The organism is Pseudomonas sp. GL_090, assembly GCF_057837765.1.
On sequence record NZ_CM174452.1, the window covers coordinates 972,634 to 1,434,006 of the forward strand.

General features: G+C 60.2%; 407 protein-coding genes, 3 tRNA genes and 3 pseudogenes (1 of these 413 only partly in view). 242 read left to right on the forward strand and 171 right to left on the reverse strand.

What is annotated here, in order from left to right; genetic code table 11:
* A protein-coding gene (algW, locus tag AC3ITA_RS04245; RefSeq protein WP_095944278.1) for a Do family serine endopeptidase AlgW crosses the window boundary here: on the reverse strand, positions 1–837 show its 5' portion. The gene continues 324 nt to the left of window position 1, outside the view; the window shows 837 of its 1,161 coding nt (coding positions 1–837); its start codon is at positions 835–837; its stop codon lies off the left edge, out of view.
* Positions 838–940: 103 nt separating this feature from the next.
* Between algW and AC3ITA_RS04250 the strand changes: the two genes are divergently transcribed.
* The 3 genes from AC3ITA_RS04250 (at position 941) to cysN (ending at position 4,784) form a co-directional block, all read left to right on the forward strand.
* Positions 941–1,699: a Nif3-like dinuclear metal center hexameric protein gene (locus AC3ITA_RS04250; RefSeq protein ID WP_150672188.1), complete on the forward strand. Its 759-nt coding sequence runs from the start codon at positions 941–943 to the stop codon at positions 1,697–1,699.
* A 259-nt stretch (positions 1,700–1,958) separates the two neighbouring features.
* A complete protein-coding gene (gene cysD, locus AC3ITA_RS04255) occupies positions 1,959–2,876 on the forward strand; it encodes a sulfate adenylyltransferase subunit CysD (RefSeq protein WP_008046199.1) in 918 nt (305 codons plus the stop codon).
* A 9-nt stretch (positions 2,877–2,885) separates the two neighbouring features.
* Positions 2,886–4,784: a sulfate adenylyltransferase subunit CysN gene (gene cysN / locus AC3ITA_RS04260; RefSeq protein WP_150672187.1), complete on the forward strand. Its 1,899-nt coding sequence runs from the start codon at positions 2,886–2,888 to the stop codon at positions 4,782–4,784.
* 174 nt (positions 4,785–4,958) lie between these two features.
* Here cysN and yihG read toward each other — a convergent pair whose 3' ends face one another.
* From yihG to AC3ITA_RS04275, 3 genes are read right to left on the reverse strand one after another with little or no spacing between them, the layout of a single operon-like run.
* Positions 4,959–5,864 carry a 1-acylglycerol-3-phosphate O-acyltransferase, YihG family gene (yihG, locus tag AC3ITA_RS04265; protein WP_489279556.1) on the reverse strand — a complete coding sequence of 302 codons (906 nt, stop codon included), beginning with the start codon at positions 5,862–5,864 and terminating at the stop codon, positions 4,959–4,961.
* On the reverse strand, positions 5,865–7,964 hold the full coding sequence (pta, locus tag AC3ITA_RS04270; protein WP_489279557.1) for a phosphate acetyltransferase: 2,100 nt from the start codon (positions 7,962–7,964) through the stop codon (positions 5,865–5,867).
* Positions 7,965–8,024: 60 nt separating this feature from the next.
* Positions 8,025–8,351, reverse strand: coding sequence for a DUF3565 domain-containing protein (locus tag AC3ITA_RS04275; RefSeq protein ID WP_414929764.1), 327 nt, complete (start codon positions 8,349–8,351; stop codon positions 8,025–8,027).
* On the opposite strand from AC3ITA_RS04275, the gene AC3ITA_RS04280 reads away from it, so the two are divergent.
* The 3 genes from AC3ITA_RS04280 to AC3ITA_RS04290 all read left to right on the forward strand — a co-directional run bounded on the left by AC3ITA_RS04280 (position 8,320) and on the right by AC3ITA_RS04290 (position 10,710).
* Positions 8,320–8,805, forward strand: a complete 486-nt coding sequence (locus AC3ITA_RS04280; RefSeq protein ID WP_007901600.1) for an FKBP-type peptidyl-prolyl cis-trans isomerase — start codon at positions 8,320–8,322, stop codon at positions 8,803–8,805. The genes AC3ITA_RS04275 and AC3ITA_RS04280 overlap by 32 nt on opposite strands.
* 122 nt (positions 8,806–8,927) lie before the next feature.
* A complete protein-coding gene (locus tag AC3ITA_RS04285; RefSeq protein ID WP_095944284.1) occupies positions 8,928–9,410 on the forward strand; it encodes a glutathione peroxidase in 483 nt (160 codons plus the stop codon).
* Positions 9,411–9,606: 196 nt separating this feature from the next.
* Positions 9,607–10,710 carry an NADH:flavin oxidoreductase gene (locus AC3ITA_RS04290; protein WP_095944285.1) on the forward strand — a complete coding sequence of 368 codons (1,104 nt, stop codon included), beginning with the start codon at positions 9,607–9,609 and terminating at the stop codon, positions 10,708–10,710.
* Positions 10,711–10,832: 122 nt separating this feature from the next.
* On the opposite strand, the pseudogene AC3ITA_RS04295 reads toward AC3ITA_RS04290, so the two are convergent.
* A pseudogene (locus AC3ITA_RS04295) lies at positions 10,833–12,033 on the reverse strand (glycosyltransferase family 4 protein).
* A gap of 36 nt (positions 12,034–12,069) precedes the next feature.
* A complete protein-coding gene (gene cysZ / locus AC3ITA_RS04300; protein WP_095944287.1) occupies positions 12,070–12,822 on the reverse strand; it encodes a sulfate transporter CysZ in 753 nt (250 codons plus the stop codon).
* Between the two features lie 315 nt (positions 12,823–13,137).
* Here cysZ and trxB point away from each other — a divergent pair, with 315 nt between their 5' ends.
* Positions 13,138–14,094 (forward strand): thioredoxin-disulfide reductase, encoded by a 957-nt coding sequence (trxB, locus tag AC3ITA_RS04305; RefSeq protein ID WP_095944288.1) that lies wholly within the window; start codon positions 13,138–13,140, stop codon positions 14,092–14,094.
* A gap of 172 nt (positions 14,095–14,266) precedes the next feature.
* Here the strand turns inward: trxB and AC3ITA_RS04310 are convergent, their stop codons facing one another.
* From AC3ITA_RS04310 to AC3ITA_RS04340, 7 genes are all read right to left on the reverse strand, one after another.
* Complete coding sequence (locus AC3ITA_RS04310; RefSeq protein ID WP_489279560.1) at positions 14,267–15,517, reverse strand: 2-aminoadipate transaminase; 1,251 nt, start codon at positions 15,515–15,517, stop codon at positions 14,267–14,269.
* Positions 15,518–15,764: 247 nt separating this feature from the next.
* Complete coding sequence (locus AC3ITA_RS04315; protein ID WP_489279561.1) at positions 15,765–16,103, reverse strand: HopJ type III effector protein; 339 nt, start codon at positions 16,101–16,103, stop codon at positions 15,765–15,767.
* Positions 16,096–16,392, reverse strand: a complete 297-nt coding sequence (locus AC3ITA_RS04320) for a DUF1244 domain-containing protein (RefSeq protein ID WP_046040093.1) — start codon at positions 16,390–16,392, stop codon at positions 16,096–16,098. The genes AC3ITA_RS04315 and AC3ITA_RS04320 overlap by 8 nt, the downstream gene beginning before the upstream one ends.
* 97 nt (positions 16,393–16,489) lie before the next feature.
* Positions 16,490–16,861, reverse strand: a complete 372-nt coding sequence (gene folX / locus AC3ITA_RS04325; RefSeq protein WP_150672181.1) for a dihydroneopterin triphosphate 2'-epimerase — start codon at positions 16,859–16,861, stop codon at positions 16,490–16,492.
* A gap of 2 nt (positions 16,862–16,863) precedes the next feature.
* Positions 16,864–17,439, reverse strand: coding sequence for a GTP cyclohydrolase I FolE (folE, locus tag AC3ITA_RS04330; protein ID WP_095944291.1), 576 nt, complete (start codon positions 17,437–17,439; stop codon positions 16,864–16,866).
* Between the two features lie 20 nt (positions 17,440–17,459).
* Positions 17,460–18,170 (reverse strand): dihydromonapterin reductase, encoded by a 711-nt coding sequence (gene folM / locus AC3ITA_RS04335; protein ID WP_095944292.1) that lies wholly within the window; start codon positions 18,168–18,170, stop codon positions 17,460–17,462.
* Positions 18,171–18,251: 81 nt separating this feature from the next.
* On the reverse strand, positions 18,252–18,821 hold the full coding sequence (locus AC3ITA_RS04340) for an antibiotic biosynthesis monooxygenase (RefSeq protein ID WP_095944293.1): 570 nt from the start codon (positions 18,819–18,821) through the stop codon (positions 18,252–18,254).
* A gap of 223 nt (positions 18,822–19,044) precedes the next feature.
* Between AC3ITA_RS04340 and AC3ITA_RS04345 the strand changes: the two genes are divergently transcribed.
* Positions 19,045–20,004 (forward strand): MerR family transcriptional regulator, encoded by a 960-nt coding sequence (locus tag AC3ITA_RS04345; RefSeq protein WP_150672179.1) that lies wholly within the window; start codon positions 19,045–19,047, stop codon positions 20,002–20,004.
* A 3-nt stretch (positions 20,005–20,007) separates the two neighbouring features.
* On the opposite strand, the gene AC3ITA_RS04350 is transcribed toward AC3ITA_RS04345, so the two are convergent.
* Positions 20,008–20,613 (reverse strand): hypothetical protein, encoded by a 606-nt coding sequence (locus tag AC3ITA_RS04350; protein WP_095944295.1) that lies wholly within the window; start codon positions 20,611–20,613, stop codon positions 20,008–20,010.
* Positions 20,614–20,667: 54 nt separating this feature from the next.
* Entirely contained in the window at positions 20,668–21,144 is a 477-nt protein-coding gene (locus tag AC3ITA_RS04355; RefSeq protein ID WP_095944296.1) for a PAS domain-containing protein, read from the reverse strand.
* A 102-nt stretch (positions 21,145–21,246) separates the two neighbouring features.
* Here AC3ITA_RS04355 and AC3ITA_RS04360 point away from each other — a divergent pair, with 102 nt between their 5' ends.
* The 4 genes from AC3ITA_RS04360 (at position 21,247) to AC3ITA_RS04375 (ending at position 24,695) form a co-directional block, all read left to right on the forward strand.
* On the forward strand, positions 21,247–21,702 hold the full coding sequence (locus AC3ITA_RS04360) for a flavodoxin (RefSeq protein WP_095944297.1): 456 nt from the start codon (positions 21,247–21,249) through the stop codon (positions 21,700–21,702).
* A 225-nt stretch (positions 21,703–21,927) separates the two neighbouring features.
* A complete protein-coding gene (locus tag AC3ITA_RS04365; protein ID WP_489279562.1) occupies positions 21,928–22,710 on the forward strand; it encodes a class II aldolase/adducin family protein in 783 nt (260 codons plus the stop codon).
* Positions 22,710–23,612, forward strand: coding sequence for an alpha/beta fold hydrolase (locus AC3ITA_RS04370; protein WP_489279563.1), 903 nt, complete (start codon positions 22,710–22,712; stop codon positions 23,610–23,612). Before AC3ITA_RS04365 ends, AC3ITA_RS04370 begins: the two co-directional genes overlap by 1 nt.
* A gap of 171 nt (positions 23,613–23,783) precedes the next feature.
* The gene (locus tag AC3ITA_RS04375; RefSeq protein ID WP_095944300.1) at positions 23,784–24,695 is read left to right on the forward strand and encodes an SDR family oxidoreductase; all 912 of its coding nucleotides are present in this window, start codon (positions 23,784–23,786) and stop codon (positions 24,693–24,695) included.
* 51 nt (positions 24,696–24,746) lie between these two features.
* Here AC3ITA_RS04375 and AC3ITA_RS04380 read toward each other — a convergent pair whose 3' ends face one another.
* Complete coding sequence (locus AC3ITA_RS04380; protein ID WP_150672176.1) at positions 24,747–25,526, reverse strand: N-acetylmuramoyl-L-alanine amidase; 780 nt, start codon at positions 25,524–25,526, stop codon at positions 24,747–24,749.
* A gap of 565 nt (positions 25,527–26,091) precedes the next feature.
* Here AC3ITA_RS04380 and AC3ITA_RS04385 point away from each other — a divergent pair.
* The 3 genes from AC3ITA_RS04385 to AC3ITA_RS04395 all read left to right on the forward strand — a co-directional run bounded on the left by AC3ITA_RS04385 (position 26,092) and on the right by AC3ITA_RS04395 (position 31,964).
* Positions 26,092–27,885, forward strand: coding sequence for a DUF1302 domain-containing protein (locus tag AC3ITA_RS04385; protein WP_095944302.1), 1,794 nt, complete (start codon positions 26,092–26,094; stop codon positions 27,883–27,885).
* A 23-nt stretch (positions 27,886–27,908) separates the two neighbouring features.
* Positions 27,909–29,279: a DUF1329 domain-containing protein gene (locus AC3ITA_RS04390; RefSeq protein WP_489279566.1), complete on the forward strand. Its 1,371-nt coding sequence runs from the start codon at positions 27,909–27,911 to the stop codon at positions 29,277–29,279.
* A gap of 141 nt (positions 29,280–29,420) precedes the next feature.
* Entirely contained in the window at positions 29,421–31,964 is a 2,544-nt protein-coding gene (locus AC3ITA_RS04395; RefSeq protein ID WP_414929755.1) for a LuxR C-terminal-related transcriptional regulator, read from the forward strand.
* A 15-nt stretch (positions 31,965–31,979) separates the two neighbouring features.
* Here AC3ITA_RS04395 and AC3ITA_RS04400 read toward each other — a convergent pair whose 3' ends face one another.
* Positions 31,980–32,777: an IclR family transcriptional regulator gene (locus AC3ITA_RS04400; RefSeq protein WP_489279567.1), complete on the reverse strand. Its 798-nt coding sequence runs from the start codon at positions 32,775–32,777 to the stop codon at positions 31,980–31,982.
* Between the two features lie 163 nt (positions 32,778–32,940).
* Here AC3ITA_RS04400 and hmgA point away from each other — a divergent pair, with 163 nt between their 5' ends.
* The 3 genes from hmgA to maiA are packed head-to-tail and all read left to right on the forward strand — an operon-like array spanning position 32,941 to position 36,201.
* A complete protein-coding gene (gene hmgA, locus AC3ITA_RS04405) occupies positions 32,941–34,245 on the forward strand; it encodes a homogentisate 1,2-dioxygenase (protein ID WP_489279568.1) in 1,305 nt (434 codons plus the stop codon).
* A gap of 3 nt (positions 34,246–34,248) precedes the next feature.
* Positions 34,249–35,553: a fumarylacetoacetase gene (fahA, locus tag AC3ITA_RS04410; protein WP_489279570.1), complete on the forward strand. Its 1,305-nt coding sequence runs from the start codon at positions 34,249–34,251 to the stop codon at positions 35,551–35,553.
* 12 nt (positions 35,554–35,565) lie between these two features.
* Complete coding sequence (gene maiA / locus AC3ITA_RS04415; protein ID WP_057716383.1) at positions 35,566–36,201, forward strand: maleylacetoacetate isomerase; 636 nt, start codon at positions 35,566–35,568, stop codon at positions 36,199–36,201.
* Positions 36,202–36,318: 117 nt separating this feature from the next.
* Here the strand turns inward: maiA and AC3ITA_RS04420 are convergent, their stop codons facing one another.
* Positions 36,319–37,122: a SirB1 family protein gene (locus tag AC3ITA_RS04420; RefSeq protein WP_489279571.1), complete on the reverse strand. Its 804-nt coding sequence runs from the start codon at positions 37,120–37,122 to the stop codon at positions 36,319–36,321.
* Positions 37,123–37,305: 183 nt separating this feature from the next.
* On the opposite strand from AC3ITA_RS04420, the gene AC3ITA_RS04425 reads away from it, so the two are divergent.
* Positions 37,306–38,325, forward strand: a complete 1,020-nt coding sequence (locus AC3ITA_RS04425) for a Glu/Leu/Phe/Val dehydrogenase family protein (protein ID WP_095944309.1) — start codon at positions 37,306–37,308, stop codon at positions 38,323–38,325.
* A gap of 186 nt (positions 38,326–38,511) precedes the next feature.
* On the opposite strand, the pseudogene AC3ITA_RS04430 reads toward AC3ITA_RS04425, so the two are convergent.
* Positions 38,512–38,751: pseudogene (locus AC3ITA_RS04430) on the reverse strand (YebG family protein); the annotation flags it as partial.
* 275 nt (positions 38,752–39,026) lie between these two features.
* On the opposite strand from AC3ITA_RS04430, the gene AC3ITA_RS04435 reads away from it, so the two are divergent.
* Positions 39,027–39,527 carry a phosphate-starvation-inducible protein PsiE gene (locus AC3ITA_RS04435; RefSeq protein WP_008000650.1) on the forward strand — a complete coding sequence of 167 codons (501 nt, stop codon included), beginning with the start codon at positions 39,027–39,029 and terminating at the stop codon, positions 39,525–39,527.
* On the opposite strand, the gene AC3ITA_RS04440 is transcribed toward AC3ITA_RS04435, so the two are convergent.
* Together AC3ITA_RS04440 and AC3ITA_RS04445 are read right to left on the reverse strand one after the other, a co-directional pair.
* Positions 39,524–39,838: a DUF3509 domain-containing protein gene (locus AC3ITA_RS04440; protein WP_095944311.1), complete on the reverse strand. Its 315-nt coding sequence runs from the start codon at positions 39,836–39,838 to the stop codon at positions 39,524–39,526. The genes AC3ITA_RS04435 and AC3ITA_RS04440 overlap by 4 nt on opposite strands.
* Positions 39,839–40,147: 309 nt before the next feature.
* Positions 40,148–41,524 (reverse strand): L-serine ammonia-lyase, encoded by a 1,377-nt coding sequence (locus tag AC3ITA_RS04445; protein ID WP_150672170.1) that lies wholly within the window; start codon positions 41,522–41,524, stop codon positions 40,148–40,150.
* Between the two features lie 135 nt (positions 41,525–41,659).
* Here AC3ITA_RS04445 and AC3ITA_RS04450 point away from each other — a divergent pair, with 135 nt between their 5' ends.
* The 5 genes from AC3ITA_RS04450 (at position 41,660) to AC3ITA_RS04470 (ending at position 47,840) form a co-directional block, all read left to right on the forward strand.
* Positions 41,660–42,607, forward strand: a complete 948-nt coding sequence (locus tag AC3ITA_RS04450; protein WP_489279572.1) for a LysR substrate-binding domain-containing protein — start codon at positions 41,660–41,662, stop codon at positions 42,605–42,607.
* Between the two features lie 214 nt (positions 42,608–42,821).
* The gene (locus AC3ITA_RS04455; RefSeq protein ID WP_095944313.1) at positions 42,822–43,229 is read left to right on the forward strand and encodes an HPF/RaiA family ribosome-associated protein; all 408 of its coding nucleotides are present in this window, start codon (positions 42,822–42,824) and stop codon (positions 43,227–43,229) included.
* A gap of 167 nt (positions 43,230–43,396) precedes the next feature.
* Positions 43,397–43,969 carry an RNA polymerase sigma factor gene (locus AC3ITA_RS04460; protein ID WP_095944314.1) on the forward strand — a complete coding sequence of 191 codons (573 nt, stop codon included), beginning with the start codon at positions 43,397–43,399 and terminating at the stop codon, positions 43,967–43,969.
* Positions 43,966–44,955, forward strand: a complete 990-nt coding sequence (locus AC3ITA_RS04465; protein WP_489279573.1) for a FecR family protein — start codon at positions 43,966–43,968, stop codon at positions 44,953–44,955. Before AC3ITA_RS04460 ends, AC3ITA_RS04465 begins: the two co-directional genes overlap by 4 nt.
* A 455-nt stretch (positions 44,956–45,410) precedes the next feature.
* The gene (locus AC3ITA_RS04470; protein WP_489279574.1) at positions 45,411–47,840 is read left to right on the forward strand and encodes a TonB-dependent siderophore receptor; all 2,430 of its coding nucleotides are present in this window, start codon (positions 45,411–45,413) and stop codon (positions 47,838–47,840) included.
* Between the two features lie 143 nt (positions 47,841–47,983).
* Here the strand turns inward: AC3ITA_RS04470 and AC3ITA_RS04475 are convergent, their stop codons facing one another.
* Entirely contained in the window at positions 47,984–48,859 is an 876-nt protein-coding gene (locus AC3ITA_RS04475; RefSeq protein WP_150672166.1) for a helix-turn-helix domain-containing protein, read from the reverse strand.
* Between the two features lie 137 nt (positions 48,860–48,996).
* Here AC3ITA_RS04475 and AC3ITA_RS04480 point away from each other — a divergent pair, with 137 nt between their 5' ends.
* Positions 48,997–49,899, forward strand: coding sequence for a DMT family transporter (locus AC3ITA_RS04480; RefSeq protein WP_095944456.1), 903 nt, complete (start codon positions 48,997–48,999; stop codon positions 49,897–49,899).
* 25 nt (positions 49,900–49,924) lie between these two features.
* Here the strand turns inward: AC3ITA_RS04480 and AC3ITA_RS04485 are convergent, their stop codons facing one another.
* Positions 49,925–50,434: a DUF2165 family protein gene (locus AC3ITA_RS04485; RefSeq protein ID WP_095944457.1), complete on the reverse strand. Its 510-nt coding sequence runs from the start codon at positions 50,432–50,434 to the stop codon at positions 49,925–49,927.
* Positions 50,435–50,622: 188 nt separating this feature from the next.
* Positions 50,623–51,597 carry a 2-hydroxyacid dehydrogenase gene (locus AC3ITA_RS04490; RefSeq protein WP_489279577.1) on the reverse strand — a complete coding sequence of 325 codons (975 nt, stop codon included), beginning with the start codon at positions 51,595–51,597 and terminating at the stop codon, positions 50,623–50,625.
* Between the two features lie 194 nt (positions 51,598–51,791).
* On the opposite strand from AC3ITA_RS04490, the gene AC3ITA_RS04495 reads away from it, so the two are divergent.
* The gene (locus tag AC3ITA_RS04495) at positions 51,792–52,049 is read left to right on the forward strand and encodes a hypothetical protein (RefSeq protein WP_095944459.1); all 258 of its coding nucleotides are present in this window, start codon (positions 51,792–51,794) and stop codon (positions 52,047–52,049) included.
* A 146-nt stretch (positions 52,050–52,195) separates the two neighbouring features.
* Here AC3ITA_RS04495 and AC3ITA_RS04500 read toward each other — a convergent pair whose 3' ends face one another.
* The 5 genes from AC3ITA_RS04500 to norR all read right to left on the reverse strand — a co-directional run bounded on the left by AC3ITA_RS04500 (position 52,196) and on the right by norR (position 56,628).
* Complete coding sequence (locus tag AC3ITA_RS04500; protein WP_489279579.1) at positions 52,196–52,945, reverse strand: YkgJ family cysteine cluster protein; 750 nt, start codon at positions 52,943–52,945, stop codon at positions 52,196–52,198.
* An 83-nt stretch (positions 52,946–53,028) separates the two neighbouring features.
* On the reverse strand, positions 53,029–53,355 hold the full coding sequence (locus AC3ITA_RS04505) for a hypothetical protein (protein ID WP_095944461.1): 327 nt from the start codon (positions 53,353–53,355) through the stop codon (positions 53,029–53,031).
* Between the two features lie 159 nt (positions 53,356–53,514).
* A complete protein-coding gene (locus AC3ITA_RS04510) occupies positions 53,515–53,973 on the reverse strand; it encodes a GNAT family N-acetyltransferase (RefSeq protein WP_150672272.1) in 459 nt (152 codons plus the stop codon).
* Positions 53,974–54,000: 27 nt separating this feature from the next.
* Positions 54,001–54,903: a chemotaxis protein CheV gene (locus AC3ITA_RS04515; protein WP_489279581.1), complete on the reverse strand. Its 903-nt coding sequence runs from the start codon at positions 54,901–54,903 to the stop codon at positions 54,001–54,003.
* A 174-nt stretch (positions 54,904–55,077) separates the two neighbouring features.
* On the reverse strand, positions 55,078–56,628 hold the full coding sequence (gene norR, locus AC3ITA_RS04520) for a nitric oxide reductase transcriptional regulator NorR (protein WP_414929744.1): 1,551 nt from the start codon (positions 56,626–56,628) through the stop codon (positions 55,078–55,080).
* Positions 56,629–56,784: 156 nt separating this feature from the next.
* Here norR and hmpA point away from each other — a divergent pair, with 156 nt between their 5' ends.
* Entirely contained in the window at positions 56,785–57,966 is a 1,182-nt protein-coding gene (hmpA, locus tag AC3ITA_RS04525) for an NO-inducible flavohemoprotein (RefSeq protein WP_095944463.1), read from the forward strand.
* Positions 57,967–58,237: 271 nt separating this feature from the next.
* Positions 58,238–58,747 carry a disulfide bond formation protein B gene (locus tag AC3ITA_RS04530; protein ID WP_056728475.1) on the forward strand — a complete coding sequence of 170 codons (510 nt, stop codon included), beginning with the start codon at positions 58,238–58,240 and terminating at the stop codon, positions 58,745–58,747.
* 551 nt (positions 58,748–59,298) lie between these two features.
* Here the strand turns inward: AC3ITA_RS04530 and AC3ITA_RS04535 are convergent.
* The gene (locus AC3ITA_RS04535) at positions 59,299–59,559 is read right to left on the reverse strand and encodes a hypothetical protein (protein WP_095944464.1); all 261 of its coding nucleotides are present in this window, start codon (positions 59,557–59,559) and stop codon (positions 59,299–59,301) included.
* Between the two features lie 27 nt (positions 59,560–59,586).
* Here AC3ITA_RS04535 and cyoA point away from each other — a divergent pair, with 27 nt between their 5' ends.
* From cyoA to AC3ITA_RS04570, 7 genes are all read left to right on the forward strand, one after another.
* Positions 59,587–60,531, forward strand: coding sequence for a ubiquinol oxidase subunit II (cyoA, locus tag AC3ITA_RS04540; RefSeq protein ID WP_150672162.1), 945 nt, complete (start codon positions 59,587–59,589; stop codon positions 60,529–60,531).
* 3 nt (positions 60,532–60,534) lie between these two features.
* Positions 60,535–62,565 (forward strand): cytochrome o ubiquinol oxidase subunit I, encoded by a 2,031-nt coding sequence (gene cyoB, locus AC3ITA_RS04545; protein ID WP_095944466.1) that lies wholly within the window; start codon positions 60,535–60,537, stop codon positions 62,563–62,565.
* A gap of 3 nt (positions 62,566–62,568) precedes the next feature.
* Complete coding sequence (locus tag AC3ITA_RS04550) at positions 62,569–63,195, forward strand: cytochrome o ubiquinol oxidase subunit III (protein ID WP_008046749.1); 627 nt, start codon at positions 62,569–62,571, stop codon at positions 63,193–63,195.
* Entirely contained in the window at positions 63,196–63,549 is a 354-nt protein-coding gene (cyoD, locus tag AC3ITA_RS04555; protein WP_095944467.1) for a cytochrome o ubiquinol oxidase subunit IV, read from the forward strand.
* A gap of 11 nt (positions 63,550–63,560) precedes the next feature.
* Complete coding sequence (gene cyoE / locus AC3ITA_RS04560; RefSeq protein WP_007986830.1) at positions 63,561–64,448, forward strand: heme o synthase; 888 nt, start codon at positions 63,561–63,563, stop codon at positions 64,446–64,448.
* 137 nt (positions 64,449–64,585) lie between these two features.
* Positions 64,586–64,930, forward strand: coding sequence for a toxin (locus tag AC3ITA_RS04565; RefSeq protein ID WP_095944520.1), 345 nt, complete (start codon positions 64,586–64,588; stop codon positions 64,928–64,930).
* Entirely contained in the window at positions 64,927–65,241 is a 315-nt protein-coding gene (locus AC3ITA_RS04570) for a helix-turn-helix domain-containing protein (RefSeq protein ID WP_007970375.1), read from the forward strand. Before AC3ITA_RS04565 ends, AC3ITA_RS04570 begins: the two co-directional genes overlap by 4 nt.
* Before the next feature lie 59 nt (positions 65,242–65,300).
* Here the strand turns inward: AC3ITA_RS04570 and AC3ITA_RS04575 are convergent, their stop codons facing one another.
* Both AC3ITA_RS04575 and AC3ITA_RS04580 read right to left on the reverse strand, forming a co-directional pair.
* Complete coding sequence (locus tag AC3ITA_RS04575; protein ID WP_489279585.1) at positions 65,301–65,579, reverse strand: DUF3077 domain-containing protein; 279 nt, start codon at positions 65,577–65,579, stop codon at positions 65,301–65,303.
* Between the two features lie 641 nt (positions 65,580–66,220).
* On the reverse strand, positions 66,221–67,639 hold the full coding sequence (locus AC3ITA_RS04580; RefSeq protein WP_095944469.1) for an aminotransferase-like domain-containing protein: 1,419 nt from the start codon (positions 67,637–67,639) through the stop codon (positions 66,221–66,223).
* Between the two features lie 148 nt (positions 67,640–67,787).
* Here AC3ITA_RS04580 and AC3ITA_RS04585 point away from each other — a divergent pair, with 148 nt between their 5' ends.
* From AC3ITA_RS04585 to AC3ITA_RS04630, 10 genes are all read left to right on the forward strand, one after another.
* On the forward strand, positions 67,788–68,888 hold the full coding sequence (locus AC3ITA_RS04585) for a hypothetical protein (RefSeq protein WP_489279586.1): 1,101 nt from the start codon (positions 67,788–67,790) through the stop codon (positions 68,886–68,888).
* Between the two features lie 42 nt (positions 68,889–68,930).
* Positions 68,931–70,211, forward strand: coding sequence for an ATP-grasp domain-containing protein (locus AC3ITA_RS04590; RefSeq protein ID WP_489279588.1), 1,281 nt, complete (start codon positions 68,931–68,933; stop codon positions 70,209–70,211).
* Positions 70,212–70,259: 48 nt separating this feature from the next.
* Positions 70,260–70,754 carry a RidA family protein gene (locus tag AC3ITA_RS04595; RefSeq protein WP_046040191.1) on the forward strand — a complete coding sequence of 165 codons (495 nt, stop codon included), beginning with the start codon at positions 70,260–70,262 and terminating at the stop codon, positions 70,752–70,754.
* A 79-nt stretch (positions 70,755–70,833) separates the two neighbouring features.
* Positions 70,834–71,319 carry a cupin domain-containing protein gene (locus AC3ITA_RS04600; protein WP_489279589.1) on the forward strand — a complete coding sequence of 162 codons (486 nt, stop codon included), beginning with the start codon at positions 70,834–70,836 and terminating at the stop codon, positions 71,317–71,319.
* A 243-nt stretch (positions 71,320–71,562) separates the two neighbouring features.
* Positions 71,563–72,207, forward strand: a complete 645-nt coding sequence (gene yfcF / locus AC3ITA_RS04605) for a glutathione transferase (RefSeq protein ID WP_489279590.1) — start codon at positions 71,563–71,565, stop codon at positions 72,205–72,207.
* A gap of 32 nt (positions 72,208–72,239) precedes the next feature.
* On the forward strand, positions 72,240–73,580 hold the full coding sequence (locus AC3ITA_RS04610; RefSeq protein ID WP_150672156.1) for a KamA family radical SAM protein: 1,341 nt from the start codon (positions 72,240–72,242) through the stop codon (positions 73,578–73,580).
* Positions 73,581–73,611: 31 nt separating this feature from the next.
* Entirely contained in the window at positions 73,612–74,487 is an 876-nt protein-coding gene (locus AC3ITA_RS04615; RefSeq protein WP_489279592.1) for a branched-chain amino acid aminotransferase, read from the forward strand.
* An 18-nt stretch (positions 74,488–74,505) separates the two neighbouring features.
* On the forward strand, positions 74,506–75,264 hold the full coding sequence (locus AC3ITA_RS04620; RefSeq protein WP_095944475.1) for a TauD/TfdA family dioxygenase: 759 nt from the start codon (positions 74,506–74,508) through the stop codon (positions 75,262–75,264).
* Positions 75,265–75,330: 66 nt separating this feature from the next.
* The gene (locus AC3ITA_RS04625) at positions 75,331–76,290 is read left to right on the forward strand and encodes a diiron oxygenase (RefSeq protein WP_489279594.1); all 960 of its coding nucleotides are present in this window, start codon (positions 75,331–75,333) and stop codon (positions 76,288–76,290) included.
* Between the two features lie 14 nt (positions 76,291–76,304).
* Positions 76,305–77,105, forward strand: a complete 801-nt coding sequence (locus AC3ITA_RS04630) for an N-acyl homoserine lactonase family protein (protein WP_150672152.1) — start codon at positions 76,305–76,307, stop codon at positions 77,103–77,105.
* A 243-nt stretch (positions 77,106–77,348) separates the two neighbouring features.
* Here AC3ITA_RS04630 and AC3ITA_RS04635 read toward each other — a convergent pair whose 3' ends face one another.
* From AC3ITA_RS04635 to AC3ITA_RS04650, 4 genes and pseudogenes are all read right to left on the reverse strand, one after another.
* Entirely contained in the window at positions 77,349–78,773 is a 1,425-nt protein-coding gene (locus AC3ITA_RS04635) for an aminotransferase-like domain-containing protein (protein WP_489279596.1), read from the reverse strand.
* Positions 78,774–78,991: 218 nt separating this feature from the next.
* The gene (locus tag AC3ITA_RS04640) at positions 78,992–79,696 is read right to left on the reverse strand and encodes a hypothetical protein (protein ID WP_095944479.1); all 705 of its coding nucleotides are present in this window, start codon (positions 79,694–79,696) and stop codon (positions 78,992–78,994) included.
* 324 nt (positions 79,697–80,020) lie between these two features.
* Positions 80,021–81,540 (reverse strand): annotated as a pseudogene (locus AC3ITA_RS04645) (sensor histidine kinase).
* A complete protein-coding gene (locus AC3ITA_RS04650) occupies positions 81,537–82,256 on the reverse strand; it encodes a response regulator transcription factor (RefSeq protein WP_056728524.1) in 720 nt (239 codons plus the stop codon). The pseudogene AC3ITA_RS04645 and the gene AC3ITA_RS04650 overlap by 4 nt, the downstream one beginning before the upstream one ends.
* 265 nt (positions 82,257–82,521) lie before the next feature.
* Between AC3ITA_RS04650 and msrB the strand changes: the two genes are divergently transcribed.
* The 3 genes from msrB to msrA are packed head-to-tail and all read left to right on the forward strand — an operon-like array spanning position 82,522 to position 85,587.
* Positions 82,522–83,040 carry a peptide-methionine (R)-S-oxide reductase MsrB gene (gene msrB / locus AC3ITA_RS04655; RefSeq protein ID WP_095944483.1) on the forward strand — a complete coding sequence of 173 codons (519 nt, stop codon included), beginning with the start codon at positions 82,522–82,524 and terminating at the stop codon, positions 83,038–83,040.
* A 33-nt stretch (positions 83,041–83,073) separates the two neighbouring features.
* On the forward strand, positions 83,074–84,849 hold the full coding sequence (locus AC3ITA_RS04660; RefSeq protein WP_489279599.1) for a cytochrome c biogenesis protein DipZ: 1,776 nt from the start codon (positions 83,074–83,076) through the stop codon (positions 84,847–84,849).
* A 30-nt stretch (positions 84,850–84,879) separates the two neighbouring features.
* The gene (gene msrA / locus AC3ITA_RS04665; RefSeq protein WP_095944485.1) at positions 84,880–85,587 is read left to right on the forward strand and encodes a peptide-methionine (S)-S-oxide reductase MsrA; all 708 of its coding nucleotides are present in this window, start codon (positions 84,880–84,882) and stop codon (positions 85,585–85,587) included.
* Between the two features lie 9 nt (positions 85,588–85,596).
* Here msrA and AC3ITA_RS04670 read toward each other — a convergent pair whose 3' ends face one another.
* Positions 85,597–86,514: a LysR family transcriptional regulator gene (locus tag AC3ITA_RS04670; RefSeq protein ID WP_095944486.1), complete on the reverse strand. Its 918-nt coding sequence runs from the start codon at positions 86,512–86,514 to the stop codon at positions 85,597–85,599.
* A gap of 102 nt (positions 86,515–86,616) precedes the next feature.
* Between AC3ITA_RS04670 and AC3ITA_RS04675 the strand changes: the two genes are divergently transcribed.
* Complete coding sequence (locus AC3ITA_RS04675; protein ID WP_489279602.1) at positions 86,617–87,807, forward strand: aspartate aminotransferase family protein; 1,191 nt, start codon at positions 86,617–86,619, stop codon at positions 87,805–87,807.
* A gap of 223 nt (positions 87,808–88,030) precedes the next feature.
* On the opposite strand, the gene AC3ITA_RS04680 is transcribed toward AC3ITA_RS04675, so the two are convergent.
* Positions 88,031–88,525 (reverse strand): P-loop NTPase family protein, encoded by a 495-nt coding sequence (locus tag AC3ITA_RS04680; protein ID WP_414929729.1) that lies wholly within the window; start codon positions 88,523–88,525, stop codon positions 88,031–88,033.
* Positions 88,526–88,777: 252 nt separating this feature from the next.
* Positions 88,778–89,704: a CgnE/CgnB domain-containing protein gene (locus AC3ITA_RS04685; protein WP_489279605.1), complete on the reverse strand. Its 927-nt coding sequence runs from the start codon at positions 89,702–89,704 to the stop codon at positions 88,778–88,780.
* Positions 89,705–90,171: 467 nt separating this feature from the next.
* Here AC3ITA_RS04685 and srmL point away from each other — a divergent pair, with 467 nt between their 5' ends.
* A complete protein-coding gene (gene srmL / locus AC3ITA_RS04690; RefSeq protein WP_489280750.1) occupies positions 90,172–91,320 on the forward strand; it encodes a PheS-related mystery ligase SrmL in 1,149 nt (382 codons plus the stop codon).
* Between the two features lie 118 nt (positions 91,321–91,438).
* On the opposite strand, the gene AC3ITA_RS04695 is transcribed toward srmL, so the two are convergent.
* A complete protein-coding gene (locus AC3ITA_RS04695) occupies positions 91,439–93,358 on the reverse strand; it encodes an alkaline phosphatase D family protein (RefSeq protein WP_489279606.1) in 1,920 nt (639 codons plus the stop codon).
* Between the two features lie 204 nt (positions 93,359–93,562).
* Here AC3ITA_RS04695 and AC3ITA_RS04700 point away from each other — a divergent pair, with 204 nt between their 5' ends.
* The 7 genes from AC3ITA_RS04700 to AC3ITA_RS04730 all read left to right on the forward strand — a co-directional run bounded on the left by AC3ITA_RS04700 (position 93,563) and on the right by AC3ITA_RS04730 (position 99,985).
* Positions 93,563–94,543 (forward strand): quinone oxidoreductase family protein, encoded by a 981-nt coding sequence (locus tag AC3ITA_RS04700; protein WP_095944490.1) that lies wholly within the window; start codon positions 93,563–93,565, stop codon positions 94,541–94,543.
* Positions 94,544–94,556: 13 nt separating this feature from the next.
* Complete coding sequence (locus tag AC3ITA_RS04705) at positions 94,557–95,405, forward strand: TauD/TfdA dioxygenase family protein (protein WP_489279609.1); 849 nt, start codon at positions 94,557–94,559, stop codon at positions 95,403–95,405.
* 114 nt (positions 95,406–95,519) lie between these two features.
* The gene (locus AC3ITA_RS04710; RefSeq protein WP_489279611.1) at positions 95,520–96,572 is read left to right on the forward strand and encodes a beta-keto acid cleavage family enzyme; all 1,053 of its coding nucleotides are present in this window, start codon (positions 95,520–95,522) and stop codon (positions 96,570–96,572) included.
* A gap of 92 nt (positions 96,573–96,664) precedes the next feature.
* On the forward strand, positions 96,665–97,996 hold the full coding sequence (locus AC3ITA_RS04715) for an MFS transporter (RefSeq protein WP_489279612.1): 1,332 nt from the start codon (positions 96,665–96,667) through the stop codon (positions 97,994–97,996).
* Positions 97,993–98,655 (forward strand): DsbA family oxidoreductase, encoded by a 663-nt coding sequence (locus tag AC3ITA_RS04720; RefSeq protein ID WP_489279613.1) that lies wholly within the window; start codon positions 97,993–97,995, stop codon positions 98,653–98,655. Before AC3ITA_RS04715 ends, AC3ITA_RS04720 begins: the two co-directional genes overlap by 4 nt.
* On the forward strand, positions 98,652–98,978 hold the full coding sequence (locus AC3ITA_RS04725; protein ID WP_489279615.1) for a Rieske (2Fe-2S) protein: 327 nt from the start codon (positions 98,652–98,654) through the stop codon (positions 98,976–98,978). The genes AC3ITA_RS04720 and AC3ITA_RS04725 overlap by 4 nt, the downstream gene beginning before the upstream one ends.
* Positions 98,975–99,985 (forward strand): YeiH family protein, encoded by a 1,011-nt coding sequence (locus AC3ITA_RS04730; protein WP_095944496.1) that lies wholly within the window; start codon positions 98,975–98,977, stop codon positions 99,983–99,985. The genes AC3ITA_RS04725 and AC3ITA_RS04730 overlap by 4 nt, the downstream gene beginning before the upstream one ends.
* A 190-nt stretch (positions 99,986–100,175) precedes the next feature.
* Here the strand turns inward: AC3ITA_RS04730 and AC3ITA_RS04735 are convergent, their stop codons facing one another.
* Positions 100,176–101,192, reverse strand: coding sequence for an AraC family transcriptional regulator (locus AC3ITA_RS04735; protein ID WP_095944497.1), 1,017 nt, complete (start codon positions 101,190–101,192; stop codon positions 100,176–100,178).
* A 356-nt stretch (positions 101,193–101,548) separates the two neighbouring features.
* Here AC3ITA_RS04735 and AC3ITA_RS04740 point away from each other — a divergent pair, with 356 nt between their 5' ends.
* The 8 genes from AC3ITA_RS04740 (at position 101,549) to AC3ITA_RS04775 (ending at position 113,543) form a co-directional block, all read left to right on the forward strand.
* Positions 101,549–102,115, forward strand: a complete 567-nt coding sequence (locus AC3ITA_RS04740) for an RBBP9/YdeN family alpha/beta hydrolase (RefSeq protein ID WP_150672137.1) — start codon at positions 101,549–101,551, stop codon at positions 102,113–102,115.
* A 124-nt stretch (positions 102,116–102,239) separates the two neighbouring features.
* Positions 102,240–104,243 carry a DUF1302 domain-containing protein gene (locus AC3ITA_RS04745; protein WP_095944498.1) on the forward strand — a complete coding sequence of 668 codons (2,004 nt, stop codon included), beginning with the start codon at positions 102,240–102,242 and terminating at the stop codon, positions 104,241–104,243.
* A gap of 41 nt (positions 104,244–104,284) precedes the next feature.
* Positions 104,285–105,643, forward strand: coding sequence for a DUF1329 domain-containing protein (locus AC3ITA_RS04750; protein ID WP_150672136.1), 1,359 nt, complete (start codon positions 104,285–104,287; stop codon positions 105,641–105,643).
* A 157-nt stretch (positions 105,644–105,800) separates the two neighbouring features.
* Entirely contained in the window at positions 105,801–106,892 is a 1,092-nt protein-coding gene (locus tag AC3ITA_RS04755) for a WD40/YVTN/BNR-like repeat-containing protein (RefSeq protein WP_489279616.1), read from the forward strand.
* A 16-nt stretch (positions 106,893–106,908) separates the two neighbouring features.
* On the forward strand, positions 106,909–109,428 hold the full coding sequence (locus AC3ITA_RS04760; protein WP_489279618.1) for an efflux RND transporter permease subunit: 2,520 nt from the start codon (positions 106,909–106,911) through the stop codon (positions 109,426–109,428).
* Positions 109,429–109,434: 6 nt separating this feature from the next.
* Positions 109,435–111,213 (forward strand): acyl-CoA dehydrogenase C-terminal domain-containing protein, encoded by a 1,779-nt coding sequence (locus AC3ITA_RS04765; protein WP_489279620.1) that lies wholly within the window; start codon positions 109,435–109,437, stop codon positions 111,211–111,213.
* Between the two features lie 24 nt (positions 111,214–111,237).
* Entirely contained in the window at positions 111,238–112,881 is a 1,644-nt protein-coding gene (locus AC3ITA_RS04770; RefSeq protein ID WP_150672132.1) for a fatty acid--CoA ligase, read from the forward strand.
* 314 nt (positions 112,882–113,195) lie between these two features.
* Positions 113,196–113,543, forward strand: a complete 348-nt coding sequence (locus tag AC3ITA_RS04775) for a potassium channel family protein (RefSeq protein WP_489279622.1) — start codon at positions 113,196–113,198, stop codon at positions 113,541–113,543.
* Positions 113,544–113,589: 46 nt separating this feature from the next.
* Here the strand turns inward: AC3ITA_RS04775 and AC3ITA_RS04780 are convergent, their stop codons facing one another.
* From AC3ITA_RS04780 to AC3ITA_RS04800, 5 genes are all read right to left on the reverse strand, one after another.
* A complete protein-coding gene (locus AC3ITA_RS04780; protein ID WP_095944506.1) occupies positions 113,590–114,630 on the reverse strand; it encodes a DMT family transporter in 1,041 nt (346 codons plus the stop codon).
* Between the two features lie 123 nt (positions 114,631–114,753).
* Positions 114,754–114,975, reverse strand: coding sequence for a formate dehydrogenase subunit delta (locus tag AC3ITA_RS04785; RefSeq protein WP_095944507.1), 222 nt, complete (start codon positions 114,973–114,975; stop codon positions 114,754–114,756).
* Positions 114,972–117,854 (reverse strand): formate dehydrogenase subunit alpha, encoded by a 2,883-nt coding sequence (fdhF, locus tag AC3ITA_RS04790; RefSeq protein ID WP_489279624.1) that lies wholly within the window; start codon positions 117,852–117,854, stop codon positions 114,972–114,974. Before fdhF ends, AC3ITA_RS04785 begins: the two co-directional genes overlap by 4 nt.
* Entirely contained in the window at positions 117,851–119,410 is a 1,560-nt protein-coding gene (locus AC3ITA_RS04795; RefSeq protein ID WP_489279626.1) for a formate dehydrogenase beta subunit, read from the reverse strand. The genes fdhF and AC3ITA_RS04795 overlap by 4 nt, the downstream gene beginning before the upstream one ends.
* Positions 119,410–119,886, reverse strand: a complete 477-nt coding sequence (locus AC3ITA_RS04800) for a formate dehydrogenase subunit gamma (RefSeq protein ID WP_150672127.1) — start codon at positions 119,884–119,886, stop codon at positions 119,410–119,412. The genes AC3ITA_RS04795 and AC3ITA_RS04800 overlap by 1 nt, the downstream gene beginning before the upstream one ends.
* Before the next feature lie 671 nt (positions 119,887–120,557).
* On the opposite strand from AC3ITA_RS04800, the gene AC3ITA_RS04805 reads away from it, so the two are divergent.
* The gene (locus AC3ITA_RS04805; protein WP_414929718.1) at positions 120,558–120,818 is read left to right on the forward strand and encodes a DUF6429 family protein; all 261 of its coding nucleotides are present in this window, start codon (positions 120,558–120,560) and stop codon (positions 120,816–120,818) included.
* A gap of 591 nt (positions 120,819–121,409) precedes the next feature.
* On the opposite strand, the gene AC3ITA_RS04810 is transcribed toward AC3ITA_RS04805, so the two are convergent.
* Positions 121,410–121,721 (reverse strand): DUF3077 domain-containing protein, encoded by a 312-nt coding sequence (locus AC3ITA_RS04810; protein ID WP_489279629.1) that lies wholly within the window; start codon positions 121,719–121,721, stop codon positions 121,410–121,412.
* 640 nt (positions 121,722–122,361) lie between these two features.
* Between AC3ITA_RS04810 and AC3ITA_RS04815 the strand changes: the two genes are divergently transcribed.
* Together AC3ITA_RS04815 and AC3ITA_RS04820 are read left to right on the forward strand one after the other, a co-directional pair.
* A complete protein-coding gene (locus AC3ITA_RS04815) occupies positions 122,362–123,405 on the forward strand; it encodes a DUF262 domain-containing protein (protein WP_489279631.1) in 1,044 nt (347 codons plus the stop codon).
* A 1-nt stretch (position 123,406) separates the two neighbouring features.
* A complete protein-coding gene (locus tag AC3ITA_RS04820; protein WP_489279632.1) occupies positions 123,407–124,093 on the forward strand; it encodes an MAE_28990/MAE_18760 family HEPN-like nuclease in 687 nt (228 codons plus the stop codon).
* A gap of 112 nt (positions 124,094–124,205) precedes the next feature.
* Here AC3ITA_RS04820 and AC3ITA_RS04825 read toward each other — a convergent pair whose 3' ends face one another.
* The 3 genes from AC3ITA_RS04825 to AC3ITA_RS04835 form a co-directional block, all read right to left on the reverse strand.
* On the reverse strand, positions 124,206–125,036 hold the full coding sequence (locus AC3ITA_RS04825) for a restriction endonuclease (protein WP_489279633.1): 831 nt from the start codon (positions 125,034–125,036) through the stop codon (positions 124,206–124,208).
* Between the two features lie 127 nt (positions 125,037–125,163).
* Positions 125,164–125,493 (reverse strand): hypothetical protein, encoded by a 330-nt coding sequence (locus tag AC3ITA_RS04830; RefSeq protein WP_489279634.1) that lies wholly within the window; start codon positions 125,491–125,493, stop codon positions 125,164–125,166.
* A 147-nt stretch (positions 125,494–125,640) separates the two neighbouring features.
* Positions 125,641–125,725, reverse strand: a tRNA-Leu gene (locus AC3ITA_RS04835).
* Between the two features lie 107 nt (positions 125,726–125,832).
* On the opposite strand from AC3ITA_RS04835, the gene queA reads away from it, so the two are divergent.
* From queA to AC3ITA_RS04865, 6 genes are all read left to right on the forward strand, one after another.
* Positions 125,833–126,897, forward strand: a complete 1,065-nt coding sequence (gene queA, locus AC3ITA_RS04840; protein WP_056721282.1) for a tRNA preQ1(34) S-adenosylmethionine ribosyltransferase-isomerase QueA — start codon at positions 125,833–125,835, stop codon at positions 126,895–126,897.
* Positions 126,898–126,911: 14 nt separating this feature from the next.
* Positions 126,912–128,027 (forward strand): tRNA guanosine(34) transglycosylase Tgt, encoded by a 1,116-nt coding sequence (gene tgt / locus AC3ITA_RS04845; protein WP_191624894.1) that lies wholly within the window; start codon positions 126,912–126,914, stop codon positions 128,025–128,027.
* A 43-nt stretch (positions 128,028–128,070) separates the two neighbouring features.
* A complete protein-coding gene (gene yajC, locus AC3ITA_RS04850) occupies positions 128,071–128,406 on the forward strand; it encodes a preprotein translocase subunit YajC (protein WP_007982729.1) in 336 nt (111 codons plus the stop codon).
* A gap of 64 nt (positions 128,407–128,470) precedes the next feature.
* Positions 128,471–130,339, forward strand: a complete 1,869-nt coding sequence (gene secD / locus AC3ITA_RS04855; RefSeq protein ID WP_095944517.1) for a protein translocase subunit SecD — start codon at positions 128,471–128,473, stop codon at positions 130,337–130,339.
* Positions 130,340–130,348: 9 nt separating this feature from the next.
* The gene (gene secF / locus AC3ITA_RS04860; protein WP_095944518.1) at positions 130,349–131,263 is read left to right on the forward strand and encodes a protein translocase subunit SecF; all 915 of its coding nucleotides are present in this window, start codon (positions 130,349–130,351) and stop codon (positions 131,261–131,263) included.
* Between the two features lie 121 nt (positions 131,264–131,384).
* Complete coding sequence (locus AC3ITA_RS04865; RefSeq protein WP_150674282.1) at positions 131,385–131,936, forward strand: glycine zipper 2TM domain-containing protein; 552 nt, start codon at positions 131,385–131,387, stop codon at positions 131,934–131,936.
* A gap of 263 nt (positions 131,937–132,199) precedes the next feature.
* Here AC3ITA_RS04865 and suhB read toward each other — a convergent pair whose 3' ends face one another.
* Positions 132,200–133,018, reverse strand: a complete 819-nt coding sequence (gene suhB, locus AC3ITA_RS04870; protein ID WP_008053258.1) for a type III secretion system regulator SuhB — start codon at positions 133,016–133,018, stop codon at positions 132,200–132,202.
* Between the two features lie 146 nt (positions 133,019–133,164).
* On the opposite strand from suhB, the gene trmJ reads away from it, so the two are divergent.
* From trmJ to AC3ITA_RS04975, 21 genes are all read left to right on the forward strand, one after another.
* Positions 133,165–133,935 carry a tRNA (cytosine(32)/uridine(32)-2'-O)-methyltransferase TrmJ gene (trmJ, locus tag AC3ITA_RS04875; RefSeq protein WP_008053257.1) on the forward strand — a complete coding sequence of 257 codons (771 nt, stop codon included), beginning with the start codon at positions 133,165–133,167 and terminating at the stop codon, positions 133,933–133,935.
* A gap of 2 nt (positions 133,936–133,937) precedes the next feature.
* Positions 133,938–134,714: a serine O-acetyltransferase gene (gene cysE / locus AC3ITA_RS04880; protein WP_095945783.1), complete on the forward strand. Its 777-nt coding sequence runs from the start codon at positions 133,938–133,940 to the stop codon at positions 134,712–134,714.
* Between the two features lie 238 nt (positions 134,715–134,952).
* On the forward strand, positions 134,953–135,444 hold the full coding sequence (gene iscR, locus AC3ITA_RS04885; protein ID WP_003227911.1) for a Fe-S cluster assembly transcriptional regulator IscR: 492 nt from the start codon (positions 134,953–134,955) through the stop codon (positions 135,442–135,444).
* Positions 135,445–135,494: 50 nt separating this feature from the next.
* Positions 135,495–136,709 (forward strand): IscS subfamily cysteine desulfurase, encoded by a 1,215-nt coding sequence (locus AC3ITA_RS04890; RefSeq protein ID WP_095945782.1) that lies wholly within the window; start codon positions 135,495–135,497, stop codon positions 136,707–136,709.
* Positions 136,710–136,810: 101 nt separating this feature from the next.
* On the forward strand, positions 136,811–137,197 hold the full coding sequence (iscU, locus tag AC3ITA_RS04895; protein WP_056721266.1) for a Fe-S cluster assembly scaffold IscU: 387 nt from the start codon (positions 136,811–136,813) through the stop codon (positions 137,195–137,197).
* Positions 137,198–137,224: 27 nt separating this feature from the next.
* On the forward strand, positions 137,225–137,548 hold the full coding sequence (iscA, locus tag AC3ITA_RS04900) for an iron-sulfur cluster assembly protein IscA (protein ID WP_003227904.1): 324 nt from the start codon (positions 137,225–137,227) through the stop codon (positions 137,546–137,548).
* Positions 137,549–137,556: 8 nt separating this feature from the next.
* Positions 137,557–138,078 (forward strand): co-chaperone HscB, encoded by a 522-nt coding sequence (gene hscB / locus AC3ITA_RS04905; RefSeq protein ID WP_150674281.1) that lies wholly within the window; start codon positions 137,557–137,559, stop codon positions 138,076–138,078.
* Between the two features lie 51 nt (positions 138,079–138,129).
* Complete coding sequence (gene hscA / locus AC3ITA_RS04910; RefSeq protein ID WP_150674280.1) at positions 138,130–139,992, forward strand: Fe-S protein assembly chaperone HscA; 1,863 nt, start codon at positions 138,130–138,132, stop codon at positions 139,990–139,992.
* Positions 139,993–139,994: 2 nt separating this feature from the next.
* A complete protein-coding gene (gene fdx / locus AC3ITA_RS04915) occupies positions 139,995–140,336 on the forward strand; it encodes an ISC system 2Fe-2S type ferredoxin (RefSeq protein ID WP_020795601.1) in 342 nt (113 codons plus the stop codon).
* A 14-nt stretch (positions 140,337–140,350) separates the two neighbouring features.
* Positions 140,351–140,551: a Fe-S cluster assembly protein IscX gene (iscX, locus tag AC3ITA_RS04920; RefSeq protein WP_007973999.1), complete on the forward strand. Its 201-nt coding sequence runs from the start codon at positions 140,351–140,353 to the stop codon at positions 140,549–140,551.
* A gap of 88 nt (positions 140,552–140,639) precedes the next feature.
* Complete coding sequence (gene ndk / locus AC3ITA_RS04925; RefSeq protein ID WP_007903599.1) at positions 140,640–141,065, forward strand: nucleoside-diphosphate kinase; 426 nt, start codon at positions 140,640–140,642, stop codon at positions 141,063–141,065.
* A gap of 28 nt (positions 141,066–141,093) precedes the next feature.
* Positions 141,094–142,236, forward strand: coding sequence for a dual-specificity RNA methyltransferase RlmN (gene rlmN, locus AC3ITA_RS04930; protein WP_056721259.1), 1,143 nt, complete (start codon positions 141,094–141,096; stop codon positions 142,234–142,236).
* A gap of 16 nt (positions 142,237–142,252) precedes the next feature.
* Complete coding sequence (pilW, locus tag AC3ITA_RS04935; RefSeq protein WP_095945780.1) at positions 142,253–143,011, forward strand: type IV pilus biogenesis/stability protein PilW; 759 nt, start codon at positions 142,253–142,255, stop codon at positions 143,009–143,011.
* Complete coding sequence (locus AC3ITA_RS04940; protein ID WP_150674279.1) at positions 143,011–144,021, forward strand: RodZ domain-containing protein; 1,011 nt, start codon at positions 143,011–143,013, stop codon at positions 144,019–144,021. The genes pilW and AC3ITA_RS04940 overlap by 1 nt, the downstream gene beginning before the upstream one ends.
* 3 nt (positions 144,022–144,024) lie before the next feature.
* Positions 144,025–145,134: a flavodoxin-dependent (E)-4-hydroxy-3-methylbut-2-enyl-diphosphate synthase gene (gene ispG / locus AC3ITA_RS04945; protein ID WP_003185136.1), complete on the forward strand. Its 1,110-nt coding sequence runs from the start codon at positions 144,025–144,027 to the stop codon at positions 145,132–145,134.
* A gap of 37 nt (positions 145,135–145,171) precedes the next feature.
* Complete coding sequence (gene hisS / locus AC3ITA_RS04950) at positions 145,172–146,461, forward strand: histidine--tRNA ligase (protein WP_046040930.1); 1,290 nt, start codon at positions 145,172–145,174, stop codon at positions 146,459–146,461.
* A gap of 41 nt (positions 146,462–146,502) precedes the next feature.
* On the forward strand, positions 146,503–147,144 hold the full coding sequence (locus AC3ITA_RS04955) for a YfgM family protein (RefSeq protein ID WP_095945778.1): 642 nt from the start codon (positions 146,503–146,505) through the stop codon (positions 147,142–147,144).
* Positions 147,137–148,288 (forward strand): outer membrane protein assembly factor BamB, encoded by a 1,152-nt coding sequence (bamB, locus tag AC3ITA_RS04960; RefSeq protein WP_150674278.1) that lies wholly within the window; start codon positions 147,137–147,139, stop codon positions 148,286–148,288. The genes AC3ITA_RS04955 and bamB overlap by 8 nt, the downstream gene beginning before the upstream one ends.
* Before the next feature lie 236 nt (positions 148,289–148,524).
* Positions 148,525–149,994 carry a ribosome biogenesis GTPase Der gene (der, locus tag AC3ITA_RS04965; RefSeq protein WP_046040936.1) on the forward strand — a complete coding sequence of 490 codons (1,470 nt, stop codon included), beginning with the start codon at positions 148,525–148,527 and terminating at the stop codon, positions 149,992–149,994.
* A gap of 122 nt (positions 149,995–150,116) precedes the next feature.
* Positions 150,117–151,265 (forward strand): pyridoxal phosphate-dependent aminotransferase, encoded by a 1,149-nt coding sequence (locus AC3ITA_RS04970; RefSeq protein WP_095945776.1) that lies wholly within the window; start codon positions 150,117–150,119, stop codon positions 151,263–151,265.
* The gene (locus AC3ITA_RS04975; protein WP_489279643.1) at positions 151,253–152,044 is read left to right on the forward strand and encodes an amidohydrolase; all 792 of its coding nucleotides are present in this window, start codon (positions 151,253–151,255) and stop codon (positions 152,042–152,044) included. The genes AC3ITA_RS04970 and AC3ITA_RS04975 overlap by 13 nt, the downstream gene beginning before the upstream one ends.
* 178 nt (positions 152,045–152,222) lie before the next feature.
* Here the strand turns inward: AC3ITA_RS04975 and leuA are convergent, their stop codons facing one another.
* From leuA to xseA, 3 genes are all read right to left on the reverse strand, one after another.
* Positions 152,223–153,902, reverse strand: a complete 1,680-nt coding sequence (leuA, locus tag AC3ITA_RS04980; protein ID WP_095945774.1) for a 2-isopropylmalate synthase — start codon at positions 153,900–153,902, stop codon at positions 152,223–152,225.
* 465 nt (positions 153,903–154,367) lie between these two features.
* On the reverse strand, positions 154,368–155,189 hold the full coding sequence (locus AC3ITA_RS04985) for a peptidoglycan DD-metalloendopeptidase family protein (RefSeq protein WP_489279644.1): 822 nt from the start codon (positions 155,187–155,189) through the stop codon (positions 154,368–154,370).
* A 3-nt stretch (positions 155,190–155,192) separates the two neighbouring features.
* Positions 155,193–156,572: an exodeoxyribonuclease VII large subunit gene (gene xseA / locus AC3ITA_RS04990; protein WP_008053235.1), complete on the reverse strand. Its 1,380-nt coding sequence runs from the start codon at positions 156,570–156,572 to the stop codon at positions 155,193–155,195.
* A 184-nt stretch (positions 156,573–156,756) separates the two neighbouring features.
* Here xseA and AC3ITA_RS04995 point away from each other — a divergent pair, with 184 nt between their 5' ends.
* Positions 156,757–157,524: a sulfite exporter TauE/SafE family protein gene (locus tag AC3ITA_RS04995; protein WP_150672972.1), complete on the forward strand. Its 768-nt coding sequence runs from the start codon at positions 156,757–156,759 to the stop codon at positions 157,522–157,524.
* Between the two features lie 128 nt (positions 157,525–157,652).
* On the opposite strand, the gene AC3ITA_RS05000 is transcribed toward AC3ITA_RS04995, so the two are convergent.
* Genes AC3ITA_RS05000 through AC3ITA_RS05010 form a run of 3 tightly spaced genes read right to left on the reverse strand, consistent with a single transcriptional unit; the run spans position 157,653 to position 160,045 of the window.
* The gene (locus tag AC3ITA_RS05000; protein WP_150672973.1) at positions 157,653–158,060 is read right to left on the reverse strand and encodes a DNA polymerase III subunit chi; all 408 of its coding nucleotides are present in this window, start codon (positions 158,058–158,060) and stop codon (positions 157,653–157,655) included.
* 8 nt (positions 158,061–158,068) lie between these two features.
* Entirely contained in the window at positions 158,069–158,497 is a 429-nt protein-coding gene (locus AC3ITA_RS05005; RefSeq protein WP_095945770.1) for a DNA polymerase III subunit chi, read from the reverse strand.
* Between the two features lie 57 nt (positions 158,498–158,554).
* Complete coding sequence (locus AC3ITA_RS05010; protein ID WP_414929216.1) at positions 158,555–160,045, reverse strand: leucyl aminopeptidase; 1,491 nt, start codon at positions 160,043–160,045, stop codon at positions 158,555–158,557.
* 395 nt (positions 160,046–160,440) lie between these two features.
* Between AC3ITA_RS05010 and lptF (AC3ITA_RS05015) the strand changes: the two genes are divergently transcribed.
* From lptF (AC3ITA_RS05015) to pdxJ, 8 genes are all read left to right on the forward strand, one after another.
* Entirely contained in the window at positions 160,441–161,559 is a 1,119-nt protein-coding gene (lptF, locus tag AC3ITA_RS05015; RefSeq protein ID WP_150672974.1) for an LPS export ABC transporter permease LptF, read from the forward strand.
* Positions 161,552–162,613: an LPS export ABC transporter permease LptG gene (lptG, locus tag AC3ITA_RS05020; RefSeq protein ID WP_150672975.1), complete on the forward strand. Its 1,062-nt coding sequence runs from the start codon at positions 161,552–161,554 to the stop codon at positions 162,611–162,613. The genes lptF (AC3ITA_RS05015) and lptG overlap by 8 nt, the downstream gene beginning before the upstream one ends.
* 171 nt (positions 162,614–162,784) lie before the next feature.
* Positions 162,785–164,584: a translation elongation factor 4 gene (gene lepA / locus AC3ITA_RS05025; RefSeq protein ID WP_103394308.1), complete on the forward strand. Its 1,800-nt coding sequence runs from the start codon at positions 162,785–162,787 to the stop codon at positions 164,582–164,584.
* Positions 164,585–164,589: 5 nt separating this feature from the next.
* Positions 164,590–165,444: a signal peptidase I gene (gene lepB, locus AC3ITA_RS05030; protein ID WP_095945765.1), complete on the forward strand. Its 855-nt coding sequence runs from the start codon at positions 164,590–164,592 to the stop codon at positions 165,442–165,444.
* Between the two features lie 184 nt (positions 165,445–165,628).
* Positions 165,629–166,318, forward strand: a complete 690-nt coding sequence (rnc, locus tag AC3ITA_RS05035; protein WP_008053221.1) for a ribonuclease III — start codon at positions 165,629–165,631, stop codon at positions 166,316–166,318.
* The gene (gene era / locus AC3ITA_RS05040; RefSeq protein WP_007973959.1) at positions 166,311–167,213 is read left to right on the forward strand and encodes a GTPase Era; all 903 of its coding nucleotides are present in this window, start codon (positions 166,311–166,313) and stop codon (positions 167,211–167,213) included. Before rnc ends, era begins: the two co-directional genes overlap by 8 nt.
* A 173-nt stretch (positions 167,214–167,386) precedes the next feature.
* On the forward strand, positions 167,387–168,070 hold the full coding sequence (gene recO / locus AC3ITA_RS05045; protein WP_095945764.1) for a DNA repair protein RecO: 684 nt from the start codon (positions 167,387–167,389) through the stop codon (positions 168,068–168,070).
* Between the two features lie 49 nt (positions 168,071–168,119).
* Positions 168,120–168,863 carry a pyridoxine 5'-phosphate synthase gene (pdxJ, locus tag AC3ITA_RS05050; RefSeq protein ID WP_095945763.1) on the forward strand — a complete coding sequence of 248 codons (744 nt, stop codon included), beginning with the start codon at positions 168,120–168,122 and terminating at the stop codon, positions 168,861–168,863.
* 126 nt (positions 168,864–168,989) lie between these two features.
* On the opposite strand, the gene mltF is transcribed toward pdxJ, so the two are convergent.
* Positions 168,990–170,450 carry a membrane-bound lytic murein transglycosylase MltF gene (mltF, locus tag AC3ITA_RS05055; RefSeq protein ID WP_095945762.1) on the reverse strand — a complete coding sequence of 487 codons (1,461 nt, stop codon included), beginning with the start codon at positions 170,448–170,450 and terminating at the stop codon, positions 168,990–168,992.
* Between the two features lie 285 nt (positions 170,451–170,735).
* On the opposite strand from mltF, the gene purL reads away from it, so the two are divergent.
* Positions 170,736–174,632, forward strand: coding sequence for a phosphoribosylformylglycinamidine synthase (gene purL, locus AC3ITA_RS05060; RefSeq protein WP_150672977.1), 3,897 nt, complete (start codon positions 170,736–170,738; stop codon positions 174,630–174,632).
* Between the two features lie 20 nt (positions 174,633–174,652).
* Positions 174,653–174,964, forward strand: a complete 312-nt coding sequence (locus AC3ITA_RS05065; RefSeq protein ID WP_489279649.1) for an NGG1p interacting factor NIF3 — start codon at positions 174,653–174,655, stop codon at positions 174,962–174,964.
* Between the two features lie 186 nt (positions 174,965–175,150).
* Here the strand turns inward: AC3ITA_RS05065 and nagE are convergent, their stop codons facing one another.
* The 7 genes from nagE to AC3ITA_RS05100 form a co-directional block, all read right to left on the reverse strand.
* Positions 175,151–176,866: an N-acetylglucosamine-specific PTS transporter subunit IIBC gene (gene nagE, locus AC3ITA_RS05070; RefSeq protein WP_489279650.1), complete on the reverse strand. Its 1,716-nt coding sequence runs from the start codon at positions 176,864–176,866 to the stop codon at positions 175,151–175,153.
* 29 nt (positions 176,867–176,895) lie between these two features.
* Positions 176,896–179,412, reverse strand: a complete 2,517-nt coding sequence (ptsP, locus tag AC3ITA_RS05075) for a phosphoenolpyruvate--protein phosphotransferase (protein WP_489279651.1) — start codon at positions 179,410–179,412, stop codon at positions 176,896–176,898.
* Positions 179,413–179,574: 162 nt separating this feature from the next.
* On the reverse strand, positions 179,575–180,597 hold the full coding sequence (locus AC3ITA_RS05080) for an SIS domain-containing protein (RefSeq protein WP_150672981.1): 1,023 nt from the start codon (positions 180,595–180,597) through the stop codon (positions 179,575–179,577).
* Positions 180,578–181,684, reverse strand: coding sequence for an N-acetylglucosamine-6-phosphate deacetylase (gene nagA, locus AC3ITA_RS05085; RefSeq protein WP_095943061.1), 1,107 nt, complete (start codon positions 181,682–181,684; stop codon positions 180,578–180,580). The genes AC3ITA_RS05080 and nagA overlap by 20 nt, the downstream gene beginning before the upstream one ends.
* 30 nt (positions 181,685–181,714) lie before the next feature.
* The gene (locus AC3ITA_RS05090; protein ID WP_095943062.1) at positions 181,715–182,446 is read right to left on the reverse strand and encodes a GntR family transcriptional regulator; all 732 of its coding nucleotides are present in this window, start codon (positions 182,444–182,446) and stop codon (positions 181,715–181,717) included.
* Positions 182,447–182,741: 295 nt separating this feature from the next.
* Positions 182,742–183,245, reverse strand: a complete 504-nt coding sequence (locus tag AC3ITA_RS05095; protein ID WP_007982819.1) for a L,D-transpeptidase family protein — start codon at positions 183,243–183,245, stop codon at positions 182,742–182,744.
* Positions 183,246–183,366: 121 nt separating this feature from the next.
* Positions 183,367–183,918, reverse strand: coding sequence for an NUDIX hydrolase (locus AC3ITA_RS05100; RefSeq protein ID WP_489279652.1), 552 nt, complete (start codon positions 183,916–183,918; stop codon positions 183,367–183,369).
* A 14-nt stretch (positions 183,919–183,932) separates the two neighbouring features.
* Between AC3ITA_RS05100 and AC3ITA_RS05105 the strand changes: the two genes are divergently transcribed.
* From AC3ITA_RS05105 to guaA, 9 genes are all read left to right on the forward strand, one after another.
* Positions 183,933–184,076, forward strand: coding sequence for a hypothetical protein (locus AC3ITA_RS05105; RefSeq protein ID WP_172435319.1), 144 nt, complete (start codon positions 183,933–183,935; stop codon positions 184,074–184,076).
* Positions 184,066–184,665 (forward strand): CoA pyrophosphatase, encoded by a 600-nt coding sequence (locus AC3ITA_RS05110; protein ID WP_150726759.1) that lies wholly within the window; start codon positions 184,066–184,068, stop codon positions 184,663–184,665. The genes AC3ITA_RS05105 and AC3ITA_RS05110 overlap by 11 nt, the downstream gene beginning before the upstream one ends.
* A 72-nt stretch (positions 184,666–184,737) precedes the next feature.
* Positions 184,738–185,262 (forward strand): gamma carbonic anhydrase family protein, encoded by a 525-nt coding sequence (locus tag AC3ITA_RS05115; protein WP_489279654.1) that lies wholly within the window; start codon positions 184,738–184,740, stop codon positions 185,260–185,262.
* Positions 185,259–185,474 (forward strand): DUF1289 domain-containing protein, encoded by a 216-nt coding sequence (locus AC3ITA_RS05120; protein WP_150672983.1) that lies wholly within the window; start codon positions 185,259–185,261, stop codon positions 185,472–185,474. The genes AC3ITA_RS05115 and AC3ITA_RS05120 overlap by 4 nt, the downstream gene beginning before the upstream one ends.
* A gap of 147 nt (positions 185,475–185,621) precedes the next feature.
* A complete protein-coding gene (locus AC3ITA_RS05125) occupies positions 185,622–186,089 on the forward strand; it encodes a VUT family protein (protein WP_150672984.1) in 468 nt (155 codons plus the stop codon).
* 87 nt (positions 186,090–186,176) lie between these two features.
* Positions 186,177–187,358: a formate-dependent phosphoribosylglycinamide formyltransferase gene (gene purT / locus AC3ITA_RS05130; protein ID WP_095943067.1), complete on the forward strand. Its 1,182-nt coding sequence runs from the start codon at positions 186,177–186,179 to the stop codon at positions 187,356–187,358.
* Positions 187,359–187,544: 186 nt separating this feature from the next.
* Positions 187,545–188,093, forward strand: coding sequence for a sugar ABC transporter ATPase (locus tag AC3ITA_RS05135; RefSeq protein ID WP_095943068.1), 549 nt, complete (start codon positions 187,545–187,547; stop codon positions 188,091–188,093).
* Between the two features lie 229 nt (positions 188,094–188,322).
* Positions 188,323–189,792, forward strand: a complete 1,470-nt coding sequence (gene guaB / locus AC3ITA_RS05140; protein ID WP_008053208.1) for an IMP dehydrogenase — start codon at positions 188,323–188,325, stop codon at positions 189,790–189,792.
* A gap of 99 nt (positions 189,793–189,891) precedes the next feature.
* Entirely contained in the window at positions 189,892–191,469 is a 1,578-nt protein-coding gene (gene guaA / locus AC3ITA_RS05145; protein WP_008053207.1) for a glutamine-hydrolyzing GMP synthase, read from the forward strand.
* An 82-nt stretch (positions 191,470–191,551) separates the two neighbouring features.
* Here the strand turns inward: guaA and AC3ITA_RS05150 are convergent, their stop codons facing one another.
* Positions 191,552–194,512, reverse strand: a complete 2,961-nt coding sequence (locus tag AC3ITA_RS05150; RefSeq protein WP_489279656.1) for a membrane-targeted effector domain-containing toxin — start codon at positions 194,510–194,512, stop codon at positions 191,552–191,554.
* 239 nt (positions 194,513–194,751) lie between these two features.
* Here AC3ITA_RS05150 and AC3ITA_RS05155 point away from each other — a divergent pair, with 239 nt between their 5' ends.
* Complete coding sequence (locus tag AC3ITA_RS05155; RefSeq protein ID WP_489279658.1) at positions 194,752–196,128, forward strand: multicopper oxidase family protein; 1,377 nt, start codon at positions 194,752–194,754, stop codon at positions 196,126–196,128.
* Positions 196,128–196,625 carry a tRNA adenosine(34) deaminase TadA gene (gene tadA, locus AC3ITA_RS05160; protein WP_095943072.1) on the forward strand — a complete coding sequence of 166 codons (498 nt, stop codon included), beginning with the start codon at positions 196,128–196,130 and terminating at the stop codon, positions 196,623–196,625. Before AC3ITA_RS05155 ends, tadA begins: the two co-directional genes overlap by 1 nt.
* A 133-nt stretch (positions 196,626–196,758) precedes the next feature.
* On the opposite strand, the gene cmoB is transcribed toward tadA, so the two are convergent.
* The 7 genes from cmoB to AC3ITA_RS05195 form a co-directional block, all read right to left on the reverse strand.
* On the reverse strand, positions 196,759–197,715 hold the full coding sequence (cmoB, locus tag AC3ITA_RS05165) for a tRNA 5-methoxyuridine(34)/uridine 5-oxyacetic acid(34) synthase CmoB (RefSeq protein ID WP_489279660.1): 957 nt from the start codon (positions 197,713–197,715) through the stop codon (positions 196,759–196,761).
* Positions 197,712–198,491: a carboxy-S-adenosyl-L-methionine synthase CmoA gene (gene cmoA / locus AC3ITA_RS05170; protein WP_172435320.1), complete on the reverse strand. Its 780-nt coding sequence runs from the start codon at positions 198,489–198,491 to the stop codon at positions 197,712–197,714. The genes cmoB and cmoA overlap by 4 nt, the downstream gene beginning before the upstream one ends.
* Positions 198,492–198,671: 180 nt before the next feature.
* Positions 198,672–199,307 (reverse strand): lysoplasmalogenase, encoded by a 636-nt coding sequence (locus tag AC3ITA_RS05175; RefSeq protein WP_489280752.1) that lies wholly within the window; start codon positions 199,305–199,307, stop codon positions 198,672–198,674.
* Between the two features lie 2 nt (positions 199,308–199,309).
* Positions 199,310–199,702: a protease inhibitor I42 family protein gene (locus AC3ITA_RS05180; protein ID WP_150672989.1), complete on the reverse strand. Its 393-nt coding sequence runs from the start codon at positions 199,700–199,702 to the stop codon at positions 199,310–199,312.
* A 218-nt stretch (positions 199,703–199,920) separates the two neighbouring features.
* A complete protein-coding gene (gene lon / locus AC3ITA_RS05185; RefSeq protein ID WP_095943077.1) occupies positions 199,921–202,338 on the reverse strand; it encodes an endopeptidase La in 2,418 nt (805 codons plus the stop codon).
* 298 nt (positions 202,339–202,636) lie between these two features.
* A complete protein-coding gene (locus tag AC3ITA_RS05190; protein WP_489279662.1) occupies positions 202,637–205,048 on the reverse strand; it encodes a glucose/quinate/shikimate family membrane-bound PQQ-dependent dehydrogenase in 2,412 nt (803 codons plus the stop codon).
* 214 nt (positions 205,049–205,262) lie between these two features.
* The gene (locus AC3ITA_RS05195) at positions 205,263–206,645 is read right to left on the reverse strand and encodes a carbohydrate porin (RefSeq protein ID WP_489279663.1); all 1,383 of its coding nucleotides are present in this window, start codon (positions 206,643–206,645) and stop codon (positions 205,263–205,265) included.
* Positions 206,646–207,015: 370 nt separating this feature from the next.
* Here AC3ITA_RS05195 and AC3ITA_RS05200 point away from each other — a divergent pair, with 370 nt between their 5' ends.
* Together AC3ITA_RS05200 and AC3ITA_RS05205 are read left to right on the forward strand one after the other, a co-directional pair.
* A complete protein-coding gene (locus AC3ITA_RS05200; RefSeq protein WP_046041003.1) occupies positions 207,016–207,246 on the forward strand; it encodes a VF530 family protein in 231 nt (76 codons plus the stop codon).
* 2 nt (positions 207,247–207,248) lie between these two features.
* A complete protein-coding gene (locus AC3ITA_RS05205) occupies positions 207,249–207,908 on the forward strand; it encodes a Pr6Pr family membrane protein (RefSeq protein WP_095943081.1) in 660 nt (219 codons plus the stop codon).
* A 103-nt stretch (positions 207,909–208,011) separates the two neighbouring features.
* Here AC3ITA_RS05205 and AC3ITA_RS05210 read toward each other — a convergent pair whose 3' ends face one another.
* Both AC3ITA_RS05210 and AC3ITA_RS05215 read right to left on the reverse strand, forming a co-directional pair.
* Positions 208,012–208,794 carry a siderophore-interacting protein gene (locus AC3ITA_RS05210; protein WP_489279666.1) on the reverse strand — a complete coding sequence of 261 codons (783 nt, stop codon included), beginning with the start codon at positions 208,792–208,794 and terminating at the stop codon, positions 208,012–208,014.
* Entirely contained in the window at positions 208,791–209,366 is a 576-nt protein-coding gene (locus AC3ITA_RS05215) for a PadR family transcriptional regulator (protein WP_489279667.1), read from the reverse strand. Before AC3ITA_RS05215 ends, AC3ITA_RS05210 begins: the two co-directional genes overlap by 4 nt.
* 506 nt (positions 209,367–209,872) lie before the next feature.
* On the opposite strand from AC3ITA_RS05215, the gene AC3ITA_RS05220 reads away from it, so the two are divergent.
* From AC3ITA_RS05220 to AC3ITA_RS05245, 6 genes are all read left to right on the forward strand, one after another.
* Positions 209,873–210,352: a CS1 type fimbrial major subunit gene (locus tag AC3ITA_RS05220; RefSeq protein ID WP_095943084.1), complete on the forward strand. Its 480-nt coding sequence runs from the start codon at positions 209,873–209,875 to the stop codon at positions 210,350–210,352.
* Between the two features lie 111 nt (positions 210,353–210,463).
* Positions 210,464–212,986 (forward strand): CS1-pili formation C-terminal domain-containing protein, encoded by a 2,523-nt coding sequence (locus AC3ITA_RS05225; protein ID WP_489279668.1) that lies wholly within the window; start codon positions 210,464–210,466, stop codon positions 212,984–212,986.
* 89 nt (positions 212,987–213,075) lie between these two features.
* Positions 213,076–214,284 (forward strand): hypothetical protein, encoded by a 1,209-nt coding sequence (locus AC3ITA_RS05230; protein WP_489279669.1) that lies wholly within the window; start codon positions 213,076–213,078, stop codon positions 214,282–214,284.
* 58 nt (positions 214,285–214,342) lie between these two features.
* On the forward strand, positions 214,343–215,086 hold the full coding sequence (locus AC3ITA_RS05235) for a molecular chaperone (protein WP_489279670.1): 744 nt from the start codon (positions 214,343–214,345) through the stop codon (positions 215,084–215,086).
* A gap of 62 nt (positions 215,087–215,148) precedes the next feature.
* The gene (locus AC3ITA_RS05240) at positions 215,149–215,643 is read left to right on the forward strand and encodes a CS1 type fimbrial major subunit (RefSeq protein ID WP_095943087.1); all 495 of its coding nucleotides are present in this window, start codon (positions 215,149–215,151) and stop codon (positions 215,641–215,643) included.
* A 25-nt stretch (positions 215,644–215,668) separates the two neighbouring features.
* Positions 215,669–216,931 (forward strand): hypothetical protein, encoded by a 1,263-nt coding sequence (locus AC3ITA_RS05245; RefSeq protein WP_489279671.1) that lies wholly within the window; start codon positions 215,669–215,671, stop codon positions 216,929–216,931.
* A 79-nt stretch (positions 216,932–217,010) separates the two neighbouring features.
* Here the strand turns inward: AC3ITA_RS05245 and AC3ITA_RS05250 are convergent, their stop codons facing one another.
* The gene (locus AC3ITA_RS05250; RefSeq protein WP_489279673.1) at positions 217,011–221,660 is read right to left on the reverse strand and encodes a dermonecrotic toxin domain-containing protein; all 4,650 of its coding nucleotides are present in this window, start codon (positions 221,658–221,660) and stop codon (positions 217,011–217,013) included.
* Positions 221,661–221,831: 171 nt separating this feature from the next.
* Positions 221,832–224,954, reverse strand: a complete 3,123-nt coding sequence (locus AC3ITA_RS05255; protein ID WP_489279674.1) for a transglycosylase domain-containing protein — start codon at positions 224,952–224,954, stop codon at positions 221,832–221,834.
* Between the two features lie 752 nt (positions 224,955–225,706).
* Between AC3ITA_RS05255 and AC3ITA_RS05260 the strand changes: the two genes are divergently transcribed.
* Positions 225,707–227,128, forward strand: coding sequence for an amino acid permease (locus AC3ITA_RS05260; protein WP_095943091.1), 1,422 nt, complete (start codon positions 225,707–225,709; stop codon positions 227,126–227,128).
* A gap of 113 nt (positions 227,129–227,241) precedes the next feature.
* Here AC3ITA_RS05260 and AC3ITA_RS05265 read toward each other — a convergent pair whose 3' ends face one another.
* The gene (locus AC3ITA_RS05265; RefSeq protein WP_095943092.1) at positions 227,242–228,381 is read right to left on the reverse strand and encodes an OpgC family protein; all 1,140 of its coding nucleotides are present in this window, start codon (positions 228,379–228,381) and stop codon (positions 227,242–227,244) included.
* A 244-nt stretch (positions 228,382–228,625) separates the two neighbouring features.
* Between AC3ITA_RS05265 and AC3ITA_RS05270 the strand changes: the two genes are divergently transcribed.
* The 3 genes from AC3ITA_RS05270 to AC3ITA_RS05280 are packed head-to-tail and all read left to right on the forward strand — an operon-like array spanning position 228,626 to position 231,448.
* Positions 228,626–229,000, forward strand: coding sequence for a GtrA family protein (locus AC3ITA_RS05270; RefSeq protein WP_489279677.1), 375 nt, complete (start codon positions 228,626–228,628; stop codon positions 228,998–229,000).
* Positions 228,997–229,938: a glycosyltransferase family 2 protein gene (locus AC3ITA_RS05275; protein ID WP_414929137.1), complete on the forward strand. Its 942-nt coding sequence runs from the start codon at positions 228,997–228,999 to the stop codon at positions 229,936–229,938. The genes AC3ITA_RS05270 and AC3ITA_RS05275 overlap by 4 nt, the downstream gene beginning before the upstream one ends.
* A gap of 1 nt (position 229,939) precedes the next feature.
* A complete protein-coding gene (locus AC3ITA_RS05280; RefSeq protein ID WP_489279678.1) occupies positions 229,940–231,448 on the forward strand; it encodes a glucosyltransferase domain-containing protein in 1,509 nt (502 codons plus the stop codon).
* A gap of 27 nt (positions 231,449–231,475) precedes the next feature.
* On the opposite strand, the gene AC3ITA_RS05285 is transcribed toward AC3ITA_RS05280, so the two are convergent.
* A complete protein-coding gene (locus AC3ITA_RS05285; protein WP_414929138.1) occupies positions 231,476–233,095 on the reverse strand; it encodes an FMN-binding glutamate synthase family protein in 1,620 nt (539 codons plus the stop codon).
* A 148-nt stretch (positions 233,096–233,243) separates the two neighbouring features.
* A complete protein-coding gene (locus AC3ITA_RS05290) occupies positions 233,244–234,044 on the reverse strand; it encodes a helix-turn-helix transcriptional regulator (protein WP_150673004.1) in 801 nt (266 codons plus the stop codon).
* 124 nt (positions 234,045–234,168) lie between these two features.
* On the opposite strand from AC3ITA_RS05290, the gene AC3ITA_RS05295 reads away from it, so the two are divergent.
* Positions 234,169–234,990, forward strand: coding sequence for a carbon-nitrogen hydrolase family protein (locus tag AC3ITA_RS05295; protein ID WP_489279680.1), 822 nt, complete (start codon positions 234,169–234,171; stop codon positions 234,988–234,990).
* A 232-nt stretch (positions 234,991–235,222) separates the two neighbouring features.
* A complete protein-coding gene (locus tag AC3ITA_RS05300; protein WP_414929139.1) occupies positions 235,223–236,548 on the forward strand; it encodes an APC family permease in 1,326 nt (441 codons plus the stop codon).
* Between the two features lie 7 nt (positions 236,549–236,555).
* Here the strand turns inward: AC3ITA_RS05300 and AC3ITA_RS05305 are convergent, their stop codons facing one another.
* Genes AC3ITA_RS05305 through AC3ITA_RS05325 form a run of 5 tightly spaced genes read right to left on the reverse strand, consistent with a single transcriptional unit; the run spans position 236,556 to position 244,906 of the window.
* A complete protein-coding gene (locus AC3ITA_RS05305; RefSeq protein ID WP_095943100.1) occupies positions 236,556–237,962 on the reverse strand; it encodes an ATP-binding protein in 1,407 nt (468 codons plus the stop codon).
* Positions 237,959–239,773, reverse strand: a complete 1,815-nt coding sequence (locus AC3ITA_RS05310; protein WP_489279682.1) for a DAHL domain-containing protein — start codon at positions 239,771–239,773, stop codon at positions 237,959–237,961. Before AC3ITA_RS05310 ends, AC3ITA_RS05305 begins: the two co-directional genes overlap by 4 nt.
* Positions 239,770–240,723, reverse strand: coding sequence for a cytochrome-c peroxidase (locus AC3ITA_RS05315; RefSeq protein ID WP_414929141.1), 954 nt, complete (start codon positions 240,721–240,723; stop codon positions 239,770–239,772). Before AC3ITA_RS05315 ends, AC3ITA_RS05310 begins: the two co-directional genes overlap by 4 nt.
* Positions 240,724–240,770: 47 nt before the next feature.
* Positions 240,771–242,645 carry a putative bifunctional diguanylate cyclase/phosphodiesterase gene (locus AC3ITA_RS05320; protein WP_489279683.1) on the reverse strand — a complete coding sequence of 625 codons (1,875 nt, stop codon included), beginning with the start codon at positions 242,643–242,645 and terminating at the stop codon, positions 240,771–240,773.
* A complete protein-coding gene (locus AC3ITA_RS05325; RefSeq protein WP_150673008.1) occupies positions 242,642–244,906 on the reverse strand; it encodes a GGDEF/EAL domain-containing response regulator in 2,265 nt (754 codons plus the stop codon). Before AC3ITA_RS05325 ends, AC3ITA_RS05320 begins: the two co-directional genes overlap by 4 nt.
* Positions 244,907–245,158: 252 nt before the next feature.
* Between AC3ITA_RS05325 and nosR the strand changes: the two genes are divergently transcribed.
* The 4 genes from nosR to AC3ITA_RS05345 are packed head-to-tail and all read left to right on the forward strand — an operon-like array spanning position 245,159 to position 248,171.
* Complete coding sequence (gene nosR, locus AC3ITA_RS05330; protein ID WP_095943105.1) at positions 245,159–246,517, forward strand: response regulator c-di-GMP phosphodiesterase, NosR family; 1,359 nt, start codon at positions 245,159–245,161, stop codon at positions 246,515–246,517.
* 57 nt (positions 246,518–246,574) lie between these two features.
* Entirely contained in the window at positions 246,575–247,009 is a 435-nt protein-coding gene (locus AC3ITA_RS05335; RefSeq protein WP_489279686.1) for an NUDIX hydrolase, read from the forward strand.
* Between the two features lie 23 nt (positions 247,010–247,032).
* The gene (locus tag AC3ITA_RS05340) at positions 247,033–247,671 is read left to right on the forward strand and encodes a LysE family translocator (RefSeq protein ID WP_095943107.1); all 639 of its coding nucleotides are present in this window, start codon (positions 247,033–247,035) and stop codon (positions 247,669–247,671) included.
* Positions 247,672–247,673: 2 nt separating this feature from the next.
* Complete coding sequence (locus AC3ITA_RS05345) at positions 247,674–248,171, forward strand: GNAT family N-acetyltransferase (protein ID WP_489279688.1); 498 nt, start codon at positions 247,674–247,676, stop codon at positions 248,169–248,171.
* Between the two features lie 121 nt (positions 248,172–248,292).
* On the opposite strand, the gene metR is transcribed toward AC3ITA_RS05345, so the two are convergent.
* On the reverse strand, positions 248,293–249,210 hold the full coding sequence (gene metR / locus AC3ITA_RS05350; RefSeq protein ID WP_008021042.1) for a transcriptional regulator MetR: 918 nt from the start codon (positions 249,208–249,210) through the stop codon (positions 248,293–248,295).
* 117 nt (positions 249,211–249,327) lie between these two features.
* Positions 249,328–254,556, reverse strand: a complete 5,229-nt coding sequence (locus AC3ITA_RS05355) for a dermonecrotic toxin domain-containing protein (RefSeq protein WP_489279691.1) — start codon at positions 254,554–254,556, stop codon at positions 249,328–249,330.
* A gap of 217 nt (positions 254,557–254,773) precedes the next feature.
* Here AC3ITA_RS05355 and AC3ITA_RS05360 point away from each other — a divergent pair, with 217 nt between their 5' ends.
* The gene (locus AC3ITA_RS05360) at positions 254,774–255,808 is read left to right on the forward strand and encodes an alpha/beta fold hydrolase (RefSeq protein WP_095943110.1); all 1,035 of its coding nucleotides are present in this window, start codon (positions 254,774–254,776) and stop codon (positions 255,806–255,808) included.
* A gap of 115 nt (positions 255,809–255,923) precedes the next feature.
* On the opposite strand, the gene aauR is transcribed toward AC3ITA_RS05360, so the two are convergent.
* From aauR to AC3ITA_RS05395, 7 genes are all read right to left on the reverse strand, one after another.
* Complete coding sequence (gene aauR, locus AC3ITA_RS05365; protein WP_150673012.1) at positions 255,924–257,252, reverse strand: two-component response regulator AauR; 1,329 nt, start codon at positions 257,250–257,252, stop codon at positions 255,924–255,926.
* A complete protein-coding gene (gene aauS / locus AC3ITA_RS05370; RefSeq protein WP_095943112.1) occupies positions 257,249–259,144 on the reverse strand; it encodes a two-component sensor histidine kinase AauS in 1,896 nt (631 codons plus the stop codon). Before aauS ends, aauR begins: the two co-directional genes overlap by 4 nt.
* A gap of 168 nt (positions 259,145–259,312) precedes the next feature.
* Positions 259,313–260,047 (reverse strand): amino acid ABC transporter ATP-binding protein, encoded by a 735-nt coding sequence (locus tag AC3ITA_RS05375; RefSeq protein ID WP_056721096.1) that lies wholly within the window; start codon positions 260,045–260,047, stop codon positions 259,313–259,315.
* Positions 260,044–260,715 carry an amino acid ABC transporter permease gene (locus AC3ITA_RS05380; RefSeq protein WP_095943113.1) on the reverse strand — a complete coding sequence of 224 codons (672 nt, stop codon included), beginning with the start codon at positions 260,713–260,715 and terminating at the stop codon, positions 260,044–260,046. The genes AC3ITA_RS05375 and AC3ITA_RS05380 overlap by 4 nt, the downstream gene beginning before the upstream one ends.
* Positions 260,715–261,461: an amino acid ABC transporter permease gene (locus AC3ITA_RS05385; RefSeq protein ID WP_095943114.1), complete on the reverse strand. Its 747-nt coding sequence runs from the start codon at positions 261,459–261,461 to the stop codon at positions 260,715–260,717. Before AC3ITA_RS05385 ends, AC3ITA_RS05380 begins: the two co-directional genes overlap by 1 nt.
* A gap of 194 nt (positions 261,462–261,655) precedes the next feature.
* Positions 261,656–262,570 (reverse strand): glutamate/aspartate ABC transporter substrate-binding protein, encoded by a 915-nt coding sequence (locus AC3ITA_RS05390; protein WP_095943159.1) that lies wholly within the window; start codon positions 262,568–262,570, stop codon positions 261,656–261,658.
* Positions 262,571–262,847: 277 nt separating this feature from the next.
* Positions 262,848–264,476: a glucan biosynthesis protein D gene (locus AC3ITA_RS05395; RefSeq protein WP_414929148.1), complete on the reverse strand. Its 1,629-nt coding sequence runs from the start codon at positions 264,474–264,476 to the stop codon at positions 262,848–262,850.
* Between the two features lie 418 nt (positions 264,477–264,894).
* On the opposite strand from AC3ITA_RS05395, the gene AC3ITA_RS05400 reads away from it, so the two are divergent.
* Positions 264,895–265,080 (forward strand): hypothetical protein, encoded by a 186-nt coding sequence (locus AC3ITA_RS05400; protein ID WP_095943116.1) that lies wholly within the window; start codon positions 264,895–264,897, stop codon positions 265,078–265,080.
* 63 nt (positions 265,081–265,143) lie between these two features.
* On the opposite strand, the gene AC3ITA_RS05405 is transcribed toward AC3ITA_RS05400, so the two are convergent.
* Entirely contained in the window at positions 265,144–265,656 is a 513-nt protein-coding gene (locus tag AC3ITA_RS05405) for a BRO-N domain-containing protein (RefSeq protein WP_414929149.1), read from the reverse strand.
* A 438-nt stretch (positions 265,657–266,094) separates the two neighbouring features.
* Here AC3ITA_RS05405 and AC3ITA_RS05410 point away from each other — a divergent pair, with 438 nt between their 5' ends.
* Together AC3ITA_RS05410 and AC3ITA_RS05415 are read left to right on the forward strand one after the other, a co-directional pair.
* Positions 266,095–267,360: an AAA family ATPase gene (locus AC3ITA_RS05410; protein ID WP_489279695.1), complete on the forward strand. Its 1,266-nt coding sequence runs from the start codon at positions 266,095–266,097 to the stop codon at positions 267,358–267,360.
* Between the two features lie 2 nt (positions 267,361–267,362).
* Entirely contained in the window at positions 267,363–267,989 is a 627-nt protein-coding gene (locus AC3ITA_RS05415) for an RloB family protein (protein WP_489279697.1), read from the forward strand.
* 59 nt (positions 267,990–268,048) lie between these two features.
* Here AC3ITA_RS05415 and AC3ITA_RS05420 read toward each other — a convergent pair whose 3' ends face one another.
* The 8 genes from AC3ITA_RS05420 to AC3ITA_RS05455 all read right to left on the reverse strand — a co-directional run bounded on the left by AC3ITA_RS05420 (position 268,049) and on the right by AC3ITA_RS05455 (position 278,115).
* Positions 268,049–269,533 (reverse strand): APC family permease, encoded by a 1,485-nt coding sequence (locus tag AC3ITA_RS05420; protein ID WP_489279699.1) that lies wholly within the window; start codon positions 269,531–269,533, stop codon positions 268,049–268,051.
* 214 nt (positions 269,534–269,747) lie between these two features.
* On the reverse strand, positions 269,748–271,172 hold the full coding sequence (locus tag AC3ITA_RS05425) for a gamma-aminobutyraldehyde dehydrogenase (RefSeq protein ID WP_150673018.1): 1,425 nt from the start codon (positions 271,170–271,172) through the stop codon (positions 269,748–269,750).
* 166 nt (positions 271,173–271,338) lie between these two features.
* Positions 271,339–272,166, reverse strand: coding sequence for an ABC transporter permease (locus AC3ITA_RS05430; RefSeq protein WP_108216604.1), 828 nt, complete (start codon positions 272,164–272,166; stop codon positions 271,339–271,341).
* Positions 272,156–273,103: an ABC transporter permease gene (locus AC3ITA_RS05435; RefSeq protein WP_095943120.1), complete on the reverse strand. Its 948-nt coding sequence runs from the start codon at positions 273,101–273,103 to the stop codon at positions 272,156–272,158. The genes AC3ITA_RS05430 and AC3ITA_RS05435 overlap by 11 nt, the downstream gene beginning before the upstream one ends.
* 1 nt (position 273,104) lies before the next feature.
* Positions 273,105–274,142, reverse strand: coding sequence for an ABC transporter ATP-binding protein (locus AC3ITA_RS05440; protein ID WP_150673019.1), 1,038 nt, complete (start codon positions 274,140–274,142; stop codon positions 273,105–273,107).
* Positions 274,143–274,359: 217 nt separating this feature from the next.
* Positions 274,360–275,511, reverse strand: a complete 1,152-nt coding sequence (ydcS, locus tag AC3ITA_RS05445) for a putative ABC transporter substrate-binding protein YdcS (RefSeq protein WP_150673020.1) — start codon at positions 275,509–275,511, stop codon at positions 274,360–274,362.
* Between the two features lie 84 nt (positions 275,512–275,595).
* Positions 275,596–277,053 carry a gamma-aminobutyraldehyde dehydrogenase gene (locus AC3ITA_RS05450; protein ID WP_414929219.1) on the reverse strand — a complete coding sequence of 486 codons (1,458 nt, stop codon included), beginning with the start codon at positions 277,051–277,053 and terminating at the stop codon, positions 275,596–275,598.
* A gap of 147 nt (positions 277,054–277,200) precedes the next feature.
* Positions 277,201–278,115, reverse strand: coding sequence for a LysR family transcriptional regulator (locus AC3ITA_RS05455; RefSeq protein WP_007975056.1), 915 nt, complete (start codon positions 278,113–278,115; stop codon positions 277,201–277,203).
* A 186-nt stretch (positions 278,116–278,301) separates the two neighbouring features.
* Between AC3ITA_RS05455 and AC3ITA_RS05460 the strand changes: the two genes are divergently transcribed.
* The 15 genes from AC3ITA_RS05460 (at position 278,302) to AC3ITA_RS05530 (ending at position 294,870) form a co-directional block, all read left to right on the forward strand.
* Positions 278,302–278,994 carry a tellurite resistance TerB family protein gene (locus AC3ITA_RS05460; RefSeq protein WP_489279700.1) on the forward strand — a complete coding sequence of 231 codons (693 nt, stop codon included), beginning with the start codon at positions 278,302–278,304 and terminating at the stop codon, positions 278,992–278,994.
* Positions 278,995–279,284: 290 nt separating this feature from the next.
* On the forward strand, positions 279,285–280,907 hold the full coding sequence (locus AC3ITA_RS05465; RefSeq protein ID WP_489279702.1) for a methyl-accepting chemotaxis protein: 1,623 nt from the start codon (positions 279,285–279,287) through the stop codon (positions 280,905–280,907).
* Positions 280,907–281,443 carry a chemotaxis protein CheW gene (locus AC3ITA_RS05470; protein WP_150673024.1) on the forward strand — a complete coding sequence of 179 codons (537 nt, stop codon included), beginning with the start codon at positions 280,907–280,909 and terminating at the stop codon, positions 281,441–281,443. The genes AC3ITA_RS05465 and AC3ITA_RS05470 overlap by 1 nt, the downstream gene beginning before the upstream one ends.
* Positions 281,440–282,711, forward strand: coding sequence for a CheR family methyltransferase (locus tag AC3ITA_RS05475; RefSeq protein ID WP_150673025.1), 1,272 nt, complete (start codon positions 281,440–281,442; stop codon positions 282,709–282,711). Before AC3ITA_RS05470 ends, AC3ITA_RS05475 begins: the two co-directional genes overlap by 4 nt.
* Positions 282,708–283,388, forward strand: coding sequence for a chemotaxis protein CheW (locus tag AC3ITA_RS05480; RefSeq protein ID WP_150673026.1), 681 nt, complete (start codon positions 282,708–282,710; stop codon positions 283,386–283,388). Before AC3ITA_RS05475 ends, AC3ITA_RS05480 begins: the two co-directional genes overlap by 4 nt.
* Positions 283,385–285,664, forward strand: coding sequence for a hybrid sensor histidine kinase/response regulator (locus AC3ITA_RS05485; RefSeq protein ID WP_414929157.1), 2,280 nt, complete (start codon positions 283,385–283,387; stop codon positions 285,662–285,664). The genes AC3ITA_RS05480 and AC3ITA_RS05485 overlap by 4 nt, the downstream gene beginning before the upstream one ends.
* Positions 285,661–286,671, forward strand: coding sequence for a chemotaxis response regulator protein-glutamate methylesterase (locus AC3ITA_RS05490; RefSeq protein WP_095943130.1), 1,011 nt, complete (start codon positions 285,661–285,663; stop codon positions 286,669–286,671). Before AC3ITA_RS05485 ends, AC3ITA_RS05490 begins: the two co-directional genes overlap by 4 nt.
* Positions 286,672–286,719: 48 nt before the next feature.
* Positions 286,720–287,721, forward strand: coding sequence for a response regulator (locus AC3ITA_RS05495; protein WP_095943131.1), 1,002 nt, complete (start codon positions 286,720–286,722; stop codon positions 287,719–287,721).
* A gap of 203 nt (positions 287,722–287,924) precedes the next feature.
* A protein-coding gene (gene prfB / locus AC3ITA_RS05500; RefSeq protein WP_095943132.1) for a peptide chain release factor 2 occupies positions 287,925–289,020 on the forward strand; the annotation gives its coding sequence in 2 pieces (ribosomal slippage) (positions 287,925–287,996 and positions 287,998–289,020; 1,095 coding nt in all).
* A gap of 115 nt (positions 289,021–289,135) precedes the next feature.
* Positions 289,136–290,638 (forward strand): lysine--tRNA ligase, encoded by a 1,503-nt coding sequence (lysS, locus tag AC3ITA_RS05505; protein ID WP_150673032.1) that lies wholly within the window; start codon positions 289,136–289,138, stop codon positions 290,636–290,638.
* Between the two features lie 98 nt (positions 290,639–290,736).
* Entirely contained in the window at positions 290,737–291,453 is a 717-nt protein-coding gene (locus tag AC3ITA_RS05510; RefSeq protein WP_056721047.1) for a TetR/AcrR family transcriptional regulator, read from the forward strand.
* A gap of 163 nt (positions 291,454–291,616) precedes the next feature.
* Positions 291,617–292,171: a hypothetical protein gene (locus AC3ITA_RS05515; protein WP_095943133.1), complete on the forward strand. Its 555-nt coding sequence runs from the start codon at positions 291,617–291,619 to the stop codon at positions 292,169–292,171.
* A gap of 32 nt (positions 292,172–292,203) precedes the next feature.
* Positions 292,204–293,481 carry a flavohemoglobin expression-modulating QEGLA motif protein gene (locus tag AC3ITA_RS05520; RefSeq protein WP_008051382.1) on the forward strand — a complete coding sequence of 426 codons (1,278 nt, stop codon included), beginning with the start codon at positions 292,204–292,206 and terminating at the stop codon, positions 293,479–293,481.
* Positions 293,482–293,629: 148 nt separating this feature from the next.
* The gene (locus tag AC3ITA_RS05525) at positions 293,630–294,544 is read left to right on the forward strand and encodes an alpha/beta hydrolase (RefSeq protein WP_489279704.1); all 915 of its coding nucleotides are present in this window, start codon (positions 293,630–293,632) and stop codon (positions 294,542–294,544) included.
* A complete protein-coding gene (locus AC3ITA_RS05530; protein ID WP_095943135.1) occupies positions 294,541–294,870 on the forward strand; it encodes a PA3694 family proteiin in 330 nt (109 codons plus the stop codon). Before AC3ITA_RS05525 ends, AC3ITA_RS05530 begins: the two co-directional genes overlap by 4 nt.
* A gap of 139 nt (positions 294,871–295,009) precedes the next feature.
* Here AC3ITA_RS05530 and lptF (AC3ITA_RS05535) read toward each other — a convergent pair whose 3' ends face one another.
* The 3 genes from lptF (AC3ITA_RS05535) to AC3ITA_RS05545 all read right to left on the reverse strand — a co-directional run bounded on the left by lptF (AC3ITA_RS05535) (position 295,010) and on the right by AC3ITA_RS05545 (position 296,940).
* A complete protein-coding gene (lptF, locus tag AC3ITA_RS05535; RefSeq protein ID WP_095943136.1) occupies positions 295,010–295,807 on the reverse strand; it encodes a lipotoxin F family OmpA-related lipoprotein LptF in 798 nt (265 codons plus the stop codon).
* 45 nt (positions 295,808–295,852) lie between these two features.
* The gene (locus AC3ITA_RS05540; RefSeq protein ID WP_095943137.1) at positions 295,853–296,266 is read right to left on the reverse strand and encodes a DUF4398 domain-containing protein; all 414 of its coding nucleotides are present in this window, start codon (positions 296,264–296,266) and stop codon (positions 295,853–295,855) included.
* Positions 296,267–296,595: 329 nt separating this feature from the next.
* On the reverse strand, positions 296,596–296,940 hold the full coding sequence (locus AC3ITA_RS05545; protein WP_095943138.1) for a pilin assembly protein: 345 nt from the start codon (positions 296,938–296,940) through the stop codon (positions 296,596–296,598).
* 203 nt (positions 296,941–297,143) lie between these two features.
* On the opposite strand from AC3ITA_RS05545, the gene ppc reads away from it, so the two are divergent.
* The 6 genes from ppc (at position 297,144) to AC3ITA_RS05575 (ending at position 303,733) form a co-directional block, all read left to right on the forward strand.
* Entirely contained in the window at positions 297,144–299,774 is a 2,631-nt protein-coding gene (gene ppc, locus AC3ITA_RS05550; RefSeq protein WP_150673036.1) for a phosphoenolpyruvate carboxylase, read from the forward strand.
* Between the two features lie 288 nt (positions 299,775–300,062).
* Positions 300,063–300,710 carry an adenylate kinase gene (adk, locus tag AC3ITA_RS05555; protein ID WP_095943140.1) on the forward strand — a complete coding sequence of 216 codons (648 nt, stop codon included), beginning with the start codon at positions 300,063–300,065 and terminating at the stop codon, positions 300,708–300,710.
* A gap of 94 nt (positions 300,711–300,804) precedes the next feature.
* Complete coding sequence (gene tsaB / locus AC3ITA_RS05560; RefSeq protein ID WP_095943141.1) at positions 300,805–301,479, forward strand: tRNA (adenosine(37)-N6)-threonylcarbamoyltransferase complex dimerization subunit type 1 TsaB; 675 nt, start codon at positions 300,805–300,807, stop codon at positions 301,477–301,479.
* Between the two features lie 232 nt (positions 301,480–301,711).
* The gene (locus AC3ITA_RS05565; protein ID WP_008051395.1) at positions 301,712–302,017 is read left to right on the forward strand and encodes a hypothetical protein; all 306 of its coding nucleotides are present in this window, start codon (positions 301,712–301,714) and stop codon (positions 302,015–302,017) included.
* Complete coding sequence (locus AC3ITA_RS05570) at positions 302,017–302,877, forward strand: DUF72 domain-containing protein (RefSeq protein ID WP_150673039.1); 861 nt, start codon at positions 302,017–302,019, stop codon at positions 302,875–302,877. The genes AC3ITA_RS05565 and AC3ITA_RS05570 overlap by 1 nt, the downstream gene beginning before the upstream one ends.
* 34 nt (positions 302,878–302,911) lie before the next feature.
* Entirely contained in the window at positions 302,912–303,733 is an 822-nt protein-coding gene (locus AC3ITA_RS05575) for an isocitrate lyase/PEP mutase family protein (RefSeq protein WP_489279708.1), read from the forward strand.
* 22 nt (positions 303,734–303,755) lie between these two features.
* Here the strand turns inward: AC3ITA_RS05575 and AC3ITA_RS05580 are convergent, their stop codons facing one another.
* Positions 303,756–304,376 (reverse strand): energy transducer TonB, encoded by a 621-nt coding sequence (locus tag AC3ITA_RS05580; RefSeq protein WP_414929164.1) that lies wholly within the window; start codon positions 304,374–304,376, stop codon positions 303,756–303,758.
* Between the two features lie 93 nt (positions 304,377–304,469).
* Here AC3ITA_RS05580 and AC3ITA_RS05585 point away from each other — a divergent pair, with 93 nt between their 5' ends.
* The gene (locus tag AC3ITA_RS05585) at positions 304,470–305,252 is read left to right on the forward strand and encodes a class I SAM-dependent methyltransferase (protein ID WP_095943146.1); all 783 of its coding nucleotides are present in this window, start codon (positions 304,470–304,472) and stop codon (positions 305,250–305,252) included.
* Positions 305,253–305,376: 124 nt separating this feature from the next.
* On the opposite strand, the gene AC3ITA_RS05590 is transcribed toward AC3ITA_RS05585, so the two are convergent.
* Entirely contained in the window at positions 305,377–306,015 is a 639-nt protein-coding gene (locus AC3ITA_RS05590; RefSeq protein WP_095943147.1) for a TetR/AcrR family transcriptional regulator, read from the reverse strand.
* A 93-nt stretch (positions 306,016–306,108) separates the two neighbouring features.
* Between AC3ITA_RS05590 and AC3ITA_RS05595 the strand changes: the two genes are divergently transcribed.
* On the forward strand, positions 306,109–307,209 hold the full coding sequence (locus AC3ITA_RS05595) for an efflux RND transporter periplasmic adaptor subunit (RefSeq protein WP_095943148.1): 1,101 nt from the start codon (positions 306,109–306,111) through the stop codon (positions 307,207–307,209).
* A 6-nt stretch (positions 307,210–307,215) separates the two neighbouring features.
* A complete protein-coding gene (locus AC3ITA_RS05600; RefSeq protein WP_489279710.1) occupies positions 307,216–310,281 on the forward strand; it encodes an efflux RND transporter permease subunit in 3,066 nt (1,021 codons plus the stop codon).
* A 594-nt stretch (positions 310,282–310,875) separates the two neighbouring features.
* Here AC3ITA_RS05600 and AC3ITA_RS05605 read toward each other — a convergent pair.
* Genes AC3ITA_RS05605 through plsB form a run of 3 tightly spaced genes read right to left on the reverse strand, consistent with a single transcriptional unit; the run spans position 310,876 to position 314,546 of the window.
* Positions 310,876–311,565, reverse strand: a complete 690-nt coding sequence (locus AC3ITA_RS05605; RefSeq protein WP_095943151.1) for a DUF4197 domain-containing protein — start codon at positions 311,563–311,565, stop codon at positions 310,876–310,878.
* 26 nt (positions 311,566–311,591) lie between these two features.
* Positions 311,592–311,990, reverse strand: a complete 399-nt coding sequence (locus tag AC3ITA_RS05610) for a YbaY family lipoprotein (protein ID WP_489279711.1) — start codon at positions 311,988–311,990, stop codon at positions 311,592–311,594.
* A 51-nt stretch (positions 311,991–312,041) separates the two neighbouring features.
* Positions 312,042–314,546 (reverse strand): glycerol-3-phosphate 1-O-acyltransferase PlsB, encoded by a 2,505-nt coding sequence (gene plsB / locus AC3ITA_RS05615; RefSeq protein ID WP_150673042.1) that lies wholly within the window; start codon positions 314,544–314,546, stop codon positions 312,042–312,044.
* 236 nt (positions 314,547–314,782) lie between these two features.
* Between plsB and AC3ITA_RS05620 the strand changes: the two genes are divergently transcribed.
* Positions 314,783–314,992 (forward strand): cold shock domain-containing protein, encoded by a 210-nt coding sequence (locus AC3ITA_RS05620; RefSeq protein WP_007954750.1) that lies wholly within the window; start codon positions 314,783–314,785, stop codon positions 314,990–314,992.
* Between the two features lie 135 nt (positions 314,993–315,127).
* Here the strand turns inward: AC3ITA_RS05620 and AC3ITA_RS05625 are convergent, their stop codons facing one another.
* The 4 genes from AC3ITA_RS05625 to AC3ITA_RS05640 all read right to left on the reverse strand — a co-directional run bounded on the left by AC3ITA_RS05625 (position 315,128) and on the right by AC3ITA_RS05640 (position 320,373).
* Positions 315,128–315,505, reverse strand: a complete 378-nt coding sequence (locus AC3ITA_RS05625; RefSeq protein WP_489279712.1) for a hypothetical protein — start codon at positions 315,503–315,505, stop codon at positions 315,128–315,130.
* Between the two features lie 75 nt (positions 315,506–315,580).
* Positions 315,581–316,390, reverse strand: coding sequence for a putative RNA methyltransferase (locus AC3ITA_RS05630; RefSeq protein ID WP_489279713.1), 810 nt, complete (start codon positions 316,388–316,390; stop codon positions 315,581–315,583).
* Positions 316,390–317,541 (reverse strand): succinyl-diaminopimelate desuccinylase, encoded by a 1,152-nt coding sequence (gene dapE / locus AC3ITA_RS05635; protein ID WP_095943155.1) that lies wholly within the window; start codon positions 317,539–317,541, stop codon positions 316,390–316,392. Before dapE ends, AC3ITA_RS05630 begins: the two co-directional genes overlap by 1 nt.
* 240 nt (positions 317,542–317,781) lie before the next feature.
* A complete protein-coding gene (locus tag AC3ITA_RS05640) occupies positions 317,782–320,373 on the reverse strand; it encodes a glycosyltransferase (RefSeq protein WP_095943156.1) in 2,592 nt (863 codons plus the stop codon).
* A 264-nt stretch (positions 320,374–320,637) separates the two neighbouring features.
* Between AC3ITA_RS05640 and tcdA the strand changes: the two genes are divergently transcribed.
* Positions 320,638–321,456: a tRNA cyclic N6-threonylcarbamoyladenosine(37) synthase TcdA gene (tcdA, locus tag AC3ITA_RS05645; RefSeq protein WP_150673043.1), complete on the forward strand. Its 819-nt coding sequence runs from the start codon at positions 320,638–320,640 to the stop codon at positions 321,454–321,456.
* A gap of 97 nt (positions 321,457–321,553) precedes the next feature.
* Here the strand turns inward: tcdA and AC3ITA_RS05650 are convergent, their stop codons facing one another.
* From AC3ITA_RS05650 to map, 7 genes are all read right to left on the reverse strand, one after another.
* Positions 321,554–321,958: a SufE family protein gene (locus AC3ITA_RS05650; protein WP_150673044.1), complete on the reverse strand. Its 405-nt coding sequence runs from the start codon at positions 321,956–321,958 to the stop codon at positions 321,554–321,556.
* The gene (locus tag AC3ITA_RS05655; protein WP_095943869.1) at positions 321,955–323,160 is read right to left on the reverse strand and encodes an aminotransferase class V-fold PLP-dependent enzyme; all 1,206 of its coding nucleotides are present in this window, start codon (positions 323,158–323,160) and stop codon (positions 321,955–321,957) included. Before AC3ITA_RS05655 ends, AC3ITA_RS05650 begins: the two co-directional genes overlap by 4 nt.
* A 160-nt stretch (positions 323,161–323,320) precedes the next feature.
* Complete coding sequence (dapD, locus tag AC3ITA_RS05660) at positions 323,321–324,355, reverse strand: 2,3,4,5-tetrahydropyridine-2,6-dicarboxylate N-succinyltransferase (protein WP_095943870.1); 1,035 nt, start codon at positions 324,353–324,355, stop codon at positions 323,321–323,323.
* A gap of 32 nt (positions 324,356–324,387) precedes the next feature.
* Positions 324,388–324,750 (reverse strand): ArsC family reductase, encoded by a 363-nt coding sequence (locus tag AC3ITA_RS05665; protein WP_007978403.1) that lies wholly within the window; start codon positions 324,748–324,750, stop codon positions 324,388–324,390.
* A 102-nt stretch (positions 324,751–324,852) separates the two neighbouring features.
* The gene (gene dapC, locus AC3ITA_RS05670; protein WP_489279717.1) at positions 324,853–326,052 is read right to left on the reverse strand and encodes a succinyldiaminopimelate transaminase; all 1,200 of its coding nucleotides are present in this window, start codon (positions 326,050–326,052) and stop codon (positions 324,853–324,855) included.
* 180 nt (positions 326,053–326,232) lie between these two features.
* The gene (locus AC3ITA_RS05675) at positions 326,233–328,935 is read right to left on the reverse strand and encodes a [protein-PII] uridylyltransferase (RefSeq protein WP_414929170.1); all 2,703 of its coding nucleotides are present in this window, start codon (positions 328,933–328,935) and stop codon (positions 326,233–326,235) included.
* A 41-nt stretch (positions 328,936–328,976) separates the two neighbouring features.
* Positions 328,977–329,759 (reverse strand): type I methionyl aminopeptidase, encoded by a 783-nt coding sequence (map, locus tag AC3ITA_RS05680; protein ID WP_008057306.1) that lies wholly within the window; start codon positions 329,757–329,759, stop codon positions 328,977–328,979.
* A gap of 371 nt (positions 329,760–330,130) precedes the next feature.
* On the opposite strand from map, the gene rpsB reads away from it, so the two are divergent.
* The 23 genes from rpsB (at position 330,131) to ispD (ending at position 356,268) form a co-directional block, all read left to right on the forward strand.
* Positions 330,131–330,868: a 30S ribosomal protein S2 gene (rpsB, locus tag AC3ITA_RS05685; protein WP_008052780.1), complete on the forward strand. Its 738-nt coding sequence runs from the start codon at positions 330,131–330,133 to the stop codon at positions 330,866–330,868.
* 189 nt (positions 330,869–331,057) lie between these two features.
* Positions 331,058–331,921 carry a translation elongation factor Ts gene (gene tsf, locus AC3ITA_RS05690; protein WP_095943873.1) on the forward strand — a complete coding sequence of 288 codons (864 nt, stop codon included), beginning with the start codon at positions 331,058–331,060 and terminating at the stop codon, positions 331,919–331,921.
* A 210-nt stretch (positions 331,922–332,131) separates the two neighbouring features.
* Positions 332,132–332,875, forward strand: coding sequence for a UMP kinase (gene pyrH, locus AC3ITA_RS05695; protein ID WP_003222124.1), 744 nt, complete (start codon positions 332,132–332,134; stop codon positions 332,873–332,875).
* On the forward strand, positions 332,872–333,429 hold the full coding sequence (gene frr / locus AC3ITA_RS05700; protein WP_042557876.1) for a ribosome recycling factor: 558 nt from the start codon (positions 332,872–332,874) through the stop codon (positions 333,427–333,429). The genes pyrH and frr overlap by 4 nt, the downstream gene beginning before the upstream one ends.
* A 14-nt stretch (positions 333,430–333,443) precedes the next feature.
* Positions 333,444–334,199, forward strand: coding sequence for a polyprenyl diphosphate synthase (gene uppS, locus AC3ITA_RS05705; protein ID WP_095943874.1), 756 nt, complete (start codon positions 333,444–333,446; stop codon positions 334,197–334,199).
* Positions 334,199–335,005 carry a phosphatidate cytidylyltransferase gene (locus AC3ITA_RS05710; protein ID WP_489279721.1) on the forward strand — a complete coding sequence of 269 codons (807 nt, stop codon included), beginning with the start codon at positions 334,199–334,201 and terminating at the stop codon, positions 335,003–335,005. Before uppS ends, AC3ITA_RS05710 begins: the two co-directional genes overlap by 1 nt.
* Positions 335,002–336,192, forward strand: a complete 1,191-nt coding sequence (gene ispC, locus AC3ITA_RS05715) for a 1-deoxy-D-xylulose-5-phosphate reductoisomerase (RefSeq protein WP_095943876.1) — start codon at positions 335,002–335,004, stop codon at positions 336,190–336,192. The genes AC3ITA_RS05710 and ispC overlap by 4 nt, the downstream gene beginning before the upstream one ends.
* Before the next feature lie 53 nt (positions 336,193–336,245).
* Positions 336,246–337,598, forward strand: a complete 1,353-nt coding sequence (gene rseP, locus AC3ITA_RS05720; protein ID WP_095943877.1) for a sigma E protease regulator RseP — start codon at positions 336,246–336,248, stop codon at positions 337,596–337,598.
* Between the two features lie 74 nt (positions 337,599–337,672).
* The gene (bamA, locus tag AC3ITA_RS05725) at positions 337,673–340,063 is read left to right on the forward strand and encodes an outer membrane protein assembly factor BamA (RefSeq protein ID WP_095943878.1); all 2,391 of its coding nucleotides are present in this window, start codon (positions 337,673–337,675) and stop codon (positions 340,061–340,063) included.
* 45 nt (positions 340,064–340,108) lie between these two features.
* Positions 340,109–340,612, forward strand: coding sequence for an OmpH/Skp family outer membrane protein (locus AC3ITA_RS05730; RefSeq protein WP_007990260.1), 504 nt, complete (start codon positions 340,109–340,111; stop codon positions 340,610–340,612).
* Positions 340,613–340,615: 3 nt separating this feature from the next.
* Complete coding sequence (gene lpxD, locus AC3ITA_RS05735) at positions 340,616–341,671, forward strand: UDP-3-O-(3-hydroxymyristoyl)glucosamine N-acyltransferase (protein ID WP_150673049.1); 1,056 nt, start codon at positions 340,616–340,618, stop codon at positions 341,669–341,671.
* Positions 341,672–341,779: 108 nt separating this feature from the next.
* Positions 341,780–342,220 carry a 3-hydroxyacyl-ACP dehydratase FabZ gene (gene fabZ, locus AC3ITA_RS05740; protein WP_007978374.1) on the forward strand — a complete coding sequence of 147 codons (441 nt, stop codon included), beginning with the start codon at positions 341,780–341,782 and terminating at the stop codon, positions 342,218–342,220.
* Complete coding sequence (gene lpxA, locus AC3ITA_RS05745; protein WP_095943880.1) at positions 342,217–342,993, forward strand: acyl-ACP--UDP-N-acetylglucosamine O-acyltransferase; 777 nt, start codon at positions 342,217–342,219, stop codon at positions 342,991–342,993. Before fabZ ends, lpxA begins: the two co-directional genes overlap by 4 nt.
* A gap of 2 nt (positions 342,994–342,995) precedes the next feature.
* Complete coding sequence (gene lpxB, locus AC3ITA_RS05750) at positions 342,996–344,126, forward strand: lipid-A-disaccharide synthase (protein WP_095943881.1); 1,131 nt, start codon at positions 342,996–342,998, stop codon at positions 344,124–344,126.
* An 11-nt stretch (positions 344,127–344,137) separates the two neighbouring features.
* Positions 344,138–344,764 carry a ribonuclease HII gene (gene rnhB / locus AC3ITA_RS05755; protein WP_414929220.1) on the forward strand — a complete coding sequence of 209 codons (627 nt, stop codon included), beginning with the start codon at positions 344,138–344,140 and terminating at the stop codon, positions 344,762–344,764.
* A 77-nt stretch (positions 344,765–344,841) separates the two neighbouring features.
* On the forward strand, positions 344,842–348,363 hold the full coding sequence (gene dnaE / locus AC3ITA_RS05760; RefSeq protein ID WP_095943883.1) for a DNA polymerase III subunit alpha: 3,522 nt from the start codon (positions 344,842–344,844) through the stop codon (positions 348,361–348,363).
* 139 nt (positions 348,364–348,502) lie between these two features.
* Complete coding sequence (locus AC3ITA_RS05765; protein WP_489279725.1) at positions 348,503–349,450, forward strand: acetyl-CoA carboxylase carboxyltransferase subunit alpha; 948 nt, start codon at positions 348,503–348,505, stop codon at positions 349,448–349,450.
* 133 nt (positions 349,451–349,583) lie between these two features.
* Positions 349,584–350,912, forward strand: a complete 1,329-nt coding sequence (tilS, locus tag AC3ITA_RS05770; RefSeq protein ID WP_150673052.1) for a tRNA lysidine(34) synthetase TilS — start codon at positions 349,584–349,586, stop codon at positions 350,910–350,912.
* Between the two features lie 274 nt (positions 350,913–351,186).
* Positions 351,187–352,818 carry a CTP synthase gene (gene pyrG, locus AC3ITA_RS05775; protein ID WP_095943886.1) on the forward strand — a complete coding sequence of 544 codons (1,632 nt, stop codon included), beginning with the start codon at positions 351,187–351,189 and terminating at the stop codon, positions 352,816–352,818.
* Positions 352,819–352,823: 5 nt separating this feature from the next.
* On the forward strand, positions 352,824–353,669 hold the full coding sequence (kdsA, locus tag AC3ITA_RS05780) for a 3-deoxy-8-phosphooctulonate synthase (RefSeq protein ID WP_489279727.1): 846 nt from the start codon (positions 352,824–352,826) through the stop codon (positions 353,667–353,669).
* A gap of 156 nt (positions 353,670–353,825) precedes the next feature.
* Positions 353,826–355,115, forward strand: a complete 1,290-nt coding sequence (gene eno, locus AC3ITA_RS05785; protein ID WP_056720952.1) for a phosphopyruvate hydratase — start codon at positions 353,826–353,828, stop codon at positions 355,113–355,115.
* Between the two features lie 170 nt (positions 355,116–355,285).
* Complete coding sequence (ftsB, locus tag AC3ITA_RS05790) at positions 355,286–355,564, forward strand: cell division protein FtsB (protein WP_007970710.1); 279 nt, start codon at positions 355,286–355,288, stop codon at positions 355,562–355,564.
* Complete coding sequence (ispD, locus tag AC3ITA_RS05795; protein WP_095943887.1) at positions 355,561–356,268, forward strand: 2-C-methyl-D-erythritol 4-phosphate cytidylyltransferase; 708 nt, start codon at positions 355,561–355,563, stop codon at positions 356,266–356,268. Before ftsB ends, ispD begins: the two co-directional genes overlap by 4 nt.
* 6 nt (positions 356,269–356,274) lie before the next feature.
* Here the strand turns inward: ispD and AC3ITA_RS05800 are convergent, their stop codons facing one another.
* Entirely contained in the window at positions 356,275–357,171 is an 897-nt protein-coding gene (locus AC3ITA_RS05800; RefSeq protein WP_095943888.1) for a LysR family transcriptional regulator, read from the reverse strand.
* 107 nt (positions 357,172–357,278) lie between these two features.
* Here AC3ITA_RS05800 and AC3ITA_RS05805 point away from each other — a divergent pair, with 107 nt between their 5' ends.
* From AC3ITA_RS05805 to rpoS, 8 genes are all read left to right on the forward strand, one after another.
* A complete protein-coding gene (locus tag AC3ITA_RS05805) occupies positions 357,279–358,391 on the forward strand; it encodes an S-(hydroxymethyl)glutathione dehydrogenase/class III alcohol dehydrogenase (protein WP_095943889.1) in 1,113 nt (370 codons plus the stop codon).
* An 8-nt stretch (positions 358,392–358,399) separates the two neighbouring features.
* Complete coding sequence (fghA, locus tag AC3ITA_RS05810) at positions 358,400–359,245, forward strand: S-formylglutathione hydrolase (RefSeq protein WP_095943890.1); 846 nt, start codon at positions 358,400–358,402, stop codon at positions 359,243–359,245.
* A gap of 43 nt (positions 359,246–359,288) precedes the next feature.
* Positions 359,289–359,762, forward strand: a complete 474-nt coding sequence (gene ispF / locus AC3ITA_RS05815) for a 2-C-methyl-D-erythritol 2,4-cyclodiphosphate synthase (protein WP_056720941.1) — start codon at positions 359,289–359,291, stop codon at positions 359,760–359,762.
* Entirely contained in the window at positions 359,759–360,817 is a 1,059-nt protein-coding gene (truD, locus tag AC3ITA_RS05820) for a tRNA pseudouridine(13) synthase TruD (protein WP_150673053.1), read from the forward strand. Before ispF ends, truD begins: the two co-directional genes overlap by 4 nt.
* Positions 360,805–361,554: a 5'/3'-nucleotidase SurE gene (gene surE, locus AC3ITA_RS05825; RefSeq protein ID WP_095943892.1), complete on the forward strand. Its 750-nt coding sequence runs from the start codon at positions 360,805–360,807 to the stop codon at positions 361,552–361,554. The genes truD and surE overlap by 13 nt, the downstream gene beginning before the upstream one ends.
* Positions 361,555–361,595: 41 nt before the next feature.
* Positions 361,596–362,231, forward strand: a complete 636-nt coding sequence (locus AC3ITA_RS05830) for a protein-L-isoaspartate(D-aspartate) O-methyltransferase (protein WP_172435346.1) — start codon at positions 361,596–361,598, stop codon at positions 362,229–362,231.
* Positions 362,232–362,443: 212 nt separating this feature from the next.
* Positions 362,444–363,301 (forward strand): peptidoglycan DD-metalloendopeptidase family protein, encoded by an 858-nt coding sequence (locus AC3ITA_RS05835; RefSeq protein WP_095943893.1) that lies wholly within the window; start codon positions 362,444–362,446, stop codon positions 363,299–363,301.
* 105 nt (positions 363,302–363,406) lie between these two features.
* Complete coding sequence (gene rpoS, locus AC3ITA_RS05840; RefSeq protein WP_007990225.1) at positions 363,407–364,414, forward strand: RNA polymerase sigma factor RpoS; 1,008 nt, start codon at positions 363,407–363,409, stop codon at positions 364,412–364,414.
* Positions 364,415–364,886: 472 nt separating this feature from the next.
* On the opposite strand, the gene fdxA is transcribed toward rpoS, so the two are convergent.
* Positions 364,887–365,210: a ferredoxin FdxA gene (gene fdxA / locus AC3ITA_RS05845; RefSeq protein WP_095943894.1), complete on the reverse strand. Its 324-nt coding sequence runs from the start codon at positions 365,208–365,210 to the stop codon at positions 364,887–364,889.
* Positions 365,211–365,352: 142 nt separating this feature from the next.
* The gene (mutS, locus tag AC3ITA_RS05850; RefSeq protein WP_095943895.1) at positions 365,353–367,932 is read right to left on the reverse strand and encodes a DNA mismatch repair protein MutS; all 2,580 of its coding nucleotides are present in this window, start codon (positions 367,930–367,932) and stop codon (positions 365,353–365,355) included.
* Between the two features lie 209 nt (positions 367,933–368,141).
* Between mutS and AC3ITA_RS05855 the strand changes: the two genes are divergently transcribed.
* The 5 genes from AC3ITA_RS05855 to recX all read left to right on the forward strand — a co-directional run bounded on the left by AC3ITA_RS05855 (position 368,142) and on the right by recX (position 371,628).
* Positions 368,142–368,876, forward strand: coding sequence for a LexA family transcriptional regulator (locus tag AC3ITA_RS05855; protein WP_347912589.1), 735 nt, complete (start codon positions 368,142–368,144; stop codon positions 368,874–368,876).
* 173 nt (positions 368,877–369,049) lie between these two features.
* Positions 369,050–369,391: a phage holin family protein gene (locus tag AC3ITA_RS05860; protein WP_095943896.1), complete on the forward strand. Its 342-nt coding sequence runs from the start codon at positions 369,050–369,052 to the stop codon at positions 369,389–369,391.
* 118 nt (positions 369,392–369,509) lie between these two features.
* Positions 369,510–370,010, forward strand: coding sequence for a CinA family protein (locus AC3ITA_RS05865; protein ID WP_095943939.1), 501 nt, complete (start codon positions 369,510–369,512; stop codon positions 370,008–370,010).
* An 83-nt stretch (positions 370,011–370,093) separates the two neighbouring features.
* Positions 370,094–371,152 carry a recombinase RecA gene (gene recA / locus AC3ITA_RS05870; RefSeq protein WP_046041172.1) on the forward strand — a complete coding sequence of 353 codons (1,059 nt, stop codon included), beginning with the start codon at positions 370,094–370,096 and terminating at the stop codon, positions 371,150–371,152.
* Positions 371,153–371,160: 8 nt separating this feature from the next.
* Entirely contained in the window at positions 371,161–371,628 is a 468-nt protein-coding gene (gene recX / locus AC3ITA_RS05875; protein WP_095943897.1) for a recombination regulator RecX, read from the forward strand.
* Between the two features lie 44 nt (positions 371,629–371,672).
* Here the strand turns inward: recX and AC3ITA_RS05880 are convergent, their stop codons facing one another.
* Entirely contained in the window at positions 371,673–372,791 is a 1,119-nt protein-coding gene (locus AC3ITA_RS05880) for an LOG family protein (protein ID WP_095943898.1), read from the reverse strand.
* Positions 372,792–373,270: 479 nt separating this feature from the next.
* On the opposite strand from AC3ITA_RS05880, the gene AC3ITA_RS05885 reads away from it, so the two are divergent.
* Positions 373,271–373,465 (forward strand): hypothetical protein, encoded by a 195-nt coding sequence (locus tag AC3ITA_RS05885; RefSeq protein WP_489279732.1) that lies wholly within the window; start codon positions 373,271–373,273, stop codon positions 373,463–373,465.
* Here the strand turns inward: AC3ITA_RS05885 and AC3ITA_RS05890 are convergent, their stop codons facing one another.
* Entirely contained in the window at positions 373,466–373,888 is a 423-nt protein-coding gene (locus tag AC3ITA_RS05890; protein ID WP_150673131.1) for a PA3611 family quorum-sensing-regulated virulence factor, read from the reverse strand.
* 189 nt (positions 373,889–374,077) lie between these two features.
* On the opposite strand from AC3ITA_RS05890, the gene AC3ITA_RS05895 reads away from it, so the two are divergent.
* The 3 genes from AC3ITA_RS05895 to AC3ITA_RS05905 all read left to right on the forward strand — a co-directional run bounded on the left by AC3ITA_RS05895 (position 374,078) and on the right by AC3ITA_RS05905 (position 376,143).
* Complete coding sequence (locus tag AC3ITA_RS05895) at positions 374,078–374,836, forward strand: tRNA-uridine aminocarboxypropyltransferase (RefSeq protein WP_489279734.1); 759 nt, start codon at positions 374,078–374,080, stop codon at positions 374,834–374,836.
* 218 nt (positions 374,837–375,054) lie between these two features.
* Complete coding sequence (erdR, locus tag AC3ITA_RS05900; RefSeq protein ID WP_095943901.1) at positions 375,055–375,705, forward strand: response regulator transcription factor ErdR; 651 nt, start codon at positions 375,055–375,057, stop codon at positions 375,703–375,705.
* A 75-nt stretch (positions 375,706–375,780) separates the two neighbouring features.
* Entirely contained in the window at positions 375,781–376,143 is a 363-nt protein-coding gene (locus AC3ITA_RS05905; protein WP_007996906.1) for a diacylglycerol kinase, read from the forward strand.
* On the opposite strand, the gene AC3ITA_RS05910 is transcribed toward AC3ITA_RS05905, so the two are convergent.
* Positions 376,140–377,066, reverse strand: a complete 927-nt coding sequence (locus tag AC3ITA_RS05910; RefSeq protein ID WP_489279737.1) for a LysR family transcriptional regulator — start codon at positions 377,064–377,066, stop codon at positions 376,140–376,142. The genes AC3ITA_RS05905 and AC3ITA_RS05910 overlap by 4 nt on opposite strands.
* A gap of 148 nt (positions 377,067–377,214) precedes the next feature.
* Here AC3ITA_RS05910 and fpr point away from each other — a divergent pair, with 148 nt between their 5' ends.
* The gene (fpr, locus tag AC3ITA_RS05915) at positions 377,215–377,994 is read left to right on the forward strand and encodes a ferredoxin-NADP reductase (protein WP_008054100.1); all 780 of its coding nucleotides are present in this window, start codon (positions 377,215–377,217) and stop codon (positions 377,992–377,994) included.
* Between the two features lie 183 nt (positions 377,995–378,177).
* Here fpr and tsaA read toward each other — a convergent pair whose 3' ends face one another.
* The 6 genes from tsaA to rimO all read right to left on the reverse strand — a co-directional run bounded on the left by tsaA (position 378,178) and on the right by rimO (position 383,433).
* Complete coding sequence (tsaA, locus tag AC3ITA_RS05920; RefSeq protein ID WP_489279738.1) at positions 378,178–378,876, reverse strand: tRNA (N6-threonylcarbamoyladenosine(37)-N6)-methyltransferase TrmO; 699 nt, start codon at positions 378,874–378,876, stop codon at positions 378,178–378,180.
* A 187-nt stretch (positions 378,877–379,063) separates the two neighbouring features.
* Positions 379,064–379,834, reverse strand: a complete 771-nt coding sequence (locus tag AC3ITA_RS05925) for an SDR family oxidoreductase (protein WP_057716145.1) — start codon at positions 379,832–379,834, stop codon at positions 379,064–379,066.
* Between the two features lie 231 nt (positions 379,835–380,065).
* Positions 380,066–380,536 (reverse strand): YehS family protein, encoded by a 471-nt coding sequence (locus AC3ITA_RS05930; protein WP_046816549.1) that lies wholly within the window; start codon positions 380,534–380,536, stop codon positions 380,066–380,068.
* Between the two features lie 75 nt (positions 380,537–380,611).
* The gene (locus AC3ITA_RS05935) at positions 380,612–381,322 is read right to left on the reverse strand and encodes an rRNA pseudouridine synthase (protein ID WP_150673130.1); all 711 of its coding nucleotides are present in this window, start codon (positions 381,320–381,322) and stop codon (positions 380,612–380,614) included.
* A 187-nt stretch (positions 381,323–381,509) separates the two neighbouring features.
* On the reverse strand, positions 381,510–381,983 hold the full coding sequence (locus tag AC3ITA_RS05940) for a GNAT family N-acetyltransferase (protein WP_095943906.1): 474 nt from the start codon (positions 381,981–381,983) through the stop codon (positions 381,510–381,512).
* 112 nt (positions 381,984–382,095) lie between these two features.
* The gene (gene rimO / locus AC3ITA_RS05945; RefSeq protein ID WP_008052161.1) at positions 382,096–383,433 is read right to left on the reverse strand and encodes a 30S ribosomal protein S12 methylthiotransferase RimO; all 1,338 of its coding nucleotides are present in this window, start codon (positions 383,431–383,433) and stop codon (positions 382,096–382,098) included.
* 293 nt (positions 383,434–383,726) lie between these two features.
* Here rimO and AC3ITA_RS05950 point away from each other — a divergent pair, with 293 nt between their 5' ends.
* The gene (locus AC3ITA_RS05950) at positions 383,727–385,628 is read left to right on the forward strand and encodes a potassium transporter Kup (RefSeq protein WP_489279741.1); all 1,902 of its coding nucleotides are present in this window, start codon (positions 383,727–383,729) and stop codon (positions 385,626–385,628) included.
* 169 nt (positions 385,629–385,797) lie between these two features.
* Here AC3ITA_RS05950 and AC3ITA_RS05955 read toward each other — a convergent pair whose 3' ends face one another.
* The 4 genes from AC3ITA_RS05955 to AC3ITA_RS05970 all read right to left on the reverse strand — a co-directional run bounded on the left by AC3ITA_RS05955 (position 385,798) and on the right by AC3ITA_RS05970 (position 390,400).
* Positions 385,798–387,093, reverse strand: coding sequence for a virulence factor family protein (locus tag AC3ITA_RS05955; RefSeq protein WP_095943908.1), 1,296 nt, complete (start codon positions 387,091–387,093; stop codon positions 385,798–385,800).
* Complete coding sequence (gene mprF, locus AC3ITA_RS05960; protein WP_489279742.1) at positions 387,093–389,735, reverse strand: bifunctional lysylphosphatidylglycerol flippase/synthetase MprF; 2,643 nt, start codon at positions 389,733–389,735, stop codon at positions 387,093–387,095. The genes AC3ITA_RS05955 and mprF overlap by 1 nt, the downstream gene beginning before the upstream one ends.
* A 279-nt stretch (positions 389,736–390,014) precedes the next feature.
* Positions 390,015–390,091: transfer RNA gene (locus AC3ITA_RS05965), tRNA-Met, on the reverse strand.
* A gap of 232 nt (positions 390,092–390,323) precedes the next feature.
* Positions 390,324–390,400, reverse strand: a tRNA-Met gene (locus AC3ITA_RS05970).
* A gap of 300 nt (positions 390,401–390,700) precedes the next feature.
* Between AC3ITA_RS05970 and dinB the strand changes: the two genes are divergently transcribed.
* Entirely contained in the window at positions 390,701–391,762 is a 1,062-nt protein-coding gene (gene dinB / locus AC3ITA_RS05975; RefSeq protein ID WP_095943910.1) for a DNA polymerase IV, read from the forward strand.
* 109 nt (positions 391,763–391,871) lie between these two features.
* On the opposite strand, the gene AC3ITA_RS05980 is transcribed toward dinB, so the two are convergent.
* The 4 genes from AC3ITA_RS05980 to AC3ITA_RS05995 all read right to left on the reverse strand — a co-directional run bounded on the left by AC3ITA_RS05980 (position 391,872) and on the right by AC3ITA_RS05995 (position 396,661).
* A complete protein-coding gene (locus AC3ITA_RS05980; protein ID WP_095943911.1) occupies positions 391,872–392,825 on the reverse strand; it encodes a hypothetical protein in 954 nt (317 codons plus the stop codon).
* A 19-nt stretch (positions 392,826–392,844) separates the two neighbouring features.
* Positions 392,845–394,560, reverse strand: coding sequence for a proline--tRNA ligase (locus AC3ITA_RS05985; RefSeq protein WP_489279743.1), 1,716 nt, complete (start codon positions 394,558–394,560; stop codon positions 392,845–392,847).
* Positions 394,561–394,703: 143 nt separating this feature from the next.
* Positions 394,704–396,263, reverse strand: a complete 1,560-nt coding sequence (locus AC3ITA_RS05990; protein ID WP_095943913.1) for an AmpG family muropeptide MFS transporter — start codon at positions 396,261–396,263, stop codon at positions 394,704–394,706.
* A 44-nt stretch (positions 396,264–396,307) separates the two neighbouring features.
* Positions 396,308–396,661, reverse strand: coding sequence for an MGMT family protein (locus tag AC3ITA_RS05995; RefSeq protein ID WP_095943940.1), 354 nt, complete (start codon positions 396,659–396,661; stop codon positions 396,308–396,310).
* A gap of 163 nt (positions 396,662–396,824) precedes the next feature.
* Between AC3ITA_RS05995 and AC3ITA_RS06000 the strand changes: the two genes are divergently transcribed.
* Positions 396,825–397,832 (forward strand): DUF481 domain-containing protein, encoded by a 1,008-nt coding sequence (locus AC3ITA_RS06000; RefSeq protein WP_489279744.1) that lies wholly within the window; start codon positions 396,825–396,827, stop codon positions 397,830–397,832.
* Between the two features lie 149 nt (positions 397,833–397,981).
* Here the strand turns inward: AC3ITA_RS06000 and AC3ITA_RS06005 are convergent, their stop codons facing one another.
* On the reverse strand, positions 397,982–398,191 hold the full coding sequence (locus tag AC3ITA_RS06005; protein WP_002554837.1) for a cold-shock protein: 210 nt from the start codon (positions 398,189–398,191) through the stop codon (positions 397,982–397,984).
* Positions 398,192–398,544: 353 nt separating this feature from the next.
* Here AC3ITA_RS06005 and dcd point away from each other — a divergent pair, with 353 nt between their 5' ends.
* Together dcd and AC3ITA_RS06015 are read left to right on the forward strand one after the other, a co-directional pair.
* Positions 398,545–399,111 carry a dCTP deaminase gene (gene dcd / locus AC3ITA_RS06010; protein ID WP_007940589.1) on the forward strand — a complete coding sequence of 189 codons (567 nt, stop codon included), beginning with the start codon at positions 398,545–398,547 and terminating at the stop codon, positions 399,109–399,111.
* A 107-nt stretch (positions 399,112–399,218) separates the two neighbouring features.
* The gene (locus AC3ITA_RS06015; RefSeq protein WP_033047523.1) at positions 399,219–399,428 is read left to right on the forward strand and encodes a hypothetical protein; all 210 of its coding nucleotides are present in this window, start codon (positions 399,219–399,221) and stop codon (positions 399,426–399,428) included.
* A gap of 127 nt (positions 399,429–399,555) precedes the next feature.
* Here the strand turns inward: AC3ITA_RS06015 and AC3ITA_RS06020 are convergent, their stop codons facing one another.
* From AC3ITA_RS06020 to AC3ITA_RS06045, 6 genes are all read right to left on the reverse strand, one after another.
* Entirely contained in the window at positions 399,556–400,320 is a 765-nt protein-coding gene (locus AC3ITA_RS06020) for an ABC transporter ATP-binding protein (RefSeq protein ID WP_095943915.1), read from the reverse strand.
* 13 nt (positions 400,321–400,333) lie between these two features.
* Entirely contained in the window at positions 400,334–401,452 is a 1,119-nt protein-coding gene (locus AC3ITA_RS06025; protein WP_095943916.1) for a succinylglutamate desuccinylase/aspartoacylase family protein, read from the reverse strand.
* 27 nt (positions 401,453–401,479) lie between these two features.
* On the reverse strand, positions 401,480–402,190 hold the full coding sequence (locus AC3ITA_RS06030; RefSeq protein WP_046029299.1) for an ABC transporter permease: 711 nt from the start codon (positions 402,188–402,190) through the stop codon (positions 401,480–401,482).
* Positions 402,187–402,915 carry an ABC transporter permease gene (locus tag AC3ITA_RS06035; protein ID WP_095943917.1) on the reverse strand — a complete coding sequence of 243 codons (729 nt, stop codon included), beginning with the start codon at positions 402,913–402,915 and terminating at the stop codon, positions 402,187–402,189. Before AC3ITA_RS06035 ends, AC3ITA_RS06030 begins: the two co-directional genes overlap by 4 nt.
* Before the next feature lie 56 nt (positions 402,916–402,971).
* Entirely contained in the window at positions 402,972–403,754 is a 783-nt protein-coding gene (locus AC3ITA_RS06040; protein ID WP_056720873.1) for a transporter substrate-binding domain-containing protein, read from the reverse strand.
* Positions 403,755–404,096: 342 nt separating this feature from the next.
* Positions 404,097–406,547, reverse strand: a complete 2,451-nt coding sequence (locus tag AC3ITA_RS06045) for a penicillin acylase family protein (RefSeq protein WP_489279745.1) — start codon at positions 406,545–406,547, stop codon at positions 404,097–404,099.
* 194 nt (positions 406,548–406,741) lie between these two features.
* Between AC3ITA_RS06045 and AC3ITA_RS06050 the strand changes: the two genes are divergently transcribed.
* Positions 406,742–407,299, forward strand: a complete 558-nt coding sequence (locus tag AC3ITA_RS06050) for a cysteine hydrolase family protein (protein WP_095943919.1) — start codon at positions 406,742–406,744, stop codon at positions 407,297–407,299.
* Between the two features lie 98 nt (positions 407,300–407,397).
* Here AC3ITA_RS06050 and AC3ITA_RS06055 read toward each other — a convergent pair whose 3' ends face one another.
* The 4 genes from AC3ITA_RS06055 to AC3ITA_RS06070 all read right to left on the reverse strand — a co-directional run bounded on the left by AC3ITA_RS06055 (position 407,398) and on the right by AC3ITA_RS06070 (position 409,161).
* Positions 407,398–407,604, reverse strand: a complete 207-nt coding sequence (locus tag AC3ITA_RS06055) for an SEC-C metal-binding domain-containing protein (RefSeq protein WP_007955014.1) — start codon at positions 407,602–407,604, stop codon at positions 407,398–407,400.
* Complete coding sequence (locus tag AC3ITA_RS06060; RefSeq protein ID WP_150673129.1) at positions 407,601–408,095, reverse strand: LEA/WHy family protein; 495 nt, start codon at positions 408,093–408,095, stop codon at positions 407,601–407,603. Before AC3ITA_RS06060 ends, AC3ITA_RS06055 begins: the two co-directional genes overlap by 4 nt.
* A gap of 87 nt (positions 408,096–408,182) precedes the next feature.
* Entirely contained in the window at positions 408,183–408,659 is a 477-nt protein-coding gene (locus tag AC3ITA_RS06065) for a YchJ family protein (protein ID WP_095943921.1), read from the reverse strand.
* A gap of 4 nt (positions 408,660–408,663) precedes the next feature.
* Positions 408,664–409,161, reverse strand: coding sequence for a DUF6231 family protein (locus tag AC3ITA_RS06070; protein WP_414929184.1), 498 nt, complete (start codon positions 409,159–409,161; stop codon positions 408,664–408,666).
* Positions 409,162–409,350: 189 nt separating this feature from the next.
* On the opposite strand from AC3ITA_RS06070, the gene AC3ITA_RS06075 reads away from it, so the two are divergent.
* The 4 genes from AC3ITA_RS06075 (at position 409,351) to AC3ITA_RS06090 (ending at position 412,016) form a co-directional block, all read left to right on the forward strand.
* Positions 409,351–410,040 (forward strand): PA1041 family peptidoglycan-binding anchor lipoprotein, encoded by a 690-nt coding sequence (locus AC3ITA_RS06075; RefSeq protein WP_008052136.1) that lies wholly within the window; start codon positions 409,351–409,353, stop codon positions 410,038–410,040.
* A 90-nt stretch (positions 410,041–410,130) separates the two neighbouring features.
* Entirely contained in the window at positions 410,131–410,838 is a 708-nt protein-coding gene (locus AC3ITA_RS06080) for a PA1041 family peptidoglycan-binding anchor lipoprotein (protein WP_489279748.1), read from the forward strand.
* Positions 410,839–410,986: 148 nt separating this feature from the next.
* Positions 410,987–411,265, forward strand: coding sequence for a DUF1145 domain-containing protein (locus AC3ITA_RS06085; protein ID WP_095943924.1), 279 nt, complete (start codon positions 410,987–410,989; stop codon positions 411,263–411,265).
* Complete coding sequence (locus tag AC3ITA_RS06090) at positions 411,258–412,016, forward strand: collagen-like triple helix repeat-containing protein (protein WP_489279749.1); 759 nt, start codon at positions 411,258–411,260, stop codon at positions 412,014–412,016. The genes AC3ITA_RS06085 and AC3ITA_RS06090 overlap by 8 nt, the downstream gene beginning before the upstream one ends.
* A gap of 116 nt (positions 412,017–412,132) precedes the next feature.
* On the opposite strand, the gene AC3ITA_RS06095 is transcribed toward AC3ITA_RS06090, so the two are convergent.
* Positions 412,133–412,597, reverse strand: a complete 465-nt coding sequence (locus AC3ITA_RS06095) for a CopD family protein (protein ID WP_095943926.1) — start codon at positions 412,595–412,597, stop codon at positions 412,133–412,135.
* A 99-nt stretch (positions 412,598–412,696) separates the two neighbouring features.
* On the opposite strand from AC3ITA_RS06095, the gene dinG reads away from it, so the two are divergent.
* From dinG to pdxH, 5 genes are all read left to right on the forward strand, one after another.
* A complete protein-coding gene (gene dinG / locus AC3ITA_RS06100; RefSeq protein WP_095943927.1) occupies positions 412,697–414,841 on the forward strand; it encodes an ATP-dependent DNA helicase DinG in 2,145 nt (714 codons plus the stop codon).
* A gap of 96 nt (positions 414,842–414,937) precedes the next feature.
* A complete protein-coding gene (locus AC3ITA_RS06105) occupies positions 414,938–417,325 on the forward strand; it encodes a beta-galactosidase (protein ID WP_489279750.1) in 2,388 nt (795 codons plus the stop codon).
* A gap of 219 nt (positions 417,326–417,544) precedes the next feature.
* Positions 417,545–418,690, forward strand: coding sequence for a serine hydrolase domain-containing protein (locus AC3ITA_RS06110; RefSeq protein ID WP_095943929.1), 1,146 nt, complete (start codon positions 417,545–417,547; stop codon positions 418,688–418,690).
* A 113-nt stretch (positions 418,691–418,803) separates the two neighbouring features.
* A complete protein-coding gene (locus AC3ITA_RS06115) occupies positions 418,804–419,811 on the forward strand; it encodes an OmpA family protein (protein WP_489279752.1) in 1,008 nt (335 codons plus the stop codon).
* Between the two features lie 24 nt (positions 419,812–419,835).
* On the forward strand, positions 419,836–420,483 hold the full coding sequence (pdxH, locus tag AC3ITA_RS06120) for a pyridoxamine 5'-phosphate oxidase (RefSeq protein WP_095943931.1): 648 nt from the start codon (positions 419,836–419,838) through the stop codon (positions 420,481–420,483).
* Between the two features lie 5 nt (positions 420,484–420,488).
* Here pdxH and AC3ITA_RS06125 read toward each other — a convergent pair whose 3' ends face one another.
* Positions 420,489–420,725: a hypothetical protein gene (locus AC3ITA_RS06125; RefSeq protein ID WP_056720840.1), complete on the reverse strand. Its 237-nt coding sequence runs from the start codon at positions 420,723–420,725 to the stop codon at positions 420,489–420,491.
* A 165-nt stretch (positions 420,726–420,890) separates the two neighbouring features.
* Between AC3ITA_RS06125 and AC3ITA_RS06130 the strand changes: the two genes are divergently transcribed.
* The gene (locus AC3ITA_RS06130) at positions 420,891–421,355 is read left to right on the forward strand and encodes an outer membrane lipoprotein (protein WP_007992400.1); all 465 of its coding nucleotides are present in this window, start codon (positions 420,891–420,893) and stop codon (positions 421,353–421,355) included.
* 101 nt (positions 421,356–421,456) lie between these two features.
* Here AC3ITA_RS06130 and nhaA read toward each other — a convergent pair whose 3' ends face one another.
* Positions 421,457–422,644 (reverse strand): Na+/H+ antiporter NhaA, encoded by a 1,188-nt coding sequence (gene nhaA / locus AC3ITA_RS06135; protein ID WP_095943932.1) that lies wholly within the window; start codon positions 422,642–422,644, stop codon positions 421,457–421,459.
* Between the two features lie 247 nt (positions 422,645–422,891).
* On the opposite strand from nhaA, the gene AC3ITA_RS06140 reads away from it, so the two are divergent.
* Positions 422,892–423,989, forward strand: coding sequence for a PLP-dependent cysteine synthase family protein (locus tag AC3ITA_RS06140; protein WP_172435347.1), 1,098 nt, complete (start codon positions 422,892–422,894; stop codon positions 423,987–423,989).
* Between the two features lie 125 nt (positions 423,990–424,114).
* Here AC3ITA_RS06140 and AC3ITA_RS06145 read toward each other — a convergent pair whose 3' ends face one another.
* The 3 genes from AC3ITA_RS06145 to AC3ITA_RS06155 form a co-directional block, all read right to left on the reverse strand.
* Positions 424,115–425,728 carry an NAD(P)/FAD-dependent oxidoreductase gene (locus AC3ITA_RS06145; RefSeq protein WP_150673127.1) on the reverse strand — a complete coding sequence of 538 codons (1,614 nt, stop codon included), beginning with the start codon at positions 425,726–425,728 and terminating at the stop codon, positions 424,115–424,117.
* 95 nt (positions 425,729–425,823) lie between these two features.
* Positions 425,824–426,492, reverse strand: coding sequence for a COG3650 family protein (locus AC3ITA_RS06150; protein ID WP_489279755.1), 669 nt, complete (start codon positions 426,490–426,492; stop codon positions 425,824–425,826).
* A gap of 110 nt (positions 426,493–426,602) precedes the next feature.
* On the reverse strand, positions 426,603–427,199 hold the full coding sequence (locus AC3ITA_RS06155) for a short chain dehydrogenase (RefSeq protein ID WP_489279757.1): 597 nt from the start codon (positions 427,197–427,199) through the stop codon (positions 426,603–426,605).
* Positions 427,200–427,305: 106 nt separating this feature from the next.
* Between AC3ITA_RS06155 and AC3ITA_RS06160 the strand changes: the two genes are divergently transcribed.
* Positions 427,306–428,214: a LysR family transcriptional regulator gene (locus tag AC3ITA_RS06160; protein WP_489279759.1), complete on the forward strand. Its 909-nt coding sequence runs from the start codon at positions 427,306–427,308 to the stop codon at positions 428,212–428,214.
* Positions 428,215–428,386: 172 nt separating this feature from the next.
* Here AC3ITA_RS06160 and AC3ITA_RS06165 read toward each other — a convergent pair whose 3' ends face one another.
* The 5 genes from AC3ITA_RS06165 to AC3ITA_RS06185 form a co-directional block, all read right to left on the reverse strand.
* A complete protein-coding gene (locus AC3ITA_RS06165) occupies positions 428,387–429,088 on the reverse strand; it encodes an ABC transporter ATP-binding protein (protein ID WP_095945384.1) in 702 nt (233 codons plus the stop codon).
* A complete protein-coding gene (livG, locus tag AC3ITA_RS06170; protein WP_095945385.1) occupies positions 429,089–429,856 on the reverse strand; it encodes a high-affinity branched-chain amino acid ABC transporter ATP-binding protein LivG in 768 nt (255 codons plus the stop codon).
* Entirely contained in the window at positions 429,853–431,109 is a 1,257-nt protein-coding gene (locus AC3ITA_RS06175; protein ID WP_489279760.1) for a high-affinity branched-chain amino acid ABC transporter permease LivM, read from the reverse strand. Before AC3ITA_RS06175 ends, livG begins: the two co-directional genes overlap by 4 nt.
* Complete coding sequence (gene livH / locus AC3ITA_RS06180) at positions 431,106–432,029, reverse strand: high-affinity branched-chain amino acid ABC transporter permease LivH (protein WP_008052916.1); 924 nt, start codon at positions 432,027–432,029, stop codon at positions 431,106–431,108. The genes AC3ITA_RS06175 and livH overlap by 4 nt, the downstream gene beginning before the upstream one ends.
* A gap of 233 nt (positions 432,030–432,262) precedes the next feature.
* Positions 432,263–433,390 (reverse strand): branched-chain amino acid ABC transporter substrate-binding protein, encoded by a 1,128-nt coding sequence (locus tag AC3ITA_RS06185; RefSeq protein ID WP_095945386.1) that lies wholly within the window; start codon positions 433,388–433,390, stop codon positions 432,263–432,265.
* Between the two features lie 350 nt (positions 433,391–433,740).
* On the opposite strand from AC3ITA_RS06185, the gene AC3ITA_RS06190 reads away from it, so the two are divergent.
* Positions 433,741–434,046, forward strand: coding sequence for a DUF2288 domain-containing protein (locus tag AC3ITA_RS06190; protein ID WP_095945387.1), 306 nt, complete (start codon positions 433,741–433,743; stop codon positions 434,044–434,046).
* A gap of 295 nt (positions 434,047–434,341) precedes the next feature.
* Here the strand turns inward: AC3ITA_RS06190 and AC3ITA_RS06195 are convergent, their stop codons facing one another.
* Entirely contained in the window at positions 434,342–436,537 is a 2,196-nt protein-coding gene (locus AC3ITA_RS06195; protein ID WP_057716101.1) for a hypothetical protein, read from the reverse strand.
* 196 nt (positions 436,538–436,733) lie between these two features.
* On the opposite strand from AC3ITA_RS06195, the gene AC3ITA_RS06200 reads away from it, so the two are divergent.
* Complete coding sequence (locus AC3ITA_RS06200) at positions 436,734–437,630, forward strand: NAD(P)-dependent oxidoreductase (RefSeq protein WP_150673125.1); 897 nt, start codon at positions 436,734–436,736, stop codon at positions 437,628–437,630.
* On the opposite strand, the gene AC3ITA_RS06205 is transcribed toward AC3ITA_RS06200, so the two are convergent.
* Both AC3ITA_RS06205 and AC3ITA_RS06210 read right to left on the reverse strand, forming a co-directional pair.
* Positions 437,587–439,803 (reverse strand): putative bifunctional diguanylate cyclase/phosphodiesterase, encoded by a 2,217-nt coding sequence (locus tag AC3ITA_RS06205; RefSeq protein WP_305887007.1) that lies wholly within the window; start codon positions 439,801–439,803, stop codon positions 437,587–437,589. The two genes, AC3ITA_RS06200 and AC3ITA_RS06205, sit on opposite strands and share 44 nt — an antisense overlap.
* 147 nt (positions 439,804–439,950) lie before the next feature.
* A complete protein-coding gene (locus AC3ITA_RS06210; RefSeq protein WP_095945390.1) occupies positions 439,951–440,316 on the reverse strand; it encodes a YkgJ family cysteine cluster protein in 366 nt (121 codons plus the stop codon).
* Between the two features lie 268 nt (positions 440,317–440,584).
* Between AC3ITA_RS06210 and AC3ITA_RS06215 the strand changes: the two genes are divergently transcribed.
* Positions 440,585–441,934, forward strand: coding sequence for a spinster family MFS transporter (locus AC3ITA_RS06215; protein ID WP_489279764.1), 1,350 nt, complete (start codon positions 440,585–440,587; stop codon positions 441,932–441,934).
* Between the two features lie 168 nt (positions 441,935–442,102).
* Here the strand turns inward: AC3ITA_RS06215 and rapA are convergent, their stop codons facing one another.
* Positions 442,103–444,949: an RNA polymerase-associated protein RapA gene (gene rapA / locus AC3ITA_RS06220; RefSeq protein ID WP_095945392.1), complete on the reverse strand. Its 2,847-nt coding sequence runs from the start codon at positions 444,947–444,949 to the stop codon at positions 442,103–442,105.
* A 216-nt stretch (positions 444,950–445,165) separates the two neighbouring features.
* On the opposite strand from rapA, the gene AC3ITA_RS06225 reads away from it, so the two are divergent.
* From AC3ITA_RS06225 to ccoM, 3 genes are all read left to right on the forward strand, one after another.
* Positions 445,166–445,507, forward strand: coding sequence for an aspartate-semialdehyde dehydrogenase (locus AC3ITA_RS06225; RefSeq protein ID WP_095945393.1), 342 nt, complete (start codon positions 445,166–445,168; stop codon positions 445,505–445,507).
* A gap of 99 nt (positions 445,508–445,606) precedes the next feature.
* Complete coding sequence (locus tag AC3ITA_RS06230; protein WP_095945394.1) at positions 445,607–445,768, forward strand: hypothetical protein; 162 nt, start codon at positions 445,607–445,609, stop codon at positions 445,766–445,768.
* Positions 445,769–445,911: 143 nt separating this feature from the next.
* A complete protein-coding gene (gene ccoM, locus AC3ITA_RS06235; RefSeq protein WP_007976669.1) occupies positions 445,912–446,022 on the forward strand; it encodes a cytochrome c oxidase subunit CcoM in 111 nt (36 codons plus the stop codon).
* A gap of 276 nt (positions 446,023–446,298) precedes the next feature.
* On the opposite strand, the gene AC3ITA_RS06240 is transcribed toward ccoM, so the two are convergent.
* Both AC3ITA_RS06240 and AC3ITA_RS06245 read right to left on the reverse strand, forming a co-directional pair.
* On the reverse strand, positions 446,299–447,774 hold the full coding sequence (locus AC3ITA_RS06240; protein ID WP_095945395.1) for an inorganic phosphate transporter: 1,476 nt from the start codon (positions 447,772–447,774) through the stop codon (positions 446,299–446,301).
* A 376-nt stretch (positions 447,775–448,150) separates the two neighbouring features.
* Positions 448,151–448,351, reverse strand: coding sequence for a hypothetical protein (locus AC3ITA_RS06245; protein WP_007986337.1), 201 nt, complete (start codon positions 448,349–448,351; stop codon positions 448,151–448,153).
* Between the two features lie 692 nt (positions 448,352–449,043).
* Here AC3ITA_RS06245 and pcaR point away from each other — a divergent pair.
* The 11 genes from pcaR to pcaC all read left to right on the forward strand — a co-directional run bounded on the left by pcaR (position 449,044) and on the right by pcaC (position 459,884).
* Positions 449,044–449,886, forward strand: coding sequence for a pca regulon transcriptional regulator PcaR (gene pcaR / locus AC3ITA_RS06250; RefSeq protein WP_095945396.1), 843 nt, complete (start codon positions 449,044–449,046; stop codon positions 449,884–449,886).
* Positions 449,887–450,009: 123 nt separating this feature from the next.
* Positions 450,010–451,356: a 4-hydroxybenzoate transporter PcaK gene (pcaK, locus tag AC3ITA_RS06255; protein ID WP_095945397.1), complete on the forward strand. Its 1,347-nt coding sequence runs from the start codon at positions 450,010–450,012 to the stop codon at positions 451,354–451,356.
* A gap of 264 nt (positions 451,357–451,620) precedes the next feature.
* A complete protein-coding gene (locus AC3ITA_RS06260; RefSeq protein ID WP_008054173.1) occupies positions 451,621–452,478 on the forward strand; it encodes a CoA transferase subunit A in 858 nt (285 codons plus the stop codon).
* Entirely contained in the window at positions 452,478–453,257 is a 780-nt protein-coding gene (locus AC3ITA_RS06265) for a CoA-transferase subunit beta (RefSeq protein ID WP_095945398.1), read from the forward strand. Before AC3ITA_RS06260 ends, AC3ITA_RS06265 begins: the two co-directional genes overlap by 1 nt.
* Complete coding sequence (pcaF, locus tag AC3ITA_RS06270; protein ID WP_489279765.1) at positions 453,254–454,459, forward strand: 3-oxoadipyl-CoA thiolase; 1,206 nt, start codon at positions 453,254–453,256, stop codon at positions 454,457–454,459. The genes AC3ITA_RS06265 and pcaF overlap by 4 nt, the downstream gene beginning before the upstream one ends.
* 37 nt (positions 454,460–454,496) lie before the next feature.
* On the forward strand, positions 454,497–455,201 hold the full coding sequence (gene pcaH, locus AC3ITA_RS06275) for a protocatechuate 3,4-dioxygenase subunit beta (protein ID WP_414929191.1): 705 nt from the start codon (positions 454,497–454,499) through the stop codon (positions 455,199–455,201).
* 1 nt (position 455,202) lies between these two features.
* Positions 455,203–455,769, forward strand: a complete 567-nt coding sequence (pcaG, locus tag AC3ITA_RS06280) for a protocatechuate 3,4-dioxygenase subunit alpha (RefSeq protein ID WP_095945401.1) — start codon at positions 455,203–455,205, stop codon at positions 455,767–455,769.
* 193 nt (positions 455,770–455,962) lie between these two features.
* Positions 455,963–457,267, forward strand: a complete 1,305-nt coding sequence (locus AC3ITA_RS06285) for an MFS family transporter (protein WP_095945402.1) — start codon at positions 455,963–455,965, stop codon at positions 457,265–457,267.
* A 45-nt stretch (positions 457,268–457,312) separates the two neighbouring features.
* A complete protein-coding gene (locus tag AC3ITA_RS06290; RefSeq protein WP_489279767.1) occupies positions 457,313–458,677 on the forward strand; it encodes a 3-carboxy-cis,cis-muconate cycloisomerase in 1,365 nt (454 codons plus the stop codon).
* Between the two features lie 12 nt (positions 458,678–458,689).
* Positions 458,690–459,481, forward strand: coding sequence for a 3-oxoadipate enol-lactonase (gene pcaD, locus AC3ITA_RS06295; RefSeq protein ID WP_489279769.1), 792 nt, complete (start codon positions 458,690–458,692; stop codon positions 459,479–459,481).
* 10 nt (positions 459,482–459,491) lie between these two features.
* Entirely contained in the window at positions 459,492–459,884 is a 393-nt protein-coding gene (gene pcaC, locus AC3ITA_RS06300) for a 4-carboxymuconolactone decarboxylase (RefSeq protein WP_150673117.1), read from the forward strand.
* A 121-nt stretch (positions 459,885–460,005) separates the two neighbouring features.
* Here pcaC and AC3ITA_RS06305 read toward each other — a convergent pair whose 3' ends face one another.
* On the reverse strand, positions 460,006–461,265 hold the full coding sequence (locus AC3ITA_RS06305) for an OprD family porin (protein WP_150673116.1): 1,260 nt from the start codon (positions 461,263–461,265) through the stop codon (positions 460,006–460,008).
* Between the last annotated feature and the right edge of the window lie 108 nt (positions 461,266–461,373).

Sequence of the window (461,373 nt, forward strand, 5' to 3'; positions counted from 1 at the left end):
ACGAATCACCTGGCCGTGCTCGATGATTGACTTCATCACTTCCATCGCCAGCTTCACCGGGATCGCGAAACCAATGCCCTGGGAGCCCCCGGACTTGGAGAAAATCGCCGTGTTGATGCCGGTCAGGTTGCCAATGGCATCCACCAGCGCACCGCCTGAGTTGCCTGGGTTGATCGCCGCATCGGTCTGGATGAAGTCTTCGTAGTTGTTCAGGCCCAGCTGGTTGCGCCCGGTGGCGCTGATGATGCCCATGGTCACGGTCTGGCCGACGCCGAACGGGTTGCCGATGGCCAGCGCGACGTCGCCGATGCGGATGTTGTCGGAACGCCCCACGGTAATCGCCGGCAGGTTCTTCAGGTCGATTTTCAGAACTGCGAGGTCAGTCTCCGGGTCGCTGCCGATCACCCGCGCCAGGGTTTCCCGGCCGTCCTTGAGCGCCACCACGATCTGGTCGGCGCCGCTGGTCACGTGGTTGTTGGTCAGGATGTAGCCTTCCGGGCTCATGATCACGCCGGAACCGAGGCTCGACTCCATGCGTTTCTGCTTGGGCGAGTTATCGCCGAAGAAGCGCCGGAACTGCGGATCTTCGAACAACGGATGATTGGGTTTGTTGATGACTTTGGTGGTGTACAGGTTCACCACCGATGGCGCCGCGGTGGATACCGCTTCGGCATAAGACACCGGGCCCAGTTGCATGCTGGTGGTTTGCGGCGCTTGTTGCAGATTGACGTCGAGGCTCGGGAGCCCGACCCACTGCGGGTAACGCTGGATTATCAAAAGAGCGACAAGCACGCCGGCCAACAGCGGCCAGCCGGAAAAACGCAGCGCCTTGAGCATTAAGCAGTTCCTGAGAGAGTTGCAGGCGGTATGAGACCGCTCATAATGACGCGCATTATACGAGGCCGCACGCGCCTCTGAACGGGATATTTAGGAGTCTTTTATGGCCGTCGCCCTGAGCACCCTGGTTGAAGAAGCCGACCGCTACCTCAACAGCGCCAGAATCGCCGATTATTGCCCCAACGGCTTGCAAGTCGAAGGCCGTCCGCAAGTGATGCGCATTGTCAGTGGCGTCACCGCCAGCCAGGCCTTGCTCGATGCGGCCGTGGAAGCCAATGCCGATCTGGTGCTGGTGCATCACGGCTACTTCTGGAAAGGCGAGAACCCGTGCATCACCGGCATGAAACAGCGCCGCTTGAAGACCTTGCTCAAGCACGACATCAGCCTGTTGTCTTATCACCTGCCGCTGGACCTGCACCCGGACGTGGGCAATAACGTGCAGCTCGCGCGGCAGCTTGACATCACCGTCGAAGGTCCGCTGGACCCCGACAACCTGAAGATTGTCGGCCTGGTCGGCTCACTCAGCGAGCCGATGATGCCCCGGGATTTCGCTCGCCGCGTCCAGGAGGTGATGGGGCGTGAGCCGCTGTTGATCGAAGGCAGCGCCATGATCCGCCGCGTCGGCTGGTGCACTGGTGGTGGCCAGGGTTACATCGATCAGGCCATTCTGGCCGGTGTCGATCTGTACCTCAGTGGCGAGGCTTCCGAGCAAACTTTCCACAGCGCCCGGGAAAACGACATCAGCTTCATCGCCGCCGGTCACCATGCGACCGAGCGCTACGGCGTTCAGGCGCTGGGGGATTATCTGGCTCGCCGGTTTGCGCTGGAGCACATCTTCATCGATTGCCCGAATCCGATCTGACGAAACGCCATCCCTGTAGGCGCGAGCTCGCTCGCGATGAACCTGAGAACACCGCAGGGTGTCAGGCTCCCAGCGTTATCGTTGACGACCATCGCGAGCAGGCTCGCTCCTACAGGGGGTGCGTTTGGCCCAAACGCCGGGGCATATTCATATGCTCTTTCGATCTAGTTGGCGTCCTGATTAGAAGTGGTCGCTGTGCTAGCATCCCCGCTCGAACACGGCCCGCTGGCCGTTCATAAGAAAGTTTTCGTGAGTAGCCATGGTCGACAAACTGACGCATCTGAAACAGCTGGAGGCGGAAAGCATCCACATCATCCGCGAGGTGGCCGCCGAGTTCGATAACCCGGTGATGCTGTACTCCATCGGTAAAGACTCCGCCGTGATGCTGCATCTGGCACGCAAGGCGTTCTTCCCGGGCAAGCTGCCGTTTCCGGTGATGCACGTCGACACTCGCTGGAAATTCAAGGAGATGTACAGCTTCCGCGACAAGATGGTCGCCGAGCTGGGCCTTGACCTGATCACCCACGTCAACCCGGACGGCGTGGCGCAGGACATCAACCCGTTCACCCACGGCAGCGCCAAGCACACCGATATCATGAAGACCGAGGGCCTGAAGCAGGCACTCGACAAGTATGGTTTCGACGCAGCATTCGGCGGCGCCCGTCGCGATGAAGAGAAATCCCGCGCCAAAGAGCGCGTGTACTCGTTCCGCGACAGCAAGCACCGCTGGGATCCGAAAAACCAGCGTCCCGAGCTGTGGAACGTCTACAACGGCAAGGTCAACAAGGGCGAGTCGATCCGCGTCTTCCCGCTGTCGAACTGGACCGAGCTGGACATCTGGCAGTACATCTATCTTGAAGGCATCCCGATCGTCCCGCTGTACTTCGCTGCCGAGCGTGAAGTCATCGAGAAGAACGGCACGCTGATCATGATCGACGACGAGCGCATCCTCGAGCACCTGAGCGATGAGGACAAAGCGCGCATCGTCAAAAAGAAAGTGCGTTTCCGTACCCTTGGTTGCTACCCGTTGACGGGCGCGGTGGAGTCCGAGGCCGAAAGCCTCACGGACATCATTCAGGAAATGCTCCTGACGCGAACTTCCGAGCGCCAGGGCCGTGTCATCGACCACGATGGCGCCGGCTCCATGGAAGACAAAAAACGTCAGGGTTATTTCTAAGGGGTTGTCATGTCGCACGTATCTGATTTGATCAGCGAGGACATCCTCGCCTACCTGGGCCAGCACGAACGTAAAGAGCTGCTGCGCTTTCTGACCTGCGGTAACGTCGACGACGGCAAGAGCACCCTGATCGGGCGCCTGCTGCACGACTCCAAGATGATCTACGAAGATCACCTGGAAGCCATTACCCGCGACTCGAAAAAAGTCGGCACCACCGGTGAAGACATCGACCTGGCGCTGCTGGTCGACGGCCTGCAGGCCGAGCGCGAACAAGGCATCACCATCGATGTCGCGTACCGCTATTTCTCCACCGCCAAGCGCAAATTCATCATCGCCGACACCCCGGGCCATGAGCAGTACACCCGCAACATGGCCACTGGTGCCTCCACCTGTGACCTGGCGATCATCCTGGTCGACGCCCGTTACGGCGTGCAGACCCAGACCCGTCGCCACAGCTTCATTGCCTCGTTGCTGGGCATCAAGCACATAGTCGTGGCCATCAACAAGATGGACCTCAAGGACTTCGACCAGGGTGTGTTCGAGTCGATCAAGGCCGATTACCTGCAGTTCGCCGAAGGCTTGAAGATGAAGCCCACCACGATGCACTTCGTGCCGATGTCGGCTTTGAAGGGCGACAACGTGGTGAACAAGTCCGAGCGCTCGCCGTGGTACACCGGCCAGTCGCTGATGGAAATTCTCGAGACCGTGGAAGTGGCGGGCGATCGCAACTTCACCGACCTGCGTTTTCCGGTGCAGTACGTCAACCGTCCGAACCTGAACTTCCGTGGCTTCGCCGGTACGCTGGCCAGCGGCATCGTCAAGAAAGGCGACGAAGTCGTGGTGCTGCCGTCGGGCAAGAGCAGCCGCGTGAAGTCCATCGTCACCTTCGAAGGTGAGCTGGAGCATGCAGGTCCAGGTCAGGCTGTCACGCTGACCATGGAAGACGAAATCGATATCTCCCGTGGCGACCTGTTGGTTCACGCCGACAACGTGCCGCCGGTGACCGACAGCTTCGAAGCCATGCTGGTGTGGATGGCTGAAGAGCCGATGCTGCCGGGCAAGAAATACGACATCAAGCGCGCCACCAGTTACGTGCCAGGCTCCATCGCCAGCATCGTCAACAAGGTCGACGTGAACACCCTGGAAGAAGGTCCGGCCAGCGCGTTGCAGCTGAACGAAATCGGCAAGGTCAAGATCGCGCTCGATGCGCCGATTGCCCTCGACGGTTACGACAGCAACCGCACCACCGGCGCCTTCATCATCATCGACCGCTTGACCAACGGCACCGTTGGCGCGGGCATGATCGTCGCCCAGCCTTTGGTCCATGGCACCAGCACGCACCACGGCAAACTGGCCCACGTCGCCACCGAAGAACGCGCACAGCGCTTCGGCCAGCAACCGGCCACCGTGTTGTTCAGCGGCTTGTCGGGCGCGGGCAAAAGCACCCTGGCGTATGCCGTTGAACGCAAGCTGTTCGACCTGGGGCGTGCGGTGTTCGTACTCGATGGCCAGAACCTGCGTCACGACCTGAACAAAGGTCTGCCACAGGATCGCGCCGGGCGTACCGAGAACTGGCGTCGTGCCGCCCACGTTGCGCGTCAGTTCAACGAAGCCGGTCTGTTGACCCTCGCGGCGTTCGTTGCCCCGAGTGCCGAAGGGCGTGAACAGGCACGGGAACTGATCGGCAAGGAACGTCTGCTGACGGTCTACGTCCAGGCTTCGCCGACGGTCTGCGCCGAGCGCGATCCGCAAGGTTTGTACGCCGCGGCCGGGGATAACATCCCGGGCGACTCCTTCCCGTACGACGTGCCGCTGGATGCCGATCTGGTGATCGACACCCAGTCCGTTTCGCTGGAAGAAGGCGTGAAGCAAGTGCTGGGTCTGCTGCGTGAGCGTGGTGCGATCTAAGCGCTAGCCGGAAAATGAAAAACCCGCCGATGAGTAATCACCGGCGGGTTTTTTTTTATTTCAGATCGACTCGGTCAACTGTAGGAGTGAGCCTGCTCGCGATAGCGGTGGATCAGTCGACATAAATTCTGAATGTACGACCGCTATCGCGAGCAGGCTCGCTCCTACAGGGGATTAGTGTTTGCCTGGATACTCCCGATGCATCTGTTCCAGCAACGCATCCTTGTCCTGCCACAACTGGTTGATCCAGCCCTGAAACTGCAAACGGTATTCGCCGTCCTGGTCATAGTTCTTGCCAATGAACTGCGGCGGAATCTTCAGCTCTTCAAAGTGCACCACCACGTCCGCCACATTCCCGCACAGCAAATCCCAGAAACCCGGACGCCCGGCAGGGTAGTGGATGGTCACGTTGACCAGGGATTCAAGCTGCTCGCCCATCGCATCCAGCACAAAGGCAATGCCGCCAGCCTTGGCCTTGAGCAGGTACTTGAAGGGCGACTGCTGTTGCTTGTGCTTGCCCTCGGTGAAGCGCGTGCCTTCGACGAAATTGAAAATGCCCACCGGGTTGTCGCGGAATTTCGCACAGGTCTTGCGGGTGGTTTCCAGGTCCTTGCCTTTCTTCTCCGGGTGCTTCTCCAGATAGGCCTTGGAGTAGCGTTTCATGAACGGAAAGCCCAGCGCCCACCACGCCAGACCGATAACCGGCACCCAGATCAGCTCCTGCTTGAGAAAGAACTTCAACGGTTGAATGCGCCGGTTGAGCACGTATTGCAGCACCAGGATGTCGACCCAGCTCTGGTGGTTGCTGGTGATCAGGTACGAGTGCTGATAGTCGAGGCCTTGCAAGCCGCTGATGTGCCAGCGTGTGCGGCGCACCAGGTTCATCCAGCCTTTGTTGAGGCTGATCCAGGCTTCGTGGGTATGGCTCATCAGCCAGCCCGCGAGGCGCTGGGTGAGGGCGAACGGCAATACCTTGACGAGCGCCACGCAGAACAGGAACGAGCAGAGCAGAATCGTGTTCAGTGCCAACAGCAGCGAGGCGATCACGCCCCGCAGCGGAGCAGGTAGGAAGTCCAGCATTTACACATCCATAGGTCGGTTGGCAGCTTGAATCGCGGTCAATGCGATGGTGTAGACGATGTCATCGACCTGCGCGCCGCGCGGCAAATCGTTCACCGGTTTGCGCAGGCCTTGCAGCATCGGCCCAAGGCTCACGCAGTCGGCGCTACGTTGTACGGCCTTGTGCGTGGTGTTGCCGGTGTTGAGGTCGGGGAACACGTACACCGTGGCACGACCGGCCACCTGACTGTTCGGCGCCAGTTGCCGGGCCACGCTTTCGTTGGCGGCGGTGTCGTACTGCAAGGGGCCGTCGATCAGCAGTGAGTGCTGTTGTTCGTGGGCGAGCAGGGTCGCCTCGCGGACCTTCTCGACCTCTTCGCCGCTGTCCGACTCGCCGCTGGAGTAGCTGATCATCGCCACCCGTGGCGTGATGCCGAATGCGGCGGCCGAGTCAGCGCTTTGCAGGGCGATCTCGGCCAGTTCGCTGGCGCTCGGGTGCGGGTTCATCACGCAGTCGCCGTACACCAGTACCTCTTCCGGGAACAGCATGAAGAACACCGACGACACCAGGGTGCAGCCCGGCGCGGTTTTGATCAGTTGCAGGGCCGGGCGGATGGTGTTGGCGGTGGTGTTGATTATGCCCGACACGAGGCCGTCGACTTCATCCAGGGCCAGCATCATGGTGCCGATCACCACGGTGTCTTCCAGTTGTTGCTCGGCCATCGGCGCGTTGAGGCTTTTGCTTTTGCGCAGCGCGACCATGGGCTCGACATAGCGCTCGCGGATCGAGTCCGGATCGATGATTTCCAGTCCCGGCGGCAACTCGATGCCCTGGGCGCGGGCGACGGCCTGCACGTCCTCGGGCTTGGCCAGCAACACACAGCGAGCGATGCCACGGGCCTGGCAGATCGCGGCAGCCTGCACGGTCAGCGGCTCGCTGCCTTCAGGCAGCACGATGCGCTTGTTGGCCGCCTGGGCGCGCTGGATCAATTGATAGCGGAACACCGCTGGCGACAGGCGCATCTCCCGTGGTGTACCGCAGCGCTGGTGCAACCAGTTGGCATCGAGATGGCCGGCGATGAAATCGGTGATGATTTCGGCGCGCTCGCGGTCGTCGATGGGGATTTCCTTGTTCAGGCCATTGAGCAGGTTGGCGGTGTCATAGGAACCGGTACTCACCGACAGCACCGGCAACCCGGCCTGCAGGGCGCCGCGACACAGGTCCATGATGCGCGGGTCGGGCAGGGTGTCGCTGGTCAGCAGCAGGCCGGCGAGCGGCACGCCGTTCAAGGCCGCGAGGCTGACGGCGAGGATGATGTCGTCGCGGTCGCCGGGGGTCACCACCAGCACGCCGGGCTTGAGCAACTCCACGGTGTTGCGCATGGTGCGGGCGCAAATGATGATCTTGGTCATGCGCCGGGTTTCGTAATCACCGGCGTTGAGCACTTGCGCGCCCATCAGGTCGGCGACGTCGCGGGTGCGCGGGGCGTTCAGTTCCGGCTGGAACGGAATGCAGCCGAGCAAGCGGAAATCACCACTGCGCAGCAACGGCGAATGTTCCTTCAGGCGCGAGGCGAAGGCCTCCATGCTTTCTTCGGTCTTGACCTTGTTGAGGATCACGCCGAGGACTTTCGGGTCTTTCGGACCACCGAACAATTGCGCCTGCAACTCGACGCGGCCCGACAGTTCGGTCAGCACTTCGTTTTCCGGTGCCGAGACCAGGATCACTTCGGCGTCGAGGCTCTTGGCCAGGTGCAGGTTGACCCGCGCGGCGTAACTGGCGCTGCGGGTCGGCACCATGCCTTCGACGATCAGCACGTCCTTGCCGATGGCCGCCTGCTGATAAAGGGCGATGATTTCTTCGAGCAGTTCATCGAGCTGACCGTCGCCGAGCATGCGCTCGACATGGGCCAGGCCCAGGGGCTGTGGCGGTTTCAAGCCGTGGGTACGGGCCACCAGTTCGGTGGAACGTTCCGGGCCCGTGTCGCCTGGATGCGGCTGGGCAATCGGCTTGAAGAAACCGACCTTGAGCCCGGCGCGCTCAAGGGTGCGCACCAGCCCGAGGCTGATGGAGGTCAGACCCACACCAAAATCGGTGGGCGCGATAAAAAAAGTTTGCATGCGGATTCTCTAAAGGTGCATTGCAAAGGCGATGACCTATAACTGGTCGTCTACCGAAATTCAGTCGCCAAGGTTATCGCTAACCGAGCCTTGTGCGCACCAACCACAATCAAAGGCTTGGCCTGTTTTTTTCTGGCGCTGCGCAGGATCCATGACCCAGGCGCGCGATTGCCATGGCGGCTGGTGCCGCAGGTGTTGGGTGTGGCCGCAGGAAAGCTCGGCCACCCAGTGGCCGTCCTCGTCCTGATGGAAGCCTGTGATCGTCGAAACCCGTTTGTCCGGGTTGTGTTCGCTTTCGGACGATTGCTTCGCTAAACTTGGCCTTTCTATATTCTTATGCAAAAGGTCTCGCCCCATGCTGATCGCCGCCAATAAGGCTGTCTCCATCGACTATACCCTGACCAACGACGCTGGTGAGGTCATCGACAGCTCCGCCGGCGGCGCGCCGCTGGTCTACCTGCAAGGCGCAGGCAACATCATCCCGGGCCTGGAAAAGGCTCTGGAAGGCAAGGCTGTCGGCGACGAGCTGACCGTAGCCGTTGAGCCGGAAGACGCTTACGGCGAATACGCTGCCGAACTGGTCAGCACCCTGAGCCGCAGCATGTTCGAAGGCGTCGACGAGCTGGAAGTGGGCATGCAGTTCCACGCTTCCGCTCCGGACGGCCAGATGCAGATCGTGACCATCCGTGATCTGGACGGCGACGACGTCACCGTTGACGGCAACCACCCGTTGGCCGGTCAGCGCCTGAATTTCCAGGTCAAGATCATCGACATCCGTGACGCCAGCCAGGAAGAAATCGCTCATGGCCACGTCCATGGCGAAGGTGGCCATCACCACTGATTTCTGCGCTAAGCTCAGATAACTGGAGAGGCGCCCTGTGGGCGCCTTTTTAGTCTGCGGTCGTCCCTGACGACACCGCCAAGTGGCTGTTTCGAGAAGAACACGGGAATCTGGAGTACGCCATGAGTGCTTTTCACGACCTTAAATTGACAGCCCTGGATGGACAGGAGCTACCTTTGGCGCCTTTCAAGGGCCAAGTCGTACTGGTGGTCAACGTCGCTTCCAAATGCGGTCTGACCCCGCAGTACGCGGCGCTGGAAAACCTCTACCAGCAATTCAAGGCCAAGGGCTTCAGCGTCCTTGGCTTGCCGTGCAACCAGTTTGCCGGGCAGGAACCGGGGACCGAGCGGGAGATCAAGGATTTTTGCAGCCTCAACTATGGCGTGACCTTTCCGTTGTCCAGCAAGCTGGAAGTCAACGGGCATGATCGTCATCAGTTGTACCGCTTGCTGGCGGGCGAGGGCGCGGAGTTTCCCGGCGACATCACCTGGAACTTCGAGAAGTTCCTGCTGGGCAAGGACGGCCGTGTACTGGCTCGGTTCTCGCCACGTACGGCACCGGATGATCCGAGCATTATTCACGCGATTGAAAAAGCGTTGAGCTGATATCTCCCCCTCCCTGTAGGAGCGAGCCTGCTCGCGATGGTTGTAGGAACACCGCGGGGCATCAGACCGCCAGCGTTATCGTTGACCACCATCGCGAGCAAGCTCACTCCTACATCACCAAAATCAATAATGCTGTTCAATGTGTTGGACACTCCATATTATCACCGTCATAAAGTTACTTCCCGTGGAGCGTCCCATGCCCGTCAAAGCCCTGTTCAAACCGTTCCACCTCGGCACCCTCGAACTGCCGACCCGCGTCGTCATGGCGCCGATGACCCGCTCCTTTTCCCCAGGCGGCGTGCCTAACTCCAAAGTGATCGAGTACTACCGTCGTCGCGCCGCGGCGGGCGTCGGCCTGATCATCACCGAAGGCACCACCGTCGGTCACAAGGCGTCCAACGGTTATCCGAACGTTCCGCATTTCTACGGTGAAGCGGCCCTGGCCGGCTGGAAGAAAGTCGTCGACGCCGTTCACGCCGAAGGCGGCAAGATCGTTCCGCAGCTGTGGCACGTGGGCAGTGTGCGCCGTATCGGCACCGAGCCGGACGCCAGCGTGCCGGGTTATGGCCCGTCGGAAAAACTGAAGGAAGGTCAGGTCGTGGTGCACGGCATGACCAGACAAGACATCCAGGACGTGATCGCCGCGTTCGCCCAGGCCGCCAGGGATGCCCAGAGCATCGGCATGGACGGCGTGGAAATCCACGGTGCCCACGGTTATCTGGTGGACCAGTTCTTCTGGGAAGGCAGCAACCAGCGTACGGACGATTACGGCGGCAGCCTGGCCAACCGTTCGCGTTTTGCCATTGAATTGATTCAGGCCGTGCGTGCGGCGGTCGGTGAAGGTTTCCCGATCATCTTCCGCTTCTCCCAGTGGAAGCAGCAGGACTACACCGCACGTCTGGTGCAAACCCCGGAAGCCTTGGGCGAGTTCCTCAAGCCGTTGGCTGACGCGGGCGTGGATATTTTCCACTGCTCGACCCGCCGCTTCTGGGAGCCGGAGTTCGACGGTTCCGAGCTGAACCTGGCCGGCTGGACCCGCCAACTCACCGGCAAGCCAACCATCACCGTGGGCAGCGTCGGCCTGGACGGCGAGTTCCTGCAGTTCATGGTCAACACCGATAAGGTCGCGCAGCCGGCCAGCCTGGAAAAGCTGCTGGAGCGCCTGAACAACGACGAGTTCGACCTGGTGGCCGTTGGTCGCGCGCTGCTGGTGGACCCGGACTGGGCACAGAAAGTGCGCGATGGCCGTGAGGAAGACATTCTGCCGTTCAGTCGTGAGGCGTTGATGACACTGGTTTAAGCCTGATCAAGCCCCATCGCCAGCAGGCTGGCTCCCACAGTTAACCGCGTTCCACCTGAGGCAATGCGGTCTAATGTGGGAGCTAGCCTGCTAGCGATGAGGGCCTCTAAGTCAGCAAAAAATCAGGGCAAGGTCGGCGCATTCGGCACCACCATCTCCCCCGCACACGCCCCGCGCAACTGCCCCTCGAACTGCTCGATGATCGTCGCCCACCCTTGGCGACTGGCATGCTGGTGCGCATTGAGACGCACATTGCGCAAGGCTTCCCGCTCCTCCAGCAGCCATGCCGCTGCATCGCAGAACGCTTCTTCATCCCCCGGCATCGCCAGCACGCCGTTGTAGCCATGGCGAATATGCTGGGCGGCTGCCGCCTGGTCGTAGGCCACCACACCGAGCCCCGAGGCGAGTGCTTCAAGCACCACATTGCCGAAGGTTTCGGTCAGGCTCGGAAACAGAAACACGTCGCCCGAGGCGTAGTGACACGCCAGGGCTTCACCCCGTTGGGTGCCGCAGAAAATCGCCTCGGGCATTTCGTTTTCCAGTGCCTGGCGCTGCGGGCCGTCGCCCACCACGATCAGTTTCAGCTTGCGCTGGGGATAACTCGCCTTGAGGGCATTGAAGGTGCGCTTGAGCAGGCCGAGATTCTTTTCCGGGGCCAGGCGTCCGACATGAATGACGGCGATGTCTGCCTCGGACCAGTCCCCATTGCTCGCGCAGGGCATTCAAGCGTTTGACCGGGTGAAACAATTCGCTGTCGACCCCACGGGACAGCAACGCCAGTCGCTCGAACTGACGTCGCTCCAGTTCCAGGCGCTGACTGACGCTGGGCACCAGGGTCATGGTCGAGCGGTTGTGGAACCAGCGCAGGTAGTGAGTCAGCAGGCGCGTGAGCAAACCCAGCCCGTACTGGTTGGAGTACTGCTGGAAGTTGGTGTGAAAACCGCTGACCACGGAAATCCCCAGTCGCCGCGCCGCACGCAAGGCCGACAAGCCCAGTGGACCCTCGGTGGCGATGTAGAGCACGTCCGGACGGTGACGCGTCCAGCGCCGCAGCAGTTTGTGCATCGACGACTGACCCCATTGCAGGCCGGGATAGCCCGGTAGCGGCCAGCCGCGGCACAGCAGCAATTCATCATCGCTGCCCAGTTGCTGGTCGCAACCCTGACGCGGTCGCACCAGTTCCACTTGATGCCCGCGCGCGCGCAATCCGTCGCACAAGCGACCCAGGGTATTGGCCACGCCGTTGATTTCCGGTGGGAAGGTTTCGGTGATCAGGGTGATATGCAGAGCTGTCGTCATGACCCCAGTGTCGACCGGGGCCATGTCGTCAGTGTGACGCTGGGATGATTGATTTGTGACTTAGCGCTGCGCCACCAGGTTTTCCGCCCCACGTTCACGCACCCAGAACAGCGTAGCGCCCGCCACGGCCGCCGGCATCATCAGGATGTTGACCACCGGGATCAGCAGCACCAGGTACACGCTGCCGCCGAAGCTCATGCTCTGCCAGCGCTTCTGGCGCAGCCAGGCGAGCATTTCATTCCAGCCCAGCTTGTGGTTGTCCGCCGGGTAGTCGATGTACTGGATTGCCATCATCCACACCCCGAACAACAGCCACAGCGGCGCGGCGATGATATTCACCACCGGGATGAACGAGAGGATGAACAGCCCGACTGCCCGGGGCAGAAAGTAGCCGAGCTTGCGCATCTCCCGGGCCAGGGTGCGCGGGACCATCGCAATCAACTCGCCCCAGCTGAAGGCCGGGAAGTCATCGGTGCCGCGCACCACCACTTCGACTTTCTCCGCGAGGAAGCCGTTGAATGGCGCGGCAATGACGTTGGCGAGCATGGTGAAGGAGAAGAACACCATCAACACGACGAGGACCACGAACAGCGGCCAGAGGATGTAGCTGAGAAAACTCAGCCAGTCAGGCAGGGACGGCATCAAGGTGTCGACCCACAGGCTGAATTGATGACCAGCCAGATAGATCAATCCGACGAACAGCACCAGGTTGATCGCCAGCGGCAACAGCACAAACAAGCGCAAGCTGGGGCTCAGCACCAGCTTGAGGCCTTCGCGCAGGTATTGCGGGCCGGACAGAACAGGGGCGGGCATAAGAGGCTCCGGGCAGAGGGGAATCGCGCCGACCTTACCGGCTTTGCCTCACAGGCGAAAGCGCGATGGCGGTATCGACATTCACTGTAACAAAGACGTCGATATCGTCGGCCAGATGGCATAGAGACCACCTATGAGCTGGATTGTTAAACCGTATTTCCTTAATCTTCGCCCCCTCGATATGTTGTACCCAATCTTTTTACAGGACGGTCGGGTTCAAGCCTTCCCCAAGTGCTTACAACCGTTCTTTTTTATTCCAGCCGGCAATCCGGCGTTCCGCGCCAGGTATTCCGGGCCGGTCAACAGGAGCAGGTCATGTCTGAAGTCCGTCATTCGCGAGTGATTATTCTCGGTTCCGGCCCTGCCGGTTACAGCGCCGCAGTCTATGCCGCCCGTGCCAACCTCAAGCCACTGCTGATCACCGGCATGCAGGCCGGCGGTCAACTGACCACCACCACCGAAGTCGACAACTGGCCGGGCGACGTCCACGGCCTGACCGGCCCGGCGCTGATGGAGCGGATGCGCGAGCACGCCGAGCGCTTTGAAACCGAGATCGTTTTCGATCACATCAATGCCGTCGACTTCGCTGCCAAGCCTTACACCCTGACCGGCGACAGCGCGACCTATACCTGTGACGCACTGATCATCGCCACCGGCGCCAGCGCTCGTTACCTGGGCCTGCCATCGGAAGAAGCGTTCATGGGCAAAGGCGTTTCGGCCTGCGCGACCTGCGACGGTTTCTTCTACCGCAACAAGCCTGTGGCTGTGGTCGGCGGCGGCAACACCGCTGTTGAAGAAGCCCTGTACCTGGCCAACATCGCCAGCAAGGTGACCCTGATCCACCGTCGCGAAACCTTCCGCGCCGAGAAGATCCTGATCGACAAGCTGAACGCCCGTGTGGCCGAAGGCAAGATCGAGCTGAAACTGAACGCGACCCTGGACGAAGTGCTGGGCGACAACATGGGCGTGACCGGTGCCCGCCTGAAGAACAACGACGGCAGCTTCGACGAAGTGAAAGTCGATGGTGTGTTCATCGCCATCGGCCACACCCCGAACACTTCGCTGTTCGAAGGTCAGTTGACCCTGAAAGACGGTTACCTGGTGGTGCAGGGCGGCCGTGACGGCAACGCCACTGCCACCAGCCTCGAAGGTATCTTCGCCGCCGGTGACGTGGCTGACCACGTGTACCGTCAGGCCATCACCTCCGCTGGCGCCGGTTGCATGGCGGCACTGGATGCCGAGCGTTACCTCGACGATCTGCAGAACGCTTGATTTTGCTGTTGTTGAAATAAGAAAACCGGCTTCGGCCGGTTTTTTTGTGCCCGCGATTGATTCATCAACCCCTGTAGGAGCGAGCCTGCTCGCGATTACGGTGATTCAGTCGACATCAATGTTGAATGAAAAATCGCCATCGCGAGCAGGCTCGCTCCTACAGGAATTGTGTTCAGGTCAGTTTTGCCAGGCAGGCTTCAAGAATATCCAGCCCTTCCTCCAACACCGCGGCCTCAATGGTCAACGGCGCCAGCAAGCGGATGATGTGCCGCGACTTGCCGCTAGGCATCAACAGCAAACCTGCATCCCGCGCCAGGGTCAGCAGTTGGGTCAATTGTGCCGGGGCGGGCGAGCCATCGGCATTGATCAACTCGATACCACGCATGGCGCCGACGCCGGTCAGGCGTCCCAGGTACGGCGTCAGGTTGTTCGCACGCCAGGTTGCATGGCGGCCGACAATCGCTTCTTCCTGTTGGGCGCCCCAGGCATGCAGGTTGGCATCGGTCATTTCGTCCAGCGTCGCCAATGCGGCTGCGCAAGCGATGGGATTGCCGGAATAGGTGCCACCGAGTCCGCCCTTGGGCAAGTTGTCCAGCAGCGACTTGCGCCCGACCACCGCACCCAGCGGCACACCTCCGGCGATGCTTTTGCCGAGCAGGATCAGGTCGGGTTCGATGCCCAGCCGCGAGAACGCGAAGCGCTGGCCGGTTCGACCGAAACCGGACTGGATTTCATCGGCGATCAGCACAATGCCCTTGTCGTCGCAGAACTTGCGCAGCGCTTGGGCGAACTCGGCCTCCATGGCCAGAAAGCCTGCTTCGCCCTGCACCGGTTCGACGATAAAGCAGGCGACATCTTCGACATCGATCTCGACGCTGAACAGGCGCTCCATGGCTTTGAGGGCCTCGGCACAGGTGACGCCGTTGTCCTGGCTGGGGAAGGGCAGGTGAAACACCGGCCCCGGCAGCACGCCGACTTTTTGTTTGTACGGCGCGACTTTGCCATTGAGGTTGAGGGTGGCCAGTGTGCGGCCGTGGAAGGCGCCGTCAAAGGCAACCACAGCGGTGCGCCCGGTGGCGCCACGGACGATCTTCAGGGCGTTTTCCGCGGCTTCCGCGCCGCTGTTGGTGAGCATGCCGCTGACCGGGTAACCCACCGGCATGAACGCACTGAGGCGATCCATCAGCTCGAGGTAAGGCACATGGGGGGCCGCGTTGAACGCGTAGTGGGTCAGCCGGGTGGCCTGTTCGCGAATGGCCTCGACGATGCGCGGATGGCAATGGCCGAGGTTGAGTACGCCGATGCCACCGACAAAGTCGATATAGCGCTGGCCATCGGTGTCCCAGACCTCGGCATTCTTGCCGTGGCTGAGCGTGACAGGGTGAACGATGTTGATCGACTGGCTGATGGTTTCGCTGCGCATGGAGGATCGGCTCGGAAGAAGGAGGACTTCTTTTTATCTAAGCCGTGAGCAGCGGTACCCGGCAAACGAAATAAAGTTGCCGGGTCAATCTTAAAAGTCTGGATGTGTTTCTGATCAGTTCCGCGCCGTGAACGCAGAACCTGTAGGAGCGAGCCTGCTCGCGATGGTGGTGAACGATTACGCGTAAACCAGAGGCCCGGCAGTGCTCTTGGGTTTTTCGCGAGCAGGCTCGCTCCTACATACGGATTTAGCGGCGGGTCAGTGGCTGTTGGGTGAATTTCACACCGGCCAGACCCTGGGCAATCAGCGCCCGAATGTTGCCGTGATCGCTGCCTTCAGGTGTGGCAACTACCGAACGGTAATGCTCGCCAAAAGCCAGCAGGGTTTCTTCATCGCTCAAGCCTTCGAGCAGCGCCAGGCCCAGGGTCTTGCACGAGCCTTCGTTTTGCCCGGCCGCGTTTTCCACGCCACCGTTGTTGAAGGCCTGAGGCTGATAGTCGTAACCGGCGGCGATGAAGGCCAGGGTGTCGGCGAAGGCGTGTTCGCCGCTGTTGAGGCTGGCGCGCAGGGTGTTCAAATCACTCATTGGGTTTTCCTTTGGCGAACGCCGCTTGCTGGTCGGCGCTGGCTTCTTGCTGATATTGGGCTTTCCATTCGGCGTACGGCATGCCGTAAACCACTTCGCGGGCTTCGTCGAGGCTGACCTCGATCTGGCGGTCGTCGGCCGCCGCCTTGTACCACTTGGACAGGCAGTTGCGGCAAAAACCCGAGAGGTTCATCAGGTCGATGTTCTGTACATCCTTGCGGCTGTCCAGGTGGGCCACCAGCCGGCGAAAGGCGGCGGCTTCGAGTTCCAGGCGTTGTTGATCGGTCATGGCGGTCTCTGCGAGTCAGCTTCAAACGGCACGCTTGAAGCTGCAAGTTGGATGGCGGTGGCTTGAAGTCTACCGCTTGCGGCTTGAAGCTTGAAGCTCAGCGGCTTGCCGCGAGCGTTATCGATACCGACTCGGCGAATCGCAGCGCGTGGGGCTTGTCGACCTCGACCTCGGCGTAGAGCACCGATGCGTTGGCCATCACCAGGTCGAGAATTTCCTGGGTCAGGCGTTCGAGCAGCGCAAAGCGGTTGCCTTCCACATGGGCGATGATCGCCTTGGTAATGGTCCGGTAGTTCAACGCGTGATCGATGTCGTTGTCCCGTACCGCTTGCTGGGCTGCGTACAGAATGGTGAGGTTGATCAGCACATCCTGCTTGTTGAGGATTTCATCCTCGTTGATGCCGATGAAGGTACGCAGGCCCAGGTCTTTGACCCGGATGCGTGCCATGCCTGGCTGAAGTTGTGGCATTGCTACTTGCTCCGTCCAATCAATTGCAGGAACTCCTGGCGGGTGTTGCTCGACTCGCGGAAGGCGCCGAGCATCACCGAGGTGTTCATGGTCGAATTCTGTTTCTCGACGCCGCGCATCATCATGCACATGTGCTGTGCCTCGATGACCACTGCGACACCAGCCGCGCCGGTCACTTGCTGCACCGCGTCGGCGATTTGCCGGGTGAGGTTTTCCTGGATCTGCAGGCGCCGGGCGAACATGTCCACCAGCCGCGCGATCTTCGACAGGCCCAGCACCTTGCCGGTTGGAATATAAGCCACATGCGCCTTGCCGATGAAGGGCAGGATGTGGTGTTCGCAAAGCGAGTACAGCTCGATGTTGTCGACGATCACCATTTCATCGTTGTCGGAGGCGAACAGCGCGCCATTGACGATTTCTTCGACACTTTGCTCATAACCATGGCAAAGGTACTGCATGGCTTTGGCTGCGCGCGTCGGCGTATCGAGCAAACCCTCGCGGTCGGGGTTTTCACCGAGACCGATGAGGATCTCTCGGTAGCTCTGGGATAAGGCGTTCTGGGGCAGGGATAACGTCATGGAAAATCCTCGCGGGACACTTATTTGATGTGCCTTCCGCCGTTGACGGTCAGGGTGGTGCCGGTGACATAAGGGTTGTCGAGCAGATAGCGCAGGCTCTGGTAGATCACTTCGCAGCCGGGTTCAATGCCCAGCGCGGACTTGGCCAGCGCCTTGGCACGGTAGGCCGCGTCGTCCTCAGGGTTGAACAGTAGCAGGGCCGGCGCGATCCCGTTGACCTTGATCGCCGGCGCATACCTGGCGGCAAAGGACAGGGTCAGGCTGTCGAGTCCGGCTTTGCTCGCGCAATAGCCGATATGCTTGCTGCTGCCCTTGCGTGTCACGTCATCGCTGATGTGCACGATGTCGGCGGGGCTCGAGCGTTGCAGCAGGTCGGCGCAATGCAGGTTGATCAGGTAGGGCGCCAGCATGTGCACGCTGAACATGCGGGTGAATGCCGCGGCGTCGGTCTCCGGGGTTTCGGCCAACCATTCGGAGGCATTGTGGACAATCGCCCGCAGACAGTCGGTGTGGGTTTTCAGTTCGCTGATGAAGGCGAGGATCCCGGCCTCGCTGGCGAAGTCCGCGAACACCGCGGTGGCCCCCAGGTCGCGCAGGGCTTGTACGCCGGGGCGCTCGCTGCGGTAGCTGAAAATCACCCGATGGCCATCTTCCAGCAATCGCCGGGCACAGTGCAGGCCGACACGCTGGCCGGCACCGGTAATGAGGACAGGGGCTGCGGAAGAAGTCATGAACGGCTCGCATCGCGGTGAGAGCAAAACTATACCAGCGACGGGAGCGCTCTACCTATTGCGAGGGAAACAACTGTGGGATCAATGATTCTGAGTGGAGGGTTCGGCACGCAATGGGCGTATCGGCGTGCTGTTCAGCCAGCCGGCCAGCAGGCGGGTCGACAACGGGATGAACAGATAAACCATCAGCGGCGTCAGGCACAGTGTGCTGATGAACACCCGCGGCAGCAGGCTCATGTCACTCATCAGCGGCCCCAGCACAAAGTTGAACAGCAGCGAGACCGGAAAGAACGCCAGCCAGATCGCCACGGCCTGCTTCCAGCGCGGCGGGCGTTGACCGACGGCGCCGAACCAGCCCTCGATGCCGCTGACCCGGTGCTCTGTCGGGTTGGCGAACAGGTCGCTGCCACGTGCCAGCCAGGCAGTGCGCGAGGCCGAATGCTCCCAGGCGTGCAGGGTCTGCTCGTCGGCGAAGCGGAAAATGATCTGGAATTCGTCGTCCTCGGGCGGTGGAGCGAGCACACCGGAGCCGAGATAACCGGGAAAATCGGTGGCCAGTTGTTCGCCTTCGCGCAGCCAGGCAATCAGGTCCTGGTAACGTCCATTGGCAACGCGGCGAGCAACCATCAGCGTGACGGGAGGGGTAGACATTGTGTATCTCCGTAAGGCATTTGCGTCGCTCCGGATAGGAACTTCGCCAGGCACAGCGCCGGGGTGGTGGGCTGCGACTCGAAACAAGCAAGGATTATTCCTGATTCCGTCCGTGGCGTGTGTGACGTTTATCCGCTCATTCGCGGTATCGATTTTTTACGGAAACTTTACGGGGTAGGGGCGTTAGAATAAGGCTCGGACGATACAGAGATGTTTCAACAGGATGCCCGTAATTACAGACGTCGCTTCAGGCTCCACGCAGGCCGTCGCTCTCGAACAGGAAGAACTCTTCCCCATTCGCGAGGTGGCGCGACTGACAGGTGTCAACCCGGTCACGCTTCGAGCCTGGGAGCGACGATATGGCCTGATTGTTCCAACACGCACCGATAGTGGGCATCGCCTGTATTCGATGTCCGATATCGAGCGTGTCCAAAGTATCCTCGGCTGGATCGAGCGTGGGGTTGCCGTCAGCAAGATCGGCAAGCTCCTGGCCAGGGCCGAGCCGCTCCAGACGTTGTCGCACATCATCCCCAACAGCCTTGTGGAAGCCGATTACGCGCAGTGGCGGCAGCAGGTGCTTGCTGCGGTCAACGGGTTTGACGACATTCGGCTGGAGCAGGTCTACGGGCAAATCTTTTCCAGTTATTCCTTGCCAGTGGTGTTCCAGGACATTCTGATCCCCATCTGGAAACAATTATTGCAACGCCAGGACCAGTTCGGTGGAACCAGCGAGTGGCTGTTCCTGGATGGTTTTCTGCGTTCCCGGGTGGTGCAGCGTCTGTTGTTGATGCGCGAAAAACAGCCGCGTCGCGTGGTCATCTGTGCCCTGGATGACAATTGCCGGGAACTGGAACTGCTGGTCGCCGCCCTGTTCCTGAGTTCCGGGCCATCGGCCGTTCGCGTACTGAACATGGGCCAGCCATTCGAGGAATTGGTGCTGATGTGTGAAAGGATCAAGCCCTTGGCACTGGTGCTGTTTTCCAATCACGTGCCGGCTCCCGAGTTGCCGCGGCGCATGAATCGCCTGGCCATGAGTCTGGAGTGTCGGTTGTTGTTGGCCGGCGATGCTTCTGACCTGGCACAGGAAAGCCTGGCCGGGTCATCGATCGGTTGCCTGGGCAGTGAAGGGGAGGTCATGAGCCAGCGTCTGAAGCAGTTCCTGGGGGGTACTCTGGATACTTGAAGTTCAGAGATGCAGCGTTGGATGAGTCAAACGATGCTGTTGCAGGATGAACTGGCGCAGACGCTCGGTTTCGTCCGTATCGCTCTGGTTCAGTTGATAGGCGTAGAAGCCCTTTTCGTTTTCTTTCTCGAAGGTGCCGCGCAAGGCTATCCGCTCATAGCCTGAAGGACTGAACCACAAGGCGAAATGCTTCGGCGGTTTGGTCTTGTTGCGAGCTTCCAGCAAAACCCCTTTGCACGACACTTCGTGTACCCACAGGGTGCCGGGTTGACCCTTGGCGTTTTCCAGGGCTACCGGTTCGTCCAGTACCAAGCGCCAAGGCCGGACCATCGGCCCGTCTTCATAGATGCTCGGTACGCCGAGACGCAAATGCAGCGCATGGAACTCGTCTTCCACCAGGTGCAGGGGGAAGGTCATTTGCTGGTTTTCGAAGCTGGCTTGAATGGTGACCTGCTCATGGGCCGCCAGGCGGGTGAGCAGGTCACGGATCTGCGACCCGCCGTTGACGAGCAGGCTCGACGTCGCGTCCCGCACATTGAGTTGCGGGTTGTGTTGCATGGTCTGGATGAAATCCAGCTCATCCTGGGTCAGGAGCGCATCGCGTTGCATGGCCAGCTCGAAAGGTATAGTTACAAAGTTATTGGTGATTGTAGTTACTGACCATTAATTCCGGGTTTCGTTTTCGCCGTTCGTCGCCTTGAGCGCGGCAAGCTCGGCCTGGAGTTCAGCCAACTGCGCCTCCAGCTGTGCCACGCGCTGTTGCGCCTTGACCTGTATGGTGACGTCTTTCTGCACACCGACAAAATAGGTTTGTCCGTCCGCCGGATTTTTTACCGTTGAAAGGGACAGCTCGTTCCAGAACGGTGTGCCGTCCTTGCGGTAGTTGCGCAGTATTTCCCGGCAGGATCCTTCGCGGTTCAATGCATCGCGAATCAACGGCAGGGCTTGCTGATCGCGGTCCCCCGACTGCAGGAAGCGACAATCCTGATAGAGGATTTCTTCACTGGAGTACCCCGTCAGGCGTTCGAACGCGGGGTTGACGTAAATGAGGATCTTGTCCTGTTCGCCTTCCTTTTCGGCAATCACGATACCGTCATTGGAGGCGTTGATTACCATTTGCAGCAGTTGTGCATTAATCATCGGAGTATCCTTTCCTGATTGATTGTCGATTGCATTCTAAAAAAACTATCACGACCGTGCTGTTAATATCCCGGTCTTTTACTCGGATTCAGGATCAGATTGATGAAAGTCGCCATCATTTCCGGCTCGGTGTACGGCACGGCCGAAGAAGTTGCCCGCCACGCCGCCAGCCTGTTGAAAGCCGCCGGGTTCGAAACCTGGCACAACCCCCGTGCGACCCTCGCCGACGTCCTGGCGTTTGGCCCCGAAGCCTTTCTGGCGGTGACCTCGACCACCGGCATGGGTGAGCTGCCGGACAACCTGCAACCGCTGTATTCGACCATTCGTGACCAATTGCCAGCGGCCTGGCGCGGTTTGCCGGGCGCGGTGATCGGGCTGGGTGATGCGAGCTATGGCGATACTTTTTGTGGCGGCGGCGAGCAGATGCGCGAATTGTTCGGTGAGCTGGGCATCCGCGAAGTACTGCCGATGCTGCGCCTGGATGCCAGCGAGAGCGTGACCCCCGAGACGGACGCCGAGCCTTGGCTGGCGGACCTGATCAGCGCACTGCGCGACTGAGCGTTGCCCCGACCCACATGCCGGTCAGGGTTATGACAGTGCGCTGAAAGGTGCCTGTCAGACCGTTGCCGGCGCCGGTCATTTGACATGGATCCAGGGCAGCAGGGCGGCTGACTCGCTGGGCCATCAAGCTGGCTGCCAATGCAACTACACGAACCACAAGGGCTGACTAGACTCGGTGAGCATAGGAAACACTCCATAATAAAAACACCGAGGCTTCTTGCCGTGACCGTCGCTCCCTTCCAATCGCCATCCAGTGTCAAAGACCAGGTCAGTGCTGCCGAGTGGCAGACCCGCGTCGACCTGGCAGCCTGTTATCGCCTCGTCGCCCAACATGGCTGGGATGACCTGATCTTCACCCATATCTCCGCCAAGGTGCCCGGCACCGAAGATTTCCTGATCAACCCGTTCGGGTTGATGTTTCACGAAATCACCGCGTCAAGCCTGGTCAAGGTGGATCAGGCCGGCCACAAGCTGATGGACAGTCCCTACGAGATCAATCCGGCGGGTTACACCATCCACAGTGCCGTGCATGAAGTCCGCCACGATGTCGTCTGCGTGCTCCATACCCACACGGCTTCGGGAGTTGCGGTGTCGGCGCAGAAGCAGGGCGTTCTGCCGATCAGCCAACAGTCGTTGTTCGTGCTTTCCAGCCTGGCCTACCACGCCTACGAAGGCGTGGCGCTCAACCATGAAGAGAAAGAGCGGCTACAGGCCGACCTCGGTGAAAACAATTTCCTGATGTTGCATAACCACGGTCTGCTGACCTGCGGCAGCACCATCGCCGATACGTTCCTGATGATGTTCACCTTTCAGCGTGCCTGCGACATCCAGGTCTTGGCGCAAAACGGTGCCGCTGAACTGATCGCCATCGAACCGCAGATTCTGGCCGGTGCCAAAGCCATGATCGCGGGTGTCACCCGAAGTGCTCAAGGAATGGGCGGAGCGCTGGCCTGGCCGGCGCTGCTGCGCAAACTCGATAAACTGGACCCGGGTTATAAACTCTAATGGAACTCGCCGAGATCCCCCTGTGTGTCTGGCGCAGACGCAGCCAGACGTTCGTGTTTCGTGGCCAGAGCATCCGTTACTGGACAGCAGGGCAGGGTGAGCCGTTGTTGCTCATTCACGGCTTTCCGTCCGCCAGTTGGGACTGGCATTACCTGTGGCAGCCATTGGCCCAGCGCTTTCGCGTGATCGCCTGCGACATGCTGGGCTTCGGCGATTCGGCCAAACCGGTAAATCACGAATACAGCCTGCTGGAGCAAGCGGATCTGCAACAGGCACTGCTTGAACACCTGAATGTCGAGCAACCAGTGCACCTGCTCGCCCACGATTACGGCGACAGCGTGGCCCAGGAACTGCTGGCCCGGCATTACGAGTCGCGGGTGGAGCTGGCCAGTTGCGTGTTTCTCAACGGCGGGCTGTTTGCGGAAACCCACCGCCCGGTACTGATGCAAAAGCTCTTGCTCAGCCCTTTGGGCTGGATGATTGGCCGCGCCTTCAGTCGTGATGGTCTGGTAAGAAGCTTTCGGCAAATTTTCGGTCCGCAAACCCGTCCCAGTGAAAGCCAGATGGATGACTTCTGGAGCCTGGTCGAAAGCCAGCGCGGGCCACGGATCATGCACAAACTGATCACCTACATCCCGGAGCGACGCGTCTGGCGCGACCGCTGGGTGAGTGCGATGCAACGCGGTGAAGTGCCGCTGCGAGTGATCGATGGCGGGGTCGATCCGGTCTCCGGCGTGCACATGGTCGAGCGTTATCGGGAGCTGATCCCGGATGCGGACACGGTGGTGTTGCCCGACATTGGCCACTACCCGCAGATCGAGGCCCCTTGCGAGGTGCTCAAGCACTATCTGGCGTTTCGCGATCAACTGCTGTCGCCGCCGCGCAAAATGGCGTGTTCCTGATTCGCAGCGTTGAACCTGTTCTGCTTCTGTGGGATCGCGTCATCCTGTCCGACGCGATCATCATCCCCCAGCCTTATCGCGCACCATTCAGCCTCCCCCGTATTCATTGTGACCCACTGCGCCGTGCCTGAAACTCGGACTCACTGTCCCCTGGCCTGCTGGAGTCCCCCCATGAATGAGTCTGTGCGCTTCGAAGATAAAGTCGTGATCATCACCGGAGCCGGTGGTGGCCTGGGACGGACGCATGCATTGCTGTTCGCCAAACAGGGCGCCAAGGTGCTGGTCAACGATCTTGGCGGCTCGGCCCAGGGCGAAGGCGCCAATGCCTCGGCTGCCGACCGTGTGGTCGCGCAGATCCGTGAGGCCGGCGGCATTGCCGAAGCCAACCACGACTCGGTCACTGACGGTGACAAACTGGTCCAGCATGCCCTGGACGTCTTCGGTCGCGTCGACGTTGTGGTCAACAACGCCGGGATCCTGCGTGACAAGACCTTCCACAAAATGGATGACGCCGACTGGGACCTGGTTTACCGCGTCCACGTCGAAGGTGCCTACAAAGTCACCCGCGCCGCCTGGCCGCACATGCGCGAGCAAAACTACGGCCGGGTGATTTTCACCGCGTCGACTTCGGGCATCTATGGCAACTTCGGCCAGTCCAACTACGGCATGGCCAAGCTCGGTCTCTATGGCCTGACCCGCACCCTGGCCATCGAAGGCCGCAAGAACAACATCCTGGTCAACGCCATTGCCCCCACCGGCGGCACGCGCATGACCGAAGGCCTGATCCCGCCGCAAGTCTTCGAACAGCTCAAACCGGAACTGGTCAGTCCGCTGGTGGTGTACCTGGCCAGCGAGAACTGCCAGGAAACCTCCGGTCTGTTTGAAGTCGGCGGCGGCTGGATGGGCAAGGTCCGCTGGGAGCGCAGCCTAGGCATCGGGTTCGATCCACGGGCCGGTTTCTCCCCGGAAGACGTGGCGGCGCACTGGCAGCAGATTTGCGACTTCGAAGGCGCGGCGCATCCGAAGGACAATATCGAAGCGCTGAAGGAAATGATGGGGAATTTGCAGAAGTATTCGATTTAACAGCACTGACAAGGGCACGCAATGTGCTCTTGTCAGTTTTTCAATGACGGATCACATAGGTGATTCAGGGAAGTATTTATGTACCAACGCAGCTAGGTTTGCGGCGGTCTGCGCGTCTATTACCCCATCGTAATTATCCTGGCGAAAGTGCAGTTGAAACGCGCGGACAAGGGCTTTGAATCCAGCCTTGTTTGAGGCGTTGGATGTATCGTAGCCATAACGTTTAAATAACCTCAATAATTCGCACTGCGCCGGAATTCCGGACGCAGCGTATTGCATCAGATACTTGTCTCGGGTCGACTCATCAAACCAAGCCCCAACGCCCTTCAAGTAAAGTGTATGCCAGGGAAACTCCGGGCCGGGATCGCTTTTGTTGCCGATCGAGATGTCGGAGTGACCTACAACATTAGTGGGGTTGATATCTGGGTAGCGTGCCAGAATATTCAGAGCCAGCGCTTCAATCGCTGAAATCTGCTCGGGATGATAAGGCGGAAAAAAGAACTCACCATTATTGTCCGTTGCAAGGTTGACGATTTCAATGCCAAGGGAAGTGTCATTCAGCGACGAGCGACTGCCCCACTGGCTCACGCCTGCATGCCAGGCGCGAGCGTTTTCATCTACCAGGTTGAATACTTCCTGCTCCGTGTAACCAGCTTTCAGATAACTCGGGTCGGTAATGTCTGGAATCAAATAGTGAGAACTGACCTGCGGGCCGGTTAATAACTCGACGGAGCGGGCAAAGTCGGCCGCGGTGTAGTGCAGAACCAGAAAGCGTACGCGGCTGTTGAAGCCTGCAGTTGAGCGATACTTATCATAGATAATGGGTTTCATATTAATACTCGTAATGAACAAGATTGGAGTCGGCGGCCAATGCAAAGTGAAAGGCTGCTGCGAAGGATCTTAAGTCGCTAGAGTATTTTTGGTGCTGGTGAAAATGTGTATAGGTGTTCCTGACAAGATGGTGATGTTGAATATGTAGTTACGATTTGATTCGTAACTAATTTTCGGTAAACCATCGCCCATAAAAAAGGCCGCTGCAAACGCAGCGGCCAAAGTAAGACGTTGGATCAGGAGCTACAAATCAACGTCAGTGAACACGGGGCGATGAACCGAATCTTCAATTCATCTGAAATCTTTCAGTCAAGACGCAGGACGGTACAGGGTGCCTGCGGTGGTTTACCGTGACTGCCAGGTAAGAATAGACCCTTGCTGTCGTGGGAAAAATACCAATTACGGACATGCACTGTTGCAGCCCCGGCAACAGTCAGGATTCGGCTGCTCGTCGTCTGCGCCTGTCATCCTTTAGAGGTACACCACGAATACCTCCTTGGTGCGCTTATCGACCCCGATGCCCGGCAGTAGGGTGAGGCCTTCTGTCACTCACCGGGGAAGACGCATGACAAAAACAACAATGCGCGCCATCTTCACACCACAGGCGCTGGCGGCTGCGGTCGCCTTGGGTTGCTGCGCCCAGGCGCAGGCCATTTCGTTCAATATCGGGGAAATCGAGGGGACGTTCGACTCCTCGCTGTCGGTCGGCGCGAGCTGGGGCATGCGTGATGCGGATAGCGCGCTGGTAGGCGCCGTCAACGGCGGTTCCGGCCAGTCTTCGACCGGCGACGACGGGCGATTGAATTTCAAGAAGGGTGAAACTTTTTCGAAGATCTTCAAGGGGATTCACGACCTCGAACTGAAGTACGGCGACACCGGTGCGTTTGTGCGTGGCAAGTACTGGTACGACTTTGAACTCAAGGATGAAGGTCGCCCATTCAAGGACATCAGCGATCACAACCGCAAAGAAGGCGCCAAGTCTTCAGGCGGACAAATCCTCGACGCTTTCGTCTATCACAATTACTCCCTCGCCGATTTGCCGGGCACGGTCCGCGCCGGCAAGCAGGTGGTCAGTTGGGGCGAGAGCACCTTTATCGGCAACTCGATCAACAGCATCAATCCGGTCGACGTGTCCGCGTTCCGTCGTCCTGGCGCCGAGATCAAGGAAGGCCTGATCCCGGTCAACATGCTGTTCGCCTCCCAGGGCCTGACGGAGAAGTTGACCGTGGAAGGCTTCTATCAACTGGAATGGGACCAGACGGTCGTCGATAACTGCGGCACTTTCTTTGGTGTCGATGTGGTGGCGGATGGTTGCAACAAGGGTTACACCGTGGCCAACCCGGCCATTGCACCCTTGCAGCCGATTGCGGCTGCCTTCGGCCAGGGCTTCGAGGTCAGCAAGGAGGGGGTGATCGTCCCCCGTGGCGGTGACCGCGATGCCCGGGATTCGGGACAGTGGGGTACGGCGTTGCGCTGGTTGGGGGACGATACCGAGTACGGTTTGTACTTCATGAACTACCACAGCCGTTCGCCGAATGTCGGGACCACCACCGCCGGCCCCGGTACGCTGGCGAGCATTCCGGGGATCGTTGCCACCGCCAACCGTATCGCGCCCGGTAGCGGTTCGGGCCTGGCCCAAAGCGTGATGCTCGGTCGCGGTCAGTATTACCTCGAATACCCGGAAGACATCCGCCTCTACGGCGCGAGCTTCGCCACCACCTTATCCACCGGCACCGCGTGGAGCGGGGAAATCAGCTACCGCCCCAACCTTCCGGTGCAGGTCAACACCAATGACCTGACCCTGGCCATGCTCAATCCGATCGCGGGCGGTGCGGCATCGCCCATCGCCACGTCACCCGGGGCTGACAACACAGGTTATCGCCGCAAGGAAGTGACACAGATCCAGAGCACCCTGACGCACTTCATCGATCAGGTCGCGGGTGCGGATCGCCTGACTCTGGTGGGTGAGGCGGCGGTGGTCCGGGTCGGTGGTCTGGAGTCGCGCAGCAAACTGCGTTACGGCCGCGACTCGGTGTATGGCCAGTATGGTTTCGGCGGCGATACCGACGGCTTCGTGACTTCGACTTCATGGGGATATCGCGGCCGGGCCATCCTTGACTACAACAACCTCATCGCCGGGATCAACGTCAGGCCCAACCTTTCGTGGTCACACGACGTCGCAGGCTTCGGCCCCAACGGTCTGTTCAACGAAGGCGCCAAGGCCATCAGCCTCGGTGTCGATGCGGACTATCGCAACACCTACACCGCGAGCCTCAGTTACACCGACTTTTTCGGCGGCGACTACAACGTCCTCACCGACCGTGACTTCGTGGCGTTGAGCTTTGGTGTGAACTTCTGATCTGGCTGAAAAGGATGATTTCAATGCGCAAGATGATTCTGCAATTGGGCACCGTTCTGGCCCTGAGTCTGCTGGCCGCCAACGTGATGGCCGCGGTATCGCCGCAAGAAGCCGACAAGCTCGGCACCAGCCTGACACCGCTCGGTGCCGAGAAGGCCGGCAATGCCGATGGCTCGATTCCGGCCTGGACCGGCGGCATCCCGAAAAACGCTGGCGCGGTGGACAGCAAAGGTTTCCTGGCCGACCCCTTCGCCAACGAAAAGCCGTTGTTCGTGATCACCGCGGCGAACGTCGACAAGTACAAGGACAAGCTCTCCGACGGCCAGATCGCGATGTTCAAGCGCTATCCGCAGACCTACAAAATTCCGGTCTATCCCACCCATCGCACCGTTGCGTTACCGGCCGAAATCTATGAGTCGGCCAAACGCAGCGCGCTGAACGTAACACCGATCAATGACGGTAACGGTCTGGCCAACTTCACCGGCAATCGCTACTACGCATTCCCGATTCCGAAGAATGGCGTGGAAGTGATCTGGAACCACGTCACTCGCTACCACGGCGGCAATCTGCGCCGCACCGTCACCCAGGCGACACCGCAGTCCAATGGCGACTTCACCGTGATCCGCTTCAAGGACGAGGTCGCCGTGCCGTCGTTGCTCAGCGATCTGAAACCGGGCAGCGACGATAACGTCCTCAACTACTTCAAGCAGGAAGTGACCGCGCCGGCGCGGCTGGCGGGTAACGTTTTGCTGGTCCACGAGACCCTCGACCAGGTCAAGGAACCGCGCAAGGCCTGGATCTACAACGCCGGCCAGCGCCGGGTACGGCGTGCGCCCCAGGTCGCTTATGACGGCGTCGGCACCTCGTCCGACGGCCTGCGCACCACCGACAACTTCGATATGTTTTCCGGTGCACCGGATCGCTACGACTGGAAACTGATCGGCAAAAAAGAGATGTACATCCCCTACAACAGCTACAAGCTCGACTCGCCCGACCTCAAGTACACCGATGTGATCAAGGCCGGGCACATCAATCAGGATCTGACCCGCTACGAGCTGCACCGGGTCTGGGAGGTCGTCGCCACGGTCAAGCCGAACGAGCGGCACGTGTACGCCAAGCGCCACATGTACATCGACGAAGACAGCTGGCAAGTGGCGCTGGCCGACCACTACGACGGGCGGGGCCAGCTCTGGCGCGTCGCCGAAGGGCATGCCCAGTTCTACTACGATCACCAGGTCCCGGCCTATACCGTCGAAGCGCTGTATGACCTGATTGCCGGCCGCTATATCGCCCTGGGAATGAAGAACGAGGAGAAGCGCAGCTTCGAATTCAACATCGATGCGAAAGCGGGGGACTACACGCCTGCAGCCTTGCGTAGCACGGGGGTCAGGTAGGTTTCCTACAGGCTCCTACACAAAAGGGTGACTTTGCGGTCACCTTTTTTATAGCAGTCGATCAGTGTGTTGAATACTTCTTCAACAAGCGCTCGGGAGGGGGCTAGGGTGGCGCCAGAATTATAAAAAAGGCGCATCACAATGACTGCAATGACGCACTGTCTGGACCGCCCTGGCTTCCTGCCCCGACTGTCGTCCCATCACCTGTCCCGCGAGCGGCTGATCGAGCCCATGCTGGTCTCGACTGCACGGGTGAAGTTGCTTTGCGCACCGGCCGGTAGTGGCAAGAGCGCATTACTCACCGAATGCCTGCTGCGGGCGTCGGAGCACACTCGGGTTTGTTGGCTGCCGCTGGCGGGGGCGTCGTTGAGTGCAGCCGATTTTTTGTTGCGCCTGACGCAAGCCCTGGGTCTGCCCTCGACGGATGAGCCCGGACTGCTGGCGCATCTGGCCCGATTGCAGGCGCCGACCTGGCTGTTTCTCGATGATTACAGCCGAGCACCCAATCCGGAACTCGACCGGATGCTTGATCGCCTGTTGGCCGTCGCCAGCCCGGCGCTGACCTGGTGGCTGAGCTCCCGTCGACGACCACCCTGCAACTGGCCGCGGCTGCTGCTCGATGATGAGTTGTACGAGTGCGAAGCCCGGACGCTGGCCTTTACCGAGGCCGAGGTCAGACAGTTGCTCGGTCATGTCGAGCCGACCCTGGCGGCACAAACCGCCAAAAGGATGGTTCAGCGCAGCGGTGGCTGGTGCGCTGGCGTACGGATCGCGTTGCTCAATGGTTGTCCGTGGTCGGGTGAGCAGGGGCGTTCGGCAACATTGCTCGATTATCTGCAACACGAGTTGTTCAACACCTTGCCATCGGAGTTGGTCGAGGTCTGGAAGGTGTTGGTGCATCTGCCACGCTTCAACGCCAGCCTGTGCGAGCATCTTTTCGGTCCGGGGGAGGGCGCGCAGTGGCTGCAGGTGTTGCAGGATATGGGCTGCTTCATTGAACCCTGGGAAGACTCCGTCGAGTGGTTGCGGATCTTCGAGCCACTGGCCCGGGAGATGCGTGAAGAGCCGACCTCGGCCGGGCGATCCTGGCATCGCCGCGCGTGCCAATGGTTCAGCGCCGAGGAAGACTGGCAGGGCGCCTTCGAGCAGGCATTGCTGGCGCAAGAACACGAAGTCGCGGTCAGCCTGATGCAACACTTCAGTTTTGAGCATCTGTTCAAGCGACAGAACGTCAGCTGGTTACTCGAGCTGCACGAGCAACTGGGTGAACAGCTGACCCTGGGCACGCCACAACGGGTGGGGTTGATCGCCGCGGCGTTGCTGTTTGCCGGGCGATTCGAGCAGGCGGCCGCCTGCATTGGGCAGTTGTCCCGATTTGCCCCGCAACCGACGGCATGCTTGCAACGGCAATTGCTGGCACGGTGGCAGGCGCAACAGGGGTGGTTGCTGCATTTGCAGGGACGCCAGCCGGCGGCACGGGCGCATTTTATCGAGGCGCTGGACGGGCTGGACGCCGAGGCGTGGCCTGCACGATTACTGTGTCTGTCCGGGTTGACCCAGCAAGCGCTGCTCAACGCCGACCTCGATGCCGCCCAGACCTTCAATCGTGACGCCCTGTGCCTGGCACGGGCACAAGGCTCGTTGCTGTTTGAAGGCTTGCTCGAACTCGATCATGCGCAGTTGCTGGAGCAGCGTGGTGCCCCCCGGCGAGCCGGGCAACTGCTGGCCGACATCCATGAAATGCTCGGACGGCAGGCTGATCGACCGACGCCGCTGCTGGGACGAATCGCCCTGCGACGTGGACGGTTGGCCTTGTGCCAGGGCCAGGATGAATTGGCCGGTGAGTGCTTCCAGGCGGGCCTTGATGACTGTCTTCACGGTCAGGACAAGCATGTGCTGTACGGGTTTCTCGGGCAGGCGCAACTGGCGGCCAATCAACGCGACTATGCCCACGCGTTTGATCGCCTGCGCGAGGCTGAACGGTTGATGCAGCAACGGCAGATCCCCGACACGGTGTATCGCGGCGTGTTGCTGCAAATCAGCAGTCATTTCTGGCTGCAACAAGGGCGCCCGGAGTTGGCCCGGGAAGCGCTGACCCGGGTCTTGCGACATTACCGCGGGGCCCACGCGCGCCAGGCACCGCCGGCCACGCTGCAGCTGATTGCACGTATCGAATACCAGTTGGTATTGGCCGAGACTCAACTGCAACTGGTGCAACATCCACTGGATAGACTCAGGGCGTTACTCGAACATGCGCAACAACACGCCATGCTGGTGCTGGAAACGGAGCTGCAATTGGCCATCTGCGAAGTGGCGGACCTGACGGGGAAGCCGGACATGGCCCACGCAGCACTGGAGGCCGGTCTGGCGTTGGTCAAGCGTTGTCAGGGGCAACAGGCATTGCGTGATTTGAACTTGCGCCAGCCGAACCTGATCTGTCGTTTACAAGGGGAGGAGGCGGTGACCGCGCTCGCCCTTGATGCCAACCTGCTGAGTTGTCGGGAGCTGGAAGTGCTCGGCCTGATTGCCCTGGGTAATTCCAATCAGCAAATTGCCGAGCAGCTGTTCATTTCGCTGCATACGGTGAAAACCCATGCCCGGAGAATCCATAGCAAATTGGGGGTTGAACGTCGCACGCAAGCGGTGGCGATGGGCAAGAAGTTGGGCCTGATCCTGCTCGCCTGAGCATCGCCGCTGCGTTCAGGTTGTCGATGAGCCGGGTTCAAAGCCCATGCGCCAGCTCACGGTACGGGTGGCGGCTAACAAACGCTGTGCCGCCGGGCCGTTTTCATCGGCATGGAACAGCGAGGTCGGCCCGACCACGGTCAGTACTGCCGCGATCCTGCCCATGGCGTTGAACACCGGCGCCGACAAGGCATCCACTCCGGGCATCAACAGTCCATGCACATGATGCAGGCCCCGATGGCGGATCTGTTCGCTCATCGTTGCGTAGGCCTGGTCATCCGCCAAGGCGTGGGCAGTAGCGTTTTGCAGTTCCTGTTCACGCAGATCCACGGTTTCACGGGCAGGCAAGTAGGCGCCAAACACCAGTCCCGTCGAAGAACTGAGCAATGGCAACACCGAGCCCAGTTGTGTCACCACCGTCACTGCACGCACCGCCGGTTCGATATGCACCACGGTCGCGCCCTGATTGCCCCACACCGCCAGAAAACAGGTCTCGTTCAAGTCGTCGCGCAGTTCAGCCAGGGGCAGGGCGGCGACTTTCAGCACGTCCATACTGTTGAGTGCCGCCAACCCTACGCGCAAGGCTTCGCGGCCCAGGCCGTAATGGTTGGTGGCGGCATTCTGTTCGGCGAATCCGCTGGCGATCAGGGCCTGCAAATAGCGGTGAACCTTGCTCGCCGGCATCTGCACGTGTTCGGCCAGGCGCGACAGCGAAGTCGAGGGCGACAACTCGGCCAGAGCCTTGAGGATGTCGGTGCCAACCTCGGCCGAGCGGACTTTCTGTTTACCATTGTTGTCGCTGGTTTTTTCCATGGTGGCTGGGATCCCGGGACGAATGGGCGTCTTTATAGCTTGACGGTCAATACCAATCAAATTACGTTATGCGTAATCGAATTACGATAAAAATAACCCTGGCGTGCCTCGACCTCTGCAACAGAGCGAGCGGCCACTGCCGACTCCCTGTTCAGGAGGCTCCATGAACCCCGATTCAACGACGCCAGCGCTGGCCTACCTGTCAGGCTTCGGCAACGAATTCAGCAGCGAAGCGTTGCCCGGCGCACTGCCTGTCGGCCAGAACTCCCCGCAAAAAGCCCCGTACGGCCTTTACACCGAACTGTTCTCCGGCACCGCGTTCACCATGGCGCGCAGCGAAGCGCGGCGCACCTGGATGTACCGCATTCAGCCGTCGGCCAATCACCCGGCATTCGTCAAACTGGACCGGCAACTGGCCGGCGGCCCGCTGGGTGAGGTGACCCCCAACCGCCTGCGCTGGAACCCGCTGGACATTCCCACCGAGCCGACCGATTTCATCGATGGCCTGGTGAGCATGGCCGCCAACTCGGGCGCGGAAAAACCGGCCGGGATCAGCATCTACAACTACCGCGCCAACCGTTCCATGGAACGCGTGTTCTTCAATGCGGACGGTGAGATGTTGCTGGTGCCTGAACGGGGGCGACTGCGCATTGCCACCGAACTGGGCGTGCTTGAACTCGAACCGTTAGAGATTGCCGTACTGCCACGCGGCCTTAAGTTCCGCATTGAACTGCTCGACCCGCAAGCTCGTGGTTATGTCACCGAAAACCACGGTGCGCCGCTGCGACTGCCGGACCTGGGGCCGATTGGTAGCAATGGCCTGGCCAATCCGCGAGATTTCCTCACCCCGGTGGCGGCCTACGAAAACCTGCAACAACCCACCACGCTGGTGCAGAAATTCCTCGGCCAGTTGTGGGCCTGCGAGCTCAATCATTCACCGCTCAACGTGGTCGCCTGGCACGGTAACAACGTGCCGTACAAATATGACCTGCGCCGCTTCAACACCATCGGCACCGTCAGTTTCGATCACCCCGATCCGTCGATCTTCACTGTGCTGACCTCGCCGACCAGCGTTCACGGCCTGGCAAACCTCGACTTCGTGATCTTCCCGCCGCGCTGGATGGTGGCCGAGAATACTTTCCGTCCACCTTGGTTCCATCGCAACCTGATGAACGAATTCATGGGATTGATCCAGGGCGAATACGACGCCAAGGCCGAAGGTTTTGTGCCCGGCGGTGCTTCGCTGCACAGCTGCATGAGCGCCCACGGTCCCGACGGTGAGACTTGCACCAAAGCGATCAACGCTGACCTCAAGCCGGCGAAAATCGACAACACCATGGCGTTCATGTTCGAGACCAGCCAGGTGTTGCGCCCAAGCCGTTTCGCCCTCGATTGCCCGCAACTGCAAAACACTTATGACGCCTGCTGGGCTACGCTGCCCGCCACTTTCGACCCGACCCGGAGATAACCCATGACGCAGACTTCCATCACTCGCAGCTGGGTTGCATCCGCCAACGGCCACGCGGATTTCCCCCTGCAAAACCTGCCGCTGGGCGTGTTCAGCCTCAACGGCTCGGCACCGCGCAGTGGCGTGGCCATTGGCGAGCATATCTTTGACCTGCAAGCGGCCCTTGAGGCCGGGTTGTTCGATGGCGCCGCGAAGGCTGCCGTCGAGGCCACCCGTGGCGGCCAGCTGAATGCGTTCTTCGAACTGGGTCGCGAGGCTCGCGTCGCGTTGCGCGAGCGTTTGCTGGAACTGTTCGCCGAAGGCAGCACCCTGCACGGCAAGATCGAAGCCCAGGGCGCAAAACTGCTACCGCTGGCGGCGGATTGCGAGATGCACCTGCCGGCGAAAATCAACGATTACACCGACTTCTACGTCGGCATCGAGCACGCGCAGAACGTCGGTAAACTGTTCCGACCGGACAACCCGTTGCTGCCCAACTACAAGTACGTGCCAATCGGCTATCACGGTCGCGCGTCGACCATTCGCCCGTCCGGTACCGATGTGCGCCGCCCGAAAGGCCAGACGCTGCCGGTCGGTCAAACCGAGCCGACCTTTGGCCCTTGCGCGCGCCTGGACTACGAACTGGAACTGGGCATCTGGATCGGACAGGGCAACGACATGGGGGACTCGATTGCCATTGGCGACGCCGCCGATCACATCGCCGGTTTCTGCCTGCTCAACGACTGGTCGGCACGGGACATCCAGGCCTGGGAATACCAGCCGCTGGGGCCGTTCCTGTCGAAAAGCTTCATCACCAGCATCTCGCCGTGGGTGGTCACCGCCGAAGCGCTGGAGCCGTTCCGTCGTGCCCAGCCTGCGCGTCCCCAAGGCGATCCGCAGCCGCTGCCGTACCTGCTCGACAAGCGCGACCAGGCCGCTGGCGCGTTCGACATCGAACTGGAAGTGTTGCTGCTCACCGAGGCCATGCGCGAACAGAACTTGCCAGCCCATCGCCTGACCCTGAGCAACACCGGGCACATGTACTGGACCGTGGCACAAATGGTCGCGCACCACAGCGTCAACGGCTGCCAATTGCAGGCCGGTGACTTGTTCGGCTCGGGCACCTTGTCGGGGCCGCAGAGCGGTCAGTTCGGCAGCCTGCTGGAAATTACCGAAGGCGGTAAAAAGCCGATCGAACTGGCCTCGGGCGAGGTGCGTAAATTCCTCGAAGACGGAGACGAAATCATCCTGCGCGGACGTTGCCGCCGCGACGGTTTCGCTTCCATCGGTTTCGGTGAGTGCCGCGGCAAAGTGCTGCCGGCGCGCTGACAGGAGCAGGGCATGGAACTCTATACCTACTACCGTTCGACATCTTCGTACCGGGTGCGTATCGCGTTGGCGCTCAAGGGCCTGGATTATCAATCCTTGCCAGTCAATCTGATCGCACCCCAGGGCGGCGAGCATCGTCAGCCACCTTATCTGGGCATCAACCCCCAAGGCCGCGTGCCGGCCTTGCGCACCGATGAAGGCGAGTTGCTGATCCAGTCTCCCGCGATCATCGAGTACCTGGAGGAACGTTATCCACAGGTGCCACTGCTGTCCAAAGACCTGGCTGCCCGTGCTCACGAGCGCGGCGTGGCGGCGGTGATCGGCTGCGATGTGCACCCGCTGCACAATGTCAGCGTGCTCAATCGGCTGCGCCAGTCGGGTCACGACGAGCCGCAAGTGGTGGAGTGGATCGGCCACTGGATCGGCCAGGGGCTGGCCACGGTGGAGCAGTTGATCGGTGATGATGGCTACTGCTTCGGCCCCGAGCCTGGGCTGGCGGACGTCTACCTGATCCCGCAGCTGTACGCGGCTGAGCGTTTCAATGTTTCTCTTGAGGCTTATCCGCGAATCCGGCGAGTGGCGGCATTGGCGGCGACGCACCCGGCGTTCATCAAGGCGCATCCGGCGAACCAGCCAGACACGCCCTGAGGCCTTACACCATTCCAATGTGGGAGCGAGCCTGCTCGCGATAGCGGTGTGTCAGTCACATTGATTTGACTGACACACCCTCTTCGCGAGCCTGCTCGCTCCCACAATGATTTGTGATCAGTGAACGATGGAATTGGGCGGCAGATGCCCCAGCCGTTCCGTCAGGCGAATCCGCTGGATGGGGTCGTCGCTGAGCAGCAGCGCATGCTCCAGATCAAAACGCTCGGCGTTCGGGCAGTCCAGCCGTTGGTAAAGGCTGGCCCGGGCAAGATAGTCGGAGGCAGTGGCGTTGCCCAGTTCCAGGACGCGATCGGCGTCGATCAAGGCATTGATGAAGTCGTCGTGGGACAGATACAACTGGCGCAGGTTGCGTGACAGCCGTTGCAGCATCTGCGCCGGCTCGGCGGTTGCCAGGTGCTCGGCGCTGAGCTTCATGTTCGGTCCGTACTGGCGCTGCAACAACTCCCGACAATCGTTCGGATAAAGGCGACGGCCGCCGCAGGGATCGAGCAAATGATCGGCGCCCGGTACCCGCAGCAGGAAATGCCCGGGGAAGTTGACCCCGACCATGGGAATCTCCAGGCCCCTGGCCAACTCCAGCGCAATCAGCCCAAGCGTCAAGGGCTGCCCTCGTCGGCGCTCCAGTACTTTGTCCAGCAGTGCCACTTGCGGGCGCAAGGGTGTGAAGTCGTCCTGGGCATAGCCAAGGTCATTCATGCGTCGCAGCAGCGGCTGGGCCAGTTCACTGACCGGCAGCATCGGCAAGCCGCCACTGACCCGTTGTTGCAATACCTGGAAATCGGCCAACAGTGCTTGCGGCTGCACCTCACTGTCGTGCTCGGCCGCAATCCACAGTGCCGCCTCGAACAGCGCGGGCGGTGGACGTTGCAGGCAGGCGAAGAACGATTGGCGCGGGGTCATCAAAATCTCCGGGCAATGCCTCGTTTTAGCCCCCTCTCCAGCATTCGTCCAGTGCTGCAAAAGGGCGACTACAGGTTATTTCCGAAAGTCTGCTTCGGGGCCGTGCTTATTCCGGTGCGCTTCTGCAATTTTTGGGCGCAAGCCTATACTGGCGACTACAAGAAGTGATTCGGGAGCCTTACGATGTTCGCTCTCATGCAAAGCACTCGCCTTGAATCGCTGCATCTGAGCGTTGACTCGGTCACCGGGTTGAAGGCGGTCATTGCCATTCATAACAGCCGGCTGGGGCCTGCCTTGGGTGGTTGTCGTTACCTTGCCTACCCCAGCGACGAGTCGGCGGTCGAGGATGCCGTGCGCCTGGCTCAGGGCATGAGCTACAAGGCTGCGCTGGCTGGTCTGGCCCAGGGCGGCGGCGTGGCGGTGATCGTGCGCCCGGCCCATGTGGAAAACCGTGCAGCGCTTTTCGAAGCCTTCGGACGCTGCATCGAACAGCTCGAAGGCCGTTACATCACCGCCATCGACAGCGGTACTTCAGTGGCGGACATGGATTGCATCGCCCAGCAGACCCAGCACGTCACCAGCACCACCTCGGCGGGCGACCCCGCGCCACACGCGGCGATGGGAGTGTTCACCGGCATCCGCAGCACCGCCATGGCCCGGCTCGGCAGCGACAACCTCGAAGGCCTGCGCGTGGCCATCCAGGGCCTGGGCAATGTCGGGTACGCATTGGCCGAACAGTTGCACGCCGCCGGTGCCGAACTGTTGGTCAGTGACATCGATCACGGCAAGGTGCAACTGGCCATGGAGCAACTCGGCGCCCATCCGATTGCCAACGACGCCCTGCTCAGCACACCTTGCGACATCCTCGCGCCCTGCGGGCTGGGCGGTGTACTCAACAGCCATACCGTGACGCAACTGCGCTGCTCGGCGGTGGCCGGTTCGGCGAACAATCAGCTGACGCATCTGGATGTCGCCGACCAACTGGAACGCCGCGGCATCCTGTATGCGCCGGATTACGTGATCAACGCCGGCGGGCTGATTTACGTGTCGCTCAAGCACCGCGGCGAAGAGTTGTCGACCATCACCGCGCACCTGTCGAAAATCAGCTCACGCCTGACCGAAGTGTTCGCCCACGCCCAGGCGGAAAAACGCTCCCCTGCAAGGGTGGCCGACGAGTTGGCGGAGAAAGTGTTGTACCGGTGAGTCGGATGGGTTTTCCACAGGCATGAAAAAGGCCCTGAGCCATTCGACTCAGGGCCTGTTCAATTCGGACTTTGCCTACTTGGCGGCTTTGGGAGCCTTGGCAGGTTTGGCCGGGGTGACCGGCTCAACGGCCTCAGCAACTTCGACCTCTGCAGCAGGTTGTGCGACTTCAACCGGAGCGCTGAGCAGTTCGGACAGGGCGTCCGGCTGGCTCTTGAACGCCTTGGCAAACACATCGCGATTTTTCGCCATGTAAATCCCGGCTTCTTCCACCTGCTGCTCGGTCAGGGACGGAACGGCTTTTTGCAACACTTCAGCCAGCAGTTCGGCCAGTTCGAGCATTTTGTCATGACGGTCAGCTTCGGCTTTATCCATGAACAAGCGCTCCAGATCTCGGCTGCTGCGGTATACCACTTCGACGGCCATTCACCACCTCACATGCCTTACATTGGTTGTCGATTTCGACTACTGTATCTATATACAGCTAAAGGATAAGCGAAACCCTGTCTTTTGGGTAGTGGCTTTTTAATGTAGACCGGATTCGGGATTTGTCAGGCAAGGCGCTGCACAGGTGCGACCAAACGCCACGGCGCGTTATCCCGAGCGGCTCGCCATCATGGGCTGGCCTTTTTTCTGCATGCAGGAAAACCGTCACGTCCAACCCGCATCATCCGGTCGAATCGACCTAAGGAAGCCGCATCGTGAAAATCAACTGGGCCGAAAAACTGCGGCAGAACGTGCATGAACTGGCCGAGTCCCTGGGCAATCTGTTCGTCGAAACCTTTCACTACCTGGCGCTGTTCGCCATTGGTGCGGTGACCGCGTGGGCGGCGGTGATGGAGTTTCTCGGGATGATCGAAGAAGGGCACATCAAGATCGATGACATCTTGCTGCTGTTCATCTACCTGGAACTGGGAGCGATGGTCGGGATTTACTTCAAGACCAATCACATGCCCGTGCGCTTTCTGATCTACGTAGCGATCACTGCGCTGACGCGGCTGCTGATTTCCAACGTTTCGCACCACAACCCGCCGGACCTGGGGATCATCTACCTGTGCGGCGGGATTCTGCTGCTGGCGTTTGCGATTCTGGTGGTGCGTTACGCTTCGTCGCAATTTCCTTCGGTGAAGATCGAGAACCCACACCGCAAAACAGGTGCGGGCTCCAGTGAACATCCGGAGGTAGAAAAGGGCGAGCTTTAAAGCCCCATGGCGGGTCGGGGACGGCCGTTGGCGGGTGGCGGCAGGCTGTGCGTGCCGCCATCGGTCATGGATTCAAGGACGGCCACGGCGCTGTGGCCCTGCTCGATGGCAATGCCGAACTGAATGCTTTGCACCAGTCGTTTCAGGCGCTCGGGGTCATTGCGTTGTTCGGCGCTGATCATGCGCTTGGCCACCACGTGCCCACTGTTGGACAGGGTCAGCATGATGCTGCCGTCCAGGCCCTGAATGCTCAGGTTGATCTGGTAATCCGCTGCAAAGGCATCGGTAATGAGCTGGAAAGGGTTGTCCATGATGCGTCACCGCCTGATTGAACGTGCAGTTGTTGACCGGCCGTGATCGGGTTGGTTCGCAATGCCTGACCACCGGCCATCTCGCCATCATTGTTCCAACCAGGATGTAGCAAGGGGCATGCCGACAAAATTGTCGGACAACAAACAAGTTCTGTAGGAGCGAGCTTGCTCGCGATGGTCGTGAACGATAACGCGTAAACCCAGATGGTTCGCGGCGCCCGTGGGTTTTTCGCGAGCAGGCTCGCTCCTACAGGGGCCGCGTTTTCTGCACGTTTCGGGGCAATAACGGCTGGCGTGCCTCCAAAGCGATCAGCATTCCACCCAGTTCACCGCCAAGCCGCCCCGAGACGTCTCTTTGTATTTGTCATGCATGTCGGCGCCGGTGTCGCGCATGGTGCGGATCACCCGGTCCAGGGAAATGAAGTGTTTGCCGTCGCCACGCAGGGCCATTTGCGTGGCGTTGATGGCCTTCACCGCGGCGATCGCGTTGCGCTCGATGCACGGCACTTGCACCAGTCCGCCAACCGGGTCGCAGGTGAGGCCGAGGTTGTGTTCCAGGCCGATTTCGGCGGCGTTTTCCAGCTGCTCCGGGGTGGCGCCAAGCACCTCTGCCAGGCCGGCGGCGGCCATGGCGCAGGCGGAGCCGACTTCGCCCTGGCAGCCGACTTCGGCCCCGGAGATCGATGCGTTTTTCTTGCACAGGATGCCGACCGCAGCGGCGCCCATGAAGAATGCGACCACATCATCGTCAGACGCATCGGCATTGAACTTCATGTAGTAGTGCAGCACCGCCGGAATGATCCCCGCCGCCCCGTTGGTCGGTGCCGTGACCATGCGCCCGCCGGCGGCGTTCTCTTCGTTCACGGCAAGGGCGTACAGGTTGACCCATTCCATCGCCGACAAGGTGGACGTAATGACATTCGGCTTGCCGATTTCCTGCAGGCTGCGATGCAGTTTCGCCGCTCGCCGCGGGACATTCAGACCGCCGGGCAGAATGCCTTCGTGGCGCAAGCCCTGCTCGACGCATTCACGCATCACCGACCAGATATGCAACAGGCCCTGGCGGATCTCTGCGTCACTGCGCCATGCCCGTTCGTTGGCCATCATCAGTTCGCTCACCCGCAGCCCATGCTGGTTGCAGAGCTTGAGCAGTTCGGCGGCGCTGGAGAAATCGTAAGGCAGCACCACATCGCCGGCCGGTGCTATCCCGGATTCGGCTTCGGCCGCTTCGATGATGAAACCGCCGCCCACTGAGTAGTAGGTCTGCTCGAACAGTTCGCCGGTTTCGCCAAAAGCTGCCAGGGACATGGCGTTGGGGTGATAGGGCAGGCTTTCGTCTAGCAGCAGGAGATCGCGTTGCCAGTCGAAGGCAATTTCCACAACGCCTGCCAGGCACAATTTACCGGTTTGACGCAGGGTGTGAATGCGGCTGTCGATGGTGGTGGGGTCGATACGATCGGGCCATTCGCCCATCAGGCCCATGACGCAGGCGCGGTCTGTTGCGTGGCCGACACCGGTCGCTGACAGAGAGCCGTAGAGGCGGATTTCCACGCGTCGCACGTCAGCCAGAAAACCCTGATCGACCAACGCTTGGGCAAAAGTTGCGGCAGCGCGCATCGGACCGACGGTATGGGAACTGGACGGGCCGATGCCGACTTTGAAGAGATCGAAAACACTGATAGCCATGCTAAAGCCTGTACATGCAATGGAAGGGAAATCGCTGCCATTTCTGTAGGACAAGCGCAATTTGGGCGATACTGCCTGTCACGATCCAGTGTGACCAACGAAAATTCCTAAGACATCCTTTAGCGGTACTAAACGATGAGCCGTCAATTACACGCCCAGACGTATGTCTGGCTGAACGTGTTTGCCTGTGCCGCTCGGCACCTGTCGTTCACCCGTTGCGCCGAAGAGCTGCACATCACACCGGGGGCCGTCAGCCAGCAGATCCGCCAGCTGGAAGAGCGCCTGGGCTTTCGTCTGTTTCACCGCCGCGCCCGCGGGGTGGAACTGAGCGCAGAGGGCCAGCGCCTGGCCATTACCGTCAACGAGGCCTTTGGCAGCATCGACGCGGAATTGCGGCGACTGGATGCGGGCATGATCAGCGGGATTCTGCGGGTGCGTTCGATTCCGTCGTTCCTGAGCAAATGGCTGACGCCGCGCCTGCCGCGTTTGCAGCAGCGCTTTCCGGACATCCAGTTGCGCCTGGTGGCCGAGGACAGCAGCGTGCCGTTGCATGAAGGCGACTTCGACCTGGCGATCGACCTGAACGACGGCAGCTACCCGGGCCTGTTATCCACAGCCTTGCTGGATGAACAGATTTTCCCGGTGTGCGCGCCGAGCCTGTTGCGTGGTCGTCCGCCGCTGCACGGTCCGGCAGACCTGATGCACTTTCCCTTGCTGCACGACATCACCGCCTGGCGCGGCAGCTATGAGTACGCGGAATGGGAGTTTTACCTCAACGCCATCGGCTTCGAGGGGGCGGATGTGCGACGCGGGCATGCGTTCAACCGCAATCACCTGACCATCGAAGCGGCCATCGCCGGCATGGGCGTGGCGATTGCGCGCCGAACCTTGCTCAATGATGAGTTGGAGCGTGGTGCCTTGATCGTGCCGTTTGGCCTGGCGGTGCCCAATCACAAGCGCTACATGCTGCTTTACGCACCGGGGGCATTAAGCCATCCGGGTGTGCGCGCGGTGCACGATTGGTTGGTGGAGGAGGCGGGTGCTTTTCGCAGCTTGCACCCGTTGGGGGAGCGGCAAATGTGAGCAATTATTACGCAAGAGCAGGGCGACCCAACTCCCGACATTAACAGCGCTTTTGCTCCTTGTCCGGCTTTTTTTGCGTATGAATATTTATCTTTTTTCAGGGGTTGAATTGTTCAGCGTACAGACCGATTGTGTAAGTAAGAGGTCACGGTGATGACGCCCAAGGGCTTAGCTGACCGGCCTCTCGCGAGCTAGCTGAAATAAGGGATGAACTATGCAAATCCAAGTCAATAGCGATAACCATATTCAAGGCAGTAAACGACTGGAGGAGTGGGTACGTACGACCATTGAGAGCACGCTCGAACGCTACGAAGAGGACCTGACACGAGTCGAGGTTCACCTGCGGGACGAGAACGGCGACAAGCCGGGTCCCCACGACATGCGCTGCCAGCTGGAGGCGCGGCCAAAAGGCCATCAACCGGTTTCCGTCACCCATAAAGCCTCCACCATGGAGCAGGCGATCGACGGAGCGGCCACCAAACTTGAACATGCGCTGGAGCATATGTTCGGCAAGTTACGCGGTAAACGAGCCAATGTGGTGCCCATCGAGAGTGCCACCCATGCCGACCATCTGCTGGAAGAAGAGTTTCTTGAGAACGAACAGGCAGCGCTTAACGGCTGACACCTGATTCACTTTTTTACCTTCCCATGAAAACGGGCCTGCATTGCAGGCCCGTTTTGTTTTCGCCCGATCCTTTTGCATGTGAGAATATTTATCATTACTATTGCGACCTTGCCGGCCCCTGACGCTGTCGTGGCTTCACCGGTTTTCAGGTCGAAACATGAACGATGATCAATCTGCCCCCCGACCCCCACGATATCGAGCGCGATCAACATCGCGGCGACCGTGCGCACTTTCTCCAGGTGTTTCTCTCCCAGCGTTCGCAAATGGAGGCGCTGGTGAGTCGGCGTGTCGGTTGCCGGGCGACCGCGGCTGACCTTGTACAGGATTTATTCCTGCGTTTCTGGCGGCGGCCGCTGGTTCAGGTCGAGGAACTCAGCACCTACCTGCTGCGCTGCGCCGGCAACATCGCCATCGACCATTTACGCAGTGAAGGCACACGGGTCCGGGCCAGCGAAGGCTTGATGGTCGAGCCACCGGACAGTCATGGCAGCGGACCGCAAGCGGCGCTGGAGGCGGGCAACGATTTGCGCCACGTCGAAGCTGCGTTGCGCGCGCTACCGGAGCGCACGCGGCAGATTTTTTTGCTCAATCGCATTCACGGCCGTAAGTACGCCGAGATCGCCAAGGCCATGGGCTTGTCCCAAAGTGCCGTGGAAAAACATATGATGCGCGCCCTCGAAGCCTGCAAGGCCAGCCTTCGGGAACCCGAACCGCGTACGCCAGGGAAAGCACCGTGAACCACTTCGAACGCGTCGTTCCGACGCCCGCTCAGGAGCAGGCCGCGCTGGCCTGGCTGAGTTTGTTGCATGACCAGCCCAGCAGCGGTGACCAGGCGACATTCAGCCAATGGTTGCAGGCCGACCCCGCCCATGCCGAAGCCTATGCCCAGGCGCAAGTGCTGTGGGAGTTGAGCGAAGGGCCGGCGCGTACGCTCGCCAATGAAGACGCTTTTGCCTTGCAGGGCTATCTCAACGCCATGGACAAGCCGCGGCGCAGTGCGGTCGGGCGCTGGTCCGGGGCGCTGGCGATGGCTGCGTGCCTGCTGTTGATGATCAGTGTCGGCACAGGCTGGCAGCCGATGCGCTGGATGGATGACCTGGGGGCGGATTACGTCTCGGCACCGGGGGAAATCCGCACCGTCACCCTGGCCGATCAGTCGCAGGTGACACTGGATGCCGACAGCGCCATCGCCGTGGATTTCAGTCGCGGCGAGCGGCGAGTGCAACTGCGTCGAGGCGCCGGTTTTTTCAGCGTCACCCACACCGGCGAGCCGTTTGTGGTGGACGCCGAGAAAGGGCAGGCGCGGGTCTTGGGTACGCAGTTCGAAGTTCGATTGCAGCCCCACGGTGCGCAGGTGACGGTGCTGTCCGGTCGAGTCGGCGTGGCGGCGCAGCAAAACGCCGAGCAGCAAATCCTCACCGCCGGCCAGCAACTGGCCTACGGTGAAGGCACGGCGGAAAAACTCCACGGGGTGGACAGCGAAGCGCAATTGGCCTGGCGCCAGGGCTGGCTCAATTATTACAGGGCGACGTTGGCGGATGTGGTGCAGGATTTGGCGCGCTATTACCCCGGTCGGATCGTGATACTCAACGGTGAACTGGCGACGCGCCGGGTCAGTGGCAGCTTTCCGAGCAGGAACCCGCAGGCGGTGTTGAGCTCGTTGCAGGGCGTGTTGGGGTTTGAGCAGCATCAGGTTTTGGGGCAGCTGATTATTTTGCGTTGAGGCGGCCGGCCCCATCGCGAGCAAGCTCGCTCCCACAGGTTCTGCGGCTTACACAATCAAATGTGGTAGCGAGCCTGCTTGCGATGAGGCCATTAGTTTCAACATCTTCGTGGACTGATACACCGCCATCGCCAGCAGGCTGGCTCCCACAATAGTGATGTGGCGCACACGGCTCCCTGTAGGAGCGAGCCTGCTCGCGATGAGGCCATTAGTTTCAACATCTTCGTGGACTAATACACCGCCATCGCCAGCAGGCTGGCTCCCACAATAGTGATGTGGCGCACACGGCTCCCTGTAGGAGTGAGCTTGCTCGCGATGGGGCCCGTTCAAACACCCCATCACTCTGAATAAAAATATTTTCAATTTTTTGCTGAGGTAAACCCGATTGCCATCCGTGTAGTGATTGAAACTGCGAGTCATTCGCATCCGTTGCGGTTCTACACAGGTCATGAGTCATGAAGTCCAGGGCAAAATCGGGTTCGGTCAAACAATGGTTGGGTGTGTCTGCATTGAGCTTTTCGGCAATGGCGTTGTTGCCGCTGAGCGTGGCGCTGGCCGCAGAGGCGGGCAGCAGTCAGTCGCGTGGGCAATTCAATTTCGTGCTGGCCGCCAAACCGCTGCCCCAGGCCCTGAGTGATTTCAGCCGGGTGACCGGTATCAGCGTCGTCTACACCGATGAAGCGCCGTACGGCCTCAATGCGCCGGCCATCAATGGCCAGATGAGCGCCGAACAGGCCCTGCAACGTCTGCTCGCCGGTTCTGGTTTGACCTTCCGTCGCACCGACGGCCACACCTTCGCACTGGAACCTCGGCCAACCGAAGGCGCATTGAATCTCGGCGCAACCACCATCACCTCGACGAAGGATGAATCCATGAGCTATCAGCCGCCACCGACCTCTTCGGTGATGCGCTCTTCGGCCCCGATTCAGGAAATCCCGCAGACCATCAATGTCGTCCCGGCCCAGGTCATTCGCGACCAGGCGCCGCGCAATCTCGATGACGCCCTGGCCAATGTCAGTGGCATCACCCAGGCCAACACGTTGGGCAGCACCCAGGACTCGGTGATGGTCCGTGGCTTTGGCGACAACCGTAATGGCTCGATCATGCGCGACGGCATGCCGATCGTGCAGGGCCGTGGCCTCAACGCCAGCGTGGACCGGGTCGAAGTGCTCAAGGGGCCGGCCTCGTTGCTCTATGGCATCCAGGATCCGGGTGGGGTGGTCAATATGGTCAGCAAGAAGCCCGAACTTGAGCGGTACAACGCGCTGACCGCGCGCGGCTCAAGTTATGGCGACGGCAAGAACGGCAGCGGCGGCGGTCTCGACAGCACCGGGGCCCTCGGCGATTCCGGGCTGGCCTACCGCATGGTGCTGGACTACGAAGACGAAGATTACTGGCGTAACTTCGGCGTGCATCGCGAGAGCCTGATCTCGCCGTCGCTGGCCTGGTACGGCGAAAGCACCAAGTTGCTGTTTTCCTATGAGCACCGCGAATTCCTCACACCGTTCGACCGCGGTACGTTGATCGATCCGCGCACCAACCACCCGCTGGACATCTCGCGCAACGAGCGTCTCGACGAGCCGTTCAACAACATGGAGGGGCGCTCGGACCTCTATCATTTCGAGGCCGATCACGAACTCAACGACAACTGGCAAGCCCACTTCGGCTACAGCTGGAACCGCGAAACCTACGATGCCAGCCAGGTGCGCGTGACCGCCATCGACACCAAAAAGGGCACCCTGACCCGCAGCATGGATGGCACTCAGAATGCCATCAGCACCGACCGATTCACCACCGCCAGCCTCGAAGGCAACGTGAACGTCCTCGGCATGCAGCATGATCTGTTGTTCGGCATCGACGACGAATACCGCAAGATCTACCGCGAAGACCTGATCCGCCAGAAAAGCCTGAGCACATTCAGTTACGTCAATCCGGTCTATGGTCGGGAAGTGCCGGGCACCACCGTCAGTGCCGCCGACAGCGCACAGACCGATGAACTGCGCAGCGACTCGGTGTTTCTGCAGGACTCCATCCACCTCACCGACCAGTGGATTCTGGTGGCCGGTGCGCGTTTCCAGGCGTACGACCAATACGCCGGCAAAGGTGTGCCGTTCCACGCCAACACCGACAGCAACGGGCAGAAATGGGTGCCGCGCGCGGGCCTTGTGTACAAGTACACCGATGCCTTGTCGTTCTATGGCAGCTACACCGAGTCATTCAAACCCAACTCGACCATCGCGCCATTGAGCGGGAGCAGTACCGTGCTTGACGGCGGTATGGCGCCGGAAGAAGCCAAGTCCTGGGAGCTGGGTGCCAAGCTCGATCTGCCGGGCCGCGTCACCGGCAACATCGCGCTGTTCGACATCAAGAAACGCAATGTACTGGTGGCCAACGCCGAAGGCCCGACCACGATTTACAGTGCCGCTGGCGAAGTGCGTTCCCGTGGCCTGGAAGTGGACCTGAGCGGTCAGCTCACCGATCACTGGAGCATGATCGGCAGCTACGCCTACACCGATGCCGAGGTCACCGAAGACCCGGTTTACCAAGGCAATCAACTGCAAAACGTAGCGAAGAACAGCGGCTCGTTGTCGGCCGTCTATGATTTCGGCAGCGTCATTGGCGGTGATCAATTGCGGGTTGGCGCCGGGGCGCGTTATGTGGGTGAGCGCGCGGGCAACGCGGTAAACGATTTCGATCTGCCGAGCTACACCGTGGCCGATGCGTTCGCCACCTACGACACCAAAGTCGAAGGGCAGAAGGTCAAGTTCCAGCTCAACGTGAAGAACCTGTTCGACCGCACCTACTACACCTCGGCGGCGAGTCGGTTCTTTGTGTCGATGGGGGAGTCGCGGCAGATTTCGCTGTCCAGCACGCTGGAGTTCTGACGACAGACCGCGTCATCGTTCTTCGCGAGCAGGCTCGCTCCCAGAGGGGAATAAGGTGATCAAAAAACAGGTGAGCACCGCCGGACCTTGTGGGAGCGAGCCTGCTCGCGATGGCGCCCTGAAAGGCGCCGAACATCCCGGGCCTAGCGTAAAAAAGCCTGCCGATACTCACCGGGCGTCCCGCCAAGTGACTGGCGAAACCGGTTGGTGAAATGGCTGGCACTGGAAAAACCACAGGCCAGCGCAATATCCCCCAACGGCTGCGACGTCATGCGCAGCAACTCCCGCGCCCGGCCAAGGCGCCGCGCCAGTACATACTGGTGGGGTGGCAAACCGAAGCTTTCGCGGAACATCCGCGCGAAGTGGTATTCGGACAACGCGCACAACGCCGCCAACTGACCGAGGCTGATGGCCTCGTCCAGATGGCTGTCGATGAACTCCACCAGATGCCGACGCTGATGCGCAGCTAGCCCTCCCTTGAGGCGCAAACCCTGCCGCACGTTGACCTGGCTGAGCAGGGCATGGCTGAGCAGTTCGTGAGCCAGGCTGCTGGTGAGCAGGCGCTCGCCCGGCTCGTCCCAGTTCAAGGTGATCAACTGCCGAAAGCGCAGCGCCTGCTGCGGATCATCGAGAAAGGTCTGCTCGCGCAGTTGCATTTCCCGTGGCTCGCGATCGAGCAGGGTGACGCAGCCAAGGGCAAATTGTTCGGGGCTGAAATACAGGTGTGCCAAGCGAATATCGCCGTTGATCACCCAGCCTGACTGGTGATCGGCCGGGAGGATGCACAGTTTGTCCGGGCCGCCCTTGTTGTCGGGCTGATCGCGGCGAAAGGTGCCGGTACCGCCGGCGATGTAACAGGACAACGTGTGGTGGCTGGGTGCTTCGTATTCCTGGGCGTCGTGGTGATTGCTCCACAAGGCTGCGGACAAGCCGTCACCGAGCTCGGCGCTGTGCTCGAGGCGAGCATTGGGCGAGCGGTTGAGGGCTTGAAAGACTTGCAGGTTGTCCAGTGCGGCCATATGGGTTCTCTCCAACGCCTTGCATCCTACTCCGTAGACGCGTGCCTGCCAGCCTGTCGCCAGACAAAAGCGCAAGTTTATGCAAGTGCGCCAGGGCATGGCGCCGGACACTGGGCACCTATCGAGGAGCCTTAGTCATGAACCTTTCTTTGTACCTGCTGACCGTGCTGATCTGGGGTACCACCTGGATTGCCTTGAAATGGCAACTGGGCGTGGTGGCCATTCCCGTGTCGATCGTTTACCGCTTCGGTCTCGCCGCGCTGGTGCTGTTCGTGATCCTGTTGCTCAGCCGACGCCTGCAAGTGATGAACCGCCGCGGGCACCTCATCTGCCTGGCTCAGGGGTTGTGTCTGTTCTGCGTCAACTTCATGTGCTTCCTCAGCGCGAGCCAATGGATCCCCAGCGGTCTGGTGGCCGTGGTGTTTTCCACCGCTACCCTGTGGAATGCCCTCAACGCGCGGGTGTTCTTCGGTCAGAAAATCGCCCGTAATGTGTTGATGGGCGGTGCGCTGGGTCTGCTGGGGCTGGGCCTGCTGTTCTGGCCGGAACTGGCCGGGCATACCGCCAGCCCGGAAACGTTGCTCGGTCTCGGTCTGGCTCTGTGCGGCACCTTGTGTTTCTCGGCGGGCAACATGCTTTCGAGCCTGCAACAGAAGGCCGGTCTCAAGCCGCTGACCACCAATGCCTGGGGCATGGCTTATGGAGCGGCGATGCTCACGGTGTGGTGCCTGGTCAAAGGCATTCCCTTCGACATGGACATGAGCGCGCGTTACATCGGGTCACTCTTGTACCTGGTGATTCCGGGGTCGGTGATCGGTTTCACCGCCTACCTGACGCTGGTCGGTCGCATGGGGCCTGAGCGGGCTGCGTATTGCACGGTGCTGTTCCCGGTGGTGGCGCTCAACGTATCAGCGTTCGCCGAGGGTTATCAGTGGACGATGCCGGCATTGTTGGGGCTGGTATTGGTGATGTCGGGGAACGTCCTGGTGTTTCGCAAACTCAAGGCGCCGCAAGTGCTGTGCAACGGCAAGCTGGCCTGAGGTGATGACGTCGAGTGCCGATGCCTCAGCGCTCGACTTTCATCGCGATATATATTAGTAGCGGAAAGAGGAAATCAACAATATGTCGGGTCCATTCGTTGTAGTTCCATGTGTCTGACTCATCCATATTGAACCATTCGGCACCGATCACTTGAAAGCCGACGTAATAAAGAAAGAGAGCGATCAACAGTCCTATCAGTGCAGGTTTTTTTGCTTCGTGAAATTGTTCGAGGCTCGCGTTGATGTTTCTGTAAAGGCAATAGGAGCCTAGAAGGCAAAATAGGGTGAAGACCACTTCAAGTGTAATGATCAGCCAGTAAATCCGGTGCTGCAGCATGGGGGAGGTAATAGCCCTGTAGCTGTATTTTTGGCGGCCATTCGTAGTATCCATGCTCAGGATATGGGCAAGGTATTCATAGTTGGTCGAGTAATCCGTGAGATTGCTGTAAAGCATCAGCAATCCAAAGAAACTAATAAACAGCATCAGTGTAACTTTGCTGAATCGAATGAGTTGGCTTGTTGTGAATGTGTTCAAGTTGTTGATCTCCGTTATCGTTCCCGTTATGGCTTGGGTAAGTAAGGAGAGTCTATCGCCCGTTTTTACTGTTTGGTTGTTGACTGAATTGCAGCGTGTGTATCCGGACAGTTTTTTACAGGTTGAGCGTGATATTGTTTTTGTTCTTTGTATTAAATGGCAGGCGCTTATAACGCCTGCCCTTTTTTTCAACCCTTCCAGACTTGCGGGTTGACCAGATCCTGCGGTCGTTCCCCCAACAGGGCGCTGCGCAAGTTGGTCAAGGCACGGTTGGCCATGGCATCGCGGGTCTCATGGGTGACCGAGCCGATGTGCGGCAAGGTCACGGCATTTTTCAGCTGGAACAGTGGCGACTCGGCCAGCGGTTCTTTTTCGTATACATCCAGCCCGGCACCACGAATGCGGTTGTTTTGCAGCGCTTCGATCAGTGCGGGCTCATCCACCACCGGACCACGGGAAATATTTACCAGAATGGCACTCGGCTTCATCAGCGCCAGTTCACGATGGCTGATCAAATGTCTGGTTTTCTCGCTGAGCGGCACCACCAGGCAGACGAAATCAGCTTCGGCCAGCAATTGATCGAGGCTGCGGTATTGTGCGCCGAGTTCCTGTTCCAGCCCGGTCTTGCGGCTGTTGCCGCTGTAGATGACCGGCATGTTGAAGCCCAGGCGGCCGCGCCGGGCGATGGCCGCACCGATATTGCCCATGCCGACAATGCCCAGGGTCTTGCCATGCACATCGCAACCGAACAGCTGCGCACCGACAGTGGCCTGCCATTGCCCTGCCTTGGTCCAGGCATCCAGTTCGGCAACGCGACGGGCGCTGCTCATCAACAGGGCAAACGCCAGGTCGGCGGTGCTTTCGGTGAGCACATCCGGAGTGTTGGTCAGCATGATCCCGCGTTCGTTGAAGTAGGCCAGGTCATAGTTGTCGTAGCCCACCGAGACGCTGGACACCACTTCCAGACGGGCTGCGTTCTCCAGCTGCGCACGACCGAGTTTGCGGCCTACACCAATCAAGCCATGGGCATGGGGCAGGGCTTCGTTGAATTGGGCGTTGATGTCACCGTTTTTCGGATTCGGCACGATGACGTCGAAGTCTTGTTGCAGGCGTTCAACCATTTGCGGGGTGATGCGGCTGAATGCAAGGACGGTCTTTTTCATGGGAGGCGGGCTCGTCGGGCGGTGAAGAATGATGAGCACGCTAACATTCTTCACGGGATTTGTGCGAGTCGTCAGGCGGTCAATGCAAGCTTGCAGCTTGCGGTGCTTCATCCAGTTATACTGCCGCACTTCTTATACTGTGGCATGCGGCCCGCTCACCGGGCCCGACAATTAATGCACCACCCGGAGCTTTCATGACTTCCCCGAAACAACCGCCGATCGCCGACGCCCTGAGCGACGTGCAGGCAGAGCTGCCAGACAGCGTCGACTCCAGCGCCGACAGCGAAACCAAAGCCGAGATCCCGGCCTTCAAATTCCCGTTCAAGCCGGGTGAGCTGGCAGCCGCCAAGGGTTCCAACCAGCCGTGGTACAAGAACGGCGCCAAGAACGGCCACACCAAGACGCCGGGCATGGCGCCGCCGGGGACTCGTCGGTCGATGGGTAAGCGCTAAGGCTTCAGGTTTGTAGTGCCCGGCCTGCCGTCATCGCGAGCAGGCTCGCTCCCACAAGGAGACTGCGTTCTTGCAATGAGAATGCGATCAAATGTGGGAGCGAGCCTGCTCGCGATGAGGCCGCTACAGGCAACACATCTGTTGAATCAAACCGCCCGCAACGAAATAAACGAGTAATTCGCCGGCGCATCCGCCGTCACTTGCGCACCCGCGGCCAGCAGTTGCCCGGCAATATCCTCCCCCGACACATGAAACCGCCATTCGCTGGCCCACTGCGGCAACGTTTGCCCGGCCAGGTCGTCGATGATCGCGGCGAACTCCGCCATATCCGGAAGATAAGCGGTAAACCCGTCACCCTTCAGGGCTGTCGTGCGAATCCCCAGCAACGCACAAATCGCGTCCTTCATCAGAATGTCATCACGATCCGCCTGACGGGAGCGCAGGATCAATTCCGACAATTCCCGGTCGACCAATTCACCACCGACAATCAGGTCCGGTCCTTTTTCCCACGACTCAGGCGGACATTCCTTCACGGCGATGTTCAGAGGTATGTGCGGATTGATTTCCATCGGATAGATACGGCATACCAGCGGCCGGCGTTCGTAGATACGACAGAGGTTGTCTTCGTCAAGATTCCGGCAGGGGCCGACATTGTAGGCGGCGAAGGTGATGGCCACGTACGCCTCGGATTCACCGCTGCGCACCGCCGCCGAGCGGCGTTCGGCGTGTTCCCGTTGGTGCACCGGCAGGCCCAGGCCATTACCCGGAAAAGCTTCCACCAGCACAATCACCTGACCGCCATCGGCTGCCCACATCCGGGCTTCGCTCAGGGTCAGGGGCACATGGTGGTCGTTGCAGCATTTGCCGCAGCCTACACAGGAAAACGTCGTATTCATTGAGCGTTCGTTCGCATCACAGGGCATGAAACGACGACAGAATGCCGCCGCAAAGGCCGCTATCGAAGCAAGTTATGCGCCACTCAGTTTGCCTTGCCGGCCGGGCGGATGGAGTCCCATTCGGTGACGTACGCGGTTTTGCTCTTTTTGTTGTACAGGCACAACTCGGTGCCTTGTGCGCCTTTCATGTGCTTTTGCGGGTACTGACCCTGGAGCAGGAGCGCGGTGTAGCCGACCCGGTCATCGAACTGCGCGGCGTTGCCGACCGGTTTGCTGTCCTTCAGGCCACTGGCCTTGGTGCAACTGGCAAGTACGGCTTTGTCGTAGGTGGCCCAGGCGTCGGGGCTGGAGGCGTGGGCCTGGAGGGTGAGGGTGGTGAGGCAGAGAAAAGTCAGGGTTGCTGCTTTCATTGATCAGGCATCCTTGGTGCTGTGTCCGGAAGGTGAGTATGCCTGAAGGTTTTGAGGTAGTTGTGTCGGCCCCATCATCGGAACGCCGCCCGGAGCAAGCTCCCACACATTTGGAATGCAATCCCCTGTGGGAGCGAGCCTGCTCGCGATGGCGGTGTGTCAGAGCGGAACCGGCTCCCGGCGGACTGCGCGCATCCCGACGTTTTCATACAAGCGCCGCGCCCGAAGGTTGTCTTCACGTACCTTCAGGTCCACGAAGCCTTCACGTCGCTGCTGGAACACCTTGAACGCCTGCAACAAAAGCGCACGGCCCAACCCCCGGCCCTGAAACCGCGGGTGCACCACCAGGTTCTTGATATAGGCGCTGGTCCAGCACTGGCAAACACCCACCACTTCTCCGGCATCCAGGGCAATGAAGCACAGGGCCGAGTCATATTCCGGGTCGGTTTCGAACTGCCGTTGCCACATCTCCAGTTCGGCTACACGACCACCACCATCGAGATAACCGAACTCCATCAACCGGTGCACGGCGACACCCAGTTCGGGGCGGTACTCGCTCAGTTGCAGGCCCGCTGGCCAATCGGGGGAGGGCACGACGACAGAGAGGTCGCGCCGCATCAGCCAGCAGAATTCTTCGCTCAACACTCAATAACCCTGTTCGGCGACAGCCTTGGCCGCGGTGATCAGGCACTGGGTCAATTCCGGCGAAGAGAATTTGGTCAGCACCGCGTTCGCCCCCGCCAGTCGTGCTTTCTCGGCATTCATCGCACTGTCCAGCGAGGTGTGCAGCAGTACATAAAGATGCGCGAAATCCGGGGTTTCCCGCAGGGTGCGGGTGAAGGCGTAGCCATCCATTTCCGACATCTCGATGTCCGAGACGATCAGGTTGATCTGCTGCGCGGTGCCTTGCAGGTCCAGCAGGCAGTCGATGGCTTCCTTGGCGCTGCGGGCCGTATGGCATTGCAGGCCAAGGTTACGCAGGGTGTGCACCGATTGCTGCAAGGCGACCTGGCTGTCGTCGACCACCAGGATGCGTGCGTTGCCGAGCAGCTCGGCGTCTTCCATGCTCAGTTCGGTCGGCGCCATTTCGATTTGCGCCGGGGCGATGCCGTGGATGACTTTTTCGATGTCCAGCACTTGCACCAGGGTGCCATCGACCGACGTCACGCCGGTGATGTAGGCACGCAATCCACCGGAGCCGAAGGGTGGAGGGAGGATGTCGGTGGTCAGGCAATGGACGATCTTGCTCACGGCCTGCACGTGCAGGCCCTGCTTGGAGCGGCTGACGTCGGTGACGATCAGGCAACCGCCGTTGGGGTCTTCCAGCGGACGCTCGCCAATGGCACGGCTGAGGTCGATCACCGACAGCGAGGCACCGCGCAGGGTGGCGATGCCTTTGACGTGGGGGTGCGACTCCGGCAGTTTGGTCAGTGGCGGGCAGGGAATGATTTCGCTGACCTTGAGCAGGTTGATCGCCATCAGCTTGCCGCTGCGCAAGGTAAACAGCAGAAGCGAAAGTGAGTCTGCGCGGGCTTTGGTGGAGGACATAGGAACCTTCTCTGGAAAAAGGTGACGGGCAATCCAGGGATCGCCAATGACTTCGATGCCGGGTTATCGACTTGTTTGGGGCAGGCTTTAGCATTTCCATTGAATGTCAGGCCGCCTTCGCGAGCAGGGATTGTCGCTGCCTCTGTGGGAGCGAGCCTGCTTGCGAAGGGGCCTTCACTTCATGCCGAGCCTTTTGGCCATCCGCCCCAGGTTCGCCCGATCCAGGCCTAGCTCACGCGCTGCGCTTGCCCAGTTGTTGTTGTGTCGCTCCAGGCAGGCGCCGATCAATTGGCGCTGATAACGCTCGGTAGCCTCGCGCAAATCGCCGGTCGCCGCTTGCATGACGGTGGCGACGGGGTGCTCGGCAGCGGCTTCAACGCTGGCGTTGGGCAAGTCCAGGTCGGCTGCGCTCAAGCTGAGAATCTTCGGCCGCTCCTTGCAATTGCCCAGGGCTTTCAAGGCGCTGCGGCCGATCAGGTGTTCAAGCTCGCGCACGTTGCCGGGCCAGTCGTAGGCCAATAGCGCGGCCTGGGCGTCGCTGTTCAGGCGCAGGCTGTTGAGGCCCATGCGCGAGCGGTTCTGCTCAAGGAAATAACCGCTGAGCAGCAGCACATCACGCCCGCGATCGCGCAGGGCCGGCACCAGCAGCGGATAAACGCTGAGGCGATGGTAGAAGTCGGCGCGGTAACGGCCGCTGCGCACTTCTTCGGCGAGGTCGCGGTTGGTCGCCGCGATCAGGCGCACGTCGACCTGATGCTCCTGGTCCGAACCCAGTCGCTGCAATTGACCGCTCTGCAATACACGCAACAACTTGGCCTGCACGGTCAGCGACAACTCGCCGACTTCATCGAGAAACAGCGTGCCGCCATTGGCCAGTTCGAACTTGCCGCGGCGGTCGTTCATCGCTCCGGTGAAGGCGCCGCGAACATGGCCGAACAACTCGCTTTCCACCAAGGTGTCGGGCAACGCGGCGCAGTTGAGGCTGATGATCGGCTTGTCGGCGCGGGGCGAGGCGGCATGGATGGCCTGGGCCACCAACTCCTTGCCGACCCCGGTTTCGCCGGTGATCAACACGGTCAGGTCGCTGCCGCCCACCAGGCTGATTTCTTCGACCAGACGCTTGTGGGCCTTGCTCTGGCCAATCATCTCGCGATTCTGCTGGCCGCTGGCCTGGCGGTAGACCTCGGCGCGCTGATGTTCATCTTCGACCCGGTTGTTCAACCGTTCGATGCGCTCGGCGGCGTTGACCGTGGCCGCCGCGAGGCTGGCGAAGGCTTGCAGGGCATCCAGTTCGATCGGTTCGAAGCGCTCCGGATCGAGGGCGTCGAGGGTCAGCAGGCCCCATGGGCGCTCGTCGATGAACAACGGGCAACCCATGCAGTCGTGGACTTCCAGATGATCATCCAGGCCATCGACCAGGCCGTCATAGGGGTCGGGCAAGTCGCTGTCGGCAGCGAAACGGGTCGGGCCGGGGCCGCTGAGCAGCGCTTCGAAACGCGGGTGCTCGCTGACCTTGAAGCGCCGACCGAGGGTGTCGGTACTCAAGCCGTCGACGGCCAGTGGCACCAGCCATTCACCATCAAGGCGCAGCAGGGCGGCGGCGTCGCACGGCAGCAGGGCGCGCATGGCTTCCAGCAGGCGACGATAACGCTCGCCCTCGGGCAGTTCGCGGGACAGGTCGGAGACCAGGGGCAGCAGGGCGGTGAGCAGGGATTTTGCAGTCATAGTGACTCCGTGTAGTCGGTATGACTATAAGTCAGGTAGTGTCGAAATGACTATTAAGTTTCTAACTAATTGATTTTAAAGGATTAAATAGTTGGCACGAAAGCTGATACGCATAGGGTAATCCGTTAGCAATCCAAGAAGACCAGGAGTTACTTTATGCTGAGCGCTCAAGACCGTGCCATCGTCAAGTCCACCGTGCCGCTGCTCGAAAGCGGTGGTGAGGCGCTGATCACGCACTTCTACCGCATGATGCTCTCCGAATACCCGGAAGTCCGTCCGCTGTTCAATCAGGCCCACCAGACCAGCGGTGATCAGCCGCGTGCCCTGGCCAATGGCGTATTGATGTATGCGCGCCATATCGACCAGCTCGACCAGTTGGGCGACCTGGTGGCCAAGATCATCAACAAGCATGTGGCCCTGCAGATTCTGCCGGAGCATTATCCGATTGTCGGCAGCTGCCTGCTGCGGGCCATCGCTGAAGTATTGGGCGAAGAGATCGCCACCGCGCAAGTGATCGCGGCCTGGGGCGCGGCCTACGGCCAACTGGCGGACATCCTGATCGGTGCCGAAACCAGCATCTACGACCAGAAGGAGCAGGCACCGGGCGGCTGGCGCGGGGCGCGGGAGTTCATCGTGGCCGGCAAGGTCGAGGAGAGCGCCGAGATCACCTCGTTCTACTTTGAACCTGCGGACAAAGGTCCGATCCTGGTGGCAGAGCCTGGCCAGTACATCGGCATGAAACTGATCCTCGACGGTGAAGAGATCCGTCGTAACTACTCGCTGTCGGCGCTGGCGAACAATGGCCAGTACCGCATCAGCGTCAAGCGCGAGGACGGTGGTCGCGCTTCCAACTTCCTGCACGACCAGTTGCAGGTCGGCGCCAGCATCCAGTTGTTCCCGCCATCGGGCGAGTTCGTCCTGACCGCCAGCGACAAGCCACTGGTGCTGATCAGTGGCGGCGTCGGCATCACCCCGACCCTGGCGATGCTCGAAGCGGCGCTGGAGACCCAGCGGCCGGTGCATTTCATCCACTGCGCGCGCAACGGTAGCGTCCATGCCTTCCGCGACTGGATCGACGAACTGGCCGAACGTCACCCGCAGCTCAAGCGCTTCTATTGCTACTCCGAGGACGACGGCGCGAGCCCGGCGGCGCACAAGGTTGGTTTGTTGAGCCAGCAGCAGTTGCATGAGTGGCTGCCGGAGCAGCGTGACCTGGATGCTTACTTCCTGGGGCCGAAAGGTTTCATGGCGTCCATCAAGCGCCACCTCAAGGCTCTGGGCGTGCCGGAGAAGCAAAGCCGTTACGAGTTCTTCGGGCCGGCAGCGGCGCTGGAGTAAGTGGTTGCGGCGGCTCGGGGGACCGAGTCGCCTTCTTCGCGAGCAGGCTCGCTCCCACAATTTGATCTGCATACGACGCGGACCAATGTGGGAGCGAGCCTGCTCGCGAATGCTTCACCTCAGTCCTGAGCTGAAAAAAGTCAGAAAGTTAATCCCTTCTTAACCGCCTTGTCGTCTATTCCCCCCGAATCCCCCTCACATGCTCCAGACTCTCAAAGGTCCGGGCCAGCGTGTAGACTGGCGGGCAATCGATATCTTGAAGGGAAACGCGATGAGCGATGAATCCATGCGGTTGGGGCGTGAACGGCGCTACCTGGTATTGCTGGGCATCATTTGCCTGGCGCTGATCGGCGGTGCGCTGTACATGCAAATTGTTCTGGGCGAGGCGCCTTGCCCGCTGTGCATCCTGCAACGTTACGCGTTGCTGCTGATCGCGATTTTTGCCTTCATTGGCGCGGCCATGCGCGGCCGTCGCAGTATCACGGTGTTTGAAACCCTGGTGGTGATCTGTGCAGTGGCAGGTGCAGGCGTTGCCGGGCATCACGTCTATACACAATTCTATCCAGCGGTCAGCTGCGGCATCGATGTGCTGCAACCGATTGTCGATGACTTGCCACTGGCGAAGATCTTCCCGCTGGGTTTCCAGGTCGATGGTTTCTGCTCTACGCCATACCCGCCGATCCTCGGGCTGTCGCTGGCGCAGTGGGCGCTGGTCGCCTTCGTGCTGATCGTGGTGCTGGTGCCATTGCTGACGTCGCGTAACCGCAAAGCGCTGCGCTGAGATCATCTGTCGCCACGCATTGTCGGACAAAAAAGCCCCGGTCCTTGAAGAGAGGACCGGGGCTTTTTTTGTCTTGCAGAGCGCATTTCAGAGGCCGGGTAAAAAGACCGTGATGTGCGACAGCCAAGGGTGCGACACATGTGCGACATGTTGTCACAGAGTTGGTGTCGCAGGGCGTTCGAGAGAGCCGGATTGGTACATGGAAACGTAACGAAATTGGGCTGTTTTGCAGGCTTGCTGTTTTTTCCATTGCGAACACGAGCAGGCAGTTTTAACAGGCTCTGGCGAATGGCCTGAGCCCCCGTCATATCGGGCCTTGGGCAAGGTAAAGGGCGATGAAGAGGGACCCGAGACTGTCTGAACTGTGGGTGGAAGACCTACTTATTGTGGTGTTTTTGTTGAGAATGAATTTCGATAAGATGCGCCGCTTTTGCAAAAACGGGTAATGATTGTTGCCGGTTCGGATAAAAATTATTTCGGGATGAGACATGGTTTATAAAACGTTACATATCTACAATCGCCCGCACTGAATCCCCGGCACTGCTCAAATCTTAACCAGGCGTGAGCAGGAACAGGGTGTCGAGAGGCCTGGTGGCTTCATGCGATGCCCAGGTGTCGGAGCCTCCAACTACCCGCACCAAATGGAATTGGTCTGTAAAAAGGCCTTTGACCACGTATTCGAATAAGAACTCACCGCAGGCCCGGGATTTGTCGCACAGCGTCTGACGCACGACGGGCATGCCCTTATTCAATCCAAGAAAAATGCCAACCCTTGGCAGGGTGAAGTGTTGGCGATCAAAACCCAACTGCATTGCGCAAGCTGCTTTAGAGGTCGTGAGATGAGTAAAAACAGGTACCCCAGACTACTAGGCTTATTGCCGCTGATCGGCACGTTGTTGCTGTCAGGCTGCAACATGACCTTGCTCAATCCCAAGGGCCAGGTCGGTCTGGACGAGCGAAACCTGATCATCACCGCAACGCTGCTGATGCTGTTGGTCGTGGTTCCGGTCATCGTCATGACCTTCCTGTTCGCCTGGAAATACCGCGCGTCCAACACCAACGCCACCTACACCCCGAAATGGAACCACTCCACCAAGATCGAGATCGCGGTGTGGGCTGTTCCGGTGCTGATCATCATTGCCCTGGGTTATGTCACCTACAAGTCGACCCACGCCCTTGACCCGTACAAGCCGCTGGAATCCGACGTGAAGCCGATCACCATTGAAGTGGTTGCGCTGGACTGGAAGTGGCTGTTCATCTACCCGGAACAAGGCATCGCCACGGTCAACAAGATCGTGTTCCCGGCGCACACCCCGATCAACTTCAAGATCACTTCCGACGCCGTGATGAACTCGTTCTTCATCCCTGCGCTGGGCGGCCAGATCTACGCGATGGCTGGCATGCAGACCAAGCTGCACCTGATCGCCAACGAAAACGCTGAAATGGACGGTATCTCCGCCAACTACAGCGGCGCGGGTTTCACCGGCATGAAATTCAAAGCGATCGCAACGAGCCAGGAAGATTTCGACGCCTGGGTAAGTGAAGTCAAAAAGGCACCTAAACAGCTTGAACAAGCTGAATACGCAGCCCTTGCCAAGCAGAGCCAGAACAACCCAGTCGAGCTCTACTCCTCGGTGACGCCGAACCTGTTCCAGACCATCGTCGACAAGTACGAAGGCATGAAACCGGGTCCGAAAGTGAAGCACGAGAAAGAAGAGAAAGAAGTGGCCGCTACGCAAGGAATGGACATGAACGCGCATTCAGCTGCCGGGGCAGAGGAGTAAACGATGTTTGGTAAATTAAGTTGGGAAGCGGTCCCGTTCCACGAGCCGATCGTAATGGTGACCATCGCCATGATCGCGCTCGGCGGTCTGGCGCTGTTCGCGGGTATCACCTACTTCAAGAAGTGGACCTACCTGTGGACTGAGTGGCTGACGTCGGTCGACCACAAGAAAATCGGCGTGATGTACATCATCGTCGCCATGGTCATGCTGCTGCGCGGCTTTGCCGACGCCATCATGATGCGTACCCAGCTGGCCATGGCCACCGAGGGTTCGCCTGGCTACCTGCCACCTGAACACTATGACCAGATCTTCACCGCCCACGGTGTGATCATGATCATCTTCATGGCGATGCCATTCTTCACCGGCCTGATGAACCTTGCAGTGCCGCTGCAGATCGGCGCGCGTGACGTTGCCTACCCGTTCCTGAACTCCCTGAGCTTCTGGCTGCTGGTGTCCGGCGTAGTGCTGATCAACCTGTCCCTGGGCGTCGGCGAATTCGCCAAGACCGGCTGGGTTGCCTATCCGCCGCTGTCGGGCCTGCAATACAGCCCTGGCGTGGGGATGGATTACTACATCTGGGCGCTACAGCTATCGGGCTTGGGTACGACGCTGACGGGGGTCAACTTCCTGGCCACCGTGCTGAAAATGCGTACCCCTGGCATGAAGCTGATGGACATGCCGATCTTCACCTGGACCTGCACCTGGGCCAACGTCCTGATCGTGGCTTCGTTCCCGATCCTGACCGCTACCCTGGCACTGCTGACGCTTGACCGTTACATGGATTTCCACATTTTCACCAACGAACTTGGTGGCAATCCGATGATGTACGTGAACCTGTTCTGGGCATGGGGTCACCCTGAGGTGTACATCCTGATCCTGCCAGCGTTCGGTATCTTCTCTGAAGTCATCTCGACCTTCACCGGCAAGAAACTGTTCGGCCACCACTCGATGGTCTACGCATCGGGCGCGATCTCGATCCTGGGCTTCATGGTCTGGCTGCACCACTTCTTCACCATGGGTTCGGGTGCCAGCGTCAACGCCTTCTTCGGTCTGGCGACGATGCTGATTTCCATCCCGACGGGTGTAAAGCTGTTCAACTGGCTGTTCACCATCTACCAGGGCCGTCTGCGTTTCACCAGCCAGGTGCTGTGGACCCTGGGCTTCATGGTGACCTTCGCCATCGGCGGCATGACCGGCGTACTGCTGGCCATCCCGGGTGCCGACTTCGTTCTGCACAACAGCCTGTTCGTGATCGCGCACTTCCACAACGTGATCATCGGCGGTGCGGTATTCGGTTACATCGCAGGTTTCGCGTTCTACTTCCCTAAAGCGTTCGGCTTCAAGCTGCACGAAGGCTGGGGCAAGGCTGCGTTCTGGTTCTGGATCAGCGGCTTCTTCGTCGCGTTCATGCCGCTCTATGCACTGGGCTTCATGGGCATGACCCGTCGCCTGAACGCCACCACCAACCCTGAGTGGGTGCCGTACCTGTACGTCGCCATGTTCGGTGCGGTGATGATCGCTGTCGGTATCGCTTGCCAGCTGATCCAGCTGTACGTCAGCGTGCGTGACCGCAAGAAGCCGGAAAATATGTGCGAACACGGCGACCCGTGGAATGCACACACCCTGGAATGGTCGACCTCGTCGCCACCTCCGTTCTACAACTTCGCCGTGCTGCCAAAAGCCGACGTAGTCGACCCGTTCACCGAAGCCAAGGAAAACGGCACCGCGTACAAGGCCCCGGCCAAGTACCAGCCGATCCACATGCCAAACAACACCGCCACCGGTGTGGTCATGGGGGCTCTGTTGACCGTGTTCGGTTTCGCGATGATCTGGCACATCTGGTGGCTGGCAATCGCTAGCCTGGCCGGCACCGTGATCTACTTCGTGATCCACGCGGCCCGTGATGATCAAGGCTATATGGTGCCGGTCGACGTGATCGAGCGCATCGAAGCCGAGCAGCACAAGCGTCTGGTAGCGGCAGGGAAAATCCCGGCCACCGCCACCCGTGTTGAAACCTCGTTGGAACAGGCTTAAACCATGTCGAACTTAGTGACCAATGCTGGACACACCCATGTCGATGGACATGGGCATGATGACCATCACCACGACTCGGGCGAGATGACCGTATTCGGTTTCTGGCTCTACCTGATGACCGACTGCATTCTGTTTGCGTCGATCTTCGCGGCGTACGCGGTACTGGTTAACAACGTAGCGGGTGGCCCGTCGGGCCACGACATCTTCGAACTGCCATACGTACTGGGCGAAACCGCCCTGCTGCTGTTCAGTTCGATCACCTACGGCTTCGCCATGCTGGCGTTCTTCAAGGGCAACAAGAAGCAGGTCCTGGGCTGGCTGGCCATGACCTTCATGTTCGGTGCCGGCTTCATCGGCATGGAAATCAACGAGTTCCACGTGTTGATCTCCGAGGGCTACGGCCCTAGCCGTTCCGGCTTCCTGTCCGGGTTCTTCACCCTGGTCGGCACCCACGGTCTGCACGTGACCAGCGGTCTGATCTGGATGGCGATCATGATGTATCAGGTGCAGAAAAACGGCCTGACGGCGACCAACAAGACCCGTCTGAGCTGCCTGAGCCTGTTCTGGCACTTCCTGGACGTCGTGTGGATCTGCGTATTCACCGTTGTTTACCTGATGGGGACTATGTAAATGGCTAACACAGCTCATTCCCAAAATGGCCATGGCCATGACAGCCACGACGCCGGTCACGGCAGCGTCAAGTCCTACGGCATCGGCTTCATCCTGTCGGTGATCCTGACCCTGATCCCGTTCGGTCTGGTGATGTACCCGACGCTGCCGAAGTCGATCACCCTGATGATCGTCGTCGCGTTCGCAGTCATCCAGGTGCTGGTGCACCTGGTGTACTTCCTGCACCTGGACCGTTCGGCCGCCCAGCGAAACAACGTGATTGCGTTTGTCTTCGCCGCGATCGTGATCGTCCTGCTGGTTGGCCTGTCGCTGTGGATCATGTTCAGCATCCACACGTTCATGATGGCGAAGTGAGGTAAGTCCGCATGTCCCTCAAGCACTTTATCCAAATCACCAAACCGGGGATCATTTTCGGTAACGTGCTTTCTGTGGCAGGCGGATTTTTCCTGGCCTCCAAAGGGCATGTCGATCTGGCCATCTTCCTGGCCGCCATGATCGGCACGTCCCTGGTGGTTGCCTCCGGTTGCGTGTTCAACAACTGCATCGACCGCGACATCGACCTGAAGATGGAACGCACCAAGAACCGGGTGCTGGTCCAGGGCTTGATCTCCCTGAAACTGGCCCTGATCTATGCGACCGTCCTGGGTGTCGCCGGCGTTGCGCTGTTGTACAAGGTGGCCAACCCGTTGGCCGCCTTGTTCGCGGTGATCGGCTTCGTGATCTACGTCGGCTTCTACAGCCTGTACCTCAAGCGCAAGTCGGTTCACGGCACGCTGGTGGGCAGTCTGTCGGGCGCCATGCCGCCAGTGATTGGCTATGTCGCAGTCAGCAACACCTTCGACATGGCCGCGCTGACCCTGCTGGTGATGTTCAGCCTGTGGCAGATGCCGCATTCCTACGCCATCGCGATCTTCCGCTTCAACGATTACCTGGCCGCATCGATTCCGGTGCTGCCAGTGAAGCGCGGCATCCAGGTGGCCAAGAAGCACATCCTGATCTACATCCTGGCCTTCCTCGTGGCGACCTTGATGCTGACCTTCAGCGGCTACGCCGGCATGAGCTACCTCGCCGTTGCCGCGGCCATGGGCATGTACTGGCTGTACATGGCCTGGACCGGCTACAAGGCAGTGGATGACACGGTCTGGGCACGCAAGCTGTTCGTGTTCTCGATCTTCACCATTACCGCGTTGAGCGTGATGATGTCCCTGGACTTCAAAGTGCCGACCGAGTTGCTGCTGACGTACGCGCCTTAAGCGTCGGATGCTGTAAAGAAAAGCCCCGCCTTCGAGAGAAGAGCGGGGCTTTTTGTTGGGGCAAATCGCAAGGGCTGCTCGTCAGGAAGATGATTCGTCGGTTGCATGACTATAAGCAAATTGCCTATAGTTTGCCGATGCGAACCGTATTCTTCGAAACCACATCCTTCACTGCAACCGTTGGCGATTATCTGACGGACGATGAGTATCGTGCTTTGCAGTCGCACATGCAGTTGAACCCGCAAGCGGGTGATGTCATGCCTCGAACGGGCGGTTTCCGAAAGCTGCGTTGGGCTGATGGACGCCGAGGTAAAGGTAGGCGAGGTGGCTTGCGGGTTATCTATTATTGGCTTATGAATAATGGCCAGTTCTGGATGTTCGCAATTTATGACAAAGATGAGCTTGAGAATTTGACCGCCGACCAAGAGAAGGTGCTCAAGAAAGCCATAGAGACAGAGTTGAAAAAACGAGGTACCCCATGAAAAAACGCGACCTGTTTGCAGAGTTGATGCAGGGCGTTGATGAGATGGCGGCTCAACGCGAAGGCAAGATTACGTTGCGCAATACGGTAGTGGAGGACATCCCTGCACCAGAGGTGGGGGCGCAAGAAATCGTTGCGCTACGGGAAAAACTACACATGTCCCAGGCCGTTTTTGCCAAGCGAATTCGAACCAGTCCCAGCACCCTGAGAAACTGGGAGCAGGAAAAGTCGAAGCCCAATGCTCAGGCCGCCTTGCTGATCAGGTTGGTTGAGAAGTTTCCGGATATGGTTGATCGACTGGCAGTCGTCTGATCACATCGTCGAATATCTGAAAAGCCCCGCGTTTCAAACGAAACGTGGGGCTTTTTCATTCAGGCGCGGTTGTTACAGGGTGCATCGAGCACTTTCACCAAGTCATCGATGATTGCTTTGCTCATGTCCTGCAAAAAATGCGAGGCCCAGGCGAGTCGGTCGGAGTCGCGAACCATGGCGGCGTCTGAGGCGAGCAGTTTGGCTACGTGGAGCAGGTCGGAGGCGTGGTAGAGGGCTTCGATCACCGGGACACCGGCATTGATGCGGAACAGGGGTTCGTTGGCGTGGTAGGAGAAGGGGGTGAGGCCGATGGTTTTGAGGTCTTGGGGATTGGTCATTGGGGTTCACCTCCTGTTGGTCAGGTGGTGTGGGATGACCGGTGAAGCGGACAGATCAATAGCGTGCATTGGCAATACTCCAGAAATCAAAGTAGAGCCGCCACGTTCGTTCTCAGGCGAATGGGTGGCAGCTATGCGCAGGCTGAGAAACCGGTTGCACGACCCGGCAGACCCGAAGGTCTCCCACGCACAGCCGCCATTGCACGAAATGCGGGCATAAAAAAACGCCAACAATCGTGATTTGGGCGCTAGTGCGCGTGCAGTTTACCCGGGTTCTCAGGCCCGGTCGCTGAATTGGCAGCGACCGGGCAAAGTTAGCCGGCAAGGATAAGGTCGGCAATCGTAGCCATCTGATGGCCGGGGATCTCATTGGATACCACAACCCCTGTGGGAGCGAGCCTGCTCGCGATAGCGGTGTATCAGGCAACATTGATGCTGGATGTGACGGCCTCATCGCGAGCAGGCTCGCTCCCACATTGGACTAGCGTCATCGCTGATATCGAGCATGACGCTGGCCCCTGTGGGAGCGAGCCTGCTCGCGATGGCGGCGTGTCAGGCAATATCAATTTTGAATGTGATGGCCCCTTCGTCGGATCGCCGCCCGGAGCAAGCCCGCTCCCCCACAGGGTCGAGGCAGTCAGCTATTTTTGGGGATTATCAAGCAACCGAAAAAACCGCTCCCGCACCTGCAAGCTGTCACTGTGCGCCACATTGAATCGCAGGAACTGACTGGCATCCGGTCCTTTGCTCAGCAAGGTGCCCGGCGCCAATACCATGTTGTTCTCCAGCCCCTGGCGAGCCAGGTTCTCGGCATGCAAGCCCTCCGGCAACCGTGCCCAGATAAACACGCCTTCGCCGGGCAACGAGGAAAGCGAGCACCCAGCCTCCGCCAGCCAACTCGCCACACGACTATTGGACTCATACAACCGATCCACCGTGCGTCGCGCATGCTTGGCATAGCTGCCGTCGCTGAGCATGGTGCAGGTGATCTGTTCCGCCAGCTCCGACGTCACCCCGCCGCAGGCCATTTTCAGGGCGACCATGCGTGCCGCCAATTGTGGCGACAGCACGGTATAGCTGACGCGGCTGTTGGCGGTCAGGGTCTTGGAGAAGCCCGATACATAACTCACGTTGTCCAGCCCGCTGGCCGCCAGGCGCGGGGTGCGGCGTTGCTGGATGTCGCAGTACAGATCGTCTTCGACGATGTGGAAGCCATGGCGGTGGCTCAGTTCCAGCAAGCGGTAGACCTGGGCCGGGGTGAACGAGTGGCCGGTGGGGTTATGCAGCGTGCTGTTGGTCATGTACAGCACGGGTTTGTGGGCGATCAGCAGTTGCTCGAAGGCGTCGAGGTCCATGCCGTCGCAATCCCGGGCGATGGTGATGACTTTGGCCCCATGCAACGCCAGGTTGGCGTGCATGTTGAAGTAGCAGGGGTCGTCGAGCAGCACGGTGTCGCCGGGTTTGACCAGCAGGCGCATCAGCAGGTCGATGGCCTGCATGGTGTTGGCGGTGGTGATGATCTGGTCCACCGACGCTTCGATGCCGAAGGTCGCCAGTTTGACCCGCAGGGCCTGGCGCAACGGCAAGTAACCGCCGGCTACGCCGTACTCGCCCATGCGCAACGACGTCGCACGCAAGGTGCTGCGCACGGCTTTCTGCAATTCTTCGGCGGGTAGCCACGAGGTCGGCAGAAAACCGCAGCCGGGACGCAGCGTGCCGTTGTCCAGCAGCAAGGCGCGACGAATCACGCTGAGGGTGTCCTGAGGTTGCAGGTCCGGGCCGGTGCCGCTTTTCAGTGCCGCTTCGGAGCGATGCACGTAATGCCCGGAGCCCTGGCGAGACACCACCAGCCCCTTGGCCCGCATGCGGTCCAGGGCATCGACCACCGTGGACTTGCCCACGTTCATCAAGTCGGAGAGTTCGCGAATCGGCGGCAGCTTGGCGCCGTGGGGCAGGCCACCGGTGCTGATCGCCTGAGTCAACTGATCGACGATCTGCTGCACCAGCGGCGCGCCGGGCTGGAATTCAATGGCGGCAATGACTGCGCGTTGAACCTGCATTTTACTGGTCTCTCCGGCAGTAAAGTTCGTTGGATTCTATACGAACTTGCCCTGATCAGGACAAGCCTCTCTCTCTACCATGCCCTTACAGACTTTTCTGAAGGTCGGCCTTTGTCGGCGGGCGTTCACCCGGTTCCTGAGGTGCTGCATGAGTGTCGAAACAACGGTCGCGGTAGCCAAACCGGTCATCAACCTGCGGCTATTCACGATCCGGATCATCACCGCCGTCTCGCTGTTCGCGGTGCTGGGCAAGGCCAACGTCTGGCTCGACACGGCTACCAACAGCATCCTGGCCCTTGGATATCGCGCCTTGTTGCTGCTGTTGCCCCTGACTTTACTGGTGCTTGGCCGCCGTTCCCTGAGCGTCACGCTGCTGTGTGCCGGCCTTGGCCTGGTGCTGCTGGCGCTGACCAGCCATCAAGGCATGGTGATGTTTGCTGCGGCACTGTTTGCCTACGGCATTGCCATTGCCGGTTACCTGATCAAGAGCGAAGCGGCCCAGACCAAGGAAGGCGCGGCCTACAACCGCGTAGCCATGAACATGGGCAGCCTGGTGGCCGGTTTGATCCTGCTGTCGCCGCTTCTCACGCCTACGATGTTTTTCCTCGGTGCGGCGGCGTTCGTGTTGCTGTGCCTGCCGATCGCCCTCGGCGCGACCTTCACCACTGAACCGGTGGTCGCCCGCCCGGCCAGTCAAACCGGAAGCAACTGGGGCAACAAACTGCCCTGGGTGATCGCCGGCATCATCATGGGCATCAAGCTGTTCGGGGTGTTCTCGATCCTGCCACAGGCGATCCTGCTCAAGACCGGCGAGCTGCCGGCCTGGTACGGCTTGATGCTGATCCTCAACAGCGCCGTAGTGGTGTTCGCCCAGGTGCCGGTGATGAAGCTGATTGAGCGCACCGGGCGCTTCAAGGTCGTGACGGTGATCGGGATCATCGTCGGCGGCTTTGCGGTGCTGTCTTCGCCCGCCGCGTTCCATGTCGAAACCCTCGCCGGGGCGCTGGTCTGGGTGGCGCTGCTGTCCATCGCCGAATGCGCCTTCAGCTACCTGGATTACTTCTCGGTCAAGCAAAACAACATGTTCGTCAAGGAAGTGTCCCTGGGAGTGGGGGCCGGGCTGACCGTGTTGATCATGCGGGTGGTGCCGGCGCCGTACAACGCGCTGGTGCTGGCCGCCATCGGTGCCGCAGGGATCCTGGCCTGGTATTGGCTCAACCGTAAATCCAATGCGTCGCTGCATGACTGAGTCATCGCCGTTGCGGTTTTCACTTTGCAGGTCGGGGGCATTATGAATACGACTTCATGCGTAGTAGTGGTCGGTTACAACGGCAATCGGGTTCACGACATCCAGAAGCTGCGGGAGCTGTGCAAGTCGCTCTACAACGCCAGGCTCATCCTGCTGGTCGAGAAAATTCAGCCCCATGACGATCAGGTGGCCGATCACGTCTGCAGTACCTCACTGGCAGAGGAAGATGTGGCGGCGTCCCTTGAACTGGTGGTGGGGTGCCTGAATGCCGACAGCTGGAAGCTGATCGGCGTACTGCCGTTCTCCGATCGCGGGGTGCTGCTCGGTGCGGCGCTGGCCAGCCATTTCGGCCTGCCGGGCATTACCCCGGGCGAAGCGCGGGCGGGCGTGGACAAGCAGATTTTCCGCCAGCTCGAAGCGGCGGCCAGCACCTCCCCTGGAGAATACCGAGCGGTGTTTTCCGTGCGGGTCGAAAGCCTGTCGGAACTGCGCCAGCGCGTCGTCGAACTGGGTGGCAAGGCCTTCATCAAGCCGGCCTGTGAAGGCGCGAGCCGGGGTTGTCGCGTGATCCATCACCCTTCGGAATGCGATGACGCCTGGCTCGCCCTGAAGCCTTACCGCGAAGGCGGCATCGTTCTTGAAGAGTTGGTGCAGAACGCCCGCGAATACAGCTGGGACTGCGTGGCGGGCAGCACCTGGGTGACTGAAAAAACCACCACCGAAGGCGCTTATCGCGCAGAGATCCAGCAAGTCGTGCCCGCACCGCTTGCGGCTGAGGTACAGGCACTTTTGATGGCGGCCGGTCGGCATATGGCGGGCCTGGTGTCCCGGGACAACGGCGCCTGGCACAACGAAGTGTTCCTGCGCAGCGATAACCTGACCTCGGCCGTGGAAACCAACATGCGGCCCGGCGGCATGCACATCTGGGACCTGGCCAAACGCGCCTTCGTCGATTTCGATCCGTGGGAGCGCTGGGTGCGCTGGGCGGTGGAAGGCCAGACCGAACAGCATGAGCCAGTGGCCCGCGGCTACTGCGGCATTCGACTGCTGAGGGCGCCATCCGGCGGCATCCTGCGCTCGACGCCTGACATCGAGGCCCTGGCCCGCGCCCTGCGTATCGACCTGGTGGAAGGCCAGTACGCCAAGCGTGTCGGTGACTCGGTCAGCGCGCAGATCAAGGACAACTTCTCATTCATCGGCCACATCGTGCTGTTCAACGAACACTACGGGCAACTGAGCAACGACCTGTTGCGTCTGGCCGAAGCGATTGAGTCACGCATTGAGGTGACTTGCCTGGCACCGGCCACCCGCGCCGTGTGTTGAGCCCGCAAGTCCCCGTTTTTTGCATTACTGATCAAGAGGGTTCGATCAATGATCCAGCACATGACCTGCGATGAACGCTTCATCGCCCTGGCCAAAGAGTTTGGTTATGACATCTACGGCGAAAACACCGCGGGTGGGCATTACGCACCGCTGATCCGTCATCACGATGAGCTGTACATCAGCGGCCTGGTGCCGCGCATGAACGGCAAGATCCATTACCCCGGCCGTGTCGGGCTGGACCTCAGCATGGCCGATGCCCAAGCGGCGGCCAGCATCAGCGCGATGCGCGGGTTGGCGTTGATCGTCGATGCGATTGGCTCGCTGGACAAGATCAAGTCATTGATCCGGGTAACGGTCTATGTGAAGTCCACGGCGGACTTTGTCGATTTGAGCGAAGTGGCCAACGGCGCCTCGGATGTGTTCAGCCATGTGCTGGGCGATGCCGGTAAACATACGCGCACTACAGTGGGTGTTTATCAGTTACCCAAGAATGCCGCGATAGAAGTGGACATGATCGCCGCCTTGCGCCCATCGGTTTTGTAAGTTGTTTCCCGACTTTACAGTGCTGAACCCTTAACTTAATGTTTAGCGCTAAAGTGTGGGGAAAAAAAAGGACGTGCGAATGGATAACTTTCAAGGTGCGTTTTTTTCATACAAGGACTTTCGTCAAAGCCTGCACCATCGACCGCCAAGTCCCAAGGTATGGAAAGGCACTGAACTGGCGGGCATGCGTCAGACCCTTGAAGCCAGCGACGTTGATATTGTCGCATTGGCTCACGACAAGAGCATTGAGGGTTGTGAAGTGACGCCTGGCATGGCAATCGCCATGCAATGGCTGAACCCCGGTGTGACGCTCAACGGTCATGCCCATTCCTGGTGGCACCTGTTTGTCATCCAGTGTGGCAGTGGCGTGTTGACCCTCGGCGATGCCGACGGGGTCAACGTCAGCAATGGCGACGTGTTGCTGGTACCGGCGTGGACCAGACACGGCTTCGTCAACACCAGCAAACACGAGCCACTGGCGATGCTGAACATGAGCAACATGCCGCAAATGGCACTGCTTTCGAACTTCGCCGACAGCCATGGCCTGATTACCACCCAGGCGTAATTTCCTAGCGAATCAACCCAGGGAGCCCACCTGCGTCGGCTCCCTTTTTTTGTTTTTCAGACCTGCCCCGGTATCGCTTTTTGCAGCGTTGTTACCGGGGTTTTAACTGCGTGTCTGTCGGTGGAAAACAACTTTCTGTATCGATTGAAACGGGCAAATTCTGTATCTATCCAGCCTTGATTCAACTAACTACGATCACTTCCAATGCACGTCAAACCCTGCAGTTGGTCAATGGAGTGTTCTATGGAAAACAGGAAGCTAAAACTGTATGTCGGCGCCGACTATGTCAGCGCTTTTGCGATGTCGGCTTTTGTGGCGCTCAAGGAAAAGCAACGTTCATTTGAACTTGTTACTGTTGATCTAAAGTCACGCGAAAACTATCTGGCGAGTTATCGCGATCTTTCGCTGACCTGCAAGATTCCAACGCTGGTTCACGAAGGTTTTGCGTTGTCGGAATCATCGGCGATTGCCGAATACCTTGATGAACTCTCCCCGGGGCATAAAAAACTCTATCCGCAGGACCTCCAGCAGCGCGCCCGTGCCCGTCAACTGCAAGCCTGGTTGCGCAGTGACTTGCTGGTGGTGCGCAAGGAGCGCCCGTTTGACCTGGTGTACTTCGGCAAGAAAAACACCGCGCTGTCCGACGAGGCCCAGGCCGCCGTCGAGCGCTTGTTCTTCGTCGCCGACCATTTGCTGGAAGAGGGGGCGGAGCATCTGTTCGGCGACTGGAGCATTGCCGACACCGACCTGGCAATCATGCTCAACCGACTGGTTGCCAACGGCGATCCGGTGCCTGCACGGCTCGCGGCGTATGTACGTCGCCAGTGGGATCGCGACAGCGTCCGGGCATGGATGGACATAGAGCGCAAAGCGCCGGCCATCGCGTAACAACACTCAGGGCAATCACCAGGAGCGCGGCCATGCAAGGACTGTCGGAGCACGAACGCTACAAACCCTATAACTCACGCACCATCCGCGATACACCTTACTGGCACAAGCTGACGCCGGCGTTGCAGGAGGCCATGACCATCGTGGCCAGAGTCATGCCGTTCCGTACCAACGAATACGTGCTGGGCACGTTGATCGACTGGAGCAACATCCCGGACGACCCGATTTTTCGTATGACTTTCCCCCACAAGGACATGTTGCTGGCGGAGGAATATGCCTCGCTCAAGCAACTGATCGAGCAAGATGACGGCGCGGCGATCAAGCGTCGGATCGAGGCGATCTGGCGCCGTATGAACCCGCATCCGGCCGGGCAGTTGACCCACAACGTTGCCACCCTCCACGGCAAAGTCCTGCCGGGCATCCAGCACAAGTACCGCGAGACGGTGCTGTTTTTCCCCGGAGCCGGTCAGACCTGTCACGCGTACTGCACCTTCTGTTTCCGCTGGGCGCAGTTCATCGGCGAAGAAGAACTCAAGTTCAACGCCCGCGAGTCCCAGGAGCTGGTCAGTTACCTGAGGGTGCACACGGAAGTGACCGACGTGCTGATTACCGGCGGCGACCCGATGATCATGAACACCCGCTCCCTGGCCGGTTATATCGAGCCGCTGCTGGAACTGCCACACCTGAAGAACATCCGCATCGGCACCAAGTCCGTGGCGTACTGGCCCCAGCGTTTTGTCAGCGACAAGGATGCGCCTGAGCTGCTGGAGCTGTTCCAGCGCATCGTCGCGGCGGGGAAAAACCTGTCGATCATGGGCCATTACAACCACCCGGTGGAGATCCGCCAGCCCATCGCCCGCCAGGCCATCGAACGCATTCGTTCGACGGGGGCGACGGTGCGCATGCAGGCGCCGGTGATCCGCCACATCAACGAAAACCCCGCCGATTGGGCCGCGCTGTGGACCGAAGGTGTGCGGCTCGGGGCCGTGCCTTATTACATGTTCGTCGAGCGCGATACCGGACCCAGTCACTACTTCGCACTGCCGCTGGCCAGGGCCTTCGAGATCTTCCAGGCGGCGTATCGCACGGTATCGGGCCTGGCGCGAACGGTGCGCGGGCCGTCCATGAGCACCTTCTACGGCAAGGTGTTGATCAACGGCATCGAGACCGTCGCCGGGGAAAAGGTTTTCGTCTTGCAGTTCCTCCAGGCCCGCGATCCGCAATGGGTGTTGCGCACGTTCTACGCGCGCTTCGATCCGCAAGTGACCTGGTTCGACGATCTGCAACCGGCCTTCGGCGAGCGTGCGTTCTTCTTTCAGACCGAGCTCACCGCCGTGCCGGAATTGATACCCGTGTTGCTGGAATCGGCGTAGGAAAAATCATGAACAATGGGGAGATATGGATATGAGCAGTATCCCGTTTGATCAGCGCGAGGGCGTTATCTGGCTCGACGGTGAGTTCGTCGAGTGGTCTCGGGCGCAGTTGCATGTGCTGACCCATGGCCTGCATTACGCGAGCACCGTGTATGAAGGCGAGCGGGTCTACAACGGCAAGGTTTTCAAGCTGCGCGAACACAGCGAGCGCTTGTATCGCTCGGCGCAACTGATGGACTTTGCCATCCCCTATGCACTGGCTGAACTGGAAGCGGCGAGCTACGAACTGCTGCAACGCAACAAGGTCGCCGACGGCTACCTGCGCCCGGTGGCCTGGCGCGGCAGCGAGATGATTTCCACTTCGGCGCGTTTCAACCGTGTGCACCTGGCCATCGCGTGCTGGCAGTGGCCGAGCTATTTCGACCCAGCGGCGCGCATGGCCGGCATCCGCTTGAAAACCGCGAGCTGGCGTCGTCCGCCACCGAGCAGCAGTCCGTTCGAAGCCAAGGCCTCCGGGCATTACCAGATCGCCACGCTGAGCAAGCACGACGCCGAGAACACGGGGTACCACGATGCGCTGATGCTCGACTGGCGCGGCCACGTGGCCGAAGCCACCAGCGCCAATGTGTTCTTTGTCAAAGGCCGGACGCTGCACACCCCCGCACCGGATTGCTTCCTCAACGGCATCACCCGCCAGACCGTGATCGAACTGGCCAAGGCGCTGGACTATCAGGTCGTTGAACGCACGATTTTGCCTACGGAGCTTGGCGACTTCGACGAGTGTTTTCTCACCGGCACCGCTGCCGAAATTACCCCGGTGCAGAGTATCGATGAGCAGCACTATCGACCGGGTGACGCCTGCCGCGACTTCATCGCGGCGTACACCTCAACCGTCAACGCCGGATAACCCGCCAGGAATCTCACCATGTCAGACCAAGGGATTGTTGCGTCTCAACCTTGCATTTCGCTCGGCCATCGTCATGAGGAACTGTCGACGTTGGGCTGGACGGTGCTGACCCCCGAGGAATTTGCCGATGATGTCGTAGGCACCTTGCTCGAATTCGGCCCGATCATTCCGCAGTTCAACGGCCAGATGGCCTTTGCCATTACCCGCAAGCCGGGTTACGAAGACTTGCCGTACTCCCAGAGCATGAACGGCATCGGCCCGCACACCGAAGCGCCGGTATACGGGCCGCCGCCACGCTACCTGGCGTTGCATTGCCATAAACAGGCCACGTGCGGTGGCGGGCACACCGGTTTGGTGGACGGCTACGAATTTCTCAAGTCCCTGGAACACAGCGAACCGCAACTGCGTGAGTGGCTGGATGACACGCCGGTAGAATTTGTCGCCACCGCCAAACCCGGCGAACCGGCGCAACGACGGGTCAAGGAATACATCCTCACGCCTACAGAGGACGGGGATATTTTCCGCTTCAGCTACAACCAGTTTCACTACGGCGACGTGAACCCGTCCAAGGCGGCCCTGCAGCAATCCCTGGTCGCCGACAGCACCTCGCCGCTGGCCAGGTTTGCCGTGCTCGGCGAAGCGTACTTCGTCGAGCACAACGTGCCGGTGCTGATTCCCGACGGATGCCTGCTGATTTGGGACAACTGGCGAATGATTCACGCCCGCAGTCGTTACACTGACCCGACGCGCAACCTGACCCGCTATTGGCTGGCCTGATTTTTCCGTCGCCCTTCATTCCTTTGGCGTACCCCAGGCGGGTACGCGCCTTACAGGTATCGCGTCATGCAAACAGCAATCGAGATCGCCCAGGTCGACCATCAACTGATCGTGCGGCTCAACCAGGCCTGGACCAAGCGCGCCACGGTGTGTTCGCCGGACAGGGGCCAGGTCGAAGAAGTGTTCGACCCGGCACGCCCGGATTACCCGGAGTGCATGGTGCCGTTTTTTCATCACCCGAAGTTCCAGGCGCTGAGCGACGAGCTCAAAAGCAGCGTGGTGACCTGGGGCTGGATCGGCTACAACCTGCGCACCGTCACCGCCGAGGAACATGTGGTCAATCCGGCGCTGAGCGTCATTGCCAATCAGTACCTGGGCAAGGATGACTGGCATTTTCGCGAGGCCATGCAACAGACCCTGATCGACGAGCACTACCACACGCTGATGCACCTGCGCGCCATCGAGCGGACCAAGCTCGAGCGGGCGCTGGATCAGGATCTGGACTTGCCGCCCTCCGTCACTTACCTGCGCCTGAAAGCCCAGCGTGAAGCACTGCCTGAGCAATGGCAGCGGGATCTGGCGGCGATCACCTTTGCAGTGGTGGCCGAGATCAGCGTCAACGCCTACCTGGACTTGCTGGCGGACGACCAGACCATCCAGCCGCAGAACCGCCGGGTGGCCGAACTGCACAACCGTGACGAATATGCCCACAGCAAGGTGCTGGCCGAAGTGGCCAAGGTCATGTACGCGAACATGCAGCCCATCCAGCGGGAATTTTTCGCACGTAACCTGTCGGTGGCGCTGAGTGCTTTTATCGCTCAGGACTACTCCATGTGGGAGGCGATTCTGACACAGCTCGGGGTCGAGGATGCGGCGCTGATCATTGCCGACACCCGCGAGAGCAACAAGAACGCGACCATCATGCGTGACTATAGCGGCCTGCATAAGTTGGCCCATGACCTGGGCATCAGCGAGCAGATCGATTTCGATTTCCGTCCAACCCTCAAAACCACGGCGGCCGCCTGAACCCGGAGGTGTCCATGTCTGCTCCTGTGTACGAAGTGTTCGCTATTCGTGTCGGCGCAAACGCCCAGCGCACCGCCAGGGAGAACTTTCTCTACGACGCCTGCTGCGGTGATCCGAATGCGCCGATGCCGCTGGACTACTATTTCTGGGTCATCCGCAACGAGCAGCAGGTGATCGTGGTCGACACCTGTTTCCAACCGGCCACAGCGGACCGGCGCAATCGTCAGATGTATCGCCTGCCGGAGGAATCCTTGCGACAACTGGACATTGATCCGGCCCGGGTCGAGCAACTGATCCTGACCCATTTGCACTGGGATCATGCCGGCAACCTTGGGCTATTCCCGAAGGCGACCGTGCATTTGCAGGAAGCGGAACTGCGTTTCTGTACCGGGCCGAAAATGGCCTACCGCACGGTGAACAAAACCTACGAGGTCGAGGACGTGATGTCGGCGCTGCCGCCGCTGTTCGAAGGGCGGATGCGTTTGCACAACGGCATGGTGGAAGTACTGCCCGGCGTGACCCTGCACCCGGTGGGCGGACATACCCCGGGCAGTCAGGTGGTGCGGGTGAATACTGAGCGCGGCTGGATCGTGCTGGCCTCGGATGCCGCGCATTTGTGGGTCAACATTCGTGAGCGCAGCCCGTTTCCGATTCTCGATGACCTGGCGCAAACCCTCGAAGCCTTCACCGAGATCGACCGCCTGGCCGATGGCGAAGACCACGTCATCCCCGGCCACGACCCGCTGATCGCCGAGCGTTTCCCGCGCTGGAATGACGACCCGCATATCATTTGCCTGCACCAACCCCCGAACTGACCACAACCTCCTGTGGGAGCGAGCCTGCTCGCGAAAACGGCGGCACATTCAACATTGATGTGCCTGATACACCGCTTTCGCGAACAGGCTCACTCCCACAGTTGATTACTGTCGTTCAGCGATGTTGTGTTCACCGCAAATCCCTTGTAGGAGCGAGCCTGCTCGCGAAGACGGCGGCATATTCAACATTGATGTATCTGATCCACCGCCATCGCGAGCAGGCTCACTCCTACAGAATCGCGGTCAACCCTGATGTTGGAGCAGGCGCCCCAACGTCTGCAATGCCTCATCAATCCGCGGCGAATACGGTGCGCCACAACCCATGCGCACAAAGTGATCGAAACGCCTGGCATTGGAAAAGATATCCCCAGGCGAAATCTGGATGCCGGCCTTCAACGCTTCGTCAAATAACGTCATCGATGAATGCCGGCGAGGCAGTTCCACCCATAACAGCGTACCGCCCTGGGGATTGGTCACGTGGGTGCCGAGGGGGAAGTAGCGAATGATCGCCTCGCTCATCTGTTGACGTTGTTGGGTCAGGGTTTTCCTCAAGCGCCGCAGGTAACGTTCGTAGGACGGTGTGCGCATGAACTCACTGGCCGCCAATTGCGATAACGCCTCGCACCCCCGCGACTGTGCATGTTTGAGCATCTCCACGCGGTCGTGCCATTTGCCGGCGCTGATCCAGCCCAGGCGCATGCCCGGTGCCAGGGTTTTGTTCAACGAGGCGCAATAGATCACGTTGTCGGTGCTATCCCAATGTTTGAGCGTCGACAGCGGCTGTTCGGTGTCCACCAGGTCGCCGTAGGTGTCGTCCTCGATCAGCACGGTGTCGTGCTCGGCGCACAGTTTCACCAGCCGTGCCTTGTTGGCGTCGGGCATGATGCTGCCCAGCGGGTTTTGCAGGTTGGGAATGACGATCAGCGCCTTGACCCGTTCGGCACCTTGCAGCAGCCGTTGCAGGGCCTGCAGATTGAGCCCGGTATGGGCCGAGGCCGGGACTTCCAGCACGCGCAGGTTCAGGCTTTCGAGAATCTGCAGCAGACCGTAGAAGGTCGGCGACTCCACGGCTACGGTGTCGCCGGGGCGGGTGACCGCACGCAAGGCCAGATTGATCGCTTCGGTGGCGCCGTTGGTGATCACGATCCGTTCGGGGGCCAGGTGGGTCTTGCTGGCCAATGCACGTCGGGCCAGGATGTTGCGCAATGCGCTGTTGCCGCAGGTCGATCCCGCGGCACCGAGCAGGCCGGCGTCGTAGCGCAGCGCCTTGATCATGCTGTCTTGCAAGGTCTTGAGCGGATAAAGCTCCGGCGCGCAGTAGGCGCTGGCGAAGTTGACCCTGATCGTCGCGCGTTGGCTGGCCTTGAGTACCGCGCAGACCTGTTCATGAATGCCGACATACGCGCGGGTATCCGGCGCCAAGGCAATCGGGGCGGGCCTGGGCGCTGTGTCGGGCTGGCGAATGTAGTTGCCGGAACGCGGTCGGGCTTCCAATACACCGCAGTCTTCCAGTTCCCGGCACACCTGCACGGCGGTCGACAGGCTGACGGCATGTTTTTCCATCATCAACCGGATCGAGGGCAGGCGTTCACCGGTTTTCAGGGTGCCGCTGCGGATCGCGTCCAGGTAGTGGTTGGCTAACTGGCGATACAAGGGGGGCGTGTTCATGGTGACCTCGGCAGTTGCACCACCGGGGTCTGGGCTGGAAAGTGAGTTGACGCTCCCCGCAGGCGGACCCGTGGTGCTCATGGGTGAAGGGAAGTGGTGTTCTGCGTCGATACTGGAAGAGTAATTGCGGTTTTGCCCGAATCACGGACAATAAAAAGCCCCGCACTGATGGCGGGGCTCTGGAGTCAGTCGCTGAGGACCTTGTGACGCGGGGGGCCTTACTGTACTGCGATGCTGTACCCGTCGAACGCGCTCTGTTGCTGCAGGGCGGTGATGATGTTCTTGCGGTTGACGGCCTGTTCGGCGCCGCTATTGTCCAGGAACGTCTCGCTTTCCAGTTCCGCCTCTTCGCCTTCGCCAACGAAGGTGAAACCGAGGAATTCCAGGGCCTCACGGTCGACGTTCAGGCGCGAGCGCGGAGTGCGCAGCGGCAAGGTGACGCTCATGCCGTCCTTGCTGATGGTGAACACTTCGACTTCTTTCTTGGCCTTGGCGGCTTTGCTCTTGCCGCCGCTCGGGTTGCTGATGGCCTGGTGGGTCTGGTTCAGCACCTTCAGGGCCAGGCCGTAGACGATTTCCTGGAACGCCGGGTCGTCCTTGAAGCTGGACAGGATGCGGCTGATCGGGAATTTGCCGCTCAAGTCTTCGAGGGCGGCGATGTCGGCGGCCTCGGCGTCCTTGAGTTGCTTGAGCTGGCCCATCAGTTCGTAGGCTTTGTCATCGTCGAAGCTGTCGTGGGCCTGACGGATCGCGGCACGCAGTTCGCGGATCTGGTCGCTTTCGCGGGTGGACTGGAAAGCGTCCAGCACCATCTCGCTGATGGTTTTTGCCTGGGGCACGTGTTGTGAAAGATTGATGGAGTTTTCGTATTCCGCTTTGGACGACAAGGTGACTACGGTTTCAGCGGTGTTGGAATCGGACATTGAAATTTCACTACTTTTTTAGCTTGAATTGGGGCGAGAAAGCCCGGGGGCTTTTTCAGGTCGCCTAATCTATTGGACCGGGGCGACGTTGTCACGGATCAACAGGCGGCTGGTCATTTTTTTGCTCCCCTGTAGGAGCGAGCCTGCTCGCGATGGACGTTAACGATAACGCGTTCATTCTGGATGAGCACGGTGCTCTTGAGACCATCGCGAGCGAGCTCGCTCCCACAATGGATCGGATTGGCTGCGGATTTTGTGATCGACACATAACCCCTGTGGGAGCGAGCTTGCTCGCGATGGGGCCCTGACAGACACCACCGTCCTTCAGGCCTGCCGCGGTGTATTGAGGTTCATCGACGCACCGCCAACGCAGTTGCCGTTTCCTCATCGATCGGCAATGAAAACCGGAACGTCGCCCCGCGCCCAGGCACATCGATCAGCTGAATCTCGCGCCCATGCAATTGCAGGATGCGATGCACGATCCGCAGCCCCAGCCCACCATCACGCCGTGCGCCGCCGATATTGAACGGGCGCAGGAACAACCCTTCGCGCAGTTCCGGGGCGATGCCGGGGCCGGTATCGCTGACCGTGACTTCAATGAATGAGCCTTGCGGGCGCAGGCCCAGCTCGACCTCGCCACCGGCCGGGGTATGGCGCAGGGCGTTGTCGAACAGGTTGGTCAGCACCCGCTCGATCAAGCCGAGATCCGCGCAGGCCGCTGAGGCATTAGGCGCGAAGGTGGCCTTGAGTTCGACTTGGCGTGCTTCGGCGGTGAGTTCGAATTTCTGGAAGATGTCCTGAGCCAGGTCGGTCAGGGAAAAGCGTTCCAGCACCGGTTGTACGAAGCCATGTTCCAGCCGCACCAGTTCCAGCAGCGACTGCGCCAGACCGCCGACCTTGCGGCTCTGGTCCAGGGCGATGCCCAGATAGCGACGGCGGTCGGCAGGGGACAGCGTGGCGTCCTTGAGCGACAGGGTTTCCAGATAACCGTGCAGCGAGGCCAGCGGCGTACGCAAGTCGTGGGAGATGTTTGCCACCAGTTCGCGGCGCTCCTGATCCTGACGGGTCAATGAGCGCCATTGCTCGCCCAGGCGTGCCTGCATCTGCCGGAATGCCGCATCGAGCACGGCGATTTCATCATGGCTGGCGGCTTTTTCCACTGCGACGGGCAGGGCCGGTGTCACCGGGACGCCATCGATGTCGAACTGGCTGACAGTTTCGGTCAAACGGCGCAACGGCCGGGTAATCAGGGCAAACGCCGTGAGACCGGCAATCAGGCACAGCAGCGCCACCAGGCCGATGGACAGCAATGCCGTGTTGAGTGCCGCGCTGGTCGCGCCGCGTTCGGCCAGGCGGTCGTGATCCTCGCCGAGCAACACCACGTAGAGATAACCGGCCGGCTTGCCATCCACTTGCAGTGGCGCGGCGCTGAACACCTTGCGCGCATCGACGCTGCGCGGGTCGTCGCCGAGAATCGGCAGTGCATCGCCCCGCAACAGGCGCTGGATCGGCGCCAGGTCGATCCGTTCGCGACGGATCCGGCCCTCGGGCGCGGCGCTGCCGACAATCTTGCCCTCGGTGTCCAGCAGGTACACCTCGACGCTCGGGTTGACCTGCATCAGTTTGCTGAACAGGTCATGCACGGCATTGGGCATCAGGCCCTGGGTGTCCATCAGCACCGTGTCACTGGCGATGTGCTGCGCCAGGTCCCGGGACAAGCCTTGCACCACTTCCTGCTCATGCATCTGGTTGGAGCGCACCTGCAACCACGCCGACGTGCCGCAGCACACCAGCAGCAGCACGGCGAACACCAGGGACAGGCGTTGCGTCAGGGTCAGCCTCATGGCTGCGGCTCCTCGCCTGTGGCGAATTTGTAGCCACGGCCCCAGACCGTGAGGATGCGCACCGGTTGCGCCGGGTCGGCCTCGATCTTGGCGCGCAGGCGGTTGATGTGGGTGTTGACCGTGTGTTCGTAGCCTTCGTGGCTGTAGCCCCACACGGCATTGAGCAGGTCCATGCGCGAAAACACCTTGCCGGGCTGGCGGGCAAAGAAATACAGCAAGTCGAACTCCCGGGGCGTGAGGTCCAGGCGCCGTCCGTCGAGGGACACATCGCGGGTGATCGGGTCGATGGCCAGGCCGTCGGTGAGCAGGCTGCCGGCGTCCATCTTCAGGTTGCGCGCCATGGCATCGACCCGGCGCAGCAGCGCTTTGACCCGGGCCACCAGTTCAAGCATGGAAAAGGGCTTGGCCAGATAGTCGTCGGCACCCAGTTCCAGGCCGAGAATCCGGTGCACTTCGCTGGAGCGTGCGCTGGTGATGATGATCGGCGTGTAGCGGGCCATGGCCCGGGCGCGTCGGCAGATTTCCAGGCCGTCGACGCCGGGCAGCATCAGGTCGAGGACCAGTGCGTCCCAGTTGCCCTGTTGCAGCAGGCGCATGCCTTCATCGCCATCGGCGCTGTGTACCACCTCGAACTGCTCATCGCGAAGGTGCAGGCAGATCAGGTCGGCGATATGCATATCGTCCTCGACCACGAGGACGCGTTTGGTCTGTTCCATTCAGCTCAATCCTTCAGTGCGATGCACGCATGATGCGCAATGCCCCTGTAGGAGCGAGCCTGCTCGCGATGGAGTGTCAGTCGACACCACTGTGTCTGAACCACCATCGCGAGCAGGCTCGCTCCTACAGTTCGGGCAGACGCATTGTGCGGGTTTTTCGGGGTCTGAGTTATCACGAATTGTTTAACTTCCCGTGAGGATTTGGCGATCACCCAAAGCCTAGGCTGTGTTCCATGAAACACCCCTGGATTTTTTGGAGGCGAGCATGTTTTCAAGACGGCAATTTCTTGTCGCGAGCGGCGGGCTGGGGATGACGGCCCTGGCAATCGGCCTGTTGCCGAAGTTTTCCACAGGCCCGGCATTGATCAGTGAGGCCAGCGCAGCGGAGGTATTCGAAGTGACCCACAGTGACAGCGAATGGCACGCGATCCTCAGTGACGAGCAGTACGACATCCTTCGCGAAGAAGGCACCGAACGCGCCTACAGCAGCCCGCTGAACAATGAGCACCGCGATGGCACCTTCGCCTGCGCCGGTTGCGACCTGCCGCTGTTTTCCTCTGCAACCAAGTTCGACAGCCGCACCGGTTGGCCGAGTTTCTGGGCGCCGCTGGACAAGGCCGTGGCGACCCGTCAGGACCGGGCGTTCGGCATGGTCCGCGAAGAGGTTCACTGCCGGCGCTGCGGTGGGCATCTGGGGCATGTCTTCGACGACGGCCCGAAACCCACCGGCCTGCGCTACTGCATGAACGGCCTGGCGATGAAATTCGTGCCCAGGACGGTGTGATTCCCTTCCGCTCACTTTTTGCAGGTAATCGCCATGTGGCTGCTGGTCCTCGCTTATCTCGGTGGTGTGCTGACGATTGTCAGCCCGTGCATTTTGCCGGTGTTGCCGTTTGTCTTCGCCCGCACCGGGCAACCCTTCGTCAAAAGCGGATTACCGCTGTTGATCGGGATGGCGCTGACCTTCGCACTGGTCGCCACATTGGCGGCGGTGGGCGGTGGCTGGGTGGTGCAGCTCAACCAGTACGGGCGCTGGCTGGCGCTGGTGTTCGTGGCATTGTTCGGACTGACGTTGTTGCTGCCGCAATTGGCTGAACGCCTGACCCGGCCATTGGTGGCGGCGGGCAGTCGTTTGTCGGAGGCGGCGGGCGCCGATGCGCGACCACGTCCCGGTGCTTCGTTGCTGATCGGCGTGGCCACCGGCCTGCTGTGGGCACCTTGCGCCGGGCCGATTCTCGGTCTGCTGTTGACCGGTGCAGCACTACAAGGCGCCAGCATTCAAACCAGCTTTTTGCTGCTGGCGTATGCCGCCGGTGCCGCCACGTCCCTCGCGCTGGCCTTGTTGCTGGGCGGCAAAGTCTTCACCGCGATGAAGCGCTCCATCGGCGCGGGCGAATGGCTGCGTCGCGGTCTTGGCGCGGCGATGCTGGCGGGTGTGGCGGCGATTGCCCTGGGTCTGGATACGGGGGTTCTGGCGCGGCTCTCTACGGCGTCGACCGGTGGTATCGAGCAGGCGCTGGTGGAAAAACTGAGCGGCAAATCTGCGCGTAACAGCGGGGCGATGATGGCGCAGAACTCGACCTCCGGGGGCGCAGCGCAAGTGGCCGAGAATTCCCCGGGCAGCTTGCCGGTCGAAGGCAACCTGCCGTCACTGGAGGGCGCCGTGCAATGGCTCAACTCGCCACCTCTCGATGCCCAGGCCTTGAAAGGCAAGGTCGTGCTGGTGGATTTCTGGACCTACTCCTGCATCAACTGCCTGCGTTCGCTGCCCTATGTGAAGGCCTGGGCCGAGAAGTATCGCGATCAGGGCCTGGTGGTGATCGGTGTGCATGCGCCGGAGTTTGCCTTCGAGCGTGACGTCGGCAACGTCACCAAGGCCATGAAAGACCTGGGCATCAACTACCCGGTGGCCATCGACAACGAGTTCAAGATCTGGCGCGCCTTCAACAACGAGTATTGGCCGGCGCATTACTTTGCCGACGCCCAGGGACGCATTCGCTATCACCACTTCGGCGAAGGCGCGTACGCCGAGTCTGAGCGAGTCATTCAGCAATTGCTGCGCGAGGCGGGGGCGGCCAAGGTCGCCGACGGGCTGATCAGTGCCAAGGCCGACGGTGTGCAAATGGCCCCGGACAACGACGCCGTGCAGTCGCCGGAAACCTATGTCGGCTACCAGCGTGCCGAGCACTTCGTACCGCAAACCGCGCTGGTGCCGGACAAGGTCGCGGCCTACAACCCGCCTGCGCAACTGGCCCTCAACGACTGGAGCCTGGGCGGCCAGTGGCATGTCGGTCCGGAGCGGGCCACCGCCAGCGCACCGGCCAGCCGCATCGTCTATCGCTTCCATGCCCGTGATTTGCATCTGGTTCTCGGCCCTGGCGCCGATGGCAAGCCGGTGCGCTTCAAGGTGCTGATCGACGGCAAGGCTCCCGGCGATGCCCACGGCATGGACGTGGTCCCCGACGGCAGCGGCACCGTGACCGACCAGCGCTTGTATCAACTGGTGCGTCAGAGCGGCGGCGTGACCGACCGGACCTTCAGTATCGAGTTTCTTGATCCGGGTGCGTCGGCTTACGCCTTCACCTTCGGCTGATTACTTTCCAACGCTTCAGGAGTTCGCCCCATGAAAACACTCTTTACCTGGCGCCGTACCCTGCTGGGGCTGGCGGCTGCCGGCATCATCGGCCAATGCTCGGCCTTCTCCTTCGGTGGCGCCGAAGAGGGGGTCATCCTTCCACCGCCGGCCCTCGATGAAACCACTCAGGCCCGCAGCGAAACCGCCGTGTTTGCCGGTGGCTGTTTCTGGGGTGTTCAAGGGGTGTTCCAGCATGTCAAAGGCGTGAAGAACGCCGTCTCCGGCTACGCGGGCGGAGCGGCCAATACCGCACAATACGAGCGCGTCAGTAACGGCAATACCGGCCATGCGGAATCGGTCGAAGTGACGTTTGATCCTGCTCAGGTCAGCTACGGCACCTTGTTGCAGATCTACTTTTCGGTGGCACACAACCCGACCGAACTCAATCGCCAGGGGCCGGATACCGGCACTCAATATCGCTCGGCGATTTTCACCAAAACCAGTGAACAGCAACGGGTCGCGCAGGCCTACATTGCCCAGCTTGATGCCGCCAAGTCGTTCGATAAACCGATAGTGACCAAGCTGGAAAGCTACAACGGTTTCTACCCGGCGGAGGAAGAACATCAGGACTTCCTGACCGAGCATCCGACCTATCCGTACATCGTGATCAACGACTTGCCGAAGGTCGCGCAGTTGAAGCAGCTGTACCCCAATCGCTATCAGGAGCAGCCGGTGCTGGTGAAGGCGGGGATGTAAATGCATGGCCTATTCGGCCGACGGGTGCTTGCCCCACCTCTGTACGGCAAACTCGACGAAGCGCCGCAGTTTCGGCAAACGGTGGCGATCCTGGGCATAGACCAGGTGCATCGGCCGGCTGGGCGGGCAGTAATCGGGCATCAGGGCCAACAGCTTTCCGTCCTTGAGATCCTGCTCGACCAGGGCGTCGGGCATCATCACGATGCCCATGCCGGTGCGCGCAGCCTGATGCAGTCCCGCCGAACTGTTGATCAACATCGGCCCGCTGACCCCCACGCTGACTTCGCCATCGGGACCGGCCAGGCGCCATTCCTTTTGCACCGATTGCCAGTCATCCCCGGCCGGATAGGCAAAGGACAGGCAGTCGTGGTGTCGCAGGTCTTCAGGCGTTTGCGGTGTGCCGCGCCGGGCGAGGTACTCCGGTGACGCGCACATGGTCAGGGTGTAGTCGATCAGCGGGCGGGCGATCAGATTGGAGGGTTCCAGAGCGCCAAGGCGGAACGCTACATCGAGGCCGTTTTCCAGCAGGTCCGGGCGCCGGTTGGTCAGGACCACGTCGAGTTTCACCCGCGGGTTTTGCCGGCTGAACTCGCTCAGTGCCGGTGCCAGACGTTCGGTACCGAAGGTCAGGGGCGCGGTGATGCGCAAGATGCCGCTCGGTTCGTCCAGCGCCTGCTCGGCCAGGCGCTCGGAATCGGCCACCAACCCCAGCACTTCCAGGCAGCGCAGGTAATACGCGGTGCCGAACTCGGTCAGCCGCTGGCGCCGCGTCGTGCGGTTGAGCAGGCGCACACCCAGTCGTTGCTCCAGGGCCTTGAGGTGATTGCCGACCATGGTCGTGGACATTTCGCACTGCAAAGCGGCAGCGGTCATGCTGCCGGTTTCCACCACTTTCACGTAGACGGTCATTGCCTGGAACAGATCCATTATCAAGCTCAGCTTTTAAATGATTGAAGTTTTTCGGTGTTTATCCAGCTCTGGTGGCTAACCATACTGCAAAAACACCGACCCTTGCTGGAGCTTGATGTCATGACCGCCGCCTGCCTGATGAGCACTTATCAACCCTTGGCCTTGAGTTTCAACAAGGGCCTGGGCACTCGCCTGTGGGACCAGGCCGGCCGGGAATACCTGGATGCGGTCGCCGGTGTGGCGGTGACCAATGTCGGCCACTCCCATCCGAAAATCGTCGCCGCCATCGTTGAACAGGCCGGGTTACTGCTGCACACCTCGAACCTCTACAGCATCGACTGGCAACAGCGGCTGGCGCAGAAACTGACGCGGCTGGCGGGCATGGACCGGGCGTTTTTCAACAACTCCGGGGCCGAAGCCAACGAGACCGCACTGAAGATCGCCCGGCTGCATGGCTGGCACAAAGGCATCGAGCAGCCGCTGGTGGTGGTCATGGAGAACGCGTTCCATGGCCGCACCCTCGGCACCTTGTCGGCCAGCGATGGCCCTGCGGTGCGTCTGGGTTTCAACAAGCTGCCGGGGGATTTCGTCAAAGTGCCGTTCGGCGACCTCAATGCGCTGGACAAGGTGCAGCAGGCCCACGGTTCACGGATCGTGGCGATCCTGATGGAGCCGATCCAGGGCGAAAGCGGCGTGCAGCTGGCGCCACCGGGCTATCTCAAGGCCGTGCGCGAACTGTGCAACCGGCGCTCATGGCTGTTGATGCTCGATGAAATCCAGACCGGCATCGGCCGCACCGGCCAGTGGTTCGCGTTCCAGCACGAAGGCATCGTCCCGGACGTCATGACCCTGGCCAAAGGCCTGGGCAACGGCGTGCCCATCGGCGCGTGCCTGGCCCGTGGCAAGGCGGCGGAACTCTTCACGCCGGGCAGCCACGGCAGCACCTTCGGCGGTAATCCATTGGCCTGCCGGGTCGGATGCACCGTACTGGATATCGTTGAAGAACAAGGCCTGCTGGAAAACGCCCGGCTTCAGGGGGCGCGCCTGCTCGAAAGATTGCGCACAGAATTGGCGGGCAACCCGAACGTCTCGCAAATCCGTGGCCAGGGCCTGATGATCGGCATCGAACTCAAGCAACCGATCCGCGACCTGAGCCTGATCGCCGCCCGGGATCATGGCTTGTTGATCAACGTCACGCGGGGCAAAACCATTCGCCTGCTACCGCCGCTGACCATTGATGAGCGGGAGGTGGAAATGATTGTCCGCGGGGTGAGTGGGGTGATTTCGCAAGTTCTCGATCGACTGGAATAATCGTTCAGCGTTGGCTTTTGATCGTAGTAGGTAAGCGGTTTCATCAGACACGTCGAGGCCAACCGGCGTGTTCTTTTTCATACTGCAATAACTCAGCAAGTGTCGGATATATCGCATGGTCTTCTCCGCATCTGGATAGGTGTTCAGTATCCGTTTGCATTCCAAAAGATGTTTCTGCGATTGCTGTAGTCCAGATCCGATTTGAAAGGGGCAGATGCAGTGGTTAACCGGGGTTTCGCATTGCGCCGAAAAAATCCGTGATTTCAGCTTGATCCATCAACCGAGTTTTTGAATCGCTAAACCCTTCGAACAACCGCTGATGCGCAGCAAATCCACTTGAGTCATCACGCGTGCGATAGCTGCCCGCCCACTCCAGCAATGCCACCAACCGTTCATCATCCTGTGTTTCCCGTTGGCGAATGTTGGCGACGCAATCCTCGTCATCGACACACAACCAGATCAACGCCGTGGCGCGGTGGAGGATTTCGCTGACGATCCAGCCGTAAACCCCTTCGATCACCCAGCGCTCCTGTTCGGCCGCAATCCGCGACATGGCCAATGCTTCGGTTCGGGGGCGGGCGATGCTGTGTTCGTCGGACAGCCAACGAATCCGGTCGAGATCGGTCCAGGGCACACGCAATTGCTCGGCCAGCCGCTGCGCCAGCCAGCTCTTACCCGAGCCGGAATTACCAATGATCAGGGTGCGGGTGAGGTCCATGAGCGACTCCGATCAATTGTGGGAGCGAACCTGCTCGCGAAAGCGGTGCTTCAGTCAGCATTGATGTTGGATGTGCTGGTCTTATCGCGGGCAAGCCTACAGGTACGCCAAAATCCGCCGGCCTGTGCGCCTTGAGGTCCATCGGTAACTTGCCGTGCGTCACTGCTCATCATTTCTGTAAGCCCTTTTATAGTGTCAGTTTTTAGACATCGCTGTGATGTGGATGGTTGTAGTGAGGGCGATCAGGTTGGCTCAGTTGTGAGTTGGGCTTACCTTTACTGCTGGGCTCAGGAAGTCTATGTGATAGCCAGAGGAACCGTCCCCGATTGCTATATGGACGCCATTAATCCCTTCGTTTAATTGAGAGTTGATTTTGTAGTCAATGCTATTTGCGATTGTGTCGTTTACTCCAATAGCAAACTCAGTCAGCTTGAGGCCTCTAGGTCCTGCTGCAAGATCCAATAGTTTTATGTGTTCATTGTCATTTATTTTCAGTGAGGTGATTGTGTTGTCTTCAATGGTCAACAGTGCACCTTCTTCAGATATGCGATCGCTCAACCATTTTAAAGAAGTATTTAAACCTTCTGGTAAAGCTGGGTTGGCTCTTCTAAGAACTGTAAGTATTCCGGATATTTTTAAGGTTCCGTGAAAGGAAAACGGACTCGGCTCTTGTGGGTTCATGTGAGCATAATGAACTTCAAAAAACTCCGCCACGGACTGAATGAAATCGTTTTCTATATCCTCGGTAATCAAAGCATAAGGCTGAGCGTGAGGGGTTATCGTTATTTGCGCGTCAGCATCATTTCCGGTCAAGAAAAATGAGTTGTGTGAATTGAGCATGTTCAGTACACGTCTTTGTGTGCTTAGCGCTCGTTGAAAGTCGCTTATCAATAACAGGTTCAAACTATAAAGTGCTGCTTTTAAAGTAGGCTCGAATACTTGTGTTGCACAAAAGATACTTTTTTTGTGCTTGGTGTTTTTCGCGATTTCAAATGTCTTTTTCGCTGCGACATTAGTGAATGAAAAAATGATGCTGTTTTTGGGGAGACTGTCGATGTCACAGATGTTGAGCGTGTTGAATCCTAATTTAGAGCACTCTTGGAGGAACTCCTCAAAGTCCGAAATTATAGAAGGCTCTTCTTGACCAAAGAGCGTTGTTATCATCGTCCTGGATAACATTGGTACCTCCTTTTTTGTCGGAGGGCGGCAAGAGTGATCTCGACGCCCATTTTCATCGATTACTCTTCAGTATGAGCCCAAGCTAACGGCGCCCAGCCAAAATTTTCCGGGCCAGAAGTTATGCGGGTGAGCTTTTCTTTAACGACGTTTTTCTTTTTCATTTGATTGTCCTTTTTCGTTTTGTTGGTTTTGTGCTCCCTGGTGGTCTTGAAGGGGGCGAAATAATTAATACAGATTTTTTTGATGTATTAAATAGGTTTATTGAGGTTTTTTTAGAATTAATGATGCTCGTGAGGTGTCTTATAAGAAGCTCTTGGTTATTTGTGTAAGTAGTAGCTGTAGTCCTCTTCTGAAAATTTAGTTTTTCACCGAATTTGGTTGTGATGGACGATCTGAAATCGTTAGGTTGGTCTATGGGGTTCTTTTTGCGGGGAGCCTACATTCAATTGTTAATAAGGGGTTGTGTAGTGCAGGAATCAAAGAAGTATCTGACAGAGACATCCGTACACCAAGCCTTGTTACTGGCTGATCTAACAGAACCCGCTGCACCCGATCACGCCATTCGACTATTACTCAAGGAGGTCCTTCAAGGGTTAACGGATAAAGGCTGGCCACAAGCGCAAGTGCAGACGGGGCCGAGAATTGTTTCCGCTGAAGAAAACTACGGATTGCTTGGTTATGACCCATCTGAGATTACGCTTGGAAGTGCACACACTCGATGGGTTGACGAGTGGTCTCTGTTACGGACGCAAACCACTAGCCAAATTCCCTCTGCGCTTCAGCGAGCGGCCAAGCTACGACAACCAGGGCAGTCAATATTATTGGCCGCGCCTGGTATCACTTTTCGTCGCGACAGCCGGGATCGTTGGCATTGTGCGCAGCCGCATCAGATGGATATCTGGGTGCTCGGCGATCCTGAATTGTCGACGCATGAGCATTTGCTCTGCTTGGTCGGCGATATCCTCAAATCTGCCGTGCCTGATATGCCTTGGATCTTCAGTGATAGTCCGCATCACTACACTGAGGGCGGGATCGAAGTAAACCTGTTGAATGACGGCGTCCCTGTAGAGGTTCTGGAGTGCGGTCGAATTGCCAAATCATTGTTGGAGCGACTGAAGATCGATCCTTTGCGTCATGGAGGACTGGCGCTGGGAATGGGATTGGATCGCTTGACCATGCTGCGAAAAGGCATCCCGGATATTCGTTTGCTGCGTGATCAGAACGAACGAGTACAGGCACAGATGCATGATCTGAATCCGTGGCGCGCCGTCTCTCGGTTGCCTTCGATTACTCGTGATATTTCGTTAGCGGTAACGCCGGGGCTGAGCGAGGAAGTGTTGACTGAAAGGATGTTGCAGGCAGCTGGCGATTGTTCAGATTGGATCGAGGAAATGCAGATCAAAGGGCGCTGGGCGTTCACAGAACTGCCTCTGCAGGCCATCGATCGCCTCGGATTGCTGCCGGGGCAGGAGAATGTGCTGCTACGTGTTGTACTGCGTGATTGTTCGCGATCAATCACCACTGCTGAGGCGAATGCCTTGTATTCGAACATTCAGGTGGCACTCCATGAAGGTGCGCCGGGGGCGGGTTACAGAATGGATTCCCCCAATATTTAACTGGCCACTTCGCGAGCAGGCCCACAGGATCTGGAAATAGTACACGCCAGAAATCCAGTGTGTGCGAGTCTGCTCGCCGCACCGTCGCTCCCACAGTTTTTTGTGGTGTCTCTCTACCTCAATCATCGCCTGCTGGCGCAATCATTCGGGTCTTCGGCGAGCCGTTCGAGTTGTGCTGATAGATCGTCTGCGGCTGCCCCAGGTCATTGAAAAACACCTGCCCGATCCCCGCCGAATTCCATAGCCGCTCACCGGCTTCGGCATGCTCCGGAACATGCGGCACGATGCGCATGCGTCGACGCTTGGTCAGCCAGTTCAATGGTGAGCGCGGCGAGTACAGCCAGCGGTTGAGGCGGTCGAACCACTCGAGCAGGGTGGCGGGGAATTCATTCTTGATGCCGCTGCTGGTGATCTGCCAGATGCGCGGCCCGGCCTTGCGGTGGCGGATCAGCACTTCGTAGACGAAGGAATAGTGCACATCGCCCGACAGCACCACGTAGTTACCCGGCGTGCGCGAGTGGCGGAAAATATTCAGGATCACCTGCGCCGCACCGCGATGGGCCATCCAGTTTTCCGCGTCCACCAGCAGTGGAAAACCGCACCAGCTGAATACCCGCTGCACGGTTTCAATCAGCTTGACGCCGAAGATCGGCGCCGGCGAAACGATGATCGCACTCGGGTGGTCCAACAGTTCCTGTTGCAGTTCGCTCAGGGCTTCCCAGTCGAGCAAACCGGAAGGCTGCTTGAGGTTCATCTCGCTGCGCCAGCGCCGGGTGCGGGTGTCGATCACCACGATGGCCGGGGTGGTCGGCAGCACGTAATGCCAGTGCTGAAACTTCAGCAGATCACCGATCAGGTCATCCTGAACCGTGCTGTCGAGGTGGCGGTCGTGTGCGCTGGCGCTCAACGCACCGGCCTTTTCCAGCACGGCACCGAACGCATCCGGATTGTTGCCCCAGCCCTGGCACAACATGTAGGCCAGCAGCGCGTTGCCGATGATGCGCCGGGAGAACGGATGGCCGTAGGCCGTTTCCTCCCACTGCGCGCTAAGGTTCCAGTCATCGGTGATGTCGTGGTCGTCGAAAATCATCAGCGTCGGCAGATGCGCCAGCGCCCGCGCGACGTTGCCAAGGCCTGCCTTGAAGGCATCGATGCGCGTCTGTTCAAGGGCGTAGCGCTTGAGCCGTTCCGGCGTCAGCGACGGTGCCTGGGGCGCGATCAGGGTCCAGGGCACTGGCGACCAGACCAGCAAGTACATGGCCATGACTTCGGCGAAGGTCACCAGGTGGTTGTCGGCACTGCTGCTGGTGAAAATCGGCTTGCGCGCGCCACCGAAAAAACGCTCGCGCAGGGTTTCATTGCTTTGCAGTGCCGGCAGCAGATCCGCACGGTGGTAGTAACTGGCCGGATGCTCGTAGAGCCTGGCGCTGTCGCTGACCACGGCGCCTTCGAGGTGTTCCCCGAACAGACCCAGGCGCTCGATCAAGGCGTGAATCGCCCGCAACATCGGCCCCGCGACATCGTCGGCGTAGACCTGATCGCCGGTCATCATCAGCAGTGCCGGGCGGTCCTTTGCCGCATGTTCCTGCGCCAGCAACCGGTCGACGCACAGCAAGCCGTCTGTCGCCGGGTGATGAGGCTTGCGGCAAGAGCCGTGCAGCAACTGGTCGACCCGTGCGCGCAGGACGAAGTTCGGGCAACGAGCGTCGCCGTACAGCAGGTGCGGCGCCCAGTCGGCGATGCCTTGTTCTGTACCATCGATCAGCAGGTCATAGTCGATCGACTCGTCCCGGGGCAGGGCGCAATCGAGGTGTACATCGATCAAGTGCACAAAGGCATGGGCCCCCACTGCAATCACCGTGCATTGCCCGGCATCCAGGCGGATATCGCCGACGCCCTGCAGGCGCAAGGTCAGCGCCAGCGCCCGGGAACCCACCAGCCACAGCGCCAGCCGCGTGGGCTCCAGACGCCGCAACAGCGGACCCGCCAGGACCGGCGGCAGGGCATGATCATCAGGCAGTGGCAGCGTTTCGGACATCCGGCTTCGAGACTCTTGGGGCGTGGAAGCGGGCGATGATAGCGCAGGTGGCGACGGGACCGGCTAGACGATCCCGTTTCTGCCTGTCACCAAATGAAAAGCCATTGTCGTCTGATGAGAAGCGTCCCGACAGGCCTCGTCCTACAGTCCAATCAGCGCAATTCGATGCAACACGCCCACATTGCAGATTGGAGAATAAGAAAAATGGCCAAAGCCGTACGCTTTTACGAAACCGGTGGTCCCGAAGTTCTACGTTATGAGGACGTCGAAGTCGGCGAACCCGGTCCCGGCCAGGTTCGGCTTCGTCATGTGGCAGTCGGCCTGAACTATGCCGACACCTATTTCCGCAACGGCACCTACCCGATTCCGATGCCCAACGGCATGGGCGTCGAGGCGTCTGGCGTCGTCCAGGCCGTTGGTGAAGGGGTCACCAACGTCGAGGTCGGTGATCGTGTCACCTACACCGGTTTCCTCAACACCCTCGGTGCCTACAGCACCGAGCGCCTGATCCCGGCCGCGCCGCTGATCAAGCTGCCGGAAACCATCAGCTTCGAGACCGCTGCCGCGATGACCATGCGTGGTTTGACGTCCTCGTACCTGATGCGCCGCATCTACGACTTCAAACCGGGCGACAGCATCCTGTTGCATGCCGCCGCCGGCGGGGTCGGTCTGATCGTTTCGCAGTGGGCCAAGTTGCTGGGCCTGAACGTGATCGGCACGGTGTCGACCGAGCAAAAGGCGGAAATCGCCCGGGCTCACGGTTGCGACCATACGATCAACTACAGCCATGAAGACGTCGCCGCTCGCGTTCGCGAATTGACCGACGGTGTGGGCGTCAACGTGGTGTTTGACAGCGTTGGCAAGAACACCTTCATGGGTTCGCTGGATTCGTTGAAACCTCGTGGCCTGATGGTCTGCGTGGGTACCGCGTCCGGCCCGATCCCGGCGTTCGACCCGGTGATGCTGGCGATGAAAGGCTCGCTGTTCCTCACCCGTCCGGCCCTGGCCAACTACATCAGCGACCCAGCTGAAAAAGCCGAGCTGGCCGGTGAGTTGTTCGACCACGTCGGCAGCGGCCGGATCAAGATCGAGATCAACCAGCACTACGCCTTGCAGGACGCGGTGCAGGCCCATCGCGACCTTGAATCGCGCAAGACTACCGGCTCATCGATTTTCGTCGTTTAAGGAGCGGCCAGCCATGAAAGTCGAACAATTGACCTGCAGCATTGGCGCCGAACTGATCGGCGTCAACCTGGCCGACGCCGTGCATGACGACGGTCTGTTTGCCGAGATTCGTGCCCAGTTGCTCAAGCACCGCGTGGTGTTCCTGCGTGATCAGGACATCACCCGTGCCGAGCACGTGGCTTTTGCCCGGCGCTTCGGCGAACTGGAGGATCATCCGGTGGCCGGCAGTGATCCGGAGCATCCGGGCCTTGTGCAGATCTACAAGAAACCGGACCAGCCGGCGGACCGCTACGAAAACTCCTGGCACAGCGACGCCACCTGGCGCGAAGCCCCGCCGATGGGCTGCGTACTGCGTTGCCTGGAGTGCCCGCCGGTGGGCGGCGACACCATGTGGGCCAACATGGTCGAGGCATACGCGCGCTTGCCCGAAGATGTGAAGGTGAAGATCGCCGACCTGCGCGCCCGTCACAGCATCGAAGCCAGCTTCGGTGCGGCCATGCCGATCGAAAAACGCCTGGCGCTCAGGGAGAGATTTCCGGATGCCGAGCACCCGGTGGTGCGCACACATCCGGAAACCGGCGAGAAGGTGCTGTTCGTCAACGCTTTCGCCACGCACTTCAGCAACTACCACACCCCGGCGCGGGTACGGTTCGGCCAGGACGCCAACCCTGGCGCGGGCGAGTTGCTGCGCTACCTGATCAGCCAGGCGTACATCCCTGAGTATCAGGTGCGCTGGCGCTGGAAGCCCAACAGCATCGCCATCTGGGACAACCGCAGTACCCAGCACTACGCCGTCATGGATTACCCGCCGTGCCATCGCAAGATGGACCGTGCCGGGATCATCGGCGACAAGACGTTCTGATCGAACGCCACCTGCAATCGCACTCGCGGCATTCGTATTCGTAAAAATGTCTGCCCGGCACGACCCCGGGTGGACGGAACAATCATAAGAACTGAAATAAGAACTGGAGCAGCCATGCAATTCTTCGACGATTCCCTGCACCCCGAAAACATGGAAAAGGTAGTCATTACCGTGGCCCCGTACGGCCCGGAGTGGATGCCGGAAGACTTCCCGGAAGACATCCCGCTGACCATGGACGAGCAAGTCCAGAAAGCGGTCGAATGCTATGAAGCCGGCGCCACCGTGCTGCACCTGCATGTGCGCGAACTGGACGGCAAGGGCTCCAAGCGCCTGTCGAAGTTCAACGAGCTGATCGCCGGTGTGCGTGAAGCCGTGCCAGACATGATCATCCAGGTCGGCGGCTCGATTTCCTTCGCTCCGGAAAGCGATGGCGAAGCGGCCAAGTGGCTGTCCGACGACACCCGCCACATGCTGGCCGAGCTGACGCCGAAACCGGATCAGGTCACCGTGGCAATCAATACCACGCAAATGAACATCATGGAGCTGCTGTATCCGGAATACCTGGAAGGTACCTCCCTGGTCAACCCGTTGACCCAGGCTGCCTACAGCGAAATGACCGTACCGGCAGGTCCGGCCTGGGTTGCCGAGCACCTCAAGCGCCTGATGGATAACGGCATCCAGCCACACTTCCAGTTGACCGGCATGCACGCCATGGAAACCCTCGAGCGCCTGGTGCGTCGTGGCGTTTACAAAGGCCCGCTGAACCTGACCTGGATCGGTATCGGCGGCGGTTTCGATGGCCCGAACCCGTTCAACTTCTTCAACTTCATCCACCGCGCGCCGGACGGTTGCACCCTGACCTCCGAGTCGCTGCTGAAAAACGTCATGCCGTTCAACACCATGTCGATGGCCATGGGCATGCACCCGCGTGTGGGCAACGAAGACACTATCATTGACCACAAGGGCGACCGTTTCGGCTCGGTTGCCCAGATCCAGCAAACCGTGCGCATTGCCCATGAACTGGGCCGTGAAATCGCCACCGGCAAAGAAGCCCGCGAGATTTACCGCATCGGCGTGCAGTACGAAACCATTGAAGAAACCCTGTTGGCCAACGGCATGGCCCCCAACCGCAAGGCTGGGCAGAAAGGTACTCCGCAACGCGGCTGACCGAGGGTCGGGACGAGAGGCCGTGACCTCTCGTCCGCCCGACCGTTACACGCTTGATAACAAAAATAAAACAAAGCTCTTGAGGAGGCTGCATGGCCTTTCACCCAATAGCCGCTGACGATGACGACTCCTGCGGAGTCGGCGTTGCGCGCCAATATGCCTGGATCGTCTTTGCCTTGACGTTCGGCCTGTTGATTTCCGATTACATGTCGCGTCAGGTGCTGAACGCGGTATTCCCGCTGCTCAAGACTGAGTGGGCGTTGAGTGACGGACAGCTCGGTCTGCTCAGCGGCATCGTTGCCCTGATGGTCGGCCTGCTGACGTTTCCCCTGTCGTTGATGGCCGACCGTTTCGGCCGGGTCAAGAGCCTGGCGCTGATGGCGTTCCTGTGGAGCGTGGCGACCCTGGGTTGCGCGCTGGCCCAGGACTACCAGCAAATGTTCATCGCACGGTTCATGGTCGGCGTCGGCGAAGCCGCCTACGGCAGCGTGGGCATCGCGGTGGTGATTTCGGTGTTCCCCAAACACATGCGCGCCACCCTGGCCAGTGCCTTCATGGCTGGCGGGATGTTCGGTTCGGTGTTGGGCATGGCTTTGGGCGGTGCGATTGCCGCCAAGCTGGGCTGGCGCTGGTCGTTCGCCGGCATGTCGCTGTTTGGCCTGTTTCTGGCGGTGCTTTACCCGCTGATCGTCAAGGAAGCGCGCATTGCGCCACAACGTGCCGCGCAGATTGCGAGCAAGACGGCCGCGGCGGTCAAGCGTCCGCTGCGCACGCTGTGGTCCAGCCGTTCGGTGGTGTCGACCTACATCGCCAGCGGTTTGCAGTTGTTCGTCGGCGGTACGGTGATGGTGTGGATTCCCAGCTACCTCAACCGCTACTACGACATGCCCACCGACAAGGCCGGTGGCATGGCGGCGATCATCGTGTTGTGCAGCGGCGCGGGGATGATCCTGTGCGGCATGCTCAGCGACCGCCTGTGTCGCAACTCGCCGGAGCGCAAGGTCAGCCTGGCCATTGGTTTTTGCCTGGGCAGTTGCCTGCTGCTGTCGGCGGCCTTTGCCTTGCACGCAGGGCCGGTGCAACTGGCGCTGATCTGCCTGGGCATGGCGATTGCCACCGGCACCACCGGCCCCGCCGGCGCGATGGTTGCCAACCTGACCCATTACTCCGTCCACGGTACGGCGTTCGCCACGCTGACCCTGGCCAATAACCTGCTGGGGCTGGCACCCGGGCCGTTCCTGACTGGCCGTGTGTCCGACCTCATCGGCCTGCATGCCGCTTTCCAATTAGTGCCGCTGGTCAGCCTCGCGGCGGCAGCGGTGTTCTTCTATGCCAAGTGTCATTACCACAAAGATATCGCCCGGCTTGAGGGTCAGAGCGTGCCTGAGCCCGTCAGTGCCGCCGGGATAGAGGTGAAGTTGTGATTCGTCGTTTACGTATTGATGTGTTTTTCGATTTTATCTGCCCCTGGTGCCTGATCGGCAAACGCCAACTGGAGCATGCGCAGGTGCAGTTTCGCAGTCGCCATCCGGACGTGCAGATCACCACGGTGTGGCATGGCGTGCAGTTGCTGCCGCAGATACCGGTAGAAGGTGAACCTTTCGCCGATTTCTATCGCAAGCGCCTGGGCAATGCCGACGCGATGACCATGCGCCAGACCCAGGTACAACAGGCTGCCAGTGCAGTCGGACTGGCCATCGACCTCAGCCGTATCGAGACGATGCCCAACACCGCGGACGCCCATCGTTTGTTCGAGCGTGCCAGCGCACTGGGCAACGCCAGTCAGCGTGAAATGTTGCTTGAACGGCTGTTCGCCGCTTATTTCTTCAGGCGCGAAAACCTCGCTTGCCGTGAGACCTTGCTCGCCATTGCCCGCTCCTGCGGCATCGCCCCGGACGGGGTGCTCGATTGCCTGACGGGCGATGCCACGCCGTTTGAAGGATCCCCCGGCGCGACCAGTGGCGTGCCGAGCTTCAAGTTCGACAACCGCATGACGGTGATCGGCGCACAACCAGCCCAGGCGCTGCTCGGGGCCATGAACGAAGCCCTCAAGGAAAGTGATCGCGAGCGGCAGCCAGCATGACCCGGCGCATTCCCGTGCCGGCCGGCAAGCACCCGCAGGCCGGCGGCCGGGCGCTGTTCGAGTTCGAAGACAAAAGCCTGGCGCTGTTCAACGTCGACGGGCAGCTGTTTGCCATTGACGACAGCTGCCCGCACCAGGGTTCCTCGTTATGCGCAGGGCGTCTTGAGGGGCGGGTGATTCAATGCCTCGCCCATGGTTTGCGCTTCGATTTGCACAGCGGTTACCTGCTCAATTCCAGGCAGGTCAAAGTCACCAACTACCCGGTCGAGATCATCGACGGCCAGGCGTTTATCGTCATCGTTACCGAGGAGTCCGCGCCATGAGCGCCATTGCTCTTACCCGTATCCACAGTCGCACGCGCGAACTGGCACCGGGGTTTATTGTCAGTCTGATTGTCGCGGCCGCCGCGTCGTTCCTGTCCGAGCACTACGGTGCGCCGGTCATGCTGTTTGCCTTGTTGCTGGGCATGGCCCTGAATTTTCTCGCCGATGACGGTCCCTGCAAGGCCGGTATCGAGTTCACCGCCCGCACCGTGCTGCGCATTGGCGTGGCGTTGCTGGGCATGCGCATCACCCTGGAGCAAATGGCCGCGCTGGGCTGGAAGCCTATAGCGCTGGTGGTGATCCTGGTGGTGGTGACCATCAGCGTGTCGGTGATCGCCGCCAAGGCCCTGGGCTTCCAGCGCCTGTTCGGTATGCTCACCGGCGGCGCGACGGCCATCTGCGGCGCCTCGGCGGCCCTGGCCCTGGCAGCGGCGCTGCCGAACCATCCGCAGAAAGAACGCGCCACACTGTTCACGGTCATTGGCGTGTCGGCGCTGTCGACGTTGGCGATGATCGTCTACCCGATGATCGCCAACTGGCTGGAGTTGTCGCCGCAGGTGGCGGGCGTGTTTCTCGGCGCCACGATCCACGACGTGGCCCAGGTGGTCGGCGCCGGCTACAGCATGTCGACCGAGACCGGTGACACCGCCACTGTGGTCAAGCTGATGCGTGTTGCGATGCTGCTGCCGGTGATCGTCACCGCCGCGATGATCACCCGCATGCAAGGCGCCGACCCGACCGGCAAGCGCCCGCCGCTGTTGCCGTGGTTCGCCGTCGGCTTTCTGATTCTGGCCTGTATCAACAGCACTGGCTGGATAGCGCCTGCGGTGCAAGGATCGGTCAACGAACTGTCGCGCTGGTGCCTGGTGATTTCCATCAGTGCCCTGGGCATGAAGACCCGGCTCAGGGAGCTGGCGGCGGTCGGGATCAAGCCGATTCTGCTGATGGTCGGGGAGACGGTGTTCCTGGTGGTGCTGGTGCTGTTGTTGCTGCGCTGGGGGCTCTGAACATCGGCCAGGATTAAAACCTGAAGGAGCGAGCCTGCTCGCGAAAAATCCAAGAGCACCGCGGGGCATCTGTTTATACGCGTAATCGTTCACGACCATCGCGAGCAGGCTCGCTCCTACAAGGATTGCAGTTCCAATCTCGTGCTTTCGGCGACTGTGCCAGCAGTCGCCGTTTTTTTTTGCCGGGCTGTCAGGACGACTTCGTCCCAGCCTGTTTCTGCGCCCGCCACGTCGCCGGCGGCATGCCGAACTGGCTGATGAACCAACGGGTAAACGAACTCGCCATGGAGTAGCCCAGCATGTCGGCAATTCGACTCAACGAGTAATTGGGGTTGTCCAGGTAACGCAGCACCAGGTCGCGGCGCACGTCGTTGATCACGTCGTTGAAGGCGCAGTTGTCGTCCTTGAGGCGGCGTTGCAGGGTGCGTACGTTCATGCCCTGGCTCTGCGCCACCTGTTCGATGGTGGCGCGCCCCATGGGCAGCAGCAGGTAGATGGCCTTGCGCACCTCGAACAGCATCGAGGTGCCTTCGTGGTTCTGCAGCGAGTCGAGGTAGCTCTGGGCGTAGCGGGCCATGGCCGGGTCGGCATTGGGGTTGGTCATGTCCAGGCTGATGTCGGGGCAGACGATGCCGTTGAACTCGCTGCCGAACTCCAGGTTGCAGCCGAACAGGCGGCGGTGCAGGTGCAGGTTGTCCGGTGGCTGGTGCATGAAGTTGACGCTGTAGGGATGCCAGTGTGAGCCCAGCAGGGCCGAGCACAGCCGGAACATCACGCCGATGGCCAGCTCCGTGGCCTGGCGGCTGGGCATCGGCGATTCGGTGACGACCTCTTCGCGGATGATCACCATCTTGCCGGCCTCCTCAATGAAGATGGCCAGCGAGTCATTCATCAGGTGCCGGTAATCCACCACGACCTGCAAGGCATCGCGCAGGGTGCGCTGGTGGCTGAGCAGCAGGCTGACCACGCCGAAGTCCGAGAGCTGGCGCGACTCGGCCATGCTCAGGCCGAAGGTCTGGCAGCCGCTGGCGGTGGCCGAGTCTTCCAGCAAGCGGACGGCGGCATCGATCTGGATACGGTGTTCAGGGGCTTGCAGTTGGGCCCTGCTCAGGCCGACAGCGGCCAGCACGTCGCGCGGGTTGAAACCCAGGTATTGGGTGACCTCCAGGTAGTTGGTCAAGACAGCGGCGCGAACAAGCTTGGTCATGCAAAAGTCTTCCCTGGGCCGATGGCGGTTGGCGTGAGCGTGGCGACTATATCCAGCGTATCAACAGTTGAACAGTTGTCATGTCGTTGATGGATTTCATGCTGTCCGGTCACCCATCTTCTACGCTGCATGGAACCACCGGCGCTCATCCGTTGATTACAGTGACCTTGCGCCAACCTGCGGGGTTTTTAGACCGGTGGTCGCACTGTCCAAGTGTCCGACAATTTGTCATCAAAAGAAAAGTGCCTGACGTCCAATGTAAAGCGCTTCGGGTGGGCGCTCTTTAATGTCGACACTACAAAAAGCCCCTGGCGAAAACAGCCAGTCGAGTTATCGAGAAAGCGAAGGTGTTGACCGTGGACAAACTGCAAACTGCCGCCACCGTTCTGATCGTTCCGGGTCTGCGCGAGCACGTGGCCGAGCATTGGCAAACATTGCTTGCCGCCAGGCTGAGCAACGTGCGCAGTGTGGCGCCGCTTACAACCGACAAACTCGATTGCATGGCCCGTGTGCGGGCGATTCAACACGAACTCGAACAAATCGACGGCCCCGTGATTCTGGTGGCCCACAGTGCCGGCGTGCTGATGGTCGCGCACTGGGCGGCGCACTACAGCCGTCCGATCAAGGGCGCTTTGCTGGCCGCGCCACCGGACCTCGATGCGGTCTGGCCGTCAAACTATCCATCGTCCGAAACCCTGCGTAGCCAGGGCTGGAATCCTCTGCCAAATAGCCCGCTGCCGTTTCGCAGCATCGTGGCCGGCAGCACCAACGATCACCTGGCCAGTCTTGCCGCGGTCACCCGCATGGCGCAAGGCTGGGGCGCCGAACTGCTCAATCTGGGCGAAGTCGGTCATCTCAATCCGGCCGCAGGATTTGGCCACTGGCAGCAAGCTGAAGCACTCATCCTGGAGCTGGATCGCTAGTACAAGGAGCTGGACTGGCAGTACGCCAACCGGCATTTGCCCTCATTCCTTAAACGCAAACCCGAAGAGGTTTGTGCGAGGGCGGCTGCGCTTAAAACAAAGACAAAAAGGCGGAGACAACGCAATGCACAACAATAAGAGTCACGGCTTCACCGCTCCACGCTGCACCTTGCTGGCCTCGGCCATTCTCGCGGCAAGCGTACCGGCGGCCCATGCGGTCGAGATCGAGACGGGGAATCCGGACTGGAACGTACGCGTGGATAACACCATCAAGTACAACTACGGCGTGCGCACCGAAAGTGCCGACAAGCGCATGTTGGGAACGCCGAACAACAACGACGGCGACTACAACTTCCGCAAGGCCGGTACCAACATCACCAACCGTATCGACCTGTTGACCGAAATGGACGTGGTCTACAAGAACGCCATGGGTTTTCGCGTCAGCGCCGCCAGCTGGTACGACAAGGCCTATGACAACACTGGCTCCAATTCCAACCCGTTCGTCAACGGCAACGATGCGCGTTCGGGCCTGATCGCCAACGACCCGCGCCTTGCCGGGGTCAACCGTGACAACGTCGGCAACGGCAGCCCGCACCTGAGCAACTATGCCCAGCGCTACTACAGCGGTCCTTCGGGCGAAATCCTCGATGCCTTCGTGTTCTACAGCACCGAAGTGGGCGAGGAGTCGATGTTCAGCGCCAAGGCCGGTCAGCACAACGTGTTCTGGGGCGAGACCATTCTCAATCCGGTGCACTCGGTCAGCTATGGCCAGTCCGGCCTCGACCTGGCCAAGCTCGCCGCGTCGCCGGGTACCGAAGCCAAGGAACTGTTCGTTCCGCGTAACCAGCTGTCGATGTCGTTCACCATCAATCCCGAGCTGACCGTGGGTGCCCAGTATTTCCTGAATTGGGATGCCGCGCGTCTTCCGGAAGCGGGCACCTATTACGGTGGTTCCGACCTGGTCGGCTTCGGCGCGCAATCGTTCCTGTTGGGCAACACCAACGGCGTGGTACCGGGCAGTCCGCTGGGTTGTGGCCTGGCGCCGTGCAACGCCTTGACCAATGTGCGTCGTGGCAAGGACCTGACGCCGCATGACAGCGGCGACTGGGGCGTCATGGCCAAATGGTCGCCGGCCTGGCTGGATGGCACCCTCGGCGTTTACTACCGCGAAACCTCGGAAATCCTGCCGCAAGCCTGGCTGGACGCCCGGGGCATCAGCTCGGCCAACCCGAACGGCACCCGTCCGGCGGGGCAGGTGCCTGCGGTGATCAACACCCTCAATTCGCTGAACACCGCCACCTATCAACTGGCCTATGCCGACAACATCAAGATCCTCGGCCTGAGCCTGTCCAAGGACGTGGGCGGGATCAGTGTCGGTTCGGACCTGAACATCCGTCACAACATGCCGCTGGCCAGTATCCCGGCGATCGTCAGTACCCGCAGCCCGCTGGGCCTGGGTCAAGGGCTTGGCCTGCTGCCTGCACGTACGGACGCTACCGGTGTGGTCTATGACACCCCGAGCCGTGGCGACAGCATGAGCGCCACCGGCGATACCCTGCACTGGACGCTCAACGGTCTGATGACCCTGCCTAAAACACCGGTGTTCGACCAGGCAACCGTGCTTGCCGAGCTGTACTACAGCAACCTGCTCAAGCTCGATAGCGAGAACGAAGCGCTCTACAAAGGCAAGAGCAGCTATCGCGGTATCGACGCGCCGACCCGTGACAACTGGGGCTTGGCAGTCAACTTCACACCGACCTGGTACCAGGTATTCCCGGGTGTGGATCTCAACGCGCCGATGTCCGTCAACGTCGGTCTCGACGGTGTGTCGCCGGTCTCCGGTGGCGGTGCCAAGGACACCGGCAACTATGCCGTGGGCGTGGGCGCCATTGTGTACAACAAATACTTTGTCGACCTGAAGTACGTGGACTCTTTCGGTGAAACCGAGAAGTGCAACAACAGCGGTGTGAGTACCGGTTCCAAGGCCGGTGACGGCTCCACCCCGAACGCCTTTAGCGGCAACGAAAACTACGCCTGTTACGCCGGCGGCTACTCGTCCTTCTCCGGAGGTGGTGCCACGACTGAGGACCGTGGCGCCGTGTACCTGACGATGAAAACTACATTCTGATTCACCACTGATTTGCTCAATGCAAGCAGGAGAATAACAAGATGAAATTCGTAAAAACCGTGTTGACCGCGTCCTTGGCCATGGTCTTCGCCGCTCAGGCACAGGCTGCCGTTTCAACTCAGGAAGCTGCCAAACTGGGCACCAGCCTGACCATGGCAGGGGCTGAAAAAGCCGGGAACGCTGATGGTTCCATTCCTGCCTACAACGGTGGCTTGACCACGCCGCCGGCCAGCTTCAAGGCCGGCGACAGCATGCGCCCGGACCCGTTTGCCAGTGAAAAACCGATACTGGTGATCGACGGCAAGAACGTCGATCAGTACAAGGGCATGCTCACGGCGACCACGGTAGAACTGGCCAAGCGTTTCCCGACCTTCCGTGTCGACGTGTTCCCGACGCACCGCACCGTGTCGCTGCCCCAGGCGATTCTGGATAACGGCGTGAAGAACGCCAGCGGCGCCAAGTCCCTGGAAGGTGGCCTGGCCATCGACAACGTGCTGCCGGGCATTCCATTCCCGATTCCGCAGTCGGGCAACGAAGCGATGTGGAACTTCCTGTTGCGCTACCAAGGCGTCAGCATCAGCTCCAAGTACGACTCCTGGAACGTCGACTCCGCCGGTGTGCCAAGCCTGGCGACCACCGGGCAAGCGAACATCTCCTACCCGATCTACGAAAACCTCTCGCAGCCGATCAGCAGCGCCGACGTGTACTACCAGATGAAGCTGGCGTACACCGGCCCTGCGCGCCGCGCCGGTGAGGCAATCATGCTCAAGGACGCCGCCAACCCGTTGCAGCAACCGCGTCGCGCCTGGCAGTACTTGCCGGGGCAGCGTCGGGTCAAGCTGGCTCCGAGCCTGGCCTACGACACGCCCAACCCGGGTACCGCTGGCGCGGGCACTTACGATGACGTGTTCGTGTTCAACGGTGCGCTGGATCGCTACGACTGGAAGCTGGTGGGCAAGCAGGAAATGATCGTGCCCTACAACACCTACAAGCTGACCTACGTGCAGGATCCGAAGTCGCTGACCACCGCCAATCACCTGTCACCGGACTTCGTGCGTTGGGAAAAACACCGCGTCTGGGTCGTCGAAGGCAACCTCAAGTCCGGTGCTCGTCACATCTACGCCAAGCGCCGCTTCTACCTCGACGAAGACAGCTGGACCGCTTTGGCCTCGGATCAATATGACGCCCGTGGTCAGCTCTATCGCGGTTCCTTCGCCTTCCTGAGCCAGAGCTACGACAAGCAGGTTCCGGACTCCACGCCGTTCATGATCTACGACCTGGTCGGCGGTTCCTACAACATCAACGGTGTAGTCGGCCCTTACGGCGGCATCAAGTACATCGAGCCGCTCTCCAAGGCCCAGTGGTCTTCGGAATCCCTGGCCGGCGCCGGTATTCGCTAAGCCAACCGCACGATCCCCTGTAGGAGCGAGCCTGCTCGCGATGGTCGTGAACGATGAAGCGGGGAATCTGGTTCCCCGCGGTGTTTTTGAGTCCATCGCGAGCAGGCTCGCTCCCACAGGATCTGCACGGCGCCAGGTTTTCCGATGAGGACGCAGTATGTGTTCGTATAAAAATAATATGTTGCAGCTGGCGTTTGGTGTGGTGCTCGGCCTGTCGCAGGGCGTCACCCAGGCGGCCGAGTACGTCGATGTGCTGGACCTGCCCGCCAGGGTCAGTGCCTTGGCCATCAACAGCCCGTTGTCCGGTATGACTCGCGCCGGCGGGCGAGTGATTACCGTCGGCCAGCGTGGCCATATTCTGTTTTCCGATGATTCCGGCAAGCACTGGCAGCAGGCCGCCGTACCGGCCAGTGCCGACCTCACTGCGGTGAATTTTCCGACCGCCACCCAAGGCTGGGCGGTGGGTAATGACGGCGTGGTGCTGCACAGCAGCGACGCCGGCGCGACCTGGCAAAAGCAGCTCGACGGTCGTCAGATCGGCGCCTTGCTGGTCAAACATTACACGGCGCTGGCCAGCGCCGAACCGGGCAATGAGCAATGGCCGCTGCTGGTCACCGAGGGCCAGAAGCTAGCCGAGCAGGGCGCCGACAAACCGCTGCTCGACGTCTGGTTCGCCAACGACAAGACCGGCTATGTGGTCGGCGTGTTCAACCTGATCCTGCGCACCGACGACGGTGGTCAGACCTGGACCCCGTTTCAGGACCGCACCGACAACCCCCAGGGTTTCCACCTCAACGCCATCGCCTCCACCGGCGACGGTGTGTACATCGCTGGCGAGCAAGGCCTGTTGCTCAAGTGGGACGACAGCGCCCAACGCTTCAATGCCGTGCCGACGCCTTATCAAGGCAGCTTTTTCGGCGTGCTCGGCAAGCCCGGCGAAGTGCTGGTCTACGGCCTGCGCGGCAACGTGTTGCGCAGCACCGACGGCGGCCAGCGCTGGACCGCACTGGACAGCGGCCTGCACGTCAGCATCACCGCCGGCCTGATCGATGCCCGTGGCAATTATCGCTTGTTCACCCAGGGCGGGCAGATGTTGATCAGCCAGGGGACGGGCGCGCAGTTGCGTCTGAAGCAGCAACCGGCACCGACCCCGGTCGCCGGCGCCACCCAGGCCACCGACGGTTCACTGGTGGTGGCGGGTAGCCGTGGCGCCCGGACGCTGTCCGCCGATCCAGCCCTCGAACCCTAAGAGCGAGAACCCAGACATGGGCAATATCAAACAAGACGCCATGCCGGTGATCCGCGACCTGCGGGATTTCGACCAGCGCTCCGGCAACCTCCTCGAGCGGCTGGTGTTCAACTACCGCCCGCTGTTCATGCTGCTGATGGCGCTCGCCACCGTGGTGCTGGGCTTCATGGCCGTGACTCGCCTGGAGTTGCGCCCCAGCTTCGAAAAAATGATTCCGCAGAGCCAGCCCTACATCCAGAACTTCCTGGAAAACCGCGCTTCGCTGCGCGGGTTGGGCAACTCGGTGCGCGTCGTGGTCGAGAACACCCAGGGTGATATTTTCGATCCCGAGTACCTCGACGTGCTCAAGCAGGTCAACGACCAGCTGTTCCTCACCGAAGGCGTCGACCGTGCGTGGATGAAGTCGCTGTGGAGCCCGGCCGTGCGCTGGACCGAAGTCACCGAGGACGGTTTCCAGGGTGGCCCGGTGATGCCCGACCGTTATCAGGGCTCGCCCTCCGACATTGAACAATTGCGCCAGAACATCTCCCGCGCGGGCCTCGTCGGCAGCCTGGTGGCCAGCGATTTCAAGTCGACCATGCTGATCGTGCCGCTGATGGACAAAGCCGCCGCCGGTGGCCAGCGCATCAACTACCACGCCTTCTCGCAGATGCTCGAAGAGCAGTTGCGCGACAAGATCGAATACGCCGGCGACAGCGCGGCGCGTCAATCCGGGGTCGAAGGCACCGGTCACTACAAGGTGCGGGTGATCGGTTTCGCCAAACTGATGGGCGACCTGATCGACGGCCTGATCCAGGTGATGATGTTCTTCGGCCTGGCCGTGGTCACGTCGCTGATCATCATCTACGCCTACACCCGTTGCGTGCGCAGCACCTTGCTGGTGGTCGGCTGCTCGCTGATCGCGGTGGTCTGGCAACTGGGCATCGTCGCCTGGCTCGGTTATGCCATCGACCCGTATTCGGTGCTGGTGCCGTTCCTGATCTTCGCCATCGGCGTGTCCCACGCGGCGCAGAAGATGAACGGGATCATGCAGGACATCGCCCGTGGCACCCACAAACTGATCGCCGCGCGCTACACCTTCCGCCGCCTGTTCATCGCCGGTGTCACCGCGCTGCTGGCCGACGCCGTGGGCTTCGCCGTGTTGATGCTGATCGACATCCCGGTGATCCAGGACCTGGCGATCACTGCCAGCATCGGTGTCGCGGTGCTGATCTTCACCTCGCTGTTGCTGATGCCGGTGGCACTGTCCTACATCGGCGTCGGCGCCAAGGCCGCCGAGCGCGCGCTGAAGATCGATAACCGCGCCGAGAAGCACAAAGGCTTTGGCAAACTGTGGGACGCGCTCGATCGCTTCACCACGGCCAAGTGGGCCACGGGCGCGGTTCTGGTCGCGGTGCTGATGGGCATCGGCGGTTACCTGGTCAGCCTCAACCTGAAGATCGGCGACCTCGACAGCGGGGCGCCGGAGCTGCGCGCCGACTCGCGCTACAACCGTGACAACGCCTACATCACCCAGCATTACGCGCTGTCCAGCGACCTGTTCGCGGTGATGATCAAGACCGCGCCGGAAGGCTGCCTGAACTACAAAACCCTGGTCCTCGCCGACCGCCTGGCCTGGGAGCTGCAACAGTATCCGGGCGTGCAGGCGACCGCGTCCTTGGTCAACGCGGTACGGCAGATCACCGCTGGCACCTACGAAGGCAACCCCAAGCTCAACAGCATCCAGCGCAACCAGGACGTGCTCAACTACGCTGCGCAGCAAGCCTCGGTCAACTCGCCGGAGCTGTTCAACACCGATTGTTCGCTGATGCCGGTGATCACCTTCCTCAAGGATCACAAGGCCGAGACCCTGGACGCCGTGGTGGCGATTGCCGAGCAGTTCGCCAAGGAAAACAGCACCGCGGATCGCCAGTTCCTGCTCGCCGCCGGCACTGCCGGGATCGAGGCCGCGACCAACATCGTGGTGCGCGAAGCCAACCGCACCATGCTGCTCTACGTGTATGCGGCAGTGACGCTGTTCTGCCTGATCACCTTCCGCAGCTGGCGCGCCACGCTGGTGGCGCTGTTGCCGCTGGTGCTGACCTCGATCCTCTGCGAAGCCTTGATGGTGGCCATGGGCATCGGCGTGAAAGTCGCGACCCTGCCGGTGATCGCCCTCGGCGTGGGCATCGGCGTCGACTACGCCTTGTACTTGCTCAGCGTGCAACTGCACTTCCAGCGCCAGGGCCTGCCGCTGTCCGAGGCCTACCGCAACGCCGTGTCGTTCACCGGCCGGGTGGTCGGGCTGGTGGGCATCACCCTCGCTGCTGGCGTGGTGTGCTGGGTCTGGTCACCGATCAAGTTCCAGGCCGACATGGGCATCCTGCTGACCTTCATGTTCCTGTGGAACATGCTCGGCGCGCTGATCCTGATTCCGGCCCTGTCGTACTTCCTGCTGCGCGAACGGGCCCCTCAGCCCGGTGCTGTCGCGGCAACCGAAACCACTGAATCCACTGAACGTCCCGGCATGCCGCATGCCGTGACCACTTCCGAGTAAGCCAAGATGTCTGATTACAAAGCTCCCCTGCGCGACATGCGCTTCGTCCTCAACGAGGTTTTCCAGGTGTCCCGGCTCTGGACGCAATTGCCCGGCCTGGCCGACGTGATCGATGAAGAGACCGCCACCGCCATCCTCGAAGAGGCCGGCAAGATCAGCGGCGAAGTGATCGCGCCACTGAACCGCGCCAGCGACGAACAGGGCTGCACCTGGCACGACGGCGCGGTCAGCGCCCCGGACGGTTTCGCCCAGGCCTATCAAGCCTTCGCCGAAGGCGGATGGGTGGGTGTCGGCGGTGATCCGCAGTACGGCGGCATGGGCATGCCCAAGGCGATTTCGGCGCAGGTCGAAGAGATGGTCAACTCGGCCAGCCTGTCGTTCGGCCTGTACCCGATGCTGACCGCCGGCGCCTGCCTGTCGATCAAGGCCCATGCCAGTGAAGAACTGAAAGCCACCTATTTGCCGAACATGTACGCCGGCACCTGGACCGGTTCGATGTGCCTGACCGAAGCCCATTCCGGTACCGACCTGGGCCTGATCCGCACCAAGGCCGAACCCCAGGCCGATGGCAGCTACACCATCAGCGGCAGCAAGATTTTCATCACCGGCGGCGAGCACGACCTGACCGAGAACATCATCCATCTGGTGCTGGCGCGTCTGCCCGATGCACCGGCCGGGCCGAAAGGCATCTCGCTGTTTCTGGTGCCGAAAGTGCTGGTCAACGCCGACGGCTCGCTGGGTGAAAACAACGCGCTGTCCTGCGGCTCCATCGAACACAAGATGGGCATCAAGGCCTCCGCCACCTGCGTGATGAACTTCGACGGCGCCACCGGCTGGATCGTCGACGCCCCGAACAAAGGCCTGGCGGCCATGTTCACCATGATGAACTACGAGCGTCTGGGCGTGGGCATTCAAGGCCTGGCCCAGGGCGAGCGCTCGTACCAGAACGCCGTCGCCTACGCCCGCGACCGCCTGCAAAGCCGCGCACCGACCGGCGCGCAGCACAAGGACAAGGCGGCCGACCCGATCATCGTGCACCCGGACGTGCGCCGCATGCTGCTGACCATGAAAGCCTTGAACGAAGGCGGCCGTGCGTTCTCCAGCTACGTGGCCCTGCAACTGGACATCGCCAAGTACAGCGACGACGCCCCGACGCGCCAGCGCGCGCAGGACCTGGTCTCGCTGCTGACCCCGGTGGCCAAGGCCTTTCTCACCGACATGGGCCTGGAAACCACGATCCACGGCCAGCAGGTCTTCGGCGGCCACGGCTACATCCGCGAATGGGGCCAGGAACAACTGGTGCGTGACGTGCGCATCACGCAGATCTACGAAGGCACCAACGGCATCCAGTCGCTGGACCTGGCCGGGCGCAAGATCGTCGGCAGCGGCGGGGCGCTGTACCGCTTGTTCGCTTCGGAAATCCGCGAATTCACCGCCAGCGCTGGCGCGGATCTCGGCGAGTTCACCCAGCCGTTGAACGCCGCCGTCGACACCCTCGACGACCTGACCGCGTGGCTGCTGGACCGGGCCCAAAACAACCCGAACGAAATCGGCGCGGCCTCGGTCGAGTACCTGCACGTGTTCGGCTACACCGCGTACGCCTACCTGTGGGCGCGCATGGCCAAGGCCGTCATGAGCGGCGATGGCGAAGACGATTTCTACACCAGCAAACTGGCCACCGCGCGTTTCTACTTCGCCCGGTTGCTGCCGCGTATCCACTCGTTGAGCGCATCGGCCAAGGCCGGCAGCGACTGCCTCTACGAGCTGCAAGCCGATCAGTTCTGATCGAAAGGACAAGGAACCTTAAACATGATGGCGACAAAAATAATTCCGCCCGCCGACGGCGCTTATGCCTATCCCTTGCTGATCAAGCAATTGCTGCTGTCCGGCGTGCGCTACGAGCCAGGCCGGGAAATCGTCTACGCCGACAAGCTGCGCTACAGCTACCAGACCCTCAACAAGCGTATCCGCCGCCTGGCCAATGCGCTGACGGCGGCCGGGGTCAAGGCCGGTGACACCGTGGCCCTGCTCGACTGGGACAGCCACCGTTACCTGGAGTGCTTCTTCGCCGTGCCGATGATCGGTGCGGTGCTGCACACGGTGAACATTCGCCTGTCGCCGGAGCAGGTGCTGTTCACCATGAACCACGCCGAAGATGACCTGGTGCTGGTGCATGATGATTTCCTGCCCCTGGTCGAGCAGATCCACGGTCGGCTGGAAACCGTTAAAGGCTACCTGCAGCTCACCGATGACGAGGCGACCACCACCTCGCTGCCGGTGCTGGGCGAGTACGAACACCTGCTGTCCCTGGCCCCGGACCAGTACGACTTCCCCGATTTCGACGAGAACTCGGTCGCTACGCTGTTCTACACCACCGGCACCACCGGCGACCCGAAAGGCGTGTACTTCACCCACCGGCAGTTGGTGCTGCACACCCTGAATGCCGTCGGCACCCTGGGCGCCTATCAGGGCCAGCCGCTGCTGCGTTCCGACGACGTGTACATGCCGATCACGCCGATGTTCCACGTGCATGCGTGGGGCGTGCCGTATGTCGCGACGCTGATGGGCATCAAGCAGGTCTACCCCGGCCGCTACGAGCCCAACAGCCTGGTCAGGCTGTACCGCGAAGAGAAGGTGACCTTCTCCCACTGCGTGCCGACCATTTTGCAGATGATCCTCCATTGTGAGGAAGGCAAGGCGACCCGCTTCGACGGCTGGAAAATGCTCCTGGGCGGCAGCGCGCTGACCCTGGGCGTGGCCAGCGAAGCCCGTGCCAAAGGCATGGTGGTGCACGCCGGTTACGGCATGTCCGAAACCTGCCCGTTGCTGTGCCTGACCTACCTGCGCGATGAAGACCTGCAGCTGTCCACCGAAGCGCAACTGCCGATTCGCATCAAGACCGGTACGCCGGTGCCGTTGGTCGACCTGAAGATCATAGACGCCGACGGCAACGACGTGGCCCATGACGGCGAGTCCTTGGGCGAGATCGTGGTGCGCGCGCCATGGCTGACCCAGGGCTATCTGAAAGCCCCGGACAAAGGCGCGCAGCTGTGGCTCAACGGCTGGCTGCACACCGGCGACATGGCCTCGATCGACCCACTGGGCGGCGTGGAAATCAAGGACCGCATCAAGGACGTGATCAAGACCGGCGGCGAGTGGATCAGCTCCCTGGAACTGGAAAGCCTGATCAGCGAACACCCGGGCGTGATGTCCGTGGCCGTGGTGGGCATTGCCGATGAACAATGGGGTGAACGCCCGATGGCCATGGTCGTGTGCGAGCCGGGGCAATACCTGGACCGCAAGATTCTGGAGGTTCATTTGCAAGCCTTCGTCGACGGCGGGCGCATCAACAAATGGGCGATCCCCAAGCAGTTCAAGTTCGTCACCGAAATCCCCAAGACCAGCGTCGGCAAGATCAACAAGAAGCTGATTCGGGAAACGGAAGCGAACTGAGGGATAAACCTGCCACCGTCCCCGATGGTCGCAACTTAACTGTAGGAGCGAGCTTGCTCGCGATGGACTTGAGAACGCCGGGGGCTATCAGGTTTACAGCGTTATCGTTAACGACCATCGCGAGCTCGCTCCTACAGAAATCCAGCGGTGCCAGGCGGTTTCTGGATAGTTTGCGGGGCGTCATCCTTGTCATAGTTCGCGCCAAAGATAACGCCCCGTCGGTCGCGGTTTTCAGCGCTTGTGCCAAGCTGAACGGGGTATTGAACCGCTGCGCATTCGATTGCCGGCCAATCAAACCCCAGGAAGCCCATGCCATGAGCCTCGCCCATGCATCAAACGTTCGCCACGAGTTCTACAAAGCCGTCTGGTTCTACTTCAAAGTGGTGTGGCCGATCTTCTCGATACTGCTGTTAGTGATCGTTGCGATTGGCCTCATCATCGCCCGGCTGGAAGGGTGGAGCCCTGATGACGGTGTCTACTTTGCCTTCGTGACCGGGCTGACCATCGGCTATGGAGAACTGGTACCAAAACTGGGTGTGTCGCGAGTGCTGGCGATCCTGCTGGGTTTCAACGGCGTGCTGATGACCGCGATATTCGCGGCGATCAGTGTCCGGGCGATTGAAGTGACCGTGACGGCGACGAGGAAGGGGGACGTGGAGTAGGGCGGTGATGGCTACGGCCGGTTTAAATGGCCGCAGCCTCCGGGGCTCAGTGCGAGTGCCGGTGATGGATGTCGGGAAAGTGCGGGTGACTGTGGACGATCGGTGAGTGTTGGTGCACATGGCTATGGGGTTGCACACCGTCCCACTCAAAGGCATGTTCATGCTGATGATGCTCATCGTGGACATGCTTGTGGTCGTGGATTTGCGGTTCGTGCTGATGCTCGTGTGAGTGACTCTCGGTCAGATGAATCCAGACCCCCAGCCCCATCAGGCCGGCAGCGATCCAAAACACCCACGTCACGGCTTCACCGAAAAACAGGATCGCTATCGCGGCTCCCAGGAACGGCGCCGTGGAAAAGTACGCCCCGGTCCGCGCCGTACCAAGCCCCCGCAACGCCAGGACGAACAGCACCAGACTGACGCCATACCCCAAAAAGCCCACCAGCAGGGTTGGCCCAAGAAGCGACCACTCTGGCAGGTGCATACCCAACGCGATCCCCAGCGCGCAATTGACGGCTCCTGCCACCAGCCCTTTGGTGCCGGCAATAAACAACGCATCCGACGCAGACACCTTGCGGGTGAGGTTGTTATCAATGGCCCAACAAAAACACGCCACCGCCACCGCGACAGGCCCCAACCAGCCTTGAACCTCTGCCGAAGTGCGAGGCCACGCCAACAACACGCCCCCGGCAACAATGGCCACCATCCCCGCAACAATGCGCCGGTCAGCGTTCTCCCTGAAGACCACCCACGCCATCAGTGCGGTCAACACGGCTTCCAGGTTCAGCAACAGTGATGCGGTGGTGCCAGAGGTGAGGGTGAGTCCAAACATCAATGAAACCGGACCCAGCACGCCACCGAACACAATGGCCCCGATGAACCACGGCCATTCAGGGGCTGTCAGACCTGTCGGCCGCCAGCCACGATCACGGATCAGGCGGGTTAGCGTCAGCCCGATGCCGCTGCCCAGATAAAGCAGGCCGGCGAGGAGGATGGGGGACACGTTCAAGCCTAGCCACTTGGCCAAGGGCGTGCTGGCGCCGAACAAGGCAGCAGCGCCCAAGGCGTAGAGAATGCTTTTGGTCATTGTGGTTCCGGGGCTCAGGGGAGGTGGTCGTGAACAGGATACGCTTAATGCCGCCAATGAGCGCCTCTGGCCTGCCCACACAACACACCCCCCCTGACACAACCCCCTGTGGGAGCCAGCAGGCTAAGCCTCCCAACCCGCCCCAGTCACCGCCGCCTGCACCAGCGGGTGCAAATCCGCCCCCTGATGCTTCGTCTGCCAGGCCAGCAACTCCCTGCGCATGCTCGGCGCCCAGTACATCTGCATATGATTGCGCACGCTGAGCACCGCTTGTTGCTGGTCCGGCTGGCTGGCGAAGTACTGGGCGATCTGGTTGGCCATCTTGATCAGATTGTCCGTGCTCATCGGCGTACCTCCGCTTTGGTCCCGCGTTCCTGGCGACGAGCGTCAAGCAGGCGCTGCTGTTCGTCGCTGAACGCCTGGAAGCGTTTTTGCCACTCCGAAGGGTGATAAACGCGGCTGACTTCCACGGCGGTGACCTTGTACTCCGGACAGTTGGTGGCCCAGTCGGAGTTGTCGGTGGTGATCACGTTGGCGCCCGATTCCGGGAAGTGGAAGGTGGTGTACACCACACCCGGGGCAACCCGTTCGGTGATCCGCGCACGCAGCACAGTCTGCCCGGCGCGGCTGCCGATGCCGACCCAGTCACCTTCGTTGATGCCACGGCTCTCGGCATCGGTCGGGTGGATTTCCAGACGGTCTTCGTCATGCCAGGCGACGTTGTCGGTACGCCGGGTCTGGGCACCGACGTTGTACTGGCTGAGGATGCGCCCGGTGGTCAGCAGCAGCGGATAGCGAGCGTTGACCTTTTCCTCGGTCGGCACGTAACCGGTGAGCATGAAGCGCCCCTTGCCGCGCACAAACTCTTCGATGTGCATGGTCGGCGTGCCGTCCGGTGCTTCGGCGTTGCACGGCCATTGCAGGCTGCCGTGGCGCTCAAGTTCGGCGTAGCTGACGTTGGTGAAGGTCGGCGTGAGGCTGGCGATTTCATCCATGATTTCTGACGGATGCCTGTAGTTCATCGGGTAACCGAGGGCATTGGCCAGGGCCACCGTGCCTTCCCAGTCGGCCTTGCCGCCCAGCGGATCCATGACCTTGCGCACCCGGGAGATGCGTCGCTCGGCGTTGGTGAAAGTGCCGTCTTTTTCCAGGAACGAGCAGCCCGGCAGGAACACATGGGCGAACTTGGCGGTTTCGTTGAGGAAAATGTCCTGTACCACTATGCATTCCATCGCCGACAAAGCCGCGGTGACGTGCTGGGTATTAGGATCGCTCTGGGCGATGTCTTCGCCCTGGCAATACAGGCCCTTGAAACTGCCGGCCAGGGCCGACTCGAACATGTTGGGGATGCGCAGGCCCGGGTCGGGTTGCAGGGTGACGTTCCAGGCTTGCTCAAACTGCGCCCGCACAACTTCGTTGGAGATATGCCGGTAACCGGGCAGCTCGTGGGGGAAAGAGCCCATGTCGCAGGAACCCTGCACGTTGTTCTGCCCACGCAACGGGTTCACGCCTACGCCTTCGCGACCGATGTTGCCGGTGGCCATGGCCAGGTTGGCGATGCCCATCACCGAGGTGCTGCCCTGACTGTGTTCGGTGACGCCCAAACCGTAGTAGATCGCCGCATTGCCACCGGTGGCATACAGGCGCGCAGCGGCACGGATGTCGGCAGCGGGTACACCGCAGACAGGGCCAAGGGCTTCCGGCGAGTTTTCCGCACGGCTGACGAACTCACTCCAGATCGCGAAATCGCTGCCCTCGCAACGGGCGTCGATAAAGGCCTGGTTGAGCAGTCCTTCAGTGACAATCACATGAGCCAAGGCATTGAGCATGGCGACGTTGGTACCGGGGCGCAGGGCCAGGTGATACTCGGCGCGGGCATGCACCGTGTCCACCAGATCGATGCGACGCGGATCGATAACAATCAGCCGCGCGCCTTCACGCAGGCGGCGTTTGAGTTGGGAAGCGAACACCGGGTGGGCGTCGCTGGGGTTGGCGCCCATCACCAGGATCACGTCGGCCTGCATCACCGAGTCGAAACTCTGGGTGCCGGCGGACTCGCCAAGGGTTTGCTTCAGGCCATAACCGGTCGGCGAGTGGCAGACCCGCGCACAGGTGTCGACGTTGTTGTTGCCGAAGGCCGCGCGCACCAGTTTTTGCACCAGGTAGGTTTCTTCGTTGGTGCAACGGCTGGAGGTGATGCCACCAATGGAATCGCGGCCATATTTTTGCTGCAGCCGACGGAATTCGCTGGCGGCGTAGGTCACCGCTTCATCCCAGCTGACTTCCTGCCAAGGGTCGCTGATGTGTTTGCGGATCATCGGCTTGGTGATGCGATCCGGGTGGGTCGCATAGCCCCAGGCAAAGCGCCCCTTGACGCAAGAGTGGCCGTGGTTGGCCTGGCCGTTCTTGTCCGGCACCATGCGCACCAGCTGGTCGCCTTTCATCTCGGCACGGAACGAGCAGCCCACACCGCAATAGGCGCAGGTGGTGATCACGCTGCGTTCAGGCTGACCCAGTTCGACCACGCTCTTTTCCATCAGGGTCGCGGTGGGGCAGGCTTGCACACAGGCGCCGCAGGACACGCATTCGGAGTCGAGGAAGTTCTCGCCACCGGCGGCCGCCACCCGGGATTCAAAACCGCGCCCGGTAATGGTCAGGGCGAAAGTACCCTGGGTTTCTTCACAGGCGCGCACGCAGCGGTTGCAGACGATGCACTTGCTCGGGTCGTAGTCGAAGTAAGGGTTGGAGGTGTCTTTCACGTCCTCCAGATGGTTCTCGCCTTCATAGCCATAACGCACTTCCCGCAGGCCGACCTGACCGGCCACGGTTTGCAACTCGCAGTTGCCGTTGGCCGAGCAGGTCAGGCAGTCCAGCGGGTGATCGGAAATGTACAGCTCCATGACATTGCGGCGCAGGGTTGCGAGCTTTGGCGTCTGGGTATGCACGCTCATGCCTTCGCTGACCGGCGTGGTGCAGGACGCCGGATAACCGCGCATGCCGTCGATCTCCACCAGGCACATGCGGCAGGAGCCGAAGGCTTCCAGGCTGTCGGTGGCACAGAGTTTGGGAATGGTGGTGCCCATCAGCGCAGCGGCGCGCATCACCGAAGTACCTTCGGGCACGCTGATGCTGCGGCCGTCGATGTTCAGGGTGACTTGCACGTGACTGTCGCGGGCCGGTGTACCCAGGTCGATATCGGTTTTCGGATCGAAGAGAGTGATCATTGTTCGGCCTCCGAGGCTTGCAGACCGAAGTCAGCGGGGAAGTGCTTGAGGGCGCTGGCCACGGGATAAGACGTCATGCCGCCCAACGCGCACAGCGAACCGTATTGCAGGGTGTCGCACAGGTCCTTGAGGATGATCACCTGCTCATCGCGACTGTTCTGGTCAGGCGCGGCCAGCAGGCGGTCGATCACCTCGACACCACGGGTCGAGCCGATGCGACACGGCGTGCATTTGCCGCAGGATTCCTCGGCGCAGAACTGCATGGCGAAGCGCGCCATGCGAGCCATGTCCAGGGTGTCGTCAGCCACCACCACACCACCGTGACCGAGCATCGCGCCGATGGCCATAAAGGCTTCGTAATCCAGCGGCGTGTCGAATTGCGAAGGCGGCACCCAGGCGCCGAGCGGGCCGCCCACCTGCGCAGCCTTCAGCGGCCGGCCACTGGCAGTCCCGCCGCCGTAGTCTTCCACCAGCTCCCGCAGGGTCAGGCCAAAAGCCCGTTCCACCAGACCGCCGCGACGCACATTGCCCGCCAGCTGGAAGGGCATGGTGCCCAAAGAACGGCCCATGCCGTAATCGCGGTAGAACTGCGCACCCTTGGCCAGAATCAGCGGCACCGAGGCCAGGGTCAGCACGTTGTGCACCAGCGTCGGCAGGCCGAACAACCCCTGCAACGCCGGAATCGGCGGCTTGGCGCGGACGATCCCGCGCTTGCCTTCGAGGGAGTCCAGCAGCGCGGTTTCTTCACCGCAGATATAAGCACCGGCACCGACGCGCACTTCCATGTCGAAGGCTTGGCCACTGCCGCCGACATTGGCACCGAGGTAACCGGCATCTCGGGCGATGTTCAATGCTGCACGCATAGTGGCCACGGCATCCGGATATTCCGAACGCACATAGATGTAGCCGAAGGTGGCGCCGACGGTAATGCCAGCAATCGCCATGCCTTCGATCAGCAGGAAGGGGTCGCCTTCCATCAGCATGCGGTCGGCAAAGGTGCCGGAGTCGCCTTCGTCGGCGTTGCATACAATGTATTTCTGCGCAGCCTGAGTGCCGCGCACCGTGCGCCATTTGATCCCGGCGGGGAAGGCCGCGCCGCCACGGCCACGCAGGCCCGAATCGAACACCGCTGTCGCGGTCTGCTCGCCGCCAATGGCGATGGCCTGGGTTAAACCTTCGAAACCGCCGTGGGCCCGGTAATCCTCCAGGGACAGCGGCCGGGTGATGCCGGCACGGGCGAACAGCAGGCGTTGTTGAGTCTTCAGATATGGCAATTCTTCCACCAGACCCAAGGCCAGTGGATGAGCGGACGGCTCGCCTTGCAGGGCTTCAAGCACCGACGGCACATCGTCAGCCGTGAGCGGCCCAAAGCCAATACGACCTTGCGCGCTGTCCACTTCCAGTAGCGGTTCCAGCCAATACAAACCGCGAGAACTGGTGCGCTGCAATTCCAGCGGCAAATTACGTTCCCGGGCCTGAGTGATCAGGGCCACTGCCACTTCATCGGCCCCCACGGCACGGGCAAGGGAATCACAAGGCAAATAAAGAGTCGGCATCACGCGTCCTCCCGGCAAGCATCGAGCAACGCATCCAGCCGCTCGGCACTGAGCCGCGCGTGCACCTGGCCATCCAATTCCAGAGCGGGCGAACAGGCACACGCACCAAGGCAATACACCGGCCGCAAACTGATGCTGCCATCGGCACTGCTGCCGTGATCGTCCAGTTGCAGACGCTCGCGCAACTGCGCCGCAAGCTGCTCGGCGCCACGACTCTGGCACGACTCGGCCCGGCACAGCCGCAGGATATGCCGCGCGGGCGGCGCGGTACGGAAATCATGGTAAAAACTGATCACCCCACGAACCTCGGCCTGGCTGAGGTTAAGGGCATGGGCAATCTCGGGGACGGCGACATCGGGGATGTAACCGATGCGCTCCTGAATATCATGAAGAATGGGCAACAGCGCACCCGCAGAGCCCTTGTGGCGCTCCAGCAGACTGTTGACCACAGGCAGGTGCAACATCTCATCAGGCATTCAGCAATCCTCACGGTCACGGACAAACCAGGCGGTTGTCGGTTGTCCGAAAGTGTCGGCTGCGGCATTTACACCACGTCACGGTATCGTGGCATCTACAGACCGTCGGCCAGGGCACCCTGAGCGGGCATCTTGTTGCGCCCGGCACGGTCTTCGCCGCGCCTCTATAGGGGCATAAAAGCCAGATTGCCACGCGGCCCTTGATTCGGCTGCACCAGAGCGACGTGTTTGGTTCTGTCTACGACTATCCATTAAGTCTAGATGAGCGCCGCAAGGGGCGTTCACACACCGGCGTAGTGCCCGAAGGGCTTGTCGATGGATGATGTATAGCAACCACCCAAATGGCAGTCACCACAACTAACCCCTGTGGGAGCCAGCCTGCTGGCGATAGCGCCCGCCCACCCCTCATCCATATCGAAGATGCGCCCCAAACCCACCCACACGCGTGGCCCAAACAAGACAGCTTGTTGCAACCCACTGTGGGAGCGGGCTTGCTCGCGAAAGCGGCAGTCTAGAAAGCCCCTGTGCTGAATCGGTCGCAGGCGTGAGTCCACTCACCGACGCCACCTGGAGGAACGCACTATTTTTATGTTTTTATGCAACTCAGAGGGGGAGTGGAACGCCCATCACAGCCCCGACGATAGCCATCAAACATGAGCGGAACAATGATCATGGAATACGACGACAAACTCATTCAAGACGCCGTGCTTGCCCTGTTGGCAGCCTTTAGTTCCGACAGCGGCAACACCTGGAAAGGGTTCGACTTCGAAATCATGAGCCGATTGCATGAACAGGGTTTCATCAGCGATCCGGTGAACAGGAACAAGTCAGTTTGGTTAACGCAGGAAGGGTTGGAGCGCGGTCGGCAGATAGCCGACCGGTTGTTCGGCGTGAAAACTCAAGGCGAGCTTGAGTCCAGCTCTGATACCTGACTTCAGGCCGCGGTCACGATGGTGGGAAAACCGAGGCAACTACCGTTCCTGCTGGCGACGTTGACATTGCCATTAGGCTACGACAGCATTTATCCCAATCGCGCCCGATCCTCTGGTGCTGGCTCAGTCCGGCATTACGTTCGGGCCTTCTTGTTTATGGAGCATGGAAGTTGCCTAAGCCTGCCCCTCCGAAGCTTTCCTTACGAAACCATCGGGGCTAATTCCAAATACCACTAAACACACAAAACCCCTGTAGGAGCGAGCCTGCTCGCGATCGCGCCAGCCCAGCCAACATCAATGCTGAAGATGCACTGCAATCACAAACCACTCACCACTCGGGCCAAACAATGCCCGTCAGCCCACCGCAATTCCTGTAGGAGCGAGCCTGCTCGTGATAGCGCCAGCCCAGCCACCATCAAAGCTGAAGATGCACCGCAATCACAACCCAGTCACCCAGTCGGGCCAAACAATGCCCATCAACTCACCACAATCCCTGTGGGAGCGGGCTTGCTCTCGAAAACGCCAGCCCAGCCAACATAAATGCTGAATCAGCTACCACCATCCCAAGCCCCCCCCCACAGACCTCAACCACTAACCTTCAGCCTTCGCCCCCGCCCGCATAGAAGTCGATGCACAAACCCGATCCCGAGTAAGCACCTTCACCGCATCATCCACCAACGCCTTGCTCATCGAAGTCAGATAATGCGCAGCCCAGGCGTGACGGTCAGTATCTCTGGCATAAGCAGCATCTTCAGTGAGCGTTTTAGCCAGGAACAGAAAATCGGAAGCCATGGACAACGCATCACCAAGAGGAACCCCGCGAGTGACATGAAACAGCGCTTGATCCGCACAGTAGATCGCAGGTGTCAGGCCAATGGTTTTGAGTTCAGGTTGTTCAGTCATTGGCCACCTCCGAGGATGGAGAGGCAATGGGGGAGGGCGTTACGCGTTTGGGAATTGCATAGAGAGAAAAGCCAAATTTCAAACGGATTGATACTGCGCATTATCCAACTCCTTGATATGAGGAGCTGCCACGTTCGTTACCACACGAATGGGTGACAGCTGTGCGCAGGGTGGTAAACCGGGAATCAAGGAAACCGGCACGCCCGAGGGCGTCCCACGCACAGCCGCCATAACTCACGCCGCAGGCATAAAAAAAGCGCCTGATGACGTGATTGGGGCGCTGTAGCGCCTTGAATAACTCGGGTTACCACACCCGGTCGCTGAATTGGCAGCGACGGTGGGGAGGGTAGCGTGCGGATGCCTTTGCTGCAACCTCGAACGTTTCGTCCCCAAAAACGCTGAAGATGAAAAATATTGTCTGTCAGTTCCTACTTCAGGGCAGGTTGGTGGAGGTGTTGGGTAGAACTGCTGATCAAGATATCCTCGTCAGAGTCGCTGCCCGATGGGGGGCATACCCTCATTTTAAATTAGCAGCTAGCTCAGTGATATTTAGGGTGTTTTGAGAAATATTTGAACGTGTGAACGCTATTATATAGTCTAGCCTCGAGATTTTTTAATTTTATTGTGTGATAGGGAAGATATGGACAGCGTCCTCATTCAAGAACAGCTTAATGCAAATCGCCGTTCAGTAGCGTTTGATAGCTATGATGTTACCGTTCGGCAGTTATATGACATGATAGCTGAAGGCATAATAGATGTTACTCCAGAGTACCAGAGGCATTTTGTTTGGAATCAAGAGCGTCAGTCGCAGTTGATAGAGTCGCTTCTTTTAGGTATTCCAATTCCGAGTTTGTTTATGGCGACCAATGCGGACTCTACCTGGGAGGTTATTGATGGTTTACAACGTCTGACTACACTAGTTAATTTTGTGGGGGATGTGAAAGTAATACAGCTGATTAATGATAACTGTAGGCCGCTTGTTTTAACTGGCTTGGAGAAGCTGGATTCGTTGAATGGTTTAAGTTTTAGTGGGTTGCCTAAATCAGTTCAGTTGATGTTTATGACAAGGCCTGTAAGGATCACCGTTCTTAATGATCGTAGTGATTTCAGCTTGCGGTTTGATTTGTTTGAGCGGTTAAATACTGGTGGGGTTGTCCTTCATCCTCAGGAAATACGTAACTGCGTATATCTTGGTCCTTTTAATGATTTTATTAAAGAGTGCTCAAGGTTTTCGGGGTTCAAAGATGTTCTGAAAGTAGGCACGAATGCGGAAAAAACGGGGAATCTTGAAGAATTGGTACTAAAGTTTTTTGCGTATTATGAGGATAGGGAACAATTTGTTCATAGTGTGAAAGGTTTTCTTAATGAATACATGGCCAAAAAAACTGCTCGCTTTAAAAATCAAAAAACTTTAAAAGCATTGTTCGACTCCACATTTACTCTGTTGGCTAAAGAGTTGCCAGATGGAATTGTCCGTCAGAACCGGAAGAATACTACCCCATTGATTCTGTTTGAGGCCATCGCAATTGGTGTTGCAGAAGCCCTGGACGCTGGGAAGGTTATAAAACCGGCGAAGCTTCGTGCGTTGTTAGATAATAAAGAGTTGGCTGTGCTTACTACAGGCGCTACTAATAGCAGGAAAAAGCTCAATGAAAGGATAGCCTACGTAAAGGATAATGTTTGATATGGGCTTTGATGGTGTGAGGTTGATAGCGAGGGGGCGACTCGCAGAAGTTCAGCAGCTTTTGAACTATATCGCGTTGTTGGAGCCGGACGATGTGGCTGTTCCTCATGGTTCAGAGGTTAAGATATTAAGGGGTTTTTTTTATGTGCATCTTTATGCCGCCTTAGAAAGAAGTGCTAATGAGGCGGTTCAATCTACCCTCCGTCTTGTCGCCTCTCACGGTGTTCCGGCTAATCATTATGCGCTAAGTTTCGGTGCTGTTGCTGCAAGGGGAAGGATACAGGCGTTCAAGACCTGTTCTTATAAGGCATATAATGAAAATGTGTGCTCTATATTTTCGTGTTTGCAATCTTCAGATGTTATGAATATTGATGACTCACAGTTCTCTGGTGTTCTTCAGAATGTTTGGACAAATTCAGTGCTTGAGGTTTTTAATTCTTTGGGGCTTCAAGGGTTTGTTGTTGAGCCTCGGGTGAGAGCTACAATCGATGAAATTGTAGAAAATAGAAATAAAGTGGCTCATGGTAGGGAGAGCGCTTTAGTTGTGGGTGAGAGGTATCGCTCTAGAGTGCTGCGCGATAAATTTACGATTGTTTCTAGCTTTATAGACTCTGTCACTGAGGCGCTCGAGGAGTTTTATAATGGTCGTAATTTCATAAGGGATGAAGTTAGGTCGGATTACAATTGATTTGGAGGTGTATAGAAATAAAGTCGCCCCCTTTTTTTCTGCTTTATTGATAAAATGTATTGCAGAACGCGTGGCCCGGTGAAGGAGACGGTTGTCTCCTTTGTGCGATTGGCTAGCTTTTGTCATTTAACATTGAATCACCCAGCATCTGATAAATTTTTCTTTGATTTATTTGGTGTTGTCTGTTGTGCTCAACTGCTACTGGATCATTTGCGTCCTCAATCCACGGGTCGAAGTCGCCATTTATAATCATTGCATGCTCAGCTTTTAGCAGTATTTCATCAAGCATATTTAAGTTTAAGTTGAGCCAGTTGCTGAACTCTGCATAATTTTCAACGATGTCCTCTCCAGCTTTTAATTCTAGCGAAGAGCGCACATTCATTGGGTATTGATTTTTTCTTGCTCTATCTATTGTGGCGAATATCAATCCAATGAAAAGTTGTCCGGAAAAGCGAAGTGAGTAGTCAAATGTATCGTCGCGAAGTCCGTATTTAATTCTGGTGGATTTTTTGTGGGACCAGTAGCGTTTGGATAATAGGTCGGCCCGAGTTTCATACGCATTGAGCATTTCGGTTTGTACGGCGTTTTTAGTGAATTCTTTAAGTTCATTGAATGTAGTTAGCTGAATGTTAGTGCTCTCGGCAGCTTCGATGGCTCCCTTTTGAAAGCCTTTATCGGAAATTAAGAAGCCTCTATCGGCGCCAACTTCACCTACAATTGATCTTAGTGCTAATACCTTTTCCTTAGGTACTTTGCTATTCCAGTATTTTGCTTCTATTACCCATTTTAGATTGATTCCTAGAAATTTTGTTATGACTAGGACGTCGATGTCGTGAGATGTCCTGACACCCTCTATTTTTACGTTTGTAGTAGCGGACGCGCCGAGCGATCGAAAATGCTCGGCAATCTGCTCTTGAAATTCATACCATCCTTTCTTGATCATGTTAAACCCGGATTGACTGTCTCAAAAATTGGTGTGTTTTTGTGTAAGCATGAGTTTAGGTGATCAGTTTCAAACGCTGCGTTAGGTGTGCTTTAATCAAAAAAATTAAGGCCTAACACTGCAGCTGTCACTGAATGGCTTTCAAGTATTCCTTAATAGTAATTAACGGGGTGTGAAGCTGATTTATTGTATGCGCAGCACTGAAATTCGCCGCCAATTTATGCAGTTCGCGCCCCAAGACTGTATCAACACCGCCGAGGGCATCCAGCGCCAATTTCAGACATTCATCCACTTTCGATTGAATGGCATCGATATCTCCCCGCCGCACCAGCAACTCAAACACATCCCGCTGGTAGTCACCCATGACCAGATCGTCACGCAAAATCGGGCTCGAACCCTCCGATTCATAAGCCAGTTTGAGGGAGAAGAGGGCGACGCTTTCCAGGTGCAATTCCATGGGGGAATCCTTGATGAGTGTCTTACTGACCGAGGGTGCGAAGATCAAAAGCATCGCCAGCAGGCTGGCTCCCACAGGGTGGTGGGTGTTGGATGCTTTTCTACAGGCGAAAAAAAAGGCCTTGCAAAGCAAGACCTTTCTTAATTTTGGTGCCCCGAGGGAGACTCGAACTCCCACTCCTTTCGAAAACGGATTTTGAATCCGCCGCGTCTACCAATTCCGCCATCAGGGCTCAATGGCGGCGAAGTATAGAGATGAGATAACCGCTGGTCAATCAGGTACATGGAGAATTTTTGATATTTCCGCTAGACTTCCCGGCCCTGCTAGACGAACCCCATCATGCGCGTTGCTGACTTTACCTTCGAGCTCCCTGATTCGCTGATCGCCCGCCATCCGCTGGCCGAGCGGCGCAATAGTCGCCTGTTGACCCTGGATGGGGTCAGCGGCGCCCTGGCACACCGTCAATTCACTGATTTGCTGGAGCATTTGCGCCCCGGCGATTTGATGGTGTTCAACAATACCCGGGTGATTCCGGCGCGGCTGTTTGGCCAGAAGGCTTCCGGCGGCAAGCTGGAAATCCTGGTGGAGCGGGTGCTCGATAGTCATCGCGTGCTGGCCCATGTGCGGTCCAGCAAGTCGCCCAAGCCTGGGTCGAAGATTCTCATCGACGGCGGTGGCGAGGCCGAGATGCTGGCGCGGCACGATGCGTTGTTCGAGCTGGGGTTTGCCGAGGAGGTGTTGCCGCTGCTCGACCGCGTCGGGCACATGCCGCTGCCTCCTTATATAGATCGCCCCGATGAAGGCGCCGACCGTGAGCGTTACCAGACCGTCTACGCCGAGCGTTTGGGCGCGGTGGCGGCGCCGACGGCGGGGCTGCATTTCGATCAGGTGCTGATGGAGGCGATTGCCGCCAAGGGCGTCGAGACTGCGTTCGTGACTCTGCACGTCGGCGCTGGCACCTTCCAGCCGGTACGCGTCGAGAAGCTTGAAGACCACCATATGCACAGCGAATGGCTGGAAGTCGGCCAGGACGTGGTCGATGCCGTTGCCGCCTGCCGCGCTCGCGGTGGTCGCGTGGTGGCGGTGGGGACCACCAGCGTGCGTTCCCTGGAAAGCGCCGCCCGCGATGGCGTGCTCAAGCCGTTCAGCGGCGATACAGATATTTTCATTTATCCTGGCCGACCGTTTCATGTGGTCGATGCCCTGGTCACCAACTTCCATTTGCCCGAATCCACGCTGTTGATGCTGGTTTCGGCGTTCGCCGGTTATCCCGAGACCATGGCCGCCTACAAGGCCGCCGTGGACAACGGTTACCGCTTTTTCAGCTACGGTGATGCGATGTTCATCACGCGTAATCCTGCGCCGACTGCCCCTAAAGAATCGGGCCCAGAGGAAACAGTATGAGTCGCACCTGTCGTATGTCTTTCGAGCTGCTGGCCACTGATGGCAAGGCTCGTCGCGGTCGTTTGACCTTCCCGCGCGGTACCGTCGAGACCCCGGCCTTCATGCCGGTGGGCACTTACGGCACGGTCAAGGGCATGCTGCCACGGGATATCGAGGCGACTGGCGCTGAAATCATTCTGGGCAACACTTTCCACCTGTGGCTGCGCCCGGGCACGGAAGTGATCAAGAAGCACGGCGACCTGCACGATTTCATGCAGTGGAAAGGCCCGATTTTGACCGACTCCGGCGGTTTCCAGGTATTCAGCCTGGGCGCCATGCGCAAGATCAAGGAGGAGGGCGTGACCTTCGCTTCTCCGGTCGACGGCGCCAAGGTGTTCATGGGCCCGGAAGAGTCGATGCAGGTCCAGCGTGACCTGGGCTCCGACATCGTGATGATTTTCGACGAATGCACGCCGTACCCGGCGGACGAAGACGTCGCGCGTATTTCCATGGAATTGTCCCTGCGTTGGGCCAAGCGTTCGAAAGAAGCCCATGGCGACAACACGGCGGCGCTGTTCGGCATCGTACAGGGCGGCATGCACCAGGACTTGCGCATGCGCTCCCTGGAAGGCCTCGACCAGATCGGCTTCGACGGCCTGGCCATTGGCGGCCTGTCGGTGGGCGAGCCGAAGCACGAGATGATCAAGGTGCTGGATTACCTGCCGGGCATGATGCCGGCTGACAAACCTCGTTACCTTATGGGCGTTGGCAAACCGGAAGACTTGGTTGAGGGTGTGCGCCGCGGTGTGGACATGTTCGATTGCGTGATGCCAACCCGTAATGCCCGCAATGGGCATCTGTTCATTGATACCGGCGTGCTGAAGATCCGAAACGCGTTCCATCGCCATGATGATTCGCCGCTCGATCCGACCTGCGATTGCTATACCTGCCAGAACTTCTCCCGCGCTTATCTGCATCACCTGGACAAGTGCGGCGAAATGCTGGGAAGCATGCTCAATACCATCCATAACTTGCGTCATTATCAAGTGCTTATGGCTGGTTTGCGCGAGGCTATTCAACAGGGTACATTGGCCGCCTTTGTCGATGCCTTCTACGCCAAACGCGGGTTACCTGTTCCGCCTTTGGACTGAGTTTTCTGACCCCAAGATTCAACATTTGCAACTGGAGTGCTAAATGAGCTTTTTTATCTCTAATGCCATGGCTGACGCCGCTGCACCTGCTGCCGGCCCAATGGGCGGCGGTTTCGAGTGGATTTTCCTGGTCGGTTTCCTGGTCATCTTCTACCTGATGATCTGGCGTCCACAGGCCAAGCGCGCCAAAGAGCAGAAGAATCTGCTGAGCAGCCTGCAGAAAGGCGACGAAGTCGTGACCACCGGCGGCATCGCCGGCAAGATCACTAAAGTGGCCGACGATTTCGTCGTTCTGGAAGTTTCCGACACCGTCGAAATGAAGTTCCAGAAAGGCGCCATCGCCGCCACGCTGCCAAAAGGCACGCTCAAAGCGATCTAAGTTTCAACTTCATATTCAATCGACGGGGCGCGCAAGGCGCCCCGCGTCATAAACGGGCGGCGTGATGCTGAACAAATATCCTCTGTGGAAATACATTCTGATCCTGGCGGTGCTGGCGGTCGGTCTGATTTATTCCGCTCCCAATCTTTATCCTGATGACCCGGCCATTCAGGTCAGCGGTGCAAGCACTGCGCTGCAGGTCAATCAGGCTGATCTGGATCGCGTGAGCGCTGCGCTCAAGGAATCCGGGATCAACGTCAAGGCTGCCACCCTGGCCGCCAACGGCAAGGGCGGCCTGATTCGCCTGACCAAGGCTGAAGACCAGCTGCCGGCCAAGGACGTTGTACGCAAGGCGTTGGGTGATGACTACGTCGTTGCATTGAACCTGGCACAAACCACCCCGCAATGGCTGCGCAGCCTCGCCGCGCACCCGATGAAGCTGGGTCTGGACTTGTCCGGTGGTGTGCACTTCCTGCTGGAAGTGGACATGGACAAAGCCCTCGACGCGCGCCTGAAAGTCTACGAAGGCGACGTCAAGAGCCTGCTGCGCAAAGAAAAACTGCGTTATCGCAGCCTGCCGCAACTCGATGGTGCCATTCAGCTGGGCTTCTCTGATGAGGCGACCCGCGAACAGGCCCGTTCGATCATTCGCAAGAACTTCAACGATTTCGACATTGTTCCGGCCGACCTCAATGGTCAACCGGTGCTGCGTCTGGCGATGACCCCGGCCAAGCTGGCGGAAATCCGTGAATACTCCATCAAGCAGAACTTGACCACGGTACGTAACCGCGTCAACGAACTGGGTGTTGCCGAACCGATCGTCCAGCGTCAGGGCGCCAACCGCATCGTGGTTGAGCTGCCGGGCGTGCAGGACACCGCCGAAGCCAAGCGTATCCTCGGCAAGACGGCCAACCTCGAGTTCCGTCTGGCCGCTGAGCCTGGCGCTTCGAAAGCCACTTCCGAATCCTTCGAGTTCCGTGAGGGCAACCGTCCTCCGGCACTGATCGAGCGTGGCCTGATCATCACCGGTGACCAGGTAACCGACGCCAAGGCAGGTTTTGGCGAGCACGGTACTCCGGAAGTGAACATCCGTCTGGACGGTCACGGCGGCGAGCTGATGAGCCGTGCGACCCGTTCGAACGTCGGTCGCAGCATGGCGGTGATCTTCATCGAGCAGCGTCCGGTGACCACCTACACCAAGCAGATGGTCAACGGTGTCGAGAAAGACGTGCCGGTCCAGACCTTCAAGGAAGAGAAGAAGATCATCAGCCTGGCGACCATTCAGTCGCCGCTGGGTGCTCAGTTCCGCATCACTGGCCTGAACGGCCAGGGCGAGTCGTCCGAGCTGGCGCTGCTGCTGCGTGCCGGTGGCCTGGCTGCACCGATGTACTTTGCTGAAGAGCGCACCATCGGTCCAAGCCTGGGTGCCGACAACATCACCAAGGGTATCGATGCATCGCTGTGGGGCATGCTGTTTGTCTCGCTGTTCATCATGGCCATCTACCGCTTCTTCGGCCTCATCGCCACCGTCGCGCTGGCGGTGAACATGGTGATGCTGCTGGCCCTGATGTCGCTGCTGGGTGCAACGCTGACCCTGCCGGGTATCGCCGGTATCGTGTTGACCATGGGTATGGCGGTCGACGCCAACGTGCTGATCTTCTCGCGGATCCGTGAAGAGATCGCCGCCGGCATGACCGTGCAGCGCGCAATCAACGAAGGCTTCGGCCGGGCATTCACCGCGATTCTCGACGCCAACCTGACGACCTTGCTGGTCGGCGGCATCCTCTTTGCCATGGGCACAGGTCCCGTCAAGGGCTTCGCAGTGACCATGTCCCTCGGGATCTTTACCTCGATGTTCACGGCCATCATGGTGACCCGCGCGATGGTCAACCTGATCTTCGGCGGTCGTGACTTCAAGAAGTTGTGGATTTAAGGGGCTGCCATGTTACGTACAATCAACTTCATGGGCGTTCGCAACTTCGCGTTCGGCGTCACATTGTTCCTTACCGCACTGGCAATCTTCAGTGTTTTCCATAAGGGCATGAACTGGGGCCTGGACTTCACCGGCGGTACGCTCATCGAGCTGACCTACGAGCGTCCGGCCGACGTCACCAAGGTGCGTGAGCAGTTGGTGACCGCGGGTTATCACGAAGCCATCGTGCAGAACTTCGGTGCGACCACCGACCTGCTGGTGCGCATGCCTGGCGAAGACCCGCAACTGGGTCACCAGGTCGCCGAAGCCTTGCAGAAGGTCGGCGGCGAGAACCCGGCGACGGTCAAGCGCGTCGAGTTCGTCGGCCCGCAGGTGGGTGAAGAACTGCGCGACCAGGGCGGCCTCGGCATGCTGATGGCGCTGGGCGGCATCCTGATCTACCTGGCTTTCCGCTTTCAGTGGAAGTTTGCGGTCGGTGCGATCGTGTCCCTGATCCACGACGTGATCGTGACCATCGGTATCCTGTCGTTCTTCCAGATCACCTTCGATCTGACGGTGCTGGCGGCGGTACTGGCGATCATCGGTTACTCGCTCAACGACACCATCGTGGTATTCGACCGGGTTCGCGAGAACTTCCGTGTACTGCGCAAGGCCAGCCTGATCGAGAACATCAACATCTCGACCACGCAAACCCTGCTGCGGACCATGGCGACTTCGATCTCCACTTTGCTGGCGATCGCGGCCCTGTTGTTCTTTGGTGGCGACAACCTGTTCGGCTTCTCCATCGCCCTGTTCATCGGTGTTCTGGCGGGTACTTACTCGTCGATCTACATCGCGAACGTGGTGCTGATCTGGCTGAACCTGAGCACGGAAGACCTGATTCCTCCGGTCAATACCGAGAAGGAAGTCGACGACCGTCCTTGAAGGCAAAGTCTTTAAGCGATGTAGTCCAAAAAAGGCGCGAGTTGAACTCGCGCCTTTTTTTGTGCTCCAAGGCAGGGAGAAGCGCGGACATGTTCCGCATGTGATGGTCCAGGAGGTTCATGTGAACAAGTCGATGCTGGTTGGTGCTGTACTGGGTGCTGTCGGTGTAACTGCCGGGGGTGCTGTGGCCACCTACAGCCTGGTTAAACAAAGCGGTCCTGAGTTTGCTCAGGTTCTAGCCGTTGAGCCGGTCAAGACACAAATCAAGACTCCACGTGAAGTATGCAAGGATGTAGCGGTCACCCGGCAAGCGCCGGTGAAAGATCAACACCAGATCGCCGGTACGGTGGTCGGTGCATTGGCAGGTGGTCTGCTGGGCAACCAGATCGGTGGCGGCACCGGCAAGAAGATCGCCACGGTCGCGGGTGCTGTCGGTGGTGGTTACGCCGGCAACAAGGTGCAGGAAGGCATGCAAGAGCGTGACACCTACACCACGACCCAGACCCGCTGCAACACGGTCAACGACATCAGTGACAAGGTTGTAGGTTACGACGTGCGGTATTCGCTGGACGGCAAGGAAGGCAAAGTGCGCATGGATCGTGATCCAGGCAACCAGATTCCGGTGGATAAGGAAGGCAAGTTGATCCTGTCTGAGAATCAGGCGGCTCAGTGATCTGCTGAAGCTGGATAAAAAAGAAGCACCCTGCGGGGTGCTTTTTTTGTGCTCGCGATTCATGCACCACCACAACCCCACTGTAGGAGCGAGCCCTGCTCGCGATGCTCGCCAACGATAACGCGGGCTTTCTGAATAAACGCGGCGCCCTCAGTTTTTTCGCGAGCAGGGCTCGCTCCTACAGTGGGGTTGTGGAGTTATCGAGGGCGAATTGCGGGCATAAAAAAAGCACCCCGCAGGGTGCTTTTTCTGTCGCTGGAAGCTTAGCGCTTCAGCGAGGCCGGCAGGTGCGGCTGGATCGCCGTCAAAACTGCCTTGAAGCACTTGGTGTTACCGGCAACGACGTGGCCTTTTTCAAGGAAATCGTGACCGCCGGTGAAGTCGCTCACCAAACCGCCGGCTTCCTGGATCAGCAGGGCGCCTGCAGCCATGTCCCACTCGGACAGGCCCGACTCCCAGAACGCGTCGAAACGGCCGGCGGCCACGTAGGCCAGGTCCAGGCTCGCCGAACCTGCGCGGCGGATGCCGGCGGTCTGGCCAACCAGGGCGCGGAACATGCCCAGGTAGTTGTCGAGGTTGTCCATCTGGTCGTCACGGAACGGGAAGCCGGTACCCAGCAGGGCGCCGTCCAGGCTGGTGCGGCCGCTGACGCGCAGGCGACGACCGTTCAGTTGAGCGCCGCGACCACGGCTGGCGGTGAATTCTTCCTGGCGAACCGGGTCCAGAACAACAGCGTGCTCAAGACGACCGCGGTATTTGCAGGCAATGCTGACAGCGAAGTGAGGAATGCCGCGCAGGAAGTTGGTGGTGCCGTCCAGCGGATCGATGATCCACAGGTACTCTTCGCCTTCGATGCCGGTGCCGGCGTGCATGCCGGTCTCTTCACCCAGGATCGAGTGATTCGGGTAGGCCTTGCGCAGGGCGTCGATGATTTTCTGTTCGGCGGCGCGATCCACCTCGGATACGTAATCCTTGGCGTCTTTTTCGTCGACCTTGATGGTATCCAGGCGCTCGATGGAGCGGAAGATCAATTCACTGGCGCTGCGGGCGGCGCGCAGCGCGATATTCAGCATGGGCTGCATGGATGTGTCACCTAAGGTTGTTAAAGAAAGCCGGGCATTCTATCAGAAAGTTTCTACAGGAGAAGGACGGCGTTCGCTTTCATGGCTTAACGGTAGGATGAGCTGTAAGATTCCGCTCCCGATTATCGTGTTCGAGAGCGCCTCCCTTGCTGCAAAACATTCGTGTCGTCCTGGTCAATACCAGCCATCCGGGCAATATCGGCGGGGCTGCGCGTGCCATGAAGAACATGGGGCTGTCGCGGCTGGTGCTGGTCGAGCCTCGTGTGTTCCCGCATCACGAGGCCGATGCCCGCGCCTCCGGTGCCGGTGACATCCTTGAAAACGCGCAAGTCGTCGCCACCTTGGAAGATGCCTTGGTCGGTTGCAATCTGGTGCTTGGCACCAGTGCTCGCGACCGGCGCATTCCCTGGCCGCTGCTCGATCCCCGCGAATGCGGAACGAAAGTGGTCGAGGAAGCCGGGCAGGGCGCGGAAATCGCTTTGGTGTTCGGTCGTGAAGACTCCGGCCTGACCAACGAAGAGCTGCAGCGATGTCATTATCACGTTCACATTCCATCAGACCCGGAGTTCAGTTCGTTGAACCTTGGGGCGGCGGTGCAGGTGTTGGGTTATGAAGTGCGCATGTCCTGGCTGGCGGCCCAGGGTCAGCCGAGCAAGGTCGAGAAGGAAGAAGTGGCTTCGGTCAAAAGCGCCGAGCTTGCGACCATGGATGAGCTGGAGCGATTCTATGAACACCTGGAACAGACCCTGGTGGCCATCGAATTCCTCGATCCGGAAAAGCCACGGCACTTGATGGCGCGCCTGCGCCGGTTGTACGGACGCAGCTCGGTCAGCCGGGCGGAAATGAATATTTTGCGTGGCATCCTCACGGAAACCCAGAAAGCGGCCCGTGGTGAGCTCCTTAAGCGGAAGGATTAATGATGTTCGAGCGTTTGCGTGAAGATATCCAGAGCGTATTCCACCGAGACCCGGCGGCGCGTAACGCTTTTGAAGTCCTGACCTGCTATCCCGGCATGCATGCCATCTGGATTCACCGTTTGTCGGCGATGCTGTGGCGCGCGGACCTGAAGTGGCTGGCGCGGCTGGTGTCGAACTTCGGGCGCTGGTTGACCGGGATCGAGATCCATCCGGGGGCCAAGGTCGGCAGGCGCTTCTTCATTGACCATGGCATGGGCATTGTCATCGGTGAAACCGCCGAGATCGGCGATGACGTGACCATTTATCAGGGCGTGACCCTCGGTGGTACCAGCTGGAATAAAGGCAAGCGCCACCCGACGCTGGGTGATGGTGTCGTTGTCGGTGCCGGCGCCAAGGTGCTTGGCCCGTTCACTGTTGGTGCGGGAGCCAAGGTCGGTTCCAACGCCGTGGTGACCAAGGAAGTGCCGCCGGGCGCCACGGTGGTGGGTATTCCGGGGCGAATCATCGTCAAGCCCGACGAAGAACAGGACGCCAAGCGCAAGGCCATGGCCGAGAAGATCGGTTTTGATGCCTATGGCGTGACTGAAGACATGCCTGACCCGGTGGCGCGTGCCATTGGTCAACTGCTTGATCATCTGCAGGCGGTCGATGGGCGTCTGGAGGGGATGTGCGGGGCGTTGAAGGATTTGGGCAGCAATTACTGTGCGAAAGATCTGCCTGAGTTGCGTGAAGAAGACTTTGCCTGTGTGAAGGACAAGGATCAGAGTCAGGCCAGTTAGACCGAGTTGGGCTTATCGCGAGCAGGCTCGCTCCTACATTTGAAATGCGTTCCCCTGTAGGAGCGAGCCTGCTCGCGATGAACGATGACTCGGTATTACTGGCTGTTCACAGTCAGCCTTTGCTATGATGCTGCCGCTCTTTTGCGGGTAATCCTGACTAAAGTACTAGGTCTTATAGTTGACTTAAATACTCGGGAATTGCATACTCGCCTCATTCCGATTTCCGTGGTAATTGTCCATGCGACTGACTACAAAAGGCCGATACGCCGTGACCGCCATGCTCGATTTGGCGTTGCACGCGCAGCACGGGCCCGTGTCCCTGGCCGATATCTCCGAGCGCCAAGGCATCTCCCTGTCCTACCTCGAACAGCTTTTTGCCAAATTGCGCCGTAGCAATCTGGTGTCCAGTGTCCGTGGTCCAGGCGGCGGCTACCAGCTGTCCCGCGACATGCAGGGCATCCAGGTCGCCCAGGTGATCGATGCGGTGAACGAATCGGTCGATGCAACCAAATGCCAGGGGCAGGGTGATTGCCATTCCGGCGACACTTGCCTGACCCACCACTTGTGGTGCGATCTGAGCCTGCAGATTCACGAATTTCTGAGCGGTATCAGCTTGGCTGACCTTGTGACTCGCCGTGAGGTGCAAGAAGTAGCCCAGCGTCAGGACCAGCGCCGTTGCAACAGCAAGGCGCCACGCCTGGACAAGATTGAAGCGTCCGCCGTCGAATGACAGCCGAAGAGCTAGCGGCACGCCAGCCAGCCTGATTTAGGAGATAGTCCATGAAATTGCCGATTTACCTTGATTACTCTGCGACCACCCCGGTTGATCCGCGTGTTGCGCAAAAAATGAGTGAATGCCTGCTGGTCGACGGAAACTTCGGTAACCCGGCGTCCCGTTCCCACGTGTTCGGCTGGAAAGCCGAAGAGTCCGTCGAAAACGCCCGTCGTCAGGTCGCTGACCTGGTCAACGCCGACCCGCGTGAAATCGTCTGGACCTCCGGTGCCACCGAATCCGACAACCTGGCAATCAAGGGTGCGGCGCATTTCTATGCCACCAAGGGCAAGCACCTGATCACCACCAAGATCGAGCACAAGGCTGTCCTGGACACCATGCGCCAGCTGGAGCGTGAAGGTTTCGAAGTGACCTACATCGAGCCTCGTACCGATGGCCTGGTGACCCCTGAGATGATCGAAGCCGAACTGCGCGACGACACCATCCTGGTTTCGGTCATGCACGTGAACAACGAAATCGGCACCATCAACGACATCGCGGCGATCGGCGAACTGCTCCGTTCCAAGGGCATCCTGTTCCACGTCGACGCCGCTCAGTCCACCGGTAAGGTCGAGATCGACCTTTCGAAGCTGAAAGTCGACATGATGTCGTTCTCCGCCCACAAGACCTACGGTCCTAAAGGCATCGGCGCCCTGTACGTCAGCCGCAAGCCGCGCGTACGTATCGAGGCGACCATGCATGGTGGCGGCCACGAGCGCGGCATGCGTTCCGGCACCCTGGCGACCCACCAGATCGTCGGCATGGGTGAAGCTTTCCGCGTAGCCAAGGAAGACATGGCTGCCGAGAACGCGCGCATCAAGGCGTTGAGCGACCGCTTCTACAAGCAGGTCGAACACCTGGAAGAGCTGTACGTCAACGGCAGCATGACCGCCCGCGTTCCGCACAACCTGAACCTGAGCTTCAACTACGTTGAAGGCGAGTCGCTGATCATGGCGCTCAAGGATCTGGCGGTGTCGTCCGGTTCGGCCTGCACCTCGGCGTCCCTTGAGCCTTCGTACGTACTGCGCGCCCTGGGCCGCAACGACGAACTGGCGCACAGCTCGATCCGTTTCACCTTCGGCCGTTTCACCACCGAAGAAGAAATCGACTACGCCGCGCAGAAAGTCTGCGAGGCCGTTACCAAGCTGCGCGCTTTGTCGCCGCTGTGGGACATGTACAAAGACGGCGTCGATATCTCGAAGATCGAGTGGGCGGCACACTAAACAAAGAAGCCGCCGGATACAGGTCCTGTAGCAGCGCGGCGGTAAACGCAGCGTAACTACAGGGTCTCAAGAGCGGCCCTGATGAGTGAGGATTGAGAATCATGGCTTACAGCGAAAAGGTCATCGACCACTACGAAAACCCGCGCAACGTCGGCAAGATGGACGCGCAAGATCCTGATGTCGGCACCGGCATGGTCGGCGCTCCGGCGTGCGGCGACGTGATGCGCCTGCAGATCAAGGTCAACGACGCCGGCATCATCGAAGATGCCAAGTTCAAGACTTACGGCTGCGGCTCGGCTATCGCTTCCAGCTCCCTCGCCACCGAGTGGATGAAGGGCAAGACCCTGGACGAAGCGGAAACCATCAAGAACACCCAGCTGGCTGAAGAACTGGCCCTGCCGCCAGTGAAAATTCACTGCTCGGTACTCGCTGAAGACGCCATCAAGGCGGCTGTTCGCGATTACAAGCAGAAGAAAGGCTTGATCTGATTTTTGGCGACGAGTAAGGAGTCACCGATGGCTATCAGCATGACAGAAGCGGCTGCTCGACACGTGCGGCGCTCCCTCGACGGGCGCGGCAAAGGTGAAGGGATTCGTCTGGGTGTTCGCACCACAGGCTGTTCCGGCCTTGCCTACGTGCTGGAGTTTGTCGACGAGGTGGTTGCAGAGGACCAGGTGTTCGAAAGTCACGGCGAAAAAGTGATCATCGACCCGAAAAGCCTGGCCTACCTGGACGGCACCGAGCTCGATTTCGTCAAGGAAGGGTTGAACGAAGGCTTCAAGTTCAACAACCCCAACGTACGCGGTGAATGTGGCTGCGGCGAAAGCTTCAACATCTGAGGCTTGTCGTGGGTACTCCTTGTCATTTCGCTTTATTTGAGCTGCAGCCGAGTTTCGATCTGGACCTCGATCAGCTGGCTACGCGCTACCGTGAGTTGGCGCGCAGTGTTCATCCGGACCGCTTTGCCGACGCTTCCGAGCGTGAGCAGCGCTTGGCGCTGGAGCAATCGGCGAGCCTCAACGAGGCCTACCAGACGCTCAAGAGTCCGCCCAAGCGCGCGCGTTACCTGCTCGCCCTGAATGGTGGCGAGCTGCCGCTGGAGGTCACGGTGCATGATCCGGAGTTCCTTCTGCAGCAGATGGAGTTGCGTGAAGAGCTCGAAGACCTGCAGGACAGCGCCGACCTCAATGGCGTTGCCGTCTTCAAGCGTCGCCTGAAGGCAGCCCAGGATGAACTGAACCAAAGCTTCGCAGCTTGCTGGAACGATGCCGCGCAACGTGAACGGGCCGAACGCCTGATGCGGCGCATGCAGTTCCTCGACAAGCTCACCTACGAAGTGCGCCAGTTAGAAGAGCGCCTCGACGATTAACCCAGTGCCGCTCCGGTCGCACGCCTGATATACAGATAAGTCCTGATAACGATGGCCCTACTGCAGATCGCCGAACCCGGCCAAAGTCCTCAACCGCACCAGCGTCGTCTGGCTGTGGGGATCGACTTGGGCACTACCAATTCGCTGGTCGCTGCATTGCGCAGTGGTCTTTCCGAGCCGCTTGCCGACGCAGAAGGGCGGGTCATCCTGCCGTCTGCCGTGCGCTACCACGCCGATCGCGTCGAGGTTGGCGAATCCGCCAGGCTGGCCGCCGCCACCGATCCGTTGAACACCGTGCTGTCGGTCAAGCGCTTGATGGGGCGTGGTCTGTCCGACGTCAAACAGCTGGGTGATCAGTTGCCGTACCGCTTTGTCGGTGGCGAGTCGCACATGCCGTTCATCGAGACGATCCAGGGCCCGAAAAGCCCGGTGGAAGTGTCCGCCGACATCCTCAAGGTCCTGCGCCAGCGCGCTGAAGCGACTCTGGGTGGTGAATTGGTGGGTGCGGTCATCACCGTTCCGGCCTATTTCGACGACGCCCAGCGTCAAGCCACCAAGGACGCGGCCAAGCTGGCCGGTCTGAACGTGCTGCGCTTGCTCAATGAGCCGACCGCTGCAGCCGTGGCTTACGGCCTGGACCAGCACGCCGAAGGCCTGGTCGCGATCTACGACCTGGGCGGCGGTACCTTCGATATTTCGATTCTGCGCCTGACCGGCGGTGTCTTCGAGGTTTTGGCTACCGGTGGCGACAGCGCCCTGGGTGGTGATGACTTCGACCACGCAATCGCTGGCTGGATCATCGAGAGCGCCGGCCTGTCCGCCGATCTCGATCCGGGCGCGCAACGCAATTTGCTGCAAACCGCCTGTGCGGCCAAGGAAGCCCTGACCAATGCGGCGGCCGTTGAAGTGGCCCATGGCGACTGGAAAGCCGAGCTGACCCGCGAAGCCTTCAATGCGCTGATCGAGCCGATGGTCGCTCGCAGCCTGAAAGCCTGCCGCCGCGCCGTTCGCGACTCCGGTATCGAACTGGACGACGTGCATGCCGTGGTCATGGTCGGTGGTTCGACTCGTGTGCCTCGCGTTCGCGAAGCCGTTGCCGAAGCCTTCGGTCGCCAGCCGCTGACTGAAATCGACCCGGATCAAGTGGTCGCCATCGGTGCTGCAATCCAGGCCGATACCCTGGCCGGCAACAAGCGCGACGGCGACGAACTGCTGCTGCTCGACGTGATTCCGCTGTCCCTGGGGCTGGAAACCATGGGCGGCCTGATGGAGAAGGTGATTCCGCGCAACACCACCATCCCCGTTGCCCGCGCCCAGGACTTCACCACTTACAAAGACGGCCAGTCGGCCATGGCCATCCACGTATTGCAGGGCGAGCGCGAGCTGATCAGCGATTGCCGCTCCCTGGCGCGCTTCGAGCTGCGCGGCATTCCGGCGATGGTGGCTGGCGCGGCGAAGATTCGCGTGACCTTCCAGGTCGATGCCGATGGTCTGCTGAGCGTTTCCGCCCGGGAACTGGGTTCGGGCGTTGAGGCGAGCATTCAGGTCAAGCCGTCCTATGGCCTGACCGACGGCGAAATCGCCAAAATGCTCAAGGATTCGTTCCAACACGCCAATGACGACAAGGTTGCCCGTGTATTGCGTGAGCAGCAGGTCGACGCCCAGCGCCTGATCGAGGCGGTGCAGGCTGCTCTGGAGGCCGATGGCGAGCGCTTGCTCGACGCCGAAGAGCGCCTGGTCATCGACATGCAGGTGCAGGAACTGACCGAACTGATGAAAGGTACCGATGGTTACGCCATCGAGCAGCAGACCAAGCGTCTGTCGCAAGTGACCGACGCCTTTGCTGCCCGCCGCCTGGACTCGACGGTGAAAGCCGCGCTGGCGGGGCGCAACCTGAATGAGATTGAGGAATAACGATGCCGCAGGTCATTTTTCTGCCACACGAGAAGTTTTGCCCCGAAGGCATGGTTGTTGAGGCTGAGCCGGGGATTTCCATCCTCGAGCTGGCCCACGAGCACCACATCGAGATGGAAAGCGCCTGTGGCGGCGTCTGCGCCTGCACTACCTGCCACTGCATCATTCGCGAGGGTTTCGACTCGCTGGAAGAGGCTGACGAGCTGGAAGAGGACTACCTTGACAAGGCTTGGGGTCTTGAACGCGAGTCTCGTCTGGGGTGCCAGGCCAAGGTCGGCACCGAAGACCTGACCGTCGAGATTCCGAAGTACTCGCTCAACCACGCAGCCGAAGCACCGCACTGATTCAAGGAATTGTCATGAAACTCAAGTGGACTGATGTGCTGGAGATCGCGATCCAGCTGGCTGAAAGCAAGCCCGACGTGGACCCTATGTCGGTCAACTTCGTCGATCTGCGTAAATGGGTGATGGAACTACCCGATTTCGACGACATGCCTGAGCATTGTGGCGAAAAGATCCTGGAGGCCATTCAGGCCCACTGGATCGAAGAACGCGACTGAGCCACGCCGCAGGTTAGGCAATACCCGAGAACCCGCGTATAATTCGCGGGTTTAATTTTTCGTAAATTACCGTTTCTGGAGTTACACCATGGCTGTTCAACGTACTTTCTCCATCATCAAGCCTGACGCCGTTGCTAAAAACGTGATCGGCGAGATCACCACTCGTTTCGAAAAAGCTGGCCTGCGCGTTGTAGCTTCGAAACTGAAGCAACTGTCCAAAGCCGAAGCTGAAGGCTTCTACGCTGAGCACAGCGCTCGTGGTTTCTTCAACGACCTGGTTGCTTTCATGATCTCCGGTCCGGTTGTCGTTCAGGTTCTGGAAGGCGAAAACGCTATCGCTCTGAACCGTGAGCTGATGGGCGCTACCAACCCTAAAGAAGCTGCTGCCGGCACCATCCGTGCTGACTTCGCTGACTCCATCGACGCCAACGCTGTACACGGTTCGGACTCCGAAGCCGCTGCCGCTCGCGAAATCTCGTACTTCTTCGCAGCTACTGAAGTAACCACTCGCTAAGCATTGGCTTAAGAGTGAAGGTGAATCCATGACTACATCGACTGTAAAAACTAACCTGCTGGGTCTGACTCAGCTGGAAATGGAAAAATTCTTCGACTCAATCGGGGAGAAGCGTTTCCGTGCCGGTCAGGTAATGAAATGGATTCACCACTTTGGTGTCGATGATTTCGATGCCATGACGAACGTCAGCAAGGCCTTGCGCGAAAAGCTCAAGACTGTTGCCGAGGTCCGTGGTCCGGAAGTGGTCAGCGAGGACATCTCCAGCGACGGCACCCGCAAGTGGGTGGTGCGCGTGGCGTCCGGCAGCTGCGTCGAGACCGTGTACATTCCCCAGGGCAAACGCGGCACCTTGTGCGTTTCGTCCCAGGCAGGCTGTGCCCTGGATTGCAGTTTCTGCTCCACCGGCAAGCAAGGCTTCAATAGCAACCTCACCGCCGCCGAAGTCATCGGCCAGGTGTGGATTGCCAACAAATCCTTTGGCAGCGTCCCGGCAACCGTCGACCGTGCCATCACCAACGTGGTGATGATGGGCATGGGTGAGCCGCTGCTGAACTTCGACAACGTCGTCGCGGCCATGCATCTGATGATGGACGACCTGGGCTACGGCATTTCCAAACGCCGCGTGACCCTGTCGACCTCCGGCGTGGTGCCGATGATCGATGAGCTGTCCAAGCACATTGACGTCTCCCTGGCGTTGTCCCTGCACGCACCGAATGACGCATTGCGTAACCAATTGGTGCCGATCAACAAGAAGTATCCGCTTAAGATGCTGCTCGAGTCGTGCCAGCGCTATATGTCGAATCTCGGCGAAAAGCGCGTGCTGACCATCGAATACACCTTGCTCAAAGACATCAATGACAAGGTCGAGCACGCGGTGGAAATGATCGAGCTGCTGAAGAATATTCCGTGCAAGATCAACCTGATCCCGTTCAACCCGTTCCCGCACTCCGGTTACGAGCGCCCGAGCAATAATGCGATTCGTCGCTTTCAGGATCAGCTTCACCATGCAGGTTTCAATGTCACCGTCCGTACCACCCGTGGTGAAGACATCGACGCCGCATGTGGTCAACTGGTAGGGCAGGTGCTGGATCGCACCCGTCGCAGCGAACGTTATATCGCCGTGCGTGAACTGAACGCCGAAAACGATGTAGCGCAAGACGCCGCGAAATAACCAAGAGAGGATCTCTATGTCCCTGCGCTTTGCGCTGCTTTTGCTGTTGGCCAGCCTGTGTGCTGGCTGCGTGCTTTCGGGCGATTACAACCCGATGAAGACCAGCAAGGGCCGTGATGAAGCGCGTGAGGCGTACGTGCAACTCGGTATCGGGTATTTGCAACAAGGCATGACCGAGCGTGCCAAGGTCCCACTGAAGAAAGCGTTGGAGCTCGATAGCTCCGATCCTGATGCCAACGCGGCGCTGGGGCTGGTGTTCCAGGCCGAGATGGAACCGGAGCTTGCCGACGAGCATTTTCGCAAGGCACTGTCTTCCCGTCCCGCCGATGCACGGATCCTCAATAACTACGGCAGTTTTTTGTTCGAGCAGAAGCGTTACAGCGAAGCCTACGAGCGCTTTGAACAAGCCGCTGCCGATACCCTGTATCCTGAGCGTTCGCGGGTGTTCGAGAACCTGGGCATGACCGCTGCAATGCTCGGTCAGCGGGATCTGGCCCAACAGCAACTGGAAAAAGCCCTGCGCCTGAACCACCAACAACCACGTGCATTGCTGGAAATGGCTGAGTTGTCTTACGAAGACAGGCATTATGTGCCCGCGCGTGACTATTACGACCGTTTTAGCCAGCTCTCCGAGCAAAATGCACGTAGTCTATTGCTCGGCGTTCGGCTGGCAAAAGTGTTCGAAGACCGCGACAAGGCCGCAAGCAAAGGCCTGCAACTAAAAAGACTCTATCCCGGTACGCCGGAATATCAGCAATACCTGTCGGAGCAATGATGAAAGCGGCGCATCCCGAAGTTGTAGCAGCGAATCGCGTAAACCCCGGTGAGACCTTGCGCCAGGCCCGCGAAAGCAATGGCTGGTCGCTGGCCGAAGTGGCCCTCAAGCTCAACCTCACCACCACTTCCCTGAGCAATCTGGAAGCCGGCGCCTTCGACAAGCTGCCCGGGCATACCTTTGCCCGCGGTTACATTCGTGCCTATGCCAAATTGCTCGGCATGGACCAGGCCGTTCTGGTCCGGCAATTCGATCAATCCACCGGTACCGATTCCCAGGGCAGCAATGTTCACAGCCTGGGTCGTATTGAAGAGCCGGTGCGGGTTTCACACACCATTTTGCGAATCGTCAGCCTGCTGTTGCTGGTCGCGGTGATCGGTGGCGGTTTCGTCTGGTGGCAGGATCAGACCTCGATGCGCACCAAGGACCTGATCGGTCTGGCACCCGAGCACGTAGAAGTCGAAGGCGCCGACGGTACGACTCAGATTCACCCGCTGGACGAGCCGGAAGACCAGGCCGTCGCGGAAGGTCAATCCGAAGGCGGAACCGCCCTCGCGCTGCCACAGGCTGATGCTCCGGCTGAAGCACCAGAACCGGCTCAAGCGACTGCGCCAGCCGCTCCGGCAGCGCCGACCACGCCAGCCGCGCCTGTTGTCGCAGCGCCGGTGACCCCGGTAACTCCGGCTCCGGCAGCTCCAGTCGTTCCGGCCCCGGTGGCGACTACACCGATAGCCCCTGTTGCTCCAGCGCCAGCCGCGTCGGTGGCCGGTCAAGGCCAGGTTCAGGTGCAGTTCACCTCCGATTGCTGGACACAAGTGACCGACGGTAGCGGCAAGGTGCTGTTCAGCGGTCTCAAACGCAAAGGCGACAGCCTGGCAGTCAATGGCAAACCACCGTTTGCCGTGCGTCTGGGCTTTGCCCGCGGCGCTCAGGTCAGCTACAACGGCCAGCCGGTCGATGTCGCTCCGTTCACCAGTGGCGAGACTGCTCGCCTGAAGTTGGGTCAATAAGTCATGCACGGCGAATCTCCAATCAAACGTCGCGAATCCCGCAAGATCTGGGTCGGTAACGTGCCTGTTGGCGGCGATGCGCCTATCGCTGTGCAGAGCATGACCAACAGCGACACCAACGATGTCGCGGCCACGGTCGCGCAAATCAATCGCCTGGAAGCGGCCGGCGTCGATATCGTGCGGGTTTCCGTACCGGACATGGACGCCGCCGAAGCTTTCGGCAAGATCAAGCAGCTGGTCAAAGTACCCTTGGTTGCCGACATTCACTTCGACTACCGGATCGCTTTGCGCGTAGCCGAACTGGGTGTCGATTGCCTGCGGATCAACCCGGGCAACATCGGTCGCGAAGACCGTGTGCGTGCGGTGGTGGATGCCGCCCGTGACCGCGGGATCCCGATCCGTATCGGCGTCAATGCCGGTTCCCTGGAAAAAGACCTGCAAAAGAAATACGGCGAGCCGACCCCGGCTGCGCTGGTCGAGTCTGCCTTGCGCCACGTCGAACACCTTGAACGCCTGAACTTCCAGGACTTCAAGGTCAGCGTGAAGGCCTCCGACGTGTTCATGGCCGTCGAAGCCTACCGCTTGCTGGCCAAGGAAATCGTCCAGCCACTGCACCTGGGCATCACCGAAGCCGGTGGTTTGCGTTCCGGCACGGTGAAATCTGCCGTGGGCCTCGGTATGCTGCTCGCCGAAGGGATTGGCGATACTATCCGCATCTCGTTGGCGGCCGACCCGGTCGAGGAAGTGAAAGTCGGCTACGACATTCTCAAATCCCTGCACCTGCGTTCCCGTGGCATCAACTTCATCGCCTGCCCGAGTTGCTCGCGGCAGAACTTCGATGTGGTCAAGACCATGAATGAGCTGGAGGGGCGCCTCGAGGATTTGCTGGTGCCGTTGGATGTTGCGGTCATCGGTTGTGTGGTCAACGGCCCGGGTGAAGCCAAGGAAGCTCATATCGGCTTGACCGGCGGCACGCCGAACCTGATTTACATCGACGGCAAGCCGTCGCAGAAGCTGACGAATGACAATCTGGTGGATGAGCTTGAACGCTTGATCCGCCAGAAAGCGGCCGAAAAGGTCGAAGCTGACGCTGCCGTTATCGCGCGCGGCTGAACCTGACTGTAGAGCCGAACGAATTTAAGGATTTAAAGTGAGCAAGTCATTGCAAGCCATTCGTGGCATGAACGACATCCTGCCCGAACAGACTCCCCTGTGGCGTCATTTCGAAGGCACCGTTTCGCGCCTGCTGGATAACTATGGTTACAAGCAGATCCGCATGCCGATCGTCGAGTTCACCGAACTGTTCAAGCGTTCCATCGGTGAAGTGACCGACATCGTCGAAAAAGAGATGTACACCTTCGACGACCGCAACGGCGACTCCCTGACCCTGCGCCCTGAAGGCACGGCGGCCTGTGTGCGCGCGGTACTGGAACACGGCATCACCGGCGGCGGCCAGGTTCAGAAACTCTGGTACATCGGCCCGATGTTTCGCCACGAGCGTCCGCAGAAAGGCCGTTATCGCCAGTTTCACCAGATCGGTGTGGAGGTGTTCAACCTCGACGGTCCGGACATCGACGCCGAGCTGATCGTGCTGACCTGGCGCCTGTGGGGCGAACTGGGCATCCGCGATGCGGTCAAGCTCGAACTGAACAGCCTGGGTACCAGCGAGTCCCGTGGCCGTTATCGTGAAGCGTTGGTCGAGTTCCTGTCGCAACACCTGGACAAGCTGGACGAAGACAGCCAGCGCCGCCTGAAGACCAACCCGTTGCGCGTCCTGGACACCAAGAACGCCGAGACGCAGGCAATTCTGGTCGATGCGCCGAAAATGGCCGACTACCTCGACGAAGAATCCCGCGTGCATTTCGAGGGCCTCAAGGCTCGCCTGGACGCCGCCGGCATTCCTTACGTGATCAACCCGAAGCTGGTTCGCGGGCTGGATTACTACAGCAAGACCGTTTTCGAATGGGTCACCGACAAGCTCGGCGCCCAGGGCACCGTGTGTGCCGGTGGTCGTTACGACGGTCTGGTGGAGCAGATGGGCGGCAAGCCGACCGCCGGCGTTGGCTTTGCCATGGGCATCGAACGCCTGGTCCTGCTGCTGGAAACCCTGGAGCAGATTCCGCAAGAGATCTCCCGTCAGGTCGACGTCTACCTCTGCGCCTTCGGTGAAGCCGCCGAACTGGCTGGCCTGACCCTGGCGGAGCGCGTTCGTGACCAGTTGCCCAACCTGCGCCTGCAAGTGAATGCCGGCGCCGGCAGTTTCAAAAGCCAGTTCAAGAAGGCCGACAAGAGCGGTGCGCTGTACGCGCTGATCCTCGGTGACGACGAAATGGCCCAGCAAGTGGTAGGTTTCAAACCCCTGCGTGGCCAGGGCGAACAACAAAGCATTGCCTGGGATGCGCTTGCTGCACACCTGGCCACCTGCGTCGTGCAGGGTTGAAGCTGTCTAAACAGCCGAATTAGCGATTAAGGAGTATTGGGGTGTCGAGTACCGAAGACGAACATTTGATGGAGCTGAAGGAATGGTGGTCACGCAACGGTAAGCCCCTGGTCACTGGTGGCCTGTTGGCGCTGGTCATCGTGTTCGGCTGGCAGGCGTTCCAGAAGTATCAGAGCAATCAGTCGCAAGGCGCCTCGATTCTCTATCAGCAATTGCTCGAAACCACGCTGACGCCTGACGGCAAGCCTGATGCGGCCCGTGTTTCGGACCTGGCCGGCAAGCTCAACAGCGAGTTCGGCGGCAGCGCCTATGCGCAGTACGGCAGCCTGTTCGTGGCCAAGGTGGCGGTCGACAGCGGCAAGCTGGACGACGCGGCCAGCGAGCTCAAAGCTATTGTTGCCAAACCGGCCAACCCGGCGCTGGGCGAAATCGCCCGTCAGCGTCTGGCTCAGGTGCTCGGTGCGCAGAACAAGGCCGACGAAGCACTGAAGCTGCTCGAAGGCGATGCCGACAAGGCATTCCTGGCCACTCGCGAAGAACTCAAGGGCGACCTGCTGGTGCAGTTGGGTCGTACCGACGAGGCGAGCGCGGCGTATCAAAAAGCCAAGGCGGCACTGTCGGATGAAGCGGCGGTCGGTGGCCTGCAAATCAAGCTGGACGACCTGGCCAAAGGGGATGCGTGACGTGATTCGTTGGAAACATGCAGCATTGCTGGCTCTGGCCTTGTTGGCCGCGGGTTGCAGCAGCAACAGCAAAAAAGAACTGCCTCCGGCCGAGTTGACCGACTTCAAAGAAGAAGTGGTTCTGCACAAGCAATGGAGTCGTTCGATCGGTGACGGTCAGGGCGAAACCTACAACATGCTGGTTCCGGCCATCGATGGCGATACCATCTATGCCGCCGACGTCTCTGGCGTGTTGATGGCGATGGACCGCAACACTGGCGACGTCAAATGGAAGAAAGACCTCGAACTGCCTGTCTCCGGCGCCGTTGGTGTCGGTTACGGTCTGGTCACCATTGGTACGATCAAGGGTGAAATCGTTGCCCTGGACGCGATCAACGGTGAAGAAAAGTGGCGCGCTCGCGTGTCCAGCGAAGTACTGGCGCCGCCAGCCAACAACGGCGACGTCGTGGTGGTTCAGACCCAGGACGATCGTCTGATCGGTCTGGATGCCTCCACCGGTGACCGTCGCTGGATCTATGACAGTACGCCTGCGGTACTGACCCTGCGCGGTACCAGTGCGCCGATCGTGACCAACCGTCTCGCGGTGGCTGGCCTGTCGACCGGTAAAGTGGTTGCCGTGGACATCACCAACGGCGTACCGGTGTGGGAACAGCGCGTAGCGATCCCGCAAGGTCGTTCGGAGCTGGAACGCGTGGTCGACATCGACGGTGGCTTGCTGCTGTCGGGCGAGACGCTGTATGTCGCCAGCTATCAGGGGCGCGTTGCCGCCCTGGACCTGCAAAGCGGCCGTCAGCTCTGGCAGCGTGATGCTTCCAGCTATGCCGGTGTCGCCCAGGGTTTCGGTACCGTGTACGTGAGCCTGTCTTCGGGCACCGTTGAAGGCGTCGACGAGCGTTCCACCACAGCCTTGTGGAGCAACGATTCGCTGGCCCGCCGTCAACTGTCGGCCCCGGAAGTGTTCTCCAGCTACGTTGCAGTCGGTGACCTGGAAGGTTACCTGCACCTGCTGAGTCAGGTGGACGGTCGTTTCGTCGGCCGCGAGCGCATCGACAGCGACGGCCTGCGCGCCCGTCCGCTGGTGGTGGGTGACACGATTTATGTGTATGGCAACAGTGGCAAACTGGAAGCCCTGACCATCAAGTAAGAACTATGCTTGGGGTTAACCACCCCAGGCTGCTTCACTTGTGGGTATGAATGTGGGAGCGAGCCTGCTCGCGATGGACGTCAACGATTACGTTTGCGTCCTGAATAAACGCGGTGCCCTGGCGTTTTTCGCGAGCAGGCTCGCTCCCACAGACAAGCGCGCAGTGTTGCCCCGAGCACCAGCCGCTGCCTCGCAGCGGCTTTTGTATTTTCTGAAATAACGAAGTGGAGAGCCGCATGGTTCCCGTAATCGCCCTGGTGGGCCGACCGAACGTCGGCAAGTCCACCTTGTTCAACCGCCTGACCAGGACTCGTGACGCCATCGTCGGCGACTTGTCCGGTCTGACCCGTGATCGCCAGTACGGTGAGGCCAAGTGGCAAGGGCGTTCCTACATTCTGATCGACACCGGCGGTATCTCCGGTGACGAGCACGGTATGGACGAAAAGATGGCCGAGCAGTCGCTGCTGGCCATCGAAGAAGCGGATGTCGTTCTGTTCCTGGTAGATGCCAAGGCCGGTTTCACCGCCGCCGACCAGATGATCGCCGAGCATTTGCGCAAACGTAACAAGCGTTCCTACGTGGTTGCCAACAAGGTCGACAACATCGACCCGGAAATGGCCCGCGCCGAATTCGCTCCGTTGGGCATGGGCCATGCGATTCCGATCGCCGGTGCTCACGGTCGTGGCATCACCCAGATGCTGGAAATCGCCCTGAGTGACTTCCCGAAAGACGACGACGAGCTGGAAGAAGGCGAGGAAGAAGACGTCGCCGAAGGCGAGGAAGCCAAGCGCATTCCTGGCCCAAGCGAAAAAGACGGGATCAAGATCGCGATCATCGGCCGTCCGAACGTCGGCAAGTCGACCCTGGTCAACCGCATGCTCGGGGAAGACCGGGTCATCGTCTACGACCAACCCGGCACCACCCGCGACAGTATCTACATCCCGTTCGAACGTAACGACGAGAAGTACACGCTGATCGACACCGCCGGTGTGCGCAAGCGCGGCAAGATCCACGAAGAAGTCGAAAAGTTCTCCGTGGTCAAAACCCTGCAAGCGATCAAAGACGCCAACGTGGTGATCTTTGTGATGGACGCCCGCGAAGGCGTGGTGGACCACGACCTCAACCTGCTGGGCTTTGCCCTTGAGGCCGGTCGTGCATTGGTCATCGCGATCAACAAGTGGGACGGCATGACGCCGAGCGAGCGCGACTTCGTCAAGATCGAGTTGCAGCGTCGTCTGTTCTTCGTCGAGTTTGCCGATATTCACTTTATCTCGGCACTGCACGGCACCGGTGTGGGCAACCTCTACGCCTCGGTACAGAACTCGTTCAAGTCCGCGGTTACCCGCTGGCCGACCAGCCGCCTGACCCAGATCCTGGAAGACGCGGTCAGCGAGCACCAGCCGCCGATGGTCAACAGCCGCCGGATCAAGCTGCGTTATGCCCACCTCGGTGGCGCGAACCCGCCGATCATCGTGATCCACGGTAACCAGATCGAGAAGGTGCCGAAGTCCTATGTGCGTTACCTGGAAAACACGTACCGCCGTGTGCTGAAGCTGGTCGGTACGCCGATCCGCATTGAGTTCAAGGGTGGCGAGAACCCGTACGAAGGCAACAAGAACACGCTCACCGACCGTCAGGTCAACAAGAAGCGTCGCTTGATGTCGCACCACAAGAAGGCCGACAAGAAGCGTCGCGACAAGCGCTGATTGGGGTTTTTCCTGTGGGAAGAAGAGGGCGCCAATGGCGCCCTTTTTCATGCCTGCCGTTTGGGCTATTCTCGGACTCCCCCGCGCCGCCGTAGAGCCGGGTGTAGAGCAGGGAACCACCGATGATCACCAGTAAGCTGCCGAATGTCGGCATCACTATCTTCACTCAGATGTCTCAGCTCGCGGCTCAGACCGGCGCGCTCAATCTGTCCCAGGGTTTCCCCGATTTCGATGCCCCGCAGGCCCTGTGCGATGCGGTCGGCCGGCATATCGCCAGCGGCCATAACCAGTATTCGCCAATGACCGGGCTGGCGCTGTTGCGTCAGCAGATCGCAGCGAAGATCGCCCGTAGTTATGGCGTGCAGGTGGATGTCGATAGCGAAGTGACGGTCACCCCTGGCGCGACCCAGGCGATTTTCTGTGCCATCCAGGCGGTTATCCACAGTGGCGACGAAGTCATCGTGTTTGACCCGGCGTACGACAGTTACGAACCTTCGGTGGAGCTGGCCGGCGGTCGTTGCGTGCATGTGCAGCTGGGTCTCGACGATTTCAGCATCGATTTCCAGAAGCTCGCCGATGCCTTGAGCCCGCGTACGCGGATGATCATCCTCAACACTCCGCACAACCCCAGTGGCGCATTGATCAGCCGTGCCGAACTCGACCAGTTGGCAGCCTTGATCCGCGATCGCGACATCTACGTGATCAGCGACGAAGTCTATGAACATCTGGTGTTTGATGGCGTGCCCCATGTCAGCGTGCTGAATCATGAAGAGTTGTATAAGCGCGCCTTCGTGGTCAGCTCGTTCGGCAAGACCTACCACGTCACCGGCTGGAAAACCGGCTATGTGGTAGCGCCACCGGCCCTGACGGCGGAACTGCGCAAGGTGCACCAGTACGTCAGTTTCTGCGGCGTGACCCCGCTGCAATACGCCTTGGCCGATTACATGGCCGAGCATCCCGAGCACGTCGAAGAGCTGCCGGGTTTCTATCAGGCCAAGCGTGATCTGTTCTGCGATCTGCTGGCGCCGTCGCGTTTCAGCTTCACCCGGGTGACCGGCACCTATTTCCAGTTGGTCGATTACTCGCAGATCCGTCCGGACCTCAATGACGTCGAGATGGCCCTGTGGATGACTCGCGAACATGGCGTGGCCAGCATCCCGATCTCGGTGTTCTACCAGACGCCGCCGGTCGGCCAGCGCCTGGTGCGGCTGTGCTTTGCCAAGCGTGAGGAGACCCTGCGTGAAGCAGCGGAAAAACTATGCGTGATCTGAGTGCATTGCCCAAGCTGACCGTTGCGCTGATCCAGACGTCCCTGGCCTGGCACGACCGCCAGGCCAACCTCGAGCATTTCGAGCCGTTGCTGGAGCAGGCTCGCGGCGCCGACCTGATCATTCTGCCGGAGATGTTCACCACCGGGTTCTCCATGGAATCCGAGGCCCTCGCCGAAGCGGAAAACGGCCCCGCCAGCAAATGGTTGCGGGCTCAGGCAGCAAAGCTTGATGCGGTGATCACCGGCAGCGTCATCGTTCAGGCCGCCGATGGCAGTCATCGCAATCGCCTGCTGTGGGCACGCCCGGATGGCGAGGTGCTGCACTACGACAAGCGTCACCTGTTCCGCATGGCCGGTGAGCATAATCACTACACCCCCGGCGAACGTCAGGTGCAGTTCGAGCTCAAGGGCTGGCGCGTGCGACCGCTGATTTGCTACGACCTGCGCTTCCCGGTGTGGAGCCGTGACGCCCAGGACACCGATCTGCTGCTGTACACCGCCAACTGGCCGGGTGCGCGGCGTCAGCACTGGAACCGCTTGCTGCCGGCGCGGGCGATCGAGAACCTGTGCTATGTGGCGGCAGTGAACCGCATCGGGACTGACGGCAAGGGCTTTGCCTATACCGGTGACAGCCAGGTGCTGGATTTCCAGGGTGAGACATTGCTCAGTGCGGGGGAGGCTGACGGGGTGTTCAAGGTGGTGCTGGATGCGGCGGAACTGGCGGCGTATCGGCAGCGGTTTCCGGCGAATCTGGATGCCGATACCTTCGAGTTCACCTGAAATTCGCGACGCCTGACAGGACCTCATCGCCAGCAGGCTGGCTCCCACATTGGAATGCGATCTCCTGTGGGAGCCAGCCTGCTGGCGATGGGGCCAGAACAGGCAACGCAAAACGGACAGGCAAACAAAAAGGCCCCGAGGTTCACACCCCGGGGCCTTTTGCTTTTCGGCTGACAGTTTACGCCGCTTTCGCTTCCGGCTGGCTCAGCGAACGGTTCAGTGCGCTGAACAGGGCCTTGAAGCTGGCGGTGGTGATGTTTTCGTCGATGCCGACGCCATGCACCGCACGTTCACCGTTCACACGCAGTTCAATGTAGGCCGCAGCCTTGGCATTGGTACCCGCGCCGATGGCGTGCTCGTTGTAGTCCATGATTTCCACCGGTACGGGCAGGCCGGCCACCAGCGCTTCCAGGGCGCCGTTGCCCTTGCCGCGCCAGTGCAGGTTGGTCTCGCCCTGGCCTTGGCTGGCCACTTCCACTTCAACGGCGCTGTGACCGTTTTCTTCCTGCAGGCGATGGCTGACCAGCGCGTACGGGGTGTTGGCCTGCAAGTACTCGCTGTGCAGCAGTGCGTGGATCTGCTGGGCGGTCATTTCCAGGCCCAGGCGGTCGGTTTCACGCTGCACGACCTGGCTGAACTCGATCTGCATGCGACGCGGCAGGCTGATGCCGTATTCCTGTTCCAGGAGGTAGGCGATACCGCCCTTGCCCGACTGGCTGTTGACGCGGATCACCGCCTCGTAGCTGCGGCCGATGTCGGCCGGGTCGATTGGCAGGTACGGTACTTCCCACAGTGCATCGGATTTCTGCTGGGCAAAACCCTTGCGGATCGCATCCTGGTGCGAGCCGGAGAATGCGGTGTGTACCAGGTCGCCGACGTACGGGTGACGCGGGTGCACCTGGATCTGGTTGCACTCTTCGACGACTTTGCGCACGCCGTCGATGTCGGAGAAGTCCAGCTCAGGGTTCACGCCCTGGGTGTAGAGGTTCAGGGCCACGGTCACCAGGTCGACGTTACCGGTACGCTCGCCGTTGCCGAACAGGCAGCCTTCGACGCGGTCGGCACCGGCCATCAGGCCCAGTTCGGTGGCGGCAACGCCAGTGCCACGGTCGTTGTGCGTGTGCAGGCTGATGATCACGCTGTCACGACGGTTGATGTGACGGCCGAACCATTCGATCTGGTCGGCATAGATGTTCGGGGTCGCGCATTCCACCGTGGCCGGCAGGTTGAGGATCATCTTGTGCGCGGGCGTCGGGTTCCAGACTTCGATCACCGCGTCGCAGACTTCCTTGGCGAACTCCATTTCGGTGGCGCTGAAGGTTTCTGGCGAGTACTCGAAGGTCCACTCGGTGTCCGGCTGCATGGCCGCGTATTTGACGAACAGCTTGGCGGCGTTCACGGCAATGGCCTTGACCCCGTCCTTGTCCTGGTTGAAGACAATGCGGCGGAAGGAAGGGGAGGTCGCGTTGTACAGGTGAACGATGGCTTTCTTCGCGCCGCGCAGGGATTCGAAGGTGCGCTCGATCAGGTCTTCACGGCCCTGGGTCAGCACCTGGATGGTGGTGTCGTCAGGGATGTGGTTGCCTTCGATCAGGGTGCGGACGAAGTCGAAGTCGGTTTGCGAGGCGGCCGGGAACGACGCTTCGATTTCCTTCACGCCAACCTGCACCAGGGTTTTCCAGAAACGCAGCTTCTTGACGGCGTCCATCGGTTCGATCAGCGACTGGTTGCCGTCGCGCAGGTCGGAGCTGCACCAGATCGGCGCGGCGGTGATGGTTTTCGATGGCCAGGTGCGGTCCGGAATGTCGATGGTCGGGAACGCGCGGTATTTCGAAGACGGGTCTTTGAGCATGCTCATCGGGAAATCCTTATTGTGTGGGCCGAAAAAAGGCGGCCTGCCGGTGGATCAAAAGTTCTTGGAGTACGGTTTGGGACGAGACACCACGATTCAGCCCGGCAGTCGTGCACTGACGAGGCACAGGCTGCGGTGCTGGCGGAGCTGAATGAGGGTGTGAGAGGTTTTCATGCCTTCAACCCTAACCGCGAGGGTGAAGGTTGGCAAGCAGTCGAAAAAAATTGAGAGGAATACTCGAAAGGCAAGGTTCTGCGAGATTTTATTGTGCGTAACGACACAGATTGTTTTGATGATTGCGCAGGGTTTGATTGGTGCGCAATTGAGATTTTTGTGTGCATGATCGAGTTTCGATGGCTGTGAGTCTGTCATCGCTAGCAGGCTAGCTCCCACAGGGGATTTGTATTGTGAACACGATCCAATGTGGGAGCCAGCCTGCTGGCGATGAAGGTATTCGCCTCAAAACATATCTCAAGGCTGAAACGCACCAATGAAGATAGCCGGATCGACCCGCGCATCGTTCAGGCTGATGTTCCAGTGCATGTGCGGTCCGGTCGCGCGGCCGGTCGCGCCGACTTTGCCAACCACGCCACCACGGGCCAATTGTTGACCCACCTTCACGTCGATTTTCGACATGTGGCAGAACATGCTGATAAAGCCCTGGCCATGGTCGACGAACACCGTGTTGCCATTGAAGAAGTAGTTGCCGATCAGGATCACCTTGCCGGCGGCCGGGGTTTTGATCGGTGTGCCGGCGCCCACGGCGAAGTCCAGGCCGGAGTGAGGGTTGCGCTCTTCACCGTTGAAAAAACGACGTACGCCGAACTTGCTCGACAGCGGCCCGTTCACCGGCTTGTCCAGCAGCAGGTTGCTCGGGGTATTGGGGCTGAACGTGCGGTAGGCGGTAATCTGCTCGGCCAGTTCACGCTCGATGCGTTTGAGATTCTCCGGGTCCGGATTGACCTGCTGGGTGTTCTTCAGGGTGATGCGCTGTTCCGGGTATTTCTTGTTGCCAACTGTAAAACTCAGATTACGACCGCCGCTGCTGAGCGATTGAGCCCCTGGCTTGACCGTCAGCGGCAGGCCGACGATGGCCAGCCAGTTGTTCTGTTCCTTGACCACCAGCACCGGATTGCCTTGATAAGTGGCTTTTGGCGCTTGGGCGGACGTGCCCAAGTCCACTACCGCCACGCCGCCCGGCACCGGTTTGTTCAACTGGCGGGTGATGTAGCTGTCGGCGTGGGCGTTGAAGGTCAGGAGCAGCAACAGCAACGGAGCAAAGAAACGCGGCATGGATCAATCCAGTAAAGAAAGGGTGACGGGCGTCAGGTGATTGTCTTCGACCCGCACTTGCAGTTCGCCTTCGCCCAGCTTGGCCTTCAGGCGCTGGCCGGTATGGGTTTGCGCGGCGTTGCGGATGGCGTTGCCACGCTCGTCCAGCAAAATGCTGTAACCACGGCCGAGGGTCGCCAACGGGCTGACCACATGCAGCGTCTGCATCTGGCTGTGCAACTGCAGGCGACGGTTCTTCAGTCCTTCGCGGATGGCGCGTGGCAGGCGTTCGGCCAGGCTGTCGAGGCGCTGGCGCAGCATTGCCAGTTGCCGCCCCGGATGTTGTGCGGCCAGACGGGTTTCCAGGCGGATCAAGCGTTCGCGACGGGTGTTGAGGCTGCGCTCGAACGCACGGCGCATGCGCATGTCCAGGTCATCCAGGCGTTGCGCTTGCTGGCGCAGGCGCTCGCCGGGATGACGCAGGCGCCGGGAAATGCCTTCCAGGCGCAGGCGATCGCGCATCAAGCGATCACGCATGCGCATCACCAATCGCCGGTGCAGGCTTTCGACCCGACGTACCAGATCGCTGGAGTCCGGTGCCAGCAGTTCGGCGGCAGCGGAAGGGGTGGGCGCGCGAACGTCGGCCACGAAGTCACTGATCGAAACGTCTGTTTCATGGCCGACCGCGCTGACAATAGGCGTCACGCAAGCGTCTACGGCACGGGCCACGGCTTCTTCGTTGAAGCACCAGAGGTCTTCCAGGGAACCGCCGCCCCGGGCCAGGATCAGTGCGTCGAAACCGCGGGCATCCGCCAGTTTCAACGCGCGGACAATCTGCGCAGTGGCTTCGCGGCCCTGTACGGCGGTAGGGATCAGGGTCAACTGCACCTGCGGCGCACGGCGACGGAACACGCTGATGATGTCGCGGATCACCGCCCCGGTGGGCGAACTGATGATGCCGATGCGTTGCGGGTGCGCCGGCAGCGGCACCTTGCGTTCGGCACTGAACAGGCCTTCGGCGCTGAGCTTTTCCTTGAGTGCATCGAAGGCCAGGCGCAAGGCGCCGTCGCCAGCCGGCTCCACGGTGTCGAGGATCAACTGATAATCACCGCGTCCCTCGAACAGCGAGACCTTGCCACGGACCTTGACCGCCAGGCCGTCCTTCAAGGCCTGGCGAACCCGTGCCGCGTTCTGCCGGAACAGCGCGCAACGCACCTGGGCGCCGCTGTCCTTGAGGGTGAAATACACGTGGCCGGACGCCGGGCGGGCGAGGTTGGAGATTTCGCCTTCGACCCAGATGTTGCTGAACACGTCTTCGAGCAACACCCGCGCGCGGCCGTTGAGCTGGCTGACGGTCAGGACTTCGCGGTCCAGGCCGAGTCTTGCAAAGGGATCTTTAATCATGGGGCGCAGTTTAAAGGCATTCGGTGGTCAATCTCCATGCATCCGCACAATTCCCTTGTGGGAGCGAGCCTGCTCGCGAAGAGGGAGTGTCAGGCAACATAATGTAACTGACACACCGCTTTCGCGAGCAGGCTCGCTCCTACAGGAGGTAAAGTCGTCAGCGGTATTCAAGGAAGATGGAAGAATGAATGTGTTCGAACTGTTGAACCAATGGCCCTTCGGCCCGCTGGACTGGATGGTAATCGGCGCAGGCATCGCCCTGGCCTACATCGTGTTCGGCGTCGCCGGTTTTGGCACCGCTCTGGTGGCGGGACCGATTCTGATTCTGTTCATGCCGCTGTCGAAAATCGTCCCGCTGCTTGTGCTGCTGGACTTTGTCGCGGCGTTCGGCAACCTGTTGCCCTCGCGGCGTGATGTGGCGAAACCGGAACTGCTGCGCTTGCTGCCGTGCATGGCGGTGGGCTGCACCCTCGGCGTGATATTCCTGCTGAACCTCAAGTCCGATCTATTGCTGCTGCTGATGGGGCTGTTTATCAGCGCCTATGCCATTTACAGCCTGTGGATAAAGGTCCGTCCGGCGCAGTTGTCCGCCGCGTGGGCGCTGCCGATGGGGACGGTGGGCGGAATGTTTGGCGCGTTGTTTGGCAGCGGCGGCTTTCTCTATGCGATCTATTTGAACAGCCGGTTGCCCAAGGAGGCGGCCCGGGCCACCCAAAGTGCGCTGATCAGTTGCAGCACGGTGGTGCGTCTGAGCCTGTTTGCAATCGCCGGTGTGTATGCCGATTTGCCGTTGCTGGCGCTGGCGGTTTGTCTATTGCCGGCGATGGCGCTGGGGCTGTGGTTCGGACGACGGTTGACCATGCGCCTGTCCCGCGAGGCGTTCGTGCGCCTGGTGACGTGGCTGGTGCTGGCCAGCGGGATCGCGTTGATCGGGCGTTACTTGAGCACTTGAACATTCAAACTGTGGCGGGGAGCTTTGTGTGGGAGCGAGCCTGCTCGCGATGGAGTCCCCGTCAACACCTATGTGGCTGACACACCATCGCGAGCAGGCTCGCTCCTACAGAAGCGCCTGCAGGTTATTCAGTCGTTGTACTGGCTCAACAACCGCTCCAGGCGTGCACTGAGGCGGCGTTTGATTTCGGTCTCGATGTGCGGGGCGAAATCGTCGATCACGTCTTGCATGATCAACTGCGCGGCGGCGCGCAATTCGCTGTCCAGGTGCAGCAAGTCATCCGGGTTCTTGATGGCGGCGGGCGCCGGCGGCGCCGTGGTAACGGGTTCAACGATGGGGGCTGGGGTGGTCGCTACGACGGGTGGCGAAGGTTCGCTCACGGTGTCGAACAACATCGGAATCTGTTCCTGATCGCCGTCCTCGACCGTGTCGGTCAGCAGAGGCGGTTGCAGGTTGTCATCGCCGAGCAATTGGCGGATCGACTCAAGGTCATCCAGCAGGTGCGCGGACTGTTGCAGCGGTTTTGGAGTGTCCATTGGAAGGCTCAGAGTCGCTGTAATCGGTGATCTTGCAGAGGATAGCCCTGTTCGCGGTAGAAACGGAAACTCTCCCGCGCGGCCGCTCTGATCGTCGGATCCTCCACGACCACTTCCGCCACCCGGGCGAACCTGTTGGCGAAGGCCGGGACTTTCAGGTCGAGATTGACCAGCAAATCCTGATGCTGACCGCAGTCATCGCCCAACCCCAGGACAATCAAGCCCTCAGGCTCGCTGTCGGCAGGGCCGTGGGGCACGAAGCTTTCGCCCTTGAACGCCCACAGCCGTGCATCGAGATCGTCACGCTGGGCCGCGTCGCTGCAGTGCAGGTAGATGCGGTGGCCCATGCGCCAGGCTTTCTCGGTGAGCTTGCAGGCAAAGTCCAGGCGTGCCGAAGGATCGGCGCTGGGCAGGATATAGAAGTCGACTTTGGTCATTGCGGTTCCAGAGCGGCAAGCGGCGTCACCGGGAAGTGACGCCGCCTTTCAACGGTTTCAGGCTTTGGCGCGGTCCAGCAGGTATTGGGTCAGCAGTGGAACCGGACGGCCAGTGGCGCCCTTGTCCTTGCCGCCGCTGGTCCAGGCCGTGCCGGCGATGTCCAGGTGCGCCCAGTTCAGGTTCTTGGTGAAGCGCGACAGGAAGCAGGCCGCGGTGATGGTGCCGGCTTTCGGGCCGCCAATGTTGGCGATGTCGGCGAACGGGCTGTCCAGCTGTTCCTGGTACTCATCGAACAGCGGCAGTTGCCAGGCGCGGTCGTCGGCGGTCTTGCCTGCGCTCAGCAGTTGGTCGATCAGTTCGTCGTTGTTGCCCAGCAGGCCCGAGGTGTGGGAACCCAGGGCAACCACGCAAGCGCCGGTCAGGGTCGCGATGTCGATGACCGCTTGCGGCTTGAAGCGCTCGGAGTAGGTCAGGGCGTCGCACAGCACCAAGCGGCCTTCGGCGTCGGTGTTGAGGATTTCCACGGTCTGGCCGCTCATGGTGGTGACGATATCGCCCGGGCGCGAAGCGTTGCCGCTCGGCATGTTCTCGGCGCAGGCCAGGATGCACACCAGGTTGATCGGCAGCTTCAGTTCGAGCACGGCACGCAGGGTGCCGAACACGCTGGCGGCGCCGCCCATGTCGTACTTCATTTCATCCATGCCGGCACCCGGCTTGAGGCTGATGCCGCCGGTGTCGAAGGTGATGCCTTTGCCGACCAGCGCGTACGGCTTCTCGGATTTCTTGCCGCCGTTGTACTGCATGACGATCAGGCGCGGAGGCTGGGCGCTGCCCTGACCGACGGCGTAGAACGAGCCCATGCCCAGGGCCTTGATCTTCTTCTCGTCGAGGACTTCGACCTTCAGGTCCTTGAATTCCTTGCCCAGGTCTTTGGCCTGCTCACCGAGGAAGGTCGGGTGGCAGATGTTCGGCGGCAGATTGCCCAGGTTGCGGGTGAAGGCCATGCCGTTGGCGATGGCGGTGGCGTGGGTCACGGCGCGTTGCACTTCAGCCTGGGCGGCCTTGATGGTCAGCAGGGTGATTTTCTTCAGGGCGCGGGGTTCGGCTTTCTGGCTCTTGAACTGGTCGAAGCTGTACTCGCCGTCCACCAGGGTTTCGGCCAGCAGGCGGGTCTTGCCGTAGCTGTCGCGGCCTTTGATGACCACTTCATCCAGCGCGAGCACTGCATCGCTGCCGCCCAGGCCTTTGAGGGTATTGAGGATGCCGGCGATGATCTTGCGGAACGGGCGGTCACCTAGCTCGTCGTCCTTGCCCACGCCCACCAGCAGCACGCGCTCGGCCTTGAGGTTCGGCAGGCTGTGCAGCAACAGGCTCTGGCCAACCTTACCGGCCAGGTCGCCGCGCTTGAGCACTGCGCTGATCGCGCCGCCGCTCAATTCGTCGAGTTGTCTGGCAACCGCGCCGAGCTTGCGGCCTTCGCCGACGGAGACCACGAGAGTGGCGGTCTTCAACGTTTCGGGGTTGACGCTTTTTACAACCAGTTCCATGTCCGGGTCCCTGAATTGATGGTTATCACGCATGCGCCCGACACTTTATGTGCGTCGATTGCTTATAGATAGAAAGGCGCCAGGATCGACCGGCGACAAAGGCCGCAGTTTGAACCTCGCTACCGGCGGCTGACAACCCTCGGTTGTACGATTGTAGGAGCGAGCCTGCTCGCGAGAAACCCGAGAGCACTGCGGGGTGTCAGGCTTCGAGCGTTATCGTTGACGACCATCGCTAGCAAGCTGGCTCCTACACGTCCCCGGGATGCATTGCGCAGTGACAGGCGCACCCAATCACAGGATAATGCGCCATCTTTTTTCGGCGGCTCTGCCTTGCGGGCTGTCCGATACGTTTGCTTGTTTGGCCGCCTTAGCCTGACAACCCTGGAGTGTCTGGTTTGATCGTCTTCCGTTATCTATCCCGCGAAGTCCTGTTGACCTTGAGCGCCGTCAGTGCCGTGCTGCTGGTCATCATCATGAGCGGTCGCTTCATCAAATACCTCGCCCAGGCGGCTTCGGGTCTGCTGGATCCGGGCTCGCTGTTCCTGATCATGGGCTTTCGCCTGCCGGGTTTCCTCCAGCTGATCCTGCCGCTGGGGCTGTTTCTCGGGATCCTGTTGTCCTACGGGCGCCTGTACCTCGAAAGCGAAATGACCGTGCTCTCGGCCACCGGCATGAGCCAACAGCGGCTGTTTTGCATGACGCTGTTCCCGGCCACCCTGGTTGCGCTCATCGTGGCGTGGCTGAGCCTGAGCCTGGCGCCACAGGGGGCCAATCAGTTTCAGCTGCTGTTGAACAAGCAGGATGCCCTGACCGAATTCGATACCCTGGAGCCGGGGCGCTTCCAGGCTTTGCGCGACGGCACCCGGGTCACCTATACCGAGCGCATGTCCGATGATCGCGTCAATCTGGAGGGGGTGTTCATCTCGCAAAAAAACATCAGTTCCAATAACAAGGATCGCGGGATTTCCGTGCTGGTGGCGGAAAAGGGGCGCCAGGAGATTCGTCCGGACGGCAACCGCTACCTGATCCTTGATAACGGCTATCGCTATGACGGTAGTCCGGGGCAAGCCGACTACCGGGCGATCAAGTACGACGAGTATGGCGTATTGCTGCCAAAACCGGACGTCAGCGACGAAGTCACCGACCGTGACGCGATGCCGACCAGTACGTTGATCGGCAGTGACGACATTCGTATGCGCGCCGAACTGCAATGGCGCATGTCTCTACCGTTGCTGGTGTTCATCGTGACCCTGATGGCGGTGCCGCTGTCGCGGGTCAACCCGCGTCAGGGCCGATTCCTCAAATTACTGCCGGCGATTCTTCTTTATATGGCTTACCTGACCATTCTGATTGCCGCCCGCGGTGCCCTCGACAAGGGCAAGATCCCCGCGGTGTTTGGCTTGTGGTGGGTGCACGGGATTTTCCTGTCCATCGGCCTGGGCTTGCTCTACTGGGAGCCCTTGCGCTTGAAGAGGGCGAGTCGCCGTAGCGCGCTGGAGGTGGCCCGTGGTTAAGCTGGATCGCTACATTGGTAGCAGTGTATTCATGGCGATCCTGGCGGTGCTCGGGATCATTCTCGGTCTGGCGACCCTGTTTGCCTTCATCGACGAGATGAGTGAAGTCAGCGATACCTACACCCTGGTTGATGCGTTGAGTTATGTGTTGTTGACCGCTCCGCGCCGGATGTACGAAATGCTGCCGATGGCTGCGCTGATCGGCTGTCTGATCGGTCTGGGCAGCCTGGCCAGCAACAGCGAGCTGACCATCATGCGCGCCGCCGGTGTGTCGATCGGCCGGATCGTCTGGGCGGTCATGAAACCGATGCTGGTATTGATGCTGGCCGGTGTACTGGTCGGCGAGTACGTCGCTCCGCCCGCTGAAACCACGGCGCAGGCCAATCGCTCGCTGGCCCAGGGCAGCGGTGATGCACAAAGCGCCAAGCACGGCTTGTGGCACCGCCAGGGCGATGAGTTCATTCACGTCAACTCGGTACAACCCAACGGCATCCTGTATGGCGTGACCCGTTATCGCTTCGACAATGAACGGCACATGCTGTCGGCGAGTTTCGCCAAGCGTGCCGACTTCGAAAACGAACAATGGGTGCTGTCGGATGTCACGACCACGCTGTTCCACGAGCGCAGCACCGAAGTGGTTTCGACTCCGGAAGAGCGCTGGAACGTTGCGTTGAGCCCGCAGTTGCTGAACACCGTGGTCATGGTGCCCGAGTCGCTGTCGATCAGCGGTCTGTGGAGTTACATCCACTATCTGGCGGACCAGGGGCTGAATAATGGCCGCTACTGGTTGGCATTTTGGGTCAAGGTGTTGCAGCCGCTGGTGACTGCCGCTCTGGTATTGATGGCGATTTCCTTCATCTTTGGTCCGCTGCGTTCGGTGACCCTGGGTCAACGGGTGTTCACCGGCGTGCTGGTGGGCTTCACCTTCCGCATCGTTCAGGATCTGCTGGGGCCTTCGAGCCAGGTATTCGGCTTCCCGCCGTTGCTTTCGGTGCTGGTGCCGGCGGGTATTTGTGCCGTGGCGGGGCTCTGGCTGTTGCGTCGAGCAGGCTGATGGCGGGCATTTTCCGATCGCTTTGACGTTAAAAAACGCCCTTGTCGCAAGACCGGGGCGTTTTTGTAGGCACCGTCTGACCTGCGAACGTGACGCTAGCGCCGTGGATCAGGTACAATTCCCGGCTATTTTTCGGCGGGCCATGCCTGCAGCCTTTTTGAGTGTTGATCCGTGAGTGATTTGAGTCATATCCGCAATTTCTCCATCATCGCCCACATTGACCATGGCAAGTCGACGCTGGCCGATCGCTTCATCCAGATGTGTGGCGGCCTCGCCGAGCGCGAAATGGAAGCCCAGGTCCTGGACTCCATGGACCTTGAGCGTGAACGCGGGATCACCATCAAGGCGCACAGCGTTACTCTGTATTACAAGGCCAAAGACGGCATCAACTACCAGTTGAACTTCATTGACACCCCCGGCCACGTTGACTTCACCTATGAGGTGAGCCGTTCGCTGGCTGCCTGTGAAGGCGCGCTGCTGGTGGTCGACGCCGGTCAAGGCGTTGAAGCACAGTCGGTTGCCAACTGCTACACGGCGATCGAGCAGGGCCTGGAAGTGATGCCGGTGCTGAACAAGATCGACCTGCCACAGGCCGATCCGGACCGCGTCAAAGAAGAAATCGAAAAAATCATCGGCATCGATGCCACCGACGCGGTCGAGTGCTCGGCCAAGACCGGCCTGGGCGTCGACGCAGTGCTCGAGCGCCTGGTCGCCACCATTCCTGCACCGACCGGCAACTACGAAGATCCGCTGCAAGCGTTGATCATCGACTCCTGGTTCGACAACTACCTGGGCGTTGTTTCCCTGGTACGCGTGCGCCACGGTCGTGTGAAGAAGGGCGACAAGATCCTGGTCAAGTCCACCGGCAAGATCCACCTGGTGGACAGCGTCGGTGTATTCAACCCGAAGCACACCCCTACCGCTGACCTCAAGGCCGGTGAAGTGGGCTTCATCATCGCCAGCATCAAGGACATTCACGGTGCGCCAGTGGGCGACACCCTGACCTTGAGCTCGACGCCGGACGTTGATGTACTGCCAGGCTTCAAACGTATTCAGCCGCAGGTTTATGCCGGTCTGTTCCCGGTCAGCTCCGACGACTTCGAAGACTTCCGTGAAGCGCTGCAAAAGCTCACCCTGAACGACTCGTCGCTGCAATACACCCCGGAAAGCTCCGACGCCCTGGGCTTCGGTTTCCGTTGCGGGTTCCTCGGCATGCTGCACATGGAAATCATCCAGGAGCGCCTGGAGCGCGAGTACAACCTGGACCTGATCACCACGGCGCCGACGGTAATCTTCGAGCTGCTGCTCAAGACCGGCGAGACGATCTACGTCGATAACCCGTCGAAGCTCCCGGACCTGTCCTCGATCGAAGACATGCGTGAACCGATCGTGCGGGCCAATATTCTTGTGCCGCAAGAGCACCTGGGCAACGTCATTACCCTGTGCATCGAAAAACGTGGTGTGCAGGTTGACATGCTGTTCCTCGGCTCCCAGGTACAAGTGACCTACGACCTGCCGATGAACGAAGTGGTACTGGACTTCTTCGACCGTCTGAAGTCCACCAGTCGCGGCTATGCTTCGCTGGACTATCATTTCGATCGTTATCAATCGGCCAGTCTGGTGAAACTGGACGTGCTGATCAACGGTGACAAGGTCGACGCCCTGGCGCTGATCGTGCACCGCGACAACTCGCACTACAAAGGTCGCCAGTTGACCGAGAAGATGAAAGAACTGATTCCGCGGCAGATGTTCGACGTGGCAATCCAGGCCGCCATTGGCGGGCAGATTGTGGCGCGGACGACCGTCAAGGCGCTCAGAAAGAACGTATTGGCCAAATGCTACGGTGGTGACGTCAGCCGTAAGAAGAAGCTGCTGGAAAAGCAAAAGGCCGGTAAGAAACGCATGAAGCAGGTCGGCAACGTGGAAATTCCACAGGAAGCCTTCCTTGCAGTGCTCAGGTTGGATAGTTAGGTCCTATGTCGCTAAATTTCCCGCTGTTGCTGGTCATTGCCGTGTTCGTCTGCGGCCTGTTGGCGTTGCTCGATCTCTTGGTCCTGGCCCCGCGCCGGCGTGCCGCCATCGCCTCCTATCAGGGCAGCGTCAGCCAGCCTGACAGGGTCGTGGTCGAGAAGCTGAACAAAGAGCCGCTGCTGGTTGAATACGGCAAGTCGTTCTTCCCGGTGTTGTTCATCGTGCTGGTGCTGCGTTCGTTCCTGGTGGAACCGTTCCAGATTCCTTCCGGTTCGATGAAGCCAACCCTGGATGTCGGCGACTTCATCCTGGTGAGCAAGTTTTCCTACGGGATCCGCTTGCCGGTGATCGACAAAAAAGTCATCGATGTCGGTGACCCGCAGCGCGGCGATGTGATGGTGTTCCGCTACCCGAGCGACCCGAACGTCAACTACATCAAACGTGTGGTTGGCTTGCCGGGCGACACGGTTCGCTACACCGCCGACAAGCGCTTGTTCGTCAACGGTCAATCGATTGCCGAGCAACTGGTCGGCTCCGAGCCGGGCACCCTGGGCAGCGCCGAGCTCTACAAGGAAAAACTCGGTGCGGCCGAGCACATGATCCGCAAGGAAATGAGCCGCTACCGGGCCATGCCGGACCATTCGTGGACCGTGCCGGCCGGGCACTACTTCATGATGGGCGACAACCGCGACAACTCGAACGACAGTCGCTACTGGGATGATCCGAACATTCCCAAGGATTTGCTGGGCATGGTTCCCGACAAGAATATCGTCGGCAAGGCCTTTGCGGTCTGGATGAGCTGGCCGGAACCCAAACTCAGCCACCTGCCGAATTTCTCGCGGGTTGGCCTGATCAAGTAATCAGACACGGCGCTGTTGAACACAGCGCCGAATGCATTTCTGGAGCCAGCACAATGGGCGCCAGAGGCATGAAAACAATGATATTCAGGACGTTATTTTTGAACACAGCTTTAATTGTCCCAAGCCTGCGCCAACTTACGGCGATGGCGGTGGAATCCAGCCACGAACTCAGCGTGGGTAAACCGTGAGCGTCTCCTTAAGCCGTCTAGAGCGTCAGCTCGGCTACACCTTCAAGGATCAGGAACTGATGGTCCTGGCCCTGACTCACCGCAGCTTTGCCGGGCGTAACAACGAACGCCTGGAATTCCTCGGTGACGCCATTCTCAACTTCGTCGCCGGCGAGGCGCTGTTCGAGCGTTTCCCGCTGGCTCGCGAAGGCCAGTTGTCGCGTTTGCGCGCGCGTCTGGTCAAAGGTGAGACCCTGGCCGTACTGGCCCGTGGTTTCGATCTGGGCGAATACTTGCGCCTGGGTTCCGGCGAGCTGAAAAGCGGCGGCTTCCGTCGCGAGTCGATTCTGGCCGATGCCCTCGAAGCGCTGATCGGTGCGATCTACCTCGATGCCGGCATGGAAATGGCCCGCGAGCGTGTGCTCGCCTGGCTGGCTGGCGAGTTCGAAGGCCTGACACTGGTCGACACCAACAAAGATCCAAAGACCCGCCTGCAGGAATTCCTGCAGTCCCGTGGTTGTGAGCTGCCGCGTTACGAAGTGGTGGATATCCAGGGTGAGCCGCATTGCCGGACGTTCTTCGTCGAATGCGAAATCATCTTACTGAATGAAAAAAGCCGAGGTCAGGGTGTGAGCCGTCGTATTGCCGAACAGGTAGCGGCCGCCGCAGCACTGATTGCCCTGGGTGTGGAGAATGGCAATGACTGATACAAACGCAACTCGCTGTGGCTATGTTGCCATCGTCGGCCGTCCGAACGTGGGCAAGTCCACGCTGCTGAACCACATCCTGGGTCAGAAGCTGGCGATCACCTCGCGCAAACCGCAAACCACCCGTCACAACATGCTCGGTATCAAGACCGAGGGCGATGTGCAGGCGATCTACGTCGACACCCCCGGTATGCACAAGGGTGGCGAGAAGGCCCTGAACCGCTACATGAACAAGACCGCTTCGGCGGCGTTGAAAGACGTCGACGTGGTGATCTTCGTGGTCGACCGCACCAAGTGGACCGAAGAGGACCAGATGGTTCTCGAGCGCGTCCAGTACGTGACCGGCCCGCTGATCGTGGCGTTGAACAAGACCGATCGCATCGAAGACAAGGCCGAGCTGATGCCGCACCTGAGCTGGTTGCAGGAGCAGTTGCCGAATGCGCAGATCATCCCGATTTCCGCACAGCACGGGCATAACCTCGATGCATTGGAGCGCGTGATCGCCGAGCACCTGCCGGAAAACGATCACTTCTTCCCGGAAGACCAGATCACCGACCGCAGCAGCCGTTTCCTCGCCGCCGAACTGGTGCGTGAGAAAATCATGCGCCAGATGGGCGCCGAGCTGCCGTACCAGATCACCGTTGAAATCGAAGAGTTCAAGCAGCAGGGCAAGACCCTGCACATCCATGCCCTGATCCTCGTCGAGCGCGATGGCCAGAAGAAAATCATCATTGGCGACAAGGGCGAGCGCATCAAGCGCATCGGCACCGAAGCGCGCAAGGACATGGAGCTGCTGTTCGACTCCAAGATCATGCTCAACCTGTGGGTCAAGGTTAAGGGTGGCTGGTCCGATGACGAGCGTGCGTTGCGTTCGTTGGGTTATGGCGACTTGTAATACCTGATCTGGATGTACGAGGATCCCCTGTGGGAGCGAGCCTGCTCGCGATAGCGGTCTGTCAGTCAACAACTCTGTTGAATGTTAGTCCCCCATCGCGAGCAGGCTCGCTCCCACAGTGGTTTTGGGGTTGTCAGTAATACCGTGCTCACTCATTGAGATCTGCGATTTCCATGTCCCAACCCATCGCCCAACCCGCCTACGTCCTGCATTCCCGCGCCTACCGTGAAAACAGTGCGCTGGTGGACTTCCTCACGCCGCAAGGTCGGCTGCGGGCGGTATTGCGCAGTGCGCGGGGCAAGGCCGGGACGCTGGCGCGGCCATTCGTGCCATTGGAAGTCGAGTTCCGGGGCAAGGGCGAGCTGAAGAACGTCGGGCGCATGGAAAGTGCCGGGGTTTCCACCTGGCTCAACGGCGAGGCGCTGTTCAGTGGGCTTTATCTCAATGAGCTGCTGATTCGCCTGCTGCCCGCTGAAGATCCGCTCCCATCGGTGTTCGATCATTACGCCGCCACTTTGTTGGCCCTGGCCGAAGGTCGCCCACTGGAGCCCTTGCTGCGCTCCTTCGAGTGGCGCTTGCTCGATGACCTCGGCTACGGGTTTTCCCTGACTGCTGATGTTCATGATCAGCCCATCGCGCCGGACGGCCTCTACCGCCTGCAAGTGGATGCGGGGCTTGAACGGGTCTATCTGCTGCAGCCGGGCCTGTTCAATGGTGCCGAGCTGTTGGCCATGGCTGAAGCCGACTGGTCCGCCCCCGGCGCTCTGTCCGCCGCCAAGCGCTTGATGCGCCAGGCGTTGGCCGTTCACCTGGGCGGCCGTCCACTCGTCAGTCGCGAGCTGTTTCGCAAGCCCTGATCACACCGTATGCTGTGCACCGAACTTTCTCTTCTTCTGGAGCGCTTCCGTGACCACCAGCACCCGTATTCTTCTTGGCGTGAACATCGACCACGTTGCCACCCTGCGTCAGGCCCGGGGCACCCGTTACCCGGACCCGGTCAAGGCAGCACTGGACGCGGAAGAGGCGGGTGCCGACGGCATCACCGTGCACCTGCGCGAAGACCGTCGGCATATTCAGGAGCGCGACGTTCTGCTGCTCAAGGACGTGCTGCAAACCCGCATGAACTTCGAAATGGGCGTCACCGAAGAAATGATGCAGTTCGCCGAGCGCATCCGCCCGGCGCACATTTGCCTGGTACCGGAAACCCGTCAGGAGCTGACCACCGAAGGCGGCCTGGACGTGGCGGGGCAGGAAGCGCGGATCAAGGCGGCGGTCGAACGTCTGGCGAAGATCGGCTCCGAAGTGTCGTTGTTCATCGATGCCGATGAGCGCCAGATCGAAGCCTCCCGCCGTGTCGGCGCCCCGGCCATCGAGTTGCACACCGGGCGTTATGCCGATGCCGAGACCCCGACCGAAGTCGCCGAAGAACTCAAGCGGGTGGCCGATGGCGTTGCGTTTGGTTTGGCCCAGGGCCTGATCGTCAATGCCGGCCATGGCCTGCACTATCACAACGTTGAAGCCGTGGCGGCGATCAAGGGCATCAACGAGCTGAACATCGGCCATGCGCTGGTGGCCCATGCGCTGTTCGTGGGCTTCAAATCCGCCGTGTCCGAAATGAAAGCCCTGATCTTGGCTGCTGCCAAGGCCTAAGCAACAACGCAAAACCAATGTGGGAGCTAGCCTGCTGGCGATAACGGAGTGTCAGTCAACAAAGATGTCGAATGATGAACCGCTATCGCCAGCAGGCTGGCTCCCACATTTGGTTAAAGGCGTCTGTCAGAGCGGGGCTGGCTCTTGGGCCGGTTTTGATTTGTCGATCCCCGGAACAAGCAGTTTGCCCTCGGCGACCTGATCGCCTTCAAGCTGCGGCTGCGTGACCCAGGTCAGGATGTCGTAGTAGCGACGGATGTTCGCCACGAAATGCACCGGTTCGCCGCCACGGGCGTAGCCGTAACGGGTTTTGCTGTACCACTTCTTTTCCGACAGGCGCGGCAGGATCTTCTTCACGTCCAGCCATTTGTCCGGGTTCAACCCTTCCTTGGCCGCCAGTTTGCGGGCGTCGTCGAGGTGGCCGCTGCCGACGTTGTAGGCTGCCAGGGCAAACCAGGTCCGGTCCGGTTCCTGAATCGAATCGTCGAGCTGGTCTTTCATGTAGGCCAGGTACTTGGCGCCGCCCATGATGCTCTGCCGGGGGTCCAGGCGGTTGGACACGCCCATGGCCTGCGCGGTGTTCTGGGTCAGCATCATCAGGCCGCGCACGCCGGTCTTGGACGTGACCGCCGGTTGCCACAACGATTCCTGGTACCCGATGGCCGCCAGCAGGCGCCAGTCGACTTTCTCCTTCTTGGCGTAGGCCTTGAAGTGCTGTTCGTACTTGGGCAGGCGTTGCTGCAAGTGTTGGGCAAAGGTGGTGGCACCCATGTAGCCGAGGACGTCGACATGCCCGTAGTAGCGGTCCTTGAGACGTTGCAGCGTGCCGTTCTTCTTGACCTTGTCGAGGTAATCATTGATTTCGTTGAGCAGGCTGTTGTCGTCGCCCGGGGCGACGGCCCAGCTCTGGTTGCTGGCGTCACCGAGGTCGAAGGCGACCCGGATGTTGGTGAAGTACACCTGGTTCATCGCCACTTCGTTGGAGTCGACCAGTGTCAGGTCGATCTGGCCTTCGTCCACCATGCGCAGGAGATCGACGACCTCGACTGCGTCGGACTCTTCGTATTCGATGCCGGGAAATTTCTGTTTCAGCTGCGCCAGTTGTTCAGCATGGGTGCTGCCCTTGAGCACCATGATCTTCTTGCCCACCAGATCCTTCGCATCGGTCGGCCGGGACTGGCCGTTGCGGTAGATGATCTGCGGGGTGACTTCCAGGTAGGAATGGGAGAAGCGCACTTGCTTCTTGCGCTCTTCGCTGCTGACCAGGCCGGCCGCCGCCAGCACCGGGCCATTGGGCTTGCCGACCTGGTTGAACAGGTCATCGAGGTTGTCGGCGGTCTCGATCTTGAGCTCGACCCCCAGATCGTCGGCGAAGCGCTTCACCAGCTCGTATTCGAAGCCGGTTTCACCGTTGCGATCCTGAAAGTAGGTGGCGGGGCTGTTTCGGGTAACCACCCGCAGCACACCATCCTCCTTTACGCGCTCGAGCGTGTTGGGTTTATCAACACAGCCACCGAGCATCAGGAAGAGTCCGGTTGCGATCAGCCATTTGGCGTACCGCGGACGCAAAGCCGTTGGGAAAAACATCTGCGCAGTATACGCAAAGGACCACGGGCGCCATATCTCGACAGCGAGGGGGTTGTCTGCTAGAGATCACAAAACCGACCGAAACCCCGCAGGAATGGGCTTTGTCTGCATTTTGTTACAGTAAAAATAAGCTATCGCCACACGCCCCATTAACCTGACTTTCGAGGCAGAAACACAGATCGACACCCGAGTGCAACCGTGCGTAGCGTTTCGGGTGATGTCGCGGCCTGTTTAGGCTAGAATGCACGGCCTCAAAGCACACCCCTTCCCGAGGCTGTCCCGAAGATGTTGATCCTGCGCGGCGCTCCTGCCCTTTCTGCCTTTCGCCACAGCAAACTCCTTGAGCAACTGAGCCAGAAGGTTCCGGCTGTCAGTGGCCTGTATGCTGAATTCGCTCACTTCGCCGAAGTTACCGGCGTCCTGACCGGCGACGAACAGCAGGTGCTTGCGCGCCTTCTGAAGTACGGTCCAAGCGTTCCGGTACAGGAACCGACCGGTCGTCTGTTTCTGGTGCTGCCGCGTTTCGGCACCATCTCGCCATGGTCGAGCAAAGCCAGCGACATCGCCCGCAACTGTGGCCTGGCGAAAATCCAGCGCCTGGAGCGCGGCATCGCGTTCTACGTGGCCGGCCAGTTCAGCGACGCTGAAGCCCAGCTGATCGCCGACGGTCTGCACGACCGCATGACCCAGATCGTCCTGGGCAACCTCGAACAGGCCGCCGGCCTGTTCAGCCACGCCGAGCCAAAACCCCTGACCGCGATCGACGTGTTGGGCGGCGGCCGCGCCGCGCTGGAAAAAGCCAACACCGAGCTGGGCCTGGCCCTGGCCGAAGACGAGATCGACTATCTGGTCAACGCCTTCGTCGGCCTTTCGCGCAACCCGCACGACATCGAACTGATGATGTTCGCCCAGGCGAACTCCGAGCACTGCCGTCACAAGATCTTCAACGCCAGTTGGGACATCGACGGCGAGAGCCAGGAAAAAAGCCTGTTCGGCATGATCAAGAACACCTACGTGATGCACAGCGAAGGCGTTCTGTCGGCTTATAAGGACAACGCTTCGGTGATCGTCGGCTCCGTGGCCGGGCGTTTCTTCCCGGACCCTGAGACCCGCCAGTACGGCGCGGTGCAGGAGCCGGTGCACATCCTGATGAAGGTCGAGACCCACAACCACCCGACCGCGATTGCCCCGTTCCCGGGCGCATCCACCGGTTCCGGTGGCGAGATCCGCGATGAAGGCGCCACCGGTCGCGGCGCCAAGCCGAAAGCCGGCCTGACCGGTTTCACCGTGTCGAACCTGCAGATCCCGGGCTTCGAACAGCCGTGGGAAGTGCCGTACGGCAAGCCCGAGCGCATCGTTACCGCGCTGGACATCATGATCGAAGGCCCGCTGGGCGGCGCTGCGTTCAACAACGAATTCGGCCGTCCGGCCCTGACCGGCTACTTCCGTACCTTCGAACAATCGATCACCACTCCGCACGGTGACGAAGTTCGTGGCTACCACAAGCCAATCATGCTGGCCGGTGGCATGGGCAACATCCGTGAAGAACACGTCAAGAAAGGCGAGATCCTGGTCGGCTCCAAGCTGATCGTGCTCGGCGGCCCGGCGATGCTGATCGGCCTGGGCGGCGGCGCGGCTTCCTCCATGGCCACCGGCACCAGCTCGGCGGACCTGGACTTCGCTTCGGTACAGCGCGAAAACCCTGAGATGGAACGTCGCTGCCAGGAAGTCATCGACCGTTGCTGGCAGTTGGGCGACAAGAACCCGATCAGCTTCATCCACGACGTGGGTGCGGGTGGTCTGTCCAACGCCTTCCCGGAACTGGTCAACGACGGCGACCGCGGTGGCCGTTTCGAACTGCGCAACATTCCAAACGACGAGCCGGGCATGGCCCCGCACGAGATCTGGTCCAACGAATCCCAGGAACGTTACGTTCTGGCCGTAGGCCCGGCTGACTTCGAGCGCTTCAAGGCGATCTGCGAACGCGAGCGTTGCCCGTTCGCCGTAGTCGGTGAAGCCACCGCCGAACCGCAGCTTACTGTCACGGATAGCCACTTCGGCAACAGCCCGGTGGACATGCCACTGGAAGTGCTGCTGGGCAAAGCCCCGCGCATGCACCGTTCGGTGGTTCGTGAAAACGAGCTGGGCGACGATTTCGATCCGTCGACCCTCGACATCGCCAACTGCGTCGAGCGCGTCCTGCATCACCCGGCCGTGGCGAGCAAGAGCTTCCTGATCACCATCGGCGACCGCACCATCACCGGCCTCGTGGCCCGTGACCAGATGGTCGGCCCGTGGCAGGTTCCGGTGGCCGACGTTGCCGTCACCGCCACCAGCTTCGACGTCTACACCGGTGAGGCCATGGCCATGGGCGAGCGTACTCCGCTGGCACTGCTGGATGCTCCGGCATCGGGTCGCATGGCCATCGGCGAAACCCTGACCAACATCGCGGCATCGCGCATCGGCAAGATCTCCGACATCAAGCTGTCGGCGAACTGGATGTCCGCTGCCGGTCACCCGGGTGAAGATGCACGCCTGTACGACACCGTGAAAGCGGTCGGCATGGAACTGTGCCCTGAGCTGGGCATCACCATTCCCGTGGGCAAGGACTCGATGTCCATGGCCACGCGCTGGAACGACGAAGGCGTGGACAAGTCCGTGACTTCGCCAATGTCCCTGATCGTGACCGGTTTCGCGCCAGTGACTGACATCCGTCAGACCCTGACCCCGCAACTGCGCATGGACAAGGGCACCACCGACCTGATCCTGATCGACCTGGGCCATGGCCAGAACCGCATGGGCGCCTCGATCCTGGCACAGGTTCACGGCAAGCTCGGCAAGCAGGCGCCGGACGTCGATGACGCCGAAGACCTCAAAGCCTTCTTCGCGGTGATCCAGGGCCTCAACGCCGACGGCCACCTGCTGGCTTACCACGACCGTTCCGACGGTGGTCTGCTGACCAGCGTAGTGGAAATGGCCTTCGCCGGTCACTGTGGCCTGAGCCTGAACCTCGACGGTCTGGCGGAAACCTCCGCCGACATCGCTGCCATCCTGTTCAACGAAGAACTGGGTGCCGTGATCCAGGTTCGCCAGGATGCTACCCCGGACATCCTCGCGCAGTTCAGCGCTGCCGGTTTGGGCGACTGCGTGTCGGTGATCGGTCAGCCGATGAACAACGGCGAGATCAGCATCACCTTCAACGGCGACACCGTGTTCGAAGGCCAGCGTCGTCTGCTGCAACGCCAGTGGGCCGAGACCAGCTACCAGATCCAGCGTCTGCGTGACAACGCCGACTGCGCCGAACAGGAATTCGACGTACTGCTGGAAGAAGACAACCCGGGTCTGAGCGTCAAGCTGAGCTATGACATCAACCAGGACATCGCCGCGCCTTACATCAAGAAAGGCATTCGCCCACAGGTTGCCGTACTGCGTGAGCAGGGCGTCAACGGTCAGGTGGAAATGGCGGCTGCGTTCGACCGCGCCGGTTTCAACGCGATCGACGTGCACATGAGCGACATTCTGGCCGGCCGTGTCGACCTGAACGAGTTCAAGGGCATGGTCGCTTGCGGTGGTTTCTCTTACGGCGACGTACTGGGTGCCGGTGAAGGCTGGGCGAAATCCGCACTGTTCAACAGCCGTGCCCGCGATGCGTTCCAGGGCTTCTTCGAACGCAACGACAGCTTCACCCTCGGCGTGTGCAATGGTTGCCAGATGATGTCCAACCTGCATGAGCTGATCCCGGGCAGCGAGTTCTGGCCGCACTTCGTGCGCAACCGTTCCGAGCAGTTCGAAGCCCGCGTTGCCATGGTGCAGATCCAGGAATCGAACTCGATCTTCCTGCAAGGCATGGCCGGTTCGCGCATGCCGATCGCCATCGCCCACGGCGAAGGCCACGCCGAGTTCGCCAGCGAAGAAGCACTGCTGGAAGCCGATCTGTCCGGTTGCGTGGCGATGCGTTTCGTCGACAACCACGGCAAGGTCACAGAAAGCTACCCGGCCAACCCGAACGGCTCGCCGCGCGGGATCACCGGTTTGACCAGCCGCGACGGTCGCGTGACCATCATGATGCCGCACCCGGAACGTGTGTTCCGCGCCGTGCAGAACTCGTGGCGCTCCGATGACTGGAACGAAGATGCACCGCTGATGCGTATGTTCCGTAATGCTCGGGTCTGGGTAAACTAAAAGCGGGTGAACTAAGCGCCGTGTACAAGCTCAGCTTTTTCGTTCCAACCAGTCACGTCGAAGACGTGAAGAGTGCCGTATTCGCCGCCGGTGGCGGACGAATCGGTGACTATGACCACTGCGCCTGGCAGGTGTTGGGCCAAGGCCAGTTTCGCCCACTGGATGGCAGTCAGCCGTTCATTGGCGAGGCAGGGCAGGTCGAACAGGTCGAGGAATGGAAGGTTGAGCTGGTGGTGGTCGATGAGTTGATTCGCTCGGTGGTGGCGGCTCTGAAACAGAGCCATCCCTACGAGACACCGGCTTATGAAGTGTGGCGGTTGGAGGATTTCTGATCTTCCTGGCTGCTGAAATGAGAAACCCGCTGAAAGAGATTTCAGCGGGTTTTTTATCGCTCAGGATTCAGTGGTGTCAGTGAGGGCCTCATCGCGAGCAGGCTCGCTCCTACAGTGGTGCGGTGTACGCAGAGCAAATGTAGGAGCGAGCCTGCTCGCGATGGCGGCCTGTCATGCACCGAGGATCTAAACCTTTGCACTCACCTCACTACGATTGACTAACGCTTCCAGCGCATCACTCAAGCTAGGCGCCTTGTCGCCGATCAGCAAATGCCAGATGCCGCCTTCCAACTGGCTGACACCCTGGCAGCCCAACGCTTTCAAATCACATTCCGACAACGCCTTGCCATTGGCCAGTTGCAGGCGGATGCGGGTCATGGCGATGCAGTCGAGTTGCAGTACATTGTCTCCACCGCCCAGGGCATTGAGCCATTGCTGCGCCTCGGGTGCCGCTACGGCGGCAGGTGGCGGTGCGTCGATTTCTGCCGCCGGTGACGACACCATGGCCCGGCCCAGCGCCGGCATCGCCAGGCGAATCTCATCGGCAATCGCGTCGGCCATCGGTCCGACCACCACCTGCAAACTTCCGCCCTTGCCCGGACGCACCACCGCCATGGCGCCGAGCGCTTTCAAATCGGTATCCGAGGCCTTGTTGCGATCCACCATGTCCAGGCGCAAGCGGGTGGTGCAAGCGCCGACGGTGATCAGGTTTTCGGTACCACCCAAGGCCTTGATGTAAGCCCCGGCGCGTTCATTGTCGGCCACCGCAACCTGCGGGGAGGCAGTGCTGGTTTCGCGGCCCGGTGTCTTCAGGTCGAAGCGGCGGATACAGAAATCAAACACCACGTAATAGATCACCGCATAGGCCAGGCCCACCGGGAACACCAGCCAGCCGTTGGTGGACTTGCCCCAGCCAAGAATCATGTCGATGAAGCCGCCGGAGAAGGTGAACCCCAAGTGAATGTTCAGCGCATTGGTGATGGCCATCGACAAACCGGTCAACAACGCATGCAGCAGAAACAGCAACGGTGCGAGGAACATGAAGGCGAATTCGATCGGCTCGGTGACGCCGGTCAGGAACGCGGTCAACGCCATCGACAGGAAGATCCCACCCATCACCTTGCGCCGTTCCGGCAGGGCGTTGCGGTACATCGCCAGGCAGGCGGCGGGCAGGCCGAAGATCATCATCGGGAACATGCCGGTCATGAACTGGCCGCCTTTCGGGTCGCCGGCGAAGTAGCGCGACAGGTCGCCAGTCACCAGCGCGCCGGTGGTGGGGTCGGTGAAATTGCCGAACACGAACCACGCCATGTTGTTGAGGATGTGGTGTAGGCCGGTGACGATCAGCAGGCGGTTGAACACGCCGAAGACGAACGCGCCGAAGCTGCCGCTTTCCATCATCAGCGTGCCGAAGCTGTTGATGCCGTGCTGGATCGGCGGCCAGATGTAGCCGAACACCACGCCCAGGCCTACAGCGGCAAACCCGGTGACAATCGGCACAAAACGCCGGCCCCCGAAGAACGCCAGGTACTCCGGCAGCTTGATGTCCTTGAAGCGGTTGTACAGCGCGCCGGCCATCAAACCGCTGACGATCCCGGCAAGCATGCCCATGTTGATGCTCGGGTCGAGCACCTTGAGGGTGGAGATCATCACCAGGTAGCCGATCACCCCGGCAAGACCCGCCGTGCCGTTGTTGTCCCTGGCGAAACCGACCGCGATGCCGATGGCGAAGATCATCGCCAGGTTGGCGAAAATCACCTGGCCGGCGTCGTGGATGATCGCGATGTTCAGCAGGTCGGTATCGCCCAGGCGCAGCAGCAGGCCGGCAATCGGCAGGATCGCGATCGGCAGCATCAGCGCGCGGCCGAGGCGTTGCAGGCCTTCGATGAAAAGTTGGTACATGGCGGTTCTCCGTGGATTCTTGTTGTTCTTTAGCTCAGAGGCCAATGCTGGTGGCAGGCGTGACGCACCGCGCTGGCGCTGCTCAGCTTGAGCAGGCCCTGGCTGATGCGCCGGCATTCGCCGGCGTCGAGATGACGCACGCGATCCTTGATTTCACCGACTTGTACCGGGCTCACCGACAGTTCACTGACCCCCAGGCCGATCAACACTGGCGTGGCCAGCGGATCGGACGCCAGTGCGCCGCACACGCCCACCCAACGGTTGTGCTGCGCCGCACCGGCGCAGGTCTGGGCGATCAGCCGCAGCAGTGCCGGGTGCAGCGCATCGACGCGGGCGGCGAGCCCGGCGTGGTCACGATCCATCGCCAGGGTGTATTGCGACAGGTCGTTGGTGCCGATGGACAGGAAGTCCGCGTGCTCGGCCAGTTGCTCGGCCAGCAGCGCGGCGGCCGGAACCTCGATCATCACCCCCAGCTCCGGGCGTTGCGCCAGGCCGAGTTCACCGCACAAGGCGTCGAGGCGCTGGCGGATGTGCAGCAGTTCATCGACTTCGGTGATCATTGGCAGCAGGATCCGGCAGCGTGACAATGGGCGGATGTGCAGCAGCGCGCGCAGTTGCTGGTCGAGCAGTTCAGGGCGAACCTGAGCCAGGCGAATGCCGCGCAGGCCGAGCACCGGATTGGCCTCGGCAGGCAGTGGCAGGTAGTCCAGTTGCTTGTCGCCGCCGACGTCGATGGTGCGGATGATCACCGACTTGTCGCCCATGGCATCGAGCACCGCTTGATAGGCGTGGTGTTGTTCCTCTTCGTTCGGGGCGGTGTGGCGGTCGACGAAGAGAAACTCGGTGCGCAGCAAGCCGACACCGTCGGCGCCATTGGCCAATGCGTCTGCTGCTTCCGTGCTGGACGCCACGTTGGCGGCGACTTCAATGCGCAGGCCGTCGGTGGTCAGCGCGGGTGTGTGCGCCTGGGCCTGCTGTTCGGCCCGGCGTTGTTGCTGTTGCTGTTGCAGCTGGCGCACGTCGGTCAGGCGCTGTGTGCCGGGTGTCAGTTCGAGGCGGCCGCCGTCGGCGTCCAGCACCACCGGTTGCCCCTGTTGCTGATCGAGCAGCGTCGAACCCAGCGCCACCATGCACGGCAAGCCTTTGCCCCTAGCCAGAATCGCTACGTGGGAGGTCGCGCCACCTTCGGCCATGCACAGCCCGGCGACGCCTTGCTGGCTCAGTTGCAGCAAATCCGATGGCGTCAGTTCATGGGCCGCGACGATGGCGCCGGCCGGCACGTCGTAATGCCAGGTATCGCCGAGCAATGCGCGCAGCACCCGTTGCTTGAGGTCGCGCAGGTCGTTGGCGCGTTCGGCCAGCAGCGTGCTGCCGGTTTGCTGGAGGACTTCGCATTGCGCGTCGATGGCCTGGCTCCAGGCGTGGGTCGCGGCCGAGCCCTGGGCGACGCTTTGACTGGCGGCGTCCACTAGGGCCGGGTCTTCGAGCAGCGCCAGGTGTGCGGCGAAAATCGCCTCTTCAGCGGTGTCCTTGTGTTTTTTCGCCAGGGTCAGTGTGTGTTCGATTTCACTGCGCACCTGGCTCAGTGCCGCGTCCAGCACTTGCTGTTGTTGCTGCGGATCATGATGGCCGGCATCCACCGGCAGGCTGATCGCATTCAGGCGAAACAACGGCCCGCCGACCAGACCGGGCGCCGCGCAGACGCCGTGCAACACACCGGCTTCGGCAGTGCGATTGCGTTGGGCAATCGTGGCTGGCGCGGCGGCGTGGTGGTCTTCGGCCAGGGCTGTGGATAACGCGGTCAACAAGGCTTGCAGTGCGGCTTCGGCATCCGGGCCCTGGCAACTGACCTGGACCTCCGCCTGTTCGCCGATGGCCAGCCCCATCAGGCCGATCAGGCTGTCGCAGGTGGCCGACTTGCCGGCGAAATGCAGCTGCGATTTGCTTTTGAACCCTTGCGCGGTCTGACGGATCAACGCGGCCGGCCGCGCGTGCAGACCACCACGGTGAGCAATGCGCACCTGACCGACAATCTCGACGCCGGCAAACTCGGTTTCGACCTGTGCGCTCGACGTCTGTCGACGAATGATGTGCAGCAGCGGCTCGCCGACCTTTACCGACTTGAGGGTGATGGGCCGTGCCTGAAAGTCCTGGCTGTTGGTGAGGATCAGCAGGCTGACCAGGCTTTTGCACTGTTGCGCGACCTTGTCCAGGTCGTAGCGCAGCAGCGGTTGGCCGTTGGCGACACGCGCGCCTTCCTTGACCAGCATCGAGAAGCCCTGGCCTTGCAGCTCGACGGTGTCGAGGCCCAGATGCAGGAGCAATTCCGCGCCATTGTCGGCACGCAGGGTCACGGCGTGGCCGGTGCGGGCGACATGCACCACCACGCCGGCGCAGGGAGCGTGAAGCGTGTCGTTGAGCGGATCGATGGCAATGCCGTCACCCATGGCGCCGCTGGCGAACACCGGGTCCGGGACTTTGGCGAGCGTGAGCACCGGGCCGCTGAGCGGGGCGCTTAAGGTCAGCTCTTTATTGTTGTTATGCATGGGCTCGGTCTCATCAGGAAAGCTACGATTTTGAAATTCGTTTGGTCCCCTGTGGGAGCGAGCCTGCTCGCGATGGACGTCAACGATAATGCGTTCCTCCTGAATGAACGCGTCGTTTTCAAAACCATCGCGAGCAGGCTCGCTCCTACAGGGTGATTGCCTTTAGTGCGTACGAGTGACTTTGCTCAGGTGCCGCGGCTGGTCCGGGTCCATGCCACGGGCCACGGCCAGGCCGGCGGCCATCACGTAGAAACTCTGGATCGCCAGAATCGGGTCGAGGGCCGGGTGTTCGGCGCGGGTCAGGGTCAGGTCGCGTTCAAGCACGTCATCCGGCGCGGCCAGCAGGACCCGGGCGCCGCGTTGGCGCATGTCGGCGGCCAGGCTCAGCAAACCGGCCTGTTCGGCACCCCGTGGGGCAAACACCAGCAACGGGTAGTTGTCGCCGATCAAGGCCATCGGGCCGTGACGGACTTCGGCGCTGCTGAAGGCTTCGGCCTGGATCGCCGAAGTCTCCTTGAACTTGAGCGCCGCTTCCTGGGCGATGGCGAAACCGGCGCCACGGCCGATCACCATCAATTGCTGGCAATCGCGCAAGGCGTCGATGGCCGGGCTCCAGTCCTGTTGCGCGGCGTGGCGCAGGCCTTCGGGCAAGGCACGACCGGCTTCGAGCAATTCGGCGTCTTCTTTCCAGTGGCCAATCAGCCGCGCGCTGGCGCTGAGGGTGGCGATGAAACTCTTGGTCGCGGCGACGCTGCTTTCGATGCCGGCACACAGCGGCAGGCTGAATTCGCAGGCGGCTTCCAGCGGCGACTCTTCGGCGTTGACCATCGAAATACTCAGGGCGCCGCGCTTGCGCAACAGGCGCAGACTGTTGACCAGGTCCGGGCTTTGCCCCGACTGCGAGAAAGCGAATGCCACCTGGCCACTGACCTTCAACGGCGCCTGCTGCATGGTCACCACCGACATCGGCAACGAGGCCACCGGAAAACCCAGCAGTTGCATGGTCAGGTAGGCGAAGTAGCTGGCGGCGTGGTCGGAGCTGCCGCGCGCGACGGTCATCACCACTTGCGGCGGCTGACGACGCAGGCGCCCGGCGATCTCGATCATCTGTGGGTCGAGTGTTTGCAACTGGGCCTGCACGGCTTCGAACGAGGACAGCGCCTCTTCAAGCATTTTTGAAGTCAATGTCTTCTCCTTCGACCATGACAGCGGTCAGTTTCAGTGAGCGATCCAGTCGCACGCAGTCGGCCCAGGCGCCTGGTTGCAGGCGCCCGCGTTCGGTGATGCCGAGGTAATCGGCGGGGAATTGCGACAGGCGCTGCGAAGCTTCGGCGATGGGCAGGCCGATCTTCACCAGGTTGCGCAGGGCCTGATCCATGGTCAGGGTACTGCCGGCCAGGGTGCCGTCGGGCAGGCGCACGCCGCCCAGGCATTTGGTTACGGTGTGGCTGCCGAGCTTGTATTCACCGTCGGGCATGCCGGCGGCGGCGGTCGAGTCGGTGACGCAGTACAGGCACGGAATCGAGCGCAGAGCCACGCGGATGGCGCCGGGGTGCACGTGCAGCAAGTCCGGAATCAGTTCGGCGTATTTGGCGTGGGCCAGGGCTGCGCCGACGATCCCCGGCTCGCGGTGATGCAGCGGGCTCATGGCGTTGTAGAGGTGAGTGAAACTGCTGGCGCCGGCCTCCAGCGCGGCCACGCCTTCCTCGTAACTGCCCAGGGTGTGGCCGATCTGCATACGCACGCCACGGCCGCTCAGGTCGCGGATCAAGGCGTCGTGACCGGCGATTTCCGGGGCGATGGTGATCACCCGGATCGGTGCGAGCGCCAGGTACGCTTCGACTTCGGCCATCAGCGCGGTGTGGGCGAAGTTGGGTTGCGCGCCGAGTTTGCCGGGGTTGATGTAGGGGCCTTCGAGGTGCACGCCGAGTACCCGGGCGCAGCCTTGGGGGCGCTGCTCACAGAATTCGCCGACGGCCTTGAGCACGCTGGAGATTTCTTCGCTCGGTGCGGTCATGGTAGTGGCCAGCAGCGACGTGGTGCCGAAGCGCACATGGGTTCGGGTGATGGTTTCGAAAGCGGGCGCGCCTTCCATGATGTCTTTGCCGCCGCCGCCGTGAACGTGCAGGTCGATGAAGCCCGGTAGCAGGTACGGCAGGTCGTTGTCCGCCGGATCGCAGGGCTGGCCTTCGATCGACACGACCTTGCCGTGCTCATGAACCAGTCGGCCGCGAACCCAGCCGTGGGGGGTGAGGATGTTGTCTTCGGACATGATCTGTTCTCGATATTCGGCGGCTATTTGTTAGCGACGCAGCTCTGCGACAAAGTCGTAGTAGTCGTTACGGCAATAGGTGTCGGTGACTTCGATGGGCGTGTTGTCTTCCAGGTAGCCGACCCGGGTCATCAGCAACATGGCGGTGCCGGGGGGGATGCCCACCAGTGCGGCGAACTCGTCCGAGGCGTTGATCGCCTGGATGTGCTGCAGGGCGCGGACCACCGGCTTGCCGATGCCGTCGAGGAATTCGTAGAGGGAGTCACCGACTATTTGCGGCTTGGGAATGATCGAGGCGGGCAGGGTGCTCATCTCGATGGCCATCACCGTGTCGTCGGCCTTGCGCAGGCGTTTGAGGCGCGCAACCTTGTCGTTGGGCGACAGACCGAGGCGGATCAGCTCTTCATGGGTCGGCAGGGTGATTTCCCGCTCCAGCCATTGCGAGCCGGGCACGAACCCCTTGAGGCGGAGCATTTCACTGAAGCCGGAAAGACGCGACAACGGTTGTTCGAGGCGCGGCGTGATGAAGGTGCCGGAGCCCTGGTTGCGGCGGATCAGGCCTTGTTCGAACAACACTTCCAAGGCCTTGCGGGCGGTGACGCGGGAGATGCCCAGCGTCTCGCTCAGATTGCGTTCCGATGGCATCGCCTGCTCGGCTTTCCACTGGCCGGCGTGGATCGCGGCTTCCAGGTTACGTGCCAGTTGCAGGTACAACGGCGTGGGTTGGGTATCGTCGGGGCGCAGGGCCTGGAGATCGTTCATGGCGGTTGTCCGGGGCGGATATTGGAATGTTTTTGCCCGTGAATGGGCGAAAACTAATACCACTTGAATACCATGTCAACGCCAGAGCTTTGCTGTTTGTGGAAGGAAACCTGCCTTGTCGGCTAGTTGGAGTGGGGGGTGGTTTGAAGTGGTATTAGAGGGGCGGATTTTGAAGGCAAAGATCGCAGCCTGCGACAGCGCCTGCAGTGCGAAATGGTATTCACGCTGCAGGCGCTGCCGAAGGCTGCGATCTTTTGAATTTATTTTTCGATGGCGACCAACGGTCGTGGGGGGATTACGGGCGGATTTCGATCATCGTGCCGTCCGGCACCAGGTTCCAGACTTCGCGCATGTCCATGTTGCGCATGGCGATGCAGCCGTCGGTCCAGTCCAGGGTGTGGAACAGGTCTTCGGGGGTGTCTTCGCTGTCCGGGGTGCCGTGGATCATGATCATGCCGCCGGGCTCGACGCCCTCACGACGGGCACGGGCAGAGTCGCTGATGTTCGGGTAGGAAATGTGCATCGCCAGGTTGAAGCGATCGCTGATCTTGCGCCAGTCGACCCAGTAGAAGCCTTCCGGGGTGCGCTTGTCGCCTTCCATCAGCTTGGGCCCCTTGGGACGCTTGCCCAGGGAAATGCGATAGGTCTTGAGCGGCTTGCCGTCATTGATCAATTGCAATTGATGGGAAGACTTGAGAATCAGGATCTTCTCGATGACCTTGCCGTCCAGGGTTTCCACGGCAGAAGCCTGGGACACCGTGACGAACGACAAACAGAACAGGGCAAGCAACCAGCGCATTGAAACGATTCCCCAGGAGGTGTCGCGACTATTTATGTATAGAAGTTTTTGCAGGAGCTGCCGCAGGCTCGTGCCGCGTTCGGGCGGTCTTTCGGCGCCTTTGAGTGATGCCGGGATGACATCAGATAATGGCAGACTGAGCAAGTGGCGGGATCGATTCAGACCGAACGGGATAGACCTCGGTCCGCCGGTCAGCGAAGAAGCATTCTAAGGTACGGCCCACCGTGCGGAAAGCCAGCTCATCCCATGGAATGTCCGCTTCGTCGAATAGTTGCACTTCCAGGCTCTCGGGGCCGGCAGAAAAGTCCAGGTCCGCCAGCTCGGCACGGAAGAACACATGCACCTGGCTGATGTGCGGCACGTCGATCAGGGTATAGATCCTCAGGTTGCGCACCCGGGCGCAGGCTTCCTCGGCGGTTTCGCGAATGGCGGCCTGTTCGATGGTCTCGCCGTTCTCCATGAAACCGGCGGGCAGGGTCCAGTAGCCGCGACGTGGCTCGATGGCCCGTCGGCACAACAACACCTTGGTGTCCCAGGTCGCCACGCAGCCGGCGACGATGTTGGGGTTCTGGTAGTGAATGGCGTGACAGCTGTCGCAGACAAAACGCAGACGCGAATCGCCCTCGGGAATGCGCTGGGTCACCGGGTTACCGCACTGGCTGCAAAATTTCATGCTGGGGTTCCTGAATGCTGCGCCTATCTTGGCGTGCGGCAGTGCCGGTCGGCAAGTTGTCGTTTCGCGACATGGGACGGTTGCGGGGGTTGGGCGGCCGCAGCGATTGGTGCATGATGCCGGGTAAGGCACAGATCGAGAACACTCATGCTGGATGAGCTACTGCATCGGGTTAGTAACCACACTCCACGCACACTGGAGACCGACCGTCGTTTTCCCGAGGCCGCAGTGCTGGTGCCCATCACCCGCAGTGACGAGCCCGAGCTGGTGTTGACCCTGCGTGCCAGCGGCCTGTCGACCCATGGCGGCGAAGTCGCCTTTCCCGGCGGACGCCGTGACCCCGAAGACCCCGACCTGATTTTCACCGCCCTGCGTGAAGCCGAAGAAGAGATCGGCCTGCCGCCGGGGCTGGTCGAGGTGATCGGCCCGCTCAGCCCGCTGATCAGCCTGCATGGCATCAAGGTCACGCCCTATGTCGGGGTGATCCCGGATTTTGTCCAATACCAGGCCAACGATGCCGAGATCGCCGCGGTGTTCAGCGTGCCCCTCGAGTTCTTCCGCAAAGACCCCCGCGAACATACCCATCGTATCGATTATCAGGGCCGCAGCTGGTACGTCCCGAGCTATCGCTTTGGCGAATACAAGATCTGGGGGCTGACGGCGATCATGATCGTCGAGTTGATCAACCTGCTGTATGACGCCAAAATCAGCCTGCATCAGCCTCCCAAAAGCTTTATCAGTATCTGACGCCATCGTTCGAATGGCCTGAATCCTGGTTTTGCTGAAAAAAAGCCTGCCTGAGCCTTGAGGAATCCAACAATGAAATACCGCCTGGGCGACGCCCGCGTCGAAACCCATCCACAGAGCTGGGTCGCACCCAATGCCGTGCTGGTGGGCAAGGTCAAGCTGGAAGAGGGCGCCAACGTCTGGTTCAACGCCGTATTGCGCGGCGACAACGAGTTGATCCTGGTCGGCAAGAACAGCAACGTCCAGGACGGTACCGTAATGCACACCGACATGGGCTACCCGCTGACCATCGGCACCGGCGTGACCATCGGCCACAACGCCATGCTCCACGGCTGCACCGTCGGCGACTACAGCCTGATCGGCATCAACGCGGTGATTCTCAATGGCGCGAAGATCGGCAAGAACTGCATCATCGGCGCCAACTCGCTGATCGGCGAAGGCAAGGAGATTCCGGACGGATCGCTGGTCATGGGCTCGCCCGGCAAAGTGGTGCGCGAATTGACCGAGCCACAAATCAAGATGCTGGAGGCCAGCGCTGCTCACTATGTACACAACTCGCAGCGTTATGCCCGCGACCTGGCCGAGCAGGAACAATGACCACCACTGAACGCCCGGTTGCATCGCCCTGCGTGAACATTTGTGCGCTGGATGACGATGACATCTGCACCGGTTGCCAGCGCACGGTGGAGGAGATTACCCGCTGGAGCCGCATGGACAACGACGAGCGGCGCAAGGTGCTGGGGTTGTGTCATGAGCGGGCCAAGGCCAGTGGGTTGATCTGGATGATCGGGGCAAAACCGCGGTTGTAGGAGCGAGCTTGCTCCGGGCGGCGTTCCGACGATGGACCCGCGAACGCCGCGGGGTGTCAGGTTTGCCGCGTTATCGTTCACGACCATCGCGAGCAAGCTCGCTCCTACAGTATTCTGTGCGGCAAATTGACAGGTACTTTCCCGCCCATGCTCTTCCTGATCGCCTACATCAGCAGCGTCGTGCTGATCAACTACGCCTTTTCCACCGCCCCCCACCTGGACATTATCTGGTCGGCCTGGGGCGGGCTGGTGTTTGTGTTGCGCGACATGGTGCAAGCCCGGTTCGGGCATGGCGCCCTCGCGGCGATGCTGGTGGCGCTGGTGTTGTCCTATGTCACCTCCGATCCGTCCATCGCCCTGGCCAGCGCCACGGCGTTCGCGGTTTCCGAGTGCATCGACTGGCTGGTGTTCAGCATCACCAAACGTCCGCTGCATGATCGCCTGTGGATAAGTTCGGCCCTGAGCATTCCCCTCGATACCTTTATCTTTTTCGGCATGATCGACGCCCTGACGCCGGGGGTGATCCTCACCGCCCTGGGTTCGAAGTTCGCCGGGGTCACCGCCGTGTGGCTGATCATGGCCTGGCGCCTGCGCAAACAGGCTGTCGTCGGCTGAAGTTCATGTAAAATGCCGCGCTTTCTCCCCATGGGAAGCGCGCATGGCGACGCGTCCCTCGATGATCCGCTCCTTGAGGACCTTCAGATGACCCGTATCGGAACTCCATTGTCGCCGACCGCGACCCGCGTATTGATGTGTGGCTGTGGCGAGTTGGGCAAGGAAGTGGTGATCGAGCTGCAACGCCTGGGCGTTGAAGTGATCGCCGTGGACCGCTACGCCAACGCGCCGGCCATGCAGGTGGCGCACCGCAGCCATGTGATCAACATGCTCGACGGTGCCGCCCTGCGCGCCGTGATCGAAGCCGAGAAGCCGCATTTCATCGTGCCGGAAATCGAAGCCATCGCTACCGCGACCCTGGTGGAACTGGAGGCCGAAGGTTTCACCGTGATCCCGACCGCCCGCGCCGCGCAATTGACCATGAACCGCGAAGGCATCCGTCGCCTGGCCGCTGAAGAGCTGGACCTGCCAACCTCGCCGTACCACTTCGCCGACACCTTCGAGGACTACAGCAAGGCCGTCGAGGACCTCGGTTTCCCATGCGTGGTCAAGCCGGTCATGAGTTCCTCGGGCAAGGGCCAGAGCCTGCTGCGCAGCGTCGATGACGTGCAGAAAGCCTGGGACTACGCCCAGGAAGGTGGCCGCGCCGGCAAAGGTCGGGTGATCATCGAGGGCTTCATCGATTTCGACTACGAAATCACCCTGCTGACCGTGCGCCACGTCGGCGGCACCACCTTCTGCGCACCGGTCGGCCATCGTCAGGAGAAGGGCGACTATCAGGAATCCTGGCAGCCCCAAGCCATGAGCCCGATTGCCCTGGCTGAGTCCGAGCGTGTTGCCAAAGCGGTGACCGAAGCCTTGGGTGGCCGTGGTCTGTTCGGCGTCGAGCTGTTCATCAAGGGCGATCAAGTGTGGTTCAGCGAAGTCTCGCCGCGTCCGCACGACACCGGCCTGGTGACCCTGATCTCCCAGGACCTGTCGCAGTTCGCCCTGCATGCACGGGCCATTCTCGGTCTGCCGATCCCGTTGATCCGTCAGTTCGCGCCATCGGCCTCGGCGGTGATTCTGGTAGAAGGGCAGTCGACCCAGACCGCTTTCGCCAACCTGGGCGCTGCCTTGAGCGAGCCGGATACCGCGCTGCGCCTGTTCGGCAAGCCGGAAGTCAACGGCCAGCGCCGCATGGGCGTGGCCCTGGCTCGCGACGAATCGATCGAAGCCGCCCGCGCCAAGGCAACCCGCGCTTCCCAGGCGGTTGTCGTAGAACTGTAAAAACAGCTATGGCGGGCCTATACCTTCTATAGGCATCGCGCCATTGCTTTACCTGTAGGAGCGAGCCTGCTCGCGATGGACTCAAGAACACCGCGGGGAACCAGACTCCCCGCGTTATCGTTAACGTCCATCGCGAGCAGGCTCGCTCCTACAGGTCATTTATCAATGTTCCAGGCCTGTACCCCCATGAATTCGCAAAGCATCATCGTCCCGAAAATCTCCACCCTGCCGGTCCACGAACCCCGGGCCCGGGCCGTCGTGCGTTGGCTGGTGCGCAAGAACATCATCCAGGAAGAACTGACCACTTGCGGCCGCACCGGCAATCGCATGGCCCACGCCATCGCCGACGGTGCCCGCGCAGTGGTCCTGCACCCGGAGGCCCTGCCATTCGGCGAAGCGGTCAATGGCCTGGAGATCATCACCAAGCGTTGCATCTATACGCCAGCCAAGGGATTCCTTGAAGAGGCAGGCTGCGCCGAGTGCCGCAAGGAAATCGGTGAAGCCCTGTTCGAAAGCCTGGAAGACTGGATGCCGGGGCGCACCGACAACTTCACCTGCCCCGAATGCGGGCATGAAGACGACATCAACGGCTTCCTGTTCCTGCAGGAATGCGGCTTCTCCAACCTGGGTTTCATCTTCAACAACTGGGCCGAAGCCGGGTTCAAGCAGAGCTTTATCGATGAATTCGCCGATTGGCTGGATCAGCCTGTCAGTTGGGTGAAAGTCGAACTCTGATGACCCTGTAGGAGCGAGCTCGCTCGCGATGAACTCAAGAACACCGCGGGGAACCAGAATGTTCGCGTTATGGTTCACGACCATCGCGAGCGAGCTCGCTCCTACAGAAAAGCAGCAATATCATCCCGTACATCAGTAAAGCCAATAATAGACAGAGTTTTACATTGAACCCGAGGGGGTGTCTGACTATAATGGCGCGCTTCCATTTTCCCGCTCGGGAGCCCCCGCGATGCTGCGTATCAGCCAAGAAGCTCTGACATTCGACGACATTCTCCTAGTGCCCGGTTATTCCGAGGTGCTTCCTAACGAAGTCAGTCTCAAGACCCGCCTTACCCGTGGCATCGAGCTGAATATTCCACTGGTCTCCGCCGCCATGGACACCGTCACTGAAGCCCGTCTGGCAATCGCCATGGCTCAGGAAGGTGGTATCGGTATCATCCACAAGAACATGACCATCGAGCAGCAAGCTGCCGAAGTGCGCAAGGTCAAGCGTTACGAAGCCGGTGTGGTCAAGGACCCGATCACCATCGTCGCCGACGCCACCGTGCGCGAGTTGTTCGAACTGACCCGCATGCACAACATCTCCGGCGTTCCGGTGCTGCACAATGGCGACCTGGTCGGCATTGTCACCTCCCGTGACGTGCGTTTCGAGAACCGTCTGGAAGCCACCGTCCGTGAAGTGATGACGCCTAAAGAGCGTCTGGTCACGGTCAAGGAAGGCGCCGACAAGAACGATGTGCGTGAACTGCTGCACAAGCACCGCATCGAGCGCGTGCTGATCGTCGACGACAAATTCGCCCTCAAAGGCATGATGACCGTCAACGACATCGAAAAAGCCAAGGCTTACCCGCTGGCCAGCAAGGACGATCAAGGTCGTCTGCGCGTCGGCGCTGCAGTCGGCACCGGTAAAGACACCGGTGACCGCGTTGCCGCCCTGGTTGCTGCCGGCGTTGACGTGGTGGTGGTAGACACCGCTCACGGTCACTCCAAGGGCGTGATCGACCGCGTTCGCTGGGTCAAGCAGAACTTCCCTGAAGTGCAGGTGATCGGCGGCAACATCGCCACCGGCGCTGCCGCCAAGGCCCTGGCCGAAGCGGGCGCTGACGCCGTCAAGGTCGGTATCGGCCCTGGCTCGATCTGCACCACCCGTATCGTCGCCGGTGTCGGCGTGCCGCAAATCAGTGCCATCGCCAACGTTGCCGCTGCCCTTGAAGGCACAGGCGTGCCGTTGATCGCCGACGGCGGCATCCGTTTCTCCGGTGACCTGTCCAAGGCCATCGTGGCCGGTGCTTCCTGCGTGATGATGGGCTCGATGTTCGCCGGTACCGAAGAGGCACCGGGCGAGATCGAACTGTTCCAGGGTCGTTCGTACAAGGCTTATCGCGGCATGGGTTCGCTGGGCGCCATGTCCCAGGCTCAAGGTTCCTCCGACCGTTACTTCCAGGACTCCTCGGCAGGCGCCGAGAAGCTGGTTCCGGAAGGCATCGAAGGGCGTGTTCCTTACAAGGGCACCCTGAGCGCGATCATCCACCAGTTGATGGGCGGCCTGCGCTCCTCGATGGGCTACACCGGCAGCGCCGACATCGAAGAAATGCGCACCAAGCCTGAGTTCGTGCGGATCACCGGCGCTGGCATGGCCGAGTCCCACGTTCACGACGTGCAGATCACCAAGGAAGCGCCAAACTACCGCGTAGGTTGAGCCTTCAAGCAACACGCTAAGCAACCGGGGCTGTTTTATTCAGCCCCGAGTTGTTTCTGAATCACGACTGTTTCCGAATTTTTTAGACGAGACTGAATCATGGCCCTCGACATTCACGCCCACCGCATCCTGATCCTCGACTTCGGTTCCCAGTACACCCAACTGATCGCCCGCCGCGTGCGTGAAATCGGCGTGTACTGCGAACTGCACCCGTTCGACATGGACGAAGATGCGATCCGCGAATTCGCTCCTAAAGGCGTCATCCTCGCCGGCGGCCCGGAGTCGGTTCACGAAGCCAACAGCCCGCGCTGCCCGCAAGCGGTTTTCGATCTGGGCGTGCCGGTCTTCGGTATCTGCTACGGCATGCAGACCATGGCCGAGCAACTGGGCGGCAAGGTTGAAGGTTCCGAGCTGCGTGAGTTCGGTTATGCCCGCGTGGACGTGGTCGGCAAGAGCCGTCTGCTCGACGGCATCGAAGACCACATCGACGCCGACGGCCTGTTCGGCCTCGACGTGTGGATGAGTCACGGTGACAAAGTTACCCGCATGCCGGAAGACTTCCACATCCTGGCCAGCACCCCGAGCTGCCCGATCGCCGGCATGTTCAGCGACGAGCGCCGCTACTACGGCGTGCAGTTCCACCCGGAAGTGACCCACACCAAGCAGGGCGGTCGCATCCTGTCGCGCTTCATCCTCGACATCTGCGAGTGTGAAGCCCTGTGGACTCCCTCGAAAATCGCTGAAGACGCCATCGCCCAGGTGCGTGCCCAGGTCGGCACTGACAACGTCCTGCTCGGCCTGTCCGGCGGTGTTGACTCGTCCGTGGTTGCCGCGCTGCTGCACAAGGCCATCGGCGACCAGCTGACCTGCGTGTTCGTCGACAACGGCCTGCTGCGCCTGCACGAAGGTGAGCAAGTGATGGCCATGTTCGCCGAGAACATGGGCGTCAAGGTGATCCGTGCCAACGCCGAAGAGCAGTTCCTGGGCAACCTGGCCGGCGAAGCCGACCCGGAGAAGAAGCGCAAGATCATCGGCCGTACCTTCATCGACGTGTTCGATGCCGAATCCTGCAAGCTGGACAACATCAAGTACCTGGCCCAGGGCACCATCTACCCGGACGTGATCGAGTCGGCTGGCGCGAAAAGCGGCAAGGCCCACGTGATCAAGTCGCACCACAACGTGGGCGGCCTGCCGGAAGAAATGAACCTCAAGCTGGTTGAACCGTTGCGCGAGCTGTTCAAGGATGAAGTCCGTCGTCTGGGCCTGGAACTGGGCCTGCCGTACGACATGGTCTACCGTCACCCGTTCCCGGGCCCGGGCCTGGGCGTGCGCATCCTCGGTGAAGTGAAGAAGGAATACGCCGACCTGCTGCGTCGCGCCGACCACATCTTCATCGAAGAACTGCGCAAGGCCGACTGGTACCACAAGGTCAGCCAGGCGTTCGTGGTGTTCCAGCCGGTGAAATCGGTTGGCGTGGTGGGCGATGGCCGTCGTTACGCCTGGGTCGTGGCCCTGCGTGCCGTGGAAACCATCGACTTCATGACTGCGCGTTGGGCACACCTGCCTTACGAACTGCTGGAAACCGTTTCCGGCCGCATCATCAATGAAATCGAAGGCATCTCCCGCGTCACCTACGACGTGTCGAGCAAGCCGCCAGCGACCATTGAGTGGGAATGATCGAATTGAACCTGTGAAATCAGGTTCAAATCGATAATACCAAGCGAAGCCCCGGTTCGAGAGACCCGGGGCTTTTTGCGTTTCAAGGGACGCGTGTGGGTTTCAAGCCGTTGCGACTCAGGGCTTGCGAAAGCTCGGCCAGGCTGGTGAATCGCTTGTTATTGATGCTGACCCACTGCGGACGCTCAATGTATATGCCTGTGGCGTCAGAGCGGATGAGGGTGCGCACCAGTGAGCCGTCCCGGGCACGGTGAACCAGTTCGAGCTGGTTGCCGTACTTTTCGATGCTGACCATGCCCGGTTGATTGAGTGCTGCGTCGAGTACCTGTTCTCTGGCAAGCTCGGGGGATTCCAGTTCCAGAAGCAGGTCGTTCTTGACCGTGAACACAGTGCTGTCAATTCCGCCGTTGGTACCGGACTCTCCCGGGTCTGGCTCAATGGTCGTGGACTGACCGACCCTGGCACTTTTTACCCGCAAGCCGATACCACCTTCCAGTTCACTGAGGCCCGCGACACCTTCCCAGGTATTGGAATGAGTATTGCCAACCAGTGCAATCCATCGATGAGACCCTCTGGCAGCCTGATCCCCTTCGATGATGATTTTGGCGAAGTAATTCATCATTTTTTGCCGGTGGAAGGGGGTTACCCCCTGCATGTTATCGACGCGATAGCTTGCAGCGCAGTCGATCGCCTGCACGCGAATGTGGTTTTTCTGCGCGGTCTTGACCAGTTTCATAAAGGTGAATCGGCCAGAGGGATCGGTGAAATGACCTGCATCAAGATTCTTCAGATAGCGTTTCAGGCTTTTCGACATTACGCCGCTCTTGTTGAAAACATCCAGGTCCGCCTGATGGAAGTCGTTGAACAGGTGTTCCATGTACAAGGTTTTAACCTTTTGTTTGCCGAGTATCTCCATGTTCTCGATCAGGAACTCTTTGCTGCCAATACTGGAGTGGCCTTCGCCGACGACCAGGGCGGGTGACTCTTCGAACAGCGTCTCGATGATGTCCTTGGGTCGGCTCACCGGGCCAAAGACCGGAGTGGTCGGCCTGGGGGGGAGTTCAGGAAGGTTTTGATAGTAGGCCTGAGCGTCTCGATACAAGGTTTTTCTCAGGGCCTTGAACTGCATCAGAGCGCTGTCGGGATTGAAAATGTCGTCGTAAGCGTCACTGAGCTCTTTGTCGGCGCCAGCTTCGGTGACGTAAGGCTTCAACTCGGCCCGTAGCGCCTGAGGGACGTCATAGGCAGTGGCAGGGCTGGCTATCTCAGGCAAAGGCGCAGGCGATCGGCCCCAAGGCCAATTGCCAAAAATCTTGCCGCCGCCATACAGACCGGGGCGGGTCAGCGGTTCCCATTCACCCTCGGCGTTCAAACGAACCGGCAGGCTGCGGTGAAACGAGAACGGGTTGGCGGGGTCGATGATGACCCAGGTCTTCAGCTCGTTGACGTAGCGCACCAGGTAGTAGTCGTCATTGATCCTGACGTAGTTGCCGCCTGTCGCTGGCTGATAGATGTTGCGGTATTTGCCTTCCTCGGCTGCCACCTCCAGGCCGTCAAGGACTTCATTGGTCTCGAAAGGGGCCAGCGGGTTTTCACCTTCCACGACATAGGTTCGACCGGGGGCGGCGACTGTGATTTTCGGTGGGGCGCCTTCGGGGTGTTCGTTTTCGCCGCCGAGATTCTCCTGTGGGGTGAACTCGTCTTTGGCTTCGCCGACTTCCGCCAACTCGGCCGAGCCACCGAGCGCCAGCGCATTGAAGAGGGTGTCGATGCTGCTGAAGATGGCGCCGAGTACACCGGCCTTGCGTTCCTGGGCGTTCATGCCGTTGACGGCCTGGTCGATGTTCAGGCCGATGTTGGCGATGCCGGCACCCACGGCGGCCAGGGCCACGGGCCAGCCGGCGCAGGACATGGCACCAAAGAGTCGGGTGAACGTACTCAGATAGCCGATCCACATTTTCTCCCGCAGGTCGGCATTGGAGCGTAAGGATATATCCGCGTCGTCGAACATGCGTTCCCTGACCGAGTCTCGGAGCCAGGTGAAGGTGTCAACATCGATATCCGGTATGTCTGGTTCGAACAGGCTATGGTCGTATTTGCCCCACGTCACATACAGCAAGTCGATGGTGTGGTTCAGGCCAACGTTGTCCTCATCCTGCTGCTGGGCCGACAAGGGGAAGTGCGCCATGAACCGGACGCGGTTGTCCGGATGGTTGTTCTGGCACAGCAACCACCAGTGCAGGTCGCGGGGGGTTTCTAATACATGGAAGGCATCCGTTTCCCCCGGGGTATAGAGAATCTGCCGTCCGTCTCGGTCGATGATGCGCAGTATGTCACTGGACATGTAGTTGCCGATGCACAGCGGCGTGACTCGCAGGCCTTCGACAGGCGGCTCGTGGGCCCTGAGCATGTCCAGGGTAACGGGCCAGGTGAGATGGCCGGCCACTGCCTTGAGCACGGTTTTGAGGTTTTCGTTGCTCAGGCGTGAGCCGTCGTGTTCCTCCAACGCCTTGGAAATGAAATTGAGCTTGGCCAGGGTTCGAAAATTATCCGAATGATTGCGCCAGAAAGCGCCCATCTTCTCCCAATAGCGGTCGTGAAAATTGATGCGCCACAGGTCCTTGATGACCACGCTGGGGTGCATCTTCACTTCGTTGGTTTCGTTGTAGATCCGGGCGTTCGCTCCCTCGTTGTAGAACCCGCCATCACTGTCCAGCAGGTCGGCATTGTCCTGGTCGTGGGCCTGAAAGCGCTGGACCACCAGTTGCGGCAAGGTCAGCGACTCAATGGGCTTGGGATAGTGTTCCCAGAACAGGAAGGCTTTGTTGCTGGTGACCGACGTGTTGTCGAAACGGTGCCACCAGACCCGGTCCGGGTCGATGTGCTGGATGCGGTATTTGTCCAGAATTGCCTGAGCCTCGATATGGGCCATGTCGTGCATGTCGGGACAGGCTTCCACGAACGGAAGCACCAGGTCCTTGAGGGCCTGTACATCGTCGGGGTCCGGGAGTGGGAATTGAGTACTTGTATCTGAAGAATTCATCTCTCTCTCCTTGAGAAATGGATGGGTTTGAGGTCGGCACTATGCGCTGCGGACTACAGCCGGATCTGTAGGGAAAGCGGCGCACGGTGTCAGGGATTAATAGATCTTTGTTGTCAGAGGTCGCCCGGCTGCGGCCCGGCGTCACGTCCGCTTTGCTGTTTCTTTCACAACTGCGGGTGTATCGTATTCGCCTTTTGCGGGCCCCGGGCCTGTCGCTGATACGTGAGGTAGTTGAGTTCATGTCGTTTACCCGTCGCCAAATCCTCGGTGACCTGGCCGGTCTTGTTGTCGTTGGTGTCGGTGCGGGGGGCGCGTCGCGCTACTGGCTGGGCAAGATGGCGGACGCCGAGGCGGGCCACGACTACGAGCTGATCGCAGCGCCGCTGGACGTGGAGCTGGTAGCCGGGCACAAGACCCAGGCCTGGGCCTTCGGCCCGTCGGCGCCGGGCACCGAATTGCGGGTGCGTCAGGGTGAATGGCTGCGGGTGCGCTTCATCAACCATCTGCCGGTCGCCACCACCATCCATTGGCATGGCATCCGCCTGCCGCTGGAAATGGACGGTGTGCCTTACGTGTCGCAATTGCCGGTGTTGCCGGGTGAGTACTTCGACTACAAATTCCGTGTGCCGGATGCCGGCAGCTACTGGTACCACCCGCATGTGAACAGCAGTGAGGAGCTCGGCCGTGGCCTGGTCGGCCCATTGATTATCGACGAACGCGAGCCGACCGGATTCAAGTACGAGAAGACCTTGAGTCTCAAGAGCTGGCACGTCGACGATGTGGGTAATTTCGTCGAGTTCAGTATTCCCCGGGAAGCGGCGCGGGGTGGTACGGCGGGGCGCCTGGCGACCATCAATGGCGTCCCGCAGGCGGTGATCGACTTGCCGGCCGGGCAGATCACCCGCGTACGCCTGCTCAACCTCGATAACACCCTGACTTATCGCCTGAACATTCCTGGCGTCGAAGCGCAGATCTATGCGCTGGACGGCAACCCGGTCGAGCCACGACCGCTCGGCAAGGAATACTGGCTCGGCCCGGGCATGCGCATTTGCCTGGCGATCAAGGCCCCGCCGGCCGGTGAGGAGTTGTCGCTGCGCAACGGCCCGGTGCGCCTGGGCACGTTCCGTTCAGTGGCCAATAGTGATGCGCCGACCGAGTGGCCACCGGCACTGCCGGCCAACCCGATCGCCGAACCGGACCTGGCCAATGCCGAGAAACTCAACTTCAATTTCGAATGGGTCGGCTCGGTATCGGTCAACGTTGATAACGGCAAGCCGCCGAGCCTGTGGCAGATCAACGGCAAGGCCTGGGACATCACCGACAAGACCTGCGCCGACCGCCCGATTGCCAGGCTCGAGAAGGGCAAGAGCTACATTTTCGAATTGAAGAACATGACTCAGTACCAGCACCCGATTCACCTGCACGGCATGAGTTTCAAGGTCATCGCCTCGAACCGGCACAAGGTCATTCCGTATTTCACCGACACTTACCTGCTGGGCAAGAACGAGCGCGCGCAGGTAGCGCTGGTGGCGGATAACCCGGGTGTATGGATGTTCCACTGCCATGTGATCGACCACATGGAAACCGGCCTGATGGCCGCTATCGAGGTGGCGTGATGCGTCAGATTCGTCCCGCCGCCATCATCGACCGCAGCCGTGATCGCGAATTCATGCGTGAGGCCCTGGCACTGGCGGCCCAAGGCGCGGCCCTCGGCGAAGTGCCCGTGGGCGCGGTGCTGGTGCAGGATGGAGAGATCATTGGTCGCGGCTTCAACTGTCCGATCACTGGCAGCGACCCAAGCGCCCACGCCGAGATGGTCGCCATCCGCGCCGCCGCCCAGGCTGTAAGCAACTATCGTCTGCCGGGCAGTACGCTGTATGTCACGCTGGAGCCGTGCAGTATGTGCGCAGGGCTGATCGTGCATTCGCGGATTGCCCGGGTGGTGTACGGCGCGCTGGAGCCGAAAGCCGGAATCGTGCAGAGCCAGGGGCAGTTCTTTACCCAAGGCTTTTTGAATCACCGGGTGTTGTATGAAGGCGGGGTGTTGGCGGAGGAATGCGGGGCGGTGCTCAGCGAATTCTTCAAGGCCCGGCGCGCGAAACCAGCAATCTAGAAAACGACATCAAACCCTGTGGGAGCTGGCCTGCCAGCGATGGCGTCGGCACATCGAGCATTGATGTCGACTGAACCACCGCTATCGCTGGCAGGCCAGCTCCCACAGGGGTATTCGGTGTTCGGGGATTGGCTTACTTGCGAGCGACGATCACCGCCCGCATCGGCGCCGGCAGCCCTTCAACGGTCTTGCTGTGATCCTCGGGATCAAGGAAGTCGCTCAGCGACTGATACTTCATCCACTCCGTCCCACGCTGTTCCTCGACCGTGGTGGTGCTCACATCCACGCACCTCACATCGGTGAACCCTGCACGACGCAACCACAACTCCAGCGCCGGCACCGACGGCAGGAACCACACGTTGCGCATCTGCGCGTATCGGTCTTCCGGCACCAGCACCTGATGCTTGTCGCCTTCAACCACCAGGGTTTCCAGCACCAGTTCCCCGCCCTTGACCAGGCAATCCTTCAGCGCCAGCAAATGCTCGATGGGCGAACGGCGGTGGTAGAACACGCCCATGGAAAATACCGTGTCGAACCCTTCGAGGTTCGGCGGCAGGTCTTCGAACGGGAAGGGCAGGTGCCAGGCGTTCGGCTCGGACAGATAACGCTGCACCGCCTGGAACTGGCAGAAGAACAGCCAGTTCGGGTCGACACCGATCACGCTGTCCGCGCCGGCGCCGAGCATGCGCCACATGTAATAGCCGTTGCCGCAGCCGACATCGAGGATGCGCTTGCCTTTGAGGTCCAGGTGCGGGGCGACCCGCGACCACTTCCAGTCCGAGCGCCATTCGGTGTCGACGTGCACGCCGAACAGGTCGAACGGCCCTTTGCGCCAAGGCGACAGGCCCATCAGCGCAGTGCGCATTTGTGCGCGGGTCTCGTCGCTGCAATCGGTGTCCAGCTTCAGGCCATTGAGCAAGTCGACTTCACTTGGCTGGATCTTCGGCAGGGCGTCCAGCGCACTTTGCCAGCGCTCCAGATCGCCGTGGCCCTTTTCCATTTTCTTGTCGAGTTGTGCTTGCAGGGTGTTGGCCCATTCGGCCAGCGGAGTGCCGGCCAGACGGCGGGCGAGGGGGGACAGATCAATCATGGCAAGGCAATCAACGAGGCAAAGTTAAGACACTGGAACCACGGCACGACTTTCGAGAACCCGGCGGCCAGCAGGCGTTCGCGGTGTTCTTCGAGGCTGTCGGGCTTCATGACGTTTTCGATGGCGCTGCGCTTCTGGGCGATTTCCAGCTCGCTGTAGCCGTTGGCGCGTTTGAAGGCGATGTGCAGGTCGGTGAGCAACGCGTGTTCCTGCGCGTCTTCGAAGCGCAGTTTTTCCGAGAGGATCAAGGCACCGCCAGGCAACAGCGACTGACGGATGCGCGACAGCAACGCCGTGCGCTGGTCCGGGGCGATGAATTGCAGGGTGAAGTTCAGCGCGACCACCGAGGCCGGCTGGAACTCCAGCGCGAGGATGTCGCCTTCGATCACCTCGACCGGCAGCAGCTCCTGGAACATCGAATCCTGACCGTTGAGGTACTCGCGGCAGCGTTCGACCATGGCGGCGGAGTTATCCACAGCGACCACCCGGCAACCGTCGGTGCGTACATGCCGGCGCAAGGCCTGGGTCACGGCACCCAGCGACGAGCCCAGGTCGTAGAGCACGCTGCCCGGCTGGGCGAACTGCGCGGCGAGCACGCCGAGGTTTTCGACGATGGTCGGATAACCCGGCACCGAGCGCTTGATCATGTCCGGGAACACCCGCACCACGTCCTCGTTGAAGGCGAAGTCGGGCACCTGGGCCAAGGGCTGGGCGAAAAGGCGATCGGATTCTTTGCTCACGGCGGTTCCAGCGGTGTAGGTGGAAAAGGCCGGCATTTTAGCCAAGTTGGCGCGCGGATGCGCGGGTTGTCTGATAAACCGGCGGGCTGAATCAGGAATCTTCGTTGCCCGTGATATGGCTATCGCGAGCAAGCTCGCTCCCACAATGGATCTGTCGAACACAAATCATGTGTTCACAGTCGATCAAATGTGGGAGCGAGCCTGCTCGCGAAGAATTCAACGCGGTCTTTGGCTGAACGCCGAGGCAGTGATACCCCATTGCCCCAGCCAGTAACTGAGGATGATCACATAAGGCGCCGCGTCGAACGGCACCACAAACCGGCTGATACCAATCACGCTGTCGGAGAACACGAACGCCACTGCCCCCGCCGCCGCCAGCAACGCCGAGCGTTTGGGCACATCGGTCCCGAGTCGGGCCAGGGCGCGCCAGAGCATGGCGCTGATCGCCGTGCCATAGACAATCACGGGCACCAGCAATGGCCCGAGGCCGTTGGAAATCAGAATTCCCAGCAGTACGGCGCCGACGCCGAGGGCCAGCACCAGCGGCAGCACGGCCAGGCGTCGGCAATCACTCAGATAAGCCTTGAGATAAGCCAGGTGCGCGACCAGAAACGCGCCCAGCCCAAACACGAACAAGTCCCCTGGCCATGCCAGCAACACGTCGCCGAGCAGGGAGAAAATCAGGCCCAGGCTGATCCAGCGCCGATATTCGCCGGGCGGTGCGTCGTGCAGCCAGCCGAGCAGGGCCAGTACCGGCAGCGGCTTGACCAGCAGGCATAGCAGAGACGCATGCACGCTCACGCCGTAAAGAAAGGTCACTGCGCCCATCAGCGCCAGAATCAGCCAGCCCACGGTCAGTTCACCGAGATCGTGCAGTCGAATGAATCCACCGGCAGCACTTCGGGTGCCCATGGCTGTTGCGAAGTCAGGCGCAAACGCCCGGTGCCGGTCGCAAAAGCCTGAAAGCGCCAGGTCGAGACCCCGGCCGCGCCGACGATGCCGGCATCTTCCGGGTTTCGATAAACCTCAGGCCCCAGTGCGTGCAGCACACCGCCGGCCGAATCCTGGATCGCCCAGCGATAGCCTGTGGTCGGATTGCTCGGCAGGGTCAGGATCAGGTTTTGCCCGTTGCTGAGTTGCACCGGACATTCGCTTTGTTTTTCCACGGTCACGTTGTGCGCAGGTTGCGTGGCGCATCCAGCCAGTAGGGCAAGGGCGAGGGGGACAAACAGGCGAATGGGGGACATAGGCTTCAGGGGCTCCGGCGTTCACGACGAACGGCGAGCATAACTTAAGATGAGACAAAGTGTGACAGCCGCGGAAGGAGGCGGTGGCAGGGCTGACGGCATCGCGAGCAGGCTCACTCCTACAGTGGTTGGCGGTGTTCACAAATTGTGTGTTCATCGCAACACCCTGTAGGAGCGAGCCTGCTCGCGATAGCGATGGAGCAGGCACTACATCACTTTCAGAACAACACCTTCGCCACATCCGCAAACCGCTTGGCAAAGTGCACGGTGATGCCTTCCTTCAGATACTCCGGCAGCTCCTCGAAATTGCCCTGGTTCGCCTCCGGCAGAATCAGTTCGAAAATCTTCTGTCGCCGCGCCGCAATCACTTTTTCCCGCACGCCGCCAATCGGCAGTACATGCCCGGTCAACGTCAGTTCTCCGGTCATGGCCACGCCTTTTTTCGGTGGCTGGTTGCGCGCCAGCGAAAGCAGGGCACTGGCCATGGTCACGCCGGCGCTCGGGCCGTCTTTCGGCGTGGCGCCTTCCGGTACGTGCAGGTGGACGAAGGCTTCGTCGAAGAACTTCGGATCGCCGCCATAGGACTTCAGGTGCGAGCTGACGTAGCTGTAGGCGATCTCTGCCGACTCCTTCATCACATCACCCAACTGCCCGGTGAGTTTGAAGCCACGGTTGAGGGTGTGGATGCGCGTGGCTTCGATCGGCAGGGTCGCGCCACCCATGCTGGTCCAGGCAAGGCCGGTGATCACGCCGACACCCGACAGCACCTGTTCGTTGCGGAACACCGGTTTGCCGAGGGACGCCTCGAGGTCCTTCGGGCCGAGCTTGATCACGGCTTTCGGCTCGTCGAGCAGTTTCATCACCGCTTTGCGCACCAGTTTGCCAAGGTTTTTTTCCAGCTGGCGCACGCCGGCTTCACGGGCGTAACCGTCAACCAACGCCTTGAGCGCACTGTCGCTGATGCTCAGGCTGCCCTTGGATACGCCGGCTTTTTCAAGCTGCTTGGGCCACAGGTGACGCTTGGCGATGGCGACTTTTTCTTCGGTGATGTAGCCCGACAGGCGTATCACTTCCATCCGGTCCAGCAACGGGCCGGGGATCGAATCGAGGGTGTTGGCGGTGCAGATGAACAGCACTTTCGACAGGTCCATCCGCAGATCCAGATAGTGGTCGAGGAATTCGACGTTCTGCTCAGGATCCAGGGTTTCCAGCAGCGCCGAGGCCGGGTCGCCCTGGTAGCTCTGGCCCATCTTGTCGATTTCGTCGAGCATGATCACCGGGTTCATCACTTCGACGTCTTTCAACGCTTGCACCAGTTTGCCCGGCTGTGCGCCGATGTAGGTGCGGCGATGGCCCTTGATCTCGGCTTCGTCGCGCATGCCGCCGACGCTGAAGCGGTAGAACGGCCGGCCCAGGGATTCGGCAATGGATTTGCCGACGCTGGTTTTACCAACGCCCGGCGGCCCCACCAGCAGTACGATGGAACCGCTGATCTCGCCCTTATAGGCGCCGACCGCGAGGAATTCGAGGATGCGGTCCTTGATGTCGTCGAGGCCGGCGTGGTGTTTGTCCAGCACCTTGCGCGCGTGCTTGAGGTCGAGTTTGTCCTCGCCGTACACGCCCCACGGCACCGAGGTCGCCCAGTCGATGTAATTGCGGGTCACCGCATATTCCGGCGAACCGGTTTCGAGGATCGACAGTTTGTTCATTTCTTCTTCGAGGCGTTTCTGCACCTGCGCCGGCAGGACTTTACCCACCAGCCGCTGCTCGAACTGTTCGAGGTCGGCGCTGCGGTCGTCCTTGGTCAGACCCAGCTCCTGCTGGATGACCTTGAGTTGTTCCTTGAGGAAGAACTCGCGCTGATGTTCACCAATCTTGCGGTTAACTTCGGCGGAAATCTCTTTTTGCAGGCGCGCGACTTCGACTTCCTTGCGCAGCATCGGCAGGACTTTTTCCATGCGCTTGAGCATCGGCACGCAGTCGAGCACTTCCTGCAGCTCACTGCCGGTGGCCGAGGTGAGCGCGGCGGCGAAATCGGTCAGCGGCGACGGATCGTTTGGGCTGAAGCGGTTGAGGTAGTTCTTCAACTCTTCGCTGTACAGCGGGTTGAGCGGCAGCAGTTCCTTGATCGCATTGATCAGCGCCATGCCGTAGGCCTTGACCTCGTCGGTCGGCTCGGTGGGCTGGTGCGGGTATTCGACTTCCACCAGGTACGGCGGGCGGTGGTGCTTGAGCCAGGTCTTGAGGCGTACGCGGGTCAGGCCCTGGGCGACGAATTGCAGCTTGCCGTTCTCGCGGCTGGCGTGGTGCACCTTGACCAGGGTGCCGTAGAGCGGCAGGGCCGAGGTGTCGAAGTGGCGCGGGTCTTCCTGGGGCGTGTCCATGTAGAACAGGGCCAGGCAATGGTGTTCGGACTTGGCCACCAGGTCCAGGGTCTCGGCCCACGGCTCTTCGTTGACGATGACCGGCAGGACCTGGGCCGGGAAGAACGGTCGGTTGTGGATCGGGATGATGTAGACCTTGTCCGGCAGGTTTTGGCCAGGCAGGGCCAGGCCTTTGCCAGGTTTGTGCTGCGGGGCGTTTTCCGGATCGGCGTATTCGCTTGGGTCTTCGGGGAATTCCTGCTGGTCGCTCATGGGGGCACCTGCGCAATGGGTATGGGTCTTAGATGGGGCAGGTTGGCGGTGGTTTCAACGGTCATTTTCTGCGAAGCCGTGTTTCGAAGGTGTGTTCAGCGCAGAGACAGGTTAGCTGGGATTCGGCGCGACACCGTTCAACTGCAGGAGCGAGCCTGCTCGCGATGGTGTGTCAGTCGGCATCAATTTGGCTGACACACCATCGCGAGCAGGCTCGCTCCTACAGGGGGCGGCGGTGGTGGCAATAAAAAGGCGACGCCTGTGAGGGCGTCGCCTTTGTTTTGACTGCCGCTAAAACTTACTCGGACAGTTTGTACGCAATCACATAGTCACCCATCTTGGTGCCCAGTGAGCCGTGGCCCCCGACGACCAGCAGCACGTACTGCTTGCCGTCCTTGCCGGTGTAGGTCATTGGCGTAGCCTGACCGCCAGCCGGCAGGCGCGACTTCCAAAGCTCGTTGCCGGTGTTGACGTCATAGGCGCGCAGGTATTGATCCAGCGTGCCGCTGAGGAAGCCGACGCCGCCGGCGGTGACTATCGAACCGCCCATGCTTGGCACGCCGAGTGGCAGGCCGATAGGCAATGGCGAGCTGTCGCGGCTGGTGCCGTTCTTGCGTTTCCACACGACTTTGCTGGTGATCAGGTCAATGCCGGCCACATAGCCCCAGGCCGGAGCCTGGCACGGTACGCCGAACGGCGACATGAACGGGTGCATGATCACCGCATAAGGTGCACCCGTGTTCGGTTGCACGCCCGCGGTTTCGCTCTCGCGCTTGCTGCCGGCCGCGACTTCGGCGCGGGGCACCATTTTCGAGACGAAGGCCATGTAGTTCGGGCTGGTGAAGAGCATCTGGCGAACCGGGTCGACCGAAACGCCGCCCCAGTTGAAGACGCCGACGTTACCCGGATAGATCAGGCTGCCCTGTTCCGACGGCGGAGTGTACTGGCCTTCGTAACGCAGTTCCTTGAACTGGATGCGGCACAGCATCTGGTCAAACGGGCTGGCGCCCCACATGGCTTTTTCGGTCAGTTCCGGGGCCAGCAGGTTCAGGTCCGAACGGGCCTGGGTCGGCGCGGTGTGGTCACCTTTCACGGCGCCTTGCGGTACCGGGATTTCCTTGATCGGGATGATCGGCGTGCCGTCACGACGGTCGAGGACGTACAGGCTGCCTTGCTTGGTCGGCTGGATCACAGCCGGCTTGATGCCGTCGGCGGTTTTCATGTCCAGCAGGGTTGGCTGGCTGCCGACGTCCATGTCCCACAGGTCGTGGTGAGTGAACTGGTAGTTCCAGCGCACCTTGCCGGTGGCCAGATCCAGCGCGACCAGGCCGGCACTGAATTTCTCGGCGCCCGGGGTGCGGTCTGCGCCCCACTGGTCGGGGGTCTGGTTGCCCAGTGGCAGGTAGACCATGCCGAGTTTCTCGTCGACGCTGGCCAGCGACCACATGTTGGCCGAGTTGCGGCTGTAGTGCTCGCCCTCTGGCAGCGGTTCGGTCGCGTCGGGATTGTTGCTGTCCCAGTTCCACACCAAATGGCCGTCGTGTACGTCAAAGGCACGGATCACGCCGGATGGCTCGTTGGTCGACTCGTTGTCGGTGACGTGGCCGCCCATGATCACCAGATCGCGGGTGATCGCTGCCGGCGAGGTTGCGTAGTAGCCACCGGGGGTGAATGGTCCGATGCCTTGAGTCAGGTCAACCACACCGTTTTTACCGAAACCTTCGCAGACCTTGCCGGTGTCGGCGTTGAGCGCGATCAGGCGTGCATCGGCGGTTGGCAGGTACAGACGACGCGGGCAGGCCTGGGCGACGGCTTTGCCGGCCTCGGAAATCACTGCCGAAGCAGCGTTTTCAGACTTGGCGTAGGCCGCTTCGTCGTAGTACGACACGCCACGGCAGGTCATGTGGGCGAAGCCCTTGAAGCCCACCGGGCTCTTGATCTGCGGGTCGAAACGCCACAGTTCCTTGCCGGTGTCCGGGTCCAGCGCCAGCACCCTGCTATGGGCGGTGCAGGCATAGAGCATGCCGTTGGCCTTGAGTGGGGTGTTTTCGTTGGTCAGCTCCACCGGATCATCGGCGGTTGGCAGATCGCCGGTCTGGATGCGCCAGGCTTCTTGCAGCTTGCCGACGTTGGCCGGGGTGATCTGCTTGAGCGGCGAGTAGCGGTCACCGAATTCGCTGCGGCCATAGGCCTGCCAGTCGCCTTCGGGCATTTGCGGTGCAGCGCTGGTCATGTCAGCCGAGTCACGACCCAGTTCGCCCAAGGTCTCGCCCGGATGGGTGAACTGGCTGGCCGCGGCGGTGGCGCCGGCCAGGACCACGGCCACGCTCAAGGCACCGGTGCCCAGGGGGGCAGGGCCGTTGATCAGCAATGGACGACGGAACCACGGCAGCAGCATCACTACACCGAGAGCAAACCACAGCGCCAGGCGCGGCACCAGTTGCCACCAGTCCAGGCCGACTTCCCATAGCGCCCAAACAGTACTGGCGAACAGCACCAGTGCGTACAGGCCCAGCGCCGCACGGCGGGCGGCGATCAGCAACACGCCACTCAGCGCGATGCCGATACCGGCCAGCAGGTAATACAGCGAGCCGCCAAGCATGCTCAGCTTGATCCCCCCGGCCAGCATGGCCAGGCCCATCAGTAGAAGCAGAATGCCGAGCAGGGTCGGCCATAGACGGCTTCGACTCGAGGCACTATCAGTGCTCATAGTGTGATTCTCCGTGACGTTTCAAGTAGTCCTGCGCAAGTTCACTGTAGATGACGATCCGGCGCGGGCATGGTTCAGATAAATCGATTCAGTTGACGCATACCCCTGTAGGAGTGAGCCTGCTCGCGATAGCGGTGGGTCAGGCAACATCAATGTTGGCTGTGATGGCCTCATCGCGAGCAGGCTCGCTCCTACAGGGTTTTTTCGGTGTTTTTTAGAACGAGGACTGGACCTTGATCCCGCCGATCAGCGCGTCATCGACCTCGTTCACGCCACCGGGATGGCGGATGTATTGCAGGTTCGGGCGCACGGTCAGCCAATGGGTCACGTGCACGCCGTAATAGAGTTCGGCGCTGTATTCGGTGTCCTGGGGCGGCAGGTAGGACGGATTGTCGTAGTCGAAGACGACATTGGCCTGGTTGGTCGCCTCGGCATTCTTGCGAAAGGCCGGGTTGACGTGGACGCGGGCCATGGCGAAACCGATGTCGTCCCTGGTGCGCGCGTCGAACGGGCCTTTGTAGACGAGGCCGGCCTGGACATAGTTGTCGATGGCGTTGGTCTTCTTGTCGTGCATCGTGCCGTTGGCGAACAGGCTCAAGCCACGGGAGTGGTCACTGGCGAGGCTGGTGACTTGCTGCTGAAGGCCCAGCCACACGCCGTGTTTGCTCGAAGCGCTGCGGTAGGCTTCGCCACTCAGGGCGGCAGGCTGGCCATTGCTGTCCTTGTAGACGTCGGTGGCGCTGGCGCTGCTGTAGTAGTAACCGGCGCGGTATTCACCCGGCAGGCCGTTGAGTTTCGGCGTCCACACCAGCTCCACCGGTACGACTGCGCCCTGGGTGCCGCTGCCGCTGAGCTTGAAACCGTTGTCGCGGTCAAGGTTCGACGGGTTCTGCTCGTACGCGCCGATCTGTGCATAAAGCTCTGGCGTCAGGTGATATTTGACCCGCATCGCCCACTGGCTGACCGGCCAGTTGTACCAAATGTCGCCCGCCCAGTTGCCGACCTGGGAGCCGCAGAACGCCAGGTTCTGGAAGTCGCAGGGGAAGCTGTTGAAGTCTTCGCCTTCGCCGAATCGGCCGACCTTGATGTCGAGTCTTTCATCGAGGAACTTCTGTTGATACCACATCTGCGTCAGGCGCCAGGTCTGGCCGCGGCCCCAGACTTCCTGGGCCGAGGTGAAGCCGCCGACACGCGGGTCGTTGATGCGGTCGTTGCTGATGTTGTTGCCGCTGCGTTCGGTGATGGTCAACTGGAACTCGGCGTCGTCCCAGCCGAGGATCTTCTGCAAGTCCAGGTGAGTACCGAGGGCGAATTGGTCGCTGTAGCGCGCGGTGCGGTCATGGTCGTAGCCGCCGTGAAGATTGCTGCCCATTTCACCGGTGTAGTCGACTTTGAAGTCGTAGCCTTTTTCCGCGAGTTCTGTGCGAGTGCCGTTCCAGTCGCCGAGCATCCACGGTGAATCGCTATCGAAGGCCGGCGCCGCCTGAACATAGGTGGCAAGGCCCAGCGCGGTGAGGCCGCCGATCAGGGGCAGGATGTTTCGGTGGGCAGCGGTTGTAAAGACAGCGCTGTCTCGCAAGGATTTGAAGTCAGGCATAGAGACGGAGTTCTTGATCTTTTTCTGGGGATAAACGGAAAGCAGCAGGCGTGAAGCGAAAGCAGAAGCGTTTCAGCAGGCAGCGGGGCGCAAGGATAATGATCTGTTACAAATAGAGAAAGTGCTTTCGCTGACATGCAGCCTTTCGGATTTTGTAACAGTCAGCTCGTTGTAGGAGCGAGCTTGCTCGCGATGGTCGTGAACGATAACGCGTCAAACCAGATACCCAGCGGCGTCGTTGCGTTTTTCGCGAGCAAGCTCGCTCCTACAGGATTCCAGGATCACCTACATTTAACAGATCGCTTCCACCCAACGAAACCCTCGGCTAAGGTGCGCGACTTCCAATTCACACTCTGCTCGAAGGCCCGGCATGACCGAACACAACACCGATCCGTTGCATGGCGTGACGCTGGAACAGATCCTCAACGCGCTGGTTGAACACTACGAGTGGTCGGGGCTGGCCGAGCGCATCGATATCCGCTGCTTCAAGAGCGAACCGAGCATCAAGTCAAGCCTGACGTTCCTGCGCAAGACCCCGTGGGCGCGGGAGAAGGTCGAACGCTTGTATGTGAAGTTGATGCGCACTAAACGACCGCTTTGAACATGGTCAATCCGCCCGGCTTACGCCGTCGTTTTGTGGCGGTGGCTGCCATGCTCGGCTGGGCGGGATTGAGCATCCAGATGTACCTGATTTTCCATTCACGCTGGACGCTGGGCGCCAGCCTGATCGGCGGGCTGGTGAGTTTTTTCAGCTATTTCACCGTGCTGAGCAACACCCTGGTGGCGACCGTGCTGACCTGCGAATGGACATCCCGCGAGTCAGCCGCGCGTCGCTGGTTCCTGCAGCCCTGGGTCAGCAGTGGGATTGCCGTGAGCATCGCCGTGGTGAGCCTGGCGTACAACCTGCTGCTGCGCCACTTGTGGCACCCCGAGGGTTGGCAATGGCTGGCCGATGAGCTGTTGCACGACATCATGCCGCTGCTGTTCCTGGGGTATTGGTGGCGGTGTGTGCCCAAGGGCACATTACGCGGGTGGCATATCGCGCCGTGGGTGATTTATCCACTGCTGTATTTCGCCTATTCACTGTTGCGCGGGCATCTGCTGGCGGTTTACCCGTATCCGTTCATCGATGTCGACAAGCTGGGTTATCCACAGGTGTTCATCAATGCGGGCGGGTTGTTGGCGGGGTTTGTGGTGATTGCGTTGCTGGTGATCGGGCTGGATCGGTGGCTTGGGTCTCGTACCAAGAGTCAGCGTTTGTAGTGTCTGAGGCGCCGCCATCGCGAGCAAGCTCGCTCCCACGTTGGACTGCGTACATCCGCCCTGTGTGGGAGCGAGCCTGCTCGCGAAGAGGCCCGCGAGCAGGTCACTCCTCGTCGCTGTTCCCCAACTTCCAGTACCCCACCGCCTTGACGAACTGCTCGTCCAGCCCATGCTCATCGAGCAACACCCGACGAATCTGCCGCGACACTTTGCTCTCGGTCGCCACCCAGGCGTACAGGCTACCGGCCGGCACCTGGATCTGGCGCACGGTGGTCAGCAGGTTGTCCTTGCCACCTTCGCGCAGCACCCAGATCACATTGACCTCGGCTGCACTGTGCAGCACTTGCTGCTCCTTGCCGTTTTCCACTTCGACGATCACCAGCGCACGGCGATTGGCCGCCAGGCCTTCCAGGCGGCGGGCGATGGCGGGCAGGGCGGTTTCGTCGCCGATCAGCAAATAGCTGTCGAAGATGTCCGGCACGATCATCGAACCCCGTGGCCCGCCGATGTGCAGGAACTGCCCGGGTTGGGCCTGCGCCGCCCAGGTCGAGGCCGGGCCGTCGCCGTGCAGCACGAAGTCGATGTCCAGTTCCAGGGTATCGAGGTCGTAGCGGCGCGGGGTGTAGTCGCGCATCTCGGGCAGCGGACCGTTGTCCTTACCGGCGCCCAGCACCAGGGTTTCCAGGGCCGCCGCCTGCTCGGCGTTCTGCGGGAACAACAGTTTGACGTGATCGTCCGTGCCCAGGCTGACGAAACCTGCCAGCTCAGGGCCGCCGAGGGTAATCCTGCGCATGCGTGGAGTCAGGTCGACCACGCGCAACACCTCCAGGCGACGGCGTTTGATGTCATGCATGACGCGGTGAATGGTGCTGATCACTTCAGTCATTCGGCTTTCTCCTGAACGGGTTGAACGGCGGGGCCGTCGACGATGGCCTTGGCGGTGTCGTTGAGCAGGTCACGTACCCGCAGGATCTCGTCAGGGCTCCAGCGCCCATGGTGCATTTGCAGGGCGTGGCGCAGGTTATGCACAGCCTCATGGATTTCCGCCGGGCGATCATGGCCGCGCAGCGAACGCTTGCTGACGTCGATGCGCATCCGCACGCCATCCAGTGCGACGGCTTGCTCTTGCAGGAACAGACGTCCGGCGTCGGTGATGGTGTAGCGTTTTTTTCCGCCTTCGGCGTCGCCCAGGATCAGTTCGCTTTCTTCCAGGAACGTCAGGGTCGGGTAGATCACGCCGGGGCTGGGGCAGTAGGCACCCTCGAACATGCCTTCGATCTGGCGGATCAGGTCGTAGCCATGGCACGGCTGCTCGGCGATCAATGCCGGCAGCAACAACTTCAGATCGCCGGGGGCAAACACCCGGGGCCCGCGGCCGCCGCGTTCGCGGGCGGGGCGTTTCTCGAAGCCGTCACGGCCGTCGCCGTGGTCGCGGTGGGGGGAATGATGGTCTCTCATTTTTTGCTTTCTCTCGTCGCGTTTAGATACAACTTAAGATATATCTTTGCGAGAAGGCAAGACCTCCCGACCAGCGGCCACTCCCGGCAGCGGACTGGAAATCATCTTCAAATCACAAAAAACAAGGGTCAGCAGAGCAGGTGCAAATGCCAAAATTAGTGTTAACTCTCTAATCTGTTGTTTTGGGCCATTGTTTACGGGGAGTGTGGTATTAGTCTTACAGAAGCTACTTTGTTAATATCGCCCAGGTTGTGGTGGTTAAAAGGCTGTTTGTAGTCTGTCTCTTACAGTCAAACATTGAGTTTATAGTCATTTCCGGTTTTTTCTTTCTAGAGTCATAGCACTTTGGCTACGCACTTGCAGGAACTTGCCTGCTTACTTTCAAGATAAATTTCACGATCATCTTTCGGCGTTGAAAGTTCAGCTGGGTAAATGACTGCTCGTGACGGTTTTTTACTCGAGATGAATTTTCAGCACTCATCCTTTTTAAAAACAGGTACTGAAAGATGTTCAAGAAAATTGCGTTCGCTGCTCCCTTGGCTGTTCTGGCTCTGAGTTCTTCCATGGCATTTGCCGCTTCCGAAGCCAAGCACTCCATCAGCCTGATCGCCCATGTTCCTTCCGATGACTTCTACGCAGTGCCGGTTGATTCCGACCTGGTCAACAAGGATCAGGACATGAGTTACAACCCAGGCATCGACGCCATGAAAACCGTCGACGGGCATTTTGACGTCCTGCATACCGCCGGCAAGGTCAACGCGCGGCTCGAAGGCGTGCCAAAGCTGATTGCCGGTAGCAAAACCATTGATTTGAAAGTCGAACTCAATGGCAAGACGCTGACCACCACTTCGCAAGAAGTCGTTGGAGATACTGAGTCCAATACGCGTTATCGTGCACCGTTCAAAATCAGTGCAGTTAATGGCGGCAAACCTGATGCCGGCGACTACACCGGTGTTGTCATGTTGGTCGTTGAACCTTCTGTTTAATTAAGGTATTCGACGCTAAAACGCTTACTTGTTCCAAGTAACGTACCCGGTCGGCAAACGTTCCGGTTTGTCGGCCGTGTTTTGACTTCTTTGCAATCAGAGTATTCGTTCATGTTCCCGATGACGCCCATCGCGGCGGCGCTTGCGCTGCTGTTATGTAGCAGTGCATTTGCGGCGCCCACTTCCATTGATAACACGCCGCGAAGTTTGCTGGCTCAGGCCAAGGGCCTGCCGGCCGAGTTCGAGGAGCATTTCTTCGATGTTCCGTTGGCGGTTCGGGTCGAGCTCGATCAACAACCCCTCGGCGAGTCGATGATCGTGTTGTCCCGCGATGACCGGGTGACGTTGCTCGACTTCACCGACACCAGCGAAAGCCGTTTCAGTGCCAGCGAGCGCGAGACCTGGGCCGATATCCTGAAACCCGGCGTGACGCTGGGCGCCTGTAGCGGGCAATGTCCGGAACAGATGCTGGCGGTGCACTACAACCTTGAAAATTCATTGCTGTCGATCGTCACCGAAAATGCCGAGCGCGACAGCGAAGCCAAGCGTTATTACGAGCAACCGGAAGGCGGCAGCAGTGGCCTGATGGTGCGTAACCAACTCAATCTCAACGGCGGCCAGGATCAAGATCTGGGCGGTCGTTACGGTCTGGAGGCCAGCGGCAGCCTGGGCAACTGGACCCAGACCTTCAACATGCAACTGTCTCGTCTTGGCGGTCCGGACGACAAGACTTATCACGCGGTGCATGAGCTCTATGGCCAGCGTGAACTGGAAGGCCGTTTTTTCCGCCTGGGCTACTTCACCCCCAACTCCGAAGGCTTGACGCGCGAGCCCCGTTCGTTCGGCACAAGCCCCGATACGGCGGTGGGTGTGATGTTCGGCAGCTCCGACAGCCTGGCGATCGACAACCCCAAACCCAGCGTGTACCCGGTTTATGTCACGGCCAACCGGCAAGGCTCCGTGGAAATCTATCGTGATGGCCTGCTGATCAACACTCAGTCAGTCCCGGCCGGTTTGCAAACCCTCGACACCCGTCCGTTGCCGGGCGGTATCTATGAAGTGGAAGTGCGACTGATTGAGGATGGTCAAATCACCTCGACCACACAGGAGCTGATTTACAAGCCAAGTAACTGGCGCAACTTTGATGAGCGCTGGCGCTACAACCTGTTCGCCGGGCAGGAAAGCAAGTTGCTCAGCAACTGGGATCAACAGGCCAGTGGTGATGCCACCGTCGGCGCAGCGATCAACTACTTGCTGCATCCACGGGTGATTCTCGGCCTGTCGGCCCGTCAGGTGCAGGAAACGCTGCAATATGGCAGCTCCATTGACTGGACCCTGGGCAACAGCGTCAGCGTTTACGCCAACCTGTATCAGACTGAAGACCACGGCACCGGCACCGACTTGCAAGGCCTGTACAACTATGGCGCCGGCAGTCTGGTGATCAGCCACAACCGCAGTTGGCTCGACACCACCAACACCTACGAGACCTTGCCCGACGGCACCCGTGTGCGTCAGCGCAACGTATTCACCGGGCAGACCAGCAATTCATCGCTGGCACTCAATCACCGGATCAGCCGGAAAAGTTCGTTCAACGCGCGGGTGTCCCATAGCGAGGGTAATGTCGAAGGCGTGGGCGCCGACCTGGGCTGGACGCAGCGCACCGTGCTGTTCGGCAGCGACGCCAACTGGCGCCTGTCGCTGTTCGACCGTCCGGGCAGCTTCAGCAGCGGCGATGCGCGCAATCGTGGCGTCGACCTGAGTATCAACATGGCGCTGGGCGGTCCGGGGCAGCAGATTTCCGGCAGCATCGGCAGCCGCACGGCCCGCGATGGCAGCCGTGACAATAATGGCTCGCTCGGTTACCGCAAGGACCTGCAAGACCACGTGCTGCAAAGCGTCTCGGTGACGGCGCTCAGCGATACCTATGGTGTCGGTCTTTCGAGCCTGGCGAACTTTCGTACCGACGCGATCAACGGCGATGGCTTTATCCAACGCTCGTCGTTCAACGACAACTTCACCGGCGGCCTGAACCTGGACAGCACGCTAGTGGTTGGTGCCCGGCGCATGGCCTTGACCAGCCAGCATCAGGGACGCGGGGCGGGGATGATCGTCGACGTCGAGTCCGACATCGACGGCATCGCCTTGCGCGCCGACGACCTCAGTGGCGGCAGCGCGGCCTTGCGCCCGGGGCGCAATTTCATCCCGCTCACGGCTTACAAAAACAGCTCGGTGAGCTTCGACTTTGAAGGCAACCATGTGCCGGCGGCAAGCATCGAACCGGCGCGTACCCGCTATCACCTGAACAAGGGCGGTGTGGAGTACCGCAAGGTGCGGGTGATGAAAACCCTGACCGTGCTCGGCCGGCTGGTCGACCCGCAAGGGCGGCCGCTCAAGGGACACCACGTGATCAATCACGCCAGCCGTGGGGTCAGCGAAGTCGATGGCTTCTTCTCGATGGAAATGAATGCCGGCTCGCCCACCCTGGAAGTGCGTTATGCCGACCAGTTGCTGTGCCAGTTCCGCCTCGACGTCGATCAGCACCGCAGTGAAAACAACGTGCTGATGATCGGTGATCTGCGTTGTTCGCCGGACACCTTGGCGGATGCCACTTCCAACCGGCGCACGGCAGGTTGAGCGGCCCCGATTCCGATGTTCAAGAGAGTGTGATCATGAGTCTAACGTCTACATGTTCCCGACTGCTGAGAGGTGGCCACTGGCTGGGGATGCTGGCGGTCGTAGCGGCGCCTTCGGTACAGGCGGTGAACCAGGAGATCCGGGCGCTGTTCACCCCCGACTCTGCCAACCCGCAACGAAACATGTTCGTCAATAAAACCCCGGTCAGTGGCTATTGTGCCGATTACCCCGGCCAGTGTCAGGATAACGAGACCTTCAGCATCCGCCTGCCCATGCGTTTCGAGTCGGCGAGCCCCATGCAGCCCAATGCGTCGCCGCGCAACAGTGCGATGTTCAGCATTCCGGCCCTGTGGCGTCCGTTAACGGTGACGAACAGGGAAACGGGCGAAACGGAAACCGTCGAGGTGCGTATTGCCGGTTTCGGTTCCCGATACATCCTCAGTGATACCGCGGTCAATCTGACAGGTGCCGCCACGGCCATTGAAGGGCACCGCGCCTTATGGGGCGGTCCAGGGGGAGGCTGGGTAAACGCGGCACCGCCCTGCACCTACAGCGGTGTCGGACTGTATACGGACCGCTACTACGGATTTTTCTGGAAGACCCCGGTACAAGGCACCTGCGTCAAGACCGCCAGTTTTCCGATACCGGCCATGACTTATGACTACCTGGACTTCTCCTATGAGCTGAAAACCCCGAATCCGCTGACGATGTCGTCCGGGCTTTATACGGGGGACGTGAGTTATCGCATTGGTCCTGGTGGCGACTTCGACATGGGCGATGTGATGCTGCCGAGCGACCCCGACCTGACCCTGAATTTTGTGCTGGATGTTCAGCACACCCTCAAGGTCGACATTCCTCCCGGTGGTGAAAAAATCCAGATGATTCCGGAGGGCGGCTGGCAAAACTGGTTGCACTCGGGGCGCAGGCCTGTGCGGATATTCCGTGACCAGACCTTCCACATCTCGGCATCGTCGCGTTTCAAGATGTTCCTGGATTGTCAGTTCGGCCCAGGAACCAGTTGCTACATAAATGACGGCAACAACATCTTCGTTCCCATCGTGGTGAGTGTCAGTTTGCCCGCGGGGTTGATGGACAGCAGTGGCAATCCCGTCAGGCAGCAAGCCTTGAAGGTCGGAGAGGAATATGGCGTCGTGTTCCAGCCCAGTCAGTACGTCGATCGACAAAACGGGACGCTGCACTTTGAGCTGCACAAGGATGCAATTGGAATCGTACTCGCGCCAACCACGCCCAAACATTACTCCGGCACTGTCGTTGTGATCTGGGATTCGGAGGTTTAGTGCGCACCAATGAAATGTCCCCAAGCAGCGTTGTCTTGAACGGTCGAGGTCAGAAGCAATGAAGTATTTGATGATGTGGATGTGTTGCGTGGTTTTTTCCTGCATGGCCAATGCCGGCCCGCAGATCAATGTTGGAACGGTTTACGACTATCTGGACAGCGACAAGAGCACCTACCTCAAGCGCGTGTTCAACAGTGGCGACAGCACGGCGTTCGTCAAGGTCAACATCCTGGAAATCGTCTACGACGCCGATGGCAGTCATCGCGAAATTCCGGTCAAGACCCAGGCGGACGGCAGCGGCCGGGATGGCTTGATGGCCAGCCCAGCGCGGCTGATCGTGCCGGCCAAGGGCATGCAGGGTACGCGTCTGTTGGTCATGGGCGACCGTGACACCGAACGTTACTTCCGTGTGCGCTTCGTACCGGTGGTGCCGGAAAAGGAAGATGAGTTCGCTGTGTCGGCTGAAGACCGGGAAGCCTACAAGGAGAACCTGTCGGCGGGCGTCAACGTGATGACCGGGTTTGGCACGGTGTTTTTCGTGCGACCGAAAAACAGTCGGTTCGACACTGTGATCGATGACAGCGCCGGTGTTTATCGACTGCGCAACAACGGCAACACCGTGGTGCTGATCGATGAGTTTCGCAACTGCTCGCTGAAAAACGAAACCGAGTGCGAGCCGGTCACCAAGCATCACATTCTGGCCGGCAAAACCTTCGAATTCGAGAAGAAGCCCGGTCGTGAGTACCGCTTCAATCTGGTCGAGGGCGCGTCGAAAAAAGAGCTACGCATCGCCAGCCAGTAACACAGCAGGGGCGAGTCGCCATGGCGGGCTCGCGGCATTTTTTGACGTAACAGGTAGCTGACATGATCAAGCAATCGGCCATTGCCGTGTGCGCAGGTGTTATGGCGCTGGTGACTTCCCTCACGTTCGCGGCACGGGAAGAGCGCACGTTCGAGGTGCGGGTGGATATCCCGACCCTGGGGTTTTACGTAATACCTGCCGAGACGAACTGGATACATCGCGAACAGATATTGCCATGGAACATTCACACAAAAACGCTGGAAGGGCTGCGCAAGAATTTCGACGTCAAGCACGACACCAGTGCCATCGAGGCGCGGCTGGAAGCCGAGCCTTACTTGTCCAATGGGCGCGACGACCAGAACATCTATTTGCGCGTCAGCTTCAACGGCAAGGAGTTGAGTCATGACCCACGACCGCAAGAAGTGGTGCCTGTGGCGCAGGCCGTGGCGGGTGGACGCTTCCCGCTGGAGATCCAGCCGAAAGTACCCGCTGGCGGTTACAAGCCGGGCCATTACTACGGCAATGTCCAGTTGATATTCACCGCTGCCGCGCCTTGACGTGAGGCAGACTGATGGAGTTCATATGAACGTCTCGCGTTCTTTCGTTTCACGCCTTTTTTGTTGGTTGGCGGGCGCTTTGCTTGCTTGTGCAGCAGCAAGCCCGGTCGAGGCTCAGGTGGCTACGATCACCGCGTTATTCAAGCCGGACTCGGCGCGTCCGCACCTCAACAAGTTCACCAATACCACGCCGCCCAGCGGCTATTGCGCGAATTACCCTCAGCAATGTGAGGCGAATCAGTTTTTCAGCCTGCAGGTGCCGATTCAATTCAATTCCCGTGCGCCGATCCCGGCCAACCATTCTTCCCCCAGGCAAGGGGCAATGTTGAAAGTCCCGGCGCAATGGCGCGAACTGACGGTGCATCACGAAACCACCGGTGACCCTCAGAAGGTCAGGGTGCGTATCGCCGGCATTGGCTCGAAGGCCGTGACGGATGATGTGAAGGAACTGGTGGGGGGCGCCGATGACTACCAGATTGCGCACAATCGATTGTGGGGGGCGAGTTGGGTATATGCACCTTCACCTTGCCAGACCAGCGGGAATGGCTATTACGGCACGTACTTCTACTTGTTTTTCTGGAAAACGCCCATTGTGGGTGCATGTGCAAAACAGGCCAAATTCGACGTCCCCTGGCTGCGTTTCGATTACCTGGATTTCGGCTACGAATTGGAGACCCCCAATCCCCTGGGCATGGCTTCAGGGCAATATACCGGTTCGCTCACCTATAGCGTCGGACCCAATGGCGATTTCGATTTCGGCGATGTCCTGTTGCCGACCGATTCGGCATTGACCCTGGACTTCAACCTCGATGTGCAACACACCCTCAAGGTCGACATTCCCCCCGGTGGCGAAAAACTCCAGCTGGTCCCGGCGGGCGGCTGGCAAAGCTGGTTGCACGCGGGACGCAAACCGGTGCGATTGTTCCGTGACCAGACTTTCCATATTTCAGCGTCGTCGCGTTTCAAAATGTATTTCGAGTGTGAGCGATGGAGTACTTATGATTGCGTGATCAAGGATGCAATCGGCAGGCGACCGGTCGAACTGCGGGTCGGCGTGAGCCTGCCCAATGGTTTGACGGATTTGTCCGGTCAACCGGTCAAGCATCAGCGACTCAAGTGGGGACCCGAAGGCGCGCAAATATTCCAACCCGGTTTCTATGTGGACAGGGCACCCGGCGTTCTGCACTTCGAGGTGCCGGAATATGAGGTGGAGTGGATGCTGCAACAGCCCAACATCGCGAGCCCGTACACCGGTCGTGTCACGGTGATCTGGGATTCGGAAGTCTGACGGGCTGAATATCAATGGCAAGCAGGCGGCCTGACGCTGTTGCCAGTCGTCAGGCTGCCTGCGGGTCATGTCGGGATGGTCATTGTCCGGCTTTACGCAGGGCCGCTCGGGTCAAGCGCCTGGCCAACTCTTTCTCGCTGTCACCGAGGTCGGTGAGCATCCTGTCGAATTGCGCGTCGCTGATGGGTTCATCGGCAAACACCACGGTATCGGGCACCGGCAGATCATTCATGAGTGTCCGGAGCCGGTTGCGCAGTTCGGCGCGCTGGATGTCCGAGGTCGACTCCACCCATTCAAGCTGCGTGGCGCGCAGCGTTTCGAGCGCTTCGTACTTCTTCAGGTACAGTTGTTTGTTGGATTCGATCTGTATCGGCCAAGTGTCCCGCAGGTAGCTCTCCCAGAACTCCTGTTCGAGCATGGCGTTGACCAGACCGTCGCCTTCGCTGAGGGCCAGAACGGTGTCGTAGGCCTGATCGATCATCTCGTCAGTGACGCCGGACACCGGCCGATACAGCATGCCTTTGGATTGCCATGGCAGGTTCAACCGCGAGGCGAGGCCGGTCTGGTAGGCCAGATAGACTTCGACTTCGTCCGGGTTGCCGCCACGACTGGCGACATCGGCCCGGGCCACCTCGTTGACCAGTTCCAGGCGCGCGGCGCCTTTGGCCAGGGTCACCAGTTTTTGCTCAAGCTGCGCCGGGTCGGTGGAATACGAATAGGCCTCGGAGACGAGCACGCGAATGCCCATGTTGTTGAATAACTGCGCACCGGCATCGGCGCAATCGACAGGGGCGATGGCCATGGTGTAGAGCTGCTCGCGCAGCTGAGTGTCGATGTACACGGCATCGATCATGCGCGCGATGCGCTGCTCCAATTGCCGGCGAGTTGGGCCAGCAGCGGCAAAATCCGCCGATCTTCCCTGTTTGAGCACCACTTCGATGAACTCAAGGGACCGAGGTTCCTCGGTCAGTTCTCTTAAAGTGCCGATCCTTTCTATCCCCAACCCGGGCACGTCGGCCCAATCATCCGCAGTGCCGTCGAATACTGTCGGGTGAGAAATCACCAGAGGTTCGGGCGGCAATCCCACTGAGCGACGAGTCTCCTGGTATTGCAGTTGGTTCATCTCCGACAGATCACCGACGTTGAGTCGGGTGCGCGCAATGACCCAGGCTTCCGGCCTGCCGGGCACCACCTCGGGAATGACGCTGAGGGGATTGTCCCGCAGGTCCAGGAGAAACCCCCTTGGTCGGGTTTTGGCCAGGGTGCCGGCGGGCCAGGTGGTCAGGCCGGTTTTTTTCAAGGCCACAAGTTTGAGCCTGGGCATGCGACCAATGTCCGGCACTCTCCCCAGGGGGTTGCCGTCGAGCTTGAGTATTTCCAGGTAGGTCAGTTGCTTGAGCCGTAGGACTGCGTCGGCATCGAGCACAATGGCATTGTCGCTCAACTGCAGGCGTTCCAGCCGGTGCATGGCCCCGATCCTGTCGGGCAGCGTCTTGAGCTCGCAACGTCTGGCGCTGAGTTGGCGCAGATTGGAGAAGTCTTGCAGCAAGCCATCCGGCGTTGCCATAAAACGCGTGTTGTCGAGCTTCAGCACCGTGACTTTATCCAGGTATTTTTTCAGCTCCGGCCGTTCCGGCCATGCGTCTTCCAGGTCCACGGGAAAAAACTCCCGCGATAGATCCAGTGCATATCCATCCGGATTGGCACGGTTGCCGAGTTCACTGTTTTTTCGCTCGAAACACTCAAGCAGGCGCTCGGCAATGTGCAGGCGCGTGCCGCGTAGCGGTATCGGATTATCGGCATCCAGCCCGGCGAATTGGTGCTCCCAGAGTTCGACGGTTTTGCGTAGTTCGTCGAGATCCTTTTCCTGTTCCTCCAAAAGCTTCATCGGTTCGCCCTTTTCGATCAGGGCCTGGGCAAAGATGTCGACTTCATTGTCGCTGAAGTGTGGATGCAGGTCGTGAATCCGTTCGTGCAGCGTTTGACCGGACTTGCTGGTACCGGCACCACGTACCAACAGCACGGTCTCGTGCTCGGCCACAGTACGAATCGGTGGCGTGGCCAGAACCGTCCGGCGCTCGCTCGGTGTTTCGATCTTTGCGATGATCCACTGCTTGAAGAACTCGGTATCGCCCGGTCGATATCCCACCGCTCTCATCCCATCCCTGCCCATGGCCTGGAGCAGGGCTGGAAGAAAATCATCGGCCGCATGGATCTGCTGATCTTCGGCGTCACGCACTTCATACTTTCCGGATTCGTCGCGGATCATCAATCGCACCCGGGTTGCATCTTCCGGCCCGGCGCTGCATCGCAGTTCGCCGTCGATGGCGCCCTGGCGGATCTCGATACGCAGGTTGCCGAAGGTATCGGTTTGCATCCGCAAGGTGCCCAGCACCAGGCGTTCGGTATTGCCGCTGACCAACGCGTCGTCGTACAGGCCGTGGGCGGCGCGGACCGCCTGGGTCTCGAACTGAAGCTCCCGGGCCTGGCTTCTCAGACGCAAGGGCAGGCGCTTGTGCCGGGTCATCTGCTGGCGTTCCGACGGGGTGGCGCCAGCGAAGATTTTTTCCGCGACGGTTTCAGGCAGTTCGGGAAAATCGCTGAACAGTGCGGCCATTTCGGAGGACAACGCAGGAGGCGGATTCACCGGTGCCCCCAGACGTTGCAAGGTGTCGGTCAGCAAGGGCGGTGGAGGGGCGTGCTCGATGTGCATCCTGCGCAGCGCGGCCTCTTCAGTACCGCTGATCTGACGGATCTGCTCCAGTTGCGTGTCGCTGAAGGCATCGGTCGTATGGCCCAGGCGGCGCATCAGTGTCGTGCCTTCCCAGCTCCGTGGATTCTCCGTTTCGCAAACCCAGGCACCTTGGCCGTTGTGTCGCAGAGTCGGTGCATAGGCGTCGAACCGCTGCGGATGGCGGATGCGCTGTTGCCCGCTGACCGGGTCGTCCAGCACCTCGAAGTGTTGATTGTTCAGGCGCAAAATTCGCCGGCCGTGATGCAGGTGAATACCCTGTCCATCAGGCTGTGCATCCGCCGGCAAAACCACGTCGGCTCGTTGATAAGGGCTGAGATCAGGGTTCCACAGGCGTGTCTCACCGTTTGCCAACTGCACCGGTTTCAGGCTTTCGAAAAACGGCGAGAGTTTCGCTCGCGCCACATTACCGATTGCGCCACCCGCCGCAAATGCGCCCAACTGGACGATGCTTTCCAGCACACCGATGGTTTGCTCACCGGCCTCTGCCAGGCGACCTTCGGCCAGGTCGACAATGCCCTCGACCACCTCATTGGTCAGTTGATACGCGGTGTACGCCAGCATCAACTCGCCCATGCCGGGCACCAGCGGCGTGACCACCAGCAGTGCGGCGTTGAGTATGTCCGAGAGCATTTTTTCCAGGTTATCCCACCAGGTCCAGCGGGCCATGCGGTCGGCGTACTCGGTGGAAATCGCGATGTCCCGTGCGTCGTTGAACACCTTGTTGATTTTTTGCCGGTGGAAGTAACCCCACAGATCGCCTTTGAAAACGGTTTCCCGATCGATCCTGACGCTCGACAGGCCATATTGCAGGTTGGGGTTATCCACAGGGGTTTCACGCCAGCTCGGCAGGTTGGAACCGGGCGCAACCGGTTGCCATTTGACCTTGCTCAGCCGGTCGTTCAGCCCGGCAAAGAAATGTCCGCGTTGCTGATGAGGCACGAACTGGCTGAAGAATTGTTGATAGCTCCCGGGGGCGCTGGCATCGCGCAACTGGCGCGTCAGTTCAGCCATGAATTCGAGCGACGACGGGTATTGTTTGAGTGGGTGTTGCGGGTCATGGGGAACATACGCGATGACGGGAACCGGGTTGGCCGCAGTGTTTGCTTCAGGGGTGATCAGAACGATGCCGGTCAGGCGAATGTCCATCATCGTCAGGTTGTAGCAGTCGACGGAGCGACCGCTCCAGCGCAGGTCCTTGCGGTCATCGAGCAGACCCTGCACCACGTCGAAGGCGTCCTGCTCGATGTCGTTTTTCATCAGTGCCATGTGCGCCGCGATGTTGAGCGCAGTCTTGTGGCTGAGGGTGACTCTGTGGCGCAGGACGTTGCTGGCCACGCGGTTGTGCGGCAGCAGGAATTCGTTCAGGTGCTTTTGATATTGCGCACCAATGTCCAGTTCACGGCACAACGATTTGAACTGCTCGATGCTCAGCTTGTGCTTGAGCTGGACCACGTCGAAATGCCCACGGGCGCTGGGGCGGGTGATGAACTCGGAGTCCTGGGTGAACGCCTCGTCACGGGAAAAATTATGCAGGGCGGCATCCAGCAGCGAGACGGTGCGGCTGGTGGTCCCGGCAGAAAAGTCATGCACCCACCATGACGTTTTTGCCGGTGCATACAACCGCAGCCAAGTCTCTTCGACGTCCTCTTCAACGCCGAAACGCTCCTTCAGTGCCTGTTGCAACAAGGGTTTGGCGAAGGCGTAAACGTCCTGCAGTTCGCTCAGGGCCCGGTCGACATCGTTTTGCGCATACCAGCCAAGCTTGATGCCATGTTTCAAGCGTTCCTGTAGCGCTTGTGCCGCGTTCGCCTGCCAATCGGGAATGCTTACCCGGTCAGCCTTCAGCGCAGTGATACGAGACAGTGGAGCTTCTGAGAGCCAGGAAGGGATGGCCTTTCTGACCAGGTCGAAATGAATGCTTTGATCCGCCAGGTCGTTGGCGAGTGAGTCTGAAAATCTATACGGGTGGGGCATTGCCTGATCGTCCGTTGATCATGGATGGAACGAACAGACTAGATAGGCGGCAGCCCCAAAAAAAGCGCAAAAACAGGTTGGAAACAACGTCTATTGCTCCTCGATCCCCGCAAAATCCAGGAGTTAAAAATATATGGTTACCGCCACGCGGACGTATCTGTCGATCCATGCCTAGCGGCGGACGGTTGCCTCGGTGGCCGCGGTTGGTTGGCACATCGTGTGGGTGCCCGGTTGCAGGTACGGCGTCAGAATCGGTGCCATGCCCTTGAGCACCTGCACCGGCAACGCCGAGGTGAAGGTAAAGCTTTCCGCCGAGCGACCCGGCACATACGCCGTCAGGGTGCCGAAGTGGGTATCGCCAATGTAGAACACGAACGTGGCCGTGCGGTTGAGCGATTTCGAACTCAGGATCCGCCCGCCGGAGCCAATGGCTTCGATACGGTTGTCACCGGTACCGGTCTTGCCGCCCATGGCCAGCGGAGTACCGTCGGGCAGCTTGAAGCTGCCGGCCACGCGTTTGGCCGTACCGGCATCCACCACTTGTGACAGGGCTTCGCGCATGGCCGTGGCGACCTCGGACGGCATCACCCGTTTGCCGACGTCCGGGTCGTTGATCAGTTGGGTTTCAAAGGGGGTGTGCGCGGCGAAATGCAGGCTGTCGATGCGCAGGGTCGGCATGCGCACGCCATCGTTGAGGATGGTGCCGATCAGTTCGGCCAGGGCGGCGGGACGGTCGCCGGAGCTGCCGATGGCGGTGGCCAGCGACGGTACCAGGTGGTCGAACGGATAGCCGACTTTCTGCCAGCGCTGATGGATGTCGAGGAACGCTTCGATCTCCAGCATGGTGCGGATGCGACTGTCGCGGGCGCCCTTGTGCCGGCTTTTGAACAGCCAGCTGTAGACCTCCTGGCGCTCGAATTGACTGGCTTTGACGATGTCGCTCCACTTGGCGTCGGGGTGATTGAGCAGGTAGCCCATCAGCCACAGGTCCAGGGGGTGGACCTTGGCGATGAAGCCCTGGTCCGGCAAGTCGTAGGAGCCTGGACCGTAGGCCTCGTAGAGCCGCACAAGACGTTCGTCGGTGAGTTTCTCCGTGAGCGTGGCGCCCTTGAGGTGCGAGCGCACGAAGGCGTTGAAGCTTTCCTGGCTGGCCTGCGGCAGCAGGTAGCGGTGCACGGCAGCCATGCGGATCGGGGTCGGGCGCATGCTGTCGAGGAAGGTGTCGAGGCGGTCCTGGGTATCCTTGTTCTTGTACTTCTTCCAGAACTTGAGCAGGAACGAAGTGCCTTCGCGGTCGGCGAATTCGGCCAGGTACTCCTGACGCCGCGGGTCGCGGTCGTCCTTGAGCAGTTCGGCACTGCTGTTGGGGCCGGAGTAGATGGTGTAGCGCACCAGGTCTCGCATCAGGCGAATGAACGGCAGGTTGATCGATTCGCGCAGGGCATCGCGCAGGGGCGGTATCCGGCCGTTGTCTTCCTTGCGGAAGTTGTTGAACACGTGCAGGCCGCCACCGGTGAAGAACGCCTCGCCGGGGCTGGCGGAGTATTTGCGGTCGAGGGCGGCGCCGAGCATTTTTTTCAGGTCGCGGTCCTTGTTATCGATCAGGTAATCGACCGCCCAGCGGCTCAGGCGGTCCTGGTCCGGTACGTCGACTTTCTTCAGTTCCGCAACGGTCATGCCGACGTATTTGTCGTGCAGTTCGGCGATGATTTGCAGATAGGTGGTCAGCACGCGCATTTTCGCGGTAGAGCCCAGTTCCAGTTTGCTGCCTTCGTTGATGTCGAATGGCTGGTCGGTGCTGTCGGTCTGTACCCGAACCCGCGAGCCGTCCGGGGTCAGTTCGAACAAGGTGAAGCTGTAGCGTACCTGGGTGGTGCTGGTGGGGGTCAGGAGGCGTTCGCCGATCAGGCCGATTTGCGTGGCAAACTCAGGGTCGGCCAGTTTTTTCAGGTACTCGGTGGCTTCGCTTTGCAACTCGCCTTGCAGGGTGCTGGTGGCGGAGAGGTCGAGGCGGTCGAGGTCATACAGCGGGCGATTGAGCATGCCGGCCAGACGGCTGCGCGCCACACTGATGCCCTTGTTGGTTTCAATCGGTTGAATGGTCGGTTGGGTGGCCCAGTCGCGGTAGGTCACTTTGCTGGCCAGGGCGGCGGCGGCGAACTCGGCGTCGATCACATGGTTTTGCGCCAGCAGGCGAATATGGCTGTCGGTGAGGTCGGCCAGTTCATCATGACCCTTGGTCAGGTAGTGCGACGGACGGCGCTGGGCAATCATCAACGACAGCATCTCACGCAGGGCCAGGCCTTTTTCCGCCATGGTCTTTGGATCCGTCGCGGTGCTGGCCAGCGCTTCGTTGGCCTGATTGAAATCGGAGCCGTACCACACGCGCAACCCTTCAGCCATGCCGTGCACTTCACCGTGGCCCGGTACGGCCGACAGCGGCACGCTGTTGAGGTAGTCGCGAACCACGTTCTGCCGGGCTTCGAGGGTTTGTGGCCCGGCCTGATAGGCGCGTACGGTGGCGGAAATCATCTGGCGAATCTTTTCCGCGCCATTGACCGTCAAGCCATCGGGAGAATGCCGGTACTTCTCAAGTTGCGTGGCCAGGGTACTGCCACCGGCGGATTGGCCGGGCACGTGCAACATCTTGGCCAGTTGGGACCACGCCGCCATGCCGAACCTTGGCCAGTCCACCGCCGGGTTGGCCAGTGGTTGTCTGGGGTCGAGCAGGAAGCGGTTCTCGATGAACAGCAGGCTGTTGACCACCACCGGCGGGATCGAGGCAAAGGTCGAGTAAAGCTGCTGTGGATAGTTGTACTGGTACAGCGGCGCTGCACGGCAATCGGTGATCGACAGCCCGGCCTGGATTTTCTCGGCATAAGGCACGAACAGGCCCTTGTCGCTGTACTTCAACAGCGCCGGGGAAAAGCGGGTTTGCGCCTCGACGACGAAATCGCGCTTGATCAGGCGCGGCAGGAATTCATCCAGAGAGCTGTAGCCCAGGCGCCGATCGAACGGGCCTTCCCCCGGATAGCGAATCGCATCGCTGGGGCCGGGTTTGAGCTCATAGCTCAAGGAGGCGGCGTATTTGCTGACTTCCCGGGCCTGGAACTTCGATGTACGCATCTCCCTTGCAGCCGCCAGCCCCACGACAACCGCGATGATCAACAGCAATAGCCAGAACGCTCCCCATCCGTGCCTGGAACGACGGGGTTTTTCAGGTATAGGCGCTTCATCCTCACATTCATTCGGAACCACGGTTTTACTCGAATCGGTTTGCCACAAAGCGCCCATAGTCGACTGATCCATTCACGCAGATTGATCGGACTTGAATGAAGCTTAGACGGTGGTTGGCGGGGGGGAAGAAAATGTGAAGGGCAAAACGTCGGGTAATGGCTAATTCTGTTCAGTTAAGGAAATTGTAGGAGCGAGCTTGCTCCGGGCGGCGTTCCGACGATGGACTTAAGAGCACCGCGTTTAGCCAGTAAATACGCGTAATCGTTAACGACCATCGCGAGCAGGCTCGCTCCTGCAGAGGACCACATTCGCTTAAGTGAACAGCATTAGGGTAATGGCCTCTTTTATGTGGCGAGCTTGCTCCCGCTGGACTGCGAAGCGGTCCCCATACCAGCAACTCTGATCTGTCTGGAAGATCTGGTTTTTTGGTTTTGCATCTGCTGCGCCAGTAGGCAGGAAGGCTGAAACACTTGAACTAGAGCTTTATAGGCTTTGGCTGGGGGCATGACGACGCACCAAGGCTGTGCAATACTCCGCGCCCTTTAAATGGCGAAAATTCCTACATAATCTAGGTGATGCCCCTCCGTAAGTCGGGTTTTTGCCGGGATTTATGGCTGAATTTTGTGATTTATAGAGTGAATATCTCTGTCGCCAGCTTTTTATACTGCACGACCCGCTGATCTTGCAGGTTTTGTCCTGCAGGACGGTTCTGCTTACAAAGCAGGCCCGGTTACACGAAGCCATCGGCCTATCGGTCGGTGGCTTCAATGCTCGGTGGTCATATCCAACAACAAGATGAGGTGCCCCTTATGCCCGTAGGCAATCACCAGCCCAACGGCGAGACCGCTCAGGGCGGTCCGCTTAAACGCGAACTTGGCGAACGGCATATTCGCCTGATGGCACTCGGTGCCTGTATCGGCGTCGGCCTGTTCCTGGGCTCGGCCAAGGCCATCGAAATGGCCGGTCCTGCCATCATGCTGTCTTACATCATTGGCGGTCTGGCGATCCTGGTGATCATGCGCGCCCTCGGCGAGATGGCCGTGCACAACCCGGTCGCCGGCTCGTTCAGCCGTTACGCCCAAGACTACCTTGGCCCGTTGGCGGGCTTCCTGACCGGCTGGAACTACTGGTTCCTGTGGCTGGTGACCTGCGTCGCGGAAATCACTGCCGTGGCGGTGTACATGGGTATCTGGTTCCCCGACGTGCCACGCTGGATCTGGGCGCTCGCTGCGCTGATCAGCATGGGCTCGATCAACCTGATCGCGGTCAAGGCCTTCGGTGAGTTCGAGTTCTGGTTTGCCCTGATCAAGATCGTCACCATCATTGCAATGGTGTTCGGCGGCATCGGCATCATCGCCTTCGGTTTCGGCAACGACGGCGTGGCCCTGGGGATTTCCAACCTGTGGACCCACGGCGGCTTCATGCCCAACGGTGTGCAAGGCGTGTTGATGTCGCTGCAAATGGTGATGTTCGCCTACCTGGGCGTGGAGATGATCGGCCTGACCGCCGGTGAGGCGAAGAACCCGCAAAAGACCATCCCCGACGCCATCGGCTCGGTGTTCTGGCGGATTCTGCTGTTCTACGTCGGCGCGTTGTTCGTGATCCTGTCGATCTACCCGTGGAACGAAATCGGTACTCAGGGCAGTCCGTTCGTGATGACTTTCGAGCGCCTGGGCATCAAGACCGCGGCGGGTATCATCAACTTCGTGGTGATCACCGCGGCGTTGTCGTCCTGCAACGGCGGCATCTTCAGTACCGGGCGCATGCTCTACAGCCTGGCGCAGAACGGCCAGGCCCCGGCGGGTTTCGCCAAAACGTCGAACAACGGCGTGCCGCGCCGTGCGTTGCTGCTGTCGATTGGCGCGTTGCTGCTGGGCGTACTGCTCAACTATCTGGTGCCGGAAAAGGTGTTTGTCTGGGTGACGGCGATTGCCACCTTCGGCGCGATCTGGACCTGGGCGATGATCCTGCTGGCCCAGTTGAAATTCCGCAAAGGCCTGAGCGCCAGCGAAGCGGCCGGCCTGAAATACCGCATGTGGCTGTACCCGGTCAGTTCGTACCTGGCGCTGGCGTTCCTGGTGCTGGTGGTCGGCCTGATGGCGTACTTCCCGGACACCCGCGTGGCGCTGTATGTGGGCCCTGCGTTCCTGGTGCTGCTGACGGTGCTGTTCTACGTGTTCAAGCTGCAACCGACCAATGTTTCGCAGGGGGCGGTGCGTTCGGCTTCGTAAGCTGTAATGCCTGAAAACCGTAGGAGCGAGCTTGCTCGCGATGGACTCAAGGTCAACACACTCGTCCAGACTGCAAGCGTTATCGTTGACTTCCATCGCGAGCAAGCTCGCGCCTACAGGATTGCGGTTGATCCCTGGGCTGCTTGAGCAGTCCGGTTCAACCGCTTGTTGAACTCAAGCCACGCCCCCAGCAACGCCATCAACCCGGCACCCACCAGCGCCGTGAAGATCTGCATGGCAACAGCGTCGTCGGTCAACGCATTGACCATGTCCGCCAAGGGCGCCAACAGCACGCCCAGACAGAAAATCTCCAGTGAGAATCGGCCCATGCGGCAACTTTGCTGCGCGAGCCAGTTTTGCGTCCATCCGCTGTCGGGAATCAGTTTCGCCGTGACATAGGCCAGTGCGAGGAAGTGCAGCAGGCGCACGGGGGACAGGTCGGTCTTACTGATCGGGTACAGGAAGTCTCGCAGGCTCGCCGGCACCATGGCATCGTGTATGTCCGGCCAACGCCACAGCACGGTCAGCACCGCCGCGACCACGACATACAGCGCCGCACCGACAAACAACGGCTGGCGAATCAATGGGCGGATCTCGGGCAAGCGCGGGCGCTGGCTGTGGATCGCAGCGGCACCGCCGAGCACAAACAGCAACTGCCAGGCGACCGGGTTGAAATACCACACGCCGTCCTTGATGGCCGCCAGGTTCCAGCCGGCCAGCGGCACCATCAGATACAGCGCCAATGACATCGCGACCACCACCCAGGCCTTGCGCACCAGCAGCGGCAGCACCAGGGGCAAGCCCGCCAACAGCACGATGTACAGCGGCAACGGGTCCATCAGGTTCGGCTTGAAGCGCAACAGCAGCTCATCGATCAGGGCCTGCTGAGGATTGCTGATGAAGTGATGCATGCCCATTTCTTCCACCAGGTCCCGTGTTTCCACGTGGCTGTTGGCGAAAAACACAATGCCCATCAGCATCGCCAACAGGAAGATGTGCACCACGTAGAGCACCCACGCCCGGCGCAGGATTTTCACGCAGGCGATCAGAAAGCCTTCGCGCGCCAGGACTTTGCCGTACGCCAGGACGGACGCGAAACCTGCCAGAAACACGAAAACCTCGGCCGCATCGCTGAAACCGAAGTTACGCAGGGTGATTTGCCCCAAGGGGTTGTGGGGCACGTGATCCCAAAAGATGAAGATCAGTGCCAGACCACGGAAAAAGTCGATCCGGTGATCGCGCGCTAAGGTCATGACAGCAGGCTCGTAACAACGGGTGAAAATGGGATTGGCCACGGGCGCAAAGGCCACGCGCCCGATCGGCGGCGCGCAGGGTGGACTGATTCGCGGGCAATTGCAAAGTCGGGATATTACCGGATGTCTCGGGCGTTGCTTCAAGGCTCAACCGCTGGTCTGAAAGGTCGGTCACCCTGCGATTTCTGACAGTAGACAGGCTCCAATATTAATGAGTGCGTCGTTCTTGAAACGGGAGCCTCCCATGAGACTGTTGTGGAAAGGGCTGTCCAGTTACACGGTGATCGGGGTCGCCAACACCCTGATTCACTGGCAGATCTTTTTCCTGCTCAGCGTGGCGGCCGGCTTCAGCCAAGCGGTCAGCAACCTGGCGGCCTTCTGCGTGGCTGCGTCGTTTTCCTTCTACATGAATGCGCAATTCACCTTCACCGCCAGTGCCACGGTCGCAGGTTACCTGCTGTTCCTTTTGGGCATGGGGGCATTGAGCCTCGGGGTCGGCCATCTGGGCGACCTCTGGCGATTGCACGGTTTGCTCACGGTGGCCGTGTTTTCGGCGTTGAGCCTGGTGTTCGGCTTCCTGTATTCCAAATACGTGGTGTTCCGCGAGCGTGATCAATGAAAATCTCGCTCATTGTCCCGGTGTTCAACGAAGAGCAGTCCATCAACCTGTTTTATCAGGCGGTGCGACGGGAGTTGAGGCTGGGCGACACCGAAGTCGAGATCGTGTTCATCAACGACGGCAGCTCCGACCGCACGGCCGAACAGGCTACGGCACTGACCCAGACGGACGATCAGGTCATGCTGATCAATTTTTCGCGCAACTTCGGCAAGGAACCGGCACTGTTTGCCGGCCTGGAGCATGCCAGCGGCGATGCCGTGATACCGATGGATGTCGACCTGCAGGACCCGATCAACGTCATTCCGTTGTTGATCGAGCAATGGCAAAAGGGTGCCGACGTGGTCCTCGCCAAGCGCCGCAGCCGGGCCGCCGACGGCTACCTCAGGCGCCACAGCGCGTCGATTTTCTACCATGTGCTCAATCGCATCGCCTACACCCGCATCGAGGAAAACGTCGGGGACTTCCGGCTGATGGATCGCAAGGTGGTCGATGTGATCCGGTCCCTGCCCGAGCACCAGTTGTTCATGAAAGGCGTGCTGTCGTGGGCCGGGTTCAACACCGTGGTGGTGGAGTTCGAGCGGCCAGGAAGGGTGGCGGGGAGCAGCAAGTTCAATGGCTGGAAGCTGTGGAACCTGGCCCTGGAAGGCGTAACCTCGTTCAGCACCGTGCCGCTGCGCTTGTGGACTTACGTCGGTGGCGGCATTTCGATTTTCGCGGTGCTCTATGCGGTGTACATGGTGCTGGACAAGATTTTCTTCGGTAACAGCGTCCCCGGTTATCCGTCGCTGATGACCGCGATCCTGTTTCTCGGCGGCGTGCAACTGATCGGCATCGGCATCCTCGGCGAATACATCGGACGCATCTACATCGAGGCCAAGCACCGGCCGCGCTATGTGATCAAGGACATCGTCGGCGGTAAAGACCGGGGCGGACGCTAGCATGGGCCGGTTTGGCGATTTCTTCGTTCGCGAGCTCAGTCGGCATCAGGTCTGGCGGTTTTTTCTGTTTGCGACCTTCTTGTATGTCCTGCCGTTGATCCTCGCCGATTATCCCTACATCGATGATAACTGGCGCTCGCTGGCGGCGGGCATGGCCTGGGCCGAACAGGGCCGACTCTTCGCCCAGCTGTTCTACAACGCGCTGACCTTCAGCCATGCCGCGCCGAACATCTTTCCCTTGCCCTTGCTGATCGCCACGCTGGCCATGGCGTCGGCACTGAGCAGTCTGACGTTCCACTATTTCCGCCAGCCCACCATTGCTTGCTGCCTGGTGCTGTTACCGCTCTGGTACAACCCGTTCTTCCTGCAAAATCTGTCCTATCAATACGACGGTCCCACCACGACGCTGAGCCTGGTGGCAGTGATCTACGCCATCACCTTTCGTCACCCGTGGCGCAGCGTACAATGGCTGGTGCCTTCGTTCCTGATTGCACTGGCGCTGGGGTTGTATCAGGTCAGCCTGAATGTGTTCCTGGGCCTGTGTTGCCTGGAGTTGCTCAGGGCCGCCAACGATAAGACGGCCCCGGTGCCATGGCGCGACCTGCTGGGCTGGAAAACCGCCCAGGTCATCCTTGGCTTGTTGATCTACAGCGTCAGTGCCGGTCCGTACATGGACTCCAGTCGCACATTGCTGCTCGATTGGACAGCGCATCCCTTATTGCAGATCCAGATCAACATTGGCCGGGTCCTGGAAAAAGTCGTGCTGCTGTTCCATGGCGGATGGCTCTGGGTGTTCGGCGGGTTGCTGTTGCTCGCGATAGCCGGGGTGGTGCGGTTGGGATTGAACGTAGCGGCGCGTCAGGACGGCGGGCCGAAGAAGCTGTTGATCGGCCTGATGTGTTTGCTGACCGTGCCGGTGGTGACGCTGCTGGTGTCCGGTGTCGCGCTGATTTTCCGCGATTTCAACGAGGGCGCGCGCACCTTGATGGGTTTCGCCGTGCTGCTGGTGTTGCTGTGCTATTTGAGTCATCTGGCGCTGGCGTCGATCCATGAACGACTGCCACTGCTGTTGATCATTCCACTGCTGGCCATGTTGTCGTTGTCGTTCGCCTATGGCCGGGTGCTGACCGTGCAGAAAACCTTCGCGTCCACGGCGCTGGCCAGCCTTGATTACGACATCGCCAGCCGTCAGGCACTGCGCGAGGCCAGGCGGATCTACATGTCGGTGAGTTATTCCGACTACTGGTTGCTGGCGGCGGCAGGCTCGTTCAAGCAGCTGCCGGTGCTGCACTACCTGCTCAATACCGACTTTTACATGCTGGCCGAGAATCTGCCGAAAGCGGGGATCACCAACGTGGTGGCGGAGCGGGAGCGGCGCAATGCGACGCGGGTGGGTTATCAGGGCTATGCGCCGCTGGTGGACAGCCAGTTCTACCGGATTTACCTGATCGGTGATTACGGTTTCATCGTGATGAAGGAGCCGACCCCGAGCAAAACATTGCGTTGGTGACGCGCGATTTCGATCGGGGTGGCGAGGTCATGCAGCCGCTATGTCTTGGGGTTCGAAACTGTCGGCCCGGGCCATTTGCCACATCCGCGAATAGAACTCGCCGTTCACTTCACCGGTCAGCAACTCGCCCGGTTTGAGGAACACATGCAGTTGTGAGAACAGCTTGATCTCGGTCGCCGACATGCGTCGCACCAGGTGCTTGGCCGACAGCTGCGACGGATGATCGAGGCCGGCGGCAGCGAGCATTTCCGCCAGAGCCTTGAGGGTGTTGCGGTGGAAGTTGAACACGCGCTGGGCCTTGTCCGGCACCACCAGCGCGCGCTGGCGCAGGGTGTCCTGAGTGGCGACGCCGGTCGGGCATTTGTTGGTGTGGCAGCTCTGAGACTGGATGCAGCCAATGGCGAACATGAAGCCGCGCGCCGAGTTGGCCCAGTCGGCACCGATGGCCAGCACGCTGGCGATGTCGAAGGCGCTGACGATCTTGCCGCTGGCGCCGAGTTTGATCTTGTCCCGCAGGTTCAGCCCCACCAGGGTGTTGTGCACGAACAACAGGCCTTCGCGCATCGGCACACCGATGTGGTCGGTGAACTCCACAGGCGCCGCGCCGGTGCCGCCTTCCTTGCCGTCGACGACGATGAAGTCCGGGAGGATGCCTGTTTCCAGCATGGCCTTGGCGATGCCCATGAACTCCCACGGATGGCCGAGGCAGAACTTGAAGCCCACCGGTTTGCCGCCGGACAACTCACGCAGTTGCGCGATGAAATGCATCATTTCGATCGGCGTGGAAAACGCAGTGTGGCGCGACGGTGACACGCAGTCCTCGCCCATCAGGATGCCGCGGGTCTCGGCGATTTCCCGTGTGACCTTGTGCTTGGGCAGGATACCGCCGTGGCCGGGCTTGGCGCCCTGGCTCATCTTGATTTCGATCATCCGCACCTGCGGCGTCCGGGCTTGAGCCGCGAAGCGTTCCGGGTCGAAGTGGCCGTCGCTGGTGCGGCAGCCGAAGTAGCCGCTGCCCAGCTCCCAGGTCAGGTCGCCACCGTTTTCCCGGTGATAGGGGCTGATGCTGCCTTCGCCGGTGTCATGGGCGAAGTTACCGAGCCTTGCGCCCTGGTTCAAGGCGCGGATGGCGTTGGCGCTGAGGGATCCGAAACTCATGGCCGAGATATTGAACACCGACGCCGAATAGGGCTGGGTGCACTGCGGGCCGCCGACGGTGACGCGAAAACTGCTCGGGTCGCTCAAGGGCGCCGGGCGCATGGAGTGGCCGATGAATTCGAAGCCTGATTGATACACATCGATCAGCGTGCCGAAGGGTTTGTCGGCGGTTTCATTCTTGGCCCGGGAATAGACCAGCGAGCGCTGGGCCCGGGAGAAGGGCAGGGCGTCGCTGTCGGATTCGAGCAGGTACTGGCGGATTTCCGGGCGGATGCCTTCGACCAGATAGCGGATGTTGCCGAGGATCGGGTAATTGCGGCGCACGGCGTGCGGGCTTTGCAGCAGATCGAACAGACCGATCAGGCTGAGGACAGCGGTGACGGCGGTGATCGGCCAGAGCCAGTCGTATTCAAGAAACGGCAGGCTGGCGAGGGTGAAAATCACGCAGACGGCAAAGAAGGCGTAACGGCTCAGGAGTGACAGGCTCATACGGTTTCCTTGGGTTCGGACTCAATATTGTGGCTAAAACACAAAACACTGTAGGAGCGAGCCTGCTCGCGAAGGCGGCGGTGCAGTCGACATCGATGTTGGCTGACATACCGCTATCGCGAGCAGGCTCGCTCCTACAGAAAAGCTGTCAGGCATTTTGTGCCTGGAGAAAAATCGAAAACAGCTCGGACTGGGATTTGATCCCCAGCTTGCTGTACATGTGTTTCTTGTGAACTTTCACGGTTTCGACCGAGATTTCCAGCTTACGGGCGATTTCTTTACTGGAGCAACCGCTGAGCATCAAACGCCCGACATCCAGCTCCCGGGCCGTCAACTGCGCGCCTTTGAGCTGCTGCACCGAGGCTTCCAGCTGAACCCGCCAGTCGGCTTGCGGCGGGGTGGGGGCCAGAGCCACGACTTCGTTGATTTCATAGGGTAGACGCTGGCGCAACAGGCCGAGTACCCACGGTTGGATCAGCGACAACAAGGCGATCTGCTGGCCGCTGAAGCGTTGCTTGCTGCCCAGGGACAGGCACAACGTGCGGTCGCCTTCGAGCTGACAATTGAACTGGATTTCATCGGCCACCACATTCAGACGAAAGTAGCGCTGGTAATACTCGGTCAGCTCGAAGTGCTCCGGGGCCACTTCCGACAGGCGATACAGCCCGGTGCGCGACTGTTCGCGGCAGGCGATGTAGAAGGGATCGAGCAGGTACAGGCCGCGCAGGTAATCCTGGAACAACTGGTCGGGGCTGCCGTCTTCGCCGGGGCATTCGGCGAACACCTGCGGGCGCTGATCGGCGCTGAAAAGCAGCGCCACCCAGCTGTCGAAAGGCACGTACTGGTCCAGCAACCGGACAAGCTGAGTCCAGAAATTGGGCTTGTCCAGGGCGTCGATCAGTTGCCCCACCGAACGGTGCCAGGCGATGTCGTCCAGCGAGAGTGTCATGCATCTACCCCTATCGTGTTACCCCGGCGGCGTAATTCCCCGCCCGGTTGCTTGCTGCGCATACTGGCGCACAGACACCGACCGGGCAATCTTTCTGCCGCCCGGCCCATGACAAGGAATACCCATGAAGGTCGAACTCGCCCAATTGGCAGGCCGTGACAACGACACGGCCTACAACCTCGAACGCACCCTGGCGGCGATGGCTGCGTGCGCAGCCGACACGCAGCTGATCCTGTTCCCCGAAGGCCACTTGATGGGCTTCCCTTCGGCGCAGTCCGTGGCGGATGTGGCCGAGGCGCTGGATGGCCCGTCCGTCAGTGCGGTGATCGCCGCCGCACGCCAGCGCAATATCGCCGTGGCCATCGGCATGGCCGAGAACGACAACGGCCGTTTCTACAACACCACGCTGCTGATCACCCCTGAAGGCATCGCGCTGAAGTACCGCAAGACGCACTTGTGGGCCTCGGATCGCGGTGTCTACGAGGCGGGCGATCGCTACGCCACCTGCCTGTGGAACGGCGTACGCGTGGGCCTGCTGATTTGCTACGACATCGAATTCCCCGAAAGCGCCCGCGCCCTGGCGCAACTGGGGGCCGAACTGTTGATTGTCACCAACGGCAACATGGACCCGTACGGCCCGACCCACCGCACCGCGATCATGGCCCGCGCCCAGGAAAACCAGGCGTTTGCGCTGATGGTCAACCGGGTGGAAGCAGGTGACGGTGGTTTGCTGTTTGCCGGCGGCAGCGCATTGGTCGATCCGCTGGGCACCCTGTTGTTCGAAGCCGGACGCGAGGAAGGGCAGTTTGCGGTCGAGCTGGACCTGAACCAGCTGACGGCGGCGCGCCAGGATTATCGCTATCTGGATGATCAGCGGCTGAAGTTGCCGGGGGAGGTGATTGAACAGGCCTCTGGATTGCGGGAGTTGCTGATTCCTGCGCGTTGATCCGGGTTCTGTGCTGGCTGGGCTGACGCCTTCGCGAGCAGGCTCGCTCCCACAGGGGGCTCCAGTGGATTGAGATTTTGTGATCGACACAAATCCTGTGGGAGCGAGCCTGCTCGCGATGAGGCCCTCCCGGACGACACACCTGCCTGACCAAAGAACAACAACGAAACACCTGTAACTTGCGCCGAACTCGGCTCTGCCATAAATCCAATAAAATCCGGAGTAGTCGCTCATGGCTCGTTTGCAACGCACCCTGTCACTGGGGTCGGTGGTGCTGTTTGGCATCGCCTACATGACGCCGATCATTGTGCTCGGCACCTTTGGCATCCTTGCTCAATCCACCGCCGGCATGGTGCCGGCCGCGTACCTCGCGGCGCTGGTGGCGATGTTCTTCACCGCCATGAGCTACGGGCGCATGGCCTCGGCGTTCCCGGTGGCCGGCTCGGCCTACAGCTATGTGCGCAAGGCCATCAGCCCGAAACTCGGGTTCATCGCCGGTTGGGCGGTGCTGCTCGATTACCTGTTCCTGCCGATGGCGATCTGGCTGATCGGCGCGGCCTACCTCAACTCCGCTTTCCCGGCGGTGCCGCAGTGGGTTTGGGTACTGGCGTTCATCGGCATCACCAGCGCGATCAACATCGTCGGCCTGAAACTGGCCAACGGCATCAACGCCTTGTTGATGCTGGTGCAGTTCCTGGTGCTGATCGCCTTCGTCGCGTTGTGCGTGCATTACGTCGGCGGTGATGGGAGCACGCCGTTGTGGTCGATCAAGCCGTTCTTCAATGGCGACATGCAAATGCCGCTGATCATGAGCGGCGCGGCCATCGCCTGTTACTCGTTCCTGGGCTTCGACGCCGTCAGTACCCTGACCGAAGAAACCCGCGATCCACGCCGCACCATCCCGCGGGCGATCATGCTGATCACTTTGATCGGCGGGCTTGTTTTCGTCGGCGTATCGTACTTCGTACAGATTGCTCATCCGTCGTTCCAGTTCGCCAGCGTCGATTCGGCGGCCTATGAAATTGCCCGCAACATCGGTGGCGACCTGTTCGTCTCGATCTTCCTGATCGGCCTGATCGTCGGCCAGTTCGCCTCGGGCCTGTCAGCCCAGGCCAGCGGGTCGCGACTGCTGTACGCCATGGGCCGCGACGGCGTACTGCCGAAGTCGTTTTTCGGCACCTTGCACGAACGCTTCGGCACGCCGATCAACAGCATCCTGCTGTGCGCGGTGGTGGCTTTGCTGGCACTGAAACTGGACGTCACCACCTCGACCTCGTTCATCAACTTCGGCGCATTCCTGGCCTTTAGCCTGGTCAACCTGTCGGTGATCTTCCATTACTGGATCGGTGGCGAAAACAAAGGTCTGCGCGAATTCGTGCTGTTCCTGCTGTTCCCGTTCATCGGCCTGGCGGCGGATTTGTGGCTGATGGTCAGCCTCGATCACCTGGCGGTTTATCTGGGGTTGAGCTGGCTGGCGATCGGCGTGGTGTACCTGGCGGTGTTGACCGGCGGGTTCCGTCGGCAGCCGCCGGAAATGGATTTCCAGGAAGCGCTCTGAGGCGCCGTCAGGCGGCCGGTCGGGTCTGGCGTAGCGGCAGTTGTACGCGAAACGTCGTACCGGCCCCCAGTTCGCTGCTCACCGAAATATCGCCACCGTGTTTTTTCACAATGCCATAGGACAGGGACAGGCCCAGCCCTGTCCCTTGGCCCACCGGTTTTGTGGTGAAAAACGGATCGAAGATCTTTGGCAGGGTGTCGGGCGCGATACCTGATCCTGTATCGGCGATTTCGATCCACGCCGTCTCGCCTTGCGTCCCGGTACGAAGGGTGATGGTGCCGCGTTCGGGGCCCATGGCCTGCGCGGCGTTGACCACGAGGTTCATGATGACCTGGTTGATTTGCGACGGCAGGCACTCGATTTCCGGCAGCACCTGATAGTCCTTGACCACATCGGCCTTGTACTTGAGTTCGCTGGCGACGATGTTCAGTGTCGACTCGATGCCCTGTTGCAGATTGGCCCATTGCCATTCCTGACTGTTGTCGACCCGGGAGAAATCTTTCAGGTCCCTGACGATCTGCCCGACCCGGCTGATGCCTTCCTTCGATTCCTTGATCAACAGCGGCACGTCCTCGCGCAGATACTCAAGTTCGATCTGCTCGCGCATGTGCTCCAGTTGCAGAGCGGTCGGGCTGCCCGCCAGAACCTGTTCAGCGCTGTGGTAGGCGTCGAGCATGGTCAGCAATTGCTGAAAGTAACCGTCCAGGGTGCCAAGGTTGGAGGAGATGAACCCGATCGGATTGTTGATCTCATGCGCGACACCGGCCGCCAGTTGGCCCAGCGAAGCGAGCTTTTCCGACTGCACCAACTGGCCTTCCAGTTGCTTGCGCTCGTCGATTTCCCGCTGCAAGGCCTCACTGGCCTGCTTGAACTGGGCGGTGCGCTGATCCACCAGGTGTTCCAGGTGATGCATCTGCAGCGAGGCCCGTTCGGTCATTTCCCATTTGGTCAGCAAGGTGTTGGCCATCTGCTGGACCTCGATGTTGTCGAACGGTTTCTTCAGGATCAGCAGCCGGTCATGGGCATTCAGGCGATTGAGCAGATCGTCCCAGGAATAATCGGAGTAGGCGGTACAGACCACTACCTGCAGTTGCGGATCCTGCTGCCACAGGTGTTCGATGGTTTTTGCCCCGTCCCAGCCGTCGGGCATACGCATGTCGACAAACGCCAGCGCGTAGGGGCGTTGTTCCTGTAGCGCGCGGTTGAGTTTGCCCAGGCCTTCTTCGCCACCATAGGCCGAATCCAGTTCGAACATCGGGCGCTCGGGTTGGGCCTGTTCGCCAAACAATGCGGCCTCCATCTCGTCGAGTTCTGCCGAGTGAGCCTGGGGCGGGGCGAGGATCTTGCGAAAATCGTCGTGGATCGACGGCATGTCGTCGATCAACAGAATGCGGCGGTTCGAGAGCTCACTCATGCGTTCTCCGTTACGGTGATCAGCGGTATCTGCAAGGTAAACAACGCGCCCAGGCCCGGGCCATCGCTGTGGGCGGTGAGGTGGCCGTTCATCTCGATGGCCGCCAGCGCGCAGCTGTGCAGGCCGAAACCATGACCTTCCTTGCGGGTGGTGAAACCGTGGGCAAAGATCCGCGTCATGTTTTCCGGGGCGATACCTTCGCCATCATCCCTGACGCTGATTTCCAGGAAAGTGTCGTCGACGATTCGCACACCGAGGGTCATTTCCCTTGAGCGGTTGCTGAGGTCGGACATTGCGTACTTGGCATTGCTGATCAGATTGATCAGGATCAGCAGCAAGCGGTGCTTGTCCCCCATCACCTGAGGCACCTCGCTGTATTCCTTGATCACCGTGACGTGATGCCGGGTCAGCGCACCGGCATTCATGCGCAGTGCGTCTTCGAGCAGTTCGCTGATGTACAGCGGTTCGGTGATGCTGTTGGCCCCGGCGTAGGATTGCTGGGTGGCAACGATGTCCTTGATATGGTCGACGCTCTTGCTCATCTGCCCCAGTTCGTCGGTCATCTCCTGCTGTTCCTGGGCGATGGCGCCGACCAGTTGATTGAGATAACCGGGCAGTAGCTTGCCCTTTTCGTCCTCGGTCAGGAAACGGCCAAGATCCTCCGGGTGGCCGTTGATCAGTTGCATTGCCTTGCCCAGTCCGAGGGTCTTGCTGCTGCGAAGCTTTCGCGCGATCAGGTCGGCAGAGATGTTCACGCTATTGAGCACGTTGCCGACGTTGTGCAGCACGTTGGTCGCGATTTCGGCCATGCCGGCCTGGCGTGCGGTGGCGAGCAATTCGCTCTGGGCATTCCTGAGCTCGCGGGTACGTTCCTCGACCCGCTGTTCGAGCACGTCGTTGGCGGTTTGCAGAGCGCTGTTGACCCGATTGATCTCGGCGAAGCTGCGGATCAGGCGAAAGGCCAGCCACATCAGCAGCAACACCAGCAGGCCGGAAAACGCCAGCAGGTAGAAATGGTATTTCTTGTCGATTTTCTCGGCCCGTTGCTGATCCTGGTTGAGCATGTTGGTGATGTCGTCCAGACGATCCGCCACGGGAACCTCTTCGATGTCTTCGAGCAAAGCGTTGACAAGCGGCTGCTCGCGCAGGATCAGGGCGACGTGATTGCTGAGGATCCTGATCGGGGTATGAAACTCCCCAGGCAAGCGTTGCGCGTTCACCGCCAGTTTGCTCAGCCCCACCTGAATGTCGGCGGCTTTGTCGACGGAGGTGACCTGGGCGAACTCCAGGGCACTGAGCAACAGGTCATAGGTATCGGTGGCGATGTTTTGCACTTGCAGCTTGTCGAGGTCAGGCAGGTCGGCCAGTTGCGCCTGGATGTCGTCCTCGGCGGTGGGCAGGAAGGCCAGCGAGTTGCGCAGTAAGGCGTTGTGCGACTTGAACTGCTCCACCAGGCGGGTCTTTTCCTGCATCGTCTGCAGAAAAGCCTCGTGGGCGTCGTTCCATTGCTGTGACTCGTTGCGCCCATGACCTGACTCCATGGTATCGAACTGCTCCCATAGCCGGTTCATCTCGTTCATTGGCGAAACCAGAGGGTCGTAGTTATGCGAAATCGCCACCCGGGCCTTGAGGACCTCGTTTTCCCACTGGGCGTCCTGCTGTTTCATCAGGCGGATCAGATCCCGGGATTCCGAGTAGTTCACGGTCTGTTCCGAGTTGGATTTGAAGTACAGAAAAACCAGGGTCGAGGCCAGGAGCACGGCGACGAGCGCGAGTAACAGCAGGCTGAAGCGGCGTGACAGCTTTATCATGACTTACCCTTCCATTCGCCGGTCAGGGTCTTGAGAAACTTCACAATCAGCGCTTTGTCTTCAGCGCTCGGCATGCGTCCCAACTGATACTGGAACATGACGTCCACGGCTCTTTCGAGGGTGGGCGCCGAGCCGTCGTGAAAGTAGGGGGCGGTCAGGGCGACATTGCGCAGGCTCGGGACCTTGAACACCGAGCGGTCCGCTTCGTCACCGGTAATGTTGAACCGTCCCTGGTCGGCGGCGGTCGGGTTGCCGCGATCGGCGATGTAATCACCGAACACCCCGAACTTCTGGAACATGTTGCCACCGATGTTCACGCCCTGATGACAGGCGATGCAGCCGTAGTCCTTGAAGCGCTGATAGCCGTATTTCTCGTCGAGGGTCAGGATGCTCGTATTGCCCAGCAGGTATTGATCGAAACGGGATCCGGGTGTCAGCAGGGTGCGCTCGTAGGCGGCCAGTGCGCTCTGTATGTTGGCCTTGGTCACTGCATTCGGGTACGCCGCGCTGAAGCCTGCGCGGTAGTCTGAATCCTCGTTGATCCGCTGGACGATGGTGTTCCAGTCGCTGCCCATTTCGTGGGGACTGGTAATGACGATGTTGCTTTGCGCCTCGAGCGTTTCGACGCGGCCGTCCCAGAATTGGCGAAAGTTGAGGCTGGCGTTGAACACTGTCGGCGTGTTGATCGATACCGGTTGTCCATCGAAGCCGAGGGACAGTGCGCGGGTGTCCGCTCCGCTCTTGTCCAGTTGATGACAACTGGCGCAGGACAGGGTGTTGTTGACCGACAGGCGCGGATCACTGAAGAGCTTGCGACCGAGTTCAACCTGACCGGGGTTCTGTTTCGGTATCTCGGGCAAGGGTTTGAGCGGTTCGTCCAGCGGCGCGGCACCGGCGATTGCACTGAACCCGTAAAGCAGGATCGCAAGGGAGCGGGGGACAAGGGACATGGGCCATCGTCTCGCGAATTTACCGCCGGACTGTCGTTTCTGCCTGTTCATGATTCGTCTCGCTGTTCTGCCCAGCCAACGGCCAGCAGCCGCGCAAAAGCGTCTGCCGGCAGGGCCTTGCTGAAGTAGAAACCCTGGCCTTCCTCACATTGATGGGCCTTGAGAAACGCCAGTTGCTCCTCGGTCTCGACGCCTTCGGCGATGACATTCAGATCGAGGCTCTTGCCCAGACTGATGATCGCGCTGACCAGGGCGGCATCGTTGGTGTCATTGCTCAAACCATGAATGAACGACTGATCGATTTTCAGCACATCGATGGGGAACCGGCGCAGATAGCTCAAGCTGGAATATCCGGTCCCGAAGTCATCGATGGCCAGCCGCACCCCCAGCGTCTTCAGTCGGTTCAGCGCGGTCATGGTCGTCTCGACGTTCTGCATCAGTACACCTTCGGTGATCTCCAGTTCCAGCAGGCAGGGGGGCATTCCCGTCTGTTCGAGTATCTGTTCGATGCCTTCGACGAAATCACGTTGACGAAAGTCGATGGCCGATGTGTTGACCGACATGCGGATCGCCGGCAGTCCGGCCGCTTGCCAGAGCCGTGTCTGGCGACAGGCTTCGGCCAATACCCACTTGCTCAATGGCACGATCAGACCGCTGTCTTCGGCCACGGGGATGAACTCGGACGGATAGACCAGGCCATGCCCGGGTTTTTGCCAACGCACCAGCGCCTCCGCACCGACTACCCGTCCGCTGCTCAGTTCGATTTTCGGTTGGTAGTGCAGGACGAATTCGTGCCTTTGCAGGGCCTGACGAATGCCCGATTCGATGCTCTGCTGCTCCCTGGCACGCTGGTTCATGGCTTCGATGAAGAAACCGATGTCGTTCGGACCGCTTTCCTTGATGTGGCGCATGGCGGATTCGGCTTTTTTGATCAGATCAATGGCCTCGAACCCGTCATCGGGGTAAACGCTGATGCCCAGACTGGCGGTGATGCTGATCTCCTGGCCGGCGATCGACTGTGGGCTGCGCACGGCACTCAGCAATTTTTCGGCGATGCCGCGGGTCTGCTGGGGGTGGTTGATGTCGCTGAGGATCACCACGAATTCGTCGGCGCCATAGCGAAAGACCGAATCGGACTCTCGCACGTACTTGAGCAGTTGTTGCCCGACCCGTTTGAGCATTTCGTCCCCTGCCGGGTGGCCCAGAGCGTTGTTGATGCGCTTGAATCGGTCCAGCCCGAGAAACATCACCACCAGATGCTTGTCATGGCGTCGGCAAGTGGCCAGCGACTGGCTCAGGCGATCACCCAGCAATGTGCTGTTGGGCAACCCTGTAAGGGCGTCGTACTGCAGCAGGTGCGATACCTTGAGCAGTTCGTGTACCCGTGCCTCGATGGTCTGCTCAAGGCTCAACAACTTCAGCGCCGCGTCCTGTGCCAACTGCCATTTCCAGGTCAGGGCGTTGGCCATCTGGCGGATTTCCAGGATGTCGAAAGGCTTTTTCAGAATCAGCAACTGGTCACCGAACTGCAGTCGTTCGGCCACGGCTTCCCAGCTGTAGTCGGAATAAGCGGTGCACAAGGCAATTTGCAGGTTCGGGTCGGCATTCCACAGGTGTTCGATGGTTTCCAGGCCGTCCCAGCCGGGCGGCATACGCATGTCGATAAACGCCAGGGCGTAGGGGTGGCCATCGGCTAGTGCGCGTTCGACCAACGCCAGGGCTTCTTTGCCCTGGTAGGCGGAGTCGAGCTGGAAGTTGAGGCGCGATGATTGCCGAGTCCCGAACAGCGAATGCTCGAGACTGTTCAGATCTGCTTCGGAGCCGGTATCCGGGGTGAGGATCTTGCGAAAATCGGCATGGATCGCCGGTGTGTCATCGATGATGAGAATACGTCGGTTGGTCTGGGGGGAAAGTGTTTTCATCCCTCATCCTCCCTGAGGGACGGAGGAGCGATGCTGCCGTCCTTGAGCAATCGGGCCGCTTGTTCAGGATTCACGGCCTCGCTGAAGTAGAGGCCTTGTGCGCTTGATAGCGGGGCGGCTGACTCTGGCGTGCGGGGCCGATCCGACGGCTGGACACCTTCGGTAATGATGCCGATTCCCAGGTCCCGGGCGAAGTTGACGATTGCCCGCAGGCTGTTGGCGCCAGCCGCATCCTGGGTCGCGCCGTCGATAAAGGATTGGTTGAGCTTCAGGTGATTGACCCGGTAGGTTTTCAGGTAATCGAATGATGAATATTCGGTGCCGAAATCATCGATGGCGATTTTTACCCCCAGCTCACGCAGCCGTGGCAGTACATCGTTTTGAGTCCACTTGGTTTGCGCCAGAGTCGCTTCGGTCACGTCGAAACGCAGGTCCCAGGGGGCGAGCTCCCATCGCGCAGTGGTGCGCAGCACGTCGTAAATGAGCTCCGGACCACTCTTTAGCTGCGCCAGGGACAGTTTGATCGCCATCACGGGGGGTGCCATTCCCTCGTTACGCCACAGGCTCATCTGCCGGCAGGCCTGGTTCAGCACCCAGCGTCCGAGAGGGATGATGGCGCCGGTCTTTTCCGCCGCGGGCACGAAAGCCGGCGCCTGCAGTTCGCCGCGCAGGGGATGGCACCAGCGCACTTGCGCTTCCATGCCCAGGATCCTGCCGCTGTGCATATCCACTTCCGGAACGTAATGCAGCGCCAGTTCATCGCGCTCGATGGCCGTCATCAAGTCATTGGCGATGGTCATGCGCTCGGCCACCTCCTGAGTGATCTCCTGTGAGTGGAAGTGATATTGGTTGCGGCCCATTTCCTTGGAACGGTACAGCGCCATGTCCGCCTGGCTCAGCAGGCTGTCGGCGTCGAGGCAGGCGACGCCGTAGCTGCTGATGCCGATGCTGACTGAAATATGCAGGGCATTGCCGGCGAGGTTGTACGGCGTTAGCAGCGCATCGCGGATATTGGCTGCCATGGCGGCGGACTGGGTCGGGTCGCTGACGTCCAGTTGCAGGATCGCGAACTCGTCCCCGCCCAGGCGTGCGACCACATCGTTTTCCCGCACGCCGGATTTGATGCGCCGGGCCACTTCCTGCAACAACAGATCACCCACCGGATGGCCGAGGGTGTCGTTGATCCGCTTGAAGTGATCCAGGTCCAGATAAAATACCGCGAATGCCTCTGCGCCTCGACGTGCGGCAGCAAAGGCCTGATGCAGGCGTTCGATCAGGGTGGCGCGATTGGCCAGGCCGGTGAGCCCGTCGGTGCGGGCGAGCAGGGCCATTTTTTCTTCGGCCAGCCGGCGTTCGGTAATGTCGAGAATGATCCCCTCGACTTCCAGCAGGCGACCGTCATGGTCGCGTACGGGAATGTAGCGGTTCTCCACCCAGCGCCATGTACCCTGGCCGGTGCGCAGGCGAAACTCAATCGAGGCGCCCAGCGCATGGCGGTCCAGCACCCGGGCCATGGCCGCATCGACACTGGCCTGGTCTTCCGGGTGGATCAACTGCTGGGCCCAGTTGGCCGAACTCACCAGATCGGCGGCGACGTGTCCGTAGCGGGTGATGTTATGGGAAATGTACATCAGCGGAAACGACGGTTCGCCACGCAACCGGTAAAGGATCGTCGGGCTGTTCTGCACGATGATATTGGCGTCGGACAGTTCCCGGGTACGCTCCTGGACCGCCTGTTCCAGCAGGTTCATCTTGAGCGCGGCATCTTCGGTCATCTGCCATTTGACCGTGAGTGCGCTGGCCATCTGGCGTATCTCGATGGCGTCGAAGGGCTTTTTCAGAATCAGCAGGCGGTCGTTCAGCGCCAGCCGTTGGTCGATGTCCTCCCAGGAATAGTCGGAGTAGGCGGTGCACAGCGCCACCTGCAATTTGGGATCGACCTGCCATAACCGTTCGATGGTCTCCAGGCCATCCCAGCCAGGTGGCATGCGCATATCGATGAAAGCCATTGCATAGGGACGATCATCGGCCAGGGCGGCTTCGAGCTTGTCCAGGGCTTCGCGGCCCTGAAACGCCGAGTCCAGTTCAAAGTGTTGAGTCTGCGTGGGGGACTGGGTGCCGAACAGGAGGTTTTCGGTTTGTCCCAGGCTGTCGTCCTCGGCAATGCCGGGGCTGAGTATTTTGGCGAAATCGGCATGAATCGACGCGGTGTCGTCGACAATGAGGACGCGGCGATTGATTTGCGGCGGCCGGATATTCATTGATCGGCACCCGCCGGGGTACACGCGTTCAACTTCGGGAGCATCCTTTTCCCCTCCACACGTCTGCACACAGGCCGGTTGTATCGTCCAGTGTGCTGAGCATAGTTGCCAGTTCGTCATTTTGCCTGTCGGGTTCAAGCGGTGATTTGCGCCCATGGCGGAAAAATCATCTAGCCTGTCACTCAAGCAAGGGCAAGAAAGGACGTAGGCCCGCGCCAACTGACACATTCACGGTTCACTTGAGGCCATGCCATGGAAGAGCAGTCCGCCCCGCCTTTGCCCCGTCGACCCAAGGTGTTGCTGGTCGATGACGAGGAATCGATCCTCAGCAGCTTGCGCCGCCTGTTGCGCGGCCAACCCTACGATGTGCTGCTGGCCGGCAGTGGCGCGCAGGCGCTGGAAATCATGGCGCAGCAGCCGGTGGATCTGGTGATGAGCGATGCACGCATGCCCAATATGGACGGTGCCACGTTGCTGGCGCATGTCCATCGGCTCTATCCGCAGACCACGCGGATCATGCTGACCGGGCACGTCGACCCGTCGGCGATCATCAAGGCCATCAACGAGGGGCAGATTCACCGCTACATCAGCAAACCCTGGAATGACGACGAAATGCTCCTGACCCTGCGCCAGGCCCTGGAGCACCAGCACTCGGAGCGTGAACGCCAGCGCCTGGAACAATTGACCCGGGTGCAGAACGATCAGCTCAAGCTGCTCAACAGCACACTGGAAAAACATGTCGCCGCCCGCACCGCTGAATTGCAGCAGACTGCCGACATGCTCGACCTGGCTTACGAGGAGCTCAAGCACAGCTATGTCACCGGCACCGAAGTGTTCTCGCTGCTGGCCAACCTGCGCCTGCCACCGACCAAGCAGACCAACCGGCAGATCATCGAACTGTTGCGCGGCTACTGTACGAAACATGGGCTGGATGAAGCCGCCAGCCGCGACCTGACCATGGCGGCCGCGTTGTACAACATCGGCAAGCTGAGCTGGTCCGACAGCATGATGGTCACCCCTTCGGATCTGCTGAGGCACACTGACCGCGACCGCTATCGTGGCTATCCGAAGCAGAGTGAATCGCTGCTGATGACCCTGGATCCGTTGAAGGACGCGGCGCAGTTGATTCTGCACCATCAGGAACGCTGGGACGGCAGCGGTTTCCCCGACCGGCTCAAGGGCAATGCCATTCCGTTCGGCTCGCGATTGCTGAAGCTGGCGGTCGACTTCGTCGAGTTGCAGCGCGGATTGATTCTCGAACGACAGATGAACAGCGACGAAGCGCTGCTCTACCTGCGCCAGTACGCCGGGCGGCTTTACGATCCTGATCTGCTCGAGGATTTCATTCAGGTCTGCGTCACGTTCGTGAGCGATATCGCTCAGGCCGATCCGCAGGTCAAGGTCCTGACTACCCGCGAGCTGACGGCCGGAATGCTGCTGGCGCGCAATCTCAACGCCGACAACGGCATGCTCCTGCTCAATGCCGGAAAGGTGTTGAACGGCCCGCTGGTGGAAAAACTGATCGCGTTCGAAGCCATGGAAGGCGGCAAGTACAGGATTTTCGTGAAGGTCCCGCAGGATACGCCGCAGGTGCTTCAGGCCAAGGCATGACGGCGGACGGTCGGACATGGGATCCTTGTGATTTCCATCAGGGTCCATGGCTGACACATGACATCTGCATCCACTGTTTCACCGCACATTATCCATATCGCCGCCGCCCTGCTGATCGGCCCTGATGGCCGCACACTGTTGGTGCGCAAGCGCGGCACCATGGCGTTCATGCAGCCGGGTGGCAAGATCGAGCCCCATGAGTTGCCGGTCCACGCCCTGGCCCGGGAGCTGGAAGAAGAGCTGGGTCTGGGCATCGACCCGGCGCAGGCCGCTTACCTCGGTCACTTCTCGGCACCGGCCGCCAACGAGCCGGGCTTTGTCGTACACGCCGAGATTTTTCAGCTGCACATCGATGTCGACGTGACGCCCGCGGCAGAGATCGAAGAAGTGATCTGGATCGATCCGGCCACCGACGGCGGTGTCAGCCTGGCACCATTGACACGGGACCTGATCCTGCCGTTTTATCGAGCGTCGCTGACCGCGATCGCCTGATCATTACGCAAAGGACCTCGCCCATGATCCCGCTTCAAGACCTGCTGATTTTTGCTGCTGCCGCGTTGCTGATGGTACTGACACCGGGGCCGAACATGATCTACCTGATCTCCCGTTCGATCTGCCAGGGTCGCAAGGCCGGGGTGATTTCGTTGCTTGGGGTGGTTGCGGGATTCTTCGTGCACCTGTTTGCCGCCGCAGCCGGTTTGACCGCGGTGTTCCTGGCCGTGCCGATGGCCTATGAGGTGTTGAAGTGGGCCGGTGCGTTGTACCTGTTGTGGCTGGCCTGGCAGGCGATCAAGCCCGGTGCGCGCTCGCCGTTCGAGGCGCAGCAGTTGCCCCCGGATTCGTCGCGCAAGTTGATCACCATGGGCTTTCTGACCAGCGCCCTGAACCCGAAAATCGCGGTGTTCTATCTGTCGGTGTTTCCGCAGTTCATCACGCCGGAGCACGGCTCGGTGTTCAGCCAGAGCGTCATCCTCGGCCTGACCCAGATCAGCGTCAGTTTCTGCGTCAACCTGTTGATCGCCATGTTTGCCGCGGGCATCGCCTCGTGGTTCGTCAACAACCCGACCTGGCTGGCGATGCAGCGCTATTTCATGGGCTTCGTGTTGTCGGCGCTGGCGCTGCGGCTGATGCTTGAGCAAAAACGGATGGCTTGAGGATGTGGATCGAACGACTGGATGCCAGCCATGCCCTGGACTACCGGGCGCTCATGCTTGAGGCCTACGACCTGCACCCGCAGGCCTTCACCTCGAGCGTGCGTGAGCGGGCGGTAATGCCGCTGAGCTGGTGGGAGTCGCGCCTGAGCGGCAAGCTGGACGTGGTGTTCGGGGCGTTCGAAGAAGGCCGGTTGGCGGGCATCGTCGGCCTCGCATTCGAGTCTCGGGAAAAGGCCCGGCACAAGGTGACGTTGTTTGGCATGTATGTTTCACCGACGGTCCGCCAGCGCGGGCTCGGCTATCAACTGGTTCAGGCGGCATTGGCCGAGGCGCAGAACGATGCGGGTTTGCGCCTGATCCAGTTGACCGTCACCGCCGGCAATGATGCCGCGTTCAACCTCTACCAGCGCTGCGGTTTCGTCCAGTTCGGACTTGAGCCGATGGCGGTGCGGGTGGGGGAGGATTACTTCGACAAGATCCACATGTGGCGTGAGCTCTAAGGATCACCAGGATCCCTGTAGGAGCGAGCCTGCTCGCGATGGCGGCGTGTCAGTCAATGCAGATATTGAATGTCAGACCGCTATCGCGAGCAGGCTCACTCCTACAGGGATTTTTGTTGCTCTATCGAACGGCGCTGACACCATCGAGCGTCGAAAACGACGTGTCCTTGGCCGTCAGCAAGAAGTCACGCATGTACGGCGCATCGAGCATGTCGGCGCGGATCGCCGCATACAGTGTGGCGAACAAACCTTTCTCACCCAGCCGCTTGGCTTTCACATAGCCTCGCGAGCTGTATTCATGCAGTGCCCAATGGGGCATGCCGCACACGCCGCGTCCGCTGGCCACCAATTGCATCATCATCACCGTCAGTTCCGAGGTGCGGACCTGGGCCGGTTCGATGTCGGCGGGTTCGAGGAAACGGGTGAAAATGTCCAGTCGATCCCGTTCCACCGGGTAGGTGATCAAGGTTTCCGGGAGCAAGTCTTCGGGAACGATATAGGCCTTGCCGGCCAGGCGGTGCTGGTTGGCCACCGCGAGCATCGCTTCATAAGTGAACAACGGTACATAGGTGATCCCGGCCAGGTCCACCGGATCGGAGGTCACCACCAGGTCCAGATCGCCGCGGGCCAGGGCCGGCAGCGGGGCGAAGGAGAACCCCGAGGCCAGGTCCAGCTCGACTTCCGGCCAGGCGTCGCGGAACTGGTCGATGGTCGGCATCAGCCACTGGAAGCAACTGTGGCACTCGATGGCCATGTGCAAACGACCGGCGGTGCCACCGGCCAGGCGACTGATGTCGCGTTCGGCGGCGCGCAGCAGCGGCAGGGTGGCGTCGGCCAGTTGCAGCAGGCGCAAACCGGCGCTGGTGAAGCGCACCGGTTTGGTCTTGCGCACGAACAGTGGCATGCCCATGCGCTCCTCCAGCTCCTTGAACTGGTGGGACAGGGCCGATTGGGTCAGGTGCAGGCGATCGGCCGCATCCACCAGGCTGTCGGCTTCGCGCAAGGCGTGCAGGGTCTTGAGGTGACGGATTTCAAGCACCGGAGGCTCCATGAGGAAAACTTGTCGACAAATCGAAAAGGTTGAGTTTGTCTCATGTTGAAGCCGCTGTCGACCACAAGCACGGCGGAGCACATTGCGTGCCCCGCCGTTGTTACTTTACAGCGCGGAAAAGTGTTTGTTGCCCAGCGGTTTGCCGATGTCGCCGCGCCAGATCGCCTCGACCGTACCGCCGCTGGCGGCCACGTCCTTCTGCCATTGCAGGCCCAGGTTGCGTTGTTCCGGCAGTTTCAGATGGCCTTTGACGAAGTCACTGAATTGCGGCTTGGCCGAGGTGTAGTGGAAGTGTGCATACCACAGGGTTCGGGCCGGTACGCTGCGCAGGTCGCGCACCTCGTACTCCTGCAGGAAGTCCCGTCGCCCGTCGGCGCGTTTGCCCAGATCACGCAAGCCGCCTTCCTTGCGGATGTCCACCACCCGCTGTTCCATCAAATAGTCCAGATAACCTTCGGTCGGGGTTTTGCTGTTCATGCTTTGATCGATACGCAGGGTGCGCCCCGTGCGCAACATCTCATCCGCCCGATTGCGCAATTGCAGCGCCACGGCCTCGGTGGGGGATAGGCGTTCGATGTCCAGGGCGCGCGTGGTCAACTCCGTGGCCTCGCTGCTCATCATGTGTTCCAGGTCGACGGGCAGCATGTTTTTCTGAGCATAGCCTTTGACTTTGTTGGTATAGGCGTCCGCGGCCCCCAGCCTTTTTCCGGCCTCTGTCAACAGCAGTCTGACATCGGTCAGCAGCATCGGTTGCGCGGAGACGGCGGGTTCACTGAGGTGATATTTACCGGTGGAGCGGGGCAGCCAGGTTTCCTTGTAGCCATTGATATCTACGATGAAGTGCTGTTGCCGAGTCACGACATCGGTACTGGGCTCGCCAATCAGCAATCGGTTGTCTTCAGTCTCGAACAGTTGTTTTCCGGTGCTTTTTGTCGGAGGTGGGGCTGCAGATCGATTTCCGATGGCATGGCGGGCGAGCGCTTCCATCTGGTCGAGGTCGTCCAGAAACGCACGGACTTGTTTCATATCCAGGTGTTGCGGATAGCCTAGGGTCCAAGCGCCAAGCTGGCGGCGGAATTCGCTGTAAGTGGTCAGGCATTCTTCGAAAACGCGGTTGCGCTGGCCGATATTGGAACGGACTTGTGGTAGTTGATATTGGGTGAATAGGACACGCCCGACCTTTTCGCGGGATTGTTTCAATCGCACTTGGAAGTAAAGCCACGTAAGGTCGTCAATGGCTTCAAAATGGGGGATGGTCTCCAGGACATACGCCGTCCTCAAGTAACGGTAAGTCGAGTCACTGTACGTGTCGTTTAGAAGCTGCATGGTCTTGGCCGCCTCCTCTTTTTGCGGGGAGTGAGTGATTCGACGGACCCATTGTCTGGCGTCTTCGACAGCTTGGTGTTGCTGGCCAAACTCTTTGATAAAGTCCATTCGGGCCTCTTTGCGCTCGGCCAGCAGTTTCAAGTGTGTGGAGGTATTGGTGTCAGGCGTTGCGCTCGAACGATCGATCAACTGGTCGATCCTTGCGTTGTACTCTTGCAGGCGTTCCGTGGAGAGGGCGATCCGTTGGTCCTGACGGTAAAAGACAGTCGCGGCGCAAGTACTTTGGTCTCTGTTGATCAAGGCGCGCTTGTTGCCATGGCTTAACACTTTCAACTCGCCCAAAGTCAGGTACAGGGTCTGCGCGGCTTCGATATCTTCCAGGCAGGCACGGTCGGCAGTCGCGAGAGGCGGACGCTGAGTACCTTCAGGCTTGAAGTAGCTCTTCAGTAAGGCGTCGGTGTTTCTGATTTGAGATTTGAGGCGACGGATATTGGCGTCGACGGTGTTATTCAAGGTCAATTGACGACGCAAGGCACGATCGGTCCACCAGCGTGGCAGCCAGCGGCGAATGGCGACCGGCCAGAGTGGGTCCAATCCATCGGCCATGTGCCCAAGCGCCGCGCCACCTCCCACGCCGCCGCCTTCGATCACGGTGCCGTACACCGCGTAATGGGTGTTCCAATGGCCGGATTCATCGAGGGCGATCGGCTGTTTGTAGGTTCGCGTGCTGGTGCCGCTCAAGCGCCAGCGGGGTGGTTTGCCCTCCAGTTCGATGCGATAAATTCGCCCCTGGCTGAGCATGAAGTCGCCATCGGCGTGACGATACACGTTGCGATACAGGCCCTCGGTGCCCGGTTGTAGCCCCGCGAGGGAAACCGGCTTTTCATATTCATAACCCTTGAAGCGTTCCAGGGCGCGCTTCGCCTGATGTCGTGTCGATACCTGAAACGCCCGCGGACTTTTGCTCAGCGCCCGCCACTGTCGGCTGCGGGTGGCGATGCGAGCGGCAGCAGGGGCGGCAGATATGCCGGGGAGAATGTCCATGGCCGCATCGATCAACGACAACAGCACCGCCTCCACCTCGGCCAGGCCATGGCCGACATCACCGCGCAGGAAGGCCGCCACGGCCAGGTTGGCACTGTTCCAGGCGTCGTACAGGGCGATGGTCGTACCGATGAAGGGCAGCATACCCACGGCCATTTTCAGGTAGTTGAACATGGCGCCGGATTGCAGCGCGACCTGTTCCAGATACAGCGCATCGTTGGAGCGCGATGTCGCCCGATGGGCTTCCAACAATCGGCCCATGTGCACGTTCAACAGATGCGTCGCCAGGGATGTGCTGGATGGCCAGGGCGTGCCGACACCGATCAGCCCGTCGAAGTTTTTCAAGCGGGCCTGATTGATCCGGCTGACGTGATGGGCGACATCGCCCTTCAAGGCACGGTCGGCCAGGTAGTTGACCATCGGGGTGCGCAGGCAATCGTTGAACAGGCGCAGCCGTGCCTGCTCAAGGCTGTCGAACTGGCGCAGAAAAACACCGTCGGGACTGTCGGACAGATAGAGCAGGGTCAGACCGCTGACCTGCTCCACGATAAAGGTGACGCCGGAAAGCGTGGTCGGCCCTTGGCCTGAGGTGTCCTTGCCGCCCACGGTCAGGTGTGCCGGCAGCAGTTCGATGCGCTTGCCGTCGCGCGCAAAGGCTTCACGGCTGCTGGCCTCGATGGCGATTTCCAGCACTTGCTGGCCGTTGGTATCGATGTCCTTTGTCAGCACGGCGAATTCGCCTTGCAAACGCAGCATCAGGCGCCAGGGTTCGCTCAGGCATTCACGCCGGTATTCGTTGCTGAATTTCGATGCCGTCGAGGTGCCGAGGAAGGTTTCACGGATCAGCTTTTCATACTGTCCAGCCAGGTCCAGTTCGGTGACCATCTTGCGCAGCCAGGACGTAGTGATGCCGCTTTTCACCTTCTGCCGTTGTACGGCGTCGGCACCGCTGACCTCTACCTGCATCAGCGACAGTCGCCACCACATTTCCTGGTCGATGTTGCTCAGCGCCAGGTCGCCGAGGGACAGCTTGCTGCGTTGCTGGCTGGCGACCAGTATATTTTCCTGGGGTGTCCCTGGTGCCGCGCCTTCAGTGACGACCTTGCGCCAGGTGGTGGAGTCAGGCGCGTCCAGTATCACATCAACGTTCCGGCTCAGGCCGAACGCCTGGCGCAGGTGAGCATCGACGGCCTTTTTACTGAAGGCATCGCGGGGTGGCAACTCACGCTCCAGCCATTCATGGGAGCGCTTCATGGCCGTGATGTATGACTTGAACAGCGTCTTGATCCGCTCACGTTGCACGGCGGACAGAGTGCTTTGCCACGCTGGCAAACGTGCGGCCAGTGCACTGCTGTGAACTTGCTCGACAATGTGCTGGTACGCCAGCTCCCGGGCTGCGGGGACAGGGACCGTCAGACAGGCGAGGGTCTGTTCGCGCAGCTTTTCCAGTTCAGTCTCGCGTTGACTGGCACGGGACGGAACCGGGTTGGCGGTCAACAGCCGGGTCACTTGTTGTTCACAGCTGTGAAGCTGGTTCTGCAAGGCGTACTCGAACGGGTTTGCAGTCAGCGGCAGCAGATGCAGCGTTTGAGTGTTGTCATTGGCCGCAAGCTTGAACAGCGTCTGTTCCAGCGTCTGTCGAGAGGCAAACCGTTGCAGGCCACCGAAACGGCCGGGCCAGTAGAGCAACAGGCTTTCGGTCGAGGACGGCAGCAAGGTCGATGGTTGGGCGAACAGCAATACGCCGTCCAGTTCCTGGGTTTGTGTGCCGGTGGTGTCACCTTCGGTATCCGTCATCGACAACACCAGGCGCGCCACCACCACCCCGGCCGGGCGTGGTTGATCCGGTGCATCCAGTACGCTGATCAGCCATTGATGTTCCTCGTGGTTAATCTGGTTCAGGCTCAGTTGCAATTCGGCTTCGGCGCGCAGGCCGTCCAGGCGTGCCTGGTAAAGGGTGGCGTAGTGCGGGCGGTTTTTGTGGCGCAGTTCCAGCATTTTCTGCGCACTGTCGGTGTGCAGCAGCGCGGTTGCGGCGGTGGTACTGGCCTGCTCGGCCATCGTGAGGGCGTTCATTTGCTGTTGCAGACGTTGCAGGCGCTGGTCTGCGTGGTTGCCCTGAAAGTTCTCGCCCAGCAAGGCATCCATTGCCGTGCGCTGTTGCGCCAGTGCCTGGCGACGGATGCCCAGTGGAATGTCGGGGCTTATCTGGCTGAACAGGACACCGTCGTCGTGGGTATCCGCGTCCGGCAGGGTGGCGGGCAGGGCCAGGATCGATTCGTTACGCGACCGGTCCTCAAGTGCGACGTGCAAACGCGACCACAGGGATTCGGCGCTGGTCTGCAGCACCCTCTGCTCAAGCATTGTGTACTCGACCCTGAGGGTGCCTGTCGGTAGCCGGGGTTGGTCGAATAGCTGCGGCTGATGTTCGATCAGCCAGCTTTCCATATCGACACGTTTTTCAAAGGTCATCCAGGCGGATGGCAGGGAAGGCAAGTACAACAACTGAGCGACCGGTTGCTTCGTATCCCGGGTGATGACCAAGGCGCCCGATAGTTTGACTGACAGGCCTTTTTCATCCTTGAACTGCATGTGCTCGACGTAGACCCGTGGAGTGGGAGGCGTTGCTGTCCGCGCGGGTGGGTCGATGATCGCCTGCAGTGTCTGGAACTGTTCGGTATCCAGGATACCCTGGGCAAAAGCCCATTGGCTCGACGCTTCGAAATGCTGGCGGTACAAGCGGTTTGCCTGTGCCTTGCGTGACTGATCCGTACCACGCGCACGGGCATTCCACCAGGTGCTAGCGAGCGGCGACTGCGGGTTTTGCGCCATAAGTGCCCGCCACTGCTCACAGCATTCGTTCCAGCGTTCCGAGGCGCTCAGGGTCAGCCCCTGATCCGGGTTCGCGGACAAAGGGAAGGCAAGGCCGAAATCGGCCGTTAGGGGTGTGGTTTCGTCAACCATGACGATGAATCTCCAGAAGGCCGGACCGTGCCGGCGGTTCGGGCATTAGGAGGCAGTCGTCAAACGGTCGGGTGGTACATAGTTATGGCGAGGCTGAATTTGACGCCGGATGACCGCTCGGCACTCTTCATCAAATTGTCATGGAACTGTGGCAGCGCGCTTGAACAAACTTCATCAGACTCGCGCTCTACTGGGGTTCTGCGTTTTGGTGTTTTTCATGGGTGCTTCATTCCTTTCACGAATCGTATTGTTGGCCGCGCTGTTGTTCGGCCTGCCGTCCATGGCGGCTTCGCGTTGTGACGTCAATGTTCCGACCGAACGGGTGGATCTGGCCCAGGTAAGCCTGGCGTACCAGAGCATCGGTCGTGCGTCGGACCCGGCCTTGTTGCTGGTGATGGGCCTGGGCGGGCAGTTGATTCACTGGCCGGACGAGGTGGTGGTCGCCCTGTGCCAGCAGGGTTTCCGGGTGATCCGCTATGACAATCGCGATGTCGGCCTGTCGACCTGGCGGCAAGCACCGGCCGAAGCCAACCTGACCTTCGAAGTGCTGCGCTACAAACTCGGATTGCCGGTGTCGTCGCCGTATTCGCTGACCGACATGGCCGACGATGGCCTGGGCTTGATGGATGCCTTGCACATCGATCAATTCCACGTGTTGGGCGCCAGCATGGGCGGGATGATCGCCCAGCATATGGCGGCCATGGCACCGCAGCGGGTCGAGAGCCTGACCCTGATCATGACCACCTCCGGCGCCGAAGGCTTGCCGGCGCCGAGTGCGGCGCTGGTGCAGTTGTTGGCCCGGCGCGGCGCACCGAACCGCGAAGTGGCTCTGGAGCAACAGGCCGATCTGCTGGCGGCGCTGGGCAGCCCGATGGTCACCGATGATCGCCAGGCGTTGCTGCATCAGGCGGCGCTGTCCTATGACCGTGCATTCAATCCCGAGGGCGTGAAACGCCAGATCATGGCCATTCTTGCCGAGCCGAGCCGGGTGGTGCTGCTCAATCAGTTGCGGGTGCCGGCGCTGGTGGTGCATGGCACGGCCGACCCGCTGCTGCCGGTGATGCACGGGGTGCATCTGGCGGCGCATCTGCGTGGCAGTCGGTTGATCCTGATTCCGGGCCTGGCCCATCGTTTCCAGGAGGCGTTCAAGGCGCCATTGCTGGGGGCTGTGTTGCCGTATTTGCGCGAGCACCGCGAGGACACTTCGCACTGGGCGCAGATCGAGCCGGTGGCCGATCGCAACCTCCTCTAACCCCCCGATCACCTGTAGGAGCGAGCCTGCTCGCGATAGCGGTGTTTCAGCCAACGACGATGTCGACTGACCCGCCGCCATCGCGAGCAGGCTCGCTCCCACAGGAGAACACCTTCTAATGGCTCAGGCCGTACTTCTTTACCTTGTCGAACAGCGTGGTCTTGGCCATGCCCAATTCCTGGCTGGCCTGGGTCAGGTTGCCGCCGCTGCGTTGCAAGGCATCGCTGAGCAGGTTGCGCTCAAATGCCTCCACCGCTTCGGCAAAGGCCAGGCCCTGATTGCCGCCGCCGGCGCCGGTTTTCTTGAATGCCGGCAGGCCCAGGGCAAAGCGTTCGGCGACGTTGCGCAGTTCACGCACGTTGCCCGGCCAGTCGTGGCTCATCAGGTTCGAAACGGTCTGGTTGTCCAGTTCCGGCGCCGTGCGGTCGAAGCGCAGACACGACTGCTGCAAGAAGTGTTCGAACAATTGCAGGATGTCCTCACGGCGCTCGCGCAGCGGCGGCAGTTCCAGGGTCACCACGTTGAGGCGGTAATACAGGTCGCTGCGGAACTCGCCGGCCTTGCTCGACTCGACGAGGTCGGATTTGGTCGCCGCGATCACCCGGCAATCCACCGCTACGCTCTGGTTCGAACCGAGGCGTTCCAGGGTGCGTTCCTGCAATACCCGCAACAACTTGATCTGCAAGGGCAGGGGCATGCTTTCCACTTCGTCGAGGAACAGCGTGCCGCCGTCGGCGTGTTCGATCTTGCCGATCCGCCGTTTACCCGCGCCGGTAAAGGCGTTGGCCTCGTGGCCGAAAATTTCGCTTTCGAACAGGTTCTCCGGCAGGCCGCCGCAGTTCAAGGCGACGAACTGCTTGGTGTGGCGGCGACTGAAATCATGCAGGCAGCGCGCAACCAGTTCCTTGCCGGTGCCGGTCTCGCCTTCGATCAGCACGTTGGCCGAGGTATCGGCAACGTTGGCGATCAGCTCCCGCAGGTTCTGCATGGCCGGCGAGCGACCGATGATCCGCCCTTCGAGGGAATCGCGTTCGGCCAGTTGCCGGCGCAACGACGAGACTTCCCGCGCCAGGCTGCGTTGCTCCAGGGCGCGGCGGGCGACATCCACCAGGCGCTCCGGGGAGAACGGCTTTTCCATGAAGTCGTAGGCGCCTTTCTGCATCGCGCCGACGGCCATGGAGATGTCGCCGTGCCCGGTGATCAGCACCACCGGCAGGCTGCGGTCGCGCTCCTTGAGTCGCGTCAGCAGTTCCAGGCCATCGATGCCCGGCAGGCGGATGTCGCTGACGACGATGCCGGCGAAGTTGTCGCCGACCCGCTCCAGGGCTTCTTCGGCGCTGCCCACGCCAATGCAGGGAATGTCTTCCAGGGTCAGCGCCTGCTGGCAGCCGAGCAGCACATGGGGGTCGTCTTCGACGATCAATACACTAAGGTCGTTGTTCATATTGGCTCGGCGGGAGTGAGGCTTACCAACGGTAAACTGAGGACGAATGCGGTACCACCGCTGGCCGGGTGCTCGACACCCAGGTGACCTCCGGTGGCGGCGGCAAGGCTGGCGGAAAGGGTCAGGCCCAGGCCCAGGCCCTGTTCGCCGGGTTTGGTGGTGAAGAACGGCTCGAACAGGTGCTTGCGCGCTTCGGCGTCGATGCCGTGGCCGTTGTCACGTACGCGCAGGCGGTATTTGCCATCGAACGCTTCGCCTTCGAGCCACAGTTCGGGTTGCGGTTGCGCTTGCATGGCGTCCAGGGCGTTACCGATCAGGTTGACCAGAATCTGCTCCAGGCGGGTCTGGTCGATCTGCACCTGCACCTCTTCGAAATGGCGGTGCAGCTGCGTGTTTTTCATTCGTCCATCGAGCAACTGCAACGCCGCGTCCACACCTTTGCCGAGGCAGGCCTGGCCCTTGTCATCACCGCGCCGGGCGAACGAGCGCAGGCTGGCGGTGATTCGGCCCATGCGGTCGATCAGTTCGTTGATGGTCTTGAGGTTGGTGCTGGCCACGTCGAGCTGGCCGCGTTCGAGGAAGCGCACGGTATTGCCGGACAAGGTACGCAGCGCCGCCAGCGGCTGGTTCAGTTCGTGGGCGATGCTGGTGGACATCTGGCCGATGGCTGCGAGTTTTCCGGCCTGTACCAATTCATCCTGGGCGCGGCGCAAGGTCTCTTCGGCCTGCCGGCGTTCGCGGATCTGGCCCTTGAGCCGTTCGTTGCTGGCGCGCAGGTCGGTGGTGCGTTCGGTAATCCGACGCTCCAGCTGATTGTTGGCTTCCTGCAAGGCTTCCCGGGCCGCCAGGCGGGTGGCGATCACCTTGCGCCGCTCGTTCCAGGCGATCAAAAGGAACGCCAGGAGGGCAAACGCCACGGCTACCAGGATCCCCCGGTTGATCGCTTCGCTGCGCAGATCCTGGAGCGGCGTGAGCAGGGTGAAATTCCACGGCGTATCGCCGAGCGGCCGGGTTTGCGCCAGGTAGCTGATGTTTTCGTCGTCGGACACCAGCTCACTGTTGGCCGGGAACGTGAGTTTTTCCACGCCTTCGGACAGTGTTTCCCGGGCCAGCGGCTGCAGTTCGTTGAGCGGGAACCAGTAGTACTGCAGGCTGCGGGCGAGCTTTTCCTTGGTTTCTTCGCTCAGCGGCACCACCGATTTCAAGCGCCGCGCCGGATCGCTGGACAGAATGATGATGCCGTTTTCGTCGCTGACGAAGGCCTCCAGGCGTGCCCGTTGCCAGCGTTCTTCCATGGCTTCCAGGCGGACCTTGACCACCGCGACGCCGATGATCTTGCCGTGTTCTTCCAGGCCATGGGCCAGGTAGTAACCGGGTTCGCCGTTGGTGCTGCCGATGCCGTAGAAGCGCCCCGGCTGACCGCGCACGGCGTTCTGGAAATAGGCGCGGAAGGACAGGTCTTCACCCAGGTAACTGTCGACATCGCGCCAGTTGCTGGTGGCCATGACGCGGCCGGTGGTGTCCATCACGTAGATGGCCCGACTGCGGCTGCGCCGGTTCAGGCCTTCGAGGTAATCGTTGACCGTTTGCCGGTGTTCCGGGGTCGGGTCGGCCAGCAACTGCGAAACACTGGTTTCGAGCTCCAGCAGGCTGGGCAGGTAGGTGTATTTGCTGATTTCGCTTTCGACGGCGCGGGCGTGCAGTTCCAGCTGGCGCTGGCCGTTTTCGCTGAGGCTGCGGATGCCGTAGTGCTCACTGATCCAGAAGCCGATATAGCCCAGGCCGACCATCATGGCGATGATCAGCGGCGGCAGGAACAAATGACGAACCAGACGGGGTTTCACGGCAAGTGATGGCATTGCTGCGCGATAAAGGGTGGGGTCGCATTTCATCACAGATGCCTTGGGTCAACCAGCGATTGCCTGCCTACTCCGACTGTAGGAGCGAGCTTGCTCGCGAAGAACTCAAGGACAACGCGTGCATTCAGGATGAACGCGTCATCGTTAACGACCATCGCGAGCAAGCTCGCTCCTACAGGGTAGGGGCGAGCTACGTTGGTATTAGTGCTGCAGAATCTTGTTGAGGAAGTGCTGTGTACGCTCGGCGCGGGCGTTGATGTCACCGAAGAACTCTTCTTTCTTGCAGTCTTCGATGATTTTGCCGGCGTCCATGAAGATGACGCGGTCGGCCACTTTACGGGCGAAGCCCATTTCGTGGGTCACGCACATCATGGTCATGCCTTCGTGGGCCAGTTGCACCATCACGTCGAGCACTTCGTTGACCATTTCCGGGTCCAGCGCCGAGGTCGGTTCGTCGAACAGCATGACGATCGGGTCCATCGCCAGCGCACGGGCAATCGCCACACGCTGCTGCTGACCACCGGACAGTTGGCCAGGATGCTTGTGGGCGTGAGCCGAGAGGCCGACGCGCTCAAGCAGTTGCAGGCCTTTCTTGGTGGCTTCTTCCTTGCTGCGGCCCAACACCTTGATCTGCGCGATGGTCAGGTTTTCGGTGATGGTCAGGTGCGGGAACAGCTCGAAGTGCTGGAACACCATGCCCACGCGCGAACGCAGTTTCGGCAGGTTGGTCTTTGGGTCGGCGATGGAGGTGCCGTCGACCACGATGTCGCCTTTCTGGAACGGTTCCAGGGCGTTGACGCACTTGATCAGGGTCGACTTGCCGGAACCGGACGGCCCGCACACCACGATCACTTCGCCTTTTTTGACCTCGGTGCTGCAATCAGTCAGTACCTGGAAGTCCCCATACCACTTGTTGATGCTTTTGATAGAGATCATACGGCGAACCTTTTTTGCAGACGCTTGACCAGCTGCGAGGCGGCAAAGCTGATGATGAAGTACACGAGACCGGCGAAAACCAGGAACTCATTGGAGCGGCCAATGATGTCGCCACTGGCGCGCGAAGCATTGAGGAAGTCCACCAGGCCGACGGCGTAGACCAGCGAGGTGTCCTGAAACAGGATGATGCTCTGTTGCAGCAACAGTGGTGTCATCTTGCGGAACGCTTGCGGCAGGATGATCAGGCGCATCATCTGCCCGTACGTCATGCCCAGTGCCTGGGCAGCGCCCATCTGGCCCTTGGGAATCGACTGCACACCGGCGCGGACGATTTCGCAGAAGTACGCCGCTTCGAACATCATGAAGGCCACGATGCAGGATGCGAACGCACCGATCGGCGTGTCTTCGCCAGTGATCCAGCGCAGCACGAACGGTACCGCCAGGTAGAACCAGGTGATCACCAGCAGCAAGGGGATCGAGCGGAAATAGTTGACGTACGCGCCGGCGATGTTCGACAGCACTTTGTTGTGGGACAGGCGCATCAGGGCAAGGATGGTGCCGAGAATGATGCCGCCGATCACGCCCATGGCCATCAGCTTGAGGGTCATGATCATGCCGTTCCACAGGCCCGGCAGGGACGGGATGATGCCCGAGAAGTCGAATTCCATCATTTACCCCCTACGGAAATCAGGCCCGGTACGGCGACTTTCTTCTCGACCATACGCATCAGCAACATCAGGCTCATGTTCAGGGTGAAGTAGATCAGCGTTGCCAGGGTAAAGGCTTCGAACAGGTTGGCGGAGAACTCGGCGGTCTGCTTGGTCTGCGCGAGCAGCTCCATCAAACCGATCAGCGAGGCCACGGAGGTGTTCTTGAAGACGTTCAGGAACTCCGAGGTAAGCGGCGGAATGATGATCCGGTAGGCTTGGGGCAGCAGCACGTTCCAGTAGATTTGTGGCAGCTTGAAACCCATGGCGCGGGCCGCGGACTCCTGGCCTTTTGGCAGGGCCTGGATACCGGTGCGCACCTGTTCGCAAACCCGGGCGGTGGTGAACAGGCCCAGGCATACGACGACGCTGAGGAAGGCCGAGGTGGTCGGGTTCAGGTCCTGCTTGTACCACTCTTGCAGGTCCGCCGGCAGCAGGTCGGGTACCAGGAAGTACCAGATGAACAGCTGAACCAGCAGCGGCACGTTACGGAAGAGTTCGACGTAGCAGGTGGCGATACCCGATACGATGCGGTTCGGCACGGTACGCATGACGCCCAGGATCGAGCCCAGTGTCAGGGCAATGATCCAGGCCGCGATGGCGATGCCGATGGTCCAGGCCAAGCCGGTCACGTACCAGTCGAAATAGGTCTCGCTGCCCACGCCGGTGGACTTGAAGAACACGCCCCAGTCCCAGTTGTAATTCATTAGGGTCTCCCCTCAGTTCAATCGATGTACAAGTGCCCGCTTGGGGGAAGCTCCGTTCCCGCCCGACCTTTACGATCAGGCACACGCTCCCGGCTCGACAGCCACCGGTTCGAGTGTTTCCAAAAAATGCCAGCAGGAAGTGACCACCTCCTGAAAGGGCCAGGGCCCTCTCAGGAGATAAGGTTAGTCAGAAATCAGGACTTCTTGTCGTCAGCCGCTTTATCAGTCGGTTTGGCGATCAGGGCCTTGAGTTCTTCGCTCATCGGGAAGTTCAGGTTCAGGCCTTTTGGCGGGATCGGTTGCATGAACCATTTTTCGTAGATCTTGTTGATCTCGCCCGATGCGTAGGTGGCCTTGATGGCGTCATCCACAGCCTTTTTGAACGGCTCGTCGCCTTTACGCACCATGCAGCCGTAGATTTCGTACGACTGTGGCGTGCCGGTCACGGCCCAGTCATCGGCCTTCTTGGCCTTGGCGGCTTCACCGGCCAGCAGGGCGTCGTCCATCATGAAAGCCACGGCGCGGCCGGTTTCCAGCATCTGGAAGGATTCGCCGTGGTCTTTGGCGGAGATGACGTTCATGCCCATCTGCTTGTCGGCGTTCATCGCCTTGAGGATGCGCTCGGACGTGGTGCCGGCGGTGGTCACGACGTTTTTGCCTGCCAGATCGGGGAAATCCTTGTACTTGGAGTCTTTCTTGGACAGCAGACGAGTACCGATTTCGAAGATGCCAACGGAGAAGTCAACCTGCTGCTGACGCTCGACGTTGTTGGTGGTGGAACCGCACTCCAGGTCCACGGTGCCGTTCTGCACCAGCGGGATACGGGTTTGCGAAGTCACCAGGTTGTACTTGACCTGCAGGTTCGGCATGTCCAGGTCTTTTTTCAGCGCTTCGACGACTTTCAGCTGGATGTCGTGGGAGTAGCCGACCGGTTTGCCGGAAGCGTCTGCAATGTAGGAAAACGGGATGGAAGCGTCGCGATGGCCCAGGGTGATGGTGCCGGACTCTTTGATCTTCTTCAGGGTGCCGGTGAGTTCGGCGGCGAAAACTGGCGTGCTGATCAGAGCGGCAGCAATGGCTGCGCCCAGGATATGGGGAACGATGCGCATCAAATTTTCCTCGACATTGTTTTTTTTATGGAGCCAGTTCATCGGCCCTTTTGTGCTGCAAAACACCTGAGCGCTATTGAGAGTCGGCGCAAAGGACATTCGTCGAAGAAGTGTAGAGCATGACTCGTGCCAGACCAGTCTCAATTGATCAACGTATTGATTTATAAGGGAATTAAATATTTTTTGCGTTGAAATTTCAGTGAGATGATCCGGTTAACCGAACCGACCCGCAGGTCGCGTTCGGAAAACCGAATGGTGGCAGGGGGCTACTCGGTCATCAGCTGTACTTGCGTTTGTCCGGCGCAGGCGGGAAGTACTGGTACAACCAGGTTTCACTCAGGGTGCGGTCGTTGGTGCGGATGAACAGGCGCAGCTCGACAGGCTCCACGCTGTCATTGGTCGGGTACCAGTCAAACAGGATGCGGTAGCCTTTGATGTCGTCGAGCTTCAGGATGCTGAAATCCTTGACCTCGCCGTTCGAGCAGGTAACGACCGGCTCGATGCCCGTACCTTCGGGCAAGCGGTCCAGGCCGCCACCGGTGAAGTCCACGGCAAAGCGCCGCGCCCACACCGGCGGATAGTGTTCGCCTGGCGCCCAGCCTTCGGTGAAGCCGCCCATGCCCGAACGGGTCGCGTTGACCCGTGCCAACGGCGTTCCGACTGGCGGCAATGCGCTCCAGTACAGCTTGTAGCCGTAGTTCAGCGAATCCCCTGCAGCCACCGGTTTCTTCGGCGTCCAGAAGGCGACGATGTTGTCCATGGTCTCGCCGGTGGTGGGGATCTCCAGCAGATCGACCGAGCCTTCGCCCCATGCGGTGGTCGGTTCAACCCACAGGCTCGGGCGACGGCTGTACCAGTCGACGGTGTCCTGATAGCTGGCGAACTCGTGGTCGGTCTGCACCAGGCCGAAGCCCTTCGGGTCGGTATCGGCGAAGGCATTGAATTGCAGGGTCGCCGGGTTGTTCAGCGGGCGGCAGATCCACTCGCCGTTGCCGCGCCACATGGCCAGGCGGTCGGAGTCATGGATTTGCGGGTGAATGGTGTCGCACATGCGGCGCTCGTGGGTGCCGCAACTGAACATGCTGGTCATCGGCGCAATGCCCAACTGGTCGATGGCGGTGCGTGCATTGACGTGGGCGTCGATCTCCATCACCACGCGCTCGGCCTGGCAGTCGATATCGAAGCGGTAGGCACCGGTGGCGCTCGGCGAATCGAGCAGGGCGTAGACCACGAAGCGGGTGCTGTCCTTGTCCGGGGTCTCGAACCAGAACTTGGTGAAATCGGGGAATTCTTCGCGCTTCTTGGCGTAGGTATCGATGGCCAGCCCGCGGGCCGACAAGCCGTACTGGCCGGTGGCGTCCACCGCACGGAAGTAACTGGCGCCGAGGAACGACACGACATCGTGCTTGTCCAGTTCCGGGGCCTTGAACAGCTTGAAGCCGGAGAAACCCAGGTCGCCCTTGAGCTGCGCGGTGTCGACCGTGGTGTTTTCATAGTTGAACAGCGACGGGCGGAAATGCACCTCGCGGGCCATCCGGGTTTTCGGATCGACGCTGTACATGCGCACCGGCTGCTTGAACCCCATGCCAACGTGGAAAAACTGCACGTCCAGCTGGCCCTTGAGCTCTTTCCACAAGGAATGATTGCCGTCGTAGCGGATCGCATTGAAGTTCTGCGGCGTCATGGTCGCCAGGGTCGGCGGCAACTGTTGCTTGGTGTCCTGATAGCGGTTGCTGGCGAGCTGTTTGGCCTGGAGTTTCAGCGCCTCGAAATCGAACGCGGTGGCCTCGCCATCAGCGGTGCCACCGGTGGCGGCCCAGGCCTTGGCGGCCAACAGGCCCGTAGCGGACAAACCGGTGTAGGCCGCGATGGCCATGGAGGCTTTGAGCAAGTTCCTGCGGTGCATAAATACAACCTGTCGTGAACAATCCCGTGCCGTTCCTGGCACGTGCTGGATCAGAAATATCGGTTCGGACATGCCTTCGGCCAAACACAACGGACTTTTACACAGATGCCCGACAGCTTAAACCGTTCGATTGAAGAGCAAAATTGATTGATGGCACTGCGCCGTCTCGGCAATGAAACAAGACATGTCGGGAAACAATTCCGACAGGGGTTTCTGATTTAGAGGGCATTTCTGCTTTTTTCGACTAATTACTCTAAAAACCGCTTTTCAGCGCCCGGAATATTTCTATTCTGTGCACATGACCGGTTTATGCCCTTCGGACCGGTGCGGTTCAGCGGGCACCCAGCGGCTGCTGAAAAAGGGATAGGGCGATGCGGTTTTTTGCAGTTTCTTTGACGTCTAGAGAAGGACATCGTCCATGTCGAAAGTACAAGGCATCACCGAAATGTTGGGAATCTTTCCGTGTCTGGCACTGGTGCGACGAAGACGCCGGCTCAACAGCGAGGAAATGAAACTGGTGGAACGCTATCGGGAACTGTCGGAGAGCGACAGGATCGCGATGAGGTATCTGGTGGATGCGATGAGGAGTGTTTCGAGGTTTTAATAAGGCAAACCAAAGGGACGGACTGTGAAGTCTGTCCCTTTTTTATCAGCTCGATTTATCCCTTCAGCGGCAAGTGCCAGCGATTGGGAAGGGTCGCTGCACCTGCATCAACTCAGGCATGTCTCGCCACTTGATCCAGGCGTGATGTTGGTAATGCAGCAAGGGCACTGAAACTCCGGCCCAATTCAAGGAACTCAGGCTTGGCAGGTTTTCCACAGGCGCTGATTTCGCATCACGCAATGAGGGTATGACTTCATTGCTCAACCACTGGCGCAGGTTGCGGTTTTCCGGGACGAAGTGGTGAACCAGCAAGGCGTACATGCCTGATTCGCTGATCATCAGGGTTTCGACCGTTTTGCCGTCCTTGCGCAGCCAGACGGTGCGACGTTGGTCGGGATCGAGTTTCAGGGTCAGGCGTTCATTGAGTGGTTTGCCCATCAAGCGACCCAGATCCTGGGCACAGAACCAGGCTTGGTTGTTTTGCATGAAGGCGTGGAGGAAACGGTTGTGGCGGGTGAAGACATTAGGAATGAAGCAGGAAGGAATTTCAGTCGGATGTGATGTGTGCTTGTGCATTTTTCGACTCCATGTTGAAGAAAGGAGCCGCCAATAATCCTTCGACAGATTTGGGTGGCGGACCGTGGGGCGTTCGAAGTCGGAACGTTCTCGATCAACATGGAAGCCGAGAGGCCCGCGCCACACGGCCCGCCATAACGCGAAACTGAAAGGCAAAAAAATGCCCCAGCTCATATGGGGGCGCGGATGCGCCATGTTGATATGTTCCGGCTTCGACTCCGGGCCGCTGATTAGGCAGCGACGGAGCAAAGCCTATCGGTCAGGCACTCGCGGCGCCAAGTCTACTCTGTCGACGCTTTGCGTAGGAATCGAGGGCGCTATTGATAAGGGATATCTGTAGGAAATTTCAAGTGGCGCGTGAAGTGCAAAAAAACTGCACTTTGTTGATAAATTGGCTATATTCAATCCAAATTTTGGCGCGAAGTGCAGGTTTTCTACATGTTAATCGAGTTTTCAGTTTCAAATTTCCGCTCGTTTCGTGAGAAACAGACGCTTTCCATGGTGGCGACTCCACGTCTCAGTAAAAAAAGAAACGTGTTCAAGCCTTTGGTGGATGGAGAGAAGTTACCGAATCTGTTAAAGGTCGCCGCAATTTATGGACCGAATGCCTCTGGAAAGTCCTCCCTTATTCAAGCACTGGGAATTGTTGCTGAGTTATTAGGGAGCATGCCATCAACAGATAATAAGGGCTTGCCAGTCAAATCATTTAGATTTGACTCGTCGCTAATAGACTTGCCTAGTAGTTTTGAATACAACTTTATTAAATGCGGTCTCCGTTATCAGTTTTTTCTCAGTTTGACCGAGAAGAGAGTTGTTGAAGAAAAATTGATTTGCTATCCAAAAGGAAGAGAGTCGTTACTTTACAGTCGCGTACTGACGAGCAAAGGGGAACAGTATGTTTTCGGAGAGGGGCTCGAAGGGGGGAAGGAAGTTCATGAAGCTTGGAGGAGGCTTACAAGCCCAAAAGCTCTTTTTATGTCTCAAGCAGTAGCTAATAGTAGTGAGGACTTGACTCAGTTACGAGAGCCGTTTGAATGGTTTAAAACCAATCTTTGGTCTATTGAACAGGATGCAATGTTGCGATGGTCTACTGCGTCCATAAGGATCTTAAAAAAAATCCCAAGCTTTACCGCACATTTAGAGAAGTTTTTGCAAGATGTAGATATCCCAGTTTCAAGTATAAAGTTTGAAGAGGTTTTAGCCGAAAATGCTTTGCTAAAAGCTTCTGGTGCGTTATCTGCAGAGGAAGTATTTGGTGGGGATCAAAATGATAAAACCACTCTGACGCATACGACTTTGTTGGGTGACGCAGAGTTTGATTTCTCTGAAGAGTCTGGTGGTACCAAGAATCTGATTGGGTTCTGGTTACCTTGGACAACGATGAATTTTAGGTCGGCTAATGGTGGCGGAATACTCGCGGTGGATGAGTTAGATAGTAGTCTTCATCCGGAAATTGTCGCCGATCTTATCGAGAAGCACTTGGACAGGGAGATGGACTCGCAACTTATTTTCACTACGCATGATACTCACTTGATGAACGCTAAAGTTCTTCGGCGCGATCAATTTTGGATCACGGAACGTGATGAGAATGGTGCAACTAAGCTTTTCTCGATTCATGATTTTGAGGGGCGAGAAGGCGAGGACGTCGAAAAGCGTTATTTTGAGGGTCGCTACCGTGGTTTGCCTTTTATTCGGAGGAAATAATCATGGGGCGCTCAGCAAACTCTTTTGATCGGAAAGGCTCGCGCTTCAAGCCCCAGCCAAAAGTTTTAATTCTTTGTGAGGATAGCAAGTCAGGAAAACGATATCTCGAAGATGCGGCGCTTCACTTTCGTGCGAATGCGCAAGTTGAGATTGCTCACTGTGGGGTAACTCACCCAAGCGGTATTGTTGAAAAGGCAATTGCGCGACAAAAAAGTTTTGATAGGGTTTTCTGTGCATTGGACCGAGACACTCATATCTGCTTCGACAGAGCGATTGATTTAGCTAAACGTCATCCAAAAATAAAAGTTATAGCATCCTTTCCATGTTTCGAGTTTTGGTTATTACTGCACTTTGGCTACAACAGAAAGCCATTTGCTGCTGCAGGGAAAAACTCGCCGGGTGACCTCGTTGCGAAAAGTCTCCGAGAAAAACCCAATATGGAAAAATATGAGAAGGGAAAAGACATTAGCTATTTTGCCCAACTGCTAGGGGAACCGTTCAAAACAGCAAGAACACTGGCACCGAAAATCCTTGAGGACGTCGTCAAGAGCGGCGAGCCCAACCCCAGTACCGAAATCCATTTACTGATGGATGAGTTCGAGTCCCTCTCCAAACCGCAGCCGATCTAGCACCCTGAACCCTGCCCGCATTGGTGCTGGCAGGGTGTTTGAGTGAGGGCGAATGTCCGTTACCGGCTGACTTTCCAGGCATCCCCCGCAGGCGCCTTCCCGTGGTCATACGGCTTGGCGATCCACATGTAAAGCAGGCCCAGGCCAATCACGATGGCAGTGCTCAGCACCATCGCGTAGTTGATGTACCACGCGGCGTCCGGGGTGCGTGGCCAGGCCATGTTGATGATGGCGCCGACGCCGTAGACCAGCGCGCCGACGTTCACCACCCAGCCCCAGGCGCCGAGGGTGAATTTGCCGCTGGGTTTCCAGCCCTTCATGCGGGCGTACAGGGCTGCGAGCACGATCATCTGAAACGCCAGGTAGATGCCGATTGCCGCGAAACTGACGATGGTGGCGACCGCGTCTTGCAGGAAGAAGCCGAGGATGATGATCAGCGCCGGCAGGACACCGGACACGAACAGTGCCGCAACGGGTACCTGAGTCGTAGGGGAAATTTTTTTCAGCAGTCGGCTGCCGATGACCATTTCGTCACGGGCGTAGGAATACAGCAGACGACTGGCCGCCGCTTGCAGGCTGATCACGCAGGAGATGAAGGAAATCATCACCACGCCCATCACCACTTTCGAACCGACCGGGCCGAAGGCGTTGTTGAGGATGGTGGTGACCGGGTCCTTGTCGGTGCCGTTGATCACCGCCTGCATGTCCGGCACGGCCAGGATCAGCGCCAGGCAGGCGAACATCGCCGCGATGCCGCCGATGTAGATGGTCATGCGCATGGCCACCGGGATCTGCTTGCTCGGGTTGGGGGTTTCTTCGGCCACGTCGCCGCAGGCCTCGAAGCCGTAGTACAGGAACATCCCCGCCAGCGACGCGGTGAGGAACGCCGGCAGGTACGAGCCGTCGACGCTGATATCGAAGGTGTTGAACAACACGCTGATGGGTTGATGACGCTCGAAAATCAGCAGGTAAACGCCAACGATCACCGCGCCCACCAGTTCGCAGAGGAAGCCGAACATGGCGATCCGCGCCAGCACCTTGGTGCCGCTGAGGTTGACCAGGGTGGCGAACAACGTCAGGAACAGAGCGATGATGATGTTGGTGTTGTTGCTCGGTTCAAAACCCATCATGGCGGCGAGGTACGGACCGGCACCTACAGCAACGGCGGCGATGGTGACGCACAGGGCGATGGAGTAGATCCAGCCGACCATCCACGCCCAGCGCTTGCCCACCAAGCGACGAGCCCACGGGTACACACCGCCGGAAATCGGGAACTGCGAAACCACTTCACCGAAGATCAGGCACACCAGCAACTGGCCGCAACCGACCAGCAAGTAGGCCCAGAACATCGGTGGCCCGCCCGCGGCGAGGCACAGGCCGAAGAGGGTATAAACCCCTACGACCGGAGAGAGATAGGTGAAGCCCAGGGCGAAGTTTTCCCACAGGCTCATGCTGCGGTTGAAGTTGGAGGTGTAACCCAGTTTGCGTAGTTGCTCGGCATCGCTGTCGGCAAGGGCTGCAGAGAGATCGGGTGATGCACTCATGTGTGATTGCTCCGGAAAATCGGCAGATTTCGGATGTCCGAAACCGTGACGGGGCCTTGGGGGCGCCGCCCGGATCGGTGGTTATTGTTTTGAATTCCTGATGGTGCTTAGTGCCGGTTTCTACCTTGAAGCCGGGGTGACGCAATCGCCAGCAGGCTGGCTCCCACAGGGAAATGCATTCCAAACTGTGGGAGCCAGCCTGCTGGCGATGCTTTTAGTGCTTGAACATCACATGCCGCACAACGGTGTAGTCCTCAAGCCCGTACATGGACATGTCCTTGCCATAGCCGGACAGTTTCTGACCTCCGTGAGGCATTTCGCTGACCAGCATGAAGTGCGTATTGACCCAGGTGCAGCCGTACTGCAAACGCGCCGACAGGCGATGAGCGCGGCCGACGTCGGCGGTCCACACGGAGGAGGCCAGGCCGTAGTCCGAATCGTTGGCCCAGCCCAGCACCTGTGCTTCATCGCTGAATTTAGTCACCGAGACCACCGGCCCGAACACTTCACGGCGCACGATTTCGTCGTCCTGCTGCGCATCGGCCAACACCGTCGGTTCGAAGAAATAGCCGTTGCCCTCGACAGCCTTGCCGCCAGTGATCAATCGAATGTGCGGCTGGGCGATGGCGCGCTCGACGAAACCGGTCACGCGGTCGCGGTGTTGCGCGGTGATCAGCGGGCCGAGTTCGGTCGACGGATCATCCTGCAAGCCGTACTTGATGCTGCTGACGGCGGCGCCGAGTTTCTCCACGAACTTGTCGTAGATGCCTTCCTGGGCATAGATGCGGCAGGCGGCGGTGCAGTCCTGGCCTGCGTTGTAGAAACCGAAGGTGCGGATGCCTTCGACGGCGGCATCGATGTCGGCGTCGTCGAAGATGATCACCGGGGCCTTGCCACCCAGTTCCATGTGCATGCGTTTGACGCTGTCGGCGGTGCTGGAAATGATGTTCGAACCGGTGGCGATCGAACCGGTCAGCGACACCATGCGCACTTTCGGGTGGGTCACCAGCGGGCTGCCGACGGTCGGACCACGGCCGAACACCAGATTGAGTACACCGGCCGGGAAAATGTCCGACGCCAGTTCGGCCAGACGCAGGGCGGTCAGCGGGGTTTGTTCCGACGGCTTGAGCACCACGGTATTACCGGCGGCCAGGGCCGGGGCGATTTTCCAGGCGACCATCATCAGCGGGTAGTTCCACGGTGCGATGGAAGCGATCACGCCCACCGGGTCGCGGCGGATCATCGAGGTGTGCCCCGGCAGGTACTCGCCACCGGCTGAACCGCTCATGCAGCGGCTGGCGCCAGCGAAGAAGCGGAACACGTCGGCAATCGCCGGGATCTCGTCGTTCAGCGCAGCGCTGTAAGGCTTGCCGCAGTTGTCCGATTCCAGTTTGGCCAGCTCTTCGCCGTGGGCCTCGATGACATCGGCGAGTTTGAGCAGCAGCCGTGAACGCTCTTTCGGCGGGGTTTGCGACCAGCTGTCGAACGCGGCGTCGGCAGCGCGTACGGCGGCATCGACCTGGGCCTCGCTGGCTTCGTTGATTTCCACCAGTACACGACCCAAAGCCGGGTTGAAGACGGGTTGGGCGGGGCCTTCGCCGTCGAGCAGTTGGCCGTTGATCAAGAGTTTGGTTTGCATGGCTTTGTCCTCACTAACACTTTTATTTTTCTGCTTGAACCGGCCCCCTGTAGGAGCGAGCCTGCTCGCGATGGTCTCAAACACACCGCGTTGAACCAGACTGAACGCGTCTTCGTTCACGTCCATCGCGAGCAGGCTCGCTCCTACAGGGGATGTTGGTTGTCGGTTACTTCCCACCACTGCCCGCCACACTCTCACCACCCCGCGTCAGGTAATAAGCACCAAGAATCGGCAGCATGGTCACGATCATCACCAGCATCGCCACGACGTTGGTCACCGGCACGTCCCGTGGGCGGCTGAGCTGGTTGAGCAGCCACAACGGCAGGGTGCGTTCATGGCCGGCGGTGAAGGTGGTGACGATGATTTCGTCGAACGACAGGGCAAACGCCAGCATGCCGCCGGCCAGCAACGCCGAGCCGAGGTTCGGCAGGATGATGTAGCGGAAGGTCTGCCAGCCGTCGGCACCGAGGTCCATCGAGGCTTCGATCAAACTGTGGGAGGTACGGCGCAAACGGGCGATGACGTTGTTGTAGACGATCACCACGCAGAAGGTCGCGTGGCCGACGATGATGGTGAACATCCCCGGTTCGATGCCCAGTGTCTTGAAGGTCGCCAGCAGCGCGATCCCGGTGATGATCCCCGGCAGGGCAATCGGCAGGATCAGCATCAGCGAGATGCCTTGCTTGCCGAAGAAATCCCGGCGATACAACGCGGCCGAAGCCAATGTGCCAAGGACCATGGCGATCAGGGTGGCAATCGAGGCGATCTGCAACGACAGCTTGATGGCTTCCAGCACGTCCGGGCGCGAGAACGCCACGCCGATCCACTTCCAGGTGAAACCCTTGGGTGGAAAACTGAACGCCGCGTCTTCGGTGTTGAAGGCGTACAGGAAGATGATCAGGATCGGGAAGTGCAGGAACAGCAACCCGCCCCATGCGGCAATGCGCAGGCCGAGAGAGGCTTTGTCCCCCTGCTTTTCTGAATTAGAGTGCATCGAAGGCCCCCAGTCGTTTGACGATGGACAGGTAGATGGCGATCAGCACGATCGGCACCAGGGTGAAGGCCGCGGCCATTGGCATGTTGCCGATCGCGCCTTGCTGGGCATACACCATGCTGCCGACGAAGTAGCCGGGCGGGCCGACCAGTTGCGGCACGATGAAGTCGCCCAGGGTCAGCGAGAAGGTGAAGATCGAGCCTGCGGCAATGCCCGGGACCGACAGCGGCAGAATCACTTGCGTGAAGGTCTGGCGCGGCTTGGCACCGAGGTCGGCGGAGGCTTGCAGCAGCGAGGGCGGCAGGCGTTCCAGCGAGGCCTGGATCGGCAGGATCATGAACGGCAGCCAGATGTAGACGAACACCATGAAGCGCCCCAGGTGCGAGGTCGACAAGGTGCTGCCGCCGACGCCAGGAATCCCCAGCACGAACTGCAGGACCGGTTCCAGTCCCAGGTGCTGCACGAACCACTGCGCCACGCCGCCCTTGGCCAACAGCAGCGTCCAGGCGTAGGCCTTGACGATGTAACTGGCCCACATCGGCATCATCACCGCGATGTAGAAAAACGCCTTGGTCTTGCCGGTGGTGTAGCGCGCCATGTAGTAGGCAATCGGGAACGCGATGACGGCGCTGGCCATCGACACGACGACCGCCATGCCCAGGGTGCGCAGGATGATGTCGAAGTTCGACGGCTGGAACAGCGCGGTGAAGTTCGCCAGGGTCAGGTCGGGTGTGACCGCCATGGTGAAGTCATCGAAGGTGTAGAAGCCTTGCCACAGCAGCACCAGCAATGAGCCCAGGTAGATCGCGCCGAACCACAGCAACGGCGGCACCAGCAGCATCGACAGGTACAGGTTCGGCCGGCGATACAACAGGTTGGAAAACCTGCGCAACGGCGAGCCGCCTGACGAGGTTTGAGAAATAGCCAGGGTGTTCATCTCACACCCCGCCTGCAAGGGTATCGTGCAACTGGACCATCGCTTCCCGCGCCCAGCGTGCGCTGAGGCGCTGCCCGGTCTGGTGTTGCGCGCTGCTGTCGATCCACTGGATGTTGGCCTGGCTGATGTTCAGGGTCTGGCCGTTTTCCAGTTTCAGTTCATAGCGGGTGGCGCTGCCCTGGTACTGGATGTCGTGCAGCAAACCGCTGACTTCGATCTCGTGACTGGCCAGCGGGCCTTCGGCGAAGCGCACGTGTTCCGGACGAATCGAGAACGGCTGCGGATTGCCACTGAGCTGCTTGGCCAGATCACCGCGAATCACGTTGGAGGTGCCGACGAATTCCGCCACGAAGGTGGTGGCCGGTTTCATGTACAGGTTGCGCGGGCTATCGACCTGTTCGATGCGCCCCTTGTTGAACACCGCCACCCGGTCGGACATCGACAACGCTTCGGTCTGGTCGTGGGTGACGAAAATGAAGGTGATGCCGAGCTGGCGTTGCAGCTTCTTCAGTTCGCCCTGCATTTGCTCGCGCAACTTCAGGTCGAGGGCGCCGAGGGGTTCGTCGAGCAACAGTACGCGAGGACGGTTGACCAAGGCACGGGCCAGGGCCACACGCTGGCGTTGGCCTCCGGAGAGCTGCACCGGCTTGCGCTCGCCATAGCCGCCGAGGGCGACCATCTCCAGGGATTCCTGGGCGCGCTTGAGGCGTTCGACCTTGCCGATGCCTTTGACTTTCAAGCCGTAGGCGACGTTATCGCGAACGTTCATGTGCGGGAACAGCGCGTAATCCTGGAACACGGTGTTCACGTCACGCTGGTACGGCGGCAGGCCGGCGGCCTCTTCGCCATGAATACGGATGGAGCCTGCGCTCGGTTGTTCAAAACCGGCGATCAGGCGCAAACAGGTGGTCTTGCCCGAGCCGGACGGCCCCAGCATGGAGAAGAACTCGCCGTCCTGGATGTCGATGGAAACCCGGTCGACGGCTTTCACTTCGCCGAACTGACGGGAGACGTTGGTGAACTGGACTGCAAGCGTCATGGTGCGGTGCTCCAAAAAGGCGAAGGCCGTCGCAGCGGCCCTGCCTGGACTTCTGAAAAAACGAACATCTTTTATCGGTGGGCCGAGCACGATAGTGGCAACGGCGCTGATCAACTGTAGGAGTGAGCCTGCTCGCGATGAGGGCGGAACAGTCAGAATCGTTGTCGACTGACACTCCGCCATCGCGAGCAGGCTCGCTCCTACAGGGTGGGGCGGGTTATCTACCGCCCATGATCGCGATGTAATCCTGGGTCCAGCGGCTGTACGGCACGAACTTGCCGCCTTCAGCCTGTGGAGTTTTCCAGAAGGCGATCTTGTCGAACTGGTCGAAACCGTTGGTCTTGCAGCCTTCGGCGCCGAGCAATTCACTGCCCTGGCACGCCGCCGGAACCGCTGGCAACGAGCCGAACCACGCTGCGACGTCACCCTGGACTTTCGGTTGCAGCGACCAGTCCATCCATTTGTAGGCGCAGTTCGGGTGCTTGGCCTCGGCGTGCAGCATGGTGGTGTCGGCCCAACCGGTGGCGCCTTCTTTCGGGATGGTCGAGGCGATTGGCTGCTTCTCGTTCATCAGGCCGTTGACCTGATATGGCCACGCACCGGAGGCGACTACGCCTTCGTTCTTGAAGTCGCTCATTTGCACAGTGGTGTCGTGCCAGTAGCGGTGGATCAACGGCTGCTGGGCGCGCAGCAGGTCGAGTACGGCCTTGTACTGGGCTTCGGTCAGTTCATAGGGGTTCTGGATGCCCAGTTCCGGCTTGGCGGTCTTCAGATACAGCGCCGCGTCGGCGATGTAGATCGGGCCGTCATAGGCCTGCACGCGGCCCTTGTTCGGCTTGCCGTCCGGCAGGTTTTCCGCATTGAACAGCACGCCCCAGCTGGTGGGCGGGGTCTTGAACACGTTGGTGTTGTACATCAACACGTTCGGGCCCCACTGATACGGGGCGCCGTAGGTCTGCTTGTTGACCACGTACCAGGGTCCATCCTTGAGGCGCGGGTCGAGGTTTTTCCAGTTCGGGATCAACGCGGTGTTGATCGGTTGCACACGCTTGCCGACGATCAGGCGCAGGGACGCGTCGCCGGACGCCGTGACCAGGTCGTAGCCGCCCTTGGCCATCAGGCTGACCATTTCATCGGAGGTGGCAGCGGTCTTGACGTTGACCTTGCAGCCAGTTTCCTTCTCGAAACCGGTCACCCAGTCGTAGGCCTTGTCACTCTCGCCACGTTCGATGTAGCCAGGCCAGGCCACAATATCCAGTTGGCCTTCGCCCGCCCCGACAGCTTTGAGCGGCTCGGCGGCCTGGACACTGGCGCTGGCCAGCAGCGCGGTGGTGATTGCACTGAGCAGTGCGGTCTTGTGCACGAACATGGGAATTCCCTCTTCTTTAATTATGGTCGGGGCAGTGTCTTGAACGTGGTGAAGCGCGCCGTTGGTGGCTTGTTATTAGCGTAGTCAGAGATGTTCGCCATGGCGGGCCATGATGTGCCGCACCACGCTGTAGTCCTGAAGCGAATCGCTGGACAGGTCCTTGCCGTAGCCCGAACGTTTCAGGCCGCCATGGGGCATTTCGCTGACCAGCATGAAATGGCTGTTGATCCAGGTGCAGCCGTACTGCAAGCGCGCCGCGACCTGCATGGCCTTGTCGAGGTTCTGGGTCCAGACCGACGAGGCCAGGCCGTATTCCGAATCGTTGGCCCAATCCACCGCTTGTTCCAGCTCATCGAAGCGGGTCACGGTGACCACCGGCCCGAACACTTCGCGCTGGACGATCTCGTCACTTTGCTTGCAACCGGCGAGCAGGGTCGGCTGGTAATAGAAGCCGGCACCGGAGTGCACCGCCGCGCCGGTCACCCGTTCGATGTGCGGCTGGCCGAGGGCACGTTCGACAAAACTGGCCACGCGATCGCGCTGGCGGGTGCTGATCAACGGGCCGATTTCGTTGTCGGCGTCGCGTTTGCCAGCAAAGCGCAGGCTACTGACGGCTGCGCCGAGCTCGGCCACCAGACGGTCATGAATCCCGGCCTGGGCATAAATGCGGCAAGCGGCGGTGCAATCCTGGCCGGCGTTGTAGTAGCCGTAGGTGCGTACGCCTTCGACCACGGCCTGAATGTCGGCATCGTTGCAGACGATCACCGGAGCCTTGCCGCCGAGTTCGAGGTGGGTACGCTTGAGTGTTTTCGATGCGGCCTGGAGAATCTTCTGGCCGGTGACGATATCGCCGGTCAGCGACACCATGCGGATCTTCGGATGGCTGACCAAATGGCTGCCGACCCCTTCGCCGCCACCGCAAACGATGTTGATCACCCCCCGTGGCAGGATCTCGGCCAATGCCGGGGCCAGGGCCAGGATCGACAGCGGCGTGTGTTCCGACGGCTTGAACACCAGGGTGTTGCCGGCGGCGAGGGCCGGGGCGATCTTCCACGCGGCCATCATGATCGGGTAGTTCCAGGGCGCGATCGACGCCACGACCCCGATAGGATCGCGCCGAACCATGCTGGTGTAGCCCGGCAGGTATTCGCCGCTGAGCTGGCCGGTCTGGCAACGCACGGCACCGGCGAAGAAGCGGAACACGTCGACCGTGGCGCTCAAGTCGTCCTGGCGGGCCAGGTGCAGCGGCTTGCCGCAGTTCATGGATTCGAGGCGGGCCAGCAGGTCGGCATTTTTTTCGATGGTGTTGGCGATCTCCAGCAACAGGTTCGAACGTTGCTGCGGCGTGGTCCGTGACCAACCGGCAAAGGCGCGGTGGGCGGCGAGGATCGCGGCTTCGACTTGTTCGGTGCTGGCTTCGGCGATCTGCGTCAGGACTTCGCCGGTGGCCGGGTTGAGGATCGGCTCGACAAAGCCTTGCCCGGCGACCAGTTCACCATCGATCAACAGGGCGGTGAACAACGGGGTCTGCGCGCCAGCCATTTTTCGGGTTCTCGTTTTTTGTGTGGCTTGTTGTGTAGACATGGCAGCGCTCCCTGTGACTGGGGCCCGGCCGTCTTTATTAGATGCAACAAGACTAGTTCGCGGACCCGAGGACAACAAATACTAAATACTGAAGGTGGCGTTCGATTAAATAGATGGCTTGCGCCCGCCGTGGGGTTGTTCGCGAGCGACCGTGAGGAAGGGGTCTACCAGCGCCGGCCGCGCGGTGCCGCGACGCCAGGCCAGGCCGACATCCAGGGTCTGGCTGAGGTCGGCGATCGGTCGCGCTTCGATGATGTCGCCCTCCAGTGACCACGGGCGATAGGTCATGTCGGGCTGGATCGATACGCCCAATCCGGCGGCCACCAGGCTTCGCACCGCTTCGGTCGAAGCTGTGCGCAGGGTGATGCGCGGTTGCAGGGAGGCTGCCGACCACATGCGCTGGGCGTTGCGGTCCATTTCATCGACGTTCAGTTGAATCAATGGCTCGCGGGCCACGTCGGCGAGGTTGATGCTGTCGTGTTCCAGCAACGGGTGCTGGGCCGGCAGCCATAGTCGGTGCGGCGAGTGGGTCAGCACTTCGGTCTGCAAAGCGTGGCGGTCTTCGAGATTGGAGAGGATCAACACGCCGACATCGATTTCGCCGCTGACCAGCAAATGCTCAATGTACGGGCGCTCATCCTCCATTACGCGGATTTCCACGTTGGGATAGGCGCGCTGGAAGCGGGTGAGCAGATCCGCCAGGTAATAACCGGCCACCAGGCTGGTTACACCGACGATCAATTGCCCGGCGACCTGGTCGGTGCTCTGTTGCAGGCTGCGCTTGGCGTTATCCACGGTAGCCAGGATCAAGTGCGCCTGACGCAGGAATTGATGCCCCTGGTGGGTCAGGGTCATGCCTTTGGCGTGGCGGCTGAACAGGCTGACGCCGATTTCCTCCTCCAGTTGCTGGATCGCCAGGGTCAAGGTCGACTGGGAAATGAACGCGGTTTGCGCGGCGGCCGAGATCGAGCCGGTCTCGGCCACGGCGATGAAGTGACGGATCTGACGCAAGGTCATCATGGGAAAGCACCCGGTGGGCTGTTTTTATCGATTGGCCAGAGTGTATATCGTTTTTTCTGATAGTCAGGTTCGAGCGGCAATACGCGCAATGCAACATCTGGAAGCACTCTCGCCCACGGGGCGTGGGCACTTTCGTTTTAGGCTGGTGGTCCTGGTTTAAGGTTAAACGTCTTGTGGAGGCGGTAAATGAACACCCGTGGATTGCTCGATCAACTACTCAAGTCCGGCCAGGACCTGTTGCAGAACAAGGCCGGCAGCTCACAGCAAAAGGGCGCGAGCGGTGGCAACGGTGCCCTCGGCAGTTTGCTTTCCGGCGCGAGTGGCGGGGCATTGGCGGCCGGCGCCATGGGCTTGCTGCTCGGCAGCAAAAAGGCCCGTAAAGTCGGGGGCAAGGTCGCGGTCTACGGCGGTCTCGCCGCGTTGGGCGTACTGGCTTATAAAGCCTACGGCAACTGGCAAGCGCAGCAGGGCGGCGCGGCCGGTACGGAACCGCAAACCCTGGACCGCGTGCCGGCCGCGCAAGTCGAGCTGCACAGTCAGGCGATTCTCAAGGCGCTGGTGGCCGCGGCCAAGGCTGACGGCCATGTCGATGAGCGCGAGCGTGCCTTGATCGAAGGTGAATTCACCCGCCTCGACAGCGACCAGGAGCTGCAACACTGGCTGCACGCCGAACTCAACAAGCCGCTGGACCCGAGCGATGTCGCCCGCGCCGCCCGCTCCCCGGAAATCGCCGCCGAGATGTACATCGCCAGCGTGATGATGGTGGACGAGGAAAACTTCATGGAGAAGGCCTACCTCGATGAGCTGGCGCGCCAGCTCAAGCTCGAGCCGGGGTTGAAAGCCGAGCTGGAGAAGCAGGTTCGCCAGGCTTCGATGTAAGCCTTCAATCCGCTATCGCGAGCAAGCTCGCTCCCACAAAGAAGTCAAATGTGGGAGCGAGCCTGCTCGCGATGGCGTTTTCAGCCGCCCCACCGCCCCAATGGCCATTGCACGGCCCCTTTCTGCCCAATCACCCCTGGCACCCATCCCCTCCATTAGCGGACAGTCCCAACCCTGAGCCCATCCCGCCTTTTTTCAACGGGATGCGAAGTGGCGCGCATCCGTCTTATAAATGAAACACCGCCCTCGGCTATACTCCCCGCATTTCGAATCAGGCCCGAGGATTGACTGTGAAGAACTGGACGTTGCGCCAACGCATTTTGGCGAGCTTTGCGGTGATTATCACCATCATGTTGCTGATGGTGGTCGTGTCGTATTCCCGTTTATTGTCGATTGAGTCCAGTGAGAGCGTTGTGCGCTCGGACAGTGTTCCCGGGATTCACTACAGCTCCCTGATTCGCGGTGCCTGGGTCGATGATTACGTGCTGACCCAGCAACTGGTCGGGCTGGGGGGGGGGCGAGGCCTGACCCAGGCTGACAAGGAGATGTACCAGGGTATTGAGGAACGGCTGCAACGCGCGATGGCCAGCTACCAGGGCACCATCTTCGAGAAAGATGATCAGGCAAGGTTCGAGGCGTTTGAAAAGCTGCACGATCAATATGACAAGCTGCTCGAAGAGGTGCTCGATGCCTACCAGCAAAAGGACTTCGAACAGGTCCGTCGCATCCTCGCCGAACAGATGACCCCGGCATGGGCTGCCGGCCGCAAACAGCTGGATGAACTCATTGAGTTCAACAGGGAGGCGGCTGAGGCGGCCACTGACTCGATCATTTCATCGGTAGCGATGGCGAAGTTGATCATGGGCATTTCGTTGCTGGTCGCAGTCATTAGTGCCGGGTTGTGTGGTCTTTTGTTGATGCGCGCGATCATGGCGCCGATGAACCGCATCGTGAGAATCCTCGAAATCATGCGCACTGGCGACCTCAGCAGCCGCCTGAATCTGGAGCGCAAGGACGAATTCGGCGCGGTAGAGACCGGTTTCAACGACATGATGACCGAGCTCACTTCTCTGGTGTCCCAGGCCCAGCGGTCGTCGGTGCAGGTGACTACGTCGGTGACCGAGATCGCCGCGACATCCAAGCAGCAACAAGCCACCGCCACCGAAACTGCCGCCACCACCACGGAAATCGGCGCGACCTCCCGTGAGATCGCCGCCACTTCCCGGGATCTGGTGCGCACCATGACCGAGGTCTCCACCGCCGCCGATCAGGCTTCCGTGGCCGCCGGCTCCGGACAACAGGGCCTGGCGCGCATGGAGGAAACCATGCACTCGGTGATGGGCGCGGCCGATCTGGTCAACGCCAAGCTGGCGATCCTCAACGAGAAGGCCGGCAACATCAATCAGGTGGTGGTGACCATCGTCAAGGTTGCCGACCAGACCAACCTGTTGTCGCTCAACGCCGCCATCGAGGCCGAGAAGGCCGGGGAATACGGACGCGGTTTTGCCGTGGTCGCCACCGAAGTGCGGCGTCTGGCGGACCAGACGGCGGTGGCCACCTACGACATCGAACAAATGGTGCGCGAGATCCAGTCGGCGGTGTCGGCCGGGGTGATGGGCATGGACAAGTTCTCTGAAGAAGTGCGCCGCGGCATGTCCGAGGTGCAGCAAATCGGCGAGCAGTTGTCGCAGATCATCCATCAGGTTCAGGCGTTGGCGCCGCGGGTGTTGATGGTCAACGAAGGCATGCAGGCCCAGGCCACGGGCGCGGAGCAGATCAACCATGCGCTGGTGCAGTTGGGCGATGCCAGCAGCCAGACGGTCGAGTCTCTGCGCCAGGCCAGTTTCGCCATCGATGAGCTGAGCCAGGTGGCCGTCGGGCTGCGCAGCGGCGTTTCGCGATTCAAAGTCTGATGAGCGAAATCACGGCCAAACGCTCTGTCGTGACGCAGGCGCTGCATGCCTTGTTTCTGGTGTTTCGCATCGGCAACGAGCGCTATGCCTTGAAGGCTGTCGAAGTGGCTGAAGTGTTGCCGCGCCTGCCCTTGAAGCCCATCCCCCATGCCCCCGCCTGGGTCGCCGGGGTGTTCGCCTATCGGGGCACCGTGGTGCCGGTGATCGACTTGAGCGCACTGACCTTTGGTACGTCTGCACAGGCCCGTACCAGCACGCGACTGGTGCTGGTCAACTATCACCCGGATGAATCCGCCGAGTCGCAGTTGCTCGGGTTGATTCTGGAACAGGCGACTGACACCTTGCGCTGCGATCCGGCGGATTTTCAGCCCTACGGCCTGGACAATCGCCAGACGCCTTACCTCGGGCCGGTGCGCAAGGACGAGCAGGGTTTGCTGCAATGGGTACGGGTCGGCGATCTGCTGGACGACCGGGTGCGCGCCTTGTTGTTTCCCTCGCCGCCAATGGATCCGGCGCTGCTGCAGGAGCGGCCATGAACAGCGACCAGCGTTTTTTCGACTTCCTCAAGGAAACCATCGGACTCGACGTGACCTCGGTAGGGCCGGCGATCATCGAGCGAGCGGTGCGCCAGCGCAGCATCGTTGCGCAAGCCGTGTCGGCCGATGAATATTGGCTCACCCTGCAAGGCTCGCGGGACGAGCAGCAAGCGTTGATCGAAGCGGTGATCGTTCCGGAAACCTGGTTCTTCCGCTATCCGGAGTCCTTCGTCACCCTGGCGAAACTGGCGGGCAAGCGCCTGGCCGAGATCAACAACCTGCGCGCCCTGCGGATTCTCAGCCTGCCGTGCTCCACTGGCGAAGAGCCCTACTCGATCGCCATGGCGTTGCTCGATGCCGGGCTCAAACCGTACCAGTTCAAGGTCGACGGCCTGGACGTCAGCCCGTTGTCAGTGGAAAAAGCCCGGCGGGCGTTGTACGGCAAGAACTCCTTTCGGGGTGACGACATTGCGTTTCGCGACCGTCATTTCATTGCCGAAGGCGAGAGCTATCGCCTCGATCAGCGCGTGCTCGAGCAAGTGCGCCTGCAGGTCGGTAATCTGCTGGATCCGGCCTTGCTGGCCGGTGAACCGCCCTTCGATTTCGTGTTTTGTCGCAACCTGCTGATCTACTTCGACCAGCCGACCCAGAAGCAGGTCTTCGAAGTGCTCAAGTGCCTGACCCACGTTGACGGTGTGCTGTTTATCGGTCCGGCCGAGGGCAGTCTGCTGGGGCGTTTGGGGATGCGCTCGATCGGTATCGCACAGTCCTTCGCGTTCAGCCGGCAAGGGATGCCGGACCCTGAACACTTGCCGGCATTCGTTCCAGCGCCATTGCCAGTGCCGCAACCGCTGCGCAATCCACCGCCTGCGCCAGTGCGCAGCCGTCCGTTTGCCCAGGTTGCGCCGCTGCGGCCTGCGCCTGCCAACTCCGGCCCCGACACTGCCGCGCTACTGGCCAATATCGCCGTGCTGGCCGATGAAGGCAAAAGCGCCGAGGCACGAGCGGCCTGTGAAAGCTACTTGCGCAGCCATGAGCCAGTGGCTCAGGTCTTTTATTGGTTGGGACTGCTCAGCGACGTGGCCGGCAATACCCTTGAAGCCCAGGGTTTTTACCGCAAGGCGTTGTACCTCGAACCGCAACATCCTGAAGCGTTGATGCACCTGGCCGGGTTGCTGCAGGCCCAGGGCGATGCGATGGGAGCCAGACGATTGCAGGAACGTGCCGCCCGCAGCGCACGCGCCGCCGACAGTGAGCTTAAACGATGATCGCCGCCGACACCTTTAGCGTCACCCGGGATGCCCAGGCCATCGACGATTGCTGGAACCGTATCGGTATCCACGGCGACAAGTCCTGCCCGCTGCTCAGCGAGCATATTCATTGCCGCAATTGTACGGTGTATTCCGCGGCCGCCACACGCTTGCTCGATCGCTATGCATTGCAGCAGGAAGATCGCGGGCCAGTGTCCGTCGCGGTCGAGAGCGAGGTGAAAACCCGCTCGCTGTTGATGTTCCGTCTGGGGGAGGAGTGGCTGGGGCTCGCGACCCGTAGTCTGGTGGAGGTGGCGCCGCTGCAAGCGATTCACTCTTTGCCGCATCAACGTTCCCGGGCCTTGCTCGGTGTGGCGAATGTGCGCGGTGCGCTGGTCGCCTGCCTGTCGCTGGTGGAGCTGCTCGACCTCGACGGCACCAGCAACGTGGCACCCGGCGCGCGGGTCATGCCACGCATGTTGATCATCGCTGCTGATGGCGGGCCGGTGGTGGTGCCGGTGGACGAGGTCGACGGGATCCATGCCATCGATGAGCGCATCCTCGATGCCGCGTCGCGCTCGGGTGCTCAGGCCAGCGCCAAATACACCCGTGGTGTGTTGCAATTCAAAGGTCGCAGCCTGCGTTGGCTGGATGAAGAACAGCTGCTGTCCGCCGTGACCCGGAGCCTCACATGACCCCCGAGCAAATGCGCGACGCCTCTCTGCTGGAGCTGTTCAGCCTGGAGGCCGAAGCCCAGACCCAGGTCTTGAGCGCCGGCCTGCTGGCGCTTGAGCGCGATCCGACCCAGGCCGATCAACTTGAATCGTGCATGCGCGCGGCGCACTCGCTCAAGGGGGCGGCGCGGATCGTTGGCGTCGATGCCGGGGTCAGCGTTGCCCATGTGATGGAAGATTGCCTGGTCAGTGCCCAGGAAGGCCGCCTGTTGCTGCGCCCCGAGCACATCGATGCGTTGCTGCAAGGCACCGATTTGCTGATGCGCATCGCCACGCCGAACAGCACGCCGGGGGCCGCGGACATCGACGCCTATGTGGTATTGATGGCGCGGTTGCTGGACCCGGCGGCCTTCCTGGTTGCGGCTGTTGCACCGGTGATGGCCGAGCTACAACTCGAGGCACCCGCGCCCAAGGTCGAGCCGCCGGCGCCTGCAGTCGAACCGCCATCGGCGCCAGCCCCAAGCAAGTCCAAGCGCACCACCGAAAACGGCGAACGTGTACTGCGTGTCACCGCCGAGCGCCTGAACAGCCTGCTCGATTTGTCGAGCAAATCCCTGGTGGAAACCCTGCGGCTCAAACCGCACCTGGCGACCATGCAGCGACTCAAGCGCATGCAGAGCAACAGCCTGCGCGCACTGGAGAATCTCAATGTGCATCTCAAGGATCACGTCTTGAGCCTGGAGGCTCAGGAGACCCTTGAGGATGCGCGACGATTGCTCGCGCAATCCCAGCAACTGCTCATGGAAAAGAACGCCGAACTCGATGAGTTCGCCTGGCATGCCAGCCAGCGGGCACAGGTGTTGTACGACACGGCGTTGGCCTGTCGCATGCGGCCGTTTGCAGATGTGCTGACCGGGCAGGTGCGGATGGTCCGGGATCTGGGGCGCGATCTGGGCAAACAGGTGCGGCTGGAAATTGAAGGCGAAAAAACCCAGGTCGATCGCGACGTACTGGAAAAGCTCGAAGCACCGCTGACTCACCTGTTGCGCAATGCGGTCGACCACGGCATCGAAACCCCGGAGCAGCGCCTGCTGGCGGGCAAGCCGGCTGAAGGTTTGATTCGACTGCGCGCTTCTCATCAGGCCGGTTTGCTGGTGCTCGAATTGAGCGATGACGGCAACGGCGTGGACCTGGAAAAGGTCCGTCGCAGCATTGTTGAACGAAGTTTGTCGCCCGCGCAAACCGCTGCTCAGTTGAGTGAAGAGGAGTTGCTGACGTTCCTGTTCCTGCCCGGTTTCAGTCTGCGCGACACAGTCACCGAGGTGTCCGGTCGCGGCGTCGGCCTGGATGCGGTGCAGCACATGGTCCGGCAGTTGCGCGGCGCGGTGGTGCTGGAGCAGGCGGCGGGCGAGGGCAGTCGTTTCCACCTTGAGGTACCGCTGACCCTGTCGGTGGTGCGCAGCCTCGTGGTGGACGTCGGCGACGAAGCCTATGCCTTCCCGCTGGCCCATATCGAGCGCATGTGCGACCTGGAGCCGGCGGATATCGTGCAGGTCGAAGGCCGCCAGCATTTCTGGCACGAAGGCCGGCATGTCGGCCTGGTGGCGGCCAGTCAGTTGCTGCAACGTCCGGCCAGCCAGAACAGCGGGCAAACCCTGAAAGTCGTGGTGATTCGCGAGCGCGATGCGATCTACGGGGTGGCGGTGGAACGGTTTATCGGTGAGCGCACCTTGGTGGTGCTGCCGCTGGATGAGCGTCTGGGCAAGGTGCAGGACATTTCCGCCGGGGCCCTGCTCGACGACGGTTCGGTGGTGCTGATCGTCGATGTCGAAGACATGCTGCGTTCGGTGGAGAAATTGCTCAATACCGGGCGTCTGGAGCGTATTGCCCGTCACAGCAATCAGATGGTCGAGGCGGTCCGCAAACGGATTCTGGTGGTGGATGATTCCCTGACCGTGCGAGAGTTGCAGCGCAAACTGTTGCTCAATCGCGGCTATGACGTGGCGGTTGCGGTGGACGGCATGGACGGCTGGAACGCGCTGCGTTCGGAGGATTTCGACCTGCTGATTACCGACATTGATATGCCGCGCATGGACGGCATCGAACTGGTCACGCTGCTGCGTCGGGACAATCGACTGCAATCGCTGCCGGTGATGGTGGTGTCCTACAAGGATCGTGAAGAGGACCGGCGCCGTGGACTGGATGCCGGGGCCGACTATTATCTAGCCAAGGCCAGTTTTCATGACGACGCCTTGCTCGATGCAGTGGTCGAGCTCATCGGAGGAGCACGAGCATGAGGATCGCAATCGTCAATGACATGCCCATGGCGGTGGAGGCCCTGCGTCGCGCCCTGGCATTCGAGCCGGCCCACGAGGTGGTCTGGGTCGCCGGCAATGGCGCCGAGGCGGTGCGCCAGTGCGCGCTGAACACGCCGGACCTGATTCTGATGGACCTGATCATGCCTGTGATGGATGGCGTCGAGGCCACGCGGCGGATCATGGCCGAGACCCCGTGTGCCATCGTCATCGTCACCGTGGATCGCCAGCAGAACGTGCACCGGGTGTTCGAGGCCATGGGCCACGGTGCGCTGGACGTGGTCGACACCCCGGCCCTCGGCGCCGGCAATGCCCAGGAAGCGGCCGCGCCGTTGCTGCGCAAGATCTTGAACATCGTCTGGCTGATCGGCGACAAGGGTAACCGCCCGCGCTTGGCGCCGACACCCGTGCGAAGTTCCGGCTCGCGCCAGAGCCTGATCGCCATTGGCTCATCCGCCGGCGGGCCGGCAGCGCTGGAGATCTTGCTCAAGGGACTGCCGCGTGATTTCTCTCCGGCCATCGTGCTGGTGCAGCACGTTGACCAGGTGTTTGCCGCCGGCATGGCCGAGTGGCTCGGCAGCGCCAGCGGCCTCGACGTGCGCCTGGCCCAGGAAGGCGAACCGCCGCAAAGTGGCGCGGTGTTGCTGGCCGGCACCAATCATCATATTCGCTTGCTGAAAAACGGCACGCTGGCTTACACCGCCGAGCCGGTCAACGAGATCTACCGGCCCTCCATCGATGTGTTCTTCGAGAGTGTGGCCAGTTACTGGAATGGCGACGCCGTAGGCGTTTTGCTAACCGGCATGGGGCGTGATGGCGCCCAAGGGCTTAAACTCATGCGCGAACAGGGCTACCTGACCATCGCACAGGACCAAAGCAGCAGTGCGGTATATGGCATGCCGAAGGCGGCCGCGGCCATCGACGCTGCCGTGGAGATTCGCCCGCTGGACAAGATAGCGCCACGATTGCTGGAGATTTTCGCCAAATGAGCACATTTTTCCTCATTCCTGGCTCAGGTAGTACTCAGGTGACCGCACATGACTGAATTACAGCTCGACGACTTCAAGACCGACGAAAACGCCGCCATGGTGTTGCTGGTGGACGATCAGGCCATGATCGGCGAAGCCGTGCGTCGCGGCCTGTCGAACGAAGAGAACATCGATTTCCACTTCTGCGCCGACCCGCACCAGGCCATCGCCCACGCGGTGCGCATCAAGCCGACGGTGATCCTGCAGGATCTGGTCATGCCCGGTCTTGATGGCCTGAGCCTGGTGCGCGAGTACCGCAATCACCCGGCGACCAAGGACATTCCGATCATCGTCCTGTCGACCAAGGAAGACCCGTTGATCAAGAGCGCGGCCTTTGCCGCCGGGGCCAACGATTATCTGGTCAAGCTGCCGGACAACATCGAACTGGTCGCGCGCATCCGCTATCACTCGCGCTCCTATATGACCCTATTGCAACGGGACGCGGCGTACCGCGCGTTGCGGGTCAGCCAGCAGCAACTGCTCGACACCAACCTGGTGCTGCAACGCCTGATGAACTCCGATGGCCTGACCGGGTTGTCGAACCGCCGGCACTTCGACGAATACATGGAGCTGGAGTGGCGCCGCGCTCTGCGTGAGCAGAGCCAGATGTCGTTGTTGATGATCGACGTGGATTACTTCAAGACCTACAACGACACCTTCGGCCACCTGGAAGGTGATGAAGCCCTGCGCAAGGTCGCCACTGCCATCCGTGAAGCCAGTGCCCGGCCTTCCGACCTGCCGGCCCGCTACGGCGGCGAAGAGTTTGCCCTGGTATTGCCCAATACCTCCCAGGGCGGTGCACGATTGATGGCGGAAAAGCTGCGCATGACCGTGGCAGCCCTCAAGATCCCGCACATTTCGCCGAGCGAAGGGGCGAGCCTGACCATCAGCATCGGCCTGTCGACCATGACGCCGACAGCGGGCAGCAATTGCCGCGAATTGATCTCGGCGGCGGACAAGGGGCTGTATTCGGCGAAGAACAATGGGCGTAATCAGGTGGGGATCGGGTAAGCGCATCGAAACCTGTAGGAGCGAGCTTGCTCGCGATGGTCGTGAACGATAACGCATAGAGCAAGATGCCCAGCGGTGCTTTTGGCTTTTTCGCGAGCAAGCTCGCTCCTACAGTCCCTTTTCAGCCAAGCGGACTGCCGTTTCAAGCCGTTTCCCGGTATACTCGCCGGCTTTCAAAAGTTCGCCAACGAGTGCTGCCCGTCATGGAAATCAACCCGATCCTGAACACCATCAAGGACCTGTCCGAGCGCTCCGAAACTATTCGGGGGTATCTTTGACTACGATCAAAAGCATGAGCGTCTGACCGAAGTCAATCGCGAGCTTGAAGATCCGGCTGTCTGGAACAAACCTGAATACGCCCAGGAACTGGGCCGCGAGCGCGCTGCGCTGGCGCAGATCGTCGATACCCTGGACGAATTGAACACCGGTCTGGCCGATTGCCGCGACCTGCTGGACATGGCCGTTGAAGAAAACGACGAAGGCGCAGTGGGCGATGTCGTCGCCGAGCTGGCCCGTCTCGAGGAAAATCTGGCGAAGCTGGAATTCCGACGTATGTTCAGCCATGAAATGGACCCGAACAACGCCTATCTGGACATCCAGGCCGGTTCCGGCGGCACCGAAGCCCAGGACTGGGCCAACATCCTGTTGCGCATGTACTTGCGCTGGGCTGACAAACGCGGTTTCGACGCGACCATCATGGAGCTGTCTGCCGGTGAAGTCGCCGGGATCAAGGGCGCGACCGTGCACATCAAGGGCGAATACGCCTTTGGCTGGTTGCGGACCGAGATCGGCGTGCACCGTCTGGTGCGCAAGAGCCCGTTCGACTCCGGCAACCGTCGCCATACATCTTTCTCTGCGGTGTTCGTTTCCCCCGAGATCGATGACAAGGTGGAAATCGAGATCAACCCGGCAGACCTGCGGATCGACACCTATCGTTCCTCCGGTGCCGGTGGTCAGCACGTAAACACCACCGACTCGGCCGTACGTATCACCCACGTACCGACCAACACCGTGGTCAGCTGCCAGAACGAACGCTCCCAGCACGCCAACAAGGACACCGCCATGAAAATGCTGCGGGCCAAGTTGTACGAGCAGGAAATGCAGAAGCGCAACGCGGCGTCCCAGGCGCTGGAAGACACCAAGTCCGATATCGGCTGGGGTCATCAGATCCGTTCGTACGTGCTCGATGCCTCGCGCATCAAGGACCTGCGGACGAACATCGAACGCAGCGACTGCGACAAGGTGCTCGACGGCGACATCGACGAGTACCTGGAAGCCAGCCTGAAATCGGGCCTGTAACAGACGCCAACACAGGATCGACCGTTTCAGCTCGATCCCTGTAGGAGCCAGCCCTGCTGGCGATCCCCGGGCCGCAAGGTCCGGGGGCAACGAACCTGATGGAATATTTAAAGACATGAGCGACCTAGAACTCGACCCGCAAGCCCTGCAACAGGAAGAAAACTCCCTGATCGCCCTGCGCAAGGAAAAGCTTGCTGCCGAGCGCGCCAAGGGCAATGCCTTCCCGAACGACTTCCGCCGCGAAAACTACTGCGAACAACTGCAGAAACAGTATGCGGACAAGACCAAGGAAGAGCTGGCGGACGCTGCGATCCCGGTCAAGGTTGCCGGTCGTATCATGCTCAACCGTGGCTCGTTCATGGTGATCCAGGACATGACCGGTCGCATCCAGGTCTATGTCAACCGCAAGACCCTGTCCGAAGAAACCCTGGCGGCGGTGAAAACCTGGGACATGGGCGACATCATTGCCGCCGAAGGCACCCTGGCCCGTTCCGGCAAGGGCGACCTGTACGTTGAAATGACCAGCGTGCGCCTGCTGACCAAATCCCTGCGCCCGCTGCCGGACAAGCACCACGGCCTGACCGACACCGAACAGCGCTACCGCCAGCGCTACGTTGACCTGATCGTCAACGAAGACGTGCGCCAGACGTTCCGCGTGCGTTCGCAAGTCATCGCCCACATCCGCAGCTTCCTGATGAAGCGTGACTTCCTGGAAGTGGAAACGCCGATGCTGCAGACCATTCCTGGCGGCGCGGCAGCCAAGCCGTTCGAAACCCACCATAATGCGCTGGACATGGGCATGTTCCTGCGTATCGCGCCGGAGCTGTACCTCAAGCGCCTTGTTGTTGGCGGCTTCGAGAAAGTGTTCGAGATCAACCGCAACTTCCGTAACGAAGGCGTTTCGACTCGTCACAACCCTGAATTCACCATGTTGGAGTTCTACCAGGCTTACGCCGACTACGAAGACAACATGGACCTGACCGAAGAACTGTTCCGTGAACTGGCACAGCTGGTTCTGGGCAGCACCGACGTGCCTTACGGCGACAAGGTGTTCCACTTCGGCGAGCCGTTCGTGCGTCTGTCGGTGTTCGACTCGATCCTCAAGTACAACCCTGAGCTGACCGCCGATGATCTGAACGACATCGACAAGGCTCGCGCCATCGCCAAGAAAGCCGGCGCCAAGGTGCTGGGCTTCGAAGGCCTGGGCAAGCTGCAGGTGATGATTTTCGAAGAGCTGGTCGAGCACAAGCTGGAACAGCCGCACTTCATTACCCAGTACCCGTTCGAAGTGTCGCCGCTGGCCCGTCGCAACGACGACAACCCGAACGTCACCGACCGTTTCGAGCTGTTCATCGGTGGTCGTGAAATCGCCAACGCCTACTCCGAGTTGAACGACGCGGAAGACCAGGCCGAGCGCTTCATGGCCCAGGTGGCCGACAAGGACGCCGGCGACGACGAAGCCATGCACTACGACGCCGACTTCGTTCGTGCGCTGGAGTACGGCATGCCGCCAACGGCGGGTGAAGGCATCGGTATCGACCGTCTGGTGATGCTGCTGACCAACTCTCCGTCGATCCGCGACGTGATCCTGTTCCCGCACATGCGGCCGCAAGCGTAAGTGTTTCAAATAAAAAGCCGCCTTTGAGGCGGCTTTTTATTGCCTGTCTGGTACAAACGTATCAACTTGTTACTTTCATCTGAGAGGAAATACCTGTCGTGATTCGTGCAATAGCTCAAGAAGGTGCAGCGGGTGTCGCCACTGCGGTCGCTGAAAGTGTTCAGTACCAGGGTCGCAAGGCCAGCCGACAGGGCAGCGAACAGCGACGACAGGAAATCCTGGATGCCGCCATGCGCATTGTCGTGCGTGACGGCGTACGGGCTGTAAGGCACCGTGCGGTGGCCGCCGAGGCACAAGTGCCATTGTCGGCGACCACTTACTATTTCAAGGATATCGATGACCTGCTCACCGATACCTTCGCCCAATACGTGGAACGCAGTGCGGCGTACATGGGCAAGCTGTGGGTGAACAACGAGGGCCTGCTGCGCGAGATGATCGACAGTGGCGATGGCAGCCCGCAGGCGCGCTCGAAGCTGGCCGACGACATTGCACGGCTGATGACCGATTACGTTCACCGGCAACTGGTCAATCGCCGGGAGCATCTGATGGCCGAGCAGGCGTTTCGTCAGGAGGCATTGCTCAACCCACGCCTGGCCGAACTGGTGCGCTCGCATCAGCAAATCCTGTTGCAGGGCTCTTGCCAGCTGTTCCAGGTGCTAGGCTCGCGCGAACCGCATCAGGATGCCAAGGTGTTGACGGCGATTATCGGCCGGATGGAATATCAGGGCCTGCTCAACGTAGACGAGCCTGCCGCCGAAGAGGAAATGCTCGGCATCCTGACGCGCTACATGCACCTGGTGCTGGCGTCGGTGTAGTTCCTCCTGATTGGAGGCTACCCCTGTGGGAGCGAGCCTGCTCGCGAAAGCGGAGTGTCAGTCAACAGAGATGTTGAATGTCAGACCGTATTCGCGAGCAGGCTCGCTCCCACAGAAGGGCGGTGTCCACCTCAGGGCGACGTATGTTCATAGGGAGTATTGAATGAAAGCCTGGCGTGTCGTTGTGATCGCCTTGTCGTTCCTGCTGCTCAGTGGCTGTCTGGTGACCTTCAAGGAGCCGCTGCCCACGAGCGAGCCCGCGCCCAAAGGGTTGCTCGGCAGGTGGACCAGCACCAGCGCCTGGGGCGAGCCCGTCAATCTGGAGTTGACCCGCATCGGCGACAATCGCTACCAGGCCGTCAGCTACTTCAAGGCCAATCCCAAGGAGCGTGAAGCCTACCTCTTCACCGTGTCGCGTCATGGCAACCGTTGGTACCTGTCAGCGAAGGTGCCGGCGCAGTTCGGCGGGCATTTCATCATCGGCGGCTTCGAGCTGACCGACCAGCGTGAACTGGTGCTGTACAACCTCGACCTCGAACAGATCAACCAGGCGCTGAAGCAAAACGCCCTGAGCGGCGAAGCGTTTCAGACTGACGACGGTGCAGGCGTATTGATCGACAGCCACATGGATCAAGTCGCCGCCTACCTCGACGACCCGGCCAATTCCGATGTGTTTGTCGAAGCCGTACGCTACCAGCGTCTGGCCAAAGCCAAATAAGCAGCACCAACAGGTTTCTACAGGAGTTTCGCGTGGACGATTACCAACAGTCGATACGTATTTTGTCCGATCGCATCGTGCTGGCGCAGACGCCGATCCGCGTCCTCGATGCGGTCAAGTGGGATGACAACATTCGTAAAGGGTTCCTTAAGGCCAAGGGCAAGGAAATGCCGGCGGTGGACCGCGACTACTACCTCAACCGGCCGCTGGCGTTCGACTCCAGCAAAGTGAAGCTGGAATTCCAGAACATCGAGCGCGACATCACCCGCCAGCTCGGCCAGTTCAACCCGGTCGGCCAGATCATGCGCCGCATGTGCAAGGAATACCGCATGGTGGTGCGCATGCTTGAAGCGCGTGGCACCGAGGATTTCGGCCTGATTTCCCAGGAGTTGTACGGCGCTGCATCCGATGCGTTCCATGCTGGCGACCCGACGCTGTCGGACCTGGGCATGATGTTGTCCGAATACCTGAACAACATCGACGGCCGTGGCGACCTGAAGGATGAACCGAAGACGCTGACGGCCAAGGACGCGGTGGACTTGTTGCAGCATCGCTTGAACAAGGTGTTTGGCGAGGCCGAGGAAACCATCCGTGTGTTCGAGTCCGACGGCATCGTCGCCGATGCGGCGGCGGGTGCCGACTACATCAAGATCCGCGCCGACGCGATGTTCAACGACCGCGACGTGCGGGCGCTGGAGGTCCACGAAGGGCTGGTGCACGTCGGCACCACCCTCAACGGCCTGAACCAGCCTATCTGCACCTTCCTCTCCAAGGGGCCGCCCTCGTCGACGGTGACCCAGGAAGGCCTGGCGATCCTGATGGAAATCATCACCTTCGCCTCGTACCCGAGCCGTCTGCGCAAACTGACCAACCGCACTCGCGCCATTCACATGGTGGAGGAGGGGGCCGACTTCCTGCAGGTGTTCGAGTTCTTCCGCGAGCAAGGCTTTGAAATGCCCGAGAGCTACAGCAACGCCAGTCGTGTTTTCCGCGGCTCGGTGCCGACAGGTCTGCCATTTACCAAAGACTTGTCCTACCTCAAGGGCTTCATCATGATTTACAACTACATTCAACTGGCTGTGCGTAAAGGCAAGCTGGAGCAGATACCGCTGTTGTTCTGCGGCAAAACTACGCTGGAAGACATGCGCACCTTGCGCCAGTTGGTGGACGAGGGCCTGGTGGTACCGCCCAAGTACCTGCCAGAACAGTTCCGCGACATGAACGCGCTGTCGGCGTGGATGTGCTTCTCCAACTTCCTCAACCACCTGAGCCTGGACCGGATCGAGGCGGATTACTCCAATATTTTGTGAGGCTGGAGTTATCTCCTGTGGGAGCCAGCCTGCTGGCGATAGCGATTGTGCATTCAACATTGATGTTGACTGATACACAGCTATCGCCAGCAGGCTGGCTCCCACAGTGTTCGGTGTTTCAACCTCATTTATTGCGAGGTTTCAACGGATGAGAATCCTCGGCATCCTCTGCCTTCTCCTGGCCTTGAATGGTTGCAGTTCGCTGTTGTTCTACCCCGAACCCGGCCAGTTGTTCACCCCGGAAAAAGCCGGGCTCGAATACCGCACCGTCATCTTGAACACCGCCGATGGCCTCAAGCTGAATGCCTGGTGGCTGCCGGCGAAGAAGGGTGTCGAGGTCAAAGGCACGGTGCTGCACCTACACGGCAACGGCGGAAACCTGCCCATGCACCTCGGCGGCAGCTTTTGGTTGCCGAAAAATGGTTACCAGGTGTTGCTTGTGGACTATCGCGGTTATGGCCTGTCCGAAGGTGAACCGAGCCTGCCGGCGATCTATCAGGACATCGACGCGGCCTTCAAATGGCTCGACCAGGCGCCGGAGGTCAAAGGCAAGCCACTGATCCTTCTCGGCCAGAGCCTCGGTGGCTCGATGGCCGTACACTATCTGGTCCAGCACCCGGGACGGCAGAAACAACTGAAGGCTATTGTCCTCGACGGTGTGCCCGCCAGTTACCGAAGCATCGGTCAGTTTGCCTTGAGTACGTCATGGTTGACCTGGCCGGTGCAGGTGCCGTTGTCGTGGCTGGTGCCGGACGGCGACAGTGCGATCAACTCCATGGCGCAGCTCAAGGACGTGCCGAAACTGCTCTACCACAGCATCGACGATCCGATCGTGCCTCTTTCCAACGGCATCCGACTGTATCAAGCTGCGCCGCCGCCACGGGTGCTGCAACTGACCCGTGGCGGTCATGTGCAGACGTTCGCCGACCCGGTCTGGCGCAAAGTCATGTTGCGTTATCTTGATGATCCGCAGCATTTCAACGGCCTGCGCCGCCTGGGTGAGATCCCCAATTACCCGGCACCCCCGAATTCAGAAGATGAACCACCAGAGAGTCCGCAATGAGTGAAGAACGCAACGCCATCCCGCTGATCATCACCGGTATCTGCAGCATCCTCGGCACCGTCGGTGCCCTGTGGTGGTACGGTTACCTGCACTTCGCCAAGCCTGAGGATGCGTTGCTGCTCAACGAATTCACCATGCTCAAGACCGTGCCGGGTGAAGACTACAAAGTCTCCCTGCAACCGGCCGCCCAGGTGGCGCAGTGCATCGACGGCGTGCTGGTGCTGTTCGACATGGAACAGAAAGGCCTGACCGGCGTGCTGGTCGACAACAAGAAAAAAGCCGTGCGCTGCATGGGGCAGGAAACGCCGCAGAAGCTGGAGCAGTAACGCAATTTTCGCAGGCAACACAGAACCAATGTGGGAGCCAGCCTGCTGGCGATAGCGATTGTGCATTCAACATTGATGTTGACTGATACACAGCTATCGCCAGCTGGCTGGCTCCCACGGGTTTTTGTGTTGCGGCTGATTATTGGGTGTATGAACTCACCGCCGAACGCGGCATCACCGGCCGACTGTCATTGGAAATGGTCACCTCCACCCGACGGTTCATCGCCCGGCCCGAGGTGCTGCTGTTATCCGCCACCGGATACTCCTTGCCGTAGCCCTGGGCGACGATACGCGCCGGATCAACGCCCATCTTCACCAGTGCCGCACGCACGGAGCCCGCGCGACGCTCCGACAGCGACTGGTTGTGCGACGCCGTGCCGGTGCTGTCGGTATAGCCCTCGACGATCACTTTGCGCTCGGGGTTTTCCTGGAGGTACTGCGCCAGTTTGTTGATGTTCATCAGGCCGTTGGATTTCAGCTCGGCCTTGTCGGTGGCGAACAGCACATCCCCGAAGGTCACCAGCGTTCCGCGATCGGTCTGCCTGGCGTTGAGGCTGTCCTTCAACTGTTTGATCTGCTGATCACGGGCGTCGAGGCGCGCCTGAGCCCGTTGTGCCGAGGCATCTTTCAGACTGGCCTCGGCGGTGCGCAGGGCAATGGTCTGCTTGGCCACTTCGACGCGCTGGTTGGTCAGATAGGCAAGCTGGTCGACCTTGGCCGTGTCCTCCTTGTCCATGTAGGCCTTATCGGCCATGTTCAGATAGTCGCTGGCTTCCTTGGTTTCCAGGGCCGCGACCTTGGCCGATTGCGGGTCGGCTTGCAGGCCGCTGTAGTTGCTGCGGGCCTGTTCGAGGTTGGCGTTCGGTGGTGTGGAGCAGGCCGCCAGGGCTACGGTGACAGCCAGCAGGGCAGGGATCATCAGTTGTTTACGGTTCATGATTTCGTCCTTTTAGTCGAGTGGGAATGCGTGGCGCCGCGCCGCTTACTGAACGGTGCGCTGACTTTCCTGACGCATTTCCTGGACGCCTTTCTGAGCGTCCTTCACTGATTGTTCGGCCTTCATCGCCTGGGCCTTGCGCTCGGCCACGCGAGCGTCCCATTCGGCCTGTTCGGCGAGCATCCGGGCCTGGTCGTACTTCTTGTCGTGCATGGCTATTTCGGCTTGCTTGAGCTTGTCCTGGGCCGACTTCATTTCCACGGCGGCGAACTCGGTGCCGCCGGCGCTCACGGCGTCGTTGACGGCCGATTGGGTGACTGCGTACTGCTCGGTCGGCGGGTTACCGGCGCAGCCGGCCAGCACCAGGCTGCTGCCCAGGGCCAGCGCCGCCAGTTTGAGGCTTCGCGAACAGGTAAATGAGGACGTGCTGGTTCGGGTTTTCATGGTCTTCAACTCCATTGGGCCAGCTCCTGAAAAACGTCGAAATCCACCCTGGGCAAGGCGCTGAAACCATCAATTGAGGGGCGTTTTGAAACACTCGTCCCAGGCGTGGTTACTTGGGTTGACCCGAGGTTTTTTTTGAAAGTTCAGAGAAAATAGCCGGCTATCGAAAAACCTGGATCGAGTCGACAGTGCCCTTTAGGGCAGGAGAAGTGCGATTTTTTGAATTGGAATATGGACTAATGTGGGAGCGAGCCTGCTCGCGAAAGCGCCGTGTCAGTCAACATCAATTCCAACTGACAGCGCGCCTTCGCGAGCAGGCTCGCTCCCACAGGTTTTGCGGATGTTCAGTGCTTCTGTTTGTCGTCAGGCACCGACAAATCGTGCAGATGCCGACGGGACAGCGCCAGAAAGCGCGGGGTCGGCCCGATGTCTTCGTACAGCGGATCGCCTTCTTCATCGGTAGCGACCACGGTCGTGCCTTTGATGTACGGGAAGCTTCTTTCCAGTTCTTCCAGTGCGGCGCCGATCAGATCGCCGAGCAGTTCTTCGGGATGCCGCTTGGGGTACATCTCGACGAGCGCGGCCAGGCGTGCGGCAGACTCCACGTCCAGATGAATCGAGTAACCGGTGTCGGTCAGGCGACCCTTGGCGTTTTCTTCCCAGTGGTGGGCAAGCTCGCGGATTTTCATATTGACCTCATTGCGCTCCCGCTCGTGGCGGGCAGAGTGAGTGTCCGGCACTGGCCGGTGACAACCGTTGTACGGCTTACCGTTCAAGACTAGCCTCAACAGGCAAGGTTTAAAGGCCCTTCGTCGTCTTGCTTGTAAGAACCTGTCTGGGGCGGCACTCTCTTGTTTCCTAGCCGCCCGGATTTTTTGCTGGAGACCTGCTGATGACCGATATTGATGCACGCTTGCGCGAGGACGTTCACCTGTTGGGTGAGCTGTTGGGCAACACCATTCGTGAGCAATATGGCGACGGTTTTCTCGACAAGATCGAGCAGATCCGCAAAGGCGCCAAGGCTGACCGGCGCGGCTCCATGGACGCTGAACTCAGCGCCAGCCTCAATCAGCTGAGCGAAGACGAGTTGCTGCCGGTGGCTCGGGCGTTCAACCAGTTTCTCAACCTGGCCAACATCGCCGAGCAATATCAGTTGATTCACCGCCGCGAGGAATCCCAGGCGGCGCCGTTCGAAGCCCGGGTGCTGCCGGAGTTGCTCGCGCGCCTGCGCGCCGAGGGGCATGGCGCCGACGCGCTGGCCCGGCAACTGGGCCGGCTGGAGATCGAACTGGTACTTACGGCGCATCCCACCGAAGTTGCACGCCGCACGCTGATCCAGAAGTACGACGCCATCGCCGCGCAACTGGCGGCTCAGGATCATCGTGACCTGACCAGCGCCGAGCGCGAGCAGATCAAGACCACCTTGCAACGCCTGATCGCCGAAGCCTGGCACACCGAGGAAATCCGCCGCACGCGCCCGACACCGGTGGACGAAGCCAAGTGGGGTTTCGCGGTGATCGAGCATTCGCTGTGGCAGGCCATTCCCAATTACCTGCGCAAGGCCGATCAGGCCCTGCACGCCGCTACCGGCCTGCGCCTGCCCCTCGAGGCGGCACCGATCCGCTTTGCCTCGTGGATGGGCGGCGACCGTGACGGCAACCCGAACGTGACGGCGGCGGTGACCCGAGAAGTCTTACTGTTGGCGCGCTGGATGGCGGCCGATTTGTACCTGCGCGATGTCGATCGCCTGGCCGCTGAGCTGTCGATGCAGCAGGCCAGCGATGAATTGAAGGCCAGGGCGGGAGACAGCGCCGAACCGTACCGTGCAGTGCTTAAACAGCTGCGCGATCGCTTGCGGGCAACGCGTAACTGGGCGCACGCGGCCTTGTCGACGCCAGCGCCGGCACCGATCGATGTGCTGCAAGACAACCGCGAACTGCTCGATCCTCTGGAGCTTTGCTACCGCTCTTTGCACGAGTGCGGCATGGGTGTGATCGCCGACGGGCCGCTGCTCGATTGCCTGCGTCGGGCAGTGACGTTCGGTCTGTTCCTGGTTCGTCTGGATGTACGCCAGGACTCCTCGCGGCACACCGCGGCGATGACCGAAATCACCGACTACCTCGGCCTGGGTCGCTACGAGGACTGGAGCGAGGAGGAGCGCATCACCTTCCTGATGCGCGAATTGAGCAATCGCCGGCCCTTGTTGCCGACGTACTTCAAACCCTCCGCCGACACTGCCGAAGTGCTGGCGACCTGCCGGGAAATCGCCGCTGCGCCAGAGGCGTCCCTCGGCTCCTATGTGATTTCCATGGCCGGTGCGGCTTCCGATGTGCTGGCCGTACAGTTGTTGCTCAAGGAATCCGGCGTGTTGCGGCCGATGCGCGTGGTGCCGCTGTTCGAAACCCTGGCCGACCTCGACAACGCGGGGCCGGTGATCGAGAAGCTGCTGCTGTTGCCGGGTTATCGCTCGCGCCTGCAAGGGCCGCAGGAAGTGATGATCGGTTACTCGGATTCGGCCAAGGACGCCGGTACCACGGCGGCGGCCTGGGCGCAGTACCGGGCGCAGGAGCGATTGGTGGATATCTGCCGCGAACAACAAGTCGAGCTGCTGCTGTTCCACGGTCGCGGCGGCACCGTGGGGCGTGGTGGCGGTCCGGCTCACGCGGCGATCCTGTCGCAGCCACCGGGTTCGGTGGCGGGGCGTTTCCGTACCACCGAACAGGGGGAAATGATTCGATTCAAGTTCGGCCTGCCGGACATCGCCGAGCAAAACCTCAATCTGTACCTGGCCGCCGTGCTGGAGGCGACCTTGCTGCCTCCGCCACCACCTACGCCCGAGTGGCGCCATTTGATGGACGAACTGGCCGCGGACGGGGTCAGTGCCTATCGCGCCGTGGTGCGGGAAAATCCGCAGTTCGTGGAGTATTTTCGCCAGTCCACGCCGGAGCAGGAGCTCGGCCGTTTGCCACTGGGCAGTCGTCCGGCCAAGCGCCGGGCCGGGGGGATCGAAAGCCTGCGGGCGATTCCGTGGATCTTCGGCTGGACCCAGACGCGCCTGATGCTGCCGGCCTGGCTGGGTTGGGAAGCGGCCCTGAGCAAGGCACTGGAGCGTGGCGAAGGTGAGCTGCTGGGGCAGATGCGCGAGCAGTGGCCATTCTTCCGCACCCGCATCGACATGCTGGAAATGGTCCTGGCCAAGGCCGATGCCGACATTGCACAGTCCTACGATGAGCGTCTGGTGGAGCCGAATCTGTTGCCATTGGGTGCGCATTTACGCGACCTATTGTCGCAGGCATGCACCATTGTTCTCGGCCTGACCGGGCAGTCGCAGCTGCTGGCACATAGCCCCGCGACCCTTGAGTTCATCCGCTTGCGCAACACCTATCTCGACCCGCTTCATCTATTGCAGGCCGAGTTGCTGGCCCGTTCAAGAGTGCAGGACGTGGCGCAGGGCAGCCCGGTAGAACAGGCCTTGCTGGTGTCTGTGGCGGGTATTGCCGCCGGTTTGCGTAATACCGGCTAAGGTTTTTGCCGTGAGGTCAGGCATCCGGCGGGTGAGCCGGATGCCGCCGTATGACGGGTGTAAAAGTGCTGCCAGGCGACAGTTAATGATGGGGTTGCGACTTGGGGAACCGCGCGCAATGGTCGCAAGAGGTAGCGGTTTCTCCGACTTTCGGCGTCTTGTGTGGGCGCAGCCTGCTGTGTATCTTGATCAGCCTTTGACCGTTTGGGCGGTCACGACCCTATTTTTGAGATTGGCCCCACGAGGCGAATCTGACGTTATCCATATAAAAAATTGAGGAGCACATCGATGCGCGTCATTCTGCTGGGAGCTCCCGGGGCCGGTAAAGGTACTCAGGCTAAGTTCATCACCGAAAAATTCGGCATTCCGCAAATCTCCACCGGCGACATGTTGCGTGCAGCGGTCAAGGCCGGCACCGAGCTGGGCATCAAGGCCAAGGGCATCATGGATGCCGGTGGCCTGGTGTCCGATGACCTGATCATCGCACTGGTCAAGGACCGCATCGCCCAGTCCGACTGCGCCAACGGTTTCCTGTTCGATGGCTTCCCGCGCACCATTCCCCAGGCTGAAGCCCTGGTGACTGCCGGTGTTGAACTGGATGCCGTGGTTGAAATCGCCGTTGAAGACGAAGAAATCGTCCAGCGTATCGCCGGCCGTCGTGTTCACGAGGCCAGCGGTCGCGTGTACCACATCGTCTACAACCCGCCGAAAGTAGCCGGCCTTGACGACGTCACCGGTGAAGAGCTGGTACAGCGCAAGGACGACACCGAAGAAACCGTGCGTCATCGCCTGTCGGTCTACCACTCCCAGACCAAGCCGCTGGTGGAGTTCTACCAGACGCTGTCGGCTGCCAATGGCAAGCCGAAGTACAGCCACATCGAAGGCGTCGGTTCGGTTGAAGCGATCACCGCCAAGGTGCTTGCAGCCCTGAGCTGAAAAGTCTGATCCGCTGCATCATCCACGGCCCGCTTGCGGGCCGTAGTTGTTTATACTGACGCACTTTTTTCTGATCTCTCTTGTGGATACATCGATGAGCACCTTGCTGGCCCTGGACACCGCGACTGAAGCTTGCTCCGTTGCCTTGCTGCATGACGGCAAGGTCACGAGCCATTACGAGGTGATCCCGCGCCTGCACGCGCAGAAGCTGTTGCCGATGATCAAGCAACTGTTGGCCGATGCGGGTACCACGCTGCAAGCGGTCGACGCCATCGCGTTCGGCCGTGGCCCGGGCGCCTTCACCGGCGTGCGCATCGCCATCGGTGTGGTGCAAGGCCTGGCGTTTGCCCTGGAGCGCCCGGTGCTGCCGGTGTCGAACCTGGCCGTGCTGGCGCAACGTGCGTTGCGTGAACACGGCGCCACTCAGGTCGCCGCCGCCATCGATGCGCGCATGGACGAAGTGTATTGGGGTTGCTACCGCGAAACGGCCGGAGAGATGCGCCTGGTGGGTACTGAAGCGGTGCTGCCGCCGGAGTCCGCTGCATTGCCGATCGATGCCGGCGGTGAATGGTTCGGCGCAGGCACCGGTTGGGGTTATGGCGAGCGTATCGCTGTCAGCCTGAGCGGGCAGGACGCGGGCATGTTGCCCCACGCGCAAGACTTGCTGACTTTGGCGCGGTTTGCCTGGGAACGCGGCGAGGCAATCGTGGCCGATGAGGCGCAGCCGGTTTATTTGCGCGACAAGGTGGCGACGCCTAAAGCTCGATAGTATTCAGGGCCGAGTCGGTCCAATCGCGAGCAGGCTCGCTCCCACAGGGGGTTGCGCAGAACCTGTGGGAGCGAGCTTGCTCGCGATGCGATCTACCAGTTATAGCCAATCATCAGTTTCTAACCTCAGCTTTTAAACCTTTTGCCTTTTATGTGTTCTAGTTATCACTCGGCGGTTTGCGAAGTGGCTTTTGCGCCACTAAACTGCCATCACTGATTCCGAGTATGCACGTATGCGTATAGACGGCGTTTCCTCTCAGTCCTACCCCATCAAGCGCAAGCCTCGCAAAGGCCGCGTGGTGGAGGACGACGCCATTGATATCGAAGGCGAGCTGGAATTCCCGACTGAAGAGCAACTGGCTGCCCGCGCCGCCAAAGCCTCTGCGCAAAAACTGAGCAATCTTCCCGCCCGTCAGCAAGACCTGATTTACCACCGTGCCATGAGCAAAAGCGTGGCGACAGCCCTGGCGAGCTACCTGAGCACCGCCGGTTTCGTCGATTGGGAAGCGGATGTGCTGGGTCTCGACCTGTACATCTGATGCTGCTGCCGTATTACCTCGGTTGTCCGTCCTGGAGCGAAAACGCCTGGCGCGACTACCTGTATCCGCCGGACGCCAGACCCGCCGATTTCCTTGATCTCTATTCCCGGGTTTTCAATGCCGTGGAAGGCAACACGACCTTCTACGCGAGCCCGGCCGTCAGCACCGTGCAGCGTTGGGCCGAGACCATGCCCGAGCACTTTCGCTTCACCGCCAAGTTTCCCGGAGAGATCAGCCACGGTGGCGATCTGCGCGAGCAACTGACCGCCACCGAAACCTTCGTGCAATTGCTCAACCCGCTCGGCGAGCGAGTGTCGCCATTGTGGTTACAACTGTCGAAAAGCTTCACGCCCCAACGTTTGCCTGAGCTGGCCGGATTCATCGATGCCCTTCAGCGACCGCTGGCCGTGGAAGTGCGGCACGACGAGTTTTTCGCCAAGGGTGACAGCGAGCGAATGCTCAACCGCTTGCTGCTGGATCGCGGCGTCGAGCGCATCTGTCTCGATCCCCGTGCGCTGTTCAGTTGCACCTCGACCGAGCCCTCGGTGCTCCACGCCCAATCGAAGAAGCCCCGGGTGCCACCGCGGCCTGCGGCATTCACGCAATTCCCGCAGGTGCGTTTTATCGGCCATCCAACGCTTGAGGCCAACGATGTGTTTCTGGAACCATGGGTCGAGAAAATCGCGTTATGGATCGAAGAAGGCCGCACGCCGTACATCTTCCTGCACACCGCCGACAACCTGCTGGCAGCGAAGCTGGCGCAGCGCTTTCACGCGCGCCTGATGCTGCGTTTGCCTGGCTTGCCGGCGCTGCCTGAGCTATACAGAGAACCCGTCGCCGAGCAGCTTGGCCTGCTCTGAGGCGAATTCTTTCCCCTCTTCAGGAGCCTGCCCAATGGATGCGCAAACCCTTCGAGCCCTGGCGTTCAAAGCCCTTCACGAACGCCCCGGGGCTTTTGTGATTCCTAATCCGTGGGATGCCGGTTCAGCGAAAATGCTCGCCAGCCTCGGCTTCGAGGCGCTGGCGACCACCAGTGCCGGTTACGCCTTTTCCCAGGGTCGTGCCGATGGCGGATTGACCCTCGACGATACCCTGATGAACGTTCAGGCGATCGTCGCCGCCACCGACCTGCCGGTTGCCGTGGACCTGGAAAACGGCTTTGCCGACAACCCCGCCGACTGCGCGAAAAGTATCTTGCGCGCGGCAGAGGCCGGCGCCGTCGGTGGTTCGATCGAAGATGCCACCGGCCGCGAAGAAGGCCCGATCTATTGTTTCGAACACGCCGTGGCGCGCATCGAAGCCGCTGTGGCTGCCGCTCGCAGTCTGCCGTTCCACTTTACGTTGACTGCCCGGGCGGAAAACTTCCTGCACGGCAATCCCGATCTGGCCGACACCATCCGCCGTTTGCAGGCATTCGCCGAGGCCGGTGCCGATGTGCTCTACGCACCGGGTCTGCGCAGCGCCGAGGATGTGCTGGCGGTGGTGCGCGCCGTGGCGCCCAAACCTGTGAATGTGTTGATGTCGGGCGGCTTGAAGCTGACGGTCGCGCAGTTGGGTGAAATGGGCGTCAAACGCATCAGCGTCGGTTCGGCGCTGGCATTGGCGGCCTATGGCGAATTCTTCCGCGCCGCCGAAGAAATCCAGACGTCAGGCACGTTCGGTTTCACGTCCCGGTCGATGCCGTATCAGAAGGCCAATCAGTTTTTCAAAGGCTGAGGGAAGAGGGCGCGGCTGAGGATCAGGCGGCGATGCGCAGGTTCTGCAGGATGATCGGGCGCGCCCAGCCATTGTCGAAATCGAGTTGTTTTTGCTGCGCTACTAGTTCTTCTGGCGAGAATGGCGGGAACGGCTTGTCGAGCAGGTCGAGTTCGAATTCGGCGATGGGCAGGTGCAGCGGACGCGGTTGCGGGGCAGGGCCGACGTCTGGCAGCGGCTGACCGGCGTTCAACACGATTGGGCGAACCCAGCCGCTTTCGAAGTCCTGCTGTTTTTGCTGGGCGACGATTTCGTCCGCCGGGAACGGTGGGAACGGCTTGTCGGCCAGGTCCATTTCGAATTCGGCAATCGGCAGGAACAGCGGCTCGGGCGGGCGGATTTCGTTGTCCTTCACGTCGCATTCGCGCTGGGACACGATGTGGGCCAGCAGGTCGCTGCCAACGGTGGGTTCAACCGGGCTTTCGAGGTCGACCGGTGGAAAGTTCAGCGATTGCGGCAGCACTTCACCCGACTGTTCGGCCAGCGCTCGGGCAAAAAAATCCTGCCAGATGTGGCTGACGCCGCTCAGTGCCTGGGTGTTTCGCAGGTTGTAGTCGCCGTAGGGCGAGATAAAACCTGTGATTGTGGGTTGAATGCCTGACATTTCTCTCGGTCGACGCTCAGCTCTGGCAAAATGCTCGATAGTTTTGTTATCGGCCGTTTTTGCCGATCATTAATTTTTTGAGCGTGTTTTCCGATGATTGATCAACCTGCGGTCTGCCGCATCCATGTCCAGGCCCTCGATGCGGCGTTCGAGCCACAAGCCGAGCAATGGGCCGAGCGCCTGGGCTTGCCAATGCAAGTGGCGGACGGCGAGTTTGCCTTGCAGGTGGGTGACATGGGCTTGCAACTGCAACAGCTGGGGCCGGATGCGCCGGGGCCGGTGCGGGTGGATTTCGTCGAGGGTGGTGCGGCCCATCGCCGGTTGTATGGTGGTGGCAGCGGACAGATGATCGCCAAGGCCGTTGGCGTCGCCCAAGGTGTGCGCCCGCGGGTACTGGACGCCACGGCGGGGCTGGGCAAGGACGCGTTCGTGCTGGCCAGCCTCGGTTGCGAGATGAGCCTGATCGAGCGTCAGCCGCTGATCGGTGCCTTGCTGGAAGACGGCCTGGCCCGTGGCGCGGAAGATTTCGACGTGGCGCCGATCGTGGCGCGCATGCGCTTGCTCAAGGGCAATTCGATCGAGGTCATGCGCAACTGGGAGGGCGAGCCGCCCCAGGTGATCTACCTTGACCCGATGTTCCCGCATCGCGAGAAAACCGCGCTGGTGAAGAAGGAAATGCGCCTGTTCCGGCCATTGGTGGGCGATGACCCGGATGCGCCGGCATTGCTCGAAGCCGCCTTGGCCCTGGCCAGCCACCGGGTGGTGGTCAAGCGTCCGCGCAAGGCGCCGTGCATCGAAGGGCCGAAGCCGAGCCATGCGCTCGATGGCAAGTCCAGTCGGTATGACATTTATCCGAAGAAGGCGCTCAAGCCTTAAGACCGAGTCGCACCCATCGCGAGCAGGCTCGCTCCTACAGGGGATTTGTGGTGTTGCATGGAACCACTGTAGGAGCGAGCCTGCTCGCGATGGTGTCATCACTTCCTCTACAAATCTTTCAGGCTCATTCCGGCCGATAAGCCCGCATAAACAACCCCACCACTTCCTGCACATGACTCTCGGCGGCCTCGTCGTCCAACGGCTCGCCACAGCCGAAGAGCAGCCGGAAATTCGCTGCGCCCTTGAGCAGGCAGAAGAAGTGTTCTGCTGCATTGTGCGGTTTGTCGATGCTCAATGCGCCGCTTTCGTTGACCTTGCTCAACAAGCGTTCCATGCCGTGCAGCATGCGCTGAGGCCCGGCCTCGAAGAAGATCAGTGAGAGTTTCGGGTCCTGACTGCCCAAGGCCATGATCAAACGGTGCAGGTTCAGCGATTCATCACTGTTGATCAGGTGATGAAAACCGCGCGCGATGTTCAGCAGCACGGTTTCCACGGCCACGCCTTCCGGCAGTTCGAAGAACAGCGTTGGCAACTGCTCCTCGCACTTGGCCATCACCGCGGCAGAGAACAGCGTCTCCTTGTCGTTGAAGTGGCTATAGACCGTCAGCTTCGACACGCCGGCCTCGGCTGCGACGGCATCCATGCTGGTATTGGCATAACCCTTACTCAGAAACAGCGCTTTGGCCGCATCGAGAATCGCCTGGCGCTTGACCATGTCCTTGGGTCTGCCTGGGCCATTGGGTGCTGAAAGATTGTTTGGCATATTCTTTTTTATTACTGGACTGGTGAGTTTGCTATTAATAACATACTGCTCAGTATAATTATTTAAAGCACCATTAGCGAAAGGTCCTTCACCATGTTCCGCTATGCCTTGCCCCTCGCGTTGCCAGTCACCCTGGCTTTTTTATTGTCTGCGTGTGGTCACGAAGAGGCACCGCAAGTCAGCGTGCGCCCGGCCATGGTGGTTCAGCCAGAGCCTTCGGCGCAGGCCATGGAAAGCTATCCCGGCGAAGTTCGCGCGCGGTATGAGCCGGACCTGGCGTTCCGTATCGGCGGCAAAGTCAGCCGACGACTGGTCGAGGAAGGGCAGCGGGTCAAGGCCGATCAACCTTTGGCGGAGCTCGACCCCCAAGACGTGCGCCTGCAATTGGAGGCCACCAGAGCTCAGGTCGCCGCCGCCGAAGCCAATCTGAACCTGGTACGTTCCGAGCGTGATCGCTACAAGACCTTGATGGAGCGCCAACTGGTCAGCCGCTCGCAGTACGACAACGCCGAAAACCTCTACCGCTCCGGCGAAGCGCGGCTCAAGCAAATCAAAGCCGAATTCAACGTTTCCAACAACCAGGCCAGTTACGCCGTGTTGCGTGCGCCGCAGGATGGCGTCGTCGCCAAGCGTCTGGTGGAAGTCGGGCAAGTGGTGGCCTCCGGGCAAACGGTGTTCACCCTGGCAACCGATGGTGAGCGTGAAGTCTTGATCAGCCTGCCGGAGCAGAACTTCGGCCGCTTCAAGGTCGGTGAGCCGGTGTCGGTGGAACTCTGGACCCAACCCGATCAGCGATTCGAAGGTCGTATCCGTGAACTGTCGCCGTCGGCTGATCCAAAATCACGCACCTTCGCGGCCCGCATTGCCTTCAGTTCCGGCAAGGTTCCTGTCGAACTGGGCCAGAGCGCCCGGGTGTTCGTGCAGGCCGCCGACGTCGTTCCTCTGTCCGTTCCTCTGTCTGCGCTGACGGCGGAAAACGGCGTGACCTATGTCTGGGTCGTCAGCGCCAACAACACCTTGAAAAAGGCCCCGGTGCGGGTCGGTGCCTTCGGTGAGAAAACCGTTCCGGTGCTTGAAGGGCTCAACGCCAGCGACTGGGTGGTGGCCGCCGGTGTCCATGTGCTTCTCGAAGGGCAGCAGGTACGCCCGGTGGATCGCTCCAATCGCGTGGTCAATCTGGCGGACAAGGAGTAAGCCCCGATGCGTTTCAACGTTTCCGAATGGGCGCTGCGTAATCGCCAGATCGTCCTGTTCCTGATGCTGTTGCTGGCCGTTGTCGGCGCACTTTCCTACACCAAGCTCGGCCAAAGCGAAGACCCGCCGTTCACTTTCAAAGCGATGGTGATTCGCACCAACTGGCCGGGAGCGACCGCCGAAGAAGTCTCGCGTCAGGTCACCGAACGCATCGAAAAGAAGCTGATGGAAACCGGCGAATACGAACGCATCATGTCGTTCTCCCGCCCCGGCGAATCCCAGGTGACCTTCATCGCGCGCGACTCCATGCACTCGGTGGAGATACCGGAGCTCTGGTATCAGCTGCGCAAGAAAATCAGCGACATCCGCCATACCCTGCCGCCGGGGATTCAGGGGCCGTTCTTCAACGATGAATTCGGCACCACGTTCGGCAATATCTACGCCCTGACCGGTGAGGGTTTCGACTACGCCGTGCTCAAGGATTATGCCGACCGCATCCAGATCCAGCTGCAGCGGGTCAAGGATGTGGGCAAGGTCGAACTGCTGGGGGTGCAGGACGAGAAAATCTGGATCGAGCTCTCCAATGTCAAGCTCGCCACCCTCGGCTTGCCGCTGGCGGCCGTCCAGCAAGCCCTTGAAGAGCAGAATGCGGTGTCCACGGCAGGTTTCTTCGAAACCAGCAGCGAGCGATTGCAGCTACGGGTAACGGGGAATTTTCAGACGGTCGAAGAGATCAAGAACTTCCCGATCCGCGTCGGTGATCGCACCTTCCGCATCTCCGACGTGGCCGACGTGCGCCGTGGTTTCAACGATCCACCGGCGCCGCGCATGCGCTTCATGGCGCAGGACGCCATCGGCCTGGCGGTGGCGATGAAGGACGGTGGTGACATTCTGGTACTGGGCAAGGCACTGGAAATCGAGTTCGCCCGCATCCAGAAAAACCTCCCGGCCGGTATGGAACTGCGCAAAGTCTCCGACCAACCGGCGGCGGTGAAAACCGGTGTTGGCGAGTTCGTGCAAGTGTTGGTCGAGGCGCTGGCCATTGTGTTGCTGGTGAGTTTCTTCTCCCTCGGCGTGCGCACCGGCATGGTGGTGGCCCTGGCGATTCCGCTGGTGCTGGCGATGACGTTCGCCTGCATGTATTACCTCGGCATCGGCCTGCACAAGATCTCCCTCGGCGCGCTGGTACTGGCCCTGGGCTTGCTGGTGGACGATGCGATCATCGCCGTGGAAATGATGGCGATCAAAATGGAGCAGGGCTTCGACCGGGTCAAAGCGGCGAGTTATGCCTGGACCAGTACCGCGTTCCCGATGCTCACCGGTACGCTGATCACCGCGGCCGGCTTCCTGCCGATTGCCACGGCGCAATCGGGCACTGGCGAATACACCCGTTCGATCTTCGAGGTGGTCACCATCGCGCTATTGGCGTCGTGGGTGGCCGCGGTGGTCTTCGTGCCGTATCTGGGGGAAAAACTGCTGCCGGACCTGGCGAAGATTCACGCGGCCAAGCACGGTGCCGGTCAACCCGATCCGTATGGCACGCCGTTTTACCAACGCGTGCGAGGTCTGGTGGAGTGGTGCGTGCGCTGGCGCAAAACCGTGATCGCGGCGACTGTGCTGTTGTTCATCGCTTCCATCGTACTGTTCAAGTTTGTGCCGCAACAGTTCTTCCCGGCATCGGGTCGCCTGGAGCTGATGGTCGACCTGAAACTGGCCGAAGGCGCTTCGCTGAGCAACACCGCCGACGAGGTCAAGCGCCTCGAAGCGCTGCTCAAGGACAAGGCGGGGATCGACAATTACGTGGCCTACGTCGGCACCGGTTCGCCGCGTTTCTACCTGCCGCTGGATCAACAACTGCCGGCGGCGAGCTTCGCCCAGTTTGTCGTCCTGGCGAAAACCATCGAAGAACGGGAATCCCTGCGCACCTGGTTGATCTCAACCCTTAACGAACAATTCCCTGCTCTGCGCTCGCGGGTCACGCGCCTGGAAAACGGTCCGCCGGTTGGCTACCCGGTGCAGTTCCGCGTGACCGGGGAGCACATCGAGGAAGTGCGGGCGCTGGCGCGCAAAGTCGCAGCCAAGGTTCGCGAGAACCCCCATGTGGTCAACGTCCACCTGGACTGGGAGGAGCCGAGCAAGGTTGTCTACCTGAACATCGATCAGGACCGCGCGCGGGCGCTGGGCGTGAGCACGGCGAACCTGTCGACGTTCCTGCAAAGCTCCCTGACCGGTTCCAGCGTCAGCCAGTACCGTGAAGACAACGAGTTGATCGAGATCCTGTTGCGCGGCACCTTGCATGAGCGCACCGAGTTGTCATTGCTGCCGAGCCTGGCGGTGCCGACCGATAACGGTCGCAGTGTCGCGTTGTCGCAGATCGCGACCCTGGAATACGGCTTCGAAGAGGGCATCATCTGGCACCGCAATCGCCTGCCCAACGTGACGGTTCGCGCCGACATCTATGGCAAGGAGCAACCGGCGACGCTGGTGCAGCAGATCATGCCGACCCTCGATCCGATCCGCGCCGAACTGCCCGACGGCTATTTGCTGGATGTCGGCGGCACGGTGGAAGACTCGGCGCGCGGACAGAACTCGGTGAAGGCCGGCGTGCCGTTGTTCATTGTGGTGGTGCTGACCTTGCTGATGCTGCAATTGCGCAGTTTTTCGCGTACGGCGATGGTGTTCCTGACGGCGCCGCTGGGGTTGATCGGGGTGACGCTGTTTCTGTTGGTGTTTCGCCAGCCGTTCGGTTTCGTGGCCATGCTGGGGACTATCGCCTTGTCCGGGATGATCATGCGTAACTCGGTGATTCTGGTGGATCAGATCGAGCAGGATATTGCGGCGGGGTTGAAGCCTTGGCAGGCGATTATCGAGGCTACGGTTCGGCGGTTTCGGCCGATTGTGTTGACGGCGCTTGCCGCCGTTTTGGCGATGATTCCGTTGTCGCGCAGTGTGTTTTTCGGGCCGATGGCGGTGGCGATCATGGGGGGGTTGATTGTGGCCACGGCGTTGACGCTTTTGTTTTTGCCTGCGTTGTATGCGGCTTGGTTCCGGGTCAAGAAGGAAGCCGTTTGACTGGGTGCATATCCATTTCTTCGGTAACGGCGGCCGGCGGTTTCGCCCTTACGGCGACTCACTTTTTTACAAGCGCCTAAAAAAGTAAGCAAAAAACGCTCGCCCCGAACGTACGGCCCCTCGCTAAGGCTCGGGGTTCCTTCGCTGCGGCATTCATCCGGGGGCATCGCCCTCCGGTTGGCTTCGCTGGCACCTACATGCGATGAGTTCGACTGCGTCGAACGGCGCTGCGCGCCAATCCCCGGATAAACGCCTCCACTCAGCCTCCCGAAGGGGCGGGCAAATCAAAAGCCGCCGAGGCGGCCTACCGGCCGGCCTGGTTGTTTGGTCCGTACACATTTGAAAACTGTGGGACCGGGCTTGCCCGCGAAGGCGGCCTGCCAGCCGACCATTCCCTTACAGATGTACCCGATCAAATTGTAGGAGCGAGCCTGCTCGCGAAGGCGGCCTGCCAGCCGACCAATCTCTCACAGATGTACCCGATCAAATTGTAGGAGTGAGCCTGCTCGCGATTGCGGTGTGTCAGCCAACGCTGATGTCGACTGACATGGCCTCATCGCGAGCAGGCTCGCTCCTACAATGGTTGCACCAGGGTCAGAGCGTACCAAACACCTTCTTCGCCAAACTGGTCGCCGCAGCCGCCGGGTTCTGGCGGATGGTTTCTTCCTGTTTGCCGATCATTTCGAACAAGCCATTCAACGCTTGCTCGGTGACGTAGTTTTCGACGTTGGCATTCTTCGCATCCACTACGCCCATGGTCGCTGCTTGCCCGGCGAACGAGTTGTACTGCTGGGCCAGGCCAACCTTGTCGGTGGCTTGCTTGACGATCGGCAGGAACTTCGCGCGGATCTGTTCGCGGCTGGTCTTGTTCAGGTATTGGGTGGCCGAGTCGTTGCCGCCGCTGAGGATGCCCTTGGCGTCTTCCACGGTCATTTTCTTCACGGCGTCGACAAGGATGGGCTGGGCCTGGGTCACGGCGCTTTCCGCCGCCTTGTTCATGCTGGCTTCCAGTTCATCAACCTGGTCACCCATGCCGAACTGTTTCATTTTGCTGGCGACCTTGCCCAGTTTGCCCGGAAGTTCGATTTTCACGTCGGGGTTGTTGCTGAAGCCCCCTGGAGTGCCGAGTTGTTTGACGGCCAGTTGCGCGCCTTGGGTCAGTGCGTCCTTGAGCCCGCCGGTGGCGTCTTTCTGCGACAGGTCGGTGAGGGACAGCGCCAGGGCGTTGGCACAGATCATCAAGCCAGCGCACAGGCCGGCAAAACGGAGGGTAGGGCGGAGCATGGCAACTTCCTTTTTCAAAAAAACACTCAGCGGGTCGCGTCGACACGGACCTTCAGCGGTTGTGGATCGGTGCCGTCCAGACGCACGGCGTGATTTTCGGTGGTGATGAACAGCAGTTTGCCGTCGACTTCAATGCGTGCATTCACTGAGTAACGGTGATTGGGCTCTACCGTCAGCGGGTCGTAGCTGAGATGGAATGGCAGCGGCACCTGGCCTTTGACCGGGCCGCGTTGCTCGTTAATGACTTTCGCCGGGGCATCGGCCAGTGAGATGTCTTGCAGGCTGACGCTGAGGATCGCGTTCGGCGGCAGTGCGATGCGTTGCAGGTAGAAGACTTCACCAGCGAGGGATGCCTTGGGCGCCGGTGTCGGATGTTGGCAGGCAGTCAACAGCAAGGCGGCTGCGATCAGGGACAGTTTTTTCATTGAAAGATCTCCGTATCGAGGGCGCCAGAACCGACTGGCGCCCTGATCAATCTAGACGGTTTCGACCGGTGGTGCGGGTTGATCCGCCGCATCTTCACTGCGATGCAACGCCACCTGACGGATCGACAAACGAATCTCCGCCGGCAATACGCGCTTGGCCGCGCCTTCGGCCAGTTCACCGAGTAGTTCGTGATAGCTCAACTTGCCTGCTTCATCGCGCTTGAGCACGTCGAGGTCGAGCATGGTCTGGATGAAGTGGCGGAACAGGCTCTTGTCGAAGAATTCCGGGGCGTTGAGGCCATGCAGGATCGACAGGCGCTGGGCCATGACCGTGCACAGGTCCTCCAGTTCTTCGGCGCTGATGCTGTTCTGGCCACTGTTGAGCAGCAGGGACACGGTCATGTAGAAGCGCTGCAAGGTCTGGGCGATGCTTTTCGACAGCAAGGTCAGCAGCACGAAATGCCGCGAGCTTGGCGCCGGACGCAGATACACGTTGTTCTCGAAACGCAACAGGCCTTGTTCGACGAAAGCTTCCAGCCATTGGTCGATCACCCCGTCCAGTTCGTCCAGCGACCAGCGGATGAACAGCTCCGCCTGCAGGTATGGATACAACGCGCGGGTGTAGCGCAGGATCTGTTCGCGGCTCATGCGCGAGGCGCTCTGGAAGAAACTTGCGAGCAGCGCCGGCAGGGCAAAGATGTGCAGCACGTTGTTGCGGTAGTAGGTCATCAGGACGGCGTTCTGTTCGTCCAGATACAGGATCTTGCCCAGCGCATCGCTCTGCTCGGACAGCAGGTCCATGTCCTTCACGTGCGCGATCAGCGCCCGGCCATCGCCTTCCGGCAAGGTGGTGTGCGGCGAATACGGGACCTTGCGCAGCAGCGCCAGGTACAGATCCAGCACCCGCGCCATGGCCCGGTCATCCAGCGCCAGGCGGGTGGTGGACAGCAGCGCCAGTGCCACCAGATTGACCGGGTTGATCGCCGCCGCTTCGTTCAGATGCCGGGCGACTTTCTCGCCGAGGCGGTTGGTGGTTTCGTTGAGCCAGGCGGGTCTGAACTGCGGGCCGAGTTCCTGTTGGCGCCAGTCCGGCTGTTCGCCGTCGAGGAATTCCGCCAGTTTGATCGGCTCGCCGAAGTTCACCGCCACCTGGCCGAAGCGCTGTTTGAGCGCGCCGATGACTTTGAAAATGTCGAAGATCGACTCTTTCTTCTTGGCCGCACCGCGCAATTCGCCGAGGTAGGTCCGGCCTTCCAGCACACGCTCGTAGCCGATGTACACCGGCACGAACACGATGGGCATGCGCGACGAACGCAGGAAGCTGCGCAGGGTGATCGCCAGCATCCCGGTTTTCGGTTGCAGCATGCGCCCGGTGCGCGAGCGACCGCCTTCGACGAAGTACTCCACCGGGAAGCCCTTGGTGAACAGGGTGTGCAGGTATTCGTTGAACACCGAGGTGTACAGCGGGTTGCCCTTGAACGTACGGCGCATGAAGAACGCGCCGCCGCGACGCAGCAGGCCGCCGATCACCGGCATGTTCAGATTGATGCCGGCGGCAATGTGCGGCGGGGTCAGGCCGTTGCGAAACAGCAGATAGGACAGCAGCAAGTAGTCGATGTGGCTGCGGTGGCAGGGCACGTAGATCACTTCGTGACCCTGGGCGACCTTCTGCACGCCTTCGATATGGTTGACCCTGATGCCGTCGTAGATCTTGTTCCAGAACCAGCTCAGCACCACTTCCATAAAACGGATCGCAGTATAGGTGTAGTCCGAGGCGATTTCGTTGCCGTAGCGTAGCGCTTGAGCTTTGGCCTTCTCTGGCGAGATGTTCTCGCGCTCGGCTTCGTCGAAGATCGCTTGTTTGACCTGTGGCTGGTTGAGCAAGCCTTTGACCAGATTGCGGCGGTGGGAAATGTCCGGGCCGATCACCGCGGCCTTCAGATTGCGGAAATGCACCCGCAGGATGCGCTGGGCCATGCGCACGGTGCGCTCGTGGCCCTTGTCGTGCTCGATCAGTTCGCGCAGGTGGATCGGCGCGGAGAACTGCACGCGGGTCTTGCGTCCCAGCACGATGATGCTCAGCAGACGACGCAGACGCCCGGTAACGGCCCAGCTGTCGGCGAACAGCAGTTTCCATGGGCTGTTTTCGCTGTCCGGCGATTGGCCCCAGAACACGCTCACCGGAATGATCTGTGCGTCTTCGGCGGCGTTCTGGCTCAGGGCGCTGACCAGGCGGGTCAATGTTGGCGGCGCTCCGCGCTTGTCCTGGCGGCCGAGCCAGTCCGGGTCCGGCGTCAGGTAGAAAAACGCGGCAGGTTCCAGCAGGTTGCCCACCGATACCGGCAGCACCGGGCGTGGCAGGCCGGCCTTGCTGCACTCGGTGTCGACCACAGCGAGGTCGGTCAGCGAAGGGTTTTGCAGGACGTAGAACACCGGACGACTGCGGTCGAGGTTGAGGGTGAACGACGACTGGTTGATCGTCTCGGAGCGAACCCAGAGGTACAACAGTCGGCGCAGGGTGCCAAACACAAGACGGCGGAACGGGGAGCGGGTCATACGGCTTCTGCGTGAGTGAATAAAACCGAGCGTTTGCTCGGGAGGCCGATAGTGTGCCGGATTCGTCGAAAATCGGCAAAAAAGCGGGTAAGTAAACTTGAGTTGAGAGTTTCGCTGCCTGTCATATACTCGGCCGTCTGCTGTCGGTGCCCTTGTAGGGACGTCGAACGCAGACAGACGTTCCCGAGGCTTTCCTGCGAAAAGCCCGACCAATAATAAAAAGGGAGTATGAACAAATGGCAACACGCGAAACCGGCAACGTGAAGTGGTTCAACGACGCCAAGGGCTACGGCTTCATTCAGCGCGAGGACGGGGTGGACGTGTTCGTGCACTACCGCGCGATTCGCGGTGAAGGCCACCGTTCACTGACCGAAGGCCAGCAGGTTGAATACGCGGTGGTGGAAGGGCAGAAGGGTTTGCAGGCTGAGGATGTTGTAGGTCTGTAATCCCCGCGCAAAAACCACTGTAGGAGCGAGCTTGCTCGCGAAGAACTCAAGGACACCGCGCTTTTACTGAATTGACGCGTTATCGTTGACGACCATCGCGAGCAAGCTCGCTCCTACAGGGGCGGTGTTCAGGCTTTACGCGGTTTTCCAGGTGATTTCTTCTTCACCATCGGCGCTGATGCGAATCCAGCGATCGGCTGTCTCTTCACCTTCTTCCTCGACCCAGGTACCCGGTGCGCAACGCACTTCGACGTTGAGTGCGGCAAACGCGGCGCGGGCGCAGGCGATGTCGTCGTCCCACGGGGTCTGGTCGCTTTCCAGGTACAGGCTGTTCCACTTGCCGACGGCTTTTGGCAGCCAGGTCACTGGCACGTTGCCGGCCTTGCACTTGTAGGTCTGGCCCTTCTGGGCCCAATCCGTGCACGGGCCCAATGCCGCACCGAGCCAGGCGGAAATGGCTTTGTGGTCGACGTCGGCGTCTTTCAGGTAAATCTCGATATCGGGTTGGCGCATGGATGTCCTCACTGCGGGTCTGAAAAATCCATTCGCGGATTTAGCCGGCCCCGGGCACTCGCCCGGAACCAAAAGTTATTGAAGAACGAAATAATCGTAGCGCATTGATACGGTGGTCTCGAACGGCTCGGCCTGTTCGATAACCGCTGTCCGGCGCTCGGCGCTGGCACGCCAGCCATGGGGCGTCATCGCCAGCAGGTTGGCGCGGTCCTGCGGCTTGTCCAGCGTCAGCTTGAACGTCAACGTTTCGCTGTGCGCCAGCGCCATGCCTTCCGGCACCAGGTCCAGATGCTTGTCGTCAATGTACTCGCGGACTTCGTCGTATAGCCGCTCGCGTAGTTCCATCAAGTGGCCGCTGGTCGGCCCGACTTTCATCAGGCCGCCGCCAACACTGAGCAGGCGCTTGGCCTCTTCCCAGTCCAGCGGGCTGAAGACACTGGCCAGGAACTGGCAACTGCCGGAAGCCAACGGCACCCGTGCCATGCTGGCGATCAACCAGGTGAGCTGCGGGTCGCGTTTGCAGGCGCGTTTGACCGCTTCCCGGGAGATGTCCAGCGCATAGCCATCAGCGTCCGGCAAGGCATCGGCGATCTGCGCGGTGTAGTAACCCTCGCCGCAACCGATATCGACCCAGCGGGTCGGCGCGTAACCGGCCGCCAGCTCGGCCAGACGCTTGGCCACCGGCGCGTAATGGCCGGCGTTCAAAAAGTCGCGGCGAGCCTCGACCATGGCCTGATTATCCCCAGGATCGCGACTGTTCTTGTGTTGCACCGGCAACAGGTTCAAATAACCCTGGCGCGCGCGGTCGAAACGATGCCCGGCGGGGCAGGCCACGCCGTTGTCCACCGCATTGAGCGGCTCACTGCAGATCGGACACGCCAGCATCAGGCGAGCAACTTGATCAGGGTCTGGTAGTAGATCTCGGTCAGCACGTCGAGATCGGCGGCCAGCACGCGTTCGTTGACCTGGTGGATGGTCGCGTTGACCGGCCCCAGCTCAACCACTTGGGTGCCCATGGTCGCGATGAAACGCCCGTCGGAGGTGCCACCGCTGGTGGACGCCTTGGTTTCACGACCGGTGATGTCCTTGATGCTCGCCGACACAGCGTCCAGCAGCGCGCCCGGTTCGGTGAGGAACGGCAGACCGGACAGCGCCCAATCGATGTGCCAGTCCAGGCCATGCTTGTCGAGGATGTCGGCGACGCGCTTTTGCAGGCCCTCGACGGTGGACTCGGTGGAGAAGCGGAAGTTGAACACCGCCACCAGGTCACCCGGGATCACGTTGGTCGCGCCGGTGCCGGAATTGACGTTGGAGATCTGAAAACTGGTCGGCGGGAAGAAATCGTTGCCGTGGTCCCAGTGCTCGGCTGCCAGTTCGGCCAGGGCCGGGGCAGCGAGGTGGATCGGGTTCTTCGCCAGGTGCGGGTAGGCCACATGACCTTGCACGCCACGTACGGTCAGCTTGGCGCCGAGAGAACCGCGCCGGCCGTTCTTGACCACGTCACCCACCAGGGTGGTGCTCGACGGTTCGCCGACGATGCACCAGTCCAGACGTTCCTTGCGCGCGGCGAGGCGTTCGACCACGGCCTTGGTGCCGTGGTGCGCCGGGCCTTCTTCGTCGCTGGTGATCAGGAACGCGACTTTGCCCTTGTGATTCGGGTAGTCGGCGACAAAACGCTCGGAGGCGACGGTCATGGCGGCGAGGCTGCCTTTCATGTCGGCGGCGCCACGGCCGCAGAGCATGCCGTGTTCGTCGATCAGGGCGTTGAACGGCTCGATCTGCCAGGCCGCTACCGGGCCGGTCGGGACCACGTCGGTGTGGCCGGCGAAGCACAGCACCGGACCGTCGTCCTGGCCGTGGGTGGCCCAGAAGTTATCCACATCTTCGATGCGCATCGGTTCCAGGGTGAAACCGGCATCGCCCAGGCGCTGCATCATCTGCTTCTGGCAATCGGCGTCAAGCGGCGTCACGGATGGACGGCGGATCAGGTCGATGGCGAGTTGGAGGGTCGGCGAAAGGTCGGCGTGGGCCGTCATGGAAAACTCCGGAAATCATGGATGTGGGCACGGACTAAATGTGGGAGCCAGCCTGCTGGCGATGACGGTGTGTCAGTCAACTTAAACTGTGATTGTTACACCGCTATCGCGAGCAGGCTCGCTCCCACAGGGGATAGTGTTCGGTCAGTCAGACCGGTATCACGCCAAGCCCCGCAAAATGGCGCTTATCTTAAAGCAAAACGGCGACCATTGGCCGCCGTTTAGTGCATCCGTAGAGATTTAGACCGCTGGTGCCGTTTCAGTCTCGACCGACGGTTTCGGCAGCGACGACAGGAACGCCATGATCAACGCCGCCAGGTATGGCAGCGACTGCACCAGCAGCATGGTCACCCAGAAGCGCATGTCGTTGCTCGGCATGCCGTTCACCAGGAAGATCCCCAAGGCAGCGCCCCACAACAGCAGCATGATGAACATCTCTTCCCGGGCTTCCGAAATCGCCACCCAGAAGCCGTGGTTGTCGGCATTCTTCGGCGTACGGAAGAACGGAATGCTGCTGGTGAAGAAGCCGTACAGCACTGCTTTGGCGATGGTGTGGGACAACGCCAGACCGGCCAGCGCCGCGCAGAAGGCATCCTTCAAATTGACCCCGACCGCACGACGGTAGAGGAAGATGATCTTGGCGACCTTGAACACGAACAGCGCCAATGGCGGGATTGCGAAGATCAGCAGCGGCGGATCGACCCGTTGCGGCACGATGATCATCGCCGCCGACCACAACAGCGCGCCGACGGTGAAGAAGATGTTCATGCCGTCCGCGACCCACGGCAACCAGCCCGCGAGGAAGTGGTAACGCTGGCCACGGGTCAGCTCGGTGTCCTTGCCGCGCAGCAGGCTGGCGGTGTGGCGCTTGATGATCTGGATCGCTCCGTAGGCCCAACGGAAACGCTGTTTCTTGAAGTCGATGAAGGTATCGGGCATCAGGCCCTTGCCGTAGCTGGTGTGGTAGTACGCTGCCGACAGGCCTTTTTCGAATACCCGCAGGCCCAGTTCGGCGTCTTCACAGATGCACCAGTCGGCCCAGCCCAGCTCTTCGAGCACCGAGCGGCGGGTCATGGTCATGGTGCCGTGCTGGATGATCGCGTCACGATCGTTGCGGGTGACCATGCCGATGTGGAAGAAGCCCTTGTATTCCGCGTAGCAGAGCTTCTTGAAGGTACTTTCGTTCTGGTCGCGGTAATCCTGTGGCGACTGCACCACGGCGATTTTCGGGTCGGCGAAGTGCGGCACCATGTGCTTGAGCCAGTTCGGGTGCACGCAGTAATCGGAGTCGATCACTGCGATCACTTCGGCATCTTTGGCGGTGTGCGGGATCAGGTAGTTCAGTGCGCCGCCCTTGAAGCCGGCCAGCGGTGCCACGTGGAAGAACTTGAAGCGCGGGCCGAGGGTTTCGCAATAATCGCGCACCGGTTCCCAGACCGCCGGATCCTTGGTGTTGTTGTCGATGATCAGGACTTCGAAATCCGGATAGTCGAGGTTGGCCAGGGCGTTGAGGGTCTGTTTGACCATCTCCGGCGGCTCGTTGTAGCAGGGCACGTGGATCGAGACTTTCGGTCGGTAGTCAGAATCGCCTACCACGGGCAGGAATTCACGCCGGCGTTTGTGGGTCCAGACGGTCTCGGCCAGTTCGTGGGCTTCGGTCAGCAACACGATAAACACCCCGAGCGCACCGAGGGCGAGCAAGAAGCCTACCGTCAGGCTGAACCAGGTGCTGTATTGCTGGCTGTAGTCGTAACCGATCCACACCAGTGCCGAACCACCGAGGAACGCGGTGAAGGTCAGGAAGGTACGGCCACGCTGGCGCAGGGCCGAGCCGTCGATCATCAGCAGGGTCAGGGACAACAGCGCCAGTACCACGGAGCCGACCGCCAGTACCCGCCATTGCGGAATCGCAACGACCGGGCCTTCGAAGTTGAACTTCTGCTGGCGTGCGGCGTTGAACACCCCCCAATAGGCGCCAACGGAACCTTCGTCACTGACTTTCCACGGCTGGTCAAACGCTTCGATCACGAAGTAGTTGAAGCCCTGACGGTTGAGCTTGTTGACCAGGGTTCGAAGATAGATCGCCTGGTCTGCCGGTGAGGCATCGGCGCCACCGCGCATGCGGCCGTTGCTCGGCCAGCCCACCTCGGACAGTAGCAGCGGCTTTTTCGGGAACATCTTCTTCAAGTCGCGGGCGCGGTCGAGGACGAACTGCCCGGCCTTGTCCATCGGGATGAATTCCCAGTAAGGCAGGATGTGCGCGGCGATCAGGTCGACGTGCTTGGCCAGTTCCGGGTGTTCTTCCCACACGTGCCACTGTTCGGACGTGGTCACCGGCACTTTCACCGCAGCGCGCACGCGATCGAGCATGACGCTGAGTTCCTGGGCGGTGATTTCCTTGCGGTAAATGGCCTCGTTGCCGACCACCACGCGAACCACGCTGCGCGAGGCGTTGGCGATTTCAATGGCGCGGGTGATTTCCCGTTCGTTGCGTTCCTGGTCCGGACTGATCCAGATCCCCAGGGTGACCCGCAAGCCGAACTCTTCCGCCAGCTTCGGGATGTTTTGCAGGGTGCCATCGACCGAGTAGATGCGGATGTTGTCCGTCAGCTTGCTCATGATCTCCAGGTCGCGACGCATTTGATCGTCGGTCGGGAACTGGTCTTTCTGCGGGAACTGGCCCTGCTGGAATGGCGAGTACGAGAAGCCGGAGATCTGTTCAGGCCAGTTGGGGGCGGTGACCGGGCGGTTGATCAGCGCCCAGAAGCCGGTAAACAAGGCAGCGATGGCGAGCACCACGACCAGGTTGAGTCCAAATTTACGCGATGACATAGTTATTTCGGGTTCCAAAGACTGTGGAACGAAGGAACGGTTGGCGGTCGCCAAGGGGCGCGCATCCTACACCGGGCATTCTCTGGTCGTACAGCGAACAGGGAATTGCCTGACATTGGGCAATCCAAGTCGGTTTAAGTTCTTTCGTTAGAGCGTGTAGGACAAATCTTTGTTCGATGTGGTTTTCGTGGATGTTGCCCGTTCATAGCGCAATGATGCTCTTGCGCGCCGACGGCCCTATAATGCGCGCCGGTTTTTGGGGTAATGGTCATGAGTACAGAAGATCCGCGGTTTGCTGGCATCGCCCGTTTGTATGGCATCGAAGGCCTTGAACGCCTGCGCGCGGCCCATGTGGCGATCGTCGGCGTCGGTGGTGTCGGTTCCTGGGCGGCGGAAGCCATGGCCCGTTGTGGCGTGGGCGAGATTTCGCTGTTCGACCTCGACGACGTCTGCGTCAGCAACGTCAACCGCCAGTTGCACGCGCTGGACAGCACGGTGGGCAAGCCCAAGGTCGAGGTGATGGCCGAGCGTCTGCGCGGGATCAACCCGGACTGCACGGTGCACGCGGTGCCTGACTTCGTCACCCGCGACACCATGGCCGAGTACATCACGCCGAACATCGACTGCGTGATCGACTGCATCGACAGCGTCAACGCCAAGGCCGCGCTGATTGCCTGGTGCAAGCGCCGCAAGATCCAGATCATCACCACCGGCGGCGCGGGCGGGCAGATTGACCCGACGTTGATCCAAGTTTGCGACCTCAATCGCACGTTCAACGATCCGTTGGCGTCGAAAGTGCGTTCCACGCTGCGCCGCGACTATGGCTTCTCACGCACCGTGACCCGCCATTACAGCGTGCCGTGCGTGTTTTCCACCGAGCAACTGCGCTATCCGAAACCCGATGGCAGCATTTGCTTGCAGAAGAGTTTTGTCGGGGATGGGGTGAAGCTCGACTGTGCCGGTGGGTTTGGCGCGGTGATGATGGTGACGGCGACCTTCGGCATGGTCGCGGCGACCAAGGCTGTGGACAAGATTGTGGCGGGTGTGCGGCGGCCGGCGGAGCGGGTCAAGCCGCAGGCCTGATCTGTAAGGCTGATGGCCCCATCGCGAGCAGGCCCACAGTGATTTCGGTGATCCTGTAGGAGCGAGCCTGCTCGCGATGGACTGCGAAGCAGCCCCTCTATTGAGCCAACTCCCGCATCCGCTGTAGCACTGCATTCAAACCATTGCTACGAGACTCGGACAACTGCCGCCCCAACCCCAGTTGATTGAACCAGTCCGGCAAATCCACCTGCTGCAACTCAGCCGCCGACAACCCGTTGACCCGCGCCAGCAGCAATGCCACCAACCCGCGAATCAAGCGTGCATCGCTGTTGGCGTTGAACTGCCAATGGCCATCGTGCAATTCACCCACCAGCCACACCTGGCTTTCACAGCCGTGCACCCGATTGGCATCGCACATCTGCGCATCACTCAAGGCCGGCAGACGCTCGCCCCATTGCATCAACAGGCGTGCGCGTTGTTCCCAGCCGGCCGCTTTCTGAAAGGTGTCCAGTGCCGTCACGGCATCGGCGGGCAAGTTCATCGCAAGAGCTCCAGCGCCTGATCCAGGGCTTCAAAGAACCGCTCCAGGTCTTCGGAATCGTTGTACAACGCCAACGACACCCGAATCGCTCCGGCCAGTTCGAAGCGTTTGAGTAGTGGCATGGCGCAATGATGGCCGGCACGCACCGCGATCCCTTGTTCGGTCAGCAAATGCGCGAGATCGGAGTTATGCACACCCTCGACGGTAAAACTGGCCAGCGCCACTTGCGGCTTGCCCAGAAGGCGAATGCCATTTCGCGCCTCAAGGCCCTTTAACAGAGTGGCATGCAACGCCGCTTCATGGGCGGACACCGCGTCCTGATCGAGCCCGGCAAGGTAATCCAGGGTCGCTCCCAGGCCGATTACACTGGCAATCGGAGGCGTCCCGGCCTCGAAGCCCAGCGGTGCCGGGCGAAAACGTGCGTCGTGGTAATTGGCATCCAGCACCATTTCGCCGCCAAACTGCCAGGGACGTAGCTGTTGCAGCGCTGCATTGCGCCCGAACAGCACGCCCAGGCCATCGGGGCCATAAAGCTTGTGGCTGGAAAATACATAAAAATCGCAGCCCAGCGCTTGCACGTCGTGGCGGCCATGGACCACGCCCTGGGCGCCGTCGATCACGGTCAGGGCGTTGTGTGCCTTGGCCAGTGCCATTAACTCTGGCAGCGGCTGCCACGCGCCAATCACGTTGGACAACTGGCTGACGGCCAACAGACGTGTGCGCGGGCCGATCAGACCAGCCGCGGCTTCCAGGTCGATCACGCCGTCGGCATCCAGCGGCAGGATTACCAGTTTCAGCTCGCGACGGTGCGCCAGTTGCTGCCATGGCAGCAGGTTGGCGTGATGCTCCAGGGCGCTGATGACAATCTCGTCGCCTGGATTGAAAAGATGTTCCAGGCCATAGGCCAGGAGATTCAGCGCGGACGTCGCGCCGTGGGTAAAGATGATTTGCCCGCAATCGCCCGCATTGAGCCATTGCGCGACTTTGCGGCGGCTGTCCTCGAACGCCTGGGTGGCGTGGGCGCCGGGCAAATGCTGCGCCCGATGCACGTTGGCCGCGCCGTTGGCGTAGTAGTGCGCCAGGGCATCGAGCAGGGCTTGAGGTTTTTGCGTGGTGGCGGCATTGTCCAGATAGGTCTGGTCTTGCCGTTGCAGGGCGGCGATGGCCGGAAAATCGGCACGCCAGGGAGAGAGAATCATCATGTGTTCAGCCCTGTGAACTTGGGCGGGTGTACACCGGACCCCTGTAGGAGCGAGCCTGCTCGCGATGGACGTGAACGATAACGCGCATTATTCGGCTAAACGCGTTGCCCTTACGTTTTTCGCGAGCAGGCTCGCTCCTACAGGTGAGCTCGTGTGCTGCTTAGTTGTGAGCGTGCAGCGCTTCGTTCAGTTCGATGGCCGATTTGTGGGTTTTGCATTCCACGGCACCGGTCTGCGAATTGCGACGGAACAGCAGGTCCGGCTGGCCGGCCAGGTCACGGGCCTTGACCACTTTGACCAGTTGATTGTTCTCGTCCAGCAGCGCCACTTTGGTACCAGCGGTCACGTACAGGCCCGACTCGACGGTGTTGCGGTCGCCCAACGGGATACCGATACCGGCGTTGGCGCCGATCAGGCAGCCTTCGCCGACCTTGATCACGATGTTGCCGCCGCCCGACAGGGTGCCCATGGTCGAGCAGCCACCGCCCAGGTCCGAACCCTTGCCGACGAATACGCCAGCGGATACGCGGCCTTCGATCATGCCCGGGCCTTCGGTGCCGGCGTTGAAGTTGATGAAACCTTCGTGCATCACGGTGGTGCCTTCGCCCACGTAAGCGCCCAGGCGCAGACGCGCAGCGTCAGCGATACGCACGCCGGCCGGAACCACGTAGTCGGTCATTTTCGGGAACTTGTCCACCGAGAACACTTCCAGCAGCTCGCCGCGCAGGCGGGCTTCGAGTTGCAGTTCGGCCAGCTCGCTCAGGTCGACCGCGCCCTGGCTGGTCCAGGCCACGTTTGGCAGCAACGGGAAGATCCCGGCCAGGTTCAGGCCGTGTGGCTTGACCAGGCGATGGCTCAGCAGGTGCAGCTTGAGGTAGGCCTCAGGGGTGGACGACAACTGGGTGTCTTCAGCCAGCAAGGTGGCAACCAGCGGCTTGTGGCTCTCGGCCAGGCGGGTCAGCAGGGCAGCCTGGGCAGCGTCGACGCCTTTGAGCGCTTCAGCCAGTTGCGAGGCCTGGGCGGTGCTGAACGCGATAGCCTGATTGCCTTCGGTGTAGCCCAGGATCGGTGCGATAGCGGCCAGGACTTCAGCCGAAGGCTTGAGTACCGGGGCGGCGTAGAACACTTCCAGCCATGCGCCTTGACGGTTTTGAGTGCCGACGCCGAAGGCCAGGCTGAACAGGGTAGTGGACATGTGTATACCTCTAACAAAATTGAACGGGCTGCTTACTTGAGCGCGGCCGCGTAGATATCTGGCTTGAAGCCAATCAGGGTTCGGTCACCGAGATCGAGCACCGGGCGCTTGATCATCGAGGGTTGTGCAAGCATCAGTTCGATGGCTTTCGTCTGGTCGAGATCGGCTTTGCGTTCGTCGTCGAGCTTGCGAAAGGTCGTGCCTGCACGGTTCAACACCACTTCCCAGCCGTGCTCGCTGCACCATTGGGTCAGGTGTTCACGGTCGATACCGACCGCCTTGTAATCATGAAAGTCATAGCTGACAGCGTGTTCATCGAGCCAGGTGCGCGCCTTTTTCATGGTGTCGCAGGCTTTGATGCCGAAAAGGTGCAACGTTTTGCTTGAAACGGTCAAGGAATCGCCCCCTTTACAGGTGCTGGGTTTAAACGGTGTCGGATTATGCCATGGCCAAACCCGGCCAGGTGAAGCAACACCTGGACCTGAGCGGCGGCGGGGTTATTTGCGGCGCTGGATGAATGCGCGAATCCGCTCGGCAGCTTCGACACATTCGGCAAGCGGCGCCACCAGTGCCATGCGTACACGCCCGGCACCCGGGTTGACGCCATCTACATCCCGCGACAGATAAGAACCTGGCACCACGGTCACGTGCTCCTGCTCGAACAGGTCACGGCAGAAGGCGGCGTCGTCACCGGCTACATTTGGCCACAGGTAGAAGCTGCCATCCGGCCGCTGTACGTCCATGACCGGGCTGAGGATTTCCAGTACCGCATCGAACTTCTGGCGATACAGCGCCCGGTTGGCGCGCACGTGCACCTCGTCATTCCACGCAGCAACACTGGCCAGTTGTGTTTGAACCGGCATCGCGCAGCCGTGGTAGGTGCGATAAAGCAGGAAGCCTTTGAGGATGTCGGCATCGCCCGCGACAAAACCTGAGCGCAAGCCCGGCAGGTTGGAGCGCTTGGACAAACTGTGGAACACCACGCAACGCTTGAAGTCCTTGCGATCCAGTTCCGCGCAGGCGCTGAGCAGGCCAGGCGGCGGGGTTTGTTCGTCGAAATACAGTTCGCTGTAGCACTCGTCCGCGGCGATCACGAAATCGTGTTCATCGGCCAGGGCAATCAGCTTTTTCAGGGTCTCGACCGGGATCAGGGCGCCGGTCGGGTTGCCGGGCGAGCACAGGAACAGGATCTGGCAGCGTTTCCAGATGTCCGGCGATACGGCGTCGAAATCCGGGTTGAAGCCGTTTTCGTCCAGGCATGGCAGGTAATGCGGCTTGGCCCCGGCGAGGAACGCCGCGCCTTCGTAGATCTGGTAGAACGGGTTCGGGCTGACCACCAGCGCGTCATCGCCACGGTTGACCACGGTCTGGGTGAAGGCGAACAGGGCCTCGCGGGTGCCGTTGACCGGCAGCACGTTGCGCGCCGGGTCGATCCAGCCGCTCGGAACACCGAAGCGCCGCTCGCACCATGCCGCAATGGCTTCACGCAGCTCCGGGATGCCGAGTGTGGTCGGGTACACCGCCATTTTTTCCAGATTGTTGGCCAGGGCCTCGGCGACAAAGCTTGGCGAACGGTGTTTCGGCTCGCCGATGGACAGCGCGATCGGACGCTTGTCCGGATTGGGCGTCACGCTGCCGAGCAGGGCACGGAGTTTCTCGAACGGGTAGGGCTGGAGCTGGGACAGAGCGTTGTTCATCGATGTATCTCGTTCGGTGTAGGAGCGGGCAAACCCTGGTTCCTGTAGGAGCTGGCTTGCCAGCGATGGGCGTCAACGAAAACGCTTGCTTACCGGGTAAACGTGGCGCTTTTGATTCCTTCGCTGGCAAGCCGGCTCCTACAAAGGGCAGGTTCGCCCCCCGGATAGGGGTCGGTTGATTCAGATGTTGATGCGCGACAGTTTGATATCAGGTTCCTGATTGACGCTCAGTTGTTCGACGATGGCATCCTGCAGGCGGCTGCACAGCAGCGGGTCGGACAACGGCTGATTGTTGGCGTCGGTGATGAAGAACACGTCTTCCACGCGCTCGCCGAGGGTGGCGATCTTGGCGTTCTGCAGCGACAGGTCGAACTCCAGGAAGATCGTGCCAATCCGCGCCAGCAGGCCCGGGCGGTCGGGTGCGGTCAGTTCCAGCACCGTCACCGGACGCTGGGCGTCATTGTGGATCGTCACCTGTGGTGCAAAGGCGAAATGCTTGAGCTGACGTGGCACCCGGCGCTGGATGATGGTCGGGTAGTCGTCCGGGTTGCGCAGGGCTTCGGTCAGGCCATCGCGGATTTGTTTGATCCGTGCCGGGTTGTCGCCAATCGAGTCGCCGTCGGCGTCGAGCACGATATAGGTGTCGAGGGTGAACTGGCTGCTGGAGGTGATGACCCGGGCGTCGTGAATGTTCAGGTTGAGCTGGTCCATCGCGGCCACGGTCACGGCAAAGAAGTCGTGCTGGTCCGGGGCGTAGATGAAGATCTGCGTTCCGCCTTCGAACTCGCGCTGGGTGGTTTCCTTGATCAGTACCAGAGGCCCGCCGTCGGTCGGTTGCTGGAGGATCGCGTCGCTGTGCCAGGCCACATCGCCGGCTGTGTGGCGCAGGAAATAGTCATCGCCCAACTGCGCCCACAGTTGCTCGACATCGTCCGGGTCGGTGCCGCCGCGCACCAGGATATCCAGGGCGGCGCTCTGGGTCTGGCGGATCTGCTCTTCGCGGTCCACCGGGTTTTCCAGGCCTCGACGCAGGGCGCGCTTGGTTTCGGTGTAGAGCTGGCGCAGCAGGCTGGCGCGCCAGGAGTTCCACAGGGTCGGGTTGGTGGCGTTGATGTCGGCGACGGTCAGTACGTAGAGGTAGTCGAGGCGGGTTTCGTCGCCGACGATCTGGGCAAAATCGTGGATCACCTGCGGGTCGGACAAATCCTTGCGCTGGGCGGTGGTCGACATCACCAAGTGGTTCTGCACCAGCCACACGATCAGGCGGCTGTCCCACACTGGCAGCTGATGGCGCTGGCAAAACGCCTCGGCATCGACCGCTCCGATGTCCGAGTGGTCGCCATGCCGGCCTTTGCCTATGTCGTGGTACAGGCCGGCCATGTAGATCAGCTCGGGTTTGGGCAGTTTGCCCATGAGCTTGCTGGCCAGCGGGAATTTTTCCGACACCTGGGTGTACTGCAACTTACGCAGGTGCTTGATCAGGTTCAGGGTATGGGCATCGACCGTATAGATGTGGAACAGGTCATGCTGCATCTGCCCGACGATAAAGCCGAATTCGGGCAGATAGCGCCCCAGAATGCCGTAACGGTTCATCCGCCGCAGGTTACGGTGGATGCCGATCTTGCACTTGAACAGCTCGATAAACAGGCTGGTGTTGCGAATGTCGTTGCGGAAGTCGTCGTCGATCAGGTGACGGTTTTCCCGCAGTAGACGAATGGTGTCGGCGCGTACGCCCTTGATTTCCGGCTGCTGGGCCATCAGCACGAAGATTTCGAGCATGGCGAACGGCGTGCGGCGGAAAACGTTGTCGTTGCGTGCCTCGATGTAGCCGTCATGCAACTGGAAGCGCGAGTTGATCGGCTGCGGTGGTGATTCGTCTTCCGGTGCGAGGATGACTTCCTCGAAGTGCTGGATGATCAGGTCGCTGAGCTGGGCGATGCTCATGACCACCCGGTAATACTGCTGCATGAAGTTTTCGATGGCTTGCTTGGCGTCGTCGCCCTTGAAGCCCAGCAGCCCGGCAATGGTGCGCTGGTGATCGAACAGCAGGCGATCTTCGGAGCGGCCAGCCAGCATGTGCAGGGCATAGCGAACCTTCCACAGGAACTCCTGGGAGGAGGCGAGCAGGGCGTTTTCACTCTCGACCAGGAATCCTTCGCCAGCCAGTGCCCGCAGGTTCAGGGTACCGTACTCGCGACGGGCCACCCACAGAATCGTCTGGATATCCCGCAGGCCGCCGGGTGAGCCTTTGACGTTGGGTTCCAGGTTGTATTCGGTGTCGTTGTACTTGTGGTGGCGAGCCTTTTGTTCGGCGCGCTTGGCCAGGAAGAATTCCTTGCTCGGCCACATGTGTCCGGTGCTGGTGACGTCCAGCATGCGCTGGCGCAAACGCTCGGGGCCGGCGATGGTGCGGCTTTCCATCAGGTTGGTGACGACCGTCAGGTCGGCGCGGGCCTCGACGGCGCATTCGTCGACCGAGCGAACGCTCTGACCGACCTCCAGGCCGATGTCCCACAACAGCGTCAGAAAGCGCTCGATGGAATCGCGGAAAACCTCGTGGTCGGCACTGTCCAGCAGGATCAGCAAGTCGATATCGGAATAAGGGTGCAATTCGCCACGGCCGTAGCCGCCGACCGCGACCAGCGCGATGTCGGCGTCCTCACTCCAGCTGAACTGCTCCCAGGCCTTTTGCAGGATGTTATCGACGAACCAGGCACGATCCTCGATCAATCGGCGAATGTCCCGGCCATCGCGAAAGCGCGTATCGAGCACCTCACGGGCCTGGCGGATCGCCTTCTTGAAGGCCGAAATCGGGCTTGCCTTCAGGGCCAGTTCAGCCTGGAACTGGCCGCGGTCGAAGAGTTCGGGATCCACCTGCGGCATCGATTGGCTTTCCTTTCTATAGGCGAGGTTCGGTGGTGGGATCAGGCCGAAACGCGAGGGATGGTGTCATCGCTGCGCAGGGTGAAGATCTCGTAACCGGTTTCGGTCACCAGCAGGGTATGTTCCCACTGCGCCGAGAGCTTGCGGTCCTTGGTGATCGCGGTCCAGCCGTCGCCCAGTACCTTGGTGTCGGCACGGCCCTGGTTGATCATCGGCTCGATGGTGAAGGTCATGCCGGCCTTGAGTTCCATGCCGGTGCCCGCGCGGCCGTAGTGCAGGATCTGCGGCTCTTCGTGGAACACCTTGCCGATACCATGGCCGCAGAATTCACGAACCACCGAGAAGCCGTTCTTTTCCGCGTGCTTCTGAATGATTTCGCCGATGTCGCCCAGGCGGCAGCCGGGTTTGACGATTTCGATCGCCTTGTACATGCATTCCTGGGTCACCTGGGACAGACGCTCGGCCCAGACCGGCACGGTGCCGACGTGGAACATGCGGCTGGTGTCGCCGTGGTAACCGTCCTTGATGACGGTGACGTCGATGTTCAGGGTGTCGCCATCCTTAAGTGGCTTGTCGTTCGGGATGCCATGGCAGACCACATGGTTGATCGATGTGCAGATCGACTTCGGATAGCCCTTGTAGTTGAGCGGGGCAGGGATGGCCTTCTGCTCATTGACGATGTAGTCGTGGCAGATCTGGTTCAGTTGATCGGTGGTAACGCCCGGCTTGACGTATTCGGCAATCATTTCCAGCACATCGGCGGCCAGTTTGCCGGCGATACGCATTTTGGCGATATCCTCGGGGGTTTTGAGGGTGACGGTCATACAGGCTCTCTCTGCGCCAGGCGGCGCTTTCTAAACGGAAAGGGCATTGCGTGATGGAACTTCGCGGCCCTGAAAAATGCGATTCTACCAGACGATCAGCGCAAATCTGCGCCTGTGTGCATCGCTTCTCTCTATAGAATGGTGCATTCTTGGCGGATTCCAAGGGCAGGAGCGAAGCACTCGCCAGGATTTCAGAATCCGGGTTCCGTTTTGCCCTGTCTTGTGATATAAAATGCGCCGCTTTCCGGGGATGTCCCGTAAAGCCTAAATCCACACACGTGTCGACACGATGACCTGGGTGCCTTCAGCTGATGCTGCTGGTTGGTCATTGGGATACGTGGAGGCCAAACCCGACTTATTAAGGAACTATCATGTCCCAAGTCAACATGCGCGATATGCTGAAGGCCGGTGTGCACTTCGGTCACCAGACCCGTTACTGGAACCCGAAAATGGGCAAGTACATTTTCGGCGCGCGTAACAAGATCCACATCATCAACCTTGAAAAAACCCTGCCAATGTTCAACGAAGCTCTGACTTTCGTAGAGCGTCTGGCCCAGGGCAAAAACAAGATTCTGTTCGTCGGCACCAAGCGTTCCGCTGGCAAGATCGTTGCTGAAGAAGCAGCACGTTGCGGTTCGCCGTACGTCGATCACCGCTGGTTGGGCGGCATGCTGACCAACTTCAAAACCATCCGTGCTTCCATCAAGCGTCTGCGTGACCTTGAAGTGCAAGCCGAAGACGGTACTTTCGCCAAGCTGACCAAGAAAGAAGCGCTGATGCGCACTCGTGACCTGGAAAAGCTGGATCGTTCCCTGGGTGGTATCAAGGACATGGGCGGTCTGCCAGACGCTCTGTTCGTTATCGACGTTGATCACGAGCGCATCGCGATCACCGAAGCCAACAAACTGGGCATCCCGGTTATCGGCGTAGTCGATACCAACAGCAGCCCGGAAGGCGTTGACTACATCATCCCAGGCAACGATGACGCAATCCGCGCTATCCAGCTGTACATGGGTTCGATGGCTGACGCTGTCATCCGTGGTCGCAACAATGTTGCCGGCGGCACCGTAGAGTTCGCAGCTGAAGAAACTCAGGCTGCAGCTGAGTAATTGACGCCCTGGCGTTGACTCAGTAAGCAAAAAGGGGGCTTGGCCCCCTTTTTGCCACCTCGAAAACCATTTGTCGGCGCCCACTGCTCTATCTGTAACGTGTGGCAGCTAACAAGGGTGGTTCGGGAAGAATTGATCGCCCGTTCGATCGGGTGGAATGGTTGAAAACCTATCCAAGAGGATTTTGAAATGGCAGAGATTACTGCAGCGTTGGTCAAAGAACTGCGCGAGCGTACTGGCGAAGGCATGATGGATTGCAAAAAGGCCTTGACCAAGGCTGGCGGCGACATCGAGAAAGCCATTGATGACATGCGTGCTTCGGGCGCCATCAAGGCTGCCAAGAAAGCCGGCAACGTTGCCGCTGAAGGCGCTATCGCTCTGAAGGAAGACGGTAAATCCGCCGTTTTGCTGGAAGTGAACTCGCAGACCGACTTCTTGGCCCTGCAGGACGACTTCAAGGAATTTGTTGCAGCAAGCGTTGAAAAAGCGTTCGCCGACAAGATGACTGAAGTTGCTCCGCTGATCGAAGCTCAAGAAACTGCTCGCCTGGTACTGGTCGGCAAGGTTGGCGAAAACGTCAACATCCGTCGTCTGGTACGCGTTGAAGGTGACGTTGTCGGTGGCTACCTGCACGGCAACAAGATCGGTGTTGCAGTTGTCCTGAAAGGCGGCAGTGTTGAGCTGGCCAAGGACATCGCTATGCACGTAGCGGCTACCAATCCTGAATTCCTGCTGCCATCGGAAGTTTCCGCTGAAGCGATCGAGCGCGAGAAAGGCGTGTTCCTGACGCTGAACGCTGACAAGATCGCCGGCAAGCCGGAAAATATCGTTGAAAACATGGTCAAAGGCCGTATCAGCAAGTTCCTGGCCGAAGCCAGCCTGGTTGAGCAGGCTTTCGTCAAGAACCCTGAAATCAAGGTCGGCGAACTGGCCAAGAAAGCCGGCGCTGAAATCGTTTCCTTTACTTACTTCAAAGTAGGCGAAGGCATCGAGAAGCCAGTGGACAACTTCGCAGAAGAAGTTGCTGCCCAGCTGGCTGCCGCCAAGCAATAAGACGGTTTTTTAACTGTCGCCCAGAAGAGGCTGCCCGCTCACGCGCGCAGCCTCTTTTCAGATGGGGTATCAATTTTTATTTGGTTTCCCTTTGGAACTGGCTTGCAAAGCCGTGTTCCGATGGCGCTGAAGCAGCGCCAAGCTAGAGTGAACGCCAGCTGTAAACAGCTCGCAAAGAATTTTTAAAATACGCCGCAGGAGAGATTCGCAATGGCTCAGCAGGGCAGTGGTTATCAGGCTCGCTATAAACGCATTCTACTCAAGCTCAGCGGCGAGGCCCTGATGGGCTCGGAAGAGTTCGGGATCGATCCGAAGGTCCTGGATCGCATGGCATTGGAAGTTGGCCAACTGGTCGGCATCGGTGTTCAGGTCGGTCTGGTCATCGGTGGTGGCAACCTGTTCCGCGGTGAAGCGCTGAGCAAGGCTGGCATGGACCGTGTCACCGGCGACCACATGGGCATGCTGGCCACTGTGATGAACGCCCTGGCCATGCGCGACGCCCTCGAGCGCGCCAACATTTCGGCCATCGTGATGTCCGCTATTTCCATGGTTGGCGTGACCGATCACTATGATCGTCGCAAGGCCATGCGTCACCTGAACTCCAAGGACGTGGTGATTTTCGCGGCCGGTACCGGCAACCCGTTCTTTACGACGGATTCGGCAGCCTGCCTGCGTGCAATCGAAATCGATGCCGACGTCGTGCTCAAGGCGACCAAGGTCGATGGTGTCTACACCGCTGATCCGTTCAAAGACCCGCATGCCGAGAAGTTCGATCATCTGACTTACGATGAAGTGCTGGATCGCAAGTTGGGCGTGATGGATCTGACGGCCATTTGCCTGTGCCGCGACCACAAGATGCCGTTGCGTGTCTTTAACATGAACAAGCCCGGCGCCCTGCTGAACATTGTGCACGGCGGCGCTGAAGGGACCCTGATCGAGGAAGGTCAACAATGATCAACGAAATCAAGAAAGACGCTCAAGAGCGCATGCAGAAATCCCTGGACTCTCTGGCCCATGCTTTTGGTCAGATTCGTACCGGCAAGGCCCACCCAAGCATTCTGGGCAGCGTGATGGTGCCGTACTACGGTGCTGACACCTCCATCACTCAAGTGGCCAACATCACTGTTAAGGACTCGCGCACCCTGCAAGTCGTGGCGTTCGAGCGCAACATGCTCGCGGCGGTCGACAAAGCGATCCAGAGCGCTGGCCTGAACCTCAACCCGACCAACCTGGGCGAGTTGTTGTTGATCTCCATGCCTGCCCTGACCGAAGAAACCCGCAAGGGCTTCACCAAACAGGCGCGCAGTGCTGCCGAAGACGCTCGTGTTGCCGTGCGCAACATTCGTCGCGATGCCTTGGGCGACCTGAAGAAACTGGTTAAAGACAAAGAGATCAGCGAAGACGAGGAGCGTCGTGCCGCTGCCGATATCCAGAAGCTCACCGACAAGGCTGAAGCCGATATCGACGCGGCTACCAAGCAGAAAGAAGCGGATCTGATGGCCGTATAAGGGTCGAGTTTTTAATGGACAAGACCAAGCAGACTGCGCCGTCCGCGGTGCCGCGCCATGTCGCGATCATCATGGATGGCAACAATCGTTGGGCGAAAAAACGCTTTATGCCGGGTGTCGCCGGGCATAAAGCGGGCGTGGATGCGGTACGTGCCGTCATTGAAGTTTGTGCCGAGGCCAAGGTCGAAGTGCTGACCCTGTTCGCCTTTTCCAGCGAGAACTGGCAGCGTCCGGCCGATGAGGTCAGCGCTTTGATGGATCTGTTCTTCAAGGCGCTGCGTCGTGAGGCCAAGCGCCTCAACGACAACAACATCAGCCTGCGGATCATTGGCGATCGCTCGCGCTTTCATCCCGAGTTGCAGGCTGCCATGCGTGAAGCCGAGTCCATGACGGCCGGCGCCAATCGATTCGTCCTGCAGATCGCCGCCAATTACGGCGGTCAGTGGGATATCGCGCAAGCTGCGCAACGACTGGCGCGAGAGGTCCAGGCCGGACACCTGCGTCCGGAAGACATCACGCCTGATCTGCTGCAGACCTGCCTGGCCACGGGCGACCTGCCGCTGCCGGACCTGTGTATCCGCACCGGTGGCGAGCACCGCATCAGCAACTTCCTGCTCTGGCAGCTGGCCTATGCCGAGCTGTATTTCTCCGACCTGTTCTGGCCGGACTTCAAACACGATGCCATGCGCAATGCGCTGGCCGATTTCGCTTCCCGCCAGCGCCGCTTCGGTAAAACGAGCGAGCAGGTCGAGGCTGGAGCCCGGGTTTAATGCTTAAACAACGAATCATCACCGCACTGATCCTGCTGCCGATTGCCCTGTGCGGGTTTTTCCTGCTTGAGGGTTCCGGTTTTGCACTGTTTATCGGGCTGGTCGTGACCCTTGGTGCCTGGGAGTGGGCACGTCTGGCGGGTTTCGCCGGTCAGGCGTTCCGCGTTGGCTATGCCGCCGTGGTCGCTCTGGCGCTGTTCCTCATGTACATCCTGCCAGGCCTCGCGCCTTGGGTGTTGGGCGCGTCAGTGCTGTGGTGGGCTGTGGCGACGTATCTGGTGCTGACCTATCCGCGTTCGAGCGAGCACTGGTCCGCTGCGGCCACCAAATTGGTGATCGGCCTGTTGATTCTCCTGCCAGCCTGGCAAGGTCTGGTGCAGATCAAGCAATACCCATTGGGTAACTGGCTGATCATGGCGGTGATGGTGCTGGTCTGGGGTGCCGATATTGGCGCCTACTTCTCCGGTCGTGCTTTCGGCAAGCGCAAGCTCGCACCGCAGGTCAGTCCGGGCAAAAGCTGGGAAGGCGTGTACGGTGGTCTGGCGCTAAGCCTGGTGATTACCACAATCGTTGCTCTGGTGCGCGACTGGACGGTGGCCGAGCTGTTCAAGGGCTTGATCGGTGCCGTGCTGATCGTGTTCATTTCGGTGGTGGGTGATCTCACTGAAAGCATGTTCAAGCGACAATCCGGGATCAAGGACAGCAGCAACCTGCTTCCGGGGCACGGCGGCGTGCTGGATCGTATCGACAGCCTGACGGCAGCGATTCCAGTGTTCGCGGTACTGCTGTGGATGGCGGCGCCATGAGCCGTCCGCAACAGATTACCGTTCTGGGCGCGACCGGTTCGATTGGCCTGAGTACGCTCGACGTCATCGCTCGTCACCCCGATCGATATCAAGTCTTTGCCTTGACTGGCTTCACTCGCTTGAGCGAATTGCTGGCGCTCTGCGTGCGCCATGTGCCGCGATTTGCCGTGGTGCCTGAAGTCGCAGCTGCCCGCGCCTTGCAGGATGATCTGCATGCGGCAGGCCTTTCGACCCGTGTTCTGGCGGGTGAAGAGGGTTTGTGTCAGGTCGCTTCCGATCCGGAGGTCGATACGGTCATGGCGGCCATCGTCGGTGCGGCCGGATTGCGTCCGACACTGGCGGCGGTCGAGGCCGGAAAGAAGATCCTCCTGGCCAATAAAGAAGCGCTGGTCATGTCCGGCGCGCTGTTCATGCAGGCCGTGCGCAAGAGCGGTTCGGTGTTGCTGCCGATCGATAGCGAGCACAACGCCATTTTCCAGTGCATGCCGCTGGATTATGCCCGTGGTCTTGAGGCGGTCGGCGTACGCCGGATTTTGCTGACGGCTTCCGGTGGTCCGTTCCGACAGACGCCAATGGCCGAGCTGGCGCATGTTTCTCCCGATCAGGCGTGTGCTCACCCGAACTGGTCCATGGGGCGAAAAATCTCCGTTGACTCGGCCAGCATGATGAACAAGGGGCTTGAGCTGATCGAAGCCTGCTGGTTGTTCGATGCCAGACCTTCGCAGGTCGAGGTGGTGATTCACCCGCAAAGCGTGATTCATTCGCTGGTCGACTATGTCGATGGTTCTGTCCTGGCACAGTTGGGAAATCCTGACATGCGCACGCCCATCGCCAATGCCCTGGCGTGGCCTGAGCGGATCGATTCGGGTGTGGCGCCGCTGGATCTGTTTGCCATTGCGCGGCTGGACTTCCAGGCGCCCGATGAAGAGCGTTTCCCTTGCTTGCGTCTGGCCCGTCAGGCGGCCGAAGCGGGTAACAGCGCGCCGGCCATGCTCAATGCGGCGAACGAAGTGGCGGTGGCGGCATTTCTCGACGAGCGGGTTCGTTACCTGGAAATCGCGAGTATCATCGAGGAAGTACTGAATCTGGAGCCCGTAGTGGCTGTGGATGATCTCGATGCAGTGTTCACGGCAGACGCGAAGGCGCGATTGCTGGCCGGACAATGGTTGAGCCGTCACGGGCGGTAAATGCTGCGGATAGTTGGCCGAGGCAGCAGCGGATAGGATTGCGGAGAAAGTAGATGAGCGCGCTCTATATGATTGTCGGCACCCTGGTCGCTCTGGGTGTGCTGGTTACCTTCCACGAGTTCGGCCATTTTTGGGTCGCGCGTCGCTGTGGGGTCAAGGTGCTGCGCTTCTCCGTAGGCTTCGGCATGCCTTTGCTGCGCTGGCACGACAAGCAGGGCACCGAATTTGTCGTCGCCGCCATTCCGTTGGGCGGCTACGTCAAAATGCTCGACGAGCGCGAAGGTGAAGTACCGCTCGATCAGCTTGATCAATCCTTCAATCGCAAGTCCGTTCGGCAGCGCATTGCCATCGTAGCGGCGGGGCCGATTGCCAACTTCCTGCTGGCATTGGCATTCTTCTGGGTGTTGGCAATGCTCGGCAGCGAGCAGGTGCGTCCGGTCATCGGCGCTGTCGAGTCCGGCAGTATTGCGGCCAAGGCAGGTTTGAGCCCCGGTCAGGAAATCGTGGCGATTGATGGTGAGGCGACTTCCGGCTGGGCGGCGGTGAACCTGCAGTTGGTGCGTCGCCTGGGCGAAAGCGGTCAGTTGCAGATAATGGTGCGCGAACAGGGTTCCACCACCGATTCTCCTCGTGAACTTGTACTGGACAAATGGCTCAAAGGGGCCGATGAGCCTGATCCTATCCAGTCGTTGGGGATTCGTCCGTGGCGCCCGGCATTGCCACCAGTCCTGGCTGAACTCGATCCGAAGGGGCCGGCCAAGGCTGCCGGCCTGAAGACCGGTGACCGGTTGCTGGCGCTCGATGGTCGTGGGCTGGATGACTGGCAGCAGGTTGTCGATACCGTCCGTATGCATCCTGATACCAAAATCATGCTGCGGGTTGAGCGCGACGGTGCTCAAATCGACGTCCCGGTAACGCTTGCCGCTCGCGGCGAGAGTAAATCACCCAGCGGCTATTTGGGGGCAGGGGTGAAGGCGATCGACTGGCCGCCGGAGATGATCCGCGAGGTCAGTTACGGGCCATTGGCAGCAATTGGCGAGGGGGCTCGACGCACCTGGACCATGAGTGTGCTGACCCTCGATTCACTGAAGAAAATGTTGTTCGGCGAGCTCTCGGTAAAAAACTTGAGTGGACCGATAACCATTGCTAAAGTGGCGGGCGCTTCGGCCCAGTCGGGTGTCGCTGATTTCCTGAATTTCCTTGCTTATCTGAGTATTAGCCTGGGGGTTCTGAATTTGTTGCCCATTCCAGTACTGGATGGGGGGCATTTGTTGTTTTATCTGATCGAGTGGGTGCGTGGTCGTCCCTTGTCAGATCGGGTGCAAGGTTGGGGGATACAGATCGGCATCAGTTTGGTGATCGGGGTGATGTTGCTTGCTCTGGTCAATGATCTGGGTCGACTGTAACGCTTCGCTGAATTGCGAATCTGCCGCATTTTGCGGCAGTTTGTTTATTGCCAGTTGGAATAAGAAAGGACTTCATGAAACGTCTGCTGCTAACTGCGGTTCTCACCGTATTGATGATCGCCGAAGTTCACGCCGAGTCCTTCACTATCTCTGATATTCGCGTCAATGGCCTCCAGCGGGTCTCCGCGGGTAGCGTCTTTGGTGCTTTGCCGTTGAACGTCGGTGAACAGGCGGACGATCGTCGCCTGGTGGAATCCACTCGTGCGTTGTTCAAAACCGGTTTCTTTCAAGATATCCAGCTGGGCCGCGATGGCAACGTCCTGGTCATCACGGTAGTCGAGCGCCCGTCGGTCGCCAGTATCGAGATCGAAGGCAACAAGGCGATCTCTACCGAAGACCTGATGAAAGGCCTCAAGCAATCCGGTCTGGCCGAAGGCGAGATCTTCCAGCGTGCCACCCTTGAAGGTGTGCGTAACGAACTGCAACGCCAGTACGTCGCCCAGGGTCGCTACTCGGCTACCGTCGACACCGAAGTGGTGCCACAGCCGCGTAACCGCGTCGGCCTGAAGGTCAACATCAACGAAGGCACCGTTGCGGCTATCCAGCACATCAACGTGGTGGGCAACACGGTCTTCCCTGATGAAGACCTGATCGACCTGTTCGAGCTCAAGACCACCAACTGGTTGTCGTTTTTCAAGAACGACGACAAGTACGCCCGTGAAAAACTGTCCGGTGACCTGGAGCGCCTGCGTTCCTACTACCTGGACCGTGGCTATATCAACATGGATATCGCTTCGACCCAGGTCTCCATTACGCCAGACAAAAAGCACGTCTACATCACCGTCAACGTCAACGAAGGCGAGAAGTACACCGTTCGTGACGTCAAACTCAGTGGTGACCTGAAAGTCCCTGAAGACCAGGTCAAGTCCCTGCTGCTGGTGCAAAAAGGCCAGGTGTTCTCGCGCAAGCTGATGACCACCACCTCCGAGCTGATCACCCGTCGCCTGGGTAACGAGGGTTACACCTTCGCCAACGTCAACGGCGTGCCTCAACCCCACGATGAAGATCACACCGTAGACATCCTGTTCGCGGTCGATCCGGGCAAGCGTGCCTACGTGAACCGCATCAACTTCCGTGGCAACACCAAGTCCGAAGACGAAGTGCTGCGTCGTGAAATGCGTCAGATGGAAGGCGGCTGGGCTTCGACCTACCTGATCGACCAATCCAAGACCCGTCTGGAGCGTCTGGGCTTCTTCAAGGAAGTCAACGTCGAGACCCCGGCCGTGCCAGGTGTCGATGACCAGGTGGACGTCAACTACAGCGTTGAAGAGCAAGCCTCCGGTTCGATTACCGCCAGCGTCGGTTTCGCCCAGAGCGCCGGTCTGATCCTCGGTGGTTCGATCACCCAGAACAACTTCCTGGGTACCGGTAACAAGGTCAGCGTCGGCTTGACCAAAAGCGAATACCAGACCCGCTATAACTTCGGCTTTGTCGACCCCTACTGGACCGCCGACGGCGTGAGCCTGGGTTACAACGCGTTCTACCGCACGACTGACTACGATGAGCTCGATACCGACGTCGCCAGCTACGCCGTGGACAGCCTGGGTGCCGGTGTGAGTGTCGGTTATCCAATCAGCGAGACTTCGCGTCTGACCTTCGGCCTGAATGCGCAACAGGACACGATCAAGACTGGCGTTTACACCGTCGACGAAATCTTCGACTTCGTTAACCAGGAAGGCGACAAGTACCTGAACTTCAAGGCTTCGGCCGGTTGGTCCGAGTCCACCCTGAACAAAGGCGTTTTGGCGACTCGTGGTCACTCCCAAAGCTTGACGGCGGAAGTCACCGTGCCGGGTAGCGACTTGTCGTTCTTCAAACTCGATTACCGTGGTCAGTTGTTCCAGCCGCTGAGCGAAAACTACACCATGCGCCTGCACACCGAATTGGGTTATGGCGACGGCTACGGTTCGACCGAAAGCTTGCCATTCTATGAAAACTACTATGCTGGTGGTTTCAACTCGGTTCGTGGCTTCAAGGACAGTACACTGGGGCCGCGTAGTACTCCGAGCCGCGGCGTACTCGAAACGGGCAATGCCGGAACGCAGGCTGACCCGGACCAGGATCCACTGCCGTTCGGTGGTAACGTCCTGATCCAGGGTGGTGTGGAAGTTCTGTTCCCGCTGCCGTTCGTCAAGGATCAACGATCCCTGCGTACCTCGGTATTCTGGGATGTGGGTAACGTATTCGACTCCAAGTGCGAGCAGACGACCAATACCAACCCTGCGTCGAAGTCCAATACGCAGTGTAACGATGTCAGTCTGAGCAACATGGCCAGTTCCGTCGGTGTGGGAGTGACATGGGTCACCGCGCTGGGGCCTCTGAGTTTCGCCCTGGCCATGCCAGTCAAGAAACCGGATGACGCTGAAACCCAAGTGTTCCAATTCTCTCTCGGCCAGACGTTCTAAGCGTCTGACCCAAGATAACGACAATGAATTTTGTAGGAGTGCATCGTGCGTAAGTTGACTCAATTGGTTCTCCTGGCCAGCGTACTGGTCGCTGGTCCGGCGTTCGCCGACATGAAAATTGCTGTTCTGAACTATCAGATGGCTCTGCTGGAGTCCGACGCGGCCAAGAAATACGCCGTGGATGCCGAGAAGAAGTTCGGTCCTCAGCTGACCAAGCTCAAGACACTGGAAAGCAGCGCCAAGGGCATTCAGGATCGCCTGATGGCCGGTGGCGACAAAATGCAGCAGGGCGAGCGCGAGCGTCTAGAGCTTGAGTTCAAGCAAAAGGCCCGTGACTTCCAGTTCCAGTCCAAGGAACTGAACGAAGCCAAAGCCGTTGCCGACCGTGAAATGCTGAAGCAGCTCAAGCCGAAACTGGACAGCGCTGTGGAAGAAGTCATCAAGAAAGGTGCTTTTGACCTGGTCTTCGAGCGTGGCGCAGTGATTGATGTCAAGCCTCAGTACGACATCACCCGCCAGGTTATCGAGCGCATGAATCAGCTGAAGTAACCCATGACCGTGACCATTAAGCTCGGCCAGTTGGCCGAGTTCCTCGGCGCTACACTACGTGGCGACCCCGAGAAAGCAATTACTGGGCTAGCCACCTTGCAGGAGGCTGGCCCAGCTCAGTTGAGCTTTCTCGCAAACCCCCAGTATCGTAAATACCTGGCAGGCAGTCAGGCTGCAGCCCTGTTGCTCAAAGCTGCTGATGCCGAAGGCTTTTCCGGTAATGCGTTGGTGGTGCCTGACCCGTACGCAGCCTACGCCCGTATTTCTCACTTGTTCGATCCCAAGCCCAAAGCGGCTGCCGGTGTTCATCCGACGGCGGTGATCGCGGCGGATGCGGTGGTTGACCCGACGGCGAGTATCGGTGCTTTTGCAGTCATCGAAAGCGGGGTGCATATTGCTGCCGGTACCACCGTTGGCGCGCACTGTTTCATCGGTGCCCGTTGTGTGATCGGCGAAGGTGGCTGGCTCGCTCCGCGCGTGACCTTGTATCACGACGTGCGCGTCGGCAAGCGTGTGGTGATTCAGTCCGGTGCCGTACTCGGTGGTGAAGGTTTCGGTTTTGCCAACGAGAAAGGCATCTGGCAGAAAATCGCCCAGATTGGTGGCGTTTTGATCGGCGACGATGTGGAAATCGGCGTGAATACCGCCATTGACCGTGGTGCACTGGCCGACACCATCATTGGTAACGGTGTGAAACTCGACAACCAGATTCAGATCGCCCACAACGTCCAGGTCGGTGATCACACCGCCATGGCCGCGTGCGTGGGGATTTCCGGCAGCACCAAAATCGGCAAGCACTGCATGCTTGCCGGTGGCGTAGGGCTGGTGGGGCATATCGATATTTGCGACAACGTGTTCATCACCGGGATGACCATGGTGACTCACTCGATCACCGAGCCGGGCGCTTATTCATCCGGTACGGCGATGCAACCAGCGGCCGAATGGCGCAAAAGCGCGGCACGTCTGCGTCAGCTCGATGACATCGCGCGACGTTTGCGACAGCTGGAAAAGCAGGCAGGGGAAGTGACCCCTGGCGGTAAAGCTTCATCAGATGGCTGATACCATTTCCATATCAAGTGTGCACAGCCGCTAGACTGCGTCCTTGATTTGCTAGAGGAGCGCGCGCCAGTCGCGCGCCCCCAATCTTTACATAGGCTTCCCCCCGAAATGATGGACATCAACGAGATTCGCGAATACCTGCCTCACCGTTACCCGTTCCTGCTGGTGGACCGGGTAGTGGAGCTGGATGTTGAAGGCAAGCGCATTCGCGCCTACAAGAATGTCAGCATCAACGAACCGTTCTTCAATGGTCACTTCCCTGCGCATCCAATCATGCCGGGCGTATTGATCATCGAGGCAATGGCTCAGGCTGCCGGGATCCTTGGTTTCAAAATGCTCGACGTGAAGCCGGCCGATGGCACGCTCTACTACTTCGTCGGTTCCGACAAACTGCGTTTCCGCCAGCCTGTGCTGCCGGGCGATCAGTTGATCCTTGAAGCAAAGTTCATCAGCTGCAAGCGTCAGATCTGGAAGTTCGAATGCCAGGCTTCGGTCGATGGCAAACCGGTCTGCTCTGCTGAAATCATCTGCGCGGAACGCAAGCTATGAGTTTGATTGACCCTCGTGCAATCATCGATCCGTCGGCTGTTCTGGCTGACGGCGTCGAGGTCGGCCCGTGGTCGATCGTCGGCGCAGGTGTGGAAATCGGCGAGGGGACAGTCATCGGGCCACACGTGATTCTCAAGGGCCCGACCCGAATCGGTAAGTACAATCGCATCTACCAGTTTTCCTCGGTGGGCGAAGACACACCCGACCTGAAGTACAAGGGCGAGGAAACCCGCCTGGTGATCGGTGATCACAACGTCATTCGTGAAGGCGTGACGATTCACCGTGGCACTGTCCAGGACCGTTCGGAAACGACCCTGGGCGATCACAACCTGATCATGGCCTATGCCCACATCGGCCACGACAGCGTTATCGGCAACCACTGCATCCTGGTGAACAACACCGCACTGGCGGGCCATGTGCACGTGGAAGATTGGGCGATCCTCTCCGGTTTTACGCTGGTTCACCAGTATTGCCACATTGGCGCCCACAGCTTTTCAGGCATGGGTACGGCGATCGGCAAGGATGTTCCTGCGTATGTCACGGTGTTCGGCAACCCTGCCGAAGCCCGCAGCATGAACTTCGAGGGCATGCGCCGTCGGGGCTTCAGCGAAGATGCGATCCATGCGCTGCGTCGTGCCTACAAGGTGGTGTACCGCCAGGGCCTGACCGTGGAGCAGGCACTCGCCGAACTGGCCGAGCCTTCTGCGCAGTTCCCGGAAGTAGCGGTGTTCCGTGACTCCATCCAGTCTTCGACTCGCGGCATCACTCGCTGACCATGGCCAATCTGCGTATTGCGCTGGTAGCGGGTGAAGCTTCCGGCGACATTCTGGGTGCGGGCCTCATGCGCGCGCTCAAGGCTCGTCACCCGGCTGTCGAGTTCATCGGTGTCGGTGGTCCGTTGATGCAGTCTGAAGGCCTGACCTCGTATTTTCCGATGGAGCGTCTGTCCGTCATGGGCCTGGTGGAAGTGCTGGGCCGGTTGCGCGAACTGCTGGCGCGGCGCAAGAAGCTGGTCGCCGACCTGATCGACGCGAAACCCGATGTGTTCATCGGTATCGACGCACCGGACTTCAACCTCAATATCGAACTCAAGCTGCGTCAGGCCGGAATCAAGACCGTGCATTACGTCAGCCCGTCGGTCTGGGCCTGGCGGCAGAAACGCGTGCTGAAGATTCGCGAAGGCTGCGACCTGATGCTCACGCTGTTCCCGTTCGAAGCCAGGTTCTACGAAGAGAAGGGCGTGCCGGTGCGGTTCGTCGGCCATACCCTGGCCGATGCCATTCCACTGCAGGCCGATCGCGCGGCTGCCCGGGCCGAACTCGGTTTGCCCGACGGGCCGCTGGTGGCGTTGATGCCCGGCAGCCGCGGTGGTGAAGTTGGCCGGCTCGGTGCGTTGTTCCTCGACACGGCCCAGCGCTTGCGAGCGTTGCGCCCGGGTGTGCGGTTTGTCATGCCATGCGCCAGTGCGCAACGTCGCGCACAGCTTGAAGAACTGTTGGCCGGTCGCGATCTGCCCCTGACCCTGCTCGACGGCCAGTCTCATCTGGCCCTGGCAGCGTGCGATGCGGTGTTGATTGCCTCGGGCACCGCAACGCTTGAAGCGCTGCTGTACAAGCGACCGATGGTGGTCGCCTATCGCCTGGCGCCGCTGACGTTCTGGATTCTCAAGCGCATGGTGAAAAGCCCCTACATTTCGTTGCCGAACCTGTTGGCCCAGCGTCTGTTGGTACCCGAGTTGTTGCAGGACGATGCCACGGTCGAAGCGCTGGCCCAGACCTTGTCGCCGCTGATCGAAGGTGGGGAAGAGCAGACCCGCGGTTTCGACGAGATTCACCGGACCCTGCGTCTGGATGCCTCCAACCAGGCTGCGGACGCAGTGCTGAACCTGATCGGCCAAGTAAAATGAGTAAAACGAATATGCAGATGGGGCTGGATTTCACCTTGGTCGCTGAAATCGAAGAGTTGGTTGCCGGTGTCGATGAAGTGGGGCGCGGCCCGCTCTGTGGCGCAGTGGTGACGGCGGCAGTGATCCTTGATCCAAACCGCCCGATCCTCGGCCTGAACGATTCGAAGAAACTCACCGAAGCCCGCCGTGAAAAGCTCTACGACGAAATCTGCGAAAAGGCCCTGAGCTGGTGCATCGCTCGCGCCGAAGTCGAAGAAATCGACGAGCTGAATATCCTGCACGCCACCATGTTGGCCATGCAGCGCGCGGTCGCTGGGCTGCACGTTCAGCCAAAACTGGCGATGATCGACGGCAACCGTTGCCCGAAACTGCCGATGCGCTCCGAGGCTGTGGTCAAAGGCGATAGCAAGGTCCCCGCCATCGCCGCCGCATCGATTCTGGCCAAGGTCAGTCGCGACCGGGAAATGGCTGCGTTCGAATTGATCTACCCGGGTTACGGTATTGGCGGGCACAAAGGCTACCCGACCCCCGTTCATCTGGAAGCGCTCGCCCGTCTTGGTCCTACCCCGATTCACCGGCGTTCGTTTGCTCCGGTCCGGATGGCGTATGAAGCGTTGGAAATCATCATCGAGAGTTAGTCGCAAGGCTGATTTTTTCTACCAAGGCCCGGTACAATCCGGGCCTTGTTGTCTTCACGCTTACAGACAGGATCACTATGCCGGCTTCATTCGTTCACCTACGCCTGCACACTGAATACTCCCTGGTCGACGGTCTGGTGCGGATCAAACCGCTGGTCAAGACCCTCGTCGGCATGAACATGCCTGCCGTGGCGGTCACCGACCAGAACAACATGTGTTCCCTGGTCAAATTCTATAAAAACGCCATGGGTGCCGGGATCAAGCCGATCTGCGGTGCCGACCTGTGGCTGTCGAACAAGGATCCGGACAACCCGCTGAGCCGGATCAGCCTGCTGGTGATGAACGCCGAAGGCTATCGCAACCTCACCGAACTGATTTCACGCGGCTTCATCGACGGTCAGCGCAATGGTGCGGTCATCATCGAACGCGAATGGGTTGCTGAAGCCAACTCGGGCTTGATCATGCTGTCGGCGGCCAAGGAAGGCGAGATCGGCCAGGCCATGCTCGGCGGCAACCCGGCCGAGGCCGAAACCCTGGCTCGCGAATGGATGGAAGTGTTTCCGGACCGTTTTTATCTGGAAATCCAGCGCACCAACCGCCCCAACGATGAAGAGCAACTGCACGGCGCCGTGGCCCTGGCCGAGAGGCTCGGTGCGCCGCTGGTCGCGACCAACGATGTGCGCTTCATCAAGCAGGAAGACTTCGCCGCCCACGAAACCCGCGTTTGCATCGGTGAGGGCCGCGCCCTCGATGATCCGCGGCGTTCGAAGAATTACAGCGATCAGCAGTACCTCAAAAGCGCCGAGGAAATGGCCGAGCTGTTCAGCGACATTCCCGAGGCGCTGGAAAACACCGTCGAGATCGCCAAGCGCTGCAACATCGAAGTGAAGCTGGGTACGCACTTCCTGCCCAACTTCCCGATCCCCGATGGCATGACCATCGACGAGTACTTCCGCAAGGTGTCCTTCGACGGCCTGGAAGAGCGCCTTAGTGTTCTGCTGCCCAAAGACACCACCGAAGACTACGAAGCCAAGCGTCAGGTCTATGTCGACCGACTGAATTTCGAACTGGATATCATCATCCAGATGGGGTTCCCCGGTTACTTCCTGATCGTGATGGACTTTATCCAGTGGGCCAAAAACAACGGCGTACCAGTGGGCCCTGGCCGTGGATCGGGTGCCGGGTCGCTGGTGGCCTACGTACAGAAGATCACCGACCTCGACCCGCTGGAATATGACCTGCTGTTCGAACGTTTCCTTAACCCGGAACGGGTATCCATGCCCGACTTCGACGTCGACTTCTGCATGGACGGTCGCGACCGGGTCATCGACTACGTGGCCGAGAAGTACGGCCGCAATGCCGTGAGCCAGATCATCACCTTCGGTTCCATGGCCGCAAAGGCTGTGGTCCGCGACGTGGCGCGGGTGCAGGGCAAGTCCTATGGCCTGGCGGATCGTCTGTCGAAGATGATTCCGTTCGAAGTCGGCATGACCCTGGAAAAGGCCTACGAACAGGAAGAGATCCTGCGCGACTTCATCAAGGTCGATGAAGAGGCCGCGGAAATCTGGGAGATGGCCCGCAAGCTCGAAGGCGTTGTGCGTAACGTCGGCAAGCACGCCGGTGGTGTGGTTATCGCCCCGACCAAGCTGACCGACTTCTCGCCGATCTACTGCGACGAGGCCGGTGACGGTCTGGTAACCCAGTTCGACAAGGACGACGTTGAAGCTGCCGGCCTGGTGAAGTTCGACTTCCTCGGCCTGCGGACCCTGACGATCATCGACTGGGCGCTGAAAACCATCAACCGCGACCGCGCCAAGGTCAACGAGCCGCCGCTGGATATCGCGTTCATCCCGCTGGACGACAAGCCGACCTATACGCTGCTGCAAAAAGCCGAAACCACGGCGGTCTTCCAGCTTGAATCCCGGGGCATGAAGGAGCTGATCAAAAAGCTCAAGCCCGACTGCCTGGAAGACTTGATTGCACTGGTGGCGCTGTTCCGTCCGGGTCCGCTGCAATCGGGCATGGTGGACGACTTCATCAACCGCAAGCACGGTCGCGCCGAGCTGGCGTATCCGCACTCGGACTACCAGTACGAGGGCCTCAAGCCCGTACTGGCACCGACTTACGGCATCATCCTGTATCAGGAACAGGTGATGCAGATTGCCCAGGTCATGGCCGGTTACACCCTCGGTGGTGCGGACATGCTGCGTCGCGCCATGGGTAAGAAAAAACCCGAGGAAATGGCCAAGCAGCGTGGCGGCTTCATTGAAGGTTGCGCCACCAACAATATCGACGCGGACCTCGCCGGTAACATTTTCGACCTGGTGGAAAAATTCGCCGGTTACGGCTTCAACAAATCCCACTCCGCTGCCTATGGCCTGGTGTCGTACCAGACCGCATGGCTGAAGGCGCACTACCCGGCGCCGTTCATGGCGGCGGTACTCTCGGCGGATATGCACAACACCGACAAGGTCGTGACCTTGATCGAAGAAGTGCGGACCATGAAGCTGCGTCTCGACGCGCCGGACGTGAACACGTCCGAATTCAAGTTCACGGTGAACGACGAAGGCCGGATCATTTACGGCCTGGGCGCCATCAAGGGCGTGGGCGAGGGTCCGGTCGAGGCGATCACCGAAGCGCGTCTGGCCGGTCCGTTCAAGGATCTGTTCGATTTCTGCGCCCGGGTCGACCTCAAGCGCATCAACAAGCGCACCCTCGACGGTTTGATCCGCAGCGGTGCCCTGGATCGCCTCGGGCCGTATTTCCACGATGAGCAGAAAGCCTACCAGGCCAACATCGACCGCAATCGCGCGGTGCTGCTGACAGCCATGGAAGAAGCGATCAAGGCGGCCGAACAGACCGCGCGCACTCAGGACAGCGGTCACTCCGACCTGTTTGGCGGTCTGTTTGTCGAAGAGGACGCCGACGTCTACGCCAACCACCGCAAGGCCAAGGAGCTGACCCTCAAGGAGCGCCTGAAAGGGGAGAAAGATACCCTCGGCCTGTACCTGACCGGTCACCCGATTGACGAATACGAAGGTGAAATCCGTCGCTTCGCCCGCCAACGCATCATCGATCTGAAACCGGCGCGTGATACCCAGACGGTTGCAGGGATGATCATCGCCTTGCGGGTGATGAAGAACAAAAAGGGCGACAAGATGGGGTTCATCACCCTCGACGACCGCTCCGGGCGGATCGAGGCCTCGCTGTTTTCCGAGGCGTTCCATTCCGCGCAGTCGCTGTTGCAGACCGACGCGATGGTGGTGGTCGAAGGCGAGGTCAGCAACGACGACTTCTCCGGTGGCCTGAAGTTGCGGGTCAAGCGGGTGATGAGCATGGAGGATGCGCGCACCAATCTGGCCGAAAGCCTGCGCCTGAAGTTGCATGCCAAGGACCTCAAGGGCGATCAGCTACGCTGGCTGGGTGAGCTGTTGAAGCGTCACCGCGGCGCGTGCCCGGTCACCATGGACTACACCAGCCCCGATGCGAAGGCCATGTTGCAGTTCGGCGAAGGCTGGCGAATCGATCCGGCGGATGCGTTGATTCAAGCCCTGCGTGACCAGTTCGGGCGAGACAACGTCTTCCTCCAATACCGTTGACGGTCAGTGCTATCAGAATGCCCTGACCTTGACCTGAATTTTTAATCTCGACCTCAACGCGCCTGTCCCTTAAGGTAGGGCGCGAATAGACAACCGGCCGGCCCAAGAACCCTTGGGACTCGACCCAAGACGGACGCCTATGAACCCGAATTTTCTAGATTTCGAACAGCCGATCGCCGACCTGCAAGCCAAGATCGAAGAGTTGCGCTTGGTCGGTAATGACAATTCGCTGAATATCGGCGATGAGATCTCCCGCCTGCAGGACAAGAGCAAAACGCTGACCGAAGACATCTTCGGCAAGCTGACCAGCTGGCAGATCGCACGTCTGGCGCGTCACCCGAAACGTCCGTATACCCTGGACTACATCGAACACATCTTCACCGAGTTCGACGAACTGCACGGTGACCGTCACTTCTCGGACGACGCCGCGATCGTTGGCGGTATTGCCCGTCTGGACGATAAGCCGGTGATGATCATCGGTCACCAGAAAGGCCGTGAAGTGCGCGAGAAGGTTCGCCGCAACTTCGGCATGCCGCGTCCGGAAGGCTACCGCAAGGCTTGCCGCCTGATGGAAATGGCCGAGCGTTTCAAAATGCCGATCCTGACCTTCATCGACACCCCGGGCGCTTACCCTGGCATCGACGCTGAAGAGCGCAACCAGAGCGAGGCGATTGCCTGGAACCTGCGTGTCATGGCTCGCCTGAAAACCCCAATCATCGCCACCGTGATCGGTGAGGGTGGTTCCGGCGGTGCACTGGCGATCGGTGTCTGCGACCAGTTGAACATGCTGGAATACTCGACCTACGCGGTGATCTCGCCGGAAGGTTGCGCTTCGATTCTGTGGAAAACCGCCGAGAAAGCACCGGATGCCGCAGAAGCGATGGGCATCACCGCCGAGCGCCTTAAAGGCCTGGGCATCGTGGACAAGGTGATTGGCGAGCCACTGGGTGGCGCGCACCGTGACCCGGCCGCCGCCGCCGCATCGATCCGCGCCGAGCTGAGCTCGCAACTGTCGATGCTGAAGAAGTTCGACAACGATGCGCTGCTCAAGCGCCGCTACGATCGACTGATGAGCTACGGTCTCTAAGTCGAACACGCAGTGCCCATGTGGGAGCGAGCCTGCTCGCGAAAGCGGTATGACAGCCAACGAATGTGTTGAATGTTGCACCGTCTTCGCGAGGAGGCTCGCTCCCACATTTGATTTGTGCAAGGTGATGGATATGAGTCGGTCCAATATTGATCTGCCCGCCAGACTCTTGTTGAATCTTGCCTCGTGGCGCAATGCGGCCCATTGGCACATCGCCTTCTCCGGCGGCCTGGACTCCACCGTCCTGCTGCACCTTCTTGCACACCTCGCAAAAACCGAATCCCTCCCCGCCCTGAGCGCCATCCATGTCCATCACGGCCTTCAAGCCGTGGCCGATGCGTGGCCGGAACGTTGTCGTGCCGTGTGCGCTGCGCTGGGCGTGCAACTGCAAGTGGTTCGCGTGCAGGTGCAGCCGGGTGCCAGCCTTGAACGTGCAGCCCGGGATGCGCGTTATCAGGCCTTCACTCAAACCGTTCAGGCCAACGAAGTGCTGCTGACGGCCCAGCACCGCGACGATCAGGCGGAAACCCTGTTGTTTCGTTTGTTGCGCGGAGCGGGCGTGCGCGGATTGTCTGCCATGCCGCGTCAGCGCCCGTTGGGCAAGGGGCACTTGCTGCGGCCATTGCTTGATGTCACGCGGGCTGAACTGGAGGCTTATGCCAGTGCGCATGGCTTGAGCTGGATAGAAGACCCCTCGAACCAGGACCGGCAGTACTCGCGCAATTACCTCAGGCATCAAGTCTTGCCCGTGCTGATCCAGCGCTGGCCACAAGCGGTGGCGACCATGGCCCGCAGCGCGGCGCATTTGACTGAAGCGCAGGGGTTGCTCGAAGAGCTGGCGGACATGGATTTGCGTGAGGCCAGCTCTGCCAGCGAATTCGTCTGGCTGGGATTGCGATCTCTTGAACTGGCGCCTCTTGCGCAACTGTCTGATGCCCGGCAGCGCAATGCCTTGAGTCATTGGCTCGAACCGCTGACCCGTTTGCCGGACACTGACCATTGGTCGGGTTGGAAGGATTTGCGCGACGCCACCGGTGATGCCTGCCCGGTGTGGCGGCTGGCCGATGGCGAACTGCATCGGGCGGGGGGGCGGATCTGGTGGCTGTCCGGCCACTGGCTGCGGCCTTTGCCCGGCGCCGGGGTGTGGCTGGATCCGGCTTCTGCGCTGGCTATTGCGGGCAACGGCGTGCTTTCGCTCACCGGTCAAATCCCCGATGGCCCGCTGCATATCCGCTATCGTGAAGGGGGAGAGGTCATGGCCTTGCCAGGCCGGGGCCATCGGGACCTGAAACGTTTGCTCAATGAAAGCGCTGTACCGTCCTTCGTACGCGGCAGATTGCCGCTGCTCTACAAAGACGGGCAACTGCTGGCGGTAGCGAACCTCAAGGGGCTCGATGGTAGTGCGCTCGGCGACTGGCATTTGCATTGGCAGCCACTGAACGAAGATCAAGGTTTGAGCTGAAAGGGGCTTTCCGGTAGACTACGCTCCCTTCTTGATACAACTTCTGTGGATTCGCCTGAATTGCAGGAGTTGCCGATTACCAAGCAGTCTTTGCTGGGCGATTCCAAAAAATGTGTAGCGAGCAACGAACCGGTGTTTCATCTTCCGGTCTGTCCCAACGCGGCGGTTTTTTTGAAAGGTGCACTGTGATTAATGCAGGTGATCGGGGGCTTCGGCCTTCCTTCGCTTTCCCCGGCGGCTCGGACCGCTTTAACGCAGACTTCTAGGGTTTTTCATGACGCGCTACATATTCGTCACGGGCGGTGTTGTTTCTTCATTGGGGAAAGGCATTGCATCGGCATCATTGGCGGCCATCCTGGAGGCGCGGGGACTTAAGGTCACCATGCTGAAGCTGGACCCGTACATCAACGTCGACCCGGGCACCATGAGCCCGTTCCAGCACGGTGAAGTGTTCGTCACCCACGACGGCGCCGAGACCGACCTGGACCTGGGTCACTACGAGCGGTTCATCCGCACGACCATGACCCAGAACAACAACTTCACCACCGGCCGTGTTTACGAGCATGTCCTGCGCAAGGAGCGCCGTGGTGACTACCTGGGCGCAACCATCCAGGTGATCCCGCACATCACCGACGAAATCAAGCGCCGCATCATCAAGGGTGCAGGCGATGCCGACGTGGCAATGGTCGAGATCGGTGGCACCGTGGGTGACATCGAATCGCAACCGTTCCTCGAAGCCATCCGCCAGTTGCGTTTCGAAGTCGGCGCCAAGCGTGCGATGCTGATGCACCTGACACTGGTGCCGTACATCGCCACCGCCGGCGAAACCAAGACCAAGCCAACCCAGCACTCGGTGAAGGAACTGCGTTCCATCGGCCTGCAACCGGACGTGCTGGTCTGCCGCTCCGACCACCCGATCGATATTTCCTCGCGTCGCAAGATCGCGCAGTTCACCAACGTTGAAGAGCGTGCGGTGATCGGCCTGGAAGACGCCGATACCATCTACAAGATCCCGGGCATCCTGCACTCCCAGGGCCTGGACGATTTCGTCGTCGAGCGTTTCGGCCTGCAATGCGGCGGTGCCGATCTGTCCGAGTGGGAAGCCGTGGTCGACGCCAAGCTCAACCCTGAGCACGAAGTCACCATCGCCATGGTCGGCAAGTACATGGAGCTGCTGGACGCCTACAAGTCGCTGATCGAAGCGATGAGTCACGCAGGCATCAGCAACCGTACCAAGGTCAACCTGCGCTACATCGATTCCGAAGACATCGAGAACCAGGGCACTGCGCTGCTCGAAGGCGTCGACGCCATCCTTGTGCCTGGCGGCTTCGGTTTGCGTGGCGTTGAAGGCAAGATCACCGCGGTTCAATACGCTCGCGAAAACAAGGTTCCGTACCTGGGTATCTGCCTGGGCATGCAAGTGGCCGTCATCGAGTTCGCACGTAACGTGATGGGCTGGAAAGACGCCAACTCCACCGAGTTCGATCGTGCAAGCGGTCACCCGGTCGTGGGCCTGATCACCGAGTGGGAAGATGCCACCGGCGCCGTCGAAACCCGTACCGAAACCTCCGACCTGGGCGGCACCATGCGCCTGGGCGCGCAGGATTGCCTGCTGGAGCCAGGCTCCCTGGTCCACGGTTGCTACGGCAAGGACGTGATTGTCGAGCGTCATCGTCATCGCTATGAAGTGAACAACAACCTGCTGCCGCAAATCATGGAAGCCGGTTTGAAAATCTCCGGTCGTTCCGGTGATGGCGCACTGGTTGAAGTGGTTGAAGCGCCGGATCACCCATGGTTCGTCGCTTGCCAGTTCCACCCTGAGTTCACCTCGACGCCACGCGACGGTCACCCGCTGTTCAGCGGTTTCGTCAAGGCAGCGTTGACTCAACACCAGAAGAAGGCGTAACCCCGATGGCACAGAAGATCATCCGCGTCGGCGACATCGAGATTGCCAACGACAAGCCCATGGTGCTGTTCGGCGGCATGAACGTGCTGGAAAGCCGTGACATGGCCATGCAGGTTTGCGAAGAGTATGTGAAGGTCACCGAAAAGCTCGGTATCCCTTATGTGTTCAAGGCCAGTTTCGACAAGGCCAACCGGTCTTCTGTGACCTCCTATCGTGGTCCTGACCTGGAAGAAGGCATGCGCATCTTCCAGGACATCAAGCAAGCCTTCGGCGTGCCGATCATCACCGACGTCCACGAACCTGATCAGGCCGCGGTCGTCGCTGAAGTCTGCGACATCATCCAGTTGCCGGCCTTCCTGTCGCGCCAGACCGACCTCGTGGTCGCAATGGCAAAGACCGGCGCCGTGATCAACATCAAGAAAGCCCAGTTCCTCGCCCCTCAGGAAATGAAGCACATCCTGAACAAGTGCGTGGAAGCGGGTAACGATCAGTTGATCCTCTGCGAGCGTGGTTCGAGCTTCGGCTACAACAACCTGGTCGTCGACATGCTCGGCTTCGGCATCATGAAGCAGTTCGAATACCCGGTGTTCTTCGACGTGACCCACGCGCTGCAAATGCCGGGTGGTCGCTCCGATTCCGCCGGCGGTCGTCGCGCCCAGGTCCTCGATCTGGCGAAGGCCGGCATGAGCCAGTCGCTGGCCGGCCTGTTCCTGGAAGCCCACCCGGATCCGGACAACGCCAAATGCGACGGTCCTTGCGCCTTGCGCCTGGACAAACTGGAGCCATTCCTGGCCCAGCTCAAGGCTTTGGACGAACTGGTGAAGAGTTTTCCGACGGTAGAAACCGCGTAATCCTCAATTCTCCGGTAAAGTACCGCACGATTTAACGCTCAGGCCCTCGGGCCTGAGCCTTGTCGTCTGCAAGACTGCCCGCTGCACCTCACTTGCCGACGATCATAGATTTCCTACAGCTGCGTCGTTTTCGTCAACTTTGGAGTGTTTACAACAATGGCTAAAATCGTCGACATCAAAGGTCGTGAAGTTCTCGACTCCCGTGGCAATCCCACCGTGGAAGCGGACGTGCTTCTCGACAACGGCATCATCGGCAGTGCCTGCGCGCCGTCCGGTGCTTCCACTGGCTCGCGTGAAGCGCTCGAGCTGCGTGATGGCGACAAGAGCCGTTACCTGGGCAAGGGCGTTCTGAAGGCCGTAGCCAACATCAACGGTCCAATCCGCGACCTGTTGAAAGGCATGGACCCAAGCGACCAGAAAGCGCTTGATCTGGCAATGATCAAGCTCGACGGTACTGAAAACAAAGGTTCCCTGGGCGCCAACGCGATCCTCGCCGTTTCCCTGGCCGCGGCCAAGGCAGCAGCACAGGACCAGGACCTGCCGCTGTACGCTCACATCGCCAACCTGAACGGCACTCCGGGTGTCTACTCGATGCCGGTTCCGATGATGAACATCATCAACGGTGGCGAACACGCCGACAACAACGTCGACATCCAGGAATTCATGGTTCAGCCGGTTGGCGCCAAGTCTTTCTCGGAAGGCCTGCGCATGGGCACCGAGATTTTCCACCACCTCAAAGCTGTGCTGAAGGCCCGTGGCCTGAGCACTGCCGTCGGTGACGAAGGTGGTTTCGCGCCGAACCTGGCTTCCAACGAAGACGCTTTGAAAGTGATCTCCGAAGCCGTGGCCAACGCCGGTTACAAGCTGGGCACCGACGTGACCCTGGCCCTGGACTGCGCGGCCAGTGAATTCTACGAAGACGGCAAGTACAACCTGTCCGGCGAAGGCCAGGTGTTCACCGCTGAAGGTTTCGCTGATTACCTGAAAGGTCTGACCGAGCGTTACCCGATCATCTCCATCGAAGATGGCCTGGACGAGTCCGACTGGGCTGGCTGGAAGATCCTCACCGACAAGATCGGCGAGAAGACCCAGCTGGTGGGCGACGACCTGTTCGTGACCAACACCAAGATCCTGAAAGAAGGCATCGACAAGAAGATCGCCAACTCGATCCTGATCAAGTTCAACCAGATCGGCACCCTGACCGAAACCCTGGAAGCCATCCAGATGGCCAAGGCTGCCGGTTACACTGCCGTGATCTCGCACCGCTCCGGCGAAACCGAAGATTCGACCATTGCCGACCTGGCCGTGGGCACTTCGGCTGGCCAGATCAAGACCGGCTCCCTGTGCCGTTCCGACCGCGTTTCCAAGTACAACCAACTGCTGCGTATCGAAGAGCAGTTGAACGGCAAAGCCAAGTACAACGGTCGTAGCGAGTTCCGCGGTTAAGCGGAAATCGATAAAAAGACACCGGATTGTGTCGAAAAAATCGCTACAGCGACGTTTTTGCCACTAATCTGATGCCTTATATGCACAAGCCTGGTTCTTCCAGGCTTCGTGCTATCAGAAGCTTCACGTTTTGGCATGGCTGTCTTTTTTCACTGGATACCTGATATTCGATGCGCAGTCCCAATTGGTTGTTCCTCATCCTGCTTTTGCTGCTGGCTGGCTTGCAGTACCGCCTGTGGGTGGGAAACGGCAGTCTGGCGCAAGTGGCCGAGTTGACTCAGCAGATTGCCGATCAGCAGGCTGAGAACCAGGCATTGCTGGAACGCAACCGGGTGATGGACGCCGAAGTCAGTGAGTTGAAAAAAGGCATGGAGACCGTTGAAGAGCGGGCTCGTCATGAGTTGGGCATGGTCAAGGACGGTGAAACCCTTTACCAGTTGGCCCAATGATTAATTCGTTACCGGCCTTCTGGGCCGTGATTCCTGCCGCGGGCGTCGGTGCCCGTATGGCCGCGGACCGTCCCAAGCAATACTTGCAATTGGGCGGGCGCACTATTCTCGAACACAGCCTTGGCTGTTTCCTTGATCATCCATGCCTCAAAGGCCTGGTGGTCAGCGTTGCTGTTGACGATCCTTATTGGCCGAACCTGGCGTGTGCCAGTGATCCGCGTATTGCGCGGGTCGAGGGCGGTGCCGAACGTTCCGGGTCGGTGCTCAATGCCTTGCTGCACTTGCATGCGCAGGGTGCCGACGATGAGGATTGGGTACTGGTTCACGATGCCGCACGGCCGAACCTCAGTCGTGACGATCTGGACAAGCTGCTGGCTGAACTGGCTGACGATCCTGTTGGCGGGCTGTTGGCGGTTCCGGCACGGGATACGCTCAAGCGGGTCGACAAGCACGGTCGTGTGGTCGAAACCGTGGATCGCAGTGTGATCTGGCAGGCCTACACGCCGCAGATGTTTCGCCTTGGGGCGTTGCATCGGGCACTGGCTGACAGCCTGGTGGCCGATGCCGTTATTACCGACGAAGCTTCGGCCATGGAGTGGGCCGGTTCGTCACCACGGCTGATCGAAGGACGGTCCGACAACCTCAAGGTTACGCGTCCTGAAGACCTTGAATGGTTGAGGCAGCGTTGGGCCAATCGTCGCTAAAAGATCTTAAATCCTGTACTCCGGCCTTTGAGCCAACCCCTCCTTTAAAAAATCCACCAACTTGCGCACCTTCGGCGACAAATGCCGCTGTTGCGGATACAGCGCCCAAACCGCTGTGTTCGGCGGTTGATGCGCCTCCAGCAACGAAATCAACGCACCGCTTTTCAAGTGTTCCAGCACGTAATAGTCCGGCAACTGACACAGCCCGACGCCTTGCAGTGCAGCGTCCAATACCGCTTGCCCACTGTTGCAGCGCCAGTTTCCCTGAACCCTTTGCGAAAATTCCCGTCCATTCTGTTCCAGTTGCCAGAGGTCCGAACTGCCGATGAGGCAGTTGTGGCGGTTCAGCTCCGACAGGCTGTGCGGGCGACCGTAGCGTTCAAGGTAGGAGGGCGATGCACAGAGAAACATGCGTCGCGGCGCGAGGCGGGTGGCGACCAGCCGTGAGTCCTGCAAGCGCCCGAGGCGAATCGCCAGATCCAGGCCTTCGTGCACGAGGTCAAGCTGGCGATTGCTCAGTTCGATGTCGATACGCAGTTGCGGATACAGCCCCATGAATCGGGTCACCAGCGGCACGATGAAGCGCTCACCGTAAGCCACGGCGCAGGTCATGCGCAGCATGCCCTTGGGTTCGCTGGTCAAGTCACCGACTGCGCGCAACGCTTCTTCGCGACCATCCTGCAAACGCTGACAATGTTGCAGGAAGGTTTGCCCGGCTTCGGTCAGCGCGACCCGGCGAGTGCTGCGGTAGAGCAGGCGGGTTTGCAGGCGTTCTTCGAGGCGTACGATTTGTCGACTGATGTGGGAGGAAGAAACCCCCAGGCGCTCCGCAGCAGCGGTGAATTGGCTACATTCGGCGACGGCGACAAACTCGTCGATTCCTTCCCAGCGATTTTCGGACATCGATGATTATCCCTGTGCGGCAATAATATTTTGCATTTGTATCGATTATTCATCGTTGAGCCATGTATTACACTCCCTGTCTCGTTTAAATTCACCGGAGAGTCACCATGATCAAGTCGCGCGCCGCCGTTGCCTTCGAGGCCAGGAAGCCCCTCGAAATCGTTGAAGTCGATGTCGCCATGCCCAAGGCCGGCGAAGTCTTGCTGCGCGTGGTGGCCTCCGGTGTTTGTCATACCGATGCCTACACACTGTCCGGCGCAGATCCGGAAGGCATCTTCCCGTCGATTCTCGGCCACGAAGGCGGTGCGATCGTGGAAGCGATTGGCGAGGGCGTGACCTCCGTTGCAGTCGGCGATCATGTGATCCCGCTGTACACCCCGGAATGCCGTCAGTGCAAATTCTGCCTGTCGGGTAAAACCAACCTCTGCCAGGCGATTCGCGCGACCCAGGGCAAAGGCTTGATGCCCGACGGTACTTCGCGTTTTTCCTACAAGGGCGAAACGATTTTCCACTACATGGGTACTTCCACCTTCTCCGAGTACACCGTGCTTCCGGAGATTTCCGTGGCGAAGATCGCCAAGGAAGCGCCACTGGAAAAGGTCTGCCTGCTGGGCTGCGGTGTCACCACCGGCATCGGCGCGGTACTCAACACCGCCAAGGTGAAGCCGGGTGACACCGTGGCCATTTTCGGCCTCGGCGGCATCGGTCTGTCGGCTGTCATCGGGGCTGTCAAAGCCAAGGCTGCCCGCATCATTGCCATCGACATCAACCCGGCGAAATTTGAAATCGCCAAACAGTTGGGTGCAACCGACTGCGTGAACCCGAAAGACTTCGATCGCCCGATCCAGGAGGTCATCGTCGACATGACCGATGGCGGCGTGGATTTTTCCTTCGAGTGCATCGGCAATGTGCAACTGATGCGCGCGGCGCTGGAGTGCTGCCACAAGGGCTGGGGCGAGTCGGTCATCATCGGCGTTGCCGGTGCCGGCCAGGAAATCTCGACCCGTCCGTTCCAGTTGGTCACCGGCCGCGTCTGGCGGGGTTCGGCGTTCGGCGGCGTGCGCGGCCGTACCGAGTTGCCAAGCTATGTGGAAATGGCCGAGACCGGTGAGATTCCGCTGGATACCTTCATCACCCACACAATGGGCCTGGAAGATATCAACAAGGCGTTTGACCTGATGCATGAAGGAAAAAGCATCCGTTCCGTCATCCATTTCTGAGGTCCGCCATGAGCCTGGAAAACATCTCCTGCCAGAAAAGCTTCGGCGGCTGGCACAAACGCTATCGCCATCGCTCGGAAGTGCTTGGCTGCGACATGGTGTTCGCCGTGTACCTGCCGCCGCAGGCGGAGCAGGGCGGCAAGCTGCCGGTGTTGTACTGGTTGTCCGGCCTGACCTGCACCGATGAGAATTTCATGCAAAAGGCCGGCGCCATGCGCATGGCCGCCGAACTGGGGCTGATCATCGTCGCCCCGGACACCAGCCCTCGCGGCCCTGAAGTGCCGGGCGATCCAGATGGCGCCTGGGACTTCGGCCTCGGTGCCGGGTTTTACCTGAATGCCACCCAGGAGCCTTGGTCGCGGCACTATCGGATGCATGACTATGTCGTGCAGGAATTACCGGCGTTGGTCGAAGCCCATTTCCCTGCGTCGGACAAGCGCGGCATCAGTGGCCATTCCATGGGTGGCCACGGTGCGCTGGTCTGCGCCTTGCGCAATCCGGGGTGTTATCTGTCGGTGTCGGCGTTCTCGCCGATCAACAATCCGATGGATTGCCCGTGGGGGCAGAAAGCCTTCTCCCGCTATCTGGGAGAGGACCGTTCGAAATGGCGCGAATGGGATGCCTGCGCGTTGATTGCCGAGGCCGATGAAAAGCTGCCGCTGCTGGTCGATCAGGGTGATCGCGACGATTTCCTCGCCAACCAGCTCAAGCCCGAAGCCTTGCAGCAGGCGGCCAAACTGGCCGGTCATCCGCTGACGTTGCGCCTGCAACCGGGCTACGACCACAGCTATTTCTTCATAGCCAGTTTCATCGATGAGCACTTGCGGCATCACGCGCATGCTCTGGTTGGCTAATGCAGGTAGAATCACGCCCTGACAAAAATCGGGGCGTTTTTTTATGCGTATTGGCCACGGCTATGATGTGCACCGTTTCGCTGAAGGCGATTTCATCACTCTGGGCGGCGTGCGCATTGCGCACAGCTTCGGGTTGCTCGCTCACTCTGACGGTGACGTCCTCCTGCACGCCTTGAGCGATGCCTTGCTCGGCGCCGCGGCGCTGGGAGACATCGGCAAGCATTTCCCGGACACCGACCCGAAATTCAAGGGCGCCGACAGCCGTGCGCTGTTGCGTCACGTCGTCGCACTGGTCCATGCCAAAGGCTGGAAAGTCGGCAACGTCGATAACACCATCGTCGCCCAGGCGCCGAAAATGGCCCCGCATATCGAATCGATGCGCGCGCTGATTGCCGCGGATCTTCAAGTAGAGTTGGATCAAGTGAACGTGAAAGCTACCACCACCGAAAAGCTCGGCTTTGTCGGTCGCGAAGAAGGCATTGCCGTGCACTCCGTTGCCTTGTTGCTGCGCGCATGAACGAGGCGCAATTGCTCGGCCCGCGGGCTTACGGTGATGCCCTCGGCACGGCGATCCTGAAAGCGATCGCGGAAGATTTCCAGGTCGACGAAGTCCTCGACATTCCCCTCAGCGGCGAAGGCGAGCACCTGTGGATCTGGGTGGAAAAGCGCGGCCTGAATACTGAAGAAGCGGCGCGACGGATTGCCAAGGCTGCCGGCGTGCCATTGCGCACCGTCAGTTATGCCGGGCTCAAGGACCGTCAGGCGTTGACTCGCCAATGGTTCAGCGTGCAATTGCCGGGCAAGGCAGACCCTGATCTGTCGGCTGCGCAAAACGATACGCTGAAGATCCTCAAGACCGCCCGCCACAAGCGCAAACTGCAACGCGGTGCCCACTCGGCCAACGGTTTTACGTTGCGCCTGACGCAATTCGCTGGCGACAAGGCTGCGCTTGAAGAGCGTCTGCAACTGATCGCCAAACAAGGCGTCCCCAATTATTTCGGTGCCCAGCGTTTCGGTCATGACGGCGGCAACGTCGTTGATGCTCGTGCCTGGGCCGCGCGCAAGGCCTTGCCGGAGCAGCGCAATGTGCGCTCGCGTTTGCTCTCCACGGCGCGCAGTTTTCTGTTCAATCAGGTATTGGCCGCACGTGTCGCCGATGGCACCTGGCAGCGTGCCCAGGTGGGAGATCTGCTGGCGTTCACCGACAGCCGCAGCTTTTTCCCGGCAGGCGAAGCCGAGTGCAGCGACCCGCGCTTGGCGATTCTCGATCTGCACCCGACCGGTCCGCAGTGGGGCGAAGGTGACTCGCCGGCCACGGGCGCTGTCCATGAACTGGAGCAGGCGATTGCCGCGCGCGAAGCAGACCTTCGCGATTGGTTGATCAACGCCGGAATGAGCCACGAACGTCGCATCCTGCGGCTGCCCATTGCCGGGTTGACGTGGCATTATCCCTCGCTGGACATTCTGCAACTGGAATTCGTCCTGCCGGCCGGATGCTTCGCCACCGTATTGGTGCGCGAGCTTGTTGATCTGGTGCCGGTGGGACAGACGGACAGCCCATGCGTATTCTGATTTCTAACGACGATGGGGTAACAGCACCCGGTCTCGCCGCGCTTTATGCTGCGCTGGCGGATTACACCGAGTGCGTGGTTATCGCCCCGGACCAGGACAAGAGCGGCGCCAGCAGTTCGCTGACGCTCGACCGTCCGCTGCACCCGCAAACCCTGGCCAACGGCTTTATCAGCCTCAACGGCACGCCAACCGATTGTGTGCACCTGGGCCTCAATGGCCTGCTGGAGCGCGAAGCGGACATGGTTGTTTCCGGGATCAACCTGGGGGCGAACCTGGGGGACGATGTCCTGTATTCCGGTACGGTGGCGGCGGCCCTCGAGGGGCGTTTCCTGAAACACCCTTCGTTTGCCTTTTCGCTGGTCTCACGCCAGATAGATAACCTTCCCACAGCTGCCCATTTCGCGCGCAAACTGGTTGAAGCCCATGCTGACCTGGATCTGCCACCGCGTACGGTACTGAACGTGAACATTCCCAATTTGCCGCTGGATCGTATCCGCGGTATTCAGTTGACCCGCCTGGGCCATCGCGCCCGGGCCGCGGCACCGATGAAAGTGGTGGATCCGCGGGGCAAGTCCGGTTACTGGATCGCGGCGGCCGGGGATGCCGAAGACGGTGGCCCGGGTACCGATTTCCATGCAGTGATGCAGGGTTATGTTTCGATCACGCCGCTGCAACTGGATCGCACCTTCAATGATGCCTTCAGAAGTCTGGACGGCTGGCTGGAGGGGCTGCGCTGATGGGTCGCGAACAAGACGATATGCTGCGCCGCGGCATTGGCATGACCTCCCAGCGAACCCGGGAGCGGCTGATCCAGCGCCTGTACGAAGAAGGCATCTCCAACGCCAGGGTGCTGGAGGTCATTCGCCGGACCCCGCGCCACCTGTTCGTCGACGAAGCGCTGGCACACCGTGCCTATGAAGACACTGCGCTGCCGATAGGTAACAACCAGACCATCTCCCAGCCTTATATGGTGGCACGCATGAGCGAGCTGCTGCTGGAGGCCGGTCCCCTCGACAAGGTGCTGGAGATCGGCACCGGGTCGGGTTATCAGACGGCGGTGCTGTCGCAACTGGTCGAACGTGTGTTCTCGGTCGAGCGCATCAAGGTTCTGCAGGATCGGGCAAAGGAACGTCTGGTCGAACTGAACCTGCGCAACGTGGTGTTCCGCTGGGGCGATGGCTGGGAAGGCTGGCCGGCACTGGCGCCGTATAACGGGATTATCGTCACCGCAGTGGCGACCGACGTACCCCAGGCACTGCTTGACCAGTTGGCGCCGGGAGGCCGAATGGTGATTCCGGTCGGGGCCGGCGAAGTCCAGCAATTGATGCTGATCATCCGCGAGGAGCAAGGTTTTTCCAGGCATGTTCTTGGGGCTGTGCGCTTCGTGCCGTTGCTCAATGGGCCACTGGCCTGAGCATTTGTTTCGGGACGCTGAATTCTCTTCGATTGCCTTTGTCTTATAGCGGCATCGTTTGGTTGAACGGGATTCATCGTCAGGCAGCAAACGTGTGCGCGACACCGATCCGCCACATTAAAGGTAAAGCGTGCACACCCCGTTATACTTGCGACAGTTCATTGCCGGACTCCGGTATTTCACATTTTCAGCCACCACAGAGGGAGCGGCGGGTGAGTCTCACAGTCATTGCGCAGCGTATGAGTAAAACGAGCTTTCAGCGCCTGGTGACTGGCCTTGTCTTGAGCACCTTGCTGGTCGGTTGTTCCAGCAACAAGTCCAGCGATGTTCGCGTCGTGGACCGCAACAATGCCGCGGCTCAGCGTCCAGCCGTGACCACCGGGCAATACGTCGTTCGGCCCAAGGACACCCTGTTCTCCATCGCCTTCCGTTACGGCTGGGACTACAAGGCCCTGGCGGCACGCAACAACATTCCTGCGCCTTACACCATTCGTCCGGGTCAGACGATTCGCTTTGATGGTCGTACCGATTCAACGTCGACGGCGGTGGTCAGTTCGTCCAGTTCAACGCCTTCGTCGTCGAGTAAAACCACGGTCATTCGTCGTTCGGCAAACGGTACGACCACCAGCACAACGACAGTTGTACCGTCCGTCGCGAGCAAGTCTGCACCCGCTCCATTGCCCCCTCCCGGGCCAGCCCCGACCGGCTGGGGATGGCCATCTAATGGCATTCTGATTGGGAAATTCTCTTCAAACGGTAGTTTGAATAAAGGAATTGATATCGCCGGAGATTTGGGACAGCCTGTTTTAGCTGCGTCTGATGGGACGGTGGTATACGCCGGGAGTGGCTTAAGGGGCTACGGCGAATTAGTAATCATCAAACACAGTGAAACCTACGTAAGCGCCTACGGACACAACCGCAGGCTGTTGGTTCGGGAGGGGCAGCAGGTCAAGGTCGGACAGACAATTGCCGAAATGGGGTCAACGGGTACAGACCGGGTGAAACTGCATTTTGAGATTCGCCGCCAGGGTAAACCTGTAGATCCGCTGCAATTCCTGCCGCGTCGTTGATCGCTAACCAGCCTGTTCCGTCGCGTAGAGGGGACAGGCTCCAGCGTTGCCAGGGATAAAGGCGCCGCTTGAGCTTGAGGTCGAACTCACCAAAGGACTATAACAATGGCTCTCAGTAAAGAAGTGCCGGAGTTTGACATCGACGATGAGGTTCTCCTGATGGAGAGCAGCATCGATACGGATTCGATGTCGAATGATGAAGGGGCGGCTCCACCTTCCGTTCGTGCCAAATCCAAACACTCAGCATCCTTGAAACAGCACAAGTACATTGACTACACGCGGGCACTCGATGCCACGCAGCTGTATCTCAATGAAATTGGTTTCTCTCCCCTGCTTTCACCCGAAGAAGAAGTTCATTTTGCGCGCCTGTCGCAAAGTGGCGATCCGGCCGGGCGCAAACGCATGATTGAAAGTAACCTGCGGCTGGTGGTGAAAATCGCCCGGCGTTACGTCAATCGTGGGCTGTCGCTGCTGGACCTGATCGAAGAGGGTAACCTCGGCTTGATCCGGGCGGTGGAGAAGTTCGATCCGGAGCGCGGTTTCCGCTTCTCGACCTACGCGACCTGGTGGATTCGCCAGACCATCGAACGCGCAATCATGAATCAGACCCGGACCATCCGGCTGCCGATCCATGTGGTCAAGGAGCTGAATGTGTACCTGCGGGCCGCGCGGGAGCTGACGCAAAAACTCGACCATGAACCCTCACCCGAAGAAATCGCCAACCTGCTGGAAAAACCGGTGGGAGAGGTCAAGCGCATGCTCGGCCTTAACGAACGGGTTTCGTCGGTCGACGTCTCGCTGGGTCCGGATTCGGATAAAACCCTGCTCGATACTCTGACTGACGACCGTCCAACCGATCCATGCGAACTGTTGCAGGACGATGACCTGTCCCAAAGCATCGATCAATGGCTCTCGGAACTGACCGACAAGCAACGCGAAGTGGTTGTACGCCGCTTCGGCCTGCGCGGCCATGAAAGCAGCACCCTTGAAGACGTAGGCCTGGAAATCGGCCTGACCCGGGAACGGGTCAGACAGATTCAGGTGGAAGGCTTGAAGCGGCTGCGCGAGATCCTGGAAAAAAATGGTCTGTCGAGCGAGTCGCTGTTCCAATAAAGCACTCACTGCGATGGCATGAAAAACCCCGACTGGCTCGGGGTTTTTTATTGCCTGGCCAGCAGACCGAATCCCCTCGGAATTTTGGTTTCGTGCTGTAAGTCCAGGCTTACACTTGCGTAAGTGTTCGTTATTTTTACACCCTGGCAATTGTCCATGCTGAACGCTTCTTACCTCTATCGTTTTGATTTATATAACTATTTTTTATTATTAATGACGTGTGACAGCTGGGTTTAGCGCCAAGGGGCGATTGATCCCGCAGGGGAACACTCTAGTATTGAGGTTGTGTCGACGGACAGACACGTCCTTCAAGGATGAGGGGATAGGGATATCGCAGGACGCGATTCATCAGGACGATGAAAAGGAACACAGGGAATAGGGAAAAAATGTGGGCGGGTCAAACCGCCCCTTTTTTCGCCTGCAGAAAAGCAAAAAGGCCCTTGTGGGGCCTTTTTCGCGAACGCGGGGGTAATCAGCGTTCGAGTTCTGCGATCTTGCCTGGCTTGCCGTCCCACTCTTCAGCGTCGGGCATCGAATCTTTCTTCTCGGTGATGTTCGGCCAGATATCGGCCAGCTCAGCGTTCAGCGCGATGAAGTTTTCCATGCCGGCCGGAACTTCATCTTCGGAGAAGATAGCCACGGCAGGGCATTCAGGTTCGCACAGCGCGCAATCGATGCACTCATCCGGGTGAATCACCAGGAAATTCGGGCCTTCGTAAAAGCAGTCCACCGGACAGACTTCTACGCAGTCGGTGTACTTGCACTTGATGCAGTTGTCGGTGACGACGAAGGTCATTTCTAATTTTCTCCTCAGGCGCGGCTTGCTGCGCCCCTTCTCGTAGGGGTCGCCAGGTTTGGGAGCGATAGTCTGCTGGCCAGGCTATTAGCCAGCAGCATCCCAAACCGCGCGAGATTCTAACAGCTTGCAAGCCGCTGCGTTAGATCCGTGTCTTTAGTGTATAGAGCATTTCGAGCGCACGACGTGGTGTCATGTTGTCCAGGTCGAGCTTGGCCAGGTCATCCAGCACCGGATGCGGCAGGCTGGCGAACAGGTCGCTTTGCTGTGGTGCGGCCGGTTTGCCTTTGGCCGGTGCCGGTGTTTCATGGGGCAGGGCGGTGTCTTCCAGACGGCTCAAGTGCTCGCGAGCACGGGTGATGACTTCGCTCGGAACGCCTGCCAGCTGCGCAACGGCCAGGCCATAACTCTGGCTGGCCGGCCCGGGCAGCACATGGTGCAGGAACACGATGCGCTCGTTGTGCTCGGTAGCATTGAGGTGCACGTTGGCCACCAGCGGCTGGGCTTCCGGCAGGACGGTCAGTTCAAAGTAGTGGGTGGCGAACAGCGTGTAGGCACGCAAATGCGCCAGGCGTTCTGCCGCCGCCCATGCCAGGGACAGGCCGTCGAAGGTGCTGGTACCGCGCCCGACTTCGTCCATCAGTACCAGGCTGCGCTCGGTGGCGTTGTGCAGGATGTTCGCGGTTTCGCTCATTTCCACCATGAAGGTCGAGCGCCCGCCGGCCAGGTCATCGCTGGAGCCGATCCGGGTGAAGATGCGGTCGACCAGCGACAGTTCGCAACTGGCTGCCGGCACGAAGCTGCCGATGTGCGCCAGGAGGACGATCAAGGCGGTCTGACGCATGTAGGTGGATTTACCGCCCATGTTCGGACCGGTGATCACCAGCATGCGGGTGTTGTCGTCCAGGCTCAGGTCGTTGGCCACGAATGGCGTGGTCAGCACTTGTTCGACCACCGGGTGACGACCCTGGGTGATGCGCATGCACGGCTCGCTGACGAAGCGCGGGCAGTTCAGGTCGAGGTTCAGCGCGCGTTCGGCCAGGTTGCTCAAGACGTCCAGCTCGGCCAGGGCGCCGGCGGTGTCCTGCAGCGGTGGCAGCTGGCTGATCAGGTCTTCGAGCAGCGCTTCGTACAGCATCTTCTCGCGGGCCAGGGCGCGGCTCTTGGCTGACAATGCCTTGTCTTCGAATGCCTTGAGTTCCGGCGTAATGAAACGCTCGGCGCCTTTGAGGGTCTGGCGGCGGATATAGTCGGCCGGTGCCGATTCCGCCTGCTTGCTTGGCAGCTCGATGAAGTAACCGTGAATGCGGTTGTAACCGACCTTCAGGTGCGACAGGCCGGTGCGGGCCTTTTCCCGCGTCTCGAGGTCGATCAGGAATTGCCCGGCGTTTTCGCTCAGCGACTGCAGTTCGTCCAGTTCGCTGTCGTAGCCGGTTTTCAGCACGCCGCCATCACGAATGACGGCGGGCGGGTTGTCGATGATGGCTTTTTCCAGGAGTGCCGCCAGTTCCGGGTAGGTGCTGGTGATGGTGGCGAGTTGCTGGAGGTGCGGGGCTTCGAGCTCCGTCATTGCCACTTGCAGTTCCGGCAGGGCGCCGAGGGCGTCACGCAGGCGGGCGAGGTCGCGGGGGCGGGCATTGCGCAGGCCGATCCGCGCAAGAATCCGCTCGATGTCGCCAATTTCCTTGAGCTGCGGTTGCAGTCTTTCGAATCGGTAGCCGTCGAGCAGGCAAGTGATCGAAGTCTGACGCGCCAACAGCACCGTCAGATCGCGCAACGGGCGATTCAGCCAGCGGGTCAGCAAGCGGCTGCCCATGGCGGTCTGGCAGCGGTCCACCACCGATTGCAGGGTGTTGTCGCGGCCCCCGGCCAGGTTGGTGTCGAGCTCCAGGTTGCGACGGCTGGCGCCATCGAGCACCACGGTGTCGTCCAGGCGTTCATGACGCAGGCTGCGCAAATGGGGTAGGGCGGTGCGCTGGGTTTCCTTGGCGTAGGCCAGCAGGCAACCGGCGGCGCCAATCGCCAGGGTCAGGTTTTCGCAACCAAAGCCCTTCAGATCCTGGGTCGAGAATTGCTGGCACAGGCTTTTGAGCGCCGAATCGCGCTCGAAATCCCACGGCGCACGACGACGCACGCCACGGCGTTTTTCCGCCGGCAAGTCCTTGGGCCAGTCATCCGGAATCAGCAGTTCCACCGGGTTGACCCGCTCCAGTTCCGCGAGCAGGTTTTCCCAACCCTTGATCTCCAGCACACTGAAGTTGCCACTGGTGATGTCCAGCACTGCCAGGCCGAACAGGCGTTCATCACCCAGAACGGCAGCGATCAGATTGTCCCGGCGCTCATCCAGCAGCGCCTCGTCACTCACCGTCCCCGGCGTGATGATGCGCACAACCTGCCGCTCCACCGGCCCTTTGCTGGTGGCCGGGTCGCCGACCTGCTCGCAGATCACCACCGATTCGCCAAGCTTCACCAGCTTTGCCAGGTAACCCTCGGCGGCGTGGTAAGGAATCCCGCACATCGGAATCGCCTGGCCAGCCGACTGCCCTCGGGCCGTCAGGGTGATGTCCAGCAACTTGGCGGCCTTCTTCGCGTCTTCATAGAAGATTTCGTAGAAGTCGCCCATGCGGTAGAACATCAGCTGGTCCGGGTGCTGGTTTTTCAGGCGCCAGTACTGCTGCATCATCGGAGTGTGGGAGGACAGGTCGGAGACGGCTTTATTCATCGGATTGTCAGGAAGCTCATTGAAAGAGGTGGGGCAAAAGCGAGGCAATGGCCGGGCTTTTCCGCGATGGGCGCAAGGTTACCATGGGCGGTCTGCCCGACGCAGGCACCACGGCCGGGTGACATCTTTTACGATGCAAAAATCTTGTTATGCATCGATTATGCAAATCGGCATTGTCTTCTTCGAGAAGAGCAAGCAGTATGTGGTTTATGCATAAACGCAACGTATCTACCGTATTAAGGGCATTGCTCGATCAGCACGGGATCTCCCCCACGGAGCTTCACCGTCGTACCGGCGTGCCTCAATCCACGCTCTCGCGCATTCTCAGCGGGAAGATCGTCGATCCTTCGGATAAACATATTTCGAAGATCGCCGAGTATTTTTCCTTGAGCACCGACCAGTTGCGTGGCCGCGCGGACGTCTCGTCTGCCGCTAATGCCGGGCGGGCTCCCGTGCATTCGGAACTCAAGGATATAAGTCTGTGGGATGACGATACCCCTGTCGATGACGACGAGGTGTCGGTCCCCTTTCTTCGCGAGGTTGAATTGGCTGCTGGATCAGGAAGATTCGTCATCGAAGAAAGCGAGCGCTCTAGCCTGCGTTTCGGCAAGCGAAGCCTGCGCCATAACGGTGTGCAGTTCGACCAGGCCAAATGCGTGACAGTACGGGGCAACAGTATGTTGCCGGTGCTGCGCGACGGCGCCACGGTCGGGGTCAATGCCGGCAAATGCGGTATTGGCGATATCGTTGACGGCGACCTTTATGCAATCAATCACAACGGCCAGTTGCGGGTGAAGCAGTTGTATCGGCTGCCGTCCGGGATTCGTTTGCGTAGCTTCAATCGAGACGAGCATCCAGACGAGGATTACACCTTTCAGGAAGTCCAGGAGGAGCCGATCGTTATCCTCGGGCATGTCTTTTGGTGGGGCATGTACGCCCGTTAACACCCCTGCGCTCAGATAAAACCCGCTTTCCGGAGCGGGTTTTTTTCGCGTGCTGAAAACATTGGATCACCTCTTCAATGCGTTAATGCATTGACTGTATATGCATTAATGCATAATCTGATTGCCTGTCCATTCAAGAACGCGGTGTGATCGTTCACTCAAGGAGGCATGAAATGACCGCTGAGCAATATGCGTTGCTGGACATGCCTCTGTGGCTGGTCATCAGCTTGCCGATACTCGGTGGCGTTACCGGTGAAATGTGGCGTGCCGATAAAGAGGGCGTTCGCGGCTGGCCCCTTGTCCGGCGCCTGGGCCTGCGGTCTGGCTCCAGCATGATCTGTGGCGCTTCGGTCATCATGCTGCTGCACGCCGCCAATGTTTCCATCTGGGCTGCCTGTGCGGGTGGTTGCTTGGCGGCGATGGCCGGGACAGACGTCGTTTTAGGGTTGTATGAGCGTTGGGTGGCCAAGCGTATGGGGATCGGTCATGTTCCGTCCGGTGACGTGGACGATTGATTCTCCGACAGTCCCTTTCCAGAGCCTTCGATTCCTTACATTTTGATCGCTCCTGTCGCTTGCAAGTGCGGTCTGCTCGTGTACGTTTAACCTCATCCCGCCCGATCAGGAGATGACCGTGAACGAAATCACCCAGCTCGCCGCCGAACTTGGCAGACGCCTGCAGGTTCTCAATGCCCATGTCACCACGGCGGAGTCCTGCACCGGCGGTGGCATCGCCGAGGCAATCACCCGTATCCCGGGGAGTTCGGCCTGGTTCGAGGCCGGTTATGTCACCTACTCCAACCGGCAGAAAACCCTGCAACTGGATGTCCCGGTGGAGTTGTTCACCACCGTGGGCGCGGTCAGCCGCGAGGTGGTCGAGGCCATGGTCCGGGGGGCACAGAAGAAAAACAGCGCGTATTTCTCCGTGGCGGTCAGTGGTATCGCCGGGCCGGATGGTGGAACGGCGAACAAGCCGGTTGGCACGGTCTGGCTGGCCTGGGGCGTTGGAGACCAAGTGTTCTGTGAGCAGCAGCACTTCCCGGGTAATCGCGACGACGTCCGCCGACAAACGGTGAAGGCCGCGCTAGAGGGGCTGCTGCGGTATGCCGCGGCAGAAATCTCAAATCAGGGGTAGGCGATCCGGAATCGCTGTGGAATAATACTGGCTACTTATACAGGTGTTGGCCGTCAGGCCTTATTGATTACGTGAGGACTTTAATGGACGACAACAAGAAGAAAGCCTTGGCTGCGGCCCTGGGTCAGATCGAACGTCAATTCGGCAAGGGTGCCGTAATGCGTATGGGCGATCAGGATCGTCAGGCGATCCCGGCCATCTCCACTGGCTCTCTGGGTCTGGACATCGCTCTTGGCATCGGCGGCCTGCCAAAAGGCCGTATTGTTGAAATCTACGGTCCTGAATCTTCCGGTAAAACCACGCTGACCTTGTCCGTGATCGCCCAGGCTCAAAAAGCCGGTGCGACCTGCGCATTCGTCGACGCCGAGCACGCCCTCGACCCTGAATACGCCGGCAAGCTGGGCGTCAACGTCGACGACCTGCTGGTTTCCCAGCCGGACACCGGTGAACAGGCTCTGGAAATCACCGACATGCTGGTGCGTTCCAACGCGGTTGACGTGATCATTGTCGACTCCGTGGCCGCCCTGGTACCAAAGGCTGAAATCGAAGGTGAAATGGGTGATATGCACGTGGGCCTGCAAGCCCGTCTGATGTCCCAGGCGCTGCGTAAAATCACCGGTAACATCAAGAACGCCAACTGCCTGGTGATCTTCATCAACCAGATCCGTATGAAAATCGGTGTGATGTTCGGTAGCCCGGAAACCACCACCGGTGGTAACGCACTGAAGTTCTACGCATCGGTTCGTCTGGACATCCGTCGTACCGGCGCGGTGAAAGAAGGTGATGAGGTCGTCGGTAGCGAAACCCGCGTCAAGGTTGTGAAGAACAAGGTGGCTTCGCCGTTCCGTCAGGCCGAGTTCCAGATTCTTTACGGCAAGGGCATCTACCTCAACGGTGAGATGATCGACCTGGGTGTTCTGCACGGTTTCGTCGAGAAGTCCGGTGCCTGGTATGCCTATGAAGGCACCAAGATCGGTCAGGGCAAGGCCAACTCGGCCAAGTTCCTGGCAGACAACCCGGAAGTCGCGGCAAAGCTGGAGAAGCAACTGCGTGACAAGCTGCTGTCCCCTTCGTCGGTAGCCGACGCCAAAGCTTCTGCGGTCAAAGAGACCGAAGACGACCTGGCTGACGCTGATATCTGATCGAAGCAATGACCGCCGTACTAGATACACTCGTCGCGGTGCGGCGAACCGCAATGGACCTGCTCGCACGACGCGAGCACGGTCGTGTCGAGCTGACACGTAAACTGCGTCAGCGCGGCGCCCTCCCTGAAATGATCGAAACAGCCCTCGACCGATTGACGGAAGAGGGGTTGTTGTCCGAAACCCGTTATCTCGAAAGTTTCGTTTCCTACCGCGCCCGTTCCGGTTATGGCCCTTTACGCATTCGTGAAGAGTTGGGCCAGCGTGGTCTGCAGCGTGCCGATATTGAACTCGCCCTTCGTGAGAGTGGTATCGACTGGCAGGAGCAATTGATCGATACCTGGCGGCGCAAGTTCTCTGGGCAATTGCCGGCAGACGCCCGGGAGCGAGCCAAACAAGGCCGGTTCCTGGCGTATCGGGGATACTCCATGGAAATGATCAACCGCCTGTTCAGCGGTCGAGGGATGGACGATTGAACTGAAACGGCCTGCTATTTCGATAACGGGCCGTTTTTTATGCCTCACGTAACCTTTGACGGCTCCCGCGTGCGTTGCTGCACTTGGGGGGTTGAATGTGCCCAGTTTTCCGGCAGGTTGATGTAGTCCACAAGCTCGCGCAGACGGCCATGATTGCGGGCGTTGAAGTTGAAGACCAGCCGCGCCAGATGGCTGAATTCGGCTTCGTCGTGTTCCTCGCCGCTGTAAGTGCACTGATGGAAATGATCACTCAGGCACAGGTCGGCGAAAGCCTCCTGCATGTGTTCGAGTGCGTGGTCGCTGAGTGTGTGATTCATGCGAATCAGGAACTGATGCTTGAGCCAGCGACTGGAGTGGAAGTTGCTGTAGAACTGGTTGATGTGCTCTACCGCTTCTTCGACGTTGTAGACCAGTTTCACCAACTTCATGTCAGTGGGCAGGATGTAGTGGTTTTCCTCCAGTTGCTGGTGAATGAAGTCCAGTGCGCCTTTCCAGAATTTGCCGCCCGGCGCGTCGAGCAGCACCACGGGCACCAATGGACTCTTGCCGGTCTGGATCAACGTCAGCACTTCCAGCGCTTCATCCAGCGTACCGAAACCACCCGGGCACAGCACCAGGGCATCGGCTTCCTTGACGAAGAACAACTTGCGGGTGAAGAAGAAGTGGAAGGGCAGCAGGTTGGTCGTGCCGTCGACAGTGGGATTGGCATGCTGCTCGAAGGGCAGGGTGATGTTGAAGCCCAGGCTATGTGTCAGGCCGGCACCCTCGTGGGCGGCGGCCATGATGCCGCCACCGGCACCGGTAATGACCATCATGTCCGAGCGCACCAGCGCAGCGCCGAGTTCCCGGGCCATGCTGTAGAGCGGATGTTCCACGGGGGTACGGGCCGAGCCGAAAACAGTGACCTTGCGCCGCCCCTTGAATTGTTCGAGCACGCGGAAAGCCTGTTCCAGTTCGCGCAGGGCTTGAAGGGTGATTTTGGCATTCCAGCGGTTGTGGTCTTCCTGGGCCATGCGCAGCACGGTCAGGATCATGTCGCGGTAGATCGGGGTGTTCGGGCTGTTGGGTGAAATCAGCTTGAGTTGTTCTTCAACCTTGCTGATGAGGTCGTGGCCGCTTTCTTCGAAATGACGGCTCAGGAGGTCATTCGGTTGGTAAGGCATTCAGCTTCTCCTTCTGCACAGAACCCTCGGCCCGACAACGTAAGCCGGTGCCACGACACTTCATGTGTCGCCGTCTGCCCAGGCCCATGCCAGGGCGATCTACTTGACCCGAAAGGCATCGGATCATCCAAACAGGCTCTGTTTTCCCTTGGATGAAAAAAGTTCGCACTGCATGACAAGCGACGGCCAGCCCCTTTCCAGCCCTGAAAAAGTGAACGTGGATACCCTGAAATCCAGACTCTTACAGTGATTTGCGCTGTCTTGATCATTGCGCCACAAAGTCTTTCCTGGCAACCGCTTATTGACGATTTGCAAGGTGCTTTCACCGCTCGTCTGAACGTACGTCGTATGTGCTGCACTCTGATTTACTAAGTTACAGGTGCAACACGACAACTTTGCGTCAACGGCAAGGCGCACGGTACAAGCGATTCAAGGATTTATCACTCAGACATGAGTGAAGTGCAGGGAGGCGGGAAACCATGGCCAGAGTCGTTCTGGAGATCGATGCGCAACTGTATCGATTGCTGAAGTCATCAGCCGAGACTCATCATTTGAGTCTCGAAGAGGAGTGCTGCCGACGTTTGCGCGGTGGCGAGCGTCGTTCACATTACTTGCAGGCGCTGCTGGCGGAACTGCGCGCCGAAGATGAACAGCGGCGCGCCAATTCCAGGTGATTACTTTTTCTTCTTGGCCGGTTGCAGGCAATCCGATTCCTGGAAGCTTGCGGAGCCGACCGGGCGGTTGGTCTTCACCTCGGTGAAGTCGTAACGCATGATTGCGCCTCTGGCCATCAGCTTGCGAAACCCTTCGTTTCGGCAGACAGAAGCCCCCAACTGGAAGTACACGGCTTTCGGGTCTGCACGCATTTTGTCGGCATGGCTGCTCTGCACGCTCAGGTGGTTGATCAGCTGTTTGCCGTCAACGGTGTAGCCTTGATCGAGAATGTCTTCGTTGATCGCTCGAGGAGTGCCGACGCTGCTCTGGGTGGCGACGTTTTGCAGCATTTTGTTCAGTTCCGTGTCTTTCAAGGACGCAGCCTGGGCGCTGAAGGACGACGCCAGCAAAATGGCCGCGGTAGGAACGATAAGGCGCAGCATGAAACTCTCCTGGTTCAGTGATGCGGGGTTGGACCCGTCACGTGGCTGTGCGTTCAGTGGCGGCGAATTATAGGGGAGCCGGGCTGGACGGTACAGGCTTGCGCCGGGCGCTCTGGTAAACTGCTGGCACTTTTTACCCTGTCGAGTGTTTTTCGTGTCGATTTCCCTTCTGTGTGGGCGTTGCCCGCTATGAGTCATACCCCCGCGCGCTTTGCCTTGAATGCCGTAGCCCGCTTGCGCGATCAGCGTAAGGAGGAGGGCATCAAGCCGATTCAGGCCCGTGGCTGGCGCGCGCCGCGCTGCCGTGACTGCCGGGTGATCGAGAGTCACTGCCTGTGCGCGTGGCGTCCGCAGGTCGCTACCCGCTCCGGCGTGTGCCTGATCATGACCAACAAGGAAGTGTTCAAGCCGAGCAACACTGGTTGGCTGATCGCCGACGTGGTACCTGACAACCACGCCTTCATCTGGTCTCGTACCGAAATCGATCCGAAGTTGCTGGCGCTGTTGTCCGACCCGCAATGGCAGCCTTACCTGGTGTTTCCAGGTGAGTACGTCGAACCTGAGCGCGTGACAAACAGCGTGGATGTCGATGGCACGAAGCGCCCGCTGTTCATTCTGTTGGATGCGACCTGGACCGAAGCACGGAAGATCTTTCGCAAGAGCCCCTATTTCGACCGACTGCCGATCCTCAGCCTGCTTCCGGAGAAACTCTCCCGCTACAGGTTGCGCCGCTCCACCCGCAGTGAGCATTTGTGCACGGCGGAAGTGGCGGCGCTGTGCCTCGACCTTGCAGGCGATGTCGCCGCGGCGTCGGCGCTGGATGCCTACTTCGATGTGTTCAGCCAGCATTACCTCGACGCCAAACACCAGTTGGAGATGAACGTTTCGACCCCGGCGCACGCCGAGTTGATGCCCTATGTTCAGCCGGCCACCCCATTGATGGACTGATTGTCGCGCATACTGCAATAAAGTGTACCGGCCATGCTGCTTGACCACCCCGGCTTCGCTGGGCATGCTTGGCGCCGATTAGGGTGCGGCCGGAATTTTCGACGCCGTTTTTTGCGTTGAGCGCGCCTTGTCAGTACAGCTCCGTGGCTGTGTCTTGACTTGCTTTGGCGAGGTCCGAATGCATCGGGCGTCCCATGAAAAACAGGATCATTTGAAAAATGGCCACATACGAAATCCTGATTGCCGATGACCACCCACTTTTCCGTAGTGCCTTGCATCAAGCGCTGACCCTGGGCCTTGGCCCGGGCGTCCGTCTGGTGGAAGTGGCGAGCATCGCCGAACTGGAAGTCCGCCTGACCGAAAAGTCCGATTGGGATCTGGTGTTGCTGGACCTGAACATGCCAGGGGCCTACGGTTTTTCCGGGCTGGTCCTGCTGCGCGGCCAGTACCCGCAGATTCCGGTGGTCATGGTCTCGGCCCAGGAAGAGGCGACCATCATGGTCAAGTCTCGTGAGTTCGGCGCCAGTGGCTTCATTCCCAAATCCAGCGACTTGAGTGTGATCCAGAAGGCCGTGCGTGCAGTCCTCGATGGCGACGTGTTCTGGCCGCCGCAGGCGTTCGAAGCGGTCAGCGTCTCGGATGAGGCCAAGGCGGCCAGCGAAGGTCTTGCCAGCCTGACTCCGCAACAATTTCGGGTGCTGACCATGGTCTGTGAAGGCTTGCTGAACAAGCAGATCGCCTACGAACTGAGCGTTTCCGAGGCCACTATCAAGGCGCACGTGACCGCGATTTTCCGTAAACTGAATGTGCGGACCCGAACCCAGGCTGCGCTGCTCCTGCAACAACTTGAGTCAATTTCCAGCCATTAAAGGCTGGCAAATTCACGCTTTTTTGACTTTGGTTGAACTAGCTTTCCCACTTCTTTTTTGCCAGTTGCCCACTCTATGTCACCTTTCAAAGGCCAGACCGGCCTGAAACGTATTCTCAATGCTTCCGGTTATTCGCTGGACGGCCTGCGCGCAGCCTTCACCGGTGAAGCCGCCTTTCGGCAATTGGTATTGCTCAATGTCATCCTGATTCCTTTGTCATTCTTCCTGAATGTCAGCCGGGTCGAACGGGCGTTGTTGATCGCGGTCTGCCTGCTGGCGTTGATCGTCGAGTTGCTCAACTCGGCCGTGGAAGCGGCCATCGACCGCATTTCCCTCGAGCGGCACCCGCTGTCCAAAAATGCCAAGGACATGGGCAGTGCCGCCCAGTTCGTGGCATTGAGCATGATTGCCCTGGTGTGGGCGGTGATCCTGCTTTAAGCGATCGTCGGCAGCACGATCTCGTCGCTGCGCTGAACCCCGGCGGTGAAAGCGCGGCACAGATCGAGGAATTCGCGCATCGCCGAGGTCTGATATTTCTGTTTATGCCAGATGAAATAAAACTGTCGCGCCAGATCCAGATCCGGCGTCTCGACAGGCACCAGGCTGCCGCGGCGGAATGCGTCGCGCAAAGCCAGCCTGGAAATGCAGCCAATCCCCAAGCCTGATTCCACCGCGCGTTTGATCGCTTCGGTGTGCTCAAGCTCGAGGCGGATGTTTAACGAAGTGCGGTGATGGCGCATGGCTTGGTCGAAGGTCAACCGCGTGCCCGAGCCCTGTTCGCGCAAGATCCAGGCTTCGTGGCTCAACTCGTCCATGGTGGCCGTGCCGCGCTTGGCCAACGGATGCTGGGGCGCGCAAAACACCACCAGTTCGTCCTCGACCCAGCTTTGCACTTCGATGTCCGGGTGGCTGCAGTCGCCTTCGATTAGACCCAGATCAATTTCATAGTGGGCCACTTGCTGCACGATATTGGCAGTGTTCTGCACATGCAGCTTCACCTGGCTTTCCGGGTGGCGCTGCATGAAACTGCCGATCAACAATGTGGCCAGGTAATTGCCGATGGTCAGGGTGGCGCCCACGGCCAGCGAGCCGAACCCGGACTTGCCATTGAGCAGGTCTTCGATTTCCTTGGCCTGGTCCAGCAGCGCCACCGCTTGCGGTAACAGCTGTTTACCGAGGGCGTTGAGGCTCAGGCGTTTGCCGGCACGGTCGAACAACTGGCAGCTGCACTGGCGCTCCAGTTCGGTGATCGAGGTGCTCGCCGCCGATTGCGAGAGGTTGAGCAGGTCCGCGGCACGGGACACACTTTCCTGCTGGGCGACGGCGACGAATACTTGAAGTTGACGGAGAGTAAATCGCATATCGATATAACCGATAACCCTTATCTTAATAATCCATTTAACAGATATTGTCTCTGCCTTTAGAATGCGATGCAATTGCGCAGAGCTGGCTTTTTTTGCAGAGCAGGCGCCGAACACGCGCAGACCAATCTCCAGGAGTCCCACGTACATGAGCAACATGAACCACGAGCGTGTCCTCAGTGTTCACCACTGGAACGACACTCTGTTCAGCTTCAAGTGCACCCGTGATCCGGGCCTGCGCTTCGAGAACGGTCAGTTCGTGATGATCGGCCTGCAACAGCCCAACGGCCGCCCGCTTATGCGCGCTTACTCGATTGCCAGCCCGAACTGGGAAGAGCATCTCGAGTTCTTCAGCATCAAGGTGCCTGATGGTCCGCTGACTTCGCAGTTGCAGCATCTGAAGGAAGGCGACGAGATCATCATCAGCAAGAAGCCTACCGGCACGCTGGTACTGGATGACTTGAAGCCTGGCAAACATTTGTACCTGCTCAGCACCGGTACCGGCCTGGCGCCGTTCATGAGCGTTATCCAGGACCCGGAAACCTACGAGCGTTTCGAAAAAGTGATCCTGTGCCACGGCGTGCGTTACGTCAACGAAGTCGCTTACCGCGAGTTCATCACCGAGCACCTGCCGCAGAACGAGTTCTTCGGTGACGCGCTGCGTGACAAGTTGATCTACTACCCGACCGTGACCCGCGAGCCGTTCGAGAATGAAGGTCGCCTGACCGACCTGATGCGCAGCGGCAAGCTGTTCAGCGACATCGGTCTGCCACCGATCAACCCGCAGGACGACCGCGCCATGCTGTGCGGCAGCCCGAGCATGCTCGACGAGACCAGCGAAGTGCTGAACAGCTTCGGCCTGAAGGTTTCGCCGCGGATGCGCGAGCCGGGTGATTACCTGATCGAGCGAGCGTTCGTCGAGAAGTGACCGCAGGTCACTTGTAGGAGCGAGCCTGCTCGCGATGGAGGTCAACGATAACGCGGGAAGCTTGATACCCAGCGGCGTCCTCAGGTTTTTCGCGGGCAGGCTCGCTCCTACAGTAGATTTGCAGCGCAACTGAAAAGCCCGCATGACTTGGGAAGGTCATGCGGGCTTATTCGTTTCCGGCGTTCAGCCTTTTGCGGGAATGACTTCCAGCACGCGTATCAGCTCCGGTGTCGGGTAATGCCAGCGCACATCGACATCCCAGAACTGTGCGCCGTACTCCCGCTCGGGCGCAGGGGTTTGATAGGCCGGGCGCGGATCCTGCGCCAGGCACTGCTCGATCAACTCGACCAAAGGCTCTGCAAGGCGTTGGGAATGCCCGTGAGCCTGTTGCAGCGCTGTGCCCGTCCACTGCACGGGAATCAGTTGCGGCGCGGCGCTGGCGATGCTGTTAGAGGCTGTGTCGATGATGTCGGCGTAGGGCACGTAGGGTTTGATATCGAGAATCGGTGTGCCATCCAGCAGATCGATGCCCGAGATCCACAACCGGCCGGCTTCGACCTTGTCCAGTTTCACCACCGACTGCCCAATGCCATTGGGGCGGTGGGTGGCGCGGGTGGCGAATACACCCATGGACTTATTGCCGCCGAGGCGAGGAGGGCGGACTTTCAGGCGAGGCCTTTCCTCCAGGGCCTGGTGGAACAGGAACAACAGCCACACATGGCTGACTTGCTCCAGACCTTGTACCGCGTCCCCTTGATCGAACGGCGCCACCAGTTCCAGCACCCCACGGGCGGCCGGGGCCAGTTGCGGTTGGCGCGGAATGGCGAACTTTTCCTTGAAGCAGGAGCGCACGAAGCCGATGGGGGAAACGCTGTAGGTCATGGTTTGGGGTCGAGGTGGAATTAAGGCTGGCATGATAACCCACACGGCCTCTGGCCCGGTGGCGCCGGTCAGTCCGTTATCGCGAGCAGGCTCGCTCCCACATTGATTCGGGGGCGCTCTTCTGTTTTCTGTCCACCACAAATCCCCTGTGGGAGCGAGCCTGCTCGCGAAAGCCGCACCGCCGATTTCAGAGGCTGAACCCGCCATCCAGCGGAATGATATTCCCGGTCATATAGGCCCCTGCAGTACTCGCCAGGCTGATCGCCAGCGCTGCCATCTCTTCCTCGCGCCCCCAGCGCTTCATTGGAATCAGCGCCGTATCCTGTGCAAGTGCCTGCTCATCATTGCCAATGTGCTGAGTCATCTTGCTCGGAAAACGCCCCGGCGCGATCACGTTGACGTTGATGTGTTGGCTGACCAGCTCCCGCGCCAGAATCCTCGACAGTTGATGCAACGCAGCCTTGCTCGGCCCGTAGGCATACGCTTGCTCGCCGAAGGAGGAAATCCCGGCCACCGATCCGATGTTGATGATCCGCGCCGGATTCGCTTCGGAACCGGCCTTACGCAGCAGGGGCAGGAACTGCTGGATGCAGTTGAACACCGAGGTCACGTTGAGCTGCATGACTTTTTCCCAGCCCTTGATCGGGTAGCTCTCCAACGGTGCGCCCCAGGTGGTGCCGGCATTGTTCACCAGGATGTCCAGATGTGTGATCTGCTCGCCCAGGCGCGTGGCCAGTTGCAGGACGCCCTCTTCGGTGGCCAGGTTCGCCGCGATGGCGCGGCAGCGGCCAAGTGCACCGAGTTCGTCGGCGGTTTGCTGGCAGGCTTCGACGTCGCGGGCGCAGACGTACACGGTGGCGCCCGCCTCGACGTAAGCCTTGGCGATCATCTTGCCGATACCACGGGTGCCGCCGGTCACCAAGGCGGTGCGGCCTTGCAGGGAAAAGTAGGGATGCATGGCAAATCCTGAGAGCTGAGGTCTTTACACCCTAGTCGTCAGCCGCCAGAAGCGGAGCCACTATTTTTGTGCGGAATGGGAAGCCATTCGGCCCTGGCAGGAGCGAGCTTGCTCGCGATGGTCGGTAACGATAACGCGTATTTACTGGCTAAACACGGCGCTCTTGAGTCCATCGTCGGAACGCCGCCCGGAGCAAGCTCGCTCCTACAGGGGTAGCAATCAGCCTGAGGTTTATTGCGGCCGAACGCGCAGGGTCAGGCCCTTGAGGAAATTGCGCAGCAACTGGTCGCCGCACGGGCGATAGTTGGTGTGGCCGAACTTGCGGAACAGTGCGCTCAGCTCTGGCTTGGACACCGGAAACTCGGCGGCCTTGAGGATCGCGTGCATGTCGTCTTCTTTGAGCTCGAACGCCACCCGCAGCTTTTTCAGGATGATGTTGTTGGTCACCGGCACTTCGATCGGCTGCGGCGGACGGCTTTCGTCCTTGCCGCGCTTGAAGATCACCAGGCCGTCGAGGAAGTGCGCCATGACTTCGTCCGGGCAGCGTACGAAACCTTCCTCGTCTTCCTCTTTCTTGTCGAGGTAGGTCAGCAGGTCCGGCAGGGTCACGTCCATGCCGCCGAGCTTGATGATCTCGATGACTTTCTTGTCGCTGATGTCGAGCATGTAGCGCACGCTGCGCAGTACGTCGTTATGAATCATGTGTGCAGTCCTGATATTCAGCTGTGGGCGTCGCGGCCAGGCGCGGCGCCGAAATGTGTGGCGGCGAGAAAAGCCTTAGAACTTCTCTTTGCCGGACAGGTAGCGCCATTGCCCCACCGGCACTTTGCCGATGGACACGCCGCCGATGCGGATGCGACGGATGGCGACGACCTTGAGGCCGACCGCCTGGCAAAGCAGGGCGATGATGCCCGGCTGCGGGTTCTTCATGGCAAAGCGCAGGCGGTTCTCGTTCTGCCAGCTGGCCTTGACCGCCGGCAACTCCTTGCCCTTGTAGGTCAGGCCGTGGTTCAGGCGGTTCAGACCGTGGGCCACCATTTCGCCTTCAACCTCGACCACATACTCTTGCTCGATCTTGCTGGAGTCGGCGGTGAGTTTGCGCAGGATTTTCCAGTCCTGGGTGAACACCAGCAGACCGCTGGCGTTGGCCTGCAGGTCGGTGCTGGCGGTCAGGCGCAGGAAGTGCCCGCGCAACGGTCGCTTGCCGTAGCGGTGCTCTTCGCTCAGCGTCTCGGCGCCGAGGGTGGCCATGGCGGTGTCTGCGTCCATGCCGGCGGGCACGTTGAGCAGCAGAGTCACCGGTTCCGGCGCGGTGGCCTTGGCTTCGGGATCAAGCTCGACTTTCTGGGTCTCGACCTTGAATTGCGGCTCGTCGATGACCACACCGTCGACGGTGACCCAGCCGCCCTCGATGAACAGCTCAGCCTCCCGACGGGAACAGCCGACGAGTTCGATGAGGCGTTTGGAGAGACGAATCGGGTCAGTCATGTCAGGGGCCGTAACAAAAAGGGGGTGGGCATTGTACCTGCCTGGCGCCGGTTAATCCCGGTTCCATTTCAATGCGGTTGCATTTCCTGTGGGAGCTGGCCTGCCAGCGATGCAGACGCTACGGTTTGTCAGATACACCAGGATGATGCAATCGCTGGCAGGCCAGCTCCCACAGGTTTCTATGGCGTCAGGCCTGTTGTGAGCGCTGCTGGTTTTGACGCATACGCATGTGCAATAACGGATACGGCTGCCCCATGCCATCGACTTCCGAGCGACCGATGACCTCGAAGCCCTGCTTGAAGTAAAAGCCCAGGGCTTGCGGGTTCTGTTCGTTGACGTCCAGTTCATAGGCGTTCAGGTGTTCCAGGGCATAGCGCAGCAATTTCTTGCCCAGGCCCTGGCCGCGATGGTCAGGGTCGATGAAGAGCATTTCGACCTTGCCGGCCGCGACACCGGCGAACCCGGTGATGCGCTGGTTCGAATCCTTGGTGCAGATCAGCATCACCGAATCGAGGTAGCGGGTCAGCACCAGGTTCTTTAGCAGTTCGATATAGCTGTCGGGCAGAAAATCATGGGTGGCGCGGACCGAGGCCTCCCAGACCCGGGTCAATTCTTCGTAGTCGCCGAGTTTCGGCGTGTGGATGACCGAATGCTGACGCATGCCCGTCTGCCTCTTGTGCAGTGGTTGATAGGAATCCTTTCAACCTAAAACGATAGCCGTAAAAAAGCCCCGCATCTCGTCTAGAGAGCGGGGCTTTGCGTATTTTTTGCGTTTAGATCTGTTCTGCCCACAGATCGTATTCGTCGGCGTCGGTCACTTTGCACCAGACCTTGTCGCCCGGCTTGAGGTTGCTGCCGTTGTCGATGAATACGTTGCCGTCGATTTCCGGGGCATCGAAGAAGCAGCGGCCCACCGCGCCTTGCTCGTCGACTTCATCGACCAGCACTTCGATCTCACGGCCGATGCGCATTTGCAGGCGCGCCGAGCTGATGGCCTGCTGGTGCGCCATGAAGCGCTCCCAGCGGTCCTGCTTGACGTCGTCCGGGACGACTTCCAGGTCCAGGTCATTGGCCGGTGCACCTTCTACCGGCGAGTACTGGAAGCAGCCGACGCGGTCGAGTTGGGCTTCGGTCAGCCAGTTCAGCAGGTACTGGAAGTCTTCTTCGGTTTCACCCGGGAAGCCGACGATGAAGGTCGAACGGATGATCAGGTCCGGGCAGATTTCACGCCAGTTCTTGATGCGGGCCAGGGTCTTGTCTTCGAAGGCCGGGCGTTTCATCGACTTCAGCACTTTCGGGCTGGCGTGCTGGAAGGGGATGTCCAGGTACGGCAGGATCTTGCCGGCGGCCATCAGCGGGATCAGCTCGTCAACGTGCGGGTACGGATAAACGTAGTGCAGGCGCACCCAGACGCCGAGGGTGCTCAGGGCTTCGCAGAGTTCGGTCATGCGGGTTTTCACCGGCGCGCCGTTCCAGAAACCGGTGCGGTATTTCACATCGACGCCGTAGGCGCTGGTGTCCTGGGAGATCACCAACAGTTCCTTGACACCGGACTTGACCAGGCGCTGGGCCTCGTCGAGCACGTCGCCGACCGGACGGCTGACCAGCTTGCCGCGCATCGACGGGATGATGCAGAAGCTGCAGCTGTGGTTGCAACCTTCGGAAATCTTCAGGTACGCGTAGTGGCGCGGGGTCAGCTTGATGCCTTGAGGCGGCACCAGGTCGATCAGCGGGTTGTGGTCCTGGCGCGGCGGCACGACTTCGTGCACGGCGTTGACCACTTGCTCGTACTGCTGCGGGCCGGTCACGGCCAGCACGCTCGGGTGTACGTTGCGAATGTTGCCTTCTTCGACGCCCATGCAGCCGGTCACGATGACCTTGCCGTTTTCCTTGATGGCTTCGCCGATCACTTCCAGGGACTCGGCCTTGGCTGAATCGATGAAGCCGCACGTGTTGACTACCACGACGTCGGCGTCCTGGTAGGTCGACACCACGTCATAGCCTTCCATGCGCAGCTGGGTAAGGATGCGCTCGGAGTCGACCAGTGCTTTGGGGCAACCCAGGGATACGAAGCCAACCTTTGGATTGGCCGGCGCAGGAGTGGTGGACATGTCTAACCTCGGTATTTTGTGACGCCGCTTGCCGGGCAGGGCAAAACCGACGGACGGGCGCTTGAACGGCGCCTCTGATCAAAAAGTGCGCAATTCTAGCGATGAGTCGTTCACTTGACCAGCTTTATGCAGGGAAATACGACGAGTGCTGCGTTATGCTTCGCGCCGTTACGCTTTACTGTTTTTTTACAGTCAACAAAACGTCTGTAACGTGAAGTAAAACAGCGCATGCTGCACGACAAAGCATAGTGCTTCTTTGAAAGAAGCCCGGGTCTGAGAATCAGGAGTGGTGGATGGGTCAGGCAAGTAGTCAGGCTGCAGGTGCCGAGCATTCGGCGGTCAAGCCGATCGGCATGCTGGTCGCGGCAGTCGGGGTGGTTTATGGCGATATCGGCACCAGTCCGTTGTACACCCTCAAGGAAGTGTTTTCCGGTGGCTATGGCGTACCGGTCAACCATGACGGCGTGCTGGGGATCCTGGCACTCATTTTCTGGTCGCTGATCTGGGTCGTGTCGATCAAGTACATGATGTTCGTACTGCGCGCCGACAACCAGGGCGAAGGCGGGATCATGGCCTTGACCGCGCTGGCCCGGCGGGCGGCGGCGGGGCACGCCAAATTGCGCATGTTGCTGGTGGTCTGCGGACTGATCGGCGCGGCGTTGTTCTATGGCGACAGCATGATCACCCCGGCGATCTCCGTACTGTCGGCGATTGAAGGCCTGGGGCTGGCCTTCGAAGGCATCGACCATTGGGTCGTGCCGCTGTCACTGGTGGTACTTGTCGCGTTGTTTCTGATCCAGCGTCACGGCACGGCGCGCATCGGCATTCTGTTCGGGCCGATCATGGTCACCTGGTTCCTTGTGCTGGGTGCATTGGGCGTCTATGGCATCAGCCAGCACCCGGAAGTCCTGGAAGCGATGAACCCGGTATGGGGCGTACGTTTCTTCATGGTCCATCCGGGCATGGGCGTGACAATTCTCGGCGCTGTAGTACTGGCATTGACCGGTGCCGAAGCGCTGTACGCGGACATGGGCCACTTCGGCCGCAAGCCGATCGCTCGTGCCTGGTTCATCCTCGTGCTGCCGGCGCTGGTGTTGAACTATTTTGGTCAGGGTGCCTTGCTGTTGGGCGACCCGGAAGCTGCCCGTAACCCCTTCTATCTGCTGGCACCGAACTGGGCATTGCTCCCGCTGGTCGGCCTGTCGACACTGGCCACGGTAATTGCCTCGCAAGCGGTGATTTCCGGTGCGTTCTCCCTGACCCGTCAGGCGATCCAGCTCGGTTACATTCCGCGCATGCACATCCAGCACACCTCCAGTGCCGAACAGGGCCAGATCTACATCGGCGCGGTGAACTGGGCGCTGATGGTCGGCGTGGTGCTATTGGTGCTGGGTTTCGAATCCTCCGGTGCCCTGGCCTCGGCCTACGGTGTGGCGGTGACCGGGACCATGCTGATGACCAGCATTCTGGTGTCTGCGGTGATCCTGCTGCTGTGGAAGTGGCCACCGGTACTGGTGGTGCCGGTTCTGCTGGGTTTCCTGTTGGTCGACGGTGTGTACTTCGCCGCCAACGTGCCGAAAATCGTTCAAGGCGGTGCATTCCCGGTCATCGCCGGTTTCGCGCTGTTTGTGCTGATGACGACCTGGAAACGCGGCAAGCAGTTGCTGGTCGAGCGTATCGATGAGGGTGGCTTGCCGCTGCCGATCTTCATCAGCAGCATTGCCGTACAGCCTCCACATCGTGTTCAGGGCACTGCGGTGTTCCTGACGGCACGGCCGGATGCCGTACCCCACGCGCTGTTGCACAACCTGCTGCATAACCAGGTGCTGCACGAGCGAGTGGTGCTGCTGACGGTGGTGTACGAAGACATCCCGCGGGTGCCGCCAACACGACGGTTCGAGGTCGATGCCTACGGCGAAGGTTTCTATCGGGTAATTCTGCATTTCGGCTTTACCGACGAGCCGGACGTACCGAAGGCGTTGAAACTGTGTCATCTCGAAGAGCTGGACTTCAGCCCGATGCGCACCACCTACTTCCTCAGCCGCGAAACGGTCATCGCCTCCAAGCTCGAAGGCATGTCCCGCTGGCGTGAGGCGTTGTTTGCGTTCATGTTGCAGAACGCCAACGGCAATCTGCGTTTCTTCAATCTGCCGCTGAACCGGGTGATTGAACTGGGGACGCAGGTGGAGATGTAGGAGCGAGCTTACTCGCGATGAACCTGAGATCACCACTGGGTGTCAGGTGTTCAGCGTTATCGTTGAAGACCATCGCGAGCAGGCTCGCTCCTACAGGGATTTGTGGCGTTGAATGAAAAAGCCCCCGCTATCGTGAGATGGCGGGGGCTTTTCTTCAGCGAGGCTCAGATCACTCTTGAGCTTCTGCTTCTTTGGCTTGCCGCTTCTCGATCACATCCACCAGACGCTTGGCCAGCGCCGGGTAGTTCTCGTCGAAGTGGTGGCCGCCAGGCAGCTTGATGGCTTCACCCACCGCGGTCTTGTCGGTGCAGCCGCTTTCGTCGGTTTCTTCTTCGCCGTAGATGCACACCACTTTGGCGGCTGGCAGCTTGGCCATTTCCGGGCCGGTAGCGGCTTCCTTGCCGGCGTTGCCGAGCCAGCCTTCGACTTCGATCTCGAAGCTGCCAGTGCGGGCGAAGGCCAGCAGGATGATCGCGTCGACGCGTTGCTGCTCCGACTCGGCCAGCCGGTTGTAGATCGCTGGCAGAACATCCGCGCCGAACGAGTAACCGGTCAGGATGAAGCGCTTGGTGCCCCATTTCTGCCGGTAGTGTTGCATCAGTTCAGCCAGATCCAGCGCGCTTTGTTCCGGGCTCTTGTGCTGCCAGTAGTAGCGCAGGGTGTCGATGCCGACCACCGGGTAGCCGATCTTGGCCATTTCGCCCGCCACGTCGCGGTCGAGGTCGCGCCAGCCGCCGTCACCGGAAAGGAACAGGGTCACGGTGTCCCTGGCCTGGCCCGCCGGCACTTCGACCACCGGAATCTGCAGGCCGCCCGCAGCTTTGTCGCCGCCGACGAGGATCTTGCGCAGTTCGTTGTTCAGCACTTGCGGCAGGTTGATGTCGTAGTCGCTGATGCTGGTTTCGGCGTTCGGTTGGTCACGCACGAAGCCGGCGCTGGTATCGTCCGGATTGTCGTTCCACGCCGCCAGCCAGTGGCCGTGGGCGGCGCTTTTCGGCAACAGGTGCGTGCAGCCGCCCTTTTCCAGGGCCAGGTCGACCGAGACGGCGTAGGCCTTGTCGTCCTTTTGCTCGGACAACCAGCGCCAGGCCAGCACGGCGCCAGGGCCGATGCCGCTGACCAGGGTCGCCGGGCCTTTGAGTTCCCGCAGGCCCGATTGCAGGGCACGGCTTTGCAGCAGGCAGTCCTTGGGCAGGATCACCTGGACAATTTGCGCCGAACCACTGCGGCTCAGGGTGATCAATTGCTTGTCGCTGAGTTTCTGGTCTTCGTTGACCGCCACCAGCACCTGGGCGTGTGGCGTGGTGCCGGGGATGACACGGGTCATGGCCGCACCCTCGGCCGGGGTCAGCAATTGGAGGGTCGGTTCCGGCGCCGGGCGTTTCAGGTACCAGAAACCGCCACCGAGAATCAGGGCCACTATCACCAGCGTGCCCAATACATACCGCAAGGAGCGTTGAATCATCAGCGTTTCACCAATCCGGTCAAGCCGCCCGCGATCAGGGCGGCAGTGTCGGCCAGCGCAACCAGCGGATCGAGTCCGGCGGGCACGGCCATATAACGGGGTTCCCAATCAGGCTGGAACTTGTCTTTGAAGCGGCGCAAGCCCTGGAAGTTGTACAGCTGCTCACCACGGCGGAATACCATCGAGCCCAGGCGCTGGGTCAATGGCGCGCCGCGACGGGGTTGCAACCCCGACAACGGCACCATGCCCAGGCTGAAACGCGCGTATCCATGGTTTTTATAATGTTGAATCAGGCCGACCATCATGAATTCCATGGTCAGCTTCGGGGCATCCGGGTGCGCGCGCATCAGGTCGAGGCTGGCCAGGTCGTGGCCGTAGGTCTCGAGCAGGTTGGCGAACGCCACCGGGCGTCCTTCAAAGCGAATCACCGCGATGCGGAAATGCTTGAGGTAGTCATCGCTGAAGCGGCCGAGCGAGAAGCCTTTCTCGCGGACGTTCTTGCCGGTCAGCCAGGCATCGGAAATCACCTTGAGCTCATCCATCGGTGCCTGCCCCGGCTCATGGATTTCCAGGGACAGGCCGTCCCGGGTGCCACGGTTCCAGGTGTAGCGCAGGTCCTTCATCTCTTTGCCCTTGGCTTCGAGATCAAAACGCTTGAGGTCGACCCGGGCTTCTTCGCCGAGCTTGATCGCGGTCAGGCCGATGTCCATGTAGTACGGCAGGTTCTCGGCGCGCACTTGATAGAACACGGGACGGGCGTGGTGGATGTCGCACAGGTCGCGGAACTGCCAGATCATTTCCGCCCGTTGCTGGCCCGGGCCGATCGGGTCATACAACGCCACCAGGCTGCGGCCGCGACGGGCATACATCAGGAAGGCTTCGTCATTGGGGTGAAACAGCAGCGCCTTGTCACCGGTCAGGGCCAGGCCGCCATCCGGTTGGGCCGATGCCATGAGGATCTTGCTGGCGCGCTCCAGTTCGTCGGGCGTGGGCAGGTGAATGACCGGACGCGCGGTGCGCAGCAACCAGGTCAGGGACACCACCACTAGCAGCACGGCAGCCCCGAGCAGAGAGCGCAGGCCGCGAGGGGCGTCGGCGTCGAGGGTGAACTGCCACCAGAGTTGGTGGCTGTACGGAACGTCCTGGTAGGCAAACAGCAGGAGCCACATCGACGCACCGAGTACGCACAGGCTAGCCACCAGGTACAACGGCGAGAACGGTACTTCGGTCAGGCGGCTGGGGCGATAGAACGAGCGGCGGAATACCCCCAGCAGGCTCGCCGTCAGCACCATCAGGCTGGCTTCCTCCCAGTCGAAGCCTTTGAGCAGCGAGAGCAGGGCGCCGACCAGCAACAGAATGGTGGTCAACATCCACGCGGCCGACAGCCGGCGACGCAGCCCCTGGGCCAGCAGCAGGCAAAGCACACCGACCAGGCTGGCACCGAAGTGCGAAGCATCGACCAGTCGATGGGGGATCAGAAAACCGATGTGTTCCAGGCGGGTATCGATTTCCGGGGTGGCGCCGGAGAACAGCAGGACAACGCCGGACAGGAACACCAGCACCGCCAGTATCGGTGCCGCCAGGCCCGAGGCCGCGCGCAACGTCTGGCGTGTCTGGAACAGGCGTTGGCCTTCGTTGACCAGCAACAACAGGCAGGCCACCAGCAGGGGCAAGACCACATAGATCAAGCGATAGAGCAGCAGGGCAGCCGCCAGTGGCGCAGTGCCAAGGGTGTCGGAAAACGCCGCCAGCAAAATGGCCTCGAACACCCCGACACCGCCCGGCACATGGCTGAGCACGCCGGCGGCCAGGGCCAGCAGGTAAACCAGAAGGAACGCACCGAAGGGTGGCGTTTCCGGCAGCAGCAGATAGAGCACGGTCGCGGCGGCCGCTACGTCCAGGGCGGTGATGACCAATTGCAGGAAGGTCAGGCGACGCCCGGGCAGGCGCAAGGTGCGGCGCCCGACCCTGACCAGCAGGTTGTCCGGGTAAGGCTGATCCGGCAGCCGACGACGGTAGATACCGATGGCCAACCCGGAAAACAGTACGAGCACGGCGGTCGCCACTACGCCCAACAACGTCTGGGAGAGTCCCAGGGCGGAGGACGCCGCTGGCAGGTCGCTGAGCGTCGCCAGGGCAGCCAGCGGTGGCAGGGCGCAACCCAGCGAGAGGCTGGCGAACAACGTCATGCGGGCGACTTCAGCCGCTCCCAGGCCATGGCGGGCATAGAGGCGATAGCGGACAGAACCGCCCGACAGCATTGAAAGACCGATGGCGTTGCCGATGGCAAAGGCCGTGAACCCACCCAGCGCCAGCTCACGCGGTGCCAGGCTCACCCCGGCATAGCGGCTGGCCGACCATTCGTAGCCGAGCAGAATGATGAAGCCCGCCACGGTCGCGCCCAGTGCGCCCATCAAGGCAGGTTTCGGAATCTCGAGGATCGAGTCGTGCAGCGCGTCAAGGTCGAGTTCGCTCAACAGGTGGCGACAGGCAATCAGCGCGATCGCGAACAGCAGCAGGGTGACCGCCAGACCAATGGGTTGACGGTACTTGCTCAATCGATCAAGCAGGCGCAAACGCTCGGCATTGATCGGTTGTGTCGCTGTGACAGTGTCTTGTGAATCAGACGAGTTGGCGCGCATCAATCACCTCTTGGATTGTGCGCGACAGGATGGAGGTATCCAGCCAAGTTACCAATCCCTGTAGAAAAAAATAATCACAAATATTAACGCCTATCACCCGGCAACAGGGGCGGCGCGTTATCAGTCGTGGAGGCTTCCGGCTGTGATGGAGCATAGTCGGCGCCTCGGCGCATGGGGGACCCCGAATAGCTCGCTACACAGTGACAGGCCATTGTTGCGAAAGGACTTTTTCAACAGATACAAAAAAGGCCACTCTTTCGAGTAGCCTTTTTTGATGTTTGGTTGCGGGAGCCGGATTTGAACCGACGACCTTCGGGTTATGAGCCCGACGAGCTACCAGACTGCTCCATCCCGCGTCTGTGTGGCGGCATTCTATAGAGATACGCCGGGGTGTCAACCGTTAATCCGCAAGCAGGTCAAATAAATGTTGAATCGCGTCAAACGGTCGCAGGGGTGGCCTAAGTTTCGGAATCAGAACGATTTCCGGTTTCGGTCTGTTTGAGCGTCCAGGGCTTGTTTCGGCGTTCGGTGCAACAAAATGAGCGCGCACAAAAAAGGCCACTCTTTCGAGTAGCCTTTTTTGATGTTTGGTTGCGGGAGCCGGATTTGAACCGACGACCTTCGGGTTATGAGCCCGACGAGCTACCAGACTGCTCCATCCCGCGTCTGTGTGGCTCATTCTATAGAGATGCGCTCGGGTGTCAACCTCCAATTCCGATAAAACCTCTTCCTGTTCAATCGGTTAGCGTTAAAAATGGGAGGTCGACCGGTCTGTAAGGCAAGTAGCGTAAGGCCTGCGCGTCTATTGAAAGTAATTTTTCGATTGAAAAAATAAATTCACAATCGACTCTTCCTACGATTGAAAAAGAACATTCAGACTACTGGTGCTATATACAGGTGTCGGTGAGATACTGTTTGTCCGGCACGCCATGACGCCTTTTCTTTGCCATGAACACGGCTTTGCTATGACCCAACGCAAAATCATCCACGTCGATTGCGACTGTTTCTATGCCGCCATCGAGATGCGCGACGACCCACGCCTCGCCGGTAAACCACTGGCGGTAGGTGGGTCGGCGGACCGGCGCGGGGTGATCGCTACCTGCAATTATGAGGCGCGAGCGTACGGGGTGCGTTCGGCGATGTCCTCCGGGCATGCCTTGAAGCTGTGCCCGGACCTGACCATCGTCAAGCCACGGATGGACGCCTATAGAGAAGCGTCCAGGGAAATTCACACGATCTTTCGCGATTACACCGAGATCATCGAGCCCCTCTCGCTCGATGAGGCGTACCTCGATGTGTCGGACAGCGCGCATTTCGCCGGCAGTGCAACGCGAATCGCCCAGGACATCCGGCGCCGGGTCTCCAACCAGTTGCATATCACCGTGTCGGCGGGCGTGGCGCCGAACAAGTTTCTGGCCAAGATCGCCAGTGACTGGAAAAAGCCCAACGGCCTGTTTGTCATCACTCCGGACCAGGTCGAGGACTTTGTCAGTGGCTTGCCGGTGAGCAAGTTGCACGGGGTCGGCAAAGTCACCGCCGACAAGCTCGGCAAGCTGGGTATCACCGATTGCCTGCAATTGCGCGAGTGGGACAAGTTGGCACTGGTACGTGAATTCGGCAGCTTTGGCGAGCGACTCTGGAGCCTGGCCCGTGGGATTGATGACCGCGTGGTGCACAACGACAGTCGTCGTCAGTCGATCAGTGTCGAAAATACCTACGACGTCGATCTGCCGGACCTGAAGAGCTGTCTGGACAAGTTGCCCGAGCTGCTGGAGACCCTGGCGGGTCGCATGGCGCGGATCGACAGCAGCTATCGTCCGGGCAAACCATTCGTCAAAGTGAAGTTCCACGACTTCACCCAGACGACATTGGAGCAGGCCGGGGCAGGGCGGGATCTGGGGAGTTATCAGTTGATGCTGACCCAGGCCTTCAATCGCGGTGGTAAAGCGGTGCGGTTGCTGGGTGTCGGCGTGCGGCTGGAGGATTTGCGGGGCGGGTTCGAGCAGATGGAGTTGTTTGAGCGGTAGTTGGGTGGTGAGTTTGCGGGCCTCTTCGCGAGCAGGCTCGCTCCCACAGGGATTTGAATGTTCACAAATCCAATGTGGGAGCGAGCCTGCTCGCGAAGCTTTTTGGCTCTTAGTTCAGCCCCGGATTCGCCACCAGCCGTTCGCCATTGCGGGCCAGCGACTTCAGGAATTCGGTCTGTAATTCGGGATCGTTGCGCGTCAGTTCGATCAGGCTCTGTTCCAGTTCGCTGGCTTCTTCTTCAAGACCCAGCTCCGACAGGCGCTTGACCCGGTGGACCCACTGATTGACTTCGTCGCCTTCGAGATCGTCATAAATCAGCCCGTGGGCCTCATAGAGCTTGCTGCGCAAGGTGCTGCTGACGGCTAGCGAGGAGTCGGTGTGCACGTCGTCCTGGGCATCCTCGACACGAATCAGCAACCGGCTCAGGTGATTGATGTCATGTTCGGCGAACGGGTTGTCCAACAGATTCAGGCGCAATATGCCGTTTTTGTCGGTGGTCAGTTCGAAGGTTTCCTTGCCGGCCTTGACCTCGACCGGGCGCTCGCTCCAGGGCAGGCTTGAGTATTCCGTACGCTTGTCGCGCTGGACTTCATCAATACCGGCCAGGTTCTGCTGCGCGCGACCGTGGGACTGCACGTTCATGAACGGGTTGAGCCCGGCGAAACCGTAGCTCAGCCAGTCCTTGGTCACGCTGTCCGGCAGATTGCCTAGGGCGAACACGTTGACCACGTTGGCACCGACACCTGCCACCACGGCCACCGCGCCCAGCGGAATTTCGTAAACCTCCCGCCAGGGTTGGTACGGCGTATAGCGATCGTAGTGACGAGTGACTTCGTACTCGGTGACTTCGAAAGTCTTCTGCTCGTGGATTTTCACCCGCCGTTGCGGCAGCTCAAGCACCTTGGGCTCACCGACATCGATCTGCAGGCTGTGATCGAGCAATTTGCGCTCGACCCGCTCCTCGTGCTCGCTGCGTTGTGACATGTGATTGGCACAGCCGCTGACCAGCAGGGCGCCGCACAAGGCGGCACCACCGAGGCCTAAGGTGTTTCGCTTGACCATGACGTCTCTATATCTGCTTTCAGCGGCGGATGCGGGCCTGAAGGAAGGGCAGCACGTCGGCGACCGGCAGCGCTTGTGCGTCGGCCTCGGTACGGCTCTTGTATTCCAGGTTGCCTTCGGCCAGGCCGCGGTCGCTGACCACGATCCGGTGTGGGATGCCGATCAGTTCCATGTCCGCGAACTTGATGCCCGGGCTGGTTTTCTTGTCGCGGTCGTCCAGCAGCACTTCGAAGCCGGCAGCGGTGAGTTCCGCGTACAGCTTGTCGGTGGCTTCGCGAACCTGCTCGGTCTCGTAGCGCAGCGGTACCAGGGCAATCTGGAACGGCGCGAGGGTATCGCTCCAGATGATCCCGTTTTCGTCGTTGTTCTGTTCGATGGCGGCGGCCACCACGCGGGATACGCCGATACCGTAGCAGCCCATTTCCAGGGTGACCGGCTTGCCGTTCTCGCCCAGCACTTCGCATTTCATCGCTTTGCTGTACTTGTTGCCCAGCTGGAAGATGTGCCCGACTTCGATGCCGCGCTTGATTTCCAGGGTGCCCTTGCCATCCGGGCTAGGGTCGCCGGAAACAACGTTGCGCAGATCGGCAACGGTCGGAACAGGCAGGTCGCGTTCCCAGTTCACGCCGAAGTAGTGTTTGTCGTCGATGTTGGCACCGATGCCGAAGTCGCTCATCAGTTCGACCGAGCGGTCGATGATGATCGGCAGCGGCAGGTTCAACGGGCCGAGGGAACCGGCGCCGGCGCCAATGGCCTCGCGCAGCTCGCTTTCGGACGCCATGACCAGCGGGCTGGCAACGCCAGGCTGGTTGGCGGCCTTGATTTCGTTCAGTTCATGGTCGCCACGGACGATCAGGGCAATCAGCTTGCCTTTCTCTTCAGCGTGCACCACCAGGGTCTTGATGGTTTTCTCGATCGGCAGGTTGAAGCCTTCGACCAGTTGCGCAATGGTCTTGGCGTTCGGCGTGTCGACCAGGCGCAGCTCTTCGCTCGGAGCGCCGCGCAAGGTTTCGCGAGGCACGGCTTCGGCTTTCTCGATGTTCGCCGCGTAGTCGGAACCGTTGCTGAACACGATGTCGTCTTCACCGGATTCGGCCAGCACGTGGAACTCGTGGGAGCCGGCACCGCCAATGGAGCCGTTGTCGGCTTCTACAGGGCGAAACTTCAGCCCCAGACGGGTGAACACGTTGCAGTAAGCCTGGTGCATGCGGTCGTAGGTGACCTGCAGCGAAGGCTGATCGGCGTGGAACGAATAGGCGTCCTTCATGATGAATTCGCGGCCGCGCATCAAGCCGAAGCGTGGGCGGATTTCGTCACGGAACTTGGTCTGGATCTGGTACAGGTTGATCGGCAGCTGCTTGTAGCTGCTCAATTCGTTGCGCATCAGATCGGTGATGACTTCTTCATGGGTGGGGCCTGCACAGAAGTCGCGGCCATGGCGATCCTTGAAGCGCAGCAATTCAGGGCCGTACTCTTCCCAGCGCCCGGACTCCTGCCACAGCTCCGCCGGTTGCGTGCTCGGCATCAACACTTCGAGAGAGCCGGCGGCGTTCATTTCTTCGCGAACGACGGCTTCGACCTTGCGCATTACCCGCAAGCCCATCGGCAGCCAGGTGTACAGGCCCGAGGCGAGCTTGCGGATCATGCCGGCACGCAGCATCAGCTGGTGGCTGATCACGACCGCGTCGGAAGGCGTTTCTTTTTGTGTGGCGAGCAAAAATTGACTGGTGCGCATGGTTGGCCGTTATCGATTGCTGATGACGAGAAATGACGGAGCATTGTACGGGCGAGATCCGCTGACGTACAGGCGTGCGGTCGGCGGTGAGGCAGGAGGGCGCGATTCACTCGGCCCTCCGCGATTTTTCCGGCGTAAAGATCCTACGATTCTTCGGTGAGCGGGGTCTGCACCGGCTCCGGTGTAGGTGACGGACCTGCACGGTGGTTCTCCTGGAACCAGTGCAAGGCGATCAGCAGCAGGGTCGGGACGCCCAGCAGGGCGGTGATCAGGAAGAAGTCGTGGTAACCGAATTTTTCCACCATGACCCCGGAATAGCCGCCGATCAGGCGCGGCAGCAACAGCATGATCGAGCTGAGCAGGGCGTATTGGGTGGCGGAGAACTTGAGGTTGGTCAGGCTCGACAGGTAGGCGACGAACGCCGAGGTCGCCAGGCCCGAGCTGAAGTTGTCCAGGGAGATGGTCAGCACCAGCATGTTCAGGTTGGGGCCCATGTCGGCGAGCATCAGGAACAGGATGTTGGTTGCCGCGGATGCGACACCGCCGATGAACAGGATCGGCAGGATGCCGAAACGCACGATCAGCAGGCCGCCCATGCCGGCGCCGACCAGGGTCATGATCAGGCCGAAGATTTTACTGACGCTGGCGATCTGGTCCTTGGTGAAACCCTGGTCGATGTAGAACACGTTGGCCATCACGCCCATGACCGTATCGGACATCCGATAAGTGGCGATCAAGCCAAGCAGCAGCAGCGCTTGCCAGCGGTATCGCAGGATGAAGTCGTTGACCGGTGTCAGCACTGGCGCCAGGCCACGACGGCCCATGGCCGAGAGGCACAGGGTGGTGAGCATGATATAGAGGATGGCCCGCAGGAAGGCGCGGTCTTCGAGCAGCAGGTCGAGCGGGCTCACGCCTTCGAACAGTACGCTGGCGAAGTCGGTGTTGTAGAGCTGGGTGAACATGGCTGGCACGGACACCAGCAAAATGATCAGCACGAACACTGAGGCCAGTTGATGCATGAAGCTGTAGCGCCCGGCCTGCAGTTGCGTGCGCAACGGGACCGGCGGTTCGCGCATGAACATGCTGGTCAGCAGTGCCGGGACCATCAGGGCGCCGAACAGGATGTAGGTGCCGGCCCAGGCCGAATGCTTGTAGTTGAAGCCGGTGGAGCCAAAGCCTTCGGCGAAGTAGAGCGCGCCTGCGGTAGCCAGCAGCGCAGCGACCCGGTAACCGGACATGTAGCTGGCGGCCAGTGCGGCCTGGCGGTTGTCTTCGGCGATTTCCAGGCGGTAGGCGTCGACCGCGATGTCCTGCGTCGCTGATGCGAAAGCGACGACGACGGCAATGGCGATCAGCCAGGACAAATGCTTTTGCGGGTCGCAGAAACCCATCCCGATCAGGCCAAGGATGACCAATGCCTGGGACAGCACGAGCCAGGATCGTCGTCGACCGAGTTTACCGAGCAATGGCAGTCGCCATTGGTCGAGCAAGGGCGACCAGACCCATTTGAAGGCATACGCCAGGCCGATCAGGCTTGCATAGCCAATGGTTTCACGCGCCACGCCAGCTTCACGCAGCCAGACTGAAAGTGTCGAAAACACCAGCATGTAGGGCAAGCCGGCGGCGAAACCAAGCAGCAACAGCACGAGTGTCGAGGGGCTGGCATAAGCGGCGAGCGCGGCGCGCCAGGTTTTACGGGGCATGGGCTGGAGTCTGCCTCAAGAAATACGGAAACAAAGCGCGCACTCTAACCGCTGTGCTCTACCGGGCGCCAGCCATGGCGCTGAATATCAACACGATTATTCAGGATACTGATGCCCTCCATGCGTAATCGTGCGCGCTGTTCATCACCCGAAGGGCTGCCCGCCGGCAGGCTGATACGCCCGTTTGCGCCCAGAACACGGTGCCAGGGCAACTTGCTGTCGCCGGGCAGTTGACTGAGGGTGCGCCCGACCCAGCGGGCGGCGCGACCCAGTCCAGCAAGCTCGGCCAGTTGGCCGTAGCTGACGACTTTGCCCTCGGGTACCTGTGCCAGCGTCAAATACAGCGCCGTGCGTCGGATCTGCGCTGCACTATCGGCTTCATCGGTTGGATCGGTCACGTCCGTCAGTCCTGAAGAGGTTTGCTTTACCATCTTAAGAGTAATTCCTTCGCAGGAAGTTGAGAAATGAACTCAACAGAAATAGTCGGGTCAGTCCTTGTCAGGGCCTTGTTCCTACGGATAATGCCGACTGTTCTCGCAAGCCTGAGCCTGTATTTTGTTTATGTTGTCCAGATCCCTGCTGTGTCTCGCCGTCCTTGGCGCATCCTCTCCCTTGCTGGCCGATACCGTGTGGTTGAAGAACGGTGACAAGCTGAGCGGCAAGATCACCCTGTTCGATGGCGGCAAGCTGCTGATCCAGACCGAGTACGCCGGTGCGGTGACGATCGACTGGAAACAGGTCAAGACCCTGGACAGCGATCAGGAGTTGCTGGTCAAGCAGGATGCCTACAGTGGCGAGAAAACCAAATCGCTGAAAGCGGCGGACGCCGGCAAGGTTACGCTGGCCAACGGCGACGCACCGAAGACGGTCGAGCTGGGGAGCATTCAGCAGATCCTCAAGCCAAAACCTGTGGTCGAGGATCTGGTGTGGAAAGGCAACATCGATGTCGCGCTGGATTACCAGCGGGCGGAAAACGACACCGATGACTACGACATTGATTTCAAGACCAGTGCGCGACACGGTCGCTGGCGGCACACCGCTGAGGGTGAATACAACCGTGAGTTCCAGGACGACGTGGTGACCACGGACAACTGGCGGACCGAGTACTCCATCGACCGATTCCTGACCGAGCAATGGTTCTGGCAGGGGCGCCTGGTCTACAAGCGCGACAAGGTCGAGGATCTTTCCCGGCAACGAACGGTCGGTACCGGTCCCGGCTATCAGTTCTGGGATAACGAACTCGGAGCGTTCTCCCTGGGCTCGCTGGTCAACCGCACGGACTATGAATTTTCCGATGGCAGCGATGAAAATTTCTACGCCCTGGCCATGACGTGGGACTACAACCGCTACCTGGTCGGCAAGCGTGTCGAGTTCTTTACCAATGGCGAGGTTGGCAAGCCGCTGTCGGGTGTGGCCGACTACGCGCTCGATGCCGAAATGGGGTTGCGCTACAAGGTGACTGACTGGGCTTCGCTGAACCTGAAGGCGGAGCGCGACATCATCAGTGGTACCGACGATTCGGATCTGGACAAGACGCGCTACACCGCAGGGTTTGGCGTGACCTGGTAAGAGCATCTAAAGGTCGCCGCCTTCGACAGCTCCCGCAGGGTCAACCCGGGAGCTGTCGAAGGTGGCGATCTTTTTTGTGTGAACAAAACACTCGCCCACAAAAAAGCCCCGCTGTTGAGGGCGGGGCTTTTTACTAAAGCAAGTACAAGTTAGATAACTTGAACTTCTTCAGCTTGCATGCCTTTCTGACCGCGGGTAGCGATGAAAGAAACCTGTTGGCCTTCTTTCAGGCTTTTGAAGCCGTCGGACTGGATAGCTTTGAAGTGAACGAACAGGTCGTCACCGGATTGTGGAGTGATGAAGCCGAAGCCTTTTTCATCGTTGAACCACTTAACGGTACCGGTTTGGCGATTAGACATGGTGTAACTCCTTGAACAAAGATAACTGCGACTCAGGAAGAACCCTGGCCGAGACTGAGTGCAAAGAGCAGGAAAAATTCTTGTAGATGGTTGGATCGAAATTCAACATATCGTGTAGAGATTCTCAGTGACACAAGCAGCACAGTGGCGCCACCTTAACCCTTTTTCCGGGACGTGCCAATGCTTCTTGCACAGGTTTCTCTGTTTTAAGGATCGGCGGTGTGACGGTTCGTCGCCAGAGCAGGTAATTCCTGCCTGTTCGGCGAGATTTGCACCGCGGACTTTGAACCCGGCGGCGCGCCCGGTAAGATGCCGGACAGAATTTTTCGACCTCGCTATTCAGGACACCCGCCATGAGCATCAAATCGGACAAGTGGATTCGCCGCATGGCGCAGGAACACGGCATGATCGAGCCTTTCGTCGAGCGCCAGATGCGCGGCAGCGACGATAGCCGTGTGATCTCCTACGGCGTGTCGAGCTACGGCTACGATGTGCGTTGCACCAATCATTTCAAGGTGTTCACCAACATCAATTCGGCCATCGTCGACCCGAAGAACTTCGATGCCGGCAGCTTCGTCGACATCCACAGCGACGTGTGCATCATTCCGCCGAACTCCTTCGCCCTGGCCAGCACCGTCGAATACTTCCGCATTCCGCGTAACGTGTTGACCATTTGCCTGGGTAAAAGCACCTACGCGCGCTGCGGCATCATCGTCAACGTCACGCCGCTCGAGCCTGAGTGGGAAGGCCACGTGACCCTGGAGTTCTCCAACACCACCAATCTGCCGGCGAAAATCTACGCGAACGAAGGCGTGGCACAGATGCTGTTCCTTGAGTCTGACGAAGAGTGTGAAGTGTCCTATAAGGACCGTGGTGGCAAGTATCAGGGTCAGCGTGGAGTGACCCTGCCGCGCACCTGAGTCAACCGTCTGACAAATGTCGGGAATTCCTGAGCGGGCGTACACTCTATGGGGTGTACTGTTCCGATCCGCGCGAGGCGGGTCGGGCCATCGCTCAGGAGTGCCGAATGAAGATCGATCCGCGAATCAGTGCCGAACTGGCAAGGCTTGAACCCAATCAGGTTGGCGTTCTGGCCTGGTCCTTGTTGGCACACCCGCCCGTCAGCATGGCAGGGGGTATTCCCGGCCAGCCAGATCCTGATACCCCGAACGAACAGCCTAATGAACCGGGCGAGCCTACGCTGCCGGATGAGCCACCGCCTGCACCTGTGGCCTGATACCCCTGACACCCTGGCTCCTCTGTAGGAGCGAGCCTGCTCGCGATGGCGTCGGTTCAGTCAGCAATGATGTCGACTGAGAATCCGCTATCGCGAGCAGGCTCGCTCCTACAGGGGGGGCAGGTTGTTATTTCAGGTTGCCGCTCAGGAACTGCTTCAACCGCTCGCTTTTCGGATTGCCCAGCACGTCTTCCGGCGCGCCTTCTTCCTCCACCAGGCCCTGGTGCAGAAACAGCACCTGGCTCGACACTTTGCGGGCGAAGCTCATTTCGTGGGTCACCATGATCATGGTCCGGCCTTCTTCGGCCAGACCCTGGATCACCTTGAGCACTTCACCCACCAGTTCCGGGTCCAGCGCCGAGGTCGGTTCGTCGAACAGCATGACTTCCGGTTCCATGGCCAGTGCGCGGGCAATCGCTACCCGTTGTTGCTGACCGCCGGACAGGAAGGCCGGGTATTGGTCAGCCACGCGGGAAGCCAGCCCCACCTTGTCGAGGTAGCGCCGGGCGCGGTCCTCGGCTTCTTTCCTGTCGCAGCCCAGCACCCGGCGCGGGGCCATGGTGATGTTTTCCAGCACCGTCATGTGGCTCCACAGGTTGAAATGCTGGAACACCATGGCCAGGCGGGTGCGAATCCGCTGCAGCTCATCGGCGTCGGCCACGTGCATGCCGTGGCGATCCTTGATCATGCGGATGTTCTGCCCGTCGAGGCTCATGGCGCCGTCGTTGGGTTGTTCCAGGAAGTTGATACAGCGCAGAAAGGTACTTTTACCCGAGCCGCTGGCGCCGATCAGGCTGATGACGTCGCCGGTCCTGGCCTTGAGCGAAACACCTTTGAGGACTTCATGGTCGCCGTAGCTTTTATGCAGGCCTTCGATGGTCAGTTTGTACATGGGACGTGCATCCTCAAGGCGAAAGTAGATAGCCGCTGCGATAGGCTTCGGTGCCCGCGACATGGGCGATCACCATGCCGGCAGTGGCCATGCGGCGCAGCGAGCGGGCATACATCAGCCCGGCTGTGGCGCAATGAACGGGAGTGACCAGATCGTTGACCGGATCAATGATCTCGGCGATCAGTTGCCCGGCTTCCAGGTATTCACCCGGCAATGCGGTGAACACCAGCAGCCCGCCCACCGGCGTGGCCACCGGCTCAACACCGGCCAGCGGTGTCGCCGGGTAGGGCAGCTCGGGCAGGGGCGCGGGTTCGCCGGCGATCGCGCCAAAATGGATCAGGTAATCGATCAGCGCCTGGCAGTCGAGGCTGGCCAGCGGGTGATTGACGTCGCCCTGACCGCGCAGTTCGACGGTCACCGAAAAACTGCCCGGCGGAATGTCGAAGTGCTCGCCGAAGCGTTCCTTCAACTGCCACCAGAGCAGGGTGAAGCATTCGTCGAACGACTGGCCGCCGGAGTCGGTTGCCAGCAGGCTGGCTTCGGCGCCGATGTAGCGGGCCAGCGGCTCGACCTGCGGCCAGGCTTCAGGTGTGGTGTAGAGGTGGGCGACCGCTTCGAAATCGCAATGCAGGTCGAGCACCATGTCGGCGTCGCAGGCCAATCGTTGCAGGGTCAGGCGCTGGGATTGCAATTGGGTGGCGGCGGTCTGCCGGGCCAATGCATCGCGCAGGTTGCTGCGGATCAATTGCAGGTTGTGCTGTGGATCGCCACTGAGCTTGCCTTCGATCGCGTTGCCGACTTCTTCACTGAGGTCGACGAACCAGCGGTTGAAGTTCTGCCCGCTTTCCAGCTCGTAGCGGCCCAGCGGCACATCCATCAGTACCTGTTCCAGCCCCACCGGGTTGGCGACGGGCACCAGTACGATTTCGCAGCGCAAGCGACCGGCGGCTTCCAGCTCTGCCAGGCGCTGCTTGAGGTGCCAGGCCACCAGCATGCCGGGCATCTCGTCGGCGTGCAGGGAGGCCTGGATGTAGATCTTGCGGTTTGCCGGTTGTGGGCCGAAGTGAAAACTGTGGATCTGTCTCGCGGTCCCCGGCAGCGGGGCCAGCAGGTCATGTTTCTGGTGGCGCATCTGTTGTTTCCTGAAACTGGTTGAGACCTAGTGGGTCGGCCCGAGGAAGGCCAGCCATCGGCGTTCGGCAAGACGGAACAGGCCGACCAGCGCAAAAGTGACGGTCAGGTAGATCAGCGCGGCGATGCCGAACGACTGGAAGGTCAGGAAGGTCGCCGAGTTGGCGTCCCGCGCGACTTTCAGGATGTCCGGGATGGTCGCGGTGAAAGCCACGGTGGTCGAGTGCAGCATCAGAATCACTTCGTTGCTGTAGTAAGGCAGCGAACGGCGCAAGGCCGACGGCATGATCACGTAGGCATACAGTTTCCAGCCAGTCAGCCCGTAAGCCTTGGCCGCTTCGACTTCACCGTGGTTCATGCTGCGAATGGCCCCGGCGAAGATCTCCGTGGTGTAGGCGCAGGTGTTCAGGGCGAAGGCCAGGATCGTGCAGTTCATCGCATCGCGAAAGAATGCGTCCAGTACTGGCTGGGCCCGAATGGCGGCGAGGCTGTAGATCCCGGTGTAGCAGATCAGCAGCTGGATATACAGCGGCGTACCGCGGAACAGGTAGGTATAGAACTGCACCGGCCAACGGATGTAGAAGTGCGGCGATACACGGGCGATGGACAGCGGGATCGACACGATAAAACCGAAGAAGATCGAAGCGCTGAGCAGCCACATGGTCATGGCCAGGCCGGTGATGTTGTTGCCGTCGCTATAGAGGAAGGGTTTCCAGTATTCCTGCAGGAGTTCGATCATCGTACGGCCTCCCGGGTCCCGGCGGAGTAACGACGTTCGAGCCAGCGCAGGATGAAGTTGGATGCGCTGGTGATCACCAGGTAAATCAACGCGGCAAGCACCAGGAAATAAAACAGCTGATAGGTACTCTTACCGGCGTCCTGGGCAGCCTTGACCAGGTCGGCGAGGCCGATGATCGACACCAGGGCCGTGGCCTTGAGCATCACCATCCAGTTGTTACCGATACCCGGCAGGGCATAACGCATCATCTGCGGGAACACCACGATCCAGAAACGCTGGCCGCGCTTGAGGCCATAGGCGGTGGCCGCTTCGACCTGACCCCGTGGCACCGCGAGAATCGCGCCACGGAAGGTTTCGGTGAAATAGGCACCGTAGATGAATCCCAGGGTAATGACCCCGGCACTGAACGGGTTGATCTCGATGTATTCCCATTCCATGTAATCGGTAAGCGACGTCAGCCAGGTTTGCAGGCTGTAGAAGATCAGCAGCATCAGGACCAGATCCGGAACGCCGCGAATGAGTGTGGTGTAGAGCTGGGCAGGCACGCGCATCAGTTTGACTTTTGACAGCTTGGCACTGGCACCGAGCAGCCCGAGCAACACGGCTACCAACAGCGACAACGCCGACAACTTGATCGTCATCCAGGTGCCTTGCATCAGCAGCGGACCGAAGCCCTTGAGGCTGAAGGCAGAGAGCCCCAGATTTTCTAATAGGTTTTCGAACATAAATCAGCAACCTGATCGGATGAAAAAAGCGCCCATCGAGAGATGGGCGCCGGGCATTATTTGCCGCTGTACAGATTCAGATCGCCAAAGTGTTTCTTCTGAATGGTGGCGTAGGTGCCATCATCGTGTAACGCTTTGATACCTTTATCCAAAAGTGCTTTCAGCTCGGTGTTACCTTTCTTAATGCCGATGGCTGTTTTGGCTGGCAGCAAAGCGTTGTCGACCGGCTTGCTGACGTCGTAGTCGGCACCCTGTGGCGACTTCAGGAAGCCCAGTTCGGCTTGCAGCATGTCCTGAATACCTGCGTCGAGACGACCGGAGGTCAAGTCGGCATAGACTTGATCCTGGTTGGCGTAGGCCTGGGTTTTCACGCCGGCCTTGTCCAGAACGGCTTTGGCATAGGCTTCCTGAATGGTGCCTTGTTCGTAGCCGACGGTCTTGCCCTTGAGCGAGGCGACGTCTTCAGTCACGCCAGAACCTTTCTTGGACACGTAGGCGGTAGGGCCGGAGAACAGTTCGCTGGAGAAGTCGATGACTTTTTCGCGGGCTTCGGTAACGGTCATCGACGAGATCACACCGTCGAATTTATTGGCTTTCAGGCCCGGAATCATGCCGTCGAAATCGCTTTCGACCCATTTGCACTTGACCTTCAGCTCGGCGCAGATCGCGTTCCCCAGATCGATGTCGAAGCCTACCAGGCTGCCATCGGCCGCTTTCGATTCGAACGGTGCGTAGGAAGGGTCAACGCCGAAACGCAGTTCTTTGTACTCCTTCGCCATGGCGGAGCCAGCAGCCATGCACAACGCCAGTGCGGAAAGGGTCAGCAATGCTTTTTTCATTATTCAATCCCTAAAAACCAATATGAGCGCTCGTGGCGCAGAATTATTGTTACTGGAAAGCGTAAGACCTGTTGAAAGTAGCAATTTCCGAACCAGAGTGCCGAACAAGCGTTTAAAAGGTACTTGGAAATGGCCGGAGACAGATTTATGCACGAAAACGGGCGCAGGGAAATGGGTGCACCAAATCATCTCGCTACAAAAAACGGATTGACTGAGCGGGGTGTCAGTCTCTCCACCTCGTCGACACGACTTGTCCTTGCGTCAGGGCAACGGCGATGGCGGTCCGACATTCAACCTCTATGTTGAATGTCGGACCGCCATCGCGAGCAAGTAAAGGGCGGGTTACTTTCCTGGAGTCAGGGTCAACCGCGCCTTGCCATAGGCGTTATCGAAGTTCTGCGGCTGCATCGGCAGGCTCATGTACTGGCCCTTGAGCCACGGCTCGATGCTGTTGAGGTAGTTCGGGCTGGCCGGGTTGCCGGATTGGCCGGTGCCGTTCTGCGCCATCAGCGGTTCGGACTGGCCGAAGTCGACGATAAAGCGCATGGCTGGCGCCAGCGTGGTGTTGAAGTCCTGACCCCAGGCGAAGGCGGCTGTGTTGAGGGTGGTGTGATCGCCGCCGGCCGGCTGGGGGCCGCGTACGGTCTGGCCGCTGCTGTTTTTCCATTCATGGCGATGCAATTTGCCCCATTGCCAGGCGTTGTGATCACCGCCCAACTGGCTGTCGCCGGCGCTGATTGCGGCGGCGAGGCTGCGAGCGAGGATGGCCGGTTTGTCTTCTTTCTGTGCAGTGCGCACGTCATCCCAGAACGGGCTGTCCTCACGCCCGAGCAAGTGATCGGCCTGGGCCGCGTAGGACAACTTGCCTTCGGCGACAAAAGCTTTCCACGCCGGGCTGCTTTCAGGGCCCAGTTCATCGAGGAAGATCTGCCGCGTGCTTTCCTGCAGGAACAGTTCGTAGATGGCCGCATCGGTGGAGGCTGGGCCGAGCTTGCCATCGAACGCCATCAAGCGGCTATAGGCTTCGTGTGCCTTGGCGCGATCGGCCGCCGGCAAGGTCTCCATGGCGTGTTTGAGCGGCTGGGCCATGCCCGGCGCTTCAAACATTTTCTTCAGTTTGGCAGCGAAGGTAGTGGTCTGGTCGTATTGCATGGCGATCAGGCTGCGGCTGTCGTGCTTGCCTGCGCCGGCCAGTTCCGCCAGGCGCTCGCCGCGCTCCGGAGCCGCCCAGGAATTGGACAACTGCATGCCGTAGCCATGGGGAATGACCCGCTGGTTGGCGGTGCCGAGCCAGCCTTGGGCCGGGTCCTGGTCGTACGGGTGCAGCATCGGGTCGGCGTAACCGTCCCAATCGTAACGACCTTCCCAGCCCGGTGAGGGCAGCAGGCCTTCGCCTTCACGACGGTTCGGGTAACGACCGGTGACTTGCCAGCCGATGTGGCTGGCGTCGGCGAACACCAGGTTCAGCGCAATGGCGCGGATTTCGCGGCTGGCATCCGAGGCTTTCTCGACGCTCTGGGCGCGGGACAGGTCGAAGAACGCGTCCAGGGTTTTGTCGTCGGTGAAGTTCGGCGTCTGCAAGGCCAGGCCGAAACCATTGGCCAGCGTGGTGCCCTGGGCGCTGTTGAGCAGAGGGCCATGGCGGGTTTCGTACACGGCTTCGCGAATCGGCCGCTGGCCTTTGACGAAATAGGTTTCATTGCGCACGATCGCCGGCTGCCACTTCCCGGCGTTTTCGTAGGTAAGCCCGTTGCCCTGGCGCTTGATCTTCTCCAGGAACAGGTCCTGGTTGTCGCCCATCACGGACGTCATGCTCCACGCCACCTTGCCGTTGAAACCGCCAAGCACCATCGGCAGGCCTGCGATGGTCACGCCGGACGCCTGATATTTCGGCGCGCGAATCTGCACGTAACTGAACAACGAAGGCACGCCCAGCGGGCCGTGACTGTCACTGGCCAGCAGGCTCTTGCCGCTGCGGCTGCGTTGCGGGGTGATGGCCCAGTTGTTCGACGAGGTGGCGCCGAGCAGGTTGAGGTCCGACAGTTGCCCGGTGGCCTTGCTGAGTTCGGCCAGCCCCGGTACTTGCCCGTTAAGCTTGAGGCCTTGCAGTTTTTCGCTTTCGGCGACCGGCAGTTTTTCGTCGGGAGCCGACGGCGTCAGCCACGCCAGTTTGTCGGTGGTGACGGTCTGGGCCAGTACCAGCGAGGAAATTTCTTCCGGCAGGTTGGTCGACTGGCTGAAGTTCAGCAGGCAGAAAATCAGCGCCGAATCCTCCGGCTGCCAGTATTCAGGCTTGTAGCCGGTGGCTGCCAGATCTGCCGGCAGCTTGTCGCGGTAGCGGAACAGGTAGGCGTTGACCCCGCGCGCATAGACTTCGAAGAAACGCTTGAGGCGCGGCGAAGAAGCCTTGTACAACTCGCCGGCACTTTTCTTCAGGTTGACCGCCCGCATGTAACGGTCGGCATCCAGCAGGTCGGCACCGTGCATCTCGGCCAAACGGCCCTGGGCCAGCAGGCGCAGGGTGACCATCTGCGTGATGCGGTCGCTGGCATGCACGTAACCGAGGGTGAACAGCGCGTCGTGGAAGCTGTTGCTTTCGATCAGCGGCACGCCCATGGCATTGCGGCGCACCGAAACGCTCTGCGCCAGGCCCTTGAGTGGCTGTACGCCGGAGGTCGGCGGGAGGGTGTCCTGGGCGCTGAAGTTCTGACAACCGGTCAGGCTCAACACACCGGCCACTGCTGCGGCAACGCCGAACCGGGGTAGAAAATGAGTAAGGGCTGGCGAGGCCATGGCAAAGCTCCTGCGGGGGTAGAGGCGGCGGCGCGCAATAAAGGCGCTACGTTAGTGAGCGGGAGGTGGCCGCGCAAGCGGGGTACAAGGTTATTTCAGGATTTGTCTGATAAACCGAAAAGATCGCAGTCTTGCCAGTGGCAATGGGGGATGTTGAAGTGCGACACGCTCAACAATCCAGGAGAACAGTCGGCATGGAGCTCAAGGCAAACGCGGCACTGATCATCATCGATCAACAAAAAGGAATCCTGCATCCCAGGCTCGGCCGCAGGAATAATCCTCTGGCCGAAGAGCGCATGCTGGAATTGCTCGGCCATTGGCGGCGCACCGCCAGGCCGGTGATCCATGTGCAACACCTGTCCCGCTCGGAGGATTCGGTATTCTGGCCGCAGCAGTCGGGAGTGGAGTTTCAGGAGCGGTTTCAGCCAATGGCCGGTGAACGCTTGATCCAGAAGCAGGTGCCCGATGCGTTTTGTTCAACGGGGCTGGAGGCGCAGTTGCGCGAGGCGGGGATCGGGCAGTTGATCATCGTGGGTGTCGCGACCCACAATTCGGTGGAATCCACGGCGCGTACAGCGGGCAACCTGGGGTTTGATACGTGGGTGGCCGAGGATGCGTGCTTTACCTTCGACAAGGCTGATTTTTTCGGCCATGCCCATAGCGCCGAAGAGGTGCATGGGATGTCGTTGGGGAATTTGCATGGTGAGTATGCGACGGTGGTCAGCGCTGCGTGTGTATTAAAGGCAGATTAAAAACCTGTAGGAGCGAGCCTGCTCGCGAAGGTGTGTCAGCGACACAGATGTCGACTGACAGTCCATCGCGAGCAGGCTCGCTCCTACAGGGGAATGCATCAAGCGCCGTGGCACTTCTTGAATTTCTTGCCGTTGCCGCACGGGCACGGATCGTTGCGGCCGACATCTTTCAGGGCATTGCGCACCGGTTCCTGATGAGCGTGGCCGCAGTTCGGACCGTGGACATGGCCGTGGTCGTGATCATGGTGGTGATGGTCATGATCGTGGTTGCAGTCAGGGCCGTGGACGTGGGGTTGCTGGGTCATCGGTGTTGCTCCGGAATTAAATCGGCGGCGATTATCACGCCATTGCGCGCCAGGTGCACGTAGTGGGCGATGAATATACCGGTTTCCAGTTCACCTTCCAGACGATAGGGAATGGGCTGATCGGATTTTTTCAGCAGTTTGGCCATTTCACGGACCTTGGACCACAGGTTGGTGCGGATCGGCACCTTGAAGTAAGCGCTGTGCCTGGGGCTGATGGTGAACCAGTGTTCGTACTCGCCGTCGGCCAGCAGTATGTCACCCAGGTGAACGCGATACTCCAGGCTGCGCACGGTCAGGTCGCTGTCGTTGGGGTTGTCGATGCGAAAATGCAGGAGGAATTTCTGTTCCAGCAGTTTGGCGCTGACCACCTCGATTTTCACCAGATGGACCTCGGGGTCCGGCAAGTCGTCGTCGAACCATGACGCACAGCCACCAAGTCCCAGTGTCAGGAACAACGTGAGCAGACAGAGTGCGCCGCGGCGGATGATCATCGTGGTGTTTCTCCCTTGAACACCAGTCTAGACCCAAAGGATCGCAGCCTTCGACAGCGCCTGCGTGGCGGGCCGTCTATGCATGTCCTAACTGCTGAAGTACCCCGCACAACACTTCTTGAACTTTTGCCCACTGGCGCACGGGCAGGCGTCATTGCGCCCGAGTTTGAGTTGTACGGTGGGGTCGATGAAGTACCAGCGCCCGGTGTTCTGTACGAACGATGAGCGCTCTCGATGGCTGTGCTCGCCACTGCTGTCGTGCCAGCGCGCGGTGAAGGTCACGAAAGCGTGTTCAGGCTGGCCGCCCAGCACTTCGGAGCTTTCCACTTCAAGGCCCAGCCATGTACTTTGCGCGCTCCAGTCGCTGATCGATTGACGGTCCAGACCGGCCTGCTGGGCGGGCAGGGTGGTGGCCACCAGATAGTCGACCAGCCCCAGCACGTAGGCGCTGTAGCGCGAGCGCATCAAGGCTTCGGCGCACGGTGCCGGGTGCCCGGCATGGTAGTGGCCGCAGCAGGCGTCGAGCAGGGTGCCGCTGCCGCAAGGGCAAATGGATGTACTCATTGCATTACCACCAGTATTTCCCGAAGTTTTCCGGATTGGCCCAGAAGCGCGAATTGAGCCAGTCGGGGACTTGTTTGTATTCAAGCAGATCGTAGGTGAACAGGGTCAGGACCTGTTCGTCCCGTTGAAAGCGTTCGCTGGCTTGCAGTGCCAGGGAGAAAAAGTCCGTTTCCTGCCAGCCACAGGCCGGCAGATCCGCCAGCACTGCGATGCGGCTGGCGTTGAGGTTGCGGATGCCGCCCAGCAGGTTCAGGCCCTCGCGCTTGGGCAAATGCTCCAGGCAGTCGACCACCAGGGCCAGGTCGAAACGGCGGGCCGCCAACTCGTCGGGCAACGGCCCGGGGGACGCGAAAGCGACACTGCTGTCTGGGTGAGCGAATTTGAAAGCTTCCAGTGCCGGGAACTCGCTGGCGCCGATCAACAACAGGCGCGCGGGGGCATATCGGTCGAGTAACGCGGCCAGTGCCTGTTGTGGCGTGCGTGAAGAAATACCTGCAATCATCGAAGATCCTCAATCAGATCTGCCAAGACTAGCCTGCCCTAACGTTCGGGCCTAGAGCGCCTTGGTGACAAAAGCGCCAAGCTGCCGTTAATACGCGAATAAACAGCAGGGTTTATTGCTGGCGGAGTTTAAAACTCGGGTCTTTACTACCTGAATCGGTTCTAAGCCGATCCTTCAGGAGAAAACTAGATGAGCATAGTTCGGACAGCATTACCCTTGGTTCTGCTAACCAGTGTCTTGACTGGTTGCGCAGGTTTGCAGAAAACCGACTGGCCGACCTGTGCGGCAGTGGGTGGTGTCGTGGGTGCGGGCCTCGGTGCGACCGAAAGCTCGGCATGGGCAGGGTATGGTGCTCTGCTCGTCGGCGGTACGGCGGCGGCTTATTGCTGGGTGCACGGTGATGGCGACGAAGACGGCGATGGCGTGCCGGATAGTCGCGACAAGTGCCCAGGCACGCCAAAAGGCGTTCAGGTCGATGCCAACGGTTGCCCACCACCTGCGCCTGTGGTCGAAGAAGCGGTTGTGGTTCAGGAAGAAACCATCGTCATCCGCGATGTTCACTTCCAGTTTGACAAAGCCACGCTTACCTCGTCCGACAAACAGGTACTCGACAAGATTGCCACTCGCCTGAAAGCCGAAGCCCCTACCGCTCAACTGACCGTGACCGGCCATACCGACAGCGTGGGCAGTGACACCTACAACCAGAAACTGTCGGATAAACGCGCCCACTCGGTGGTTGAATACCTCATCGAGCAAGGCGTACCTCGCAGCAACTTCGTCTCGGTTGTCGGTGCCGGTGAAAGCCAGCCGGTTGCGGACAACAAAACCGCTGACGGTCGTGCACAGAACCGTCGTACCGAAATCAAAATCCAGCGTTAAGCTCCCCTCGCATCCGCGCCTTGTGCAGTCGCGGATGCGGGTCTTTACTCCTGTGTAACCGGTATTGGCCGGTACACAGGAGCTTTCAATATGATCGTTCTCACAAGGACCGTCTTGCCGGTTCTGCTACTTGGCAGCCTCTTGACCGGCTGCGCAACCCACAGCGATGGCACTGCCCCCCTCAATCAACGCACCTGGCCAATTTGCAGCCTCATCGGCGGCCTGGTCGGTGGTGGTCTGGGCGCAATCGAGAGTGGTGGTTGGGCCGCGGGTGGGGCGGCGCTGGGTATCTTGTCCGGCGGCTTGATATGCTATGCCCAGGATGGCGACGAAGACGGCGACGGCATTTTCGACCGGCGCGACCGTTGCGCTGATACTCCCGCCAGTACCCCGGTCGACCATCGCGGTTGCCCGGTGCCGCAGTACCCGGATAGCGTCCAGGTCGAGCCTGCGCAATCCGAAGTCATTACTCTGAGCGATGTACTGTTTGTCTTCAATCAATCCGAGCTGACCCCGACGGCGAAGAGTCAACTGGACGCGTTGATGAGCAAGTTCGAGGATGCCGATGTGGTCAGCATCAAGGTGGTCGGTCATACCGATAGCGTCGGTTCGGATGCCTATAACCAGGCCTTGTCGGAGCGGCGTGCCAGCAGCGTGGCGGAATACCTGTTGAGCCAGGGTGTGGCGCCGAACAAAGTCACCAGCGAAGGCAGGGGCGAGAGCCAACCGATTGCCGACAACGAAACAGAAGAAGGCCGCGCGAAAAACCGTCGCGTGGAGCTGCATATAAACCGCTGAGCCAAGAGATAGAGCCGTCGGGCGACGTGTGTGATCGCTGCGACGGCCGTTTGGCGGCCTTCATGAAGAATTTTCCGTTGCCCTCTGGCTTATCCCGCGTGGAAGCCGTTACTGTGCGCGCAAACAATAATTCTCATCGGGGGCGCGTATGAAAGTCATATGGGGACTGGGGCGGTTACTGACCTTGCTGTTCTGGGCGGTAGCGCTGGTCAATCTGCTCATACCGTTTGTCTTTCCGCTGCACCCGTTGGTCAATCTGGCCGGCGGCCTGTTGGGAGTCATCCATCTTCTGGAAGCGTTGCTGTGCTATCGCAGCCTCCGGGGTCGTGCCCATCCCTGGCTTGACCGCCTGAAGATCGTCATTTTCGGCGTATTCCACCTGCAAACCATTCCAGCCCCCACCGCTTCGAAGGCTTCCCATGCGTAAACTCTGTCTGCTCGCCGTACTCATAAGCCCATTGGCCAGCGCACAGGTGGTGAGTGTCGAAACCAACTCGCTGATGCGCTTGCCCAACACCGCCAGCACCCTGCAACTGGAACGCCTGGAAGTGGCCGATTACGGCACCTTGCTGATTCCTTCGAACGTCACGGAAGTCACCGTGGGTGAATTGCATCTGGGGCGCGAAGCGCGCATAGCCATCGTGCCGGGGGAACAGGCGCTGGCGCTGAAGGTCCGTCGCGCTGACTTGTCCGAAGGCAGCCAGATCACCTCCCGTGGCGCCCCCGGGACTTACCAGAAGGCCGCTCGATCCGGGCGCAACCTTGATTTGCAGATCAAGGCACTGAATGCAGCGCAGTTGATCGTTGATGCCCGCGGTGGTGCGGGCGCACCGGGGTTCGTTGGCCTTGATGGGGCCAACGGCCAGGAGCCGGGCTGCACCTGGGGTCAAGCGGGGCGCGGTGCCGATGGCAGTGATGGCAGCAATGGTCAGCCGGGAGCACCGGGGGCGCTGGTCAAACTGGCCGTGCCGCACGACTTCCCGGCAGACCGGATCAAGGTTCAGGTGGCTGGCGGTGCCGGTGACCTGGCCGGCCCTGGCGGCAAACCTGGCGCGGGTGGCAAGGCCAAGGGCTGCCTGATTTACAAGACCGATGGCGGCAAGAGCGGTAAGCCTGGGGCTGACGGGCAGCCGGGGCCGGAAGGTGCGGCGGGTTCGGTGACGGTACAGCGGATGTAAGCAATCGCCGAAATGTGAGCTGTCTGTCAGACCGCTATCGCGAGCAAGCTCGCTCCCACAGGATCTGTACAGCCCCTGTGTGCGAGCTTGGTCCGTGCGGCGATCCGACGATGCTTTTAGAGCATCGGCCGAGCGGCGGCAATCGCCACCAAAGCCAGCCCCACCAACAGATTGATCCCCACCAACTTGCGGATCCGACCCAGCACCGCTGCACCAGCGGGCCAATCCTGTTCGGCCACCGCGGCGCGCAGTTCGGGCAGCATCAACGCCTGAATGCGGATAAACAGCGCGGTCATCACCACATACAAGCCCATCATCACCTGCACATAACGTGGCGCAGTTTCAAAGCCACCGAAGTGCATGTGCAGCATGCCCACGCCGCTGACTGGCAACAGCACCACCGCCACCCAGACCCAGCGGAAAAAACCTTGAAACACTTCTACCCACAGCTTCAGCCGGGCAGGGCCTTCAAGTGCTTTGATCGCAGCGGGGCGCAGGACCATCCAGGCGAAAAACATGCCGCCGACCCAGACCAGGGCCGCCAGTACATGCAGGCTATAAATGAGGCTAAAAGGTGTCATTGGGTTACTCCGTTCTGCGCGGGATTCATTAGCGGGGTATGATAGCCGCCGAACCGAACCACTGAAAATTTATCCAGCGTTTTTTGCGCCCGACAATCCATGATCAGCACTGAACTCAAAACCACGATCCAGGGCGCCTACTCGCGTTTTCTCGAAGCCAAGAGCCTCAAGCCGCGTTATGGCCAACGCCTGATGATCGCCGAAGTCGCCAAGGTCCTGGGGGACATCGACACCGATGACGAAGGCCGGCGCAGTGGCGACCCCGCGATTGTCGCGGTGGAAGCCGGCACCGGTACCGGCAAGACCGTGGCCTACAGCCTGGCGGCGATCCCGACCGCCAAGGCTGCCGGCAAGCGCCTGGTGATCGCCACCGCGACCGTGGCCCTGCAAGAGCAGATCGTCTACAAGGACTTGCCCGACTTGATGCGCAACAGCGGGCTGAATTTCAGCTTCGCCCTGGCCAAGGGGCGCGGGCGCTATATGTGCCTGTCCAAGCTCGACATGTTGCTCCAGGAAGGCCACGCGCAAACCGCCACCGCTCAGTTGTTCGAAGAAGAAGGCTTCAAGATCGAGGTCGACGAGGCCAGCCAGAAGCTGTTCACCAGCATGATCGAAAAACTCGCCGGCAATAAGTGGGACGGCGACCGCGACAGTTGGTCCACCGCCCTGGAAGACGCCGACTGGGCACGGCTGACCACCGACCACAGCCAGTGCACCAATCGTCATTGCCCGAACTTCGGCCAGTGCGCCTTCTACAAGGCCCGCGAAGGCATGGGCAAGGTCGACGTGATCGTCACCAACCACGACATGGTGCTGGCCGACCTGGCCCTGGGCGGCGGCGCCGTGCTGCCCGATCCGCGCGACACCCTCTACGTGTTCGACGAAGGTCATCACCTGCCGGACAAGGCCATCGGCCACTTCGCCCATTACACGCGCCTGCGTTCCACCGCCGACTGGCTGGAAACCACCGCCAAGAACCTCACCAAGCTTCTGGCCCAGCACCCGCTGCCGGGGGACCTGGGCAAGTTGATCGAGCAGGTGCCGGAGCTGGCGCGGGAGATCAAGACCCAGCAGCAGTTCATGTTTACCGCCTGCGAGCAGATTGCCGATTTCAAACCCGGCGAAGACGTCGAAGGCCGCGAGCGCCCGCGTCACCGATTCGTCGGCGGGGTGATTCCCGAGCACATGCGTGAAATGGGCATCGAACTGAAGAAAGGCTTCGCGCGGCTGACCGATCTGTTCACCCGCCTGACCGAGTTGCTCAAGGAAGGCATGGACGGCGAGGTCAACATCGGCATCGCCAGCAACCAGGCCGAGGAGTGGTATCCGCTGTTCGGCAGCCTGTTGTCGCGTTCTTCCGGCAACTGGGAGTTGTGGACCGCCTTCACCGTCGAAGACCCGGAAGACAACCCGCCCATGGCCCGCTGGCTGACCCTGGCCGAGAGCGGTTCGCTGTTCGACATCGAGGTCAACGCAAGCCCCATCCTCGCGGCGGAGATGCTTCGCCGCAACCTGTGGAACGTGGCCTATGGCTGCCTGGTGACGTCGGCGACCCTGACTGCCCTCGGCACCTTCGACCGCTTCCGTATGCGCGCCGGCCTGCCTAAAAAGGCGGTGACGGCGGTGGTGCCGAGCCCCTTCCATCACGCTGACGCCGGTGTGCTGCGGGTGCCGAACCTGAACGCCGATCCCCGTGATGCAGCGGCGCATACCGCCGCGATAATTCGCGACCTGCCTGAATTGGTCGAAGGCTCGCGGGGCACGCTGGTGCTGTTTTCCTCGCGTAAACAGATGCAGGACGTGTTCGACGGCCTCGACCGCGACTGGCGCAAGCAAGTGTTCATCCAGGGCAACCTGTCGAAACAGGAAACCCTGAACAAGCACAAGGCGCGGGTCGATGGCGGCGATTCCAGCGTGCTGTTCGGCCTGGCGAGCTTCGCCGAAGGGGTCGACTTGCCCGGTGCCTATTGCGAGCACGTGGTGATCGCCAAGATTCCGTTCTCGGTACCCGATGATCCGGTGGAAGCAGCTCTGGCCGAGTGGATCGAAGCCCGGGGCGGCAATCCGTTCATGGAAATCTCCGTGCCGGACGCCTCGCTGAAGCTGGTCCAGGCCTGCGGTCGCTTGCTGCGCACCGAAGAAGACCGCGGCACCATCACCTTGCTCGACCGGCGCCTGGTGACCCAGCGCTATGGCAAAGCCATCCTCAACGCGTTGCCGCCGTTCCGTCGAGAAATTTCCTGAAACACCGGTGGGCAGTTTTGCCCACCGTGTTGTCTATCTCTCTGCCATCGCTTTTCCACTGGCCCATTGAAGGTCGTTAGGGAGAAATTCGTTCTCATGATTTGCCGTTCGTTGCCTGCCGTTTTTGCCCTGATGTTCGCAACACCGCTATTGGCCGCCCCCGCCAGCCAGCAGACGCTGTTCAATTTTGTGCGCCCCGCCGACGTGGTCCAGGTGGCGACTCAGGACGCCAGCCTGCCGCAATCCAACGCCGAGCAAACCCCCGAGGGCGAAGTGCTGCGCCGGGTGACGTTCAACCCGGTCGCCCGGCCGACTTTGCGCCTGACCCCGCAAACCGGCGCCTGGGACTGGTCGCAGTCGGGCGCGATGAGCCTGCGGATCCAGAGCGCGATGGACTGGGCCTTGACCCTGTACGTGACCATCCAGAGCAACGACGGCAAGACCCTGGTCAGCCGCGTCGATCTGCCGGCGGGGCCTGCGCAAACCCTGTTGGTACCGCTGCAAGCGACATCGCCGTTGAGCCAGGGCATGAAGGCTGGCCCGCCGATGCCGATGACCGTCGAGGGCCAGCGTGTGTTGCTGGCCAGCAGCGCCGGTGAACTGGATCGCAGCCAGGTGGTGTCGGTGAGCTTGTCGATGGACCAGCCCAAAGCCGCGCAAAGCATCCTGCTGGAACGCTTTGGTGTGCAGAACGGCGAGTCGGTCACCCAGGCCGTGTATGGCGGATTGGTGGATGCTTACGGCCAGTCGACCCGGGCCAAATGGCCGGAAAAAATCAGCAGCGACGAACAACTGAAAAGTGCTGCCAGCAAGGAGCAGCAGCAACTGAAAACCTGGCTGGCTGAGCGCGAAAAGTCCTCCCTGGACAAGTTCGGTGGTTTAAACAAAGGCCCGACCTTCAAGGCCAGCGGCTTTTTCCGCACGGAAAAGCGTGATGGTCGCTGGTACCTGGTGACGCCCGAGGGGCACCCGTTCTATTCCCTCGGGGTCAATACCGTGGCGCCGGATGTCAACCAGACCTACGTTGCCGGTCGCGAGTGGATGTTCGAATCCTTGCCCAAGGCTGACGAGGCGCTGGCCAGTCATTACGGAGATGGCGACAACCGTGGCGGCAACGGTGCCGATCAAGGGCGCGGCTACAATGCCGGGCGTTGGTACGACTTTTACGCTGCCAACCAGCAGCGCCTGTATGGCGATCCTTGCGCGCAGGGCAAAGAAACCAAGGCCGGCGTCGCCGAAACAGCCAAGTCCGAAGCGACGGCAGCGCCGAATTCCGTAGAACCGTGCAAAACGCTATTCGACGAGCAGCGCTGGGCCCGCCACACCCTCGATCGCTTGCAGGCCTGGGGCTTCAACACCGTCGGCAACTGGAGCGCACCCGTATTGGGCGACGCTGATCGTGTGCCTTACACCTTGCCGTTGTCGATCGTCGGCGACTACGCCAGCATCAGCACCGGCACCGACTGGTGGGGCGGCATGCCGGACCCGTTCGATCCGCGTTTTGCCATGGCCACCGAGCGTGCAGTGGCGATTGCTGCCCGCGACCATCGTGACGATCCGTGGCTGATCGGTTACTACGCCGACAACGAACTGGCCTGGGCCGGTCCAGGCGATGATCCGAAAGCCCGTTATGCCCTGGCCTACGGCACTTTGAAAATGACCACCGACGTGCCGGCCAAGCGCGCGTTCCTCAAGCAACTGCGTGACAAGTACCGCAATCAGGCTGGCCTGTCGAAAGCCTGGGGCATTGATCTGCCAGCCTGGGAGCTGATGGAAGATCCGGGGTTCGTGCCACCGCTTCCGAGCGCCGAGCACCCGGAAATCGAAGCCGACTTCAAATACTTCCAGAAGGTCTTTGCCGACACTTACTTCAAGACCATCTCCGATTCACTCAAGTGGCACGCGCCGAACCAGCTGCTGCTCGGTGGCCGTTTCGCGATCAGCACGCCGCAAGCGGTGGAGTCCTGCGCCCAGTACTGCGACGTGTTGAGCTTCAACATGTACACCCTGCAACCCCAGGATGGTTACGACTTCGCCAAGTTGCGCAGTCTCGACAAACCGGTGCTGATCACCGAGTTCAATTTCGGCTCGGCTGATCGTGGCCCGTTCTGGGGTGGCGTCACGCCATTGGCGAAGGAGGAGGAGCGCGGCCCGGCGTACGTCAACTTCCTCAAGCAGGCATTGAGCGAGCCGTCGATTGTCGGCGTGCATTGGTTCCAATACCTCGATCAACCGGTCACCGGGCGCTTGCTTGACGGTGAAAATGGTCACTTCGGGTTGGTGGGCATTACTGATCTGCCGTTCCAGGGTTTTGTCGACAGCGTGCGCAAGAGCAACCTGGCGACAGTCGAGCAACTGGGCAAAGAGGCCGAGAAGGCTGCCGCCGCCGACAAAGCCAGTCACGACGCCGAGGGCGGCCGCAAGGCCGAGGCCGGCAAGGGGCCGGGGAAGGGCGCCGGTGGGCATTCCGGCAAAGGTCACTAAGACCCGAAACCGCGTCATCGTTCTTCGCGAGCAGGCTCGCTCCCACTTTGGAATGCATTCTCCTGTGGGAGCGAGCCTGCTCGCGAAGACATCATTAGCATCACTGTTGCATTTTGGACCGGTAACACGTTGACCGCCCGGCCCAACCCTGTTCCCAAAACCCTCAAGGGCTGGAACAATGCCGACCACTTTGTAGAGCGTTAATCCGGGGAGTTACGGGTGCAGATTCAGGGTCATTACGAGCTTAAGTTCGAAGCGGTGCGAGAGGCGTTCGCGGCGCTGTTCGACGATCCTCAGGAGCGTGGCGCAGGGTTGTGCATTCAGGTCGGCGGCGAAACCGTCGTCGATCTGTGGGCCGGCACTGCCGACAAGGATGGGGCCGAGGCCTGGCACAGCGACACCATCGCCAACCTGTTCTCCTGCACCAAGACCTTCACCGCGGTCACCGCGTTGCAATTGGTGGCCGAAGGCAAGCTGCAACTGGATGCCCCGGTTGCGCGCTACTGGCCCGAATTTGCTGCAGCGGGCAAAGCGTCCGTCACCCTGCGTCAACTGCTCTGCCATCAGGCCGGCCTTCCGGCATTGCGCGAGTTGCTGGCCCCCGAAGCCCTTTACGACTGGCAAACCATGGTTGACGCCCTGGCCGCCGAAGCGCCGTGGTGGACGCCGGGCGAAGGCCACGGTTACGCGGCGATCACTTATGGCTGGCTGATCGGCGAATTGCTGCGCCGTGCCGACGGTCGTGGACCGGGGGAATCCATCGTCGCGCGGGTCGCCAAACCGTTGGGCCTGGACTTTCATGTGGGTCTGGCCGACGAAGAGTTCCATCGCGTGGCCCACATTGCGCGGGGCAAGGGCAATGTCGGCGATGCCGCTGCCCAGCGCCTGTTGCAAGTGACCATGCGTGAGCCAACGGCCATGACGACCCGGGCGTTCACTAACCCGCCGTCGATCATGACCAGCACCAACAAACCCGAGTGGCGACGCATGCAACAGCCGGCCGCCAATGGTCATGGCAATGCCCGCAGCCTGGCCGGATTCTACGCGGGCCTGCTGGACGGCAGCCTCCTGGAAAGCGAAATGCTCGATGAATTGACTCGCGAGCACAGCCTCGGCGAGGACAAGACTTTACTGACCCAGACCCGTTTCGGCCTGGGCTGCATGCTCGATCAACCGGACGTTGCCAATGCCACCTTCGGCCTTGGCCCGCGGGCGTTTGGTCATCCGGGTGCCGGCGGCTCCATCGGTTTTGCCGACCCGGAGCACGATGTGGCTTTCGGGTTTGTGACAAATACCCTGGGGCCGTACGTCTTGATGGACCCGCGCGCGCAAAAGCTGGTGCGGGTTCTGGCCACTTGTCTGTAAAAACGACTATCGGGTTCCAGGGCTGGAACCCGTTAGCCTTTCCAGTTTCAAAGCGTCTGCTTCTACCGGCCAATGTGGCCTGATTTTTTTGACTTCATTTTTGTGGATATCCAATGTCATCCAATAAAACCCTCGCTTTGGCCCTGTGCTTCGCTATTACCGGTTGCGCACAGACTCCACAGAAAGACGCGACGGCACCTGTCGCCAAGACTGAAAGCGGTAGCCACTGGTACTGGCCGTTCGGTTCCGACGACAGCGCCGGCAAGCCCGTGACCAAGCCGGAGGTAAAACCTGAAGTCAAACCCGTTGCGGTGACCAAGGCCAAAACCGATAGCGGCAGCAAGTGGTGGTGGCCGTTCGGCGGTAGCGAGCAGAGCACCGCCAAGGTTGTACCGATGCCAGACCCGAAAGTCACCCAGGCCTGGCTTGACGACTACGAACCGCGACTGCGCGAGGCGGTCAAGGGCAGCAACATGCAACTCGAGCGCCGTGAAAACGTACTGGTGGTGACTGCGCCGGTCGAAGGCTCGTTCAACCCTGATCGTCCGGCCATGCTGCTGCCAGTCACGCTCGGTCCGTTCACCCGCGTTGCCAAGATCCTTGAAGCCGATCCAAAGACCGCTGTGTTGATCCTCGGCCACAGCGATACGTCCGGCGCTGCGCCTGCCAACGTCAAACTCAGCCAGGAGCGTGCCCAGTCCGTTGCGGCGATTTTCCGTCTCAGTGGTTTGCAGCGTGATCGCTTGATGCTGCGTGGTCTGGGCGGTGATGCACCGCGTGCCGCCAACGACAGCGTGCAGGGTCGTGCGTTGAACCGTCGCGTGGAACTGCTGGTGACCCCGCAAAACACCATGGTCGCACTGCTGAGCAAGTACAACATGCCGGCTCCAGCACCTGTGACCATGGTTGCCGCCGCGGACGCCAAGCCGGTCGCCAAGCCTGTGACACCGGCCCCTGCGACTAAAAAGGCTTCGGTTCCGGCAACGAAAAAAGCCCCCGCGAAAAAAGCATCGGCGAAGAAAGCGCCTGCGAAAACCGCAACGCCGGCAAAAAAGACCACGCCAGCCAAAGCCTCGACGGCTGACAAGAAAGTCGCCGCCACCGATACTGCAAAGCAGTGATTCGTTAACCAAAAGGAATGCGCCATGACCCAGGGCCTGGCTGATATGCGTCGTGACTACACCCGTGATGGCCTGACCGAGGCTCAAGCCCCGGCCGAGCCGTTCGCTCTGTTTCACCAGTGGTTCGCCGACGCGGTGAAAACCGAGCAGGCACCGGTGGAAGCCAACGCCATGACCCTGGCCACCGTCGACCAGGATGGTCGACCGCACTGTCGCATTCTGTTGCTCAAGGGCCTGGACGAGCAGGGCTTCACCTTTTTCACCAACTACGAAAGCGCCAAGGGCCAGCATCTGGCCGCGAATCCGTTCGCGGCCATGACGTTTTTCTGGCCGGCGCTGGAGCGCCAGGTGCGCATCGAAGGGCGGGTGGTGAAGGTGACGCCTGAGGAGTCCGACGCCTATTATCAGGTCCGTCCACTGGGCAGTCGCCTGGGGGCCTGGGCGTCACCGCAGAGCCGGGTGATCGCCGATCGTAGCGAGCTCGAAGCGCTGCTCAAGGACACGGAGCAACGTTTCAGCGACACCCAACCCCATTGCCCGGAACACTGGGGCGGTTATCGCCTGCTGCCGGAGCGCATCGAGTTCTGGCAGGGCCGCCCAAGTCGCCTGCACGACCGCCTCAACTACCGCCAGCAGGGCGCCGACTGGATTCTTGAACGTCTGGCACCCTGAGCAGTCTACCGATCGGGATAGCCTGCCGCAGCGGCTTCCAGCCACTTCGGCAGGTCTCGACGCTTGATCTTTTGCGCCCGGGCACTCGCCAATCGTTCGAGCATGAAGGCTTTTTTCTGCTCGTCCTTGCCCGCCAACGCTAGCGCCAGGTCGCGGTCCATCCAGCGTTTGATCCGCACGTACAGCCACCAATGGAAGTACAAACCGGCAACAGTCGTGACGACGATGATAAAATAGTCCATTGAAATCCTTGGCCAGTGGGGCAGTTTTGCGAATTTGCCGCTACTGTGTGAGTTCGTGGAGGCGCCTTAACGGAGCCTGAATCAAACCAATTTTACCCGGGCGATGCCGTGACAGGCGTCAAGCGGCGGAGTTTAATGAACAACTGTTTCTTTGGAGTTGATGCTATGCGTAAGTCTGTTCTACTGGTTGCTTCCTTTTCCACGATGGCGATGTTGCTCACTGGTTGCCAATCGAGCCTGACCGGTGACTCCTATTCCCGTGACGAGGCGCGTCGTGTGCAGACCGTTCGCATGGGTACCATCGAAGCATTGCGCCCGGTGAAAATCGAAGGCACCAAAACCCCGATCGGCGGCGCTGCTGGCGCAGTGGTCGGCGGCGTTGGCGGCAGCTCCATCGGTGGCGGCAAAGGCAGCGTCGTTGCTGCAGTCATCGGTGCCGTGGCCGGCGGCCTGCTCGGTTCAGCCGCTGAAGAAGGCCTGACCCGCACCCAGGGCGTGGAAATTACCGTGCGCGAAGACGATGGCAGCATGCGCGCCTACGTTCAGGAAGTTCAGCCGAACGAAGTGTTCCGTGTTGGCGAGCGTGTGCGCATCGCCAGTGTGAATGGCACCAGTCGCGTTTCGCACTAAGCGCAAACACCGGATAAAAAAACCCGATCAGGTGACTGATCGGGTTTTTTGTTTTTCAGCTCAGGAGGGGCTTGATCGGCGCCAGGCGTTATTGCGGTTTATCAGGAGGTCAGCGCAGTGTTCTTGCGGCTGGCCATCGCCGTCACCACATAACCGATCAGCGCCGCCAGAATCGAACCGGTCAAGATCCCCATGCGGTCCATCCCGGCGAAATCACTCACGCCCGGCTCGAAGGCCAGCGAGCCTACAAACAGGCTCATCGTGAAACCAATGCCGCAGAGTATTGCTACGCCCAGTATCTGGCCCCAGTTGGCGCCTTGGGGCAAGGCGGCGATACCGGTTTTCACGGCCAGCCAGGTCAGGCCGAAGACCCCGACGGTCTTGCCCAGCAGCAGCCCGATGGCGATGCCCATCGGAACATGGTGAGTGAAGCTTTCGACGGTGACTCCGCTCAGGGACAGGCCGGCATTGGCAAAGGCGAACAGCGGCAGGATGCCGTAGGCGACCCATGGATGCAGGGCGTGTTCCAGGGTCAGCAAAGGCGAAGGTTCGGCATTTTTCGTGCGCAGCGGAATGCAGAAAGCCAGGGTCACGCCGGCCAGGGTGGCGTGGACACCGCTCTTGAGTACGCAGACCCAGAGGATCAGGCCGACGATCATGTACGGCCCAAGCTTGACCACACCGAGCCGGTTCATCCCGATCAGCGCCGCAATACAGGTCGCGGCCAGCGCCAGGGACAGGGTCGACAACGCGCCGGAATAGAAGATCGCAATGATGATGATCGCGCCGAGGTCGTCGATGATCGCCAGGGTCATCAGGAACAGTTTCAGCGATACCGGAACCCGTTTGCCCAGCAACGCCAGCACGCCAAGGGCGAAGGCAATGTCTGTGGCGGTCGGGATTGCCCAGCCGTTGAGGGCCGGTGGCGTGTCGCGATTGAGGTACCAGTAGATCAGCGCCGGCACCACCATGCCCCCAATGGCGGCGGCACCGGGCAGGACGATTTGCGACGGTCTGGACAACTGGCCGTCGAGGACTTCGCGCTTCACTTCCAGGCCGATCAGCAGAAAGAACAGCGCCATCAGGCCGTCGTTGATCCACAGCAGCAAGGGCTTGGCGATTTTCAGCGCGCCGATCTGGGCCACCACGGGGGTGTCCAGCAGGCCGTTGTACAGCCACGACAGCGGCGAGTTGTTGATAATCAGAGCCAGAACGGCAGCGGCGATCAGTAACAGACCGCTGGCAGCTTCCAACTGAAAGAAACGCGTGAAAGTGCTACGCAGAGGCAAGGTCGCTCTCCATCTGTGAATTCAAAAGGTGTTACACACTAACAAGTACTGTTAGTTGTTAAAACAAAAGTTATATTCTTTTTTGTTATATGTCGTTACAGACTGATCCCTCGGCACCGACCTGAGCCTAGCAGTTGCCGGGCGTATTGGATTTCAGCTGTACCTGTGCTGGACGCAGGATTTTTCCTAAGCTTGTTGGATGAGCCTTGTCATAAGGCCGACTCCTGCCCGATACAACGAGAAAACCATCATGAGCGACAACCGACAGTGGTCCCGCGAAGCGATCCGGATCATCGAAGCCGATTTCCAGCGCAGCGCCGACACCCACTTGATCCCCTTGCCGCTGCCGGGTTTTCCGGACATCGAGTTGTATTTCAAGGATGAGTCCAGCCACCCCACGGGCAGCCTCAAGCACCGCCTGGCCCGTTCGCTGTTCCTGTATGCGCTGTGTAACGGCTGGCTCAAACCCGGCGCGCCGGTCATTGAGGCTTCCAGCGGTTCGACGGCGATTTCCGAAGCGTACTTCGCGCGCATGCTGGGCTTGCCGTTCATTGCTGTGATGCCAGCGACCACGTCCAAGGAAAAGATTGCGCAGATCGCCTTTTACGGTGGCCAAAGCCATCTGGTGGACGATCCGACCCAGATCTACGCTGAGTCCGAGCGCCTGGCTCGTGAACACGACGGGCACTTCATCGACCAGTTCACCTACGCCGAGCGCGCCACTGACTGGCGAGCGAACAACAACATTGCCGAGTCGATCTTTCAGCAGATGCGCTTCGAACAGCATCCCGAGCCGAGCTGGCTGATTTCCAGCCCCGGTACCGGCGGCACCACAGCCACTTTGGGCCGGTACGTGCGTTATCGCCAGCACGGCACTCGCGTGCTGTGTGCCGATGCCGAGCGTTCGGTGTTCTTCGATTACTACCAGACCGGCGATGCCAGCCTGCGACTGGACCACGGCTCGCGCATCGAAGGCATCGGCCGGCCGCGGGTGGAGGCGTCGTTTCTGCCCAAGGTGATCGACGCGATGGTCAAAGTGCCGGATGCCCTGTCGCTGGCGGCCATGCACTACCTGGCGGAGCGTCTGGGACGCCATGTGGGCGGGTCGAGCGGGACCAACCTGATCGGCGCACTGATGGCCGCCCAGCACATGAAAGCGGCGGGGGAGACGGGGTCGATGGTGGCGATTCTGTGTGACAGCGGCGAGCGCTATGCCACGACCTATTACGATCAGGACTGGCTCAAGGCTCAGGGGTATGAACTGAGTGGTTTGATGGCGACGGTGGCGGCGACGGTGGAGCGGGGTGAGCCGTTGCCGGCGTCGGTGTTGCGCGCCAATATCTGAGATCTTTCAGACACTGAGTACCAATGTGGGAGTGAGCCTGCTCGCGATGGCGGATCAGCATTCAACAGTGATGTTGACTGATCTACCGCTATCGCGAGCAGGCTCGCTCCTACAGGGGATTTGCGTCAGGCTTCCAGGCCGAGGATGTCCCGAGCCACAGCCTCGGCAATGCGAATCCCGTCAACACCCGCCGACAGAATCCCGCCCGCATAGCCGGCACCTTCACCGGCCGGGAACAAGCCCTTCACGTTCAGGCTCTGCAACAACTCGTTCCGGGTAATGCGCAGCGGCGAGGAGGTGCGGGTCTCGATGCCGGTCAACACCGCGTCGTGCAGCGAGTAACCACGAATCTGCTTCTCGAACGCCGGCAAAGCTTCGCGAATCGCTTCGATGGCGAATGCCGGCAGTGCCCGCGCCAGATCACCCAGGGCTACGCCCGGCTTGTAGGACGGCTCGACGCTGCCCAGTTCGGTGGACGGTTTGCCTGCGATAAAATCGCCGACCAATTGCGCCGGCGCTTCGTAGTTGCTGCCGCCCAGCACGAATGCATGGGATTCCAGACGTTCCTGCAGCTCGATACCGGCCAGCGGGCCGCCCGGATAATCGACTTCCGGCGTGATGCCGACGACGATACCGGAGTTGGCATTGCGCTCGTTACGCGAGTACTGGCTCATGCCGTTGGTGACCACGCGGTTCGGCTCGGAGGTCGCCGCCACCACGGTGCCGCCCGGGCACATGCAGAAGCTGTAGACCGAACGGCCATTCTTGGCATGGTGCACCAGTTTGTAGTCGGCGGCGCCCAGTTTCGGGTGGCCGGCGTACTTGCCCAGGCGCGCACGGTCGATCAGCGACTGCGGGTGCTCGATGCGGAAACCCACCGAGAACGGCTTGGCTTCCATGAACACGCCACGGCCGTGGAGCATGCGGAAGGTGTCGCGTGCGCTGTGGCCGAGGGCCAGGATCACGTGTTTCGAGTGGATCTGCTCGCCGCCATTGAGTTCGACGCCGACCAGTTGGCCGTCTTCGATCAGCACGTCGGTGACACGCTGCTGGAAGCGCACTTCGCCGCCCAGGGCACGAATCTGTTCACGCATGTTTTCCACAACGCCAGTCAAACGGAACGTACCGATGTGCGGTTTGCTGACGTAGAGGATCTCTTCCGGGGCACCGGCCTTGACGAATTCGTGCAAGACTTTACGGCCGAGGAACTTCGGGTCCTTGATCTGGCTGTAGAGCTTGCCGTCGGAGAATGTCCCCGCGCCGCCTTCACCGAACTGCACGTTGGATTCCGGGTTGAGCACGCTTTTACGCCACAGGCCCCAGGTGTCCTTGGTGCGCTGGCGTACTTCGGTGCCGCGTTCGAGAATGATCGGCTTGAAGCCCATTTGCGCCAACAGCAGCCCGGCGAAAATCCCGCACGGACCGAAACCGACGACGATCGGACGCGCGCTCAGGTCGGCCGGTGCCTGGCCGACCGCTTTGTAGCTGACATCCGGCGCCACGCTGACGTTACGGTCATCGGCAAACTTGTGCAGTACCGACGCCTCGTCGCGAACTTCAAGGTCGATGGTGTAGATGAAGCACAGTTCGGAGGACTTTTTACGCGCATCGTAGCTGCGCTTGAACAAGGTGAAATCGAGCAGGTCATCGCTGGCAAGCCCTAAGCGCTGCACGATGGCAGGGCGCAGGTCTTCTTCGGGATGGTCGATCGGCAACTTGAGTTCGGTGATTCGTAACATGGCGGGATCCGGTTCGCGGGGCGCACAACTACGCCAGGGCGTTTGAAGCCCGCGATTATAAGCCGCAAAGGCGCAGGCCCGTGAGGCTTATACGATCAGTCGTCGCGCGATCCGCCGAAATACCCGCAGCCGCGCTGTACCTGACCGTCGATGCGCAACTCGGCGCTCATGTGCTGGATGCTGCCGGTGCTGCTGTCGACGCAACGTTGCGGTGCAACCCACAGTTCGATGTGCTGGTTGTTGGCTTCGGTGCTGAGGTTGAAACGGCCATCGCCCAATTGCTCCTCGACGTAAGGCACGGCCAACGGCGGCTGCCCGGCCCGGTCGAGGACCATGCCTTTGCCGCTGACTTTCACGCTCCACTCCGGGGTGTGGCCGGCGGCGCGCAGGATCAGCAGCTTGAAGTTCGGATCGTCGCACGCGTTGCCCGAGCGCTCGACGCGGTACAACTGCTCCAGATCGAGCTGGCCGTCACCACCGCTGCCGGCCACAACCCGTCCGCGCACGTCGGCAAACAGCTTGCCCTGCTTGTCCGCCAGGTTTGCGGCCTGCTGCAGGACGCTGGTACCGCCCGTGTCGTTGACCACGTAGCGGTTTGTCTGGTTGCACGGCTGGAACAGCAGTCTGCCCTCCGCCGCGGTCAACTGGCCTTGCATGCGTGTCTGGCCGACATGGGAGGCGCTCTGCCGTTCACCGTCGAACAACTGGCAAGCGGCAAACAGCGGAAGCAGGGCAACGAGGACTAAGGAACGGGCAACACGCATCTTGGGGTCTCCTGACAAGTGTCGCCACGTTACTCAGCCTGACCGTTCATCACAACCCGTTATCGTCTCCACGTTGTATTGGCGCTGATGCAGGTTGCGATTTTTTATCTTCAGATGTGAAAGGTCTGACCTGTTTGCAGGCCTTCCACGCTTTTGGCGTAGGCCAAAGCCACATCCGCCGCAGAAACCGGCTTGAAGCCACGGAAGTACGGCGCGTATTTGCCCATGGCTTCGACGAGGACGTTCGGGCTGATCGAGTTCACGCGCAAGCCGCGCGGCAGTTCGATGGCGGCGGCCCGGACGAAGCTGTCCAGTGCACCGTTGACCAGTGCTGCCGAGGCACCGCTGTAGATCGGATCGTGACTGAGCACGCCGGTGGTGAAGGTGAACGATGCGCGGTCATTGGCGAACTCGCGGCCGATCAGCAGCAGGTTGACCTGGCCCATGAGCTTGTCTTTCAGGCCCAGGGCAAAGCTCTCTTCGGTCATCTCATTGAGCGGTGCGAAGGTCACGTTGCCGGCTGCACATACCAGTGCGTCGAATTTGCCGGTCTGCTCGAACAGTTTGCGAATCGAGGCGCTGTCACTGATGTCCACCTGAAAGTCGCCGCTGGTGCGACCGATGCGGATGATTTCGTGGCGTTGCGACAGTTCCTTGTCGACGGCCGAGCCGATGGTGCCGCCTGCGCCGATCAAAAGAATTTTCATGGGGCTGATCCTCGTTGTGGGTTGAACGAGGCTTCAGTTTAGGGTGGTTTTTTCTCCAGATAAGCGCACTAATAGGCAACCTTTGGTTTTCAAATGGAAACAATCCATGAGCGAAATGGATGATCTTGCCGCGTTCGCGGTGTTGATCGAAGCGGGGAGTTTCACCCTGGCGGCGCAGCAGCTCGGTTGCAGCAAAGGCCAGTTGTCCAAGCGTATCAGCCAGCTGGAAGCGCAGTTTTCCGTGGTGCTGTTGCAGCGCACCACCCGCCGCTTGAGCCTGACCGCGGCCGGCGCTGCGTTGTTGCCCCAGGCCCAGGCGCTGGTGGTGCAAGTCGAGCGGGCGCGCCAGGCCCTGGCGCGTCTGAAGGACGACATGGCCGGCCCGGTGCGGATGACGGTGCCAGTGTCGCTCGGGGAAACCTTCTTCGATGGCCTGTTGCTGGAGTTCTCCGCCAAGTATCCCCAAGTGCAGATCGAACTGGAGCTCAGCAACAGCTACCGTGAACTGTCTCGCGACGGTTTCGATCTGGCGATTCGTTCCGACGTGGCCATTGACCAGCGACTGGTGGCGCGCCCGTTGCTGGCGTGGCAAGAGCTCACCTGTGCCAGCCCGGCTTACCTGGAGCAATACGGTGAACCGCAAACGCCCCTGGCGCTGGCCGAACATCGTTGCCTGCTCAACAGCCATTACAGCGGTCGCGAAGAATGGCTGTATCACCAGCAGCATGAGTTGTTGCGGGTGCGGGTATCGGGACCGTTCGCCAGCAACCATTACAACCTGTTGAAGAAAGCCGCGCTGGTCGGTGCCGGTATTGCACGCCTGCCGTCCTACTGTCTGCCAACAGAACTGGCCGACGGGCGTTTGCGATGGCTCCTGCGCGATTATCAGACCCGCAGCATGCCGATGTACCTGGTGCATCCTTATCAGGGTGGATTGCCCAAGCGCACGCAGGTACTGGCGGATTATTTGATGGGGTGGTTCAAGCGCAGTGGGGAAGTGTTGGATCGGTTGTAACGACCCCCTGTAGGAGCGAGCTTGCTCGCGAAGAACGTATAGACACCACGTTCATCCAGCCAGCCCCCGTCATCGTTAACGTCCATCGCGAGCGAGCTCGCTCCTACAAGGGATCTCATGGCGGGCATAAAAAAACGGCCTGTGAAGGCCGTTTTTTGTTTACCGCAAAGGCTTAGCCACCGAGGTACGCTTCGCGCACTTTCGGGTCGGTCAGCAGGGCTTCACCGGTACCTTGCATCACCACCCGGCCGTTCTCCAGAACGTAGGCACGGTCAGCGATTTTCAGCGCCTGGTTGGCGTTCTGCTCGACCAGGAACACCGTCACACCGTCCTTGCGCAGTTGTTCGATGATGTCGAAGATCTGCTGGATGATGATCGGTGCCAGGCCCAGGGAAGGCTCGTCGAGCAGCAACAGTTTAGGCTTGCTCATCAGCGCACGGCCGATGGCGAGCATTTGCTGTTCGCCGCCGGACATGGTGCCGCCACGCTGGGCGAAGCGTTCTTTCAGGCGTGGGAAAAGTCCGAGAACCTTGTCCATCTGTTCCTGATAGTCGCCCTTGGCGGTGAAAAAACCGCCCATGGACAGGTTTTCTTCCACGGTCAGGCGGGAAAACACCCGACGACCTTCCGGCACCACGGCAATGCTCTTGCGCATGATCTGCGAGGATTCCTGGCCGACCAGTTCCTCACCCATGTAGCGGATGCTGCCGCTGTGGGCTCGCGGCGAACCGCAAAGCGTCATCAGCAGCGTGGACTTGCCGGCACCGTTGGCACCGATCAGGGTCACGATCTCGCCCTGGCGGACTTCGACGTTGACGCTGTGCAGGGCCTGGATCTTGCCGTAAAAGGTGGAAACGTTTTCGAACTGCAGCATTTACGCTTCCCCCAGGTAGGCTTTGATCACTTCAGGATTGTCGCGGATCTGTTCCGGCGTGCCGTTGGCCAAGGGGGTGCCCTGGTTGATCACGACGATGTGGTCGGAAATGCTCATGACCAGTTTCATGTCGTGTTCGATCAGCAGCACGGTGACGTTGTGCTCTTCACGCAGCATGCTGATCAGCGCCTTGAGGTCTTCGGTTTCCTTCGGGTTCAGGCCCGCGGCCGGTTCGTCGAGCATGAGGATCCGTGGACGGGTCATCATGCAGCGGGCAATTTCCAGGCGACGTTGCTGACCGTAGGCCAGGGTGCCGGCCGGACGGTTGGCGAATGCCGTGAGGTTGACCTTGTCCAGCCAGTACTCGGCGAATTCCATGGCCTCGCGCTCGCTTTTGCGGAACGACGGCGTTTTGAACAGACCGGACAGGAAGTTGGTGTTCAGGTGACGGTGCTGGGCGATCAAGAGGTTCTCGACCGCGGTCATGTCCTTGAACAACCGCACGTTCTGGAAGGTGCGCACCACGCCCTTGAGGGCGATCTTGTGGCCGGGCAGGCCTTCGATGGCCTCGCCGTCGAGCAGGATGCTGCCGCCGCTCGGCTTGTAGAAGCCGGTCAGGCAGTTGAACACGGTGGTCTTGCCGGCGCCGTTGGGGCCGATCAGCGCAACCACTTGTTTCTCTTTCACGCTCAAGGCCACGCCGTTGACCGCCAGCAAGCCGCCGAAGCGCATGCTCAGGTTTTCTACTTTCAGGATCTCGCGGCTCATTTGCGCAGCTCCATGTGAGGACGTTGCATGGGCAGCAGACCCTGAGGGCGCCAGATCATCATCAGCACCATCAAGGCGCCGAACATCAACATGCGGTACTCACTGAACTCACGCATCATTTCCGGCAACAGGATCATCACCGTGGCGGCGAGCACGACACCCAGTTGCGAGCCCATGCCGCCCAGCACCACGATGGCGAGGATGGTCGCCGACTCGATGAAGGTGAAGGACTCCGGTGTCACCAGGCCCTGACGCGCAGCGAAGAAGCTGCCGGCGAAACCGGCGAAGCAGGCACCGAGGGTGAAGGCTGACAGTTTGATGATCGTCGGGTTCAGACCCAGTGCACGGCAAGCGATTTCGTCTTCACGCAGGGCTTCCCAGGCACGGCCCAGAGGCATGCGCAGCAAGCGGTTGATGACGAACAGGGCGAACAGCGCGAGGAACAACGCAACCAGGTAGAGGAAGATCACCTTGTTGATCGAGTTGTATTCCAGGCCGAAGTACTCGTGGAACGTCTGCAGGCCTTCAGCCGCTTTACGTTCGAAGGTCAGGCCGAAGAACGACGGTTTCTCGATGTTGCTGATGCCGTTCGGGCCACCGGTGATGTCGGTCAGGTTACGCAGGAACAGCCGGATGATTTCACCGAAGCCCAAGGTCACGATGGCCAGGTAGTCGCCACGCAAGCGCAGTACCGGGAAACCGAGCAGGAAGCCGAACGTGGCTGCCATCAGGCCGGCAATCGGCAGGCAGATCCAGAAGCTCAGGCCATAGTAATGCGACAGCAGCGCATAACTGTAGGCGCCAACGGCATAGAAACCGACGTAACCCAGGTCGAGCAGGCCGGCCAGGCCAACCACGATGTTCAGGCCGAGGCCGAGCATCACGTAGATCAGCACCAGCGTGGCGATATCCACCGCACCGCGAGAGCCGAAAAACGGCCAGACCAGGGCACCGGCGATCAACGCGATGATGATCCAGCGTTGAGTGGTCGGCAGGGTCAGGAAGTTGCTGACCTTGGCCGGGATCAGCGGCATGCTTGGCGAAGAGCGCCAGGCCGAGCTGATCTGCTGGTCGAACAGCACACGCAGGAACATCAGCACCGAGCACACCGCGATGGTGATCAGGGTGGCGTCGCTGGTGCCATGAACTTCGAGGTTGATGCCGACGATGGTCAGCTTCAGACCGAGCACCGGGTAGGCCACGGCCCACACCAGCAAAGCGCTGAACAGCGCCTGTTTAAGATTCCTAGTCATACTTTCTCAACCTCCGGACGGCCCAACAGGCCGGTTGGCCGGAACAACAGCACCAGAACCAATAGACCGAAAGCCACGACGTCCTTGTACTGGTCGCCGAAAATGTCGGCACCAAAGGCTTCCGCTACCCCAAGCACGATCCCGCCGAGCATGGCGCCGGGGATGCTGCCGATACCGCCCAGTACCGCTGCGGTGAAGGCCTTGAGGCCGACGAGGAAACCGGCGTTCGGGTTGATCACACCGTACTGCATGCTCAGGAGCACGGCGGCGATGGCCGCCAGTGCAGCACCGATGACGAAGGTCAGGGCGATGATGTTGTTGGTGTTGATACCCAGCAGGTTGGCCATCTTGATGTCTTCGGCGCAGGCGCGACAGGCGCGACCCAGGCGAGAGCGGGAGATGAACAGGGTCAGGCCGAGCATGGCGACCAGGGTCACCACGAACACCACGATTTGCATGTAGGAAATCAGCACTTCATGTGCGCCACCTGGCCCAAAGGCAAAGTTGCCCGGAATCAGGTTGGGGATGGATTTGTCCTTGGAGTCTTGCGCCAGCAGAACGGTGTTCTGCAGGAAGATCGACATGCCGATGGCGGAGATCAGCGGGATCAGACGGTTGCTGCCGCGCAAGGGGCGGTAGGCGATCCGTTCGATGCTGTAGCCGTAGGCACTGGTTACAACGATGGTGGCGAGAAACGCGGCGGTCATCAACAGCGGCACGCTGTCGAGTCCCAGCATGGCCAGCCCGGCGATGGCGATGAACGCCACGTAGGAGCCAATCATGTACACCTCGCCGTGGGCGAAGTTGATCATTCCAATGATGCCGTAAACCATCGTATAGCCGATGGCGATCAGGGCATACGTGCTGCCAATGGTCAGGCCATTAACCAGCTGTTGGAAGAAGTGATAGATGTCAGGCATTACAGCGCTCCTAAAAACCTGATACGCATTTCACTGGTGGAGTCATTTTCCCGCCCGGGCCCCGTGGATCTGCATCCACTTCGAATCCGGGGTTTGCCAGCGAACCGCTGATGACGGTTTTGAGATTTTCAGGTGGGGAGACTGGCGGATCACGCCAGCGCGGCCCAGATACGTTCGTAAAACAAAGCCCACGGCACGCCGTGGGCTTTGTTGGCAGTCAGTCAGGCAACGCCTTACTGAGGCTTGGCTTCAGTTTTTGGTTTGCCGAAGTGCCACTCGTAAACCACGAACTTGAAGTCTTTCAGGTCGCCTTTCTCGTCGAAGCTCAGATCGCCGGTAGGCGTCTTGAAGGTGCCGGCGTGGATGGCTTCAGCCACTTTGGCGGAGTCTTCGGACTTGGCAGCCTTGATACCGTCGGCGATCACGGTCACAGCCGAGTAGGCCGGGAACACGAACGGACCGCTCGGGTCTTCTTTCTTGGCTTTGAACGCATCAGCCAGGGCAACGTTGGCCGGATCCTGGTCGAAGGATTTCGGCAGGGTCACCAGCAGGCCTTCGGAAGCGTCCTTGGCGATCTGCGAAATGGAGTCGTTACCCACGCCTTCCGGACCCATGAACTTGGCTTTCAGGCCTTTTTCCTGGGATTGACGCAGGATCAGACCCAGTTCCGGGTGGTAGCCGCCGTAGTAGACGAAGTCGACATTGGCTTGCTTGAGCTTGGCAATCATCGAGGAGAAGTCTTTGTCGCCGGCGTTGACGCCTTCGAACACGGCGACTTTCACGCCTTTGCCTTCCAGGGTTTTCTTCACGGCGGTGGCGATGCCTTCACCGTATTGCTGTTTGTCGTGCAGAACAGCAACGATCTTCGGTTTTACGAAATCGGCAATATAGTTACCGGCGGCAGGGCCCTGGGCGCTGTCCAGACCGATGGTGCGGAACACCATTTTGTAACCACGGGCGGTGATGTCCGGGCTGGTGGCAGCCGGGGTGATCATGATCACGCCTTCGTCTTCGTAGATGTCCGAAGCCGGTTGAGTGGAGCTGGAGCACAGGTGACCTACCACGAACTTGACGCCGTCGTTGACGACCTTGTTCGCGACGGCCACAGCTTGTTTCGGATCACAGGCGTCATCGTATTCAACGGCTACGAGTTGCTTGCCGTCTACGCCGCCCTTGGCGTTGATTTGCTCGATGGCCATTTTGGCGCCACTGAACTGCATGTCGCCGTATTGGGCTACAGGGCCGGTTTTAGGGCCGGCGATGCCGATCTTGATGGTGTCAGCTGCGAACGAATGGCTGGCAACCCCGGCCAGAACCATAGCGGCAAACAGTTTGGAAATCTGCTTAGTAGCCTTAGTCATAGTGCTCCACTCTTACTGTTGTAGTTTTTATAGTCCTGGCGCCGAAAGCAGCAGAACCGGGTCAGATATCTGCGACATTCCCCGGAAAAGTCCCTCGGCAACTGTACCGGTACAGTGTAGAGCGCCGATTGTCAGCCTGGGAAGGCGGCGCCGGGGGACAAAACCTGCAAGTGTCGCTTTATTGAAAGTAAAAGACAGAATTGCGGCGGGGTGTTGAGGGGCTTATAGCCATATTCAGTGCATTCCCTGGCTTTCCTGCGCTTTTCATTTCGGTCACTCAATTGCATCCGGGTTTTTCTGCCAGACCACCGACGTTATCATCTACGTCGATTTCTTTTCCGGACAGTCCCATGAATCAAGAACCTAGCACCCTCTATGCCAAGCTGCTTGGTGAAACCGCATCTATTACCTGGAAAGAGCTGGAGCCGTTCTTCGCCAAGGGTGCCCTATTGTGGGTCGATCCTGGCATGGATCTGATCGCCGCCGCCGAGGCCGTGGCCCAGGATGAAGGGGAGAAAGTGGCTGCCTGGCTGGCCGCTGACAAGCTCGGCAAGCTGTCTGAAACACGGGCGCTGGATCTTTTTGAGCGTGATCCGCAGCTGTGGGCCGTGGTTGTTTCGCCGTGGATTCTGATCCAGGAAAGGTCGCAGGCTTAAAGGTTGCACCTCAATGGTGCGCTTCTTTCGGAGGGAAAAGTGTGTAGCCGAGTAGCGTGATGGCATGTTGCCGTAGAGAAAGGCCACAGCTTCACGGTGACGTAAACGTAACGGGAACAGTTGAGAGGGCAACTGAACGTCTGCTCAATTGTTTCTGGATGTTGATTTGCAGTGAATTCAAGGCCGCCATCGCGAGCAGGCTCGCTCCCACAGTTGACCGCGTTCTCTCTGAAAGAATGCGATCCCTGTGGGAGCGAGCTTGCTCGCGATAGGGGCGACGAGTTTTCGCGTCTTGTTAAGCCGTCTTGCCCGTATGGTTATTCAACGAAATAACCTTGGTCTTGCCAATGCGGTGACGGTAGATCTCGCGCAGGTACTTGATCGATTTCTTCACGCAATCCCGAGACAGGCGGATGTCGTTGATCGAGACGAACTTGTCCTTGTCGTTGATCAGCTCGCGGTACTTCTTCTCGTACATCGGCTTGATCGCGTACCAGTTGGTATCGAGGATCTTCGCCGGGTTCTCGAATTCGTTGAGCAACTCGTCGATCCGGTCTTCATCGAACTGTTCATTGATGATGAAGTCCAGGATCGAGTTGTCCAGGGTCTCGTCGAAACGGTACGGGTTTTTCGCGAAGCAGCGCTTGATGAAGGCCACGATCAGCGTCAGGAAATCGTCCGACAGGCACGGGCTCTTGGCGATCAGGGTGGTCAGCGACAGGTTGGCCGAAGCACCGATCACCAGCGCGTAGCGCTTGAGCGTGGTGTTGGGGAACAGGCTGTTGAGATGAGTCTTCAACCGGTTCAAATCCATGTAGGACAGCTTGTAGTCCTTGGGCAAGGAAACGATCGACACCACCGACGAGCAATTCTTGAAGAAGTGCAGGTCATGCAGGGCTGCCGCGTCGTAACCCGAGTTCTTGTACTGCTCCAGCGACGCGCGATAGCGCTTGGACTCAATCGGTAACAGGCTGATGCCTTCGATGGCCTGGGTGACCTTGTTGAAGTGCGGCAGGTCGATCGAACGGAAGAACAGGTCGTCGATGTTCAGGCGCTGTGGCTCTTTCTCGAACACCTTGAATTTGTCGCTGCTCGGCGCCGGGGTTTCCGGCACCACGGACTCGGCGTAGGCAATCGCCACCGGACCGGCCAGGCTCATGAACAGGTCGTTGGCGTCCAGGCGGATGGTTTCGCCGATGTCGATGCCGGCACGACGGAAATAGTTCTGGTCGTAGTCAGTCGTCACCGCCTGCGCCGTCAGGATGTTGAAGATCTGCTGCGAGATGTACTGATTGGCATGCTTTTCCATGGCATTGACGTCAATGTTCTGGATATTGCCGTCATCGTTCTCTTCGGCGTAACGCATGATGTCGTTGGAGATCAGCATCATCGCGTTCCATGGGCGGATGCGGCCCATGACGCTGGCTTCGCTGCTGTCTTCGTTGGCGAAGTTGTAGGAGAAGTCCCACTCTTCCGACAGGTATTTGCACAGCAGGCGGCCGGCGTTGATGTGCAACGCCTCGGACATTTCACTGCGGTGATCGGAAATGTTCGGCAGCACACAGATGCCGCTGGTGAAGATCGGTTCGAAGACGAAGGAGTGGCCGCTCTTGCTGTCGTGCTCGTCCATCGGCTTGGTGTCGAACGTCTTGTTCATGTACGAATGCTGCTGGGCCAGGCCGAATTCCGAGGCCATGCCCGAACCGGTGCCGCCGCCGGCACTGAAGATCGAGAAATACAGACGCGACTGGTTGGCCTTAATGCCGCAGCTGTCGATCAGGTACGAGTGAATCATTTTCCAGTCAGGGCTGGAGAAACGCTGGGTGTCCTTGTTCAGGATAATCTTGGCCAGGTACTGGCCAAGGATCGGCGCGTTACCGGCGCCACCGGCGTGGACTTCCGACAGGTCCATGATTTTCATCTTGCTGTAGTCGCGCAGGAAGCCGCTTTTTTCGCCCTTGCGCGAGAAGCGGATGCGTCCGGCGATGTCCTTGTCCAGGTCGCCGAGCATCACCAGTGGTTCGACCAGAAACACCGGCTTGGTGTTTTTGTTCTGGCCAAGGCGCAGGTTGTTGCGGATCCACTGGGCCGGGCTGTAGCCCTTTTCGGCAAAACGCTTGTCCGGCGACAGGCGATCTTCGTTGTTGAATTCGTTGAGGTAGAACTTACGGGCGTTGTACACCAGTTCCGCCACGTCCAGCGCAATGTTCGAGCCGCAGCGGCCCAGGCCGATCAGGCACACCGACGGGAACTCTTGATCGCTGTGCTGTTCGCTGTCGCCTTCCAGGTGCGGTGCGCGCGGGAACACCATGTCGCGCAAGCCGTCGAGGTTGTCGAGGATGCGGTCGGTGTTGGTTTCGGTGAAATAGAGGTATTGCTGTGTCGCCAACGGGCGCGATTGAATCAATGGCTTCGGTGATGACGGGCTGTTGGCCGCGGGGCTCAACGTCAGATCGGTTACCGCAGTGGCCGGGTTGTTTTTAGAAGTCATTGTTCGCCATCTACCTGGGCTGATTGGTTGGCCGACTCACTGTCGTCGAACCGTCACGGAATACAATCGCGTCTTTTTTCAGCGCGTACTTGGACCATGCCTTGGTCTTTAGCCTGAGCATTGCTCGGAGTGAATCCTTTCCTGAGTCATGTTGAATCGGCCAATATTCGGTGATCTTTAATCAAAAGGAGGCAAAATGATGTCAACGCTACCTTCGCTAGGGTTTGCCGGGATCGGCCTGATGGGGCTGCCGATGTGCCGACGCCTGCTGGCCGCGGGTTATCAGCTGGCGGTATGGAATCGCAATCCGGACAAGTGCAAGGCGCTGGTGGAGGCCGGCGCACGCCAGGTCGCCAGCCCGGCCGAACTGTGCCAGCACGCAGACGTGGTCATGCTGTGCCTGGCGGATACGTCGGTCGTACGCGAGGTTGTGTTTGGTCCGGCAGGCATTGTGGAAGGAGCAAAAAAGGGTCAGTTGCTGGTGGACTTCTCCAGCCTGGAGCCCAACGCCACGCGGGAAATGGCCGCGGATCTCGCCGCTGAAACCGGCATGGGCTGGCTCGACACACCGGTGTCCGGTGGCGTGGTCGGTGCCGAGGCTGGAAGCCTGGCAATCATGGTCGGCGGTGAAGTACAGGATCTGGAGCGGGTCCGGCCTGTGCTGTTGAACCTGGGGCAGCGTGTGACGCACATGGGCGGCGTCGGGGCAGGCCAGGTGACCAAGGCGTGCAATCAGATGATCGTTGCCTGCAATGCATTGGTGATTGCCGAAGTGGTCGCGCTGGCGGAACGTTCCGGGGTTGATGCCAGCCTGATCGCCGAAGCGCTGGCCGGCGGCTTTGCCGATTCGAAACCGTTGCAGTTCCTGGCCCCGCAGATGGCTGAAAACCGTTTCGAACCGGTCAAGTGGCACGTACGCACGTTGCTCAAGGATCTGGATGCAGCGGTGAAGTTTTCCCGTGAGCAAGGCTCGGCGACACCGATCAGCGGTCTGGCCGCGCAGTTGATGCGCCTGCATGGGAGTCAGGGTTTCCTTGAAAAGGACCCGTCTACATTAGTGCAGATGTACCGTGAGCCAGACTCAGCGTCGTGACGGTGCAGGCGTGCTTGCGCTGGTTGATTTCGTTCAGCACCGGAAGCAATTCGGCCAGCGGCACCGGCCGGCTGAGCAGATAGCCCTGAACGAAGTCACAGCCGTGGTTTTCCAGAAATTGGTATTGCTCGAAGGTTTCGACTCCTTCGGTGACCACTTGAAGGTGCAGGGTATGGGCCATGACGATGATCGCTTGGACGATTTCCATGTCCTGGGTCGCCTTGGGTATGTCCTGGATGAACGAACGGTCGATTTTCAGCGTATTCAGCGGCAAGCGCTTGAGGTAGGCCAGGGATGAATAGCCGGTGCCGAAGTCATCGATCGACAGCGAAACGCCGAGGGCGCGGATCTGCCGCATCAGCACCAGGGTGTTGGCGATATTGCCCATCAAGGCGTTTTCGGTGACCTCCAGTTCCAGACGGTGGGGCTCCACACCGGAGGCCCGCAATGCGTACTCGATTTCATCGGCCAGTTCTTCGCGCGCCAGGTTCAGGGGCGAGCAGTTCACGGCGATCTTCAGGTCTTCACAGCCTTGGCGCGACAACTCGCCCAAGTCCTCGCAGGCCTTGCGCAACACCCAGTTGTCCAGCTCGGCGATCAGGCCGTTGGCCTCGGCGATGGCGATAAAACGATCCGGCACGAGGAAACCGTGGACCGGGTGTTGCCAGCGGATCAAGGCTTCGAGCTTGCTGACCTGACCGGTCTTGAGGTCATAGATCGGCTGGTAATAGAGTATCAGGCCAGTGTCTTCACGCAGGGCGTGGCGCAACTCTTCTTCCAGTTGCAGCTCGAGTGTGGCGCGGGTTTTCAGGTTGGCGCTGAAAAAGTTCAGCCCGTTGCGACCGCCGCCCTTGGACTGATACAGCGCCAGGTCGGCGTTCTTCAACAGCTCCTCACAGGTCTTGCCGTCTTCCGGGAACAGGCTGATGCCGATGCTGGTGGTCATGACCATGCGCCTGCCGCCCAACTCGATGGGCTCCTTCATTTTCAGCATGATGCGTTGGGCCATATTGCGCGCCTCTTCACGATCACGCAGGTCAATGAGCAGGCAGAACTCGTCGCCACCGAAGCGCGCGACCACATCCTCGTGACTGCGAACCGAGCTCTTGATGTGCCCGGCCAGCACTTTGAGCAGTTCGTCACCGGCATCGTGGCCAAGGCTGTCGTTGATCCGCTTGAAATGGTCGATGTCCAGGAACATGACCGCGAGCATCCCGCCTTTGTTGGATTTCTCGATGAGTTTTTCGGCGAAGATCTGGTTGAACCCCCGGCGGTTGAGCAGGTTGGTCAGCGCGTCGTAGTGCGCCACCTGTTGCAGCGACATGCGCGCCTGGTCCAGTTGGCTGAGCAGGGAGTTGACCCGTTGCAGGTCGTGGTCCTTGCGTTGCAGTTTCTTGTCCGCCAACGCCGCGCTGATGCTGCTACCGATGATCAGCAGGGTCATGACCGCCACGGTCAGTGCCAGTTGCAGTTGGCTGTTTTCGCCGGTTTGCGCTGGCAGGCTGTCGCTGGGCAGCACCAGGTTGAAGGCGGCCATGGCCGTGAGGTGCATACTGAGGATGCCAGTCCCGAGTAACAGGCTGGCGCTGTATTTGAAGAGCTGATGCAGCATGCCGGCGCCATCGCGCAGATACCATGCCAGCAGCAAGGCGGCCAGCGCGGCCCCGATCGCGATCGCGATGGAAAGGGCGAACAGGCCCGGATGGTAGTAGACCGTGGCATTGGAGTGCATGGCCGTCATGCCCACGTAATGCATGGTCGCGATACCCAGGCCGATCCCGATCGATGCCTTGAGACACCGCTGCAAACTCAAATCAGGGAGGCTGAGGGTATGCATTGCCAGCCACGCGGCGAGCAGCGCGATGATCAGCGAGAACAGCGTGACAGGCAGTTGGTAGTGAAGATCGACAGGCGCCTGGAAGGCCAGCATCCCGACGAAGTGCATGGCCCAGATACCGCCGGCCAGGCATCCGCTGCCCACCCAGCGCCAGAGTGTCTTGGACGCGGATTTTTCAGCGTGAGCAACCCGTTCGGCCATGTCCAGTGTCGCGAAACTGCCGACACAGGCAACCAGATAAGCCAGCAGCACCAGAAAAGGGTCATGTGTGCAATTGAGTATGACCTGCCCGCTCTCTGGTAGCTCGGTAATGAAATGCAAACCAAGCCACTCCATAGCATGCCCCATCGTTATCCCTCAGGCCGTTGCAATGAGCGCCGGCGAATGCCTTGGAGTATAGAGGGCATGGATGGAGCGCAAGCCGTAGTGGCACATTGGTGCCAAACATTTTGACATTAGCCTGATAGCGATTAGTGCTAATGCTCAGGCGATTTGCTTCTTAGGCATCTCGAACGCGGGTTGCAGGGCCGGCAAGCCAAAAGCGGCACGGGCCGCGTCGCAATCGGGATTGGCCAGGCCATCGACCCAGGAAGCGTCGAATTCCCGGCAGGTACTGGAGCGCTTTTCGTAAATCGAGCATTGCACCGTACTGCCTACGTCTCCGACCAGGCTGGTGCAACGCACGGGTTTACAGCCGGTGCCGAGCATCGCGACCCGACTGGGGCTGATCTGCTCGACAAGCTCATCGGGTACCGTCCCCCCGGACGAGGCGCATTCACCCCAGAAAAATGACACGCGAAAATGAGAACAGCAGGCACCGCAATTCAGACACGGACTGGCTTCGGACATGGGCGATTATCTAAGGAGGAGTGGAGACACAGGGGGGGAAACAAGGCCGCTATTCTAGGCTTCGCCAACGGCTTGGGAAGGGGGGCTCAAAGGTATTTTTCATCGGTCGGACGGACTGCGAAATACCGGCCCTGTGAAAGCTCCTACAGGTTGCGTCCCATGGGTTGGTATCAGCCTGGCGAATAATGAAAGACAGGTGCGGTCGGCCTGTCTAGATTGCAAAGTCCGGGGGCAGTGACGCCCCAAAAACAATAAAAGAGACGGACCCATGCAGAACTCGACCCAAGCGGCCAATGCCTGGCGCATTCTGTTCCTGTTGTTCCTGGCCAACCTGTTCAATTTTTTCGACCGCACCATCCCGGCCATCATCATCGAGCCTATTCGCATGGAATGGCACCTCAGTGATTTCCAGTTGGGGATCATCGGGACGGCATTCACCATCGTCTACGCCATTGCCGGCTTGCCGCTGGGGCGCATGGCCGATACCGGTTCGAGGAGCAAACTGATGGGCTGGGGGCTGGCGGTGTGGAGCGGGTTGACCGCCGTCAACGGCATGGTGGGCAGTTTCTGGAGCTTCCTGATCGTGCGCATGGGCATCGGCATTGGCGAGGCCAGCTACGCGCCAGCCGCCAACTCGCTGATCGGCGACTTGTTTCCGGCTCACCGCCGGGCGCGGGCCATGGGGATCTTCATGTTGGGGCTGCCATTGGGGCTGTTGCTGGCGTTCTTCACCATTGGCGCGATGGTCAAGGCCTTCGATAGCTGGCGCGCGCCGTTCTTTATCGCGGCGGTGCCCGGGCTGATCCTGGCGATCTTCATGTTTTTCATCAAGGAACCCAAGCGCGGCGCCGCCGAGAGCGTTCAGGTCTCGCAGGAAAAGATCGATCGGCCGATCCGGCGGGTACTGGCTGTGCCAACCTTCCTGTGGCTGGTGATGGCCGGCCTGTGTTTCAACTTCGCCACTTATGCCTGCAACTCGTTTCTGGTGCCGATGCTGCAACGCTACTTCCTCATGCCGTTGCAGGATGCCGCGGTCGCCACCGGGGTTATTGTCGGTGTGACCGGGTTGGTCGGCCTGACCCTCGGAGGCTGGATTGCGGACAAGATTCACCAGCGGGTCGCCAACGGGAGGCTGTTGTTTGCCGCCTTCAGCCTGGTCATTTCGACGGTTTGTACTGCTTGGGCGTTGCATTCCGGGCGAATCGAGATCGGTATTTTCGTCGCCGTGTTCGGTCTGGGTTGGCTGTTCGCCTACAACTTCTATACCTGCGTTTATACGGCGATTCAGGATGTAGTCGAGCCGCGTCTGCGGGCGACTGCCATGGCGTTGTTCTTCGCCGGGTTGTATCTGTTGGGCGGTGGTCTTGGGCCGGTAGTGGTCGGCGCGTTGTCCGATCACTTCGCCCACACGGCGATGCTCGCGGCGGGTGCCGAACAGATGACTGAAGCGTTCAAGGCCGTCGGTCTGCACGATGCGATGTACCTGATTCCGGTGGCACTGTTGTTCACCGTGGTGTTTCTGTTCCTGGCTTCGCGGTGTTTCGTGCGCGATACCAAGCGGATGAAGGCAGGGTTGGTTGGCGTGGTCGAGCCAGAGGTTGCAGCGGCGACTGCATGATTGCTATTGCCAGCAGGCTGGCTCCCACATTGGATCTCCAGTGTGAACACAACCCCTGTGGGAGCTAGCCTGCTAGCGATGAGGCCATCGGCATCACCACAAAAGTCAGATAAAAAGAAGGCCCGCATCACTGCGGGCCTTCTTTTTAAGCAGGGTGGAGCAGGGGACTTAACCCGCCACCAACACCCGAATCGCTTCCAGTCGCAGCGCAGCCTTGTCGAGCATGGCCAGACCTTGCTCGCGTTGTTTGCGCAGGGCCACCAGTTCGCTGTCGCGCACGGTCGGGTTGACCGCTTGCAAGGCGGTCAGGCGCGCCAGTTCTTCGTCGGTATCGGCGGCCAGGCGACGCTGCGCCTCGGCGACGCGTTCTGTGTGGCGCGGCAGGATCTTCGCTTCTCCGGCGTTGATCCGTGGCGTCAGTTGGTCACGCTGGGCCTGGATGAACTTGTTGGCGCTGGCACGCGGTACGCTTTCGAGCTGGTCGTTCAAGGTCTCGAACGACACGCGGGCCGACAGGTCGTTGCCGTTGGTGTCCAGCAGGCAGCGCAGGGCGGCCGGCGGCAGGTAGCGGCCCAGTTGCAGCGAGCGCGGAGCAACCACTTCGCTGACATACAGCAGTTCCAGCAACACGGTGCCAGGTTTCAGCGCCTTGTTCTTGATCAACGCCACGGCGGTGTTGCCCATGGAACCGGACAGCACCAGGTCCATGCCGCCCTGAACCATCGGGTGTTCCCAAGTGATGAACTGCATGTCTTCGCGAGACAGCGCCTGGTTACGGTCGTAAGTGATGGTCACGCCTTCGTCGTCGCCCAGCGGGAAGCTGGCGTCGAGCATTTTTTCGCTCGGCTTGAGGATCAGCGCGTTTTCCGAATGGTCTTCGCTATCGATGCCGAAGGCGTCGAACAGGGTTTCCATGTAGATCGGCAAGGCGAACTGATCGTCTTGTTCAAGGATTTCTTCAACCAACGCGTCGCCTTCACCCGCGCCACCGGAGTTCAGCTCCAGCAAACGGTCACGGCCGGTGTGTAACTCAGCCTCAAGACGCTCACGCTCGGTGCGGGCTTCGTCGATCAGCGCTTGCCACTCGCCATCGTCGGCTTCTTCGAGCAGCGGCAGCAGGCGCGGGCCGAACTGGTGCTGCAAGGCGTTGCCGGTCGGGCAGGTATTGAGGAATGCGTTCAGCGCTTCGTGGTACCACTGGAACAGGCGCTCTTGCGGGCTGGTTTCCAGGTACGGTACGTGCAGCTCGATGATGTGCTTCTGGCCGATCCGGTCCAGACGACCGATGCGTTGTTCCAGCAGGTCCGGGTGGGACGGCAGGTCGAACAGCACCAGGTGATGGGAGAACTGGAAATTGCGGCCTTCACTGCCGATTTCCGAGCAGATCAGCACTTGCGCGCCAAACTCTTCGTCGGCGAAGTAGGCGGCGGCGCGGTCACGCTCGAGGATGTTCATGCCTTCGTGGAACACCGTGGCCGGGATGCCGGAACGCACGCGCAGGGCGTCTTCCAGGTCCATGGCGGTTTCGGCGTGGGCGCAGATCACCAGTACTTTGGTGCGCTTGAGCATCTTCAGCTGGTCGATCAGCCACTCGACGCGCGGGTCGAACTTCCACCAGCGTTCTTCTTCACTGGCGTCCGGTTGGGCCTGGAAGCTGACTTCCGGGTACAACTCGGCGTGATCGCCCAACGGCAGTTCGAGGTATTCGTCCGGGCACGGCAGCGGGTACGGGTGCAGCTTGCGCTCCGGGAACCCCTGCACGGCGGCGCGGGTGTTACGGAACAGCACGCGGCCGGTGCCGTGGCGGTCCAGCAGCTCGCGCACCAGGCGCGCGCTGGCTTCGGTGTCGCCATCGTTGACGGCGGCCAGCAGGGCTTCGCCTTCGTTGCCGAGGAAGCCGTGAATGGTCTTGTGGGCTTGCGGCGACAGGCGCCCCTTGTCCAGTAATTCCTGAACGGCTTCAGCCACGGGGCGATAGTTTTCGCTCTCGGCGCGGAAGGCTTGCAGGTCGTGGAAGCGGTTCGGGTCGAGCAGGCGCAGACGGGCGAAGTGGCTGTCCTGGCCCAGTTGTTCCGGGGTGGCGGTCAACAGCAACACGCCGGGAATGGTTTCGGCGAGTTGCTCGACCAGGGAATACTCGGGGCTGACCTGATCTTCGTGCCACACCAGGTGGTGAGCTTCGTCGACCACCATCAAGTCCCAGCCCGCCGCGAACAGCGCGTCCTGGGCTTTTTCGTCGTCCACCAGCCATTCAAGCGCGACCAGCGCGAGCTGGGTGTCTTCGAAGGGGTTGCTGGCATCGCTTTCGATGAAGCGCTCTTCGTCGAACAGCGCGACCTGCAGGTTGAAGCGGCGGCGCATCTCTACCAGCCACTGGTGCTGCAGGTTCTCCGGAACCAGGATCAGCACGCGGTTGGCGCGGCCCGAGAGCAACTGGCGATGGATCACCAAACCGGCTTCGATGGTTTTGCCCAGGCCCACTTCGTCCGCCAGCAGAACCCGCGGTGCAATGCGGTCGGCGACTTCGCGGGCGATGTGCAACTGGTGCGCGATCGGTTGCGCACGCACGCCGCCCAGGCCCCAGAGTGCGGATTGCAACTGGCGACTGGTGTGTTCGAGCGTGTTGTAACGCAGGGAGAACCAGGCCAGCGGGTCGATCTGCCCGGCGAACAAGCGGTCGCTGGCCAGACGGAACTGGATGAAGTTCGACAGCTGGGTTTCCGGCAGGGTGACCACTTCGTTCTGCCCGTTGAGGCCGTGGTAAACCAGCAGGCCATCGACGTCGTCGACTTCGCGAACGGTCAGCTTCCAGCCTTCGAAGTGAGTGATGGAGTCACCGGGCGAAAACCGCACGCGGGTGAGGGGCGCATTCCTTAGCGCGTACTGGCGAGTCTCGCCAGTGGCCGGATAGAGCACGGTCAACAAGCGGCCGTCCTGTGCCAGAACGGTGCCTAAACCCAGCTCGGCTTCGCTGTCACTGATCCAGCGTTGCCCCGGTTGATACTGCTGCGCCATGCTGCCTGACTCCCACCTGAAAAAGCGGGCTATCTTAACGGAATGAGGGCTTCAGGGCCAAAGGACTCTCAGAAAAACTCACAGTCATACGTTAGCCCACCTGTGAATGACGCGCCGCCCGGTGCACTAATGAGTGCCAAATGAGTCACAGTTTGCGACCGATGGCTCAAGTCGCCATCCCCGCAGCCGACAGCCTGCTGACAGGAGACTGAAAACATGCTGCCACCGATGCTCCCCTTGAGTGCCGTGCCGATCACTTCACAGACCGACCCGATCCGCCAGCGTCCGGATATTCCTCCGGTGGTGCCGGTGCAGGAAAGCTCCAGTGAAAGCACCATCGACCTGCAAAAGCGCAATCCCGAAGAGGACGGGTTGGTGCTGCGCGAGGAGCAGCGCCGCAAGCAGGAGCAGGAACGACGTCGCCGCGAGGCTGATGATGACGCCGAGTCTCACCTGGCGATTCCCGGGGATGAGCTCAATGCCGACAACACCGTGCCGGTGGCGCCACTGATGACAGATCAGCCACGGCAGGGGCTGTGGGTCGATATCGAGATTTGAGCGCAGGCTGGTCAGCACGGCCGTCAGGCCGCATTATTGGCGCAGGGTTGCCGAACGCTACGGCGGCTGACACTCATTTCAAGCGATGCACTGACCGCCATGAGCCAAGACGACAAACTGATTGACCTCAATGCTGAACGCGCCAAGCGTGTTCATGACCTCAATGACAAGCGACTCAATGAAGTTCGCCAGGCGTTCGAGCAGGCCATGCCGTTGGGCAAAGCCAAAAAAAAGCCGAAGAGCAAACCGAAAAAGCGCTGAAATCCCCCGCATTCATTGATGCGGGTCAAACTTCTCCCTTCCTCTTGCCCAGTCTCGGGCGACATTGATCCCGGTCAATATTCTCTCCTGTCCGTTTGGTTAACTTAGCCCTATCGCAACAGGGCAGGTACAGGAGACGCGTCATGTTTTTCGACAACGTGGTGATCGCCGGGGTGCTGACTGTCAGCCTCATGTTTGTATTTTTTGCAGGGTTCGGACTTTTTATCTGGAAGGATTCGCACAAGCGGAAATAACCGTAGTTCTTTCTGGATGTAATGAGCACGCAAGGCATTTTGGGCAACTTCGGTTGCCCTTTTTTTTGCCTGCGAAAAACTATCGGTAAACACGTAACCCTGTAGGAGCGAGCTCTGCTCGCGATGGACGCCAACGATGACGCGGGCTGCCTGAATGTACGCGTTGTCCTTGCGGTCATCGCGAGCAGAGCTCGCTCCTACAGTGATTTTTTGCGATTGGCAGCAATAAAAAGGCGCGTTCCTTGCGGAGCGCGCCTTTTTGGGTTTGGCTGCTTATCAGCTGCCAAGGGCCTTCGAGGCCAGCCAGAACAACCCGGCCGACAGGGCCACGGTGGCTGGCAGGGTCAATACCCAGGCCAGCAGGATGGTTCTGACGGTGCCGCTTTGCAGGCCGCTTTTGTTGGCGACCATGGTGCCCGCCACGCCCGAGGACAGCACGTGGGTGGTGGAAACCGGCAGGCTGAAGATGTTGGCCATGCCGATCAGGGTGGCGGTGGTGATCTGCGCCGACATGCCCTGGGAGTAGGTCATGCCTTGCTTGCCGATCTTCTCGCCAATGGTCAGTACCACGCGTTTCCAGCCGACCATGGTGCCCAGGCCCAAGGCCAGTGCAACCGCCAGGATCACCCAGAAAGGAGCGTATTCGGTGGTGGTGGTCAGGTCCTTGCGCAACTTGTCCAGGTCAGCCTTTTCACGGGCCCCGAGCGTTGGCAACTTGCTGACTTTCTTCGCCGTGTCGTCCAGGCAGAGCAGGTAGCGACGTACTTCGATGCGGCTTTCCGACGGCAGCGAGTGGTAGTCGGCTACACCCTTGAGGGTGCCGAGCAGGGCAGTGATGGTCGGTTCGGTCTGTTGCGGGTTGCAACGGAATTTCTCCGGCAGATCGCCTTCCACGCTCTTGCCCAGGGCCAGGAACTCACCCAGGGTTTCAGAGTTACGCTGGTAGAACTGGCTCAGGTGCAGCGTGGCGTCGCGAGTCCGCTCGATCTGATAGGTCGTACTGTTCAGGTCGAGGACGAACTGCGCTGGCACGATACCGATCAGGACCAGCATGATCAGGCCGATACCTTTCTGGCCATCGTTGGAGCCGTGCACGAAACTCACGGCCATGGCCGAGATCACCAGTACCAGGCGATTCCAGAATGGCGGGTGTTTCTTGTCGTCGATCTTGCGGCGCTGTTCCGGCGTCTTGTGCATCTTCGACAGCGGACGCCACCATTTAAGGCCGATCAGGATCAACGCGGCGATCAGGAAGCCGGCCATTGGCGAGAACACCAGCGAGGCGCCGATATCGATCGCTTTCTGCCAGTTCACACCGTCAGCCAGCGGAATATCGTTGATCAGGGCGTTGGCCAGGCCGACACCGAGGATCGAACCGATCAGCGTGTGGGAGCTGGACGCGGGGATACCGAAGTACCAGGTGCCCAGGTTCCAGGTAATGGCGGCGGCGAGCAACGAGAACACCATGGCCAGCCCGTGACCGGTGTTCACATTGATCAGCAGTTCCACCGGCAGCAGGTGGACGATGGCATACGCCACGCCGACCCCGCCCAGCAGTACGCCGAGGAAGTTGAACACACCGGAGAAAAACACCGCCAGATGAGGCGGCATGGCTTTGGTGTAGATAACGGTCGCCACCGCGTTAGCGGTGTCATGAAAGCCGTTGATGAACTCGAAGGCGAGGACAAAGGCCAGGGCGAGCAAGAGGCTCACAAGCACCCAAGCATCCAGTCCGCTGAATAAATCGATCATGAAGGTTTTCTGACCCGGTCATAAGGGGGCGCGATTATGCCAGAAAAGACTGCTAATCAATGCACTAGCTGCTCATCGGTAACATTCTTCAACGAATTTTTTTGCCGCAGCACCTGAAAACCCACGGTTTTGCTGTGTTTTTTAAGTCATTGATTTAATTAAAAAAAGAGGCTGTCACAAAACCTTCGCGGCCCGGTAAGAGGGGCTTGAATGGCTGTGAGAAAAATCTGAGAAATAGGTCAGATACCGGAAATCTGTCGGATTCGGCGACGGTGATGGCCGCTGCCCGCTCGTAGCGGGCGCGAAAGGCAGCATCAATACATCCCGCTTTTAACGGGTGCAGAGGCAGGCCTTTGTAAGGATCAGGCCGAAGCAGTCACGGCTCTTCGGCTTTGAGTTCCTTTTCCATTTTTTGAAGTTCCTGCTGGAAAACCTGATCCTGAACGGTGGCGCGTTTACGCCAGGGTTTGCGTTCCGGTTCGGGTTGAGCGGCGTAAGTGGTGACTTCTCCGCCGTAAACTTCCTTGTAACGTTGTTCCTGGCGCTCTAGTTCCGCGCGCAGTTCGTCTTTCGTCACAGTGCTACCTGATTGAGTGGGGATAAATTCTGGTGAAAACGCGCTGCATCAAATCGGTTGATCACATTCGTCGAATGGGCAATGCCCGTCAAGGCATCGTTTTTGGCAACAACGTGATCAATACTTCCATGTCACAGGCGGCCACGGCACCAGAGATAAACAGCTGACGTAGCTTCAGTTTCCTGTTTCGGCAAGCGCATCGGCAAGGCTGTGCAATGCGGATCTGGCGCTTGCAGCGGGCAACGGTGATGGAACATCGCATTGCCGGGCAGCGGGTTCGGCAAGTAAAAAACCGAAGCGCTACTGAATTGTATTATAGCGGCCGATTTGAAGAACACTATCTCCAAAGAGTTAAAAGTTGTTCTTGGTGTGTGACCGTTTTGTTGCTCGATACTTTGCGATTAACTAGAACGTCGACTGATACCAGATCGCCGCGATGCCTTTCTGACGCCATTAAGTCAGGCAAGTTACGGCAATTGGATTGCCCCTTAAGTCCTGTGTCGAGTCGGTGTAAACATGAGGGGCGCAAATCAGCGAAAACCGGACATCAGCGCACCGGAGGGGATTTACACGACAGATTGCGATTATCGGTCGAGCGTTCGATAATCGCACGGAGTTGACGGGGCGGGCTTGAGCGTCAGGCGCCAGCCCTTTGTAATAGTCGCCGATCCGAATGGGTAAAAGGACCTTGTATGAACGATCAATTGCGCAATTCCTTCGCTTCAGTGGCTCCTCCCATCGTGGCCTCGCCAGCCAAACGGATCCAGGCACTGACCGGCGACCCGGATTTCATGACGTCCCTGGCTCGTGGCCTGGCCGTGGTGCAAGCGTTCCAGGAGCGCAAACGGCACCTGACCATCGCTCAGATCAGCCACCGCACGGAAATTCCCCGCGCCGCCGTGCGCCGTTGCCTGCACACCCTGATCAAGCTCGGCTACGCCACCACCGACGGCCGCACCTATTCGTTGCTGCCCAAAGTGCTGACCCTCGGCCATGCCTATGTGTCCTCGACGCCGCTGGCGGTTTCCGCCCAGCCGTACCTGGACCGCATGAGCGAGCAACTGCACGAGGCCTGCAATATGGCCACGCTGGAGGGTGATGACATTCTGTACATCGCCCGCTCCGCAACCACCCAGCGCCTGATTTCGGTGGACCTGTCGGTGGGCGGGCGCTTGCCGGCCTATTGCACGTCGATGGGGCGGATTCTGCTGGCCGCGCTGGATGACACGTCGCTGGGCGAATACCTCGATCACGCCGAATTGCAGGCCAAGACCAGCCGTACGATCCACACTCCCGAGGCATTGCTCGAATGCCTGCAAGAGGTGCGACAGCAAGGCTGGTGCATAGTCGATCAGGAACTCGAGCAAGGGCTGCGTTCGATTGCTGTCCCGGTGTACGACGCTTCCGGCCAGGTGGTTGCGGCCCTCAATGTCAGCACCCACGCCGGGCGAGTCAGCCGCAATGAGCTGGAACAGCGTTTTCTGCCCGGCCTGTTGAGTGCCAGTCGCGACCTGAGCACCCAGCTGTTCACTTAAGGTGTTCGATAAACGCACAGAGTCGCGTTGGGTGAATTGACGCTGTTTCCTCCGGATCATTACTGTCGCGGCTTCGTCAGCATCTGCTGACACCGTTCGACTGCGATCCGTGGAATAAAAATAATGAACCAGCCTCAGTCTGCTGTAGGAAACTGCCTCGACGTGCAGTCCTTCATCAATGCCCAACCCATTTCGCGCTATCAGTGGCGCGTGGTGATCCTGTGTTTCCTGATTGTCTTCCTCGATGGCCTCGACACTGCGGCCATGGGCTTCATCGCCCCGGCCCTGTCCCAGGACTGGGGTATCGACCGCGCCAGTCTCGGTCCGGTAATGAGTGCGGCGTTGATCGGCATGGTCTTCGGCGCACTGGGCTCCGGTCCTCTGGCTGACCGCTTCGGGCGAAAAGTCGTACTGGTCGGTGCGGTGCTGTTGTTCGGCGCCTTCAGCCTGGCCTCGGCCTACAGCAGCAATGTCGATCAGTTGCTGGTGTTGCGCTTCCTGACCGGCCTGGGTCTGGGTGCCGGCATGCCGAACGCCACGACCTTGCTGTCGGAGTACACCCCGGAGCGCAAGAAGTCCCTGCTGGTGACCAGCATGTTCTGCGGCTTCAACCTCGGCATGGCCGGCGGTGGATTTATCTCGGCCAAGCTCATTCCGGCCTTTGGCTGGCATAGCCTGCTGCTGATCGGTGGGATTCTGCCGTTGATCCTCGCCGTCGTTTTGCTGCTCTGGCTACCGGAGTCGGCGCGTTACCTTGTGGTGCGCAACCGCGGTACGGACAAAGTGCGCAAGGCACTGGCGCCGATTGACCCGACGGTGGTGGCCCAGGCGTCGAGCTTCAGCGTCCCGGAACAGAAAACCGTGAAGGCGCGCAATGTGTTCGCGGTGATTTTCTCCGGCACCTACAGCACCGGCACTTTGCTGTTGTGGCTGACCTACTTCATGGGCCTGGTGATCGTTTACCTGTTGACCAGTTGGCTGCCGACCCTGATGCGTGACAGTGGCGCGAGCATGGAGCAGGCGGCCTTCATCGGCGCGCTGTTCCAGTTGGGTGGCGTGCTGAGTGCGGTGGGCGTGGGCTGGGCAATGGACCGGTTCAATCCGCACAAGGTCATCGGTACTTTCTACCTGCTGGCCGGGGTGTTTGCCTACGCGGTAGGGCAGAGCCTGGGCAACATCACAATCCTGGCGACCCTGGTACTGGTGGCCGGGATGTGTGTCAACGGTGCTCAATCGGCGATGCCGTCACTGGCGGCGCGGTTCTATCCGACTCAAGGGCGGGCCACCGGGGTGTCGTGGATGCTCGGCATCGGCCGCTTCGGCGCCATCCTTGGTGCCTGGATGGGCGCGACGCTGCTGGGGCTGGGCTGGAACTTCGAGCAAGTGCTGACGGCGCTGGTGATTCCGGCGGCACTGGCGACGACAGCGGTGGTGATCAAGGGCATGGTCAGTCATGCGGATGCGACCTGAGGCCACCAGCCAGATTCCTTAGTGAATGTGCGGGTCTCTTCGCGAGCAGGCTCGCTCTCACGGTGATCGCATTCCTCTGTGGGGGAGCCTGCTCGCGAAGCTTTTGGGGATCGGTAGCCAAGTAACAATATGTTCGATAATCGAACGCTTAGTCGATTATCGGATTGTTTGGCGTTTTGCACGGGCTTAATCTTCAGTCATTCCGGCGCTGCGCATCGGCGCCTTCTTCCACTGTCGGTTAACAATAAACGGGAGCCTGCCCCAATGGCTGAAATCCTTTCGCTGCACGACGCGGTGAAGCAATTCGTAAACGACGGCGATACGGTCGCGCTCGAAGGCTTTACTCACCTGATCCCGACGGCGGCGGGTCACGAAATCATTCGCCAGGGCAAGAAAGACCTGACCCTGGTGCGGATGACCCCTGACTTGATCTACGACCAGTTGATCGGTGCCGGTTGTGCCCGCAAGCTGATTTTCTCCTGGGGTGGTAACCCTGGCGTAGGTTCTCTGCACCGTCTGCGTGACGCCGTCGAGAAACAGTGGCCCCACGCGCTGGAGATCGAAGAACACAGCCACGCCGACCTGGCCAACGCCTACGTTGCCGGTGCTTCCGGCCTGCCGTTCGCGGTACTGCGTGCTTACGCCGGTTCCGACCTGCCGAAGGTCAACCCGCTGATCAAATCGGTTACCTGCCCGTTCACAGGCGAAGTGTTGGCCGCCGTGCCTTCAGTGCGCCCGGACATTACCGTGATTCACGCGCAGAAAGCCGACCGCAAGGGCAACGTGCTGCTCTGGGGCATCCTCGGCGTGCAGAAAGAAGCCGCACTGGCCGCCAAGCGTTGCATCGTCACCGTTGAGGAAATCGTCGACGACCTCAATGCACCGATGAACTCCTGTGTATTGCCAACCTGGGCCCTGAGCGCGGTTTGCCACGTACCTGGCGGCGCGCATCCGTCCTACGCCCATGGTTACAACGAGCGCGACAACCGCTTCTACCAGGCCTGGGACCCGATTGCCCGCGACCGTGAAACCTTCACCGCGTGGATCAACGAATACATCCACGGCAGCGCTGACTTCAGCGAGTTCCAGGCCAAACTGGCCGCCGCTTCGGAGGCGAAGTAATGACTTACACCACCAATGAAATGATGACCGTCGCTGCCGCTCGCCGTCTGAAGAACGGTTCGGTGTGCTTCGTCGGTATCGGCCTGCCGTCGAAAGCGGCCAACCTGGCGCGCCTGACTTCTTCGCCTGATGTCGTCCTGATCTACGAATCGGGTCCGATCGGTGCCAAGCCAAGTGTATTGCCACTGTCGATCGGTGACGGTGAGTTGGCGGAAACCGCCGACACCGTGGTCCCGACCGGCGAGATTTTCCGCTACTGGCTGCAGGGCGGACGCATTGACGTCGGTTTCCTCGGCGCGGCGCAGGTCGACCGTTTCGGCAACATCAACACCACCGTGGTGGGTGATTACCACGCGCCGAAAGTCCGTTTGCCGGGTGCCGGTGGCGCGCCGGAGATTGCCGGTTCCGCCAAGAGCGTATTGATTATCCTCAAGCAGTCGTCGCGCTCCTTTGTCGACAAACTCGACTTCATTACCTCGGTCGGTCACGGTGAGGGTGGCGATTCGCGCAAGCGTCTTGGCCTGCCAGGCGCCGGTCCGGTAGGGATCATCACCGACCTGTGCATCATGGAACCGGAGGAGGGCACCCACGAATTCGTGGTCACCGCACTGCACCCGGGCGTGACCCGCGAGCAAGTGGTCGCCGCCACCGGTTGGGCGATTCGTTTTGCCGACAACGTTGAGCAAACCGCTGAGCCAACAGAAGTCGAACTGACCGCATTGCGTGATCTCGAAGCCCGCACTGCTGCCGCCCACGGCCAAGCCCCCGGAGAAGCGTGATGCGTGACGTTTATATCTGCGACGCGATTCGTACCCCCATCGGCCGTTTCGGCGGTGGCCTGTCGACGGTTCGCGCCGACGACCTGGCCGCCGTGCCGATCAAGGCCTTGATGGAGCGTAACCCCTCGGTGGACTGGAACGCGGTGGACGAGGTGTTCCTCGGCTGCGCCAACCAGGCCGGTGAAGACAACCGCAACGTTGCACGTATGGCGCTGTTGCTGGCCGGTCTGCCGGAAACCATTCCTGGCGTGACCCTCAACCGCCTCTGCGCGTCGGGCATGGATGCCATCGGCACCGCGTTCCGCGCCATCGCCAGCGGCGAAATGGAGCTGACGATCGCCGGCGGCGTCGAGTCGATGTCCCGCGCACCGTTCGTGATGGGCAAGGCTGACGCGGCGTTTTCGCGCAACATGAAGCTCGAAGACACCACCATCGGCTGGCGCTTTATCAACCCGTTGATGAAAGCCCAGTACGGCGTGGATGCGATGCCGCAGACCGCTGACAACGTGGCCGACGATTACAAGGTGTCCCGCGCCGATCAGGACGCGTTCGCCCTGCGCAGTCAACAACGCACGGCCGCCGCGCAAGCTGCCGGGTACTTCGCCGAAGAAATCGTTGAAGTGCGCATTGCCCACAAGAAGGGTGAAATCGTGGTCAGCCAGGACGAGCATCCTCGCGCCGACACCACCCTGGAAGCCCTGACCAAACTGAAACCGGTCAACGGTCCCGACAAAACCGTCACCGCCGGCAATGCCTCCGGTGTGAACGACGGTGCTGCCGCGTTGATCCTGGCTTCGGCCGAAGCGGTGAAGAAACACGGTCTGACTGCCCGCGCCAAAGTGCTCGGCATGGCCAGCGCCGGTGTTGCTCCGCGTGTAATGGGCATCGGCCCGGTGCCGGCGGTGCGTAAACTGATCGAACGCCTCGGTGTGGCGGTCAGCGATTTCGACGTGATCGAACTCAACGAAGCCTTCGCAAGCCAGGGCCTGGCGGTGCTGCGTGAACTGGGGATCGCCGACGACGCGGTCCAGGTCAACCCGAACGGTGGCGCCATTGCCTTGGGCCATCCATTGGGCATGAGCGGCGCACGACTGGTGTTGACCGCATTGCATCAGCTGGAAAAAACCGGCGGCAAGAAAGGTCTGGCGACCATGTGCGTTGGTGTTGGCCAAGGTCTGGCTTTGGCGATCGAACGGGTCTGACCCACCCTGTCGGCTAATAAGAACTGAGGAAAGTGTAATGACTGACAAGCCTGGTTACCGTCGCCCGCAGGCGGGCACTCAACCGGAGTACCTGCACCCGACCTATCAATCCACCAACCTGCGCTCGCCGTCGAAACCGTTGGTATTGCTGCCCCATTCGTTGTCGGAAATTACCGGTCCGACCATCGGCGCCGAGCGTGTCAACGAGAAGGACAGCGACCTGACCGCCCAGCACGAGGGGCAGCCACAGGGTGAGCGCATCATCATCCACGGCCGCGTGCTGGATGAAAACGGTCTGCCGGTGCCGGGGATTCTGGTGGAGATCTGGCAGGCCAACGCCGCTGGTCGCTACGCTCATGCCCGCGACCTGCACGATGCACCGCTGGACCCGAATTTCACCGGCACTGGCCGCACCGTGACCGACGCCGATGGCTGGTATCAGTTCCAGACCATCAAACCCGGTGCGTACCCGTGGGGTAACCACCACAACGCTTGGCGCCCGGCGCACATTCACTTCTCGTTGTTCGGGCCGAGCATCCTCACGCGCCTTGTGACGCAGATGTATTTCCCGGGCGACCCGCTGCTGGCGTACGACCCGATCTACAACTGCGTGCCCGATACCAGCGCCAAGGAGCGCTTGATCGCCAGCTTCGACCTGGAAAAAACCATCCCTTCCTATGCCCTCGGTTATCGTTGGGACATCGTTTTGCGCGGCCGCGACGCCACGCCGATGGAGAAATAAGATGACGCTGACTGCGACCACGTCCCACACCGTCGGGCCGTACTACCACATCGGCCTGACCTGGCTGAACCGCGAAAACCTGACCGTCGAGCAAACCCTGGGCGAACGCGTGGCGATCACCGGGCAAGTGGTCGACGGCAATGGCGACATCGTCAACGACGCGATGCTGGAAGTCTGGCAGGCCAACGCCGCCGGCAAGTATGACCACCCGGAAGACGACCAGGACAAACCCCTGGACCCGAATTTCGAAGGCTTTGGCCGGGTGCCGGTGGATGCCGAAGGGCGTTTCCGTTTCACCACCATCAAGCCCGGTACGGTCGAGGGGCTCAAAGGCACGACCCAGGCACCGCACCTGGTGGTGCTGGTGTTTGCCCGTGGCCTGGTCAAGCACTTGCTGACGCGGATTTACTTTGATGGCGAAGTCGCCAACGTCAACGATCCGTTGCTGGAGTGCGTGCCGGCCGAGCGCCGCAGTACGCTGCTGGCCAGGCAGGATGCGTCGGGTGTGTACCAGTGGAACGTGATTCTGCAGGGTACCGATGCCGAGACGGTGTTCTTCGATTATTGAGTGAACACTGTTCACCTGTAGGAGCGAGCCCGCTCGCGATGGCGTCGGTACATTCACCGTCGATGTCGTCTGACACACTGCTATCGCGAGCAGGCTCGCTCCTACAGGGGGTACGAATCGCGGATGTATCTGTGGAACGGGAGTGTTGCAAAGTGTGTCTAGACTCTCTCTGTCCCCATTGAGTGAAAAAACAATGACAACACCCACAGCACCTATAGCTCTTTATACCGGCGAAGAACGCAACAAGCGGATCTTCGCCATTGTCGGTGCCTCGTCCGGCAACCTGGTCGAATGGTTCGACTTCTACGTCTACGCCTTCTGTGCGATCTATTTCGCGCCGGCCTTTTTCCCGTCCGATAACCCTACGGTACAGTTGGTCAACACCGCTGGCGTATTCGCCGCCGGGTTCCTGATGCGACCGATTGGTGGCTGGATTTTCGGACGGCTGGCGGACAAGCACGGACGCAAGAATTCGATGTTGATCTCGATTCTGATGATGTGCTTCGGCTCGCTGCTGATCGCCTGCCTGCCGACCTACAACAGCATCGGGGTCTGGGCGCCGATCCTGCTGCTGTTCGCCCGTTTGCTGCAAGGCTTGTCGGTGGGCGGTGAGTACGGCACGACCGCGACCTACATGAGCGAAGTGGCGCTCAAGGGCCAGCGCGGATTCTTCGCCTCGTTCCAGTACGTGACCCTGATCGGCGGCCAGTTGCTCGCGGTGTCGCTGGTGGTGATCCTGCAACAGTTCCTCACCGAAGATGACCTGCGTGCCTACGGCTGGCGGATACCCTTCGTGGTGGGTGCCATGGCGGCGCTGGTTTCGCTGTATCTGCGCCGTTCGCTGAAAGAAACCACCAGCAAGGAAATGCGCGAAAACAAGGATGCCGGCAGCATCAGCGCCCTGTTTCGCGACCATAAAGCCGCGTTCATCACTGTACTCGGTTACACCGCCGGCGGTTCGCTGATTTTCTACACCTTCACCACGTACATGCAGAAGTACCTGGTGAACACCGCCGGCATGCCGGCCAAGACCGCCAGCTACATCATGACCGGCGCGCTGTTCCTCTATATGTGCATGCAGCCGGTTTTCGGCATGCTCGCCGACAAGATCGGCCGGCGTAACTCGATGCTCTGGTTCGGCGCCCTCGGCACGCTGTGCACCGTGCCTATCCTGTTGAGCCTGAAAAGCGTGACCAGTCCGTTTCTGGCCTTCGTGCTGATTACCCTGGCGCTGTCGATCGTCAGTTTCTACACCTCGATCAGCGGTCTGGTGAAAGCCGAGATGTTCCCGCCTGAGGTGCGTGCACTGGGTGTCGGCCTGGCATACGCGGTGGCGAATGCGATCTTCGGGGGTTCGGCGGAGTATGTGGCCTTGAGCCTCAAGGCCGTGGGCATGGAAAACTCCTTTTACTGGTACGTGACGGTAATGATGGCGATCGCGTTCCTGTTCAGCCTGCGTCTGCCGAAACAGGCGAAGTATCTGCATCACGATCTTTGATCTTCACACGCGGGCCGCAAAGGCCCGCGTCTTCAGGAACTGTTTATGAACCAGCGACCGGGCAATCAATTGTTCGATGCCTATTTCACGGCCCGCGATATGCGTGAGGTGTTCTGCGATCAGGGCCGGGTCCAGGCCATGCTCGATTTTGAAGCGGCACTGGCCCGGGCCGAAGCGCAGGCAGGGTTGATTCCGTCGAGTGTTGTCGCGCCGATTGAAGCGGCTTGCCGCGCCGGACTTTATGACTTTGCAGCGTTGGGCGAGGCGATTGCCACGGCGGGTAATTCGGCCATTCCGTTGGTCAAGGCGCTGGGCAAACAGATCGCGGCCACCGATGCCGAAGCCGAGCGCTATGTGCATCTGGGCGCGACCAGCCAGGACGTGATGGACAGCGGCCTGGTGCTGCAACTACGCCGCGCTCTGGAACTGATCGAAGGCGACCTGGCACAACTGGGACAGACCCTCGCGTCCCAGGCCCGGCGCTACGCGATCACGCCATTGGCCGGACGTACCTGGCTGCAGCATGCGACACCGGTCACCCTCGGCATGAAGATCGCCGGTTGGCTGGGGGCGGTGACCCGCAGTCGCCAACGCTTGGCCGAACTCAAGCCACGCCTGTTGGTGCTGCAATTCGGCGGTGCTTCCGGAACCCTTGCGGCCCTTGGCGAACAGGCCATGCCGATTGCCCAGGCGCTGGCCGGAGAGCTGCAACTGACCTTGCCCGATCAGCCGTGGCACACCCAGCGCGATCGCGTGGTGGAGTTCGGTGCCGTGCTCGGCCTGATCGCCGGCAGTCTCGGCAAACTCGGTCGCGATATCAGCCTGTTGATGCAGACCGAGGCCGCGGAAGTGTTCGAACCCTCGGCGCCGGGCAAGGGCGGTTCCTCGACCATGCCGCACAAACGCAATCCGGTGGGCGCGGCGGTGTTGATCGGCGCGGCGACGCGTGTACCTGGTTTGCTCTCGACGCTGTTCAGCGCCATGCCCCAGGAACACGAGCGCAGTCTCGGTCTATGGCATGCCGAGTGGGAAACCCTGCCGGAGATTTGCTGCCTGGTGTCCGGCAGCCTGCAGCAAGCATTGTTGATCGCCAAAGGGCTGGAGGTGGATGCCGAGCGCATGGCTCGCAACCTCGATTTGACCCAGGGCCTGGTGCTCGCCGAAGCGGTGAGCATCGTTCTCGCGCAACGGGTCGGACGCGATGCCGCGCACCATCTGTTGGAACAATGCTGCAAACGTGCCGTGGCCGAACAGCGTCACCTGCGCGCGGTCCTCGGCGACGAACCGCAAGTGACCGCCGAGCTTTCGGCGGCTGAACTCGATCATCTGCTGGACCCCGCTCACTATCTCGGTCAGGCCAAAACCTGGGTCGAGCGCGCGGTGGCTGAACATTCTGCATTGATTGCCTGAAGGAGACTTGCTGTGGCATTTGTACAACTCGCCGAGGGCGAACTGCATTACCAACTCGATGGGCCGGTCGACGCGCCGGTGCTGGTGCTGTCCAACTCCCTGGGCACGGACCTGCACATGTGGGACGCGCAGATTCCGGCGTTCACCAAGCATTTTCGCGTTCTGCGTTTCGACACCCGTGGTCACGGCCAATCGCTGGTGACGACTGGCCCGTACAGCATCGAGCAACTGGGCCGCGACGTGCTGGCGCTGCTGGATGCGTTGCACATCGAGCGCGCGCATTTCTGCGGATTGTCCATGGGCGGGTTGATCGGCCAGTGGCTGGGCATCAATGCCGGCGATCGCCTGAACAAGCTGATCGTGTGCAACACCGCAGCGAAAATCGGCGATCCGTCGGTGTGGAACCCGCGCATTGAAATGGTGCTGCGCGATGGTCAGGCGGCCATGGTTGCCCTGCGCGATGCGTCGATTGCCCGCTGGTTCACCCCGGATTTCTCCGAAACCAACCCGGCGGCGGCCAAGCAGATTACCGACATGCTCGCGGCCACTTCTCCAGAAGGCTATGCGGCCAACTGCGCGGCGGTGCGTGACGCCGATTTCCGCGATCAGTTGTCTGCGATCAAGGTGCCGTTGCTGGTCATCGCTGGCACCGAAGACGCCGTGACGCCACCGTCCGGCGGGCATTTCATTCAGGAACATGTGCGCGGGGCCGAGTACGCCGAGTTCTACGCCGCGCATTTGTCCAACGTCCAGGCAGGCAATGCGTTCAGCGAGCGCGTGCTGGCGTTTCTGTCGGCTGATTGAGGGTATTCCCGTGGATGAGAAACAACGTTACGACGAGGGGATGGAAGTCCGTCGCGCGGTCCTCGGCGACGCCCACGTCGACCGCAGCCTGACTACCCTGACCGAGTTCAACTCGGAGTTCCAGGAGATGATCACCCGCCACGCCTGGGGTGACATCTGGACCCGCCCGGGCCTGCCGCGCCACACCCGCAGCCTGATCACCATCGCCATGCTGATCGGCATGAACCGCGAGGGCGAACTCAGACTGCACCTGCGCGCCGCCGCCAACAACGGCGTCAGCCGTGGCGAGATCAAGGAAGTGATCATGCAGAGCGCAATCTACTGCGGGATTCCGGCGGCCAATGCGACATTCCATCTGGCGGAGTCGGTGTGGGATGAGTTGGGGGTTGAGTCGCGGGAGTAAGCGGTAACGCCGTACAACCTGTGGGAGCGAGCTTGCTCGCGATGAGGGCGTGTCAGTCAACATATGTGTCGTCTGACAGTCCACCATCGCGAGCAAGCTCGCTCCCACATTTTTTTTGTGATTACAGGAGGCTGATCGGATAGCTGATGATCACCCGGTTCTCATCGAACTCATTGTTGCTGTAGTCGCGGCGCATGGTCGAATTGCGCCATTTCAGGTTCAGGTCTTTCAGCGCACCGCTCTGCACGGTGTAGCCCAGTTCACTTTCGCGCCCCCATTCCTTGCCATCGGTGATGCTGCCGGTGTGCACATTGTCACCGCTGATGTAGCGGTTCATCAGGGTCAGGCCCGGTACACCCAGGGCGGCGAAGTTGTAGTCGTGGCGTACTTGCCAGGATTCCTCCCGGGCATTGTCATAGCTGGAGTTGTAGCTGTCGTTGGCCAGGGTACCGCCGCTGGTGCCGTTGACCCGCATCCAGGCATTGTCACCAGTGAGTTTTTGCAGGCCGACGTAGAAGGTGTTGCCGCCGTATTTGGCCGAGAACAAACCGTACATTGTCTTGTTGTCCAACTCGCCTGCCCGGGCGCTGCCGTCATCCTTGCCGTAGAAGAAACCCAGGTTGGCGCCCAGGGTCCAGTCGCCAAGCGGCTGGCTGTGGATCAGGTTGATGAATTGCTGGCTGTAGATGTCCTTGAGCTCGGCGTTCCACAGACCGATCTGGGTGCGCTTGTCATTGAACACGTACTCGCTGCCCTGAAAGTTGAAACGATCGGAGGTGAATGCGGCTTTGCCGGTCATCGACATGTCGTCCATGCTGCTGTCGTCGCGCGGGCTGTTCTGGCGGAACTGGCCGCCGTAGAGCGTCAGGCCTGCGATTTCCTTCGAGGTGATCTGGCCGCCTCGGAAGGTTTGCGGCAACGAGCGACCATCGTCGGAACGCAGGATTGGCAGCACCGGCATCCATTCGCCGACTTTGACTTCGGTCTGCGACAGCTTGGCCTTGAACGCCACGTTGGTACGGCCAAAATTGTCTGCCGGGCGACCGTCATGATCCAGCGGCAGCAGTTGCGTACCACCGGTGCCTTTGCCGCCGTCGAGCTTCACCGAATACAAACCGAGCACATCCATGCCGAACCCGACGGTGCCCTGGGTGAACCCGGACTTGGCATCGAGGATGAAACTCTGCGTCCATTCTTCAGCCTTGCCCTGGGCCTTGGTCGGGTTGGTGAAGTTGCGGTTGATGTAGAAGTTGCGCAGGTTCAGGTTGACCTTGGCCCCTTCGACAAAACCCGACTCCTCGGCGCTGGCGGGCAGAGCCGCGCTGGCCAGGGCGGCGGCGATCAGGCTGGGAACGAAATACTGCGCGGTGGAAGACGTCATGAGCTCGGGTCTCTCTAATTCTTGGGGATGAAGCGGGGTGATGCCGCAACCCGGGGTTGCAGACGAATATTCGAAATCAGCACAAAACGAAGCGGGTCAGCCGGAGAG

Coding starts and splice junctions, on each gene's coding strand:
- pcaG (WP_095945401.1), top strand. CDS start 455,203: ATGACGCTGACTGCGACCACGTCCCACACCGTCGGGCCGTACTACCAC.
- AC3ITA_RS05105 (WP_172435319.1), top strand. CDS start 183,933: ATGCTGCGCCTATCTTGGCGTGCGGCAGTGCCGGTCGGCAAGTTGTCG.
- AC3ITA_RS05600 (WP_489279710.1), top strand. CDS start 307,216: ATGCGTTTCAACGTTTCCGAATGGGCGCTGCGTAATCGCCAGATCGTC.
- AC3ITA_RS05940 (WP_095943906.1), bottom strand. CDS start 381,983: ATGCGTCAGCATTCGGTCATCCACACGCCGAAACTCGGCGACTACGAA.
- ccoM (WP_007976669.1), top strand. CDS start 445,912: ATGTTTTTCGACAACGTGGTGATCGCCGGGGTGCTGACTGTCAGCCTC.
- AC3ITA_RS05800 (WP_095943888.1), bottom strand. CDS start 357,171: ATGTCCGAAAATCGCTGGGAAGGAATCGACGAGTTTGTCGCCGTCGCC.
- mprF (WP_489279742.1), bottom strand. CDS start 389,735: ATGCGCGCCAACTCGTCTGATTCACAAGACACTGTCACAGCGACACAA.
- AC3ITA_RS04800 (WP_150672127.1), bottom strand. CDS start 119,886: ATGCCTGATGAGATGTTGCACCTGCCTGTGGTCAACAGTCTGCTGGAG.
- AC3ITA_RS06060 (WP_150673129.1), bottom strand. CDS start 408,095: ATGATCATCCGCCGCGGCGCACTCTGTCTGCTCACGTTGTTCCTGACA.
- AC3ITA_RS05565 (WP_008051395.1), top strand. CDS start 301,712: ATGCGTATAGACGGCGTTTCCTCTCAGTCCTACCCCATCAAGCGCAAG.
- AC3ITA_RS05595 (WP_095943148.1), top strand. CDS start 306,109: ATGTTCCGCTATGCCTTGCCCCTCGCGTTGCCAGTCACCCTGGCTTTT.
- ispC (WP_095943876.1), top strand. CDS start 335,002: ATGAGCCGTCCGCAACAGATTACCGTTCTGGGCGCGACCGGTTCGATT.
- AC3ITA_RS04450 (WP_489279572.1), top strand. CDS start 41,660: ATGAGCCGTCAATTACACGCCCAGACGTATGTCTGGCTGAACGTGTTT.
- AC3ITA_RS04650 (WP_056728524.1), bottom strand. CDS start 82,256: ATGGAACAGACCAAACGCGTCCTCGTGGTCGAGGACGATATGCATATC.
- AC3ITA_RS05985 (WP_489279743.1), bottom strand. CDS start 394,560: ATGCGCACCAGTCAATTTTTGCTCGCCACACAAAAAGAAACGCCTTCC.
- nagA (WP_095943061.1), bottom strand. CDS start 181,684: ATGTCCGAAGACAACATCCTCACCCCCCACGGCTGGGTTCGCGGCCGA.
- AC3ITA_RS05400 (WP_095943116.1), top strand. CDS start 264,895: ATGTCGAAAGTACAAGGCATCACCGAAATGTTGGGAATCTTTCCGTGT.
- cysN (WP_150672187.1), top strand. CDS start 2,886: ATGTCGCACGTATCTGATTTGATCAGCGAGGACATCCTCGCCTACCTG.
- tsaA (WP_489279738.1), bottom strand. CDS start 378,876: ATGACCTACAGCGTTTCCCCCATCGGCTTCGTGCGCTCCTGCTTCAAG.
- AC3ITA_RS05135 (WP_095943068.1), top strand. CDS start 187,545: ATGAATTCGCAAAGCATCATCGTCCCGAAAATCTCCACCCTGCCGGTC.
- AC3ITA_RS06070 (WP_414929184.1), bottom strand. CDS start 409,161: ATGATTGCAGGTATTTCTTCACGCACGCCACAACAGGCACTGGCCGCG.
- AC3ITA_RS05990 (WP_095943913.1), bottom strand. CDS start 396,263: ATGCCCCGTAAAACCTGGCGCGCCGCGCTCGCCGCTTATGCCAGCCCC.
- AC3ITA_RS04600 (WP_489279589.1), top strand. CDS start 70,834: ATGGATAACTTTCAAGGTGCGTTTTTTTCATACAAGGACTTTCGTCAA.
- AC3ITA_RS05655 (WP_095943869.1), bottom strand. CDS start 323,160: ATGATGATTCTCTCTCCCTGGCGTGCCGATTTTCCGGCCATCGCCGCC.
- AC3ITA_RS04455 (WP_095944313.1), top strand. CDS start 42,822: ATGCAAATCCAAGTCAATAGCGATAACCATATTCAAGGCAGTAAACGA.
- AC3ITA_RS05590 (WP_095943147.1), bottom strand. CDS start 306,015: ATGCCAAACAATCTTTCAGCACCCAATGGCCCAGGCAGACCCAAGGAC.
- AC3ITA_RS04510 (WP_150672272.1), bottom strand. CDS start 53,973: ATGCGGCGCGACCTCTCTGTCGTCGTGCCCTCCCCCGATTGGCCAGCG.
- msrB (WP_095944483.1), top strand. CDS start 82,522: ATGTTTTCAAGACGGCAATTTCTTGTCGCGAGCGGCGGGCTGGGGATG.
- AC3ITA_RS04310 (WP_489279560.1), bottom strand. CDS start 15,517: ATGCGCAGCGAAACCATCAGCCAGTCGATCAACATCGTTCACCCTGTC.
- AC3ITA_RS04460 (WP_095944314.1), top strand. CDS start 43,397: ATGATCAATCTGCCCCCCGACCCCCACGATATCGAGCGCGATCAACAT.
- AC3ITA_RS05935 (WP_150673130.1), bottom strand. CDS start 381,322: ATGACTGACCCGATTCGTCTCTCCAAACGCCTCATCGAACTCGTCGGC.
- dapE (WP_095943155.1), bottom strand. CDS start 317,541: ATGACGGCCCACGCCGACCTTTCGCCGACCCTCCAACTCGCCATCGAC.
- AC3ITA_RS04345 (WP_150672179.1), top strand. CDS start 19,045: ATGCCCGTAATTACAGACGTCGCTTCAGGCTCCACGCAGGCCGTCGCT.
- AC3ITA_RS05295 (WP_489279680.1), top strand. CDS start 234,169: ATGAAGGTCGAACTCGCCCAATTGGCAGGCCGTGACAACGACACGGCC.
- tilS (WP_150673052.1), top strand. CDS start 349,584: ATGAGTCGGTCCAATATTGATCTGCCCGCCAGACTCTTGTTGAATCTT.
- frr (WP_042557876.1), top strand. CDS start 332,872: ATGATCAACGAAATCAAGAAAGACGCTCAAGAGCGCATGCAGAAATCC.
- AC3ITA_RS05980 (WP_095943911.1), bottom strand. CDS start 392,825: ATGGTCAAGCGAAACACCTTAGGCCTCGGTGGTGCCGCCTTGTGCGGC.
- pcaR (WP_095945396.1), top strand. CDS start 449,044: ATGAACGATCAATTGCGCAATTCCTTCGCTTCAGTGGCTCCTCCCATC.
- AC3ITA_RS04370 (WP_489279563.1), top strand. CDS start 22,710: ATGGAACTCGCCGAGATCCCCCTGTGTGTCTGGCGCAGACGCAGCCAG.
- AC3ITA_RS04685 (WP_489279605.1), bottom strand. CDS start 89,704: ATGTTATCCAGGACGATGATAACAACGCTCTTTGGTCAAGAAGAGCCT.
- surE (WP_095943892.1), top strand. CDS start 360,805: ATGCGTATTCTGATTTCTAACGACGATGGGGTAACAGCACCCGGTCTC.
- AC3ITA_RS05005 (WP_095945770.1), bottom strand. CDS start 158,497: ATGACCAAAGTCGACTTCTATATCCTGCCCAGCGCCGATCCTTCGGCA.
- AC3ITA_RS05410 (WP_489279695.1), top strand. CDS start 266,095: ATGTTAATCGAGTTTTCAGTTTCAAATTTCCGCTCGTTTCGTGAGAAA.
- queA (WP_056721282.1), top strand. CDS start 125,833: ATGCGCGTTGCTGACTTTACCTTCGAGCTCCCTGATTCGCTGATCGCC.
- AC3ITA_RS04820 (WP_489279632.1), top strand. CDS start 123,407: ATGGGCTTTGATGGTGTGAGGTTGATAGCGAGGGGGCGACTCGCAGAA.
- AC3ITA_RS04490 (WP_489279577.1), bottom strand. CDS start 51,597: ATGAAAAAGACCGTCCTTGCATTCAGCCGCATCACCCCGCAAATGGTT.
- pcaK (WP_095945397.1), top strand. CDS start 450,010: ATGAACCAGCCTCAGTCTGCTGTAGGAAACTGCCTCGACGTGCAGTCC.
- AC3ITA_RS04610 (WP_150672156.1), top strand. CDS start 72,240: ATGCAAGGACTGTCGGAGCACGAACGCTACAAACCCTATAACTCACGC.
- AC3ITA_RS04575 (WP_489279585.1), bottom strand. CDS start 65,579: ATGACCAATCCCCAAGACCTCAAAACCATCGGCCTCACCCCCTTCTCC.
- AC3ITA_RS05240 (WP_095943087.1), top strand. CDS start 215,149: ATGATCAAGCAATCGGCCATTGCCGTGTGCGCAGGTGTTATGGCGCTG.
- era (WP_007973959.1), top strand. CDS start 166,311: ATGACTGATACAAACGCAACTCGCTGTGGCTATGTTGCCATCGTCGGC.
- rapA (WP_095945392.1), bottom strand. CDS start 444,949: ATGGCGCAGCAGTATCAACCGGGGCAACGCTGGATCAGTGACAGCGAA.
- AC3ITA_RS05335 (WP_489279686.1), top strand. CDS start 246,575: ATGACATCTGCATCCACTGTTTCACCGCACATTATCCATATCGCCGCC.
- ydcS (WP_150673020.1), bottom strand. CDS start 275,511: ATGTTCGTGCACAAGACCGCACTGCTCAGTGCAATCACCACCGCGCTG.
- fahA (WP_489279570.1), top strand. CDS start 34,249: ATGACGCAGACTTCCATCACTCGCAGCTGGGTTGCATCCGCCAACGGC.
- cyoB (WP_095944466.1), top strand. CDS start 60,535: ATGTTTGGTAAATTAAGTTGGGAAGCGGTCCCGTTCCACGAGCCGATC.
- AC3ITA_RS04580 (WP_095944469.1), bottom strand. CDS start 67,639: ATGCAGGTTCAACGCGCAGTCATTGCCGCCATTGAATTCCAGCCCGGC.
- AC3ITA_RS05245 (WP_489279671.1), top strand. CDS start 215,669: ATGAACGTCTCGCGTTCTTTCGTTTCACGCCTTTTTTGTTGGTTGGCG.
- AC3ITA_RS04355 (WP_095944296.1), bottom strand. CDS start 21,144: ATGATTAATGCACAACTGCTGCAAATGGTAATCAACGCCTCCAATGAC.
- AC3ITA_RS06240 (WP_095945395.1), bottom strand. CDS start 447,774: ATGATCGATTTATTCAGCGGACTGGATGCTTGGGTGCTTGTGAGCCTC.
- yajC (WP_007982729.1), top strand. CDS start 128,071: ATGAGCTTTTTTATCTCTAATGCCATGGCTGACGCCGCTGCACCTGCT.
- ndk (WP_007903599.1), top strand. CDS start 140,640: ATGGCTGTTCAACGTACTTTCTCCATCATCAAGCCTGACGCCGTTGCT.
- AC3ITA_RS05420 (WP_489279699.1), bottom strand. CDS start 269,533: ATGAGTGCATCACCCGATCTCTCTGCAGCCCTTGCCGACAGCGATGCC.
- AC3ITA_RS04505 (WP_095944461.1), bottom strand. CDS start 53,355: ATGAAAGCAGCAACCCTGACTTTTCTCTGCCTCACCACCCTCACCCTC.
- hscA (WP_150674280.1), top strand. CDS start 138,130: ATGGCCCTACTGCAGATCGCCGAACCCGGCCAAAGTCCTCAACCGCAC.
- AC3ITA_RS04315 (WP_489279561.1), bottom strand. CDS start 16,103: ATGAGTGATTTGAACACCCTGCGCGCCAGCCTCAACAGCGGCGAACAC.
- pyrH (WP_003222124.1), top strand. CDS start 332,132: ATGGCTCAGCAGGGCAGTGGTTATCAGGCTCGCTATAAACGCATTCTA.
- AC3ITA_RS05650 (WP_150673044.1), bottom strand. CDS start 321,958: ATGAACTTGCCCGCCGATGCCGTGACGGCACTGGACACCTTTCAGAAA.
- AC3ITA_RS06020 (WP_095943915.1), bottom strand. CDS start 400,320: ATGTACAAACTGACCATCGAAGGCCTGCATAAAAGCTACGGCGACCAT.
- AC3ITA_RS06185 (WP_095945386.1), bottom strand. CDS start 433,390: ATGACTAAGGCTACTAAGCAGATTTCCAAACTGTTTGCCGCTATGGTT.
- iscU (WP_056721266.1), top strand. CDS start 136,811: ATGGCTTACAGCGAAAAGGTCATCGACCACTACGAAAACCCGCGCAAC.
- AC3ITA_RS05490 (WP_095943130.1), top strand. CDS start 285,661: ATGAGGATCGCAATCGTCAATGACATGCCCATGGCGGTGGAGGCCCTG.
- AC3ITA_RS05895 (WP_489279734.1), top strand. CDS start 374,078: ATGAGTCATACCCCCGCGCGCTTTGCCTTGAATGCCGTAGCCCGCTTG.
- AC3ITA_RS04480 (WP_095944456.1), top strand. CDS start 48,997: ATGAACCTTTCTTTGTACCTGCTGACCGTGCTGATCTGGGGTACCACC.
- recO (WP_095945764.1), top strand. CDS start 167,387: ATGTCCCAACCCATCGCCCAACCCGCCTACGTCCTGCATTCCCGCGCC.
- AC3ITA_RS04620 (WP_095944475.1), top strand. CDS start 74,506: ATGTCAGACCAAGGGATTGTTGCGTCTCAACCTTGCATTTCGCTCGGC.
- AC3ITA_RS05395 (WP_414929148.1), bottom strand. CDS start 264,476: ATGCACCGCAGGAACTTGCTCAAAGCCTCCATGGCCATCGCGGCCTAC.
- AC3ITA_RS04625 (WP_489279594.1), top strand. CDS start 75,331: ATGCAAACAGCAATCGAGATCGCCCAGGTCGACCATCAACTGATCGTG.
- AC3ITA_RS05270 (WP_489279677.1), top strand. CDS start 228,626: ATGAGACTGTTGTGGAAAGGGCTGTCCAGTTACACGGTGATCGGGGTC.
- AC3ITA_RS04275 (WP_414929764.1), bottom strand. CDS start 8,351: ATGGAGACAGCCTTATTGGCGGCGATCAGCATGGGGCGAGACCTTTTG.
- AC3ITA_RS05110 (WP_150726759.1), top strand. CDS start 184,066: ATGCTGGATGAGCTACTGCATCGGGTTAGTAACCACACTCCACGCACA.
- AC3ITA_RS05345 (WP_489279688.1), top strand. CDS start 247,674: ATGTGGATCGAACGACTGGATGCCAGCCATGCCCTGGACTACCGGGCG.
- AC3ITA_RS04250 (WP_150672188.1), top strand. CDS start 941: ATGGCCGTCGCCCTGAGCACCCTGGTTGAAGAAGCCGACCGCTACCTC.
- lpxD (WP_150673049.1), top strand. CDS start 340,616: ATGACCGTGACCATTAAGCTCGGCCAGTTGGCCGAGTTCCTCGGCGCT.
- AC3ITA_RS04590 (WP_489279588.1), top strand. CDS start 68,931: ATGAATACGACTTCATGCGTAGTAGTGGTCGGTTACAACGGCAATCGG.
- pta (WP_489279557.1), bottom strand. CDS start 7,964: ATGCAAACTTTTTTTATCGCGCCCACCGATTTTGGTGTGGGTCTGACC.
- AC3ITA_RS04710 (WP_489279611.1), top strand. CDS start 95,520: ATGCAATTCTTCGACGATTCCCTGCACCCCGAAAACATGGAAAAGGTA.
- ispG (WP_003185136.1), top strand. CDS start 144,025: ATGCACGGCGAATCTCCAATCAAACGTCGCGAATCCCGCAAGATCTGG.
- mltF (WP_095945762.1), bottom strand. CDS start 170,450: ATGTTTTTCCCAACGGCTTTGCGTCCGCGGTACGCCAAATGGCTGATC.
- AC3ITA_RS05310 (WP_489279682.1), bottom strand. CDS start 239,773: ATGATAAAGCTGTCACGCCGCTTCAGCCTGCTGTTACTCGCGCTCGTC.
- leuA (WP_095945774.1), bottom strand. CDS start 153,902: ATGAGCATGCTCAAAGACCCGTCTTCGAAATACCGCGCGTTCCCGACC.
- AC3ITA_RS04730 (WP_095944496.1), top strand. CDS start 98,975: ATGAGCGCCATTGCTCTTACCCGTATCCACAGTCGCACGCGCGAACTG.
- AC3ITA_RS06215 (WP_489279764.1), top strand. CDS start 440,585: ATGCAGAACTCGACCCAAGCGGCCAATGCCTGGCGCATTCTGTTCCTG.
- AC3ITA_RS05955 (WP_095943908.1), bottom strand. CDS start 387,093: ATGATTCAACGCTCCTTGCGGTATGTATTGGGCACGCTGGTGATAGTG.
- cyoD (WP_095944467.1), top strand. CDS start 63,196: ATGGCTAACACAGCTCATTCCCAAAATGGCCATGGCCATGACAGCCAC.
- AC3ITA_RS06175 (WP_489279760.1), bottom strand. CDS start 431,109: ATGACTAGGAATCTTAAACAGGCGCTGTTCAGCGCTTTGCTGGTGTGG.
- tcdA (WP_150673043.1), top strand. CDS start 320,638: ATGGTCATGAGTACAGAAGATCCGCGGTTTGCTGGCATCGCCCGTTTG.
- aauR (WP_150673012.1), bottom strand. CDS start 257,252: ATGAACAACGACCTTAGTGTATTGATCGTCGAAGACGACCCCCATGTG.
- recA (WP_046041172.1), top strand. CDS start 370,094: ATGGACGACAACAAGAAGAAAGCCTTGGCTGCGGCCCTGGGTCAGATC.
- yfcF (WP_489279590.1), top strand. CDS start 71,563: ATGGAAAACAGGAAGCTAAAACTGTATGTCGGCGCCGACTATGTCAGC.
- iscX (WP_007973999.1), top strand. CDS start 140,351: ATGAAACTCAAGTGGACTGATGTGCTGGAGATCGCGATCCAGCTGGCT.
- AC3ITA_RS05275 (WP_414929137.1), top strand. CDS start 228,997: ATGAAAATCTCGCTCATTGTCCCGGTGTTCAACGAAGAGCAGTCCATC.
- AC3ITA_RS04585 (WP_489279586.1), top strand. CDS start 67,788: ATGAGTGTCGAAACAACGGTCGCGGTAGCCAAACCGGTCATCAACCTG.
- lptF (WP_095943136.1), bottom strand. CDS start 295,807: ATGAACCGTAAACAACTGATGATCCCTGCCCTGCTGGCTGTCACCGTA.
- bamB (WP_150674278.1), top strand. CDS start 147,137: ATGCGTGACGTGATTCGTTGGAAACATGCAGCATTGCTGGCTCTGGCC.
- lysS (WP_150673032.1), top strand. CDS start 289,136: ATGAGCGACCTAGAACTCGACCCGCAAGCCCTGCAACAGGAAGAAAAC.
- AC3ITA_RS05460 (WP_489279700.1), top strand. CDS start 278,302: ATGAACACCCGTGGATTGCTCGATCAACTACTCAAGTCCGGCCAGGAC.
- secD (WP_095944517.1), top strand. CDS start 128,471: ATGCTGAACAAATATCCTCTGTGGAAATACATTCTGATCCTGGCGGTG.
- AC3ITA_RS05000 (WP_150672973.1), bottom strand. CDS start 158,060: ATGGACACTCCAAAACCGCTGCAACAGTCCGCGCACCTGCTGGATGAC.
- AC3ITA_RS05890 (WP_150673131.1), bottom strand. CDS start 373,888: ATGCTGCGCCTTATCGTTCCTACCGCGGCCATTTTGCTGGCGTCGTCC.
- AC3ITA_RS05470 (WP_150673024.1), top strand. CDS start 280,907: ATGAGCGAAATCACGGCCAAACGCTCTGTCGTGACGCAGGCGCTGCAT.
- yihG (WP_489279556.1), bottom strand. CDS start 5,864: ATGCTGGACTTCCTACCTGCTCCGCTGCGGGGCGTGATCGCCTCGCTG.
- AC3ITA_RS05100 (WP_489279652.1), bottom strand. CDS start 183,918: ATGAAATTTTGCAGCCAGTGCGGTAACCCGGTGACCCAGCGCATTCCC.
- AC3ITA_RS05545 (WP_095943138.1), bottom strand. CDS start 296,940: ATGAAAATCCGCGAGCTTGCCCACCACTGGGAAGAAAACGCCAAGGGT.
- AC3ITA_RS04570 (WP_007970375.1), top strand. CDS start 64,927: ATGAAAAAACGCGACCTGTTTGCAGAGTTGATGCAGGGCGTTGATGAG.
- AC3ITA_RS05575 (WP_489279708.1), top strand. CDS start 302,912: ATGGATGCGCAAACCCTTCGAGCCCTGGCGTTCAAAGCCCTTCACGAA.
- ftsB (WP_007970710.1), top strand. CDS start 355,286: ATGCGCAGTCCCAATTGGTTGTTCCTCATCCTGCTTTTGCTGCTGGCT.
- tgt (WP_191624894.1), top strand. CDS start 126,912: ATGTCTTTCGAGCTGCTGGCCACTGATGGCAAGGCTCGTCGCGGTCGT.
- AC3ITA_RS04705 (WP_489279609.1), top strand. CDS start 94,557: ATGAAAGTCGAACAATTGACCTGCAGCATTGGCGCCGAACTGATCGGC.
- AC3ITA_RS05280 (WP_489279678.1), top strand. CDS start 229,940: ATGGGCCGGTTTGGCGATTTCTTCGTTCGCGAGCTCAGTCGGCATCAG.
- AC3ITA_RS05675 (WP_414929170.1), bottom strand. CDS start 328,935: ATGCCGCAGGTGGATCCCGAACTCTTCGACCGCGGCCAGTTCCAGGCT.
- rnhB (WP_414929220.1), top strand. CDS start 344,138: ATGCAGATGGGGCTGGATTTCACCTTGGTCGCTGAAATCGAAGAGTTG.
- AC3ITA_RS05585 (WP_095943146.1), top strand. CDS start 304,470: ATGATTGATCAACCTGCGGTCTGCCGCATCCATGTCCAGGCCCTCGAT.
- suhB (WP_008053258.1), bottom strand. CDS start 133,018: ATGCAGCCCATGCTGAATATCGCGCTGCGCGCCGCCCGCAGCGCCAGT.
- livG (WP_095945385.1), bottom strand. CDS start 429,856: ATGAGCCGCGAGATCCTGAAAGTAGAAAACCTGAGCATGCGCTTCGGC.
- AC3ITA_RS05090 (WP_095943062.1), bottom strand. CDS start 182,446: ATGAACGATCTCCAGGCCCTGCGCCCCGACGATACCCAACCCACGCCG.
- rpoS (WP_007990225.1), top strand. CDS start 363,407: ATGGCTCTCAGTAAAGAAGTGCCGGAGTTTGACATCGACGATGAGGTT.
- AC3ITA_RS05855 (WP_347912589.1), top strand. CDS start 368,142: ATGCATAAACGCAACGTATCTACCGTATTAAGGGCATTGCTCGATCAG.
- xseA (WP_008053235.1), bottom strand. CDS start 156,572: ATGATTAAAGATCCCTTTGCAAGACTCGGCCTGGACCGCGAAGTCCTG.
- AC3ITA_RS04380 (WP_150672176.1), bottom strand. CDS start 25,526: ATGAAACCCATTATCTATGATAAGTATCGCTCAACTGCAGGCTTCAAC.
- AC3ITA_RS04320 (WP_046040093.1), bottom strand. CDS start 16,392: ATGACCGATCAACAACGCCTGGAACTCGAAGCCGCCGCCTTTCGCCGG.
- AC3ITA_RS04495 (WP_095944459.1), top strand. CDS start 51,792: ATGACTTCCCCGAAACAACCGCCGATCGCCGACGCCCTGAGCGACGTG.
- AC3ITA_RS05260 (WP_095943091.1), top strand. CDS start 225,707: ATGCCCGTAGGCAATCACCAGCCCAACGGCGAGACCGCTCAGGGCGGT.
- AC3ITA_RS06005 (WP_002554837.1), bottom strand. CDS start 398,191: ATGTCTAATCGCCAAACCGGTACCGTTAAGTGGTTCAACGATGAAAAA.
- AC3ITA_RS04775 (WP_489279622.1), top strand. CDS start 113,196: ATGAGCCTCGCCCATGCATCAAACGTTCGCCACGAGTTCTACAAAGCC.
- AC3ITA_RS04635 (WP_489279596.1), bottom strand. CDS start 78,773: ATGAACACGCCCCCCTTGTATCGCCAGTTAGCCAACCACTACCTGGAC.
- pdxH (WP_095943931.1), top strand. CDS start 419,836: ATGACCCAGGGCCTGGCTGATATGCGTCGTGACTACACCCGTGATGGC.
- AC3ITA_RS05610 (WP_489279711.1), bottom strand. CDS start 311,990: ATGAAAAAACTGTCCCTGATCGCAGCCGCCTTGCTGTTGACTGCCTGC.
- dinB (WP_095943910.1), top strand. CDS start 390,701: ATGACCCAACGCAAAATCATCCACGTCGATTGCGACTGTTTCTATGCC.
- AC3ITA_RS06045 (WP_489279745.1), bottom strand. CDS start 406,547: ATGGCCTCGCCAGCCCTTACTCATTTTCTACCCCGGTTCGGCGTTGCC.
- fpr (WP_008054100.1), top strand. CDS start 377,215: ATGAGCAACATGAACCACGAGCGTGTCCTCAGTGTTCACCACTGGAAC.
- AC3ITA_RS05200 (WP_046041003.1), top strand. CDS start 207,016: ATGACCGAACACAACACCGATCCGTTGCATGGCGTGACGCTGGAACAG.
- AC3ITA_RS05525 (WP_489279704.1), top strand. CDS start 293,630: ATGAGAATCCTCGGCATCCTCTGCCTTCTCCTGGCCTTGAATGGTTGC.
- nosR (WP_095943105.1), top strand. CDS start 245,159: ATGGAAGAGCAGTCCGCCCCGCCTTTGCCCCGTCGACCCAAGGTGTTG.
- pcaH (WP_414929191.1), top strand. CDS start 454,497: ATGACTGACAAGCCTGGTTACCGTCGCCCGCAGGCGGGCACTCAACCG.
- AC3ITA_RS04785 (WP_095944507.1), bottom strand. CDS start 114,975: ATGAGCACGGACAATCTGATCAAGATGGCCAACCAGATCGCCCAGTAC.
- fghA (WP_095943890.1), top strand. CDS start 358,400: ATGAGCCTGGAAAACATCTCCTGCCAGAAAAGCTTCGGCGGCTGGCAC.
- AC3ITA_RS04565 (WP_095944520.1), top strand. CDS start 64,586: ATGCGAACCGTATTCTTCGAAACCACATCCTTCACTGCAACCGTTGGC.
- AC3ITA_RS05620 (WP_007954750.1), top strand. CDS start 314,783: ATGGCAACACGCGAAACCGGCAACGTGAAGTGGTTCAACGACGCCAAG.
- AC3ITA_RS05805 (WP_095943889.1), top strand. CDS start 357,279: ATGATCAAGTCGCGCGCCGCCGTTGCCTTCGAGGCCAGGAAGCCCCTC.
- AC3ITA_RS04385 (WP_095944302.1), top strand. CDS start 26,092: ATGACAAAAACAACAATGCGCGCCATCTTCACACCACAGGCGCTGGCG.
- AC3ITA_RS04550 (WP_008046749.1), top strand. CDS start 62,569: ATGTCGAACTTAGTGACCAATGCTGGACACACCCATGTCGATGGACAT.
- AC3ITA_RS05625 (WP_489279712.1), bottom strand. CDS start 315,505: ATGCGCCAACCCGATATCGAGATTTACCTGAAAGACGCCGACGTCGAC.
- AC3ITA_RS04985 (WP_489279644.1), bottom strand. CDS start 155,189: ATGCCGCGTTTCTTTGCTCCGTTGCTGTTGCTGCTCCTGACCTTCAAC.
- AC3ITA_RS05435 (WP_095943120.1), bottom strand. CDS start 273,103: ATGAACACCCTGGCTATTTCTCAAACCTCGTCAGGCGGCTCGCCGTTG.
- AC3ITA_RS05125 (WP_150672984.1), top strand. CDS start 185,622: ATGCTCTTCCTGATCGCCTACATCAGCAGCGTCGTGCTGATCAACTAC.
- AC3ITA_RS05605 (WP_095943151.1), bottom strand. CDS start 311,565: ATGCTCCGCCCTACCCTCCGTTTTGCCGGCCTGTGCGCTGGCTTGATG.
- lpxB (WP_095943881.1), top strand. CDS start 342,996: ATGGCCAATCTGCGTATTGCGCTGGTAGCGGGTGAAGCTTCCGGCGAC.
- AC3ITA_RS06080 (WP_489279748.1), top strand. CDS start 410,131: ATGATCGTTCTCACAAGGACCGTCTTGCCGGTTCTGCTACTTGGCAGC.
- AC3ITA_RS06015 (WP_033047523.1), top strand. CDS start 399,219: ATGAAGATCGATCCGCGAATCAGTGCCGAACTGGCAAGGCTTGAACCC.
- hmgA (WP_489279568.1), top strand. CDS start 32,941: ATGAACCCCGATTCAACGACGCCAGCGCTGGCCTACCTGTCAGGCTTC.
- AC3ITA_RS04670 (WP_095944486.1), bottom strand. CDS start 86,514: ATGGATCTGTTCCAGGCAATGACCGTCTACGTGAAAGTGGTGGAAACC.
- AC3ITA_RS06130 (WP_007992400.1), top strand. CDS start 420,891: ATGCGTAAGTCTGTTCTACTGGTTGCTTCCTTTTCCACGATGGCGATG.
- AC3ITA_RS05190 (WP_489279662.1), bottom strand. CDS start 205,048: ATGAGCACTGATAGTGCCTCGAGTCGAAGCCGTCTATGGCCGACCCTG.
- AC3ITA_RS04765 (WP_489279620.1), top strand. CDS start 109,435: ATGTCTGATTACAAAGCTCCCCTGCGCGACATGCGCTTCGTCCTCAAC.
- AC3ITA_RS04725 (WP_489279615.1), top strand. CDS start 98,652: ATGACCCGGCGCATTCCCGTGCCGGCCGGCAAGCACCCGCAGGCCGGC.
- dnaE (WP_095943883.1), top strand. CDS start 344,842: ATGCCGGCTTCATTCGTTCACCTACGCCTGCACACTGAATACTCCCTG.
- AC3ITA_RS04475 (WP_150672166.1), bottom strand. CDS start 48,859: ATGGCCGCACTGGACAACCTGCAAGTCTTTCAAGCCCTCAACCGCTCG.
- mutS (WP_095943895.1), bottom strand. CDS start 367,932: ATGAATAAAGCCGTCTCCGACCTGTCCTCCCACACTCCGATGATGCAG.
- rimO (WP_008052161.1), bottom strand. CDS start 383,433: ATGTCCACCACTCCTGCGCCGGCCAATCCAAAGGTTGGCTTCGTATCC.
- cmoA (WP_172435320.1), bottom strand. CDS start 198,491: ATGCCGGCCTTTTCCACCTACACCGCTGGAACCGCCGTGAGCAAAGAA.
- AC3ITA_RS04360 (WP_095944297.1), top strand. CDS start 21,247: ATGAAAGTCGCCATCATTTCCGGCTCGGTGTACGGCACGGCCGAAGAA.
- AC3ITA_RS06145 (WP_150673127.1), bottom strand. CDS start 425,728: ATGTTACGAATCACCGAACTCAAGTTGCCGATCGACCATCCCGAAGAA.
- AC3ITA_RS06165 (WP_095945384.1), bottom strand. CDS start 429,088: ATGCTGCAGTTCGAAAACGTTTCCACCTTTTACGGCAAGATCCAGGCC.
- AC3ITA_RS05475 (WP_150673025.1), top strand. CDS start 281,440: ATGAACAGCGACCAGCGTTTTTTCGACTTCCTCAAGGAAACCATCGGA.
- AC3ITA_RS05225 (WP_489279668.1), top strand. CDS start 210,464: ATGTTCCCGATGACGCCCATCGCGGCGGCGCTTGCGCTGCTGTTATGT.
- dcd (WP_007940589.1), top strand. CDS start 398,545: ATGAGCATCAAATCGGACAAGTGGATTCGCCGCATGGCGCAGGAACAC.
- AC3ITA_RS06040 (WP_056720873.1), bottom strand. CDS start 403,754: ATGAAAAAAGCATTGCTGACCCTTTCCGCACTGGCGTTGTGCATGGCT.
- pilW (WP_095945780.1), top strand. CDS start 142,253: ATGTCCCTGCGCTTTGCGCTGCTTTTGCTGTTGGCCAGCCTGTGTGCT.
- AC3ITA_RS04695 (WP_489279606.1), bottom strand. CDS start 93,358: ATGTCCGAAACGCTGCCACTGCCTGATGATCATGCCCTGCCGCCGGTC.
- map (WP_008057306.1), bottom strand. CDS start 329,759: ATGACCGTCACCCTCAAAACCCCCGAGGATATCGCCAAAATGCGTATC.
- AC3ITA_RS05830 (WP_172435346.1), top strand. CDS start 361,596: ATGACCTCCCAGCGAACCCGGGAGCGGCTGATCCAGCGCCTGTACGAA.
- purL (WP_150672977.1), top strand. CDS start 170,736: ATGTTGATCCTGCGCGGCGCTCCTGCCCTTTCTGCCTTTCGCCACAGC.
- AC3ITA_RS05235 (WP_489279670.1), top strand. CDS start 214,343: ATGAAGTATTTGATGATGTGGATGTGTTGCGTGGTTTTTTCCTGCATG.
- iscA (WP_003227904.1), top strand. CDS start 137,225: ATGGCTATCAGCATGACAGAAGCGGCTGCTCGACACGTGCGGCGCTCC.
- dapD (WP_095943870.1), bottom strand. CDS start 324,355: ATGTCCACTACCCTGTTCAGCCTGGCCTTCGGCGTCGGCACTCAAAAC.
- AC3ITA_RS06115 (WP_489279752.1), top strand. CDS start 418,804: ATGTCATCCAATAAAACCCTCGCTTTGGCCCTGTGCTTCGCTATTACC.
- cysZ (WP_095944287.1), bottom strand. CDS start 12,822: ATGCCCGCCCCTGTTCTGTCCGGCCCGCAATACCTGCGCGAAGGCCTC.
- der (WP_046040936.1), top strand. CDS start 148,525: ATGGTTCCCGTAATCGCCCTGGTGGGCCGACCGAACGTCGGCAAGTCC.
- AC3ITA_RS05580 (WP_414929164.1), bottom strand. CDS start 304,376: ATGTCAGGCATTCAACCCACAATCACAGGTTTTATCTCGCCCTACGGC.
- livH (WP_008052916.1), bottom strand. CDS start 432,029: ATGCCTGACATCTATCACTTCTTCCAACAGCTGGTTAATGGCCTGACC.
- AC3ITA_RS05515 (WP_095943133.1), top strand. CDS start 291,617: ATGAAAGCCTGGCGTGTCGTTGTGATCGCCTTGTCGTTCCTGCTGCTC.
- tsf (WP_095943873.1), top strand. CDS start 331,058: ATGGCAGAGATTACTGCAGCGTTGGTCAAAGAACTGCGCGAGCGTACT.
- AC3ITA_RS05390 (WP_095943159.1), bottom strand. CDS start 262,570: ATGCGCATCGTTCCCCATATCCTGGGCGCAGCCATTGCTGCCGCTCTG.
- AC3ITA_RS05885 (WP_489279732.1), top strand. CDS start 373,271: ATGGCCAGAGTCGTTCTGGAGATCGATGCGCAACTGTATCGATTGCTG.
- AC3ITA_RS04400 (WP_489279567.1), bottom strand. CDS start 32,777: ATGGAAAAAACCAGCGACAACAATGGTAAACAGAAAGTCCGCTCGGCC.
- secF (WP_095944518.1), top strand. CDS start 130,349: ATGTTACGTACAATCAACTTCATGGGCGTTCGCAACTTCGCGTTCGGC.
- AC3ITA_RS04350 (WP_095944295.1), bottom strand. CDS start 20,613: ATGCAACGCGATGCGCTCCTGACCCAGGATGAGCTGGATTTCATCCAG.
- AC3ITA_RS04290 (WP_095944285.1), top strand. CDS start 9,607: ATGCCCGTCAAAGCCCTGTTCAAACCGTTCCACCTCGGCACCCTCGAA.
- AC3ITA_RS04760 (WP_489279618.1), top strand. CDS start 106,909: ATGGGCAATATCAAACAAGACGCCATGCCGGTGATCCGCGACCTGCGG.
- AC3ITA_RS05450 (WP_414929219.1), bottom strand. CDS start 277,053: ATGGCTGGCGCGCAGACCCCGTTGTTCACCGCCCTGTTGATCGATGGT.
- fdx (WP_020795601.1), top strand. CDS start 139,995: ATGCCGCAGGTCATTTTTCTGCCACACGAGAAGTTTTGCCCCGAAGGC.
- adk (WP_095943140.1), top strand. CDS start 300,063: ATGCGCGTCATTCTGCTGGGAGCTCCCGGGGCCGGTAAAGGTACTCAG.
- AC3ITA_RS05860 (WP_095943896.1), top strand. CDS start 369,050: ATGACCGCTGAGCAATATGCGTTGCTGGACATGCCTCTGTGGCTGGTC.
- AC3ITA_RS05480 (WP_150673026.1), top strand. CDS start 282,708: ATGATCGCCGCCGACACCTTTAGCGTCACCCGGGATGCCCAGGCCATC.
- AC3ITA_RS06230 (WP_095945394.1), top strand. CDS start 445,607: ATGAGCCAAGACGACAAACTGATTGACCTCAATGCTGAACGCGCCAAG.
- dinG (WP_095943927.1), top strand. CDS start 412,697: ATGATCAGCACTGAACTCAAAACCACGATCCAGGGCGCCTACTCGCGT.
- AC3ITA_RS05205 (WP_095943081.1), top strand. CDS start 207,249: ATGGTCAATCCGCCCGGCTTACGCCGTCGTTTTGTGGCGGTGGCTGCC.
- rseP (WP_095943877.1), top strand. CDS start 336,246: ATGAGCGCGCTCTATATGATTGTCGGCACCCTGGTCGCTCTGGGTGTG.
- AC3ITA_RS06195 (WP_057716101.1), bottom strand. CDS start 436,537: ATGACTTCTAAAAACAACCCGGCCACTGCGGTAACCGATCTGACGTTG.
- cysE (WP_095945783.1), top strand. CDS start 133,938: ATGTTCGAGCGTTTGCGTGAAGATATCCAGAGCGTATTCCACCGAGAC.
- AC3ITA_RS04420 (WP_489279571.1), bottom strand. CDS start 37,122: ATGACCCCGCGCCAATCGTTCTTCGCCTGCCTGCAACGTCCACCGCCC.
- AC3ITA_RS05925 (WP_057716145.1), bottom strand. CDS start 379,834: ATGCATCCCTACTTTTCCCTGCAAGGCCGCACCGCCTTGGTGACCGGC.
- AC3ITA_RS05340 (WP_095943107.1), top strand. CDS start 247,033: ATGATCCCGCTTCAAGACCTGCTGATTTTTGCTGCTGCCGCGTTGCTG.
- folM (WP_095944292.1), bottom strand. CDS start 18,170: ATGACTTCTTCCGCAGCCCCTGTCCTCATTACCGGTGCCGGCCAGCGT.
- AC3ITA_RS05440 (WP_150673019.1), bottom strand. CDS start 274,142: ATGACGCTTGCAGTCCAGTTCACCAACGTCTCCCGTCAGTTCGGCGAA.
- iscR (WP_003227911.1), top strand. CDS start 134,953: ATGCGACTGACTACAAAAGGCCGATACGCCGTGACCGCCATGCTCGAT.
- AC3ITA_RS05930 (WP_046816549.1), bottom strand. CDS start 380,536: ATGATTCATAACGACGTACTGCGCAGCGTGCGCTACATGCTCGACATC.
- AC3ITA_RS05220 (WP_095943084.1), top strand. CDS start 209,873: ATGTTCAAGAAAATTGCGTTCGCTGCTCCCTTGGCTGTTCTGGCTCTG.
- nagE (WP_489279650.1), bottom strand. CDS start 176,866: ATGTACCAACTTTTCATCGAAGGCCTGCAACGCCTCGGCCGCGCGCTG.
- fdxA (WP_095943894.1), bottom strand. CDS start 365,210: ATGACCTTCGTCGTCACCGACAACTGCATCAAGTGCAAGTACACCGAC.
- AC3ITA_RS06065 (WP_095943921.1), bottom strand. CDS start 408,659: ATGAGTACATCCATTTGCCCTTGCGGCAGCGGCACCCTGCTCGACGCC.
- AC3ITA_RS04515 (WP_489279581.1), bottom strand. CDS start 54,903: ATGTCCTCCACCAAAGCCCGCGCAGACTCACTTTCGCTTCTGCTGTTT.
- AC3ITA_RS05115 (WP_489279654.1), top strand. CDS start 184,738: ATGAAATACCGCCTGGGCGACGCCCGCGTCGAAACCCATCCACAGAGC.
- AC3ITA_RS04735 (WP_095944497.1), bottom strand. CDS start 101,192: ATGACCAAGCTTGTTCGCGCCGCTGTCTTGACCAACTACCTGGAGGTC.
- AC3ITA_RS05250 (WP_489279673.1), bottom strand. CDS start 221,660: ATGCCCCACCCGTATAGATTTTCAGACTCACTCGCCAACGACCTGGCG.
- AC3ITA_RS05880 (WP_095943898.1), bottom strand. CDS start 372,791: ATGCCTTACCAACCGAATGACCTCCTGAGCCGTCATTTCGAAGAAAGC.
- AC3ITA_RS05255 (WP_489279674.1), bottom strand. CDS start 224,954: ATGGGCGCTTTGTGGCAAACCGATTCGAGTAAAACCGTGGTTCCGAAT.
- AC3ITA_RS06265 (WP_095945398.1), top strand. CDS start 452,478: ATGACTTACACCACCAATGAAATGATGACCGTCGCTGCCGCTCGCCGT.
- AC3ITA_RS04940 (WP_150674279.1), top strand. CDS start 143,011: ATGAAAGCGGCGCATCCCGAAGTTGTAGCAGCGAATCGCGTAAACCCC.
- AC3ITA_RS04890 (WP_095945782.1), top strand. CDS start 135,495: ATGAAATTGCCGATTTACCTTGATTACTCTGCGACCACCCCGGTTGAT.
- AC3ITA_RS05150 (WP_489279656.1), bottom strand. CDS start 194,512: ATGAATTCTTCAGATACAAGTACTCAATTCCCACTCCCGGACCCCGAC.
- AC3ITA_RS05095 (WP_007982819.1), bottom strand. CDS start 183,245: ATGCGCTGGTTGCTTGCCCTGTTCTGTTTGTCGTTCGTCACGGTGTCC.
- AC3ITA_RS04640 (WP_095944479.1), bottom strand. CDS start 79,696: ATGTCCGATTCCAACACCGCTGAAACCGTAGTCACCTTGTCGTCCAAA.
- AC3ITA_RS06050 (WP_095943919.1), top strand. CDS start 406,742: ATGGAGCTCAAGGCAAACGCGGCACTGATCATCATCGATCAACAAAAA.
- purT (WP_095943067.1), top strand. CDS start 186,177: ATGACCCGTATCGGAACTCCATTGTCGCCGACCGCGACCCGCGTATTG.
- AC3ITA_RS04395 (WP_414929755.1), top strand. CDS start 29,421: ATGACTGCAATGACGCACTGTCTGGACCGCCCTGGCTTCCTGCCCCGA.
- lepB (WP_095945765.1), top strand. CDS start 164,590: ATGTCGCTAAATTTCCCGCTGTTGCTGGTCATTGCCGTGTTCGTCTGC.
- AC3ITA_RS05155 (WP_489279658.1), top strand. CDS start 194,752: ATGTCGTTTACCCGTCGCCAAATCCTCGGTGACCTGGCCGGTCTTGTT.
- AC3ITA_RS06260 (WP_008054173.1), top strand. CDS start 451,621: ATGGCTGAAATCCTTTCGCTGCACGACGCGGTGAAGCAATTCGTAAAC.
- AC3ITA_RS04975 (WP_489279643.1), top strand. CDS start 151,253: ATGCGTGATCTGAGTGCATTGCCCAAGCTGACCGTTGCGCTGATCCAG.
- AC3ITA_RS04425 (WP_095944309.1), top strand. CDS start 37,306: ATGTTCGCTCTCATGCAAAGCACTCGCCTTGAATCGCTGCATCTGAGC.
- ispD (WP_095943887.1), top strand. CDS start 355,561: ATGATTAATTCGTTACCGGCCTTCTGGGCCGTGATTCCTGCCGCGGGC.
- AC3ITA_RS04285 (WP_095944284.1), top strand. CDS start 8,928: ATGAGTGCTTTTCACGACCTTAAATTGACAGCCCTGGATGGACAGGAG.
- AC3ITA_RS06095 (WP_095943926.1), bottom strand. CDS start 412,597: ATGACACCTTTTAGCCTCATTTATAGCCTGCATGTACTGGCGGCCCTG.
- ptsP (WP_489279651.1), bottom strand. CDS start 179,412: ATGCATAACAACAATAAAGAGCTGACCTTAAGCGCCCCGCTCAGCGGC.
- cmoB (WP_489279660.1), bottom strand. CDS start 197,715: ATGATTGATCTGTCCCCCCTCGCCCGCCGTCTGGCCGGCACTCCGCTG.
- AC3ITA_RS04445 (WP_150672170.1), bottom strand. CDS start 41,524: ATGGCTATCAGTGTTTTCGATCTCTTCAAAGTCGGCATCGGCCCGTCC.
- AC3ITA_RS06225 (WP_095945393.1), top strand. CDS start 445,166: ATGCTGCCACCGATGCTCCCCTTGAGTGCCGTGCCGATCACTTCACAG.
- AC3ITA_RS04970 (WP_095945776.1), top strand. CDS start 150,117: ATGATCACCAGTAAGCTGCCGAATGTCGGCATCACTATCTTCACTCAG.
- AC3ITA_RS05215 (WP_489279667.1), bottom strand. CDS start 209,366: ATGAGAGACCATCATTCCCCCCACCGCGACCACGGCGACGGCCGTGAC.
- folX (WP_150672181.1), bottom strand. CDS start 16,861: ATGCCACAACTTCAGCCAGGCATGGCACGCATCCGGGTCAAAGACCTG.
- AC3ITA_RS04340 (WP_095944293.1), bottom strand. CDS start 18,821: ATGTCTACCCCTCCCGTCACGCTGATGGTTGCTCGCCGCGTTGCCAAT.
- fabZ (WP_007978374.1), top strand. CDS start 341,780: ATGATGGACATCAACGAGATTCGCGAATACCTGCCTCACCGTTACCCG.
- AC3ITA_RS05485 (WP_414929157.1), top strand. CDS start 283,385: ATGACCCCCGAGCAAATGCGCGACGCCTCTCTGCTGGAGCTGTTCAGC.
- dapC (WP_489279717.1), bottom strand. CDS start 326,052: ATGAACAACGCTCTGTCCCAGCTCCAGCCCTACCCGTTCGAGAAACTC.
- AC3ITA_RS06000 (WP_489279744.1), top strand. CDS start 396,825: ATGTTGTCCAGATCCCTGCTGTGTCTCGCCGTCCTTGGCGCATCCTCT.
- uppS (WP_095943874.1), top strand. CDS start 333,444: ATGGACAAGACCAAGCAGACTGCGCCGTCCGCGGTGCCGCGCCATGTC.
- AC3ITA_RS04780 (WP_095944506.1), bottom strand. CDS start 114,630: ATGACCAAAAGCATTCTCTACGCCTTGGGCGCTGCTGCCTTGTTCGGC.
- cyoA (WP_150672162.1), top strand. CDS start 59,587: ATGAGTAAAAACAGGTACCCCAGACTACTAGGCTTATTGCCGCTGATC.
- pyrG (WP_095943886.1), top strand. CDS start 351,187: ATGACGCGCTACATATTCGTCACGGGCGGTGTTGTTTCTTCATTGGGG.
- AC3ITA_RS05375 (WP_056721096.1), bottom strand. CDS start 260,047: ATGATCTCTATCAAAAGCATCAACAAGTGGTATGGGGACTTCCAGGTA.
- AC3ITA_RS05320 (WP_489279683.1), bottom strand. CDS start 242,645: ATGAAAACACTTTCCCCCCAGACCAACCGACGTATTCTCATCATCGAT.
- AC3ITA_RS06125 (WP_056720840.1), bottom strand. CDS start 420,725: ATGGACTATTTTATCATCGTCGTCACGACTGTTGCCGGTTTGTACTTC.
- msrA (WP_095944485.1), top strand. CDS start 84,880: ATGAAAACACTCTTTACCTGGCGCCGTACCCTGCTGGGGCTGGCGGCT.
- AC3ITA_RS05325 (WP_150673008.1), bottom strand. CDS start 244,906: ATGAATATCCGGCCGCCGCAAATCAATCGCCGCGTCCTCATTGTCGAC.
- aauS (WP_095943112.1), bottom strand. CDS start 259,144: ATGAAATGCGACCCCACCCTTTATCGCGCAGCAATGCCATCACTTGCC.
- AC3ITA_RS05300 (WP_414929139.1), top strand. CDS start 235,223: ATGGCTCGTTTGCAACGCACCCTGTCACTGGGGTCGGTGGTGCTGTTT.
- AC3ITA_RS05430 (WP_108216604.1), bottom strand. CDS start 272,166: ATGCACTCTAATTCAGAAAAGCAGGGGGACAAAGCCTCTCTCGGCCTG.
- AC3ITA_RS04750 (WP_150672136.1), top strand. CDS start 104,285: ATGAAATTCGTAAAAACCGTGTTGACCGCGTCCTTGGCCATGGTCTTC.
- AC3ITA_RS05290 (WP_150673004.1), bottom strand. CDS start 234,044: ATGACACTCTCGCTGGACGACATCGCCTGGCACCGTTCGGTGGGGCAA.
- AC3ITA_RS04530 (WP_056728475.1), top strand. CDS start 58,238: ATGAGCGATGAATCCATGCGGTTGGGGCGTGAACGGCGCTACCTGGTA.
- AC3ITA_RS06055 (WP_007955014.1), bottom strand. CDS start 407,604: ATGACCCAGCAACCCCACGTCCACGGCCCTGACTGCAACCACGATCAT.
- AC3ITA_RS04995 (WP_150672972.1), top strand. CDS start 156,757: ATGAATGTGTTCGAACTGTTGAACCAATGGCCCTTCGGCCCGCTGGAC.
- kdsA (WP_489279727.1), top strand. CDS start 352,824: ATGGCACAGAAGATCATCCGCGTCGGCGACATCGAGATTGCCAACGAC.
- guaB (WP_008053208.1), top strand. CDS start 188,323: ATGCTGCGTATCAGCCAAGAAGCTCTGACATTCGACGACATTCTCCTA.
- AC3ITA_RS06030 (WP_046029299.1), bottom strand. CDS start 402,190: ATGATCGAACTCCTGCAGGAATACTGGAAACCCTTCCTCTATAGCGAC.
- erdR (WP_095943901.1), top strand. CDS start 375,055: ATGGCCACATACGAAATCCTGATTGCCGATGACCACCCACTTTTCCGT.
- tadA (WP_095943072.1), top strand. CDS start 196,128: ATGCGTCAGATTCGTCCCGCCGCCATCATCGACCGCAGCCGTGATCGC.
- AC3ITA_RS05950 (WP_489279741.1), top strand. CDS start 383,727: ATGGGTCAGGCAAGTAGTCAGGCTGCAGGTGCCGAGCATTCGGCGGTC.
- recX (WP_095943897.1), top strand. CDS start 371,161: ATGACCGCCGTACTAGATACACTCGTCGCGGTGCGGCGAACCGCAATG.
- AC3ITA_RS04615 (WP_489279592.1), top strand. CDS start 73,612: ATGAGCAGTATCCCGTTTGATCAGCGCGAGGGCGTTATCTGGCTCGAC.
- AC3ITA_RS06105 (WP_489279750.1), top strand. CDS start 414,938: ATGATTTGCCGTTCGTTGCCTGCCGTTTTTGCCCTGATGTTCGCAACA.
- AC3ITA_RS04500 (WP_489279579.1), bottom strand. CDS start 52,945: ATGAATACGACGTTTTCCTGTGTAGGCTGCGGCAAATGCTGCAACGAC.
- AC3ITA_RS04680 (WP_414929729.1), bottom strand. CDS start 88,525: ATGGACCTCACCCGCACCCTGATCATTGGTAATTCCGGCTCGGGTAAG.
- ispF (WP_056720941.1), top strand. CDS start 359,289: ATGCGTATTGGCCACGGCTATGATGTGCACCGTTTCGCTGAAGGCGAT.
- AC3ITA_RS04660 (WP_489279599.1), top strand. CDS start 83,074: ATGTGGCTGCTGGTCCTCGCTTATCTCGGTGGTGTGCTGACGATTGTC.
- AC3ITA_RS06305 (WP_150673116.1), bottom strand. CDS start 461,265: ATGACGTCTTCCACCGCGCAGTATTTCGTTCCCAGCCTGATCGCCGCC.
- AC3ITA_RS05455 (WP_007975056.1), bottom strand. CDS start 278,115: ATGATGACCTTGCGTCAGATCCGTCACTTCATCGCCGTGGCCGAGACC.
- AC3ITA_RS06285 (WP_095945402.1), top strand. CDS start 455,963: ATGACAACACCCACAGCACCTATAGCTCTTTATACCGGCGAAGAACGC.
- AC3ITA_RS05640 (WP_095943156.1), bottom strand. CDS start 320,373: ATGTCATCGCGTAAATTTGGACTCAACCTGGTCGTGGTGCTCGCCATC.
- AC3ITA_RS05385 (WP_095943114.1), bottom strand. CDS start 261,461: ATGAATTACAACTGGGACTGGGGCGTGTTCTTCAAGTCCACCGGCGTG.
- AC3ITA_RS05380 (WP_095943113.1), bottom strand. CDS start 260,715: ATGGAATTCGACTTCTCGGGCATCATCCCGTCCCTGCCGGGCCTGTGG.
- AC3ITA_RS06160 (WP_489279759.1), top strand. CDS start 427,306: ATGAGCGAAATGGATGATCTTGCCGCGTTCGCGGTGTTGATCGAAGCG.
- AC3ITA_RS05265 (WP_095943092.1), bottom strand. CDS start 228,381: ATGACCTTAGCGCGCGATCACCGGATCGACTTTTTCCGTGGTCTGGCA.
- cyoE (WP_007986830.1), top strand. CDS start 63,561: ATGTCCCTCAAGCACTTTATCCAAATCACCAAACCGGGGATCATTTTC.
- AC3ITA_RS05355 (WP_489279691.1), bottom strand. CDS start 254,556: ATGGTTGACGAAACCACACCCCTAACGGCCGATTTCGGCCTTGCCTTC.
- AC3ITA_RS04470 (WP_489279574.1), top strand. CDS start 45,411: ATGAAGTCCAGGGCAAAATCGGGTTCGGTCAAACAATGGTTGGGTGTG.
- hmpA (WP_095944463.1), top strand. CDS start 56,785: ATGCTGAGCGCTCAAGACCGTGCCATCGTCAAGTCCACCGTGCCGCTG.
- AC3ITA_RS04770 (WP_150672132.1), top strand. CDS start 111,238: ATGATGGCGACAAAAATAATTCCGCCCGCCGACGGCGCTTATGCCTAT.
- AC3ITA_RS05905 (WP_007996906.1), top strand. CDS start 375,781: ATGTCACCTTTCAAAGGCCAGACCGGCCTGAAACGTATTCTCAATGCT.
- AC3ITA_RS06150 (WP_489279755.1), bottom strand. CDS start 426,492: ATGCGTGTTGCCCGTTCCTTAGTCCTCGTTGCCCTGCTTCCGCTGTTT.
- AC3ITA_RS05495 (WP_095943131.1), top strand. CDS start 286,720: ATGACTGAATTACAGCTCGACGACTTCAAGACCGACGAAAACGCCGCC.
- lon (WP_095943077.1), bottom strand. CDS start 202,338: ATGAGCGACCAGCAGGAATTCCCCGAAGACCCAAGCGAATACGCCGAT.
- AC3ITA_RS05180 (WP_150672989.1), bottom strand. CDS start 199,702: ATGTCCCCCATTCGCCTGTTTGTCCCCCTCGCCCTTGCCCTACTGGCT.
- AC3ITA_RS04630 (WP_150672152.1), top strand. CDS start 76,305: ATGTCTGCTCCTGTGTACGAAGTGTTCGCTATTCGTGTCGGCGCAAAC.
- AC3ITA_RS05570 (WP_150673039.1), top strand. CDS start 302,017: ATGCTGCTGCCGTATTACCTCGGTTGTCCGTCCTGGAGCGAAAACGCC.
- plsB (WP_150673042.1), bottom strand. CDS start 314,546: ATGACCCGCTCCCCGTTCCGCCGTCTTGTGTTTGGCACCCTGCGCCGA.
- AC3ITA_RS04675 (WP_489279602.1), top strand. CDS start 86,617: ATGACCGCCGCCTGCCTGATGAGCACTTATCAACCCTTGGCCTTGAGT.
- AC3ITA_RS06200 (WP_150673125.1), top strand. CDS start 436,734: ATGATGTCAACGCTACCTTCGCTAGGGTTTGCCGGGATCGGCCTGATG.
- AC3ITA_RS05360 (WP_095943110.1), top strand. CDS start 254,774: ATGGGTGCTTCATTCCTTTCACGAATCGTATTGTTGGCCGCGCTGTTG.
- AC3ITA_RS05910 (WP_489279737.1), bottom strand. CDS start 377,066: ATGCGATTTACTCTCCGTCAACTTCAAGTATTCGTCGCCGTCGCCCAG.
- AC3ITA_RS04755 (WP_489279616.1), top strand. CDS start 105,801: ATGTGTTCGTATAAAAATAATATGTTGCAGCTGGCGTTTGGTGTGGTG.
- AC3ITA_RS06210 (WP_095945390.1), bottom strand. CDS start 440,316: ATGTCCGAAGCCAGTCCGTGTCTGAATTGCGGTGCCTGCTGTTCTCAT.
- tsaB (WP_095943141.1), top strand. CDS start 300,805: ATGAGCACCTTGCTGGCCCTGGACACCGCGACTGAAGCTTGCTCCGTT.
- maiA (WP_057716383.1), top strand. CDS start 35,566: ATGGAACTCTATACCTACTACCGTTCGACATCTTCGTACCGGGTGCGT.
- AC3ITA_RS04795 (WP_489279626.1), bottom strand. CDS start 119,410: ATGCCGACTCTTTATTTGCCTTGTGATTCCCTTGCCCGTGCCGTGGGG.
- AC3ITA_RS04595 (WP_046040191.1), top strand. CDS start 70,260: ATGATCCAGCACATGACCTGCGATGAACGCTTCATCGCCCTGGCCAAA.
- AC3ITA_RS05195 (WP_489279663.1), bottom strand. CDS start 206,645: ATGCCTGACTTCAAATCCTTGCGAGACAGCGCTGTCTTTACAACCGCT.
- AC3ITA_RS05120 (WP_150672983.1), top strand. CDS start 185,259: ATGACCACCACTGAACGCCCGGTTGCATCGCCCTGCGTGAACATTTGT.
- AC3ITA_RS06290 (WP_489279767.1), top strand. CDS start 457,313: ATGAACCAGCGACCGGGCAATCAATTGTTCGATGCCTATTTCACGGCC.
- AC3ITA_RS05230 (WP_489279669.1), top strand. CDS start 213,076: ATGCTGGCGGTCGTAGCGGCGCCTTCGGTACAGGCGGTGAACCAGGAG.
- norR (WP_414929744.1), bottom strand. CDS start 56,628: ATGACTGCAAAATCCCTGCTCACCGCCCTGCTGCCCCTGGTCTCCGAC.
- AC3ITA_RS05530 (WP_095943135.1), top strand. CDS start 294,541: ATGAGTGAAGAACGCAACGCCATCCCGCTGATCATCACCGGTATCTGC.
- eno (WP_056720952.1), top strand. CDS start 353,826: ATGGCTAAAATCGTCGACATCAAAGGTCGTGAAGTTCTCGACTCCCGT.
- lpxA (WP_095943880.1), top strand. CDS start 342,217: ATGAGTTTGATTGACCCTCGTGCAATCATCGATCCGTCGGCTGTTCTG.
- AC3ITA_RS04280 (WP_007901600.1), top strand. CDS start 8,320: ATGCTGATCGCCGCCAATAAGGCTGTCTCCATCGACTATACCCTGACC.
- AC3ITA_RS04535 (WP_095944464.1), bottom strand. CDS start 59,559: ATGCAGTTGGGTTTTGATCGCCAACACTTCACCCTGCCAAGGGTTGGC.
- AC3ITA_RS05010 (WP_414929216.1), bottom strand. CDS start 160,045: ATGGAACTGGTTGTAAAAAGCGTCAACCCCGAAACGTTGAAGACCGCC.
- ppc (WP_150673036.1), top strand. CDS start 297,144: ATGACCGATATTGATGCACGCTTGCGCGAGGACGTTCACCTGTTGGGT.
- AC3ITA_RS04375 (WP_095944300.1), top strand. CDS start 23,784: ATGAATGAGTCTGTGCGCTTCGAAGATAAAGTCGTGATCATCACCGGA.
- guaA (WP_008053207.1), top strand. CDS start 189,892: ATGGCCCTCGACATTCACGCCCACCGCATCCTGATCCTCGACTTCGGT.
- AC3ITA_RS05710 (WP_489279721.1), top strand. CDS start 334,199: ATGCTTAAACAACGAATCATCACCGCACTGATCCTGCTGCCGATTGCC.
- AC3ITA_RS04805 (WP_414929718.1), top strand. CDS start 120,558: ATGGAATACGACGACAAACTCATTCAAGACGCCGTGCTTGCCCTGTTG.
- cysD (WP_008046199.1), top strand. CDS start 1,959: ATGGTCGACAAACTGACGCATCTGAAACAGCTGGAGGCGGAAAGCATC.
- bamA (WP_095943878.1), top strand. CDS start 337,673: ATGAAACGTCTGCTGCTAACTGCGGTTCTCACCGTATTGATGATCGCC.
- AC3ITA_RS04810 (WP_489279629.1), bottom strand. CDS start 121,721: ATGACTGAACAACCTGAACTCAAAACCATTGGCCTGACACCTGCGATC.
- AC3ITA_RS06075 (WP_008052136.1), top strand. CDS start 409,351: ATGAGCATAGTTCGGACAGCATTACCCTTGGTTCTGCTAACCAGTGTC.
- AC3ITA_RS05315 (WP_414929141.1), bottom strand. CDS start 240,723: ATGTCCCTTGTCCCCCGCTCCCTTGCGATCCTGCTTTACGGGTTCAGT.
- AC3ITA_RS05765 (WP_489279725.1), top strand. CDS start 348,503: ATGAACCCGAATTTTCTAGATTTCGAACAGCCGATCGCCGACCTGCAA.
- AC3ITA_RS06190 (WP_095945387.1), top strand. CDS start 433,741: ATGAATCAAGAACCTAGCACCCTCTATGCCAAGCTGCTTGGTGAAACC.
- AC3ITA_RS06205 (WP_305887007.1), bottom strand. CDS start 439,803: ATGGAGTGGCTTGGTTTGCATTTCATTACCGAGCTACCAGAGAGCGGG.
- trxB (WP_095944288.1), top strand. CDS start 13,138: ATGTCTGAAGTCCGTCATTCGCGAGTGATTATTCTCGGTTCCGGCCCT.
- AC3ITA_RS04815 (WP_489279631.1), top strand. CDS start 122,362: ATGGACAGCGTCCTCATTCAAGAACAGCTTAATGCAAATCGCCGTTCA.
- AC3ITA_RS04390 (WP_489279566.1), top strand. CDS start 27,909: ATGCGCAAGATGATTCTGCAATTGGGCACCGTTCTGGCCCTGAGTCTG.
- AC3ITA_RS06155 (WP_489279757.1), bottom strand. CDS start 427,199: ATGAAAATTCTTTTGATCGGCGCAGGCGGCACCATCGGCTCGGCCGTC.
- rpsB (WP_008052780.1), top strand. CDS start 330,131: ATGTCCCAAGTCAACATGCGCGATATGCTGAAGGCCGGTGTGCACTTC.
- truD (WP_150673053.1), top strand. CDS start 359,759: ATGAACGAGGCGCAATTGCTCGGCCCGCGGGCTTACGGTGATGCCCTC.
- AC3ITA_RS05305 (WP_095943100.1), bottom strand. CDS start 237,962: ATGAGTGAGCTCTCGAACCGCCGCATTCTGTTGATCGACGACATGCCG.
- rlmN (WP_056721259.1), top strand. CDS start 141,094: ATGACTACATCGACTGTAAAAACTAACCTGCTGGGTCTGACTCAGCTG.
- AC3ITA_RS04830 (WP_489279634.1), bottom strand. CDS start 125,493: ATGGAATTGCACCTGGAAAGCGTCGCCCTCTTCTCCCTCAAACTGGCT.
- AC3ITA_RS06035 (WP_095943917.1), bottom strand. CDS start 402,915: ATGTTCGAAAACCTATTAGAAAATCTGGGGCTCTCTGCCTTCAGCCTC.
- AC3ITA_RS04440 (WP_095944311.1), bottom strand. CDS start 39,838: ATGGACAACCCTTTCCAGCTCATTACCGATGCCTTTGCAGCGGATTAC.
- fdhF (WP_489279624.1), bottom strand. CDS start 117,854: ATGATCACTCTCTTCGATCCGAAAACCGATATCGACCTGGGTACACCG.
- AC3ITA_RS05425 (WP_150673018.1), bottom strand. CDS start 271,172: ATGCAAACCAAACTCTTGATCAACGGCCAACTGCTCGACGGCGAAGGC.
- AC3ITA_RS05540 (WP_095943137.1), bottom strand. CDS start 296,266: ATGGAGTTGAAGACCATGAAAACCCGAACCAGCACGTCCTCATTTACC.
- AC3ITA_RS04715 (WP_489279612.1), top strand. CDS start 96,665: ATGGCCTTTCACCCAATAGCCGCTGACGATGACGACTCCTGCGGAGTC.
- AC3ITA_RS05285 (WP_414929138.1), bottom strand. CDS start 233,095: ATGAGCCTGTCACTCCTGAGCCGTTACGCCTTCTTTGCCGTCTGCGTG.
- AC3ITA_RS05210 (WP_489279666.1), bottom strand. CDS start 208,794: ATGACTGAAGTGATCAGCACCATTCACCGCGTCATGCATGACATCAAA.
- folE (WP_095944291.1), bottom strand. CDS start 17,439: ATGACGTTATCCCTGCCCCAGAACGCCTTATCCCAGAGCTACCGAGAG.
- AC3ITA_RS05405 (WP_414929149.1), bottom strand. CDS start 265,656: ATGCACAAGCACACATCACATCCGACTGAAATTCCTTCCTGCTTCATT.
- AC3ITA_RS06085 (WP_095943924.1), top strand. CDS start 410,987: ATGAAAGTCATATGGGGACTGGGGCGGTTACTGACCTTGCTGTTCTGG.
- AC3ITA_RS04825 (WP_489279633.1), bottom strand. CDS start 125,036: ATGATCAAGAAAGGATGGTATGAATTTCAAGAGCAGATTGCCGAGCAT.
- AC3ITA_RS06090 (WP_489279749.1), top strand. CDS start 411,258: ATGCGTAAACTCTGTCTGCTCGCCGTACTCATAAGCCCATTGGCCAGC.
- AC3ITA_RS04700 (WP_095944490.1), top strand. CDS start 93,563: ATGGCCAAAGCCGTACGCTTTTACGAAACCGGTGGTCCCGAAGTTCTA.
- AC3ITA_RS06025 (WP_095943916.1), bottom strand. CDS start 401,452: ATGCGCCACCAGAAACATGACCTGCTGGCCCCGCTGCCGGGGACCGCG.
- AC3ITA_RS05630 (WP_489279713.1), bottom strand. CDS start 316,390: ATGCTGGCGTGTCCGATCTGCAGTGAGCCGCTCAATGCGGTGGACAAC.
- AC3ITA_RS05415 (WP_489279697.1), top strand. CDS start 267,363: ATGGGGCGCTCAGCAAACTCTTTTGATCGGAAAGGCTCGCGCTTCAAG.
- AC3ITA_RS04745 (WP_095944498.1), top strand. CDS start 102,240: ATGCACAACAATAAGAGTCACGGCTTCACCGCTCCACGCTGCACCTTG.